At 50.3% G+C, this 461,373-nt stretch carries 446 protein-coding genes, 3 tRNA genes, 1 other RNA gene, 10 pseudogenes and 1 other annotated feature (2 of these 461 running past the window's edge); of the genes and pseudogenes, 229 read left to right on the top strand and 231 right to left on the bottom strand.

The genetic code is table 11. The features are described from left to right. Both NBA72_RS02905 and tyrR read left to right on the top strand, forming a co-directional pair. On the top strand, nt 1-944 hold the 3' portion of the coding sequence (locus NBA72_RS02905) for a YcjF family protein (RefSeq protein WP_042947150.1). It extends 118 nt beyond the left edge of the window; 944 of the gene's 1,062 nt are visible here — the last part of the coding sequence; its start codon lies off the left edge, out of view; it ends in the stop codon at nt 942-944. Between the two features lie 147 nt (nt 945-1,091). Further along, entirely contained in the window at nt 1,092-2,633 is a 1,542-nt protein-coding gene (gene tyrR / locus NBA72_RS02900) for a transcriptional regulator TyrR (RefSeq protein ID WP_001235493.1), read from the top strand. Between the two features lie 89 nt (nt 2,634-2,722). Here the strand turns inward: tyrR and tpx are convergent, their stop codons facing one another. Then, entirely contained in the window at nt 2,723-3,229 is a 507-nt protein-coding gene (gene tpx, locus NBA72_RS02895) for a thiol peroxidase (RefSeq protein WP_000084401.1), read from the bottom strand. A gap of 115 nt (nt 3,230-3,344) precedes the next feature. On the opposite strand from tpx, the gene ycjG reads away from it, so the two are divergent. Further along, nucleotides 3,345-4,310 carry an L-Ala-D/L-Glu epimerase gene (gene ycjG / locus NBA72_RS02890; RefSeq protein ID WP_042947153.1) on the top strand — a complete coding sequence of 322 codons (966 nt, stop codon included), beginning with the start codon at nt 3,345-3,347 and terminating at the stop codon, nt 4,308-4,310. Here the strand turns inward: ycjG and mpaA are convergent. Further along, nucleotides 4,285-5,013: a murein tripeptide amidase MpaA gene (gene mpaA, locus NBA72_RS02885; RefSeq protein ID WP_000219109.1), complete on the bottom strand. Its 729-nt coding sequence runs from the start codon at nt 5,011-5,013 to the stop codon at nt 4,285-4,287. The two genes, ycjG and mpaA, sit on opposite strands and share 26 nt — an antisense overlap. Nucleotides 5,014-5,202: 189 nt before the next feature. Between mpaA and NBA72_RS02880 the strand changes: the two genes are divergently transcribed. Next, complete coding sequence (locus NBA72_RS02880) at nt 5,203-6,816, top strand: peptide ABC transporter substrate-binding protein (protein WP_042947155.1); 1,614 nt, start codon at nt 5,203-5,205, stop codon at nt 6,814-6,816. 220 nt (nt 6,817-7,036) lie between these two features. Further along, entirely contained in the window at nt 7,037-7,495 is a 459-nt protein-coding gene (gene tnpA, locus NBA72_RS02875) for an IS200/IS605-like element IS200F family transposase (RefSeq protein ID WP_000502119.1), read from the top strand. Between the two features lie 251 nt (nt 7,496-7,746). Here the strand turns inward: tnpA and NBA72_RS02870 are convergent, their stop codons facing one another. The 7 genes from NBA72_RS02870 to NBA72_RS02840 all read right to left on the bottom strand — a co-directional run bounded on the left by NBA72_RS02870 (nt 7,747) and on the right by NBA72_RS02840 (nt 14,502). Next, the gene (locus NBA72_RS02870; protein WP_000950636.1) at nt 7,747-8,091 is read right to left on the bottom strand and encodes a carboxymuconolactone decarboxylase family protein; all 345 of its coding nucleotides are present in this window, start codon (nt 8,089-8,091) and stop codon (nt 7,747-7,749) included. Between the two features lie 34 nt (nt 8,092-8,125). Next, nucleotides 8,126-8,407 (bottom strand): hypothetical protein, encoded by a 282-nt coding sequence (locus NBA72_RS02865; protein WP_000323820.1) that lies wholly within the window; start codon nt 8,405-8,407, stop codon nt 8,126-8,128. A gap of 238 nt (nt 8,408-8,645) precedes the next feature. Next, nucleotides 8,646-9,260 (bottom strand): Tat proofreading chaperone DmsD, encoded by a 615-nt coding sequence (gene dmsD / locus NBA72_RS02860; protein WP_042947157.1) that lies wholly within the window; start codon nt 9,258-9,260, stop codon nt 8,646-8,648. 41 nt (nt 9,261-9,301) lie between these two features. Continuing rightward, nucleotides 9,302-10,159 carry a dimethyl sulfoxide reductase anchor subunit family protein gene (locus tag NBA72_RS02855; protein ID WP_023182219.1) on the bottom strand — a complete coding sequence of 286 codons (858 nt, stop codon included), beginning with the start codon at nt 10,157-10,159 and terminating at the stop codon, nt 9,302-9,304. Nucleotide 10,160: 1 nt separating this feature from the next. After that, the gene (locus NBA72_RS02850) at nt 10,161-10,778 is read right to left on the bottom strand and encodes a DMSO/selenate family reductase complex B subunit (RefSeq protein WP_023182218.1); all 618 of its coding nucleotides are present in this window, start codon (nt 10,776-10,778) and stop codon (nt 10,161-10,163) included. 10 nt (nt 10,779-10,788) lie between these two features. Continuing rightward, complete coding sequence (locus NBA72_RS02845; RefSeq protein ID WP_042947160.1) at nt 10,789-13,218, bottom strand: DMSO/selenate family reductase complex A subunit; 2,430 nt, start codon at nt 13,216-13,218, stop codon at nt 10,789-10,791. A gap of 360 nt (nt 13,219-13,578) precedes the next feature. Then, nucleotides 13,579-14,502 carry a LysR substrate-binding domain-containing protein gene (locus tag NBA72_RS02840; protein WP_001257182.1) on the bottom strand — a complete coding sequence of 308 codons (924 nt, stop codon included), beginning with the start codon at nt 14,500-14,502 and terminating at the stop codon, nt 13,579-13,581. Nucleotides 14,503-14,826: 324 nt separating this feature from the next. Here NBA72_RS02840 and NBA72_RS02835 point away from each other — a divergent pair, with 324 nt between their 5' ends. The 5 genes from NBA72_RS02835 (at nt 14,827) to NBA72_RS02815 (ending at nt 21,026) form a co-directional block, all read left to right on the top strand. Continuing rightward, nucleotides 14,827-15,606, top strand: a complete 780-nt coding sequence (locus NBA72_RS02835) for an AraC family transcriptional regulator (protein ID WP_001649234.1) — start codon at nt 14,827-14,829, stop codon at nt 15,604-15,606. Nucleotides 15,607-15,851: 245 nt separating this feature from the next. Beyond that, on the top strand, nt 15,852-17,039 hold the full coding sequence (locus NBA72_RS02830; RefSeq protein WP_000704980.1) for a mandelate racemase/muconate lactonizing enzyme family protein: 1,188 nt from the start codon (nt 15,852-15,854) through the stop codon (nt 17,037-17,039). 144 nt (nt 17,040-17,183) lie between these two features. Further along, nucleotides 17,184-18,488, top strand: coding sequence for an aromatic amino acid transport family protein (locus NBA72_RS02825; protein WP_000807034.1), 1,305 nt, complete (start codon nt 17,184-17,186; stop codon nt 18,486-18,488). Nucleotides 18,489-18,667: 179 nt separating this feature from the next. Beyond that, nucleotides 18,668-19,444, top strand: coding sequence for an SDR family NAD(P)-dependent oxidoreductase (locus NBA72_RS02820; protein ID WP_001727416.1), 777 nt, complete (start codon nt 18,668-18,670; stop codon nt 19,442-19,444). A gap of 379 nt (nt 19,445-19,823) precedes the next feature. Then, nucleotides 19,824-21,026, top strand: a complete 1,203-nt coding sequence (locus tag NBA72_RS02815) for an MFS transporter (protein ID WP_023137140.1) — start codon at nt 19,824-19,826, stop codon at nt 21,024-21,026. Nucleotides 21,027-21,483: 457 nt separating this feature from the next. Here NBA72_RS02815 and NBA72_RS02810 read toward each other — a convergent pair whose 3' ends face one another. Next, nucleotides 21,484-22,413, bottom strand: coding sequence for an aromatic alcohol reductase (locus tag NBA72_RS02810; RefSeq protein ID WP_000814346.1), 930 nt, complete (start codon nt 22,411-22,413; stop codon nt 21,484-21,486). Nucleotides 22,414-22,531: 118 nt separating this feature from the next. Between NBA72_RS02810 and NBA72_RS02805 the strand changes: the two genes are divergently transcribed. Then, nucleotides 22,532-23,437: a LysR family transcriptional regulator gene (locus NBA72_RS02805; protein WP_042947165.1), complete on the top strand. Its 906-nt coding sequence runs from the start codon at nt 22,532-22,534 to the stop codon at nt 23,435-23,437. Between the two features lie 275 nt (nt 23,438-23,712). Then, nucleotides 23,713-24,582, top strand: coding sequence for an aldo/keto reductase (locus tag NBA72_RS02800; protein ID WP_042947167.1), 870 nt, complete (start codon nt 23,713-23,715; stop codon nt 24,580-24,582). Nucleotides 24,583-24,672: 90 nt separating this feature from the next. Here NBA72_RS02800 and bdcA read toward each other — a convergent pair whose 3' ends face one another. Further along, nucleotides 24,673-25,386, bottom strand: a complete 714-nt coding sequence (gene bdcA, locus NBA72_RS02795; RefSeq protein ID WP_000979084.1) for an SDR family oxidoreductase — start codon at nt 25,384-25,386, stop codon at nt 24,673-24,675. A 77-nt stretch (nt 25,387-25,463) separates the two neighbouring features. On the opposite strand from bdcA, the gene NBA72_RS02790 reads away from it, so the two are divergent. Next, on the top strand, nt 25,464-26,054 hold the full coding sequence (locus tag NBA72_RS02790) for a TetR/AcrR family transcriptional regulator (protein ID WP_000208474.1): 591 nt from the start codon (nt 25,464-25,466) through the stop codon (nt 26,052-26,054). Between the two features lie 128 nt (nt 26,055-26,182). Then, nucleotides 26,183-26,419 (top strand): YgdI/YgdR family lipoprotein, encoded by a 237-nt coding sequence (locus NBA72_RS02785; RefSeq protein ID WP_042947168.1) that lies wholly within the window; start codon nt 26,183-26,185, stop codon nt 26,417-26,419. 213 nt (nt 26,420-26,632) lie between these two features. Here NBA72_RS02785 and NBA72_RS02780 read toward each other — a convergent pair whose 3' ends face one another. Both NBA72_RS02780 and NBA72_RS02775 read right to left on the bottom strand, forming a co-directional pair. Beyond that, nucleotides 26,633-27,742, bottom strand: coding sequence for a hypothetical protein (locus NBA72_RS02780; protein ID WP_042947170.1), 1,110 nt, complete (start codon nt 27,740-27,742; stop codon nt 26,633-26,635). A gap of 389 nt (nt 27,743-28,131) precedes the next feature. Beyond that, entirely contained in the window at nt 28,132-28,989 is an 858-nt protein-coding gene (locus tag NBA72_RS02775) for a GyrI-like domain-containing protein (protein WP_010989022.1), read from the bottom strand. Nucleotides 28,990-29,282: 293 nt separating this feature from the next. Between NBA72_RS02775 and zirU the strand changes: the two genes are divergently transcribed. The 4 genes from zirU to NBA72_RS02755 all read left to right on the top strand — a co-directional run bounded on the left by zirU (nt 29,283) and on the right by NBA72_RS02755 (nt 33,692). Further along, nucleotides 29,283-30,128 (top strand): two-partner-like secretion system exoprotein ZirU, encoded by an 846-nt coding sequence (gene zirU / locus NBA72_RS02770; RefSeq protein ID WP_042947174.1) that lies wholly within the window; start codon nt 29,283-29,285, stop codon nt 30,126-30,128. A gap of 74 nt (nt 30,129-30,202) precedes the next feature. Continuing rightward, on the top strand, nt 30,203-32,185 hold the full coding sequence (gene zirT, locus NBA72_RS02765) for a two-partner secretion translocator ZirT (protein WP_042947175.1): 1,983 nt from the start codon (nt 30,203-30,205) through the stop codon (nt 32,183-32,185). Between the two features lie 20 nt (nt 32,186-32,205). Continuing rightward, on the top strand, nt 32,206-33,036 hold the full coding sequence (gene zirS / locus NBA72_RS02760; protein ID WP_072106044.1) for a two-partner-like secretion system exoprotein ZirS: 831 nt from the start codon (nt 32,206-32,208) through the stop codon (nt 33,034-33,036). Nucleotides 33,037-33,134: 98 nt separating this feature from the next. Next, nucleotides 33,135-33,692 (top strand): redoxin family protein, encoded by a 558-nt coding sequence (locus tag NBA72_RS02755; protein WP_001062621.1) that lies wholly within the window; start codon nt 33,135-33,137, stop codon nt 33,690-33,692. 106 nt (nt 33,693-33,798) lie between these two features. Here NBA72_RS02755 and NBA72_RS02750 read toward each other — a convergent pair whose 3' ends face one another. Next, nucleotides 33,799-34,137: an antibiotic biosynthesis monooxygenase family protein gene (locus tag NBA72_RS02750; RefSeq protein ID WP_042947180.1), complete on the bottom strand. Its 339-nt coding sequence runs from the start codon at nt 34,135-34,137 to the stop codon at nt 33,799-33,801. A 27-nt stretch (nt 34,138-34,164) separates the two neighbouring features. Continuing rightward, complete coding sequence (locus tag NBA72_RS02745) at nt 34,165-34,851, bottom strand: B3/B4 domain-containing protein (protein WP_042947182.1); 687 nt, start codon at nt 34,849-34,851, stop codon at nt 34,165-34,167. 43 nt (nt 34,852-34,894) lie between these two features. Between NBA72_RS02745 and NBA72_RS02740 the strand changes: the two genes are divergently transcribed. Continuing rightward, nucleotides 34,895-35,497 carry a helix-turn-helix domain-containing protein gene (locus NBA72_RS02740; protein WP_000163372.1) on the top strand — a complete coding sequence of 201 codons (603 nt, stop codon included), beginning with the start codon at nt 34,895-34,897 and terminating at the stop codon, nt 35,495-35,497. Nucleotides 35,498-35,578: 81 nt separating this feature from the next. On the opposite strand, the gene NBA72_RS02735 is transcribed toward NBA72_RS02740, so the two are convergent. Continuing rightward, nucleotides 35,579-36,610, bottom strand: coding sequence for a mechanosensitive ion channel family protein (locus NBA72_RS02735; RefSeq protein WP_000493665.1), 1,032 nt, complete (start codon nt 36,608-36,610; stop codon nt 35,579-35,581). 238 nt (nt 36,611-36,848) lie between these two features. On the opposite strand from NBA72_RS02735, the gene NBA72_RS02730 reads away from it, so the two are divergent. Then, on the top strand, nt 36,849-37,103 hold the full coding sequence (locus tag NBA72_RS02730) for a DUF2534 family protein (protein WP_000605645.1): 255 nt from the start codon (nt 36,849-36,851) through the stop codon (nt 37,101-37,103). A gap of 54 nt (nt 37,104-37,157) precedes the next feature. Here the strand turns inward: NBA72_RS02730 and uspE are convergent, their stop codons facing one another. The 3 genes from uspE to ogt form a co-directional block, all read right to left on the bottom strand. Then, complete coding sequence (gene uspE / locus NBA72_RS02725; RefSeq protein ID WP_001262138.1) at nt 37,158-38,105, bottom strand: universal stress protein UspE; 948 nt, start codon at nt 38,103-38,105, stop codon at nt 37,158-37,160. A 150-nt stretch (nt 38,106-38,255) separates the two neighbouring features. Next, the gene (fnr, locus tag NBA72_RS02720) at nt 38,256-39,008 is read right to left on the bottom strand and encodes a fumarate/nitrate reduction transcriptional regulator Fnr (protein ID WP_000611914.1); all 753 of its coding nucleotides are present in this window, start codon (nt 39,006-39,008) and stop codon (nt 38,256-38,258) included. A gap of 195 nt (nt 39,009-39,203) precedes the next feature. Next, nucleotides 39,204-39,719 carry a methylated-DNA--[protein]-cysteine S-methyltransferase gene (ogt, locus tag NBA72_RS02715; RefSeq protein ID WP_042947185.1) on the bottom strand — a complete coding sequence of 172 codons (516 nt, stop codon included), beginning with the start codon at nt 39,717-39,719 and terminating at the stop codon, nt 39,204-39,206. Between the two features lie 257 nt (nt 39,720-39,976). On the opposite strand from ogt, the gene smrA reads away from it, so the two are divergent. The 5 genes from smrA to dbpA all read left to right on the top strand — a co-directional run bounded on the left by smrA (nt 39,977) and on the right by dbpA (nt 45,093). Continuing rightward, nucleotides 39,977-40,540, top strand: a complete 564-nt coding sequence (smrA, locus tag NBA72_RS02710) for a DNA endonuclease SmrA (RefSeq protein ID WP_001046799.1) — start codon at nt 39,977-39,979, stop codon at nt 40,538-40,540. A 409-nt stretch (nt 40,541-40,949) separates the two neighbouring features. After that, entirely contained in the window at nt 40,950-42,104 is a 1,155-nt protein-coding gene (locus tag NBA72_RS02705) for a methyl-accepting chemotaxis protein (RefSeq protein ID WP_042947186.1), read from the top strand. A 145-nt stretch (nt 42,105-42,249) separates the two neighbouring features. Beyond that, complete coding sequence (zntB, locus tag NBA72_RS02700; protein WP_000387373.1) at nt 42,250-43,233, top strand: zinc transporter ZntB; 984 nt, start codon at nt 42,250-42,252, stop codon at nt 43,231-43,233. A 275-nt stretch (nt 43,234-43,508) separates the two neighbouring features. Continuing rightward, nucleotides 43,509-43,691, top strand: coding sequence for a proline-rich small protein YnaL (ynaL, locus tag NBA72_RS02695; RefSeq protein ID WP_001670836.1), 183 nt, complete (start codon nt 43,509-43,511; stop codon nt 43,689-43,691). Nucleotides 43,692-43,719: 28 nt separating this feature from the next. Next, nucleotides 43,720-45,093, top strand: a complete 1,374-nt coding sequence (dbpA, locus tag NBA72_RS02690) for an ATP-dependent RNA helicase DbpA (protein ID WP_023206469.1) — start codon at nt 43,720-43,722, stop codon at nt 45,091-45,093. A 43-nt stretch (nt 45,094-45,136) separates the two neighbouring features. Here the strand turns inward: dbpA and ttcA are convergent, their stop codons facing one another. Together ttcA and NBA72_RS02680 are read right to left on the bottom strand one after the other, a co-directional pair. Next, nucleotides 45,137-46,072, bottom strand: a complete 936-nt coding sequence (gene ttcA / locus NBA72_RS02685) for a tRNA 2-thiocytidine(32) synthetase TtcA (protein ID WP_001156208.1) — start codon at nt 46,070-46,072, stop codon at nt 45,137-45,139. A 40-nt stretch (nt 46,073-46,112) separates the two neighbouring features. Beyond that, nucleotides 46,113-46,319 (bottom strand): annotated as a pseudogene (locus NBA72_RS02680) (tyrosine-type recombinase/integrase); the annotation flags it as partial. A gap of 429 nt (nt 46,320-46,748) precedes the next feature. On the opposite strand from NBA72_RS02680, the gene NBA72_RS02675 reads away from it, so the two are divergent. From NBA72_RS02675 to NBA72_RS02665, 3 genes and pseudogenes are all read left to right on the top strand, one after another. After that, a complete protein-coding gene (locus NBA72_RS02675; RefSeq protein WP_042947187.1) occupies nt 46,749-50,171 on the top strand; it encodes a DUF4765 family protein in 3,423 nt (1,140 codons plus the stop codon). Between the two features lie 174 nt (nt 50,172-50,345). Then, nucleotides 50,346-50,453: pseudogene (locus NBA72_RS02670) on the top strand (multidrug transporter); the annotation flags it as partial. After that, nucleotides 50,446-50,784 (top strand): SMR family transporter, encoded by a 339-nt coding sequence (locus tag NBA72_RS02665; protein WP_000159242.1) that lies wholly within the window; start codon nt 50,446-50,448, stop codon nt 50,782-50,784. The pseudogene NBA72_RS02670 and the gene NBA72_RS02665, both read left to right, overlap by 8 nt. Nucleotides 50,785-50,836: 52 nt before the next feature. Here the strand turns inward: NBA72_RS02665 and uspF are convergent, their stop codons facing one another. From uspF to NBA72_RS02650, 3 genes are all read right to left on the bottom strand, one after another. Further along, nucleotides 50,837-51,271, bottom strand: a complete 435-nt coding sequence (gene uspF / locus NBA72_RS02660; RefSeq protein WP_001082296.1) for a universal stress protein UspF — start codon at nt 51,269-51,271, stop codon at nt 50,837-50,839. 481 nt (nt 51,272-51,752) lie between these two features. Next, nucleotides 51,753-55,277 carry a pyruvate:ferredoxin (flavodoxin) oxidoreductase gene (nifJ, locus tag NBA72_RS02655; RefSeq protein WP_042947188.1) on the bottom strand — a complete coding sequence of 1,175 codons (3,525 nt, stop codon included), beginning with the start codon at nt 55,275-55,277 and terminating at the stop codon, nt 51,753-51,755. 60 nt (nt 55,278-55,337) lie between these two features. Further along, entirely contained in the window at nt 55,338-55,637 is a 300-nt protein-coding gene (locus NBA72_RS02650; protein WP_001137722.1) for a hypothetical protein, read from the bottom strand. On the opposite strand from NBA72_RS02650, the gene NBA72_RS02645 reads away from it, so the two are divergent. After that, nucleotides 55,553-55,819 (top strand): putative hemolysin, encoded by a 267-nt coding sequence (locus NBA72_RS02645; RefSeq protein WP_001200679.1) that lies wholly within the window; start codon nt 55,553-55,555, stop codon nt 55,817-55,819. The genes NBA72_RS02650 and NBA72_RS02645 overlap by 85 nt on opposite strands. A 43-nt stretch (nt 55,820-55,862) precedes the next feature. Here NBA72_RS02645 and hslJ read toward each other — a convergent pair whose 3' ends face one another. Together hslJ and ldhA are read right to left on the bottom strand one after the other, a co-directional pair. Beyond that, complete coding sequence (gene hslJ, locus NBA72_RS02640) at nt 55,863-56,273, bottom strand: heat shock protein HslJ (RefSeq protein WP_000725242.1); 411 nt, start codon at nt 56,271-56,273, stop codon at nt 55,863-55,865. A 110-nt stretch (nt 56,274-56,383) separates the two neighbouring features. Next, nucleotides 56,384-57,373, bottom strand: a complete 990-nt coding sequence (gene ldhA / locus NBA72_RS02635) for a D-lactate dehydrogenase (protein ID WP_000762206.1) — start codon at nt 57,371-57,373, stop codon at nt 56,384-56,386. Nucleotides 57,374-57,612: 239 nt separating this feature from the next. On the opposite strand from ldhA, the gene NBA72_RS02630 reads away from it, so the two are divergent. The 4 genes from NBA72_RS02630 (at nt 57,613) to NBA72_RS02615 (ending at nt 61,362) form a co-directional block, all read left to right on the top strand. Then, the gene (locus NBA72_RS02630; RefSeq protein WP_042947192.1) at nt 57,613-60,249 is read left to right on the top strand and encodes a YdbH family protein; all 2,637 of its coding nucleotides are present in this window, start codon (nt 57,613-57,615) and stop codon (nt 60,247-60,249) included. After that, nucleotides 60,249-60,440 (top strand): YnbE family lipoprotein, encoded by a 192-nt coding sequence (locus NBA72_RS02625; RefSeq protein WP_000784063.1) that lies wholly within the window; start codon nt 60,249-60,251, stop codon nt 60,438-60,440. The genes NBA72_RS02630 and NBA72_RS02625 overlap by 1 nt, the downstream gene beginning before the upstream one ends. Nucleotides 60,441-60,447: 7 nt before the next feature. Beyond that, entirely contained in the window at nt 60,448-60,771 is a 324-nt protein-coding gene (locus NBA72_RS02620; RefSeq protein ID WP_042947194.1) for a YdbL family protein, read from the top strand. Between the two features lie 141 nt (nt 60,772-60,912). After that, nucleotides 60,913-61,362, top strand: coding sequence for a GFA family protein (locus NBA72_RS02615; RefSeq protein ID WP_001518898.1), 450 nt, complete (start codon nt 60,913-60,915; stop codon nt 61,360-61,362). Here NBA72_RS02615 and azoR read toward each other — a convergent pair. Beyond that, nucleotides 61,359-61,964, bottom strand: a complete 606-nt coding sequence (azoR, locus tag NBA72_RS02610) for an FMN-dependent NADH-azoreductase (protein ID WP_000048924.1) — start codon at nt 61,962-61,964, stop codon at nt 61,359-61,361. The genes NBA72_RS02615 and azoR overlap by 4 nt on opposite strands. 200 nt (nt 61,965-62,164) lie before the next feature. Between azoR and hrpA the strand changes: the two genes are divergently transcribed. The 3 genes from hrpA (at nt 62,165) to cybB (ending at nt 67,578) form a co-directional block, all read left to right on the top strand. Then, a complete protein-coding gene (gene hrpA / locus NBA72_RS02605; protein ID WP_023137906.1) occupies nt 62,165-66,067 on the top strand; it encodes an ATP-dependent RNA helicase HrpA in 3,903 nt (1,300 codons plus the stop codon). Nucleotides 66,068-66,130: 63 nt separating this feature from the next. Further along, nucleotides 66,131-66,931, top strand: a complete 801-nt coding sequence (locus NBA72_RS02600) for a YdcF family protein (protein WP_001098505.1) — start codon at nt 66,131-66,133, stop codon at nt 66,929-66,931. Nucleotides 66,932-67,047: 116 nt separating this feature from the next. Further along, nucleotides 67,048-67,578 carry a cytochrome b561 gene (gene cybB / locus NBA72_RS02595; protein ID WP_000527278.1) on the top strand — a complete coding sequence of 177 codons (531 nt, stop codon included), beginning with the start codon at nt 67,048-67,050 and terminating at the stop codon, nt 67,576-67,578. A gap of 270 nt (nt 67,579-67,848) precedes the next feature. Here the strand turns inward: cybB and NBA72_RS02590 are convergent, their stop codons facing one another. The 6 genes from NBA72_RS02590 to NBA72_RS02565 all read right to left on the bottom strand — a co-directional run bounded on the left by NBA72_RS02590 (nt 67,849) and on the right by NBA72_RS02565 (nt 73,510). Further along, on the bottom strand, nt 67,849-68,511 hold the full coding sequence (locus tag NBA72_RS02590; RefSeq protein WP_001520112.1) for a class I SAM-dependent methyltransferase: 663 nt from the start codon (nt 68,509-68,511) through the stop codon (nt 67,849-67,851). A gap of 463 nt (nt 68,512-68,974) precedes the next feature. Beyond that, nucleotides 68,975-70,525 carry a glycosyltransferase family 39 protein gene (locus NBA72_RS02585; RefSeq protein ID WP_042947199.1) on the bottom strand — a complete coding sequence of 517 codons (1,551 nt, stop codon included), beginning with the start codon at nt 70,523-70,525 and terminating at the stop codon, nt 68,975-68,977. Between the two features lie 136 nt (nt 70,526-70,661). Further along, complete coding sequence (locus NBA72_RS02580) at nt 70,662-71,342, bottom strand: amino acid ABC transporter permease (RefSeq protein ID WP_023220239.1); 681 nt, start codon at nt 71,340-71,342, stop codon at nt 70,662-70,664. After that, nucleotides 71,339-72,070, bottom strand: coding sequence for an amino acid ABC transporter ATP-binding protein (locus tag NBA72_RS02575; RefSeq protein ID WP_001185903.1), 732 nt, complete (start codon nt 72,068-72,070; stop codon nt 71,339-71,341). The genes NBA72_RS02580 and NBA72_RS02575 overlap by 4 nt, the downstream gene beginning before the upstream one ends. 24 nt (nt 72,071-72,094) lie before the next feature. Continuing rightward, nucleotides 72,095-72,742 carry an amino acid ABC transporter permease gene (locus NBA72_RS02570; protein WP_042947205.1) on the bottom strand — a complete coding sequence of 216 codons (648 nt, stop codon included), beginning with the start codon at nt 72,740-72,742 and terminating at the stop codon, nt 72,095-72,097. A gap of 6 nt (nt 72,743-72,748) precedes the next feature. Then, on the bottom strand, nt 72,749-73,510 hold the full coding sequence (locus NBA72_RS02565) for a transporter substrate-binding domain-containing protein (RefSeq protein WP_042947207.1): 762 nt from the start codon (nt 73,508-73,510) through the stop codon (nt 72,749-72,751). A 901-nt stretch (nt 73,511-74,411) separates the two neighbouring features. Between NBA72_RS02565 and NBA72_RS02560 the strand changes: the two genes are divergently transcribed. Further along, nucleotides 74,412-74,756, top strand: a complete 345-nt coding sequence (locus tag NBA72_RS02560) for a DUF1294 domain-containing protein (protein WP_042947209.1) — start codon at nt 74,412-74,414, stop codon at nt 74,754-74,756. 120 nt (nt 74,757-74,876) lie between these two features. Here NBA72_RS02560 and sseJ read toward each other — a convergent pair whose 3' ends face one another. Next, entirely contained in the window at nt 74,877-76,103 is a 1,227-nt protein-coding gene (gene sseJ / locus NBA72_RS02555) for an SPI-2 type III secretion system effector SseJ (protein WP_001131421.1), read from the bottom strand. A 424-nt stretch (nt 76,104-76,527) separates the two neighbouring features. Between sseJ and NBA72_RS02550 the strand changes: the two genes are divergently transcribed. Next, on the top strand, nt 76,528-77,244 hold the full coding sequence (locus tag NBA72_RS02550) for a hypothetical protein (RefSeq protein ID WP_001527697.1): 717 nt from the start codon (nt 76,528-76,530) through the stop codon (nt 77,242-77,244). Nucleotides 77,245-77,372: 128 nt separating this feature from the next. On the opposite strand, the gene NBA72_RS02545 is transcribed toward NBA72_RS02550, so the two are convergent. After that, nucleotides 77,373-77,774, bottom strand: a complete 402-nt coding sequence (locus tag NBA72_RS02545) for an effector protein (protein ID WP_077917523.1) — start codon at nt 77,772-77,774, stop codon at nt 77,373-77,375. 518 nt (nt 77,775-78,292) lie between these two features. Between NBA72_RS02545 and NBA72_RS02540 the strand changes: the two genes are divergently transcribed. From NBA72_RS02540 to NBA72_RS02530, 3 genes are all read left to right on the top strand, one after another. Continuing rightward, on the top strand, nt 78,293-78,568 hold the full coding sequence (locus NBA72_RS02540) for a metal/formaldehyde-sensitive transcriptional repressor (RefSeq protein WP_001120770.1): 276 nt from the start codon (nt 78,293-78,295) through the stop codon (nt 78,566-78,568). 31 nt (nt 78,569-78,599) lie between these two features. Beyond that, nucleotides 78,600-79,718 (top strand): S-(hydroxymethyl)glutathione dehydrogenase/class III alcohol dehydrogenase, encoded by a 1,119-nt coding sequence (locus tag NBA72_RS02535; protein ID WP_000842141.1) that lies wholly within the window; start codon nt 78,600-78,602, stop codon nt 79,716-79,718. Between the two features lie 168 nt (nt 79,719-79,886). After that, on the top strand, nt 79,887-81,512 hold the full coding sequence (locus NBA72_RS02530) for a methyl-accepting chemotaxis protein (RefSeq protein WP_042947215.1): 1,626 nt from the start codon (nt 79,887-79,889) through the stop codon (nt 81,510-81,512). 60 nt (nt 81,513-81,572) lie between these two features. On the opposite strand, the gene NBA72_RS02525 is transcribed toward NBA72_RS02530, so the two are convergent. Then, nucleotides 81,573-82,496, bottom strand: coding sequence for a LysR substrate-binding domain-containing protein (locus NBA72_RS02525; protein ID WP_000414259.1), 924 nt, complete (start codon nt 82,494-82,496; stop codon nt 81,573-81,575). A 292-nt stretch (nt 82,497-82,788) separates the two neighbouring features. Here NBA72_RS02525 and hglS point away from each other — a divergent pair, with 292 nt between their 5' ends. The 5 genes from hglS (at nt 82,789) to NBA72_RS02500 (ending at nt 89,549) form a co-directional block, all read left to right on the top strand. Continuing rightward, nucleotides 82,789-84,132, top strand: a complete 1,344-nt coding sequence (hglS, locus tag NBA72_RS02520; RefSeq protein WP_000024100.1) for a 2-oxoadipate dioxygenase/decarboxylase HglS — start codon at nt 82,789-82,791, stop codon at nt 84,130-84,132. Nucleotides 84,133-84,180: 48 nt separating this feature from the next. Next, on the top strand, nt 84,181-85,689 hold the full coding sequence (locus NBA72_RS02515) for a carboxylesterase/lipase family protein (protein WP_000933978.1): 1,509 nt from the start codon (nt 84,181-84,183) through the stop codon (nt 85,687-85,689). A 219-nt stretch (nt 85,690-85,908) separates the two neighbouring features. Further along, nucleotides 85,909-87,564 carry a glucan biosynthesis protein D gene (locus tag NBA72_RS02510; protein WP_001081948.1) on the top strand — a complete coding sequence of 552 codons (1,656 nt, stop codon included), beginning with the start codon at nt 85,909-85,911 and terminating at the stop codon, nt 87,562-87,564. 195 nt (nt 87,565-87,759) lie between these two features. After that, nucleotides 87,760-88,335, top strand: coding sequence for a YceI family protein (locus tag NBA72_RS02505; RefSeq protein WP_001024325.1), 576 nt, complete (start codon nt 87,760-87,762; stop codon nt 88,333-88,335). An 11-nt stretch (nt 88,336-88,346) separates the two neighbouring features. Then, entirely contained in the window at nt 88,347-89,549 is a 1,203-nt protein-coding gene (locus NBA72_RS02500) for a lactate oxidase (RefSeq protein WP_000848084.1), read from the top strand. A gap of 46 nt (nt 89,550-89,595) precedes the next feature. Here NBA72_RS02500 and aac(6') read toward each other — a convergent pair whose 3' ends face one another. The 8 genes from aac(6') to NBA72_RS02460 form a co-directional block, all read right to left on the bottom strand. After that, the gene (gene aac(6'), locus NBA72_RS02495) at nt 89,596-90,033 is read right to left on the bottom strand and encodes a cryptic aminoglycoside N-acetyltransferase AAC(6')-Iy/Iaa (RefSeq protein ID WP_023243923.1); all 438 of its coding nucleotides are present in this window, start codon (nt 90,031-90,033) and stop codon (nt 89,596-89,598) included. Continuing rightward, nucleotides 90,033-90,824: a DeoR/GlpR family DNA-binding transcription regulator gene (locus tag NBA72_RS02490; RefSeq protein WP_001670738.1), complete on the bottom strand. Its 792-nt coding sequence runs from the start codon at nt 90,822-90,824 to the stop codon at nt 90,033-90,035. Before NBA72_RS02490 ends, aac(6') begins: the two co-directional genes overlap by 1 nt. Before the next feature lie 15 nt (nt 90,825-90,839). Continuing rightward, a complete protein-coding gene (locus NBA72_RS02485; protein WP_042947220.1) occupies nt 90,840-91,472 on the bottom strand; it encodes a ribulose-phosphate 3 epimerase family protein in 633 nt (210 codons plus the stop codon). An 11-nt stretch (nt 91,473-91,483) separates the two neighbouring features. Next, nucleotides 91,484-91,921 carry an SgcA family PTS sugar transporter subunit IIA gene (gene sgcA / locus NBA72_RS02480; protein ID WP_000606454.1) on the bottom strand — a complete coding sequence of 146 codons (438 nt, stop codon included), beginning with the start codon at nt 91,919-91,921 and terminating at the stop codon, nt 91,484-91,486. Between the two features lie 131 nt (nt 91,922-92,052). Further along, nucleotides 92,053-92,859, bottom strand: a complete 807-nt coding sequence (sgcQ, locus tag NBA72_RS02475) for a BtpA family protein SgcQ (RefSeq protein WP_000118615.1) — start codon at nt 92,857-92,859, stop codon at nt 92,053-92,055. 13 nt (nt 92,860-92,872) lie between these two features. Beyond that, the gene (gene sgcC, locus NBA72_RS02470; RefSeq protein ID WP_042947224.1) at nt 92,873-94,186 is read right to left on the bottom strand and encodes a PTS sugar transporter subunit IIC SgcC; all 1,314 of its coding nucleotides are present in this window, start codon (nt 94,184-94,186) and stop codon (nt 92,873-92,875) included. A gap of 10 nt (nt 94,187-94,196) precedes the next feature. Next, nucleotides 94,197-94,478: a PTS sugar transporter subunit IIB SgcB gene (sgcB, locus tag NBA72_RS02465; RefSeq protein ID WP_000976132.1), complete on the bottom strand. Its 282-nt coding sequence runs from the start codon at nt 94,476-94,478 to the stop codon at nt 94,197-94,199. Further along, a complete protein-coding gene (locus tag NBA72_RS02460) occupies nt 94,475-95,593 on the bottom strand; it encodes a M42 family metallopeptidase (RefSeq protein ID WP_000144624.1) in 1,119 nt (372 codons plus the stop codon). Before NBA72_RS02460 ends, sgcB begins: the two co-directional genes overlap by 4 nt. A gap of 216 nt (nt 95,594-95,809) precedes the next feature. Between NBA72_RS02460 and rimL the strand changes: the two genes are divergently transcribed. Beyond that, nucleotides 95,810-96,349 carry a 50S ribosomal protein L7/L12-serine acetyltransferase gene (gene rimL, locus NBA72_RS02455; protein WP_042947228.1) on the top strand — a complete coding sequence of 180 codons (540 nt, stop codon included), beginning with the start codon at nt 95,810-95,812 and terminating at the stop codon, nt 96,347-96,349. On the opposite strand, the gene ydcK is transcribed toward rimL, so the two are convergent. Next, nucleotides 96,346-97,326, bottom strand: coding sequence for a YdcK family protein (gene ydcK, locus NBA72_RS02450; protein ID WP_000170585.1), 981 nt, complete (start codon nt 97,324-97,326; stop codon nt 96,346-96,348). The two genes, rimL and ydcK, sit on opposite strands and share 4 nt — an antisense overlap. Nucleotides 97,327-97,432: 106 nt before the next feature. Here ydcK and tehA point away from each other — a divergent pair, with 106 nt between their 5' ends. The 3 genes from tehA to NBA72_RS02435 all read left to right on the top strand — a co-directional run bounded on the left by tehA (nt 97,433) and on the right by NBA72_RS02435 (nt 99,853). Further along, nucleotides 97,433-98,446: a dicarboxylate transporter/tellurite-resistance protein TehA gene (gene tehA, locus NBA72_RS02445; RefSeq protein WP_001243996.1), complete on the top strand. Its 1,014-nt coding sequence runs from the start codon at nt 97,433-97,435 to the stop codon at nt 98,444-98,446. After that, nucleotides 98,433-99,029 carry a tellurite resistance methyltransferase TehB gene (gene tehB / locus NBA72_RS02440; RefSeq protein ID WP_000218280.1) on the top strand — a complete coding sequence of 199 codons (597 nt, stop codon included), beginning with the start codon at nt 98,433-98,435 and terminating at the stop codon, nt 99,027-99,029. Before tehA ends, tehB begins: the two co-directional genes overlap by 14 nt. A 155-nt stretch (nt 99,030-99,184) precedes the next feature. After that, on the top strand, nt 99,185-99,853 hold the full coding sequence (locus NBA72_RS02435; protein ID WP_001259025.1) for a DUF3313 domain-containing protein: 669 nt from the start codon (nt 99,185-99,187) through the stop codon (nt 99,851-99,853). A 53-nt stretch (nt 99,854-99,906) separates the two neighbouring features. Here NBA72_RS02435 and NBA72_RS02430 read toward each other — a convergent pair whose 3' ends face one another. Then, nucleotides 99,907-101,085, bottom strand: coding sequence for a benzoate/H(+) symporter BenE family transporter (locus NBA72_RS02430; RefSeq protein WP_001238501.1), 1,179 nt, complete (start codon nt 101,083-101,085; stop codon nt 99,907-99,909). Nucleotides 101,086-101,175: 90 nt separating this feature from the next. Between NBA72_RS02430 and NBA72_RS02425 the strand changes: the two genes are divergently transcribed. Both NBA72_RS02425 and NBA72_RS02420 read left to right on the top strand, forming a co-directional pair. Further along, nucleotides 101,176-101,712, top strand: a complete 537-nt coding sequence (locus NBA72_RS02425) for a helix-turn-helix domain-containing protein (protein WP_000369543.1) — start codon at nt 101,176-101,178, stop codon at nt 101,710-101,712. Between the two features lie 78 nt (nt 101,713-101,790). Then, on the top strand, nt 101,791-103,755 hold the full coding sequence (locus NBA72_RS02420; RefSeq protein ID WP_042947231.1) for a peptidase U32 family protein: 1,965 nt from the start codon (nt 101,791-101,793) through the stop codon (nt 103,753-103,755). Here the strand turns inward: NBA72_RS02420 and NBA72_RS02415 are convergent, their stop codons facing one another. Beyond that, a complete protein-coding gene (locus NBA72_RS02415; protein WP_000956438.1) occupies nt 103,756-103,986 on the bottom strand; it encodes a DUF2554 family protein in 231 nt (76 codons plus the stop codon). It abuts the gene before it with no gap. A gap of 271 nt (nt 103,987-104,257) precedes the next feature. Further along, nucleotides 104,258-105,208, bottom strand: coding sequence for an SPI-2 type III secretion system effector SifB (gene sifB / locus NBA72_RS02410; protein WP_042947233.1), 951 nt, complete (start codon nt 105,206-105,208; stop codon nt 104,258-104,260). Nucleotides 105,209-105,723: 515 nt separating this feature from the next. On the opposite strand from sifB, the gene ugtL reads away from it, so the two are divergent. From ugtL to patD, 5 genes and pseudogenes are all read left to right on the top strand, one after another. Then, a complete protein-coding gene (gene ugtL / locus NBA72_RS02405; protein WP_023137919.1) occupies nt 105,724-106,122 on the top strand; it encodes a regulatory protein UgtL in 399 nt (132 codons plus the stop codon). 32 nt (nt 106,123-106,154) lie between these two features. Continuing rightward, a pseudogene (locus NBA72_RS02400) lies at nt 106,155-106,386 on the top strand (hypothetical protein). 258 nt (nt 106,387-106,644) lie between these two features. Continuing rightward, on the top strand, nt 106,645-107,415 hold the full coding sequence (locus NBA72_RS02395; protein WP_023137920.1) for a M15 family metallopeptidase: 771 nt from the start codon (nt 106,645-106,647) through the stop codon (nt 107,413-107,415). A 135-nt stretch (nt 107,416-107,550) separates the two neighbouring features. Next, nucleotides 107,551-108,975, top strand: coding sequence for a GntR family transcriptional regulator YdcR (ycdR, locus tag NBA72_RS02390; RefSeq protein ID WP_000760692.1), 1,425 nt, complete (start codon nt 107,551-107,553; stop codon nt 108,973-108,975). 114 nt (nt 108,976-109,089) lie between these two features. Further along, a complete protein-coding gene (gene patD / locus NBA72_RS02385) occupies nt 109,090-110,535 on the top strand; it encodes an aminobutyraldehyde dehydrogenase (protein ID WP_000158093.1) in 1,446 nt (481 codons plus the stop codon). A gap of 104 nt (nt 110,536-110,639) precedes the next feature. Here patD and yncL read toward each other — a convergent pair whose 3' ends face one another. Then, on the bottom strand, nt 110,640-110,735 hold the full coding sequence (gene yncL, locus NBA72_RS02380; RefSeq protein ID WP_001103198.1) for a stress response membrane protein YncL: 96 nt from the start codon (nt 110,733-110,735) through the stop codon (nt 110,640-110,642). A 198-nt stretch (nt 110,736-110,933) separates the two neighbouring features. Between yncL and NBA72_RS02375 the strand changes: the two genes are divergently transcribed. Then, nucleotides 110,934-111,107 carry a GhoT/OrtT family toxin gene (locus NBA72_RS02375; RefSeq protein WP_000171943.1) on the top strand — a complete coding sequence of 58 codons (174 nt, stop codon included), beginning with the start codon at nt 110,934-110,936 and terminating at the stop codon, nt 111,105-111,107. A 44-nt stretch (nt 111,108-111,151) separates the two neighbouring features. Here NBA72_RS02375 and srfC read toward each other — a convergent pair whose 3' ends face one another. Genes srfC through srfA form a run of 3 tightly spaced genes read right to left on the bottom strand, consistent with a single transcriptional unit; the run spans nt 111,152 to nt 117,598 of the window. Then, nucleotides 111,152-113,296, bottom strand: a complete 2,145-nt coding sequence (srfC, locus tag NBA72_RS02370; protein WP_042947234.1) for a virulence-associated effector SrfC — start codon at nt 113,294-113,296, stop codon at nt 111,152-111,154. Continuing rightward, on the bottom strand, nt 113,293-116,274 hold the full coding sequence (locus NBA72_RS02365; RefSeq protein ID WP_439004977.1) for a virulence factor SrfB: 2,982 nt from the start codon (nt 116,272-116,274) through the stop codon (nt 113,293-113,295). The genes srfC and NBA72_RS02365 overlap by 4 nt, the downstream gene beginning before the upstream one ends. Nucleotides 116,275-116,278: 4 nt before the next feature. Then, nucleotides 116,279-117,598, bottom strand: a complete 1,320-nt coding sequence (gene srfA / locus NBA72_RS02360) for a virulence-associated effector SrfA (protein WP_042947237.1) — start codon at nt 117,596-117,598, stop codon at nt 116,279-116,281. Between the two features lie 223 nt (nt 117,599-117,821). Between srfA and NBA72_RS02355 the strand changes: the two genes are divergently transcribed. Then, entirely contained in the window at nt 117,822-118,055 is a 234-nt protein-coding gene (locus NBA72_RS02355; protein WP_000018720.1) for a YdcY family protein, read from the top strand. Between the two features lie 4 nt (nt 118,056-118,059). Here the strand turns inward: NBA72_RS02355 and NBA72_RS02350 are convergent, their stop codons facing one another. Both NBA72_RS02350 and mddA read right to left on the bottom strand, forming a co-directional pair. Continuing rightward, a complete protein-coding gene (locus NBA72_RS02350; RefSeq protein WP_001076571.1) occupies nt 118,060-118,509 on the bottom strand; it encodes a DMT family transporter in 450 nt (149 codons plus the stop codon). Then, the gene (gene mddA, locus NBA72_RS02345) at nt 118,509-119,024 is read right to left on the bottom strand and encodes an L-methionine sulfoximine/L-methionine sulfone acetyltransferase (RefSeq protein WP_000155373.1); all 516 of its coding nucleotides are present in this window, start codon (nt 119,022-119,024) and stop codon (nt 118,509-118,511) included. The genes NBA72_RS02350 and mddA overlap by 1 nt, the downstream gene beginning before the upstream one ends. Nucleotides 119,025-119,235: 211 nt before the next feature. Between mddA and NBA72_RS02340 the strand changes: the two genes are divergently transcribed. Both NBA72_RS02340 and mcbR read left to right on the top strand, forming a co-directional pair. Continuing rightward, entirely contained in the window at nt 119,236-120,273 is a 1,038-nt protein-coding gene (locus NBA72_RS02340) for an NADP-dependent oxidoreductase (RefSeq protein WP_042947238.1), read from the top strand. Between the two features lie 333 nt (nt 120,274-120,606). Next, nucleotides 120,607-121,272: a colanic acid/biofilm transcriptional regulator McbR gene (gene mcbR / locus NBA72_RS02335; RefSeq protein ID WP_039563107.1), complete on the top strand. Its 666-nt coding sequence runs from the start codon at nt 120,607-120,609 to the stop codon at nt 121,270-121,272. A gap of 66 nt (nt 121,273-121,338) precedes the next feature. Here mcbR and pqqU read toward each other — a convergent pair whose 3' ends face one another. Next, nucleotides 121,339-123,459 carry a TonB-dependent receptor PqqU gene (gene pqqU, locus NBA72_RS02330; RefSeq protein WP_042947242.1) on the bottom strand — a complete coding sequence of 707 codons (2,121 nt, stop codon included), beginning with the start codon at nt 123,457-123,459 and terminating at the stop codon, nt 121,339-121,341. 263 nt (nt 123,460-123,722) lie between these two features. Here pqqU and NBA72_RS02325 point away from each other — a divergent pair, with 263 nt between their 5' ends. Then, on the top strand, nt 123,723-124,784 hold the full coding sequence (locus NBA72_RS02325) for a YncE family protein (RefSeq protein WP_000550636.1): 1,062 nt from the start codon (nt 123,723-123,725) through the stop codon (nt 124,782-124,784). A 144-nt stretch (nt 124,785-124,928) separates the two neighbouring features. Further along, a complete protein-coding gene (locus NBA72_RS02320; protein WP_000732362.1) occupies nt 124,929-125,150 on the top strand; it encodes a YgdI/YgdR family lipoprotein in 222 nt (73 codons plus the stop codon). Nucleotides 125,151-125,226: 76 nt separating this feature from the next. Here the strand turns inward: NBA72_RS02320 and ansP are convergent, their stop codons facing one another. Further along, nucleotides 125,227-126,720 (bottom strand): L-asparagine permease, encoded by a 1,494-nt coding sequence (ansP, locus tag NBA72_RS02315; RefSeq protein WP_042947245.1) that lies wholly within the window; start codon nt 126,718-126,720, stop codon nt 125,227-125,229. A gap of 512 nt (nt 126,721-127,232) precedes the next feature. Here ansP and steA point away from each other — a divergent pair. Then, on the top strand, nt 127,233-127,865 hold the full coding sequence (gene steA / locus NBA72_RS02310) for a type III secretion system effector SteA (protein ID WP_042947247.1): 633 nt from the start codon (nt 127,233-127,235) through the stop codon (nt 127,863-127,865). Between the two features lie 282 nt (nt 127,866-128,147). Next, nucleotides 128,148-128,993, top strand: coding sequence for an N-hydroxyarylamine O-acetyltransferase (gene nhoA, locus NBA72_RS02305; protein WP_000200329.1), 846 nt, complete (start codon nt 128,148-128,150; stop codon nt 128,991-128,993). Between the two features lie 36 nt (nt 128,994-129,029). Here the strand turns inward: nhoA and NBA72_RS02300 are convergent, their stop codons facing one another. The 7 genes from NBA72_RS02300 to NBA72_RS02270 all read right to left on the bottom strand — a co-directional run bounded on the left by NBA72_RS02300 (nt 129,030) and on the right by NBA72_RS02270 (nt 138,954). After that, nucleotides 129,030-129,923 carry a PhzF family isomerase gene (locus tag NBA72_RS02300; protein WP_042947248.1) on the bottom strand — a complete coding sequence of 298 codons (894 nt, stop codon included), beginning with the start codon at nt 129,921-129,923 and terminating at the stop codon, nt 129,030-129,032. A gap of 105 nt (nt 129,924-130,028) precedes the next feature. Then, complete coding sequence (gene narI / locus NBA72_RS02295; RefSeq protein ID WP_000617103.1) at nt 130,029-130,709, bottom strand: respiratory nitrate reductase subunit gamma; 681 nt, start codon at nt 130,707-130,709, stop codon at nt 130,029-130,031. After that, entirely contained in the window at nt 130,706-131,401 is a 696-nt protein-coding gene (gene narW / locus NBA72_RS02290; protein ID WP_042947252.1) for a nitrate reductase molybdenum cofactor assembly chaperone, read from the bottom strand. The genes narI and narW overlap by 4 nt, the downstream gene beginning before the upstream one ends. Continuing rightward, the gene (narH, locus tag NBA72_RS02285) at nt 131,401-132,945 is read right to left on the bottom strand and encodes a nitrate reductase subunit beta (RefSeq protein ID WP_000702601.1); all 1,545 of its coding nucleotides are present in this window, start codon (nt 132,943-132,945) and stop codon (nt 131,401-131,403) included. The genes narW and narH overlap by 1 nt, the downstream gene beginning before the upstream one ends. Further along, entirely contained in the window at nt 132,942-136,682 is a 3,741-nt protein-coding gene (locus NBA72_RS02280; RefSeq protein ID WP_042947255.1) for a nitrate reductase subunit alpha, read from the bottom strand. The genes narH and NBA72_RS02280 overlap by 4 nt, the downstream gene beginning before the upstream one ends. A 91-nt stretch (nt 136,683-136,773) precedes the next feature. Next, a complete protein-coding gene (locus NBA72_RS02275; RefSeq protein ID WP_000198250.1) occupies nt 136,774-138,162 on the bottom strand; it encodes a NarK family nitrate/nitrite MFS transporter in 1,389 nt (462 codons plus the stop codon). A gap of 213 nt (nt 138,163-138,375) precedes the next feature. Beyond that, complete coding sequence (locus tag NBA72_RS02270) at nt 138,376-138,954, bottom strand: TetR family transcriptional regulator (RefSeq protein WP_000121044.1); 579 nt, start codon at nt 138,952-138,954, stop codon at nt 138,376-138,378. Nucleotides 138,955-139,071: 117 nt separating this feature from the next. Here NBA72_RS02270 and smvA point away from each other — a divergent pair, with 117 nt between their 5' ends. Then, nucleotides 139,072-140,559, top strand: a complete 1,488-nt coding sequence (gene smvA, locus NBA72_RS02265) for a methyl viologen efflux MFS transporter SmvA (protein ID WP_000489736.1) — start codon at nt 139,072-139,074, stop codon at nt 140,557-140,559. A 24-nt stretch (nt 140,560-140,583) separates the two neighbouring features. Here smvA and NBA72_RS02260 read toward each other — a convergent pair whose 3' ends face one another. From NBA72_RS02260 to yddG, 3 genes are all read right to left on the bottom strand, one after another. Further along, the gene (locus NBA72_RS02260; RefSeq protein WP_077464068.1) at nt 140,584-140,964 is read right to left on the bottom strand and encodes a GFA family protein; all 381 of its coding nucleotides are present in this window, start codon (nt 140,962-140,964) and stop codon (nt 140,584-140,586) included. A gap of 143 nt (nt 140,965-141,107) precedes the next feature. Beyond that, complete coding sequence (gene ompD, locus NBA72_RS02255; protein ID WP_000769043.1) at nt 141,108-142,190, bottom strand: porin OmpD; 1,083 nt, start codon at nt 142,188-142,190, stop codon at nt 141,108-141,110. A 523-nt stretch (nt 142,191-142,713) separates the two neighbouring features. Next, nucleotides 142,714-143,595 (bottom strand): aromatic amino acid efflux DMT transporter YddG, encoded by an 882-nt coding sequence (yddG, locus tag NBA72_RS02250; protein ID WP_000203786.1) that lies wholly within the window; start codon nt 143,593-143,595, stop codon nt 142,714-142,716. Between the two features lie 277 nt (nt 143,596-143,872). On the opposite strand from yddG, the gene fdnG reads away from it, so the two are divergent. The 3 genes from fdnG to fdnI are packed head-to-tail and all read left to right on the top strand — an operon-like array spanning nt 143,873 to nt 148,467. Next, nucleotides 143,873-146,920: a formate dehydrogenase-N subunit alpha gene (gene fdnG / locus NBA72_RS02245; protein ID WP_079981061.1), complete on the top strand. Its 3,048-nt coding sequence runs from the start codon at nt 143,873-143,875 to the stop codon at nt 146,918-146,920. 13 nt (nt 146,921-146,933) lie between these two features. Next, entirely contained in the window at nt 146,934-147,818 is an 885-nt protein-coding gene (fdxH, locus tag NBA72_RS02240) for a formate dehydrogenase subunit beta (protein ID WP_000061599.1), read from the top strand. Further along, the gene (fdnI, locus tag NBA72_RS02235) at nt 147,811-148,467 is read left to right on the top strand and encodes a formate dehydrogenase-N subunit gamma (RefSeq protein ID WP_000045658.1); all 657 of its coding nucleotides are present in this window, start codon (nt 147,811-147,813) and stop codon (nt 148,465-148,467) included. Before fdxH ends, fdnI begins: the two co-directional genes overlap by 8 nt. A 90-nt stretch (nt 148,468-148,557) precedes the next feature. Here the strand turns inward: fdnI and adhP are convergent, their stop codons facing one another. The 4 genes from adhP to bdm all read right to left on the bottom strand — a co-directional run bounded on the left by adhP (nt 148,558) and on the right by bdm (nt 152,181). Further along, nucleotides 148,558-149,568, bottom strand: coding sequence for an alcohol dehydrogenase AdhP (gene adhP / locus NBA72_RS02230; RefSeq protein WP_000642447.1), 1,011 nt, complete (start codon nt 149,566-149,568; stop codon nt 148,558-148,560). 285 nt (nt 149,569-149,853) lie between these two features. Beyond that, complete coding sequence (locus NBA72_RS02225) at nt 149,854-151,551, bottom strand: NAD-dependent malic enzyme (RefSeq protein WP_000450511.1); 1,698 nt, start codon at nt 151,549-151,551, stop codon at nt 149,854-149,856. A gap of 176 nt (nt 151,552-151,727) precedes the next feature. Continuing rightward, nucleotides 151,728-151,871 (bottom strand): stationary-phase-induced ribosome-associated protein, encoded by a 144-nt coding sequence (gene sra, locus NBA72_RS02220; protein WP_000841559.1) that lies wholly within the window; start codon nt 151,869-151,871, stop codon nt 151,728-151,730. A gap of 94 nt (nt 151,872-151,965) precedes the next feature. Then, nucleotides 151,966-152,181: a biofilm-dependent modulation protein gene (gene bdm / locus NBA72_RS02215; protein ID WP_000495700.1), complete on the bottom strand. Its 216-nt coding sequence runs from the start codon at nt 152,179-152,181 to the stop codon at nt 151,966-151,968. A 511-nt stretch (nt 152,182-152,692) separates the two neighbouring features. Between bdm and NBA72_RS02210 the strand changes: the two genes are divergently transcribed. The 6 genes from NBA72_RS02210 (at nt 152,693) to glgX (ending at nt 161,303) form a co-directional block, all read left to right on the top strand. Beyond that, nucleotides 152,693-153,124 carry an OsmC family protein gene (locus NBA72_RS02210; protein ID WP_000152297.1) on the top strand — a complete coding sequence of 144 codons (432 nt, stop codon included), beginning with the start codon at nt 152,693-152,695 and terminating at the stop codon, nt 153,122-153,124. Between the two features lie 351 nt (nt 153,125-153,475). After that, the gene (gene hdeB / locus NBA72_RS02205; protein WP_001032161.1) at nt 153,476-153,805 is read left to right on the top strand and encodes an acid-activated periplasmic chaperone HdeB; all 330 of its coding nucleotides are present in this window, start codon (nt 153,476-153,478) and stop codon (nt 153,803-153,805) included. Nucleotides 153,806-153,947: 142 nt separating this feature from the next. Continuing rightward, the gene (locus NBA72_RS02200; protein WP_000698601.1) at nt 153,948-154,733 is read left to right on the top strand and encodes an OBAP family protein; all 786 of its coding nucleotides are present in this window, start codon (nt 153,948-153,950) and stop codon (nt 154,731-154,733) included. Nucleotides 154,734-154,861: 128 nt separating this feature from the next. After that, nucleotides 154,862-156,646 carry a malto-oligosyltrehalose trehalohydrolase gene (gene treZ / locus NBA72_RS02195; protein ID WP_042947265.1) on the top strand — a complete coding sequence of 595 codons (1,785 nt, stop codon included), beginning with the start codon at nt 154,862-154,864 and terminating at the stop codon, nt 156,644-156,646. Next, nucleotides 156,643-159,171, top strand: a complete 2,529-nt coding sequence (treY, locus tag NBA72_RS02190) for a malto-oligosyltrehalose synthase (protein ID WP_042947267.1) — start codon at nt 156,643-156,645, stop codon at nt 159,169-159,171. Before treZ ends, treY begins: the two co-directional genes overlap by 4 nt. A gap of 56 nt (nt 159,172-159,227) precedes the next feature. Continuing rightward, nucleotides 159,228-161,303, top strand: a complete 2,076-nt coding sequence (glgX, locus tag NBA72_RS02185) for a glycogen debranching protein GlgX (protein ID WP_042947269.1) — start codon at nt 159,228-159,230, stop codon at nt 161,301-161,303. A 113-nt stretch (nt 161,304-161,416) separates the two neighbouring features. On the opposite strand, the gene NBA72_RS02180 is transcribed toward glgX, so the two are convergent. From NBA72_RS02180 to NBA72_RS02170, 3 genes are all read right to left on the bottom strand, one after another. After that, on the bottom strand, nt 161,417-162,619 hold the full coding sequence (locus NBA72_RS02180) for a MalY/PatB family protein (protein WP_042947270.1): 1,203 nt from the start codon (nt 162,617-162,619) through the stop codon (nt 161,417-161,419). 12 nt (nt 162,620-162,631) lie between these two features. Beyond that, a complete protein-coding gene (nhaC, locus tag NBA72_RS02175) occupies nt 162,632-164,083 on the bottom strand; it encodes a Na+/H+ antiporter NhaC (RefSeq protein ID WP_042947272.1) in 1,452 nt (483 codons plus the stop codon). 143 nt (nt 164,084-164,226) lie between these two features. After that, nucleotides 164,227-165,234 (bottom strand): LacI family DNA-binding transcriptional regulator, encoded by a 1,008-nt coding sequence (locus tag NBA72_RS02170; protein WP_042947273.1) that lies wholly within the window; start codon nt 165,232-165,234, stop codon nt 164,227-164,229. Between the two features lie 257 nt (nt 165,235-165,491). Between NBA72_RS02170 and NBA72_RS02165 the strand changes: the two genes are divergently transcribed. Next, complete coding sequence (locus tag NBA72_RS02165) at nt 165,492-166,958, top strand: hypothetical protein (RefSeq protein WP_000987826.1); 1,467 nt, start codon at nt 165,492-165,494, stop codon at nt 166,956-166,958. 254 nt (nt 166,959-167,212) lie between these two features. Here the strand turns inward: NBA72_RS02165 and NBA72_RS02160 are convergent, their stop codons facing one another. Beyond that, entirely contained in the window at nt 167,213-168,193 is a 981-nt protein-coding gene (locus NBA72_RS02160; RefSeq protein WP_000876802.1) for an NAD(P)H-dependent flavin oxidoreductase, read from the bottom strand. A gap of 173 nt (nt 168,194-168,366) precedes the next feature. Next, nucleotides 168,367-169,275 carry a LysR family transcriptional regulator gene (locus NBA72_RS02155; protein WP_001176641.1) on the bottom strand — a complete coding sequence of 303 codons (909 nt, stop codon included), beginning with the start codon at nt 169,273-169,275 and terminating at the stop codon, nt 168,367-168,369. 412 nt (nt 169,276-169,687) lie between these two features. Here NBA72_RS02155 and NBA72_RS02150 point away from each other — a divergent pair, with 412 nt between their 5' ends. Then, complete coding sequence (locus NBA72_RS02150; protein WP_001276021.1) at nt 169,688-169,876, top strand: DUF29 family protein; 189 nt, start codon at nt 169,688-169,690, stop codon at nt 169,874-169,876. A gap of 1,503 nt (nt 169,877-171,379) precedes the next feature. Here the strand turns inward: NBA72_RS02150 and NBA72_RS02145 are convergent. Continuing rightward, on the bottom strand, nt 171,380-171,913 hold the full coding sequence (locus NBA72_RS02145) for a hypothetical protein (RefSeq protein WP_242409708.1): 534 nt from the start codon (nt 171,911-171,913) through the stop codon (nt 171,380-171,382). 576 nt (nt 171,914-172,489) lie between these two features. Here NBA72_RS02145 and NBA72_RS02140 point away from each other — a divergent pair. The 4 genes from NBA72_RS02140 to NBA72_RS02125 all read left to right on the top strand — a co-directional run bounded on the left by NBA72_RS02140 (nt 172,490) and on the right by NBA72_RS02125 (nt 174,985). Continuing rightward, complete coding sequence (locus tag NBA72_RS02140; protein ID WP_242409709.1) at nt 172,490-172,885, top strand: hypothetical protein; 396 nt, start codon at nt 172,490-172,492, stop codon at nt 172,883-172,885. Continuing rightward, a complete protein-coding gene (locus NBA72_RS02135) occupies nt 172,882-173,217 on the top strand; it encodes a hypothetical protein (RefSeq protein ID WP_001530147.1) in 336 nt (111 codons plus the stop codon). The genes NBA72_RS02140 and NBA72_RS02135 overlap by 4 nt, the downstream gene beginning before the upstream one ends. Nucleotides 173,218-173,525: 308 nt before the next feature. Beyond that, nucleotides 173,526-173,783, top strand: coding sequence for a hypothetical protein (locus tag NBA72_RS02130; RefSeq protein ID WP_137963470.1), 258 nt, complete (start codon nt 173,526-173,528; stop codon nt 173,781-173,783). Nucleotides 173,784-174,049: 266 nt separating this feature from the next. After that, nucleotides 174,050-174,985 (top strand): hypothetical protein, encoded by a 936-nt coding sequence (locus NBA72_RS02125; RefSeq protein ID WP_042947275.1) that lies wholly within the window; start codon nt 174,050-174,052, stop codon nt 174,983-174,985. Nucleotides 174,986-175,383: 398 nt separating this feature from the next. Here NBA72_RS02125 and NBA72_RS02120 read toward each other — a convergent pair. Continuing rightward, nucleotides 175,384-175,545 (bottom strand): annotated as a pseudogene (locus NBA72_RS02120) (DUF1493 family protein); the annotation flags it as partial. A gap of 806 nt (nt 175,546-176,351) precedes the next feature. Here NBA72_RS02120 and NBA72_RS02115 point away from each other — a divergent pair. The 3 genes from NBA72_RS02115 to NBA72_RS02105 all read left to right on the top strand — a co-directional run bounded on the left by NBA72_RS02115 (nt 176,352) and on the right by NBA72_RS02105 (nt 177,434). After that, nucleotides 176,352-176,600 (top strand): type II toxin-antitoxin system Phd/YefM family antitoxin, encoded by a 249-nt coding sequence (locus NBA72_RS02115; protein WP_000885424.1) that lies wholly within the window; start codon nt 176,352-176,354, stop codon nt 176,598-176,600. Continuing rightward, a complete protein-coding gene (locus tag NBA72_RS02110; RefSeq protein WP_000221345.1) occupies nt 176,590-176,874 on the top strand; it encodes a type II toxin-antitoxin system RelE family toxin in 285 nt (94 codons plus the stop codon). The genes NBA72_RS02115 and NBA72_RS02110 overlap by 11 nt, the downstream gene beginning before the upstream one ends. Before the next feature lie 170 nt (nt 176,875-177,044). After that, nucleotides 177,045-177,434 (top strand): RidA family protein, encoded by a 390-nt coding sequence (locus tag NBA72_RS02105; protein WP_042947484.1) that lies wholly within the window; start codon nt 177,045-177,047, stop codon nt 177,432-177,434. Nucleotides 177,435-177,485: 51 nt separating this feature from the next. Here NBA72_RS02105 and NBA72_RS02100 read toward each other — a convergent pair whose 3' ends face one another. Continuing rightward, entirely contained in the window at nt 177,486-178,565 is a 1,080-nt protein-coding gene (locus NBA72_RS02100) for an S-adenosylmethionine:tRNA ribosyltransferase-isomerase (RefSeq protein WP_042947280.1), read from the bottom strand. Between the two features lie 192 nt (nt 178,566-178,757). After that, nucleotides 178,758-179,246 carry a MarR family winged helix-turn-helix transcriptional regulator gene (locus tag NBA72_RS02095; protein WP_001293634.1) on the bottom strand — a complete coding sequence of 163 codons (489 nt, stop codon included), beginning with the start codon at nt 179,244-179,246 and terminating at the stop codon, nt 178,758-178,760. A gap of 44 nt (nt 179,247-179,290) precedes the next feature. Between NBA72_RS02095 and NBA72_RS02090 the strand changes: the two genes are divergently transcribed. The 5 genes from NBA72_RS02090 (at nt 179,291) to NBA72_RS02070 (ending at nt 186,119) form a co-directional block, all read left to right on the top strand. Beyond that, entirely contained in the window at nt 179,291-180,799 is a 1,509-nt protein-coding gene (locus NBA72_RS02090; RefSeq protein ID WP_042947283.1) for an FAD-dependent oxidoreductase, read from the top strand. Then, a complete protein-coding gene (locus NBA72_RS02085; protein WP_001095739.1) occupies nt 180,789-182,030 on the top strand; it encodes an MFS transporter in 1,242 nt (413 codons plus the stop codon). The genes NBA72_RS02090 and NBA72_RS02085 overlap by 11 nt, the downstream gene beginning before the upstream one ends. Before the next feature lie 69 nt (nt 182,031-182,099). Further along, nucleotides 182,100-183,656, top strand: a complete 1,557-nt coding sequence (locus tag NBA72_RS02080) for a PhoPQ-activated pathogenicity-related family protein (RefSeq protein WP_077917516.1) — start codon at nt 182,100-182,102, stop codon at nt 183,654-183,656. A 176-nt stretch (nt 183,657-183,832) separates the two neighbouring features. Beyond that, nucleotides 183,833-185,119, top strand: a complete 1,287-nt coding sequence (locus tag NBA72_RS02075) for an MFS transporter (RefSeq protein ID WP_000824240.1) — start codon at nt 183,833-183,835, stop codon at nt 185,117-185,119. Continuing rightward, the gene (locus NBA72_RS02070) at nt 185,094-186,119 is read left to right on the top strand and encodes a zinc-binding alcohol dehydrogenase family protein (RefSeq protein ID WP_000864935.1); all 1,026 of its coding nucleotides are present in this window, start codon (nt 185,094-185,096) and stop codon (nt 186,117-186,119) included. Before NBA72_RS02075 ends, NBA72_RS02070 begins: the two co-directional genes overlap by 26 nt. A gap of 58 nt (nt 186,120-186,177) precedes the next feature. Here the strand turns inward: NBA72_RS02070 and NBA72_RS02065 are convergent, their stop codons facing one another. After that, nucleotides 186,178-186,969: a FadR/GntR family transcriptional regulator gene (locus tag NBA72_RS02065; protein WP_000388417.1), complete on the bottom strand. Its 792-nt coding sequence runs from the start codon at nt 186,967-186,969 to the stop codon at nt 186,178-186,180. Nucleotides 186,970-187,014: 45 nt separating this feature from the next. Next, nucleotides 187,015-188,106: a choloylglycine hydrolase family protein gene (locus NBA72_RS02060; RefSeq protein WP_000981375.1), complete on the bottom strand. Its 1,092-nt coding sequence runs from the start codon at nt 188,104-188,106 to the stop codon at nt 187,015-187,017. Between the two features lie 428 nt (nt 188,107-188,534). On the opposite strand from NBA72_RS02060, the gene NBA72_RS02055 reads away from it, so the two are divergent. From NBA72_RS02055 to hypA, 9 genes are read left to right on the top strand one after another with little or no spacing between them, the layout of a single operon-like run. Continuing rightward, nucleotides 188,535-189,638, top strand: coding sequence for a hydrogenase small subunit (locus NBA72_RS02055; protein ID WP_001194448.1), 1,104 nt, complete (start codon nt 188,535-188,537; stop codon nt 189,636-189,638). Between the two features lie 2 nt (nt 189,639-189,640). Further along, nucleotides 189,641-191,443 carry a nickel-dependent hydrogenase large subunit gene (locus tag NBA72_RS02050; RefSeq protein ID WP_000331200.1) on the top strand — a complete coding sequence of 601 codons (1,803 nt, stop codon included), beginning with the start codon at nt 189,641-189,643 and terminating at the stop codon, nt 191,441-191,443. After that, nucleotides 191,394-192,137 carry a Ni/Fe-hydrogenase, b-type cytochrome subunit gene (cybH, locus tag NBA72_RS02045; RefSeq protein ID WP_023209486.1) on the top strand — a complete coding sequence of 248 codons (744 nt, stop codon included), beginning with the start codon at nt 191,394-191,396 and terminating at the stop codon, nt 192,135-192,137. The genes NBA72_RS02050 and cybH overlap by 50 nt, the downstream gene beginning before the upstream one ends. A gap of 5 nt (nt 192,138-192,142) precedes the next feature. Beyond that, entirely contained in the window at nt 192,143-192,751 is a 609-nt protein-coding gene (hybD, locus tag NBA72_RS02040; protein ID WP_000852663.1) for a HyaD/HybD family hydrogenase maturation endopeptidase, read from the top strand. Next, nucleotides 192,751-193,050 (top strand): HypC/HybG/HupF family hydrogenase formation chaperone, encoded by a 300-nt coding sequence (hypC, locus tag NBA72_RS02035; RefSeq protein ID WP_000334910.1) that lies wholly within the window; start codon nt 192,751-192,753, stop codon nt 193,048-193,050. Before hybD ends, hypC begins: the two co-directional genes overlap by 1 nt. Further along, on the top strand, nt 193,047-193,457 hold the full coding sequence (locus NBA72_RS02030; RefSeq protein ID WP_000155990.1) for a hydrogenase: 411 nt from the start codon (nt 193,047-193,049) through the stop codon (nt 193,455-193,457). Before hypC ends, NBA72_RS02030 begins: the two co-directional genes overlap by 4 nt. Before the next feature lie 17 nt (nt 193,458-193,474). Next, nucleotides 193,475-194,536 (top strand): hydrogenase expression/formation C-terminal domain-containing protein, encoded by a 1,062-nt coding sequence (locus NBA72_RS02025; RefSeq protein ID WP_001660060.1) that lies wholly within the window; start codon nt 193,475-193,477, stop codon nt 194,534-194,536. Beyond that, a complete protein-coding gene (locus tag NBA72_RS02020; protein ID WP_042947299.1) occupies nt 194,524-195,411 on the top strand; it encodes an ATP/GTP-binding protein in 888 nt (295 codons plus the stop codon). The genes NBA72_RS02025 and NBA72_RS02020 overlap by 13 nt, the downstream gene beginning before the upstream one ends. Nucleotides 195,412-195,423: 12 nt before the next feature. Further along, nucleotides 195,424-195,765 carry a hydrogenase maturation nickel metallochaperone HypA gene (hypA, locus tag NBA72_RS02015; RefSeq protein WP_042947301.1) on the top strand — a complete coding sequence of 114 codons (342 nt, stop codon included), beginning with the start codon at nt 195,424-195,426 and terminating at the stop codon, nt 195,763-195,765. Between the two features lie 140 nt (nt 195,766-195,905). On the opposite strand, the gene ompC is transcribed toward hypA, so the two are convergent. Beyond that, nucleotides 195,906-197,024, bottom strand: a complete 1,119-nt coding sequence (gene ompC, locus NBA72_RS02010) for a porin OmpC (RefSeq protein WP_000758335.1) — start codon at nt 197,022-197,024, stop codon at nt 195,906-195,908. Nucleotides 197,025-197,740: 716 nt separating this feature from the next. On the opposite strand from ompC, the gene NBA72_RS02005 reads away from it, so the two are divergent. Then, nucleotides 197,741-198,283 carry a YybH family protein gene (locus tag NBA72_RS02005; protein ID WP_000513122.1) on the top strand — a complete coding sequence of 181 codons (543 nt, stop codon included), beginning with the start codon at nt 197,741-197,743 and terminating at the stop codon, nt 198,281-198,283. A 55-nt stretch (nt 198,284-198,338) separates the two neighbouring features. Here NBA72_RS02005 and NBA72_RS02000 read toward each other — a convergent pair whose 3' ends face one another. The 4 genes from NBA72_RS02000 to sad form a co-directional block, all read right to left on the bottom strand. Further along, on the bottom strand, nt 198,339-199,253 hold the full coding sequence (locus NBA72_RS02000; protein WP_001675544.1) for a bestrophin family protein: 915 nt from the start codon (nt 199,251-199,253) through the stop codon (nt 198,339-198,341). A 256-nt stretch (nt 199,254-199,509) separates the two neighbouring features. After that, nucleotides 199,510-199,869: a DUF4186 domain-containing protein gene (locus NBA72_RS01995; protein ID WP_000992449.1), complete on the bottom strand. Its 360-nt coding sequence runs from the start codon at nt 199,867-199,869 to the stop codon at nt 199,510-199,512. Further along, nucleotides 199,869-200,795 (bottom strand): glutaminase B, encoded by a 927-nt coding sequence (gene glsB, locus NBA72_RS01990; RefSeq protein WP_000090081.1) that lies wholly within the window; start codon nt 200,793-200,795, stop codon nt 199,869-199,871. Before glsB ends, NBA72_RS01995 begins: the two co-directional genes overlap by 1 nt. Nucleotides 200,796-200,867: 72 nt before the next feature. Then, nucleotides 200,868-202,256 (bottom strand): succinate-semialdehyde dehydrogenase, encoded by a 1,389-nt coding sequence (gene sad, locus NBA72_RS01985; protein WP_042947306.1) that lies wholly within the window; start codon nt 202,254-202,256, stop codon nt 200,868-200,870. Between the two features lie 102 nt (nt 202,257-202,358). Here sad and ptrR point away from each other — a divergent pair, with 102 nt between their 5' ends. After that, nucleotides 202,359-203,231: a putrescine utilization regulator PtrR gene (ptrR, locus tag NBA72_RS01980; RefSeq protein ID WP_000366539.1), complete on the top strand. Its 873-nt coding sequence runs from the start codon at nt 202,359-202,361 to the stop codon at nt 203,229-203,231. Between the two features lie 115 nt (nt 203,232-203,346). After that, on the top strand, nt 203,347-204,537 hold the full coding sequence (locus NBA72_RS01975) for a sugar transporter (RefSeq protein WP_042947307.1): 1,191 nt from the start codon (nt 203,347-203,349) through the stop codon (nt 204,535-204,537). A gap of 46 nt (nt 204,538-204,583) precedes the next feature. Here NBA72_RS01975 and NBA72_RS01970 read toward each other — a convergent pair whose 3' ends face one another. Continuing rightward, nucleotides 204,584-205,249 (bottom strand): MarC family NAAT transporter, encoded by a 666-nt coding sequence (locus tag NBA72_RS01970; RefSeq protein WP_000968968.1) that lies wholly within the window; start codon nt 205,247-205,249, stop codon nt 204,584-204,586. Between the two features lie 258 nt (nt 205,250-205,507). On the opposite strand from NBA72_RS01970, the gene marR reads away from it, so the two are divergent. From marR to marB, 3 genes are read left to right on the top strand one after another with little or no spacing between them, the layout of a single operon-like run. Continuing rightward, nucleotides 205,508-205,942, top strand: coding sequence for a multiple antibiotic resistance transcriptional regulator MarR (gene marR, locus NBA72_RS01965; protein ID WP_000843434.1), 435 nt, complete (start codon nt 205,508-205,510; stop codon nt 205,940-205,942). A 19-nt stretch (nt 205,943-205,961) separates the two neighbouring features. Further along, nucleotides 205,962-206,345: an MDR efflux pump AcrAB transcriptional activator MarA gene (marA, locus tag NBA72_RS01960; RefSeq protein ID WP_000091194.1), complete on the top strand. Its 384-nt coding sequence runs from the start codon at nt 205,962-205,964 to the stop codon at nt 206,343-206,345. A gap of 28 nt (nt 206,346-206,373) precedes the next feature. Continuing rightward, complete coding sequence (marB, locus tag NBA72_RS01955; RefSeq protein WP_000783049.1) at nt 206,374-206,589, top strand: multiple antibiotic resistance protein MarB; 216 nt, start codon at nt 206,374-206,376, stop codon at nt 206,587-206,589. A gap of 118 nt (nt 206,590-206,707) precedes the next feature. On the opposite strand, the gene eamA is transcribed toward marB, so the two are convergent. Further along, on the bottom strand, nt 206,708-207,610 hold the full coding sequence (eamA, locus tag NBA72_RS01950; protein ID WP_000987750.1) for an O-acetylserine/cysteine exporter: 903 nt from the start codon (nt 207,608-207,610) through the stop codon (nt 206,708-206,710). Between the two features lie 227 nt (nt 207,611-207,837). On the opposite strand from eamA, the gene ydeE reads away from it, so the two are divergent. Beyond that, nucleotides 207,838-209,025 (top strand): efflux MFS transporter YdeE, encoded by a 1,188-nt coding sequence (gene ydeE, locus NBA72_RS01945; protein WP_042947309.1) that lies wholly within the window; start codon nt 207,838-207,840, stop codon nt 209,023-209,025. Nucleotides 209,026-209,271: 246 nt separating this feature from the next. After that, the gene (gene mgtS, locus NBA72_RS01940) at nt 209,272-209,367 is read left to right on the top strand and encodes a protein MgtS (protein WP_000901355.1); all 96 of its coding nucleotides are present in this window, start codon (nt 209,272-209,274) and stop codon (nt 209,365-209,367) included. A 346-nt stretch (nt 209,368-209,713) separates the two neighbouring features. On the opposite strand, the gene NBA72_RS01935 is transcribed toward mgtS, so the two are convergent. Continuing rightward, nucleotides 209,714-210,106, bottom strand: coding sequence for a YdeI family stress tolerance OB fold protein (locus NBA72_RS01935; RefSeq protein ID WP_000776348.1), 393 nt, complete (start codon nt 210,104-210,106; stop codon nt 209,714-209,716). Between the two features lie 426 nt (nt 210,107-210,532). Between NBA72_RS01935 and NBA72_RS01930 the strand changes: the two genes are divergently transcribed. Next, nucleotides 210,533-211,060, top strand: a complete 528-nt coding sequence (locus NBA72_RS01930; RefSeq protein ID WP_001235357.1) for a 2-oxo-tetronate isomerase — start codon at nt 210,533-210,535, stop codon at nt 211,058-211,060. Nucleotides 211,061-211,178: 118 nt separating this feature from the next. On the opposite strand, the gene NBA72_RS01925 is transcribed toward NBA72_RS01930, so the two are convergent. Together NBA72_RS01925 and dcp are read right to left on the bottom strand one after the other, a co-directional pair. Next, the gene (locus tag NBA72_RS01925) at nt 211,179-211,361 is read right to left on the bottom strand and encodes a general stress protein (RefSeq protein WP_000807642.1); all 183 of its coding nucleotides are present in this window, start codon (nt 211,359-211,361) and stop codon (nt 211,179-211,181) included. Between the two features lie 344 nt (nt 211,362-211,705). Next, nucleotides 211,706-213,748, bottom strand: coding sequence for a peptidyl-dipeptidase Dcp (gene dcp / locus NBA72_RS01920; protein WP_000106261.1), 2,043 nt, complete (start codon nt 213,746-213,748; stop codon nt 211,706-211,708). Between the two features lie 138 nt (nt 213,749-213,886). On the opposite strand from dcp, the gene ydfG reads away from it, so the two are divergent. The 3 genes from ydfG (at nt 213,887) to ydfZ (ending at nt 215,833) form a co-directional block, all read left to right on the top strand. Beyond that, the gene (gene ydfG / locus NBA72_RS01915) at nt 213,887-214,633 is read left to right on the top strand and encodes a bifunctional NADP-dependent 3-hydroxy acid dehydrogenase/3-hydroxypropionate dehydrogenase YdfG (protein WP_000636564.1); all 747 of its coding nucleotides are present in this window, start codon (nt 213,887-213,889) and stop codon (nt 214,631-214,633) included. A gap of 129 nt (nt 214,634-214,762) precedes the next feature. Beyond that, nucleotides 214,763-215,449, top strand: coding sequence for a GntR family transcriptional regulator (locus NBA72_RS01910; RefSeq protein WP_000215563.1), 687 nt, complete (start codon nt 214,763-214,765; stop codon nt 215,447-215,449). A gap of 180 nt (nt 215,450-215,629) precedes the next feature. Continuing rightward, nucleotides 215,630-215,833, top strand: coding sequence for a putative selenium delivery protein YdfZ (ydfZ, locus tag NBA72_RS01905; protein ID WP_000989267.1), 204 nt, complete (start codon nt 215,630-215,632; stop codon nt 215,831-215,833). Between the two features lie 66 nt (nt 215,834-215,899). Here the strand turns inward: ydfZ and NBA72_RS01900 are convergent, their stop codons facing one another. From NBA72_RS01900 to NBA72_RS01880, 5 genes are all read right to left on the bottom strand, one after another. Next, nucleotides 215,900-217,366, bottom strand: a complete 1,467-nt coding sequence (locus NBA72_RS01900; RefSeq protein WP_001181240.1) for a mannitol dehydrogenase family protein — start codon at nt 217,364-217,366, stop codon at nt 215,900-215,902. A gap of 143 nt (nt 217,367-217,509) precedes the next feature. Further along, a complete protein-coding gene (locus NBA72_RS01895; protein ID WP_042947311.1) occupies nt 217,510-218,790 on the bottom strand; it encodes an MFS transporter in 1,281 nt (426 codons plus the stop codon). 53 nt (nt 218,791-218,843) lie between these two features. Continuing rightward, nucleotides 218,844-219,863 carry a Zn-dependent oxidoreductase gene (locus NBA72_RS01890; RefSeq protein WP_000836494.1) on the bottom strand — a complete coding sequence of 340 codons (1,020 nt, stop codon included), beginning with the start codon at nt 219,861-219,863 and terminating at the stop codon, nt 218,844-218,846. A gap of 10 nt (nt 219,864-219,873) precedes the next feature. Beyond that, nucleotides 219,874-221,088, bottom strand: a complete 1,215-nt coding sequence (rspA, locus tag NBA72_RS01885; RefSeq protein WP_000706270.1) for a starvation-sensing protein RspA — start codon at nt 221,086-221,088, stop codon at nt 219,874-219,876. A 121-nt stretch (nt 221,089-221,209) separates the two neighbouring features. After that, a complete protein-coding gene (locus NBA72_RS01880; RefSeq protein ID WP_000921382.1) occupies nt 221,210-221,536 on the bottom strand; it encodes a YnfA family protein in 327 nt (108 codons plus the stop codon). A 152-nt stretch (nt 221,537-221,688) separates the two neighbouring features. Here NBA72_RS01880 and NBA72_RS01875 point away from each other — a divergent pair, with 152 nt between their 5' ends. Continuing rightward, the gene (locus NBA72_RS01875) at nt 221,689-222,030 is read left to right on the top strand and encodes a DUF1283 family protein (RefSeq protein ID WP_001066440.1); all 342 of its coding nucleotides are present in this window, start codon (nt 221,689-221,691) and stop codon (nt 222,028-222,030) included. A gap of 35 nt (nt 222,031-222,065) precedes the next feature. Then, nucleotides 222,066-222,626 carry a spermidine N1-acetyltransferase gene (gene speG, locus NBA72_RS01870; protein WP_000199997.1) on the top strand — a complete coding sequence of 187 codons (561 nt, stop codon included), beginning with the start codon at nt 222,066-222,068 and terminating at the stop codon, nt 222,624-222,626. Between the two features lie 40 nt (nt 222,627-222,666). On the opposite strand, the gene NBA72_RS01865 is transcribed toward speG, so the two are convergent. Continuing rightward, nucleotides 222,667-223,377, bottom strand: a complete 711-nt coding sequence (locus NBA72_RS01865) for a YnfC family lipoprotein (RefSeq protein WP_000743122.1) — start codon at nt 223,375-223,377, stop codon at nt 222,667-222,669. A gap of 103 nt (nt 223,378-223,480) precedes the next feature. Here NBA72_RS01865 and NBA72_RS01860 point away from each other — a divergent pair, with 103 nt between their 5' ends. From NBA72_RS01860 to clcB, 11 genes and pseudogenes are all read left to right on the top strand, one after another. Next, a complete protein-coding gene (locus tag NBA72_RS01860; protein WP_000975516.1) occupies nt 223,481-223,789 on the top strand; it encodes a DUF1161 domain-containing protein in 309 nt (102 codons plus the stop codon). Between the two features lie 156 nt (nt 223,790-223,945). Continuing rightward, a pseudogene (ynfE, locus tag NBA72_RS01855) lies at nt 223,946-226,384 on the top strand (selenate/tellurate reductase subunit YnfE). Nucleotides 226,385-226,482: 98 nt separating this feature from the next. Continuing rightward, on the top strand, nt 226,483-228,918 hold the full coding sequence (gene ynfF / locus NBA72_RS01850) for a selenate/tellurate reductase subunit YnfF (RefSeq protein WP_064043632.1): 2,436 nt from the start codon (nt 226,483-226,485) through the stop codon (nt 228,916-228,918). 10 nt (nt 228,919-228,928) lie between these two features. Next, nucleotides 228,929-229,546, top strand: a complete 618-nt coding sequence (gene dmsB, locus NBA72_RS01845) for a dimethylsulfoxide reductase iron-sulfur subunit DmsB (protein WP_042947317.1) — start codon at nt 228,929-228,931, stop codon at nt 229,544-229,546. 1 nt (nt 229,547) lies between these two features. Continuing rightward, nucleotides 229,548-230,405, top strand: a complete 858-nt coding sequence (locus NBA72_RS01840; RefSeq protein WP_439004975.1) for a dimethyl sulfoxide reductase anchor subunit family protein — start codon at nt 229,548-229,550, stop codon at nt 230,403-230,405. A gap of 42 nt (nt 230,406-230,447) precedes the next feature. Further along, nucleotides 230,448-231,062 (top strand): Tat proofreading chaperone DmsD, encoded by a 615-nt coding sequence (gene dmsD, locus NBA72_RS01835; protein ID WP_023206420.1) that lies wholly within the window; start codon nt 230,448-230,450, stop codon nt 231,060-231,062. Nucleotides 231,063-231,366: 304 nt separating this feature from the next. Next, nucleotides 231,367-232,077 carry an osmoprotectant ABC transporter permease OsmY gene (gene osmY, locus NBA72_RS01830; protein WP_042947320.1) on the top strand — a complete coding sequence of 237 codons (711 nt, stop codon included), beginning with the start codon at nt 231,367-231,369 and terminating at the stop codon, nt 232,075-232,077. A gap of 28 nt (nt 232,078-232,105) precedes the next feature. Continuing rightward, nucleotides 232,106-233,008, top strand: coding sequence for an osmoprotectant ABC transporter substrate-binding protein OsmX (gene osmX, locus NBA72_RS01825; RefSeq protein WP_001211186.1), 903 nt, complete (start codon nt 232,106-232,108; stop codon nt 233,006-233,008). Nucleotides 233,009-233,017: 9 nt separating this feature from the next. Next, on the top strand, nt 233,018-233,665 hold the full coding sequence (gene osmW, locus NBA72_RS01820; protein ID WP_042947321.1) for an osmoprotectant ABC transporter permease OsmW: 648 nt from the start codon (nt 233,018-233,020) through the stop codon (nt 233,663-233,665). Continuing rightward, nucleotides 233,665-234,813 (top strand): osmoprotectant ABC transporter ATP-binding protein OsmV, encoded by a 1,149-nt coding sequence (osmV, locus tag NBA72_RS01815; protein ID WP_000593093.1) that lies wholly within the window; start codon nt 233,665-233,667, stop codon nt 234,811-234,813. The genes osmW and osmV overlap by 1 nt, the downstream gene beginning before the upstream one ends. Before the next feature lie 135 nt (nt 234,814-234,948). After that, nucleotides 234,949-236,238: a voltage-gated ClC-type chloride channel ClcB gene (clcB, locus tag NBA72_RS01810; protein ID WP_000554910.1), complete on the top strand. Its 1,290-nt coding sequence runs from the start codon at nt 234,949-234,951 to the stop codon at nt 236,236-236,238. Here clcB and bioD read toward each other — a convergent pair. From bioD to NBA72_RS01795, 3 genes are all read right to left on the bottom strand, one after another. Beyond that, on the bottom strand, nt 236,194-236,889 hold the full coding sequence (bioD, locus tag NBA72_RS01805) for a dethiobiotin synthase (protein WP_000919206.1): 696 nt from the start codon (nt 236,887-236,889) through the stop codon (nt 236,194-236,196). The genes clcB and bioD overlap by 45 nt on opposite strands. A gap of 125 nt (nt 236,890-237,014) precedes the next feature. Further along, nucleotides 237,015-238,235: a sugar metabolism global transcriptional regulator Mlc gene (mlc, locus tag NBA72_RS01800; protein ID WP_000225094.1), complete on the bottom strand. Its 1,221-nt coding sequence runs from the start codon at nt 238,233-238,235 to the stop codon at nt 237,015-237,017. Between the two features lie 127 nt (nt 238,236-238,362). Beyond that, the gene (locus NBA72_RS01795) at nt 238,363-239,262 is read right to left on the bottom strand and encodes a LysR family transcriptional regulator (RefSeq protein ID WP_001019577.1); all 900 of its coding nucleotides are present in this window, start codon (nt 239,260-239,262) and stop codon (nt 238,363-238,365) included. A gap of 119 nt (nt 239,263-239,381) precedes the next feature. Here NBA72_RS01795 and NBA72_RS01790 point away from each other — a divergent pair, with 119 nt between their 5' ends. Continuing rightward, a complete protein-coding gene (locus NBA72_RS01790) occupies nt 239,382-240,635 on the top strand; it encodes an MFS transporter (RefSeq protein WP_000091796.1) in 1,254 nt (417 codons plus the stop codon). Between the two features lie 66 nt (nt 240,636-240,701). On the opposite strand, the gene NBA72_RS01785 is transcribed toward NBA72_RS01790, so the two are convergent. Continuing rightward, a complete protein-coding gene (locus tag NBA72_RS01785) occupies nt 240,702-240,794 on the bottom strand; it encodes a KPN_01571 family protein (RefSeq protein WP_001068154.1) in 93 nt (30 codons plus the stop codon). 235 nt (nt 240,795-241,029) lie between these two features. Between NBA72_RS01785 and asr the strand changes: the two genes are divergently transcribed. Continuing rightward, nucleotides 241,030-241,281, top strand: coding sequence for an acid resistance repetitive basic protein Asr (asr, locus tag NBA72_RS01780; RefSeq protein WP_042947486.1), 252 nt, complete (start codon nt 241,030-241,032; stop codon nt 241,279-241,281). 268 nt (nt 241,282-241,549) lie between these two features. After that, a complete protein-coding gene (locus tag NBA72_RS01775; protein WP_023208398.1) occupies nt 241,550-242,371 on the top strand; it encodes a trypsin-like serine peptidase in 822 nt (273 codons plus the stop codon). Nucleotides 242,372-242,405: 34 nt separating this feature from the next. Here NBA72_RS01775 and mdtI read toward each other — a convergent pair whose 3' ends face one another. The 3 genes from mdtI to NBA72_RS01760 form a co-directional block, all read right to left on the bottom strand. After that, entirely contained in the window at nt 242,406-242,735 is a 330-nt protein-coding gene (gene mdtI, locus NBA72_RS01770) for a multidrug/spermidine efflux SMR transporter subunit MdtI (protein ID WP_001183821.1), read from the bottom strand. After that, the gene (mdtJ, locus tag NBA72_RS01765) at nt 242,722-243,084 is read right to left on the bottom strand and encodes a multidrug/spermidine efflux SMR transporter subunit MdtJ (RefSeq protein ID WP_000500279.1); all 363 of its coding nucleotides are present in this window, start codon (nt 243,082-243,084) and stop codon (nt 242,722-242,724) included. The genes mdtI and mdtJ overlap by 14 nt, the downstream gene beginning before the upstream one ends. Nucleotides 243,085-243,195: 111 nt before the next feature. Then, the gene (locus NBA72_RS01760; protein ID WP_001539987.1) at nt 243,196-243,366 is read right to left on the bottom strand and encodes a protein YdgV; all 171 of its coding nucleotides are present in this window, start codon (nt 243,364-243,366) and stop codon (nt 243,196-243,198) included. A gap of 135 nt (nt 243,367-243,501) precedes the next feature. Between NBA72_RS01760 and NBA72_RS01755 the strand changes: the two genes are divergently transcribed. Beyond that, a complete protein-coding gene (locus tag NBA72_RS01755) occupies nt 243,502-244,536 on the top strand; it encodes an AI-2E family transporter (RefSeq protein WP_042947331.1) in 1,035 nt (344 codons plus the stop codon). 174 nt (nt 244,537-244,710) lie between these two features. Here NBA72_RS01755 and pntB read toward each other — a convergent pair whose 3' ends face one another. Next, nucleotides 244,711-246,099 carry a Re/Si-specific NAD(P)(+) transhydrogenase subunit beta gene (gene pntB / locus NBA72_RS01750; protein ID WP_000014056.1) on the bottom strand — a complete coding sequence of 463 codons (1,389 nt, stop codon included), beginning with the start codon at nt 246,097-246,099 and terminating at the stop codon, nt 244,711-244,713. 10 nt (nt 246,100-246,109) lie between these two features. Beyond that, entirely contained in the window at nt 246,110-247,639 is a 1,530-nt protein-coding gene (gene pntA, locus NBA72_RS01745) for a Re/Si-specific NAD(P)(+) transhydrogenase subunit alpha (RefSeq protein WP_001219360.1), read from the bottom strand. Between the two features lie 526 nt (nt 247,640-248,165). Here pntA and ydgH point away from each other — a divergent pair. Beyond that, a complete protein-coding gene (gene ydgH, locus NBA72_RS01740; RefSeq protein ID WP_000769302.1) occupies nt 248,166-249,110 on the top strand; it encodes a DUF1471 family protein YdgH in 945 nt (314 codons plus the stop codon). A 298-nt stretch (nt 249,111-249,408) separates the two neighbouring features. After that, the gene (locus tag NBA72_RS01735; protein WP_000412353.1) at nt 249,409-250,791 is read left to right on the top strand and encodes an amino acid permease; all 1,383 of its coding nucleotides are present in this window, start codon (nt 249,409-249,411) and stop codon (nt 250,789-250,791) included. A 61-nt stretch (nt 250,792-250,852) separates the two neighbouring features. Here the strand turns inward: NBA72_RS01735 and NBA72_RS01730 are convergent, their stop codons facing one another. Further along, on the bottom strand, nt 250,853-251,188 hold the full coding sequence (locus tag NBA72_RS01730) for a GlpM family protein (RefSeq protein WP_000524877.1): 336 nt from the start codon (nt 251,186-251,188) through the stop codon (nt 250,853-250,855). A 126-nt stretch (nt 251,189-251,314) separates the two neighbouring features. Between NBA72_RS01730 and rstA the strand changes: the two genes are divergently transcribed. The 5 genes from rstA (at nt 251,315) to tus (ending at nt 257,954) form a co-directional block, all read left to right on the top strand. After that, on the top strand, nt 251,315-252,046 hold the full coding sequence (gene rstA, locus NBA72_RS01725; protein WP_001080048.1) for a two-component system response regulator RstA: 732 nt from the start codon (nt 251,315-251,317) through the stop codon (nt 252,044-252,046). 479 nt (nt 252,047-252,525) lie between these two features. Then, nucleotides 252,526-253,677, top strand: coding sequence for a porin OmpS2 (gene ompS2 / locus NBA72_RS01720; RefSeq protein WP_023138129.1), 1,152 nt, complete (start codon nt 252,526-252,528; stop codon nt 253,675-253,677). A 152-nt stretch (nt 253,678-253,829) separates the two neighbouring features. Next, entirely contained in the window at nt 253,830-255,536 is a 1,707-nt protein-coding gene (locus NBA72_RS01715) for an amidohydrolase (RefSeq protein WP_077917518.1), read from the top strand. A gap of 111 nt (nt 255,537-255,647) precedes the next feature. Next, nucleotides 255,648-256,949 carry a two-component system sensor histidine kinase RstB gene (gene rstB, locus NBA72_RS01710; protein WP_000732956.1) on the top strand — a complete coding sequence of 434 codons (1,302 nt, stop codon included), beginning with the start codon at nt 255,648-255,650 and terminating at the stop codon, nt 256,947-256,949. Between the two features lie 75 nt (nt 256,950-257,024). Continuing rightward, the gene (gene tus, locus NBA72_RS01705) at nt 257,025-257,954 is read left to right on the top strand and encodes a DNA replication terminus site-binding protein (protein WP_000092489.1); all 930 of its coding nucleotides are present in this window, start codon (nt 257,025-257,027) and stop codon (nt 257,952-257,954) included. On the opposite strand, the gene fumC is transcribed toward tus, so the two are convergent. Together fumC and fumB are read right to left on the bottom strand one after the other, a co-directional pair. Beyond that, the gene (gene fumC / locus NBA72_RS01700; protein WP_000259121.1) at nt 257,951-259,354 is read right to left on the bottom strand and encodes a class II fumarate hydratase; all 1,404 of its coding nucleotides are present in this window, start codon (nt 259,352-259,354) and stop codon (nt 257,951-257,953) included. The genes tus and fumC overlap by 4 nt on opposite strands. A gap of 167 nt (nt 259,355-259,521) precedes the next feature. Then, nucleotides 259,522-261,168 (bottom strand): class I fumarate hydratase, encoded by a 1,647-nt coding sequence (fumB, locus tag NBA72_RS01695; protein ID WP_000066609.1) that lies wholly within the window; start codon nt 261,166-261,168, stop codon nt 259,522-259,524. Nucleotides 261,169-261,367: 199 nt separating this feature from the next. Here fumB and manA point away from each other — a divergent pair, with 199 nt between their 5' ends. The 5 genes and pseudogenes from manA (at nt 261,368) to add (ending at nt 265,861) form a co-directional block, all read left to right on the top strand. Then, nucleotides 261,368-262,543, top strand: coding sequence for a mannose-6-phosphate isomerase (manA, locus tag NBA72_RS01690; RefSeq protein ID WP_001170618.1), 1,176 nt, complete (start codon nt 261,368-261,370; stop codon nt 262,541-262,543). 102 nt (nt 262,544-262,645) lie between these two features. Further along, nucleotides 262,646-264,154 (top strand): YdgA family protein, encoded by a 1,509-nt coding sequence (locus NBA72_RS01685; RefSeq protein ID WP_000753334.1) that lies wholly within the window; start codon nt 262,646-262,648, stop codon nt 264,152-264,154. A gap of 118 nt (nt 264,155-264,272) precedes the next feature. Beyond that, a pseudogene (locus NBA72_RS01680) lies at nt 264,273-264,493 on the top strand (glucose PTS transporter subunit EIIB); the annotation flags it as partial. Nucleotides 264,494-264,502: 9 nt separating this feature from the next. Beyond that, nucleotides 264,503-264,634 (top strand): annotated as a pseudogene (locus NBA72_RS01675) (transcriptional regulator); the annotation flags it as partial. Between the two features lie 225 nt (nt 264,635-264,859). Then, nucleotides 264,860-265,861, top strand: a complete 1,002-nt coding sequence (add, locus tag NBA72_RS01670; protein WP_000565566.1) for an adenosine deaminase — start codon at nt 264,860-264,862, stop codon at nt 265,859-265,861. Between the two features lie 73 nt (nt 265,862-265,934). On the opposite strand, the gene NBA72_RS01665 is transcribed toward add, so the two are convergent. Continuing rightward, the gene (locus tag NBA72_RS01665; protein WP_042947344.1) at nt 265,935-266,975 is read right to left on the bottom strand and encodes an oxidoreductase; all 1,041 of its coding nucleotides are present in this window, start codon (nt 266,973-266,975) and stop codon (nt 265,935-265,937) included. Nucleotides 266,976-267,182: 207 nt separating this feature from the next. Between NBA72_RS01665 and blr the strand changes: the two genes are divergently transcribed. The 12 genes from blr (at nt 267,183) to gstA (ending at nt 277,616) form a co-directional block, all read left to right on the top strand. After that, nucleotides 267,183-267,308 carry a division septum protein Blr gene (blr, locus tag NBA72_RS01660; RefSeq protein WP_001708800.1) on the top strand — a complete coding sequence of 42 codons (126 nt, stop codon included), beginning with the start codon at nt 267,183-267,185 and terminating at the stop codon, nt 267,306-267,308. Between the two features lie 297 nt (nt 267,309-267,605). Continuing rightward, nucleotides 267,606-267,821, top strand: a complete 216-nt coding sequence (gene ydgT / locus NBA72_RS01655) for a transcription modulator YdgT (RefSeq protein ID WP_000217946.1) — start codon at nt 267,606-267,608, stop codon at nt 267,819-267,821. An 88-nt stretch (nt 267,822-267,909) separates the two neighbouring features. Then, nucleotides 267,910-268,350 (top strand): DUF2569 domain-containing protein, encoded by a 441-nt coding sequence (locus NBA72_RS01650; RefSeq protein WP_000214061.1) that lies wholly within the window; start codon nt 267,910-267,912, stop codon nt 268,348-268,350. A gap of 76 nt (nt 268,351-268,426) precedes the next feature. Continuing rightward, nucleotides 268,427-269,008 (top strand): electron transport complex subunit RsxA, encoded by a 582-nt coding sequence (gene rsxA / locus NBA72_RS01645; protein WP_000133179.1) that lies wholly within the window; start codon nt 268,427-268,429, stop codon nt 269,006-269,008. Further along, nucleotides 269,008-269,586, top strand: a complete 579-nt coding sequence (gene rsxB / locus NBA72_RS01640; protein WP_001092600.1) for an electron transport complex subunit RsxB — start codon at nt 269,008-269,010, stop codon at nt 269,584-269,586. The genes rsxA and rsxB overlap by 1 nt, the downstream gene beginning before the upstream one ends. After that, nucleotides 269,579-271,786: an electron transport complex subunit RsxC gene (gene rsxC, locus NBA72_RS01635; protein ID WP_272695756.1), complete on the top strand. Its 2,208-nt coding sequence runs from the start codon at nt 269,579-269,581 to the stop codon at nt 271,784-271,786. The genes rsxB and rsxC overlap by 8 nt, the downstream gene beginning before the upstream one ends. Then, a complete protein-coding gene (gene rsxD / locus NBA72_RS01630) occupies nt 271,787-272,845 on the top strand; it encodes an electron transport complex subunit RsxD (protein ID WP_000231891.1) in 1,059 nt (352 codons plus the stop codon). 3 nt (nt 272,846-272,848) lie between these two features. Next, nucleotides 272,849-273,469, top strand: coding sequence for an electron transport complex subunit RsxG (gene rsxG, locus NBA72_RS01625; RefSeq protein ID WP_042947347.1), 621 nt, complete (start codon nt 272,849-272,851; stop codon nt 273,467-273,469). A gap of 2 nt (nt 273,470-273,471) precedes the next feature. Further along, nucleotides 273,472-274,164 (top strand): electron transport complex subunit E, encoded by a 693-nt coding sequence (locus tag NBA72_RS01620; RefSeq protein ID WP_001289628.1) that lies wholly within the window; start codon nt 273,472-273,474, stop codon nt 274,162-274,164. Continuing rightward, entirely contained in the window at nt 274,164-274,799 is a 636-nt protein-coding gene (gene nth, locus NBA72_RS01615; protein ID WP_001030318.1) for an endonuclease III, read from the top strand. Before NBA72_RS01620 ends, nth begins: the two co-directional genes overlap by 1 nt. Before the next feature lie 601 nt (nt 274,800-275,400). Then, nucleotides 275,401-276,906, top strand: coding sequence for a dipeptide/tripeptide permease DtpA (gene dtpA / locus NBA72_RS01610; RefSeq protein WP_000100911.1), 1,506 nt, complete (start codon nt 275,401-275,403; stop codon nt 276,904-276,906). A gap of 104 nt (nt 276,907-277,010) precedes the next feature. Then, entirely contained in the window at nt 277,011-277,616 is a 606-nt protein-coding gene (gene gstA / locus NBA72_RS01605) for a glutathione transferase GstA (protein WP_000765727.1), read from the top strand. Between the two features lie 58 nt (nt 277,617-277,674). On the opposite strand, the gene pdxY is transcribed toward gstA, so the two are convergent. The 5 genes from pdxY to anmK form a co-directional block, all read right to left on the bottom strand. Beyond that, entirely contained in the window at nt 277,675-278,535 is an 861-nt protein-coding gene (pdxY, locus tag NBA72_RS01600; protein WP_000789736.1) for a pyridoxal kinase PdxY, read from the bottom strand. Between the two features lie 59 nt (nt 278,536-278,594). Next, the gene (gene tyrS / locus NBA72_RS01595; RefSeq protein WP_000168626.1) at nt 278,595-279,869 is read right to left on the bottom strand and encodes a tyrosine--tRNA ligase; all 1,275 of its coding nucleotides are present in this window, start codon (nt 279,867-279,869) and stop codon (nt 278,595-278,597) included. 126 nt (nt 279,870-279,995) lie between these two features. Beyond that, nucleotides 279,996-280,652, bottom strand: a complete 657-nt coding sequence (pdxH, locus tag NBA72_RS01590; RefSeq protein WP_001282334.1) for a pyridoxamine 5'-phosphate oxidase — start codon at nt 280,650-280,652, stop codon at nt 279,996-279,998. A 58-nt stretch (nt 280,653-280,710) separates the two neighbouring features. Further along, nucleotides 280,711-281,040, bottom strand: coding sequence for a C-type lysozyme inhibitor (gene mliC / locus NBA72_RS01585; RefSeq protein WP_001132086.1), 330 nt, complete (start codon nt 281,038-281,040; stop codon nt 280,711-280,713). Nucleotides 281,041-281,126: 86 nt separating this feature from the next. Beyond that, complete coding sequence (anmK, locus tag NBA72_RS01580) at nt 281,127-282,248, bottom strand: anhydro-N-acetylmuramic acid kinase (RefSeq protein WP_042947353.1); 1,122 nt, start codon at nt 282,246-282,248, stop codon at nt 281,127-281,129. Nucleotides 282,249-282,520: 272 nt separating this feature from the next. On the opposite strand from anmK, the gene slyB reads away from it, so the two are divergent. Beyond that, on the top strand, nt 282,521-282,988 hold the full coding sequence (gene slyB / locus NBA72_RS01575; RefSeq protein WP_000597179.1) for an outer membrane lipoprotein SlyB: 468 nt from the start codon (nt 282,521-282,523) through the stop codon (nt 282,986-282,988). 47 nt (nt 282,989-283,035) lie between these two features. Here slyB and slyA read toward each other — a convergent pair whose 3' ends face one another. After that, on the bottom strand, nt 283,036-283,476 hold the full coding sequence (gene slyA, locus NBA72_RS01570; protein ID WP_000764554.1) for a transcriptional regulator SlyA: 441 nt from the start codon (nt 283,474-283,476) through the stop codon (nt 283,036-283,038). 194 nt (nt 283,477-283,670) lie between these two features. Between slyA and NBA72_RS01565 the strand changes: the two genes are divergently transcribed. Genes NBA72_RS01565 through NBA72_RS01555 form a run of 3 tightly spaced genes read left to right on the top strand, consistent with a single transcriptional unit; the run spans nt 283,671 to nt 286,809 of the window. Then, nucleotides 283,671-283,907 (top strand): DUF1656 domain-containing protein, encoded by a 237-nt coding sequence (locus NBA72_RS01565; RefSeq protein ID WP_000649755.1) that lies wholly within the window; start codon nt 283,671-283,673, stop codon nt 283,905-283,907. Between the two features lie 2 nt (nt 283,908-283,909). Continuing rightward, nucleotides 283,910-284,770: an efflux RND transporter periplasmic adaptor subunit gene (locus NBA72_RS01560; protein WP_024798049.1), complete on the top strand. Its 861-nt coding sequence runs from the start codon at nt 283,910-283,912 to the stop codon at nt 284,768-284,770. Continuing rightward, entirely contained in the window at nt 284,770-286,809 is a 2,040-nt protein-coding gene (locus NBA72_RS01555) for an FUSC family protein (RefSeq protein WP_042947357.1), read from the top strand. Before NBA72_RS01560 ends, NBA72_RS01555 begins: the two co-directional genes overlap by 1 nt. Here NBA72_RS01555 and sodC2 read toward each other — a convergent pair. The 3 genes from sodC2 to NBA72_RS01540 all read right to left on the bottom strand — a co-directional run bounded on the left by sodC2 (nt 286,785) and on the right by NBA72_RS01540 (nt 288,572). Then, entirely contained in the window at nt 286,785-287,306 is a 522-nt protein-coding gene (sodC2, locus tag NBA72_RS01550) for a superoxide dismutase [Cu-Zn] SodC2 (protein WP_000826820.1), read from the bottom strand. The two genes, NBA72_RS01555 and sodC2, sit on opposite strands and share 25 nt — an antisense overlap. Nucleotides 287,307-287,385: 79 nt before the next feature. After that, nucleotides 287,386-288,282, bottom strand: a complete 897-nt coding sequence (locus NBA72_RS01545) for an aldo/keto reductase (protein WP_000250721.1) — start codon at nt 288,280-288,282, stop codon at nt 287,386-287,388. 50 nt (nt 288,283-288,332) lie between these two features. Then, nucleotides 288,333-288,572 (bottom strand): DUF1289 domain-containing protein, encoded by a 240-nt coding sequence (locus tag NBA72_RS01540; RefSeq protein ID WP_001538148.1) that lies wholly within the window; start codon nt 288,570-288,572, stop codon nt 288,333-288,335. Between the two features lie 102 nt (nt 288,573-288,674). Between NBA72_RS01540 and NBA72_RS01535 the strand changes: the two genes are divergently transcribed. The 4 genes from NBA72_RS01535 to rnt all read left to right on the top strand — a co-directional run bounded on the left by NBA72_RS01535 (nt 288,675) and on the right by rnt (nt 291,654). Continuing rightward, nucleotides 288,675-289,274: a TetR/AcrR family transcriptional regulator gene (locus NBA72_RS01535; protein WP_042947361.1), complete on the top strand. Its 600-nt coding sequence runs from the start codon at nt 288,675-288,677 to the stop codon at nt 289,272-289,274. 58 nt (nt 289,275-289,332) lie between these two features. Beyond that, complete coding sequence (locus NBA72_RS01530; RefSeq protein ID WP_000092935.1) at nt 289,333-290,430, top strand: alkene reductase; 1,098 nt, start codon at nt 289,333-289,335, stop codon at nt 290,428-290,430. 68 nt (nt 290,431-290,498) lie between these two features. Beyond that, nucleotides 290,499-290,906 carry a lactoylglutathione lyase gene (gloA, locus tag NBA72_RS01525; RefSeq protein ID WP_001237787.1) on the top strand — a complete coding sequence of 136 codons (408 nt, stop codon included), beginning with the start codon at nt 290,499-290,501 and terminating at the stop codon, nt 290,904-290,906. A gap of 100 nt (nt 290,907-291,006) precedes the next feature. Beyond that, complete coding sequence (gene rnt / locus NBA72_RS01520; RefSeq protein WP_001282272.1) at nt 291,007-291,654, top strand: ribonuclease T; 648 nt, start codon at nt 291,007-291,009, stop codon at nt 291,652-291,654. Between the two features lie 77 nt (nt 291,655-291,731). On the opposite strand, the gene grxD is transcribed toward rnt, so the two are convergent. Beyond that, nucleotides 291,732-292,079: a monothiol glutaredoxin 4 gene (gene grxD / locus NBA72_RS01515; protein WP_000108176.1), complete on the bottom strand. Its 348-nt coding sequence runs from the start codon at nt 292,077-292,079 to the stop codon at nt 291,732-291,734. A gap of 334 nt (nt 292,080-292,413) precedes the next feature. Between grxD and NBA72_RS01510 the strand changes: the two genes are divergently transcribed. Further along, nucleotides 292,414-293,235, top strand: coding sequence for a C40 family peptidase (locus tag NBA72_RS01510; protein WP_001520344.1), 822 nt, complete (start codon nt 292,414-292,416; stop codon nt 293,233-293,235). Between the two features lie 126 nt (nt 293,236-293,361). Next, the gene (gene sodB / locus NBA72_RS01505) at nt 293,362-293,943 is read left to right on the top strand and encodes a superoxide dismutase [Fe] (protein ID WP_000007299.1); all 582 of its coding nucleotides are present in this window, start codon (nt 293,362-293,364) and stop codon (nt 293,941-293,943) included. 82 nt (nt 293,944-294,025) lie between these two features. On the opposite strand, the gene cydH is transcribed toward sodB, so the two are convergent. Further along, nucleotides 294,026-294,115 carry a cytochrome bd-I oxidase subunit CydH gene (gene cydH, locus NBA72_RS01500; RefSeq protein ID WP_000102277.1) on the bottom strand — a complete coding sequence of 30 codons (90 nt, stop codon included), beginning with the start codon at nt 294,113-294,115 and terminating at the stop codon, nt 294,026-294,028. 295 nt (nt 294,116-294,410) lie between these two features. On the opposite strand from cydH, the gene purR reads away from it, so the two are divergent. Then, nucleotides 294,411-295,436 carry an HTH-type transcriptional repressor PurR gene (gene purR, locus NBA72_RS01495; RefSeq protein WP_000190992.1) on the top strand — a complete coding sequence of 342 codons (1,026 nt, stop codon included), beginning with the start codon at nt 294,411-294,413 and terminating at the stop codon, nt 295,434-295,436. Here purR and punR read toward each other — a convergent pair. Beyond that, the gene (gene punR / locus NBA72_RS01490; protein ID WP_000269523.1) at nt 295,433-296,365 is read right to left on the bottom strand and encodes a DNA-binding transcriptional activator PunR; all 933 of its coding nucleotides are present in this window, start codon (nt 296,363-296,365) and stop codon (nt 295,433-295,435) included. The two genes, purR and punR, sit on opposite strands and share 4 nt — an antisense overlap. A gap of 112 nt (nt 296,366-296,477) precedes the next feature. Here punR and punC point away from each other — a divergent pair, with 112 nt between their 5' ends. Together punC and cfa are read left to right on the top strand one after the other, a co-directional pair. Next, the gene (gene punC, locus NBA72_RS01485) at nt 296,478-297,683 is read left to right on the top strand and encodes a purine nucleoside transporter PunC (protein WP_042947368.1); all 1,206 of its coding nucleotides are present in this window, start codon (nt 296,478-296,480) and stop codon (nt 297,681-297,683) included. Nucleotides 297,684-297,972: 289 nt separating this feature from the next. Continuing rightward, nucleotides 297,973-299,121, top strand: a complete 1,149-nt coding sequence (cfa, locus tag NBA72_RS01480; RefSeq protein ID WP_000098879.1) for a cyclopropane fatty acyl phospholipid synthase — start codon at nt 297,973-297,975, stop codon at nt 299,119-299,121. 41 nt (nt 299,122-299,162) lie between these two features. Here the strand turns inward: cfa and NBA72_RS01475 are convergent, their stop codons facing one another. Then, the gene (locus NBA72_RS01475) at nt 299,163-299,804 is read right to left on the bottom strand and encodes a riboflavin synthase (RefSeq protein WP_000493971.1); all 642 of its coding nucleotides are present in this window, start codon (nt 299,802-299,804) and stop codon (nt 299,163-299,165) included. A gap of 216 nt (nt 299,805-300,020) precedes the next feature. Between NBA72_RS01475 and mdtK the strand changes: the two genes are divergently transcribed. The 3 genes from mdtK (at nt 300,021) to NBA72_RS01460 (ending at nt 301,709) form a co-directional block, all read left to right on the top strand. Then, complete coding sequence (gene mdtK / locus NBA72_RS01470; protein WP_042947370.1) at nt 300,021-301,394, top strand: multidrug efflux MATE transporter MdtK; 1,374 nt, start codon at nt 300,021-300,023, stop codon at nt 301,392-301,394. Nucleotides 301,395-301,545: 151 nt separating this feature from the next. After that, nucleotides 301,546-301,622, top strand: a tRNA-Val gene (locus NBA72_RS01465). A gap of 10 nt (nt 301,623-301,632) precedes the next feature. Continuing rightward, nucleotides 301,633-301,709 (top strand) — tRNA-Val (locus NBA72_RS01460). 158 nt (nt 301,710-301,867) lie between these two features. On the opposite strand, the gene ssaU is transcribed toward NBA72_RS01460, so the two are convergent. From ssaU to spiC, 30 genes are all read right to left on the bottom strand, one after another. Continuing rightward, nucleotides 301,868-302,926 (bottom strand): SPI-2 type III secretion system apparatus protein SsaU, encoded by a 1,059-nt coding sequence (ssaU, locus tag NBA72_RS01455; protein ID WP_001291718.1) that lies wholly within the window; start codon nt 302,924-302,926, stop codon nt 301,868-301,870. Beyond that, a complete protein-coding gene (gene ssaT / locus NBA72_RS01450; protein ID WP_000068762.1) occupies nt 302,923-303,702 on the bottom strand; it encodes an SPI-2 type III secretion system apparatus protein SsaT in 780 nt (259 codons plus the stop codon). Before ssaT ends, ssaU begins: the two co-directional genes overlap by 4 nt. Further along, nucleotides 303,703-303,969, bottom strand: coding sequence for an SPI-2 type III secretion system apparatus protein SsaS (gene ssas, locus NBA72_RS01445; protein ID WP_000999982.1), 267 nt, complete (start codon nt 303,967-303,969; stop codon nt 303,703-303,705). It abuts the gene before it with no gap. After that, nucleotides 303,966-304,613 (bottom strand): SPI-2 type III secretion system export apparatus protein SsaR, encoded by a 648-nt coding sequence (ssaR, locus tag NBA72_RS01440; RefSeq protein ID WP_000056367.1) that lies wholly within the window; start codon nt 304,611-304,613, stop codon nt 303,966-303,968. Before ssaR ends, ssas begins: the two co-directional genes overlap by 4 nt. Nucleotides 304,614-304,680: 67 nt before the next feature. Further along, the gene (gene ssaQ / locus NBA72_RS01435) at nt 304,681-305,649 is read right to left on the bottom strand and encodes an SPI-2 type III secretion system cytoplasmic ring protein SsaQ (protein ID WP_000944180.1); all 969 of its coding nucleotides are present in this window, start codon (nt 305,647-305,649) and stop codon (nt 304,681-304,683) included. Continuing rightward, a complete protein-coding gene (gene ssaP / locus NBA72_RS01430; RefSeq protein WP_001223306.1) occupies nt 305,630-306,004 on the bottom strand; it encodes an SPI-2 type III secretion system apparatus protein SsaP in 375 nt (124 codons plus the stop codon). The genes ssaQ and ssaP overlap by 20 nt, the downstream gene beginning before the upstream one ends. Further along, nucleotides 305,985-306,362, bottom strand: a complete 378-nt coding sequence (gene ssaO, locus NBA72_RS01425; RefSeq protein ID WP_042947374.1) for an SPI-2 type III secretion system apparatus protein SsaO — start codon at nt 306,360-306,362, stop codon at nt 305,985-305,987. Before ssaO ends, ssaP begins: the two co-directional genes overlap by 20 nt. 2 nt (nt 306,363-306,364) lie before the next feature. Beyond that, nucleotides 306,365-307,666, bottom strand: coding sequence for a SctN family type III secretion system ATPase SsaN (ssaN, locus tag NBA72_RS01420; protein ID WP_042947375.1), 1,302 nt, complete (start codon nt 307,664-307,666; stop codon nt 306,365-306,367). Continuing rightward, nucleotides 307,656-309,701, bottom strand: coding sequence for an SPI-2 type III secretion system apparatus protein SsaV (ssaV, locus tag NBA72_RS01415; protein WP_020898731.1), 2,046 nt, complete (start codon nt 309,699-309,701; stop codon nt 307,656-307,658). The genes ssaN and ssaV overlap by 11 nt, the downstream gene beginning before the upstream one ends. After that, nucleotides 309,686-310,054 carry an SPI-2 type III secretion system apparatus protein SsaM gene (gene ssaM, locus NBA72_RS01410; RefSeq protein WP_000383700.1) on the bottom strand — a complete coding sequence of 123 codons (369 nt, stop codon included), beginning with the start codon at nt 310,052-310,054 and terminating at the stop codon, nt 309,686-309,688. The genes ssaV and ssaM overlap by 16 nt, the downstream gene beginning before the upstream one ends. A 57-nt stretch (nt 310,055-310,111) precedes the next feature. Further along, nucleotides 310,112-311,128 carry an SPI-2 type III secretion system apparatus protein SsaL gene (gene ssaL / locus NBA72_RS01405; RefSeq protein WP_077917520.1) on the bottom strand — a complete coding sequence of 339 codons (1,017 nt, stop codon included), beginning with the start codon at nt 311,126-311,128 and terminating at the stop codon, nt 310,112-310,114. Then, entirely contained in the window at nt 311,094-311,768 is a 675-nt protein-coding gene (gene ssaK / locus NBA72_RS01400; protein WP_000011191.1) for an SPI-2 type III secretion system apparatus protein SsaK, read from the bottom strand. The genes ssaL and ssaK overlap by 35 nt, the downstream gene beginning before the upstream one ends. Continuing rightward, on the bottom strand, nt 311,765-312,313 hold the full coding sequence (locus tag NBA72_RS01395) for a type III secretion system domain-containing protein (RefSeq protein ID WP_023194624.1): 549 nt from the start codon (nt 312,311-312,313) through the stop codon (nt 311,765-311,767). Before NBA72_RS01395 ends, ssaK begins: the two co-directional genes overlap by 4 nt. Nucleotides 312,314-312,330: 17 nt before the next feature. Next, entirely contained in the window at nt 312,331-313,080 is a 750-nt protein-coding gene (ssaJ, locus tag NBA72_RS01390) for an SPI-2 type III secretion system apparatus lipoprotein SsaJ (protein ID WP_042947379.1), read from the bottom strand. After that, a complete protein-coding gene (ssaI, locus tag NBA72_RS01385) occupies nt 313,077-313,325 on the bottom strand; it encodes a SctI family type III secretion system inner rod subunit SsaI (protein WP_023194623.1) in 249 nt (82 codons plus the stop codon). Before ssaI ends, ssaJ begins: the two co-directional genes overlap by 4 nt. 11 nt (nt 313,326-313,336) lie before the next feature. Further along, the gene (locus NBA72_RS01380; RefSeq protein WP_000444713.1) at nt 313,337-313,627 is read right to left on the bottom strand and encodes an EscG/YscG/SsaH family type III secretion system needle protein co-chaperone; all 291 of its coding nucleotides are present in this window, start codon (nt 313,625-313,627) and stop codon (nt 313,337-313,339) included. Further along, complete coding sequence (ssaG, locus tag NBA72_RS01375) at nt 313,605-313,820, bottom strand: type III secretion system needle filament protein SsaG (protein WP_000350226.1); 216 nt, start codon at nt 313,818-313,820, stop codon at nt 313,605-313,607. Before ssaG ends, NBA72_RS01380 begins: the two co-directional genes overlap by 23 nt. A 92-nt stretch (nt 313,821-313,912) precedes the next feature. Continuing rightward, complete coding sequence (sseG, locus tag NBA72_RS01370; protein WP_000805837.1) at nt 313,913-314,602, bottom strand: pathogenicity island 2 effector protein SseG; 690 nt, start codon at nt 314,600-314,602, stop codon at nt 313,913-313,915. Beyond that, nucleotides 314,599-315,381 carry a type III secretion systems effector SseF gene (sseF, locus tag NBA72_RS01365; RefSeq protein ID WP_023194622.1) on the bottom strand — a complete coding sequence of 261 codons (783 nt, stop codon included), beginning with the start codon at nt 315,379-315,381 and terminating at the stop codon, nt 314,599-314,601. The genes sseG and sseF overlap by 4 nt, the downstream gene beginning before the upstream one ends. A 15-nt stretch (nt 315,382-315,396) precedes the next feature. After that, a complete protein-coding gene (gene sscB / locus NBA72_RS01360; protein ID WP_000979962.1) occupies nt 315,397-315,831 on the bottom strand; it encodes a SycD/LcrH family type III secretion system chaperone SscB in 435 nt (144 codons plus the stop codon). Between the two features lie 51 nt (nt 315,832-315,882). Continuing rightward, nucleotides 315,883-316,299 carry an LcrR family type III secretion system chaperone SseE gene (gene sseE, locus NBA72_RS01355; protein WP_000249606.1) on the bottom strand — a complete coding sequence of 139 codons (417 nt, stop codon included), beginning with the start codon at nt 316,297-316,299 and terminating at the stop codon, nt 315,883-315,885. A gap of 2 nt (nt 316,300-316,301) precedes the next feature. Then, on the bottom strand, nt 316,302-316,889 hold the full coding sequence (gene sseD, locus NBA72_RS01350; protein WP_042947385.1) for an SPI-2 type III secretion system translocon protein SseD: 588 nt from the start codon (nt 316,887-316,889) through the stop codon (nt 316,302-316,304). A gap of 15 nt (nt 316,890-316,904) precedes the next feature. Then, entirely contained in the window at nt 316,905-318,359 is a 1,455-nt protein-coding gene (locus tag NBA72_RS01345; RefSeq protein WP_001079771.1) for a type III secretion system translocon protein, read from the bottom strand. 2 nt (nt 318,360-318,361) lie between these two features. Then, a complete protein-coding gene (gene sscA / locus NBA72_RS01340) occupies nt 318,362-318,835 on the bottom strand; it encodes a SycD/LcrH family type III secretion system chaperone SscA (RefSeq protein WP_000711023.1) in 474 nt (157 codons plus the stop codon). Further along, nucleotides 318,832-319,422 (bottom strand): SPI-2 type III secretion system translocon protein SseB, encoded by a 591-nt coding sequence (gene sseB / locus NBA72_RS01335; protein WP_000094420.1) that lies wholly within the window; start codon nt 319,420-319,422, stop codon nt 318,832-318,834. The genes sscA and sseB overlap by 4 nt, the downstream gene beginning before the upstream one ends. A 6-nt stretch (nt 319,423-319,428) precedes the next feature. Then, nucleotides 319,429-319,755: an SPI-2 type III secretion system chaperone SseA gene (sseA, locus tag NBA72_RS01330; protein WP_000972855.1), complete on the bottom strand. Its 327-nt coding sequence runs from the start codon at nt 319,753-319,755 to the stop codon at nt 319,429-319,431. A 262-nt stretch (nt 319,756-320,017) separates the two neighbouring features. Next, a complete protein-coding gene (ssaE, locus tag NBA72_RS01325) occupies nt 320,018-320,260 on the bottom strand; it encodes a YscE family type III secretion system co-chaperone SsaE (protein WP_000210202.1) in 243 nt (80 codons plus the stop codon). Nucleotides 320,261-320,267: 7 nt separating this feature from the next. Next, nucleotides 320,268-321,479 carry a SctD family type III secretion system inner membrane ring subunit SsaD gene (ssaD, locus tag NBA72_RS01320; protein ID WP_000323799.1) on the bottom strand — a complete coding sequence of 404 codons (1,212 nt, stop codon included), beginning with the start codon at nt 321,477-321,479 and terminating at the stop codon, nt 320,268-320,270. Then, a complete protein-coding gene (gene spiA, locus NBA72_RS01315; RefSeq protein WP_000261286.1) occupies nt 321,460-322,953 on the bottom strand; it encodes an SPI-2 type III secretion system protein SpiA in 1,494 nt (497 codons plus the stop codon). Before spiA ends, ssaD begins: the two co-directional genes overlap by 20 nt. A 1-nt stretch (nt 322,954) precedes the next feature. Then, entirely contained in the window at nt 322,955-323,356 is a 402-nt protein-coding gene (spiC, locus tag NBA72_RS01310) for an SPI-2 type III secretion system protein SpiC (protein WP_001562740.1), read from the bottom strand. 400 nt (nt 323,357-323,756) lie between these two features. Between spiC and NBA72_RS01305 the strand changes: the two genes are divergently transcribed. The 4 genes from NBA72_RS01305 to mlrB all read left to right on the top strand — a co-directional run bounded on the left by NBA72_RS01305 (nt 323,757) and on the right by mlrB (nt 329,227). Next, on the top strand, nt 323,757-326,519 hold the full coding sequence (locus tag NBA72_RS01305; RefSeq protein WP_042947392.1) for a two component system sensor kinase: 2,763 nt from the start codon (nt 323,757-323,759) through the stop codon (nt 326,517-326,519). A 30-nt stretch (nt 326,520-326,549) separates the two neighbouring features. Then, nucleotides 326,550-327,188, top strand: coding sequence for a two component system response regulator (locus NBA72_RS01300; protein ID WP_042947394.1), 639 nt, complete (start codon nt 326,550-326,552; stop codon nt 327,186-327,188). 178 nt (nt 327,189-327,366) lie between these two features. Continuing rightward, complete coding sequence (locus NBA72_RS01295; protein ID WP_042947396.1) at nt 327,367-328,095, top strand: MerR family transcriptional regulator; 729 nt, start codon at nt 327,367-327,369, stop codon at nt 328,093-328,095. A gap of 172 nt (nt 328,096-328,267) precedes the next feature. After that, on the top strand, nt 328,268-329,227 hold the full coding sequence (gene mlrB / locus NBA72_RS01290; RefSeq protein ID WP_042947399.1) for a transcriptional regulator MlrB: 960 nt from the start codon (nt 328,268-328,270) through the stop codon (nt 329,225-329,227). 95 nt (nt 329,228-329,322) lie between these two features. Here the strand turns inward: mlrB and fumD are convergent, their stop codons facing one another. The 3 genes from fumD to ttrS form a co-directional block, all read right to left on the bottom strand. Next, on the bottom strand, nt 329,323-329,535 hold the full coding sequence (gene fumD, locus NBA72_RS01285) for a fumarate hydratase FumD (RefSeq protein WP_000165779.1): 213 nt from the start codon (nt 329,533-329,535) through the stop codon (nt 329,323-329,325). Nucleotides 329,536-329,632: 97 nt separating this feature from the next. Beyond that, on the bottom strand, nt 329,633-330,253 hold the full coding sequence (ttrR, locus tag NBA72_RS01280) for a tetrathionate respiration response regulator TtrR (RefSeq protein WP_000190927.1): 621 nt from the start codon (nt 330,251-330,253) through the stop codon (nt 329,633-329,635). Continuing rightward, nucleotides 330,228-332,006, bottom strand: a complete 1,779-nt coding sequence (gene ttrS, locus NBA72_RS01275; protein WP_077917521.1) for a tetrathionate respiration histidine kinase TtrS — start codon at nt 332,004-332,006, stop codon at nt 330,228-330,230. Before ttrS ends, ttrR begins: the two co-directional genes overlap by 26 nt. 181 nt (nt 332,007-332,187) lie before the next feature. Between ttrS and ttrB the strand changes: the two genes are divergently transcribed. From ttrB to NBA72_RS01220, 11 genes are all read left to right on the top strand, one after another. After that, nucleotides 332,188-332,922, top strand: a complete 735-nt coding sequence (gene ttrB / locus NBA72_RS01270; RefSeq protein WP_023206656.1) for a tetrathionate reductase subunit TtrB — start codon at nt 332,188-332,190, stop codon at nt 332,920-332,922. Continuing rightward, entirely contained in the window at nt 332,923-333,945 is a 1,023-nt protein-coding gene (gene ttrC / locus NBA72_RS01265; RefSeq protein ID WP_000149766.1) for a tetrathionate reductase subunit TtrC, read from the top strand. It abuts the gene before it with no gap. Beyond that, a complete protein-coding gene (gene ttrA / locus NBA72_RS01260; RefSeq protein WP_023195776.1) occupies nt 333,938-337,000 on the top strand; it encodes a tetrathionate reductase subunit TtrA in 3,063 nt (1,020 codons plus the stop codon). The genes ttrC and ttrA overlap by 8 nt, the downstream gene beginning before the upstream one ends. Before the next feature lie 322 nt (nt 337,001-337,322). Beyond that, entirely contained in the window at nt 337,323-338,549 is a 1,227-nt protein-coding gene (locus NBA72_RS01255; RefSeq protein WP_000471822.1) for a PfkB family carbohydrate kinase, read from the top strand. Between the two features lie 11 nt (nt 338,550-338,560). Next, on the top strand, nt 338,561-339,298 hold the full coding sequence (locus tag NBA72_RS01250; protein ID WP_023195775.1) for a glutamine amidotransferase: 738 nt from the start codon (nt 338,561-338,563) through the stop codon (nt 339,296-339,298). Nucleotides 339,299-339,356: 58 nt separating this feature from the next. Continuing rightward, nucleotides 339,357-340,250: a proline iminopeptidase-family hydrolase gene (locus tag NBA72_RS01245; protein WP_042947405.1), complete on the top strand. Its 894-nt coding sequence runs from the start codon at nt 339,357-339,359 to the stop codon at nt 340,248-340,250. 21 nt (nt 340,251-340,271) lie between these two features. Then, nucleotides 340,272-341,615 (top strand): APC family permease, encoded by a 1,344-nt coding sequence (locus NBA72_RS01240; protein WP_000756080.1) that lies wholly within the window; start codon nt 340,272-340,274, stop codon nt 341,613-341,615. Nucleotides 341,616-341,778: 163 nt separating this feature from the next. Then, complete coding sequence (ynhH, locus tag NBA72_RS01235; RefSeq protein ID WP_418143684.1) at nt 341,779-342,009, top strand: protein YnhH; 231 nt, start codon at nt 341,779-341,781, stop codon at nt 342,007-342,009. A 7-nt stretch (nt 342,010-342,016) separates the two neighbouring features. Beyond that, nucleotides 342,017-343,429 carry a pyruvate kinase PykF gene (pykF, locus tag NBA72_RS01230; RefSeq protein ID WP_000751447.1) on the top strand — a complete coding sequence of 471 codons (1,413 nt, stop codon included), beginning with the start codon at nt 342,017-342,019 and terminating at the stop codon, nt 343,427-343,429. 310 nt (nt 343,430-343,739) lie between these two features. Then, entirely contained in the window at nt 343,740-343,976 is a 237-nt protein-coding gene (lpp, locus tag NBA72_RS01225; protein ID WP_001082307.1) for a murein lipoprotein Lpp, read from the top strand. A gap of 82 nt (nt 343,977-344,058) precedes the next feature. Beyond that, the gene (locus NBA72_RS01220; RefSeq protein WP_023254316.1) at nt 344,059-344,298 is read left to right on the top strand and encodes a major outer membrane lipoprotein; all 240 of its coding nucleotides are present in this window, start codon (nt 344,059-344,061) and stop codon (nt 344,296-344,298) included. Between the two features lie 65 nt (nt 344,299-344,363). Here NBA72_RS01220 and ldtE read toward each other — a convergent pair whose 3' ends face one another. The 7 genes from ldtE to sufA form a co-directional block, all read right to left on the bottom strand. Further along, nucleotides 344,364-345,365, bottom strand: coding sequence for a L,D-transpeptidase LdtE (ldtE, locus tag NBA72_RS01215; RefSeq protein ID WP_000817060.1), 1,002 nt, complete (start codon nt 345,363-345,365; stop codon nt 344,364-344,366). Between the two features lie 154 nt (nt 345,366-345,519). Then, nucleotides 345,520-345,936 (bottom strand): cysteine desulfuration protein SufE, encoded by a 417-nt coding sequence (gene sufE / locus NBA72_RS01210; RefSeq protein ID WP_000729470.1) that lies wholly within the window; start codon nt 345,934-345,936, stop codon nt 345,520-345,522. A gap of 12 nt (nt 345,937-345,948) precedes the next feature. After that, nucleotides 345,949-347,169 carry a cysteine desulfurase SufS gene (gene sufS, locus NBA72_RS01205; RefSeq protein WP_000143859.1) on the bottom strand — a complete coding sequence of 407 codons (1,221 nt, stop codon included), beginning with the start codon at nt 347,167-347,169 and terminating at the stop codon, nt 345,949-345,951. Further along, complete coding sequence (gene sufD / locus NBA72_RS01200) at nt 347,166-348,437, bottom strand: Fe-S cluster assembly protein SufD (protein ID WP_042947411.1); 1,272 nt, start codon at nt 348,435-348,437, stop codon at nt 347,166-347,168. Before sufD ends, sufS begins: the two co-directional genes overlap by 4 nt. After that, nucleotides 348,412-349,158, bottom strand: a complete 747-nt coding sequence (gene sufC, locus NBA72_RS01195; RefSeq protein WP_000948902.1) for a Fe-S cluster assembly ATPase SufC — start codon at nt 349,156-349,158, stop codon at nt 348,412-348,414. Before sufC ends, sufD begins: the two co-directional genes overlap by 26 nt. 16 nt (nt 349,159-349,174) lie before the next feature. Further along, a complete protein-coding gene (gene sufB / locus NBA72_RS01190) occupies nt 349,175-350,662 on the bottom strand; it encodes a Fe-S cluster assembly protein SufB (protein WP_000089383.1) in 1,488 nt (495 codons plus the stop codon). Nucleotides 350,663-350,670: 8 nt separating this feature from the next. Beyond that, the gene (gene sufA / locus NBA72_RS01185; RefSeq protein WP_000418973.1) at nt 350,671-351,039 is read right to left on the bottom strand and encodes a Fe-S cluster assembly scaffold SufA; all 369 of its coding nucleotides are present in this window, start codon (nt 351,037-351,039) and stop codon (nt 350,671-350,673) included. Nucleotides 351,040-351,465: 426 nt separating this feature from the next. On the opposite strand from sufA, the gene NBA72_RS01180 reads away from it, so the two are divergent. Then, a complete protein-coding gene (locus NBA72_RS01180; protein WP_042947413.1) occupies nt 351,466-352,812 on the top strand; it encodes an L-cystine transporter in 1,347 nt (448 codons plus the stop codon). A 287-nt stretch (nt 352,813-353,099) separates the two neighbouring features. On the opposite strand, the gene NBA72_RS01175 is transcribed toward NBA72_RS01180, so the two are convergent. The 3 genes from NBA72_RS01175 to ydiJ all read right to left on the bottom strand — a co-directional run bounded on the left by NBA72_RS01175 (nt 353,100) and on the right by ydiJ (nt 356,850). Further along, nucleotides 353,100-353,288, bottom strand: a complete 189-nt coding sequence (locus NBA72_RS01175; RefSeq protein ID WP_001537749.1) for a YdiH family protein — start codon at nt 353,286-353,288, stop codon at nt 353,100-353,102. Between the two features lie 98 nt (nt 353,289-353,386). After that, nucleotides 353,387-353,797, bottom strand: a complete 411-nt coding sequence (gene menI / locus NBA72_RS01170) for a 1,4-dihydroxy-2-naphthoyl-CoA hydrolase (protein WP_000637926.1) — start codon at nt 353,795-353,797, stop codon at nt 353,387-353,389. Then, nucleotides 353,794-356,850, bottom strand: coding sequence for a D-2-hydroxyglutarate dehydrogenase YdiJ (gene ydiJ / locus NBA72_RS01165; protein ID WP_042947417.1), 3,057 nt, complete (start codon nt 356,848-356,850; stop codon nt 353,794-353,796). The genes menI and ydiJ overlap by 4 nt, the downstream gene beginning before the upstream one ends. A 264-nt stretch (nt 356,851-357,114) precedes the next feature. Between ydiJ and ydiK the strand changes: the two genes are divergently transcribed. The 9 genes from ydiK (at nt 357,115) to NBA72_RS01120 (ending at nt 366,650) form a co-directional block, all read left to right on the top strand. Beyond that, on the top strand, nt 357,115-358,233 hold the full coding sequence (gene ydiK, locus NBA72_RS01160) for an AI-2E family transporter YdiK (RefSeq protein ID WP_000248615.1): 1,119 nt from the start codon (nt 357,115-357,117) through the stop codon (nt 358,231-358,233). Nucleotides 358,234-358,415: 182 nt separating this feature from the next. After that, nucleotides 358,416-358,523, top strand: an RNA gene (gene rprA, locus NBA72_RS01155) — antisense sRNA RprA. Nucleotides 358,524-358,690: 167 nt separating this feature from the next. Continuing rightward, nucleotides 358,691-359,050 (top strand): YdiL family protein, encoded by a 360-nt coding sequence (locus NBA72_RS01150; RefSeq protein WP_000980454.1) that lies wholly within the window; start codon nt 358,691-358,693, stop codon nt 359,048-359,050. Nucleotides 359,051-359,190: 140 nt separating this feature from the next. After that, entirely contained in the window at nt 359,191-360,402 is a 1,212-nt protein-coding gene (locus NBA72_RS01145) for an MFS transporter (RefSeq protein WP_000797667.1), read from the top strand. Between the two features lie 362 nt (nt 360,403-360,764). Then, nucleotides 360,765-362,000: an MFS transporter gene (locus tag NBA72_RS01140; RefSeq protein WP_000081211.1), complete on the top strand. Its 1,236-nt coding sequence runs from the start codon at nt 360,765-360,767 to the stop codon at nt 361,998-362,000. 66 nt (nt 362,001-362,066) lie between these two features. Then, nucleotides 362,067-362,933: a quinate/shikimate dehydrogenase gene (gene ydiB, locus NBA72_RS01135; protein ID WP_000383488.1), complete on the top strand. Its 867-nt coding sequence runs from the start codon at nt 362,067-362,069 to the stop codon at nt 362,931-362,933. A 44-nt stretch (nt 362,934-362,977) separates the two neighbouring features. Further along, nucleotides 362,978-363,736 (top strand): type I 3-dehydroquinate dehydratase, encoded by a 759-nt coding sequence (aroD, locus tag NBA72_RS01130; protein ID WP_000860224.1) that lies wholly within the window; start codon nt 362,978-362,980, stop codon nt 363,734-363,736. A gap of 153 nt (nt 363,737-363,889) precedes the next feature. Continuing rightward, a complete protein-coding gene (locus tag NBA72_RS01125) occupies nt 363,890-365,485 on the top strand; it encodes an acyl CoA:acetate/3-ketoacid CoA transferase (protein WP_000773598.1) in 1,596 nt (531 codons plus the stop codon). Nucleotides 365,486-365,498: 13 nt separating this feature from the next. Beyond that, on the top strand, nt 365,499-366,650 hold the full coding sequence (locus NBA72_RS01120; RefSeq protein ID WP_000347819.1) for an acyl-CoA dehydrogenase: 1,152 nt from the start codon (nt 365,499-365,501) through the stop codon (nt 366,648-366,650). A gap of 75 nt (nt 366,651-366,725) precedes the next feature. Here NBA72_RS01120 and NBA72_RS01115 read toward each other — a convergent pair whose 3' ends face one another. Continuing rightward, the gene (locus NBA72_RS01115; RefSeq protein ID WP_000284832.1) at nt 366,726-367,616 is read right to left on the bottom strand and encodes an AraC family transcriptional regulator; all 891 of its coding nucleotides are present in this window, start codon (nt 367,614-367,616) and stop codon (nt 366,726-366,728) included. Between the two features lie 462 nt (nt 367,617-368,078). On the opposite strand from NBA72_RS01115, the gene NBA72_RS01110 reads away from it, so the two are divergent. From NBA72_RS01110 to fadK, 5 genes are all read left to right on the top strand, one after another. Further along, entirely contained in the window at nt 368,079-368,843 is a 765-nt protein-coding gene (locus NBA72_RS01110) for an electron transfer flavoprotein (RefSeq protein ID WP_042947418.1), read from the top strand. Between the two features lie 21 nt (nt 368,844-368,864). Further along, complete coding sequence (locus NBA72_RS01105) at nt 368,865-369,800, top strand: electron transfer flavoprotein subunit alpha (protein WP_001015880.1); 936 nt, start codon at nt 368,865-368,867, stop codon at nt 369,798-369,800. A gap of 56 nt (nt 369,801-369,856) precedes the next feature. After that, a complete protein-coding gene (locus tag NBA72_RS01100) occupies nt 369,857-371,143 on the top strand; it encodes an FAD-dependent oxidoreductase (protein WP_001278565.1) in 1,287 nt (428 codons plus the stop codon). Beyond that, nucleotides 371,140-371,433: a ferredoxin family protein gene (locus tag NBA72_RS01095; RefSeq protein WP_000093362.1), complete on the top strand. Its 294-nt coding sequence runs from the start codon at nt 371,140-371,142 to the stop codon at nt 371,431-371,433. Before NBA72_RS01100 ends, NBA72_RS01095 begins: the two co-directional genes overlap by 4 nt. Nucleotides 371,434-371,522: 89 nt before the next feature. Next, nucleotides 371,523-373,163 carry a medium-chain fatty-acid--CoA ligase gene (gene fadK / locus NBA72_RS01090; protein WP_042947422.1) on the top strand — a complete coding sequence of 547 codons (1,641 nt, stop codon included), beginning with the start codon at nt 371,523-371,525 and terminating at the stop codon, nt 373,161-373,163. Nucleotides 373,164-373,204: 41 nt separating this feature from the next. On the opposite strand, the gene ppsA is transcribed toward fadK, so the two are convergent. Then, nucleotides 373,205-375,583: a phosphoenolpyruvate synthase gene (ppsA, locus tag NBA72_RS01085; RefSeq protein WP_000069333.1), complete on the bottom strand. Its 2,379-nt coding sequence runs from the start codon at nt 375,581-375,583 to the stop codon at nt 373,205-373,207. A 336-nt stretch (nt 375,584-375,919) separates the two neighbouring features. Here ppsA and ppsR point away from each other — a divergent pair, with 336 nt between their 5' ends. From ppsR to hemP, 3 genes are all read left to right on the top strand, one after another. Next, nucleotides 375,920-376,753 carry a posphoenolpyruvate synthetase regulatory kinase/phosphorylase PpsR gene (gene ppsR / locus NBA72_RS01080; protein ID WP_000370992.1) on the top strand — a complete coding sequence of 278 codons (834 nt, stop codon included), beginning with the start codon at nt 375,920-375,922 and terminating at the stop codon, nt 376,751-376,753. 155 nt (nt 376,754-376,908) lie between these two features. After that, nucleotides 376,909-377,955 carry a 3-deoxy-7-phosphoheptulonate synthase AroH gene (aroH, locus tag NBA72_RS01075; protein ID WP_001082196.1) on the top strand — a complete coding sequence of 349 codons (1,047 nt, stop codon included), beginning with the start codon at nt 376,909-376,911 and terminating at the stop codon, nt 377,953-377,955. Between the two features lie 156 nt (nt 377,956-378,111). Beyond that, nucleotides 378,112-378,303 carry a hemin uptake protein HemP gene (gene hemP, locus NBA72_RS01070; RefSeq protein WP_000089118.1) on the top strand — a complete coding sequence of 64 codons (192 nt, stop codon included), beginning with the start codon at nt 378,112-378,114 and terminating at the stop codon, nt 378,301-378,303. A 35-nt stretch (nt 378,304-378,338) separates the two neighbouring features. Here the strand turns inward: hemP and selO are convergent, their stop codons facing one another. The 16 genes from selO to NBA72_RS00990 form a co-directional block, all read right to left on the bottom strand. Further along, entirely contained in the window at nt 378,339-379,781 is a 1,443-nt protein-coding gene (gene selO, locus NBA72_RS01065) for a protein adenylyltransferase SelO (RefSeq protein WP_000175665.1), read from the bottom strand. A gap of 61 nt (nt 379,782-379,842) precedes the next feature. Continuing rightward, entirely contained in the window at nt 379,843-380,556 is a 714-nt protein-coding gene (gene ydiV / locus NBA72_RS01060) for an anti-FlhDC factor YdiV (RefSeq protein WP_042947423.1), read from the bottom strand. Nucleotides 380,557-380,869: 313 nt separating this feature from the next. Continuing rightward, on the bottom strand, nt 380,870-381,334 hold the full coding sequence (locus NBA72_RS01055; RefSeq protein ID WP_001213256.1) for a C40 family peptidase: 465 nt from the start codon (nt 381,332-381,334) through the stop codon (nt 380,870-380,872). A 76-nt stretch (nt 381,335-381,410) separates the two neighbouring features. Beyond that, on the bottom strand, nt 381,411-382,160 hold the full coding sequence (gene btuD, locus NBA72_RS01050) for a vitamin B12 ABC transporter ATP-binding protein BtuD (RefSeq protein ID WP_000080607.1): 750 nt from the start codon (nt 382,158-382,160) through the stop codon (nt 381,411-381,413). After that, entirely contained in the window at nt 382,160-382,711 is a 552-nt protein-coding gene (locus NBA72_RS01045) for a glutathione peroxidase (protein WP_001181565.1), read from the bottom strand. Before NBA72_RS01045 ends, btuD begins: the two co-directional genes overlap by 1 nt. A gap of 91 nt (nt 382,712-382,802) precedes the next feature. Next, nucleotides 382,803-383,783 (bottom strand): vitamin B12 ABC transporter permease BtuC, encoded by a 981-nt coding sequence (btuC, locus tag NBA72_RS01040; RefSeq protein WP_000954982.1) that lies wholly within the window; start codon nt 383,781-383,783, stop codon nt 382,803-382,805. Between the two features lie 202 nt (nt 383,784-383,985). Further along, complete coding sequence (gene ihfA, locus NBA72_RS01035; protein ID WP_001229266.1) at nt 383,986-384,285, bottom strand: integration host factor subunit alpha; 300 nt, start codon at nt 384,283-384,285, stop codon at nt 383,986-383,988. A 4-nt stretch (nt 384,286-384,289) separates the two neighbouring features. Next, nucleotides 384,290-386,677 carry a phenylalanine--tRNA ligase subunit beta gene (pheT, locus tag NBA72_RS01030; protein WP_000672402.1) on the bottom strand — a complete coding sequence of 796 codons (2,388 nt, stop codon included), beginning with the start codon at nt 386,675-386,677 and terminating at the stop codon, nt 384,290-384,292. Between the two features lie 15 nt (nt 386,678-386,692). After that, a complete protein-coding gene (pheS, locus tag NBA72_RS01025) occupies nt 386,693-387,676 on the bottom strand; it encodes a phenylalanine--tRNA ligase subunit alpha (protein ID WP_000018570.1) in 984 nt (327 codons plus the stop codon). Nucleotides 387,677-387,738: 62 nt separating this feature from the next. Next, nucleotides 387,739-387,862 (bottom strand) — a sequence feature (Phe leader region). Next, nucleotides 387,813-387,857 (bottom strand): pheST operon leader peptide PheM, encoded by a 45-nt coding sequence (gene pheM / locus NBA72_RS01020; RefSeq protein ID WP_001386830.1) that lies wholly within the window; start codon nt 387,855-387,857, stop codon nt 387,813-387,815. It overlaps the preceding feature by 45 nt. A 115-nt stretch (nt 387,863-387,977) precedes the next feature. Next, nucleotides 387,978-388,334 (bottom strand): 50S ribosomal protein L20, encoded by a 357-nt coding sequence (gene rplT / locus NBA72_RS01015; RefSeq protein WP_000124850.1) that lies wholly within the window; start codon nt 388,332-388,334, stop codon nt 387,978-387,980. 50 nt (nt 388,335-388,384) lie between these two features. After that, nucleotides 388,385-388,582, bottom strand: coding sequence for a 50S ribosomal protein L35 (rpmI, locus tag NBA72_RS01010; RefSeq protein WP_001124225.1), 198 nt, complete (start codon nt 388,580-388,582; stop codon nt 388,385-388,387). Nucleotides 388,583-388,677: 95 nt separating this feature from the next. Further along, nucleotides 388,678-389,220 (bottom strand): translation initiation factor IF-3, encoded by a 543-nt coding sequence (gene infC, locus NBA72_RS01005; RefSeq protein ID WP_001574431.1) that lies wholly within the window; start codon nt 389,218-389,220, stop codon nt 388,678-388,680. 3 nt (nt 389,221-389,223) lie between these two features. After that, nucleotides 389,224-391,152 (bottom strand): threonine--tRNA ligase, encoded by a 1,929-nt coding sequence (thrS, locus tag NBA72_RS01000; protein WP_001144226.1) that lies wholly within the window; start codon nt 391,150-391,152, stop codon nt 389,224-389,226. A 259-nt stretch (nt 391,153-391,411) separates the two neighbouring features. After that, nucleotides 391,412-392,266, bottom strand: coding sequence for a DNA/RNA non-specific endonuclease (locus tag NBA72_RS00995; protein WP_042947431.1), 855 nt, complete (start codon nt 392,264-392,266; stop codon nt 391,412-391,414). Further along, the gene (locus tag NBA72_RS00990; RefSeq protein WP_042947433.1) at nt 392,263-392,577 is read right to left on the bottom strand and encodes a hypothetical protein; all 315 of its coding nucleotides are present in this window, start codon (nt 392,575-392,577) and stop codon (nt 392,263-392,265) included. The genes NBA72_RS00995 and NBA72_RS00990 overlap by 4 nt, the downstream gene beginning before the upstream one ends. A 142-nt stretch (nt 392,578-392,719) precedes the next feature. Between NBA72_RS00990 and NBA72_RS00985 the strand changes: the two genes are divergently transcribed. Next, nucleotides 392,720-393,679: a lipid A deacylase LpxR family protein gene (locus tag NBA72_RS00985; protein WP_001046434.1), complete on the top strand. Its 960-nt coding sequence runs from the start codon at nt 392,720-392,722 to the stop codon at nt 393,677-393,679. 48 nt (nt 393,680-393,727) lie between these two features. On the opposite strand, the gene NBA72_RS00980 is transcribed toward NBA72_RS00985, so the two are convergent. Further along, nucleotides 393,728-394,486: a DUF481 domain-containing protein gene (locus tag NBA72_RS00980; protein ID WP_000770981.1), complete on the bottom strand. Its 759-nt coding sequence runs from the start codon at nt 394,484-394,486 to the stop codon at nt 393,728-393,730. Between the two features lie 288 nt (nt 394,487-394,774). Here NBA72_RS00980 and pfkB point away from each other — a divergent pair, with 288 nt between their 5' ends. The 3 genes from pfkB (at nt 394,775) to NBA72_RS00965 (ending at nt 397,061) form a co-directional block, all read left to right on the top strand. Then, nucleotides 394,775-395,707, top strand: coding sequence for a 6-phosphofructokinase II (pfkB, locus tag NBA72_RS00975; protein ID WP_000251697.1), 933 nt, complete (start codon nt 394,775-394,777; stop codon nt 395,705-395,707). 96 nt (nt 395,708-395,803) lie between these two features. Continuing rightward, nucleotides 395,804-396,094 carry a type V toxin-antitoxin system endoribonuclease antitoxin GhoS gene (ghoS, locus tag NBA72_RS00970; protein ID WP_042947438.1) on the top strand — a complete coding sequence of 97 codons (291 nt, stop codon included), beginning with the start codon at nt 395,804-395,806 and terminating at the stop codon, nt 396,092-396,094. Nucleotides 396,095-396,200: 106 nt separating this feature from the next. Then, the gene (locus NBA72_RS00965) at nt 396,201-397,061 is read left to right on the top strand and encodes a fructosamine kinase family protein (protein ID WP_000267686.1); all 861 of its coding nucleotides are present in this window, start codon (nt 396,201-396,203) and stop codon (nt 397,059-397,061) included. A gap of 42 nt (nt 397,062-397,103) precedes the next feature. On the opposite strand, the gene NBA72_RS00960 is transcribed toward NBA72_RS00965, so the two are convergent. Beyond that, on the bottom strand, nt 397,104-397,640 hold the full coding sequence (locus NBA72_RS00960; protein ID WP_000222158.1) for a YniB family protein: 537 nt from the start codon (nt 397,638-397,640) through the stop codon (nt 397,104-397,106). Between the two features lie 148 nt (nt 397,641-397,788). Here NBA72_RS00960 and hxpB point away from each other — a divergent pair, with 148 nt between their 5' ends. The 3 genes from hxpB (at nt 397,789) to tcyP (ending at nt 400,722) form a co-directional block, all read left to right on the top strand. After that, entirely contained in the window at nt 397,789-398,457 is a 669-nt protein-coding gene (gene hxpB, locus NBA72_RS00955) for a hexitol phosphatase HxpB (protein WP_000106854.1), read from the top strand. A gap of 137 nt (nt 398,458-398,594) precedes the next feature. Further along, the gene (locus tag NBA72_RS00950) at nt 398,595-399,194 is read left to right on the top strand and encodes a metal-dependent hydrolase (RefSeq protein ID WP_000505804.1); all 600 of its coding nucleotides are present in this window, start codon (nt 398,595-398,597) and stop codon (nt 399,192-399,194) included. 136 nt (nt 399,195-399,330) lie between these two features. Continuing rightward, complete coding sequence (gene tcyP / locus NBA72_RS00945; RefSeq protein ID WP_001010662.1) at nt 399,331-400,722, top strand: cystine/sulfocysteine:cation symporter; 1,392 nt, start codon at nt 399,331-399,333, stop codon at nt 400,720-400,722. A 102-nt stretch (nt 400,723-400,824) separates the two neighbouring features. On the opposite strand, the gene cedA is transcribed toward tcyP, so the two are convergent. Next, the gene (gene cedA / locus NBA72_RS00940) at nt 400,825-401,067 is read right to left on the bottom strand and encodes a cell division activator CedA (RefSeq protein ID WP_000977510.1); all 243 of its coding nucleotides are present in this window, start codon (nt 401,065-401,067) and stop codon (nt 400,825-400,827) included. A 216-nt stretch (nt 401,068-401,283) separates the two neighbouring features. On the opposite strand from cedA, the gene katE reads away from it, so the two are divergent. After that, the gene (gene katE, locus NBA72_RS00935; protein ID WP_000019105.1) at nt 401,284-403,536 is read left to right on the top strand and encodes a catalase HPII; all 2,253 of its coding nucleotides are present in this window, start codon (nt 401,284-401,286) and stop codon (nt 403,534-403,536) included. A 43-nt stretch (nt 403,537-403,579) separates the two neighbouring features. On the opposite strand, the gene chbG is transcribed toward katE, so the two are convergent. The 7 genes from chbG to osmE form a co-directional block, all read right to left on the bottom strand. After that, nucleotides 403,580-404,338, bottom strand: a complete 759-nt coding sequence (gene chbG, locus NBA72_RS00930; protein ID WP_000442730.1) for a chitin disaccharide deacetylase — start codon at nt 404,336-404,338, stop codon at nt 403,580-403,582. A gap of 12 nt (nt 404,339-404,350) precedes the next feature. After that, nucleotides 404,351-405,706 carry a 6-phospho-beta-glucosidase gene (locus tag NBA72_RS00925; RefSeq protein WP_000078777.1) on the bottom strand — a complete coding sequence of 452 codons (1,356 nt, stop codon included), beginning with the start codon at nt 405,704-405,706 and terminating at the stop codon, nt 404,351-404,353. Between the two features lie 124 nt (nt 405,707-405,830). Then, nucleotides 405,831-406,673, bottom strand: coding sequence for a transcriptional regulator ChbR (gene chbR / locus NBA72_RS00920; protein ID WP_000983393.1), 843 nt, complete (start codon nt 406,671-406,673; stop codon nt 405,831-405,833). Between the two features lie 10 nt (nt 406,674-406,683). Beyond that, entirely contained in the window at nt 406,684-407,031 is a 348-nt protein-coding gene (gene chbA, locus NBA72_RS00915) for a PTS N,N'-diacetylchitobiose transporter subunit IIA (RefSeq protein ID WP_000459883.1), read from the bottom strand. Nucleotides 407,032-407,081: 50 nt separating this feature from the next. Then, nucleotides 407,082-408,440 carry a PTS N,N'-diacetylchitobiose transporter subunit IIC gene (chbC, locus tag NBA72_RS00910; protein WP_000073064.1) on the bottom strand — a complete coding sequence of 453 codons (1,359 nt, stop codon included), beginning with the start codon at nt 408,438-408,440 and terminating at the stop codon, nt 407,082-407,084. 82 nt (nt 408,441-408,522) lie between these two features. After that, a complete protein-coding gene (gene chbB, locus NBA72_RS00905; RefSeq protein WP_000412161.1) occupies nt 408,523-408,843 on the bottom strand; it encodes a PTS N,N'-diacetylchitobiose transporter subunit IIB in 321 nt (106 codons plus the stop codon). Between the two features lie 300 nt (nt 408,844-409,143). After that, nucleotides 409,144-409,485, bottom strand: a complete 342-nt coding sequence (osmE, locus tag NBA72_RS00900; protein ID WP_001039301.1) for an osmotically-inducible lipoprotein OsmE — start codon at nt 409,483-409,485, stop codon at nt 409,144-409,146. A gap of 218 nt (nt 409,486-409,703) precedes the next feature. Here osmE and nadE point away from each other — a divergent pair, with 218 nt between their 5' ends. Continuing rightward, complete coding sequence (gene nadE / locus NBA72_RS00895; protein ID WP_000174982.1) at nt 409,704-410,531, top strand: ammonia-dependent NAD(+) synthetase; 828 nt, start codon at nt 409,704-409,706, stop codon at nt 410,529-410,531. Between the two features lie 120 nt (nt 410,532-410,651). Then, nucleotides 410,652-411,533, top strand: a complete 882-nt coding sequence (gene cho, locus NBA72_RS00890; RefSeq protein WP_001518228.1) for an excinuclease Cho — start codon at nt 410,652-410,654, stop codon at nt 411,531-411,533. 74 nt (nt 411,534-411,607) lie between these two features. On the opposite strand, the gene spy is transcribed toward cho, so the two are convergent. From spy to astC, 6 genes are all read right to left on the bottom strand, one after another. Further along, entirely contained in the window at nt 411,608-412,093 is a 486-nt protein-coding gene (spy, locus tag NBA72_RS00885) for an ATP-independent periplasmic protein-refolding chaperone Spy (RefSeq protein ID WP_001229001.1), read from the bottom strand. Nucleotides 412,094-412,428: 335 nt separating this feature from the next. Next, nucleotides 412,429-413,397 (bottom strand): succinylglutamate desuccinylase, encoded by a 969-nt coding sequence (astE, locus tag NBA72_RS00880; RefSeq protein ID WP_042947443.1) that lies wholly within the window; start codon nt 413,395-413,397, stop codon nt 412,429-412,431. After that, nucleotides 413,390-414,733, bottom strand: a complete 1,344-nt coding sequence (gene astB / locus NBA72_RS00875) for an N-succinylarginine dihydrolase (protein ID WP_000123949.1) — start codon at nt 414,731-414,733, stop codon at nt 413,390-413,392. Before astB ends, astE begins: the two co-directional genes overlap by 8 nt. After that, the gene (astD, locus tag NBA72_RS00870; RefSeq protein WP_042947446.1) at nt 414,730-416,208 is read right to left on the bottom strand and encodes a succinylglutamate-semialdehyde dehydrogenase; all 1,479 of its coding nucleotides are present in this window, start codon (nt 416,206-416,208) and stop codon (nt 414,730-414,732) included. Before astD ends, astB begins: the two co-directional genes overlap by 4 nt. Further along, nucleotides 416,205-417,239, bottom strand: a complete 1,035-nt coding sequence (gene astA, locus NBA72_RS00865; protein ID WP_001263891.1) for an arginine N-succinyltransferase — start codon at nt 417,237-417,239, stop codon at nt 416,205-416,207. Before astA ends, astD begins: the two co-directional genes overlap by 4 nt. Beyond that, entirely contained in the window at nt 417,230-418,456 is a 1,227-nt protein-coding gene (gene astC, locus NBA72_RS00860; RefSeq protein ID WP_023226924.1) for a succinylornithine/acetylornithine transaminase, read from the bottom strand. Before astC ends, astA begins: the two co-directional genes overlap by 10 nt. A gap of 445 nt (nt 418,457-418,901) precedes the next feature. Between astC and xthA the strand changes: the two genes are divergently transcribed. Both xthA and NBA72_RS00850 read left to right on the top strand, forming a co-directional pair. Further along, nucleotides 418,902-419,708, top strand: coding sequence for an exodeoxyribonuclease III (gene xthA / locus NBA72_RS00855; RefSeq protein ID WP_000673954.1), 807 nt, complete (start codon nt 418,902-418,904; stop codon nt 419,706-419,708). A gap of 72 nt (nt 419,709-419,780) precedes the next feature. Next, nucleotides 419,781-420,197: a pyrimidine (deoxy)nucleoside triphosphate diphosphatase gene (locus NBA72_RS00850; RefSeq protein WP_000592136.1), complete on the top strand. Its 417-nt coding sequence runs from the start codon at nt 419,781-419,783 to the stop codon at nt 420,195-420,197. On the opposite strand, the gene NBA72_RS00845 is transcribed toward NBA72_RS00850, so the two are convergent. Beyond that, nucleotides 420,157-420,432 carry a YnjH family protein gene (locus NBA72_RS00845; protein WP_000336848.1) on the bottom strand — a complete coding sequence of 92 codons (276 nt, stop codon included), beginning with the start codon at nt 420,430-420,432 and terminating at the stop codon, nt 420,157-420,159. The two genes, NBA72_RS00850 and NBA72_RS00845, sit on opposite strands and share 41 nt — an antisense overlap. Before the next feature lie 238 nt (nt 420,433-420,670). On the opposite strand from NBA72_RS00845, the gene gdhA reads away from it, so the two are divergent. Next, a complete protein-coding gene (gene gdhA / locus NBA72_RS00840) occupies nt 420,671-422,014 on the top strand; it encodes an NADP-specific glutamate dehydrogenase (RefSeq protein WP_000372865.1) in 1,344 nt (447 codons plus the stop codon). A gap of 29 nt (nt 422,015-422,043) precedes the next feature. On the opposite strand, the gene topB is transcribed toward gdhA, so the two are convergent. The 3 genes from topB to NBA72_RS00825 form a co-directional block, all read right to left on the bottom strand. After that, nucleotides 422,044-423,993 (bottom strand): DNA topoisomerase III, encoded by a 1,950-nt coding sequence (topB, locus tag NBA72_RS00835; protein WP_042947452.1) that lies wholly within the window; start codon nt 423,991-423,993, stop codon nt 422,044-422,046. Nucleotides 423,994-423,997: 4 nt separating this feature from the next. Beyond that, complete coding sequence (gene selD / locus NBA72_RS00830; protein WP_001294888.1) at nt 423,998-425,041, bottom strand: selenide, water dikinase SelD; 1,044 nt, start codon at nt 425,039-425,041, stop codon at nt 423,998-424,000. 117 nt (nt 425,042-425,158) lie between these two features. Continuing rightward, entirely contained in the window at nt 425,159-425,710 is a 552-nt protein-coding gene (locus NBA72_RS00825; protein ID WP_000339313.1) for an NAD(P)H nitroreductase, read from the bottom strand. A 173-nt stretch (nt 425,711-425,883) separates the two neighbouring features. Between NBA72_RS00825 and sppA the strand changes: the two genes are divergently transcribed. The 3 genes from sppA to pncA all read left to right on the top strand — a co-directional run bounded on the left by sppA (nt 425,884) and on the right by pncA (nt 429,535). Next, nucleotides 425,884-427,740: a signal peptide peptidase SppA gene (sppA, locus tag NBA72_RS00820; RefSeq protein ID WP_001259884.1), complete on the top strand. Its 1,857-nt coding sequence runs from the start codon at nt 425,884-425,886 to the stop codon at nt 427,738-427,740. Between the two features lie 95 nt (nt 427,741-427,835). Further along, the gene (ansA, locus tag NBA72_RS00815) at nt 427,836-428,852 is read left to right on the top strand and encodes an asparaginase (RefSeq protein WP_001170134.1); all 1,017 of its coding nucleotides are present in this window, start codon (nt 427,836-427,838) and stop codon (nt 428,850-428,852) included. Between the two features lie 26 nt (nt 428,853-428,878). Next, nucleotides 428,879-429,535, top strand: a complete 657-nt coding sequence (pncA, locus tag NBA72_RS00810) for a bifunctional nicotinamidase/pyrazinamidase (protein WP_000184707.1) — start codon at nt 428,879-428,881, stop codon at nt 429,533-429,535. A gap of 350 nt (nt 429,536-429,885) precedes the next feature. Here pncA and NBA72_RS00805 read toward each other — a convergent pair whose 3' ends face one another. Together NBA72_RS00805 and msrB are read right to left on the bottom strand one after the other, a co-directional pair. Next, nucleotides 429,886-430,164, bottom strand: a complete 279-nt coding sequence (locus NBA72_RS00805; RefSeq protein ID WP_001046864.1) for a YeaC family protein — start codon at nt 430,162-430,164, stop codon at nt 429,886-429,888. 41 nt (nt 430,165-430,205) lie between these two features. Continuing rightward, the gene (gene msrB, locus NBA72_RS00800) at nt 430,206-430,619 is read right to left on the bottom strand and encodes a peptide-methionine (R)-S-oxide reductase MsrB (protein WP_001519539.1); all 414 of its coding nucleotides are present in this window, start codon (nt 430,617-430,619) and stop codon (nt 430,206-430,208) included. Between the two features lie 341 nt (nt 430,620-430,960). Between msrB and gapA the strand changes: the two genes are divergently transcribed. Further along, nucleotides 430,961-431,956: a glyceraldehyde-3-phosphate dehydrogenase gene (gene gapA / locus NBA72_RS00795; protein WP_000153505.1), complete on the top strand. Its 996-nt coding sequence runs from the start codon at nt 430,961-430,963 to the stop codon at nt 431,954-431,956. 334 nt (nt 431,957-432,290) lie between these two features. Next, the gene (locus NBA72_RS00790; protein ID WP_000608657.1) at nt 432,291-433,175 is read left to right on the top strand and encodes a D-hexose-6-phosphate mutarotase; all 885 of its coding nucleotides are present in this window, start codon (nt 432,291-432,293) and stop codon (nt 433,173-433,175) included. 98 nt (nt 433,176-433,273) lie between these two features. Here the strand turns inward: NBA72_RS00790 and NBA72_RS00785 are convergent, their stop codons facing one another. The 3 genes from NBA72_RS00785 to NBA72_RS00775 all read right to left on the bottom strand — a co-directional run bounded on the left by NBA72_RS00785 (nt 433,274) and on the right by NBA72_RS00775 (nt 436,461). Then, nucleotides 433,274-434,131, bottom strand: a complete 858-nt coding sequence (locus tag NBA72_RS00785) for an aldo/keto reductase (RefSeq protein WP_000843752.1) — start codon at nt 434,129-434,131, stop codon at nt 433,274-433,276. Between the two features lie 97 nt (nt 434,132-434,228). Then, nucleotides 434,229-435,425, bottom strand: a complete 1,197-nt coding sequence (locus NBA72_RS00780) for an anaerobic sulfatase maturase (RefSeq protein WP_023249654.1) — start codon at nt 435,423-435,425, stop codon at nt 434,229-434,231. A 289-nt stretch (nt 435,426-435,714) separates the two neighbouring features. Then, nucleotides 435,715-436,461 carry a MipA/OmpV family protein gene (locus NBA72_RS00775; RefSeq protein ID WP_000163762.1) on the bottom strand — a complete coding sequence of 249 codons (747 nt, stop codon included), beginning with the start codon at nt 436,459-436,461 and terminating at the stop codon, nt 435,715-435,717. 426 nt (nt 436,462-436,887) lie between these two features. Between NBA72_RS00775 and yeaG the strand changes: the two genes are divergently transcribed. Both yeaG and NBA72_RS00765 read left to right on the top strand, forming a co-directional pair. After that, on the top strand, nt 436,888-438,822 hold the full coding sequence (gene yeaG / locus NBA72_RS00770; RefSeq protein WP_079984793.1) for a protein kinase YeaG: 1,935 nt from the start codon (nt 436,888-436,890) through the stop codon (nt 438,820-438,822). 122 nt (nt 438,823-438,944) lie between these two features. Next, on the top strand, nt 438,945-440,231 hold the full coding sequence (locus tag NBA72_RS00765; protein WP_000219714.1) for a YeaH/YhbH family protein: 1,287 nt from the start codon (nt 438,945-438,947) through the stop codon (nt 440,229-440,231). 144 nt (nt 440,232-440,375) lie between these two features. On the opposite strand, the gene NBA72_RS00760 is transcribed toward NBA72_RS00765, so the two are convergent. After that, nucleotides 440,376-440,576, bottom strand: coding sequence for a hypothetical protein (locus NBA72_RS00760; protein WP_016705258.1), 201 nt, complete (start codon nt 440,574-440,576; stop codon nt 440,376-440,378). A gap of 294 nt (nt 440,577-440,870) precedes the next feature. On the opposite strand from NBA72_RS00760, the gene dgcJ reads away from it, so the two are divergent. Together dgcJ and NBA72_RS00750 are read left to right on the top strand one after the other, a co-directional pair. Then, complete coding sequence (dgcJ, locus tag NBA72_RS00755) at nt 440,871-442,364, top strand: diguanylate cyclase DgcJ (RefSeq protein WP_042947463.1); 1,494 nt, start codon at nt 440,871-440,873, stop codon at nt 442,362-442,364. Between the two features lie 49 nt (nt 442,365-442,413). Next, nucleotides 442,414-442,932, top strand: a complete 519-nt coding sequence (locus NBA72_RS00750; protein ID WP_010989016.1) for a YbaK/prolyl-tRNA synthetase associated domain-containing protein — start codon at nt 442,414-442,416, stop codon at nt 442,930-442,932. Between the two features lie 128 nt (nt 442,933-443,060). On the opposite strand, the gene yoaI is transcribed toward NBA72_RS00750, so the two are convergent. Next, complete coding sequence (gene yoaI, locus NBA72_RS00745; RefSeq protein ID WP_000272240.1) at nt 443,061-443,183, bottom strand: small membrane protein YoaI; 123 nt, start codon at nt 443,181-443,183, stop codon at nt 443,061-443,063. Nucleotides 443,184-443,388: 205 nt separating this feature from the next. Between yoaI and NBA72_RS00740 the strand changes: the two genes are divergently transcribed. Further along, a complete protein-coding gene (locus tag NBA72_RS00740; protein ID WP_000460698.1) occupies nt 443,389-443,835 on the top strand; it encodes a DUF441 domain-containing protein in 447 nt (148 codons plus the stop codon). On the opposite strand, the gene NBA72_RS00735 is transcribed toward NBA72_RS00740, so the two are convergent. After that, nucleotides 443,815-444,609, bottom strand: coding sequence for an AraC family transcriptional regulator (locus NBA72_RS00735; protein ID WP_000579793.1), 795 nt, complete (start codon nt 444,607-444,609; stop codon nt 443,815-443,817). The genes NBA72_RS00740 and NBA72_RS00735 overlap by 21 nt on opposite strands. A 100-nt stretch (nt 444,610-444,709) precedes the next feature. Here NBA72_RS00735 and NBA72_RS00730 point away from each other — a divergent pair, with 100 nt between their 5' ends. Both NBA72_RS00730 and NBA72_RS00725 read left to right on the top strand, forming a co-directional pair. After that, on the top strand, nt 444,710-445,894 hold the full coding sequence (locus tag NBA72_RS00730; protein ID WP_000205341.1) for a CynX/NimT family MFS transporter: 1,185 nt from the start codon (nt 444,710-444,712) through the stop codon (nt 445,892-445,894). Nucleotides 445,895-446,012: 118 nt separating this feature from the next. After that, nucleotides 446,013-446,360, top strand: coding sequence for a DUF488 domain-containing protein (locus NBA72_RS00725; RefSeq protein ID WP_001222532.1), 348 nt, complete (start codon nt 446,013-446,015; stop codon nt 446,358-446,360). Here the strand turns inward: NBA72_RS00725 and NBA72_RS00720 are convergent. Next, nucleotides 446,346-446,657 (bottom strand): hypothetical protein, encoded by a 312-nt coding sequence (locus NBA72_RS00720; RefSeq protein ID WP_000487131.1) that lies wholly within the window; start codon nt 446,655-446,657, stop codon nt 446,346-446,348. The two genes, NBA72_RS00725 and NBA72_RS00720, sit on opposite strands and share 15 nt — an antisense overlap. A 68-nt stretch (nt 446,658-446,725) precedes the next feature. After that, nucleotides 446,726-446,977, bottom strand: a complete 252-nt coding sequence (locus NBA72_RS00715) for a putative hemolysin (RefSeq protein WP_000673492.1) — start codon at nt 446,975-446,977, stop codon at nt 446,726-446,728. Between the two features lie 195 nt (nt 446,978-447,172). Between NBA72_RS00715 and NBA72_RS00710 the strand changes: the two genes are divergently transcribed. Then, on the top strand, nt 447,173-447,271 hold the full coding sequence (locus NBA72_RS00710) for a YoaK family small membrane protein (RefSeq protein ID WP_001589065.1): 99 nt from the start codon (nt 447,173-447,175) through the stop codon (nt 447,269-447,271). Between the two features lie 138 nt (nt 447,272-447,409). Here NBA72_RS00710 and NBA72_RS00705 read toward each other — a convergent pair whose 3' ends face one another. From NBA72_RS00705 to NBA72_RS00680, 6 genes are all read right to left on the bottom strand, one after another. Beyond that, nucleotides 447,410-447,658, bottom strand: coding sequence for a GlsB/YeaQ/YmgE family stress response membrane protein (locus NBA72_RS00705; protein WP_000512149.1), 249 nt, complete (start codon nt 447,656-447,658; stop codon nt 447,410-447,412). A 313-nt stretch (nt 447,659-447,971) separates the two neighbouring features. Beyond that, a complete protein-coding gene (locus NBA72_RS00700; RefSeq protein WP_023203468.1) occupies nt 447,972-448,613 on the bottom strand; it encodes a nitric oxide reductase in 642 nt (213 codons plus the stop codon). 229 nt (nt 448,614-448,842) lie between these two features. Beyond that, the gene (locus tag NBA72_RS00695; protein ID WP_000513733.1) at nt 448,843-449,025 is read right to left on the bottom strand and encodes a DUF1869 domain-containing protein; all 183 of its coding nucleotides are present in this window, start codon (nt 449,023-449,025) and stop codon (nt 448,843-448,845) included. A gap of 2 nt (nt 449,026-449,027) precedes the next feature. Further along, a complete protein-coding gene (gene yeaR, locus NBA72_RS00690) occupies nt 449,028-449,390 on the bottom strand; it encodes a DUF1971 domain-containing protein YeaR (RefSeq protein ID WP_001248993.1) in 363 nt (120 codons plus the stop codon). A 172-nt stretch (nt 449,391-449,562) separates the two neighbouring features. Continuing rightward, nucleotides 449,563-450,201 carry a leucine efflux protein LeuE gene (leuE, locus tag NBA72_RS00685; protein WP_000457190.1) on the bottom strand — a complete coding sequence of 213 codons (639 nt, stop codon included), beginning with the start codon at nt 450,199-450,201 and terminating at the stop codon, nt 449,563-449,565. 196 nt (nt 450,202-450,397) lie between these two features. Next, nucleotides 450,398-450,943, bottom strand: a complete 546-nt coding sequence (locus tag NBA72_RS00680; protein WP_042947468.1) for a chorismate mutase — start codon at nt 450,941-450,943, stop codon at nt 450,398-450,400. A gap of 82 nt (nt 450,944-451,025) precedes the next feature. Here NBA72_RS00680 and NBA72_RS00675 point away from each other — a divergent pair. Beyond that, a pseudogene (locus tag NBA72_RS00675) lies at nt 451,026-451,180 on the top strand (hypothetical protein). Nucleotides 451,181-451,258: 78 nt separating this feature from the next. Further along, the gene (locus NBA72_RS00670) at nt 451,259-451,507 is read left to right on the top strand and encodes a biofilm/acid-resistance regulator YmgB/AriR (RefSeq protein WP_000208086.1); all 249 of its coding nucleotides are present in this window, start codon (nt 451,259-451,261) and stop codon (nt 451,505-451,507) included. A gap of 254 nt (nt 451,508-451,761) precedes the next feature. Here NBA72_RS00670 and NBA72_RS00665 read toward each other — a convergent pair. The 6 genes and pseudogenes from NBA72_RS00665 to NBA72_RS00640 all read right to left on the bottom strand — a co-directional run bounded on the left by NBA72_RS00665 (nt 451,762) and on the right by NBA72_RS00640 (nt 455,486). Next, nucleotides 451,762-452,612: pseudogene (locus NBA72_RS00665) on the bottom strand (MerR family transcriptional regulator). A gap of 68 nt (nt 452,613-452,680) precedes the next feature. Further along, nucleotides 452,681-453,274: a helix-turn-helix domain-containing protein gene (locus tag NBA72_RS00660; protein ID WP_023242562.1), complete on the bottom strand. Its 594-nt coding sequence runs from the start codon at nt 453,272-453,274 to the stop codon at nt 452,681-452,683. A 144-nt stretch (nt 453,275-453,418) separates the two neighbouring features. Then, nucleotides 453,419-454,207: pseudogene (aadA, locus tag NBA72_RS00655) on the bottom strand (cryptic aminoglycoside nucleotidyltransferase ANT(3'')/ANT(9)). A gap of 108 nt (nt 454,208-454,315) precedes the next feature. Continuing rightward, entirely contained in the window at nt 454,316-454,963 is a 648-nt protein-coding gene (gene zinT, locus NBA72_RS00650; protein ID WP_001537483.1) for a metal-binding protein ZinT, read from the bottom strand. Nucleotides 454,964-455,074: 111 nt separating this feature from the next. After that, nucleotides 455,075-455,151, bottom strand: a tRNA-Arg gene (locus tag NBA72_RS00645). An 8-nt stretch (nt 455,152-455,159) separates the two neighbouring features. Next, the gene (locus NBA72_RS00640) at nt 455,160-455,486 is read right to left on the bottom strand and encodes a four-helix bundle copper-binding protein (RefSeq protein WP_001183699.1); all 327 of its coding nucleotides are present in this window, start codon (nt 455,484-455,486) and stop codon (nt 455,160-455,162) included. 193 nt (nt 455,487-455,679) lie between these two features. Here NBA72_RS00640 and NBA72_RS00635 point away from each other — a divergent pair, with 193 nt between their 5' ends. Further along, on the top strand, nt 455,680-456,813 hold the full coding sequence (locus tag NBA72_RS00635) for a mechanosensitive ion channel family protein (protein ID WP_000456065.1): 1,134 nt from the start codon (nt 455,680-455,682) through the stop codon (nt 456,811-456,813). A gap of 81 nt (nt 456,814-456,894) precedes the next feature. Here NBA72_RS00635 and NBA72_RS00630 read toward each other — a convergent pair whose 3' ends face one another. The 5 genes in view from NBA72_RS00630 to NBA72_RS00610 are tightly spaced (each overlapping or abutting the next) and all read right to left on the bottom strand, a layout consistent with a single transcriptional unit that may run on beyond the window. Then, nucleotides 456,895-457,485, bottom strand: coding sequence for an ATP-binding cassette domain-containing protein (locus tag NBA72_RS00630; RefSeq protein ID WP_000947460.1), 591 nt, complete (start codon nt 457,483-457,485; stop codon nt 456,895-456,897). Further along, nucleotides 457,479-458,276, bottom strand: a complete 798-nt coding sequence (locus NBA72_RS00625) for an ATP-binding cassette domain-containing protein (protein ID WP_042949889.1) — start codon at nt 458,274-458,276, stop codon at nt 457,479-457,481. Before NBA72_RS00625 ends, NBA72_RS00630 begins: the two co-directional genes overlap by 7 nt. Beyond that, nucleotides 458,270-459,082: an ABC transporter permease gene (locus NBA72_RS00620; RefSeq protein ID WP_000966637.1), complete on the bottom strand. Its 813-nt coding sequence runs from the start codon at nt 459,080-459,082 to the stop codon at nt 458,270-458,272. The genes NBA72_RS00625 and NBA72_RS00620 overlap by 7 nt, the downstream gene beginning before the upstream one ends. Further along, nucleotides 459,072-460,046, bottom strand: a complete 975-nt coding sequence (locus NBA72_RS00615) for an ABC transporter permease (protein ID WP_001805128.1) — start codon at nt 460,044-460,046, stop codon at nt 459,072-459,074. Before NBA72_RS00615 ends, NBA72_RS00620 begins: the two co-directional genes overlap by 11 nt. Continuing rightward, on the bottom strand, nt 460,046-461,373 hold the 3' portion of the coding sequence (locus NBA72_RS00610; RefSeq protein WP_042949886.1) for an ABC transporter substrate-binding protein. It continues 307 nt past the right edge of the window; the window shows 1,328 of its 1,635 coding nt (coding positions 308-1,635); the start codon falls outside the window, past its right edge; the stop codon is at nt 460,046-460,048. The genes NBA72_RS00615 and NBA72_RS00610 overlap by 1 nt, the downstream gene beginning before the upstream one ends.

Below are 461,373 nucleotides of genomic sequence, written 5' to 3'. Positions count from 1 at the left end.
CAGCTATCGATGAGCGCCCGGAAGACGAAGGCGTGGCAGAAGCGGCGGTCGATGCCGCGCTGCGCCCCAAACGCAGTCTGTGGCGTAAAATGGTGATGGGAGGGCTGGCGCTGTTTGGCGCGAGCGTGGTCGGGCAAGGCGTACAGTGGACAATGAATGCCTGGCAAACTCAGGACTGGGTCGCTTTAGGCGGCTGTGCCGCAGGCGCGCTGATCATTGGCGCTGGCGTGGGATCGGTGGTCACGGAGTGGCGGCGGTTATGGCGCTTGCGCCAGCGGGCGCATGAACGCGATGAAGCGCGTGAACTGTTACATAGCCATAGCGTCGGGAAAGGTCGCGCATTTTGCGAAAAACTGGCGCAGCAGGCGGGGATTGATCAATCACATCCGGCATTACAACGTTGGTATGCCGCTATTCACGAAACGCAAAACGACAGGGAAATCGTCGGTTTGTATGCGCATCTGGTACAGCCGGTACTTGACGCGCAAGCGCGACGTGAGATTAGCCGTTTCGCCGCGGAATCGACTCTGATGATCGCCGTCAGCCCGTTAGCGTTGGTGGATATGGCGTTTATTGCCTGGCGTAATTTACGCCTGATTAACCGTATCGCAACGCTGTATGGCATTGAACTTGGTTATTACAGCCGCCTTCGTCTGTTCCGTCTGGTGTTGCTGAATATCGCGTTCGCGGGGGCCAGTGAGCTGGTGCGTGAAGTCGGTATGGACTGGATGTCTCAGGATCTGGCCGCACGCTTGTCCACGCGCGCGGCGCAGGGGATTGGCGCAGGCCTCCTTACCGCTCGACTGGGAATAAAAGCGATGGAGCTATGTCGACCATTGCCGTGGATCGACAACGATAAACCACGTCTCGGTGATTTTCGTCGTCAGCTTATCGGTCAGCTAAAAGAGACGCTGCAAAAGAGTAAGTCGTCGCCTGAGAAATGACCTTCCACAGGGCGCTGATTGCCTGGCTTTACGCCGCAGCGCCCGTTTTTCCGCCATGCTGTCAATATTTGTTGACAGAATCCTTCCTGCCAGCCGAATAGTGTCTTATCATCTATTTAATGGTTCATTATTCAGGTGAAGGTTCCCATGCGTCTGGAAGTCTTTTGTGAAGACCGACTTGGTCTGACCCGCGAATTACTTGATTTACTGGTGTTACGTAGCATTGATTTACGCGGAATCGAGATTGATCCCATTGGGCGAATTTATCTTAATTTTGCTGAGCTGGAATTCACCGACTTTAGCAGCCTGATGGCCGAAATCCGCCGTATTTCCGGCGTAACGGATGTCCGTACCGTTCCCTGGATGCCGTCCGAACGTGAACATCTGGCCCTGAGCGCGCTGCTTGAGGCGTTGCCGGAGCCGGTGCTCTCATTGGATATGAAGAGTAAAGTGGAGATGGCGAACCCGGCGAGTTGTCAACTTTTTGCCCAGAGCCAGGAGCGAATGCGGCACCATACCGCCGCACAATTAATCAACGGCTTCAATTTTCAGCGCTGGCTGGACGGTAACCCGCAAAGCTCCCATAACGAACATGTCGTAATCAACGGGCAAAACTTCCTGATGGAGATTACGCCGGTACATTTACAAAACGAAAATGACGAATACGTGTTGACCGGGGCGGTCGTGATGTTGCGTTCCACGATTCGTATGGGGCAGCAGCTACAGAATTTGTCCACGCAGGATCTGAGCGCGTTTAGTCAGATTATTGCCGTGAGCGCAAAGATGAAGCACGTCGTTGAGCAGGCGCGCAAACTGGCGATGCTCAGCGCGCCGCTGCTGATTACCGGCGATACGGGAACCGGCAAAGATCTTTTCGCCTATGCCTGTCATCAGGCAAGCCCTCGTTCAGCGAAGCCGTATCTGGCGCTCAACTGCGCTTCAATCCCGGAAGATGCGGTAGAAAGCGAACTATTTGGCCATGCGCCGGAAGGTAAAAAAGGCTTTTTTGAACAGGCGAATGGCGGCTCGGTGCTGCTGGATGAAATTGGCGAAATGTCGCCGCGTATGCAGGCGAAGCTGCTACGTTTTCTCAACGATGGTACGTTCCGTCGCGTCGGCGAAGATCACGAAATTCATGTTGATGTCCGCGTTATCTGCGCCACGCAGAAAAATCTGGTGGAGCTGGTGCAAAAAGGACTGTTCCGCGAAGATCTCTATTATCGACTTAACGTTCTGACGCTTAATTTGCCGCCGTTGCGCGATTGTCCGCAGGATATTATGCCGTTGACCGAACTGTTCGTGGCGCGTTTTGCCGACGAACAGGGCGTTCCGCGACCGAAACTGTCTGCCGATCTGAGTACGGTCCTCACTCGTTACGGCTGGCCGGGTAACGTTCGCCAGCTTAAAAATGCGATTTACCGGGCGCTGACGCAACTGGAAGGGTATGAGCTGCGTCCGCAGGATATCCTGCTGCCTGACTACGATGCCGCGACGGTGGCAGTCGGCGAGGATGCGATGGAAGGTTCGCTGGATGACATTACCAGTCGTTTTGAACGTTCTGTCCTTACTCAGCTTTATCGTAGCTATCCGAGTACGCGTAAACTGGCGAAACGGTTGGGGGTATCGCATACCGCGATTGCCAATAAGCTGCGTGAATATGGTCTGAGCCAGAAGAAGGGTGAAGAGTAGAAAAAAAGAAGGCCTCCGGATAGAGGCCTTCTTGTGACAAAAGAGCACCGCCTGTAGCACTGACAAACGTAGCGCCAGCAGGCGCTGGCTTATGCCTTCAGGACATTAAGCGCGGCGTCGTAATCCGGCTCGTGGGTGATTTCATCCACCAACTGGCTGAAAATAACGTTGTCGTTTTCGTCAAGCACGATGACTGCGCGCGCCGCCAAACCTTTCAGCGGGCCGTCAACGATTTCGACGCCGTAGTTTTTTAGAAACTCGTTATTACGCAGAGTGGAAAGCGTAATAACGTTGCTCAGGCCTTCCGCGCCGCAAAAACGCGACTGTGCAAAAGGCAGGTCAGCAGAAACGCACAATACGACGGTATTCTCCACTTCTGTGGCCAGTTGATTAAACTTACGAACTGATGCGGCGCATACGCCAGTATCAATGCTTGGGAAAATATTCAGCACTTTGCGTTTGCCTGCATATTGGCTGAGGGAAACGTCAGACAAATCTTTTGCGACAAGAGTAAAAGCCTGTGCTTTGCTACCAGCCTGCGGAATAACGTTGGCAACGGTGACCGGGTTACCCTGGAAATGTACAGTCTGTGACATAATTATGTTCCTATTTACTTATAGTTAACGTCGAAATCCAGTTTAAGTCATTATTCATTAACACGGCAAATACTATTTGTAGCAAGCCGCGTCCGGCGCTATCAGAGGGGAAGAGATGAGATCTGTTAAGGTATATGAGGAAACCTGGCCGTTACATACGCCTTTTGTTATTGCGCGTGGTAGCCGAAGCGAAGCGCATGTTGTCGTTGTCGAACTGGAAGAAGAGGGCGTAAAAGGCATCGGAGAATGTACGCCATATCCACGTTATGGTGAAAGTGATGCCTCGGTCATGGCGCAAATCATGAGTATTGTGCCTCAGTTGGAAAACGGGCTGACTCGCGAAGCATTGCAGAAACTGTTGCCGGCAGGCGCGGCGCGCAACGCGGTGGATAGCGCCTTATGGGATTTGCAGGCCCGCCAGCAGCAGCAAAGCCTTGCCGGGCTGCTCGGCGTGACGCTGTCCCCGGTTTTTACTACCGCGCAAACGGTAGTGATAGGCACGCCGGAACAGATGGCAGCCAGTGCGGCGGCACTATGGGAAAAAGGGGCGACGTTACTGAAAATCAAACTTGATGCTCGTCTGATTAGCGAACGTATGGTGGCGATCCGCTCGGCGGTGCCGGAGGCGACGCTCATTGTGGACGCCAATGAATCGTGGCGTCCGGAGGGGCTGGCGGCGCGTTGCCAGTTACTGGCGGATCTGAATGTCGTGATGCTGGAGCAACCGCTGCCCGCGCAGGATGACGCCGCCCTGGAAAATTTTATTCATCCGTTGCCCATCTGTGCAGATGAGAGCTGCCATACTCGCAGTAGTCTGAAAGCCCTGACGGGGCGCTACGATATGATCAACATTAAGCTGGATAAAACCGGCGGTCTGACTGAGGCGCTGGCGCTGGCAACGGAGGCGCGGGAGCAAGGATTCGGCCTGATGCTGGGCTGTATGCTCTGTACATCAAGAGCGATTAGCGCCGCGCTGCCGCTTATGCCGCAGGTGAGCTTCGCCGATCTTGATGGCCCAACATGGCTGGCGGTTGATGTTGAGCCCGCGCTACGCTTTACGACGGGTCAACTCCATCTTTAGGATGCCAGCGAAGCAGATTCGACATCGCCTGCAAGTATTTTTCGCTGGCTTCATCGGCGGAAACAGGGGGAAACTCGGCGGTAATGCAGTGCAGGTTGAGATCGGCGCACCAGCTGCCAAACGAACCGGGCGTTTCGTAACCTACGCTGGTCACCAGCGGCAACGCAAAAGCATCGGCCAGCCACTCGCCTAGCTCGCTGCGACGTGGATCTTCAATGCAGGCTAGCGGATCGTGAAAAGAGACGACCCAGGCGGGTTGGAGTCGATGAATTAACTGGCAAAGCGCCTGGGTTTCCGGTTCTGAGCCGGGATGGTCGCCGGTTAGCAGCACGACATCACGCTCTTGCGCGCGGCTATTCCAGCGATAAACTGTCTCACCCGCTTTCCAGTTGGCGGCGGGAAAGTTACGGTTTAGATCAATGCCATTCGCATTTGCCCTTAATCCCAGTTGACAGCCATCAGGATTAACGGCAAGTACGACATGATGACGGCGAAGGGTTGGATTTAAGGTGCGTAACGCACAGGAGAGCGTCACCACGGATGAGGTTTCATCCCCGTGGGTGCCAGCCAGTATCAGACCGCTTTCGCGATTGGCGGCAGGCGCCGGAAACCAGATTAGCGGCGCGCCTAGTAGCGAACGTCCATAATGTTCAGTGCCTGGCGGAAATGCGCCGCGCTCGGCACGGGGGCGGGTGACAGTCATACGCGTTTCCCGAAGCTGAGACCAGTAGGGTAATCATCGTAGTGTTGTGTAAAACCCGCCGATTATCAAATGGTTTCTATTTACCCTCTTGTATGGCGCGATATCAACTTTCTGGCGGAAGATAATTGCATTTCTTTCTGCTGAAACAAATAATTACGTTGTCATTTAACTCATCTTTGAGGAACTTCTATGAGGCATTCTGTTTCAGTAACCTGTTGTGCGCTGTTGGTTAGCAGCTTTTCCCTGGCATATGCTGCGGATGTTCCCGGCGGAACGGTACTGGCAGAGAAACAAGAACTGGTGCGTCATATCAAAGATGAGCCCGCTTCGTTAGATCCAGCGAAAGCCGTTGGGCTGCCTGAAATTCAGGTGATCCGCGATCTGTTTGAAGGGCTGGTTAACCAGAACGAAAAGGGTGAAATTATTCCTGGCGTCGCCAGCCAGTGGAAGAGCAATGATAATCGTATCTGGACGTTTACGTTGCGGGATAATGCGCAATGGGCCGATGGAACGCCGGTGACCGCCCAGGATTTTGTCTATAGCTGGCAACGCCTGGTTGATCCCAAAACGCTTTCCCCCTTCGCCTGGTTTGCCGCTCTGGCTGGCATCACTAATGCGCAAGCCATTATCGACAGTAAAGTCACGCCGGATCAGCTTGGCGTCAGTGCCGTGGACGCGCACACTTTGCGTGTTCAGCTTGACAAGCCGTTGCCCTGGTTTGCCAGTCTGACCGCCAGTTTTGCCTTTTATCCGGTCCAAAAAGCGAATGTCGAAAGCGGCAAAGACTGGATGAAGCCGGGAAAACTGATCGGCAATGGCGCGTATGTGCTTAAAGAGCGCGTGGTAAATGAAAAACTGGTGGTCGTGCCTAATACGCATTACTGGGATAACGCGAAAACGGTACTGCAAAAAGTGACATTTTTACCCATTAACCAGGAATCGGCTGCGACGAAACGTTATCTTGCCGGTGATATTGATATCACCGAATCTTTCCCTAAAAATATGTACCAGAAATTATTAAAGGATATTCCAGGGCAAGTTTATACGCCGCCGCAATTAGGGACTTATTATTATGCGTTTAACACGCAGAAAGGGCCGACGGCGGATTCCCGCGTTCGTCTGGCGCTAAGTATGACCATTGATCGCCGTTTGATGGCGGAAAAAGTCTTAGGTACCGGTGAAAAACCGGCCTGGCATTTTACACCGGATGTCACGGCAGGATTTAAGCCCGATCCTTCACCGTTTGAACAAATGAGCCAGGAAGAACTTAACGCCCAGGCGAAAACATTGCTGCGTGCAGCAGGCTACGGATCGCAGAAGCCGCTTAAATTAACTCTGCTTTACAATACCTCAGAAAACCATCAGAAAATCGCGATTGCGGTGGCGTCAATGTGGAAGAAAAATCTGGGGGTGGATGTGAAATTGCAAAACCAGGAGTGGAAAACGTATATCGACAGCCGGAATACCGGTAATTTTGATGTTATTCGCGCCTCCTGGGTGGGTGATTACAACGAACCGTCGACTTTCTTATCCTTATTAACGTCCACGCATACGGGGAATATTTCACGCTTTACTAATCCGACTTATGACAAAATCCTGACGCAAGCGACGATGGAAAATACCGCCGAAGCGCGTAACGCGGATTACAATGCAGCGGAGAAAATTTTAACGGAACAAGCGCCTATAGCGCCTATTTATCAGTATACCAATGGCCGGTTAATTAAACCGTGGGTAAAGGGATACCCCATTACTAACCCGGAAGATGTGGCCTATAGCCGTACAATGTATATCGTGAAGCACTGATGCGTACTGGTTGCCTTTTGATGAAAGGTAACCACTGCCAAACTCAGAACTGGCGCGGCTTGCAGCGCCAGTTTCTTGTCTATGGAAAACCCCCAGCTAGGCTGGGGGTTCCGGAAAGCTTTCAGCTTTAAGCCAGTTATTAAAACCCCTTTTGATTTGTTAAAACATCTTGCGGTCTGGCAACTGCAAAAGTTCAACAAGAAATCAAAAGGGGGTCCCAATGGGGGACGAAAAGAGCTTAGCGCACACCCGATGGAACTGTAAATATCACATAGTTTTCGCGCCCAAATACCGAAGACAAGCGTTCTATGGAGAGAAGCGTAGGGCAGTAGGCAGCATATTAAGAAAATTGTGTGAGTGGAAAAACGTACGAATTCTGGAAGCGGAATGTTGTGCAGATCATATTCACATGCTTCTGGAGATCCCGCCGAAGATGAGTGTGTCGAGCTTCATGGGATATCTGAAGGGTAAAAGTAGTCTGATGCTTTACGAGCAGTTTGGGGATCTAAAATTCAAATACAGGAACAGGGAGTTCTGGTGCAGAGGGTACTATGTCGATACGGTGGGTAAGAACACGGCGAAGATACAGGACTACATAAAACACCAGCTTGAAGAGGATAAAATGGGTGAGCAACTATCGATCCCTTATCCGGGCAGCCCGTTTACGGGCCGTAAGTAACGAAGTTTGATGCAAATGTCAGATCGTATGCGCCTGTTAGGGCGCGGCTGGTAAGAGAGCCTTACAGGCGCATCAGAAAAACCTCCGGCTATGCCGGAGGATATTTATTCTTCTGACCATCTCCTGCTAAAGTTGAAACTGTACTTTCCTGACAGTATTACTGGCGTATTCAAGGAAAAACGGTTGCACTAAATTACGGATAGTACCATCCATTTCCCCTAAAATGGCGGTAGCTTAGAGCAGAGATACCGTTATTTATTCGGCAGGTTGTCGTACACATCCAGTGCGCGTGCTGTGTAGGTGAGGGCTGCCCCAGTGTTCATTTTTATAGCCACGGACAATGCTTCAGAAATCTCTTCCCGGGTTGCGCCATGTTTCACGGCCGCATCGACGTGTACTGCCAGACAACCATCGCAACGGGTAGTAACCGCCACGGCCAGCGCAATCAATTCCTGTGTTTTGGGATCCAGATGCCCATTTTCTAAAGTCCCCTTGTCCATTTGCTGAAAGCCTTTCATGAACTCCGGCTGCAATGTGGCAAATTTACCAATGGCAGCCAGCAGGCCACTACGATACTCATTCCAGTTTGAAAGCATATCTGTTCCTGTTTTATATTAGAGGATTGTGTATTCAGATCACATAATAAATGCGAATATCTGGTGCCTGGTTCAGAAAAGGCTTCAATTCTTCCACAACGTCTTTTGTAAATAATTCACTGGTAAGATACGCCTGCGCTTGAGCAGTAGTTTCAAAGCCATGTAAAACTTGCACGTCTTCATCCCGAATAAGCAATTCTTTTGAGGTCGCTCCGGCAATAGTATTTAAAAATGGCGCTTTATATTTTTGATAAACATTTGCTGCGGCAGGGCGGTTGTGGTTGCTGATATTCAGGGTGATTTGTAAGTAAGCCATAGTATTCTCCTTCAAAAGGGACCGAGATAAGCAAAGTATTCACAGTCATTGACGAATGACAGTAAGGGAATTATCAACATGACCGTCTGATCTAACAAATCACATATTCTTGTGTGGCGGAGAAGATTTTCTATGTTGTGTATTGTCCTGACGAGGACTTAATTCATCTGGGTGAGTCTGGAATATGGAGGCCTCATTAGAATATTTGTTTTGAATAAAGCCCCCTGTATAGGCAATATTAGCGGTGGAGAGGTAGGTTTTTAGTATTGATTGATAACATGGTTTGCCACTTTGCCAGTGTTAAACTCGCCAGTTTTCCCAAAGCCAGATAAAAAGGATGTCCGGCATTCTCAATGAACACCCCGAGGAAACGGGATGACCATGGGAACAGATGCCATGCCAGTAACTGTTCACATTCGCTGTGTCGATGCTGCTCTGCAAGCCAGGCCGCCATCAGTAATAAAGAACCAAAGTGATCTTCTGGCTCATTTTGCTGCATCTCGAACTGAATACTGTTCTCCCGCATCCACTGGCGCAGCGCCAGTGTGGATTCACCAAATAAAACGTTCTCACGATCCAGCCAGACGGAGCCCCATGGCGGTGACGGTAAGGCATAAGGCCCGATAAATAAACGCTGAAAGGACTCAGTAAGAGAGTCATCGCCGCCACTTTTAAACATTCTTGCCAGTTGAGACAACTCCTCCGACGGCAGCGGCCATTGTGTTTGCCAGTCATCAGATGTGAATGCTGAAACCAGCGGAGAGGCTTCAGCACTCTCTGGCGCAAAGTAAAAGAGGGCGCCCAGTACGCGTGCCGTCATGGAAAAATTGTCACATTGTGTGAAATCAGTCATAAAACCATTCCGTAAAGTGCGGGTTCCCCCGCACTAATTTGTTAACCTGCCACTGCCATACCGACAGTCATATGTAGCCCATAAAACAGGCCGCGGCCTAAAATTTCGCCGCCAAGCACCAGGATAAGACCCAGTAGTAACCCAACGATATGTGGCTCTTTGCGACGTACCAATGGGCAGATCCAGCAGCCCAGGCCGATGACAAGAAGTGCCACACGGCAGACCTGCAATACAGCATAATCCGGTATCAGACTGCTGGCCTGCTGTACTGAGCTATGAATGCTGGCCAGAGCCATACCCTGTAACGCGATGACAGCAATACAGACCAATAGAGCAAGTAAGCTGATGCTGGAAAATATCGTGCTGTTAAAGGGGACTCTGGATGCCTGGAACAGGAGTGCGGCAAACAGTGGGCCGCCGAGGAATGCAGTCAGGAAAAAGGCGAGAGTCGTATAGCCAGTATACCAGGTGGGGACGGTTTCAATCTGATAAACGCGGGTCATCGCCAGGATGAAGATGATACCGAGCACCATACTGATCAGCAGCCAGAGTTTACCAAGCGTTTCTGGCATTTTCCCCAGAACGGCCACCAGCCACCAGAAACCGCCGACAGCGAAAAAGATCGACCCTGCGGCAATTTCATTACTTAATCCGGACGCGCCGACGCGGTTGAGCGAGTTGAACGCCCGCATGGGTGAACCCAGATGCATGATTGACGCCAGAAAGCCCAGCCCCATCACCACCCAAAGAAAAAACATACCGCGTACAATACGCTGCCTGGCGGGCGGATCGTTTTTTTCCGCCAGCCAACCAAGTCCGCTGACAACCAGCGCACCCGCGACACACTGTCCCAGTACCGTAAACAGTACCAGCGGCCATTCATGCCATCCATTTCCCATTTTACACCTCCTTCGGATTGGCCAGATAGCCAGTGGTATCGCCACACGGACGTGCATTGGCATTGGGTTTAATCACTATGCTCGGTTTGGTGAAGTGCGCACCCGGCAATGGCGCTACCGCCGCCAGATCGCCATGTTTTTTGCGCAGCTCGTCGATAGGACCAAAGTCCAGCGCGCGCAGCGGACAGGATTCGACGCAGATAGGTTTTTTGCCTTCCGCCACCCGGTCGTAACAGCCGTCGCACTTGGTCATATGACCTTTGGCCGCGTTGTACTGTGGCGCGCCATATGGACAGGCCATATGGCAATAGCGACAGCCAATACAGACCTCCTCATTCACCACGACAAAACCATCTTCCCTTTTGTGCATTGCTCCGCTCGGACAGACTTTGGTACATGCCGGGTCGGCACAATGGTTGCACGAAATGGAGAGATAATAGGCAAAGACATTCTGATGCCAGACGCCGTTATTCTCCTGCCAGTCACCACCCGCATACTCATAAATGCGGCGGAAGCTGACATCCGGGGTCAAATCTTTGTAGTCTTTGCAGGCCAGTTCGCAGGTTTTACAACCGGTGCAACGGCTGGAATCAATAAAAAATCCATACTGGGTTGTCATCGGTTACTCCTTATACCTTTTCGACCTGAACGAGATTACTGTGCGAAGGATTAGCTTTTGCCAGCGGTGAAGTGCGATGTGTTGTCAGAATGTTAATTGAGCCACCGTGGTCGACTTTGTCACCAAACATATCGGCATTCAGCCACATTCCCTCGCCCATAGCAGTAACGCCAGGCATGATACGAGGTGTGACTTTTGCGGGAATCAACGTCTGGCCATACTGATTAAATACCCGAACGGTGTCTCCGTTTTTGATTCCGCGATCCCGGGCATCAATAGGGTTTATCCAAATCTCCTGTCGGCAGGCCTGTTTCAGAACATCAATATTGCCGTAGCTGGAATGCACGCGGCCTTTAAAGTGGAACCCGGTCATTTGCAATGGATACTCGCGACGGGCTGGATCTTCCCAGCCATTAAAGCCTGGAGTGTAAATGGGTAAAGGATCGATGACTTCATCAGGCTTCAGTTCCCATGTTTTTGCGATATTGGCCAGTCGTTCAGAATAGATTTCTATTTTTCCCGATGGTGTTTTAAGGGGATTGGCAATAGGGTTTTTGCGAAAATCCTTATATGCGACAACATGCTCATCCGGACATTTAAGTTTATAAATACCTGCCGTTTTCATCTCTTCATAATCCGGCATATCGGGATGACGTTCTTTCGTTTTGGCGCAAAGATATTGAACCCATTCATGTTGTGTACGGCCTTCGGTAAAAGTCTGGTAAACATCAGGTCCAAGACGTTTTGCTATTTCACTCATTGTCCAGTAAATAGGCTTGCGTTCAAATTTTGGCGATGTTGATGGTTGTCCCAGAATAACATATGCCATATTCCCGGCCTCTTCATGCGGGATAAGATCTTCCTGCTCAGTAGGCATCAGGTCAGGGAGTAAAATATCGCTATATTTTGCTGAGGCAGTCATGAAATGGTCAATGCAGACAATCATTTCGCACTTATTTTCATCCTGCAAAATATCATGTGTGCGACTAATATTGCTGTTCTGATTTATCAGCGTGTTGCTGGCGTAGCACCACATGAATTTTATTGGCACATCCAGTTTGTCTTTACCTCGTACGCCATCACGAGTAGAGGTCATTTCAGTTCCGCGCTCAATAGCTTCGGTCCAGGTAAAGGAGGATATTTCAGTTTTAACAGGATTTTTTAGAGGGGAAAACATTTCAACACCGAGATCAAAGGTGCCTTCTCGATCGCCAGAGTTGCCGCCAGAAATACCGACATTGCCGGTCAAAATGGCGAGCATTGCAATGGCTCTTGACGTTTGTTCTCCGTTTGATTGACGCTGTGGCCCCCAGCCCTGGCAAATATAGGCTGGTTTCGCCTGGCCGATCTCACGCGCCAGCTTAATAATTTTGTCTGTCGGAATACCTGTGATTTGAGCTGCCCACTCAGGTGTTTTTGCTATACCATCCGGACCGTCGCCGAGTATATAAGCTTTATAATGACCATTTTTTGGTGCGCTTGCTGGTAACGTAACCTCGTCATAGCCTACACAATATTTATCAAGAAAAGGTTTATCGACCATATCTTCGGTGATGAGAACCCAGGCAAGTGCTGCAGCTAAGGCGGCGTCCGTTCCAGGACGAATGGGTAACCATTCATCTTCTCGTCCGGCTGCGGTATCGTTGTAGCGAGGATCGATAACGATCATCCGCGCATTGGAGCGTTCGCGCGCTTGTTCAACATAATAGGTAACACCACCGCCGCTCATACGTGTTTCGGCTGGATTGTTTCCGAACATTACAACCAATTTAGTATTAGCGATATCATCCGGGCTGTTTCCGCTTCTGCCACCATAGAGATAATTCATGCCCGCTGTGATTTGTGCAGTACTATAGGTACCGTAACGACCTAAAAAGCCACCGCAGGAATTCATCAGGCGGAAGGGCATTGATGATTTAGTAATATTTCCGCCAGCGACACCTGTGGCGTAAATAACATGTACTGCTTCATTGCCATAGTTTGCAATAATTCGTTTCAGATTATCCGCGATAGTATCCAGTGCTTCATCCCAGGATATCCGCTCAAATTTACCTTCACCACGCTTACCAACGCGTTTCATGGGATATTTCAATCGATCAGGATGATTCATACGACGACGAATGGAGCGTCCACGAAGGCAGGCCCGGACCTGATGGTTTCCGTACTCATCGTTGCCTGTGGTATCAGATTCTACCCAATAAACAGAATCATCTTTTACATGCAATCGAAGCAGGCAGCGACTTCCACAGTTTACTGTGCAGGAACTCCAGACGGCCTTATCTTCGACGATAGCGGTTTTGTTCGCGGCTTGACTTGTGAAACTGAATGGTAATGATAATCCTCCCACTGCGGCCATTAGTCCTGTTGTTGCCCCAGCCTGAATTAGCTTTCTCCGGGAGACAGGAACTTCGATTAACCGTTCTTCCTCGCAACGATTCATTACGTTCACCTGTTATTATGATATTGTTTAAAAAGCATACAAAAATAGCCAGTGTTAAAATATGAATATTCATTTTTGTGTAATAATGAATGATATTAATTAACATTAGGCTGGCTTTTATATAATATATATGAGTTAAGGGCGAAGAAAGTTTGAGCTATTTACCTGACGGGTAAAATTCAAATTTTTCTCTATTCTGAAAACGAACCCTTTACTTCATTGTGGGTATTATCGAAGTGGATAATGGCACGGGCAAGGGAGATAAACTTTAGTAGCAGTAAAGATTTTCTATCTTAAGTGTATGAAAAATAGCCTTTGATGGCTTTAGTCACTAAAATTAAAAGGATGACCTCCTGAAATTCAGGAGGTTGGGCTATTTTTAATCAAAATATCATTAATTAACCAGTCATGAAAAACTTTTACTTCAGGACGCATCACTGCTTTTTGTGGTGTAACAATGTAATAGGACCATGTTAGCGGCCAGCGTATATTTGGATGAAGTTGTATCAGTTGTCCTGTGGCAATTAACTGTTCAACCAGCGCACGGCGGACAATTGCTACACCCTGGCCGCTAAGCGTAGCCATAATAACCGCTGAGGTAGAGTTAATATGCAATCCTGTATAACGCGTAGCTGGAGCTTGCGTTGCGGCTAAGACTTCTTCCCATGAAGGAAAATTTGCACCAGGGTGCAGGGTATCATCATGGATGAGTTTTTGTTCTGCCAGCCATTCGCCGCACGTAATTTTCTCAGGCGGTACAATGCGTGGGCTGCATACCAGAACAGCTTCCTCATCCATTAACCATGTCTTATTTACTCCCGACCAGTCTCCTTTGCCACAACGAACACCAATATCTGCCTCTCCGTGAGCCACATCCATGAGTTTTTCCGTCACATTCAGGCGTAGCTCGATATTTTGATGCGTTTCGGAAAAACGATTTAATTTTTCCATTAACCAGTTCATCACCAGAACTTGTGAGGCCGTGAGAATGACGACGGATCGAGCCTGACGACCGCGCAGTTTATTAAGTCCTGACTCAAGGCTATCGAGCCCTTGAGTGATCTCTTTTAGCGCATCCTGAGCCTCAGTCACGAGCGTGAGCCTTTCTTTACCAGAACGTGTACGGTGTAAAAGGGGGTGGCCTACCCAGTCTTCAAGTGCCCGAACCAGTTGTCCTACGGCTGCCGGGGTGACGCCTAGCTCTTTGGCTGCACCTGTGAAGCTACCATGACGCGCAGTTGCTTCAAAAGCGTGCAGCCATTTCAAGCGATTAAGCGAACGCATTTTATTCTCCATCTCATACAATGGAACTAGTATACGTGATCGAGATAGATTTTCTTCCTCAATTTTCAATGTAAATACTCATGCGGAACCGGATAAACGTTGTTTTGCTTATCTTGAATAAGATAATAAGCTGATGATTTATTTCTTTGTTTATGATGATTTTTTCTGGCATCAGTGATGCCGATACAAAAATCTCTTTAGCGTGTTTTTTTTGCTCCGTCAAGGAATTTATTCTATTTGATGTTGAAATATTTTTTCATTGGTGTTCATTCATTAACAGTGACAGTATATTTAATGTAATAATTTTATATTTTAGGCGATATTATGGAATGGACTTCACTGAATATAGCGCACCATATCACCGCTCCGAATCCGTTAGCCATACGGAAAGAATTTATACCTGCAGCTCATTGTTTTCCTGAACATAAGCATAAATGGCATCAGGTCGTTTATGCAACAGCAGGTGATTTAATGGTTAAAACAATTGAACAATCATTTTTGATTTCACCGAAATTACAGGCTGTCTGGTTGCCTGCGGGAACTCAACATCAGGTTGGCTCATCACAAGGGGCTTATTTTAATAGCTTATGGATAGCTAACGATGCTCATAATCAATTTGACATGTCGGAACCTACCATTTTTGATGTTTCCCCATTCCTTAAGGCGCTTATCTTAGAAATATCAGACAGAAGAATAAATGATGAAGTTTATATAGAGAAACTAATACAGTTAATTTTATACCATCTGGGAAATGTTCGTAGCGCTCAATTTATTTTACCCTGGCCTCAAAATCGATCATTGGTAAAAATATGTGAATCATTATGCGAAAACCCGTCGGATACACGATCACAGGAAGAATGGTGCCATGAACTGGGAATGTCGGGGCGTACATTATCAAGACGTTTTACTATCGAAACAGGAATGAGTTTACGTTCCTGGAAAAAACGCCTGCGATTAATGAAAGCTATTGAGTTACTCGACTGTGGTAAAGGAGTAACAGAAATAGCTATAGACTTAGGATATAGCTCGAGTTCTGCATTTGTTTATGCATTTCATCTTACTATGGGACATGCTCCTCTGGATTATATGAAGAGAAGGTATTAGTTTTATTTTATAAATGTGACTTACCTCACTCACTGAATAAGTATGTTAATTTTTATATTTTTCGCTGTAACATAAATGGCGGCTACTCTACATCATTTGTCTTTTTTTAGAAATGACAAACTAGCTATCAGGCGTATAGAATTTTTCGGTACCAAATAATATATAAATGAAAGAACTTAGTAATAACAAAAGTCAGGGCGATAAATTCGGCCAGATGAAAAAATTTATCTAAAGGAGTTTTTAGAGTGAAGATTACGAAGATAGAAACACTTGAAATTGATCTGTCCGGGCAAAATGGACTTGATTTGTGGCGACCAATTTACGTGCGAATACATACCGATGAAGGAATCTCTGGTATGGGGGAAGCGAGCCTTGCTTATGGTACGGCATCAGAGGCTATTGCTCCGATGATTCGTATACTTGCTGAACGTTTTCTTCTGGGACAGGACCCTAATGATACTGAAACGCTATGGGAAATCATGCGACAGCGTTCATTTTGGGCCTTAGGGGGAGGCCCCGTGATATTTGGGGCTATGAGCGCTTTGGATGCAGCACTTTGGGATATAAAAGGCAGAGCCGCAGGCTTATCGGTTCATCGCCTGCTGGGAGCAAAAACACCAGCACCTTTGCGTTGCTATGCGAGCCAGCTTCATTTTGGTTGGACCGATGAATCATTGATGCTTAACGATCCTGCTGAATTTCGAGAAACAGCACAAATTGCGCGAGCTGAAGGCTATGATTGCGTGAAGCTTTGTCCTGTTTATGTTGATGCTAATGGGGAACGTATTCGTAAACGGGGAGTGTTTACTCCAGCCGAACGCAAACTGGCGCGTTCTCGTATGGAGGCGGTCCGTGAAGGAATTGGTGAGGAGTGTGACATCATTATCGAATGGAATTCACTTACTTCAACCTCCGGAGCGTTACAGCTAGCCGATTACTTTTCTGATTTAAATATTTTGTTCATGGAAGAACCTACCCACTACAATAGTCCAGAGGCGCAAATAAAAGTCTCCAGGGAGTCATCCATTCCTGTTGCAACAGGGGAGCGATTATATACCCGATGGGGATTCCTGCCGTATCTACAACAAGGTGCCATCGACATGATTCAACCTGATATTGGCCTGGTTGGTGGTATCACAGAAGGTATGAAGATTGCTCATTTGGCACATGCCTTTGACGTCGGGGTTCAGGCGCATAATTGTGGTTCGCCACTTGCTATCGCGATGGCATTACAATTTGAAGCAGCTATTCCAAATTTTGAGATCCATGAGCACCACTCTTTTAATCTTAAATCTTGTAACCGGGAGTTGTTTGAAGAAGATTTACAGCCAGTAAATGGAAAAATTGCTGTTCCTGTAACACCCGGTTTTGGTATGACACTTAGAAAAGATGCTGAAAAACGGATGAATATAGTAACTATCTGTGAAAAATAATTATTGGTGAAATGAATTCTACTAACTAAATAGTATGGGGGAAATAGATCTGACAGCAGAATCTTTTCTTCCCATATGATCTAAGTAATAAGATCTAATATAAAGCTTTGCCTACTGAACATCTGTCATGGAGTTTATCAATAAATGAAACAAGAAATGGCATTAGACAATGTTAAGGAAAATGTTGGAAAAAATAAAATCCCATTTACTTCTTATGATGTCGGTTGGGTAATAATGTGTATCGGCATGGCAATTGGCTCCGGAATTGTATTTATGCCATTGCAAATGAGTGTTAAAGGTTTTTGGGCAACTGCGATTGCATTACTTATTACATATCCTATAGTTTATCTATTAACAAAATTGTATATTACCTCTCTTTCAGAAACGAAACAGACAGATTATGCGGGGACTATAACGCAATATTTAGGGAGAAACTGGGGGGCTTTTTTGAGCTTCCTCTATTTTTTTACAATATTGAAGGGGATGCTGGGTTATGCGGCTACTATAACTAATGATACTTCCAGTTATTTGCAGCGTTTTGGTGTTACTCAACATTCACTATCCGATACGTTATGGTTTCCTCTGGTATTGTTGGTAGCAATGGTTCTGGTTGCCTCCCGTGGGGAACGTTTGCTCTTTAAAATTTCCGGGCCATTTATTGTATTTAAACTCATGATTATAATTGTGTTAGGTGCATTGATGGTCCCTTATTGGAACATGAATAATGTCAGCATGGCAAGCCCTGACAGTTTAATTGATTTAATGAGAGATGTTTTGGTTTCTCTCCCTTTTGCATTATTTTCGATTGTATTTATTCAGGTTCTTAATCCAATGAATATTGCATTCAGGAAAATTGAATCAGACCCTAAAGTCGCAACATTTCGCGCTCTCAGGGCAAGTCGGATAGCATATATTATCCTTGTTGTGTCTGTTCTTTTTTTTGCGTTTTCATTTATGTTTTCAACCACCCCGGAACAAGCAAAGATGGGGATTTCTCAAAATACATCAGCGCTGGCGCTGATGGCAAAGATTATCCCTGAAAACACTGGCGGATTTATACCAGTACTTTCGGTTTTACTAAGCATTTCTGCTATTTTAACTTCTTTTTTTGGTATTTATCTCGGTTTTTACGATGCATTATCAGGAATTATTATTAATATTGCAGACCGCTTCATTGTACGTGGTAAGAAATTTAATAATTTTCTCCCTTATTTAGTTACACTTACTGCGATCGTGCTTCTTTGGGGATGGGTTGTTGCCGATGTGTCTACAATGGCATTACTCCAATGGACTGTGGGAACCTTTGGATTAGTTTCTTGCCTTATTCCGTGCTATCTGATCTGGCGAGTGCCATCTTTACAAAAATATAAATCCCCTGCGGTAATTTTCGTATCACTAATGGGCTTTATGCTGGTGGTATCGCCATTATTTAAACTCCTTGAAAAATAAAGGTTTTACAAGTCATTAAACGGTATAACATCTAAGAGAGAATCTGGCTCTTAGATGTTGCTAATTGCGAGATAGATTTTCTTTAGCGGCCAGCAAAATCTTCTGATTCGTCAGTCCTCGTCGTTGAAGCCATCATTAGTTCACATAAAAGCAGTAATCAATTATTTAAGAGGTTAACGATGAGCGCATTATTTACAGGTAAAAAATTGTTAGTAGTAGGTGGTACCAGCGGTATGGGTTTCGAAACAGCGAAACGGGTATTGAAAAATGGTGGTAGCGTGGTGCTGATTGGCAATCGCCAGGACAAAGCAGAGCAAGCCCGTCAGGCTCTGGCGACAGAAGGTCAGGTTGCCATTATTGTTGCCGATTTGATGACAGAAGAAGGAATGAAACATGTGCTGGATACCATCAATGCGGAGCATAAAGACGTTAGCTTGCTGGTGAATGCGGCTGGCGTGTTCTTCCCAAAACCGTTTACCGAGCACGAACCTTCCGATTACGACATGTATATGAGCATTAACCGTGCCACTTTCTTCATTACCCGTGATGTTGTGCGCAATATGGTTAAGGCAGGTATTAAGGGATCTATCGTCAATATTGGCTCTATGTGGGCACGGCAAGCTATAGGCGCTACACCGTCTTCAGCTTACTCCATGGCAAAAGCGGGTCTTCATGCATTGACTAAAAATCTGGCGATTGAGTTGGGCAGTAACGGGATTCGTGTGAACGCAGTTTCTCCTGCGGTCGTACATACACCGATTTACGAAGGTTTTATCCCTAAAGACGATGTGAAGGATGTAATGAACAGCTTTGATAGCTTCCATCCGATTGGTCGTGTGGGGACACCGGTTGATATAGCTGAAACGGTAGCATTCCTGCTGTCTGACAAGACAGGCTGGGTTAGTGGCGCGATTTGGGATATCGACGGTGGTGTGATGGCTGGTCGTAACGCCTGATAACAAGGCCGCACGCGGACAACCGTGTGTGGTTATTAGGGAGCAGATTCAATCCTGTTCACATTATGTCATTGATGCGGATGAACCAGAAGTGTTGGGCGGAGGAAGCATGATAAATTTATTCACATGTTGCCAATCATACGCAGAAAATAACACTAACAAGATTAAGTACGTTATTCGTGTCTGTGGAAATATCCATTAGTTTGAAGAGAGCCATTACTGGGTTATTAATGCCTCACTAAATAGATGGTTTGTGACACAAAACATAACATTGAAGGCGATTTAATTCCGAGCTGGGGCAAAGACGCACTTTACAGGCTAAAAGCAGGAAAGGAACGCTATCAAATTGTACTCGCCATGAATCAGGATAATTTAACTAATGACATTGGAACACACGCTGCCAGTAGCTGCGCAGAATAATAATATCATTCGCTTATCTTTAGCTCAGGCGCTTGCCGGGGCTAACTCTGTAGTCTTCTACGCCACCGGTGCCATTGTTGGTAATGCCATAGCTCCCAGTGGTGCTCTGTCCACACTCCCCATCACTATATTTGTCCTGGGCATGGCCGCCTGCATTCTTCCTTTTGGCGCACTGGCGAAAAAAAAGGGACGTAAAGCCGCATTTATGGTCGGGACGGGGGCCGGAGTGATTACTGGCTTGATTGCTGCCCTTGCGGTTTTTATTGGTTCATTTTTGCTATTTTGTCTTGCCGCTTTCCTGGGAGGGGCTTACGCTGCAGTGGCACTTAGTTTTCGCTTTGCTGCAACGGATGGAGTGACATCCGAAAGGCGAGCGCGTGCATTATCCCTGGTAATGGGGGGCGGTGTGGTAGCTGGTGTCATTGGGCCAATGCTGGTGACGGGAACAATGAATCTTCTGCCACCACACACATTTGTTATTACCTTTATAGCTCAGGCTCTGGTAGCAACCATTTCAGCCTTCATTCTTAAGGGCGTAATTCCTGCCGAGCCAGCCGTGGCAGCCAAATCAGGAGGGCGTTCTCTGAAGGAAATTGTTCGGCAGCCGGGTTTCCTGAAGACCGTGTTTAGCGGCGCGGTTGCGTATATGGTGATGAATTTCCTGATGACCGCCGCTCCCCTTTCAATGCATATGCATGGAATTTCTCAACAAGCCTCCAATCTGGGTATTCAATGGCACGTTATTGCTATGTATGGGCCTGGATTCTTCACCGGTAGGTTAATTAACCGTTTCGGCGCGCTGCGGATTTCCGCAACTGGATTGCTTATTACGGCAGGTTCTGTTCTTGCCGGGCTCAGCGGAACAGATATCTTCCACTACTGGCTCTCTTTGATATTACTGGGAGTTGGCTGGAATTTTGGCTTTACCGGCGCTTCAGCGAAGATCATTGATTATCATCGCCCCGAAGAGAAGACTCAGGTGCAGTCCCTGAATGATTTTGTGGTATTTGGCGTAATGATTGTCGGGTCGTTTTCATCCGGTGCGTTGCTGAATCTTTATGGCTGGAATGCCGTATTATGGGGGTCACTTATCCCTGTTGGCATTGCATTTCTGTGTATCTTAAAAAGGAGTCACAAGACAGTTGTCGTAAAGCATGAGTAATATTTACCTCAGTGTCAGGAAGGTAACCGGTGTAAGTTATGGCAAAATAAGAGGAACGACACCCGCAATCGCAATTCAAGCTGTGGCTTTTTAGTGTTTATCTCTGGGGTGATGAGAACAAGAGAGCACTTTAATATCATTCTTTCCTTTATTCTTGAGGGCGCATTCAGTTTTGGGCCGGAACCGGAAGCTATTCGTGACGCTATCTCTATGGATTAAAGCGTTTTGTTAAAAGCATCGTTAGATCACAAAACGGAAAACTATTTTCCCTACGGTAAAAATGTCGGCATCAGTTTTTGCAGATAAGAAAAAAGCATTATCAGACATGGTGTTACAGCAGGAGCACATAACCAGGTACTGATGCGTACTGGTTTCTTGTTAACGTAAGGTAGCCATGCCCGCCGCCTGATGCTGGCAGAAGGCATGGGGATTAAGCGAGCGCCTGATGCCGCCGTTCTCATTGCTGTGTTTTCAGCCAGGCGGCAATATCCTGTGTCGGCAGATGATGTTGTGCATTCCAGGTGTCACTCATCGGCCACCACATACCGTCACCACGCGCGAAGGCGACGCGATAGCGCAGCATTGGGTCATGCGGATGTAAACGGAGTTGCTCCTGTAAGTCAGGTAGCGTCAATACACCTCGGGTAAAGTTTTGCTGCGTCACGCGTTCGACCGTTTCCGCCAGTTTTGCATAAGAGGTCGTTTCCCCCGCAACAAAGACGACTTCGTTAGTGATACGCGGCTGATGCAGATAAATTTCAGTGGTCAGGCGACCAATATCCGCAGGCGACGTGACGGTGACCTGCCTTTCCCATCCGCCGAGGGCATTGATGGTTTTTTTGGCTAAGTTGACCACACCAAAGGCCGGTTCGAAGAGAAAAGAGGTAAATATACCTGTTGAAACAATCACCCACTCCGTGACGTTTTGCTCGCGCAAAAGCGTCCTGACGTCATATTGTTCGTCCCACACCGGCTGGCCGCTGCCTTTGCCGACCACATCGTAATTTACGCCAAACTGCCAGGGGAAATAGCGCTTAACGCCCGCCTCCAGTACCGCGCGGGTGATTTTTATCTGGGTACCCGCACCGGCGACAAACCCCATACAATTGATGATCGTATCAAAACCGTGGAATTGATCTTTTAACGCTGCAACCGAACTGTCTGCGATGTCGACCGGGATAAACCGCGCACCGGCATCCGCCAGTTGTTGATGAATGCTGGAACGTCGTTTGCTCTGTTTATCCCTGGATCGCCCTGACACAATAACGCAAACGGAACCATTACGCTGTGTGACCGCCGGAACCAACGACGCCAGCACTGACGCCCCCAGTTGTCCCGCGCCCAGCACCAATACTTTTTCACCCACCTGATTATTGGATTGTTTCATTTGCACCTCTCTGTGTTGATTCACCTGTAGATAGAGATTACGTCAGGGATCTGCGTTCGATAAGACGCCGAAGACGGGTTAGACTGTTCTGATAAATGGGATAATTGGCGGGGGGAAAATGGACAAGCTGGAAGCGATGCAGGTCTATGTTTGCGTAGTGGATACCCATAGTTTTATCAGAGCCGCCGAAGTGCTGGGCGTGCCGCGCTCAACGGTATCGCGGGTGGTTAAAGAACTGGAATCCTGGCTTAGGATTCAGCTTTTGCAACGTACAACCCGCAAACTTAGCGTGACCGCAGAGGGGCGGCGTTACTACGAAGAGTGCAAAAGAGTGCTGGCAGATATCGCGGCCATGGAGTCGTCATTTCCCGGCCGGGCGGCACAACCCAAAGGGCGTTTTAAAGTGGGGATGCCGCAATCTCTCGCCCGGCATTGCATTATTCCTACGCTCCCGGCCTTTTTGCGCCAGTATCCGGAGCTGGAGCTGATACTTTGTTCCAGCGATAGCGTGGAGGATATTATCCTTCAAGGGTATGACTGCGTGATTCGGGCCGGCAGGATCGATGATTCCACCACGCTGGTTGCCCGTCCGCTCGCCAGTTTTAACTGGGTGATAGCAGCATCGCCCACTTACATTGAGCGTTACGGTAGCCCTGAAAATTTAGATGATCTGCAAAAACACCATGCGGTCGGCTACCTGAACCACCGCACCGGGCGTACCACCGACTGGTTTTTTACGCGTGAGGGGGAGGATTACGCGATGCGGGTGCAGGAGACGCTGGTTGTCGATGATACGGACGCTTATATTCAGGCCGGAATACAGGGGCTGGGGTTAATTCGCGTCGCCAGCTATCTGGTTGCGCCGTATCTGCACAGCGGGGCGCTGGTGACCTGCATGGACAACCCTTCTTATGATTTGCCGCTTGCGCTGGTCTATCCGCAAAACAGGTTTCTGCCGCCTGCGGTACGCGCTTTTTATGACTGGTGCAAAACGGCGCTGAGCCAGTCGGAGCCTCTTCGCTAAAAAATATTATTCCGGATATCGCATTGCCTGTTCAGAAAACTTTTCCACAGACGGTCAAAATGACGGTACTGGTTTTGACACATAAGAAAAGTCATTATCAAACAGGGTGCTACACGGCGAGTATATAGCAAGCACTGAACGTTTGGATGCAATAAAAAATCTGTACAACTGTTATTAATGAACTTTTTGTATAAATATAATCGGATTTAACAATACTCATTGTACCTGTATTTTGCTCTTATCATGGCGTCTTTACGACGAAAGGGTGCTTTAGCGTGGAATATTCAATATTAAGTAACAACCTTAAAATGCCTATGGTGGGTTTTGGCGTTTTTAAGGTAACCGACAAAGAAGAATGTCAGCAGTTAGTGTTAAGCGCTATTCGCAGCGGTTATCGCCTTATCGATACCGCTGCGGTATACGGCAATGAAGATGCCGTTGGTGACGCTGTTCGTGAAGCCATCGCGACAGGTCTGTGTACCCGTGAGGAGTTATTTATTACTTCTAAACTGTGGGTGCAAGATATGGCTAACTACGATCTGGCCAAAGCAGGTATTGAAGCGTCGCTGAAAAAATCCGGGTTAGATTATTTTGATCTCTATTTATTGCATCAGGCAATGGGCGATTATTTTAGCGCGTGGCGCGCGCTGGAAGACGCTTATGAAGCCGGTAAACTAAAAGCCATTGGCGTGTCCAACTTCTATGCGCATGTGTTAGCCAACTTCTGTGAAACCGTCAGAATTACGCCAATGGTAAACCAGGTCGAATTGCATCCATACTTTGCACAACCCGCCGCGCTGGAAACCATGAAGCATTATAACGTTCAGCCTGAAGCGTGGGCGCCGTTAGGCGGCGGGAGACATAAACCGTATGAAAATGTCATGCTTCAAAGGATTGCCGATGCCCATCAAAAAACCATCGCGCAGGTTGTCCTGCGTTGGAACGTGCAGCGTGGCGTCACGGTTATTCCTAAATCCACTCGACAGGAACGCATTGAAGAGAACTTTGCCATCTGGGATTTCTCACTAACGGATAATGAAATGGCTCAAATCAACGCCCTTGATTTAGGCTACGTTGGCGAAGCGGTGAAGCATTTTAATCCTGAATTTGTTCGCGGTTGTCTTGGCGTTAAAATCCACGATTGATCCCGGCGCTTGCGGATGTTTTCTCGCATGAACAGCTTCTAACACGGTTGCCGGAGCGTAGACGGCAACCGTGTGATATTCGCCTGGCCGTCAGGCTCCGAAGGCACCATCGATGGTGTGCATCGCGCCAGTGACGAAAGAAGCTTCCGGACCGGCAAGCCATGCAACCATTCCAGCCACTTCTTCAGGTCTTCCGTGTCGTTTGATCGCCATGAAACTGTGCATCAGCTCTTTCATGGGGCCATCTTCCGGATTGATGTCGGTATCAATGGGGCCTGGCTGCACCACATTTATCGTAATCCCGCGGGGGCCAAAATCACGGGCCAGGCCGCGCGCCAGCCCTTGCAGGGCTGATTTACTGGCGGCGTACGCGGCCATTCCCGGTACGGGCATCCGATCGCCATTCACGGAACCGATAATAATAATGCGTCCACCTTCCGGCATGTTGCGGGCTGCTTCGACTGACGCATGGTAAGGCGCATGGATATTAATACGGAACAAACGATCTATCGCATCGCTATCTTGTTCCAGCGCATCGCCGAAGAGAGCCACGCCCGCATTGACGACCAGAATATCCAGTGGTCCGTACTCACGCACGAGGCTGATAACGGCATCCCGATCGGCGCTATCCGTCTGGATGGCGGTGCTTCCGGTTTCCGCTGCCAGTTTTTCGGCGGCTTCACGCGATCCGGCGTAGCTGAAAACGACCGATGCGCCGTCAGCGCTAAAGCGTCGTACAATAGCCGCGCCGATACCACGACTTCCCCCTAAAACCAGTACAGATTTGTTGCGAAATAGCATCATCAGGATGTCCTTTATGATATTGTAGTAGTCACTACAATATGCGTAATGAAATCATGCCGTCAAGGAGTTATGTAGTAATGACTACAAAACATAGCCGAACGCCGGGTCGCCCTCGCCAGTTCGATCCGGAGCAAGCCATTGAAACCGCTCAACACTTATTTCATTCGCGCGGCTACGACGCGGTGAGCGTAGCGGATCTGACAAAAGCGTTCGGGATCAATCCTCCCAGTTTTTATGCGGCGTTTGGCAGCAAGCTGGGGCTGTATACTCGCGTATTAAAGCGTTACAGGATGACCGACGCGATTCCACTCGGGGCGCTTCTGCGTCACGATCGCCCGACCGCGAAGTGCCTTATCGATGTGCTGATGGAAGCGGCAAGACGTTACGCTGCCGATCCTGATGCCACTGGGTGTCTGGTTCTGGAGGGCGCTCATTGTAACGATAAACCGGCACGAGAGGCCGCCTGCGAGTTTTACATCGCTGCTGAAAACCTGATTCGCACTTATGTCGCCATGCGGTATCCGCAAGAGGCTGACCGGACGACGGACTTTATGGGGACGCTAATGGCGGGACTTTCCGCCAAGGCGCGAGCGGGGTATAGCCTGGAGCGTCTTCAGGAGAGCGTGCTTCTGGCTGGGGATGTGCTGGAGCGATTACTGCCGGATTAACGCAGCGCATCAAAAAACCTGAGCCAATCAGATACGGGCAAACAGAGAGCAATAGCCCTAATCATCCATCTTGCCGTTGCGGTATTCGGTAAAGTACATCAAAAATAGAGGTGTCAGGGAAACGAGAAATGCAAAAATGTAGTCTTATTACGGTACTTAGCTTATCAGTGTTGATGCTAGCCGGATGTACAACGACCTATACCATGATGACCCGGACGGGAGAGATTATTGAAACGCAGGGTAAGCCGGAGGTTGACACCGCAACCGGAATGACGAAATACGCTGATGCTTATGGTTATCATCGCGTCATTAAAACCAGTGAAATAGTGCAGACGACAGAAGGCGCATCGAAGCTGGACTGGTAATGCGCTAAAGCAGTTGGGAGGCCGTGTCCAGTATGGGTACCGGACGGTTTCTGGGCCAGAATTGAATAGAGCGCCTGTATAGCCGAATTCCGGGTATCGGCTTGATTTGTGTTGTCAGTTATTTGGTTGTTCCCTGTATAGTGAAGATAAACAGTACTCATGGCTAACGGTCTGTTTTGGATTGCTAACTATCCCGGATTCTGCGCGTTTTATTTAGTCACAACCGTGGTTAAGAATATTTTGGGTCAGACTTACACGCCGGGTATTAAGATAATCCCTCGCATAGAGAGCTTGATCGGCATCATTCGGTTCAAGAAGAAACGGCGTGACTTTAGGTATGAGATCAGCAAACAGGTTATATTGATCCACAGAGGCAAAATGCCGGGTAGCGCTGGCCCAGGGCATTCGCATCAGCTCTGCGTAAGAAGGGGATAGTTGAACAGGTAAATCAAATTCTTTCAGATTAGCAAGCATCTCCTTACTCATATAAAATGTGACCCTGTTTCGCGAAAAGGTGTTAAGTACTGCCTTCAGTCGTTTAACTTTTACTTCTTTACTCATGCTATTATCAAAGAAACGTGGTGAAAGCATAATAGCAATCGATGCATTTGGTGAAATAACATTATGTAGTGGTTTCAGGGCTACAACAATCTGATCGTTTGTGAAGATACGCTGCGTACCAGAGGAGGTAGTATAGTTTCCACCCAGCCATATCACATAATCTGTTGTTTTGAGGGGAAGCGCTTTTTCCGGTATATTACCCCTGTCAGGTGCCACTGTTTCAATTGCTAGTGAGTCTTGTCCCCAGACATTATTTATTTTAGAGCTCAAAAAATTATATTCTGAAATGTTCCTTAGTTTTAGTAGAGTTATCTGTGAGCGGGTAAAAAAGAGATTGAATCTCACTTTGTTCTGCAATTGCCGAAGTAATCTGAGCGTGTTCTGATCGATCAGATGACTATACAGACCAACAGTTTTTCCGGAAAGTATTGCTGAGGCATTGTTCGCAAGAAGCATCTCTTTTATAGCTCCTTGCCCAATAATCAATACGCAACGGTATTTTTCTGGTCTGATTTTATCTATGGGGATATCGGTAAGATTGACCAGGTCAGGAGTGCCATGCCGCCAATTATCATGAATGACTGTGGCTCCGGAGGCGTCTCCTCCGGCTCCCCTGGTGATAATAAGAGGAGGGTGGGTACTGGCATGTGCGATATACGAAAAACAAGCTACCATTGCTAGCGCTGTGTTTCTGATGGTTGTATACATATCGTCTGCCCTGATTTCGAAAATATGAATAATGTCTCCTCTTATAATGTACATCAAAAAGAGAGCATTTTAATTAAACGTTATCTCAACGAGATAAAAGGTTAGCACAGTAAAGTATAGAGAGAATGTAATCATACCAACATTATAGATGTGGGAGCATGAAGGCCCTGCAAGCCGCCCGGCCAGCATACTCCCATTAATAGTTAAAGTATGGACTTTGCTTTTACCGTAAACTGTAGCCAATATTACCTGATCACTACACCGTACAGTACTGTCAGAAATCTGTCCACGGCGTCGCGTGCACGAAAGTTATTTTCTCAATCCTTTCAAAACGTTAATTTATTTAATAGTCACTTATTTTATCAGAATCAATACTGAGAGTTTTATTACCGCTCTGAAAAGAGAAGGCTTTTCAGATGAAATACGTGGATGGTATGAAGTCATTACAGTACAGGGATGTAATAATAAAGATCGACAATGGATTCATTATTCTGTTGCTTTTGGACGGATGCCAAATGGAAGTATTCAATATCTTCTCCTTCTCTCCTGATAAGATTCAGTTTTGGCAATATACACATATATATTGTATTGGAAAATTGTTGATATTGTTCCTTATGACCAACGAAATGGAATTTTGCATATTTACCACATTTTATTACCCTCGACATGGGTATTTTTCCTCCATCGACGGAATTATGTTCCATACCAAAAAAACTGCTTACGGCGATGACCTGGTCTTTGGTATTATCCGGCTTAAAAGACGAGAGACAATACACATTTTCGCCCCACGTTCTGAGCGTCTCATGAATGATTTTCCATTTTATAGGCGACGCTTTTTTAGGAAGGTCATTTGTTGCGATCTGATGAGATGTTTGAAATCCGAAAATTTCTTTTGACGTAAGCTGACAAATTTCGAACTGATAATGCTCATCACAGTCAAGCCAGTAGGGAGGCCGTAGGTTTCTGAGATCCCAGAAATCAGCCTTGCGATAGTTATTGGGATTGACGCCAAATGTTTTTTTGAACTCTCGACTATAGGACTGCACTGAATCAAACCCCATTCTGAACGCGATATCTGTGACCGACTGAGAGGTCAGCTTTAGCAGAGTGGCGCTTCTGCTCAACTTGCGTTGTCTGATATATTTTCCGATAGAGACGCCACACTTTTCTTTAAAAAAATCCTGCAAACTCCTTCGCGAATAACCTGTTATAACAACCAGCTTTTCAATATCAATCCTCTCTTCAAGATTTTTTTCTATTTGCTCTAATACTGAGATTATTATGGCTTTTTTCATCATCATTCCTCTTTATTGAAGCCGAAAATATAAACATTTAAGGTGTTTGACATACTGTGTTATTAAACTGGTGGGTGGTTGTTAGCTTTTCTGGCAAAACAAGAAAGATTTAAATTGCTTGACGTTTCTGAATAAACTTTACACTTGGAGATCGGATTTTGCCAGTAAAGCTAAGTAATTAGCATGGCGAAGGGCATAATTTCACAGGCGGTTAAAATGATTGAATAACCCTGAATTTTTAGCCCGTGAGATTATAAATCTCGTAATTATTTCTAATGATTTAATAAAAGGGAATTGTTTTGTACTTCAAAAGATCTTTATTAACGTTAGCAATTTGTGCATCCGTGGTCTCAGTAGAGGCGGTGGCGAATACCAGAGCCAATGATATGGCTTCTTCTGCTACGCCTGCTTCTGTTGGTCACCGTCCTGTGGCAACTACTAATGCAAAAAAGATAGAAGTGTCTGGGGAACTGACGACCGGTTCAACCCTCCAGATAGCGGATGTTTTTATTAGGGATGAGGATAGGGATCCCTTATCGCTGGATAAAATGAATAATGCCGACGATATTAAATGGTATCTGGTGGATAATGAGGCCGCCGATCCTTCTGGAACCCCGGCGGCAACCGGGACGGCTTTTACCATTCCTGCTGATGCAGGCGGTAAAAAAATTAAAATCGTTTACCGAATTAAGACGGCAACGGGGACGCCGGATAGTGCATTCTTGCCTGCCACTGTCTTATTAACTGCTGCATCTTCTGGGGTGGGCGGCGACTCCGCCGCAGACGGTACAATTTCTAATAAGCTACGTTCTGTCACTATCAATGTGGTGAATGAAAGTGGTAAACCGACTGATGAACTCAACGGTACCAATGACGCCAACACTCCAGTGGTAGGCGGCACCCTTGAAGCGGTACTGGAATGTGCCGCCACAGCGGCGGCTGAGTGTGAGGTCAGTAATTATAACTTTACCTGGCAGATGGCGGATGCCGGGACACCAGATAAGTTCACCGATCTGAATAATAGCAACGCTGAAAAGCATAAATATATTATTAAGGGAACTGAGCAGAATAAACTGTTCCGTGTCCACGTTACGCCTAAAACGACGAAAGCCACGCCGGAGAATAAACGCGCTATCCGTCGCTGATGGTTATCGCCAAATAAACATCTTATTTAAATACTCCCTCTGCCAGGCAGGGGGATATAGCAGGAGACAATACAGTGGTTTTTTCTAAAAAACCTATTACTAAATATATAACCTGGGCCATTGTTACCAGTCAGATTTCACTCCCGGTTATCGCTGATAGCGATAATGAAATTCAGTCGTGGATTGCAGGGACGGCATCGTCTATTTCTCCGCACCTGCAGGAGGGGACGCTGGAGGATTATACCAAAGGAAAAATCAAGGCGTTACCAGGGCAAGCCGCTAATCATCTGGTGAACGAGGGGATAAAGAACGCTTTTCCGGAGATTATTTTCCGTGGTGGCGTCAATCTTGAAGATGGCGCGAAATATCGCTCATCAGAGTTCGATATGTTTATTCCCGTCCAGGAAACAACATCGTCTTTACTCTTTGGCCAGCTTGGCTTTCGCGACCACGACAGCAGCAGTTTCGATGGCCGCACCTATGTTAACGTTGGTATGGGTTACCGCCAGGAGGTCAATGGATGGCTGCTCGGCGTCAATACGTTTCTGGATGCCGACATCCGTTATTCCCACTTACGTGGCGGCATTGGCGGGGAAGTTTATAAAGACAGTCTGGCCTTTTCCGGCAACTATTATTTCCCTCTCACCGGCTGGAAAACGTCAGCAGCGCATGAATTACATGATGAGCGTCCGGCATATGGCTTTGATCTGCGAACAAAAGGCACGCTTCCCGATTTTCCCTGGTTCAGTGGCGAGCTCACATATGAACAGTATTACGGGGATAAAGTTGATCTATTGGGTAACGGTACATTAAGCCGGAATCCCCGCGCCGCAGGTGCGGCTCTGGTCTGGAACCCTGTCCCCTTGCTTGAGCTCAGAGCAGGATATCGGGACGCCGGTAACGGCGGATCGCAGGCAGAGGGCGGTCTGAGAGTCAACTATTCCTTCGGTACGCCGTTACATGAACAGCTTGATTACCGCAACGTTGGGGCGCCGTCGAATACGACTAATCGGCGTGCCTTTGTCGATCGTAATTACGATATCGTCATGGCGTATCGGGAGCAGGCCAGTAAAATCCGCATTACGGCAATGCCGGTGTCAGGCCTGTCCGGGACGCTAGTGACATTAATGGCGACGGTAGATAGCCGTTACCCGATTGAGAAAGTTGAGTGGTCGGGTGATGCGGAGCTTCTCGCCGGACTTCAGCTTCAGGGGAGTTTGGGCAGCGGCCTTATCCTTCCTCAACTTCCGCTGACGGCGACCGACGGTCAGGAGTATAGCCTTTATTTAACGGTGACTGACAGCCGGGGTACTCGCGTGACCTCCGAGCGTATCCCGGTAAGGGTGACACAGGATGAGACCAGTTTCCGTTCATGGATAAATGTTATCAATGACGATGTTCAGGTTGAGGACGGCAACTTTGTTATCAGTACGCCGCTTCCTGCCGGAGAAGAGGGGAAGGTTATTGAGTGGCACTACGTGCGCGAGCGTTCTGAAGAGGAGTGGACGTCGCTCAAACCACGTCATATTAAGTATCAATCAGATATGCCGGGTCTGGCATTTAAAGCGCTCGGTGGTACAGAGCGTGACGGCCATTGGGTTGAACGGGTTCTGGTGACCCATATCGGCGATGATGCCCGTTCGCTCAAATTACATATTGAAGCAAGCGGACCAGACGATAAACATCCGGTGAAGGGTACCGTACTACTACAAGCGCAGTCAGACAGTATTGCGCAGAAGGTCACTTCTGTGGAGGTGCTTTTTACGCCGGGTACTGAAGAAGCCAACGGAAGCGTTACTGCGCCAGTCGTCGGAACAGAAATGCGAGCCAGAACGCTTTGTGTAAATAACACGGACTGTACTGATGCGTTTAATTATCAGTGGGAAATCTCGGATGAAATGAAATCCTGGCAATCCGTACCGGGGGCTACAAAAGCCACCTGGCTTCTTCCTTATAGTCTTAATGGGGAATCGCTTCAGAATAAATATATCCGCGTCAGAATTATTTCTGATAAGGAAAATGCTAAGGGTAATACCGCAACCTCTGATGCGAATTAATGTTTTAAAAAGGATCAACAGTGCGTATGTCGAAACATAATCTTATTATCTATAGCCTGCTTCTGGCGGCTGCGCCGATAAGCGTCTTGGCGGATTCGTCGACAACGTCCGCGGCAACCGTCGGGATATTTTCTCCTCCTACGGCGCCGAGCGTTGGGCACAGGCCTGGAACACCTCGTGATACCTACGAATTGCAGTTTAATGGACTTGGCTTTTCTATTGAAAAGTATACACCTTTTCCGGGAATGACTATTGCGAGGAATGCCAGAAATGTAGGCATCAGAGACCCGGATAATAACTATCAGTCTGCGGAAACTTTTACTACAGTATGTACGTATTATCAGATCAATAAAGATAACTCTCAGCATATACTTAAACGTGAAAAGCCATGTGAGCATAAATTTAATATCCAAAAGGAACATCGGGGTTCAAAGATTAAACTAGAAATTTATAATGAAACGGATATGGCTTCAGCGTCAGGGTACACGCCTGTGCCATCGGTATCTGAGTTCCAGTATATTGAAACAGAAACTATATCTAATACGCCAAGCCCAGATTTAACAGTTATGAGTATAGATAAGTCTGTATTATCGCCGGGTGAAAGTGCCACCATCACAACTATTGTTAAGGATATCGACGGGAATCCTGTAAATGAAGTTCACATTAATAAGACTGTAGCGCGTGAAAATTTAAAAGGCTTATGGGATTATGGCCCTCTTAAGAAAGAAAATGTTCCAGGTAAATATACACAAGTTATAACCTATCGTGGGCATAGTAATGAACGTATTGACATATCTTTTAAATATGCAATGAGTTTCACGAAAGAAATTTCCATCAGAGGAAGACTATAAAACGATATTAATCATTATGACTAATATAATTCTTTTTATCACCATCATATTATTATGGATGTTCACCTGGTTTTTTAGCGGATTGCTAAATAATTATTATGGCTAAAATAATACAAACGTTAAAAGGAGAAGTTTTTATGACACCAGCAACAACACAAGATTATATCTCATTGGGTCAGGAACACGCTGTCACCTTTGGCAAAACGCAGCTGACCCTCAAACCCGGTATACTGGCTGAAGGCGAACCATTACCCTGCACAAAGGGGCTGGTGAGCCATAATTTATTACCGGGTTACTGTATCCCGGGGATAAAAAAGCGGATTATTGTCGTCCCGTCACTGGATACGCCGGTTTGTGAATGGCAGGTAAAAGACTATAGTGACCGCCTTAAATCAGCGGGTAGCCACTCAAACCGGGCGGTATATGTGCTGAGTATGGATACGCCATTTGCTCAGGCCCGTTTTATTCGGGAACATGATATTCATCCCGGCATAACCTTTGTTTCTGACTACGCTTGCCGCCAGTTTTTGGATAATTCCGGGCTGAAAATTAATGAGCTCAGTATTTTTGCCAGAGCGTTGATAGAGTGCGATGAAAATAATGTGGTTACGCGTGTTATTGTACCACGAGATATCACTCATCTTCCTGTTTACTAATCACTTATATCAGCACCGTCCCTGCACAGAGAACCGAATAACCGGCAATGCAGGGGCGCAGGCATCCTCCTGTAGTGCCCCCACATTTAACACATATACTATTGCATCACGCATAAGGAACTGAAAATGATGCCAGCGGATGGGGCAGGTTAACGTTATGGCACCCCTGAATTTCTGAAATAATCGTCTGGTAACCGGAAAGCCACTTATGACTTTGTGATTTGGCCTGCTGGTGCTGTAAATTATTTATCAATAGCTCCATTGATTCGCGGGTCTGCCAGTAATAATTATTAACCATTCTTCCGCTGGCGGCATCGGTATAGCTTTCCATCCCAATATAGCCATCAATAGACTGCGTATAGCGCTCAATCCAGCCATCCAGTTGATAAAACTCTTCGTCGTACTCTTTTTTTTCGAAAATAAAACTTGTCAGAAACAGCGACATGGTATTTCTCCTGTTACGCAATATCAATCAAACACCTATCAACGTGGATTCAAAACGTAAACCTGGCATCATTTTTTCAAGGCCGTCAGTCAGCATGTTTCCTGCCGCGTACAATTCATCAACCGGCATTTCCGGCAAGCTTTCAAGGATAAACCACATCGCTTTATCTGAAGCGCTTAGTCGGGTACGTACTCCCTGACGCCAGTTCCAGCGCCGACAGGTGACGCCTCTGTCATCGCGCCAGATAACTTCGCCCGGTTCTGGCGACTCGGTGGCGGGTTGTCCTTCTTTCAGAGTATCAAATGTTTCACTACCGTCTGCGAAAACCAGCCTCGGCGATCCACAATAAGCCGCGCTATTTTCGCCGCCTACCGGTACGGCATAGCGCAGGCTCACCGCGTTATAAAGATCAACGACCGGATCCAGCGCCGCCATTGTTCCATCCTTCAACACGCGTTTTCGTAGCGCTTCAGCCGAGCAGGGGGTGCGCTTTGGTTTTGCGCCGAATGCTTTAAACACTGCATTCCAGGCGTCTATATGCGCCTGTGCCCACGCCGGTTGGCCGTTAATTACGGCCTGACAGGCCTCTTTTAGCGCGATTTCTCCGACCTGCACATCGCGAATCGGAGCGGCAATAACATTAATACTTAATGCACGAAAGCCGGGAGCGATACGGGCCAGTTCCGGGCTGATTGACGGTAACATAGAAGACATCGCATAATCCTGTAATGACTATTTTATTCTATGATATCGACCAATGACCAAAAAAGTCAACTTATCGACCACGGCGGGCGCTGACGTCAGCACGATAAATGAAGCTGTTTCCCAACGTATCAAACAATTTCGTAGCCAAAAAAAGATGTCGCTGGATGAGCTTGCGCGGCGTTCCGGCGTCAGTAAAGGAATGCTGGTGGAAATTGAAGGCTGTAAAGCCAATCCAAGCATTGCGCTGTTATGTAAGATCGCGGCGGCAATGGGAGTGTCCGTGGCGGATGTTGTCAACGTCGCCAGCGAGCCGATGGTCCATCTTATCGACCGGGATGCTATTCCGGTGTTGTGGCGCGGCGAGAAAGGCGGCAGCGCAAAACTGATGGCGGGAACCAGCGGGCCGGATATGCTGGAACTCTGGCAATGGATAATGCATCCTGGTGAACAGTTTGAATCGGCAGGGCATCCGGCAGACACCTGTGAATTACTGTTTGTTAATCAGGGAACACTGACATTAACAGTCAATGGTAGACGCTTTATTATTCGGGAGGGCTGCTCCGCTGTAGCCAGAACCGACATGCCTCATGCCTACGTTAACGACACTAATGAGGTGCTTGAATTTACCATGACGGTGAATGAAAAGAGCCGTTGATCACCGTAAGGCGCTAACAACCCGTCATCCGGACAGGAAAGCCTCGGTGCCCGATAAGCGTTATCGGGCACCGGCTATCTTTTATTTTGTCGCAGGCGCGGCCTCCGGGTCATCGATATAGAGCGTCTGGCTTGGGAAGGCGAAGTCAGCGCCGTTTTCCTGGACAATCGCAATAATTTTCAGGTAAACATCCTGCTGTACGGCAAGCCATTCCTGCCATACTGTTGTTTTGGTAAAGCAATACACCATAATATTCAGCGAAGAGTCGGCGAATTCATTAAAATAGACCAACAGCGTCTGTTTCTGATCGATATCTCTGTGCGCCTGCAGCATGTTTCTGATAGCGTCAACAATGAGGCCAATTTTGTCGGCATCTTCGTAACGTAATCCAATAACCGTTTTTATTCGACGGTTGGTCATCCGTCCCGGATTCTCAACGCTAATGGATGAAAAGACGGAATTAGGCACGTACAACGGGCGGTGGTCGAATGTGTTAATTCGCGTAATTCGCCAGCCGATTTCGGCGACCGTACCTTCGATATTTCTGTCAGGAGAACGAATCCAGTCTCCGATACTGAAGGGGCGATCGAAATAGAGCATAATACCGGAGAAAAAATTGCTCAGGACATCTTTGCCCGCCATACCAACAGCGATACCGCCGATACCGCCAAAGGTCAGCAGACCGGACAGACTCATGCCAAAATGTTCGCCATACAGTAAGACAATCGCGACAATAATGGTTATTTTTATGACCCGTGCCAGAATACGGGTACTGGTGACATCTCTACCTTTATTGACCTGTGCTTTTTCAAATTGGTTAATAATCAGGAAAAGTTTTATCGTCAGAATAAGCGCAATGAGTGAGGTGCAGATAAAATCAATGACCCCGGAAGAGATAAAACGCAAATTATAATCTTCAATAGCATTATTCAGGATGCTCCCGATGGTCCCAATAATAATCGCGTAAATAAAAAACTGTGCCGCATGGAACGTGAATCCTTTCTTCCACTGTACGTTACGACTGAGCCAAAATCTCACGACCAGCAACGCCATGCCGCAACTGAAAAGTATCGCCAGATTAAATGCGTTTTTGAGAAAAAATTCAGTGAACATTATTGTTTTCCGCTCCTTCCTACGATAACAGCTCAGAATGACCTGATTAACAGGTATTTTACCCAGGATAAACGCGTAGATCATCGATAAGTAAAAAGAAGAAATAGTGGTATCAGCTTTAATCTCAGCGGTTTACTTTTTATGTAAATACAATGTCACGTTTTATGGAGCAGACATCGCGTGATTGTCATGGTATTGTTGCTATCAGGTAACAAAGTCATCTGTAAAGGACAATACTATGATCATGATGAAGCTGAAATCGGCGAAGGGGAAAAAATTTCTGTTATGCCTGCTGGCAGTGTTTATCGTTGCGGCATCGGTGGTAACGCGCGCGACTATCGGCGGTGTGATTGAGCAGTATCATATTCCACTGTCCGAGTGGACAAGCTCTATGTATGCCATTCAGTCGGCAATGATTTTCGTTTACAGTCTGGTGTTCACTATTCTGCTGGCGATTCCTTTGGGGATCTATTTCCTCGGCGGAGATGAGTAACAGGAATGAGGTATTGGCCGGATGGCAGCGCCATCCGGCAGGACGGAAGAGGGATTAATCGTCCTCGTCGTCCAGTTCCACCGGTGTTTGATACTCATCAGGCTTAATGACTAACAGGTCGCAGCGCAGATGGTCAATGACCTGTTCGGCCGTGTTCCCCAGAAACGCGGCCGAGAGTCCGGTACGTCCAACGGTGCCAAGCACAACGATCCCCGCCTGGAGATGTTCGGCAAGATCCGGGATAACTTCTTCAGGCAAGCCTTTTTCTACATGCGTAACTTTTTCATCGATGCTGAATTTCTGGCGCAGCGCTTTCATCGCCAGTAAATGCTGGCCTCTGATGGCGTCGTTATACACGCTGGGATCAAATTCCGGCAGCTCAATGGCGATATTGATTGGCGTAACGGGGTAGGCGCCGACCAGGTGCACTTCGGTATGATTAACCTGCTCCGCCAATTGTAAGGTCTCTTTTACCAGCTTTTCGTTGAGAGCATTATGATAGGGCTCTTCGCTTGCCAGGTTCACGGCGACCAGGGCTTTGCCGCCCTCTGGCCACGGCTGATCTTTGACCATCCACACGGGGCTTGGGCATTTACGCAGCAAATGCCAGTCGGTAGGGGTAAAAATGACCGCTTCCAGTCGATCGTGCTGATGCGCCATTTTTAACACCAGATCGTGACTGCCGGCGATAACCTCCTGGATGATGGCCTCAAAGGGACGATTGTGCCAGACCACTTTAATTTCAATGGGGACACCGGCTTCAAGATAATATTTCGCCTGCTCACGTATCCAGGCTGTGCGTTGACTTATTACGCCCTGACGCATTGCGGTGCGTTCGTCAGGAGAAAGCAGGGTGGTCATCTCATACGAGAAATCGTAAATAGGCAGGAAAGCTTTAATTTTGCCGCCAATCCGTTGATGCAAATAAACTGCTCGCCGTAATGCGGGTTGGTCGTCCTGATTGGGATCGATGACCACCAGCATATTTTGATACATAGCCATACAGGGTCTCCTTACAACTGTCATCGCAGTTTGTAACTAAAGAGTAACTCAAATATGGTGAATGAAACAGAGGAAGCGCTTCTGCCAGATCAATAAATGAGAAAAATTTAACGATATGGCAGAAGATAACATCAATGGTTTAGCTGACGTTTAAGCGACGTTGCGGGTATGACCGGCGAGGGCCGCCAGCGCATCGCTGTTTTCAATAGTAATATACTTACCTTTCACCGCCAGCATACCGCTTTTCTGGAAACGCCCCAGCAGACGGCTAATGGTTTCGACCGTTAAGCCCAGATAGTTGCCGATATCGCCACGGGTCATCGTCAGGCGGAATTCACGCGGTGAGAAACCACGCTGCGCAAAGCGGCGGGACAGGTTGTAAATAAACGCAGCCAGACGTTCTTCGGCGTTTTTCTTCGACAATAACAGGATCATATCCTGATCGCCTTTAATTTCACCGCTCATCAGACGCATCATTTGCTGACGCAGGTTAGGCATTTTGCCGGACAGGTCATCCAGTGTCTCAAAGGGTATTTCACATACCATTGAGGTTTCCAGCGCCTGTGCAAAGCTCGGATGATGACCGCTGCCAATGGCGTCAAAACCCACCAGGTCGCCTGCTAAATGGAATCCAGTAATCTGCTCATCGCCTTGCTCGGTAATGGTGTAGCTTTTAATCGTTCCGGAGCGGATAGCATAGAGCGATTTCAATTCATCACCTGCTTTAAACAGAGTTTGCCCTTTCTGAATGGGCTTTTTGCGCTCGATGATATTATCAAGCTGATCAAGCTCATGCTCGTTAAGTGTGAACGGGATGCAAAGCTGGCTGATACTGCAATCCTGGCAATGGATAGCACAACCGCCAGACTGAATGCGCCGTATAATTCGCTTTTCCGGGATCATAGGTCTGCTCAAGCCGTAATTGATATTTGTCAATTTTAACATCTTTTTGGTGAGCGCGTAAGTCTGAGCTATCCCGGAGAAGGAATAATTCAAGTATAAGTTTGATGAATACTTTTATCTATTTGAAAACACGTAATTTATTTGTTGTTGCTTTACATAAAAGTGTGACCGATAAGGCACTTTTTGCCTGTATTTTCATAATAAAAGATAGCCTTCATGGCGTAATAGCCACTCTTTTCGCTGCACGCCGCCTGCGTATCCGGTCAGAGTGCCGTTATGCCCGATGACGCGATGGCAGGGAACAACAATACTGATGGGGTTAGCACCATTCGCAGCACCGACTGCGCGTGCGGCGCCCGGTCGTCCCAGTTGCGCCGCCAGTTGACCATAGTGCATCACCTGCCCGCAGGGGATAGCGCGCAACGCCTGCCATACTTCCCGTTGAAAAGGTGTGCCCCCCGTGGCGGTTTCCAGGGTATCAATTACGGCGAGATTGCCTGCAAAATAATCTGCAAGCTTATCGCTGAGTCCACCGGGGTTAGTCGCAGAAACGCGTTCATAGCCTTCGTGACGGTAGTGGATATTTAGCAGTTGCTCCATACGATCGCGGTACTGTTCCCACTCAATGGCCCGCAGTCGAAACTGCTCATCGCAAACCACCCATAACGGTCCTAATGGCGTGGCTATCTTCTCTTCAAGTAATCTCAGCATCCGTTCTCTCACATCGTCTTAATCTAACGTAAGAGACAAGATATCATGCCAGGAATACCCGCAACCATACTCCTTAAAAGATAGTCAGGGATAACACATTTAGCGACGGTAATATCGTTGGCGGAGAAAAAGAGAGCCGGGCGAGGCGGTTAATTGCCTGACATTGTCGCTGTTATTGGAAATAACTGTAAACCGTTGTCGGTATAACAGGGCACGGTTATGATAACGGCAGTCGCAAAAACGCTGGAGGATGAACCATGAACCTTGACGATAAAGCGCTGTTTCTTGACGCCATGGAGGATGTCCAGCCGCTGAAACGCCATACTGATGTACACTGGCAGCCAACGCGTAATCTTAAAACGCCCCAGCGTATCGACACGCTCCAGCTTGATAATTTCCTGACGACGGGCTTTCTGGATATTCTGCCGCTGAATGAACCGCTGGAATTTCGTCGGGAAGGATTGCAGCAGGGTGTCATCGACAAGTTACGCAGTGGGAAATACCCTCAGCAGGCCAGCCTCAATTTGTTACGCCAGCCGGTCGAAACGTGCCGAAAAATGCTGTTTCGTTTTATCCTGGAGGCGCAGAAAGAGGGGTTGCGTAATGTCCTGATCATTCATGGTAAAGGGCGAGAGGCGAAGTCGCATGCCAATATCGTCCGAAGCTATGTGGCCCGTTGGTTGACAGAGTTTGAGGATGTACAGGCTTATTGTTCGGCGTTGCCGCACCATGGCGGCGGCGGGGCATGTTATGTCGCGTTACGTAAAACGGTGCAGGCTAAACAGGATAACTGGGAGCGCCATGCGAAGCGTAGTCGGTAAATCGTTGCCGCTGGCGGACAGGACCGCCAGCGCAAGCTCGCGCGAACCCGATTTATGCCTGCTATAACGCCTCATCCAAATGCTCAGGATTCTGCAAGAGAACGGGCGATAACGCTGTCCGCGGTAATAACACGGAGAAACAGTCATTCGCTTATTTAAGCGTCTATTAAAATATACTGGCTTTCGACTTAACTATTAAGCAGAAAATGGTGAAAAGTACATCACTTGTCAATATGGATGGATAAATATCCTGGTATAGCGAATATAGGTGATTTTATCTGTTGCACTAAGGGAAATGGCGATGGTCTGGTATTGAATATGGAGAATGTCAAAGAAACGAATGGCAATAGCTATCTGAAATGCTATAAAAATAAAACCTGTCTCCTATCCTGGTTGTAGGCCATCAAAAATGTTAAGAAATATCAGCGTCAGGACATGCATTATTCTATTCATGGTATGTACGTTTCTTTTGGTGGATACTTTACAAATAGCTTTTCTGCACGATCTCCCTATTTTAATTACGTGTAATATCATTTATCTGATCTCGGCATTACTGCTTTGGTGGTATATGACCTGCTATCTGGTTGTGCCAATTAATACCGTGAAGAAAAGTATTGAAGAGGTCGCAGCAGGAAACTTGTCTATTCATATCTCCGAATTTGGCAATAATTGCGCCGGGCGACTCATCCCCGGGATTAATAGCCTGTCGGAGAATATTTCCGCGCTGGTACGCGAAATCAGATCCTCTTCGCAAACGGCAATGACCCTTTCCGAACAACTGGCGGCGCGCAGTATGTCGCTATCCGTAAAGACGGAACAGCAGTCGGCCTCGTTAATTCAAACTGCCGCCAGTATGGATGAAATGGCAGCGAGTACCAAAAACAATGCGGATAATACCCGAATGGCGAGCATACAGGCGGATTGTGCAACCCAATGCGCCCGTAAAGGCGGTGAATTAATGGTGCGGGTTACAGAAAATATGCGTTCTATTACCGACTGTGCCTCGCAGATGACGGAGATTATTTCATTGATTGACGGTATCGCATTCCAGACTAATATTCTGGCGCTTAACGCGGCGGTAGAGGCTGCGCGGGCGGGCGATCATGGAAAAGGTTTCTCCGTGGTGGCCGGGGAAGTGCGTAATCTGGCGCATCGTAGCGCTGAGGCGGCAAAAAATATCAAGGCGCTGATCGACGTTACGCATGACAATGTGCGGCAGGGGGCCGCCATAGTGCAGGAGGCTGAAAAAAATATGCAGGAGATTGTTGGCGGTTCCGGGCAATTAAACATGCTGATGAGTGAAATTTCCACCACCACGCGGGAGCAGGAAAAAGGCATTAACCAGATAACACTGGCGTTGAGCGATCTGGAAAGCGCAACCCATAGCAATGTCTTAATGGTTGAAGCGCTATCTGCTTCTTCGGATGTTTTAAAGGCGCAGGTGATCGAGTTACAGACTAAAACCGACAAATTTCGTTTAAGCCAGCCGGGTTACAGTGAACATGCGCTGTCGCGCTCTCATGTATCACCTCTTTCGACCATCACCAGGCGCGGCCAGGCCTGATAATACATGTTTGGTAAGCGCCTGTTGCTAAGGCGCTTTTTTCGCACGTTCCCGTAATTCTTTTTGCGCAATGAGAAAATGAGAGATTGCTTAACCTTTCCCGAAAGCTAGACTAACGGCATCAGAGTTGTAACGTGGAGGCGCTGTGGAAGCCATTAAGGGATCGGATGTGAACGTGCCGGATGCCGTTTTCGCATGGCTACTGGATGGTCGTGGTGGAGTAAAACCGCTCGAAGATAATGATGTGATCGATAGTCAGCATCCCTGTTGGCTACATCTTAATTATACCCACCCGGACAGCGCCCGCTGGTTGGCTTCAACGCCTTTACTCCCCAATAACGTGCGTGATGCGCTGGCTGGTGAAAGCTCGCGCCCGCGCGTAAGTCGTATGGGGGAAGGGACGCTCATTACGCTGCGCTGTATTAATGGCAGTACTGACGAACGCCCGGATCAATTAGTGGCAATGCGTTTATATATGGACGAGCGATTCATTGTGTCTACCCGTCAGCGAAAGGTTCTGGCGCTGGACGATGTGGTCAGTGATTTGCAGGAGGGCACCGGGCCCGTAGATTGCGGCGGCTGGTTAGTGGATGTGTGCGATGCGTTAACCGATCACGCCAGTGAATTTATTGAAGAGCTACACGATAAAATTATCGATCTGGAAGATAATCTTCTCGACCAGCAAATCCCACCGCGCGGTTTCCTCGCATTGCTACGTAAACAGCTAATTGTTATGCGCCGCTATATGGCGCCGCAGCGCGACGTCTATGCCCGGCTTGCGAGTGAACGGCTGCCGTGGATGAGCGACGATCACCGGCGCAGAATGCAGGATATCGCCGACAGGCTGGGAAGGGGGTTGGATGAGATTGACGCTTGTATCGCGCGTACTGGCATCATGGCGGATGAAATTGCCCAGGTGATGCAGGAGTCTCTGGCGCGCAGAACTTATACCATGTCGCTTATGGCGATGGTTTTTCTGCCCAGCACTTTTTTAACAGGGTTATTTGGCGTTAACCTGGGCGGTATTCCCGGCGGCGGATGGCGGTTCGGCTTTTCTCTGTTTTGTATTCTGTTAGTTGTCCTGATCGGTGGTGTTACTTTATGGTTGCATCGCAGTAAATGGTTGTAACAAAAGCGCTTTTCAGGCCATTTCGTATGAAAAAACGCCGAGAAATTTGAGCGAAGTCAATAAACCATCTACCTATTCGGGGCAATATCTCTCTCGCAGGTGAATGCAACGTCAAGCGATGGGCGTTGCGCTCCATATTGTCTTACTTCCTTTTTTGAATTACTGCATAGCACAATTGATTCGTACGACGCCGACTTAGATTAGTCGGCTTTTTTTTGCCTGTAGGATATCAGCGTCTACCCTTTAAGAGTCTGAATGACATTCTGGAGGGTAATATGAGCTGTCTTTTGACCTTATTATATCTACACTCGTCCTTGTCGGACCCGATTCCCACTGACCCTGTTCCCATTCCTGAGCCGCTTCCCCGTCCTCAGCCGATGCCCGACCCGCCGCCGGACGAAGAACCGATTAAAATGTCGCATCAAACGCCCGGATCTGCGAGGATACGCGCCTGCTGACTATGAGTCGTTACCGCGAGAGTAAATTGTGACCGCTTTTTCAACCCTGAATGTTTTGCCCACCGCCCAGCTCAATAACCTTACTGAGCTGGGCTATCTTGAGATGACGCCTGTTCAGGCCGCAGCATTACCCGTCATTCTGGCGGGAAATGATGTGCGTGTGCAGGCCAGGACCGGTAGCGGCAAAACGGCGGCGTTTGGTCTTGGGCTCTTGCATCGAATTGATGTCACTCTGTTCCAGACACAGGCGTTAGTGCTTTGTCCGACGCGGGAGCTGGCGGATCAGGTTGCCGGAGAGTTACGTCGCCTGGCCCGTTTTCTGCCAAATACCAAAATTCTGACCTTGTGTGGCGGGCAACCCTTTGGCGCACAGCGCGACTCGCTTCAGCACGCTCCGCATATCATTGTCGCGACGCCGGGGCGCCTGCTGGATCATTTACAAAAAGAAACCGTATCGCTGGATGCGCTGCACATTCTGGTAATGGATGAAGCTGACCGAATGCTGGACATGGGATTCAGTGACGCCATTGATGAGGTGATCCGCTTTGCGCCTGCGACGCGCCAGACGTTATTGTTTTCAGCAACCTGGCCTGAGGCCATTGCGGCGATTAGCGGTCGTGTACAGCAGCAGCCAATACGTATTGAAATCGATACGGTAGATGCGCTACCGGCTATCGAACAACAGTTCTTCGAAACGTCTGCGCATGAAAAAATTTCGCTGCTACAAACGTTGCTTAGCCAGCATCAGCCAGCGTCCTGCGTGGTGTTTTGCAATACCAAAAAAGATTGTCAGGCCGTTTGTGATGCGCTTAATGCGGTAGGACAAAGCGCGTTGGCGCTCCACGGCGATCTGGAACAACGCGACCGCGACCAGACGTTGGTGCGTTTTGCAAATGGCAGCGCGCGCATTCTGGTTGCCACCGACGTTGCCGCGCGAGGATTAGACATTAAATCGCTCGAACTGGTGGTTAACTATGAACTGGCCTGGGACCCGGAGGTGCATGTCCACCGTATTGGCCGTACGGCGCGCGCGGGAAGTAGCGGTCTGGCGATCAGTTTCTGCGCGCCGGAAGAGGCGCAGCGGGCAAATATTCTTTCAGAAATGCTGCAACTCAAACTGAACTGGCTGAATGCGCCCGCCCGGCAGTCGTTGCTCCCTCTGGCCGCAGAGATGGCTACCCTATGTATTGACGGCGGCAAAAAAGCGAAAATGCGTCCGGGAGATATTTTAGGCGCGCTGACCGGCGATATTGGATTAGACGGGGCGGATATCGGCAAAATTAATGTGCATCCAATGCACGTTTACGTCGCCGTACGTCAAGCAGTAGCGCAAAAAGCCTGGAAGCAGTTGCAAAACGGGAAGATCAAAGGCAAGTCATGCCGGGTACGGCTATTAAAATGATCGATAGTATGGCGTCTCAGCGGAGTGCTGAGACGCCTGCAGATTATTTCACTTCGATAACATCAAGCCGCAACGCCTCTAAGGCGGTGTCATCTTCTTCCGGCTGCCAGCCAGCGGGCTGCAAGGGAATCTCTTCACGATCGAACGCTAAATCGCCGCCGTCGACTACCTCGGAACCGTGAGTGATTCCTTTGAAATCGAACAGGTTAGTGTCACAAAGGTGAGACGGCACGACATTCTGCATGGCGCTAAACATCGTCTCGATCCGTCCAGGATAGCGCTTATCCCAGTCGCGTAGCATGTCGGCAATCACCTGGCGTTGCAGGTTTGGTTGCGAACCGCACAGATTACAAGGAATGATAGGAAAGGCTTTGGCCTCAGCAAAACGGATAATATCTTTCTCGCGGCAGTAAGCCAGCGGGCGGATCACGATATGTTTGCCGTCATCGCTCATCAGCTTCGGCGGCATCCCTTTCATTTTTCCGCCATAGAACATATTCAGAAACAGGGTTTGCAGAATATCGTCGCGATGGTGGCCCAGGGCGATTTTAGTCGCGCCCAGTTCAGTCGCCGTACGATACAGGATACCCCGACGCAAACGCGAGCACAGCGAGCAGGTGGTTTTTCCTTCCGGAATCTTCTCCTTCACAATGCCGTAGGTGTTTTCTTCGACGATTTTATATTCTACGCCCAGCTGCTCAAGGTAGGCTGGCAGGATATGTTCCGGGAAACCTGGCTGCTTTTGATCGAGGTTGACGGCGACCAGTGAAAAATTGATCGGGGCGCTTTGCTGCAAATTACGTAAAATTTCCAGCATCGTATAGCTATCTTTGCCGCCAGAAAGGCAAACCATAATGCGATCGCCTTCTTCAATCATATTAAAATCGGCAATCGCTTCGCCAACGTTACGGCGCAGGCGCTTTTGCAACTTGTTGAGGTTGTATTGCTCTTTTTTTGTATTCTTTTGAATTTCTTGCATTATTTCAGTTCTCTGGTACTAAATGGGGCGAACTTTGCAACTACGATAACCGCGCATTCAACATCGCTACTTGTTCGTCGTTCATGTCATCAATCCACATACCGTAAATTTCATACACCATCTGCGCAGTTTCATGCCCCATTTGGCTGGCGATAAATGCCGGGTTCGCTCCTGCCGTCAACAGCCAGCAGGCAAAAGTATGTCGCGTATGGTACGGATTACGGCGACGAATGCCAGCACGTTTTAATAGAGATAGTACCTTCGGATATTGTCAACTGTATACATCATGCAGCCAGGTCCGTTAAGAAGTGACGGGCTCAACTGAAATTCAGGCGCTGCTGCGTCCTGATGATGGTACGTTTCAAGTGGTTTCGTGGAGTGAACCGGGACTGGTGTAAAATGATATTCGGCACACCCTTTTTGCTCTTTTATTGGTGATATAAAATAACGTATCAGTATTTTATTATCTAATAAGATAGTGCAGAGTGTTTAATTATCGTTGGGTAAGATCATTTTACCGTATACTATTTAAAATTTTCTTGTTTATTCTGGTGGTCGTATTGAATTAAAAATAGCCTGTATCATATGTACAGTTCAGACAAATTATTTGCGATGAGAATTGCTACCTGATATCTACACCTTATGAAGCATACCATAATTCTGGCTGGAGAACGTAATGCGTATAACAGTAAGTGATATATCAACCAGAGAATCACAGCAGACGGTACAGATACAAGCTATCAGAAGTTGGGATACCATACCGTACCTTTCAATGTTGGATGGACTTTATCAGGACGATATCTTTCATGAGCAAGTGTCTAATTTACCAGAAGAATATATTAAGCTGGATGAGATGGCCAAAGATGAAGAAAAGAACAGATTAAATATTTACGACTTCTTCTTTGAGCCAACACATGAAATTATATATGAAGATATTAAGTCAACATTGGATTTTTATTATTCAAATAGCGCAACCTTCCGTAGGCTGGTTAATTATAAAGTAGAGCGCAGTATCAATGACGATATAGATACCAATAAATGCGAGGTAAAGATATCTCTAAATTACAGTTACGAAAATATTGATGGGGGGCGAGGATATTTATCGCTTCCATTTGATAAGAACGGCTATCCAATTCCCCCTGACTTTCACAACTGTGTGAATGGAATCACATCAGAAAAATTGTTTTTAGATCTATTTCTAAAACATATTTTGCACGATCATTTAAATGCAAACGGTGAAGTTACAAACGTTTACGCCAATGTTATTTATAAAGAGATTGATCCTGCTGCAATTGCACATACATCGTCGTGTTTTTCTCAGGTAACGATGAGTGATGAACATGCGCTATTTAATGTAGATAGCGTAACTGTTCCACCTAAAAGTACTGAGCAAATTATATCTGAGGGAAAGGAAATTCAAAGGCAAATTTTCTTATCTTCCCATAGCAGCAATCATCTTCAGCCAGTAACCATTCATAAAATGGACAGGAGTATTAAAAACATTGCAGTAACTGGTTTGTTATTATCATCAAGATTAGCAGTAACATCTGGTGATTATAGGATAAAAAATGGTAATTCAGAAGGTGAGAATAATTTTTTACCCGTTAAAGAATTACAGAGATATGAAAGGGCTCTCCCGGAGGATCATCCTGCCCCAACTACGGAGCCTAACCTGGCAGGTAAGGTGTTAGATGGCCTATTTGAACACTTTACATCTATGGCGGGAGGACGCCTTATCTCAATACTCAAACTACTGGTAAAAGAACAAGAGGCAAATAGTTATAAAAGAGGCTATCATGAATTACTTGCGTTTTCTCAAACTGGGCAGTGGACGCATGATGGAAGAGCTATTGCCGCTGAATATATGTTCAAAGGTCTTTTAGTTCATTTAAGTGATCGTCTCATTGTTCTCGGTGAGGGAAGTTTCATTTCTGTTCTATCTTTTGTAAGAGAAAATATTCAACATCAATATAAAATATATGAGCTAATGGCGCGTGATATGCTGGTTCATCCTATGCATTTCAGTACTGAGCCTGAACCACTCATGATAGACAGGCCTTTATGGACAAGGGAAAGCCACTATGCGAAAGTCCTGTATGAAAAGTTTCCTGCTATTTCTGGTTCAAGCTTTGACGTTTTCTATGGTAAGGATGCTATTATTACAGCATTAGAAATAGTATCTTTCAATAGACAAGAAAGAGGAAAGAGCGCTTTTAATAAAAAAAGGATGAATCATCTTTTTAAGCTGATTCAATTAGTGATACACCATTTATCCAGCAATGGTGGTGATAGAGTATTGCTTAGCCCTGAAGGCATAAAAAATAATTTTATTATTATGCGTAATATTATTTTTTGGTGTGCAAATATAACGGGGCCAATTAATGATGAAAAAATAGACACAATAGCAAGAAAAATTGTGGTTAATAATAAATTTACCAAAGGTGTTAAATCAACACTTCCCAAAAGTAACGATCCTTTAATATTGTTAATGAAAGCTGCGATCAATAAACAGCTAGACTGGGCGGAGAAATATTATCGAGCAGAGACTCATATGAAGGAACATATGCAGGAGTGTGATATCTTAGGACTAATGGATATCAACAAAATGGTGCAAGAGGTCGTTGTTGGGCTTATTCACGAGATCAGTGATATTGCGCAAAGCAGTTGGCTGACATTAGAAGAACAACATGAGAGACAGGCTCAGGCTCTCGAATCGTTCAAGGAGAAGCTTTCCTCCATGAATGGCGGGCAAGAATTCGTTTATGCATTTAATAAGATTATTCAGGAGGGGTTGGGAGGATTAATTGAGCTGAGCTTTGATCTTGATGATACTATACATCATCGCACAACCTCCTCATTAAGTCCGGCTGCAAGGGCAGGACTTCACCTCTTAGGAACGGTCTGGAATATTGTAATGGGTCTTGTCCCTGGTTTTAACGCTCTGGCTGGTACCAGCAGTATTCTTAACCGGGCTGTTGTGGAAAACTCTGCGGATGTGTGCGGTTACGTACAGGATATTATACGTATCGGTATGGAGGCTGTTCCTGTTGCTGGAGCGAAGTTCACAGAAAGAGCGGCAAATGCAAAGTATACGGGCCTCCGATTTGTTGAAAATAAAATACAAAGAGGTGTAGTACGAGCGCCGATTCAAAAGGGGAGTAATTATAAAACTATAGAGTCAATAGAAAACACAGATTTTATTTATCAAAAAAGTAATCAGAAAGTTCTTGAGTTAGGTCCAGCGGGAAACGATGGGCTCTATCGCGCTACCGGTTTTGATAAACAAACGTATGGTTATTACAAACCGTCAGGAGAAGGCTTTTACAGAAAGCAAGCCTCATATCCACCGCTGTCATCGGAAGCGCCTAATACGATAAAATATGGCGACAGAGAGCTCGTTTTAACTAAAGAACCCGGTTCAGAAACGTATCGGGCAACCTATTCGGATAGCGGAAAAGATTCAGCTATGACATTTTACCGATCTTCTGATGGAAGATTTTATCAGGCGTCAGGGCTGAAAGGTGGGGGGCTTATTCGCCATATTGATAAGCCTTATTCAGAGTTAAGAGAAGGAGACGCGGGTTATGATGAAGAGCTTCTGGATATTACGGATGATTCCCCCTTACTGGAAGATATACTGGCCTCTCTGTCAGAAGATTTATACCCTACATCAGAAGAAAATGTACAAAGTATTTATAAGAAATACCGGAGTGGGGATGCAGCAGCAGGGGAGACTGAAGTTGTATTATGCCGAGGTACAATAGGTCCGCAGGCTGAAAATATTGTTAGTTTTAAAACAGCAGGCGGTATTGAGGGGGGCGATGTAGAGGTATTGCCTGTCTCTGCTGAAATAGCCCAAGAGCAGGTTAGAAGTGGAAGAATCGTACCTGAATATACCACGGAACTTAGTGTTGCAGACAGGTTCAGCAGGGAGCATTTTCTTATTATCGTTAAGGTAAAAGTCAGATATCTTACACGAGGTAGTGTCAGTGAAAGTGGCTGGGTTATGCCAAAAAACACACCAGTGGACCCTGTTGGTATAATTGACAGGACATATGGTAAAGCAGAAAATACGGGGCAGGCAAACGCTTCTAAGTAATCATAAATCCTGAACAAGTTTATTGTTTTGATCTCTCGTGTATGAAAGATTGCTTTTATACTTTAATTAATTCGAGTTGCAGGAAGGCGGCAAGCGAGCGGATCCCCAGGAGCTTACTCAAGTAAGTGACTGGGATAAGGGAACGCAGCCGCAGCACATGCAACCTGAAGTAGGTTATGGCGAGATACGCAACGGGTCAAAAGCGTCTTTATTCTGTCATCCGTATTAATTAAGATGTCATCACGACCAGAAAAATATCGGAACGAAGAGATGTATGACTAAAGAAGCTGTAATCTTTCTATTTATCGCCATCGTGGTAGAAGTTATCGCCACGATCTCATTAAAATTATCGGATAGTTTTACGCGTCTGGTACCGAGCCTCGTTACCATCATCGGATATTGTATCGCGTTCTGGTGCCTTACCATCCCAATGCGAACCATCCCTGCGGGTATCATTTATGCCATTTGGTCTGGGGTAGGGATTGTTCTTATTGGATTGATAGGATGGTTGTTTCTTGGCCAAAAACTGGATGTGCCGGCTATTATTGGCATGTTGCTTATCATCTGCGGCGTAATCGTAATCAATCTGTTTTCAAAAAGCGTCAGTCACTAGGCGATGATGATGGTTGATTTGAGCCCGCACTCTCTTATGCGGGCTCGGGTATTTAGCGCACCACCAGTACGGAGCATTCCGCATGACGCACAACGGCTGCGGCGTTGGAACCCAACAGATAGGTAGTAATATCCGGACGATGCGAGGCGATAATCACCATATCGGCCGGTAATTTTTTTGCCATTTCCAGAATCTTATCTTTAGGAGAGCCTTCTGCAACGTGCGCCTGCACGCGGTCCGCGGGAAGGTTGAATTTCTTGATAATCGCTTCCAGTTGAGATTTGGCTTCGGCTTTCAAATCGTCCATTGCGGGGAGCTCTGCTGAATAAGCCAGTCCCAGTGAAGCGTAATAGGGCAAAGACGGGATTACAGTCAAAAAGTGCACTTTAGCGTCGTCAATCTTTGCTTCGGCTTCAACATGTGAAATCACGCGTTGAGTTAATTCTGAATCTGAAATATCGATGGGTACAAGAATCGTTCTGTTCATAAAACCTCCTGTTTAAGTATCCACTGAAATTCTACTCCCTAAAGGCACTTTATGTACAATGACATACGTCACATTTTAGGTGCTGCTCCACGATACTCTGCGGGGACTACCAACAGGGGAGGACGGCGTAATATTAAGCGCATTCCCCGTAAATAATCAGCGAGTTGACGTTAAAACGTTATTTCTGCCTTGTCAGGAAAGACCTAAAAAGAGATGTTACCGTTTAATTCAATAATTAATGAAATAATTCGCAGTGAAATAGATATAATTTATACGAATGCTTTTGGGGGTATTATACGAAATAAAAATTATACAATATCATTCGGTTACGATATTCTACGCCTGTTATATGCCTTTATTGTCACATATTCATTTTGTCGCTGGGCCATTGCGTTAACCTTTGCTTTCCAGCGTATAAATTGACAAGCCCGAACGGATGTTCGGGCTTTTTTTGTTTCCAGGTTAATCCTTAGAATATTTTTTAATCTGCGCCGGGTTTTTCCGCTTTTCCTGCCAGCAAGGCAAGAAAGTCATAGCGTTTTTGCAAATCCAATGCGGCATCTCGCCATAATTGTTCAGCTACTTCAGGCTGTTGCGCATTCAGGCGACGGAAACGCTGTTCATTAAGCAGCGTTTCCGCCAGCGCATCAGACGGTGGCCGAGAGTCCAGCGCCAGCGGCGGCTTGCCTTCATCCGCACGGCGGGGATCAAAGCGGTATAACGGCCAGAAACCGGTCGCCGTTAACTGGCGCATCTGGTCATGGCTTAGCGCCAGATCGTAGCCATGTTCTTCACAGGGGCTATAGGCAATGATCAGCGACGGTCCTGGCCAGGCTTCGGCCTCCTGGATGGCTTTCACCGTCTGGTTTAACTGCGCGCCCAGCGAGATTTGCGCGACATAAACATGACCATACATCATCATGCTGACGCCAAGATCTTTACGGGCTTTACGCTTGCCATGTTCGCCAAATTTAGTGACGGCGCCAAGCGGCGTCGCCTTCGACGCCTGGCCGCCAGTATTGGAATAACACTGCGTATCCAGAACCAGAATATTGACATTCTCCGTCAGGCTTAACACATGGTCTAAACCGCCAAAGCCGATGTCGTATGCCCAACCATCGCCGCCAATCAGCCAGATTGATTTTTCTACCAGCGCATCAGCATCCTTTAACAGTTCCTCTGCGCCCGCAACCGATTTCAGATGTTGGCGTAATGCGGCGACCTGCTCACGCCGAACGTCAGGCGTTGCTTCGGCATGTAGCGCATTGTTTAATTCCGCCGGGATGCGATCGGCGAATTGCGCCAGTAAACGCATGACGCGCGCCCGGTGCTGATCCACGCTCAGACGGAAACCGAGGCCAAATTCCGCGTTATCTTCAAATAACGAATTTGCCCATGCCGGGCCGCGTCCGTTGGCATCGGTGGTATAAGGCGTTGAGGGTAAGTTACCGCCATAAATAGAGGAACACCCCGTGGCGTTAGCGATTAACATTCTGTCGCCATATAACTGAGTCAGCAGTTTAATATACGGCGTTTCACCGCAGCCGGAACAGGCGCCGGAATATTCAAACAGCGGCGTAATAAGCTGCGATGTGCGGATATCAATTCGTTCCAGTTTGCTGCGATCGATTTCCGGTAAGTCGAGGAAAAAGTCATAATTCACTTTCTCTTCTTCCACATGCTCCAGGCGCGACATCATGTTAATCGCCTTGATCTGTGGATTTTGCCGATCTTTAGCCGGGCAGACCTCTACGCATAAATTACAGCCAGTACAGTCTTCCGGCGCGACCTGCAGCACATATTTCTGGCCGCGCATATCGCGGGACTTCACGTCCAGCGAATGCAGACTGGCTGGCGCGTTCTCCATCGCCTGCGGGGAAACGACTTTTGCACGAATCGCCGAGTGAGGGCAGGCGGCGACGCAGTGATTACATTGTGTACACAGTTCCTCTTTCCAGACAGGAATCTCTTCGGCGATATTGCGTTTTTCCCAGCGGGTGGTGCCCATTGGCCATGTTCCGTCCGGCGGCAGCGCGGAAACAGGCAGTGCGTCGCCGAGGCCCGCCAACATGGCGGCGGTAACGGTTTTCACGAAATCCGGCGCGGCGTCGGAGACGACCGGCGGGCGATGCGCGCTATGCGGATTAACCGCCTGCAACGGCACTTCCGCCAGCGATTCCTGCGCCAGAGCCAATGCCTGCCAGTTACGCTCAACCAGATCCTGTCCTTTGCTGCTATAGCTTTTGGCAATCGCGCCCTGCAGCTCAACCAGGGCGCTATCGCCCGGAAGAATATGCGTCAGGTGGAAGAAAGCCATTTGCATGACGGTATTGATGCGGGCGCCAAGTCCACATTCGCGGGCGATTTTCGCCGCGTTAACCACGTAAAAACGCGCCTTTTTCTGATTCAACACCGCCTGAACTTCTTGCGGCAGACGCGACCAGACCTCGTCGGCGCTGTACGGCGTATTAAGCAGAAAGATACCGCCGGGCTTTAGACGCTCCGCCATCTGATATTTATCGATAAACTGTAATTGATGGCAGCCGACAAAATCCGCCTGAGCAATTAAGTAAGCGGAACGAATGGGTTTTTCGCTGACGCGCAGGTGCGATACCGTGAGCCCGCCAGCTTTTTTAGAGTCATAAACGAAATAACCTTGCGCATACCACGGCGTAGAATTACCGATAATTTTAATATTATTTTTCGTGGCGGATACGCTGCCGTCGCTTCCCAGACCGTAAAATAACGCTTCAAGTTTAGCGCTGCCGGGCAGGGTATTTTCCGGTAATGGCAGCGAGAGGTGAGTGACGTCGTCATAAATGCCCACCGTAAACCGTGGCTTGGGCTTCGCGCGGCTGAGTTCATTAAAGACCGCCAGTACGCACGCCGGGCCGAACTCTTTGGATGATAGCCCATAACGGCCGCCAATGGTGCGCGGCAACGTTTCGCGCTCGCCATTATTAAAGGCTTCCGCCAGTGCGGTCATCACGTCCAGATAAAGCGGCTCGGCCTGCGCGCCAGGCTCTTTGGTGCGATCCAGCACGGCGATAGCGCGAACGGTTTCCGGTAATGCCTGTAACAAATGTTTGGCGGAGAAGGGGCGGAACAGACGGACTTTCAGAACGCCGACCTTTTCTCCGCGTATCAGTAGCTCGTCCACGACCTCTTCGCAGGTGCCGAGGGCGGAGCCCATCATTATGATGACGCGTTCAGCCTGGGGATGGCCATAATATTCAAATGGCTGGTAGTGGCGGCCCGTAGCGTCGCCAAATGCCCTCATCGCCTCTTCAACATGATCATAAACGGCGTTGTACCACGGATTGGTCGCTTCGCGAGACTGGAAGTAGGTGTCCGGATTCGCTGAAGTTCCACGAATCACCGGATGTTCCGGATTCAGCGCGCGGGCGCGGTGAGCGTCGATCTCCGCCTGCGGCATCAGGTTCAGAATGGTTTCATCCGTTAGCGGTATAATTTTGTTGATTTCATGCGATGTACGGAAGCCATCAAAAAAATGAATAAACGGAACGCGGCTTTTCAGCGTAGCCCTGTGTGCGATCAGCGCAAAATCCTGCGCTTCCTGAACGCTGGCGGCGCATAACATCGCGCAGCCTGTCTGGCGGACCGCCATCACATCGGAATGGTCGCCAAAAATAGAAAGCGCGTGTGTGGCGACAGTGCGCGCGGCAACGTGCAGTACAAACGGCGTGAGCTGCCCCGCCAGTTTATACAGCGTTGGAATCATCAGCAGCAGCCCCTGCGATGATGTAAATGACGTAGAAAGTGAACCGGTTTGTAACGCACCGTGAACGGCGGCGATCGCGCCGCCTTCCGACTGCATCTCTACCACACGCGGCGTATCGCCCCAGACATTTTTAAGCCCATTACCGGCCCAGGCATCCGCTTGTTCAGCCATTGTTGAACTGGGCGTAATCGGGTAAATGGCGATAACCTCGCTGGTACGGAACGCCACCGACGCTACCGCGCCATTACCGTCAATTGTTTGCATATGACACCCTTACATTGCGCAAAAAAGAGGGACACGCATAATCGTGAGCGCATCCTGTAGTTATCCTTTTATTTTAGCAAAGCCCTTCAAGCCCCATTTTCGCTTTTGTGTCCCTGGCGGGAGGAGAATGGCGATTTCTTGCCGAAAAGACGTAAAAAATTGCCAATAAATGTTAATGAAGCGCATAAATGCGCGCTTTGCCTCTCGACGCGTCAGTTTCTGCTGCCTATTATTTAGGGCGGTGTCGTTTGGATGAATAAACAGAGGGGAGAGAAATGCGCGCAGCGTTTTGGGTGGGATGTGCCGCGTTATTATTGTCGGCTTGCAGTAGCGAACCTGTTCAGCAGGCAACCGCGGCACATGTTTCGCCAGGGATGAAAGCGGCGATGTCCAGCGCCGGCGAAGCGAATTGCGCTATGATTGGCGGTTCGCTTTCAGCGGCCCGGCAGCTTGATGGTTCAGTAATTGGTATGTGCGCGCTACCCAACGGCAAACGTTGTAGCGAACAGTCGCTTGCCGCCGGAAACTGCGGGAGTTACTAAGCGCGGCGTTTCGCCTGACGCGTATAACTTTTCACTTAATGGCTTAGTGCGCTAAATCCGCCAGTTTATACATTAGCGTTGTTTCTGCCGTCGCCAGCGTTAATTGGTTCGCAGTTAAATCGACCTGCGCGCCTTTGCTGAAGAGCTCGCTGAGGGTGCCGTCCAGCGCATTAAGCTGCGGATCGGCGCACATCATTCGGGTCATCGCTAAATTTTTCACTTTTAATTCGCCGTCCGATAGTTTTCCTTCGCCGGTGAATTGATTGCACATTTTGCCGGATACCGTCATGTCCTCGCCAAAGCTGAGCTCCGGGCCGGTGACCGTTTTACCGTTTACGCTTTCCAGAACAAAGCGGTGGTGTTCCAGTTGCTCGCGTTTGACGGACACTTTTCCACTGCTCACACACCCTGTCATTATGATGCTCAGGGCGACCAGCGTGACGATTTTCTTCATTGATATTCTCTGTAATCTGATAGTTAACACTGACTATAGTAATGATATGACCGGATAGATCTTCAGGGGTTATCCGAAAATGCTCCCCTGAGCGCAGGGGAGCGACAGGATTAGAACAGCGCGTTCGGGCAGGCTTCGCCCTTCTCAAGCTGGCTTAAGTTTTGTAACGTGGTTTCAGAGATGCTGATCAGCGCTTCTGCGGTCAGGAATGCCTGGTGCCCCGTAAACAGTACGTTATGGCAGGCCGACAGACGGCGGAAAACATCATCCTGGATAACATCGTTTGACTTATCTTCAAAGAACAGGTCGCGTTCGTTTTCATACACATCCATCCCCAGCGAGCCGATTTTCTGATTCTTCAGAGCTTCGATAGCCGCCTGGGAATCAATCAGCGCGCCACGACTGGTATTAATGACCATAACGCCATTTTTCATTTGATCGAATGCCGCATGGTTCAGCAAATGGTAGTTTTCCGGCGTGAGCGGGCAGTGCAGGGAAATGACATCCGATTCGGCAAACAACGTTTGCAGATCCACATACTCTACGCCGAGGTCAAGCGCGGCGGTGCTGGGATAGGGATCAAACGCCAGTAAACGCATTCCAAAGCCTTTCAGGATACGCAGCGCGGCGACGCCGATTTTACCGGTACCAATGACGCCAGCGGTTTTTCCGTGCATGGTAAAGCCGGTCAGTCCCTCAAGGGAAAAGTTAGCGTCGCGGGTGCGTTGATAAGCGCGGTGAATACGGCGGTTCAATGTCATCATCATGCCAATCGCATGTTCAGCGACGGCTTCCGGAGAATAAGCCGGTACGCGCACCACCTGCAAGCCGAGCTCTTTAGCGGCATCCAGGTCGACATTATTAAATCCGGCGCAACGCAGCGCGATGTATTTCACGCCGTGTTTTTTCAGCTCTTCCAGTACAGGTCGGCTCCCGTCGTCATTCACGAAGATACAAACTGCTTCACATCCATTGGCGGTTTTCGCCGTTTTCTCGGTCAGCAGAAAATCAAAAAACTCCAGTTCGAAACCGAACGCTTCGTTCACTTGCTGTAGATATTTCTTGTCATACTGTTTGGTACTATAGACGGCGAGTTTCATATGACCTTCTCCAGTGATGTTAGAATCACACAAATATGCTTAAAATTATCTTACAAAAAATCAAAAATAATTGATAGTCATACATATAATGAATAATTTTAGGTTATCATTCTCCACAACGCCTCAAATAGCCGGAGGGCGCCCCTGCAACATGAACTATTAGGCTATGTACGGGCAATCATGCCAAAATAAAGAGATAGCCGACTGAATTTTTCGTTAAATCAGGAAATTAATGGCCCATGAAGGGTAAATATAAAGCCGCCCTTGCGCTACTGTTACTGCTGATTCTTGTCCCTCTGACGCTACTGATGACCCTCGGGCTGTGGGTTCCCACTCTGGCGGGAATTTGGCTACCCGTCGGTACCCGTATCGCTCTGGAACAAAGTCCACGCCTGACACGTCATGGGTTAGTGATTCCCGATCTTCGCTATCTGGTCAATGATTGTTCGTTAGCGCATATTACCCAGGCGGAACTGACGCATCCCAGCCGTTGGTTACTGAATATTAAAAGCCTCAAACTGGATGCCGCATGCCTGGCGAAACTGCCCGCAACGGAAGCTTCTCCCGCCGCGCCGCGTACGCTGGCGCAGTGGCAGTCAATGCTGCCCAATACCTGGATTAACATCGATAATGTCATTCTCGCGCCCTGGCCGGAATGGCAGGGCAAGCTGGCGATCTCCATGACGCCGGTCATTCAGCAGATACGTTATCAGGGCGAAAAAGTAAAATTTCAAGGGCAGCTACGCGGTCAGGCATTGACGGTGAGCCAACTGGAGATCGCCGCGCTGGCCAACCAGCCTCCCGTTAGCCTGGCGGGGGAGTTTATGTTGCCGCTGGTACCGGATGGCCTGCCGGTCAGCGGTCATGCGGCAGCGACCTTGCGTCTGCCGCAGGAGCCGTCGCTGGTGGATGCGGAACTGGAGTGGCGTGATAACGCCGGACAGCTCATCGTGATGGCGCGAGGTAATCCTGACCCGATTCTCGATCTCCCCTGGGCGGTAACGCGTCAGCGGCTTACCATCAGCGATGGCCGCTGGAACTGGCCATATCAGGGATTCCCCTTGAGCGGACGTCTGGCTTTTAATATCGATAACTGGCAAGCCGGGCCGGATAATGCGCGAGTCAGCGGACGCCTGAATATTCTGACCCAGGGCGATGCCGGTAAAGCGAACGCTGTACTGACTATCGGCCCGGGAAAACTCAGCATGGATAGCAGTGAGATGCCTCTACAGCTTACCGGCGAGGCTAAACAGAAGGATTTAATCTTTTATGCCGTATTGCCCGCTATGTTCCGCGGCAGTCTGGCCGATCCGCAGCTCACCTTTGCACCTGGCGCATTGCTACGCTCGCGCGGACGGGTGATTGATGCGTTAGATATTGATGAAATTCGTTGGCCGCTGGCGGGCGTTAAGGTGACGCCGCGCGGCGTTGATGGTCGATTACAGGCTATTTTACGGGCGCATGAAAATGAGATGGGCGATTTCGTTCTTCATCTTGATGGCCTGGCGAATGATTTTCTCCCTGATGCTGGTCGCTGGCGGTGGCGCTATTGGGGGCAAGGAAGCTTTACGCCAATGCGCGCCCACTGGGATATTGCCGGACAGGGCGAATGGCATGATAACACCATCAGGTTGACCAGTTTGTCCACCGGTTTTGATCAGTTGCACTATGGCGCAATGACCGTCACATCGCCAAGACTGGCGCTGAATAAACCTATTGTCTGGGTTCGCGACGCCACAACGCCGTCGCTACAGGGCGCGCTGTCTCTGGAGGCGGGAAAAACCGTATTTACCAGCGGGAGCGTGCTGCCGCCTTCTACCATTAATTTTAGCGTTGAAGGGCGCGAGCCAACCCTGTTCCAGTTTAAAGGCGACCTTCGGGCGGGGGCGATAGGGCCGGTACGGCTGAATGGGCGCTGGGATGGCGAACGCCTTCGCGGACAGGCCTGGTGGCCGAAGCAGTCGCTTATCGTTTTCCAGCCGTTGCTTCCACCAGACTGGAAAATGACGCTGCGCGAAGGCTCACTGTATGCGCAGGTGGCTTTTTCCGCCGCACAGGGGCAGGGGTTTGAAGCGGGTGGACACGGCGTGTTAAAAGGCGGCAGTGCCTGGATGCCGGATAACAAAATCAACAGCGTCGATTTCATTCTGCCATTTCGCTTCCACAACGGCGCGTGGCAATTGGGGACGCGCGGGCCCGTCTCGCTGCGTATTGCCGGGATAGTTAACCAGGTCACGGCGAAAAATATCACCGCTGATTTACAGGGCGGTTATCCCTGGAGCGAGTCGAATCCATTACTGCTAAGCGATGTCAGCGTAGACGTGCTGGGCGGTCAAATCATTATGAAACAGTTGCGAATGCCGCAGCACGACCCGGCGCTTTTACGGGTGCAAAATATTTCATCCAGCGAATTGATTAGCGCCATAAATCCAAAGCAATTCGCCATGTCTGGTCCGGTTAGCGGCGCGCTGCCGCTGTGGCTGAACAATGAAAAATGGATAATCAAAGATGGCTGGCTTACGAATCCCGGGCCAATGACGTTGCGTATCGATAAAGATACTGCGGATGCGGTGGTGAAGGATAATGTCACGGCAGGCTCGGCGATCAACTGGCTACGTTATATGGAGATTACGCATTCGTGGACGAAAATTAACGTTGATAACCTGGGCGTACTAACGATGCAGGCGGCCATTACCGGCAAAAGCCGGGTAGATGGTAAAACCGCGATCGTTAACTTGAACTATACCCATGAAGAAAATGTGTTTACGCTGTGGCGCAGTTTGCGTTTTGGCGACAATTTACAGGCATGGCTTGAACAAAATACAGCGTTGCCGCAACCTCCTTGCCGGAAAGACAAGGACTGTGAGGATAAATAATGAAAATGAGTATTGCCATGCTGTCAGCGCTTGCGTCATTTATCGTGGTGGGCTGCACGCCACGTATTGAAGTCGCCGCGCCGGAACAGCCGATTACCATCAACATGAATGTAAAGATCGAGCATGAAATACATATCAAAGTCGATAAAGATGTTGAAGAACTCCTGAAATCACGCAGCGATCTATTCTGAGGCCATAATGAAAAAGTATTTAATGCTATGGGTGCTGACGCTGAGCTTGCTCACACCTTCTGTGTGGGCCTTAACCCTGGACGAAGCGCGCACGCAGGGCCGGGTTGGGGAAACGCTGAATGGCTATCTGGTGGCCTTAAAGAATGATGCCGAAACCCAGAAACTGGTGCTTGATATTAATCATGCCCGCCGCGCCAGTTACCAGCAGTTAGCGGATAGTAATCATCTTCCCGTGGACGAGGTGGCGAAGATGGCAGGGCAAAAACTGGTTGAGCGCGCCAGGCCGGGAGAATATGTCCAGGGAATTAATGACAAATGGATGCGTAAATAACCGCTTCCCGACAATTTTTTTACCGCAAAATGCATTTTTATATGGGTAATTTTTGAATACGAAGGTCGTATTTATATAGGCGAACCGGAAGGCTATTTCTATACTGTTGGCTGGTATCACTATTCGCGAGAGTAACCAGGTATGACGTCTGAAAAATTATCTGCTGCCTGCCATTGTGGCAGCGTCGTGTTTACCGTTCAACTTAGCGATGGCTTTCATACCGCCAGGCGCTGCAACTGTTCGTTTTGCCGGATGCGCGGAGCGGTGGCAGTGTCTGCGCCGCTATCGGGTATTAAAGTGCTAAAAGGGCAGGATAAGCTTACCGAATATCGCTTCAATACGGGCAAGGCGGTGCATTTTTTCTGTTCGGTATGCGGGATATATACTTTTCATCAGCGCCGATCCAATCCCGATCAATATGGGGTCAATGTGGCGTGCATCGAAAATGTGTCGCCTTTTGATTTCGCCTGCGTTGAAGTCAATGATGGGGTAACGCATCCCAGCGATGGCGGCAGTAGCGGCGTGGTAGGATATTTGCGCTACGAACCGAAGAAGTCACCTCCCGTCGAAACGGGAGGCAAAAATATTTAAGCGGCCACGACGCTGTCAATCGCGGCTTTTGCATCAGCCTGAGCTTTAGCCGCCACTTCCGGCCCGTAGGCGATGCCTTCGGCAAAGACAAAATTCACGTCGGTAATACCGATAAAACCAAGGAACACTTTCAGGTAAGGCGCAATCAAATCCGTCGGGGTGTCTTTATGGATACCGCCGCGACTGGAGAGAACCACCGCGCGTTTACCGGTTACCAGACCTTCCGGGCCTTTTTCGGTATAGCGGAAAGTGATACCGGCGCGGGCAATCAGATCAAAGTAGTTTTTCAGCTGCGTCGGGATATTGAAATTGTACATCGGCGCCGCAATAACGATGACGTCGTGGGCTTTCAGTTCAGCAATGAGTTCATCAGACAGCGCCAGAGCGTCCTGCTGACGTGGCGTTAAAGGCGCATCGCCCGGACGCATCGCGCCCACCAGCTCGCCATCCAGCACCGGAACAGGGTTGGCCGCCAGATCGCGGACAGTAATTTCATCTGCGACGTGTTTTTCGCGCCATTGTTCAATAAAATAGTCAGTCAACTGACCAGACTGAGAGTACCCTGCCAGAATACTGGATTTAAGAACTAATACCTTGCTCATGGGTGTTTCCTTTTATGTGTTTGAAGGGGCGTGCCCCGTTGCTTGTTGACACTTTATTCACAAATATGTCGCAGGGATAGCGCAATATATCGAACCCTTTGTTCGAAATTATTGAACAACACAAAAAAAGCCCCAATGTGGTACTCTATACCTATCATTTAAAACGATTTTAAACAGGCAGAATGCTGCCCAAGAGCTTTATGACTGAACAATCTATGTTGACGCTTCAGGTGTTACAGCAGCGGCTGGATGCACTGATGCTGCGCGACAAACAGCGCTTTGCGCGCCGCCTGCATGGCGTAAAGAAAGTAAAAAATCCTGATGCGCAACAGGCCATTTTCCAGACGATGGCGAAAGAAATTGAACAGGCTGCGGCGCAGGTCGCCCTCCGCGAAGCGGCGCGCCCCTCAATCACTTATCCGCAAAATCTGCCTGTTAGCCAGAAGAAACAGGACATTCTGGAAGCGATCCGCGATCATCAGGTGGTGATCGTAGCAGGGGAAACCGGTTCCGGTAAAACCACCCAGTTGCCGAAAATTTGTATGGAACTGGGACGCGGAATTAAAGGACTTATTGGACATACTCAGCCGCGTCGCCTGGCGGCGCGCACCGTCGCTAACCGTATTGCCGAAGAGTTGCAAACGGAGCCTGGCGGCTGCATCGGCTATAAAGTTCGTTTCAGCGATCATGTCAGTAGCAACACCATGGTCAAACTGATGACGGACGGTATCCTGCTGGCGGAAATCCAGCAGGACAGGCTATTGATGCAGTATGACACCATCATTATTGATGAAGCGCATGAACGCAGCCTGAATATTGACTTCTTGCTCGGCTATCTGAAAGAGCTTCTGCCGCGTCGCCCCGATCTGAAAGTGATTATTACCTCTGCGACCATCGACCCGGAACGCTTCTCGCGCCACTTTAATAACGCGCCGATTATTGAAGTCTCTGGCCGAACGTATCCCGTAGAAGTTCGTTATCGCCCCATTGTGGAAGAGGCTGACGACACTGAACGCGATCAGCTACAGGCAATTTTCGACGCTGTCGATGAACTGGGGCGTGAAAGTCCCGGCGATATCCTGATTTTTATGAGCGGAGAGCGGGAAATCCGCGATACCGCCGACGCCCTGAACAAGCTGAACTTACGGCATACCGAAGTGTTGCCGCTGTATGCACGCTTGTCGAACAGCGAACAGAACCGCGTTTTCCAGTCGCACAGCGGACGCCGTATCGTGCTGGCAACTAACGTGGCGGAAACCTCGCTGACGGTGCCGGGTATCAAGTATGTGATCGATCCTGGCACTGCGCGCATCAGCCGCTACAGCTACCGCACTAAAGTGCAGCGCCTGCCGATTGAACCGATCTCACAGGCTTCCGCCAACCAGCGTAAAGGGCGTTGCGGGCGCGTATCGGAAGGGATTTGCATTCGTCTGTATTCGGAAGATGACTTTTTGTCACGTCCGGAATTTACCGACCCGGAAATTCTACGTACCAACCTGGCGTCGGTTATTTTGCAGATGACCGCCCTGGGGCTGGGTGACATCGCCGCCTTCCCGTTTGTCGAAGCGCCGGATAAGCGCAATATTCAGGATGGCGTGCGTTTGTTGGAAGAGCTGGGGGCGATTACCGCCGACGAACAGCAAACGGCATATAAGCTGACGCCGCTGGGCCGACAATTATCTCAGCTGCCGGTCGACCCGCGCCTGGCGCGTATGGTTCTGGAAGCGCAAAAACATGGCTGTGTGCGCGAAGCGATGATCATTACTTCCGCACTCTCTATTCAGGATCCGCGCGAGCGCCCAGTGGATAAGCAGCAGGCTTCCGATGAGAAACACCGGCGTTTCCATGATAAGGAATCCGATTTTCTGGCGTTTGTTAACCTGTGGAATTACCTCGGCGAGCAACAAAAGGCCCTGTCGTCGAATCAATTCCGCCGTCTGTGTCGCACCGACTATCTGAACTATTTACGCGTGCGTGAGTGGCAGGATATCTATACCCAACTGCGTCAGGTGGTAAAAGAACTGGGGATTCCGGTAAACAGCGAACCCGCAGAATACCGGGAAATTCACGTTGCGTTGTTAACGGGGCTGTTGTCGCATATCGGGATGAAAGATGCCGATAAACAAGAGTACACCGGCGCGCGTAACGCCCGATTCTCTATTTTCCCCGGATCCGGTTTATTCAAAAAACCGCCGAAATGGACAATGGTCGCCGAGCTGGTGGAAACCAGCCGTTTGTGGGGGCGCATCGCTGCCCGCATTGAGCCAGAATGGGTGGAACCGGTAGCCCAGCACCTGATTAAACGTTCATATAGCGAACCGCACTGGGAGCGGGCGCAAGGCGCGGTGATGGCGACGGAAAAGGTTACTGTCTACGGTCTGCCGATTGTCGCCGCACGCAAGGTGAATTACAGCCAGATTGACCCGGCGTTGTGTCGCGAGTTGTTTATCCGCCATGCGCTGGTGGAGGGGGACTGGCAAACCCGTCACGCCTTCTTCCGTGAGAATCTAAAATTGCGTGCGGAAGTCGAGGAACTTGAGCACAAATCTCGCCGCCGCGATATCCTGGTGGATGACGATACCCTGTTTGAGTTTTATGACCAGCGTATTAGCCATGACGTTATTTCCGCCCGCCACTTTGATAGTTGGTGGAAAAAAATCAGCCGCGAGACGCCGGATCTGCTCAACTTTGAAAAAAGTATGCTGATTAAAGAAGGCGCGGAAAAAATCAGCAAACTGGATTACCCGAATTTCTGGCACCAGGGCAATCTCAAGCTGCGTTTGAGCTATCAGTTTGAACCGGGCGCGGATGCTGACGGCGTGACCGTCCATATTCCGTTGCCGCTACTTAACCAGGTTGACGAGAGCGGTTTTGAATGGCAGATCCCAGGGCTGCGCCGTGAATTAGTTATTGCGCTGATTAAATCGTTGCCAAAACCGGTACGTCGCAACTTTGTTCCGGCGCCAAACTATGCTGAAGCTTTTTTAGGTCGCGTAACGCCGCTGGAGCTGCCGCTGCTGGACGCTCTGGAGCGTGAACTGCGCCGGATGACCGGCGTCACGGTCGACCGGGAAGACTGGCATTGGGATCAGGTGCCCGAGCATCTGAAAATCACGTTTCGCGTGGTGAATGACAAAAACAAGAAACTGCAGGAAGGGCGTTCGCTCGCCGAGCTTAAAAATGCGCTGAAAGGCAAAGTGCAGGAGACGCTCTCGGCGGTGGCGGATGACGGCATTGAGCAGAGCGGGCTGCATATCTGGAGTTTCGGCGAGCTGCCGGAAAGCTACGAACAGAAACGCGGTAATTATAAAGTGAAGGCGTGGCCGGCGTTAGTGGATGAGCGTGACAGCGTCGCTATCAAATTGTTTGATAATCCGCTGGAACAACAACAGGCGATGTGGTGCGGTTTACGCCGTCTGCTGTTGCTCAATATTCCTTCACCGATTAAGTATCTGCATGAGAAATTGCCGAATAAAGCCAAGCTGGGGCTGTACTTTAACCCGTACGGCAAAGTACTGGAATTGATTGATGACTGTATTGCCTGCGGGGTAGATAAACTGATAGATGCCAACGGCGGGCCGGTGTGGAGCGAAGCAGGTTTCACCGCGCTGCACGAAAAGGTACGCGCCGAGCTGAATGATACTGTGGTGGATATCGCGAAGCAGGTTGAGCGCATCCTGACGACCGTATTCAATATCAATAAGCGTCTGAAAGGGCGGGTGGATATGAGCATGGCGTTGGGGCTTTCCGATATCAAGGCGCAGATGAGCGGTCTGGTATACCGTGGTTTTGTGACTGGCAACGGCTTTAAACGTCTCGGCGATACGCTGCGTTATCTGCAGGCAATTGAAAAGCGGCTGGAGAAACTGGCTGTCGATCCGCACCGCGATCGGGCGCAAATGCTGAAAGTCGAAAGCGTCCAGCAGGCGTGGCAACAATGGATAAATAAATTGCCTCCAGCGCGTCGCGAAGATGATGATGTTAAAGAGATCCGTTGGATGATTGAAGAACTGCGTGTCAGTTATTTCGCCCAACAGCTCGGTACGCCTTATCCTATTTCCGATAAGCGTATTTTACAGGCCATGGATCAGATTACGGCCTAAAAAGCCAGGCGACGATGTCTTTCAAAGAGATCCGGTACAAGTTCGGAACAAAAAGGAGGAATTATGAATACAACGCCATTTCCGGCGCTCTCTGCGGAAACATTGCTGGCGGTGAATACCGTCGGACAGTGGCTGGCGCAAAATGATTTTTCCGGCGAACAACCTTATTCGTCGGATTGCGTCGTCCTGGCGGGCAATGCGGTGATCCCCACTATCGACGCGGCCTGTCGCATCGCCAAAGCGCAAGGCGTTCCTTTACTGATTAGCGGCGGTATAGGTCATTCAACGCCGTTTTTGTACGCCGTGATTGCCCGGCATCCGCGCTACCATACTATTCGCACAACCGGACGCGCTGAAGCCGCTATCCTCGCGGATATCGCGAACCAGTTCTGGCATATTCCGGCTGAGAAAATTTGGCTGGAAGATCGGTCAACTAATTGCGGCGAAAATGCCCGTTTCTCCTGCGCACTGATCCGTCAGGCGAAAGAAAACATTAACACGGCTATCGTTGTGCAAGACCCCACCATGCAGCGGCGCACTATCGCGGCGTTTCGGCGCGTGACAAACGACGACACCGATGCGCCGCGCTGGCTGAGTTTTCCTGGTTTTGTTCCGGTACTGCGCCACCTTAACGGAGGTACACGTTTTGCCAACGTTGAAGAGGGCATCTGGACGGTGGAGCGTTATCTGTCTCTGATTGCCGGCGAGCTGCCACGTTTGCGTGACGATGAAACAGGGTATGGACCGCGTGGTAAAGATTTTATCATTCACGTTGATATCCCACGCGATATTGAAAAGGCATGGCAGGTATTGCAGGCAGATACGACGCTGCGCAGTGCGTTAGAACAGAGAGCTTTACGCTAAAAATCGCCCGTTTGCGAGGGTGAACGGGCAAGTGCGACCACCATTTCATAAATTTGATGAATTATTTATAAAAGCTGGTTATGTTGTCGCTTTACGGTTTTCATTCAGGACGCGCTATGGGCAATAAGTATTCCGGCCTGCAAATTGGTATTCACTGGTTAGTCTTTTTTCTGGTTATTGTGGCTTACGCCGCGATGGAGCTACGCGGTTTTGCGCCGCGTAGTTATCGGCCCTGGTTTAATATGACGCATGTTTCATGTGGCATCACTATTTTGCTTTTAATGGTGGCGCGCTTGATTATTCGGCTGAAATATCCCACGCCGCCCATTGTTCCTCGTCCAAAACCGATGATGACCGGAATGGCGCATTTGGGACATCTGGTGATTTACCTGTTATTTATCGCGCTGCCTGTTATTGGTCTGGTCATGATGTATAACCGCGGCAATCCCTGGGTCGCATTTGGCATTACTATGCCGCATGCCGCCGAAGCTAACTTTGAACGTGTAGATATGCTGAAATCCTGGCACGTCACGCTGGCGAATCTGGGCTATTTTGTTATTGGACTTCATGCCATCGCTGCTTTGATGCATCACTATTTCTGGAAAGACAATACGCTGTTACGGATGATGCCGCGTAAGCGTAACTGACCGTCCTGTATGACGTTTGCTACAGGCGGGGTTAACTGCTTCAGGCAAACAAGGCATCTATCAGAGGGGATGGCGTATTCCATACAGAAAACGCCTGCGTCTAACCAGGACCCGTGACGCAGGCGAAGGAGGACGGGTCTACATCGGAAGCGGGTATTATACTTATTTGTATGACAAATAAAATAAGCAATTGCTATTCCGTAATCCAATGTTTAATCAACGGGTTAAACCCACATGATCGCGTTGCCGACCGCTCGGAACTGCCTGTACTTACGATGAGCGTGGCGTAGTGGCGGAAAATAGCGCAACGGCGCCATGTTGCTCCAAAGTCACCTTAGCGAAATGTTCGTCCAACACGCTGCGTAACGTATCGGCTGAATCATTGGTATTACTGAATATTCCTTTCTTGTTATAAACAGCCATTAATTTCTTACCAAAAGCATTGTGAGGAACCTCTTTGCCCAGAATCGTGGCGCCAAAAAGTGTGCCGCCGGGTTTAAGCGCCATACCGGCATTTTTAATTGCCTTCGCTTTTGTTGTCATCTCACCGGGTAAGCAGTGCAGAAGATAGTACATCGAAACGGAATCGAAGCGCCCGTGCCAGTCCGCCGGGAACGTGTCGAAAACATCGTGTTGTAGTGTGGCGCGGATTTTCGTATTACCCACTCGGCTGGCGGCTATTTTCAGGCTATCCGGATTTAAATCCATCAGCGAAATGGCATGAGTCGCAGGTGCATGTTTCAGGTAATAACCTGTACCTACGCCAATATCCAGGTGAGTCTCGCCCATGTGATGCAGGAAGAAAGGAAGTAGTCGCGTATCAGTAGGACACTTCCAGGCATATTTGTTTGAGATATTGAGTACCCACCAGTCATATAAGCTAAGCGTGAATGGGTTATAGACTTTTGCGCCTGATTGTTGTGTATGCTTCATTGTTCTCTCACTAAATAATTTCGCGCTGGAATTAAAACAACGAAGCAATCGTTAGGCAAGCATTAATCAGGTGAGTGAGTAATTTAATGCGACGAATAAAGGCGATATTATGAATTAAGCGGTTATCTTAAAGAAGATAGAGGATAATAATAGCTGATAAATGAATTGGACAGTCATATTATTATAAGCTGATAATTAATAATCGTTAATATAAATATATTAAGCCTTATGATAATAGCAATGCAATTAAAAGCATGAGAAACAATATTTATTCATACACATAAAGCGATTATTGCACATTAATTGATATTTTAAATGTTACGCTGAGATAGCCATCTTTATTTAATATCACCTACCTGGAGGCGATATGATTGAGGTTTTTGAAGCGTTTGGCTGGACCTTACTTTTAGGCGGTCTGGCAGTGGCAGTACTGTTTATCACTGCACTGGATAGAAAACGGTAATCATTGCATTTGACGCACCTGTTGAGTTGGTATTACAAATAATTGTACCTGAAATCTACCACTTCTGAAGTTTGCGATATTTTGCCATTCTGACGGCAAGGGATAATCCTGACTGAAGTTACCGCCGCTTACCAACCAGACACGATGGTAACTTTTTGAAAGCGTTGCCAGAGTATCAATATATGTCTGATCGGCTTGCGCATAAAACAGTGAACCAAAGCCATAGGCATTCGGTCTGCCTGATGTTCCGTGTGCGTTAGGTGGTGTATAAAGAAACGCACGATAATCTCGCTTATTATAATACACATAACTTAAATAATCGAACATTTTACTGACTACCACGGCATCATTAGGCTGGTGACGGGTATTAATATAGTTTACCAATGGTTTAAACTCGTCTATGTGCTCAGGATTATTATGATATGAACCATAGCCGAATAATAAGGTGAATAAGATAAAACCGAAGCCACAAACCGCTTTTTTTGCGCGGGTAAGTAATACCGCGAGCAGGGGAGGAATGCTCAGCGATGAGAAGAAGAAATAACGATCGATAAATAACGGCATCCACCAGGAAATGATGAAGACCAGCATTACAGGGATGACCAGATTACAAAATAATATCAGCTGATATCTTTCATATTCTCCGTTGCATAAAGATATTCGCCCCACAGTACCGATAAAACTTCCCACAGCCAGCCACAGAATGATCGACGGAAAACTCTGTCCGTTGTTTCCGGTAAAGAAATGCCAGTACATTGCAGGCAGATCACGCCATGTTACGGGGGGAATCCAACCGATATCATTACCGGCTCTCAACTGCGCCAGATGAGTCAGTAAATTAAACAATACGGGCAACCAGGGGAGATAAGCGACAGCAATTGCCAGGTTAGCAAACCACCAGCCAGGAAGTTTAAGGTAGCAGGCCGTTTTATGGCTTTGGCAGGATAATATTGTTACTGCGATCCAGTGGGCAATAAGTGCAAATAGGGTGAAATAATGGGTGTAAAAGCTGAACGTCATAAGTAAAGCATACGCGACAAGATAGCGATTATGGGTGGGTGTTTTTATCCACATCATCAATGCTAACGCGGCAGCGAGCGTTAGCATTCCCATTAACGCGTACATGCGCGTTTCTTGACTGTAATGAACTGCCATCGGCATCAGGGCGGCGAACCATCCCGCCAATAAGGCTGTACGTTCATTTGCCAGCCATCGCGTAAGTGCGATAACCAGCACAACTGTCAGGATCCCAAAGAGTAGACTGAGAGAGCGTACCGCTGCAATGCTATCACCCCATAATATCATCCAGTCATGCAGTAACAGATAATAAAGCGGGGGATGCACGTCAAAAGCGGCATGGAATAGCAGATTATCTACGCTATGTCGACTAATCAGCACGCTGGACGCTTCGTCACACCAAAGGTAGCGGTCAGTTAAAAACAGCAACCGTATAAGGACGGAGAATATGACAATGAGACAAACATGATATTTATACTTTATTTTTCTTAACCCATCGCCGGGCTGCCATATGGATAGTTGTGGTAGCGCCATAATATCCTCAATGGAGTAAGACTTAGACCAGAATGGACACCTACAGCAATAATGAAGGTTAAAATATTAACCAACACTAAATAAAAATAACTTTGATAATGTCAGCGATGAATTAATCAGAATAGTGCAGTGCAACTCAGTAATCCTGACCGTAATGGCGAAGCAGTTTATGCTCTAAAAACCGGGTCAAACCGACGATAAAGGTAACGCCAATAAGATACACTATGGCGGCAAAAAGGTAAGCATGGAAGAATTTAAAGCTGGTTGCAGCAACCTCCTGAATTCGCGCGAAAAACTCAGTATATTGGATAAGAAAAACGATGGTGCTGTCTTTAAGGTTATTAATCACCTGATTCGTTAAGGCTGGAATGGAAGACAGCAATACCTGAGGCAGTATAATCCACAAAAAGACCTGCCGTTTGTTCAACCCCTGAACGACTGCTGCCTCCGTTTCATACTTATTCAATGCGTTATAGGCCGTTGTCATGTACGCGGCATTATATGCGCCGACATTCAAGGTAAAACCTGTAACCGCCACGGTAAAAGAGGACAGGTGAATGCCAGATTGAGGTAAACCATAATAGATAACAAACAGAATAAGAATGAGTGGCGTACCGATAAAGAAATCCATGTACAGTCGAGTTATGGCTTTTACCACGGGGCGATGGCTAAGGCTCAGAAAGAAAATAATAATTCCCCACAAAAAACCGGTGATGGAAACAATCAGCGCAAGTTTACAGGTTTCTTTAATACCGTCCACAACAAGTGGCAGTTGTTCAGTCAGGTCATTAAAGAAGAGAGACCAGCCAGCGATCATCGTTGTGCCTCGCTAAAAAAACAGTGGATATCTGGATCCGTTTCTCGTAAGGCAAGATCGGTAAAAGCGCCTTCTGCACGAATCTTGCCATGATTAAGAAACGTTACGTTATCGCTTAGTAATCTGGCGAGGCGAATATCATGAGTGACGCATAATATAGTGACGCCATTGTCGTGAAGTTGCTTGATCAACATTCCGACTTCACGAGTCATGAGCGGATCAAGCGCAGACGTCGGCTCATCAAAAATAATGAGTTCTGGGTCGGTGACCATTGTACGGGCCAGGGCGACGCGCTGTTGCTGGCCGCCCGATAATTGCGAAGGGTATTTCGCGCTATGCGAGACCATATCAAGTTTTTGTAGCTCATGTAAGGCTTTCTCCCGGGCTAGTTGTCCCGGCATGCCAAACACTTTACATAGGGCAAGGGTAATGTTATCCATGACGTTAAGATGGCGATACAAAGCGTAATTCTGGAAGACACAACCGACTTTTTTTCTGAACTCAAGAATAGTAAATTCCTTGTCATAAATATTTCTCCCGTGAAAATAAATATCACCATAATCAGGCTCTTCTAATCGAAGCAGACAGCGTAAAAGCGTCGTTTTTCCACAACCCGATGGCCCCATGACTACTTTCATGTCTCCCGATTGAATTTTCAGACTAACCGTATCAAGAACCTTTTTTCCTGAATATTCCTTACTTATCTCTTTTAGTTCCAGTAAAGCCATGAGTATCACCTCTATTTTTATGCTTCAACTGATGCGATATTTTTTCTCAAACACTCCGGCCAGAAGAGTAAAAAATTTATAAATAATGAAATATAATACCCCGGCAAGAGTATAAATCTGTAACCCGTTCAGCGTGATGGCTGTCAGTGACATTGCCTGCTTCGTTATTTCAGCGATGCCTACAGTATAAGCAAAGGGCGTCGCTTTTAATACAGAAGAAAACTCATTGATAATACCGGGCACAGAAAATCGCAACATCTGTGGCAGTTCAATATTTATTATAACCTGTAATTGACGCATTCCTGCTACTTTCGCTACCGTTATTTCGAATGGCTCAACTAATTTAAGCGCCCCTCTGAACACCTCGGCAAGATAACTCCCGCTGATTAAGCCGACGCTGAGGTTCATGGCCACCAGAGGTGAAACATATATGCCAATCGATGGCAATCCAAAATAAACAAGAAAAACAGCAATAAGTATTGGAATTCCCCGAAGAATAAAGACCAGTACGTCGAGTATCTTCTGTAGTGGAAGGGGGGATAGTCGCCGTAATACGGCGACTGTAAGCCCGGTCAAAAACGCTGAGAGAAAACAGGTAAATGTTACAAGCAGCGTATTACCAATCCCTTCCAATAGGAAATAAAAGATAGCCAGCATATTACCTGATGACATAGCTTACTATTTCATCCAGCTATCGACAATGCCAGATATTTTTTGTGACCCTTGCTCTTTAAGCCATAAGTTGAAATCATCGCGCACGGGAGAGCCTTTCTTAAAGGCAATGCCAAGCTGATCAACATTCTTGAAAACATAACGGCTTTCTATCGGCATCTTTTTCTTATTTTTGAAGGTAAAATAAACCGGCTCTTCTATAAAAGCCAGATCAAGATTGCCATTTTTTAGATCAGCCATCGTCTCATTATATGTTGGATACAATTTTACTTTACTTAACGAGTAGTATCCTTTGGGCTCCAGATCGTTTTTGATAAGGTCGGAGTAAGCCATTCCTCGAGGGTATCCAATAGAATATTGATTTAATTCATTGAGGTTATTGAGCGTTATTTTATGATTGGCCATACTGACCAGATAAAAAGAGTTGATGTAATAAGGTTCAGAAAAATCAATAACTTTCTTACGTTTATCTGTGATTGAAATTCCCGAAAATGCTACATCTGCCTGACCACTCGCCACTGCGCCAAGCATTCCATCCCAGGCATATTCGGTGATGTTTAGCTTACAATGCCGTGACTGACAGTAAGACGAAAAAAGCTCCAGATCTATCCCCTGCAATTTGCCATCAGCACTTTTAAATAACATAGGGGGAGAGGCCGGTGATACTGCGACATTGAGTGTTCTCCCTTCAACGATGCTATCAGCAAAAGCTGAAGACGACATTATTCCCAACACTATCATCGATAAGCCAATTTTTTTGGATAACATGCTATCTATTTCCTGTGGTAAGGTAATGCGTATTATAAATTAAGCATTAGGGCGTGAACCTGACATTTGCAGGCGTAAAGTACTTAACGTTATGTATTCCATCGCTGTTAACTAATTTAATCAGGAGGTTTGACAGGAATCATCAAAGGGAATGGATTGAATATACCATGAGATATCAACTGGATATGAGTGCAGCGGCCCCATGAAAGGTGAAAATGTAAAGATACCATAGACATTAGTATACTGGACATAGTTTATGCTCCATTTACGCATACATATTTACATGATAAGCAGATAAATGCTTCAGTGACGGTGTATTTAATGTCTCTAAGTATCATCTTACCACTCTATCCAGGGCCAATATAAAGACTTATCTTTGCTTGTCAAATACATTTTCTGAGCTAAGTTGATTTGCGTGCTATCTATATTTGCAAGCATATAAATTATTTATCCTATGAACAAACGACAACAAATCAGGAGTTCTGACGATGTTGTTATGTTTATCAAAACGTTAACTTGTTTTAATCGACAATAATCTTAATTCAGAAATATCTTAATATATGCGGTTATCGAGATAAAATTCTCAAATTAACATCGTACATCTTATGTAATAAATATAAATACGATAAACAAATCCAAAACTGAGACTGCCAACCGGATAACAAACAGCAATAAAGAGGGTTCTCCATTAAGTTATCCTGGCAATGGTTAAGGTGGTAACATTTTCGGTGGCTTTACCCATTTTAATCGTGTTCACAACACGTTAATTACCTTATGATTACCATGGTAATTAAAAATGAATCCTCGATGACTGAATGAAAAGAAAATTCTGCATCACATAGGCGCATGTATCGCGTATAATGGACTCCGATGTCCCTAATCATTGCTATGACATAATAATATGTATCTTAACCGCTTTTGTTATTTAATCCTGATCTCCGCTGCGGTCGGAAGCATTTTTACATCGCATCCCGTCGCGATGTGGTTCCTGCTCGCCAATGTGCTAACGCTGGCGATCTACGGTGTAGATAAAACGGCGGCACGTAAAACCTGGCGCAGAGTGCCGGAATCCACTTTGTTGGTGTTTGGGGTTGTCGGTGGGTGGCCTGGTGCGATTGTTGGTCAACAACTCTTCCGTCATAAAACGCAAAAGCAGCCATTCAAAACATACTTTATCGTCAGTGTGATAGTGAGTATTGTAGTTACGGTGGCGATCTATCGACTCTATCCATTTTTGTCCTACTGAACATAGAGTATGGATCACTTATTGACCAACCGGCAGCAAAGACAACCTCATATTTTCATGCCACCGGCACTATGATATTGAGCGGTGTTTTGCTCAAGGCGTACCGCAGCGGATGGAACATTATTCAGTGGAATAATGATGAGCTATAAAACTTTCTAACATTGTGGCAAAACAATGATGGACTTCCTGGGTTGGATGGACAAAGTCATTGAAGACGTATTGCGGACATATATCCAGCTGAGGGTCTTTAGCCCCGGGAAGATGTACATAGCCGTGGTGAGTATAAGGGTTTTCCGTATCATAACCAATATTACTGGCCACCTCCATTATCATCTTAAATGCATCGGCAGTCTCGAAATAGCATATTTTGTGCTGGGGGTATTTTTCTTTTAGTTCTTCAACATTAGTTTTTAACAGGGCATTGTGAGCGGTGCTTTCATCCTTAAGTTTTCTTTTTTCATCAGATTGTTTGCCATAGGGCGTCAAAGACAAATCGGGAATCCCCATGACTAAAATATTATTAACTCCACCGGAAATTATTTTTTCAATATCATCAATTTGTTGCTCAACGACCATCATTACATTATCTTTGTGTAGTGTCATATAGTCATTAGCCCCCAATAAAAATATCGCCAGGTCCTGGTGGGAAGGGGTGTAAGATGCGACTTGTCTGTCCGTATTTGATACAAAGTCACCGAGGCAATTAAAGCAGGAATAGCTTGCCGATGTACTTCCCCCTTCAGCAAAATTAAGCATCTCTTTACCTAAGAAGTGTGGAGATGATAAAAACTCAGTCCAGGTAAATCCATTAGTAAACCTTCCGCCAAAGTATTGACCATAGGAGGGTAAAATATGATGTGTTTTTTCAAACATACGCCCCATGGAGTCAGATAAACTGTCGCCAAAAAATACCAGTCTGGTAATATCACCTAAAGAAATATTTTTTGGCTTGGGATGTAATTTATTGATTTCTTTGGCAAGACCAAAAGCTTCCGGATGACATTCAACCTCAATAGATAAAATATTTTCACCATTATCATCTTTAATAATCAACTTATCGGCCTGTTCCTGTGATTCTATAATAAATTGTTCTTTACATCCCTGAGACGCTAAGGCTCGAAGTTTGATGTAGGCTCCGCGAACTTGTACCGGTGTTAGATTCAGTTCCTGATAGTGGTAAAGTTTAAAGATACATTCGAGCGCTTCTGCATGGTAGGTGGTGAAGAAATATGCTTTGATTTTCTCCCATAAACTTAATTCCGGAGGGCGTGCGCTTTCTTTTATCACATTAAATCTTTCAGCACTGATAGATGATGTGAAATACCCCTGTCCAACACTCAATGGCATAGTGTCCTCCTTACTCTATTAAACGCGCTTTAGTAAAGTATTAACTAGCAAATATTAGCAAGTAAAGTAATCAGGTAAATGGTGTATATGGAATTGCGCTTCTTTAACAGTTTGCAGTCGCCAATAAAATACATGCAATATTTATTATTTTTCAACGAAGTAAATATATCATCAACAACGTGAGGTTAATGCCGGGTACATATTATCTGACTGCTATCATTATTGACTGTGCGTCTGGTTAAGGCAAAGCTCTAAAAAAAGTAGCCACTCCTGATTTTAGTGTGCTGGCGTGGGTATGAGCTGGCTTGATACTCAGGAAAATTAGGTAAACTTATCATCCAGCTATTATTTCTAAGGGGGGCGTTTTATATAACGTGTTGATTTCTATTTTCATATTAAATATTTCTTAAGTGAGTTAACTATAATGAGTGATGATTCAATTATTAAAAACTCTTCGATGCTTTTGGCCTATTTAGGTGGTCTGGGATGGGGGAGCGCCTATTTTTATGGCTGGGGCGTCTCCGCGTACTATGGTTTCCCGTGGTGGTATGTAGGCGTCGGCCCTGACAACATTGCCCGAAGTCTATTCCATGCGATTAGCCTGATGGCTATATTCATAATAGCATGGGGAGTGGGTATTCTATTGTTTTTTTTAGTAAAGCAAAAAGCACGTATCCACGACCTTAGCTTCTTACGCCTTTTTTTGGCAGCGGTTTTGTTCTTTATTCCAATTGTTATCGAGTTTTCTCTCTTAACAGAATCGTTTTTGTGGGAGCTTTTTTTTATCATTTTACTGGTGGCTTTATGCCTATCGGTGGGGATGCGTTTTTATAGTAAATTGATGCCAGTGATTTGTTTTACGCAACTCAGTTGGGTGCGAAGACATTGTTTCACTATAGTTATGATTGGTTTTATTATATATTTTTTTATATTTTCTTTTTTTGTTGGGATCTATAAGCCACAATTAAAGAAAGAATACGAAATGATATTGTATGATGGAGGCTGGTACTACGTCCTGGCCAGATATCATGATAGTTTTATTTTGTCGAAATCCTTTACTAAAAATAACAATAGATTTATTATTTTTAGACCAGAAGATGGACACTCTTATGAAATTACCCTGGTAAAAGTCAGACTTTAATAAAATACTGGTTGGCAAGAGCGTGAAATGACGCCAGAGCTTCCCATAGCAGAGATTAGAGAAAGAACTGAGCGCCCATATCTGTAGGCTGTGGAATAGCAATGCCGGGAAGGGCATGGTATGACACTTTATCTGACATTACCATTTGAGTGACAGGTTAGCAGATGTTTCAGGCCAAACCCAAGTTGAACTGGAGCGCTCAGAAGCCGATTACCTACATAACAAATATTGGCCGCAAGCTTATGCTGTGGGCGAAATATACGACCGCTATTAGCCAGACTGGCTGTTAACTTATTTACCTTCCCATAGTAACCTATAACAGGGCTCCCTGAGGCATTGGCTAGCATCTGTGCATTGGAAAAACAGCTTCCATTTGCACTATAGCAACTTATAAAGTTTATTGCCTCATGAGAGTTGCTAATATGGTGGATTGATTTTGAAAGTAATGATGACTGACTTGCCCCGGAACCGTACCGATTTTCATGTTGAACAACAAAAGGAGCACCATGTTTACAAATCGAAATAGGCATGGATTATTACCTGAGATTGATTTCAAATTAACAATAATGATGACGCTTTTGGGTATTAAAAATCTTTCAAATAACGCTCATTTGATTTTTTGTCCACATTGACTAAGCCTGGAAAGACACAGGGTTGAGATATTTTTGCTACCCGTCGGCGGTGTATCGCAGTTGTGATGTTACGTTCTTACAAGACTGACATCTGCATATCATAACCTTTATTCATTACCACCTGGTGAGTAAGTAAAAACTATTGAGCAAATATTTACTTCCGGGTAATGGGACTGGATTCACACGGCATTACCTCTGTGCCCCAGTCGGGCAGAACATTGCAGCTTAGAAAGGAAGCTTTGGCGTTTATTGTCTGTGGCCAGAAAAAGTTCCCGTAAGCTGAATATGCTGAATGTGAACTGATTCTTGATGGCCTATGCCGACAAGTTATAAGAGGTTGATTTTTATAGTGTGTTTAATTTTACAATTACGTAAAAATTCTGATAGTATACCCCCCTATAGTATATGGAGGTCGAATGCCGCATTCACCTGAAGATAAAAAACGTATCCTTACCCGTGTTCGTCGCATACGCGGGCAGGTTGAAGCGCTGGAGCGGGCGCTTGAGTCTGGCGAACCTTGTCTGGCGATTCTGCAACAGATTGCCGCCGTGCGCGGCGCGTCTAATGGCCTGATGAGTGAAATGGTTGAAATCCATCTGAAAGATGAGCTGGTCAGCGGGGAAACTACGCCAGATCAGCGCGCGGTTCGGATGGCGGAAATCGGCCATCTTCTTCGCGCTTATCTAAAATAACAATTTCCCTCACCGTAACAGGAAGAGATATATGAAATCACGTGCAGCAGTTGCTTTTGGTCCCGGTCAGCCGCTAAAAATTGTCGAGATTGACGTTGCGCCGCCGAAAAAAGGCGAAGTTCTGGTCAAAATCACCCATACCGGCGTTTGCCATACCGATGCATTTACTCTTTCCGGCGATGATCCGGAAGGCGTATTCCCGGCAGTCCTGGGGCACGAAGGCGGCGGCGTGGTAGTTGAGGTCGGCGAGGGGGTCACCAGCCTGAAACCCGGCGACCATGTTATTCCACTGTATACGGCGGAATGCGGCGAGTGTAAGTTCTGTAAGTCCGGTAAAACTAACCTTTGTCAGGCCGTACGCGCCACTCAGGGAAAAGGGCTGATGCCGGATGGCACTACTCGCTTTTCTTATAACGGCGAACCCGTTTATCACTATATGGGAACCAGCACGTTCAGCGAATATACCGTTTGCGCGGAAATTTCTCTGGCGAAAGTGAACCCGCAGGCGCCGCTGGATAAAGTGTGTCTGTTGGGCTGCGGCGTGACGACGGGTATAGGCGCCGTCCATAACACCGCTAAAGTGAAAGCGGGCGACACCGTTGCCGTTTTTGGTTTAGGCGGTATTGGGCTGGCGGTTATTCAGGGCGCGGTTCAGGCTAAAGCCGGGCGTATTTTAGCTGTCGACACCAATCCGGAAAAATTTACGCTGGCGGGCGAAATGGGGGCCACGGACTTTATTAATCCGAATGATTACGACAAACCGATCCAGGACGTTATTGTTGAGCTTACTGATGGCGGCGTAGATTTCAGTTTTGAATGTATCGGCAACGTTAACGTGATGCGAGCAGCGCTGGAATGTTGTCATAAAGGCTGGGGCGAAAGCATTATTATTGGCGTAGCGGGGGCAGGGCAGGAAATCAAAACCCGTCCCTTCCAGCTAGTGACCGGTCGCGTCTGGCGTGGCTCCGCTTTTGGCGGCGTGAAAGGGCGCACGCAGCTGCCAGGGATGGTAGAAGATGCGATGAACGGTAAAATCCGTTTAGATCCTTTTATTACTCACCGCCTGCCGCTGGAGCAGATTAACGATGCCTTTGAACTGATGCATCAGGGTAAATCCATCCGTACTGTTATCCACTTTGGTGATAACTGATTCATCCGCCAGCGGATTTTCCGCTGGCGCTTTTCTGAATTTTCTGGAATGAATGTTGTGAAAATGTGACGAAGGCGATGCTTTTCGCGGTAAGCAAACGTCACGAAGTGCCGATGACTATCTAACGGGCGTGTTTTACGCATAAAACCTACAAGAGAGTCGACGGTCATGGGCAACACATTCTCGATGCAAGCCTCGCATAAACTGAGCTTCCTGCATCATATTCGGCTGGTTCCGCTGTTTTCCTCCATTCTCGGTGGCATCCTTCTTCTTTTTGCTTTGAGCGCCGGGCTGGCAGGCTATTTTCTGTTACAGGCCGATCGCGATCAGCGTGATGTCACGGACGAGATTCAGGTACGGATGGGATTATCCAACAGCGCTAACCACTTACGTACCGCACGTATCAATATGATCCACGCTGGCGCGGCGAGCCGGATTGCTGAAACGGATGAAATGAAAGCCAATATTGCCGCTGCGGAAACGCGGATCAAGCAGTCTCAGGACGGCTTTAACGCTTATATGTCCAGAGCGGTGAAAACACCTGCCGATGACGCGCTGGATAACGAGTTAAACGCCCGCTACACCGCCTATATCAACGGCCTGCAACCGATGCTGAAATTTGCCAAAAATGGCATGTTCGAAGCGATCATTAATCATGAAAACGAGCAGGCAAAACAACTGGATGCCGCATATAACCATGTCCTGTTGAAAGCGATTGAACTGCGCACCGAGCGGGCGAGACTACTTAGCGAGCAGGCTTACCAACGTACCCGGCTCGGTATGATGTTTATGATTGGCGCATTTACGTTGGCGCTGGTATTGACGTTAATGACCTTCATGGCGCTGCGTCGCACGGTGATACAACCCTTGCAGCAGTCTGCGTCACGTATCGAACGCATTGCGGCGGGCGATCTGACCATGGCTGACGAACCCACAGGACGCAGTGAAATTGGTCGCCTGAGTCATCATCTTCAGCAGATGCAGCATGCGTTGCAACAAACGGTAGGGGCGGTACGTCAGGGGGCGGAGGAAATTTATCGAGGCACCAGCGAAATTACTGCTGGTAATACGGATTTATCTTCTCGTACTGAACAGCAGGCTGCCGCCATTGAACAGACCGCAGCCAGTATGGAACAGTTGACGGCAACCGTTAAGCAGAATGCGGATAATGCGCATCACGCCAGCAAACTGGCGGAAGATGCTTCCGGTAAAGCCAGCCGCGGAGGCCAGATGGTTTCCGGGGTCGTACAAACGATGGGGAATATTTCCACCAGCTCGAAAAAAATCTCGGAAATTACCGCCGTCATTAACAGTATCGCTTTCCAGACCAACATCCTGGCGCTGAACGCGGCGGTCGAGGCGGCACGCGCCGGGGAACAAGGACGCGGTTTTGCGGTGGTCGCCAGTGAGGTTCGTACCCTCGCCAGTCGCAGCGCGCAGGCGGCAAAAGAGATTGAAGGCTTGATCGGCGCATCGGTCAGCCTGATTGAACAAGGCTCTGAAGAGGTTATCGCTGCGGGGAGCACCATGAATGAGATTGTGGATGCCGTCAAACGCGTCACCGATATTATGCTCGACATCGCGGCAGCCTCTGATGAGCAAAGTCGCGGTATTGTTCAGGTCAGTCAGGCGATTTCTGAGATGGACAAGGTTACGCAACAAAACGCGTCGCTGGTCGAAGAGGCGTCCGCGGCGGCGGCTTCGCTTGAAGAACAGGCCGCCCGCTTGACGCAAGCCGTTGATGCGTTTCATTTACAGGATACTGGCGCGACAATGCGATCATCCTTCCTTTAATAAGCGTCGCGCCAGCGGGCTATTTTAGCCGCGGGCGCGTTTAATGTCCGACAGCCGCTATCACAGCGGCATCGATTTACGGATCGCCGCAATCAGCATTTGCGCCCCGGTTGAGAGCGGGATATCAACTCGCGTAAGAATACCTATCGGTTCGCCTGCGCTCTGGGTCGGCACGGGTAATGAGACCAGCGTCGCCTGGCGAAGATCTTCTTTAACCGCGCCAGAGGGGACGAACCAGACGTAATCGTAATCTACGGTCAGTTGTCGTGATAACGATGCGGATAGCGTTTCGATACATCCGGCAGGCATTTTACACCCCTGGCTTTGCAACAGGGCTTCCGCATTCTGGCGCGGTACCGTGCCTTTTGGCGAGACGACTACCGGCCACTCCATAACCCGACTGAGCGTGATCGTCTCCTGTAACAGGGGATGACCGGGGCGTACCACTAATTTAAGCGATTCTAAAAACAGCAATTCGTAATTTAAACCGCCCATTAATTCCGGGTCTGACATGCGGCCAATACCCAGATCGATCTCGCCTGATTTCAGACCTGCAAGCAACATCGTATTGTTCATGGTCGCGACCTGTAACGAGGTCGATTTTTGCTGTTGATGGAACCGCCCAATAGCCGCCGGGAGTATACCCAGCGCAGCGGTGGGGAGCGCGCCAACACGCACCACATCGGCGCTGGCGTCCTCTTTGCGATTCAGCGCCTGCCCGGCGGTATTCAATGCATCTAATACTTTTACCGCATGAGTCAAAAATTGTTCGCCAGGAACCGTTAATTGCGCGCCCAGTCGCCCGCGTTCAAACAGACGGGTTCCGGTGAGTTGTTCCAGTTCGTTCAGCGTTTTAGAAAGCGCTGGCTGGCTCAGGTTAAGGGTTTCAGCCGCGCGCCCCAGAGTTCCCTGTTGCGCAACGGCGACAAATGTATGAAGGTGGCGCAACCGAATGCGCTGACTAAACAGACCATTTTTTTCCATAAGCGATGTTAAAAACAGAGCCGTGCGGGTGACAAGTAAAGTTGTTTGTTTTTGATAACCTGATAGCAAAATATTATTAACATTTTACCATTTCAAGTTACAACTGTTTTATTTTACTGATGATTCAACTGCCGTTAAGCGTGTTAAGCCGCGATCTGGTCGGGGATATGCCAGCTCATGTCAATCCGTTCTGCATAATGAATTCAGACCGGATCACACTTTATAAATTCTTCTCCCCGGAATGGATGAGGTTTTCTACACTCCAGGTAACATTCACTGGAGGCATGACATTATGGCGAACACCATCACGGCAGATGAGATTCGGGAACACTTTTCGCAGGCAATGTCGGCAATGTACCAGCAGGAAGTTCCGCAATACGGTACGTTACTGGAACTTGTGGCTGACGTGAATCTGGCGGTGCTGGAAAATAATCCCAAACTGCATGAGCAGTTGGCTAATGCCGATGAACTGGCGCGATTGAACGTGGAACGACATGGCGCCATTCGTGTTGGCACCGCAGAAGAACTTTCTACCTTGCGTCGGATATTCGCCATCATGGGGATGTACCCAGTAAGTTATTACGATCTCTCTCAGGCGGGCGTGCCTGTGCACTCCACGGCATTTCGTCCCATTGACGAGGCTTCGCTCTCGCGTAATCCCTTTCGCATGTTCACTTCGTTATTACGCCTGGAGCTCATTGAAAACGCGGCATTACGCCAGCGGGCGGCGGAAATCTTATCGCAGCGGGATATTTTTACATCGCGCTGCCGACAATTGCTGGATGAGTACGACGAGCAGGGCGGTTTTAGTGCTGCTCAGGCCGAAGAGTTCGTCCGTGAAACGCTGGAGACTTTTCGCTGGCATCGTCAGGCTACCGTTGATGAAGAAACGTACCGCAGCCTGCATCGTGAGCATCGTTTAATTGCCGACGTGGTCTGTTTCCCGGGATGTCACATTAACCATCTGACGCCGCGTACTCTGGATATCGACCGGGTACAGGCCATGATGCCGGAGTGCGGCATTACGCCTAAAACTCTTATCGAAGGTCCGCCTCGCCGCGAAGTGCCTATTCTGTTGCGGCAAACCAGTTTCAAAGCCCTGGAAGAGCAGGTGCTCTTCGTTGATGAAAAGCAGGGTACGCACACGGCGCGCTTCGGCGAAATTGAGCAACGTGGCGTCGCGCTGACGCCAAAAGGTCGTCGATTATATGACGAACTGTTGCACAAGGCGGGAACGGGTAAGGATAACTTCACGCATCAACTCCATTTGCGGGAGGTCTTTAACGCCTTTCCGGATAGCGAATTTCTGCTTCGCCAGCAGGGGCTTGCCTGGTTCCGCTATCGCTTAACGCCATCCGGCGAGGCGCATCGTCAGGCGATCCATCCTGGCGACGATCCGCAGCCGCTTATTGAGCGCGGTTGGGTGATCGCGCAGCCGATTACCTATGAAGATTTTCTTCCGGTCAGCGCAGCCGGCATTTTTCAGTCGAATTTGGGAAATGAAACGCTGGCCAGAAGCCACGGCAATGCCAGCCGCGACGCCTTTGAACAGGCGCTGGGATGTGCTGTACGGGATGAATTTTCGTTATATCAGGAAGCGGAAGAACGCAGTAAACGCCGTTGCGGTCTGCTTTAAAAGCGGTAAGCTTCACAGGCTGTGAGGATACTGTAAAAGGAAGGCGTTATGTTGAATCCCTCCATCCCGCTGGTGGCGACGCGTCACGGTAAAATCGTGGGCGTCGTACAGGAAGAAATCCATATCTGGCGCGGTATACCTTATGCCGCGCCGCCAACAGGGGAGCTACGCTGGCGTGCGCCGCAGCCTGTTACGCCCTGGCAGGATGTGCGCCAGGCGGATTGTTTCTCCTGCGCCAGTTGGCAGGATATTACCTGGTGTCGCGAACTCGGCGGCGGCGATCCGGGAAATTTTTCCGAAGACTGTCTCTACCTGAACGTCTGGGCTCCCGCCGTACGTCATGAACCGTTGCCGGTCATGGTCTGGCTACACGGCGGCGGTTACACTATTGGCGCGGGAAGTTTGCCGCCCTATGACGGTCAAGCGCTGGCGAAGCGCGGCGCGATCGTGGTGACGGTCAATTATCGGCTTGGCCATCTGGGCTTTTTCGCGCATCCGGCGCTGGAAGGCGAAGAGGCGGAGTGTATTCATAATTTCGCTTTACTCGATCAAATCGCTGCGCTGCGTTGGGTGCAGGACAATATTGCCGCATTTGGCGGCGATACGCAGAATGTGACGTTATTTGGCGAATCCGCCGGCGCCCGCAGCGTGCTGTCGTTGATGGCTTCGCCGTTGGCGAAGGGGCTTTTTCATAAAGCGATTATTCAGAGTGGTTATACGCTGCCGGATACGCCCCGCGAGGTGGCGCTAAAAAAAGGCGTTGCGCTGGCAGAACATCTTGGCTTAGCCCATGCCACTGCCGAACAGCTACGCGCTTTACCGGCAGAGACGTTTTGGCCGCTGGACGCGCCTTTTAAAATTGCGCCGACGCCGATTTCCGGCGACGTCGTGCTGCCGCATCCGATGCTGGAAACCTTCTTTGCGGCGAAACAGCATCCGATACCGGTGATGATCGGCTCGAATAGCGATGAAGCCAGCGTATTGGCAGTTTTTGGCGTCGATATTGCCGGTCAAATTCAAAAAATGCGCCGTGAGCGGCGTGTTGGCCTGGGGTTAATCCGGCTGCTTTATCCTGGAGTGAAAGGCGACGAAGCGCTAGGGCGGCAGGTCTGTCGGGATATGGTATTTACCACGTTGGGTTATGTCGTCATGCAAGCGCAGCAGCGGATCGGCGAACCGTGCTGGCGTTACTGGTTTGATTATGTCGCCGAAGCGGAGCATAACACCTACGCGAATGGTGCCTGTCATGGCAATGAAATACCGTATGTATTCGATACGTTAACGCGGGCTGAGCCCACATGCCATTATGTGAATGAGAATGACCTGGCCTTTGCCTCGCAGGTTGCGGATTACTGGGTGAATTTCGCTCGTCATGCCAGCCGCACGCGCGACGTGCTGCACGGCCCGGTTCGCTGGCCCGCCAGCATTCGGGGGCGAGATCGTCTGTTGCGGATTGGGCTGAACAAACTTGCCGGTTTTAAAGTGGAAAACCGCTTTATGCGTGCGCGTCTGGCGCTGTTTAAACGAGTCATGAAACATCACGTTAGTCTGGAATAAACTTTTCATAACCTGAAGAATGCTGCGTGAGGTTTACATCCGATTAGGTCGGTTCTTATCGACATAAAATATTTACGCTTTTGCACAGTTTCCAGGCGACCAACAATTGGATTATTAATGAATTTTGTCTAGAGTGAGCGGTCAGAAACGGGCACATTCTTGCTGCTGAAAAAACCAGCGCGGGACCATTCACAAGACCAGAAGGACTCATTTTCAGGTATGAATCGTAGACGATTTATTAAAGGTTCAATGGCAATGGCCGCCGTGTGCGGTTCCAGCGGTATTGCTTCACTCTTTTCTCAGGCGGCGTTTGCCGCGGAATCCGATATTGCGGATGGTAAAATTGTCCGTTTTGATTTTGCTGGTCTGCAATCAATGGCCCAGGCGTTAGCGAAAAAGCCCTGGGGTGGCGCGCCGGGACCCTTGCCGGATACGCTCGCCAATCTGACGCCGCAGGCCTATAACAGCATTCAGTATGACGCGGCGCATTCACTCTGGAACGGTGTTGCCAACCGGCAGCTCGATATTCAGTTTTTCCACGTAGGGATGGGCTTTCGTCGTCGCGTACGCATGTTTTCCGTTGATACGACGACGCATCTTGCTCGCGAGATTCATTTTCGCCCGGAACTGTTTAAATACAACGATGCCGGCGTCGACACGACGCAACTGGAAGGGCAGAGCGATCTCGGTTTCGCCGGTTTCCGTGTCTTTAAAGCGCCGGAACTGGCGCGGCGCGATGTCGTCTCCTTCCTGGGCGCCAGTTATTTCCGGGCGGTAGATGATACTTATCAGTATGGCCTGTCGGCTCGCGGGCTGGCGATAGATACCTATACTGACGGTCAGGAAGAGTTCCCTGACTTCACCGCATTCTGGTTTGACACCGCGAAGCCGGGCGATACTACGTTTACCGTTTACGCTCTGCTGGACAGCGCCAGCGTGACGGGCGCATATAAGTTTGTGATCCATTGCGAAAAATCGCAGGTGATCATGGATGTAGAAAACCATCTCTACGCCCGTAAAGATATTAAGCAACTTGGCATTGCGCCGATGACCAGTATGTTTAGCTGTGGGAATAATGAACGCCGGGTATGCGACACCATTCATCCGCAAATTCACGATTCCGATCGGCTGGCGATGTGGCGGGGTAACGGCGAGTGGATTTGCCGCCCGCTGAATAATCCGCAGAAATTGCAGTTCAATGCATATATGGACGATAACCCAAAAGGGTTCGGCCTGCTGCAACTCGATCGCGATTTCTCGCATTATCAGGATGTGATGGGCTGGTACAACAAACGTCCGAGCCTGTGGGTGGAGCCGCGCAGTAAGTGGGGGAAAGGTGCAGTTAGCCTGATGGAGATCCCAACCACTGGTGAAACTCTGGATAATGTGGTCTGTTTCTGGCAGCCGGAAAAAGCGATCAAAGCCGGGGATACGCTGGCATTCAATTATCGTTTGTACTGGAGCGCGCAGCCGCCGGTACGATCGCCGCTTGCGCGGGTCATGGCGACCCGTACAGGGATGGGCGGATTTCCCGAAGGTTGGGCGCCGGGCGAACATTACCCGGATAAATGGGCGCGCCGTTTTGCTATTGATTTTGTCGGCGGCGATCTGAAAGCGGCCGCGCCAAAAGGCATTGAGCCGGTAATTACACTCTCCAGTGGCGAGGCGAAGCAGATTGAGATCCTCTACGTAGAGCCTTTCGACGGTTATCGTATCCAGTTTGACTGGTATCCGACCTCGGATTCTACGGCACCGGTGGATATGCGAATGTTCCTGCGCTGCCAGGGGGAGGCTATCAGCGAAACCTGGCTGTATCAGTATTTCCCGCCCGCGCCGGATAAGCGCCGTTATGTCGACGATCGTATCATGCGTTAGTCAGTTTGCCTTCTGTACCGCCACAAAGGCGGTACAGGTTGCGGAAATTGCCCTGGCATAAACTCATTCGTGAGCTGCTGTTTTTGTGACGCGGCCTTTTCATCGTTCTATTTTTGCAACAGTCCTTCCTGTTTATCCCTCTCGATCCTACGGACAGGGAACATTAAGATAGCTTCACCTTATTTAAGATATAAAGTGAATATAATGAAAAAGAGTTTTCTTGGTGCTGTCCTGTCTCTGGGTTTATTAAGTGCTGCTCATGCAGATGTATATAAATTTGATAATACGCATACCAATGCGGTATTTAATATCGATCATTTCCAGACCTCAACCAATCATGGCGGGTTTTATACTATTAGCGGCGAACTGAAATATCAGCCGGAAAAGCAAGTCGCAGAGATGCGTGTGACGATTCCCGTGAGCGCCTTAAATACCGGGGTGGATGCGTTTGATAACCATATCCGCAGTAGTGATATTCTGGATGCGGAAAAATATCCAAAAATAGTATTTAAATCAACAAAATGGCATTTTGAAGATAATAAACCAGTTTCTATTGACGGTTTGCTAACAATGAAGGGAGTAACTAAGCCCGTTACCTTAACCACCACCAAGTTTGGCTGTTATATGAGCCCGATATTCAAGGCGCAGGTTTGCGGTGGTGATTTTGTCACGCAAATAGATCGCACCCAGTGGGGTGTAGATTATCTGGTCGATATGGGGATGACGAAAGTTGTCGATATAAAAATTCAGGCAGAAGCGGTTAAGCAATAAAGGGAATAATGATGAAAACTCATCACCTCATTCGGGTAGTAGCCTCGCTGGCGATGTTGGCAACGTCAGGCCTGGCTTATGCAGAAGAGTACAAAGCCAGCACGGACGAAAAAGCAATAAAAATGACGAACGTAGCCTCTCTGGAAGCGCGCGTTCAAGCCAGAATGGAGAAAGGGGCATTTGGTTATATTCGCGGTGGAGCCGAAGATGAGAATAACCTTCGCAGCAACACCGAAAGCTTTGACAAAAAATATATTATGCCGCGCGTATTACAGGGCATTGAGTTAAAAGAGATCGATTTATCAACGCAGCTACTGGGTATTCCGCTTAAAACGCCTATAATCCAGGCACCGATGGCAGCACAGGGCCTGGCCCACGCCTCCGGAGAGTTGGCGACGGCGAAAGGCATGGCGCAGGTCGGTTCGATTTTCTCGTTGAGCACTTATGGCAACAAGACCATCGAAGAGGTGGCTAACGTTTCCGGGAAAAATCCGTTCTTCTTCCAGCTTTATATGAGTAAGAATAATCAATTTAACGAATTTATTCTTGCACAAGCGGTAAAGCATGGCGCTAAAGCGATTATTCTGACCGTAGATTCGCCTGTCGGTGGTTATCGGGAAGAAGATATTAAAAATAACTTCCAGTTCCCGTTGGGCTTTGCAAACCTGGAAATGTTCGCCAGAAAAAATGACGATGGTTCAAAAACCGGCAAAGGGGCAGGGATAAGTGAAATTTACGCGCAGGCTAAACAAGCCTTTACGCCGGAGGATATTGCCTATGTACATCGTATTTCCGGTCTGCCGGTTATCGTAAAAGGCATTCAGTCGCCGGAGGATGCTGAAATTGCTATCCAGGCCGGGGCCGCAGGAATATGGGTTTCTAACCATGGTGGCCGTCAATTAGACAGCGGGCCGTCCTCATTCGATATGCTTCCTGCGATTGCAAAAGTCGTCAACAAGCGAGTGCCTGTTATTTTTGACAGTGGAGTACGCCGTGGTTCGCACGTATTCAAAGCGTTAGCCAGCGGGGCGGATATTGTGGCGGTTGGCCGGCCTGTATTATACGGTCTTAATCTTGGCGGCGCTCAGGGTGTGGCATCAGTGATTGAACAGCTAAACAAAGAGCTGACAATTAACATGATGTTGGGTGGCGCCAGAAATATTGAACAAGTGAAAACGACACGCTTGTTAACTGAAAAAGATCTGCCCCAGTAATATAAAGGTCGGGTACTATACCCGACCTTTTCCTGTATGATTTCCCTCAACAACGCTTTCGGTAGAAAATGACGCGCTCTGTTTCCTCAAATCCTAACGCCTGGTGAACTTTCTGGGAAATTGTATTTTCCGGCGAGGTATCAGAGGCCATTTCCCGACACCCTTTATTCGTTCCCCATCGTTGCACCGCTGCAATCAATTGTTTCGCTACGCCGCGTTGACGGAATGAGGGGAGAACAAAAATACCTTCAAGGAAAACCACGGGCGAACTGTCACAGCCATTGACATAATCGTGGCGGATTGAGGCATCCGCAAAGCCAATCGCCACCCCGTCTGCCATCGCAATAAATGATGCCAGATGATCGGCTTGCAGAATTTCTTCGCCGTCCGCCAGATGGGCGTCATCCGGGTGACCAGGCCAGAGCTGTTTTCGCAATCCGCGCCAGAGCTCCAGATGGGTTTTGTTCATTTGCCTGATGTCCATTAGCGCGCTCCTGATGAGGGGTCTGACATGATGAGACGGCATCCCGCTTGCTGATAACGTCGGGCGATAGCAGACGGGAGCGCACTGTCGCTAAGAATGGTAGTAATACAGGACAGCGTCGCCACCGCATGGGGTTCTACAGTATCAAACTTTGAGTGATCGGCCATCAATATGACCTCGCGTGAGCGCTGAATAATGCGCGTTTTAACGCCCACTTCAAACATGGTAGCGTTGGTGATGCCCGTTTCAATCGACAGCGCATCGCAGGAGATAAAGGCGCGTTCAACGGCAAAGGCGTTAATCATCTCCAGCGCCAGACTCTCGCCCACCGAAAAGTAACCGGGGCGAATCAGTCCGCCGATAATGTAACTCTCAACGTGTGGGAAGCCACCCAGTTCATTAGCGATTTTGATGTCATTGCAAATGACTTTTACTTTGGCGTCGACCAGACATTTTGCCAGTTCCAGACAGGTGGAGCCGGAGTCGAGAAAAAAGCAGTCTCCATCCTTGATGAACGTGCGGGCGAGGGCGGCGATTTCGCGTTTCGCCTCACTTTGTAACGTTCGCTTAACGTCGAAAACATATTCTTTATCTTCCGTACTGTCGTCGAAGTCAATACAACCATGGCCGCGAACCATTCCGGGATAACGGCTGGCGATATAGTGAAAATCCCGGCGCACGGTTGCCTCTGCATAGCCAAAAAGCTCAATAGCTTGTTGTGTTGAGAGGTGCCTGTGTTGCCAAAGGTAATGCAACATCTGTTTGATACGGTCGGGGCGCTGTTGGCTCATCAGCATATGGCTCCTTTATAGCGCGGTGAATTGTGACAACGTCACATCATAGTTCGCCGTCGTGAACAACGCCCGGCCAATCACCAGATGCTGTGCGCCTGCGGCGGCAAGCAGCCGTGCGGCGCGAAGTGTAATACCGCCGTCCGCCCAGCATTCCGCAGCAGGGAAATGCTCTCTGCTCTGGCTCACTTTTTCACACATCGCGGCGATAAATTGCTGCCCGCGCCCGTCGGGTTCGCTGGTCATGATCATCAGCGCATCCAGTTGCAATGCCAGATAACGATAAGGCAATAGCGGCGTTGCCGGGTTAAGCGCCAGTCCTGCTTTCGCCCCGATAACGCGAATATCCGCCAGAATCTCCGAGGGGTTTTGCACGCTTTCGGCATGAATGAAAATCCAGCCGGGGCGGATAGCTGCAAGCCAGGGTAGCCAGCGTTGCGGTGATGAGACCATCAGGTGAAATGAGAGCGGATGGCGAGTGTGTTGTGCGACTGCCTGAATGGTTTTCATACCGAAGGTAATATTGTTGATGAAACTGGTATCTTCGATATCCAGATGCAGCGAGCCGAGAGGCGCATCGTGTAAAGCGGTCAACGCCTCGGCATAGCGCAGCGGATCGGCGGAGGCCAGTGAAGGGTGCAGGATCATCGGAACCTCCATCAGCGCAATGCGGTTAATTGCGCGAAAAGCGCGGCATCATTTGGCGCATCTTGCAACATCGCGACGCTTTCCGGCGAGTCGAGCCACTGGCTGATGCGTTGAATGGTGCGAATATGTGCTTCGGCATCCGTGGCGCTGGCGCAAAGCAACAGCCAGATGGGATCGCAATCCGCATTGCCGAAAGCGACCGGCGTTGCTAACGTAGTGACGCTGATTTGATTATGGTTAGCGCCTTGCTCTGGTCTGGCATGGGGCAGCGCAATCCCCGGCGCGATAAGATAATATGGCCCCCATTTAAGGGTGTTCTCAATAATACCGTCCAGGTAGCAGGGGGCCGCCGCGCCGAAGGTAATCAGCGGACGAACGGCGATATCCAGCGCGTGTCGCCAGTCGCTGGCATGGCGTTGCGCCTGAACCCACTTAACATCATTAATCATCGATCGTTGACTCCTTGCCGGTTCGGGTTACTCTGGAACCGATCCCCGGCGTGTCTTTTGGCGAAGGCGACGGAGATCGGCAGAAGAGTTATCGCTCTCTGCAGGGGATAAGCGTTTTGCTTATCCCCATTTTATTGTCGGATATGTCGTACTTTCTCCATAAACTTCGCCACGCGCGCCTGGTCGACAAAGTTGGCGAAGACGCCGTCTTTTTTAAACGTGGTTGCCGTTACGCATCCGTCGGCAATGCAGAGCTGCTCCTCGACGTTTTCCAGACACACCCCGGTATTCGCCAGCACGACCGTGTCGGGGACGGTCTCTTTTACCCGCTTCAGTATGGCGCTATCCGTGCGAGCGCCCGCCGTCAGCCCCGAGACGCACAGGGCATCGGGGTTATTGTTAAATACGGTCGATTTCGCAATTGAACAGACATCGCGGTTTCCCAGATACACCGCCGCTTCCGGCACGATGTTAAACAGCGTTTTCACGTGGCCTGCGCCGATGCGATGCTGATGGCGAATGGTTTCGCCGACATTCGTATCCCAGACGCCAAAATCGCTGGCGTAAGCGCCGGTGAAAATTTCGCGGATAAATTTTGCGTCGGTCGCCATCGCCAAATCAAACGAGGCCACAGGGTCCCACAACACGTTTACCCCAAACGGTACGCGGATTTCACTCATTAACTGACCGATGATTCTTGCCATCGCGGCGGTCGTTTCCGGTCTGACTTTCGTTAAATAAGGCAGACTAAATTCGTTGGAGAACATCACCGCATCCACGCCGCCATTTTGTAGCGCCATTAAATCGTCATGGGCGCGGTCAATTACCCAGTTCATGCCTTTCCTGGTATCGAACCCGGGATCGCCCGGCAACGCCCGTAAATGGCACATGGCGATAACGGCTTTTTCTGTTCCTATTACCTCTTTTAGCCAACTCATTCTGGGTTGCTCCTTATTCCGGTAGTTCACGTTTACGTAAGACAAGTATGATGCTGGCGACAATGCCGACCACAATAACCACGCCAATCATGCCCAGCGACATCAATTCAGATATTGACCAGCCAAACATATTTCCCACCGACAGCGCGGTAATTTGCGCGTTTTCAGCGGCGAAGCTAAAGCCGCCTTTGAGTGCCATATCGGTAAAGTACGGTGCGAACTGGGTGGCGATCAGCAGAACGGTAATCATGACAATGATGCCGCTGAGCAGAGTACGAATCAGATCGCCGCGATGAATAACCGTGGCCATGCAGATAAAAAACGGCGCAACCGGTAAATCAGCCAGCGGCAGGACTTTATTGCCCGGCAGTATGCTCGCCAGAATTAACATGATGGGAATTAACAGCAGTCCAACCGCGATGGTGGTCGGGTGGCCTAACGTCACTGCGGTATCCAGACCGATAAAGACTTCGCGCCCTTTAAAGTGTTTCTGGAAGAACTTACGCGCGCCGTCGGAAATGGGCATTAATCCCTCAACGATAAGGCGAATCATGCGCGGAAACAGCACCATAATCGCCGCCACGGTAATCATTAAGGTTGCGCACCCTTTAAAGCCTTCGCCTGCGGCAAGTCCGAAGATCAGCCCGAGAACAACGCCAATGATCACCGGGTCGCCGACCATCCCATACCGTTTTTGGATCTCCTGAGCGTCTATATTGCGTCCTTTCATAAACGGTATTTTTTCGTATATCGCATCCAGCAATACGAACAACGGCACGGAACTGGAGCCATACCCTTGCGGAATAGAAATCCCTTCCAGATCCACAATGTTCTGTACCCGTTTCGCCGTCCAGTCGGCCATTTTCAACGACAAGGCGGCGTGGCAAATCGCGCCCAGTACGCCATAAATCAGACTGCCGGTCATCAACTGGACGACCGTTCCGGTAATGGCGTAGTGCCAGTAGTTATAAATATCAACGTTCATGGTTTTGGTCAGACGAGTCACCAGCATACCGACGTTGAGCAGAAAGATAACGGGAATGATCATCGCGCCGATGGCCGTCGCATAGCCGACGCCGGATGCGGGCCCGGCGCCGACGTCAAACACATGCAGCGTCAGGCCAAAACGCTCAATCATCACTTTAATCGGCGGACTGAGACTGTCGATCGCCATGACGATCACTAACCCCATGCCGACAAAACCGATGCCGACCGTCACCCCGGCTTTCACTGCCTGCAGCCAGGGAATACGAAAGATTAAGCCGATGATAATCATAATGATGGGCACAAAAACGGTGCCGCCGAGAGACAGGATGTAATCAAACATAATGCCCCCTTTATTGTGTTAACAGCGCCTTGATTTCTTGTTTTAATGCGTCGTCGTTGATGCCTGTCAGCAGGGCGGCGCCGTTGAGCGTCGGGATGCCATAGTCACTGTGCGTACGCATGGACGTTACGATGAGATCCATACCGTTACAGTTCAACGGGATCTCATTCAGACAACATTGCGCCGTGGTTGCCGCAATGCCTTGCTCCGCAAGAAAGTCCTGCAGTTTTTGTGCAATCATGGTTGATGTCGACATGCCGGTACCACATGCCACAAGGATCTTTTTCATCATGGTCGTGCCTCTTGTGTAGCGCCTGTTTCAGGCTCAATGGGAAACTGTTCTGGCGACATATTGGCCAGCGCAGTCAGTAAACGGATACAATCAGTCAGGTCGCGCAGGCTGGCGACTTCGGCTGGCGAATGGGTATAGCGGCAAGGAATAGAAAGGCTGGCGCAGGGAATACCGTCCAGTTCAACCTGAATGTAGCCGGTTTCGGTGATGACGCCTGGCGCGACTTCTCGCTGTACGGGAATATTATTTTCGTGCGCGGTGGTCTCCAGCATCCGCAGCAAACGCGGCGGCGTAATCAGTCCCGCCAACGTACCGCGTCCGTGATAGTTCAGACAGGTGATGCCGACGCCGTGGTTGACCCGCACATCTGAGTAATCCTGCAGGTCAGGCGTGTCGCAGGATGGGGTGATATCAATACCAATCGCCAGGTCGGGGCGCACGCGTCGTAAAACGGGAATAATGCCGCGAATATTGAACTCTTCCTGTACCGACGCGACCAGGAATACCGCGATATCGAGCGGTGTGGAGGCGAGAGCCTCGGCGACGCCCAGTAGCGCCGTACACCCCAGCCTGTCATCCAGCGCCTTACTGCATACCAGATCGTTGCCCAGACAGTGCGGCGGGTTGTAAAGGGTTACTGGCGTCCCCACCTGAATACCCATTCGTTCGGCATCCGCTTTATCTTTTGCGCCGATATCAATCCAGAGTTTATCGAGCGCGGGTGGCTGGGTGCGCTCGTCACCCTTCGCGAAGTGATATGCTTTAATACCGATACAGCCCATGATATCGCCTGAACGTCCGGCAAGCGTCACAATCGAACCGGGCATAGTAATTTGCGCCGGGCCGCCCACGCGTTCAAAACGTAAAAAGCCGGAGGGTTCGATCTTGCGTACCATAAACCCCACTTCATCCATATGCGCAAAAATCATCAGGCGAAGCGCGTCGGATTTGTCGCTGCCATAACGGGCGACAACATTGCCTAAGCGATCCCGCCAGACGTCTTTGGCCTGCTGTTCAAACGCGTGCTGCATAACGTTTGCAATACTGCTTTCATGTCCTGAAATCCCGTTTAGCCGCAGTAAAGAAAAAAGCGTTTCCTGCACAGAAAAGGTCATTGGCGTCTCCGTGGTGATAAAACAATCAGTCGTTGAGCGTTTTATAGGCGGAGAATGGTTGGATAAGTGTGAAATGTGTCACGCGGAAATACGCTAAATATGGCCAATAAAAAATAATGTGATGGCGATACAATAAAAACGCTCATATCACCTGCGGGTTATCGGTAAACCAGACTATTTATGTGATTACGACCAACAACGAAGAAGGGCAACGCGATGGTGGAAATTATTCCTGTTAGCACGACGCTGGAACTGAGAGCGGCAGATGAAAGTCATGTTCCGGCGCTGCACCAACTGGTACTCAAAAACAAAGCGTGGCTACAACAGTCGCTCGACTGGCCGCAATATGTCACGTCGCAGGAGGAAACGCGTAAGCATGTGCAGGGTAATATGCTGTTGCACCAGCGTGGTTACGCCAAAATGTACCTGATTTTCTGCCAGAATGAGATGGCGGGCGTACTCTCATTTAATGCCATCGAACCGATAAACAAAGCCGCCTATATCGGTTACTGGCTGGATGAGTCCCTCCAGGGACGAGGGATAATGTCGCAATCATTACAGGCGCTGATGACACATTATGCCCGGCGCGGCGATATTCGGCGCTTCGTCATTAAATGCCGCGTTGACAATCAGGCCAGTAACGCAGTCGCACGGCGCAACCATTTTACGCTGGAAGGCTGTATGAAGCAGGCGGAGTATCTTAACGGCGACTATCACGACGTTAATATGTATGCCCGCATTATTGATGCGGATTAAAGGGAACCGACTAAGGGGGTACGCGTAATACGATCCTCGCCATTGATCACTTTTGGGCCGCGCAGGTGAATAGTATTGCCGTCAAAGGCTATCACCGTCGCCCGTCCGCTAATCTCGACCTGGCGCTCAATCAGAATTTCGCCCTGTATACAGGCATGGCCTTCAATCAGCACTCGGTCGTCCAGTAAAATCGGGCCTCCGCGTACCTCAGCATGTCCGCCTACCAGCACATGATGTTTTAACACACAGTTGCCTTCGATTAACGCATGTTCCGCTACCTGCGAGCTGTAGCGAAGGGTAGGGATCGCATCTTCTTCTGTACCGGCGATAACCCGCGCATGGCCATAGACTTTGGCGCAGTCACAGATCCAGACATTATTGTCTTTGTTGCCTTCGATGAGCGCGAAATCAAAGACCTCCGCCCGGTGCTCAATAAAAGCGTGTGTGATAGTGGCGTCGCCATAAAGCTGTACCTGATGGACAATCCGCGAATGGTTCACGGTGGCGCGATCGTAAATTTGTAAAATCTGCGCATGTTCATGCGTTAGTCCCTGAACGGCGAGAATTTCTGACTGGTTTAACACGCGGGCATCGCCATAAATCGCACACTCTCCGCGCACGGAAGAGGACTGAATGGTGACGTTGTCACTTATCCGCGCGCCATCGCTGATATCAGCGCGATCAATCCAGACGTTATCGCCTATTCGCACGTTATTGTAGAGCGTGCACGGCTGCGTGATACGCGCGTTCCCCGTAATTTCCGTGCCCGCAAAGGCCATCGCGTTTTCATCATAAATCCAGCAATCCCCCTGTTGTGACAGCACATTATCGGCATCAACCCAGCCGCCGGAGGTTCCGGCTTTAACATCGTTAAAATCCGTTACGGCAATAACTTGTCGTAATAAGACGCTTTTCTTCTCACCGTCTACCTGATAAGTAAAAGCACGAGGTTCTTCACTCAGTCGATATTTGGTCATAGGGAAATTCCGTGTGAACGATTAAGATAACCGTAGCAAAGGTACTGGCGAAACAACCAGAAATTCCATAAAATGCATTTCAAATATACTTTATAAATTAAACAAAATGCGTAATCACAAGCAGAGCGATCGCGTGCTCAATCTGCCTGCGGGCTATTTTGGCATCGTCCTTGGCACTATCGGTATGGGATTCGCCTGGCGTTATGCCAGCCAGATATGGGCAATAAGCCACTGGCCCGGCGACATCATGGTGATCCTGGCGATGATTATTTGGGCACTCTTGACCCTGGCGTTCCTTAGCCGTCTGGTGCGCTTTCCCCATAGCGTGATGGCTGAAGTGCGACATCCGGTAATGAGCAGTTTTGTCAGCCTGTTTCCCGCCACCACGATGCTGGTCGCGATCGGTTTCGTTCCCTGGTATCGCCCGTTGGCCGTTGCGCTATTCAGCGTGGGGGTCGTCATACAACTGGCGTATGCCGCCTGGCAGACGGCGGGACTTTGGCGCGGAGCGCATCCGGAAGAAGCGACAACCCCAGGACTTTATCTGCCCACGGTAGCGAATAATTTTATCAGCGCTATGGCCTGTGGAGCGCTCGGTTACAATGATGCCGGACTGGTGTTTTTAGGCGCAGGCGTCTTTTCGTGGTTAAGTCTGGAGCCGGTTATTTTGCAGCGACTGCGTAGCTGCGGCGAATTACCGGCGGTGCTGCGTACGTCGCTGGGTATCCAACTGGCGCCCGCGCTGGTCGCCTGTAGCGCCTGGCTGAGCGTCAATGGCGGGGAGGGCGACACGCTGGCGAAAATGCTATTCGGCTACGGTCTGTTACAACTTTTATTTATGCTGCGATTAATGCCCTGGTATTTATCACAACCGTTTAATGCTTCCTTCTGGAGTTTTTCGTTCGGCGTTTCCGCGCTGGCGACCACGGGGTTACATCTTGGTCACGGTAGTGAATCAGGGCTTTTCCATATTCTGGCCGTCCCGCTGTTTATTTTCACTAACGCTATTATCGCCTTATTGCTGGTTCGTACATTTCTATTGCTGGTGCAGGGGACGTTGCTTATTCGCACTGAGCGCGCTGCACTGTTGAAAACGGAGGAAAAAAATGACCGTTCGTGACGAAAATTATTTTACTGAGAAATACGGATTAACCCGCACGCATTCGGATGTGCTGGCGGCGGCAAAGGTTGTCGCGCCGGGCCGAACGCTGGATTTGGGATGTGGCAATGGCCGCAATAGTCTGTATCTGGCCGCGAACGGTTATGACGTTACCGCGTGGGATAAAAATCCGGCCAGTATGGCTAACCTTGAGCGTATTAAAGCGGCAGAAGGGCTGGATAATCTGCAAACCGACCTTGTCGATCTGAATACATTGACCTTTGACGGCGAGTACGATTTTATTCTCTCGACGGTGGTTATGATGTTTCTTGAGGCGCAAACCATTCCCGGTTTAATTGCCAATATGCAACGCTGCACAAAACCCGGCGGGTATAATTTGATTGTTGCGGCAATGGATACGCCGGACTTTCCCTGTACGGTGGGATTCCCGTTCGCTTTTAAAGAAGGCGAATTACGCCGCTATTACGAAGGATGGGACATGCTGAAATACAACGAAGATGTCGGCGAGCTTCACCGCACGGACGAAAACGGCAACCGTATCAAACTGCGCTTTGCTACGATGCTGGCGAGAAAAACGGCCTGAGCGATGCAAGTTCTGTAAGTCTCGCAGCGTTCGGCATTTTTTTGTCGGGCGCCGCGTTCAAATTGTGCTGTCGTTACCATTTTTAGTGCATCCAGAATGATTTCGTTTTGCTATTATTTCCTTTGCATCATTGCGAAGACTAAAGGGATCGTTTCATGCGTACTCATACTTTATTTAAAGTTGCAGTGCTTACTGGCTTGCTGGCGTTATCCGGCTGTGCGTCCAAAGTCACACAGCCGGATAAGTATTCTGGATTCTTAAAAAATTATTCGGACCTGCAGGAAACTACCTCCGCCACGGGAAAACCGGTGTTGCGCTGGGTAGATCCACATTTCAATGACTCTAACTATGACAGTATTGTTTACAATCCGATAACATACTATCCCGTCCCCAAACCAACGACCCAGGTCGGGCAGCAAGTTCTTGATAAACTGCTGGCTTATACGAACACTAAAGTAAAATCAGCAATTGAACAGCGCAAACCGCTGGTCACGACGCCAGGGCCGCGCAGTTTGATTTTCCGCGGGGCGATTACGGGCGTGGATACCAGCAAAGAAGGGCTGCAATTCTATGAGGTGATCCCTGTAGCGCTGATTGTGGCGGGCACGCAAATGGCGACAGGCCACCGGACCATGGATACCCACCTCTATTTTGAGGGTGAGCTGATAGATGCCGCGACCAACAAGCCGGTCGTCAAGGTAGTACGTCAGGGTGAAGGTAAAGACCTGAGCAATTCCAGTACGCCAATGGCGTTTGAGACGTTGAAACAGGTCGTGGATGATATGGCGACGGATACCTCTATGTTTGACGTTAACAAAAAATAATTTTGCGGCGCCATCGCAAGATGGCGCAAACCCCGGCAGATTAGCGGTCGCCATCAGCCAGACAACGATGGGCGGCGCGTTCTCGTTAATACTGCGTAGCCTATCCCGCCAGCGATCAACCCCCAGAATGCCGATCCGATGCCCATCAGCGTTAGCCCGCTGGCGGTGACGAGAAATGCGATAACTGCCGCGTCACGCTCACTTTCGTGGGTAAGCGCCTGATACAGGCTACCGCTAATCGTACTTAACAATGCCAGACCAGCCAGCATTTGCACCCAGCTAACCGGCAGGGCGACCATCAGCGCGGTTATCGAACCGCCAAACCACCCGGCAAGTAAATAAAAAACGCCTGCGGCGGCGGCCGCTAACCAGCGACGCGTTGGATCGGGGTGCGCGTCCGGGCTTTGACAAATGGCGGCTGTAATGGCGGCAATGCAGATAGAATAAACGCCAAATGGCGAAAGCAGCAGCGCCAGCAACCCGGTAAAAATCATTAACGGAGAGACAGGAAGCTGATAGCCAGACGCCTTCATTGTGGCGACGCCGGGGGCGTTTTGCGATGCCATCGTCACCAGGAAGAGCGGTACCGCGACGCTCAGGCTTTGAGCGAATGAAAAGTGGGGGGGAACGAAGGTGGGCCACACCGGCGCGAAATGAATACCGCTCATCGCCACCTTACCCTGGATGAGCGCCACCGTTATTCCCATCACCATGGCAGCAATAACGGCATAGCGGGGCGCGAATACTTTAAAGAGTAGCCACGCCAATAGCATACCGCCGCACATGACAAATTCTCCATTGAGCGTCCCGAACGCCTGCAGGCCGAAGCGTAGCAGTATTCCCGCCAGCATTGCAGCGGCAAGAGAATGGGGGATTATCCGCATCAAACGCGCAAACAATCCCGTGACGCCGCACAGCACAATCAGGGCATTGGCGACAATGAATATGCCCACGGCATCTGGCAACGATAATCCCTGAAGCCCTGTCACCAACAGGGCGGCGCCAGGCGTTGACCAGGCGGTTAAAACCGGCGCACGATACCACAAGGTTAACGTTAGTGTGCTTATGCCCATGGCTATACCAAGGGCGGTCATCCAGCCAGCGATCTCTGCGGGTGTTGCGCCAGCGGCAAGCGCCGCCTGCCAGATAATGGCGGCGGAACTCGCATAGCCGACCAGAACGGCGACCAGACCAGATAATACAGTAGGTAACGGCAGTGATAACAGACGCATGATCGCCTCTTGTGCGTTATAACGGTCAGTCAATGTAGCATTGTGCGTTATAGCGTACAAGTGATACGCTATGGTCTTACAGGGGGGAAAATGGATAACCTGACACACTATCTGGCGACCACGTTAAGAACGTTACGCCATCAGCGAGGCTGGAGTTTATCGCGTCTGGCGGAGATCTCCGGCGTCTCAAAAGCCATGTTGGGGCAGATAGAGCGTAATGAATCCAGTCCGACAGTCGCAACGCTGTGGAAAATTGCGACGGGCCTGAACGTTCCATTCTCAATGTTTATTTCGCCTCCGCAGGCCGAATTTCCGCCAACCTTCGATCCCCAGCAGCAAGCGATGGTAATTACACCGCTGTTTCCGTGGGACCCAGAACTCTGTTTTGACTATTTTTCCCTATTGCTGGCGCCTGGCGCGTGCAGCGAATCAGCGCCGCATAAAGCCGGCGTTATCGAACATGTGGTGGTGATTCAGGGTCGGCTGGACATGTGTACTGGTGGGGTATGGCAAACCATAGACGCCGGTAAAGGTTTGCGTTTTGCCGGCGATACGGCGCATACCTATCGCAACAGCAGTGACCAGACGGTTCATTTTCACTCGCTGATCCATTACCCGCGTGATTAAGCGGGAAAACTATTTCGTTAGTTTGCGCTTCTGACTACAATAGCCGCCATTTCGCTGCTATTGGATAAGAAAGACTGTATGCGCCAGCAACCTCACTATCTCGAATTGTTAAGTCCGGCCCGTGACGCCGCAATTGCTCGCGAAGCGATTTTGCATGGCGCAGATGCCGTCTACATCGGCGGACCCGGTTTTGGCGCACGTCATAACGCCAGTAACAGTCTGCGCGATATCGCCGATCTGGTCCCGTTTGCTCACCGTTACGGCGCCAGGATTTTTGTCACGCTGAATACTATCCTGCATGATGATGAGCTGGAGCCCGCGCAGCGGTTAATCACCGATTTGTACAACACCGGGGTGGATGCGCTGATTGTGCAGGATATGGGCATTCTGGAACTGGATATCCCGCCGATTGAGCTTCACGCCAGTACACAGTGTGATATTCGCAGCGTGGAAAAAGCGAAGTTTCTTGCCGATGTCGGTTTTTCACAGATTGTACTGGCGCGCGAGCTTAATTTGAGTCAGATAGCGGCTATTCATCAGGCTACTGACGCCACGATTGAGTTCTTCATTCATGGCGCGCTGTGTGTCGCTTATTCTGGACAGTGTTATATCTCTCATGCGCAAACCGGGCGCAGTGCCAATCGGGGCGACTGTTCGCAGGCCTGTCGTTTACCGTATACGTTAAAAGACGATCAGGGGCGGGTGGTCTCTTACGAAAAACATTTGCTATCGATGAAAGATAACGATCAAACGGCTAACCTCGGCGCGTTGATCGATGCAGGCGTACGTTCCTTCAAGATTGAAGGGCGCTACAAAGACATGAGCTATGTCAAAAACATCACCGCGCATTATCGTCAGATGCTGGACGCGATTATCGAGCAACGTGGCGATCTGGCGCGTGCATCGGTTGGTCGGACCGAGCACTTTTTTGTTCCCTCCACGGAGAAAACCTTCCATCGCGGCAGCACCGACTATTTTGTTAACGCGCGTAAAGGTGATATTGGCGCATTTGATTCACCAAAATTTATTGGCTTGCCGGTAGGCGAGGTGCTGAATGTGGCGAAGGATTATCTCGACGTAGAAGCTACGGAGCCGTTGGCGAATGGCGATGGTCTGAACGTGTTGATTAAGCGTGAAGTGGTGGGTTTTCGCGCCAATACGGTGGAGAAAACCGGTCATAACCGCTACCGCGTTTGGCCAAATGATATGCCTGCCGACCTGCATAAAGTCCGTCCGCATCATCCGTTGAATCGTAATCTGGATCATAACTGGCAGCAAGCGCTGACAAAAACCTCCAGTGAGCGCCGTGTGGCGGTTGATATCATGCTGGGCGGCTGGCAGGAACAGCTTATTCTGACGCTGACCAGTGAAGACGGTGTCTGCATCACGCATACGCTTGACGGGGTATTTGAGGAAGCCAATAACTCTGAAAAAGCGTTGAATAACCTAAAAGCCGGACTGGCGAAGCTGGGACAGACGCCTTACTACGCGCGTGATATGCAGGTGACATTACCGGCGGCGTTGTTCGTGCCAAATAGCCTGCTCAATCAGTTCCGTCGGGAGGCGATTGATATGCTTGACGCGGCGCGGCTGGCCCATTATCAACGAGGTCGTCGGAAACCCGTGGCGCAGCCTGCGCCGGTCTATCCGCAAACGCATCTCAGCTTTCTCGCTAATGTCTACAACCACAAAGCGCGGGAATTTCATCACCGTTACGGCGTACAATTGATTGATGCGGCCTATGAGGCGCATCAGGAGAAGGGCGAGGTACCGGTCATGATCACCAAACACTGCCTGCGTTTTGCGTTCAACCTTTGTCCAAAGCAGGCGAAAGGAAATATTAAGAGCTGGAAAGCCACGCCGATGCAGTTGGTGCATGGCGATGAAGTACTGACGCTAAAATTCGACTGCCGCCCTTGCGAAATGCATGTCATTGGCAAAATTAAAAACCACATCTTAAAAATGCCCCAGCCCGGCAGCGTTGTCGCTTCAGTGAGCCCTGAAGCGCTGATGAAAACGCTGCCGAAGCGTAGGGGCGTTTAATTAACGAAAATAGCTCTCTGGTTTGCGCGATTTCTGCCAGTTGTGGTGCTCGCGCAAGCCTTCCGCGGATTCTTCCGCTGCCGCCCGTAATTCATCACTGTCGGCTTCGTGTCTAAGCTGGTGCCCTCCCGTCGCAAACCATACGAATGCGTGGTCTTGCTGTTTCGCCAGTAACTGGCCTGAAAACAGCGCACAGGTCAGTAAAACTACTGATAACGTTTTTGTAAGCATCATGCCACCTTCCAGTTACGTCGTGAGGCTATGATGCCAATAATTTCTTTGAGTTATTATTCAACACTTCAAATTAGCGAAAACGGTTTGTCAATAAGTGCGATAAGTTGTATGAGAAAATATACTTATACTCAGTATCTCAATTATAAAAATAACGAGCCAATTCGTTCCATGCGAAATTCATTATTTCCTGGAAGTATATTTTAAAGGTATTGTATTAGATGGTTTTGGTATTGCCAGGGGATTGTAAACCATACTATTTATGGTGTGGTCAACTCTGGTGATGAGCCTCATTTTTTGTTGTTTCAACGAGTGAAGATAAATCTTCAGAAAAAAGGCTGTTATGAACTTGTAACGCTACATATTCAGCAAGGTCGTTTAAACATAGCAGGCCATGAGAGGAACTTTCCTCAAGCATATTCATTAATATCTCATTCTTAAACAAACATGAATAAACTAGTTGAGTAACTGAGCTTTGTGTATGATTTGCATGAAATGTTGCATTCTTTAAGTTAGTATTCTCAATAACCTTTGCGGCTATTTTGTTTTTAATAGCGTCGTCAATAGGTGGTACACCTGCCTGGGCGATGCCCAGATTAATCCTGGAGGAGATGGCGGCTTTTCTTTCCTGTTCCTTCCAGTCACATAAATTACCCTTTTCTGCCATGTCGATAAGCGTCTCTTTTATATTTTTTAGGTCAACGGAAAATGTTATACCGCCGGATAGCGAGAGTAGTAACCGCTCAGGGAACAAGCAACATAGCGGTTCACAAACATAAGTGCTAGCTTTTATATTAATATCAGAATATCTTTTCAGGTGGGCAGACTGAGTATCAACACAGAGAACTGTTCTATTCATTATCTCATAATAGTAGTGATCCTGACGTATCATAATGCATAACGGAATATCTTCGCCATCTTTAATACAGAGATTTGTATATTGACACTCAGCATCTTTATAGTGCTGAAAATGGAAATTTCCTCTGCATGATGGTGATGATAATTCATATAACTTGCAAAATAAATCAAATAAACGTTGCGCGTCAGGTGGAGAGGCAACATCACATAATTCCTTTATATATTGATCGGCAGTGGATCTTTGCGTGTCACAAAAAAAATCTTTAATCTTTTCCCATAGTAACGTAAAGAAGGAGCGTTGAGAGATGGCACTTTGGGAAAACATCTCACTTTTTAGAAACCCTCTCCCGATAGTAATTGGCATAATGTAGACCACAAGTGATTATATAATACTTCATTACTGGAATAGGTGGTATTCAAAATATTATCCCATGTTGTCCATCGGTTTGCCTATCGGTGAAACACCTGATTTTTGCTTTGCCCTGAACGCTCAAATCGACCCGTAGCTTTAGTCATGCCCACGCCTCCTGGCCATGAAGTATGTCAGGTAAAACGAATGAAAGTAAAATGGTTTTCTTAATTCTCACATCATCATGTACCATGAGCAATGATTAATTACGCGCTATATTATTTTTAGAGAAAGTAAATAGTTGCTCAACCGTGTAGAAATTGTCTTATAAGAAGTTAAACTAAAAGTATTATTAGGCTAACAACAATGAGATATTTAGCGGCAGGGCAGAAGGCCAATACTGATAGCACTTATGATATAAACACCTTACTCTTTATTTTTTGTCTTAATTATATTTGTTGTAACGATTAGCTGACGGCTTTATTTCCTGTTGGGCGATAAAATTATAAAAACCTGCGAGGAGGCTCAAAATGAAGAAATCAGATGGTGAAATTCACGAAAAGACAGCATCCTGGGGCATTTTGCAGTCAGAATGGCTAAGAAAATGTGGACGGCTATTATTGCTTTTACTTTACCGCTTCGTTATCGGATGGGCTTTTTTTCAGTTACTCGCCATGATTGTGGCAGGGATATTTTTGTTAGGTGTCTTATTATTTCATCCCATAATATTTGTACAGACTATCGTAATCACTGAGAAATTAAATCATGCTTCGCTTGATTTATGGCATATCCTTAAGTTATGCCTGTGGCATTACGGTATCATCGCAGGGTTTATTTTTATGGCGGAGTGTACGTTAAGTAAAAGTATACGGCAGGTTCAGCGCTTGTCCAAAAAATTTGGGGCACAGGATTTTTCTTCACGCCCGTGATCCGCCGCTGCAATCTGCGTTCTTACTGAATAATGGCTATGATCAGCAGACCGAATTATCTCGGTTCGAGGGGGATTCTATGTGTTTGCACAACTGCGGTGAATCGTAATTTCAGATGCATTATCGCCGACAATTGACGCGTTCCTCACTAATTGCCTTCCTGACTATATAGTGGTCTTATCTTTGGCGAAACAATGTTATTTAGTTATGGAAGGCAACAACAACTGTACTACTGCTTATCAAATAACCTTTCTGGTCAGGTAGGCTCGCCTTTGTGAAAACACATCGTTATCTGTGCTCCTGGGACTCACTCCCTTGCCGCCTTTAAGCAACTCGAATTATTTTGGGTATAGAACAGGAGGCGCAGTGGTCATATAAGCAAAATATAACCTCTCCGTTTGTGATAAGGCACAGATTACAGGGGGAATGATGTTTATTTTAACCATCTGTTTAAGCGCTGTCCGCTAATCTTTACCTGCTCAAATACATAATCACCCCTGTGACTCTCGCGAGGTGTAACATATGGTAAAATGCGTATCTTCTTTCCTCCTGTTCAGCCTGTTGTCCGTTCAGGCAATGTCAGCTGAAAACCATATTGATCTCCACCAGCCAAAAGACTTTGTCGATATTACTACGGTCGCCCCCGACGTACAGGTAGACATGCGATACTTCACTTCCCATAACTTTATTGGTCGCCCCATTAAAGGCTATAACGCGCCTGTTTGCCTGTTAACACGACCAGCCGCGAACGCACTAAAGCAGGTCGCCGATCGTTTACGCCCCTTCGGACTTACCTTAAAAATATATGATTGCTACCGTCCGCAAAGCGCAGTGAACGACTTTATCGCGTGGGCCAAAGATCCTTCTCAAAACCAAATGAAAAACGAATTTTATCCGCTGGTAGAGAAAAAGCGTCTGTTTGAGGAAGGTTATCTTGCCGCCAGATCCGGCCACAGTCGGGGAAGTACGCTTGATCTAACAATTGTTCCACTCGACAGTAAAATACCGATATACGATCCCGGACGACCACTGGTGAATTGTACTGCGTCCGCGGCGCAACGCTCGCCAGATAATAGTCTGGATTTTGGTACCGGCTTTGACTGTTTTAGTCCGTTATCCCATCCCGATAATGCCATGCTTACCGCTCAGCAACGCGCAAATAGGTTGTTATTACAAACATTGATGCGTGATGCGGGCTTTACGCCACTGGATACTGAATGGTGGCACTTCTCCCTTACTCATGAACCATACCCGAACACCTGGTTTGACTTTCCCGTTAAGCAGAGACCCTGAAACGGCGTTTTGTTGCGAAATCTAATCATTACGCCTGTTGGAAAGCACCATAACAGTTAGCAAATCATTGTTAATTTTAACAACTGATATACACTGTGGTTGCCACCTGCAAGCAGCGCTCAATGAGAACGAATAATGAAAAAATATCAACGTCTGGCGGAGCAAATTAGAGAACAAATCGCCTCTGGCGTTTGGCAACCCGGCGATCGATTACCCTCGCTGAGGGAGCAGGTCGCCAGTAGCGGCATGAGTTTTATGACTGTCGGTCATGCGTACCAGTTGCTGGAAAGTCAGGGACGGATTATCGCCCGTCCGCAATCCGGTTATTATGTCGCGCCGCATCCGGTTTGTCGGTCAGTCGCGACGGCAGCGCACGTTATTCGGGATGAAGCCGTAGATATCAATACCTATATTTTTGAGATGCTGCAGGCGAGCCGTGATACCTCAGTGGTGCCTTTTGCTTCAGCGTTTCCCGATCCGCGTCTGTTTCCCTTGCCGCAATTGAACCGCTCTCTGGCGCAGGTCAGTAAAACCGCGACGGCAATGAGCGTCATCGAAAACTTGCCGCCAGGTAATGCAGAATTGCGCTATGCGATAGCACGCCGTTACGCACAGCAGGGGATTACCGTTTCTCCTGACGAGATTGTCATTACCGCCGGCGCGCTGGAAGCGTTGAATCTTAGTTTACAGGCGGTGACGGCGCCGGGAGACTGGGTGGTGGTGGAGAACCCCTGTTTCTACGGTGCGCTACAGGCCCTGGAGCGATTGCGCCTGAAAGCGTTGTCGATACCCACCGATGTCAAAGAAGGTATCGATCTTATGGCGCTGGAACAGGCGTTACAGGAATATCCGGTGAAAGCGTGCTGGTTAATGACCAACAGCCAGAATCCGTTAGGGTTCACGCTGAGCGCTGAGAAAAAAGCGCGGCTGGTTGCGTTACTCACGCACCATAACGTGACGCTAATTGAAGACGATGTTTATAGCGAACTCTACTTTGGCCGCGAGAAACCTCTGCCCGCCAAAGCATGGGATCGCGACGATACCGTGTTGCATTGTTCGTCTTTTTCCAAATGTCTGGTTCCCGGTTTTCGCATTGGCTGGGTTGCGGGAGGAAGCCATGCCAGACAAATTCAGCGTTTGCAGTTAATGAGCACATTATCCACCAGTTCCCCCATGCAATTGGCGTTAGTGGATTATCTCTCGACACGTCGATATGACGCGCATCTGCGCCGATTGCGAAGGCAGCTTGCCGAACGTAAACAGCAAGCCTGGCAAACCCTTTTGCGCCATCTCCCGGCGGAAGTAAAAATTCACCATAACGATAGCGGTTATTTTCTTTGGCTGGAGCTACCTGAGCAGCTTGATGCCGGTGAACTTAGCGCCAAAGCGCTTGAACACCTTATCAGTATCGCGCCGGGGAAAATGTTTTCAACGTCCGGCGCCTGGACGCGTTTCTTTCGTTTTAACACCGCATGGCATTGGGGAGAACGGGAAGAACAGGCCGTAAAACAGCTTGGCAGCCTGATTCGCGAGATGCTGAGCGCTAAAAGCCTTGTGTGAGGTGGAATGCGTGTCAGCTCACAACCTGACTAAATTTCCCGAGTGTGCCGGGTGAGCATCTGGCGCGCCGTCTATTTTTAGGAAAGCGGCGGCCCGTTCGCCGGAAATCGATTAATGACGATATGGGAAAATGCTATGCAATATCAATTACTGATTAATGGCGTGCTGGTGGACGGCGAGGGAGAAAGGCAGTCTGTTTATAACCCGGCGACAGGCGAGGTCATACTTGAGATTGCGGAAGCGTCGCCCGCGCAGGTTGACGCCGCAGTGCTGGCCGCCGATAGCGCGTTTGCCGAATGGGGGCAGACCACACCCAAAGCACGGGCGGAATGTCTGTTAAAACTGGCGGACAGCATCGAGCAAAACGCCCTTGAGTTCGCCCGGCTTGAATCGCAAAACTGCGGTAAGCCTTTGCACTGCGTAATTAATGATGAAATTCCGGCAATCGTGGATGTCTTTCGCTTTTTTGCCGGCGCGGCCCGTTGTTTGAGTGGGCTGGCGGCGGGCGAATATCTGGAAGGACATACGTCGATGATCCGCCGGGATCCGATTGGCGTGGTTGCCTCTATCGCGCCGTGGAATTATCCGCTCATGATGGCGGCCTGGAAGCTGGCGCCAGCGCTGGCGGCAGGTAACTGCGTGGTGATTAAGCCTTCTGAAATCACGCCGCTGACGGCGCTTAAACTTGCCGCGCTGGCGAAGGATATCTTTCCGCCGGGGGTGCTCAATGTCCTGTTCGGACGAGGGCAGACTGTTGGCGATGTATTGACCGGTCATGAAAAAGTACGCATGGTCTCTTTAACCGGTTCTATCGCGACCGGGGAGCATATTCTGCGCCATACTGCGCCAGCGATAAAACGTACGCATATGGAACTCGGTGGTAAAGCCCCGGTAATTGTTTTTGATGACGCCGATCTGGATGCGGTGGCGCAGGGCGTCCGGACTTTCGGTTTCTATAATGCCGGACAGGATTGTACTGCGGCGTGCCGTATATACGCGCAGCGCGGTATCTATGATGCGCTGGTCGAAAAGCTGGGGAACGCGGTGAGCAGCCTGAAAATGGGCGCGCCGGAGGATGAGTCGACAGAGCTGGGGCCGTTAAGTTCGCTGGCGCACCTGAAGCGTGTCACAGCGGCTGTAGAGGAGGCGAAGGCCCTCAGCCATATCCGTGTGATTACTGGCGGAAGTCAAACGGAAGGTAAAGGTTACTATTTCGCTCCGACGTTGCTGGCAGACGCAAAACAGGAAGATGCCATCGTGCAACGCGAAGTCTTCGGCCCGGTGGTCAGTATAACCGTCTTTGATGATGAAGATCAGGTTCTGAGGTGGGCCAACGATTCTCGCTATGGTCTGGCATCCTCCGTCTGGACTCAGGACGTCGGGCGGGCGCACCGGCTTAGCGCCAGATTGCAGTATGGCTGTACCTGGATTAATACCCATTTCATGTTGGTTAGCGAGATGCCGCATGGAGGGCAAAAACAGTCGGGATACGGCAAAGATATGTCATTGTATGGTCTGGAAGACTACACCCTTGTCCGCCACATCATGGTTAAGCATTAAGGATCATTTACTGTTCAGAAAAATCGTGAAAAAATAGGCGGGTGTCGGCGGAGAGGGGGACCTCCCCGCCAACATGCGCAGCAAGTACTCAAAGGTTGAACACCTCAAGCAAACCAGCCGAATCTCAACGAGATCAGACCCAAAAGTCCTGCAGCAGCAAAGACATTAATCAGCACGACGGTTTTACTGGAAACATTCATTTTCGCCACCTTTCATCATAACCCCTATGGGTATAGTACGGGTTGGCGAGATCCGCAATAATACGTAAACAGGATATTCTGTGAGCGGAGCCGTGCATTGAGAACGTTTTGCTGTTAAGGCTGATAAACCTTGATGTGTGTCAAATAAAAAGAGCATATTGCGCGCGTTTTTTCCTCTGGTTGGCGCGGATGCCTGATATGACCCTCTTTCAAAAGATATTAATTTTTTACGCCGTCATGGCGGTGATATCATCCCTGATCACCTGGTTTTTGACTCATGACAAAAAACGAATTCGTTTCCTGAGCGCCTTTTTGGTTGGCGCGACATGGCCGATAAGTTTCCCCGTCGCATTGCTGTTTTCGCTTTTCTGACCTCAAGCCCGATACAGGTTACCGGGCATGGTTTTTCCGCCAGGTCAGGCTATCAGGGCAATTAATTGCGCTCTGTCTACGTCGGTAACGTCCTGCGGATGCCGATATCCTGCGTTCTCATTGGCCAGGGTATACAGCGCAACAAGCCAGTCATAGACATAGCGGCTGGCGGCGTGAACGGGCTGTTCGTCAAGCTTTGTTAGACGCAACATTGTCGAACGCGGCGTTGCGGCGAAAATGGCTGCGCCTTTCTGAACGCGGCTGGCCGGGCGTTGGGCCTCCTCGATATTTGCGTAGCCGAGCCAGGCGATGAAGTTACCAATGATGGCATGGAGCTGCGCGCCGCTAACCTCCTCGCGCTGCATGGTTTTCTGTAACTGCTGAGGTAAACCGAGGCGATAGCTGGCGGTAATTAAAATCTCCGCCACGGCGTTGAGCATCTGCGGTTCCAGTCCCAGACGCTGCGCATTATCCCGGCAGTGGGCCCACTGGCGCAGATGATTGATCCACATTTTGTGCGCCTGATAGCCTGTTTCGTGACCTTCTGACGCTGAAGCGCGCGTTGGTTCGTCGGCAAAGAGATCGATCGCGTCATTAAATAAACCGCTGACCTGTTCTTCTCGCGACTGTCGGGTGCGCAGCAACGCTTCGAAGTTCTGTACCGGCGGTAACAGCCCGGCCAGCAGGTCGCCATGTCTGGCGGCCTGGGCCTGAAGACGCCGGATCACGGTTTCAACCGGTAGCCGCGCGTCATCAAACATCGGTAACAGATCGCGCACGCGGCCTCGCAGTTGTTCGCGTAACGCCTGTAAGCGTGCCTGTCGCTGTGGTGCCGATGTCGCCTGCGATAACCACTCCACCAAACGCTGCATACTGTGTTTATCCAGCGCCTGCAACGTTCCCCAGTGCACGCCAGGTTTACCCATCAACTGCTGGACGGCTTCATCCAGATTTTGCTGGGTGGCAAAACGGGCATCCTGTGGAGTAATAGCCCAGACGACGCCGGGTAACGCTGATTCATGCTGCGGCTGCGTGGCGTTAACCCACTCCAGTAAGTGACGGGCGGCGGCGGATGTTTGCGAGCGAGATGCCAGAGCATTGCAAATCACCAGAACATCGGGCTGTACCTGCTGACGGTAATGGGCCAGCATCCAGCCTAATTTCGCCCGCCATAACGGATGAGGATGACTGTCTGGCGCGACCGGAATATCCAGTAAATCAACGTTATCCAGTACGCTGTTTTCAACGGTTAGCACCAGTTCGCGGGTAAGCAGCGCCAGAGAATCAAGCGAAAGGCTGACCGCATTGAGCAGTCGGCCTTCCTTAACCGGATGCACCACCACATCGCTTTGCGTATCGCTGGCGGTTAGCGCCATTTGCGTCAGGAAGTTTTCCGCCGGTAAGCCAAAATGATCGACCAGCAGGCTGAGCGGCGCCGCCAGTTCCCCGGCATGGCTGGTTTGTTGCAACATATGCGCCAGCGCCAGCCATTGCTGGGTGATCTCCGGCTGCTCTCCCCACAGTAATGCCCAGGCGTGCGCCCGTGTCGTGAGATCCAGCGCAGGCAAGAGCGAGGCAAAGTGTTGCCATGTCGCATCATCAATATGTTGTCTGGCGGACGGAAGACAAGAGCGCCAGAAACTCGCGATGGTCGCTACCTCTTCAGCGGTAACGCCGGGGACGGGCTGCGGTTGGCGAAGCGATTGCCATTTCTCCAGGCGTGATGTGATAATGGATTTTTCGACCTGGCGACAAACGGGGGACGAGCTGGTCCAGGCAATAAAGATCTGCACCAGTTCAGCTTCACTGATCAAGCGCAGGCGCAACGGCCAGCCGCTCTCGTTTGAAAAAATGTCGCGCGTAAAGCGAATAGCCATATTCGCTGGCGCATGACCCGGATTGATGTGGCTGAAATAATCATAGTCACGGTCCGGCGTGATAATTTCCAGCTTGCCATTCTCGTTACCGCATAGCGTCGTTAACAGATGCGCTTTTGCGGATTGCGCATACCCGTACAGACCGACGCAGCCATGTGATGCGCAGGCGGCGTTGAGCGCTGACTCATCCGCCGCGGCAAGCGTAAGTTGCGCCAGCAGAGCATCGGCTTCATCATCCAGCCGCGTTGCGTAACGGCGCGTGTTGTTAACCCACTCGATAACAGCCTGGGTGGCGTTTAACGGTTTTGTCATTTCAGGTATACACTCCCGCTATCTATCCAGTAGTGGCTGCCGCTGTGGCGACGGTCAGCCAGCGTATTCAATTTTAATGTCAGCGCATCGGCGGCGACCGGCGTCCCGTCCTGGAGCCAGGCATCACTTAATATGAACGATTCCGAGGCGTTATCTTTGCTACTGCCGCGTAATTTCAGTCGCACATTCAGTACGCCGTCGCCAGCGATGGTTTTCGCCAGTTCGGCGGAATTAATGCTCAGGCAATAGAGTGGGGTTGCCGGCCAGCGACTATTCGCCAGTTGACGAAAGCCCAACGTCACGTTGCCGCGTAGCGGAAAATGCAGGCGTGCGTCCAGCGTTGCGCCGGGTTTATCCAAATCGATCTCGTGATACCAGATGTTTTCATCGCGAAGCGTATTAACGGTATTATCCAGTACGCCGAGATAACGCACAGTCGAATACGCGCCGATATCAGCCGCTTTAAAATTGAAACGCGGCAGACGTAAGTCCAGCGCCAGGCTGCATAACATCGCGCCCACCGCAGCAGTGGATTTTGGATTACCGATACGCCCTTGTTGACTGAAGGGATACCATTCATGTACCTGATACTTATCCATCCACACAATGCGATTAACCGGCACCGGTTGTAAGTGCCGGATGAGCGCCTGTACGCCGGGTAAACAGGTCGGTCTCCCCGTCACCAGCAAGATATCGCAGTGATAGTGGGATATCGCTTCGCAGACCGCATGAAGCGGCGTTGTCAGCGTAAACTGGCCGGCCAGCAGAGCCTCCTGAAGCTGGCTAAACTGGATTTGCAACGGCACATTGAATATATCAAATGTCGGCGAACCAGACGGTAAGGCATGATCGATCGCCTGCTGGATATAGTTCATCACGTTGCTCGTTGGGCGGCGGATCAGCAGATCGCCAAATGTCGCGTGTAAACCGGCAAACGGATCGTTAATGTCGCTTTGCTCCCAGGCGGAAAGTACCGCGTGGCCCAGCGGCATAAATAATTGCAGCGCCGTTTGCTGGCGCAAAATGGCCTGAGTATCAATTCGTCCCGAATCGCCAAATAAGGTCGCCAGCAGGGCGGCGGCATCCGTAACGCCTGCCCGTTGCAACGCCGTTTGCAGGGAAGGGAGTACGCAACGCTGAATGATATCCAATAGCAGATCGTCCCCGGCGACTTTAAAACCTTCGCGAAACAGGAGGTGAGGCGTAATTTTTACATTGGCCCCCACGCCGTCATCTAACTGATAGTGAACGATCGCCATATCCGTCGTGCCGCCGCCGATATCAATCGATGCCACGCGCAACGCGCGTCCGGGGACGACGCCGGGTTCAGGCTGGCGATCCGGTCTGGCCAGCGCATTAAAAAAGGATTCGGTACGCCCGGCGTAATGCGAAATGGCTTCGTTATAAAGCCATACCAGTTGGCCGCAACTTGCTTCGTCCCATTCCATCTGTATTTCTGGTACCGGCACCACGCTTTTTTCACGCTGCTTAGGCGTGGTGAAATCCTCATCCTGCGGATGCCAGCCCATGGCTTTCCAGACCAGCGCCAGCGCTTCAAACATTCGCTGGCGGAAAATTTCTCGCTCCTGTTTCGGCATGGCGGAAGGCAGCGTTAAAATCAGGGTGCGTAGCTGGCGCGGCGAGGCGGGAAAGCCGAGCCGCAGCCGGGTGGCGACGCTGTTAATTTGCCCCAGCGCCTGAGCCAGAATTTCGCACAACATATGCGTCATCAAGGTGCTACGGCTGTATTGCGGCGAAAAAACCGGTAGCCTTTCTTCATGCGGCAGGCGGAATAACGGCTGTCCGTCATCGTTCATCAGATTCATCAGCGGAAACGCGGTGGCAAGCGGTTCGCGCTGCGTTTTACCGTGGATCTGGCTAAAACGCCAGTCCTGCAAGGCGGGGGTTTCATCCCACAGGTAGCGACGCGGGCTGGAGATGCCGCTGCTGCCTTCGGTGCCCACACGCTGCATAGCAAGGGCGCGAGCCTCGTCGCCCACACGCACAATGGAAGGCCAGACAAAGGCGTCGTCTCGTCCGCTTTCGACAGAAAAGTGTTGCTTGCCAAAGCGTGCTTCCGAGAATTCCACCCGGCTGGTAAATAAAGGATCGTTCAGATACTGCGGCTCGCTTAAAGAACGCACCTGAAGCTCTGCCGTCTGGCGTAACCCGTCATTCGCATCGCCATGATCCTCGATCAAGACGCCGCAGGTATGCGTATTGCCGACATCCAGAATCAGATCGACCGGGATTGCGGGCGTGCTTAACGTATGTGTCACAAACTTTACTTCCGGCACCGTAAGCTGTTCGCCTAACAGCGTCAGTAAATTCAACCAGTGCGCCTGATACTCAAAGCTACGCAGCGCTTGTTGTATGGCCTGTTCCGAACGGTTTTCCACCTGTGAGGCATACTGAAGAAACGACTCGCGCAGCCAGCCGTCAATCCATGTCTGGTCAAGAAAATCGGCAACTTCTTCATCGCGCCAGGCGAGCGCAAAACGTGTGCCATTGAGCAGATCGTTTTCGCAAGGCGCCAACGCCGCAGGCATATTTTTTGCCAGTTGACTGTCGAAGGCGAGGGTGATGCGGTGTGTGTTTCCGGCGCTATCTGGCTCGCTGAGTTTACGTACCTGAATGCGTGCCCAGTTATCCGGCCCGTCAATAAAGGTACGCGGCGGATTAAAACGCAGGAACGGCAGGGGAAGCCAGATTCCGTCGAGTACATCCAGAGAATAGTGCAGCGTCTGAGTGCTTTCCGGTTTCACGACTTCGGGTTGGCCGCCAGCACGTCCTGGCAACGTGTAGCGCCCGCTGGTCAGATCAAAATCGAGGCGCAGTAGCGGGCCGTTTGCCGTTTTGCGCACAAAACGTCCGTAGTGGGCCGACTCTTGCGGCGTTAAGCCAAAATCAAGAAACTGGACGCCGCTGTTTGCAATGAGCGTGACGCTCTGTTTGTAATCACACAGATTGACCAACATAAAATCAGGCACCTATCTTTTTAAACGTCAACGGAATTGCCGCGTGGTCGCCATAACGGGCGGTACAGGTTGCGACGTCATTGACGCCTGCTTTACAGGTAATTTCCGGCATCGGATAACGTGAACCGTCGGTGCAGCGCGCATTGCCGCGACTTTTAATCATCAGCTCGCCCGTTTGATGCAGACCAGAGAAAATTTCCGCCCGACAAACCACGTTATCGCCATGTACTACGCGCGCGATACCTTTGTTATTTTGGATCTGATAACGCAGAGAGGGCGGCTTGCCGGTAATCGGATCTTTGACATCCACGCTGACCCGCCAGCTACCGTTTAAAAAGCGCGTGGTTCCAAGCTTCATCTGCGTACTGTCCATCACCAGCGCGTCTTTGGGGATAGCGGCAATGATAACAGGCGCTTCCGGCAGCGGCGCCGCTTTGGGGGCGGGCGTCACCTCAGCGCGATGCAGCGGCAAATGCGCGGTGAGTTCAGGCAAGGGGGTAATGTCAGTTTTCGCGGTAGCGACAGGCGCGGCGCGAACAGGAGAGGACCCGTCAACGGATGAAGATGGCCAGAAAAAAGGCGTGGCGACGGCGGCGATAACCACGGCAGCGACAGGTAAGCTCCACAGCGGTAGACGGCGAGCTCTTTTCGCCTCAGCAACCGGGATGGGTGTGGCCGGCTTCGGCTCGCTAACGATAACGGGCGGCGCAACAGGTTCCTCCGGCATTTTCGGCGGCTCAATGACAGACGTTAACAAAGGTTCATCCGCCTGACTAAACGCCGCCTCTACCAGCGGCTTTTCTTCGGGCTCCGGCTCGACCAGAGGGATGTCGGGGATTGCCTCGGTGACCCGCAGGCAGTCCAGCACATCATCGCGTGTATTTTCGTTGAGATTAACGAATCCCCAGAAGGTGATAACCGGTTTGCCGTTAACCAGGAAAACATGATTTTCGCCGGGAAATTGCGTCGCCTTCTCAAGTAGCGAACCAAATAGCTGGAGCGCTGTTTTACCGGATTGCAGACTTTTGCGACTGAGTGCAGCCGCGCTTTCAAAAGTGCTGGCTAAATAACGTAAAGCCCGAGAACGTGTCTCTTCGTCAGCCGCTTTCCACGCTATCGCCTGACCTTCAATCGGCGAATACCAGTCAACCCGATCGCCATTATCGTTAAGTTGCGGAATCGCCAGACAGTCAACCATCGCCTGCTGTTTACGCAGACGAAGCGTTTCGCGAATTTGCAATGCTGATTCAAATACGGCCTGACCGCCGCCGCCCACGGCCTGATAATCATCCAGATTGCCGCTGCGCAAGAGAGATTTTGCCACGTTGTTATCCCTTAGACTTCTTCACGCGTCTACTTTACGGGGTCTATACGCAAGCAAACGGCGGAAGAAAGGCAAAAAGGCGCGAATTCTCGGTCTATTAAGCCCCGTGTTTCCACTTGACGTAAGTTAAATCAGGGTGGCGGCGGCGAATTACCGCATCGGGCGACAATAACGCGTATAATAGGCGAATCATGCTGTTACAGAATAAAGAGTAGGAGAGCTTATGTCACACCTGGAGGAAGTGAGCGCCCGCGTGGATGCCGCCATCGCGGAGAGCGTAATTGCCCATATGAATGAATTGCTGATTGCCTTGAGCGATGACGCTGAATTACGTCGCGAAGATCGTTATGTGCAGCAGCAGCGTTTACGCACGGCTATCGCGCATCACGGCAGGCAATATCAAGAAGATCGGGACGCGCGCCGCGAGCAGCTCACCAAAGGCGGCACGATCCTGTAACCCATTAAAACTGGCGCTTCGCAATCAGCCATGCGCCAATGACCAGCAACAGCGCGCCAAACGCCGGCCCGACCATTGCGCGTAACGTGACGCCGTGGCTACGCGCAATATCCAGCGCCAGTCCGCCGATTAACTGGCTGGCGACCAGTACCGCGATAGTCGTCGCGGCGCCAACGTTCTGATACCCGCTAATGCTGGCAAATACAAAAAATGACCCCAGCAGACCGGGGATCAATGTCCACCAGCGAACGCTGGCGACCAGCTCGCCGAAGCCCGTAGCGCCTTGCTTAAACCACAATATCGTCACAAATAAAACGATCCCTACCAGCGAGTTCAACAGCATAGCGATCAGAATCGTCGATGATGTCTGCGTAATACGCACCATAATACTGTTTTGTACCACCAGCCCGACGCCGGCGGCGATCAAAAAGATAAGCGTCAAAGACTGGTTCATCAGCAGGCGTCCGGCGCGGCGTGTTCATCAAGCTGGAGCTGCATAAACGTAAGATCTAACCAACGGCCAAATTTTACGCCGACCTGCGGCATTTGCGCGGTAACGGTAAATCCCAGCGAATGATGCAGGCGTATCGAGGCGGCATTCTGTGACTCAATACCGGCCACCATCACATGCTTGCCGCAGCGTCGGGCTTCGTCGATCAGTCTGCTGAGCAGTTTTCGCCCCAGTCCTTTCCCCTGGTGCGCCGGATGAACATAAACCGAGTGCTCGACGGTATAGCGAAAACCGTCGAAACTGCGCCAATCGCCAAATGATGCATAGCCAGTCACCACGCCATTTTCTTCGCTTACCAGCACCGGATAGCCCAGTAATTGACGGGCCTCATACCAGGCAAGGCGATTATCCGTATCGACCGTCCGATCGTTCCAGATGGCCGCAGTATGTAATACCGCATGGTTATAGATTTCGGTAATCGCGGCGCAGTCTGCTTTATCGGCAAAGCGAATCGTCATAGGGAACCCCAGGGAATGTTTATGATAGTGTTAGAAATACTATTGAAGGCGGCATAAATCAACGAATTAGCGCAAGAATTCATATTTAGCGAGAGGGGAAAGAAAGTCGTTCACAAAAGCGCACAGCCTGATATCTGAGAGTGTTTAACTCCCTCAGAAAGCTAATGTTCGACTATTATTGATGGATTATGCCAGGCATGAGGAGAATAGAATGAAGCAACAGACCAACCGAAATCGTCGTTGGGTTTTGGCCTCGCGTCCCCACGGCGCGCCGCAGATGGATAACTTCCGCCTCGAAGAAGATGACGTCGCGACGCCCGGTGAAGGGCAGGTGCTATTGCGTACCGTTTTTTTATCACTCGACCCTTATATGCGTGGCCGCATGAGCGATGAACCCTCTTATGCGCCGCCTGTTGAACCTGACTGCGTTATGGTTGGCGGTACGGTCAGTCGCGTTGTCGCGTCAAACCATCCTGATTACCGACCAGACGAATGGGTGTTGAGTTACAATGGTTGGCAGGATTATGACATTTCAGATGGCGAAGGGTTGGTAAAGCTGGGTGATAATCCGCAACATCCTTCCTGGTCATTGGGTATTTTAGGAATGCCGGGGTTTACCGCCTATATGGGGTTACTGGATATCGGCCAGCCGAAAGAGGGCGAAACGCTGGTTGTCGCCGCCGCCACCGGCCCCGTAGGCGCAACGGTTGGGCAAATTGGCAAGCTGAAGGGCTGCCGGGTCGTGGGTATTGCCGGCGGCGCGGAAAAATGCCGTCATGCGACAGACGTTTTGGGATTTGATCTGTGCCTTGATCATCACGCTGATAATTTCCCACAACAGCTTGCGCAGGCCTGCCCGCAGGGTATCGATATCTATTATGAGAATGTCGGTGGTAAAGTCTTTGACGCCGTCTTACCGCTACTGAATACGTCGGCGCGGATTCCGCTCTGCGGTCTGGTCAGCGGCTACAATGCGACAGCGTTGCCGGACGGTCCAGACAGACTGCCTCTGCTGATGGCGACATTACTTAAAAAGCGTATTCGCCTGCAAGGTTTTATCATCAACCAGGACTATGGTCACCGGATACATGAGTTTCAGCAAGAAATGGGGCGTTGGATCAAAGAAGGGAAAATACATTACCGGGAGCAGATTACTGATGGGCTGGAAAATGCGCCAGAAGCGTTTATGGGGCTGCTGGCGGGGAAGAACTTTGGCAAAGTCGTGATACGTTTAGCGGACGATGCGTAAAGAAAAAATGGCGGCATTATGTCGCCATAAAAATGTGCAAATTTTAAAATTCCGGCTTTACTTATATTCATCATTCAGATCGCGGTGGGGCAGCTTATCTCCCTCAGCGGCCTGAACCGGTCAAAAATCTCGATACATGAAGGAATGACGGAGATAAAACGGTTGCCATAAAGAAACCTGTATTGTTGTAAAAGATGAGAATATCACGCAAGTAAATTATCTCTTTTATTTATTTGGCCGTTCAGGCCTGGATTATCTTTTTTACAATTAAGTTCCGAAACTTCTTCGGGACTCGATTGCGATGTTGTTCTGCCAAGAGGTGAAGGAAGGAAAATGCCGGGTACGGAAAAAACACAACATATAAGTCTGACCACACAGGTTGAAAATCGGTTAAAGCATCAATTGTCTATTGGCGCATTAAAACCAGGCGCAAGGCTTATCACTAAAAATATCGCTCAAGAGTTAGGCGTCAGTATTACGCCGGTACGTGAGGCCCTGTTAAGGCTGGTCTCTTCCAGTGCTTTGGCGGTGGCGCCAGCACAGGCGTTTATGGTGCCTGAGATCTCGCTGGAAAGTTTGCTGGAAATTAATACGATTCGTACTACTCTGGAGGAGATGGCGGTGGTCGCCGCTGCGGGTAAGATTACCCCGGATCGCGAGCAGACGCTGAATGCGCTATTAGATGAATTTCAACAGGCGCTGGAAAGTGGCGTTATGGAGAAAATTCTTTTGGCCAACCGCGCATTCCGCTTTGAGATCTACCACTACGCGGATATGCCAACGCTGTATGCCATGATCGAGCAATTATGGGTACGCCTGGGGCCAAGCCTGCATTTTTTATATGATAATTTTAAACTTGATGATTATCAAAACGGCGTTAATCTGTACAGAAAATTGCTTAATGCGTTAGTGACTGGTGATAAAGAAGCCAGTCGCCACTGCCTACAGAACGTTTTGCAACAAAACGTAGCGACGATTAAAAATCAGTACTTCATGTAACCTTCATGAAACTATGACTTATCAATAGCGGGGATTCCCCGCTATTGCCGGATATTTGCCGGATATTTATTCAAACTGCCATGCCAGATTAATCCCCACGCCATAGTTACGTCCTGGCGCTGGCTCATAATATCGGCCATTAGATTCATTAACGATCACCGAACCGATATATTCTTTATCAAATAGATTATCTACCCGCCCAAAAATATCGACGGTAAGCTGACTGTAATTAAATTTATACCCTGTATTTAGTCCAACAACGGTATACGAAGGCGCTTTGGCGGTATTTTCATCATTGGCCATGATATCGCCCATATACCGAACGTCTGTTCCGGCGTACCACCCCTCATCCGGGATAAAACCTAATGAGGCGAATCCCATATTACGGGCGATGCCGGGCATCCGGTTTCCATCACAGTTTTGCCCCTGACAAACGTTACTGCGATAGGTCGCATCCAGCCAGGTCCATGATGCTTTCACCCGCCAGTCGCCGGCGAAGCGCTGGTCCAACGCGAGCTCTGCGCCCTGGCGGCGCGTTTTGCCCGCGTTTTTGTAGGTAGTGCGTCCTCCCATACTACTGGCGACGACAATTTCATCATCGGTATCGGTTTGAAATAACGCGGCGGTCAACAAGCCATTGCCAATCCGCGTTTTACTGCCGACTTCCACCGTATCATTGGTCGACGGTTGGAGGTCAAAGTTGAACCCGCTTTGGCCGTCAGCGCGATAAGAAAGCTCATTGATAGTGGGAGTTTCAAATCCGCGACCGGCAGCAAGATAGAGATTCCAGGCGTCAGTTAACGCATATTTTAGCGATCCGGCGGGTAGCCAGTGGTGATAGCTGGCGTCGCCGCTGTCATCGCCATTGCCGGGCGCGATATAGCGATCGTTAGAATCGAACCACACGGAACTGTAGCGCACGCCAGCATCCAGCGAGAGTTTTTGCGTAAGCTGCCACTGGGTTTGCAGATAAGGATCGACATTCCACATCAGGTTACGCTCATCCCGGCGTAAATCGCCTTTATGCCCAAACTCAGGGGTGCCGTTGTTGAGGCGGAAGTTATTGTAACCCTTGCGGTTTTCGCTCATGTTTTCATAATTTAATCCGCCAGTGAAGGTGACCGGCACACCTAATTCTCCCCGGTGAGTCCAGCGGGAATCAATGCCCTGATAGTGGCGTTGCAGTGTAATTACGCCGCCAGCCTGGGCTGGTTTTAGCTGTGCCACCAGGGGAATAGACTGGTATTGCGTGGTTTCCCGCTCTCCGGCGTAGGCCATCACGCTGATATCATCCTGCGCGCTGAGCTGACGTTCATAACGCAATCCTGCCTGAGTTTGTTTGATGGTTTTACGCGTATTGTACTGTTCAGCGCGGGGCGCCTGTTGCGGATCGGCTTTCCATTCAGATTCGGTAAGTCCGCCGGGATCGTCCGCCTTAATGTCCACACTATTAAAAATCAGCGAGAGTTTACTGACATCGTCAAGGCGCACGCCCAGTTTGGCATTAGCCAGATTTTTTCGCGCGCCGCTGTGATCGCGGTAGCCGTGGGTGGTGAAACGGGTAGTCGATACCGTGTAATCCACGTCGCCTGGCTGTGTGCCGTCACCCATCGCGCCCGTGGCTTTTAGCCCATAGCGCCAGCTTCCATAACTGCCGTAGTAGCTGCTGGCCTCAAGGGTGGGCGGCTGTCTCCCGGTTTCGGTGGTGACATTTATCACGCCGCCGGAAGCATTGCCGTATAGCGCTGAGAAGGGGCCGCGTAACACTTCAACGTCTTGTATGCTGTTAATATCAATATTCGAAATCTGGCCTTGTCCATCCGGCATGGTGGCGGGAATGCCATCAACATACAGACGAATGCCGCGCACGCCAAAGGCGGAACGCGAGCCAAATCCACGGATAGAGATTTGCAGATCCTGCGCGTAGTTCTGCCGGTTCTGCACCTGCAATCCCGGGACGCTGGTTAAAGACTCAGATAAATTGACGCGCGGCGTCGCCAGACGCATGTCTTCTCCCTCAATGACGCTAACGGCGGCAGGTGTATCGAGTTCGGATACGGTTTGCGGCGTTGCGGTGACTATCATGGTTTGTTCATTGGGCGCGCTGGCGGCCTGAAGGACCGGGGAGAAGGTCAGAGGCAATAAGAGGGCGGGATAAAGTCGCTGTCTAACGGAAATAATTTTCATGAAAATGCCGGATAAATGTAAGCGTATCAACGGAAAACGTGACATTAAGGGTAGTCAATATGTAAAGTTTTGAAATTTTAATCGCACATTAAGTTAAGAAAATGTGCGGTATTTAAGAGCCATGACATTCGCAGGCGAGGAAAAGCTCCACTTTCTGATAAATAATGATTATTATTCTCAACTTATAATAAGTGCGGAACGAAGATCCCGCGCAGCGAAGTAGTGTGAAGCAGCTATACACGTTTTTATCAAAGGGAGTCGTCATGCACTTACGTCATCTTTTTTCGCCGCGCCTGCGTGGTTCTTTATTGTTAGGTTCGCTCCTCGTCGCATCCTCATTTAGCACGCTGGCGGCGGAAGACATGCTGCGTAAAGCGGTAGGCAAAGGCGCTTATGAGATGGCCTGGAGTCAGCAAGAAAACGCGCTCTGGCTGGCTACATCGCAAAGCCGTAAACTGGATAAAGGCGGCGTAGTTTATCGTCTCGACCCGGTGACGCTGGAAATCACGCAAGCGATTCATAACGATCTCAAGCCGTTCGGCGCCACCATCAATGCCGCGACCCAAACGCTGTGGTTTGGCAATACCATTAACAGCGCTGTTACCGCAATTGATGCCAAAACGGGTGATGTAAAAGGTCGTCTGGTACTTGATGCGCGCAAACGTACTGAAGAGGTTCGTCCGTTACAGCCCCGTGAGCTGGTTGCCGATGCGGCGACCAACACGATCTACATTAGCGGTGTTGGTAAAGAGAGTGCTATTTGGGTAGTGGATGGCGAAACCATCAAACTGAAAACGACGATCGAAAATACCGGCAAAATGAGTACGGGTCTGGCGCTCGACAGTAAAGCGCAACGCCTGTACACCACCAATGCGGATGGCGAATTTATCACCATCGATACCGCCAGCAATAAAATTCTCAGTCGTAAGAAGTTGCTGGATGACGGTAAAGAACACTTCTTTATTAACCTGAGTCTCGATACCGCAGGTCATCGCGCGTTTATCACCGACTCGAAGGCGACTGAAGTCCTGGTTGTCGATACCCGTAATGGCAATATTCTTGCCAAAATCGCGGCGCCTGCTTCTTTGGCCGTCCTGTTTAACCCGACACGTAACGAGGCGTATGTGACACATCGTCAGGCAGGTCAGGTCAGCGTGATCGATGCGAAGACCTATAACGTTGTTAAAACGTTCGATACGCCGACGTACCCGAATAGCCTGGCGCTATCGGCAGACGGTAAAACGCTCTACGTCAGCGTGAAGCAGAAATCGACACGTGAACAGGAAGCGACGCAGCCGGATGATGTTATTCGCATTGCTCTGTAAATAGGGTATGGAGGGGGAAACCCCTCCAGTCATCTCTTTAAACGCACCGATACGCCTCGTTACACCCCGCCGATAGCCTGATGATTCTGTGAGAATTACACTGCCTTTTTGCTGTAGTTAACTCATTATATTCACGAGGAAAATATGAAAAAGTTATTTATATGCTCAGGTTTGGGCATGATGTTTTTTATGCTTGCGGGTTGCACAACCAACTATGTGATGACGACGAAGAATGGGCAAACGATCGTAACTCAGGGTAAGCCGCAGTTAGATAAAGAGACGGGGATGACCAGTTATACCGATCAGGAAGGCAACCAGCGGGAAATTAACAGCAATGATGTGGCGCAGTTGATTAAGGCTGACTAAGCATTGGGCGCGATGCGGTGTTGGCGGCAATGCGCATTAAACCCGGCAGGCCTGGGGCTGCCGGGGAAGGGAAATGTTATGTCGCTGCTTCTTCTTTCAATACGACACTCTCTGTCGAATCCGCCGTCACTGGCGCAGTGCGATGGATCTCCGCCACGCGACGTCGCACGCCAAACCAGCCGGCGACCAGCAGAATGGCGATCAGCGGCAACGAGGCGATAGTGTAAGTTCCATTCGGGTAGTCAAACGCCATAAGTACCAGCACGCTTAGTAAAAACAGCAGCGTTAGCCAGGAGGTAAAAGGCGCGCCGGGCAGTTTAAAACTGACGTCTGCAGCTTTGCCTTCTTTTATCGCCTGGCGTAAACGCATCTGGCACACCATGATAAACGCCCACGATGCGATAATGCCGAGCGAGGCAAAATTAAGAACGATCTCAAACACGCGGGAGGGGACCAGGTAATTCAGGAACACGCCGACCACGTAAACCACCAGAGTCGCCAGAATACCTGCATAGGGCACATGCTGACGGCTCATTTTCGCCATGAATTTCGGCGCGGAACCCCCCATCGACATTGAACGTAAAATTCTCCCCGTACAGTAAAGCCCGGAGTTCAGGCTGGAAAGCGCGGCGGTTAACACCACGATATTCATAATACTGCCGATATAAGGCACGCCAAGTTTAGAAAAGAAGGTGACAAACGGACTTTGCCCCGCCTGGTAGGCGTTCCACGGCAGCAGCAAAACCAGCAATACGACCGATCCTACATAGAAAAGACCAATACGCCAGATCACGCTATTGATGGCTTTTGGCACCATCGTCTGTGGATCTTTGCACTCCCCAGCGGCGGTACCGACCAGTTCAATCGACGCAAAGGCGAACACTACGCCCTGAATCAGTACCAGCGCGGGCAACAGGCCGTGCGGGAAAAAGCCGCCATTATCTGTAATCAGGTGAAAACCGGTGGCATTACCCCCAAGCGGTTGACCGGTACCGAGAAAAATCGTGCCTACCACCAGGAAGATAACAATGGCGAGTACTTTTATCAGCGCGAACCAGAACTCCATTTCGGCAAACCATTTTACGCCGATCATGTTCATGGTACCGACAATGGTTAACGCGCCGAGCGCGAACACCCATTGCGGAACGTCGCCAAATGCGCCCCAGTAGTGCATGTATAACGCCACTGCGGTGATATCGACGATCCCGGTCATCGCCCAGTTAATAAAGTACATCCAGCCTGCGACGTAGGCCGCTTTTTCACCCAAAAATTCACGGGCGTAGGAGACGAAGCTCCCGCTGGAAGGACGGTGCAATACCAGTTCGCCCAGCGCGCGTAAAATGAAAAAAGAAAAAATGCCGCATATCAGATAGACCAGCGCCAGTGCCGGTCCGGCCATTTGCAATCGGGCGCCTGCACCTAAAAATAAACCGGTGCCAATCGCGCCGCCGATAGCAATCATCTGAACCTGACGATTCCCCATCGCTTTGTGATACCCCTCTTCATGGGCGTTCAGCCAGCGTCGTTTCGCCGCATGTTGTTCTGCGGCGTGCGTAGTCTGTGTTTTCATTACGTTACCTGTTATAGCCTGTCCTGACAGAAAAATTCCTTATGCCGCGACGGGCGCTCACCAATCGATTGCCTGCAATGGCGAATGCCGCTTTTCCCTGATTCTGTGACAAGGATAAAACCGCCGGCGGAGCATCCTACCTGCAATTGTTAAATGACGCAAAACATACGGGAAGAACAAAATGAGGATGTCGAGTTTATTTGTGTGGTCAGATGTGGTGCGGTGTGGTCACGATTCAGCCAGATAAGACGCCAGCACAAATCGGCAGTGATTGCGTTGCGCAATAATTAATCAGGGTTAATCCCTGCAGGGATTTATGGTCATAGATATGACCTCGAACGATAAACCACCTGACGATATTGAAGCAGCATAAGATCAGGCCGTTGCGCCTGTTATTCTCATTTTCTCCTGAAAATGTATGCCTTTGAGCAATTTTGTTGATTGACATATCGTCATAATGAGAGAGGAGTAGGACATATAAAGCTATTGAGCAAAATTTGAAGGAGTAGGATATGCCATATACATCAGTTTCTACCTATGCCAGAGCTTTATCAGGAAATAAGCTACCTCATGTTGCTGCAGGAGATTATGAAAATAAATTATCAACAAAAATCATGAAAGGCATCTTGTATGTGCTTACCGCAGGACTGGCCTACGGATTTACGCGAGTAATTGAACATTATTGCAATGTTACGCCTAAAGTTGAGGAGTTCTGTGCCAATGCAGGGAATATCCATGATCACCTTGCCGATGCTGTGTGTGATGGACTGTTTACTATAGATGTCGAGCTTTCTGATGGTCGGATGTTAACATTCGAACAACTCTCGCTGATAGCTGGAGGTGAGCCAATCGTCAGGATATCGGATGGCGAACATACCGTTGAGGTTAAGGGGTCCTTTGAAAAGATCTGTATGAAACTGGAAGAGGGCTTTTTTGAAGCGCCAGCGTACTATAATTATGATATTGATAAAGACCATAAAACCGTCAGCGAGCGAATAGCAGCATATAATGCCTTACCTCAGGCATTAGGCGCCATTCCGAGTTTAGAACATTATATCGCTCGGGCCAACAGCATGGGCGAGGCGAAAGCGCAACGGGCGGCCGACATAAAAGATCGTTACCATAACTATTTGGACAATTATTAAAAGGCGTTTATGTTTAGCCAGTTTTGTTAGAAATCAGACTCGCTGAGCTGGCGTTAAAAATTTTAACACGCCGCTATTTTGGCGGCGTGTCGCAAGGAGATTCTCAGAACCCGATTTCCGTTTGTAGGCCAAAATCCCACGTACCTCCGGCGCTGTAGCCGGTCTGTCTTATTTTTTCAAAAGTATCCAACGCTATTCCACGGATAGGGTATCCTGTTGCGCAGCGATATCCGCCTCAGCCTGTGTGCCGAACGCAAGCATTAATGTTAATGGAAGCCTCAGATGACCTCTTTTTTACATGCTTATTTTACGCGATTACATTGTCAGCCGTTGGGGGTTCCTACGGTTGAAGCGCTCAGAACGCTTCACTTAGCGCACAACTGCGCGATTCCTTTTGAAAATCTGGATGTGCTACTGCCTCGTGAAATACAGCTCGATGAGACGGCATTAGAGGAGAAACTGCTTTATGCCCGACGCGGTGGATACTGTTTTGAACTGAATGGCCTGTTTGAACGTGCGTTACGCGACATCGGTTTTAACGTCCGAAGCTTATTGGGGCGGGTCATTCTGTCTCATCCCGCCAGTTTACCGCCGCGCACGCACCGTTTGCTGCTGGTTGATGTTGAGGACGAGCAGTGGATCGCTGACGTGGGTTTTGGCGGCCAAACGCTAACCGCGCCGCTTCGTCTGCAGGCTGAAATTGCCCAGCAAACGCCGCATGGCGAATACCGCCTGATGCAGGAGGGGAGCACATGGATTTTACAATTCCGCCACCATGAGCACTGGCAGTCGATGTACTGTTTTGATCTGGGGGTGCAGCAGCAGAGCGATCATGTGATGGGCAATTTCTGGTCGGCTCACTGGCCGCAATCCCATTTTCGTCATCATTTGTTGATGTGCCGCCATTTGCCTGATGGCGGCAAGCTGACATTAACGAATTTCCACTTCACGCGTTACCACCAGGGACATGCCGTTGAACAGGTCAATGTACCGGATGTACCGTCGTTGTATCAGTTACTTCAGCAGCAGTTTGGTCTCGGCGTAAATGATGTAAAGCACGGTTTTACCGAGGCGGAGCTGGCCGCGGTAATGGCTGCATTTGATACCCATCCGGAGGCGGGAAAATAATTTTTTTGCCGCGAGGATTTGCGGGCCTGACAAAGATTAAAAAGTAATGGCCCATTCGGCATGAAACAGAATGACCGCCTGGCCGGAGATGGTGACGTTTTCCGGCTGGTTATCGCGAATGGTGACGGTAACATCAACAGTACCTTCTTTGCCTAAAGCGCGCCCCTGATGGCCTTGAATCTGCAGCGTTTTACCGTCATGCGCCATCAGACCATGATGGACGAGCCATGCACCCATCGGGCCATTGGCGTTTCCCGTTACCGGATCTTCCACAATCCCTATCGCCGGAGAAAACATTCGCCCATCGGTTTCGTTTTTTCCCGGACGAATCTGGAAAGGAAAAAAGCCGTTACAGCCAATTTGCTGGCTGATTGCCGTCAGGGCTGCCAGATTCGGAGAAAGGGCATCAATATCAACGTCTGGTTTGAGCAGGATCATCACTTTTGCATGTCCTGTTGAAGCCACCTGAATTGGCGTTCCCGGCACGATATCATCTTCAGTCAGGTTCAACGCGGTGATGATGGCAGCCCGAATCTCTCCGACTAGCGGTGGTTCAAAAGAGGGCTGACCTTGTTCCAGCGTGATGCGATAGTCGTTGTGTTCGGCATGAATTTCAACGCGATGACGGCCCGCTAACGAGGTTTGCCAGACGGTGGTGTTTCCCAACCCCAGTACCGTTGCCCGAACATAATGCGCGGCCACGGTGGCATGACCACAGATGGGGACTTCCACTGTCGGTGTAAAATAGCGTATGCGCACATCACTCTCTTCGCTTTTTAGCAAAAAGGCGGTTTCCGAGTGACGAAGTTCACGGGCAATCAGCTGCATCTGCGCGTCGCTTAGCGTATCCGCATGTAAGACAACGCCAGCAGAGTTGCCGCGAAAGGGTTCTCTGGTGAAGGCGTCAACATGGTAAATCTGCGGTTTCATTGATGTTCTCCTTTGACTGAAGAATCATCATAGCCTGTGCGTTGCCGAATGACGACGCCCAGGCGTTTTTCTTTGCCCGGTAAGCGTACCCCCGGTCAAAGAGAATTAGCGGCGGGTACGAACAATCTGGTAGCGACGGGTGAAATACTCAAACGGCGCGCTCCAGACATGAACCAGACGGGTGAACGGGAAGAGCAGGAAAATAGTCATTCCCAGCACCAGATGAACGCGGAAAACAAACGCCACACCGTTCAGCATTTCCGAAGACCCGCCGCGGAAGGTGACAATACTTTGCGCCCAGCCCACCAACTTCATCATTTCGCTGCCATCCGGATATTGCGCCGAAAACGGAATGGTGCTCAGGCCAAGCAGGCACTGAATCAGCAAAATGCTCATGATGATAATATCAGGTGTAGTGGATGTCGCCCGCACACGCTGATTGGTCAGACGACGCCACAGTAATCCCGCGCCGCCGATCAACGTTAATACGCCGCACACGCCGCCGAGGATCATCGCCATCTGCTGTTTTACCGCAATCGGCAGGAACCAGGCATACATCCAGTGTGGCGTCAGCATTCCAAACAGATGGCCAAAAAAGATCCCCAGAATGCCAATATGGAACAAATTCGACCATATCACCATCCCGCGCTTATCCAGCATCTGGCTGGACGACGCGCGCCAGGTATATTGTCCGTAGTCATAGCGCAGCCAACTGCCGAGGAAGAATACCGTGGCGCAAATATAGGGGTAGATGTCGTAAAAAAAGACGTTCAGGTACTGTATCATTTCGGGCCTCCCGCGCTGACGTCGACGTACTGCGGCGCCGCGTCCTGGCTAAAGCGTCGTTGATAATGGTGTAACGGTGAACTGTCACAGGTCGTGGCGTTATCTTCGATAAACTTCACCTGTTCTTCTTCCCAGACGGCATCCAGTGCCTGACGGGTATCATCCCGCGATTCCTGAATAATTTGTTTAGTGACACTGTCACTTGTAAGCGTACTGCCCGCCAGCGTCAGCAGGGCGTCAAACAGTTGATACCACGGCGCTCCTCGCTGTTTCAGACGACCGCCCAGCAGCGCCAGAATAGGGGCAATATTCTGTAATCCCTCGCGCGCTTCCGCTTCCGGCAACACGCTTAAGTACTCCAGATAGAGCGGCAGGTGATCCGGCAGTTCGCGGCAGTTGAGCTGCAGGCCCACGGTTTCATACTGGCTTAACAAATCGACCATCGCCTGGCCGCGATCGCGGGACTCCGCATGAACATGCTCGAATAACAGCAATGAAGTGGCGCGCCCTCGGTCAAACACTTCGCACCATTCTGCTTGTTTATCCAGTAACGGCGCATAAAGCAGCTCGCGAGTGAAGTCGGCCAGCATTGGCGCATCGTGTTGGATAAGGGTGAGCGCTTCATCCCGACATTCCCACAACTCGTCGTCCGGATATTCCATCAACAGGCCAATCGCTTTGAGGATTTGCATTATTCCCCCTCCGCTTTATCACGTACTTCGGTGATATTGATGGCATCAATACGGCTACTGTTGAACAGGTTGAATTTGGTATCCGACCCGTGGCAACCGTCGCCAAAAGTAAAGCCGCAGCCGTTGCGCTCCGGAAAGGCATCGCGCGCCATTTCCCGGTGGCTGGTGGGAATGACAAAACGATCTTCATAATTGGCAATCGCCAGGTAGCGATACATCTCTTCAACCTGTTGTACGCTCAGACCCACTTCGTCAATCGCGCGGGTATCCGTCACGCCTTCAACCGTCTGCGAGCGCATGTAGTGGCGCATCGCCATCATCCGCTTTAGAGCCCGAATGACCGGACCGGTATCGCCCGCGCTGAGCATATTGGCCAGGTACTGGACCGGAATACGCAGCGTCTCCACCGCCGGCAGAATATTGCCATTGTGCGGTAACCCGCCCGCGTCGGCGTATGACTGGATGGGTGACAGCGGCGGTACGTACCAGACCATCGGCAGGGTACGGTATTCCGGGTGCAGCGGAAGCGCCAGCTTCCAGTCCATCGCCATTTTGTACACCGGCGACCGTTGGGCGGCGTCGATGACGTTTTGCGGGATGCCCTGTTTAAGCGCCTCTTCGATGACCGCCGGATCGTGCGGATTGAGAAACACATCGCACTGACGTTCATACAAATCTGTCTCGTGTTCGGTACTGGCCGCGTCTTCAATCCTGTCGGCGTCGTAGAGCAGAACGCCAAGATAACGGATGCGCCCGACGCAGGTTTCCGAGCAAACGGTCGGCTGGCCGGATTCAATACGCGGATAGCAAAATATGCACTTCTCAGACTTGCCGCTCTTCCAGTTAAAGTAGATTTTTTTGTACGGGCAGCCGCTGATACACAAACGCCAGCCCCGGCATTTATCCTGGTCGATTAGCACGATGCCGTCTTCTTCACGCTTATAAATAGCGCCACTTGGGCAGGTGGCGACACAACTGGGGTTCAGGCAGTGTTCGCACAGGCGCGGCAGGTACATCATGAAGGTGTTTTCGAACTGACCGTACATCTCCTTTTGTATGTTGTCGAAGTTGCGGTCGCGGGCGCGTTTTTCAAATTCGCCGCCGAGCAGCTCTTCCCAGTTTGGCCCCCAGATCACCTTGTCCATCCGTTTTCCGTCGATCAGTGAACGCGGACGGGCAGTGGGCTGATGCTTACTCTCCGGCGCTGTATGTAAATGCTGATAATCGAAGGTAAAGGGTTCATAGTAATCATCGATTTGCGGAATCACCGGGTTGGCGAAAATTTTGCTAATTACCCCCATTTTGCCGCCCAGACGGGGCCTTATCTTGCCATTAACATCACGAACCCAACCGCCTTGCCACTCCTGCTGGTCTTCCCAGTTTTTGGGATAGCCGATGCCCGGTTTAGTTTCGACGTTATTGAACCATGCGTATTCCATCCCTTCACGCCCGGTCCAGACGTTTTTACAGGTGACGGAGCAGGTGTGACAGCCAATACATTTATCGAGATTCAGTACCATCCCAACCTGTGAGCGTATTTTCATTTTTTCGCCTCCTGTACCTGATCCCGGCCCTCATCATCCAGCCAGTTAATGTTTTTCATCTTCCTGATCATGATGAATTCATCGCGATTCGAACCCACGGTTCCGTAATAGTTGAAGCCGTAAGCCAGTTGCGCATAGCCGCCGATCATATGCGTCGGTTTTGGACAGACCCGGGTCACGGAGTTATGGATCCCGCCGCGCATCCCGGTCACTTCCGAGCCCGGAATATTCATAATTCGCTCCTGGGCGTGGTACATCATGGTCATACCCGGCGGAACGCGCTGGCTGACCACCGCACGAGCGGTAAGGGCGCCATTAGCGTTGAAGGCTTCAATCCAGTCGTTATCTTCAATACCCAGTTCACGGGCATCGGCTTCGCTGATCCAGACAATCGGCCCGCCGCGCGACAAGGTCAGCATCAGCAGGTTTTCGCTGTAGGTGGAGTGAATTCCCCATTTCTGGTGCGGCGTCAGGAAGTTAAGCGCTTTTTCCGGGAAACCGTTGGGCGGAATTTCTCGCATTTCGCTGACGCTGCGGGTATCAATCGGCGGACGATATGCCACCAGGCTTTCGCCAAAAGCGCGCATCCACGCATGATCCTGATAGAGTTGTTGCCGCCCCGACAACGTGCGCCACGGGATCAGTTCATGTACGTTGGTATATCCGGCGTTATAAGAGACATGTTCGCTTTCCAGTCCTGACCAGGTCGGGCTGGAGATAATTTTGCGCGGTTGCGCCTGGATATCACGAAAGCGAATTTTCTCATCTTCTTTATTGATGGCCAGATGGGTGTGCTCGCGCCCGGTCATCTCGCCCAACGCCTGCCAGGCTTTCACCGCCACCTGGCCGTTAGTTTCCGGCGCTAAGGCAAGAATCACTTCCGAGGCATCCAGCGCGGTGTCTATTCGCGGACGTCCTTTCGCCGGGCCATCGTGTTTGGCGTAATTGAGCTTACCGAGGAAATCGACTTCATCTTGCGTATTCCAGGCAATACCCTTACCGCCGTTGCCTAATTTATCCAGAAGGGGACCCAGCGAGGTAAAACGTTCATAGGTGGCCGGATAATCGCGTTCAACCACGACGATATTGGGCGCGGTTTTGCCCGGAATAAGTTCGCACTCGCCTTTACGCCAGTCGAGAATATCAAATGGCTGCGCCAGTTCCGCCGGGGAATCATGCTGGAGCGGGTGTAACACCACATCGGTTTCCTGTCCGAGATGTCCGACACACACTTCAGAAAAGACGCTGGCGATACCTTTGTAGATCTCCCAGTCGCTTTTGGATTCCCAGGCAGGATCGACCGCGGCGGAAAGGGGGTGGATAAACGGATGCATATCCGAGGTATTCATATCGTCTTTTTCATACCAGGTGGCGGTCGGCAAGACGATATCGGAAAACAGACAGGTACTGGACATACGGAAATCAAGTGTGACCAACAGATCGAGCTTGCCCTCAATCGCGGCGGACTGCCATTCCACCTCTTCAGGCTTAATTCCTTCGCTGGAGCCCAGCGCTTCGCCCTGGATACCGCTGTCTGTGCCCAGCAGATATTTGAGCATGTACTCATGACCTTTCCCGGAGGAGCCGAGCAGGTTAGAGCGCCAGACAAATAAATTTCGCGGGTGATTATGACCACTGTCAGGCTGTTCGCAGGCAAAACGGATAGCGCCTGATTTCAACGCTTGCACGGTATAATCCGCCGCAGACAGCCCGGCTTTATCGGCGCTCGCTTTCACGCTGAGCGGGTTAAGATTAAGCTGCGGCGCCGAGGGTAGCCAGCCCATACGTTCCGCGCGCACGTTGAAATCGATCAGGTGTCCGGAAAATTTAGCCGGATCGGCCAACGGCGACAGCAACTCTTGCGCAGTCAGTTTTTCATAGCGCCACTGGCTGGCATGGTTGTAGAAAAACGAGGTACTGTTCATCTGACGCGGCGGGCGATTCCAGTCCAGCGCGAAGGCCAGCGGCAGCCAGCCGGTTTGCGGCCGCAGCTTCTCCTGGCCGACATAATGCGCCCAGCCGCCGCCGGTTTGTCCAACACAGCCGCAGAATACCAGCATGTTAATCATCCCACGGTAATTCATATCCATGTGATACCAGTGATTCACTCCCGCGCCGAGGATGATCATCGAACGACCGTGAGTTTTATGGGCGGTCTCGGCAAATTCACGCGCAATAGTTTCGATATGTCGACGCGGCACGCCGGTAATCTGTTCGCCCCAGGCCGGCGTGTAGGCTTTTACGTCGTTATAATTATTGGCGCTATGGCAGTCATCCAGACCACGATCCAGCCCATAATTCGCCAGTACCAGATCGTAAACGCTGACGACCATCCGCTCGCTACCGTCCGCCAGAGCCAGGCGTTTCACCGGTAACTGACGTACCAGTACCGGTTCCTGCCGCACGCTGCGAAAATGTGGGTTTTCGTTGCCGCCAAAATAGGGGAAAGCGACACCCGCCACGTCATCATGCTGACCGAGTAAAGAGAGCGACAGTTCAGTTTCGACGCCCGCCGCCACCGGTTCCAGGTTCCATTTTCCCTTTTCGCCCCAGCGAAAACCGATAGAACCATTGGGCGCGACCAGTTCGCCCGTACTGTTGAGCGCGACGGTTTTCCATTCCGGATTATTGGCTTCTCCCAGTCCATCTACCAGATCCGACGCGCGCATCATACGCCCCGGTACATAACTGCCGTCTGCGCGCTCATCCAACAGGACCAGCATTGGCATGTCGGTATAACGGCGGCAATAGTTAAGAAAATAGTCGCTGGGATTATCGAGATGAAACTCTTTTAAAATAACGTGACCCATGGCCATCGCCAGCGCGCTGTCGGTACCTTGCTTTGGCGCCAGCCACTGATCGCACAGTTTAGCGACTTCGGAATAGTCCGGGGTGATGGCGATCGTCTTAGTGCCTTTGTAGCGCACTTCAGTAAAGAAGTGGGCGTCCGGGGTACGCGTCTGCGGCACGTTAGAGCCCCAGGCAATAATGTAGGCTGAGTTATACCAGTCGGCGGACTCCGGCACATCAGTCTGCTCGCCCCAGGTCATTGGCGACGCGGGTGGAAGATCGCAATACCAGTCATAGAAGCTCAGACAAGTACCGCCAAGCAATGACAGATAACGTGTTCCGGCGGCGTAAGAAACCATCGACATCGCCGGAATAGGTGAAAACCCCGCCACACGATCCGGACCATAGGTTTTGATTGTCCAGACGTTAGCGGCGGCAATGAGCTGATTCAGCTCTTTCCAGTTCGAACGAATAAAGCCGCCATGTCCGCGCACCTGTTTGTAACTTTGGCATTTTTGCGGGTCGTTCATTATAGATTCCCATGCCAGTACCGGATCGCTGTGCCGGGAAAGGGCCTCGCGCCACAGTTCTATCAGCCGCTTACGCACCAGAGGGTATTTCAGACGATTGGCGCTATAGAGATACCAGGAGTAGCTGGCGCCGCGCGGGCAGCCGCGCGGTTCATGGTTCGGTAAATCGGGACGCGTGCGCGGGTAGTCGGTTTGTTGAGTTTCCCACGTCACCAGACCGTTTTTGACATAAATTTTCCAGCTACAGGAGCCCGTGCAGTTGACGCCGTGGGTTGAGCGCACGATCTTATCAAACTGCCAGCGCTGGCGATAACTGTCTTCCCAGTCGCGGTTGGTATGCATCACCTGACCATGGCCGTCGGCAAAGGTATCGCCTTTTTGTTTAAAGTAACGAAAGCGATCCAACAGTTTACTCATGACATTTCTCCTGCTTCGATAAATTTTCCGCCACCCTGTCGATTTGGCGTTAAACCATTGCCGGATGGCCGTCCTACAGGTGCGTATGTTGTTATTGTTGTTTAGGCTTACGACGCCCGTAGACCAGCCAGGTCAGCAGGACGCAAGCGATGTAAAACAGCAAAAAGATTTTCATGGCGCCCACCGGCGAGCCGGTCAAGGCCAAAGAGGTGCCAAACGCTTTTGGAATAAAGAAGCCGCCCACAGCGCCAATAGCGGAGATAAAACCGAGTGCGGCGGCGGTATCCGTCACCGCTTCGCGCTGCGCCTGCTCATCGCTCCCGCCGCGCAGTTTGACGTTGTAGAGCGTGATCTGACGGAAGATCACCGCAATCATCTGGAAGGTAGAACCGCTGCCGAGACCCGCTGTCAAAAACAGGCCCATAAAAACAAGATAGAACGCGCTAAAGCTGCCTGCGCCGGAGCCTGGCAGCGTGAGGAATAGCAGGGCGGTAAACAGCGCCATAAAGATAAAATTAATGAGCGTTACGCGAACGCCGCCGAATTTATCGGAGATCACGCCGCCTGCCGATCGCGCCAGCGCGCCGATAAAGGGTCCAAAGAACGCCAGTTGCAGAATGTTTACGTCGGGAAATTGCGTTTTGGCGAGCATGGCGAAACCTGCGGAAAAGCCGATGAATGACCCGAATGTCGCCAGGTACAGCAGGCTAAGCAGCCACAGGTGCAGACGTTTTAGCACCGGCAATTGCGAAGCGACAGACGCTTTTGAACTGCCGATATCGTTCATACCAAACCAGGCGGCAAGCGTCGCGACAGCCAGTAACGGCACCCAGATCCAGGCGGCGTTAGTGAGGGCGAGCAGGGAGCCATCAGGTTGCGGCACGCCCTGGACGCCTAAAAAAGTAAATATCGGCAGAAAAATAACCAGCGGCGCAATCAACTGCATCACACTGACGCCAAGATTTCCCAGTCCGCCGTTAATACCCAACGCGCTACCTTGTCTGGCTTTTGGAAAGAAAAAACTGATGTTGCCCATACTGGACGCGAAGTTTGCCCCCGCAAAACCGCACAACAGAGCGATGAGCATAAATACCCCGAAAGGGGTGGCGGGATTTTGCACGGCGAATCCCAGCCAGGCGCAGGGAATAATCAATATTACGGTACTTAATACGGTCCATTTACGCCCACCAAACAGTGGCACCATAAAGGAGTAGGGAACGCGTAATATTGCGCCGGAAAGAGAAGGTAATGCGGTTAATAAAAAGAGTTGGTCGGTGGTAAAATTAAATCCAATTTTATTGAGGTTGACGGCAACAGCGCTAAACAACATCCAGACGCAAAATGCCAGGAGCAAACAACTTACTGAAATCCATAAGTTTCTTCTGGCGATGCCTTTCCCTTTATTCTCCCAGAAGGCTGGATTTTCGGGTCGCCAGTCACTCAAGAGATAACGGTTATAATTCTCGTTTTGTCGTGTCATTTTACCCCTCACATGCGCATATCATTTGAAAAAAACACAAAAAAGAGACAGAGCGTCACGCGCTCTTTTGAGAACTTATTGAAGTTTTTTTAGAATATTGAGTGAAAGAATAGATAAAAAACCAGGCCAGCGCGGCGCGAAGAGGAGATATGATGTTTCTTAATTGTTACTATTTGTAAACTAAAAGTGATTTTTATTAAATTATTTGTAACTTTACGCAAAGAGTTCAAGCGTAATCATCCGATCCAGATGGTATTTAAACGCGGGATCGGCCATTTCCGGAATACCCAGCACATACATACCGTCCAGCCCGCACACCAGTGCGATAAGCCGCCAGGCGATATCCGTGGCGTTAGCAGTAAACGTAAATTCTCCTGCCTGTTTGCCCTGCTCGATAATTGTGACCGTTTCCTCATGCCACATCTGCATCGTGAGGAGATAAGCATCTCTGATGTGCGGATCCCGATCGGCCAGAATTTGCGCCTCTCGCCACAATTTTATGTAAGGCTCAAAGCCGCCGTCTTCGCTACCCAACATAGCGTGAAGCCGTGCACGCCAGGTGGCAGGCGGCGGAACTTGCCCGGCATCAAGCAGGGTACGGATCAAATGGACAAAGGCCAGCGCTTTGAGCTCACCCGCCGAGCTGAAGTGGTGATGCACCTGTCCGGCGGCAACATCGGCTTCTGATGCGATTCGTCGCACCGTCATGGCGGCAAACCCCTCTGCCAGCGCCACGCGCATCGCCGCTTGCAGGATCACTTCGCGGCGTTCATCCCGGTTAAGGTAACTCATATTTTCCCCACATTAGCCAATGCGCGCAGTGTAACAAAAAGCTGGACATTCGTTCAACTTACCGTAGGATCCTGAAGCTGGACAAGCGTCCAAATTTGAATTTTTGAAGGGAGAGTTATGTTTCGTCAGTGGTTAACGTTAGTCATTATTGTGCTGGTCTATATTCCTGTCGCCATTGATGCCACGGTCTTGCATGTCGCTGCGCCGACACTGAGTATGACACTGGGGGCCAGCGGCAACGAGCTGCTGTGGATCATTGATATTTATTCTTTGGTCATGGCTGGCATGGTGTTGCCGATGGGCGCGCTTGGCGATCGTATCGGTTTTAAACGCCTGCTGATGCTGGGCGGGACGCTCTTTGGCCTGGCGTCACTGGCGGCGGCGTTTTCGCATACCGCCAGTTGGCTTATCGCCACCAGGGTATTACTGGCTATTGGCGCGGCGATGATTGTACCGGCGACGCTGGCCGGGATACGCGCCACCTTTTGTGAAGAGAAGCATCGCAACATGGCGCTGGGCGTCTGGGCAGCGGTAGGTTCGGGCGGAGCGGCGTTTGGGCCGCTCATCGGCGGCATATTATTAGAGCATTTTTACTGGGGATCGGTTTTCCTGATCAACGTGCCGATTGTGCTGGTCGTCATGGGCTTAACCGCCCGCTATGTTCCTCGCCAGGCGGGCCGTCGCGATCAACCGCTCAATCTTGGCCATGCGGTGATGCTGATTATTGCCATTTTGCTGTTGGTCTATAGCGCTAAAACCGCGCTGAAAGGGCATCTGTCGCTGTGGGTCATCTCGCTTACCCTGCTTACCGGCGCGCTGCTCCTGGGACTCTTTATCCGCACACAGCTTGCGACATCGCGTCCGATGATTGATATGCGACTATTTACCCATCGCATTATCCTGAGCGGCGTCGTGATGGCGATGACCGCGATGATCACTCTGGTGGGTTTTGAGCTGCTGATGGCGCAAGAGCTGCAGTTTGTTCACGGGCTATCGCCTTATGAGGCCGGGGTATTTATGCTGCCGGTGATGGTCGCCAGTGGATTCAGCGGGCCGATTGCGGGCGTGCTGGTCTCGCGTCTGGGACTACGGCTGGTCGCGACGGGCGGCATGGCGTTAAGCGCGCTGAGTTTTTATGGCCTGGCGATGACGGATTTCAGCACCCAGCAATGGCAGGCCTGGGGGCTGATGGCGCTGCTGGGATTTAGCGCCGCCAGCGCATTGCTGGCTTCCACGTCGGCAATTATGGCCGCTGCGCCGGCAGAAAAAGCGGCGGCGGCCGGCGCGATAGAAACGATGGCTTATGAACTGGGCGCGGGACTGGGCATTGCCATTTTCGGTCTGTTGTTAAGCCGTAGCTTCTCCGCGTCTATCCGTCTGCCTGCCGGGCTTGAGGCGCAAGAGATTGCCAGAGCGTCATCTTCAATGGGAGAAGCCGTGCAGTTGGCGAATAGCCTACCGCCCACGCAGGGGCAGGCAATACTGGACGCCGCCAGACATGCCTTTATCTGGTCGCATAGCGTGGCGTTAAGCAGCGCCGGGAGTATGCTTCTTTTGCTGGCGGTAGGGATGTGGTTCAGCCTGGCAAAAGCCCAACGCCGATAACATAACGCCTGGTGAGATAAGCGCTTAATGCGCTAGCTGGCAGGGGGAGTCCATTTCCTCAACCTCTTTACCGCTGAGGCGTGCGTATTGCCCCGTCAGTCGCCAGAAGGCAGGCTGGGTTTCGGTATAAATTTCCGCAGCCAGAATCAGCCGACGGCGATCAACTTCGTTCAGTTCCAGTAAGGTCCAGGGAATAAAATAGCGATCGGTATCGGTAAGCCGAAACCACAGCGGACACCCGCAGCCGGAACAGAAGTAGCGTTCGCCGCGCGAAGAGGATGAAAAGTATGGCGGTTCCGGGGAAAAGGGGGCTAGCTGTGGTTGCCCGCAGGCTTCCAGATACATGGCTATTCCACCCGACCATTTTTGACACAGCGTACAATGGCAGGCATAGACATCCAGCATTTCGACGTCAACGGTAAAATGGCTCTGTCCGCAAAGACAACGACCAGTGAACGTCTGCACGGCATACTCCTTATGACCGAGTCTACATCAAGAGAAAAAGCCAGCCCTGAAAGGACTGGCTTTGTATTCAGACTACAACAAAATTAGAACTGGTAGTTCAGACCAACAGCAACGATGTTGTCAGTGCTGATCTGCGCAACATTTTTAGTGAAGTTGGTGTCATCCAGCAGGTTGATTTTGTAATCAACGAAGGTGGACATGTTTTTGTTGAAGTAGTAGGTAGCACCGACATCGATGTACTCAACCAGATCCTGGTCGCCGTAAGCACCCAGATCTTTACCTTTGGATTTCAGGTAAGCAATGGACGGACGCAGACCGAAGTCGAACTGGTACTGAGCAACAGCTTCAAAGTTCTGAGTTTTGTTAGCAATACCGTCGATTTTACCGAATGTGGTCATATTCAGCGTTTCGGAGTAGGTGGTCGCCAGATAGATATTGTTCGCATCATACTTCAGACCAGCAGCCCACACTTCCGCATTCTGGCCAGAAGCATACAGGCCATTGGTGCCGTTGCGCACCTGACGGTCAGTACGGTCAGACTTCGCATAGGCCGCACCCACGCCAAAACCTTCGTACTCATACGTTGCGGACAGACCGAAACCGTCGCCGTTTGCTTCTACTTCATTGTCACGATCGTTTTTGCCCTGATACTGCGCGGCAAAGTTCAGACCTTCAACCAGACCGAAGAAATCGGTGTTACGGTAGGTGGCAACGCCGGTAGCACGCTGGGTCATGAATACGTCAGTCTGGGTCCAGGTATCGCCACCGAACTCTGGCAGAACGTCGGTCCATGCGCCGATGTCGTAAGCAACGCCGTAGTTACGACCATAGTCGAAAGAACCGTATTCAGCGAATTTCAGACCAGCGAATGCCAGACGGGTTTTGTCTTTGTCGGAACCTTCAGATTCAGTACGGTTGCCTTTGAATTCATATTCCCACTGGCCAAAACCAACCAGTTGGTCATTGATCTGCGTTTCGCCTTTAAAGCCCAGACGCGCGTAAGTTTTGTCACCATCACTTCCGTTATCATCAGAGAAATAATGCTGAGCGTGAACTTTACCGTACAGATCCAGTTTATTGCCGTCTTTGTTATATACCTCGGCTGCATTTACAACGCCTGCTGCCAACAGGGAAGTCACTGCCACTGCCACTAACTTAAGTTTCATTTTAATAATCCTTATAATTTTCTTAGCGTGTTTCCTCAACCATTGTTAAACGAGGCGTTTGTCAATGGCAGACTATTTTTAAATGACGGAGTGGCATAAGTTCAATAATAAGTTTCATAAGATTACAAATTATTTTAATTTGTGTGATCGAGATCTCCTTAATACATTTGAGAGTATTAATTCAAATAGGGACTGTCTAATAAGATATATTTTCGGATGGGATTATTGAGCTGTTTATAATTTTATTTTTGGTAGTAACGATTGATTATTATATGCACTAATACAGTTGCCAGCTAGCGTTGATTATATATTTGTTAATATAATTATATCATTACATTAACATATTTAACGGTTTTATAAAATCCATTTTTACCAGCGCGATCCTGGTATGGCGCAGGGGGAGCTCGTGAAAATGGAAAATCGTCAAATACACACAGGCGATAGATAAAAGCGTAGTTGTGTTATGAAGAGTGTCAAGGTGCAGCGGGTCGATTTAATATCAACATCGGCCCGCCCGTCGCTATTAGCGCCGCCGCGTTGCCAGCCAACAAAGTAGCGAACCTACGCAAACCATGACTGCGCCTTGCCAGAAGGAGAATGACAGTGGCGAGCTGAGTAACAGCGCGGCCAGAGCAGAGGACATGACGGGGGTAAAATACGACCCTACGGCCATGATAGTCACATTGCCATGAAGTATGCCCACATTCCATGCGGCGTAGGCAAACCCTAACGTTAATGCCGCGGTAAAAAGTTTAGCAATCACCGGTAGGCTAAATATCATGGCAGGTTGCGGCGTAAGAAAATAGTGGAACCACAGCGCCACGGCGGTGAGTAACACAAAGACGGTGATACCGTTAAAACCACGCGCATATTTATTGGTGACCGTGCAGTATGTCGCCCATATAAACGCCCCAAGAAATGCCAGTAAATAACTTAGCGGACTGGTGGCGACATTGTTGATAATTTCTCCGGCATTAAGACCATTCTCACCCCCCAGAACCCAGCAAACGCCAGTAAGTGCAATAAGCAATCCGGGAACAATAAGCCAGTTAGTTTTTTGCCCATTAAAAAGAATGGCAAACAGGATAGTCAGGCTGGGCCATAAATAGTTAACCATGCCGACTTCGATAGCCTGATGGCGAGTAGCGGCATAACCGAGAGAAAGCGCCAGGCATATTTCATAACTGACAAACAGTACGCTGCCTGCGATGAGGTATCGCCCCGGGAAACGGCGGATATCAGGTAATCCGACGGTAAAAATCAGCAGCAGGCCGCTTAATGAATAGATCATGGCTGCGCCGCCTACCGGTCCGAGACCTTCGCTGACGCCGCGAATTAACCCAACCATCGTGCTCCACAGAACGATGGCAACAAGCCCTATTAGCGTTGCTTTTTGTGATGTCATGCTTTGTGACTGTCCTGAATACCGCGCAAAATAAACTGCCACTTATAGCACTTTTTCCGAGGGCGATGCCATGCAGTGTCATTTTTTAGTACCTCCCTGGAGTTATTGCAGTTTAAAAATAGGGCTATTTAATAGCGGAACCGTTTCAATATTGATTTGACGCAAAAAAGTTATCGATTTTGCTGTTAGTTTCCTCGCGAAGTTATACACGCATCTTGGGCTGAGGTTTTGCTGCAGTTCGAAGGAGGCGTGCATCCGTGGAAAAAAGAGGAAAGCAATGGACGTCAGCCGCAGACAATTTTTTAAAATCTGCGCGGGCGGTATGGCGGGAACAACGGTGGCCGCACTGGGTTTTACCCCTAAAATGGCCCTGGCTCAGGCGCGAAACTATAAGCTGTTGCGCGCAAAAGAGATCCGTAACTCCTGCACATACTGTTCCGTAGGTTGCGGGCTATTAATGTATAGCCTGGGAGATGGGGCAAAAAACGCGAAAGAAGCGATTTACCATATTGAAGGCGACCCGGATCATCCGGTAAGCCGTGGCGCGCTGTGCCCGAAAGGGGCCGGTTTGCTGGACTATGTTCACAGTGAAGATCGCCTACGCTATCCGGAATACCGCGCGCCGGGTTCCGACAAGTGGCAGCGCATTAGCTGGGATGACGCTTTCACTCGTATTGCTAAATTAATGAAAGCCGACCGCGACGCCAACTTTATTGAAAAGAATGAGCAGGGCGTCACGGTTAACCGCTGGCTCTCTACCGGGATGCTGTGCGCCTCGGCGGCCAGCAATGAAACGGGTATGCTGACGCAGAAGTTTGCGCGTTCTCTCGGTATGCTGGCGGTAGATAACCAGGCGCGCGTCTGACACGGACCAACGGTAGCAAGTCTTGCTCCAACATTTGGTCGCGGTGCGATGACCAACCACTGGGTGGATATTAAAAACGCCAACGTCGTGATGGTGATGGGCGGCAATGCCGCAGAAGCGCATCCGGTGGGTTTCCGCTGGGCGATGGAAGCGAAAAACAATAACGATGCGACGCTGATCGTCGTTGATCCACGCTTTACGCGTACGGCGTCGGTGGCGGATATCTATGCGCCAATACGTTCCGGTACAGACATTACCTTTCTGTCCGGCGTTTTGCTGTACCTGATCGAAAATAACAAAATCAACGCTGAATACGTTAAGCATTACACTAACGCCAGCCTGCTGGTGCGGGATGATTTTTCCTTTGATGACGGTCTTTTCAGCGGCTATGACGCCCAAAAGCGTCAGTACGATAAATCCTCCTGGAACTACCAGTTCGATGAAAACGGCTATGCCAAACGTGATGAAACGTTGACGCACCCACGCTGTGTGTGGAATCTGCTGAAGCAGCACGTTTCGCGCTATACGCCGGACGTCGTGGAAAACATCTGCGGTACGCCGAAAGCAGACTTCCTGAAGGTGTGTGAGGTGTTGGCCTCTACCAGCGTTCCGGATCGCACTACCACCTTCCTGTATGCGCTGGGCTGGACGCAACATACCGTCGGGGCGCAGAACATCCGTACTATGGCGATGATCCAGTTGCTGCTCGGCAATATGGGGATGGCTGGCGGCGGTGTGAACGCTTTGCGCGGCCACTCTAATATTCAGGGCTTAACGGATTTAGGACTGCTCTCCACCAGCCTGCCGGGTTATCTGACGCTGCCATCGGAAAAACAGGCCGATCTGCAAACTTATCTGGCCGCGAATACCCCCAAAGCGACGCTGGCCGATCAGGTCAACTACTGGGGTAATTATCCTAAGTTCTTCGTCAGCCTGATGAAATCTTTCTATGGCGATGCGGCGCAGAAAGAGAATGACTGGGGCTTTGCCTGGCTGCCTAAGTGGGATCAGTCCTATGACGTGATCAAATATTTCAACATGATGGATAGCGGGAAAGTCACCGGCTATTTCTGTCAGGGCTTTAACCCGGTGGCGTCCTTTCCGGACAAAAACAAAGTGGTGCAAAGCTTAAGCAAACTGAAGTATCTGGTCGTTATCGATCCGCTGGTGACTGAAACGTCAACGTTCTGGCAGAACCACGGCGAATCTAATGATGTCGATCCGACAACGATTCAGACCGAAGTCTTCCGTCTGCCATCTACCTGTTTTGCGGAAGAGGATGGCTCTATCGCTAACTCCGGTCGCTGGTTACAGTGGCACTGGAAAGGTCAGGACGCGCCGGGCGAAGCGCGTAACGACGGCGAGATTCTGGCCGGTATTTACCATCGTCTGCGTGAAATGTACCGCGCAGAAGGCGGTAAAGGCGCCGAACCACTATTGAAGATGAGCTGGAACTACAAGCAGCCGGATGAACCGCATTCGGAAGAAGTGGCGAAAGAGAACAACGGCTATGCGCTGGAAGATCTCTATGACGCCAACGGTACACTGCTTGCCAGGAAAGGCCAGTTGTTGAGCAGTTTTGCATTACTGCGCGATGACGGTACGACATCCTCCTCCTGCTGGATTTATACCGGTAGCTGGACGGAGCAGGGCAACCAGATGTCCAGACGTGATAACGCCGACCCGTCAGGGCTTGGCAATACACTGGGTTGGGCGTGGGCGTGGCCGCTAAACCGTCGCGTATTGTATAACCGCGCTTCGGCGGACCCGCAGGGTAAACCGTGGGATCCAAAACGGATGCTGATCCAGTGGAACGGCGCGAAGTGGACAGGGAACGATATTCCGGACTTTAACAACGCGGCGCCGGGGAGCGGGACCAATCCGTTTATCATGCAGCCGGAAGGGCTGGGACGTCTGTTTGCTATTGATAAAATGGCGGAAGGACCGTTCCCTGAACACTACGAGCCGATGGAAACGCCGCTGGGCACTAACCCGCTGCACCCGAATGTGGTCTCGAACCCGGCGGCGCGTCTGTATGAAGAAGATGCGCTGCGCATGGGTAAGAAGGAGCAGTTTCCGTACGTGGGCACGACTTACCGCCTCACAGAGCATTTCCATACCTGGACCAAACATGCGCTACTTAACGCTATCGCTCAGCCGGAACAGTTTGTGGAGATCAGTGAGACGCTGGCGGCAGCGAAAGGTATTGCTAACGGCGACTATGTGAAGGTGAGCAGTAAACGCGGGTTTATTCGCGCGGTCGCGGTGGTAACTCGTCGTCTTCGCACTCTGCATGTCAACGGTCAGCAGGTTGAAACGGTGGGGATCCCGATTCACTGGGGCTTTGAGGGTGTCGCGCGCAAAGGCTATATCGCCAATACTCTGACGCCAAATGTCGGTGATGCCAACTCGCAAACGCCGGAATACAAAGCGTTTTTAGTTAACATCGAGAAGGCGTAAGGGAGGCGAACATATGTCTATGGAAACGCAGGACATTATTAAACGGTCCGCAACAAACGCCATCACGCCGCCTCCGCAGGCGCGTGATTACAAAGCCGAAGTCGCGAAACTGATCGACGTCTCCTCCTGTGTCGGCTGTAAAGCCTGCCAGGTAGCCTGTTCTGAATGGAACGATATTCGCGATAACGTTGGTCATTGTGTCGGGGTGTACGATAACCCTGCCGATCTCAGCGCCAAGTCCTGGACGGTGATGCGCTTTACCGAAACCGAGCAGAACGGCAAGCTGGAGTGGCTGATTCGTAAAGATGGTTGTATGCACTGTGAAGATCCAGGCTGTCTTAAAGCCTGTCCATCTGCCGGGGCTATCATCCAGTACGCGAACGGGATTGTTGATTTTCAATCTGAACACTGTATCGGCTGTGGTTACTGTATCGCCGGGTGTCCGTTTAATATTCCGCGCCTCAACAAAGAGGACAACCGCGTTTATAAATGTACGCTCTGCGTCGATCGCGTCAGCGTGGGCCAGGAACCGGCCTGCGTCAAAACTTGTCCGACCGGGGCTATTCACTTCGGCACCAAAAAAGAGATGCTGGAACTGGGCGAGCAACGCGTGGAGAAGTTAAAAGCGCGCGGCTTTGAACATGCCGGTATCTACAACCCGCAGGGCGTCGGCGGTACGCACGTCATGTATGTGCTGCACCATGCCAATCAGCCGGAGTTGTACCACGGCTTGCCGAAAGATCCGCAGATCGATACCTCAATCAATCTGTGGAAAGGGGCGCTAAAACCGCTGGCCGCAGCGGGCTTTATCGCCACTTTCGCCGGTCTGATTTACCACTACATCGGTATTGGCCCGAATAAAGAAACGGACGACGATGAGGAGGATCATCATGAGTAAGTCGAAAATGATTGTGCGCACGAAATTTGTCGACCGCGCCTGTCACTGGACGGTGGTGATCTGCTTCTTCCTGGTAGCGCTGTCGGGGATTTCGTTTTTCTTCCCGACGCTACAATGGTTGACGCAAACTTTCGGCACGCCGCAGATGGGACGTATTTTGCACCCGTTCTTCGGTATTGCCATTTTCATCGCGCTGATGTTTATGTTCGTGCGTTTCGTCCACCACAACATCCCGGATAAAAAAGACATTCCGTGGCTGAAAAATATTGTCGAAGTATTGAAAGGCAATGAGCATAAGGTGGCGGATGTCGGCAAATACAATGCCGGACAGAAGATGATGTTCTGGTCCATTATGAGCATGATTTTTGTGCTGCTGGTGACTGGCGTGATTATCTGGCGTCCGTATTTCGCGCAGTATTTCCCCATGCAGGTGGTGCGTTATAGCCTGTTAATTCATGCGGCGGCGGGCATTATTTTAATGCACGCGATCCTCATCCATATGTATATGGCATTTTGGGTGAAAGGCTCGATTAAAGGCATGATCGAAGGGAAGGTCAGCCGTCGCTGGGCGAAGAAACATCATCCACGCTGGTATCGTGAAATCGAGAAGGCGGAAGCAAAAAAAGAGAGCGAAAAAGGTATTCAGTAATTCTTTCGCGATCTGATAAACAAGGCGCTATCCTCGTAGCGCCTTGTTTTCATCTGCTGTCTGTATACTCAGACGACCACAGCAAATCGTTTAACGACGGAAATCGATGACCATACGGCCACGAATTTGCCCTTGTTCCATCTCTTTAAAAATAACGTTGATATCTTCAAGCGGACGTAAAGCGACTTTTGGCACGACTTTTCCTTCCGCCGCGAACTGGAAGGCTTCGGTCAGATCCTGGCGTGTCCCCACCAACGAACCGACAACCTGAATGCCATCCAGCACCAGGCGAGGGATATCAAGGTTCATGGCTTCTGGCGGCAGCCCGACTGCCACCACGCGGCCTCCGGCGCGAACGGCATCTACTGCGGAATTAAACGCCGCCTTAGCGACCGCGGTAACCACCGCTGCGTGCGCGCCACCGGTTTTTTCCTGCACAATTTTAGCCGCATCTTCCGTACGTGAATTAATGGTCAGATCTGCGCCCATTTCCTCGGCCAGTTTCAGTTGTCCATCATTGACATCAATGGCGATCACTTTCGCATTGAAAACGTTTTTCGCGTACTGCAAGGCCAGATTACCCAGACCGCCCAGACCGTAGATGGCAATCCACTGGCCAGGTTTAATATGAGAAATCTTCACCGCTTTATAGGTGGTAACGCCCGCGCAGGTAATACTACTTGCCGCCGCAGAGTCCAGACCTTCCGGTACTTTCACCGCATAATCCGCGACGACAATACACTCTTCGGCCATGCCGCCATCTACCGTGTAACCGGCATTTTTCACGTTGCGGCATAAGGTTTCATTGCCCGTATTGCAATACTCACAGTGTCCGCATCCTTCATAAAACCACGCGACACTCGCGCGATCGCCGGGTTTCAGCGAGGTGACACCGGGACCGACTTCCGCCACGACGCCAATGCCTTCGTGTCCCAGAATGACGCCGGTTTTGTCACCGAAATCGCCGTTTTTCACGTGTAGATCGGTATGGCATACGCCGCAGCACTCCATTTTTAGCAAAGCTTCACCGTGGCGAAGGGGACGCAGCGTTTTCTCAGTAACATCAACCTGATGATCTTGTGTGACAACAGCAGCTTTCATAACCTTCTCCTTTTATTAATAGTGAACTGCATAGCAGATAAGTAATAGCAGGTAAGGCGCTATTACCTCTTTAGGATTAATATTTCTGATGAGTTATGCAAGGCGGCAGAAATACAATGTAATAGTTTAGCCAGGATTATCCTGATAAATCCCCGTTCAATACATAAAGGTGGCTAATATTAGTAGCTTGACAAATAAGCAGGAAAAGGAATTCAGGTGTGTCGACAGACTCGCCAAAACTAAAGAAGAAAGTGATATCCGGCGGCATTCACCGCCGGGTACGTATTAAATGGAAGTCCGACGGTAGTCGCGGTATTCCGGTTTCCAGAAGTTATCGTCAATCGCCTGTTGCAGCGCTTCCGCTGAGGTTTTCACCGCTACGCCTTGTTGCTGCGCCATTTTACCTACGGCAAAAGCGATAGCGCGCGACACGACCTGGATGTCTTTAAGCGCTGGTAACACTAACCCTTCGCCGTTATTCACCAGCGGAGAATGTTTCGCCAGCGTCTCACTGGCTGACATCAGCATTTCATCAGTAATGCGCGATGCACCGGAAGCGATAACCCCCAGACCGATGCCGGGGAAAATATAGGCGTTATTACATTGTGCGATCGGATAAACCTTATCTTTCCAGATGACCGGCGAGAATGGACTGCCGGTTGCCACCAGCGCGTTGCCTTCCGTCCAGGCGATAATGTCCTGTGGCGTGGCCTCCACGCGAGAGGTGGGATTAGAGAGCGGCATGACGATCGGGCGAGGGCAATGCTTATGCATCTCGCGGATGATCTCTTCAGTAAAGAGCCCGGTCTGGCCGGAAACCCCGATCAGAATATCCGGCTTCACGTTACGCACCACATCCAGCAGCGACAGCACGTCATTTTCGGTATCCCAGTGCTGGAGATTGTCGCATTTCTGCACCAGTTTTGCCTGGAACGGCAATAAATTTGGCATCCGGTCCGTCAGCAGGCCGAAGCGATCGACCATAAAAACGTTCTGTCGGGCGGCATCTTCGCTTAAACCTTCACGCTGAGTCTGTGCGATGATCTGTTCAGCAATCCCACATCCGGCGGAACCCGCGCCGAGGAAAACGATTTTCTGCTCGCTAAGCTGACTGCCGGCAGCGCGGCTGGCGGCGATCAACGTACCGACGGTCACGGCTGCGGTGCCCTGAATATCATCGTTAAAGGAGCAAATCTCATCACGATAGCGCGTCAGCAGCGGCATTGCGTTTTTCTGCGCGAAATCTTCAAACTGTAGCAGGATATCTGGCCAGCGCTGCTTAACGGCCTGAATAAACTCATCGACAAACGCATAATACTCATCGTCGGTAATGCGCGGATGACGCCAGCCCATGTAAAGCGGATCGTTGAGTAACTGTTGATTGTTGGTGCCGACATCCAGCACAACGGGAAGGGTATAGGCCGGACTAATGCCGCCGCAGGCGGTGTATAATGACAGCTTACCGATAGGGATCCCCATCCCGCCGATGCCCTGATCGCCAAGCCCCAGAATCCGCTCGCCATCCGTCACCACAATAACTTTAATGTTGTGGTTAGGCACATTCTGCAAAATGTCGTCCATATTGTGACGGTTCGGATAAGAGATAAATACGCCGCGCGCCCGGCGATAAATCTCAGAGAAGCGCTCACAGGCCGCGCCCACGGTCGGGGTATAGATAACCGGCATCATCTCTTCAAGATGGTTTTGCACCAGTCGATAAAAGAGCGTTTCGTTGGTATCCTGGATGTTACGCAGGTAAATATGCTTATCGATTTCTGTTTTAAACCCCTGATACTGGAGCCAGGCGCGTTCGGCCTGTTCTTCAATCGATTCGACGACCTCCGGCAGCAGCCCTGACAAATTGAAGTTGCGGCGCTCTTCTACGCTAAAAGCGCTGCCTTTGTTTAACAGGGGGAATTCCAGCAATACAGGGCCAGCGTAAGGGATATAAAGGGAACGTGCTTTCTTGGTTGTAGTTTCCATGTTACTCACTCTTTTTCGAATAACTGTCCCTGGCACCGTCGTTTATCATCATATATTGCCTTCCACCAGGGAACCGACCCTGAGTATAAAGCATTGTGAGACGTTAAGGTCATTCCTATAAACAAAAACACCATTGCAGATGCAATGGTGTTTAACGTCATTTCAGGACTGTACGATTACTTTTGGCTATCGGCGCGGCGCTTTCTGCCGGTTGGGTTATTCACCACGCTGCTGGTGTCGCCTTCAGTAACAACCTTACGCTGGTTGGAAATTCTGTAATCCAGTCCAAGTATATGACGAGCCTGACGGTTCGATTTCATGTTAACTCCTCAATCCTGTTGCTAGTTTTAAGGACAAATTCGCTTACGCGAAAGAAACGTAACCCCTAAGGTTGCCGATACAGCATAGCAGGTTTTACAGAGTCGGGTGCTGCCCGCTTACCACATAGTTGATGGTCTGCTGGTAGATGTCACTGAGGATGTCATTGTCGGAAGCCTCAACCCATTTGGTAAGCTCCATTAAAATATCATCTTCGGTGACAACGCCTAACTCCGCGCGTAATCCTTGTTCAATCGCGTTGACCAGGGCCGGTTGTGCTGCTGAGGTATTTGCTGAGTGATAAGTAAACATATAATGCCTCCGTGAACATGTATTTATTTAGTACGGCTCGCAGAAAATTAATTCGTATTCAGCATGGCAAATATTTTTGCGGCTGTGGTTAAGATTAGTCCTGGAGTTATTTTAACGCAAGGCGGAACTCTAATTGCTTACCCCAGAAGAAAATATATTACGTTTGCCAATTACATATCCTCATACTAGTAGTGGTCAATTAATATACATTTAAAAGGCTACTTATTGCGATTTTTATTCTTTATTACAACGAGATAAGACGAATCTTAATTTGAATGAAAATATACATAATGGAATACGCCTCCGGAAGAAAAAGTAAGGATAAAAAGAAGGATATATTCTTTAAAGAAAGGGAGGCCTGTTGGTTTAATATTCATCACTGAAAAAGCATACAACTATTTTCTATATCTGAAGTGCGGGTAATTGATAACATGCTATATCCATCGGCATGGACAACGCAGATTAGCAGGATGGTCTATACTTTATTTTTTGAGCCAACAGGAGAGCAAAAATGACAATCCATAAGAAAGGTCAGGCACACTGGGAAGGCGACATCAAACGAGGTAAAGGTACTGTATCAACAGAAAGCGGCGTGCTTAATCAACAACCGTATGGATTCAATACCCGGTTCGAAGGCGCGCAGGGAACCAACCCGGAAGAGTTAATTGGCGCCGCACATGCGGCCTGTTTCTCCATGGCGCTATCACTCATGCTGGGAGAGGCTGGATTTACGCCGACATCCATTGACACCACCGCTGACGTATCGCTTGATAAGGTGGAGGCGGGCTTCGCCATTACCAAAATTGCGCTACAAAGCAAAGTCGCGGTAGCAGATATTGATGCTTCAACTTTCGATCAAATCATCCAGAAAGCAAAAGCCGGGTGCCCGGTATCGCAGGTTCTGAATGCGGAAATCACCCTCGACTACCAGCTTAACGCCTGATAACCTCGCCAGCCCGGTAACGACTCTTGTTTATCGGGCTGTTGAATATACCTTCAGGCGGAGGGCTCGCTCCCGGTCTATCTGAGATCCTGCCGTATTTTTATCACCTCAACGCGCCGTAGACCACGTCTGTGGCTATTGTCGTGGTCTACTTTTTCGCCTTAAAATCTGCTCGCCATGTTGCTTTATTCATCAAACATCAAAATCAGTCAACGTAAATATCAATAATAGCCATATCGCGGAGGGTGATCTTTATTCCTGAGAGAGGAGGGGTATTATTTTCTGCGTTCTACATTAACGGGTTAACGCGCAGATGTAGAGGTTATTTATATAATTATTGGAGCAACAACAATGAATAAATTCTCCCTTGCTACAGCAGGTATTATCGTGGCAGCGCTGGTAACCAGTGTTAGCGTGAATGCGGCAACAGATACTACTAAAACAAACGTTACGCCTAAAGGTATGAGCTGCCAGGAGTTTGTTGACCTCAATCCGCAGACGATGGCGCCAGTCGCTTTCTGGGTGCTGAATGAAGATGAAGATTTTAAAGGCGGGGACTACGTTGATTTCCAGGAAACTGAGACGACAGCAGTGCCGCTAGCCGTTGAGCTTTGTAAGAAAAACCCGCAGAGTGAATTAAGCAAAATAAAAGACGAAATCAAGAAAGAACTCTCAAAATAAGAGTAAACTGATATCAAAACCCGGCCTGTGTGTCGGGTTTTACTATTTGTGACGCCGTCACAAATAACATCTTCCATTTCTTCTACCAATCACGTGGTATTGCACTATTTTCATTAGAGCCCTTTCACTATATGGAGACCTAATGAAAATTTTACCGCTGGCACTCTTTATCATTCCTTTTCTGGCCGGATGCGGCGCCAATAATACGCCGCCGCAAACGCCTATTCCCGGGGAAAAAACCTCTGCCAAATTACGTACCCTGGAAACAGGCGCGGCGGCTATTCAATCCAGACCACCTGTCGATGCCATCAGTACCTACCTTGACGGGTTCCATTTTTATAGCGGTGATAAAAACGGACAGATGGAAGCGCACCATTACGTTACCGTCCTGAACGAAGATGTCATGCAGGCGGTGATTTACGACGGCAATACGAAAAACGCGCGCCTGATGGGGGTGGAGTACATTATCAGCGAACGTTTATTTAAAACGCTTCCTCCCGAGGAGAAAAAACTGTGGCACAGCCACCAGTACGAGGTGAAATCCGGTAGCCTGGTGGCGCCTGGCTTACCGCAGGTCGCTGATAAGGCGTTGATGAGTAAGATTGTTAATACTTATGGCAAGACTTGGCACACCTGGCATACCGACCGGGATAAAACCCTGCCAATGGGTATCCCTGCGCTGATGATGGGCTTTACTGGCGACGGGCAGCTTGACCCCGTGCTGCTGGCCGATCGGGATCGCCGTCTGGGAATTGATACCCAGGCCATTAAACGCGAACGGCAGGATCTGCCTGAACATCCCGTTGTTAAGGGGGCTAACGCCTGGGAGCAGGGGGAGGTTATCCAGCTACAGCGTGTTCAGGGCTCTGGCGAACACGGGCGAGGCGATACCGCGCACTTCGGTACATCTGAGCAATCCCGACAATAATTCCACGGTTTTACACGCAGATAGGAAAAAGAATGCCTGTTAAGTGACAGTGTCACGTAAAAATTAGCCCCATAGTCTATGCTTGTTTTTCGGATGCTGTAGAGGTTATGGGTTAAACGGAGCGACAAATGAGTTCAAAAATTTTTTGCAAAAGCTGGGGAGCTGAATATATCGCCGCTGATGTTGTCCGCTTTCGTCTTTGGGCCACCGGTCAGCAAAAGGTTATGCTCAGGCTTGCGGGTAAAGACCAGGAAATGCAGGCGAGCGGTGACGGCTGGTTTACGCTGGACGTCTCCGGGGTGAGGCCAGGTACGGAGTATAACTTTGTACTCAGCGATGGCATGGTGGTCCCCGATCCGGCTTCCCGCGCTCAAAAAACTGACGTCAACGGTCCGTCATATGTGGTTGATCCAGGCAGCTACACGTGGCGCAACACCGGGTGGAAAGGTAGCCGTTGGGAGCAGGCCGTGGTGTATGAGATGCATACAGGCACGTTCACTCCGGAAGGCACCTTCCGCGCCGCAATAGCGAAGCTGCCTTATCTCGCTGAACTCGGCGTTACCGTTATTGAAGTGATGCCCGTTGCGCAATTTGGCGGCGAGCGTGGCTGGGGCTATGACGGCGTACTGCTTTACGCGCCGCATTCTGCCTATGGGACGCCGGATGATTTCAAGGCGTTTATTGACGCCGCGCATGGGTATGGTCTTTCCGTCGTCCTGGATATTGTGCTGAACCATTTCGGCCCGGAGGGAAATTATTTACCGCTATTGGCGCCAGCGTTTTTCCACAAAGAGCGCATGACGCCGTGGGGAAATGGTATCGCCTATGATGTCGACGCCGTGCGGCGCTATATCATCGAGGCGCCGTTATACTGGCTGACAGAATACCATCTCGACGGCTTACGCTTTGACGCTATCGATCAGATTGAGGACAGTAGCGCCAGGCATGTGCTGGTTGAAATCGCACAACGTATTCGGGAAGACATTACCGACAGATCCATTCATCTGACCACCGAAGATAGCCGCAATATTATTTCTCTGCATCCCCGAGATCAGGATGGCAATGCGCCTCTGTTTACCGCCGAATGGAATGACGATTTTCATAATGCCGTCCACGTTTTTGCGACCGGAGAGACCCAGGCCTACTACAACGATTTTGCTGATGCCCCGGAAAAACACCTCGCAAGAGCGCTGGCCGAAGGATTCGCTTATCAGGGAGAAATTTCACCACAAATCGGCGAACCTCGCGGCGTAAAAAGTACCGGACAACCCCCGGTCGCTTTTGTGGATTTTATTCAGAATCACGATCAGGTCGGTAACCGCGCCCAGGGCGACAGACTGATAACCCTGGCGGGTGCTGAACGAACAAAAGTATTGCTCGCCACGTTGCTGCTTTCACCGCATATTCCGCTGCTTTTTATGGGCGAAGAGTATGGCGAAAGCCGTCCTTTTCTTTTTTTTACCGATTTCCATGGGGATTTAGCCCGCGCCGTTCGTGAAGGTCGCGCAAAAGAGTTTGCCGATCATGCAGGGGAAAATGTTCCGGACCCGAATGCGCCAGAGACCTTTCAACGCTCAAAACTTAACTGGAAGCAACAGCACAGTGAAGAGGGTAAAGCGTGGCTGGCGTTTACCCGCGAACTACTGCTTTTGCGCCAGAAGCATATCGTGCCGCTGTTGTCCGCTGCCCGTGAGAGCTCAGGAACGGTATTGCAAACCGCGCCCGGGTTTATTGCCGTTAGCTGGCGTTTTCCGGGAGGAACACTGTCACTGGCGCTGAATATTAGCGCCACGACGGTATTGCTGCCCGATTTACCGGGTAAGACTCTCTTCGCCTGGCCGAATGAATCCACCGGGTCGCTTTCCCAACATTCTCTTATTGTCCGCTTAGCCCAGGGAGAGTCTGCATCATGATCCCAACTGCAACGTATCGTCTTCAGTTTCGCAATGGCATGACCTTCGATCGCGCTGCGGCGCTGGTGCCTTACCTTAAAAATCTGGGTATCAGCCATCTTTATGCCTCACCCATCTTTACCGCCACCAAAGCGTCAACGCATGGTTATGATGTCACCGATGCGAATGAGATTGAGCCCTCTATTGGCGGGCGCGAAGGATTTGAAAGACTGGTGGCCGAACTTAAAGCGCAAGGGCTGGGATTGATCATCGATATTGTGCCTAATCACATGGCCAGCTCGCTGGAAAACGCCTGGTGGCGCGACGTGCTTGAATATGGCAAGGAGAGCCGTTACGCGCGCCATTTCGATATTGACTGGTCGCGCCGACTGACGCTGCCTTTTTTAGGCGACACGTTTGACGCCGTGCTGGAAAACGGAGAAATTGCGATCAAGCCCGATCCCGCTACGGGTAAACCCACGTTCGCCTATTATGATAACTATTATCCGCTTGCGCCGGCGACGTGGCAGGGGCGCGAGGCCGAAATACTAGCGCTTACCGATAAAGCCGCTATTGCTGATTTGCATGAGCGCCAGCCGTGGAAATTAATGTCCTGGCGCGAGGCCGCTCGCTCGCTTTCATATCGGCGTTTCTTTGAGGTCACAGGGCTGGTAGGAATGCGGGTGGAAGATAAAACCGTCTTCGACGATACACATCGGCTGATTCTGGAGCTGGTCAGAACGGGGGCGGTTGACGGTTTACGTATCGATCATATCGACGGCCTTGCCGATCCGAAAGCCTATCTTGCGCGTTTACGTCAGGAAGTGGGGCCGGCGTGCTATATCACCGTGGAAAAAATTCTCGCTAAAGGCGAGCAACTTCCTGATGACTGGCCGGTTTCCGGCACCACAGGCTATGAATTTATCGCCTCGCTGGCGGAGGTGCTGGTTGACGATGAGCAGATAGACAATCTGCGCCAGGCTTACGAGACCGTTAAAGGCGCGCCAGTGGATATGCGGGCGGAATTACGGGCGGCTAAATTGCTGATGGTCGATCGCAATTTCGAGGGGGAATTTACCCGGCTGCTCGCGCTTGCGCTGTCGATTGCCAGCGAGCTACAGATCGCACAGGAAGAGAGCGTCGTTCGGCAGGCGTTACGCGAGTTATTAATTGCCTTTCCCGTATATCGCACTTACGGCACGGCAGAAGGGCTACCGCCGACCGATATTTGCCTGTTACACCGTATTGTGGAACGGGTAAAGACGCTTGAAAATCCTCCGCAGCCAGAAGCGCTTACATTTCTGAGCCGTCTTCTTACCGGCGATGTTCCCGCCTCCAGCCAGGAGGAGGCGACACAGTTTCGCGTTCGGTTCCAACAACTCACCGGTCCGCTGATGGCGAAATCGGTAGAGGATACGCTTTTCTTTCGTCAAAACATGGGACTGGCGTTAAATGAAGTCGGCGCCGAGCCCGTTACGCATCACTTCTCCATCGAACGCTTTCACCATGAGATGAAAACCCGACAGGCGCGACAGCCTGATGCGCTATCCGGTACGTCGACCCACGATACCAAGCGAGGCGAGGATGCGCGAGCACGCCTGTATACGCTTACCGAAGCGCCGGAACAGTGGAGCGAATGCCTTGCCCGCTGGCGGCAGATGAACCAGACCCATGTCAAATTTTTAAATGATGGCACTGCGCCAAAATCGGCGGATACGTGGATGTTATATCAGGCGCTGACCGGCGTCTGGCCCCCGATGCTACAACCACAGGACGAAACAGGTTTAAACGCGCTGAAAATACGCTTTGAAGCCTTTGTGGAGAAAGCGCTACGCGAAGCGAAGCTACGTACCGATTGGGTGGACAGTAATGAGGCTTACGAAACGGCAATGCTTGATTACGCCCGTTATTTACTGGCACCGGATAATCAGACATTTTTGCAGGATTTTTATCGTTCCTTGCAACCCTTCATCCGCGCAGGGCTGGTTAACAGCCTGACGCAGACCGTTATCAAATTAACCGCGCCGGGGGTACCTGATATCTATCAGGGGAGCGAGGCGTTGAATTTTAGTCTTGTCGATCCCGACAACCGCCGCGAACCGGATTTCGCCATGCTGGCGCAGCAGTTAGACCAACTAACGCCGGGAGTTTTCTCGCGCGAAGAGAGTTGGCTGAACGGGCAGGTGAATCAGTATGTCACAGCTGCATTACTGCGTTTGCGTCAGCAGAATCATGAGCTCTTCCGTTTTGGCGACTATATACCGCTGCGGGCTGTTGGTCAGCGTGCCGACAAGGTCATCGCTTACGCCAGAGTCAATCATGATGATGCGCTGATTGTTGTTGCGCCCCGACTAGTGTTCGCCGAATGTGACGGCTTATTGTCACAATCGCATAGCGGTTTCTGGGCAGGAACCGACATTATTATACCCGGACAGCTTAATCAGCATCATTATCGCAATGTGCTTACCCAGGAGAGGTTAATGCCTGGTGAACGCCTGTCGTTGGCCTCACATCAGGGCGGCGTACTGGTTTTAATGAGCGACTGAGTTTATGTGTTGATGTGCCGTGACAGGACAACGTTTACCGTGGGTGGAGAAAGAGAATGACAACAAACAGGGCTTTTGAAATCAGAGCAGGATACAGCCATACGCTTGGCGCAAATTATGACGGCGAAGGCGTGAATTTCGCTATTTTTTCCGCCCATGCGGAACGCGTCGAGCTTTGTCTTTACGATCCGAGCGGGGAGCATGAAATCGCTCGTCTGGAGTTACCGGAATATACCGACGAAATATGGCACGGCTATGTCCCGAAGTTGCAGCCCGGCGCGCTGTATGGGTACCGCGTTTACGGTCCTTATGACCCGGAAAATGGTCATCGTTTTAACCCCAACAAGCTGCTTATCGACCCTTATGCCCGTGAGCTGGTGGGCGATATTCAGTGGAACGATGCGCATTTCGCGTATCAATTACTTCATGACGATAAAGATTTGACCTTTGATGACCAGGATAGCGCGCCATTTACGCCTAAATGCCGGGTGATTGATCCGGCTGAGGCGAATTGGGAGGATAGACAACGGCCTTCCATACCGTGGTCGAACGCCATTATTTATGAAACGCATGTAAAAGGCTTTACCCAGCTTAATTCCGCGATCCCTGAGCCTCTACGCGGTACGTTTGAGGGCATGGGGCATAAAGCCAGCGTGGATTACATTAAAAGTCTGGGTATTACCTCCGTCGAGCTTTTACCCGTTCACTGGTTCCCGGACGATCAGCATCTGCTCGATAAAGGACTGAAAAATTTCTGGGGATACAACTCGCTGGGCTTTTTTGCGCCGGCGACGCGCTACTATGGTCCAAAAGGTATTCAGGGATTCCGCGATATGGTGCGCGCTTTCCATGATGCCGGCATCGAAGTGATACTGGATGTGGTCTATAACCATACGGCAGAAGGGAATGAGCTTGGCCCCACGCTATCATTTAAAGGTATCGATAACTTCTCTTACTATCGCACCATGCCCGATCAGCATCGCTATTACATTAACGATACAGGGACAGGTAATACCGTCAATACCTCTCATCCACGGGTACTGCAAATGGTGATGGATTCGCTTCGCTATTGGGCGGAGTCAATGCATGTCGACGGCTTTCGTTTTGATTTGGGCACCATTCTTGGTCGTGAGCCGGAAGGCTTTGATCAGAGAGGCGGCTTTTTTGATGCGGTAACGCAAGACCCGGTACTGGCAAAACTGAAACTGATTGGCGAACCCTGGGATATCGGACCGGGTGGCTATCAGGTTGGCGGTTTTCCACCAGGGTGGGGCGAATGGAATGATAAATACCGCGATACGGTGCGCGAATACTGGAAAGGTGACAACGTCACAAATGATTTCGCCGCACGCCTGCTGGGTTCCGGCGATCTCTATGATTTGCGCGGCCGTCGCCCCTGGTCAAGCGTTAACTTTATTACTGCCCATGACGGCTTCACGCTGAACGATCTGGTGTCTTATAACGACAAACATAATGAAGCCAATGGCGAAGATAATAATGACGGGCATAATGATAACCGCTCCTGTAACTATGGCGCAGAAGGGCCAACCGACGACGAAGGCATCAATGCGATACGCGAGCAACAGAAACGTAATTTCCTGACCACCTTGCTTTTCTCGCACGGCACGCCGATATTATTAGCGGGCGATGAGTTTGGCCGCAGCCAGATGGGCAATAACAATGGCTACTGTCAGGACAGTGAAATATCGTGGGTCCACTGGGATAATTTGCCGGAAACCGCCAATGCGCTACGGGAGTTTACCCGTCATCTGATTCAACTGCGCGCCACGCAACCGTTGCTGCGCCGGGAGAGCTGGCGTGACGGTCTGGAGATCCGCTGGTTTAACGCCGGCGGAGGGGCGCAGCAATCCGAACAATGGGATGAGGGATCGACGATAGGCGTATGCATTAGTCGACCCGATCTACAGCCGGAAGCGGGGATCTGGCATGACGCCTTACTGCTTTTCAATCCGTTTGAAGGCAGCGTACCGTTCCGTATTCCGATGTGGGGAGAAGGCGGCTGGGTACTTGAACTGACGACTGCCGATAACGCGCAGCAGGGAATGCGGATTACCGAAGAAATGGATTTCGATCTGGCCGGGCGCAGCATCGTATTATTCAGACGCCCCTGATAGTAAAACTGCGCTCCGGACCCAACCGGCCTTGATGGCCGGTTTTTTTACTGGCGCTCAGGCGATATCATGTCGCAGAAATAACACCGTTGTCAGTTTACCGCCCGAAAAATTCATCCGCCTGTTGGTATTCCTTTGATTGTCTTCACCGATATTCGCTTCAGGCCGTCTATTGCCATTTCAAGGTAGGTACGTGGACATCCCAGATTTAAACGGATAAATCCGCTGCCCGCCGGGCCAAAGCCGCTGCCCATTGAAGGAGCAATACCCGCGACATCCGCCATTACCCATTTTAGCTGTTCGTCATCCAGTCCCAGTTTTTTACAATCCATCCATAATAAATAGGTTCCCTGCGCCGGGACAATTCTTGCCCAGGGAAGGTGCTCTGTCGCCTGTTCAACAAACCAGCGGCGGTTTTCCGCCAGGTAATCCAGTAGCGAATCCAGCCACTGTCTACTTTCATTCCATGCGGTAGTCGCCGCCTGAACGGAGAGGGCGTTAAAGACATCCAGCCCATGAGCGTCCAGACGAGACAGGAAACGCTGGCGAAGCGTAGGATCGGGAATGAGAAAATTAGAAATTCGCAACGACGATAAGCCAAACGTTTTGCTGGCCGCAGTGGCGGAGATTACCCGTTTATGCCAGCGCTCCCCTAAATGCAGTACCGAGGTAAAGGTTTCGCCGGGCAGCAATAGATCGGCCCATATTTCATCCGAGATGAGAGTGACATCATAAGCTTCACATAAGAAAAGCAGTTGCTCCAGCTCGTTGGCCGACCAGCAACGCCCGGTTGGATTATGTGGATTACACAAAATCATCAGCGGAGGGCGCTCATGGCGAAACAGCCTTTCCAGTTGGCAAAAATCCATCTGGTAGCCGTCGTCCGGCGACTCGCTAAGGGGATTCTCCAGCAGTTTTCTACCATTAAGCGTGATTATTTTGGCGAAGGAGCCATAGTATGGTCCCTGTACCACTACGCCGTCGCCTGGATGCGTCAACATTTGCACTAAGAGCGCCAACCCTGGTACGACGCCTTCCACGCTGCATACCCATTCTTGTTTTAACGTGAGCTGGTGGCGTGATGAAAACCAGTGAAGCAGGGCGTTAAAATAGGCCTCATCGCGTTCGCTATAGCCAAATACGCCGTGCTCGATTCGCTGATGCAATGCCGCCTGAACCTCAGGCGGGCAGGCAAAATCGAAATCAGAAACCCACATCGGCAGCAGTTTTCCAGCGCCGTCGCCAAAGTGACGCTCAATAAAATCCCACTTTACCGAACCAGTATTGTTGCGATTGATAATCTGGTTAAAATCCATCTTGTTTCCTTATTATTCCGTCACTGACGTTTGCGGCGACTTTTCTGAAGCGGAGGCAGTTCTGGCAATACCAATTCCGCTAAAACCATAAATTAATGCGAAGAAGATTGCCGCATAGCATTGGATAGCCCAGGGCAGAAGATCAAGCGTGCTAACGCCCAGCGTGGTTGCCATGTAGACGCCAGCCGAGGTCCACGGCAGGAGAGGTTCGATAACGGTACCGGCATCTTCTATCGTCCGTGAAAGGTTTTTAGTATCCAGCCCCATACGACGATAGGCATCTTTAAACAGTTCGGCGGGAACTAACAATGCCAGTTTACCGTCGCTGGTCGCTCCTGTGACCAAAATTGTGGTGCCGATAGTGGCGGCAATGAGCTGACCAACGCTATGAATAATAGTCAGCAGCCGGTTAATGATGATCGTTAACGCGCCGGTTAACGTTAGCGCTCCGGCAAATGAAAAAGCGCAGAAAACTAACAGTATTGTTCCCATCATCGAGAACATTCCGCCCCGGTTTAGCAGGCGCGGAACATCGGCCACGACACCTTCTGCGCCTTGTGGGAACATGGCGATATCAAATCCATCAATGAAAGCGTCCAGTCCCTGTTTGATGCTCAGTCCCTGCATGATGACGCCGAGGAACAAGGCAAGTACGCAGGCGCTTAACATTAATGGGATGACAGGCTTCTTGCGAATTGCGCCCCACAGTACGATCACCGGCGGCAAAATAAGAACAATATTAAAATGGTATAGCGACTCCAGCGAGTGGATGATGTCCGTAACGCGCTGCGGCGTGGCCACCTCGCCCAGCATATTACTGTGTCCGGCGATAAGATAAACCACGGCGGCAAGCAGGAAACTTGGCAGGGTCGTCCAAAGTAAATGCTGAATATGCTCAAACAGAGTAGTGTCTGCGACAATCGCGGCAAAGTTAGTCGAGTCGGACAACGGTGAGATTTTGTCGCCGAAATAAGCGCCAGAAACGACGGCGCCAGCTGCTGCTGCAAGAGACACGTCCAGCCCGGCGGCAACCCCCATTAACGCAACGCCAACCGTCCCGGCGGATCCCCACGATGTACCGGTACAGACGGAGACCACGCTGGTTAAAAAGAAGGCTGCAATCAAAATATATTCCGGGCTTATGAGTTTTAGCCCCCAGTACACCATGTAGGGAATGGTGCCACTAAACATCCAGGTGCCAATCAAACCACCCACGCAGATCAGGATCATGATAACCGGCATTGCTTTAGCCAGCTTATCCACCACTGAGTTGATGATGTCTTCCCAACAGTATCCTTGCCACCATGCAATGCCTGCCGCTACCGCCGCAGAGCACAGAAGGAGCGGTTCGATACGTAGCCCCATGATGCCGTAACCGATAATCAACAATAACAACATGGAGATGACTGGGATTAGCGCTAAACCCAATGACAGCGTTTTCTTCTTGTTTTGTGATGCACTCATAATGGAGCTCCGGTCAGTAAGGTAGCTCAAGGGTAGGGGGATACGCTTCCCACTACTGTGATCCATTACTTTCGTCCATGTAACCGATTACATGAGAAGGGTTAATTTGATAGTCATCACAGTTTTTACTGTTGACGACGCATTCATCGTGAAAAATAGGGCGCGACAGAATCGCGGATCACCAGTTCGGCATTGAAATGATTGCTGCTGGGCGGCGGCGTAATGCCGTGGTATAACTGTATCGCCAGTTGCGCGGCACAACGCGCCATTTGTTCGACCGGATAATGCATTGTTGTTAACGCCGGATAAAGATACCGGGCCAGCACCACATCATCAAAGCCGACAATAGAGAGCTGTTGCGGAAGCTGAACGCCGCGTTGATGAAGAATACGCATAATGCCAGCGGCCATCACATCGTTAAACGTGACCGCAGCCGTAAGGGGAAGCCCGCTATTGATAAGTTGATGCGCGGCCCGCTCGCCGCCTTCTTCGTTAAACGGAACGCTAATCACCCAGCGAGGGTCTGGAGAAATACCATATTCTTCCAGCGCCTGACGGTAACCATCAAGGCGTTCCTGACGATCGATAATTGGCAAGTCAGATGTCACACAGGCAATGCGCCGATGCCCGTTCGCCAGGAGATATCGGGTCGCTTCCCTGGCGGCGCTGCGATTTTCCAGCCAGATACACCGGTTGGCCATACCGGCGATATAACGATTAACAACAACCAGCGCTGGAAAGTGGGCTGCGTAGCGCAGCAGCTCTTTATCCGGTAATCGGCTGGCGTGTACAACAATAGCCTCACAGCCTTGATTAACCAGAAAATCCAGTCCCGCTTTTTCCATTTCTTCATCGTGGCCGCCGCTACATACCATCAAGCGATACTGCTGCTTACGAGAAACATCTTCTACGCCGCGAGCAAGGTGGGCAAAAAAAGGATCAGCCAGATTGCCGGTTAACAATCCGAGCATATCGCCGCTACGTTTCGCCAGCGCGATAGCGGCGGCATTCCGGCGATAATTGAGATCGCGCATGGCTTTCTCTACACGTTCGCGCGTGACGGGTTCAACCCACGCGGTCTGGTTAATGACACGTGATACAGTCGCGGTTGATACACCGGCCAAAGATGCAACATCCTTTATTGTCGCCATGTTAAGCTCATATTTGTTCGTTTAAAGGGTATCAAAGCCATTGATTATCATGTTACGTGGAAATCAGTGCAATCACTGCGGCGCAGCCTGAATTTATAAACATTTTTAAAATCATCCTAAATCCTGGTAACTGCAAATTTTAGTAGCTACCTCAATGAGTTATTGACCACTGAATTTTCTACGATAACATGACTAACAATATACACATGATAAGAACCACTACACTGGGAAATCGTTGCGTGGTGGTTCGGAGATAGATGATGAGTAGTATTACAAAAAGCATACAGAATGAATATGTTTTATTGATGGAAAACGCTTTTTCTGAAAAATATAAATATGCGTTTAGAAATTTAGAACTGAAAGAATTACGTAGATTCATCCTGAAGGAGCTAATTAGCTCTCCCGAGTTAGATAATCAACTTACAAACCTAATCGTGTTGCTAAATAAATTTTGGGATACTCACGCCGCGGCGCTTATAACAGAAGTGCGGGCGTCTAAAAGTTATCGATTATTACTTCCGATTCAACGCTTTGGTTATAACATATCTAATCACCTTAGATCTCTGGGGATTTATTTTGATAGCATCATAATGGTTGATCCATTACATTTTCCTTCTCTTAGCTCTCTGCATTCATTTTTGTCATTGCCACCAGATAATAGTTATGTCCGCATGCGCAGGTTGGTATTACTTGAACATGTTTCTAATCTATTTCGCGCCATCCCGTTTATGACTATTGATGATGATTATCCAATTTTTCTAATCGTTCCTGAATTACTGGATTTTGATAAAGAACGCAATCATGAACAATCTGCCGCTTTTCTAAGTCAGCTCTTTTTTAAAGATAGAAAAATGGATTACGCTACTTATTTAGCGTTTCTTGAGCACTTTGGGAGAAATGAAGAAACATTCCAGAAGATCCTAATAAATAAAGAATTATTAAAAACATTGCTTAATAATTTTAATAACATCGAAAAAGAAGTCTGGGTTTACGATACAGATTTAAAGAGTTTTACAACAAGAGAGGTAGATCTTCTGGATTACGATCTGCCGTCAGCTATAGCAACCTTACTGGGTAAGGTTGAAGGTGCAATTTATGCACAACGATCAACTCAATTATCGGCAACACTATTAGGCATTGATCCGGTTATTTATAGTAACCATATGTTTTTACATGAATGGACTACGGAGCAGTTGGTCAAGGATTATGGTAAATTAAATCCTCTTTCTTCTGAAGAGCAAGCGATTACAATGGGCCTTTCAGCCGCGGAAGTAAAATTCCTTACTGCGCTTTCCGATCTGGAATTAAAAAAGATTAGAGAAAGAGGTCAACTGGAATCCTTAAGGCATGAACTAAGAATCTCAAGGCATGACTTGCAAGGAAAAACACCAGATCAAATGCAAGATGCGGCAGATAATTTTTCAAAACATTTAATCAATGTGGTCGAAGAGTATGGAAAATCGCATGAATCAGCCATTAAGAATTCAAAGAAAAAAAAGATCTCATCTGGATTAATTTTTGCAGGAACAGCCACGTTAGGTATAGCTTCACTTGCCATGCCGCAATTGACATTACTTTCAGCAGCAGCAACGGGAATTGGCCTGGCCTTTGGAGGTAAAAGTCTGGCAGATATTTTTAGTGAACATAAAGCACATAAAAATGAAATCCAGATATTAGAAAAAACACCCGTATCGCTTTTGTATGGGGCATATAAAAAGAAATAGTCATACTGTGTATACCGTCTGGTAGCGGAAGTCAGTTTTTGAAGCAATTGTCGTAAAGTTACTCAAACAATCATTTCGGCTTTGCTGATAAGCACAGCGGCTTGTCCGGTGGTGAGCCGGTAGTCACAGGGTAGGGGAGGAATACATCCTATGGCGTTTCAATGTCTGAAAACACTACCACATCTTGTGTCAGAGGGCCGCTGCGCGCCAGGCCGTTTCGCAAAGTTCGATTGCTTTTGCAGTCAGTACTGCCCTTAACAAATAGCCAGCTCGTTCACGACCTCAGCTACGCTCTTGATGCTGCGGATATTTCCAATGCCCGTGCCCAGCGCAATGTATCCTTCATCTGTATTACCTTCCAGCATGCCGATACGCAACCCTCGTAAACCTCCCATCGTCTGGGCCAGTTCTTCATTGCTTGCACCAGCTTTATCCATCGACACGAGCTTGTCAGCCAGCTTGCCAGGAAGTGAGCGGTAGTAATCTGGCAGGGTACGGAAAAGCAGCAAATCCAGGCCGTTAGCATTAATGATTTTATCCTTTACTGACTGCGGCACACGGCTTTCTTCTGTCCCAATAAACACCGAACCAGCAAAGACACCCTCTGCTCCCAGCGCATGGGCAGCACGGGCGGTACGGCTATCGGCAATCCCGCCTGCAGCCATGACGGGAACACTCTTCACCGAGTCCGCAATCAGCGGCACGATCGAAAAGGTGCCAAGCGCGGTGCCCGGCAATGTGCCACCTTCATCAAAACCTGTTGCAACAATAATGTCGGCGCCGGCTTTTTCCGCTAAACGTGTATTTTCAGGTGTCGGATTAATATCGCGGTAAATAATTGCAATACCCGACGCTTTTAGTTCATTAAACAGCGAAGTGATAATAGCTCCGTCTCCGTAACCGGTATAAACAACAGCTTTTACTCCCTCTTCCTTTATTACCTGTAGGATAGGCGGAGTCCAGATGTCGTTTTCAGGGGTTGGAATAAGGTTCACCCCGAATGGTTTTTCGGTAAGTTTTTTGGTTTTACGAATTTCTTCACGCATTTTTTCTGCTGTTTCTTCAGGCGTTGATACAGCAGTTTCCGCTGTTAAGCCCGCATTTGGGCCAAGCACACCCAAACCACCGGCGTTGCTTACGGCTGCAACCAGTCTTGCATCGGTAAGCCAGGACAGTGGGCCTTGTATAACAGGTTTTTCGATACCCAGGATCTGGCAGATACGGTTGTACTTCATGACGTGATCTCCTTCGAACAAATTTTCAGCCAGCCTTTTAGGCGACTGTGGTAGTTAATTAATCTGAAGAAGATCTTAAACCTCTTTATTGTTACGAAAAACCATCCAATCTTTAAAACAGAATTACTGATAAAGTAACAATCTTCAGGTCGGGTATGCACGAAAGAGCGTTATCAGAGATGTGCATCCGGACCAAAAACCTCGCACAGCCAGTCGATGAATACGCGAACTTTAGGTGCCAGATACCGACGATCCGGGTAAAGCAGTGAAACCGGTTTTGGCGGGGGCGGGAAATCAGTGAGGATCTCTGTCAGCTCTCCACTGGCAATAAAGGGTGCAAGAGACGGACGCAATCCGTGTAGAACCCCCAACCCCGCCAGCCCGCATGAAAGAAACGCTTCTGAATTGTCTACCAGGATGCTGGAGGGAATTTTTATTGACGCGATACTGCCATCAACCGTGAATTTCCACTCCATTATCTGCAGGCTGTGATTACTGAAAAAATTTACAGCCCGGTGGGACTTCATCAGCTCATCGATAGAGTGCGGCGTGCCATGCTTCGCAAGATAAGATGGCGCAGCACAGGTCACCATGGCTGCCGTTCCCAGACGTCTGGCAACAAAACTGGAGTCATTAAGCTCACCAAGTCGGATGACGCAGTCCACACGCTCGGCAATCAAATCAATCTTGCGATCGGACGTGCCAAGTACAATCTCAATATCCGGGTATCGGTTCTGAAAATCTCCAAGAGCCGGAATGATGACTGCCCGGGCGAGCGTAATAGGGACGTCAAGGCGCAGGCGGCCTTTCGGCGGTTGCGTGCTGGAAAATAATCGCCGGACGTCGTCCAGCTCGCTTAAGAGCGACAGGCAACGCTGGTAAAACTCTTCCCCTTCATCCGTCATACTGACCTGTCGTGTTGTACGATGCAGGAGCTTAACGCCCAGATCATGTTCCAGATTCTGAACGGCGCGGGTAACAGCAGGGCGGTGCAGCTCAAGCACCTCCGCCGCGCGGATAAAGCTCCCTTGCTCTACCACATTGACATAAATATTCATGGCTTCCAGCATATTCAGCTGCATCTGTTCTCAGTCCTCAACCATTATTTGTGTCGAAGGGGGAAGCTCCTTATAACATTCCTGTCTGCTGGAACATATCCCTTTCTGAACCGATTGTTTCATCTGGAGTAACATACTGCTATCGATATATGACTTTTACCGGGTGGTTGAGGTAAGACATGTCATTTGTAGAATCGCTACCAATTCTTCGCAACTTTTTTGGATGTTCGGCGGCGTCGTATACAAAAACAAACAGGCCAGGCGATACGGTTACGCATGTGCAGGTCATGCCAGGCGCGACGTTAAAATACGAACTGATAACCGATGAATTATGTTTGACCGCCGCCAGTGTAGGTGGCGAGTATGAATGCAAGACAATGGCAGACAGTGAATAATCAAACCTCATGAAATGAGGTTCCCATTGATTTTTTAGTCAATGTCAGCGCAGCGCAGGAAAATTGCCCGTCGTCTGGAAAAAAGCCCGTTATTAAAACGGGAACTGTCGGAAATGGCTGTTGAGTCCTACGGCGATGCCATGTTATCTGCAGCGCGTGAAAAGAGTTTTCCGTCTGAAATGCCGTGGGCGCTCGCTGATGCGCTGCGCGACGATTTCATCCCGGACTGACACACTGACAGTGACGAATCAATCACAATGGCCGGTTTTTTTATGTCTGCGCGGCGTGTGCTGCGTGAAATCGTGTGCAGGATAGCGGGGAATTCGCGCAGCGTCACGGCAGGGAAGGGAGCAAACTTATGGCCAGAAGTTTTTTGACATGCACGAATCCAGCCGCCTTAACATGTCTTTTAAATGTTCTGGTGCATTTAACATAATATACATTATGCGCACTAACGTCAGGTAACGAGAATTGTAGCCAGATTGGTGCAGTAGTTAGTTCGCATAACAGTTGGATTGTCTTGCGCCCTCTGGCTCAGATTGAGGATGGCTATGGCTAAGCTCTCACTGCGTTCGAGGGATTGTGCTCGTGGTGATTTCTTCATTCACCTGACCGACATCATCAAAACCTGTTTCGTCTTTTAGCTTGTGCAAGCCTCGACATTAGCTGGATGTGATTCTGGTTATTGCAAACTGGAACGCTTCTTCTTTGCTTCGGCTATGTGCCCACTTCGGCATTAGTTGATTTTGGAATTCTTCTGAGGTGTCAGTTGTGGTTTCATTATTTGGGGAAATGATGACCACGCAAAAACTGATGCGCAGAGATTCGTTGTACTGCCCAACGTTAAACTTCGTAGCGCTGGTGAGATTCCAGTACGCACGCCAATCTTGTTTACAATTTGAAGATTCTAGACACTGACAATTGTTATACAATTTTGGCTGTTGCTGTCCGACCTCCCATAGTGGATGCTCCCAAAGAGCGATGGATTATTTCATCGGTAATAAACGTCTTAGACCAGACGCTAAATCTGTCCGTGTTGTTGTAATGACAATGGCTACTCCATTCTAGGCTGACTCCCATATCAGTAAGGTGGAAACACGTCTGTAGCTAACAAGCTGCATTCTCTGGAGAGCAAAACCATCTGTCGCAGGCTGGCTCCCATACCAGTAGCGTAGCAATACTACTAAGAAGACAACTTAGACGGATGGTGAAATGTCATTAGTAATTGCTTCTACGAAGCTGTTGTTTTAACTGTACCCAATGATTCAGAGTCTGTCAGCCTTAAGCAAGCTGATGGATTATGAGTGTTAACGGCTTTCCGGTGCACTGGATACAAGCTGTTGGCTTGCTTCGCTTAAAGCAAATGGGATGGAAGATTCAGGACTAGCCACCCTACTCTTTCATGGTTCCAAAGCAATTATCATGACATTTCTTTGTTATGAGGAATTGTTATGCGCCTGTATTGTGAAATGTATCGTGTATTAATCGTGCTTTATTTGTGTTCTCAAAGACACTTACTTTTGCATACGTGAAAACTATTGGGACAACCGAACCTCCGGCGTGCAGTTTGTTGGGTGGCAGAGGCCAGTAGTATTCATGCCAAAACGCAATTAACCACTAATCGCAGTACCTTATGTCGAAAACGGATTATGGATAATTGACGCATGAAACAGGATGGGATGGTCAGTACCTTATGCCGAAAACGCATCCCTGTCTGATTTACGTATGCAAACTTAATGTGTTTTAGGTGCGTTTACACCAGACACACTTACTTGGGTTGCTTCTTTTTCTCGCGCTGCATTTGCCTTCATTGCTGCGGCGGCAGCCTTCTTCTCTGCTGCTTCCTTTGCTGCTAAAGCCTTCTCTTTCGCTGCTTCCGCTGCGGCCTGTTCTTTTTCTTCTTTGCTCATACTTTGCATTTTCTGATATTCAGCGTCAGCTTTAGCTTGATTTTCCTCGAGAGATTGCTCCAGAGAAATAATTTCTTTCTTTACCGTTTCATCAACAAGTTGTGCTGCCTGTATCTTTCTTGCATCTATCTGCTCTGGCGACTGAGGTTGAGGCTCTATTGTTAAGAGCAAATTAATAGCCGTTTCAGTATCTGAATTGTAGCTATCGTAATCACCCTGCACATACTTATTAGCGGCATTTTCTATCAGAGTCTGAACTCTTTGGGTGACATCATCATTCCAGTCATAAGCGTAAGAAATTGAAGTCCATGCAGCAGGAATAATCAAAGCCATTAACTTCCATTTAGAAAGTTTCATTTGTTTTCCTTAGAATTAATTATGGAATATATAAAAGAAATGGAAGTAAGAATGGGATAGTGCAAATACTTAACTTTAGAGCAGTTCTGGAAGATTAGTTGGAAGTGATTTCTTTTCTTTATTCTTATTCTCTTAATCTTTAATTATCAGCTCAAGCCGCATGGCTCTCTTGCAGAGGGCTAAAGGCATTATACAAATGGCTAAAAATCCTGTCAGTAGCTGGAAGTGCTAATTTAGCTCACATTATGAACAATTATTTAAATGCGCACAAATACCTAATTGTGATCATTTATTAATCTCATTGTACCAGCTAGATAGTACGCGCAGTATTTAGTCAAAGTCGGGTGCGGTGGATAATACAGAATACAATCCCTTTCACATCCAACTAATGCCCCATCTGGCACGCCTCTACAGCGTTCTCAGGGCTTTCTCTTCCCTACCCTCATAATCACCTTAACTCATTCCAGAACCTCTCTCCGTGACATTGAGAGGCTTACTTATCTGGTCTAACCACTAATAATGTCACATTTCTTTGGTAATACCAAAAATACTATTTTTAAACAAGGACTGAAATAAATGAATTCTATTTCTTCACCTACTTCTCATGCAAGCTGTTCAACTTCTCAGGCTTCATATCCTGATGACCTAATCAATAGCACTCTTGTTTCATTATTCTACCTGACAAGTGATGGTGGATTTATGAGTAAGAATGGATATATGCCATGTCATCGGGAGAAAGATGGAAAGCTTCAGATTGAAGTAATCACTAATGACTATTCTTTCTGGATGAATGCGAAAGAGATTTCTCTTCGTCTTAATGAAATGCAACGCAGACGCTTAATGTCAGACCGTTCAGTTCACTACGCCATCGTTGATGGGAATGGGAAGTTTCGTTGTAACCATCGAATCAAATCGTGGAAAGAAATGAAACTGGAACAATACCAGGATATGTCCAGAGGTTATATGCAATGAACTCACCTCACTACTTTTCAGCAAAAGCACTGAATGATGAAATCATTGCCCGTCTTTTAAAAGATGAAGACCGTCTGGTTATCAGCAAAAGCTTTAGTGGTGACAACCATTGTGGCTGGCATATCACAGCACCACGTTATCTATGGATAAAAGCAGGCGTTCATCCTGTCTGGATTCGTGAATCAAAGGGCAACAAACTACAATCCAAAGTTGGAACTAAACGGATGAAACGAGCAAGGCAACTGCTTTCTTTATCTTTACAGGAAAACAAATCCATCTCTTTCACCCAACCACTTCCAGCACAAGTTTTTCATTCAAATTTGTGCGCATAAGGAAAAATACAATGTCTCAGACAAAACCAACGTTTAATGCGAAAACTACTTCTTGCGCTGTTCCATTGCCTACAGGCAAATGTGTTCAGCCAATGGCTACAAATAAACTTCCTCGTGAAACTCCAACTCCACAGAGCGATATCCCATATATGCAATATACGAGTAATGGAGTATTGGTTGCACGATGAAAAGCAAACTCAGAAAGATGGTTACTAAAACCAAAACTCAGGCTGCCGTGAGTCGTAAAGCCAACCTGAAAACAAAACAACTTTCACACGTCTGCGTAGCAGAATACAAGGAGGCTGACAATGGCATTATCCAGAGCGCAGCATGAAGCAAACAAAGCTAATGGTGCGTATCACATTGACCGTCATGGGAATCGTGTTGCTCCTGCATTAGCTCGTTCTGCTCGTTCCACTGATGTAGTAACAGGTGTTCGTCATACTGCTTCAAATTCAGCTATTGATAAGGCTGTATTCAATGACCCATTAAAACTACAGATTATGTCTCTGCGGGCTTGTGGCCGTCATGCAGAGGCTGACCGTTTAGAGGGTGTGAAACGTTAAAAAATAACGCACCATATAGGGCTACAGCACGTCGTGAGACGTTAAGCCCTGTCATTCATTGTCCATTATTAAAGGCTCTCAAAATGGCATACAGAGCGTTTAATAATGGCTGATTGTTATTTGATCATTATTGCCACAATTTTATTTATGAATTTTTTTTTAGCTCCATGCAGTGAATGCCTGAATTGAAGGTGTTGATGAAAGTAGGACCCATTCTAACTTCATTCTTCCTTCTGTTGATTCTCATTCATTCTATGGAGTATCCGATGAAATACAATTACACCACAGATTACAATCATCCTCATTATTATTCAGGCAATATCTTTACCTCTAATCGTTATGGTCGTTATCGCATTCTTGGCAAGCTTCTCAATCATAATCGTCGTGGTTATTATGTCATTCAGTTTGAAGAAACTGGACACACAACCAAAGCCTATTGTTCAGCAATCAAATCAGGAAAAGTTGCTGACCGTTCATATGACTTCGGCAATGAAGAAGAAAGACGAGAAGCTTTAATGCGTCCTGTTATTCATGGTGTTGGCTATATCGGAATTGGACAGTATCGGACATATGTCCCCTACACTCCTGAGACATACGGGCAACGAACCAAAGAGTATGTGCTCTGGCAAAATATGATTGCTCGTTGTTACTACACCAGTAACGGCAAGCAGGTTCATAAAGGGTACAAAGGTGTTCATGTGTGTGAACGCTGGCATTGCTTCCAGAACTTCTGTTCAGACCTTCCAGCAATTCCCGGATATGGCAACTGGAAAGATAATCCAGTGAAGTATGAGTTTGATAAAGACTATTCCCATCGTCGTCATTATTCACCAGATACAATGTGTTTCATTCCAACCAGTGATAATGCAAAAGAAGCTGGTTTGAGAAATCAGGCAATGAAGATAGCCAAGTCAGACTATTACTACATAAACAAGAATCGAGAATCCATTGTTGATGAAGCCAAAGAAGCTTTGTCCAAAGATTGGGTTCCATTCTCAGTGGTGATGAATGGAAACACTCACACCATTATCACTGATACACCCTATGGAACAACAATCTTCTTCCCATTAACAAAGAAGATAATGCGTCATTGCTTCCTCATTGATGGTGACGTTCATATCTTCATTCAGTATCTCGACTGGCTGAAACAACGGTGGATAGATAGAAATCCATCCATTGATATGCATTGCTATGAGGTATGACATGATTCCAGTTAATGAGCAGGAATGGAATGATGCAATGGACTATCTTGAGTGGTTGTATTTAAACAGATAGTGATTGAACAAAGGGCATTCCATTGAGTGTCCTTGATTGAATCACAAACGATTAATAATAAAGATTCAAAATACAACTTGTGGGATAAGTCTGTTTGCTTCGCATATTGACACATGATGCTGTCGCATCTGTCACCATAATTGCAAAGCAATTCTGTCGCCAGTCGCTCCGCTCTTTATCGCTCAAGCTTCCAGCTTGTCGCTTATTGGTGCAGCCATCTAGTTATGAGTCTTGAGGGGAAATAGCGTGTTCCACGCCATTTCACAATCCAATACATTATGCGCACTAAAATAGCAGAGGGCGAAAAGCAGCCCCCAAGCGTGAATCAGTCATACAACCAGCGACCAGCCCTGGCAGACGCAATGAGCATACCTATCGTGAACTCCGGCACCTGAGGAACATCGTTTTTGCGAAACGGATTAAGCAAATGCTTTAGCGGTGGTTCTGGCGGATAGTATGTTGTGATCGAGAAGCTTCCTCTGGCAATGCGTTTGAAGGACGAGCGCCGAAATGCTGCCTGCTTGTTTTTATTGATGATGCTATCCACCTCTGCTTTGGTGAGGCTGAATCAGCCTTTGGTACATGATGAGGGCTATCGGGAAGTATATCGAGGTCTGGCACTACCCGGATGGTCTTAAAGAACTCCGCCTTAATGACGCTGTTCTTCCCTACTCCACCTGTGATCGGCTCCAGGAAATCGTTGAGCGAACAGCGGAGTTCGCATAGTTACCCCTTCCGGATGTGTTTCCGACATCGTGTCGATGCCGGCTATTTTCTGCAGCCAATACGTTTCCGCATAGGGTCAGTATATGCAGATTATATATGTAGCAGATGCAGGACATATGGATATGTGTTACCTATCCCTTCTTCTCTCTTTTTACGGCAGGACCAAAAAAGGCAAAAAAGGATCTTTTAACATGTCTTCGTCATACGTATGACTACTTTGATACCGATCCTGGTCAGGACGATGCAATTTACGCAGATGGACAGCCAGATAGAGGCCCAATGCTAATGCCTATTTGTAGCCATTTTTGTCCAGGTTTGTCGACCAGTGTCCTGAGCACCCAGATGGCCGCGCTGCGCCTGGGTATCTCTGTCCGTCACTTCCGAGTGTGATCTTACTCACATAATGTGGACGCTCTAAGCGAGGTTCTGGACATCTGAACTTAGCCTTGAAAAAACCGTCAGCTGCCCGCATCACTGACCGGGCTGGAGCTGAATCCCCTTCGTGAAGGATGCTTTTATTAGTACTATTAAAGGTGCTATATTTAGTCATCAACTAGGAGGTAAATTATGGCATTTCAAATTTTAACGACTACTGCAGCAAGCATTACAGAACTGAAACGTGATCCAATGGGAACTTTCAATGCCGGAGATGGCGCTCCAGTTGCCATTCTTAACCGTAATGAACCGGCTTTCTACTGTGTGCCTCCGGCACTTTATGCTCATCTTATGGATATTCTTGAGGATGAAGAACTCGGTCGTATTATCGATGAGCGTGCGAATGAACGCGTCATTGAGGTCAACATTGATGACTTATAAGCTGGCATTTAACGAATCAGCACTAAAAGAGTGGAAAAAACTGGGTCATACTATACAGGAACAGTTTAAAAAAAAGTTACGGGAACGGCTTGAAAACCCTCGGGTTCCGGCTTCTCAATTACATGGAAGAAAGGATCAGTACAAAATTAAGCTGCGTGGTGCAGGATACAGACTGGTGTACAGCGTCGAAGATGAAATTATCACGGTAACTGTCATTGGTGTTGGAAAGCGTGAAAATGATGCCGTCTACAAAGTGACACGACACAGAAGCTAATCATTCAGGAAATACTCTCTTTCCCGTCAAACGATACGACAAACAGGCTCAGTTCTTTTATGTGACGGCACCTTGACATATGTCACGTATATGAAACTATGGCCTACGTTGTGTATGTGACATTCATTTTATTCCCGCCCGGAGTGTTTACGCTATCTGAGGATAACATTATGACGCAACGTATCGCGGTTTTTCCTGCTGACCGCCATTCTCTGTATGAGGAACATGGGTATTCCGCAGCCATCCGTTCTGGTGATTTACTGTTTGTTTCAGGCCAGGTAGGCAGTCACACAGACGGAACGGCGGAGCCTGATTTTCAAAAACAAGTGAGGCTTGCTTTTGAAAACCTGAAAGCAACACTGACTGCAGCAGGATGCACATTCGATGACATAGTGGATGTCACCACCTTCCATACCGATCCAGAGCAACAACTTAACGACGTGATGGCGGTGAAACAGGAGATATTTGCCCATCCCCCTTATCCTAACTGGACCGCTGTTGGCGTTACCTGGCTGGCCGGCTTTGATTTCGAAATAAAGGTTATTGCCCGAATCCCCTGATGCTTATTCTCGGTAAAACCGGTAGCATTATGTGTACCGGTTTTATTTTATTCATCCCTGCCCTTCATCCTGTATGATTAACATGCAATCACCAAACATATCGAACTGACATGACTGGATATGTTCTGAGGCATAGGCCTTCATGAGTAGATCAACCCCAGCAAACTGACCAGTTAACACCATATGCGTCGTTTTTGGCTGATGTAAGTTCGTTAGCAGGCAGTCAACCACTTTCAGTTGATAGCCTGGATGTATATAAAGCGCAGTCCAGCCAGAACTTGCTTTGAGGCAATTGTGTTCCCTCGAATACGCGGACTCCAGGCATCGTGTAACGGTAGTTCCTACGGCAAAAATACGTCCGCCATTTTGCTTCGCAGTATTAATGATATCCGCTGTTGCTTGCGGAACCTCGTAGTATTCTTCGTTGATAGTCACTTCCTCTACACATTTTGTTTGTATTTTTCTGTTGGACAACATTTCTGTTGATGCAACATGTAAAGTAATAAAAGATATTAACCCACCTTTATCTTCGATTTTTTGGATAAGATCCCAGGTAAAATGAATGCCGGCAGAAGGTATTTCTAAAGAACCATACTTTTTAGAAAAAACGGAACGGTAAGCATCTGGATATTTATAAAACAAGCTGGAGTCCACATACTCATCAAGACGCTCACCATGACTGGCTAAATAGCAAATTAAGGCCTCATGATTTTCCACGACGGCTCGGTACTGACTCTCTTCGCTAAACTTTTGCTCTACCTTAATGGAAATTCCAGGGTTATCAACCAAATAGAAAACATCATTCGCGTTAAGCCTTTCTTTTAAAAGTCCGGAAATAATTACTCTATTATTTGGTAAAAACCCCTCTAAAACAATTTTAATTAATCTATTCCGTCTTGTTTTACAGATAAACATATGGTTTATTATAGTACTGTCGTTAAAACAGATTACATCACCTTCTTTGATATAATCTGTTACTTTACTAAAGTCTACCTTATGAATTTCCCCTTTACTCCGGTTGAGGACAAGCATTTTACACTTTTCCCTGTATGAATCATTGGCTATCCAATGAGGTCTGAGTGGGATAGTCATCTGATCGGTAATGCGAAAATCATATTTTTCGGTAAGCATATATTTACCCTTTGAAAAACCATTGATACGGCGATTGTTATATAGCCGTATTCTGCAGTATACGTTGGCCTTTCAAAGGGTGAAAATTAACTCAATAAATGTTATTGTTATATTTACTTTGCTGGCTATTTAATCAATGTCAGATACCAATATTAAGCTGGACGATCGGATTTGACCGCCCTTTTCTTTTGCTTATTCCGGCATTGAAGCATCGCTATCCATTGCATCGGCAAACTTTTGCATTAGCCGAACAAAGACATCAAGTTCATCCTGAGGCCAGTCTTTAAAAACAACTTTGCCCATTTGCTCTCGCGCAGCGTCTATACGCTCCGTCATCGCCTTTCCTGTACGGGAGATAACGGCCTCGCGTATACGACGATCGATGGCATTATGCTGCCGTATTATCAACCCCAGCTTCTCCAGTTTGGCGACCTGTCGGCTTACCGTCGTATAATCACGACCGGCACGTTCGGCTAACTCAACAACGCCAATCGGCCCTAAACGTTCGATACTAATAAGGATCGAAAATAGCGCACGATCGAGTTGAATCCCCGCTTCTGCAATTAATTTCTCATCATTACGAGGCCGGTTAAGCGCGCTTACCACGCGAATCAACGCACCGTGAAGCGCCTTCATTTGCTCGGAAATATGTGTATCTTGCACATTTTTATTTTCTGACATAGCATGTCTCCTCTTATGTGCATAATACACATATCGGAGAGACGATGACAAGATACACCACTACAGATGTACTGATCTGCGGCGCTGGCGTAACCGGGCTTACTTTAGCCATCGAACTGGCGCGTCACGGGATCTCATTTCGCCTGATTGAGAAAAGAACGACGCCTTTTACCGGTTCCCGCGGTAAGGGTATTCAGCCGCGAACGCAAGAAATCTTCGAGGATCTTGGAATACTCAATAAAGTGGTCGCCGCCGGCGGGCTCTATCCCCGACTACGAACCTACCGTCACGACGGAAGCTATGTAGATTCAGATATTGCGCATCATACAAAACCGACCCACGCCGAACCCTACCATCTGCCATTGATGGTTCCACAGAACGTGACAGAAACGATTATGCGAGAGCAATTAAAAGCATGGGGACATCGGGTGGAGTTCGGCTGCGAGTTACGACATTTTGCGCAAACCCCACGCACAGTCACCGCGTATGTTGCCGGGCCGGCTGGAGAAGAGGTCATCATCGCTCATTATTTGATAGGTGCGGATGGCGGCGGAAGCTTTGTCAGAAAAAAATTAGGCGTCAGCTTCCCCGGTCGTACGTTGGGAATCCATGCGCTTGTGGCTGACGCTTCACTTTCCGGTCTGAACCGGGATGTATGGCACCATTTTAACGATGGCGATATGGCGCGGATGATAACGATTTGCCCTCTCGCCGGTACGCAGCTCTTTCAAATCCAGGCATTGTTGGCCCCGGACGACTCGCAGAATTTCTCAGCCGACGTGCTCACGGCTTTTCTTACTGAACGAATCGGGCGGACGGATGTTCGCATCCATTCGATTCCCTGGGTATCGAAGTACCAGATGAATGCGCGCATAGCGGAACATTACCGTGTGGGTAAGGTATTTTTAGCCGGTGATGCCGCTCATGTGCATCCGCCGACGGGTGGGCAAGGGTTAAATACCAGCATCCAGGATGCCTATAACCTGGGATGGAAAATGGCAGCCTCGCTGCGGGGCGCAGGAGAAGAACTTCTCGATAGCTATGAACAGGAACGCCGCCCGGTAGCCGAATCACTGCTCCACCTTTCTACCCGATTACTTGAATCTCAAAAACAGGGTGGCATCAAACGAGAACGCGACGTTCAACAACTTGACATCCAGTATACCAATTCCCCCTTAGCCCACACGTTGCCCGAACGTCAGCATGGGTTACAAGCGGGAGAAAGAGCTCCGGATGCTCCTCTTTTGGGCGCCGGCGGCCAATCATTACGATTATTTCAGTTACTCCAGGGCCCGGACTGGAATCTGTTGGCCTACGAAACCCACGGTAAGGTCATCGATGCGCGGCGAGGTCTGCGTATTCATCACATTGGCGAGCAGGACGAGCTCATCGATACCCTGGGGCACTTCCGGGAGTCCTATCATCTGGCCCCGGGTCAATGCGTGCTGATCCGACCCGATGGCTATGTCGGCGCATTCTTTCACGGCAAACAGAGCAACGATATTGAAAATTATCTCTCTCGTTTTGCCATAGGGATTAAAGATGAATACTAATGTCTATGAGAACACCGACAGCGAAACTATCACCCCGCTCAACAAGCGGCGTATTTTGCCTGTTTTCCTGCTTGTCGGCCTTTATGCCGCCAGTACAGCGGCTGTAATGTCGGTACTGCCTTTTTATATCCGCGAGATGGGCGGTTCGCCGCTTATCATTGGAATCATCATCGCCACTGAAGCTTTTAGCCAATTTTGTGCGGCGCCCCTGATTGGCCACCTTTCCGATCGCGTTGGCCGCAAGCGAATACTGATTGTCACGCTGGCTATTGCGGCGATAAGTTTACTATTACTCGCCAACGCGCAATGTATCCTGTTTATCCTGCTCGCCCGCACGCTTTTTGGCATTAGCGCCGGAAATTTGTCAGCCGCCGCAGCCTATATTGCCGATTGTACGCACGTCAGAAATCGGCGTCAGGCAATCGGTATCCTCACAGGCTGCATTGGTTTAGGCGGTATTGTCGGGGCAGGCGTTTCCGGGTGGTTATCGCGTATCAGTCTGAGCGCGCCGATCTACGCCGCCTTTATACTTGTCCTTGGGTCTGCCCTGGTCGCGATTTGGGGGTTAAAAGACCCTTCCACAACATCACGTACCACAGATAAAATAGCGGCGTTCTCTGCCCGCGCTATTTTAAAGATGCCTGTCCTTCGCGTCTTAATCATCGTAATGCTTTGTCATTTCTTCGCCTATGGCATGTACTCTTCACAATTACCTGTTTTTCTTTCTGACACCTTCATCTGGAATGGGCTTCCCTTTGGGCCAAAAGCGTTAAGCTATCTGTTAATGGCGGACGGGGTTATTAATATTTTCGTTCAGCTATTTCTGTTAGGTTGGGTGAGCCAATATTTTTCGGAGCGAAAGCTAATTATCCTCATCTTCGCCCTTCTTTGTACTGGATTTCTCACTGCGGGTATCGCCACGACCATACCAGTGCTTGTTTTTGCTATCGTTTGTATTAGCATCGCTGATGCGCTAGCCAAACCCACTTATCTTGCCGCCTTGTCCGTCCATGTATCGCCTGCCCGACAAGGTATCGTCATCGGAACGGCGCAGGCATTAATCGCAATCGCTGATTTTATATCCCCCGTATTGGGCGGATTGGTCCTGGGGTATGCTCTGTATGGCGTCTGGATCGGTATAGCTATCTCTGTCGCCATTATTGGTCTGGTGACGGCAATGATTTACCTTTCAAAAAGTTCAGTGCTAATAGTGAAACCAGAAACAGAATAATGTGACAACGTCACAAATATTATTACTCCCTTCTTCCGTTATTTATCAAAAGTATTGTACTTATATTGAATGTTTAGGAGGTATTTATGGAAATTATGCTGGTTGGCATTTGCCCTTGTAACGCGCGGGGAAAGCATGAAAAAAATATATCTCGTTGTTATCGTACTGTTTTTCATTTCTACAAAAGTTTATACACTACTTCATAACAACATCTTCTTTTGTCGAAACAGCCCGGAGTGTGATTTGTCTCATGTTCTCCCCGACTACCGGGAGCAGATTTCAGGCACACCGCTAAAATATACCTTGATTAATATAGCTCCATTAGCACAGGTGGTAGTCAGACACTATGAATTATTATCGCAACACTGGTCGCCAGATGACATGGTAACCCCTGCGCAATGGCGACATAACGTTGATATTTATATCCCTGAAACGGCAAAAGAGCACCATGCTTTGGTGGTTGTAAACAACGGAATTAATTATGATAAAGGCGTACAAATCACTGGTAAACCTGGTGATTTCCCCCAGGAAACACTGGCAAGCATCGCCCGTGATACGAATACCATCGTAATATCAGTGAGTGATATACCTAACCAATATTTAACCTTTCAGGATGATAAAAAACCATTGAAAGAGGACGAAAGCGTTTCCCGAAGCTGGGCATTATTTATGGAAGCGCCGGAGAAACGTGAGTTAATGCCTTTAAATATTCCTATGGTCACTGCCATATCGCAAGCGATGAGATTAGCAAAAAAGGAGTTAACGCAATGGAATATAAATTCCTTTATCATTACAGGTATTTCAAAGCGTGGGTGGACCACCTGGTTGTCAGCTATTGCCGATCCTGATGTTGAAGCAATTGTTCCCTTCGCCATTGATCTACTTGATATTGATGCTTCACTTGAGCATATTTATCAATCATACGGTGGAAATTGGCCCATTACATTCTACCCCTACTACCAGCAAGGCATAGATGAGAAAATAAAATCCCCCACATTTACCCAGCTAAGGCAAATAATAGATCCGCTAAGATATCTCAACACTATTTATCAACCCCGCCTTGCAATACCGAAATATATTATTAATGCAAGCGGCGACGATTTTTTCGTACCAGACAATACTCGCTTTTATTATAGCAAACTTCCTGGCGTAAAATCATTACGTATAGTGCCTAATATGAACCACTACTCAATTAACCAGTTCGCTGAAGAAAGCCTCGTTCCTTTTATTAATAGGTTTCAAAGTAAAAAAACATTACCACAGTTGATCGGCCTTATTCACCACCATCTTCTTACGGTCTATTTCTCAGAAGCGCCGGTAAAAGTCGTTCGCTGGACAGCCAACAATCCAAATGCGCGTGATTTCCGTTATGCCTGTGGCATCCGCTATCAGCCGCTTACAATAGATATTCCCGCCAACAATAAGATCAGTATTACGTTAAATGAACCGAAGACAGGTTGGGAAGCTACCTATATCGAAGCCACTTTTAATGATGGCTATGTCGCCACGAGTCAGGTTTATATTACGCCCGATGAAAAATACCCACAGACAGCACCACCTTCCGTTAACACCGCATGTCAAACGTTACCGGGGCGTGGATTAGGGGAAAACGATAGCCCCGATTGAATTTTCAAGTAATTGTCTGATTTTAAATAATTTTATCCATCACGCTTGCGATGGATAAAAATCCTCTGCGATAAATTTTTGTTATATTGATCACGTTCTAACCACAAGAGAGGTGATTTGAAAATAACCTTAAAATATTGTGGTCAGGCCGCTAGACCACAATAAGAGGATTAATCATGAAAAGAAAAACAATGGGATGGCTTATCGTTTTTCTTCTATTTATAGTTTACATGCTCAACTATATGGATCGTTCAGCATTGTCGATAACTGCCCCCTTGATCGAAAAGGAGTTAGGATTTAACGCCGCGGAGATGGGAATGATCTTCAGCGCATTTTTTATCGGATACGCCCTGTTTAATTTTATTGGTGGCTGGGCCAGCGATAAAGTTGGGCCAAAAACGGTTTTTCTCATCGCAGCGTTACTATGGTCTGTATTTTGTGGCTTAACTGGTTTAGTCACCGGATTGTGGACAATGCTTATCGTGCGCGTTCTTTTCGGTATGGCTGAAGGACCGGTCAGCGCTGCCGGAAATAAAATCATCAATAACTGGATTTCCCGAAAGGAGTCTGCCACGGCGATCGGAATTTTTAGCGCCGGTTCCCCGCTCGGCGGCGCGGTGTCCGGGCCGATTGTGGGCCTGTTGGCGTTATCCTTAGGCTGGCGCCCCGCATTTGGCATTATTTTCTTATTTGGCCTGGTCTGGGTACTACTGTGGTACTTTATCGTTAGCGATAAGCCAACAATGAGTAAACGCCTGGCGCCGGAAGAACGCATTGATTTTGAAAATCATGAGGACGTTATTTTATCTGATGATGGCCGGGCTACGCCTTCACTCGGCTATTACATGAAACAACCAATGGTATGGGCGACAACTCTGGCTTTTTTCAGCTACAACTATATTCTTTTTTTCTTCCTGACCTGGTTCCCAAGTTATCTGAACCATTCGTTACATCTCGATATTAAAGAAATTAGTATCGCCACGGTAATTCCCTGGGTCATCGGCGCCATTGGTATGGTGCTCGGCGGCGTCTGTTCTGATGTAATTTATCGGATTACCGGTAATGCCCTGCTCTCACGTCGACTTATTCTGGGCGTATGTCTGGCAGGCGCGGCGGTATGTGTTGCCGTTTCCGGTACCGTTAGCACTATTGGTAGCGCAATTACGCTCATGTCAGTTTCACTCTTCCTGCTCTATTTAACGGGCCCAATTTATTGGGCGGTTATTCAGGATGTTGTTCATAAAGATAAGGTAGGGAGCGTCGGCGGAGCCATGCATGGCCTGGCTAATATATCTGGCATTATCGGTCCGCTTGTCACCGGTTTTATCGTTCAATTTAGCGGTAAATATGACTATGCGTTCTATCTGGCTGGTGCTATCGCTATCGTTTCAAGCCTGTTGGTCTTCGTGTTTGTAAAAAGTAAAGGATTCAAAGCCAATGAAAGTCAAAGCTGTGTTCATTAATAAGCCTGGTGAAGTTGAAACCCGCTGGGTGGATTATCCCCATAAGAAAGAAAATGAAGTATTAATTAAGGTTGATGCCGCAGGCATTTGCGGATCGGATATCGGGGCTTTTCGTGGAACGAACCCACTGGTTACTTACCCAAGAATTATTGGGCATGAAGTGACCGGAATTGTTCTTCAGGAAGGTACCGGAATGCCGGACAATATTAAAAAAGGCGACCGCGTGATTGTTGACCCCTATATTTATTGTGGTCACTGCTACCCTTGCTCTGTCGGCAGAACTAACTGTTGTGAAAATTTAAACGTCATTGGCGTGCATGTCGATGGCGCAATGCAGGAGGTGGTTACTCATCCCGCACATTTAATTCATAAAATACCAGATAATGTGCCTTCTGAAATGGCGCCGCTGGCAGAACCGCTGACCATCGCTCTGCACGCGCTGCACCGGGCAAACGTTAAGGCCGGGGAATATGTTGCCATCATCGGCGCGGGGGCCATTGGTCTTATGGCGGCATTAAGCGCGCGACATTACAAGGCAACGCCTATTCTGATCGATATTGTGGAAGAAAGGCTACGCTATGCGCAAAAGCTTGGCGTTCCTTATGTACTGAACGCCGCTGACGATCAGGTTATCGACGCTATTAAAAATATCACCCACGGCACCATGGCGCAGGTCGTGATAGAAGCCTCCGGCGCAAATAGCGCTATTCGAAATACGCTTGATTTAGCATCTTTTGCTGGTCGTATTTCGTTTACCGGATGGCCAAAACAGGAAACGTCGCTGCCGACGAACCTGATCACCTATAAAGAACTGGATTTACGCGGCTCCCGCACCAGTGCCGGTGAATTTGATGAGGCATTACGCATGCTGTCAACGCTGGAGATTAATCCGCAAGATGTTGTCAGTAAGGTCGTCAATCTTGATGAGATCCCTGATGCAGTTAAAGAACTTGATCGCTATCCGGAGCGCTACTTAAAGATTAATGCTGTTTTCCATTGATTTACGGCAAGCTCCACCGCATGGCATGACCGCCATGCGGTGTTATTCATCGACAAACTTAGCCGCCGACAATCTTTCTCACATAGCGTAAATGTTCCAGAGATCCCTCATAGGCGCTGTCAGCATCAGACTGTCGCATCGCATCCACTATCGCTTTATGTTGTTTGTTGAGATTAAGTAAAACATTTCTGTCTCCAGACTGCTCATCAAGCCCAGCATAAGGGATATTAATCCGTTGTTCCCATAACATACGGGACATATCGAACAACACCCGGTTACGGCTGGCCTCAGAGATCGCAAGGTGAAACTCTTTATCCAGCGAGTAAAAGCCGTGGACGTTATTATCGTTAATGGCTTGATCCATACGATGATAAATCGCCTCTATTTGATTGATGACGTCAACGTTATCGTTTTGTGCGGCTAAGCGCGCACAATGGCTATCGACCAGCTCGCGAGTAGAGAGAATTTCTTCGATGGTATAGTCGCTGGCAAGGTGTTTTTTATCTGAAACGATAACCCCATTACCGGACTGAATCACGATCCATCCGGAGATCTCCAGTACAATAAGGGCTTCTCGCAAGGAGGCGCGGCTCACGCCAAGCTGTTTTGCCAGTTCGCGTTCTGGCGGTAAAAAAGTTCCCGGTGGAAAAATATTATCATTGATCAGCTTAATGATGAGGTTGGCTATCTTCTGATAGAGCCTCTCCTGCCTGACCTCAGGTATAACCATGCGCCCTCCAATCCATATCCAGGGGATTTTGAATGGATTTAGCATACCATCCTGGCGCTGGTGATCGTGATAATTAATTACCGTGCATGATAAAGAGAAGCAACCGCCGGTAGCCTCCATTACCTTCGCCGAGACTACCGGGGAAACTAAACCGAGATGAGCTATTTATCCTTTGACGTTGATTTTCTCGAACACGGGCGCAGTCGCGTTCTTAAACTGAGAAAGAGACCAGGTTTTATAGTTGATATCATTGTAGCCGCGCACCATCATCTCACCGTGCGTTAAGTCAGATAGCGTTGTCCAGACCGTATATTCTGAGACCGGTTTGCGGGTGGCGTTGCCTTCCCCTTCACTCCCCATATAGTCAACCGTAATATTTTTCGGACGATCGAAACGGCTCATAATATGCGCAAGCGTATTCATTGCATCGTGGGCAGATGTCGCTTGCGGCGCATATGTGGTGTAATAAACGCCGCGTATAAAACGGGAAACCGACGTATCGGACGATGGCAAGTCTGCAATAGCAATCCCGCTATCAGGCTGCATCACTTTTATCCCGCCCAGTGTGCCTGAAGAGCGGTCCACATTGGTTAATTGCGTATAATTATTCAGATTTGTCAGATGCCAGGGGAATGCGGGACCATTTGTCATCACGCGAGTGGGATTGTCATAGACATGGAATTTGCCATTTTCCACTTCAACGACAATGCTTCCTCCTTTCTTGTCGTAAAACGCATAATGAAATGGCGATTTCAGATCGCCAAACCGATGCAGTTCCGGTGACCAGAATTTGCCCTCTTTTATTGCCTGTTTTACCTCGCCGACAGTAGCAAAACGGGCCAGCGCCCATTCTCCCAACGAGGTGACAGGAATTGCCTGTTTATATTCACTCGCGGGCAATGGCGGCAACTGCGCATTCATGATCATGTTTTCACTAAATGACAATCCCGCGCTATTCATGCCTTCAAGTATGTCTCTGCTATCGCCATCAGTAATGGTGGAAGTAATGGCCAGTATCGGATATTTCGCCTGATAGCTTACTCCCTGACTGCCATCCGGCGTTTTTTTATCAAACTGCGTTCCCGCCGGATAATACGTTAACCATGAGGGTAAATCCTGCATATATTCCAGCGTACGTCCATGAAAAATATCGCCTTGTTTATCCTGAATGGCAAGGGTTGTGCAGGCCTGTGCAGCCAGGGCGTATGAAAACAGCGCCGGAGCGATAAATAACATTGTTTTACTTTTGTTCATCATGCTCTCCTTGTTTGTAAAATGGATTGGATGAATATATTAAATTAAACCTATCAATGGTTATGCGGCACGTAATTAATTGTGATCTTATTTTACAAGCTAATAAATTTAACTGACGGGTTTAAAGGAGAGTTAAACACAGCGAACTAACATGAAAACGCGTTATCCGTGTGAGCATTTAAAAAAATCCCATCATGTTATAAATAAAAAACACGGTTTCTTATCAACATTAAGAGATGCCATCACAACGCTATATTTACTCAACATCACCAATAACATTAAATTAATTTATGTTTTTGAGTAATGTGAGTAGCACACATGTAATCGGTTGTTACGAATTAGAAACATAATTGCTACTAAAACACGTTGAGAAAGACAAGAAATGCAACATATGATGCCCACACTAACTATAGTGGTTTGGGATAAACGTTATGCAAACACAAGATACATTTTATCAAGTTATGCGTAGACACGGCGTGACAAGGCGTAGCTTCCTCAAGTTTTGCAGCCTTACCGCAACGTCTTTAGGCCTGAGCAGTTCGATGATTCCTCAGATAGCTTATGCCCTGGAGAATAAACCGCGTACGCCAGTGATATGGCTGCATGGTCTTGAATGTACCTGCTGTACCGAATCTTTCATTCGCTCTGCGCACCCGTTGGCAAAAGATGCCATTTTGTCGCTCATTTCCCTGGATTATGACGACACCATTATGGCCGCCGCAGGGCAACAAGCCGAGCAGGCGTTGGCGGATGTGATGCGTGAGTACAAAGGAAATTATATCGTTGCCGTGGAAGGTAACGCGCCGCTGAATGAAGATGGGATGTTTTGCATACTGGCTGGCGAGCCGTTCCTGGAGAAGTTAAAACGCGTCAGCGCGGATGCTAAAGCGATTATCGCCTGGGGGTCCTGCGCATCATGGGGCTGCGTGCAGGCAGCCCGTCCCAACCCAACTAAAGCCACGCCGGTTCACAAATTAATTACCGATAAACCCATTATTAAAGTGCCAGGCTGCCCGCCTATACCTGAAGTGATGTCCGCCGTTATCACCTATATGCTGGCATTTGATCGCATCCCTCCCCTTGATCGTCTTGGACGACCAAAAATGTTTTATGGCCAGCGAATTCATGACAAATGTTACCGACGCGCGCATTTCGATGCCGGTCAGTTTGTGGAAGCATGGGATGACGAAGGCGCCAGAAAAGGGTATTGCCTGTACAAGATGGGCTGTAAAGGCCCGACCACCTATAACGCCTGTTCAACCGTTCGCTGGAATGATGGCGTGTCTTTTCCTATCCAGTCGGGTCATGGATGCCTCGGATGTTCGGAAGATGGATTCTGGGATTACGGTTCTTTTTACAGCCGGGCAACGGGCATTCCGCAAACCGGCATTGAGGCTACCGCCGATAAAATCGGACTGGGCGTTGCTGGCGTCGCGGGCGCTGCCGCCATCGCTCACGCCACGGTGAGCGCCATAAAACATGCCCGCAATAAAAACAACACGTCATCAGAAAACGCTCCGGAAGAGAAAAAATAATTATGGCATATCCTTATCAGACTCAGGGTTTTACGCTGGACAATAGCGGACGGCGAATTGTGGTCGATCCGGTTACTCGCATCGAAGGGCATATGCGCTGCGAAGTGAATATCGACAGTAATAATGTCATTACTAACGCTGTGTCGACCGGCACCATGTGGCGCGGCCTGGAGGTTATCCTGAAAGGTCGCGATCCGCGAGACGCCTGGGCATTCGTTGAACGCATTTGCGGCGTCTGCACCGGTACACACGCTCTGACCTCAATCCGTGCCGTAGAAAATGCGCTGGGAATCGCGATTCCGGACAACGCAAACTGTATCCGTAATATGATGCAGGCTACGCTACACGTTCACGATCACCTGGTGCATTTTTATCATCTGCACGCGCTGGACTGGGTTGATGTGGTTGCGGCCCTGAAAGCCGACCCGCATCAGACCTCCGCCATCGCGCAAAGCCTTTCCGCATGGCCGCTATCCTCGCCGGGATATTTCCGCGATTTGCAAAATCGACTGAAGCGGTTTATCGAGTCCGGTCAACTTGGCCCTTTCCGTAATGGCTACTGGGGACATCCGGCGATGAAACTTCCGCCGGAAGCCAATTTGCTGGCGGTCGCCCACTATCTTGAAGCGCTCGATTTTCAAAAAGAGATCGTAAAAATTCACACCGTTTTCGGTGGTAAAAACCCGCATCCTAACTGGCTGGTGGGCGGCGTTCCTTGCGCCATCAACCTTGACGAAACGGGCGCGGTCGGCGCAGTGAATATGGAACGCCTGAACCTTGTCAGTTCCATCATCCAAAAAGCTCGCCAGTTCTGCGAACAGGTTTATCTTCCGGACGTCTTGCTGATTGCCAGTTATTACAAAGACTGGGCAAAAATCGGCGGCGGGTTATCGAGCATGAACCTGCTGGCTTATGGCGAGTTTCCGGATAACCCTAACGATTATTCCGCCAGTAATCTTCTGCTTCCGCGTGGGGCTATCATTAACGGTCGTTTCGACGAAATTCATCCTGTCGATTTAACCGCCCCCGATGAGATTCAGGAGTTTGTCACTCACTCCTGGTATACCTATGGTAACGGCAATAACGATAAGGGCCTGCATCCGTGGGATGGTCTGACCGAACCGCAACTGGTCATGGGCGAACACTATAAAGGCACAAAAACCTTTATCGAACAGGTGGATGAGTCCGCTAAATATTCATGGATTAAATCGCCGCGCTGGAAGGGACATGCGATGGAGGTAGGTCCGCTGGCGCGTTATCTGATTGGATATCATCAAAATAAACCGGAATTTAAAGAACCTGTGGATCAACTGCTTAGTGTATTAAAGCTGCCTAAAGAAGCGCTCTTTTCTACATTAGGACGTACTGCCGCGCGTGCGCTGGAATCCGTATGGGCAGGCAATACGCTGCAATATTTCTTCGATCGTCTGATGCGTAACCTCAAGTCCGGCGATACGGCGACGGCAAACGTCACGCTCTGGGAACCCGATACCTGGCCTACATCGGCAAAAGGCGTTGGTTTCAGCGAGGCGCCGCGCGGCGCGCTGGGGCACTGGATAAAAATTGAAAATCAGAAAATCGACAGCTATCAGTGTGTGGTACCGACAACCTGGAATGCCGGGCCACGTGACGATAAAGGTCAAATTGGCGCGTACGAAGCGGCGTTAATGGGGACTAAACTCGCCGTTCCCGATCAACCATTGGAGATTTTACGTACTCTGCACAGCTTCGATCCCTGCCTGGCCTGCTCCACCCATGTTATTGATAATCATGGAGGGGAGCTGGTCAGGGTTCAGGTACGATGACGACGATTCGGAGGTCTCAATGCATCTCAAAGAAATAACCAGCCAGGGGTACTATATCTATGAAGCGCCGGTCCGTTTATGGCACTGGATCACGGCGTTATCCATTGTCGTCCTGGCTGTTACAGGATATTTCATTGGCCGCCCCCTGCCATCGATTCAAGGTGAAGCGACCTTTATGTTTTGGATGGGCTGGATACGACTGATCCATTTTACCACGGCGTATATTTTTACTGTCGCGCTGCTGTTTCGTATTTACTGGGCATGTGTCGGCAATGAGTACGCCAGGGAGATGTTTCTGGTTCCGTTCTGGCGCCGCGCCTGGCGTAAAGGCGTTATCAGCGAAATCCGCTGGTATTTTTTCCTCGAAAAAGAGGCCCATCGTTACTATGGACATAATCCGGTAGCGGGACTGGCGGTAATGTTCTATTTCTGGATGTCCGTACTGATGGTGTGTAGCGGCTTTGCGCTCTATGGCGAAGGGCTTGGAACAGACAGTTGGGCGTATCAATTGTTTGGCTGGATGATTCGCCTGACTGGCAACGATAGCCTCGCGCTGCATTTCTGGCACCGGCTGGGCATGTGGTTCATTATCGCCTTCGTCATTGCGCATGTTTATACCGCTATCCGTGAAGACATTATGAGCCGACAAAGCGTGATTTCCGTCATGATAAGCGGCTGGCGCTGGTTCAGGTGATAACAATGGCAGAAGTAACAATCTTAGGGCTTGGCAACCTGCTTTGGGCAGATGAAGGGTTTGGCGTCAGAGCGGCGGAAAAGCTGTTTGAACAGTATGCCGATAACGAGAAAGTTGACGTTGTTGATGGCGGTACGCAGGGGCTGGCGCTGCTGCCCTGGCTGCAACAAACCGAAAAACTGTTAATCATGGATGCTATCGATTTTGGTATGGCGCCAGGTTCGCTGGCGATGTTTCGTGATGAACAGGTTCCCGCCTATCTGACGGCGAAAAAACTCAGTTTACATCAGACCAGTTTTTCTGAAGTGCTGGCATTGCTGCAATTAACCGGCGGCCAGTTATCGGAGATTGTGCTGATTGGCGTGCAGCCGGAATGTCTGGATGACTATGGCGGGAGTCTTACGCCGCAGGTAAAGGCGCAACTGATGCCTGCGGTCTGTCTCGCGCAGGAAGTGCTGGCGCAATGGGGTATCACCGCCTCTTCAGCGGCCTTGCCCACTGAAAGACTCAATCATTACAGCCTGTGTATGGAACGCTACGAAGATGAACGGCCAGATGCGCAAAGCGCTTGCCGGGTCGGCGATATTCGGGTGCTACAGAGAGAGAAATCATAATGTGTATCGGCGTTCCTGTGCAGGTTATTTCACCCGGTCAGTGGTTCGCCAAATGCCGCGACCGACACGGCGAGCTTATCGACGTTGATATTCGGCTTGTGGCTCCCCCCTTAGCAGGCGCATGGCTGCTGACATTTGGCGGCGCAGCACGACGAGAAATGGACGAAACGGAAGCCGTTGAGGTACTGGCGGCGCTGGACTCGCTGGAACAGGCCATGCTCACGCAAAGCGATCCGCTGACCGGTTTTGCCGATTTATTGTCTCGCACGCCTGAATTACCGGAGCATTTAAAAAAATGACTATCTCACCCCAAAATTCTGTTTGTCCACTGGCGGATAAAGGCTTTCTGGTTACCGATGCACAAACGCTCCCGTCGTTGATTAATGCGCATCCGACTGTGCTGGTTTTGCTGCAAAGCGACCCCAACAAACATCCGGAAGTCGCCGACAGTTGGGTCATTATCCCGGAGATCCTCAAGCAATTTCCGGCGACGTCTTATACCGCGGCATTTGCGGATAGCGAACAGAGTGAACTGATCGCCCGGGAGTATCGCATTCTGAAATATCCGGCGCTGCTTTTCTTTCGCCAGCACCGTTTTGTCGGCAGTCTGGCGGGATTATATAGCTGGCAAGAATACTCTCAGCGGGTGGCCGCATTGCTGACCACACCGGGCTATCGTCAGGATATTCCCGTTATCACGCAATAGAATGAAAGGTAACACACGTGAATCATTCCAGAACTATTCCAGTCGTTAATATTGCCGGACCAGGCTCGCAGCCAGAAGAGGAAGACTTTAACTTTCTTCCTATCCCCGCCGGCATTAATCTCCCACTGACGCCGGTTTTACCGGAACAGGCGCTGCCCGCTGAGCTTCGTGTTGCCAGACACATCCTGACTACGCTTATTCGCGATATGGATAACCCGGTGGCAACGCTCCCCTTTCCCCTGAGCTATAAGCTGAATGCCACTGAGCAACAGAATAGCGGTTTGTTGGATCAACTGCTCGGCGAAGGTGAAATCTCCGCCCGGGTACTATTATCCGATGGAAAAGAACAGCGTATTCAGGAGACGGTTTTTACGGGCGTCTGGCGTGTACGTGAATATAACGCTGACCAGCAACGGGTTGCCGATGAAATTATCATTGGCCCGATCCCGGAGAGCATCTGGCAGACGCATCCGCAGCCGCCGATTACGCCAGAATTGCCGCCGCAACCGGCGGGATTGATGAATGGCGCCTTTATCGCGCATGAAATAGCCGAGCGCGTAAAACAGCCGGTAAAAGAGCCGCATATCATTAACTTAACGCTATTGCCAGTAAACGATGCCGATCGCGAGTATCTGGATCATTTTTTAGGCGAAGGGTGTAGCGCTATTTTTTCACGCGGATATGGTAAATGCCGGATTGTAAGCACGCATTTTCCCGGCGTATGGCGGGTCAATTATTTCAATGATATGAACACATTACTGCAAGATATGATTGAGATAGCGGACATTCCTGATATCGCCGTTGCAGGCATCGACGATATCGAAGATGCCTACGCGGGGCTAAAAAATACGTTGGAATGGTTGAAAGAATACCCGGTCACAGAAAATGAGCCAGTGGTGCGCATGGAGTGCAAAGTATGTTGGTGGGTTTACGACCCTGCGCTGGGCGATGATGTATGGCAAATTCCACCCGGCGTGCCCTTCAACCAGTTACCTGATTACTGGTGCTGTCCGGTTTGCGAAACCAGTAAGTCCGGGTTTATGGTGATCGATGAAGGTAATAATTCGTGCAAAGATTGACCGTCTATTCTCACCCGCTACGGATTATCTGGCAGGAGGCGCCGATCGGTCGTTTGTTACAGGGCGCAACACCGGTGTACGCAAAAACGCTTATTTCACGTTTGTTTACGTTGTGCGCTCAGGCACACAGCGTAGCGGCGGCTTTACTGTTGTTTCCTGAAGAGAAGCCAGATATGCAGGCCGCACAACAGGAGCTGGCGCGAGAAACGCTCCGTCGCGCGTTGACCGACTGGCTCCCCCTGTTTAGCCACCGACAGGCAACCGCTGAAGAATGGGCGTTGTTACGTCGCGGAGAGTTATCCCCGCTGGCAAGAACAATCTTTTTTGACGATGATCCTCAGACCTGGCTTGCCGCTGGCGTAAAGGGCTGGGAAGCCTGGTTTTTGCAAGAGCGTTCTGAAACCGCCCGCTGGCTGGCGGCAGTACAGAATATCATTACACCTACACTACCGATGGCGTCGTCCCCGGACCATACGTTAATAACCCATGGTCCCCTGGATGTCTCGCCTCTGGCTATCGAATATCCGCTACTGTCAGCCTGTTGTCTTAGCGGAAAAACGACTGCGCTACGTCTGCTGGCCCGCTGCATTACGCTCGCCCGAAGTTTGAGCGCCCTTCCTACCCTGCGCTGGAATCGTTTTGATGATGGCGAATGGAAAATAGCGGTAGTGGAAACCGCGCGAGGATGGTTAGTTCATCAGGCCAGACTGACGACGTCAGGCAATATTCTTGATTACCGTATTATCTCGCCTACCACACGTCACGCCCAATCTGACGGCGTCATTGCTCGCGAACTGGCCACTATTCCACTCTCATTGTGGTCGCAACAGTTACAGGTAATTGATCCTTGTGTCGCCGTAAATATTGTTGAATGAAGGAGCTGGCCCATGCATGAATTAGCCCTGGCGCAAAATATTATCGAATTGCTGGAGGAGCAGGCAGTAAATCACCAGTTCAGCAAGGTAAAGCAAGTCTGGCTGGAGATTGGCGTTATGGCCTGTGTTGAGGTGCCGGCGCTGCATTTTGGCCTGGACGTCGCCACTCGTCATACCCTTGCTGACAATGCGCGTTTCCACATTACTATCGCACCGGCGCAAGGTTGGTGTCTGTCCTGTAATCAACCCTTCACCTCTCAAACATCCACACTCTGTTGCCCCTTTTGTCATTCAGGCAAAGTGCAGATAGATGACAGTAGCAGAATGCGCATTCGCGAGATCGAAGTCGAATAGTCAACGAATAGTCAATAAAAAAGGACGCCAGAAGCGTCCTGAAATAATAAAAGAATAAATTAACAATAATAAAGGTTAAGCAGTGACACAGTTTTGGGAAAAGGAGGGTATCCCTAAACTGTCTTAATCAGCAAGTTTTATCAAAACTCGTAGACTAAGCCGAGCGCCACGGTGTTGTCTGTATTAGGATTCGATGGGTTGCCATCTTTTAGCAGATTGATTTTGTAGTCAACATACGCGGACATATTTTTATTGAAGTAGTAATAGGAACCCACATCAATATATTTCACAAGGTCGAACGAACCCAGTCCATCAACATCATTGGCTCTGGATTGCAGGAACGCCAGTGACGGGCGTAAGCCATTATCAAATTGATATTGCCCTACCATTTCCCAGTTATCGGTTTTATGTGCAAAGCCGCCCAATGTATCACCCATATAGGTCATATCATAAGTACGGGTATAGTTTGCCGCCAGGTAAATATTATTGGCATCATACTTCACGCCGCCAGTCCAGGCTTCAGCGCGGTCGCCATTGTCGTATTTATCTTGCGTCATCTGATCAAGCGTGCGTTTGGAACTGGTATAGGCTGCCCCCAGGCTCACCCCCATGCCCAAATCATATGTCGCTGATGCCCCGAAACCATCGCCATTCTGGTACGCGATACTTTTTCTGGCATTATTACTTAAAGGATCGCCTTCTTTCGACAGGCCGTCATTTTTACCCTGATACTGCAACGCAATATTCAGGCCATCAACCAGACCAAAGAAATCATTATTGCGATAAGTCAGAACGCCATTCGCGCGTCCGGTCATAAAATTATCGGAAGCTTCATACGAATCATTACCAAATTCAGGCAGTACGTCAGTCCATGAACCAATGTCGTATAACACGCCATAGTTACGACCATAATCAACAGACCCCATATCGGCAAATGCCAAACCAGCAAAACCGAGACGCGTCCAGCTTTGCGGGGAACCGCTGGAGTCACCATCTTCCGGACGATTGGCGTTGACCTGATACTCCCACTGTCCAAAACCGGTTAGTTGATCGGTAATTTGAGTCTCGCCTTTAATACCCATACGGATATAAGATTGATCGCCATCCGTACTATGATTACTGGAAAAATAATGCAGGCCGTCGACCTTGCCATACAAATCCAGTTTATTGCCATCCTTGTTATAGATTTCTGCTGCGTTGGCGGCTCCAGCCATCATCACGGCTGCGGCTACCGCAGATAACACCACTACTTTTTTCATTTTATATGCCTTATTTGTCTTATTTTTGGACTTTCCGCAAAACCTGCTCGCGGAACTGTCCAGGACAATATCACTAACAATTACCGCGCGTTAAGTTTCAAAGTGTAATATTAGCTTGCTATGTATTAGTGATGTTAAAATGCAAGTTAAGCATGACTACATCAATGATATGCCCTGTTTTCTGCTGTAATAACAAGGGGGTTACTAGTAGAGAACTGGCTTACGGTCGGGGATGCCAGGGCGAGAATGGCACTTAACACTCGGCTGGCATTCGTTAAGACGGAATCATAATCAAGCCAGTTGAGGTCACAGCCCTTCTTATTTTTGTGTATAATTTGTTACGTTTACATTTATTTTTAAATTAGCGTTATGAAAATATCAGTACTACTGAAATAGCACTTCTTCGCTTCGTGTATTTTTACTATGGTTAATTATCACATAGCGCAAACGGTCATTTGTGTATCACTATTCATAAGATTAACTATTTACCAGTGGTAATAAACATAAAAGTAAGTCAATGGACAACAACAATACTGAAACTCTAAATGTTGATATTTTGAGTCATGCCGTTACAAACAAATACGATATTCTTAATTGCACTACTCCCTTTTCGGGGTAGTTTTATAGAAGGATGTTTTTTATTGTTCGTGAGCCATGCTCCTTTAGTATAAAGGTGAACGTAACAGGAAAGATAAAGCGTCTCAAAAACAGACCATATGGGTATAACTATTATGCAAAAAACGTCACTATTGTTTTCGGCCGCCGCGATAACGTTAACTCTGATGGCGTCATCGGCATCAGCGGCAACGCCAACCGCCGCACAAAATGAAGCTACGTCGACCGTTAAACAAGAAATTACAGAAGGCATTAACCGTTACCTTTATTCAATAGATAAGGCAGACCCAACGTTAGGCAAGCAGCTCTTTTATGTTTCACCGGAAACCAGTTTTATTCATCCACGCGGTCACGAACGCGGATGGTCGCAGATCGCTGAAAATTTTTATGGCACCACTATGGGTAAAACCTTCAGCAAACGCACGTTAAAACTGGACGCTCCCCCAGCTATTCATGTGTATGGCAATGCCGCCGTTGCAGAGTTCGACTGGCATTTTACCGCGGTACGCCGTGATAATGGGCAGACTCAACACACGACAGGCCGCGAAAGCCAGGTGTGGGCGAAGATACCAAACACAGGATGGCGAATCGTTCATGTCCACTACTCCGGTCCAGCCAAAACCGGCGTTGGAGAAGGCTATTAAGCTTTGCTCTTCAGGTTATGGCGCAGATGAACATTCTGCGCCAGTTAAGTCGAGCTCAGGTCAGTTGATAGCGTTTATCCGGTATCCGTTTTTCCGGAATATCCCTTTCATCATTCATTTGCAGTAAATCGATTTCTATCGCATTGCATATCGCATCCAGCGGTAAATCATTATTTTCAGTACCGAACGGATCCTCCAACTCTTCCGCTAACGCATCCAACGCGATAAACGTATAAGAAATAAGCACCGAAATAAACGGCGTCATATAGTGCAGATCAACCACCAGTGCAAATGGCAACATAATGCAGAAAAGATAAACCGTACGATGCAAAATTAACGTATAGGCAAAAGGCACCGGCGTGTTGGCGATGCGCTCACAGCCGGCCAATACTGACGACATATCATTTAAGCGGTTGTTGAGGCTATGAAATAAAATATCGGAAAGCTTTCCGCTGCGGCGGCGAATCGCCAGCCACTCTCCCATCAGCAATAAGATACGGTTAGCGGGGGAATGGGAAGCGACAACTTTCTGTAACGCCTCCTGGTCAAGATAGTTGCCCAGAACTTGCGTTTGAGGCTGTCGACGCAATGTCATACGCAAACAGTGGGCAAAAGCGATTTGTAACCGAACAAAATCCTCGATACCGCGTTCATCAGGTAAGGTTGTTTTCACCTCACGCAGTATTGAGCGTGAAGCGATCATCAACTGCCCCCACAAATGTCGCGCTTCGACGTAACGCGCATAACAGGCATTATTGCGAAACCCCAGAAAAATGGCGATAGCGACGCCCAGTATGCTAAACGGCGCAAGGGTAAACTTAATACCCAGCATTGTGTACCAGGGCAGCATGATAATAACGGCGATAGAAAGAAGAAAGTTAAGGAGTAGTCGTGAAAAGATTTTAGATAACACGGAACCATGCCAGACAAATATCAGGCGAATCCAGTGCTGTTGTGGTCTAACGATCATGATTATCTTCAGCAGGTAAAAAAGCACTGTCATTAAACGTGATCCAGATCAAGGTTGCAAGCTTCTGGTGATACACGGCTCCCCTGCCCTGTAGAACATTTTTTTGCACAGTGCTGACAGGCGTTGAAAAAAAAACAACCAAATGTATGTTGTAACTAAAAAGACACTTCAGCACATGAGATATATGACGGTCAACGGCTGCTATCAGTGGTATAGGGTGTTTTATCGGGGAAAGCGTCAGCAACGACGCGCTGCTCTACCTCTGATTCATTTGTATGACCAGCCAGTAATGGATAACGCTGACAATATACTGTTGCTGCGCTTCGCTCAGCGGTTCTCCCTGAGGTATCTGGTGCCACTTCGCCAGGCACCCGCGACAGCAGGTTGCCGTCGCATGTTGCGCGATAAATACCGGATGGCCCCGCATCGGCGTTTGCTTACCATCATTCGCCGGGTGAGCTGGCGCCAGTCGCTGGGCGATAAAATCGGCGGCGTGTTTATCAATTACCTCCGCGCCTTTATCCCAGCAATATTGTCTTTCTTTTATCCCGAGACGAAAACGCGAACGAAATGTCGATCGCGCCAGGCGGGCAAAGAGCGGTTCAAGCGCATTCATCAGTATACCGAACGTCCTAACGTTTGTGTTAATTGCTCAAGCGCGGCGATACCTGCCAGAGAGTTTCCCGCAGGATCCAGCTCCGGACTCCAGACGGCAATCGCCATTTCATGCGGCACTATGGCGACAATACCGCCGCCCACGCCGGATTTAGCTGGCAATCCCACCCGCCAGGCAAACTCTCCGGCATTCTGATACATCCCGCTGGTCGCCATTAGCGCATTAATCTGCCGGGCCTGCATGGGGGTAACTACCGGCTCGTCGAGATGAAACGCCTCGCCCTGATTCGCCAGAAAGACAAACGTCCTCGCCAGTTCCATGCAGCTCATTTTCAACGCACAGTAGTGGAAGTAATTTTGCAACACGGTAGGCACATCATGATGAAAATTACCGAATGATTTCATCAGCCAGGCAATAGCGGCGTTACGGGCGGAATGCTCAAATTCAGAGCGCGCGACCGTAGCGTCATACGTAATATCCGATACGCCGCAAAGCGCGCGCACAACTTCCAGCATTCGCTGACGCGGCGCGCTAAGCCGCCCTTGCAACATGTCGCATACCACCAGCGCGCCCGCATTAATAAATGGATTACGCGGGATGCCTTGTTCCATCTCTAACTGAACCAACGAATTGAATGGCGAGCCGGAAGGATCTTTTCCGACGCGCTGCCAGATCTCCTCTTCCGGATAATGACGCATCGCCACCACCAGACTGAGCACTTTCGAAATAGACTGAATAGAGAAGCGTTCGTGCGCATCGCCCGCCTGATAATGCTGCCCGTCCACGGTACAAATCGCTATCCCCAGCTTTGAACCTTCGACGGACGCTAATGCCGGAATATAGTCAGCGACTTTGCCCTGGCCAATGAGGGGGCGAACGCGCTGTAAAATCGTCTCTAAAATTGCATTATCCATGGCCCTGGCCACAACATGCTCCTTGCTCGCAGGTCTGAAAAGGCCTGCGAGTATAGCAGAGGGCGCCACGCGACGTCAGGGCGATTAGACGCGGTTCTTCCAGACGGTCTGCACATTACAAAATTCGTGTAAACCAAAGTGCGAAAGCTCGCGACCGAAGCCGCTTTTCTTCACCCCGCCGAATGCCACACGCGCATCGCTGGCGCTGTACCCATTAATGAATACCCCGCCGCACTCAAGACACGCCGCCATCTCCGCGGCCAGCGTATCGTCGGCGGTAAAGATCGTCGCCGACAGGCCAAACTCACTGTCATTCGCCAGCGCGAGGGCGTGCGCCGCATCTTTTGCAACGGTAATGGCGGCAACAGGCCCAAAAAGCTCCTGACGAAATGCCGCCATGTCAGGAGTGACATCCGCCAGAACGGTCGCGGCATAATAGTTGCCCTCCCCGGCGATTTTCTCGCCGCCCAACAGTAGCCGTGCGCCTTCGGCGACGGAAGCCTGCACCTGTTGATGGAGTTCATCACGCAAATCAAAGCGCGCCATCGGCCCCAGGTCATTCTCTTCAACCAGAGGATCCCCCATCTTTAATGCTGCGGCAGCCGCCACAAAACGATCGGTAAACGCCTGCGCAATGCCCTCTTCGACAATAAAACGTTTGGCGGCGGCGCAGACTTGTCCGGTGTTTTGATAGCGTCCGGCAACTGCGGCTTTTACCGCCAGTTCGAGATCGGCATCATTGAGTACAATAAACGGATCCGAGCCACCCAGTTCCAGTACGCACTTTTTCAGCGCCGCCCCAGCCTGAGCGCCAATCGCCGCGCCGGCGCGCACGCTACCGGTCACCGTCACGGCCGCGATTCGCGGATCGTTAATCATCTGACTCACGCCCTCATTATTGGCGTTCACCCATCCATAGACGCCAGCGGGAGTACCGGCTTCCGTCAAGATTCGGGCTATCATCTGCGCGCAACCCGTGACATTGGGCGCATGTTTTAACAAGTAGCTATTCCCCGCCAACAGTATCGGCACTGCCCCGCGTAACACCTGCCATAAAGGAAAATTCCACGGCATTATCGCCAGAATGACGCCCAGCGGACGGTATTCAATCACCGCCTGCTGATTTTCTACCAGCGTAGGCTCAGGATTCAGCATTGCCGGGCCATGTTCCGCATACCAGTCGCATAACGCGGCGGATTTCGTCACTTCCGCACGCGCCTGCTTTATGGGTTTACCCATTTCACGCGTAATACATTGCGCCATCTCTTCTGCATGAGCGCGAAGCGCCTGACCAATATCACGTAATGTTTGCGCCCGTTGCGCTACCGATGTCATTTTCCACTTTTTGAAACCGCTCGCAGCCAGACTCAGCGCATGTTCAATCTCTTGCGCGTTAGCCCAGGGCATTGCCGCCAGCGTCTGGCCGGTCGCAGGATTCACGGATAACGCCTGTGTTGCAGTCATCATGGTCATGTTCTTTCTCTCGTTATCAGGGGAGTTGTACCATCATGACGCCCTTTACCCTTTCTGAAAAATGAATAATATTAACCAGACTATTCACGAATTGAGAAAACCATGGACCTGACGCAACTGGAAATGTTTAACGCTGTCGCTCTGACGGGCAGCATCACGCAGGCGGCGGCAAAAGTACACCGCGTTCCGTCCAACCTGACCACGCGTATCCGTCAGCTTGAAGCCGACCTGGGCGTCTCTCTGTTTATTCGCGAAAACCAGCGACTCAGGCTGTCACCAGCCGGGCATAACTTTTTACGTTACAGCCAGCAGATCCTGGCGCTGGTCGATGAAGCCCGCATGGTGGTTGCCGGAGAGGAACCGCAAGGACTGTTTTCACTCGGCGCGTTAGAAAGTACTGCCGCCGTACGTATCCCCGCGCTGCTGGCGGGTTATAACCAGCGTTACCCTAAAATTCAGTTCGCGTTAACGACCGGTCCTTCCGGCGCCATGCTGGATGGCGTGCTCGAGGGAAAGCTGAACGCCGCCTTTATTGATGGCCCGCTAATGCATCCGGGGCTGGAAGGTATACCGGCTTACCAGGAAGAGATGATGATCGTCGCGCCACACGGCCATTCCGTCGTTTCGCGGGCCAGCGAGGTGAATGGTTATAACATCTATGCTTTTCGCGCCAACTGTTCTTACCGACGGCATTTCGAAAGCTGGTTTCATGCCGATGGCGCGACCCCCGGTACGATTCACGAAATGGAGTCATATCATGGAATGTTGGCGTGCGTAATTGCCGGCGCAGGTATTGCGCTGATGCCAGCAAGTATGCTCAACAGTATGCCAGGACATCATCAGGTGGAGGCCTGGCCGTTGGCGGAGAAGTGGCGCTGGCTTAACACATGGCTAATGTGGCGGCGCGGGGCGATGACGCGCCAGCTTGAGGCCTTTATCGAGTTACTTAACGCCCAACTGGCGAGCGTCGACTGAAGACGAAACGGCCTGCGAAGTAAATGAGAAGCAGGTCACAAAATGATTGTCTTTTCGCCAGTAAACGTTTTAAGATCGCGGCCTCACCTTCTCGCAACTAACCCGAAATATTTTTATGACAATCAATCCAGTTTCCCGCAAGGTCGCGTGGCTACGGGTAGTTACGCTTGCTATTGCCGCTTTTATTTTCAATACCACAGAATTTGTGCCGGTTGGTTTGCTATCAGACATTGCTGAAAGCTTTCATATGCAAACCGCGCAGGTCGGCATCATGCTAACCATTTACGCCTGGGTAGTTGCCGTCATGTCGCTGCCTTTTATGCTTCTTACCAGTCAAATGGAGCGCCGTAAGCTACTCATTTGTCTGTTTGTTTTGTTTATTGCCAGCCATGTGCTCTCCTTTCTGGCATGGAACTTTACCGTGCTGATCATTAGCCGTATTGGTATCGCTTTCGCCCACGCTATTTTCTGGTCGATAACCGCCTCGCTGGCGATCCGCCTGGCCCCTGCCGGGAAACGCGCGCAGGCATTAAGTCTGATAGCGACCGGCACCGCGTTGGCCATGGTGCTTGGGCTGCCCATAGGTCGCGTTGTTGGTCAGTATTTTGGCTGGCGCACCACCTTTTTTGCCATCGGCATGGGCGCATTAATTACGCTGCTATGTCTGATTAAGCTTCTACCGAAATTGCCGAGCGAGCATTCCGGCTCACTAAAAAGTTTACCTTTGCTATTCCGACGCCCGGCGCTGATGAGCCTCTATGTACTGACCGTCGTTGTGGTGACTGCGCATTACACAGCTTATAGCTATATTGAACCGTTCGTTCAGAATGTCGCCGGGCTCAGTGCGAATTTTGCTACCGTCCTGTTACTGATCCTCGGCGGCGCCGGGATCATCGGCAGCCTCGTGTTTGGTAAACTGGGTAATCGTCATGCCTCGTCGCTCGTCAGTATCGCTATTGCCCTGCTGGTTGTCTGTCTGCTTCTGCTGCTGCCTGCGGCGGATAGCGAAGCGCATCTGGCCATACTGAGCATTTTCTGGGGCATCGCGATTATGGTGATAGGGCTCGGTATGCAGGTAAAAGTACTGGCGCTGGCCCCGGACGCGACCGATGTCGCAATGGCGCTATTTTCAGGCATCTTTAATATTGGTATTGGCGCTGGCGCGCTGGTAGGCAATCAGGTGAGTTTGCACTGGTCAATGTCGGCCATCGGCTATATTGGCGCCATACCCGCCTGTGCCGCGCTGGTATGGGCTGTGCTCATATTCCGCAAATGGCCAGTGACGCTGGAAGAACAACCGCATTAAGACATTCGTCTGCCGGGAAAAGGTTTCCGGCAGACGAAAATGCGCCTTAGTGGTACGTTTTAATAATTTCCAACACGCCGTTGATAATAAATTGCACGCCCATACACACCAGCAGGAATCCCATTAAGCGGGAGATCGCTTCAATCCCCCCTTTACCCACCAGCCGCATAATAGCGCCAGAACTGCGTAAGCATCCCCACAGGATCACCGCCACGGCAAGAAAAATAATCGGCGGCGCGACCATAATGACCCAGTCGGGAAACTCGCCGCCATGACGCACCGTGGAAGCGGAACTGATGATCATTGCGATGGTCCCCGGTCCTGCGGTGCTTGGCATAGCCAGTGGAACAAACGCAATATTGGCCGTCGGTTCGTCTGCCAGCTCCTCCGATTTGCTTTTCGCTTCCGGCGACTCATGCGCCTTCTGCTGCGGGAAAAGCATTCTGAAGCCGATAAACGCCACGATTAACCCCCCGGCGATCCGTAGCCCTGGAATCGAAATACCGAAGGTGTTCATAACTAACTGCCCGGCGTAGTACGCCACCATCATAATAGCGAAGACATAAACCGAAGCCATATAGGACTGCCGGTTGCGTTCCGCACTATTCATATTGCCCGCAAGGCCAAGAAACAGCGCCACGGTGGTTAGCGGATTGGCTAACGGGAGCAGTACGACCAGCCCCAATCCAATCGCTTTAAACAAATCCATCATAATACTATCTCTTACCCATCAGCGTTTCATGAACCGGAAGTATAAAGTGAAATTGCCCAGGCGCGCCATTTCGCCAGTGTGCAAATTAATATCCTCTACAACCTATAACCTGTAATTATCAATTAGTTACAAGTTATCACAGCACAATACTCCGGACGCCTTTTAGCAAATCGTGGCATCGGTCAATTCATTTAGTTGACTTATACTTGCCTGGGCAATAGTATCTGACGAAATTAATTACTTGCCGGGGCAACCATTTTGAAAAGCACCAGTGATCTGTTCAATGAAATCATTCCGCTGGGTCGCTTGATCTACATGGTAAATCAAAAAAAAGATCGCCTGTTAAATAACTACTTATCCCCGCTGGATATCACCGCAACACAGTTTAAAGTGCTGTGCTCGATACGCTGCGCGGGATGTATTACCCCGGTTGAACTTAAAAAAGTGCTGTCTGTCGATCTCGGCGCATTGACGCGGATGCTCGACCGCCTGCTGTGCAAAGGCTGGATCGAAAGACTGCCGAATCCTAATGACAAACGCGGCGTACTGGTGAAGCTAACGCCGGACGGCGCGGCAATTTGTGAGCAATGTCATCAACGACCAGGGCAAGACCTGCATCAGGAATTAACAAAAAACTTAACGGCGGACGAAGTGGCAACGCTTGAGTATTTGCTCAAGAAAATTCTGCCGTAGACAAAAAAGAGGTATGACGATGTCCAGACGCAACACTGACGCTATTACTATTCATAGCATTTTGGACTGGATCGAGGATAACCTGGAGTCGCCGCTCTCACTGGAAAAAGTGTCTGAGCGTTCAGGATATTCCAAATGGCACCTGCAACGGATGTTTAAAAAAGAGACCGGTCATTCATTAGGTCAATACATCCGCAGCCGTAAGATGACGGAAATCGCGCAAAAATTAAAAGAGAGCAACGAGCCCATTCTCTATCTGGCGGAACGCTATGGCTTTGAGTCACAGCAAACATTGACCCGGACGTTCAAAAACTATTTTGATGTGCCGCCACACAAATACCGGATCACCAATATGCATGGCGAATCACGGTATATGCTGCCGCTGAACCATGGCAACTACTAGTTTGTTTATGCGCCACGCGAAGAGCACCATGAAAATGCTGTTTCCCGCCCTGCCGGGTCTGTTACTTATCGCCTCCGGATATGGCATTGCAGAACAAACTTTGTTACCTGTGGCGCAAAATAGCCGCGATGTGATGCTTCTGCCCTGTGTGGGCGATCCGCCAAATGACCTTCACCCCGTGAGCGTGAACAGCGATAAGTCAGATGAATTAGGCGTGCCCTATTATAACGACCAACACCTTTAACCTCTTTGCCCCGTTTTGCGGGGCATTTTTTTAGTACTGTCTGGCGATGACAAGTCCGCCGCTATTACCTCGCGGCATGGTCTGAAATTAGCGTTTGTCTTCTTAGTAACATAATGCCTCATCCCCTGACGCGCGCAGTACGGCGCACACGAAATCCAAACACATTGATATAGAGTCCAGCCATAATCAGTACTGCGCCCGCAAGTTGCATCCCGGTCAACGTTTCCCCGAGTAACACCGCGGCACTCGCCAGCCCGACTACCGGCACCAGCAATGATAACGGCGCCACGCGCCAGGTCTCATAGCGCCCCAGTAACGCGCCCCAGATGCCGTAGCCAAGTATAGTGGCGACAAAAGCCAGATACAGCAGCGACAATATCGTCGTCATATCAATGGTAATAAGGCTTTGCGTAATGTGATCCGCCCCCTCCAGTAGCAGCGATGACAGCAGGAACGGCAGGATCGGGATCAGCGCGCTCCAGACCACCAGCGACATCACCGCCGGGCGCGGACTATGTTGCATAATTTTTTTATTAAAGATATTGCCGCAGGCCCAGCTAAATGCCGCCGCCAGAGTCAGCATAAATCCCGACATCGCTATATGCTGTCCGTTGAGACTGGCTTCAATCAATACCAGTACACCTATAATCGCCAGGGCGATCCCCGCCAATTGCTTACGTTGTAACCGCTCGCTAAAAACAAACGCCCCCAATGCCATGGTAAAAAAGGCCTGCGCCTGTAATACCAACGATGCCAGTCCTGCGGGCATACCAAACTTTATCGCGCAAAAGAGAAAGGCGAACTGCCCAAAGCTTATCGTCAGGCCATAGCCCAGCAACAGCGTAAGCGGGACTTTAGGCCGGGCGACAAAGAAAATTGCCGGAAACGCCACCAGTAAAAATCGTAATCCTGCCAGCAATAATGGCGGCATATGGTGCAGGCCTACTTTAATGACAACAAAATTGAGCCCCCATACGACAACCACCAGTAACGCCAAAAAACCGTCTTTACGCGACATCATCGGCCCCTGTCATTATTAAAATTTTGTAAAAAGGTAAGTTATCGGAAATCAGTGCGCCATAACAGGACTTTTCTTTTTACCGTGAGCATGGCATTGAACAACACACGATGGGCAAAATCCTGCGTTATGGTATGTTAAGACTACGCTATAGCGTATAGACATCATGCTTTTGCGGGCACGGTAGATTAAAACGTCCCGATACGTAACCTCGATTTCAGGCAGGAAAAATGAATCCAGTATTGAGACGTTCGACGTTGGCTCTACTCGCCTCATCGCTGTTATTGACAATTGGACGCGGCGCCACGCTCCCCTTTATGACCATCTATCTTAACCGTCAGTACGGTTTAGGCGTGAATCTGATTGGCTACGCGCTGACCAGCGCGTTAACGATCGGCGTCATCTTTAGTCTTGGCTTTGGGATTCTGGCGGACAAGTTTGATAAAAAGCGCTACATGTTACTCGCGATTATCGCCTTCGCCTGCGGATTTATCGCCATCCCAATGGTGCATAATGTCGTACTGGTTGTCCTGCTTTTTGCGCTTATTAACTGCGCCTATTCGGTTTTTTCTACCGTCCTGAAGGCCTGGTTCGCCGATAATCTCACCGCGACAACAAAAACACGGATTTTTTCGCTCAACTATACCGTACTCAATATCGGCTGGACGGTTGGCCCGCCGCTTGGCACGCTGCTGGTGATGCAAAGCATCAATTTACCCTTCTGGCTTGCCGCCATCTGTTCCGCATTTCCGCTGGTCTTTATTCAGGTATGGGTGACACGTTCGGTTGCCGCCAGCGAGGGGAAAAATGCCGCTATCTGGTCTCCCTCCGTTCTGCTGCGCGACAAAGCATTATTGTGGTTTACGCTTTCGGCATTTCTGGCCTCCTTTGTGGGGGGTGCCTTTGCGTCCTGTATTTCACAGTACGTTATGGTCGTTGCCGATAGCGGCTTCGCGGAAAAAGTGGTAGCCGTCGTCCTGCCGGTTAATGCGGTTATTGTGGTCAGTTTGCAATACGCCGTGGGCCGTCGACTTACCGCCGTCAATATTCGACCAATGATGACGACCGGCACCGTCTTTTTTATCGCCGGGCTCATCGGATTTATTTTTTCAGGCGACAATCTGTTTTTTTGGGGGCTTTCAGCGGCAGTATTCACGATTGGCGAAATTATTTATGCCCCCGGCGAATATATGTTAATTGACAACATTGCGCCTGCCGGGATGAAAGCCAGCTATTTTTCAGCGCAATCGCTGGGCTTGCTGGGTGCGGCGGTAAACCCGCTGGCCAGCGGCGTCATCCTGACGACGCTTCCCGCCTGGTCGCTTTTCGTTGTCCTGATAATCGCCATTGTGTTCGCCTGGGCACTGATGTTAAAAGGAATGCGGATTCCCCCTACGCAACAGGCTATTACCTGTTAATTATCTGCAGCCAGTGATGTGCGCAGTTTCTGGCGCACCGGGTTAACCCTATATATTGCAGGCTAATTATCTGCTGTCACTGCGGTAATTCAGGAATATTCCTGGGCGCTGACGAAAATATTCTAATGCTTTACCCTTCCAGTAAAATAAATACGCAATTCAGACTTTGCTTAAGTATAAATTAGTACTATAGTCTGTACGAGGTTTTTAAAAAAGAGGATGCACGCTAAAATAAGGAGAAACGAGATGTTAGGCAATATTAACCTTTTTATCGTTGTATTAGGAATTATTTTATTTTCCGGATTTCTGGCAGCCTGGTTCAGTCACAAATGGGATGATTAATGAACGGAGATAATCCCTCGCAGAGCCGGCCCCTTGCTGCATCGTTGCGCAAGGGGCCGCTTTTGTCTGGATGGCAGGCAAAAAAAACCGCCGGTTCACCAGCGGTAAATGCTTGCATGGATAGATTTGTGTTTTGCTTATACGCTACCGGGCAAATTCTTGCGAGGATAACGGATCGCTAACGACTGTAGCACCGTCAATATCAATGAAGCTTAAACGATACGCAACCAGACCTGAATAAGACATTATGGGACCTTTTGTCCCCCAGGCGCTTTTACAAGACCCATGGTATCAGGCCAGCCGCGTGCCCCGTATGGCTGACCTGGAGATTGCCGGTTAGCGCGCGTTATTTTTGCAATCGGTTCACGCGAACAAGCGGTTCCTTCGCTTTCTTGTCCAGACTACCGTTAATGTTGATCATTTGATCCGGCTGAACTTCCCGCCCATCAAATACGGCGGAAGGAATTATCACGTTAATCTCGCCGGATTTATCACGAAATACATAGCGATCGTCGCCTTTATGATCAATAAGGTTGCCGCGCAGCGAAACGGTCGCGCCATCATGCAGGGTTTTTGCCTGTTCGATGGTCATTTTTTCTGCATCATCCGTACCGCGATAACCATCCTCAATAGCATGAGGCGGCGGCGGTGCCACGTCTTTTTTTAATCCCCCTTGATCATCCGCTAGCGCGTAAGGCATTATCAGAAAACTTAAAAATGCAGCCACCTGTAGTTTCATGCTCTCTCCTTAATAACGTCTATTTGACGTATTAAGTCTGGCCGCTATTTTTAGTTTTTACAAACATGAATTTACCCGCAGAATATTAAGCAATAAAATCAACCCATCCGGATTAATATGCAACCGACATCAGCGCCGGTGAGCGCGAAAGCGTAACGGCGTAATAGTTAACTTGCCACATCGCTGAAGTCATATGCATCAACGTCTGGATAGCAATTCAGAATAATCGGCTTTATTTTTTGAGGATAATGGCCTTACGCATAATCAATGACAGTCATCGCCGTAAGAAAGTAAGCAAGTTATGCAACAGCGGGTTTGTTGGTAACTGGATAAAATAATCATTCACTGACAATGTCATAAAATAAATATGCCATACTTGAGAAGAACGAACATATTTCATTTGTCTCTGTAACGGAAAAATAAACGATGAGATTAGAACAGCACGATATTGTCACCCTTGATGAAGCCGAATCCGTCGATAGCCTGACAAAAAAACTTGGTGATTTACTGGTTAACCAGAAACTCCGTCTGACCACTGCAGAATCCTGCACTGGCGGGAAACTGGCTTCAGCATTGTGCGCAGCAGAAGATACGCCCTCATTTTACGGTGTGGGTTATGTCACCTTTACTGATGAAGCCAAAGCAAAAATCTTACGCGTACAACGCCACAGTCTTGCCGAACATACCGCCGTCAGCGAAGCGGTCGTTACTGAAATGGCACAGGGCGCTAAGGATCAGGCTGAGGTCAATATCAGCATAGCGATCAGCGGCTATGGCGGTCCGGAAGGCGGCGAAGATGGCACGCCGGCGGGCACCGTTTGGTTTGCCTGGAATATTAACAATACGACTTTTACAAGCCGACAACATTTCAACGGAGATTGTCAGGAAGTATTGGAAAAATGCGTACGCTTCGCCCTCGCTGAATTGCTTTTTCTGTTAACGAAGAAAGCATAAACAATAATTTCATCTGACCGGTCAGAATAACTCCCGGTCAGAATAAAAAATGCGAGCCTATGGCCCGCATCGTATGCGCAATATTTCAGAATATATTTACGAAATATCAGGAGTAAAATTAATTGCCGGATTTCCGTCCGCCACTGTGGCTGTTCTGGCCACCTTTTTTACCCGCTTCAGATGCACGCTGTGGGTCGTTTTTAAAGTTCCCACCGCTATGCTGGCCGCCTTTACGACCTGCTTCTGAGGCTTTCTCTTTATCTTCTGCAAAATTACCGGAACCGCCGCGATGTTCTGCCATAATATAATCCTCATGATGATGTTGCGTTTTAAATATGATATGTCTTCTCATATCATGTGATACAGTTCTAAATCTAGTCGCCCTGTGCGCAGTGTCAAATTCATTTCTGCATTATTTACATAATACCACCACATAGCGGAAAATATATTTTTTGAAAACATCAACAGCGAAGCGGTAATAAATCTTTGGCAATCAAGCCACCACGGGAAAATAAGTAGAAAAATCCGAATGCACGCCCTCTTTATATTCAGACAATTTAACCCCATAAATTTAACTGGCTGTCATCAGAAGTGCAGGATTCATTTTCAGGTGGTTGTTCGACAGTGCCGAACAACCGTATCAGCTTACCGATCGAGCCCACGATATTGCAACATGGGGTCAATATGCGGTTCATGTCCACGCCAGGCTGAATAAAGCGTTTCTAAATCAGTACTATTCCCCCGGGAAAGGATAGCATCACGAAAACGTTGCCCGTTTTCACGCGTCAGGCCGCCCTGCTCTACAAACCATTGATAACCGTCATCCGCTAACATTTGCGTCCACAGGTAGGCGTAGTATCCCGCTGCGTAGCCGCCGCCGAAGATATGGGCAAAATAACTGCTGCGATAGCGGGGCGGAACTGCCGGTAAATCAAGATGCTCGGCGGCCAGCGCCTGCTGCTCGAACTCAGCGACAGACTGCTCTGCTACGCTCTCCTCCAGCATATGCCAGCGCATATCCAGCAATGCGGCGCCGAGCAATTCAGTCATATCGTAACCTTTATTAAATAAACTCGCCTTGCGCATTTTTTCCTGTAAATCAGCGGGCATTTTTTCACCGCTGTCGACATGACGCGCGTAGCGTTCGAACACGCGTGGATGGCTCGCCCAATGCTCATTAATCTGGGAGGGAAACTCGACAAAGTCGCGGGGCGTATTGGTACCTGAAAGCGTGGCATAGCGCTGAACGGCAAACAAACCATGTAACGTATGACCAAACTCATGGAAGAGCGTAATAACGTCGTCCCAAAGCAGTAATGCAGGCTGCCCATCAACCGGTTTCTGATAGTTACATACATTGTATATAACGGGCCGGGTTTCATTGAGTGTGGATTGCTCGACAAAATTCCCCATCCACGCGCCGCCGCTTTTCGAGTCCCGCGCGAAGAAGTCGCCATAAAATAACGCCATGCCGACACCATCGGAGTCGAAAATCTCCCACACCCGAACATCAGGGTGGTACACCGGAATGTCAAAACGCTCGACGAAGGTGATGCCGAATAGCTGGTTGGCGGTCCAAAAAACCCCTTCTTGCAACACCGTATTTAAGGCAAAATAGGGCTTCAGTTGCGCTTCATCTAACGCATATTTTTCCCGCCGAACCTGTTCGGCATAGAACATCCAGTCCCAGGCCTGAACGGTGTAGCCGCCCTGCTCACCATCAATGACGTTCTGAATTTCCGCCTGTTCATTGAGTACACGCTGACGCGCTGGCGGCACAATGCCACGCATAAAGCTCAGTGCGGCTTGCGGCGTTTTCGCCATCTGATCGGCCATTTTCCATGCGGCATAATTGGGGAAACCCAGCAGTTTTGCCTGACAGCGACGAATCTCTACCAGACGCTGAACGATAGCGCGGGTATCGTGGGCATCTCCTTTTTCCGCCCGAGTCCATGACGCTGCGAATAAATTTTCGCGGGTCTGGCGATCGCGCAGCGTAGCAAGCGCAGGCTGTTGCGTCGTATTAAGGAGCGGAATGAACCAGCGCTCCTCCAGGCCTTTTTCACGCGCCGCTTCAGCAGCGACGGTCATTTCTTCCGGGCTTAATCCTGCCAGGCAATGCGCGTCATCGACCGCCAGCCCGCCCGCTTTACTTGCCGCCAGCAGACGCTGATTAAACTGACTCATTAAGGTCGCGGATTCAGTATTCAATACTTTCAGTCGCGCTTTATCCTCTTCGGCAAGCTGCGCGCCTGCCAACACAAAACGCTGATGGATAACATCGACCAACCGTAGCGACTCATCATCCAGCCCCAGTGAGTGACGCTGTTGCCAGACGGCATCCACGCGAGCGAATAACGCGCTATTCAGATAAATATCGTTGGAGAGCGCCGCCAGCTCGGCAGAAAAGGCCTCATCCAACCGCTGGAGTTCATCGTTAGTGTGTGCGGCCGTCATCGCGAAAAAAACGCTGGTGACGCGTGACAGAAGCGCCCCGCTTTGCTCCAGCGCCAGAAGCGTATTCGTAAAGTCAGGGGCCGCCGGATGATTGACGATGGCCTCGATTTCCACGCGTTTTTGCCGCACGCCCTCATCAAAAGCAGGACGATAATGGCAATCTTTGATCCGATCAAAACGCGGTGCCTGATAAGGCAACATACTCTGGTCTAACAAAGGATTCGTCGACATTTTTCACTCCTGAAAATAGGTTGATCATAAGAGTAAGCTTCCCCCTATGCTGACCGCAACCGTGTTAACCAGGATTACCCTTTCATAAACGTCGCGTGCTATGGTAATACAACACAAAAAGCGTTGAGGAACTGTGTGATGATCGTTTTAGTAACTGGAGCAACCGCAGGGTTTGGCGAGTGCATTGCACGCCGTTTTGTTGAGAATGGACATAAAGTCATTGCCACGGGACGTCGTCATGAACGCCTGCAAGCGTTAAAAGATGAGCTTGGCGAGAACGTATTGACCGCCCAACTGGACGTGCGCAACCGCGCGGCCATCGAAGAGATGATGGCCTCTCTGCCTGCGCAGTGGCGCGATATTGATGTGCTGGTCAATAACGCCGGTCTGGCGCTGGGTCTTGAACCGGCGCATAAAGCCAGCGTAGAAGACTGGGAAACTATGATCGATACTAATAATAAAGGCTTAATTTATATGACCCGCGCCGTGCTGCCAGGAATGGTCGAACGTAATCGCGGTCATATCATTAACATCGGTTCGACCGCCGGCAGTTGGCCTTATGCTGGTGGCAATGTCTATGGCGCGACGAAAGCCTTTGTGCGCCAGTTTAGCCTGAATTTGCGCACGGATTTACACGGCACGGCGGTTCGCGTGACCGACATTGAACCGGGTCTGGTTGGCGGTACCGAGTTTTCCAGCGTCCGTTTCAAAGGCGACGATGAGAAAGCGGGTAAAACCTACGAAAATACCACCGCGCTCACGCCAGAAGACATTACCGAAGCGGTATGGTGGGTGGCCACACTCCCCGCGCATGTGAATATTAATACCGTTGAAATGATGCCTGTTACCCAATCTTTCGCAGGGCTCAGCGTCCACCGTAGCTAAGAGGTTATACCCGGTCTGCGGGCCGGGTAACCCCTGGCAAACGTATCTGCAACCAAGAACATGATCGGTATAGACCGCCACGGAAAAGTGGTAGAGTATCCGGGTCAACCGCCTAAAAAGTAAGAATGAATGACCGTCGAAACGCAGCTTAACCCTACACAGCCTGTCAACCAGCAAATTTACCGTATTCTTCGGCGTGATATCGTGCATTGCCTGATCCCGCCTGGCACACCGCTATCAGAAAAAGAGGTCTCAACCCGTTTTAACGTTTCGCGTCAACCGGTGCGCGAGGCTTTTATAAAGCTGGCGGAAAATGGGTTGATTCAGATCCGCCCTCAGCGCGGTAGTTATGTGAATAAGATTTCGCTTTCTCAGGTACAGAATGGCTGTTTTGTACGGCAGGCGATCGAATGCGCGGTGGTCCGCCGTGCGGCGGCGATGATCACCGACAACCAGTGCTATCAACTGGCGCAAAACCTGCACCTGCAACATATTGCCATCGAGCGCAAACAGATTGATGATTTTTTCCAGCTTGATGACGATTTCCACCAAAAACTGGCGCAGATCGCCGATTGCCAGTTAGCGTGGGATACCATTGAAAATATCAAAGCGACAATTGACCGGGTTCGCTATATGAGTCTGGATCATGTTTCTCCGCCGGAGATGTTGCTGCGCCAGCACCATGATATTTTCTCCGCGCTGGAAAATCGTGACGGCAATGCGGTTGAGAGCGCAATGACCCAGCATTTGCAGGAAATTAGCGAATCCGTTCAGCTTATCCGTCAGGAAAACAGCGGCTGGTTTAGCGAAGAGTAACCCCCTTTAACGTCGGGGTGAGACGCCTTCTCCGCTTTCTCGCCCTGCACATTCCCGCCTAAAAAGCCGTGAGCTTGATCAAAAACAAAAAAAATCCGCAACGATAAGCGTATTTATATGTCGCCCGTCATGCGGGGAAACCTGCGGGCTTTGGCAGTAAGTTTGAAAGGAGAAAACACCATGATGACATACGATCGTAACCGTAACGCAATCACTACCGGTAGCCGGGTCATGATAAGCGGCACGGGTCATACCGGGATTATCAAAGCCATTGAGAGCGAAGGTCTGGATGCAGGTCAAATTCGCCGCGGCAAAACGGTGATTGTCGAAGGTTGTGAAGGTAAATTCGCGCCGGTCGAACTGATCCGTCTTGGCATGAACTGATACCACTGGCCGCTAAGAACCGCTCCGGCCTTCCCGGTAGCATAATGCTACCGGGTCTCTGTTGCGCTACTTCAACCGCTCGGCATATTTCGCCACGCTCGCTTTCGCGCCATATGTCAGTAAACTGTCATAGGCTTCTTGCACTTTTTGCGTAAACCGCGCCGCCTGCGGCAAATCGTTGCCGAAAATTTCAGCCATTCCCAGCAGCGCCTTAACACGACTGGCGCCTTCTTCACTATTTGCCACGGCGCGCTGAATAACCGGCAATAGCGGATCGCTAATGTCGATCGCCTTGCCCTGCTCATCCACGCCGCCAACGTAACGCATCCACCCCGCCACGCCCAGTGCCAGCAAATCAAAATCGCTATGATTAGCAAGATGCCAGCGAACGGAGTCCAGCATACGCTGCGGAAGTTTCTGGCTACCATCCATCGCAATCTGCCAGGTACGATGACGCAGCGCCGGATTACGGTAACGCGCAATCAACTGATCGGCATAACGCTGTAAATCTACCCCCTGGACTTTCAGCGTTGGCGCCTGCTCGCGTAACATTAACGCCTGCGCGGTCAGACGATAGTTGTCGTCAGCCATGCAGTCATTAATATGCTGATAGCCGGCAAGATACCCCAGATAAGCCAGGAATGAATGACTGCCGTTAAGCATTCGCAGTTTCATCTCTTCAAACGGAACCACGTCGGCGACCAACGTCGCGCCCGCGTTTTCCCACTGCGGACGACCCGCCACAAACGTATCTTCTATCACCCACTGGCGAAACGGTTCACAGGCAACGCCCGCCGGATCGCGCACGCCGGTCAGTTGTTCGATTTTATCCAGCGTCTCCGGCGTGACCGCAGGGACAATCCGATCAACCATGGTTGACGGAAATGTCACGTTTTGCTCGATCCATATCGCCAGTTCCGCATCCACCTCCCGGGCGTAAGCCGTCACAACCTGACGCGTCACATGCCCATTTTCCGGCATGTTATCGCAGGACATCACGGTAAATGCCGGTAAGCCTGCGGCTTTACGACGCGCTAACGCTTCGACAATAATACCCGGTGCCGTTAGCGGTTGATGCGGATTTTGCAGGTCGGCGGCAATCATGGGATGTTCCAGCAGAAGTTGGCCCGTGGCTGGCGAATGACAATACCCTTTCTCGGTAATGGTCAGAGACACAATCGCTATTTGCGGTTCGCACATCGCCGCCAGCACACGTTCCAGACCATCAACCTGGACATGCAACGCCGCTTTGACGACGCCCACCACACGCGCCGTCCAGGCATCCGCCGACATCTCCGCCACGGTATAGAGGTTATCCTGCTGCTTTAGATCGGCAATCTGCTGTTCGCCGCCAATAAGATTAACCTCATAATAGCCCCAGTCGCTATGCTGCTCCGCAGCCAGAATATCTGTATAAACCCCCTGATGCGCGCGATGAAACGCGCCAAAACCGAGATGGACCATCCGCGCCGCCAGCGCCGCACGATCGTAATCAGGAAGCGTCGCCTTTGCCGATAAAAGCCTGTTTTGCATTTTATAACCTCTATATTCTGAAAGCGGAACAGTCGCAGAGTAACGCCTGCCCTGGTGCATTTGGATTTACGCTAATTAAACAAAAGTGACCGGACAGCATGGCCGAAACCGCATTAGCGTTCCGGCCATACCGTCGACACGATTTAACTCGTCTGGGTTGCGGAGTGGCGTAACTTCTCTGCTGCTGTCGCTTCCGCCGCATCCTCAGGCAAACTCAGGTCGCGATCTCTGACCTCCGGCATCAACAGCGCAGAAATCAGACCAATACACGAGTAGAGCACCAGCATAATTAAGATGGGCAGCCAGGAATCGGTCATGTTACAAAAGATCCCTGCGAGGACGGGGCCAAAACCGACCGCCACCAGCCCCCCTGCCTCTTTTGAAATCGCCATCCGGGTGAAGCGATTACGCGATCCGAAAATTTCCGCCATGGTGATGTTTTCCAGCGCAAATAATCCCAGCACGGCAAAGTTATGAATAACAATGAGCGCCGCCATAATTACGCCAGGGCTATACATTTTATCTACCACAATAGACAGCATCGGCCAGGCGAGAATAATCGCGGAGATATTCAATATTATATACGGCAGCCGACGACCGTATTTATCGGACAACCACCCCAAGAGTGGGATAGTGATAAAACCAATTACGGAACTTATCATTAACGCATCGGTTGGGATAGATTTGTTAAATAATAACGTCTGAACCAAATATCCGGCAAGGAAGGTTTGAATAAGCCCGGAATTCCCCGCTTGTCCAAAACGTAAACCGGTGGCCAGCCAGAAAGATTTGCTGGTAAACATCGCGCCCAATGTATTTTCTGACGCAGGCGTTAACGCTGGCGATTTTTCGCCTTCGCTTACTTTTTCGAATACCGGACTTTCTTTCAAATTCATTCGCAGCCAGATCGCCGTCGCGCTCAACGTACCGCAATTGGTGCCCATCGCGACCAGCGAGGAAATGATGCCACGCTTTCCTTTCGGCGCATACTCGGCCAGCATGGTACCCGCGCCGGAAATTTCCGCCCCGGCGCCCAGCCCCTGTATAATTCGCAATGTCACCAGTAATACTGGCGCAAAAATGCCGATTTGCGCATACGTCGGCAGTACGCCAATCAGCGTGGTGCAGATCCCCATCATGGTGATGGTAATAAACAATACTTTTTTTCGTCCGATGCGGTCGCCCATTTTACCAAAAACAAAGGCGCCGATAATTCTGGCTATATAACCTGCACCATAGGTGCCCATTGCCAGAATAAGCGCCATTGCGGCAGACTGTTCCGGGAAAAATATCTCATGGAAGACCAGAGCCGCGCCTAGTGAATATAACTGAAAATCCATAAATTCAAGCGCGGTGCCTAACCAGCCAGATACGGCAGCGCGCACTAAATCCTGAGTCGATCGTTCATGCTTTATTTGTGTCATATAGGCAATCTCTAAGAGGTAAGATGCGTACCACTTACTCGCAATTATTTATATTATTTCGCAAACGTGAGTAAGACTTTGCAGCATTGACGCTGGTCTTTCTCGAAAAGCTCAATCGCGTCGGTGACATGTTGATAATCAAATGTATGCGTTATCAGCTTATCCGGATCAATAAGCCCTTTATTCAGCCAGTCAATCACGACCGGGAATTTATTGGCATTAAGACGCGATGAATAAATAGCCAGCTCTTTTCCGGTAATACCCTGCTGTACAATCTCACACGGGTCGCTGGAAAATCCCATCAGGACAATGCGTGCCGCAGGCGATGCAAGGGTAATCGCCTCTTGCAGGATAGCGGGATGACAGGCGGCATCGACAATCAAGGTCGGTTTTAGCGCCTTCTGCTGTAGAAATTCCGCCAGTGAATGTTGACCATTATTGAGGGTCCAGTCAGCGCCGCTCTGCTTCGCCATCGCTAAACGCTCTTCAATGCGATCAACGACTATGACCGTTTTAACCTGATAAACCCCCTTCAGCGCCTGTACGGTCGTCAGTCCCATCGGGCCAGCGCCATAGATAAGCGCCACGTCCTGCTCGGTTGGATTCACCTGCCCCGTCACATTTGCCGCAATGGTAAACGGCTCAACCATGACGGCATGATGATCTGCGATGTTGTCCGGTATGCGATGAGCATTACGGGCCGGCGCCACCGCATACTCGCTGAAACCGCCGTCACGATGCACGCCCAGCACCACCAGCGAGGTACACACATTGGGTTTACCGACTGAACAAGGGTAACAATGCCCGCAACTGATCACCGGATCGACGGATACCCGTTCTCCTATCCGGTCGCGATTGACGTTGTCGCCTACCGCGTCGATGACACCGAAAAATTCATGGCCTATGACACGGGGATATTTTGCAAAGGGATTATGTCCCCGATAAATATGACTGTCGGAACCGCAGATACCCGCCAGTTTCACTTTAATACGAACTTCGCCCGGCGCAGGCTGCGGAAGCGCGCGCGTTTCGATAGTTAATGTATTCGGTTTTTCGATTACGATACTTTTCATTTTTCGCTCCTTACCAGTTCCACAGTGTGCCGTCTTCCAGGCGGGCCACCGGCAAATAGGCTGGATCGTACGGATATTTCGCCGCCAGTTTTTCATCGAACTCAATGCCCAGTCCTGGCTTGTCGCCCGGATGCATATAGCCGCCCTCGAACGTCCAGTTATGCGGGAAAACCTCCAGCATCTGTTCGGAGTAGCCCATATACTCCTGTACGCCAAAGTTAGGCACCCACAGGTCGAAATGTAATGCAGCGGCCATACAAACCGGCGACAGATCGGACGGCCCATGCGAACCGGTACGCACCTGGTAGAGCGAGGCAAAATCGGCAATGCGGCGCATCCCGGTAATACCACCGGCATGGGTAAGCGTGGTGCGGATATAGTCAATCAATTGCTCTTCAATGAGCTGTTTGCAATCCCAGATACTGTTAAAGACTTCGCCTACCGCAATCGGCGTGACCGTATGCTGGCGGATGAGGCGGAAGCACGCCTGATTTTCAGCCGGCGTCGGATCTTCCATCCAGAACAAACGATAGTCTTCAATACTTTTGCCAAAGCGGGCAGCCTCAATAGGCGTCAGTCGGTGATGCATATCGTGCAGAAGATGTTCATTAAACCCGAACGTATTACGCACGGCGTCAAACAGCTTTGGCGTAAAATCGAGATACTTTTCCGTTGACCACAACTGTTCTTCCGGCCACTGGCCTTTTGTCGCGGGCTCATAGGCCAGCCCCTTGCCCTTCGCCATGCCGTAGGTGGTTTTCATCCCCGGAACGCCGCACTGCACGCGGATTGCTTTGAACCCTTGCTCTTTATGACGCGCGTAGTCTTCCAGCACATCGTCGATGGTGTGGCCTGTAGTATGGCAATACACCATGACGCCTTCACGCGAAGCGCCGCCGAGTAACTGATACAACGGCATATTGGCGGCTTTGGCTTTAATATCCCATAGCGCCATATCAACCGCGGAAATGGCGGACATGGTGACAGGGCCACGGCGCCAGTACGCGCCTTTGTAGAAGAACTGCCAGATATCTTCGATGCGGCGAGCATCCCGCCCGATGAGCTGTGGGCACAGGTGATCGGTAAGGTACGAGGCCACCGGGAGCTCGCGTCCGTTCAGGGTGGCATCCCCCAGACCGGTGATCCCGTCTTCCGTGGTTATCTTTAAGGTGACGAAGTTACGCCCTGGACACGTAACAAAAACTTCAGCCCCTACAATCTTCATTTTTATTCCTTACATCGCATTATGGGATGCAGGAAATTTACTCAACTGAGCTACTACCATACAAGTATATTGATGTAAAAAGCGCTGCCAGATCACAAAATGTTCTGGTCGCGCGGCAATGTTACGTACGTCCCCATCCGACGACGATAATCAGCATTCCACACAGCGCGATCAGCGCGCCGCACCAGTCATAAACCGTGAGCCGGACGCCATCGACAACACGTAACCACAGGAGCGCAGTACAGACATATACCCCACCGTAAGCCGCATAAACCCGCCCACTCGCCGCCGGATGCAAGGTCAAAAGCCAGACGAATAACGCGAGTGACGCGGCAGCAGGCAGAAGCCACCACACGCTGGCGCCGCGCTTAATCCATAGCCAGGGAAGAAAACATCCAATGATTTCACAGAGGGCGGTGACAAAGAAAAGCAGAGTCGTCTTTAGCATGAGATTCATTTGGTTACGAAATGATAAGTGATAATACAACAGAATATCGTTACGGTTATCCGGCCATTCTTGTGTATATGCCAGGCATAAGGATTGGTGTAGAATTTACAGGTGGTTTACCGCTTTTTCCCCTCTAATGAAAGGATGTTGTGATGAACAATACGCTGAGCAAACGCCTGTGCCTGACGGCAATGCTTACGTTGGCGGCCGTTGTATATACTACTTCCGCATTCGCTGAAACCAGTAAACTGGTGATTGAATCGGGAGATAGCGCACAAAGTCGTCAGGAAGCGGCGATGGAAAAGGAACAATGGAACGACACTCGCAGTCTGCGCCAGAAAGTGAATACCCGCGCAGAAAAAGAGTGGGACAAAGCCGATGCCGCCTTTGATAACCGCGATAAATGCGAGCAAAGCGCCAACATCAACGCCTATTGGGAGCCCAATACGCTGCGGTGTCTGGATCGTCGTACAGGTCGCGTTATTACGCCCTGATGCAGGATAACTAAAAGGAAGTGTAAGGATACAGTATGACAAGTGACTACAAGGTCAGACTGCGCCCGCTTGAGCGTGAAGATTTACGATTTGTCCACCAGCTTGATAATAATGCCAGCGTTATGCGTTACTGGTTTGAAGAGCCGTATGAGGCTTTTGTCGAACTGTCGGATCTCTACGACAAACACATCCACGACCAAAGCGAACGGCGCTTTGTCGTCGAATGCGATGGTGAAAACGCCGGGCTGGTGGAACTGGTGGAAATTAACCATGTGCATCGGCGGGCGGAATTTCAGATTATTATCTCGCCGGAGTACCAGGGAAAAGGCCTGGCGTCACGCGCGGCCAAACTGGCGATGGATTACGGATTTACCGTACTCAATCTCTATAAATTGTATTTGATCGTCGATAAAGAGAATGAAAAAGCGATTCACATCTACCGTAAACTCGGGTTTAGAGTAGAAGGCGAGCTGATTCATGAGTTCTTCATTAACGGCGAATACCGTAACACCATCCGCATGTGTATCTTCCAGCAGCAGTATCTGGATGAACATAAAACGTCCGGTTCTACGCTCCTGAAACCCACCGCGCAGTAAACGCGGCGCGGTAGTCACGGAGAATCGCACCGCGCCCGGTTTAGTAGTAATCGATACGATTTTTAATGGTGTAATGGTGGGACACTGCCGGCTTAACGCTCTCATCGACGATAACAAGCCGGCAGTCAACAGGGTTCGCATACGCATCATATTCGCAGCTCTGTGTGACGTTGCCGACCTGTCGATCATCCACCCGGCTGACTGCCGTGTAATCCAGCTTTTTACGCGGGTCCGCGGAGGGTTTTGCCGTCACCGAGAGCGTATTCTGCGAGTTTATGGTTGTCTTACCTAGCGGATAGCCTTCGCTATCATAGCGATACTCGACTTTCATCTCTTTGCCCGTCGCCGATACCACAAAACCGTTGTCGTCCGTTTCCCAGGTCACGCCCGCCGAAGGCAACGCCGCCAGCTGGCACTTACCCTGTAACTGCACCTTTTTTTCCAGCGTCTGAGCATCCCGGTAATAATTGGCATCCAGCACGAGCGCCAGCCCCGTATTATTCTCCAGATCGTGTAACTCAAGCGTATCAAAGCAGCCTTCCTGTGAAAGCGTACCGGTGACCTGCTTCGCCACTTCGCCATTCTCACTCATCAATGTCTGGCTGAAATCCTTTACCGGACCACGTAATGGATCAAAATCAAATTCGTTCGAAAAACTGGCCATTTCCGGCGTAAAAGACTCAAGGGATTTCGGGTTATCACAACCTGCCAGTATCATGCACAATAACGTCAGTAAAAGGGGTTTCTTCACACGTATCACCAGGATGAAAAGATATTTATCATCATATTAGCAAATACAGTTATTTACACGAAAAATGCTAAGCTTAGAACATCGTCATTAATCACAGGAGTTCATGATGAAAATCGCAACTGCAATAGCCGCTCTGGCGTTAGTCAGCGCCCCCTCGCTAGTAATGGCGGCACCGGGATCGTGCGAGAGAGTAAAAAGCGATATTGAACAACGTATCATCAATAACGGCGTGCCGGCGGATAATTTTACGCTCACTATCGTTCCTAACGACCAGGCCGATCAGCCGGACTCACAGGTGGTGGGCCATTGCGCGAACGACACGCATAAAATTCTTTATACCCGCACCAGCAGCGGCAATGCGCCAGCCAATACCTCTCCCGCTCAGGACGGTTCATCCGCCGAACCGCAATAACCTCCTCCTGCCCTCCGGGTCCGGAGGGTAACGCTCTTTGACATGGATTAATAACCCTTACTCCCAAAGGGGTAAACTCATTACATCATTAGCATGTTAATAATTTCGTTATAGTTATCAATATATAGCGAAATAATAATGACAATGGAGTGAGTGATGCCCGGAGAAAAGCAACAAACAGGCGTTAGCCGCAGGACGTTAGTGAAATCAGCGGCGCTTGGCTCACTGGCGCTGGCTGCCGGAGGCGTATCTTTACCGTTTGGGATGCGTACCGCGGCCGCGGCGGTGCAGCAGGCTATGCGCAACGAAGAAGATAAAATCGTCTGGGGCGCCTGTTCGGTCAACTGCGGCAGTCGCTGCGCCCTGCGTCTGCATGTAAAAGATAATGAAGTCTGGTGGGTTGAAACTGATAACACTGGCGACGATGTCTACGGCAATCATCAGGTTCGCGCCTGTCTGCGGGGCCGTTCAATCCGTCGGCGCATTAACCATCCGGATCGCCTTAACTATCCCATGAAACGCGTTGGCCGCCGCGGCGAAGGCAAATTTGAACGCATTAGCTGGCAGGAAGCGCTGGACACCATTAGCGCCAGTCTGAAAAAGACCGTAGAGACCTACGGCAATGAAGCCGTTTATATCCACTATTCATCCGGCATCGTAGGCGGCAACATAACCCGCTCGTCGCCTGCCGCCTCGCCGGTGAAGCGTTTGATGAACTGCTACGGCGGTTCGTTGAATCAATACGGCTCATACAGTACCGCGCAAATTTCTTGCGCCATGCCCTACACCTATGGCTCCAACGACGGCAACAGCACGTCTGATATCGAAAACAGTAAACTGGTGGTCATGTTCGGCAATAATCCGGCTGAAACACGCATGAGCGGCGGCGGCATTACCTGGTTTCTGGAGCAAGCGCGTGAACGCTCAAATGCGCGCATGATCGTGATAGATCCGCGCTATACCGATACCGCTGCCGGACGTGAAGACGAGTGGATACCGATTCGCCCCGGCACCGACGCCGCGCTGGTGGCGGGAATTGCCTGGGTATTGATTAACGAAAATCTCGTTGACCAGCCTTTTCTCGACAACTATTGCATCGGCTACGATGAAAAGACCCTTCCGGCTGACGCGCCCCCCAATGGCCATTATAAGGCTTATATTTTGGGCCAGGGCGAGGACGGTATCGCCAAAACGCCGCAGTGGGCGTCACACATTACCGGCATCCCCGCCGATCGGATTATCAAACTGGCGCGCGAGATAGGTAGCGTCAAGCCGGCCTACATCTGTCAGGGTTGGGGCCCGCAGCGTCAGGCGAACGGCGAACAAACCGCTCGCGCCATCGCCATGTTACCGATTCTGACCGGCAACGTCGGCATTCATGGCGGTAATAGCGGCGCACGCGAATCTACTTACACCATTACCATTGAACGTCTGCCGGTCCTGGAGAATCCCGTTAAAACCGCCATCTCCTGCTTTAGCTGGACGGACGCCATTGCGCGCGGCCCGGAAATGACCGCCCTGCGCGACGGCGTACGCGGCAAAGATAAGCTGGATGTTCCGATCAAATTTCTATGGAACTACGCTGGCAACACCCTGATTAATCAGCATTCGGATATTAATAAAACCCATGAAATTCTTCAGGATGAAGCAAAATGCGAAATGATTGTGGTCATCGACAATTTTATGACCTCTTCCGCGAAGTACGCCGATATTTTACTGCCGGATCTCATGACCGTCGAACAGTAAGATATCATCCCCAATGATTACGCCGGCAATATGGGATATCTGATTTTTATCCAACCGGCGACGACGCCTAAGTTCGAGCGCAAGCCCATCTACTGGGTACTCAGCGAAATCGCCAGACGCCTCGGCGACGATGTGTATCAGCGGTTTACCGAAGGCCGTACACAGGCGCAATGGCTGCAATATCTGTACGCCAAAATGCAGGCAAGAGATCCGGCATTGCCCGCGTATGACGATCTAAAAAAAATGGGCATCTATAAACGTAAAGATCCCAACGGCCATTTTGTCGCCTATAAAAAATTTCGTGAAGATCCGCAGGCCAATCCGTTAAAAACGCCGTCCGGTAAAATCGAAATCTACTCAAGCAAACTCGCTCACATCGCCAGTACCTGGGAGCTGGCGGAAGGCGACGTGATAAGCCCACTGCCGATTTATACCCCTACTTTTGAAGGATGGGACGATCCGAAGCGGAGCACCTTCCCGCTACAGCTGTTTGGCTTTCACTATAAATCCCGTACCCATTCAAGCTACGGCAATATTGATGTTCTGCAGGCCGCCTGTCGCCAGGAGGTGTGGATAAATCCGCTCGATGCGCAAAAACGCGGTATCGCGAATGGCGATAGGGTTCGCGTCTTTAACGATCGTGGAGAAGTGCGTCTACCCGCCAAGGTCACGCCGCGTATTCTGCCGGGCGTCAGCGCGATGGGTCAGGGCGCATGGCATAATGCGGATATGGCTGGCGATAAAATTGACCACGGCGCCTGCATCAATACGCTCACGACGCTGCGTCCTTCCCCCCTGGCAAAAGGGAATCCTCAACATACAAATCTGGTGGAAATCGAAAAAATCTAAGCCGCCTGCTCCGGGACGTTTTTACGCGCCCGGCGCTCCCCGTTTTGCGAACACAACGACATTTAAAACTCTTTTTTGGATGAGCATAGTGAGCTGTTATGAAAATCACCAACCCTGAGGCATTAATGGCGGCCAGTATCAGCCGACGAAGCCTGGTGAAAACCTCCGCTATCGGTAGCCTTGCGCTTGCCAGTAGCGCTTTCACCCTTCCGTTCTCCCGTATCGCCCACGCCGCAGCAGATCTCGCATCTGGCAATGTGGCAGAAAAAGCGGTCTGGAGTTCATGTACCGTTAACTGCGGCAGCCGCTGCCTGCTGCGCCTGCACGTAAAAGATGACACCGTATATTGGGTTGAGTCGGATACCACGGGCAACGATGAATATGGCAACCATCAGGTACGCGCCTGCCTGCGCGGTCGTTCTATTCGTCGCCGGATGAATCATCCCGATCGCCTGAAATATCCGATGAAACGCGTTGGTAAACGAGGAGAAGGCAAATTCGAACGTATCAGTTGGGATGAAGCGTTGGATACTATCGGCGATAACCTGAAACGTATCCTCAAGGACTACGGCAACGAAGCGGTACATGTCCTTTACGGTACCGGCGTGGACGGCGGCAATATTACCAATTCTAACGTACCGTATCGCCTGATGAATGCCTGCGGCGGCTATCTCAGCCGTTACGGTAGCTACAGCACCGCCCAAATCAGCGCGGCCATGAGCTATATGTTCGGCGGCAACGACGGCAACAGTCCGGATGATATCGCCAATACAAAACTGGTGGTGATGTTTGGCAATAACCCCGCGGAAACACGTATGAGCGGCGGCGGCGTGACATACTATGTCGAACAGGCGCGCGAACGCTCCAACGCCCGGATGATCGTCATTGACCCGCGTTATAACGACACTGCCGCCGGCCGCGAAGACGAGTGGCTGCCGATTCGCCCAGGTACCGATGGCGCGCTGGCGGCGGCAATCGCCTGGGTGCTGATTACCGAAGATCTTATTGATAAACCGTTTTTGGATAAATACTGCATCGGCTACGACGAAACCACTCTGCCCGCCTCGGCCCCGCGTAACGCGCACTATAAAGCCTATATTTTGGGTCAGGGCGAAGACGGTATCGCCAAAACGCCGCAATGGGCCGCGCAGATTACCAGTATTCCGGCGGAAAAAATCATTCAACTGGCGCGGGAAATCGGCTCGGCGAAACCGGCTTACATTTGCCAGGGCTGGGGACCGCAACGCCACTCTAACGGGGAGCAGACCGCACGCGCAATCGCCATGTTGTCTGTACTCACCGGTAACGTCGGCATAAATGGCGGTAATTCCGGCGTGCGCGAAGGTACCTGGGATCTGGGCGTCGAATGGTTTTCTATGCTGGAGAACCCGGTAAAAACCCAGATTTCGGTCTTTACCTGGACCGACGCTATCGATCATGGCGCGGAAATGACCGCCACACGCGACGGCGTGCGGGGAAAAGACAAGCTCGACGTGCCGATCAAATTTTTGTGGTGCTACGCCAGTAATACGCTGATCAATCAGCATGGCGATATCGCCCACACCCACGAGGTGCTTCAGGACGACAGTAAATGTGAAATGATCGTCGGCATCGAGCACTTTATGACCGCGTCGGCAAAATATTGCGACATTCTGCTGCCTGATTTAATGCCGACCGAGCAGGAAGATCTGATTTCCCACGAATCCGCAGGCAATATGGGCTATGTCATTCTTGGTCAGCCCGCCACCTCGCCGAAATTTGAAAGAAAGCCCATTTACTGGACGCTCAGTGAAGTGGCTAAACGGCTTGGTCCGGACGTATACCAGACCTTCACAGAAGGCCGCACGCAGCATGAGTGGGTCAAATACCTGCACGCAAAAACCAAAGCGCGTAACCCGGAAATGCCGGATTACGAAGAGATGAAACAGACAGGGATTTTCAAGAAAAAATGCCCGGAGGAGCACTACGTCGCTTTCCGCTCATTCCGCGAAGACCCTGCCGCCAACCCACTGAAAACGCCGTCCGGTAAAATCGAAATCTATTCCGAGCGTCTGGCAACCCTCGCCAACACGTGGGAGCTGAAGAAAGATGAGATTATCCATCCTTTACCCGCCTATACGCCAGGCTTTGACGGTTGGGACGATCCGCTTCGTCAGCGCTACCCGCTACAGCTAACCGGCTTCCACTATAAAGCGCGTACCCACTCCAGCTACGGCAATATCGACGTCCTGCAACAGGCGTGTCCGCAGGAGATCTGGATCAACCCAATTGATGCGCAAGCGCGCGGCATTCAGCACGGCGACACCGTGCGGGTCTTTAACCAGAACGGAGAGATGCTCATTCCGGCAAAAGTCACGCCGCGCATATTGCCTGGCGTCACCGCTATCGGCCAGGGCGCCTGGTTAAATGCCGACATGTTTGGCGACAAAATCGATCGCGGCGGCTCCATTAACATTCTGACGTCGCACCGGCCTTCCCCACTGGCGAAAGGTAATCCGTCACACAGTAATCTTGTTCAGGTTGAAAAGGCGTAAGGAGTAACCGATGACAACCCAGTATGGATTTTTTATTGATTCCAGTCGTTGCACCGGTTGCAAAACCTGCGAACTGGCCTGCAAGGACTACAAAGATTTGACCCCGGATGTCAGCTTCCGCCGCATTTATGAGTATGCGGGCGGCGACTGGCAGGAAGATAACGGCGTCTGGCACCAGAACGTCTTTGCCTATTATCTCTCCATTTCATGCAACCACTGCGAAGACCCGGCCTGTACCAAAGTCTGCCCGAGCGGCGCGATGCACAAGCGCGATGACGGTTTTGTGGTGGTGAACGAAGAGGTCTGTATCGGTTGCCGCTACTGCCACATGGCCTGCCCGTACGGCGCGCCGCAGTACAACGAGGCCAAAGGTCATATGACCAAGTGCGACGGCTGTTATGACCGGGTGACGGAAGGCAAGAAACCGATTTGCGTGGAATCCTGCCCGCTGCGGGCGCTGGATTTTGGCCCGATAGACGAACTGCGTAAAAAACACGGAGAGCTGGCTGCCGTCGCGCCGCTGCCGCGCGCGCATTTCACGAAGCCGAATATTGTGATTAAACCCAACGCCAACAGCCGCCCGACCGGGGACACTACCGGTTATCTGGCCAATCCGAAGGAGGTATAAGATGGGAAGTGGATGGCATGAATGGCCGTTGATGATCTTCACGGTCTTTGGTCAGTGCGTGGTCGGCGCGTTAATCGTTAGCGGACTGGGCTGGCTGACGGCAAAAGACGATACCATCGCCCGTCAGCGCATCGTGCGTAGCATGTTTTTTCTGTGGCTGGTGATGGGACTGGGATTCCTCGCGTCGATTATGCATCTCGGCTCGCCGCTGCGCGCGTTTAACTCGCTTAACCGCGTAGGCGCTTCCGCACTGAGTAATGAAATCGCCGCAGGATCGGTGTTCTTTGCCGTAGGCGGCATCTGGTGGCTGGTATCGGTACTCGGTAAAATGCCCCCGGCGCTGGGTAAAGTGTGGCTGCTGGTCAGTATGGCGCTCGGCGTTGCATTCATCTGGGCAATGACGCTCGTTTATCAGATAGATACCGTGCCAACCTGGTATAATGGCTACACCACGCTGGCCTTTTTCCTCACGGCATTCCTGTGCGGCCCGGTGTTTGCGGCGCTACTGCTACGCATCGCGCGCGTCCCATTTTGCAGCGTGACGTTTGCCAGTATTAGCGGCCTGGCGTTGGTGGTGTGCGTGGCGGTCATCGTATTACAAGGGCTGTCTCTCTCAACCATTCACAGTTCCGTGCAACAGGCCAGCCATCTCGCACCGGATTACGGTATGCTACAGGTCTGGCGCATTGTCTTGCTTGCTGCCGGATTAGGCTGCTGGCTATGTCCGCTAATCCGTCGCCGCGAACCGCATACCGTTGGTTTGCTGCTCGGTGTCGTGCTGGTGCTGGCAGGCGAAATTATTGGCCGCGGACTTTTTTATGGCCTGCATATGACCGTAGGTATGGCCGTCGCAGGTTAATTTATGCGTGCGGGGCGACCCGCACCTTTCGGGATTGTTTGAATGACCACTTTTTTACAACGTGATGATTTTGCAGTAACGGCGCGTGTTCTCGGCGCGTTGTTTTATTATTCGCCGGAAAGCCACGAAACAGCTCCTCTGATTCAGGCGCTATTAACCGACGACTGGCAGGCGCAGTGGCCGCTTGATGCCGAGGCGCTTGCGCCTGTGGCGGCTATGTTTAAGACCCACAGCGAAGAGTCGTTGCCACAGGCCTGGCAGCGTCTGTTTATCGGCCCTTACGCTCTGCCGTCTCCGCCGTGGGGTTCCGTCTGGCTGGATCGTGAGAGCGTATTATTTGGCGATTCTACGCTGGCGCTACGTCAGTGGATGCGCGAAAACGGAATTCAGTTTGAAATGCAGCAAAACGAGCCAGAAGATCATTTTGGGTCGCTGTTGCTGCTGGCGGCCTGGCTTGCCGAGAATGGCCGTCATCATGAATGCGAACAACTCCTGGCCTGGCATCTGTTTCCGTGGTCGTCCCGCTTTCTGGACGTATTTATCGATCATGCCGGGCATCCGTTTTATCAGGCGTTGGGGCAACTGGCGCGTCTGACGCTGGCGCAATGGCAAGCTCAACTTATTATTCCCGTCGCTGTAAAACCGTTATTCCGTTAATCCCCACAAAAGGCAGGATTTTACCTGCCTTTTCTCCCATTGCGGCCTATTTTTATCTACAAAAAGTGACAACGTCACACCACGCTTCTATTTTTAAGATAATTCTTTATCGTGAATGTTCACCCTAAGCCGCATAAGGGCAAAGCATAATTGTTAATAGATGTTTAATAGTGTTAAACATCACGCTTCGCTGGAATCCTTCCCAACCTGTTGCTATAGCTCAAAGCACCCTGCCGGAACATGGCATAACAACACGCGACTCTTAACGTCGCCATAACACATGCAAACAGGGAGACACACCGCAATGCACACCCTCACCCTAAAACGTGTACTTGGGTTCACTATCGTCATTTTGCTGTTACTGGCGCTGTTTATCTGGGGAATCGGTCTGGAGACGCTGAAAGCGCGTCAGGTCGATCTGCTGTATCTCGGACAACGGCATTTGATGCTGGTATTTACGTCCATGTTTTTTGCTTTACTGGTCGGTATCCCGAGTGGGATTTTACTCAGCCGTCCTGCGGCAAAGGGATTTGCTGAATATGTCATGCAAATCTTTAATGTTGGTAATACCTTGCCGCCGCTGGCCGTCCTGGCCTTAGCGATGGCGATTATCGGGATCGGCGATACGCCCGCCATTGTCGCGCTATTTCTGGCCTCCCTTCTGCCTATCGTCCGCAATACCTATGCGGGCCTCTGTTCCGTTCCCGCCTCACTGCTTGAAGCGGCGAACGGGATTGGGATGACAAAATGGCAGCGGCTTCGCCAGGTAGAGCTACCTAATGCGTGGCCAGTGATGCTGTCCGGTATTCGCATCGCGACCGCCATCAATGTCGGCACCGCGCCGCTGGCCTTTCTGATTGGCGCCAGCAGCTACGGCGAGCTGATTTTTCCGGGGATTTATCTCAACGATTTTCCGACGTTGATTCTCGGCGCAACGGCCACGGCGTTATTCGCGCTGATTCTTGACACTCTGCTTGCCTGGTTTGGGCGACGCCTTAGCCCTCATACCGTCTGAACGCATAAATAACAATAAGGAGCGTTAAATGAGATTCAAAAAACACCTGTTAGGATGGCTTGCCGCAACGCTGTTGTTCAGTAACCAGACGCAGGCCGCGCCGCTGGTTCTCGCCACCAAAAGCTTTACCGAGCAGCATATTCTTTCCGCTATGACCGTTCAGTATTTGCAGAAGAAAGGCTTTCAGGTTCAGCCGCAAACCAATATCGCCGCGGTGATTTCACGTAATGCGATGGTGAATAAACAAATTGATATTACCTGGGAATACACCGGTACATCGCTGATTATTTTCAACCGTATCGATAAGCGCATGAGTCCACAGGAAACCTACGACACGGTAAAACGCCTGGATGCGAAGCTGGGCCTGGTATGGCTCAAACCGGCTGACATGAACAATACTTACGCGTTCGCGATGCAGCGCAAACGCGCCGAGTCGGAAAATATCACCACCATCTCGCAAATGGTGGCAAAAATCGAACAGGTCCGGCAGAACGATCCTGACCACAACTGGATGCTCGGTCTCGATCTGGAATTTGCCGGGCGCAGCGACGGGATGAAGCCCCTTCAGCAAGCCTACCAGATGCAGCTTGATCGCCCGCAAATACGACAGATGGACCCAGGGCTGGTCTATAACGCCGTTCGGGATGGGCTGGTTGACGCCGGGCTGGTCTATACCACCGACGGACGGGTGAAAGGGTTTGATCTGAAAGTGCTGGAAGATGATAAAGGCTTCTTCCCAAGTTACGCTGTCACGCCCGTAGTGCGTAAAGAGGTGCTGGAAGCCAATCCTGGCCTTGATGACGCCTTAAACACCCTTTCCGGCCTGCTCAATAACGATGTGATATCGACCCTAAACGCCCAGGTCGATATCGAGCATCGTACGCCGCAACAGGTAGCCCATCAATTTTTGCAGGACAAAGGTCTGCTGTAAGGAGCGCCTATGGATACGATACATTATATGCTGGATAACACAGGCTATCTCGCCAGCCTTACCTTTCAGCATCTCTGGCTGGTCGCGCTGGCCGTCGGTCTGGCGATTATCATCGGCGTACCGTTAGGCGTTTTGATTGTACGCCACAAATGGCTGGCAACGCCGGTATTGGGCGCCGCCACGCTACTTCTTACCATTCCGTCTATCGCGCTGTTTGGGTTAATGATCCCGCTCTTTTCGCTGATCGGGCATGGTATTGGCGTTCTGCCCGCCGTGACGGCTGTTTTTCTCTACTCTTTACTGCCGATTGTCCGGAATACCCATACTGCGCTTGATAGTTTGCCGCCCGGTCTGCGTGAAGCGGGACGCGGCATCGGTATGACTTTCTGGCAACGGCTGCGCTGGGTCGAAATCCCAATGGCCCTACCGGTTATTTTCGGGGGTATCCGCACCGCGGTAGTGATGAATATCGGCGTGATGGCGATTGCCGCGGTGATCGGCGCCGGCGGTCTGGGGCTGCTACTGTTAAACGGCATTAGCGGCAGCGATATTCGCATGTTAATTGCCGGCGCGCTGATGATCTGTCTACTGGCAATTGTACTTGACTGGCTGTTGCATCGTCTGCAAGTCGTACTGACACCTAAGGGGATACGATAATGATAAAACTGGAAAATCTCACCAAACAATTTGTACAGAAAAAGGGTCAGCCGCTAAAAGCCGTCGACAACGTCAACCTGAACGTGCCGGAAGGCGAAATGTGCGTCTTGCTCGGTCCCTCCGGCTGCGGCAAAACCACCACGTTAAAGATGATCAATCGGCTGATCGCGCCCAGCAGCGGTAATATTCTTATCAACGGCGAGAATACCAACGATATGGATACGGTAACGCTACGCCGCAATATTGGGTATGTTATCCAACAGATCGGCCTGTTTCCTAATATGACGATTGAAGAAAATATTACCGTTGTGCCGCGCATGTTGGGTTGGGACAAAGCGCGCTGCAAGCAACGCGCCGAAGAGTTGATGGACATGGTGGCGCTGGATGCCAGAAAATTTCTGCATCGCTATCCAAAGGAGATGTCCGGGGGACAGCAACAGCGTATTGGCGTGATCCGCGCTCTGGCCGCCGATCCGCCGGTACTGCTGATGGATGAGCCCTTCGGCGCGGTGGACCCCATTAACCGCGAAGTGATCCAGAACCAGTTTCTGGATATGCAGCGTAAGCTAAAAAAGACCGTGATGCTGGTCAGCCATGATATCGACGAAGCGCTAAAACTCGGCGACCGTATCGCCGTGTTCCGTCAGGGGCGAATTGTACAGTGCGCCAGTCCTGATGAACTGCTGGCCAAACCGGCTAACGAGTTTGTCGGGTCGTTTGTCGGTCAGGACAGAACGTTAAAGCGTTTGCTACTGGTCTCCGCAGGCGATGTGACCGACCAACAGCCAACCATTACCGCGCGGCCTTCCACGCCGCTAAGCGAGGCGTTCGGCATTATGGATGATCACGATATTCGCGCCATTACCGTCATTGACAACGACGGTAAGCCACTGGGATTTGTGAAGCGCCGGGAAGCGCGGAACGCCAGCGGAATCTGCGCCGATATCACCCATCCTTTCCGTATTACGGGCAAAGCGGAAGATAATCTGCGTATTGTGCTGTCCAGATTGTACGAAAGTAATACCAGCTGGATGCCGATCGTTGATGAAGACGGACGCTATAACGGTGAAATCTCTCAGGATTACATCGCCGACTATCTCAGCTCAGGCCGCACGCGTCGGGCGCTAAATATTCACGAAAGCAGCTAACGTTGCCGCCGGATGGCCTCTCGCTATCCGGCAGTATCATTATTGTACGCAATATTATATCGCACATAGTGCTTTTGCGTCTGACGCCATTTCCCCGCAGAATAGGCTATCCTGAAACTCCCTGTTTACCCGCTCATGCATCGTTTACACGCTTACCCGGATCTGCGCGCGATGTTTCGTCGCCTGCTGATCGCTACGCTCATTGGTATTCTCGCGGCGCTGGCTGTCGCCGCCTTCCGTCATGCGATGCAATTGCTGGAGTGGATTTTCCTGAGTAATGACACTGGCAGTCTGGTGAATGCGGCTGAGGGGCTTTCGCCCTGGCGACGGCTGATTACGCCAGCGCTTGGCGGCCTGGCCGCTGGTCTGTTGCTGTGGGGGTGGCAAAAAATGAACCAACAGCGCCCCCATGCGCCCACTGACTATATGGAAGCATTGCAAACCGACGGGCAATTTGACGTTGGCGCCAGTCTGGTGAAATCGCTGGCCTCGCTGCTGGTCGTGGTCAGCGGCAGCGCAATTGGTCGCGAAGGCGCAATGATCCTCCTCGCCGCGCTGGCGGCATCCAGCTTTGCCCGACGCTTCACGCCGCGTGAGGAATGGAAATTATGGATCGCCAGCGGCGCCGCTGCGGGCATGGCGGGCGCTTACCATGCGCCGCTGGCGGGCAGCCTGTTTATCGCGGAGATCCTGTTCGGTACCTTAATGCTGGCTTCCCTCGGCCCGGTTGTCGTTTCCGCCGTCGTCGCCCTGCTAACCACCCATGTATTAAACGGTAGCGATTCACTACTCTATACCGTACATCTGACCGTTGATCTCCACGCGCGGGAGTACGTCATGATAGTCAGTACTGGCCTGGTCGCCGGTCTGTGCGGCCCATTGCTGATGTGGCTGATGACGGCCAGCCATAATAGTTTCTTACGCTTAAAACTGTCCCCGCCCTGGCAACTGGCGTTGGGCGGGCTTATTGTCGGATTACTGTCGTTACTCACGCCCACGGTATGGGGAAACGGCTATAGCGTCGTACAATCATTTTTGCTCTCCCCGCCGCTATTCTCGCTGATTGGCGGAATTTTTGTGTGCAAAATCCTGGCGGTGCTCGCCAGCAGCGGGTCTGGCGCGCCGGGCGGCGTCTTTACGCCAACACTATTTGTCGGATTATCAATTGGAATGTTTCTGGGTCGGATATGGGGATTCTTGCTGCCAGGCTCGGATGAAATAGCGATTTTATTGGGGCTGGCGGGTATGGCGACGCTACTGGCGGCGACAACCCATGCGCCGATAATGTCCACCCTGATGATTTGTGAAATGACCGGCGAGTATCAGTTACTCCCCGGTCTGCTGATTGCCTGTGTAGTCGCGTCAGTGCTCTCGCGAACGTTACGCCATGATTCTATCTACCGCCAGCACGCTGCCGAGCATTGATAAACGAATATACTGCCCCAGCTCACGCTGCTCGGCGCGCGGCAGGTACGGTAACTCGCCAATCAGCGGCGCTGGCAGTTTTTTCCCAAGCACATCAATAATTTCAGCATAATGCGCCAGGCCAGGATTGATACGATTCGCCACCCAACCAATTAATGGCAGTCCATCGTTAGCGACAGCTTGCGCAGTCAGTAGCGCATGATTAATGCACCCCTCCTGAATCCCTACCACCATCAATACCGGTAACTGTTCCTGTACCACCCATTCGGACAATGGACGTAAATCATTCATCAAACTACGCCAGCCGCCAGTACCCTCCACAACCACGTGGTCCACTTTATCGCTCAGGCTCGCCAGACCGTTGGACAGCAAGGTGTAATTTATAGGACAGCTATGCGCGACGCTGCTTTCTTCTTCGCTTAACGCGATTGGATTAATCGCCTCATACGGCAACTCCAGCGAAGAGACGCTTTGCAATACCAGAGCGTCTTTGTTGCGCATCCCTTCTGCAGTCTCTTTGCTCCCTTTAGCGACAGGTTTATACCCTGCAACGCTCTTACCACCCGACGCTAACGCTTGTAGTAATGCGCGGGAAACCACCGTCTTCCCAACAGAAGTGTCTGTACCTGTAATAAAGAAACGCTTCAGCATCACTAACTCCACCGTTATGCTTCGAAAATATAAGCCAGGAAAATAATACAGTGGAGAAAGTCTAAGATATGGCAAGGGCAATCAGCTTGAGTTAGCGCAAATTTTTGTACAACAGTTAAAAAATGTTAACCCTGTAATAGACGAATCAACAAAGAGCCGTTATACATCGCGTCTTTTACCAACGCCGCCCCGGCCATCGTGCCCTGGTTGGTAAACTGCGTGCTTTCCACTACCGTATTCCTGCTGTAGGCGGGCAGCGCCTGCTGACGGATACTGTCAGCAATGGCCGGAAAAAGGATATCAGCCGCTTTACTTAGCGGCGAACCAATAAGAATTTTTTGCGGATTAAATAAATTCACCATGATAGCCAGAATGCGTCCGACATGCGCGCCAACGCCGCTAATAATATCTTTTGCTAATAGATCTCCCTGCATCGCCGCCTGACACAGTGAATCTACCGTTAACGGCTGGCCGTGCAACATTGAACTCATCGATTGATTAAGCCGAAGCTGCGTAAGTTCCAGCACACTATCGACGCTGGCGATGGTCTCCAGACAGCCATGATTACCGCAATAACAGCGCTTACCATAAGGATCGACCTGGGTATGCCCAATCTCTACCAGACTGCTACTGCCCGCATGAAGCAAATGACCGTCGGTGATAACGCCCGCCCCCACATTATGATCAATCACCACCTGGATAACGTCGCGCGCGCCGCGTGAGGCGCCAAAAAGCGCCTCTGCCATCGTCCAGGCACTAATATCATGCTGAATGTAAACCGGTACGCCGGTGTGCCGCTCCAGCGCATCTCCCAAAGGCATCTCTTTGACATCTTCGTAATACGGCATCCGGTGCACAACGCCGTTTTCGGTATCGATAATGCCCGGTAACGTAATGGCAATAGAGGTCAGACGCTCCAGTTTCTGCTGATGGCGGGTAAAAAACCGATCAACGTGCGTAATAATTCGCTCAAGCAACGGCGTGGCTTCGGTTAACGGCAGCGGCAGACACTCTTCTACCACCAGTTTGCTGCTAAGATCGCGTAGCGCAAGGAAAATTTCGCCACGGCTAATACGAATAGATAAATAGTGCCAGGCTTCCGTTTCCACCATCAGCCCGACGGCGGGACGTCCACGACTGCCCGCCTCTTTAATTTCAAGTTCCTGAACCAAATGCGCTTCCAGCATTTCGCGAACAATTTTCGTAATACTGGCAGGCGCCAATTGCGCCAGACGAGACAGGTCAATTCGCGATACCGGTCCGAGCTGATCAATCAGGCGATACACTGCGCCAGCATTGGTCTGCTTAATTTGATCGATATGCCCAGGCTGACTATCAGCAACCACCGCTCACTCCCTTTATTTTCGCGCTCCGAAATAATCTGTGTGCTATGGTGAAACACTTCAATACTCGCCGTCAACTTTTTGCTTAGCCGTGTGATTAACTGCACATTTTCACCCTTTTTAGGCGTAATTAATCCCGTCGGGCAGCCAGTAATAGCAGTTGGCAAAACCGCTGTACGGCATGACTCTGTTCATGATGCTTCGGCCATACCAGCCACATTTCAGATACGGCGTCCTCTTCCGCCAGGGGAACCCAGCGCATCTCGCTCATCTGTACACGCTTAAAGGATGCCGGCAGAATCGAGACACCCAGTCCCGCCGCCACCAGACCGATAATGGTCATTGCCTCGCCAACCTCCTGCGTGATGGTCGGCGACAGGTTATAGCGCCGCATCAGGCCGAGAATATCGTCGTAGAGGCCCGTCCCGACATGCGGATCGAAAAAGACGAAAGGTTCTTCCGCCAGTTCTGTCAGACTGACGACCGGCTTTTGCGCCAGCCGATGTTCGCGCGGGATCATGGCCATAAGCGGCTCATGCAAAATCACCTCGCGATTAAGTGTGTCGGGCAGCGGCGTATTCCGCAGCAAGCCAATATCCAGTACGCCTTCGTTGAGCGGCGCGATTTGCTCACGCGTATTCATTTCACGCGTTTGCATATGCACTCCCGGATAGGACTGGCGGAACAACGAAAAGGTATGCGATACCGCCCGAATAAAAGGCGCTGAAGACGTAAAGCCAATACGGATTTCTCCCGCTTCGCCCTGATGCAACCGCTCGGCGCGAGCGGCGGCGTCGTTTACCAGACTCAGGATGTGTCGGCTATCCACCAGAAACTGTCGCCCGGCGGCGGTTAACGCTACGCTGCGGTTGGTCCGCGCCAGTAATCGCGCGCCGACCTGCTGCTCCAGAATTTGTATCTGCTGACTGAGCGGCGGCTGCGAGATATTGAGGCGCGCGGCGGCGCGACCAAAATGCAGTTCTTCTGCTACCGCCACAAAGTAACGTAAATGACGTAATTCGATATTCATATTTTTAACGTCTTATTTGAGACAATTAATATATTAGACAGAATATTTTGCTTTTTCTATGCTTTACATGTCGGTTATACCCGTCTCCTGTTGACGGAGATGTAAAGCAAGGATTTAACGTGAGTCGTACAACTATTCTCGATGACGCCACGGCGAGCGATATCGATGAACAACGCCATTCTCAGCCGGTTCAATTTATTAAACGCGGTACAGCGCCTTTCATGCGCGTCACGCTGGCCCTTTTTTCCGCGGGCCTGGCGACTTTCGCGCTCCTTTATTGCGTTCAGCCTATACTACCGGTACTTTCCCAGGAGTTTGGCGTCTCCCCCGCCAGCAGCAGCGTTTCACTTTCTATTTCTACCGCCATGCTGGCTATCGGCTTACTTTTTACCGGCCCGCTTTCTGATGCGATAGGCCGTAAACCGGTGATGGTCACCGCCTTGTTATTAGCCTCCTGCTGCACATTGTTATCAACCATGATGACCAGCTGGCATGGTATTCTGATTATGCGCGCGCTGATCGGTCTGTCGTTAAGCGGCGTCGCCGCGGTGGGAATGACCTACCTGAGCGAAGAAATCCATCCCAGCTTTGTCGCTTTCTCTATGGGGCTTTATATTAGCGGTAATTCCATCGGCGGGATGAGCGGGCGTTTATTAAGCGGCGTCATGACCGACTTTTTTAACTGGCGCATCGCGCTGGCGGCCATCGGATGCTTTGCGCTGGCGTCCGCGCTGATGTTCTGGAAGATTTTACCCGCCTCGCAACATTTTCGTCCCACGTCACTACGGCCTAAAACGCTATTTATTAATTTCCGTCTCCACTGGCGCGATCGGGGGTTACCTCTGCTGTTTGCGGAAGGTTTTTTACTGATGGGCGCGTTCGTCACCCTGTTTAACTACATTGGCTATCGCCTGATGCTCTCCCCCTGGGAATTAAGCCAGGCCGTGGTCGGACTGTTATCCGTAGCCTATCTCACCGGCACATGGAGCTCGCCGAAAGCTGGCGCAATGACCTCACGCTATGGCCGGGGGCCGGTGATGCTGTTCTCTACCGCAGTAATGCTGGGTGGGCTTTTACTGACGCTTTTTACCTCGCTTTGGCTGATTTTTGCCGGGATGCTGCTTTTTTCCGCCGGCTTTTTCGCCGCGCACTCCGTGGCCAGTAGTTGGATTGGCCCGCGTGCGCGCCGGGCGAAGGGACAGGCCTCGTCACTTTATCTTTTCAGCTATTATCTGGGGTCCAGTATCGCCGGGACGCTAGGCGGCGTATTCTGGCATAGTTACGGCTGGAACGGCGTAGGTGGTTTTATCGCGCTAATGCTGGTGCTGGCCATCCTGGTCGGGACGCGGTTACATCATCGTCTTCACGCCTGAAAAGAAATAATCCGGCGATAGCAACGTGCGCTATCGCCGGGCTGGTTTCACGCCACGACTCACTGTTCACCATAGACCTGTCAGGCTTGATACGCCCATAACTTCTCTGATTGCATCCAGCGCCAGAAGCGTAAATACCACCCAGATTATCGGATTCATATACGGTGTGCCTGTTATTCTGGAGGGCGGATATTACCGACTCTGCGACCAAAAATAACGGCCGGTAACGTAAAGCTACCTATTATGGTGGGGGCTTACATCGCGTTACCGGGGGATTGTACATAGCGTTACATGCCGAAACCAATCACTCACGGAAGCCTTTTGATAACAGCGATATAGTCATTTCACCGGCCCCGCAGTGGGGTTGAATGAAAACCAAATCGAGGGTATCAAAATGAAAAAAGTATTAGCTCTGGTTGTTGCCGCTGCAATGGGTCTCTCTTCCGCAGCATTCGCGGCTGAGACTGCAACGCCTGCGAAAACCGCAGCGCCTGCCAAAACAACCCAGAACACCCAGCACCACAAAAAACAGCATAAAAAAACCGTTGAGCAAAAAGCGCAGGCGGCTAAAAAGCACCAGAAAAAAGATGGCAAAAAAGCCCCAGCCAAATCTACGTCAAAACCAACTACTCAACCGGCTGCGTAAGTCGTAACATGCTGCGGCGCGCCCCCGCGCCCGCTTTTACGGCGCTAAATTGTTCTGGTTTAGCGCCGCCTTCCGGGAGGGCAAAAAAGTGTCTCGCTACCGCTTTGAGCTCATTCTTATCGTGCTTATTTTATGCGCCGTTATTGCCACGCATTTCTATCTTTCCTGAGTGTAGTTATCTGATTTTACTCCCACTTTCTTACCGTCACGTCTATAGTAGTACTGAGGGTTTGTTGTTAATAATCATAATTACCCACCAGAGTGTGATATGCATAAAACCATTGCTGTATTACTGGGCATAGTGTGTTTTTTACCGGTTATGGCGAAAGCCAGGGGGGCTGAAACAGACGCCACGGATGCCAGCGACGTCAAAACGCTTTTTTTTAACCATGACGATCGGGTGCCCGTCGCCGATCCTACCCAATCGCCGTGGGATGCCATCGGGCAACTAGAGACCGCCAGCGGTAATTTGTGTACGGCAACGCTTATCTCCCCGCATATCGCCCTGACAGCAGGTCACTGCCTGCTAACGCCACCGAAAGGAAAACCAGACAAGGCGGTTGCGCTGCGTTTTGTGGCGCGAAAAGGAGTATGGCGCTATGAAATCCACGGCATTGAAGGCCGCGTTGAACCGTCGCTGGGCCGACGTCTGAAAGCGGATGGCGATGGCTGGATTGTGCCGCCTGCCGCGGCAAGCTGGGATTTTGGTCTGGTAATATTGCGCTACCCACCTTCCGGTATCACGCCAGTGCCTTTATTTACCGGCGATAAAGCGGCGCTCACTGCGGCGTTGAAAGCCGCAGACCGAAAAGTCACGCAGTCCGGTTATCCGGAAGATCATCTGGATGCGCTCTATTCCCATCAGGATTGCGTCGTGACCGGCTGGGCGCAGAATGCCGTACTCTCACACCAGTGCGACACGTTACCTGGCGACAGCGGCTCGCCGCTCTTATTGCACACGGATAGCGGATGGCAGCTCATTGGCGTACAAAGCTCCGCCCCTGCGGCTAAAGATCGCTGGCGCGCCGATAACCGCGCTATATCCGTCACCGGCTTTCGCGATAAGCTGAAAGCTCTGGCGCAGGATTAATGCGGGAATCGCTGCCTGACCGGCAGCGATCGTCTCAGGCAAATTTGATCATGACCATTCCGGCGAGCAGCAATATCACGCCAACCCAGCCTTTGGGATTTAAGCGCTGGCCGAAGAGCACCCAGCCCGCCGCCAGCGTGGCGGCAATACCAAAACCGCCCCATAGCGCATACGCCACCGACAGGTCTATCCCTTTAACCGCCTGGGAAAGCGCGCTGAAGGCGGCCAGAACAGCGGCAAGCGATAAGATGCCATAGCATTTACGGCGAAAGCCGTCCGAAAATTTCAACAGTACGTTAGCCGCGATTTCCAGCATTATTGCCAGCCCAAGCCAGGCGCCGTGTATCCATTCAAATTGTTGCACGAGCCGCCCCCTTCACTGGTTTGCCGGGTTTACGCGTCCCTGATTTGATCAATACTATGCCGGCGACCAGCGTCAGCAAGCCGGCAATCTTCATGGTTGATAATGCTTCATCAAATAGCAGCACGCTAAAAATGGTAATAAATAAAATGCCGATCCCTTCCCATAAGGCATACGCTACACCCAGGGCAATCTTTTTTACCGCAAAAGAAAGAAATATATATGACAGCGTGATCATCACTAGCATTAAAATAAAACCCGCATTGCCATTACCCACGCTAGCCCATTTCATTGAGAGCGTGCCGGTAATTTCAGTCGCGATAGCCAGAGCTAATAAAATCCAGTAAAACATGACACTTCTCCTGCATGAGAATATACTCTTTCGAGTCTGCTGCACGCAGCAAACTAAAAAATAAAATCAGTTAGCACAGCGCATTGCGCCAGCTCAGGCAGAAGTGAGAGACTAAAGTGCGTTACGCCAGTGCTGCTCGCCGATAAGCAGGAAAAAGGAGGTAGAGTGAAGATGCGTTTGCGTGGAGAAAAAAGCGCTGAACATATTGTCCATAATATTACAATTATCCGCAGTGTTGCTTCTCGTCATCGCGGATGATAATTGTCCTCGGTAGTTGAACACGCCTGATTTGTATCATAAGCCAGGAATTAACTCAAAATATTTTCACTTCTTTACCTGAAGTGTTTGATTTTAACCAGAACAGGTCGACCGACATCACATTATTATTCGTGTCGGCATCAGAAAACAGGGACTGATATGGCAAAACCGATCATCACGCTCAATGGTCTAAAAATCGTCATTATGCTGGGAATGCTGGTGGTTATTCTGAGCGGTATCCGCTTCGCCGCAGATATCATTGTTCCCTTTATTTTGGCGTTATTTATTGCAGTCGTTCTCAATCCCGTTGTGCAACGGATGACCCGATGCCGAATTCCGCGCGTTATCGCCGTATCATTGCTCATTGTGATTATTGTTATGTTAATGGTACTGCTACTGGCCTATTTGGGGACATCATTAAATGAACTGGCTCGTACCCTACCGCAATATCGCTCCTCATTGGTGATACCGTTGCAACGTATTGAACCGTGGTTGCAGCGAGCTGGCATTGGCGTGTCGGTTGATGAGCTGGCGAAATATATCGATCCAAACGCCGCCATGACTCTGGTAACGAACCTGCTCACCCAACTGTCCAATGCCATGTCATCCATCTTTTTATTGCTATTGACCGTGGTATTTATGCTGTTGGAGGTTCCACAATTGCCTGCAAAACTGCAGCAGATGATGAGCCGTCCGGTGGAAGGCATGGCGGCAATTCAACGCGCGCTTGATAGCGTTTCCCATTATCTGGTGTTAAAAACAGCGATCAGTATCGTGACGGGGCTGGTCGCATGGGGCATGCTGGCCGCGCTGGATGTCCGCTTCGCCTTTGTCTGGGGTCTACTGGCCTTCGCGCTGAACTATATTCCTAATATTGGATCGGTGCTCGCTGCCCTGCCACCCATTATTCAGGTGCTGGTATTTAACGGGTTTTATGATGCGCTGCTGGTGCTGGCAGGCTATCTGCTGATTAATCTGGTCTTCGGCAATATCCTTGAGCCACGAATTATGGGACGTGGTTTAGGCCTTTCAACCTTAGTGGTATTTTTGTCGTTAATTTTCTGGGGCTGGCTATTAGGTCCGGTGGGCATGTTGCTCTCCGTTCCGTTAACCATCATTGTCAAAATCGCCCTCGAACAGACCACCGGCGGGCAGAGTATCGCCGTTCTGCTTAGCGATTTAAACAAAAGATAAAATGCAATATATACACAAAATCATTCAAGATGCCTCGCGGCGGCAAGGGAAGAAATCCCCGGGAGCATAGATAACGATGTGTCCGGGGTTTCTGAGTGCAGCCAACAAAGAGGCAGCTTAAAGGATGAAGTGTATAAAAACGGCCTCCGAAGAGGCCGCCGCACGTTTAAAAGATTAAAGCGCTTTCAGAATTGCATCCACGCTGGCTTTTGCATCGCCAAACAGCATTTGCGTATTCTCTTTAAAGAACAGCGGGTTCTGCACACCAGCATAACCGGTATTCATTGAACGCTTAAAGACCACGACATTCTGTGCTTTCCACACTTCGAGAACCGGCATACCGGCGATCGGGCTGCGGGGATCGTCTTGCGCCGCCGGGTTCACCGTATCGTTCGCGCCAATCACCAGCACGGTATCGGTATCGGCGAAATCATCGTTGATCTCATCCATTTCCAGCACGATGTCATAAGGCACTTTCGCCTCCGCCAACAGCACGTTCATATGCCCCGGCAGGCGACCCGCCACCGGATGAATGCCGAAACGCACGTTGATACCGCGTGCACGCAGTTTTTCGGTGATTTCCGCCACCGGATACTGCGCCTGCGCCACCGCCATCCCGTACCCCGGCGTAATAATGACGGAGTGGGAGTTTTTCAGCATCTCAGCGGTCTCTTCCGCCGTGATTTCGCGATGTTCGCCAGCTTCCTGATCGTCGCCTGTTGAGGAGCCGTCAGTACCGAACCCACCGGCAATAACGCTGATGAAAGAGCGGTTCATCGCTTTACACATAATGTAAGACAGGATCGCGCCTGACGAACCGACCAGCGCGCCGGTCACAATCAGCAAATCGTTGCTCAACATGAAGCCAGCCGCCGCGGCAGCCCAACCGGAATAGGAGTTCAGCATTGAAACAACCACCGGCATGTCCGCCCCGCCGATAGAAGCGACCAGATGCCAACCAAACGCCAGCGCGATAATGGTCATCAGCAGCAGCGCCAGAACCTGTAGACCCACGCTTTCGGTACGAACAAAAACCAGCAGCAACAGGAAAGAAACAACCAGCGCCGCCAGGTTCATTTTGTGACGGTTAGGCAACATCAACGGCTTAGAAGAGATTTTGCCGCGCAGTTTACCAAACGCTACGATCGATCCAGTGAAAGTGACTGCGCCAATAAAGATACCGAGGAAGACTTCGGTCAGATGGATATTCACCAGCACCGGCGCCAGACTGGCGTCATGGTACAGATAGCTGTTAAAACCAACCAGTACCGCCGCCAGGCCCACGAAACTGTGCAGAATCGCGACCAGCTCCGGCATCTCGGTCATCTCAACTTTTTTCGCCATGCGGATGCCAATCGCGCCGCCAATAATCATGGCGACCAGAATCCATGCTACGTTGCCGGTATCCGGCCCGAAAATGGTCGCCAGCAACGCGATCGCCATCCCGGCAATACCGAAGTTATTCCCCTGGCGGGACGTTTCATGCTTTGAAAGCCCGGCAAGACTGAAAATAAACAGGATCGCGGCAACAATGTATGCAGCTGTAACTAATCCTCCAGACATGTGTTACCCCTTAGTTTTTCCGGAACATTTTCAGCATACGCTGAGTCACGGTGAAGCCACCGAAAATATTAATGCTGGCGATAAGCACCGCGATAAAGCTCAGGAAGCTGACCCAGCCGCCCTGACCAATTTGCAATAATGCCCCGACAACAATAATCCCTGAAATTGCGTTGGTCACCGACATTAATGGCGTATGAAGCGCATGAGACACGTTCCACACCACGTAATAACCAACCACGCAGGCGAGCGCAAACACGGTAAAATGGCCGAGGAACTCTTTTGGCGCGACATCGGCCAGCCAGCCAAAAAGAATGATCGCCAGCGCCATTAACGCATACTTCCGCCAGGGTGAAGCGGGCTTTTCCGGCTCTTTTGGCGCAGGTGCTGCTTTAGGCGCGGCCTGTGGCTGCGCGGAAACCTGGATTGGCGGCGCAGGCCAGGTAATGTCGCCGTCGCGAATCACCGTCACGCCACGGATCACGACATCGTCAAAATCCACGTCAATATTGCCGTCTTTCTCTTTGCACAGCAGCTTCAGCAGGTTAACCAGGTTGGTGCCATAAAGCTGGGATGACTGCGTCGGCAAACGCCCCGGTAGATCGGTATAGCCAATCACTTTTACGCCATTGTCCGTCGTCACAACCTGATTAGCGACGGTATATTCGCAGTTACCGCCATTCTGCGCGGCCAGGTCGACAATCACGCTGCCGGCCTTCATAGAATCGACCATATCGCGGGTAATCAGCTTCGGCGCTGGTTTGCCCGGAATCAACGCGGTGGTAACGATGATATCGACCTCTTTGGCCTGGGCGGCAAAGAGCGCCATTTCCGCTTTGATAAACGCCTCGGACATCACTTTGGCGTAACCATCGCCGCTACCGGCTTCCTCTTTAAAATCCAGTTCGAGGAACTCAGCCCCCATACTCTGGACCTGCTCTTTGACTTCAGGACGAGTGTCAAACGCGCGGACAATCGCCCCCAGGCTGTTTGCCGCGCCGATAGCCGCAAGACCGGCAACGCCCGCGCCAATCACCATCACCTTCGCCGGCGGCACTTTCCCGGCGGCGGTGATTTGGCCGGTAAAGAAGCGCCCAAATTCATGCGCGGCCTCTACAATGGCGCGATAACCCGCGATATTCGCCATTGAGCTTAACGCGTCGAGCGATTGCGCGCGGGAAATACGCGGCACGGAGTCCATCGCCATCACCGTGACCTTACGTTCGGCAAGTTTCTCCATTAACCCAGGATTTTGCGCAGGCCAGATAAAACTGACCAGCGTAGTCCCGGGGTTCAGTAAAGCGATTTCCTCTTCTTCAGGCGCATTAACCTTGAGAATAATTTCCGACTGCCAGATAGCATTGCCGTCTACAATATCCGCGCCAGCCTGCGCAAACGCTTTGTCGTCAAAACTTGCCAGTTGACCCGCCCCGCTTTCGATAGCGACGCTAAACCCCAGCTTCAGTAGCTGCTCTACCGTTTTCGGCGTCGCAGCGACACGGGTTTCATTGGGTAACCGCTCTTTTGGTATGCCAATTCGCATAAATGTTCCCTTCCATCGGTATTTTTGATGATGGTTTGTCAGTAAGCGCGAGAAGCGTACGCCTGCCCGCGTTTGAGGTAAATGTTACCCCAGCAGAATAAAACCGTTACAAACTCTCTATAACCTACTGAAAATAACGCCTGTGATCTAGCGCCAAAAAACAGAATTTTTTATCAAATTTGCAAAACATGAACGATTCAGCCGCTAAGCAGCCATAATGCCTTGAAAATGGCCTGCGAGGGCTGATAATTCGCTCAAATTTGACAGCAAAACATCATTAAACCCCTGGCGCGATCAAGAAATTAACATTAAATTAACTTATTAAATTTATGCGCTTCATTAGCTTAGCCGCCCGGACGCCGTTTTTTTCGACATATCGGCAAATGTTATCATCAAAGATAGGATACATGACACGATGCGTGAAAAATCCCGCAGACATCCATATGGTTTAAATGCAATAATCAGCCACGTTTCTAGTCAATAACAATACCAGTACCTGGTTTGCGCAAGGCGAAGGATTATTTTTATGAAGCTTAAGAACACTCTCCTGGCGTCGGCTCTGCTTTCTGCGGCTGCTTTTTCTGTCCATGCAGCAACAGAACTGACGCCGGAGCAAGCGGCTGCACTAAAACCTTATGACCGCATCGTTATTACCGGTCGTTTTAATGCTATTGGCGATGCGGTCTCCGCCGTGTCCCGCCGCGCAGATAAAGAAGGCGCAGCCTCCTTCTATGTTGTCGACACCTCGGAGTTCGGCAACAGTGGTAACTGGCGTGTTGTGGCGGACGTGTATAAAGCCGACGCGTCGAAAGCCGACGCGCCCAAAAATCGTGTCATTAATGGCATTGTGGAATTACCGAAAGACCAGGCCGTACAATTAGAACCGTATGACACCGTCACCGTTCAGGGCTTCTACCGTAGCCAGCCGGAAGTTAACGATGCCATTACGAAAGCGGCGAAACAAAAAGGCGCATACGCTTTCTATATTGTTCGTCAGATAGATGCGAATCAGGGCGGAAACCAGCGCATCACTGCATTTATCTATAAACAAGATGCGAAAAAACGCATCGTCCAGAGCCCGGACGCTATTCCGGCAGACTCTGAAGCTGGCCGCGCCGCGCTGGCTCAGGGCGGCGAAGCTGCGAAGAAAGTCGAAATTCCAGGCGTCGCCACGTCAGCCTCGCCGAGCGCCGAAGTAGGCCGTTTCTTCGAAACGCAATCCTCCAAAGGCGGGCGTTACACTGTCACACTACCGGATGGCACAAAAGTTGAGGAGCTGAATAAAGCGACGGCTGCGATGATGGTGCCTTTCGACAGCGTTAAGTTCACCGGCAACTACGGCAATATGACAGAAATCTCCTACCAGGTCGCCAAACGCGCGGCGAAGAAAGGCGCTAAGTATTATCATATTACGCGTCAGTGGCAGGAGCGCGGCAATAACATCACCATCAGCGCCGACCTCTATAAATAAGGCGCGCGTCGCCATCAGGCTTTCTCGCCGGATGGCGGCATACCTGCCTTATCAGGCCTACACAATCGTTCAACGGCAGGCCTGATAAGCCGCCATCCGGCACTTTCTCGCGGGATGCCAGTTCCGTCAAATATCGCGATGAATCTCACTTTTCGCTTTTTTGGCGATAAATCTTATCCAGGCCGTTGCATGCGGTCCCTTCTCTCCGTAAAATCCCGCGCCTTAGTGGCTTTCACCATTTTTATGCGTTTTGCCATAATAATTATTCTTCCAATTTCATTTTTATAGCTGGATACCAATGGAAAAAAAACTGGGACTGAGCGCGCTGACCGCGCTGGTTTTAAGCTCAATGCTTGGCGCAGGTGTTTTCAGCCTGCCCCAGAATATGGCCGCCGTTGCCAGTCCGGCTGCGTTGTTAATTGGCTGGGCCATTACCGGCGTGGGGATACTCTTACTGGCATTCGCCATGTTAATCCTCACGCGCATTCGCTCCGAGCTTGACGGCGGTATCTTTACTTACGCCCGCGAAGGCTTCGGCGAACTGATTGGCTTTTGTTCTGCCTGGGGCTATTGGCTGTGCGCGGTCATCGCCAACGTATCCTATTTGGTTATCGTTTTTTCAGCGCTGAGTTTCTTTACCGATACGCCTGCCCTGCGTCTGTTTGGCGACGGTAATACCTGGCAGGCTATTGTCGGCGCTTCAGTCCTGCTCTGGATTGTCCATTTCCTCATCCTGCGCGGCGTACAAACGGCAGCCAGCATCAATCTGGTTGCGACTCTGGCGAAACTGTTGCCGCTCGGCGCGTTTATTGTGCTGGCTATCATGATGTTCAAACTGGATACCTTCACACTGGACTTCACCGGTGTTGAACTCGGTATTCCCGTATGGGAACAGGTCAAGAACACCATGCTTATTACGCTGTGGGTGTTTATTGGCGTTGAAGGCGCCGTCGTCGTCTCGGCCCGAGCGAAAAATAAACGCGATGTAGGCCGCGCCACGCTACTGGCGGTACTCGCAGCGCTGGGAATATATCTCCTGGTGACGCTGCTTTCTCTTGGCGTTCTTGCGCGTCCGGAACTGGCGGAGATGCGCAACCCGTCGATGGCCGGTCTGATGGTGAAAATGATGGGGCCGTGGGGAGAAATTATTATTGCAGCGGGACTGATTGTGTCTGTCTGCGGGGCTTATCTAAGCTGGACTATCATGGCGGCGGAGGTGCCGTTTCTGGCGGCAGCCTATAAATCCTTCCCGGGCATCTTCGCGCGACAAAATGCGCAAGGCGCGCCTTCTGCATCGTTATGGCTCACCAATATCTGTGTGCAAATCTGTCTGGTGCTGATCTGGCTGACCGGTTCGGACTACAACACACTATTGACGATTGCGTCAGAAATGATTCTGGTGCCCTACTTTCTGGTCGGCGCATTTCTGCTGAAGATTGCAACGCGTCCCCTCCATCGGGCGGTCGGTATCGGAGCCTGTATTTATGGCTTATGGTTATTATATGCGTCGGGCCCTATGCACCTGCTGCTGTCCGTCGTACTGTACGCGCCTGGATTACTGGTTTTCCTGTATGCGCGTCGGACGCACAAGCATGACAATGTATTAAATCGTCAGGAAGTCGTGCTGATTGGTTTATTGCTGGTCGCGGCGGTTCCGGCTACGTGGATGCTGGTGGGTTAACAACCTCCCCATCGTAATATCCGTCTGTATTACGATGGGGAAACCACGGTCTTTGCCAATATTAATGCCATTTAATCCAGCAAAAAATCAGCAGCCACGCGCTTAGCCCCCAGCAGACCACCGCACCGCCAAGCGCGACGGGCAGGCGCATCACGCCGCTGAAATACCATAGCGTTGCAAGATAAATGAAATAAGGAATGATCGACCACATGCTAAAGACGATGGTGGTACGCATCGCGTCGATGCCCCGCTCGCTGGCCACGATATAGTGCGCGATAAGCGCAAACGTTGGAAACAGAGGAATTAATCCGGCGATATAATAATTTTTCGTTTTTGACAGCAGACCAATCAATACGACGACCAGCGCCCCCAGGGCAGCTTTAATCACGAGTCCCATTACCTTGCCTTAACACGCTAATAACAACAGCGTGTAGCATAACGGAACCGCTCTCGTTTAGAAAAGATTTATGGAAGGGAAAACAGAGGCGGTGTATGTTGGCGTTTTCTATTCTCCATTTATAATATGAACCGCATTGTATTTGTTGAAGACGACGCTGAAGTGGGTTCTCTCATTGCCGCTTATCTGGCGAAACATGATATTGATGTCATTGTTGAGCCGCGTGGTGACCGGGCGGAGGATCTTATCCTCACCACTCAGCCCGATCTGGTTTTACTGGATATTATGCTTCCAGGTAAAGATGGCATGACGATATGTCGCGATTTACGCCACCGCTGGCAAGGCCCGATTGTCCTGCTCACCTCGCTGGACAGTGATATGAATCATATTCTGGCGCTGGAGATGGGCGCCTGCGACTACATCCTCAAAACCACGCCTCCGGCCGTTTTGCTGGCGCGTCTGCGCTTACACCTGCGGCAAAGCGAACAAACGCAACAGGCAAAAAGTCTTCAGGAGAGCGCGCTTACGCCGCATAAAGCGCTGCGTTTTGGCGCGTTAACCATCGATCCCCTTAACCGGGCGGTCCAGCTCAACGGCGATTTCATATCGCTCTCCACCGCCGATTTTGAATTGCTCTGGGAACTGGCGACACACGCCGGACAAATTATGGATCGCGACGCGTTGCTAAAAACGCTGCGCGGCGTCAATTATGATGGTCTGGATCGCAGCGTGGATGTGGCGATTTCCCGCCTGCGTAAGAAACTGCTGGATAGCGCTGCTGAGCCCTATCGTATAAAGACCATTCGCAATAAAGGCTATCTTTTTGCCCCTCATGCCTGGGACGAAACGACGGGATAAGTTAGCCGACAGATTTTACCTGCCTTTATTAAGTCATAGTGGCGATGCTCATCACCGCCACTGTTCAAAAAACAGACATTGTATACATGGATGCTATTTTTATTAGTCGGAACAGCCCCTTTATTACCGTTTTCTCTGCGTTGTGGTTCATCATTACGTCTTTTTCGCTCAAGAAAATTAAATTAAAAAAACTCGAAGCCAGTTCACAAAATTGATAACAGAATGTCTGCCCGCCGCTATATTGCCATCTTTTTTCGCAAATTGTGAAATAAAACAAATCACAACCATGAATATATAATAACAAATATATTCACCATAAATATATGCGTTTCCGATAGTAACTTTTGTATTAATTAATAACATATAAGAAAAGTTAGCATTTGCTGAAATAATATTATTCAGATTAGGATGCCTTTGATTCAACGAATCTGTAGAAGTTCAATCTTTTGCAAATAAGTTAAGTTTTTAAGGATAAAAAAATGAAAAGAAAAGTATTGGCACTTGTCATCCCGGCTCTGCTGGCTGCTGGCGCAGCACACGCCGCTGAAATTTATAACAAAGACGGCAACAAACTGGACCTTTACGGGAAAGTAGACGGCCTGCACTATTTCTCTGATGACTCTTCTAAAGATGGCGATCAGACCTATATGCGTGTCGGCTTTAAAGGCGAAACACAGATTAACGACCAACTGACCGGTTACGGCCAGTGGGAATATAACGTTCAGGCTAACACTACCGAAGGCGAAGGCGCTAATTCCTGGACTCGTCTGGCATTCGCCGGCCTGAAATTCGGCGACTACGGCTCATTCGACTATGGTCGTAACTACGGCGTCCTGTACGACGTAGAAGGCTGGACCGATATGCTGCCTGAGTTCGGCGGCGACTCCTATACTTACGCTGACAACTACATGACCGGTCGTGCTAACGGCGTGGCCACCTACCGTAACACTGATTTCTTCGGTCTGGTAGACGGTCTGAACTTCGCGTTGCAATATCAGGGTAAAAATGAAAGCCAAAGCGCTGACGATGTAAATATCGGTACCAATAACCGTAATAATGGCGACGATATTCGTTACGATAACGGTGATGGCTTCGGTATTTCTACTACCTATGATATTGGCATGGGCTTCAGCGCAGGCGCTGCGTATACCACTTCCGATCGTACTAATGAGCAAGTCAATGCTGGCGGCACGATTGCTGGCGGCGACAAAGCGGATGCATGGACAGCTGGCTTGAAATATGATGCCAACAACATCTATTTAGCGACTATGTATTCTGAAACCCGTAATATGACGCCTTATGGTAAAACGGATGCGGGTTATGCTGGCGGCGTAGCAAACAAAACGCAAAACTTCGAAGTTACAGCCCAATATCAATTTGATTTCGGTCTGCGCCCGGCGGTTTCTTTCCTGATGTCTAAAGGTAAAGATCTGACCTATAACAACGTTAATGGCGATGATAAAGACCTGGTTAAATATGCTGATGTAGGTGCTACCTACTATTTCAACAAAAACTTCTCCACCTATGTTGATTATAAAATCAACCTGCTGGATGATGACGACCCGTTCTATAAAGATGCCGGTATCAGCACTGATGATATCGTCGCGCTGGGTATGGTTTACCAGTTCTAATTATTCATTAATTCTTCTCAAGCCCGCCGTTTCGGCGGGCTTTTCTTTTTTCATTACCACCGTTCTAAAAACAGAACGCACTGTTCCCTGGGCACAGATTGAACAATTCTTGTTCGCTCTCTATGGTTTGCTTATCGCCCGACAAAAGGAACATGCTAATGATCAGTCTCGTCCCGCCTCTGCTTTCCAGAACCGCGCTTCTCTTTCTGCTCACGGCCACAGGCGCAGCCACCGCCGCCCGCCCGGCAGCGGATATTATTTTGCATAACGGTAATATCATCACTCTGAATGATGCCCAGCCGCAGGCCAGCGCGCTGGCGATTTCCGGCTCGCGGATTGTGGCGATTGGCGATGATACGGCGACAAATGAATGGCGCGGCGACCATACCCGTACCATCGATTTACAGGGTAAAACCGTGATACCCGGTCTGACCGATACCCATATCCACGCCATTCGCGGCGGACAAACCTGGACATTCGAAACCTACTGGTACGACAGCCCTTCGCTTAAAGACGCGCTGGATAAATTACGCGCCGACGCTAACCGTCGTCCCCACGATCAATGGGTAGCCGTAGTGGGATCGTGGATACCGGCACAATTTGCAGAAAACCGGGCGCCGACGGTAGCCGAACTGAGCCACGCCCTTCCCGATCATCCGGCTTATATTCAGTATCTTTACGACTATGCGTTAGTGAATCAGCGCGGTATAGACGTACTTGGCCTTAACGGCACCCCTCCTCCTGATTTAGCGGGAATCCGCGTAGAGCGCGACGCAAAAGGTAGCGCCACGGGGAAATTATTTGGTGACATCGCCGCGTTTAACCAGCTTTTTGCCAGCATAAGTAGTAACGCCGATCGCGAGGGCGGTCTGCGGCAATTTTTCGCTGATATGAACGCTCGCGGCGTGACCGGCATCATTGACCCCTCTGCCGGGCCTGCCGCCGCTTATGAGCCTTTATTTGCAATGCGAAACCAGGGGGATTTACCGCTGCGCGTGGGGTATCGCATTCCGGTACAGCCGGAAGCGAAAGGTCATGAAGCGCAGTGGTTCAGCAACCTGATGGCCTTTCGCCCGGCGCGTGCCGATGACGGGCAACTGGCTTTTCTTGGCCTGGGGGAAAGCCTGGTGGCCGGAATGAATGACGGCGTGCGGATGGCCCCAGGATTTTCTTCCTCAGAGCAGGACAAAACCGCGCTTCGCCAGGTCGCGACGCTTGCGGCAAAACGGGGAATACCGCTTGAGATCCACGCCTATACCGATGACAGCGCCGACGCGATATTGACGATTTTTGAGCAGGTAGCGCAGCAGTACGATCTGCGCCCTCTCCGCTGGTCTATTGCGCACCTGAATACCGGTTCGCCACAGACGCTTGAGCGAATGCGTAAGCTGGGTCTGGCATACACTGTGCAAATGGGGCCTTACTTTGAGGGGCTTGCCATCCGTGACGCCAATCCATCCGGCGCGACGGACAATTCGCCGCCGGTTCGACTGGCGCTGGATAAAGGGCTTGTCGTAGCTGGCGGCACCGATTCGACGCGTATTGGCATTGCCGGTGTCTGGCACGCTATCGAATATCATATCACCGGTATAGCGTCAGGCGGTTCCGTGCGTAAACCCGCCAGCGAGCGACTCACGCGTCTGGAAGCGCTAGCGTTATATACACGTCATGCCGCCTGGCTCGCCTTTGCCGAACAACACCGGGGCCAGCTTAGCGTCGGAAAACAGGCCGATCTGGCGGTACTCAATCAGCCATTTATGACGATGCCCGAAGACAGAATTGATACCATTCGCGCTGTTTTGACGCTTGTCGATGGACGCATTGTTCACGAAAGTCCGGACCTTAACGCCGGACAATGAGGTTGTCAGTTAACGCAAAGCCTGCTTTTATAACCCACCAGCGGCGCTGACGGGAAATCTTTTCCGCCAGCGCCGCGATAGAGTTAATGTGTTGATATCCGGTGGGCGTTGATGAAAAAGCTGTTTGTGCAGTTTTACCTTTTGCTGTTCGTCTGTTTTCTGGTCATGACCTTATTGGTCGGACTGGTGTACAAATTCACCGCCGAACGCGCGGGCAGGCAATCGCTCGACGATCTGATGAAAAGTTCGCTCTATCTGATGCGCAGCGAACTGCGGGAAATTCCGCCGCGTGAATGGGGGAAAACGTTAAAAGAGATGGACCTGAACCTCTCTTTCGATTTACGCGTTGAACCGTTAAATCACTATAAGCTTGATGCCGCCACCACGCAGCGACTGCGTGAAGGCGATATCGTCGCGCTTGACGATCAATACACCTTTATTCAGCGTATCCCACGCAGCCATTACGTCCTGGCGGTTGGCCCGGTTCCCTATCTCTATTTCCTGCATCAAATGCGACTGCTGGATATCGCCTTAATGGCGCTCATTGCCTTTTCTCTCGCCTTTCCTGTGTTTATCTGGATGCGCCCGCACTGGCAAGAAATGCTCAGGCTCGAATCCGCCGCGCAGCGCTTTGGCGAGGGTCATTTGACTGAACGCCTGCACTTCGATAATGGCTCCAGTTTCGAACGTCTGGGCGTCGCGTTCAACCAGATGGCGGATAACATTAATGCCCTGATCGCCAGTAAAAAACAGCTGATTGACGGTATCGCCCATGAGCTTCGCACGCCGCTGGTACGTTTACGCTATCGGCTTGAAATGAGTGAAAATCTGACACCGCCGGAATCACAGGCGCTCAATCGCGATATTGGTCAACTGGAAGCGCTGATTGAAGAACTGCTCACCTATGCGCGCCTTGACCGACCGCAAAATGAACTGATGTTGACCGAACCCGACCTCCCCGCCTGGTTGCTCGCGCATTTGCAGGATGTGCAGAGCGTGACCCCGGAACGCGCCGTAAACCTTGTCACATGTGTAATCGGCGATTATGGCGCGCTTGATATGCGGTTAATGTCGCGAGTGCTGGATAACCTGCTGAATAATGCGTTGCGCTACAGTCGTACCACCGTTCAGGTCAGTCTGTTACTCGACGGCAGTCAGGCAACGTTGATAGTCGAAGATGATGGCCCCGGCATTGAAGCGGATGCGCGAGAGCGCGTATTTGAACCTTTTGTCAGACTCGACCCCAGTAGAGACCGGGCGACAGGCGGCTGCGGGCTTGGACTCGCCATCGTACACTCTATCGCACTGGCGATGGGCGGTAGCGTCGTCTGTGACGAGAGCGAACTGGGCGGCGCAAAATTTAGCTTTCGCTGGCCGGTCTGGCACGCGATGCCCGACATGACCGCTGCCTGACGCATTTTGCACGCTGGTTGAGCGGCGGGAACTGTGCTATACAGATAGTATGTTGTAACTAAAGTGAGTGATACCATGTCACGCTACGATCTCGTTGAACGCCTGAATGGCACTTTTCGCCAGATAGAACAACACCTGGCGGCGCTGACGGATAATCTACAGCAGCATTCGCTACTTATCGCCCGTGTCTTTTCACTGCCGCAGGTGACCAAAGAGGCGGAACATGCGCCGCTGGATACTATCGAGGTAACGCAACATCTGGGGAAAGAGGCCGAAGCGCTGGCGCTACGTCACTATCGCCATTTGTTTATTCAACAGCAGTCCGAAAACCGCAGCAGTAAAGCCGCCGTCCGCCTGCCTGGCGTCTTATGCTATCAAGTGGATAATGCGACACAGTTAGATCTGGAAAATCAGATACAGCGCATTAACCAGTTGAAAACCACCTTCGAGCAGATGGTTACGGTAGAGTCCGGTCTTCCCTCAGCGGCACGTTTTGAGTGGGTGCATCGGCATCTACCCGGCTTAATTACGCTGAACGCTTACCGCACGCTGACGCTTATCAATAACCCCGCTACCATACGTTTCGGCTGGGCAAATAAACATATTATTAAAAATTTAAGCCGGGATGAGGTTCTGAGCCAGTTGAAAAAAAGCCTCGCGTCGCCGCGCAGCGTCCCGCCGTGGACGCGCGAACAATGGCAATTCAAGCTGGAACGGGAATATCAGGATATCGCTGCCTTACCGCAGCAGGCCCGACTCAAGATTAAGCGTCCGGTTAAAGTACAGCCGATCGCCCGCATCTGGTATAAAGGCCAGCAGAAACAGGTGCAACACGCCTGCCCCACGCCGATTATCGCATTAATCAACACGGACAACGGCGCTGGCGTGCCGGATATTGGCGGGCTGGAAAACTATGACGCCGATAATATTCAGCACCGTTTTAAACCACAGGCGCAGCCGCTGCGACTGATTATTCCGCGACTGCACCTGTATGTGGCGGATTAACGTCCCGGCGTCATACTGCCAACCATCAACTCCGGACGTACCCAGGCGTCGAACTCCTCGTCGCTAAGGTATCCTAATGCCACGGCTGAGGCTTTGAGCGTCAGCCCTTCTTTATGCGCCTTCTTCGCAATCTCCGCCGCTTTATCGTAACCGATGTGCGTATTGAGCGCAGTGACCAGCATCAGCGACTCATTCAGCAACTGCGTAATACGCTCGCGGTTTGGCTCGATTCCTGACGCACAGTGTTTATTAAAACTCTCCATGCCATCGGCCAGCAGGCGCACCGTTTGCAGAAAATTATGAATAACCATCGGACGATAGACGTTGAGCTCAAAGTTGCCCGATGCGCCCCCCATATTGATGGCCACATCGTTACCCATCACCTGGCAACATAGCATCGTTACCGCTTCACACTGGGTCGGGTTCACTTTACCAGGCATAATGGAACTGCCTGGCTCATTTTCCGGGATAGCAATCTCGCCAATGCCGCAGCGCGGGCCGGACGCCAGCCAGCGAACATCGTTGGCGATTTTCATCAGCGAGGCCGCCAGTCCTTTTAATGCGCCATGTGCCTGTACCAACGCGTCACAGGTCGCCAGCGCTTCGAATTTATTCGGGGCGGTAACAAACGGCGCCGCGGTAATCGTCGCCAGTTCTTCGGCCACGCGCCGGGCATATTCCGGATGGGTATTAAGCCCTGTCCCCACTGCGGTTCCGCCGAGCGCCAGTTCCGCGACGTGCGGTAAACTGTGCTCAATGTGCCTGAGGTTATGTTCCAGCATGGCTACCCAACCGGAAATCTCCTGGCCTAAGGTGAGCGGCGTCGCGTCCTGCAGGTGAGTACGGCCAATTTTGACAATATCGGCGAAAGCGTGGGATTTATCGCGAAGCGTATCCGTTAATGCGGATAATTGCGGGATGAGGTGTTCGCGTAACGCCAGTAACGCCGCCACGTGCATGGCGGTTGGGAACACATCGTTTGAGCTTTGACTCTTATTGACGTCATCATTGGGATGCACCTTGCGTTCCATACCGCGAACGCCGCCCAAAATTTCACTGGCGCGGTTCGCTAACACCTCATTCATATTCATGTTGCTTTGCGTACCGGACCCGGTCTGCCAAATCGCCAGCGGAAACTCATCAGCATGTTTTCCCGCCAGCACTTCATCAGCCGCCTGGATAATCGCGCTGGCTTTTTCCGCCGCCAACAACCCTAAGTCCTGGTTGACCTTCGCAGCGGCGCGCTTGGTCAACGCCAGAGCGTGAATGAGCGAGACGGGCATTTTCTCCGTGGAAATCCGAAAATGCTCCAGCGAACGTTGAGTCTGCGCCCCCCACAGTTTATCTGCCGGGACTTCAATCGCGCCCATTGAATCTTTCTCGCGGCGTACCGTTACCATTACCTGCTCCTTACTCAAGTTGATGAGATCATGTGTCGACATTGCTCACATGTTTGCGGTCTTATGAGTATTAACGATAACAACACAACGGTGTAGACCGGATAAGGCGCTTGCGCCGTTCTCCGGCAAAATAGCAAATCATGTTACCGCCCCGCAGGGCGGCGACATTACTTAACGCAGCGCGCGCACTGCGATGACTGAATCTGCTGGAAGAAATCGTTGCCTTTATCATCCACCAGAATAAAGGCCGGAAAATCCTCCACTTCAATTTTCCAGATAGCCTCCATACCCAGTTCAGGATATTCCACGCACTCCAGGCGCTTGATACTACCCTGCGCCAGAACGGCTGCCGGGCCGCCGATACTGCCCAGGTAGAAGCCGCCATGTTTCTTACAGGCATCGGTCACCTGCTGGCTGCGGTTGCCTTTCGCCAGCATGATCATACTGCCGCCCTGCGACTGGAGCTGATCAACATAAGAGTCCATTCGTCCTGCAGTAGTCGGCCCAAGCGACCCGGAGGCATACCCTTCCGGCGTTTTTGCCGGCCCCGCATAATAGATAGGATGATCTTTGATGTACTGCGGCAAACCTTCGCCTCTGTCCATCCGTTCTTTCAGTTTAGCGTGCGCGATGTCGCGGCCCACAATAATCGTGCCGTTCAGCGACAGGCGCGTTGATACCGGATACTGCGACAGTTGTTGCAGTATCTCGCTCATGGGACGGTTAAGATCAACGCGCACCGCCTCGCCCTCTCCCGCCTGGCGCAGCGCCTCTGGAATATATTTACCGGGATTGCGCTCCAGCTTCTCGATCCAGATCCCTTCCCGGTTGATCTTCGCTTTAATGTTTCGATCCGCGGAGCAGGACACGCCCATACCTACCGGACATGATGCCCCGTGGCGCGGCAATCGGATGACACGAATATCGTGAGCGAAATATTTGCCGCCGAACTGCGCGCCTAAGCCAAGATTTTGCGCCTCAAGCAACAATTCTTTTTCCAGCTCAATATCGCGGAAGGCCTGCCCGTGTTCATTGCCTTCGGTCGGTAGCGCATCATAGTATTTTGCCGAGGCCAGCTTAACGGTCTTCAGGTTCGCTTCCGCCGAGGTGCCGCCAATGACAAACGCGATGTGATACGGCGGACAGGCGGCGGTGCCCAGCGTACGCATCTTATCAACGAGATAATTTTTGAGCTTACCCGGCGTCAGAAGCGCTTTTGTCTCCTGATAGAGGTAGGTTTTATTCGCCGAACCGCCGCCTTTAGCGATACAGAGGAATTTATATTCATCGCCATCGACGCTGTAGAGATCGATCTGCGCCGGCAGGTTAGTACCGGTATTGACCTCTTTGTACATATCCAGCGCCGCGTTCTGCGAATAGCGCAGGTTATCTTCGATATAGGTGTTATATACGCCACGAGCCAGCGCCGCTTCATCACCTCCGCCAGTCCAGACGCGTTGGCCTTTTTTGCCGACAATAATGGCCGTACCGGTATCCTGGCAGGTGGGCAACACGCCCTTGGCCGCGATATCGGAGTTTCGCAGGAATTGCAGCGCGACATATTTGTCGTTTTCACTGGCCTGCGGATCGCGCAGAATATCCGCCACCTGCTGCTGATGCGCGGGACGTAACATAAAAGACGCATCGTGGAAGGCCTGACGCGCCAACAACGTTAGCGCTTCCGGCGCGACTTTCAGGATCTCTTGTCCTTCGAATTCGGCGACGGAAACATGTTCGCTGGTCAACAAGTAGTACTCGGTATCGTCCTTTTTGAGGGGAAAAGGGTCTTGATAAAAGAAGGGTTTGTTTGACATTGTGCTCTCACTTACCGCTCGGTATGGTTATTCTCTGGGCAGGTGTTCCATTGCCCGACTAAAAGCGAGTAACACTATCCTACACAATTTTTTAACAAAAACTGAGACAAGTACGACTTTTTACGCCCGGAGGTTACTTCATACGGGTTTCTTGGTTTAATACCTCCCATTGATCTCCACATTGAAACAGGGCTTGATAATGCAAAAACTCATTAACTCAGTGCAAAACTATGCCTGGGGAAGTAAAACTGCGTTAACGGAACTTTATGGCATCGCCAATCCGCAGCAGCAGCCAATGGCTGAACTCTGGATGGGCGCGCATCCCAAAAGCAGCTCGCGAATCACCACCGCCAACGGCGAAACCGTCTCCCTGCGTGACGCCATCGAAAAGAATAAAACCGCCATGCTGGGCGAAGCGGTAGCCAACCGTTTTGGCGAACTGCCGTTTCTGTTTAAAGTACTGTGCGCCGCGCAGCCGCTCTCTATTCAGGTGCACCCGAATAAACGCAACTCCGAAATCGGTTTCGCGAAAGAAAATGCGGCGGGTATCCCCATGGATGCCGCAGAGCGGAACTATAAAGATCCTAACCATAAGCCAGAGCTGGTTTTTGCCCTGACGCCTTTCCTGGCGATGAACGCGTTCCGCGAATTTTCTGACATTGTCTCTTTACTGCAACCTATCGCCGGCGCGCATTCCGCTATCGCCCACTTTTTGCAGGCGCCGAACGCTGAACGTCTGAGCCAGCTTTTCGCCAGCCTGTTGAATATGCAAGGCGAAGAAAAATCCCGCGCGTTAGCCGTACTCAAAGCGGCGCTTAACAGCCAGCAAGGCGAACCGTGGCAAACGATCCGCGTGATTTCAGAGTATTATCCTGACGACAGCGGGCTTTTCTCTCCTTTGTTGCTGAATGTGGTCAAACTGAATCCCGGCGAGGCGATGTTCCTGTTTGCCGAAACGCCTCATGCTTATCTGCAGGGCGTTGCGCTGGAAGTCATGGCGAACTCCGATAACGTTCTGCGCGCTGGCCTTACGCCAAAATATATCGACATCCCTGAGCTGGTCGCGAACGTGAAGTTCGAACCTAAGCCTGCCGGCGAGTTGCTGACTGCCCCGGTGAAAAGCGGCGCGGAGCTGGACTTCCCAATTCCGGTTGACGATTTTGCTTTTTCACTGCACGACCTGGCGCTTCAGGAGACGAGCATCGGCCAACACAGCGCCGCGATTCTGTTCTGCGTTGAGGGTGAGGCGGTGTTACGTAAAGATGAACAGCGTCTGGTACTGAAGCCGGGTGAATCGGCCTTTATCGGCGCGGATGAGTCTCCGGTTAACGCCAGCGGCACGGGCCGTTTAGCGCGTGTTTATAACAAGCTGTAGCAACGTACTGAATTTTTTAACAACTCTTGCTAAGCTTATAACAGACGTAAAACTCCTCCAGGCGGTTTAATCCGCCTGGTTTCATTTTTATGGACAATTGATATGAAAAAAACACTGGTAGCTGCAGGTGTAGTAATTGCACTTGGCATCGTCTGGACAGGCGGCGCCTGGTATACGGGGAAAAAGCTGGAGAACCATCTTGCAGAAATGGTGACTCAGGCCAATGAACAGCTCAAGCGTACTGCGCCGGAGGCCGGTGTCGAATTAAGTTATCAAAACTACCAGCGTGGCGTGTTCAGTAGCCATCTGCAACTGGTTGTCAAACCGGTTGCCGGCGCAGACACTACCTGGTTGAAGCCCGGGCAAAGCATTGTGCTGGACGAGTCCGTTTCACATGGCCCCTTCCCGCTCGCCCAGCTTAAAACGCTCAATCTGATCCCTTCTATGGCGTCGGTAAAAACCACCCTGGTGAATAACGATGCGGCAAAACCCCTCTTTGATATCGCGAAAGGCGACACGCCCTTTGTTATCAATACCCGCATTGGTTATGGCGGCGATACCCGCTCCGATATCTCTCTCAAGCCGTTAAACTACGAGAATGCCGGTGAAAAGGTCGCCTTTAGCGGCGGCGAGTTCCAGCTTAACGCCGATAAAGACGGTAATGTGGTTTCGCTGTCGGGCGAAGCGCAGAGCGGCCTGGTCGATGCCGTTAACGAATATAACCAGAAGGTCCAACTCACCTTTAATAATTTGAAAACCGACGGTACCAGTAAACTGGCAAGTTTTGGCGAACGTGTGGGCGACCAAAAGTTAACGCTGGATAAACTGTCCATCGCCATTGAGGGTAAAGAGATGGCGGTGCTGGAAGGGATGGAAATTGCCGGCAAGTCCGATCTCGTCAACGACGGAAAAACCATTAACAGCCAGTTGGATTACTCGCTTAACAGCCTGAAAGTGCAGAATCAGGATTTGGGCAGCGGTAAATTAACGCTGAAAGTCGGTCAAATCGACGGCGAAGCCTGGCACCAGTTTAGTCAGCAATATCATGCGCAAACGCAGGCGCTGTTGAATCAGCCGGACGTGGCGCAGAATCCTGAGCTTTATCAGCAAAAAGTCACTGAAGCGTTCTTTAGCGCTCTCCCCGTGCTGTTAAAAGGCGATCCGGTACTGACCCTGGCGCCGCTTAGCTGGAAAAACGCCAAAGGGGAAACCACGCTGAATCTGTCGCTGTTCCTCAAAGATCCGGCAACCACAACGGCACAACCGCAAACGCTGGCGCAGGAAGTCGACCGCTCCGTGAAATCGCTGGATGCGAAACTGGCAATTCCAATGGACATGGCGGTCGAGTTTATGACGCAGATAGCAAAACTGGAAGGCTATCAGCAGGATGATGCGGAAAAACTGGCAAAACAACAGGTGCAGGGGCTGTCCGCAATGGGTCAGATGTTCCGACTGACAACGCTGAAGGATAATACTATCGCCTCCAGTTTGCAGTACGCCAATGGCCAGATCACGCTCAACGGACAAAAAATGCCGTTGGAAGACTTTGTCGGCCTGTTTGGAATGCCAGCGCTTTCCGTACCGGACGTTCCGGCGCTGCCTCAACAATAATCGCCTTGCCGGGTGTCGCGACGCTGCACCCGGTCTGCGCCGAACGACGCGCAGCCTCTACTTTTGCGTTACCAGGCGAGCGGCTATCGTTTGACTCCGCACATGGTGCTCGTCGTGAGCAATAGGCGGCACGGAAAACATCGTGAGTCTGGACAACTGCATCCCCCCCTACGCCTGTCAGTGAAAGATATGTCGTTTGTCGATGTCCAGGCATTGAAGGACAATCACGCGACAGGCATCGTATAGCTCAATCAGCATAATTTGCAGGTAATTATCGGCCCGCAGGTTCAGTCGGTAAAAGATGAAATGGTTGGCCTGATGAATACCGTTCAGGCATAAAGAAGGGATATGTTCGATTTTTCACAGGAAGTTGACCGACGCGGGACATGGTGTACGTAGTGGGATTATGTCGCCGATCGTTTTGGCGAAGCCGATCTGCTCCCCTTTACGATCTCGGATATGGATTTTGCCACCGCACCGTTCGCTGATACCGTCTACAAGCGGGGGGTTGACCCTTTATCCTGAGAGGCGATAACAGAGACGCCCCCCGTGAGCTGACCGGGGGCGCGTTAAAGAGAATGATACAAAATTTCTTCCGCGCTCTCGCGAAGTTGCAACGTAATGACTCCGTTTTTGCAAAATTTCCAGAGCATTATCAATCTGTAGTATAATGGTGCGCACTTTTATTAAAAATTGAGTGCGCCCATGATTGATATTACGCTTCCTTTGACTGACATCCACCGCCACCTTGATGGCAACATTCGCGCCCAAACAATTCTGGATCTTGGTCGGCAGTTCAACATCGCCCTTCCCGCCCAAACGCTGGAAACGCTGATTCCGCATGTCCAGGTCACCTCAACCGAACCCGATTTAGTGAGCTTTCTCACGAAGCTCGATTGGGGGGTAAAAGTCCTGGCATCGCTTGACGCCTGCCGCCGTGTGGCCTTTGAAAATATTGAAGATGCCGCACGTAACGGCCTGCATTACGTCGAGCTTCGCTTTTCGCCCGGCTATATGGCGATGGCGCATCAGTTACCGATCGCAGGCGTGGTTGAAGCCGTTATCGACGGCGTACGCGACGGCTGTAACACGTTTGGCGTTGAGGCGCGACTCATTGGCATTATGAGCCGTACCTTCGGCGAGGCGGCATGTTTACAGGAGCTTGATGCGCTGCTGGCGCACAGAGAGAAAATCACCGCGCTGGATTTAGCCGGTGATGAGCTGGGCTTTCCCGGCAGTCTGTTTTTGTCGCACTTTAATCGGGCGCGCGATGCGGGCTGGCATATTACCGTTCACGCAGGCGAAGCCGCAGGGCCGGAAAGTATCTGGCAGGCGATTCGCGAACTGGGGGCCGAACGTATCGGACATGGCGTAAAAGCTGTCGAAGATCGCGCGTTAATGGATTTTCTTGCACAGCAGCGTATCGGTATTGAATCCTGTCTGACCTCGAATATTCAGACCAGTACCGTCGCATCGCTGGCAGATCATCCGCTCAAAACCTTCCTTGAGCATGGCGTTCTCGCCAGTCTTAATACGGACGATCCGGCTGTTCAGGGCGTAGATATTATCCATGAATATCACGTCGCCGCGCCAGCGGCAGGATTGAGCCGCGAACAGATTCGCCAGGCGCAGATTAACGGTCTGGAAATCGCCTTTCTGAGCGATAGCGAAAAACGTGCGCTGCGCGAAAAAGTGGCCGCGGCGTAAGATTGCTTTATTGACACTAACGCTCTTCTCCGCCTGCGGTTTAATGCTATCCCAGGCGGAGAAATGCGACATCTCAGGCAAGACACAGCGTCGCGCGATGTTTTGCCGATTCCATGCCCAGTTCAATCAACTCCATAATTTGAATCGCCTGGCTTGCCGGCACGGGATTTTCACCGTTACCGTTTAACGCATCGCGGATAGCGGCATAATATGCCGGATAGTTACCCGGCAACGTAAGCCAGTTCTCTTCTTTGCGCGTCTCTCCCTCAACCAGGGTCAATACGCCGTCACGCATGTCATATCCCCAGTCTTCCTGCGGTAAACGCTCGCCGTTTTTTAACCGTTCTTCCAGGGGATCGAGGCCATATTTTACATAGCTACCGCGCGAACCATGAACGATGTATCGCGCGGATTCCGCCGCGGCCAGCATCGTACCGTGCAAAATCACGCGGCGCTGGGGGTAGGATAAAATCGCGTGGAAATAATCTGTAGATTGCGCGCCCGGACGCAGTTGCGCTAAATCCACCGTCATGCTGACCGGCAGGCCAAAAAGTTGAATGGCCTGATCCAACAAGTGCGGCGCCAGATCGTACCAGATACCACTTCCCGGCCCGCCTTGCTCGCGCCAGCGGTCGCGCACCTGGGGACGGAAGCGATCAAAGTGGGATTCAAACAAGGACACCTCGCCGAGCACGCCATCCGCCAGCAAGGCCTTCAGCGTCAAAAAATCGCTGTCCCAGCGTCGGTTGTGGAAGACGGAAAGTACCCGACCAGTGCTCCGCGCAAGCGCATCCAATTCTCGCGCCTGTGACAGTGTCACGGTAAAGGGTTTATCAACCACCACATGCTTACCGGCTTCCAGCGCAGCTTTCGCCAGCGGGAAATGGGTATCGTTGGGCGTCGGGATCACGATCAGGTCGATATGCGGATCGTTAAATAAATGTCGGGGCTCAGAGACCACGGAAACCGCCGGCCAATCTGCTTTCACTTTTGTTTCATCGCTGCTGGATACCGCCGCAAGCTCTAGCCCTGGCGTTCCCATAATTAAGGGCGCATGAAAGGTTTTACTGGCGTAGCCATAACCGATTAACCCAACGCGGATTTTGTCATTCATCTCACTGCCTCCGGTTTTAGATATCGCTATTCCACACCATCGTGCGATTAGCCGCAATAGCGTCCTGACCATCAACGTAGCATCAAATGATTAACTTGTTACAGAACAGAGGCTGAAAACGTTTCCCTCCCTCTTGCCGACCGTTCGCCAGGAAAGTAACATTTACACCCTGTGTTTATGGATAAATCAAAGCAAATGTCGTCAATAATGAATCGTCTTATTGAATTAACTGGGTGGATAGTTCTCGTTATCTCAGTCATTCTTTTAGGTATTGCCAACCATATTGACAATTACCAACCACCAGAGCCCACGGCTTCCGTCCAGAAGAAGTAAGCGTCAGATAATGTAAAGGCATTTTCGCGTGGTACGGTAAGCGGCGCCCCGGGGGGTACAAAGAAAAGTCAAAAACCGGCAAAAAAAACGAAATATGTCCTATCTGGTCTGACGTTTATTGCCTGTTGTAGGAAAGCGCGTTAACCTTTCGCCCCAGGCGCCATGTGGCGCCTGACTCTTTACCGGTAAGAATATTCCCTTTTTACCTGCACCCCTGACCTCTCACTGGTGCGGTTTTGTTTATTTTTTATCAGTGACTACTCCGTTGGCATTATATTTAATATGGATCAACTTTATATGACTGTTCAGGATTATCTATTAAAATTCCGCAAAATTAGTTCGCTCGAAAGTCTGGAAAAACTGTTCGACCACCTTAACTATACCCTTACTGATGACATGGACATTGTTAATATGTATCGCGCTGCAGATCACCGCCGTGCCGAACTGGTTTCCGGAGGACGCCTGTTTGATGTAGGTCAGGTTCCGCAATCCGTCTGGCGCTATGTGCAATAAAGAAAGTAGCGTTTAACATCAAAAACCTTATAATATTTGCCCCAAAATGAGCGGCATGGCCGTTAATGCGCGTAACCCCGGAGAAGATATGACTACAACACCGCCACAACGAATTGGAGGCTGGCTTCTTGGCCCGTTAGCCTGGCTGTTAGTCGCGTTGTTGAGCGCCTCGCTGGCGTTATTACTCTACGTTATGGCGCTTGCCACACCGCAAACGTTCAAGACGCTTAGCGGACAGGAAACCGGTAATTTACTGCTATGGGGCATTTCATTTATTACCGCTATCGCCATGTGGTACTATACCCTGTGGTTGACAATCGCATTCTTCAAACGCAGACGCTGCGTGCCGAAGCATTACATTATCTGGCTGCTGGTGTCGGTGTTACTGGCGGTTAAAGCATTTGCCTTTTCGCCCGTCTCAGATGCCTTTGCCGTGCGTCAGTTACTCTTCCCACTGTTGGCGACGGCGCTCATTGTGCCTTATCTCAAACGTTCAGCGCGCGTTAAAACAACGTTTGTTAATCCGTAATAACCCTACAGTTAACCTGTTGTCGCCTGTGGTAGTTTGACAGATAATAGGCGGCTTTTTTATTTCAGGCCGAAACATGACTGATTACCTGCTGCTCTTTGTCGGAACTGTACTGGTCAATAACTTTGTACTGGTCAAATTCCTGGGCCTTTGTCCCTTTATGGGCGTATCCAAAAAACTGGAAACCGCCATGGGGATGGGCCTCGCGACGACCTTTGTCATGACGCTGGCGTCGATATGCGCCTGGCTTATCGACACCTGGATACTTATTCCGCTGGATCTGATTTATCTGCGGACGCTGGCCTTTATCCTCGTCATTGCTGTGGTCGTGCAATTTACCGAAATGGTTGTGCGGAAAACCAGCCCGGCGTTATACCGCTTGTTAGGCATCTTCTTACCACTGATTACCACTAACTGTGCGGTTCTGGGCGTAGCGTTACTGAATATTAATCTCGGTCATCACTTTCTTCAGTCGGCGCTGTACGGATTTTCCGCCGCCGTCGGTTTTTCATTAGTGATGGTTCTGTTTGCCGCCATCCGCGAACGCCTTGCCGTGGCGGATGTGCCCGCCCCTTTTCGTGGTAACGCGATAGCATTGATTACCGCAGGATTAATGTCTTTGGCCTTTATGGGCTTTAGTGGTTTGGTGAAGTTGTAATGAATACTATCTGGATTGCCGTTGGCGCCCTGACCCTTCTGGGCCTGGTGTTCGGCGCCATTCTGGGTTATGCCTCCCGCCGATTCGCGGTTGAAGATGATCCGGTTGTTGAAAAAATCGATGCGATTTTGCCGCAGAGCCAGTGTGGTCAGTGCGGCTATCCCGGCTGTCGCCCCTACGCTGAAGCCGTGGGTCTCCAGGGCGAGAAAATCAATCGTTGCGCGCCCGGCGGCGAAGCCGTCATGCTGAAAATGGCAGAGCTGCTAAACGTAGAGCCGCAGCCATGCGATGGTGAAGAACAGCAGGCCGCGCCAGTACGTATGCTGGCAGTTATTGATGAAAATAACTGCATTGGCTGCACAAAATGTATTCAGGCCTGCCCGGTTGACGCCATCGTTGGCGCAACGCGCGCCATGCACACGGTCATGAGCGATCTCTGTACTGGCTGTAATCTGTGCGTCGATCCGTGTCCGACGCACTGCATCGAATTACGTCCGGTGAATGAGACGCCCGACAGTTGGAAATGGGATTTGAACACCATTCCCGTTCGCATCATTCCCGTGGAACAACATGCTTAAACTATTTTCCGCTTTCAGAAAAGATAAAATCTGGGATTTCGACGGTGGTATTCATCCGCCCGAAATGAAGACCCAGTCAAACGGCACGCCGCTGCGCCAGGTGCCTTTGGCGCCGCGCTTCGTTATCCCCTTAAAACAGCACATTGGCGCTGAGGGAGAGCTGTGCGTTAGCGTCGGCGATCGCGTGCTGCGCGGCCAGGCGCTTACCCGTGGACGTGGGAGAATGCTGCCGGTACACGCGCCCACCTCCGGGACGGTTATCGCTATTGCCCCCCACTCGACGGCACATCCTTCGGCGCTGGCGGAGTTAAGCGTCATCATTGATGCCGACGGCGAGGACCGCTGGATTGAACGCGAGGGCTGGTCTGATTACCGCGCCCACAGCCGTGAAGCGCTCATTGAACGCATTCATCAGTATGGCGTTGCCGGGCTTGGCGGCGCAGGGTTTCCCACCGGCGTTAAATTGCAGGGCGGCGGCGATAAAATCACCACGCTTATTATCAATGCCGCAGAGTGCGAACCTTACATTACGGCGGACGATCGTCTGATGCAGGACTGCGCCGCGCAGATTGTGGAAGGTATTCGCATCCTGGCGCATATTCTGCAACCGCGTGAGGTATTAATCGGCATTGAAGATAACAAACCGCAGGCTATTTCCATGCTGCGCGCCGTACTGGCTGACGCTCACGACATTTCGTTACGTGTTATCCCAACCAAATACCCTTCCGGCGGCGCAAAACAGCTCACCCAAATACTGACGGGAAAACAGGTTCCCCACGGCGGGCGATCCTCTGATATTGGCGTGCTGATGCAAAACGTCGGTACGGCTTATGCCGTTAAACGCGCCGTGGTTGACGGCGAACCGATCACAGAACGCGTCGTCACCTTAACGGGTGAAGCGGTAAGCCGCCCGGGTAACGTCTGGGCGCGGCTCGGCACTCCCGTTCGTCATTTGCTTAACGATGCCGGGTTCTGCCCTTCTGCTGACCAGATGGTCATCATGGGCGGCCCGTTGATGGGATTCACCCTTCCCTGGCTTGACGTACCGGTCGTAAAAATCACCAACTGCCTGCTGGCGCCATCCGTGACTGAAATGGGAGCGCCTCAGGAAGAGAAAAGCTGTATTCGTTGCAGCGCTTGCGCTGACGCTTGCCCTGCCGACCTTTTACCGCAGCAGCTTTATTGGTTCAGCAAAGGGCAGCAGCATGACAAGGCTACCGCTCACCATATTGCTGATTGTATAGAATGCGGCGCCTGCGCCTGGGTCTGCCCCAGTAATATTCCGCTCGTCCAATATTTCCGTCAGGAAAAAGCGGAGATTAATGCGATCAGGCTTGAAGAAAAACGCGCCGCCGAAGCCAAAGCGCGTTTTGAGGCTCGTCAGGCAAGACTGGAGCGCGAAAAAGCCGCCCGCCTTGCACGTCATAAGAGCGCAGCGGTACAACCAGCGGCAAAAGATCAGGATGCCATTGCCGCTGCGCTGGCGCGGGTAAAAGAGAAACAGGCGCAGGCCACGCAACCGGTGGTTATTCAGGCGGGTAGTCTGCCAGACAATAGCGCCGTCATCGCGGCCCGTGAAGCGCGTAAAGCGCAAGCGCGCGCTAAACAAGCCGCTCATCCGGTGGCTGACAGCGCGATATCCGGCGGCGACCCGCGTAAAGCCGCAGTGGAGGCGGCTATCGCTCGCGCCAAAACCCGCAAACAGGAGCAGCAGGCCGGAAGCGAACCTGCCGAACCGGTCGATCCGCGCAAAGCCGCGGTGGAGGCGGCCATCGCCCGCGCCAAAGCCCGCAAACAGGAGCAGCAGGCCGGAAGCGAACCTGCCGAACCGGTCGATCCGCGTAAAGCCGCAGTGGAAGCGGCTATCGCCCGCGCCAAAGCCCGCAAGCAGGAGCAGCAGGCCGGAAGCGAACCTGCCGAACCGGTCGATCCGCGCAAAGCCGCGGTGGAGGCGGCTATCGCTCGCGCCAAAGCCCGCAAGCAGGAGCAGCAGGCCGGAAGCGAACCTGCCGAACCGGTCGACCCGCGTAAAGCCGCGGTGGAGGCGGCTATCGCCCGCGCCAAAGCCCGCAAGCAGGAGCAGCAGGCCGGAAGCGAACCTGCCGAACCGGTCGATCCGCGTAAAGCCGCGGTTGCTGCGGCGATCGCCCGCGTTCAGGCAAAAAAAGCAGCACAGCAGCAGGTAGTTAACGAGGATTAAATGGTATTCAGAATCGCAAGCTCGCCTTATACCCATAACCAGCGCCAGACATCGCGAATCATGTTGCTGGTATTAATCGCCGCTCTGCCGGGGATTGCCGCGCAGACGTGGTTTTTTGGTTGGGGAACGCTTTTCCAGATCGTTCTGGCTGCCATCACGGCGCTCGTCGCGGAAGCCATTGTCCTTAGACTGCGCAAACAATCGGTCGCCAGTCACCTACAGGATTATTCCGCGTTATTGACGGGGCTTTTGCTGGCGGTCAGCATCCCTCCGCTCGCGCCCTGGTGGATGGTCGTGCTGGGAACCGGATTCGCCATTATTATCGCTAAACAGTTATATGGCGGGCTGGGACAAAACCCCTTTAATCCGGCAATGATCGGTTACGTGGTGCTCTTAATCTCCTTTCCGGTGCAAATGACAAGCTGGTTGCCGCCTTATGAAATAGCCGCAACAACGCCCGATATGCTGGACACGTTGCGGATGATTTTTACCGGGCATACCGCCAGCGGCGGCGATATGACGCTGCTACGTATCGGTATTGACGGTATCAGCCAGGCGACGCCACTGGATACGTTTAAAACGTCCTTGCGCGCCGGGCACTCCGTTGAGCAAATCATGCAGTACCCGATATACAGCGGTGCGCTGGCTGGCGTGGGCTGGCAGTGGGTTAACCTCGCCTGGCTTGTCGGCGGCGTATTCCTGCTGTGGCAAAAAGCCATCCGCTGGCATATCCCGGTCAGTTTTCTGCTGACGCTGGCGCTATGCGCCGCGTTAGGTTGGCTTTTCTCGCCCGCTACGCTGGCCTCGCCGCAGCTTCATCTGCTGTCAGGCGCCACCATGCTGGGCGCATTTTTTATCTTGACGGATCCGGTTACCGCCTCCACGACCAACCGTGGACGTTTAATTTTCGGCGCGCTGGCTGGGGTATTAGTGTGGCTGATTCGTAGCTTCGGCGGCTATCCGGACGGCGTTGCTTTTGCTGTCCTGTTGGCGAATATCACGGTTCCTCTGATCGACTACTACACGCGCCCCCGCGTCTATGGACATCGCAAAGGATAAACCATGCTGAAAACGATTCGTAAACACGGTATTACGCTGGCGCTTTTTGCCGCAGGCTCTACGGGATTGACCGCGGTGATTAATCAGATGACAAAATCAACCATCCACGAACAAGCGCTGCAACAACAGCATGCCCTGTTCGATCAGGTATTGCCGCCAGATCGTTACAATAATAATCTGCAAGAGAGCTGTTATCTGGTCGATGCGCCCGCCCTCGGCAAAGGCACACACCGTGTTTTTATCGCTCGCAAGGATGATAAACTCGTAGCGGCCATCATTGAGGCCACCGCGCCAGATGGCTATTCCGGCGCTATCCAGCTTATTGTTGGCGCAGATTTCAACGGTACCGTCCTGGGGACGCGTGTGACGGAACATCATGAGACGCCAGGGTTAGGTGATAAAATTGAGCGCCGTTTGTCTGACTGGATTACCCACTTTAGCGGTAAAACCATCAGCGGTGAAAATGATACGCACTGGGCGGTGAAAAAAGATGGCGGTGATTTTGATCAATTTACCGGGGCGACAATAACGCCGCGCGCCGTGGTGAATGCGGTTAAACGCGCCGGGCTGTACGCCGAATCACTGCCCGCTCAGCTTCCCCATTTAACCGCCTGTGGAGAATAACCATGAGCGAAATAAAAGACATTGTTGTTCAGGGGTTATGGAAAAATAACTCTGCTCTGGTGCAGCTACTTGGCCTGTGCCCTTTACTGGCGGTGACGTCTACGGCAACCAACGCTCTGGGGCTGGGTCTGGCCACAACGCTGGTATTAACGCTGACCAACCTTACGGTGTCCGCACTACGTCGCTGGACGCCGGCAGAAATCCGTATCCCGATTTACGTCATGATCATTGCCTCGGTGGTAAGCGCAGTACAGATGCTGATCAATGCGTATGCGTTCGGTTTGTATCAGTCTTTAGGGATTTTTATTCCGCTGATTGTAACGAACTGCATAGTTGTTGGTCGCGCCGAAGCGTTTGCCGCGAAAAAAGGACCGTGGCTTTCCGCGTTGGACGGTTTTTCCATCGGCATGGGCGCGACAGGCGCGATGTTCGTGCTGGGTTCGCTGCGCGAGATCCTCGGGAATGGTACGCTTTTCGATGGCGCGGATAGCCTGCTGGGAGGCTGGGCAAAAGTATTACGAGTCGAGATATTTCACACCGACTCGCCTTTCCTGCTGGCGATGCTGCCGCCAGGCGCGTTTATCGGCCTGGGGCTCATGCTGGCGGTAAAATATCTTATTGATGAAAAAATGAAGAAACGCCGCGCCGAAACCGCGCCTTCCGCTGTTCCGGCAGGTGAAACAGGGAAAGTCTGATGAACAAAGCAAAAAGGCTGGAAATTCTGACGCGCCTGCGCGACAACAATCCGCACCCCACAACGGAACTCAATTTCACGTCGCCGTTTGAGTTGCTGATTGCCGTGTTGCTTTCCGCGCAGGCAACCGACGTCAGCGTGAATAAGGCTACCGCCAAACTTTACCCGGTCGCCAATACACCAGCCGCGATGCTGGAACTGGGCGTAGAAGGCGTGAAATCCTATATCAAAACCATCGGTTTATTTAACAGTAAAGCGGAAAACGTGATTAAGACCTGCCGTATTTTACTGGACAAGCATAATGGCGAAGTGCCGGAGGATCGGGCGGCGCTGGAAGCGCTTCCCGGCGTGGGGCGTAAAACCGCTAACGTAGTACTAAATACCGCCTTCGGCTGGCCGACCATCGCCGTTGATACGCATATATTTCGTGTATGCAACCGAACACAGTTCGCGCCGGGTAAAAATGTCGAGCAGGTAGAAGAGAAGTTGCTGAAAGTGGTGCCGAATGAGTTCAAAGTGGACTGCCATCACTGGTTAATTTTGCATGGCCGCTATACCTGTATCGCCCGAAAACCCCGCTGCGGCTCCTGCCTCATTGAAGATCTTTGCGAATACAAAGAAAAAGTCGATATTTGATATGGTCGGAGTGCGTCCGTCACGCCAGCGCGCTCCCACCTTCGGCCTGGATCTATTTTAGCCATCAATCATTCCAGTCTCTGTCCTTTTTCTGATGTAATGTGCTTTCGTTTTCCCTCCACGTCAGGTTAATCATTTTTTTAATCGCAAAAATTTCTATCTATCCGTGATCAGGATCACTTTGATAACTTCATGTGAAATTTAATGACATCTAAGGTTACATTTACAACCGGATAGACTGACGCCCCGTTTTCACTACAAAACATTACTCTGCCATTTTTTCAGATAATGGCCTATATCACTGCTTTTCACCTTAAATAGCAGAAGATATCGCCTTTCACCCAAACTAATGGCCTTTTTGCAGTGTAAAAATCTGCCATTCTTCAAATGAAGAAATTTAACGCTGGATAACATTTCTGACATCGGACGATTCAACCAGAAGAGTTATATGTAACAGATTATTACAAAGCTCTTGTCTGGAGAGGAAAGATAGTGAACATTACCTGCCGTTTCCCCTCCAATATAACAATCGGACGGATGAGTCTGACTCATCACGCGCCAGACAATCCCTGTTAATACGGGGCGTAAAAAAGAGGTAAAAGTGTCTACTGCAAACAAAAAACCAACTGAAAGCGTCAGTTTGAACGCTTTCAAACAACCGAAGGCGTTCTATCTCATCTTCTCGATAGAGTTATGGGAGCGTTTTGGTTATTACGGCCTGCAAGGCATTATGGCCGTCTACCTGGTAAAACAACTGGGTATGTCAGAAGCGGATTCCATCACCCTTTTCTCTTCCTTCAGTGCGCTGGTGTACGGCCTGGTCGCCATTGGCGGTTGGTTAGGTGATAAAATTCTGGGCACCAAACGCGTTATTATGTTGGGTGCCGTGGTGCTGGCTATCGGTTATGCGCTGGTCGCATGGTCTGGTCATGACGCTGGCATCGTCTATATGGGCATGGCGGCTATCGCTGTGGGTAACGGTCTGTTTAAAGCTAACCCGTCTTCCCTGCTGTCTACCTGTTACGCGAAGGACGATCCGCGTCTCGACGGCGCATTTACGATGTATTATATGTCCGTCAACATCGGCTCCTTCTTCTCTATGCTGGCGACGCCGTGGCTGGCGGCGCGTTATGGCTGGAGCACCGCGTTTGCGCTTAGCGTCGTCGGTATGCTGATAACCGTCGTTAACTTTGCTTTCTGCCAGCGCTGGGTGAAAAGCTACGGTTCCAAACCCGACTTTGAACCGATCAACTTCCGTAATCTGCTGCTGACCATCGTGGGTATTGTCGTTCTGATTGCGGTCGCCACCTGGCTGCTGCACAACCAGGATATCGCGCGTATGGTGCTGGGCGTAATCGCTCTTGGCATCGTCATTATCTTCGGTAAAGAAGCGTTTTCCATGCACGGCGCGGCACGCCGTAAAATGATCGTCGCCTTTATTTTGATGCTGCAGGCGATTATCTTCTTCGTACTGTACAGCCAGATGCCGACGTCGCTGAACTTCTTTGCCATTCGTAACGTCGAGCACTCTATTCTCGGTATCGCGTTCGAACCGGAACAGTATCAGGCGCTGAACCCATTCTGGATCATTATCGGCAGCCCGATTCTGGCCGCTATTTATAACAGGATGGGCGATACGCTGCCGATGCCGATGAAATTCGCCATTGGTATGGTGCTGTGTTCCGGCGCGTTCCTGATTCTGCCGCTGGGCGCCAAATTTGCGAACGATGCCGGCATCGTATCCGTAAACTGGCTGATCGCAAGCTACGGCCTGCAAAGTATCGGTGAGCTGATGATCTCCGGTCTGGGACTGGCAATGGTCGCACAGTTGGTTCCGCAGCGTCTGATGGGTTTCATCATGGGTAGCTGGTTCCTGACAACGGCAGGCGCTAACATCATCGGCGGTTATGTCGCCAACCTGATGGCTGTGCCGAGCGACGTGACTGACCCGCTGATGTCCCTGGAAGTCTATGGTCGCGTATTTATGCAGATTGGCATAGCAACCGCCGTTATCGCCGTCCTGATGCTGCTGACAGCGCCTAAGCTGAACCGTATGACCCAGGACGATGATACCGCTGAAAAAGGCTCTAAAGCCGCTACAGTTTAATTTTCCGGGAAACAACATTCAGGCCGCTAACTGTGCGTTAGCGGCTTTTTTTTTGCTCGTCCCCGCACTACCATACTTTAAACCTCAGCAAAAAGGAGTTACCGATGAAACTGTTCTACAAACCGGGTGCCTGCTCTCTTGCTTCCCATATTACCCTGCGCGAAATTGGCAAAGACTTTACGCTTGATGGCGTCGATCTCGCAAAAAAACGCCTGGAAAACGGTGATGATTACCTGGCAGTCAACCCTAAAGGACAGGTTCCGGCTCTGCTGCTGGATGACGGCACACTGTTGACTGAAGGCGTCGCCATTATGCAGTACCTCGCCGACAGCGTTCCCGACCGCCAGCTTCTGGCGCCGGTAAGTAGTCTTGCTCGCTATCATACGCTGGAATGGCTCAACTATATTGCAACGGAACTGCATAAAGGCTTTACCCCGCTGTTCCGCCCTGACACGCCGGAAACACTTAAACCCGCCGTTCGCGCCGGTCTGGAAAAGAAATTGCAGTATGTGGATGAGTCGCTTTCAGACGACCAGTGGATTTGCGGCCAGCGTTTTACCATCGCAGACGCTTATCTGTTTACCGTATTGCGTTGGGCCTATGGCGTAAAACTGAATATGGACGGGTTAACGCATATTGAAAGTTATATGCAGCGTGTCGCAAAAAGACCGACCGTTGCGGCAGCGCTTAAAGCGGAAGGACTGAATTAATGTCATGTTGCCGGATAGCTCGCTGTACCGCCATCCGGCCTCTTTTTAGCAGCAATAATTACAGCCGCGTTGCGCTGAAGTAATGTTCAGGGTTAGCGATCCTGTCCTGGGCCGCCACGACCTGCAGTTCGTACTCCTGCATCGTTTTGGTGGCGATCATAATCTCATAGACTGCCGCCGTAACGTGCTCCAGCGCCTGCTGCAACGTCGCGCCCTGCAAAAGTTTGACCAGCAATAAACCACTGGTGACATCGCCAACGCCAACCGGCTGACGTGAGCCGAAATCCACCAGCGGACGGCTAATATGCCAGGCTTCCTGTGCCGTCACCAGCAGCATTTCAAAGCGTTCTGAACTGTAACCGGCGCGGGCGAGATGTTTTACCAGTACAATTTCTGGCCCCTGAGCAATCAGTTCACGCGCCGCCTGCACGGCGTCATTCACATTATTCACGCTATGTTTGCTGAGAATTTCCAGTTCAATCAGGTTAGGCGCGATAATATCGCTGGCGGGTAACGCATAACGCACATGGAACTCTGCGACGCCAGGCGCCACGATACAACCCTTTTCCGGATGCCCCATCACGGGATCGCAGAAATATTTTGCCTGCGGATTTGCTGCTTTAACCTGGCGCACAATACCGAGAATGTGTTCTCCCTGCTCGGCAGATCCCAGGTAACCGCTAAGTACGGCGTCGCAGTGCGCTAACTGGCCAATGTCCGCAATCCCCTGGACAATCTCAGTCAGATGGCTGGGCGGCATGACACAGCCGGTCCATTTACCATATTGCGTGTGGTTAGAAAACTGAACGGTATTCAGCGGCCAAACATTCGCGCCAAGACGGCGCATGGGAAATTCGGCGGCGCTGTTGCCCGCATGTCCGAAAACAACATGGGACTGGATAGCGAGGATATTCTTCATTTTTTTACCTGAACATCAAAAATAAGGGAGTGATTTCTCACTCCCTGTTACTTAATGCCTTATTTCCAGCAAATCAGACAATAGTTCTTTTTGCCGCGACGTAATAAGGTATAGCGGCCAAACAGACGGTCCTCATCGTTAAAGATGTATTCAGGATCGGATTGTTTTTCACCATTGATAGTGACAGCGTTGGAGGCGATAGTCTTACGCGCCTGACCACGCGACGGCTGGAGTTCGGCGTCTACCAGCGCCTGCATCAGGTCGGCGCCTTTTTCCATTTCAACCATCGGTACGCCGTCCTGCGCCAACTGCTCAAAGTCAGCTTCGCTCAGCGCGCTCAGTGAACCGCTGAACAGGCATTCAGTGATCCGTTTCGCCGCGACCAGCCCCTCCTCGCCGTGAACCAGGCGCGTCACCTGCTCGGCCAGCACATACTGCGCGCGCGGCGCTTTACCGCTGTTTTTATCTTCTTCTTCCAGGGCATTGATCTCTTCAATGTCCATAAAAGTGAAGAATTTCAGGAAGCGATAAACATCGGCATCTGCGGTGTTAATCCAGAACTGGTAGAATTTGTACGGACTGGTTTTCTTCGGATCCAGCCAGACAGCGCCGCCTTCGGTTTTACCGAATTTCGTGCCGTCAGCTTTGGTGATCAGCGGAACGGTCAAACCAAATACCTGATTCTGGTGCAGACGACGGGTCAGGTCGATACCGGAAGTGATGTTCCCCCACTGGTCAGAACCGCCAATCTGTAAGGCAACGCCGTGCAGTTTATTCAGACAAGCGAAGTCGTACCCCTGTAGCAGGTTATAAGAGAACTCCGTGAAAGAGATACCCTGATCGTCACGGTTCAGACGCTGCTTCACCGCTTCTTTGTTGATCATCTGATTAACGGAAAAATGTTTACCGATATCGCGCAGGAAAGTCAGCACATTCATGCTGCCGAACCAGTCATAGTTATTGGCCGCGATGGCGGAGTTTTCGCCGCAATCAAAGTCCAGGAATGGGGCAACCTGTTTACGAATTTTCGCCACCCACTCCTGAACGGTCTCTTCAGTGTTCAGTTTACGCTCGGCGGCTTTGAAGCTCGGGTCGCCAATCAGACCGGTCGCGCCGCCTACCAGCGCAACAGGTTTGTGCCCTGCCTGCTGGAAGCGTTTCAGGCATAACAATGGAACCAGATGCCCCAAATGCAAGCTGTCAGCGGTAGGATCGAAGCCGCAATAGAGCGCGATCGGGCCTTGCGCCAGTCGCTCTGCCAACGCGTCTTCGTCCGTCACCTGGGCTACCAGCCCCCGCTCTTGCAATTGTTTAATCAAGTTACTGCTTGCCATCAAAATCTCCATGTATAAAACGACTGCACCTTTGCCGGTACACGACTTTTCGCCAGACGCGAAAGAGACATAGCATAAAACGGCGGATTCATCCGCACCAGTGCTTAAAACAAGATTTTTGCATCTTTAGGGCGCAAGACGGTCGATTTTCCATGCGCCGTCGTCGCGTTGGTATAAAAAGCGATCGTGCAGACGATGTTCGCCGCCCTGCCAGAACTCCATCTGTTCGATACTCACGCGAAAACCACCCCAGAAGCTGGGTAACGGCACTTCGCCCTGTTGAAACTTCTGCTTGAGCTCCAGGAATTTGCTTTCGAGGATACCGCGCGCGGAAATGCGGCTGGATTGTTTAGAAACCCATGCGCCAATCTGGCTGTCGCGCGGACGGCTGTGGAAATACCTCACCACCTCAAGTGTGGAGAGACGCTCGGCTTTGCCTGTCACCATCACCTGGCGTTCAAGCATATGCCAGGGAAATAACAGACTGATACGCGGATTGTGCTCAATTTGATGCGCCTTGCGGCTTCCCAGGTTGGTATAAAAGACCAGGCCTTTTTCATCATAATGCTTGAGCAATACAATACGCTGGTACGGTTGCCCCTTGTCATCTACGGTCGCCACGACCATTGCCGTCGGATCGGCCAGTCTGGCGTCGCACGCTTGCCCAAGCCAGCGCTCAAATAAGGTTAACGGTTCAGCGGGTAAATCGCGGCGACGCAAGCCGCCTTTCGTGTATTCACGGCGCAGATGCGCGATCTGCTGCAATTGGTCGTTATCAGACATGGCGTTGATCAGAAATAATCAGTGGGTGGCGCTATTGTGCGCCCCCATACTGAAAATCTCAACGCTTCGGATTTTGTAACTGACAGTTATTAAGCACAATTCTGTCTCGTTTATAGACCGTGGCGCTCTCGCCTTGCGACCAGAAAACATAAATCCCGTCGGTATAACGCGCGCCCGAGGCCGAGATTCCTTGCTTCAGGGTCAGCAGCTTATTGTCATAAACAAAACTGACCTCTTCACGCGGGTTATTGACTTTAACGGTAAGCGGCTTCTCATCACACTGGTATTCCAGCGTATCCGTTTGCATACGTTCAACAAATTGTTGATAAACGCTACAGCCGGTCAGCAGCACAGGTAAACACATTATTGCGATCTTTTTCATAGGCATATCCCGAAAGCTCTCCTGCTTCTGGAAGGCAAACGCCCCTTCCTGACCTTGCTAGTTTACCGATATAGGGTCCGGGAAAAATTCAGTTAACTCTGAGTTATTGGGTTAGCCGGGTAAATAGCGCCTAAAACACTGGCTTCTGTAGCCCCCGTCACGGAAGGCAAATTTCCCGGCAGGCCCGCGAGCGTTCGCCAGGCAAGCCAGGCAAAGGCCAGCGCTTCCATATCATCGCCGCTAATCCCCGCCTTATCGGTGGTCGAAACCTCGATACCGGGCAACAGCGCCGCCAGACGGGCCATCACTAACGGATTCCGGCCTCCGCCGCCACAGACCATCAGCCGCTCGCAGCCGCCATTGAGCAGCACCTGTTGGGCGATGGAGACCGCCGTCAGCTCCGCCAGCGTGGCCTGTACATCGCGCGCGTCTGCGCCAGGGAAAGCCGTAAGATGACGCTCTAACCAGCCATAGTTGAAATATTCGCGTCCTGTACTTTTGGGCGCCGACGCAGCAAAGTACGGATCGCGCAACATCTTTTGCAGCAATGGAAGAATAACCTGACCTTCTTTCGCCCATGCCGCGTCTTTGTCGTAGGGCTGCGCGCATTGTCGCCAAATCCACGCATCCATCAACATATTACCCGGCCCCGTGTCGTACCCGCGCACCGCCTGTCCGGGGAAAAGCAGAGATAAATTGGCGATGCCGCCGATATTCAGGACCATACGTTTTTCCGTCGGATGTCCCAACAGCGCGTGATGGAAAGCGGGCACCAGCGGCGCGCCTTGTCCGCCCAGCGCAATATCCCGCCGCCGAAAATCGCCGACCACTGTAATCCCCGTATGGGCGACGATGTGATTATTATCGCCAATTTGCAGCGTATGCGGGGCCTCGCCGGTCGGCTCATGCCAGACCGTTTGCCCATGACAACCAATGGCGACGATATCCCGCGGCTGCAAACGTTGTTGCGCTAACAGCGCATTAACCGCCTGTGCAAAAAGCCGGCCTAACTGGGTATCCAGCTGGCCGAGTTGCGAGAGCGTAAGCGGTTGTCCCTGGCAAATATCGAGAATGCCTTTTTTCAGATGAACGGGAATGGGCCAGGTGAGACTTGCCTGTTGCGCAACCATGGTTTCATCAATTGCCGCCAGTACAACATCCACACCATCAAGGCTGGTCCCGGACATAACGCCAATAAAACGGCCCGATTTCATACCTCTTCCTTATTAAGCTGGGTTAAGCCTTAACACTCGGCATAACGTATTTTGCAATGCGATGCCCGCGTCACGTTTTTTGCCGTGCCGTCCACGGATATCAATAACCTATCTTTTCTTGCTTCCCACTTCGTTTAAGATTGGTTAATTAACTTCTGATTATGATTTTTACATTCTTTCAGCAGAAGATATGACCTTAACTGCATAAATGCCATATAATTTAGCTATAGGGATGCTGACATAGCGTTTCGTGAAGAACAGGAGATGGATAAATGATTAAACGTGTACTGGCCGTTTCACTGATGGGGTTATCCTTAGCTGGGTGTGTTAACAATGATAGCCTTTCGGGTGATGTTTATACCGCATCCGAGGCTAAACAAGTTCAGAATGTAACGTACGGTACTATCGTTAACGTTCGTCCGGTTCAAATTCAGGGCGGTGATGATTCTAACGTGATTGGCGCTATCGGCGGCGCGGTGTTGGGCGGATTCCTCGGCAACACTATCGGCGGCGGTACGGGTCGTTCACTGGCGACCGCGGCAGGCGCGGTGGCTGGCGGCGTAGCGGGCCAGGGCGTCCAGAGCGCAATGAATAAAACCCAGGGTGTGGAACTGGAAATTCGTAAAGACGATGGCAACACCATTATGGTTGTGCAGAAACAAGGAAATACGCGTTTCTCGGCAGGTCAGCGTGTCGTGCTGGCCAGCAACGGCAGCCAGGTTACTGTCTCTCCACGCTAAACCAGGCTTTACGTGTGGTCACATGGCCACACGTATGCCCCTGCACCTCAATCGTGAGAGTGCAATTCCATAATGTTGTGTTCAAGTTTAGCGACAAGTTTAATCAGAAGCTCAATCTCCTCTGAAGAAATCCCAGCCAAAATTTCACCGCGCGTTTTATGAATGACCTCTTCCATCTCAGCGATCAGCGGCTCCGCTTTTTCGGTCAGTTTAATCCGCTTAGCGCGACGATCGCTGGCGCAGGTTTGCCGCGAAATTAGCCCCTTATCTTCAAGTTGATCCAACGTGCGTACCAGCGATGGCTGCTCAATGCCTATCGCTTTAGCCAATTGAATCTGCGACTGGTCAGGCGGCAATTGATGAATATTGTGCAACGTGACCCAATGTGTCTGCGTCAATTCCAGAGGCTTGAGGCGATGGTCAATCAGAGCACGCCAAATGCGCACCAACCGTGCCAGATCAGAACCTAGTGGCGATTCCAATTTCATCTCCTTATAATTAGCTTGCTAAGTTATTATGCTGATTTTAGAATAGTGTGCAGTATTTGTATTCTCAAAACAAATGTATTGCTAAATTTGCTTACCAATAGACATTTTTTCAGACATAGTGCGCACCTGGCACCTGTAGCTTCAGTTTTGGCTAAAACTAAAGCATCAACGTCTGACGCAAAGGAACATTGCTTGTGAAGTGTATACTCAACGCCACAGGATTGCCCTTACAAGATCTCATGTTGGGAGCATCTGTTTACTTTCCGCCATTCTTTAAAGCCTTTGCGCTTGGGTTCGTTATCTGGTTGTTTATTCACCGGCTCCTGCGTGACCGGATATACTCTGATGAAATCTGGCATCCCCTGTTAATGGATCTCTCCCTCTTTACGCTTTGCGTATGTCTGGGCCTCGTTTTACTGATCGCGTGGTAAATATGTCGTTAAAAACAATAAAATATTTTTCTACTCTCATTGTCGCCGTCGTCGCCGTTCTGGCCGCGTGGTGGTTATGGAATTACTATATGCAATCGCCTTGGACGCGCGATGGTAAAATCCGCGCGGAACAGGTCAGCGTAACGCCGCAGGTTTCTGGCAGCATTATCCAACTCAATATCAAAGATAATCAGTTCGTCAACGCCGGGGACGTTCTCTTTGTCATTGATAAAACGCCCTTCCATATTGCAGAACTTAACGCGCAGGCGCAGTTGGCCAAAGCGCAGTCCGATCTGGCAAAAGCGAATAATGAAGCCGATCGACGTCGACATTTATCGCGTAACTACATCTCTGCTGAAGATCTGGATAGCGCCAATCTGAATGTTAAAGCGATGCAGGCCAGCGTAGATGTCGCACTGGCGACGTTAAAACAGGCGCAGTGGCAGCTTAGCCAGACGGAAGTAAAAGCGCCGGTATCCGGCTGGGTGACCAACCTTTCCACGCGTACCGGTGATTATGCCAGTACCGGTAAGCCGCTTTTCGCCCTGGTAGATAGCCATTCATTTTATGTAATGGGATATTTCGAAGAAACCAAACTACGCCATATCCGCGAAGGTGAACCTGCATTAATAACACTGTATAGTGGCAATATTAAGTTACAGGGTCACGTTGGCAGTATCGGGCGCGCTATTTACGACCAAAGCGTGGAAAGCGACTCCGGTTTAGTGCCCGATATCAAACCCAACGTACCGTGGGTACGTCTGGCGCAACGCGTACCGGTACGTATCGAATTTGACGCTTTGCCGCAGGATATCACGCTCGTCTCCGGCACTACCTGCAGCGTAGCCATTGGACAGCGGTAATGAAACTCTCCCTGCCGGCCCTGCGAAATACGCCCTGGTTTAAAGCGACCTCCGGCCAGTGGCGTTACGCGTTGCGCAATACCATTGCCATGTGTCTCGCGCTGACATTCGCTTATTATCTCAATCTGGATGAGCCCTACTGGGCGATGACTTCGGCCGCAGTGGTGAGCTTTCCAACCGTAGGCGGCGTAATCAGTAAAAGTCTGGGGCGTATTGCCGGGAGTTTACTCGGCGCGACCGCCGCGCTGATTATTGCCGGCCATACGCTGAATGAGCCCTGGTTGTTCTTGTTTAGCATGGCCGCCTGGATCGGTTTTTGTACCTGGGCCTGCGCGCATTTTACCAATAATGCCGCTTATGCTTTCCAGTTGTCCGGCTACACGGCGGCGATCATCGCGTTCCCGATGGTTAATATTGTAGAAATCACGCAGTTGTGGGATATCGCCCAGGCACGTGTATGTGAAGTTATCGTCGGCATCCTCTGTGGCGGCATGATGATGATGATCCTACCCAGCACATCGGATGGCACAGCCCTGCTCACCGCGTTGAAAAACATGCATGCGCGCTTGCTGGAACATGCCAGTCTACTTTGGCAGCCGGAGACTAACGACGCCATCCGCTCCGCGCATGAGGGGGTCATTGGGCAAATCCTGACCATGAACCTGCTGCGTATTCAGGCCTTCTGGAGTCATTACCGTTTTCGCCGCCAGAATGCATTGCTAAATGCATTGTTACACCAGCAATTACGGCTAACCAGCGTGATCTCCAGTCTGCGTAGAATGCTTTTAAACTGGCCGACGCCGCCGGAAAACAGCCGCGAAGCCATTGAACAACTCTTAGCTGAGTTGGCAAAACCGCGCGCGGACAGCTACACCGTGGCGCGGATTATTGCGCCGCTACGCCCGCAGGATGAACAGGATTATCGTCACCTCGCGTTCTGGCAGCGATTACGCTATTTTTGCCACTTATATCTGCGCAGCAGCCGTCAGTTATATCTGATCGAAAGCGGCGCGCCGGTGGATCAAATCCATATCCGCCGCACTCCCGGCCTTGCGCGGCATACGGATAACGCAGAGGCCATCTGGAGCGGCGTGCGTACCTTTTGCACGCTCACGGTAATTGGCGCCTGGAGTATTGGCGCGCAATGGGAATCCGGGCCCGGCGCATTAACCCTGGCGGCGATCAGTTGCGTCCTCTACTCCATCGTCGCCACGCCGTTTAAGTCGCTTTCCTTATTGATGCGTACTTTAGTGCTGCTGTCCTTATTCAGCTTCGTGGTGAAATTTGGCCTGATGGTGCAAATCACCGATCTGTGGCAATTCTTACTTTTCCTTTTTCCGCTGTTCGTCACGATGCAACTGCTTAAACTGCAGATGCCTAAGCTGGCGGGACTGTGGGGGCAGCTTATCGTTTTTATGGGCTCATTCATCGCCGTGACCAATCCGCCGGTGTACGACTTCGCCGACTTCCTTAACGATAATACCGCCAAGATCGTCGGCGTCGCGATTTCCTGGCTGGCGTTTGCGATTTTGCGCCCCGGTTCCGATGCCGTAAAAAGCCGCCGCCATATCCGCGCGCTACGCCGGGATTTCGTCGATCAGCTTAGCCGTCACCCTTCCCATAGCGAAAGCGAGTTTGAATCGCTGACCTATCATCACGTCAGTCAGCTCAGCAATAGCCAGGATGCGCTGGCGCGCCGGTGGTTATTACGTTGGGGAGTGGTACTGCTGAACTGCTCGCATGTGGTATGGCAGCTGCGCGCCTGGGAGTCGCGTTCCGATCCGCTTTCCCGGGTGCGGGATATTTGTATATCCCTGCTGCGCGATGTGATGAGCGAGCGCGGCGTGCAGCAACGCCCGCTTGCCGTCACGCTACAGGAACTACAGCGTATCTGCGACACGCTCGCACATCATCATCAACCCGCCGCGCATGAGCTGGCGGCGATTATCTGGCGCTTACACTGTTCGCTGTCGCAGCTGGAACAGGCTCCAGCGCAGGGAACGCTGGCTCCAGGTTATTTAATGACGCCGCAGGCGTAACGCATTCCGCCGCCGCCGAGCGGTTTCGGCTGATCGGACATGTTATCGCCGCCCACATGGATCATGAGCGCTTTATCTTTCACTTCATCAAGAGACTTCAGACGCGGCGCAGTAACCGGTTCGGTGGCGATACCATCATTATTAACGACTAACACCGGGAGGTCGCCCAGATGCCCCTGGCCTTCCGGTCCTTCATGCTTGCCGGTATTTTGTGGGTCCAGATGACCACCAGCGGCTTCTGCGGCAACCGCTTTGCCGTCTTTAATCGCGGGCTGGCAGCTACCGTTGGCATGAATGTGAAAACCATGCTCGCCCGGCGGCAACGCTTTAAGGTGTGGGGTAAATTTTAAGCCGCCTTCGGTTTCATCGATGACGACGGTGCCGATAGACTGTCCTACGCCTTGCGCCGTCACCAGGTTCATCTCTACTTTCTCGCTGGCGGCCTGCGCACCCGCACAGGCCAACAGCGTCACCATCGCTAAACTTAATCGCTTCATAAAACCTCCGTTACATGTGGTCGCCTGTTAAGTGTAAACCACTAGCGAAAACATGAACGGAAAGTCAACGAGTTGGCGATTACGGCACGTCATAACCCAGTGCCGCCTTGCGGATTCGGAACCACTGTTGACGCGACAATGACAGCGTTTCCGCTTCTAGTGCGGCGCGTACGCGTTCGATTTTACCCGAGCCAATAATCGGCAGCGGCTGCGACGGCAAACGTAAAATCCAGGCATAGACCACCTGTTCAATAGAACTGGCGTTGAGTTCTTGCGCGATAACGGAAAGTTCCTGGCGCAACGGCTGATAAGCCTCATCATTAAACAGACGACCGCCGCCAAGACATGACCAGGCCATCGGACGAATACGCAGTTGCTGTAATTGATCTAATGTGCCGTCCAGCAACAAAGGCTGGTGAACCGGCGAGATCTCCACCTGGTTGGTCGCCAGGGTGAACGGCAGGCGCGATTGCAGCAACGTAAATTGCGCTGGCGTAAAATTAGAAACGCCAAAATGGCGCACTTTGCCGCTTTGATGTAGATGTTGAAACGCCTCGGCGACGTCATCCGCATCCATTAACGGATCGGGACGGTGAATTAACAACATATCCAGATAATCTGTCGCCAGATTTTTTAATGACTGTTCGGCGCTCAGAATAATATGGCGGCGATCGGTAATATAATGACCGAGCCTATTTTCCGCTCTGGCGGTGGTCGCAATACCGCATTTGGTAACGATTTGCAGTTTTTCCCGCAAATGCGGCGCCAGCGTTAGCGCCTCGCCAAACGCCGCTTCGCACTGATAACCGCCATAAATGTCCGCATGGTCAACGGTAGTGACGCCTAAATCCAGATGTTCTTCGATAAAACTCACTAACTGACGCGCGGACATATTCCAGTCCATCAAACGCCAGTAACCCATGACAAAACGCGAAAACTCCGGGCCTTGTGGAGCGATGGTGACACGCTGAACCATAACAGATTCCTCATAGAGAATAATGAGGTTGAGTATACGCAATTCCGCGTTTAAAAGAGTGAAGGTTGTTGAGGATCTTCCGATGGGAGAGGCTTATTTGCGCGTATTTTACGTAAGAAACGCTGGCGACAAAGCCGCAGTACATTTTGTTTCTCGGCATCGCTCATTTTTTGCCAGTTAAACCGTTCGTCGCGGCTGCGCATACATCCCCGACAAAAGCCACGCTCATCAGACTGGCAGATACCGCGACATGGGCTTGCTACAGGAAAAAACTCCAACTGCTCGGCCACATCCCCTCCTCAACGTTTGGCGCTTATGACTATTGAAGACGCTAACTGACATTATGGCAACTCTGCTTGCAGTAGACCGACTGGTCTACTATACTGCCTGTCATGAATAAGCAAACCGAACACGATACCCGCGAACATCTGCTGGCCACCGGCGAGCAGCTTTGTATGCAACGGGGTTTTACCGGCATGGGGCTTAGCGAGTTGCTCAAAACCGCCCAGGTGCCTAAAGGGTCGTTTTATCACTACTTTTGCTCGAAAGAAGCCTTCGGCGTCGCCATGCTTGAGCGACATTACGCCTGCTATCATCAGCGTCTTACGGCGCACTTCACCTCCGGTCCCGGTAATCATCGCGATCGTCTTCTCGCCTGGTATCAGGAAACGTTAAAGCAGTTTTGCCAGCAAGGCGCCATTAGCGGTTGCCTGACGGTGAAACTGTCAGCGGAGGTCTGCGATCTGTCGGAGGATATGCGCTCTACGATGGATAAAGGGGCGCAGGAGATCATGGCACTGCTTGCACGCGCGCTGGAAGATGGCCGTAATAGCCACTGTTTACATTTCACCGGCCAGCCGTTGCCACAGGCGCAGGTACTTTATGCCCTGTGGCTGGGTGCCAATTTGCAGGCCAAAATATCCCGTAGCGCCGCGCCGCTGGAAAATGCGTTGGCGCATGTTAAGACCATCATTGCAACGCCTGAGCAGTAACAGGCGTTTTTATTTCCTTTATTACAAGACGACCGGTCTACTTATATCAGGAGCCACTATGTCATCAGCAAAACTGTTTACCCCCCTCAAGGTGGGTGCCATCACGGCGACAAATCGCGTATTTATGGCGCCTTTGACGCGTTTGCGGAGTATTGAACCGGGCGACATTCCTACGCCGTTAATGGCGGAATATTACCGTCAACGCGCCAGCGCCGGATTGATCATCAGCGAAGCCACACAAATCTCCGCACAGGCGAAAGGCTATGCCGGCGCACCGGGATTACACAGCGATGAGCAGATCGCCGCCTGGAAAAAAATCACTCAGGGAGTCCATGCCCAGGGCGGCCATATGGCGGTGCAACTGTGGCATACGGGCCGTATTTCACACGCCAGCCTGCAACCAGGCGGACAAGCGCCCGTCGCGCCATCCGCTATCAATGCGGGAACCCGCACCTCTTTGCGTGACGAAAACGGCCAGGCCATCCGCGTAGAGACTTCCACGCCGCGCGCGCTGGATACTCACGAGATCCCCGGGATCGTCAACGATTTCCGCCAGGCTATCGCCAATGCCCGAGAGGCAGGCTTCGATCTGGTGGAGCTGCACTCCGCGCACGGTTATCTGCTGCACCAGTTCCTCTCACCGTCTTCTAATCACCGTACCGATCGGTACGGCGGCAGCGTAGAGAATCGCGCCCGTCTGGTGCTGGAGGTGGTTGATGCCGGCATTAAGGAATGGGGCGCGGACCGTATCGGCATCCGCCTTTCTCCTGTCGGCACTTTCCAGAATGTCGATAACGGCCCGAATGAAGAAGCTGACGCCCTTTATCTGATTGAAGCGTTAGGCAAACGCGGCATCGCTTATCTGCATATGTCTGAACCAGACTGGGCGGGCGGCGAACCGTACAGCGACGCATTCCGTGAAAAAGTGCGCGCGCGTTTCCACGGTCCCATCATCGGCGCTGGCGCCTATACGCCAGAAAAAGCGGAAGATCTGATCGAAAAAGGGCTGATTGACGCCGTGGCGTTTGGTCGCGATTACATCGCTAACCCGGATCTGGTGGCGCGTCTGCAACGTAAAGCGGAACTTAATCCACAGCGTCCCGAAAGTTTTTATGGCGGCGGCGCGGAAGGCTACACTGACTACCCTACTCTGTAATTTCATTGATAGCGGCCTCACATCGCCGCTATACTTTGAATATCTTGACTATTTTAAGGATAACGAAAATGCGTTTATTGCATACTATGCTGCGCGTCGGCGATTTGCAGCGTTCCATCGCTTTTTACACTAACGTTCTGGGCATGAAATTGCTGCGTACCAGTGAGAATCCGGAATACAAATACTCGCTGGCCTTTGTGGGATATGGTCCGGAAACGGAAGAAGCGGTCATCGAACTAACCTATAACTGGGGCGTTGAGAGCTACGACATGGGCAATGCGTATGGGCACATCGCGCTGAGCGTTGACAATGCTGCTGAAGCCTGTGAACGCATTCGTCAGAACGGCGGCAACGTGACCCGTGAAGCGGGGCCGGTAAAAGGCGGTTCGACCATCATCGCCTTCGTTGAAGATCCGGATGGCTATAAAATCGAATTGATTGAAGCTAAAGACGCAGGCCGCGGTCTGGGTAACTGATCCCCCGCCGGGCGCAGGTCACTGCGCCCGTTGTTTTACTGCATCCCGGCGTAAAATTTGCCATAATACGCGCTGCATTTTTTCGTATTAAGAGACTCAGATGTCCGATAACGCTCAACTTTCCGGTCTGTGCGACCGTTTTCGTGGTTTTTATCCTGTCGTCATCGACGTTGAAACTGCAGGATTTAACGCTAAAACCGATGCGCTGCTCGAAATCGCCGCCATCACGCTGAAAATGGATGAACAAGGCTGGCTGATGCCGGACACGACGCTGCATTTCCATGTGGAGCCGTTCGCTGGAGCCAACTTACAGCCGGAAGCGCTTGCGTTTAACGGTATCGATCCCTCTAACCCGCTACGCGGCGCGGTGAGTGAATATGAGGCGCTACACGCTATTTTCAAAATGGTGCGTAAAGGTATCAAAGACAGCGGTTGTAGCCGCGCCATTATGGTCGCGCATAACGCCACTTTTGATCACAGTTTTATGATGGCCGCCGCAGAGCGCGCCTCGCTGAAACGTAACCCGTTTCATCCGTTCGTCACCTTTGATACTGCGGCATTGAGCGGACTGGCGCTGGGACAAACGGTGTTATCAAAAGCGTGCCTGGCGGCAGGTATGGAGTTTGACGGTGAAAAAGCCCATTCCGCTTTGTATGATACCGAGCGGACAGCGGTGCTGTTTTGTGAAATCGTCAATCGCTGGAAGCGCCTGGGCGGCTGGCCGTTACCTTTGCCGACGGACAAATAACGAGGCTAACAACGCCGCTCTTGCTCACGATGGCGGTAAAAAAGCGACCTTTACAGGTCGCTTTCCCCTTTCACAGATTACTCTGCGTCCGGCTCCTGAGTTTTATATTTTGCCGCAGTTTCTTTAATAAGCTGCTGCAGCTCGCCACGCTGATACATTTCAATCACAATATCACACCCGCCGACCAGCTCGCCGTCCACCCACAGTTGTGGGAATGTCGGCCAGTTGGCGTATTTCGGTAATTCAGCGCGAATATCCGGGTTTTGCAGGATATCAACATAGGCAAAACGTTCCCCGCAGGCTGAAAGCGCCTGAACGGCCTGCGCAGAGAAACCACAGCTTGGCAGTTTCGGTGAACCTTTCATATACAGGAGAATCGGGTTTTCAGCGATCTGGCGCTGAATTTTTTCGATAGTGGTGCTCATTGTCTCGCTTCCTTAAACTACTTTTACGACCGAAGCCTGTCATTGTAACGGGTCAGGCTGGCAACGGAAAATAACATTTTCATCATGCCTTATTATTTTACCGTCTGCGGGAATAAGTTGTATACAAAATATCTTTTAAGCGGGTTGCCGCGCAGTGATTTGTAGATAACGCGTTTGTGTTTAGCATTAATTGCTATTTTTTTACATCTGTTAACGAAACACAGCTTCAGAAACCAAAAGCAATTACCAATCTGTGCTTTTGTAGATTAGAATTATCAGGTTTTGTAAATCATACGCAGGCATGAATCGCCTGCCTTTAACAGAGGATTGCTCAGTGGCGCGGATAAACAAAATCTCGATCACGCTCTGTGCTTTACTTTTTACTACTCTCCCCTTTACGCCAATGGCCCATGCTTCCAGGCAAGCCAAAGCGACGCCTGCTGTTTCTCATGTCACGAAAACGGCAGATAAAAAGAAAAGCACAACGAAAAAGATCAGTAAAACCAGCAAAAAAAACGTAAAAAAAACCTCAAAAACCAGCCGTTCTTCTTCCGCTTCTACGCCAAAACGTACCACCGCCTCCACAAAATCTCGTCATACGACGCATCGTCGTAACAGAACCGCGCCCACGTCAATCGCCGCCCTCGACGTAACGGAAAAATGCACGACGCGTAAAGGCCGTAAGCCGCACTGCGTGAAGGGGAAAGGAACATTGCCGGTCTCTATTGCCGATGCGCATCGTGCAAAAGTACAAAAAGCGACGAAAACCGCGATGTCCAAGCTCATGAATCAGATTGGTAAACCGTATCACTGGGGAGGCGCGTCGCCGCGCACCGGTTTTGATTGCAGCGGTCTGGTTTATTATGCCTATAAAGATTTAGTGAAGATCCGTATCCCCCGAACGGCGAATGAGATGTATCACCTGCGTGACGCGGCGCCCATTGAGCGTAGCGAGTTGAAAAACGGCGATCTGGTGTTCTTTCGTACGCAGGGGCGCGGCACCGCCGATCACGTTGGCGTCTATGTCGGCAACGGTAAGTTTATCCAGTCTCCGCGCAGCGGTCAGGAAATTAAGATCACCTCACTGAACGAAGAGTACTGGCAACGTCATTATGTCGGCGCCCGTCGGGTGATGACGCCTAAAACAATTCGCTAATATTTTATCCTGTCGTTTAACGACAGGATAACTTCTTCTTTTGCGCCACCTCTCAATTTGCTACCCTATCCTTACGCGCACCAGGGTTATTGTGCGTGCGCAATATTAATAATAAGGAGAGAAGCAATGTCGTTCGAATTACCTGCATTACCGTATGCCAAAGATGCTCTGGCGCCGCATATTTCTGCTGAGACGCTGGAATATCACTATGGCAAACATCATCAGACTTACGTGACCAATCTTAACAATTTGATCAAAGGCACGGCGTTTGAAGGCAAATCGCTGGAAGAGATCGTGCGCACTTCCGAAGGCGGCATCTTTAATAACGCCGCTCAGGTGTGGAACCACACCTTCTACTGGAACTGCCTGGCGCCAAACGCCGGTGGCGAACCGACCGGGAAACTGGCTGATGCTATCGCGGCATCTTTTGGCAGCTTCGCGGAATTTAAAGCGCAGTTCACCGATGCCGCTATCAAAAACTTTGGTTCCGGATGGACATGGCTGGTAAAAAGCGCTGATGGCAAACTGGCTATCGTTTCTACCTCAAATGCCGGTACGCCGCTGACTACGGATGCAACGCCGTTGCTGACGGTTGATGTGTGGGAACACGCGTATTACATCGACTACCGCAACGCCCGTCCAAACTATCTGGAGCATTTCTGGGCGCTGGTTAACTGGGAATTTGTTGCGAAAAATCTCGCCGCATAAGTCTGAGTACGCAGAAGGTACGCCTTCTGCGTTTTAGAGAGGGATAGAATAGAGGAGACGCCCACCCTCAGAAGAGAGGAAATCAGTGCAGAGCGGCCGTTAATCCACCTGCGACAATCACGCCCAGAACAATCAGCGTAGTAATCAACGAAAATTTCAGGTCGGTACTCATCAAGTTTTCTCCTTTTTATTCCCACACAAAAAGTGATATAGCGCATTTTTGCACATTCCCGCACAAAAATCTCTCATGTTTTATATTGATAACTGTTTTTAACGCTTCCCCTTTTCCTCAAGATCAGACAAAATTCCAGGCTTACTGAATTAGCGTAACGGCCATTGACCCCTTCCTGACGTTCCGTGTCGTTTTTCCGGCGTGCCGCAACCCTGATGTTGCGATTAGGGTGTGTGTAGGCAAACGTTTACCTGGCGTTTCTCAGGAGCTTAGCGAGGGTCTGGAGTGAAATGTAATGGCAACAATTAAAGATGTAGCGAAACGAGCAAACGTTTCCACTACAACTGTATCACACGTAATCAACAAAACGCGTTTTGTCGCTGAAGAAACGCGTAACGCGGTCTGGGCGGCAATTAAAGAGCTGCACTACTCTCCCAGCGCCGTCGCGCGTAGCCTGAAGGTTAACCATACCAAGTCGATAGGCTTACTGGCGACCAGCAGCGAAGCGGCCTATTTTGCCGAAATTATCGAGGCAGTTGAAAAAAACTGTTTCCAGAAAGGCTATACGCTGATTTTAGGCAACGCCTGGAATAACCTGGAAAAACAGCGCGCCTACCTGTCCATGATGGCGCAAAAGCGCGTGGATGGCCTGCTGGTGATGTGTTCTGAGTATCCAGAACCTCTGCTTTCCATGCTGGAAGAGTATCGCCATATTCCGATGGTGGTGATGGACTGGGGTGAAGCGAAGGCCGATTTTACCGACACGGTGATTGATAACGCCTTTGCAGGCGGCTATATGGCGGGTCGTTATCTGGTTGAGCGCGGCCACCGGGATATCGGCGTTATTCCCGGCCCGCTGGAGCGCAACACCGGCGCGGGCCGGCTGGCAGGCTTTATGAAAGCCATGGAGGAGGCGCTGATCAACGTGCCGGACAACTGGATTGTTCAGGGCGACTTCGAGCCGGAATCCGGTTACCACGCGATGCAGCAAATCTTATCGCAGTCACATCGCCCTACCGCCGTTTTCTGCGGCGGCGATATTATGGCGATGGGCGCGCTTTGCGCGGCTGACGAAATGGGGCTTCGCGTACCGCAGGACGTTTCGGTGATCGGTTATGACAATGTGCGTAACGCCCGTTTCTTTACCCCGGCGCTGACGACGATTCACCAGCCCAAAGACTCTTTAGGCGAAACCGCATTTAATATGCTACTGGATCGCATCGTCAATAAGCGTGAAGAGTCACAGTCTATTGAAGTTCATCCACGCCTGGTTGAGCGTCGCTCGGTCGCTGACGGCCCGTTCCGCGACTATCGGCGTTAATCCCCGCTGTCGGGAGCCTCTTCTGGCTCCCGCAGCCACTCCCGATTCAACGTTTCGCTATCGCCCAAATAGTCCAGCAGCCATGCCAGCGCGGGCGAGGCCTCGTTTTGCTGCCACGTCACGCAACAGGCCGCATCGGGAAACGGATTCTCTAACGTCAGCGCCACCCATTTTCCGCTGTCTATCCACTGGCGGGCAAAATGCGTCGGCACCATTCCCACGCATAGTCCTGCCGACAGGCAGGTTGCCGATGACTCCCAGTCCGGTACGACGACCCTTTTTTGGTTATCCAGCAGCCAGGTAATCCGTTTCGGTAAGGTTCGCGAAGTGTCCTCCCTGACCAGCGACGGCCAGTTGCGCAGGGTATCATCGCTTAACGGCCCAGGCATCGACGCCAGCGGGTGATCGCTTGCCACTACGCAGCTCCAGCTCAGGGTCCCCATATCCCGAAAAGCGTAACGCCCCCCTACCGGAATCGCCTGCGTCGCCCCAATCGCCAGTTCGACACGCCCGTCGGAGAGCGCGTCCCAGACGCCGTTAAACACCTCCTGAAAAACCAGCAGTTCCACATCGTCAAAATGGCGATAGAAATCGACGATCATCTGCCGGGTACGTTCTGGTCTGACGATATTGTCCACCGCAATAGCTAACTGCCCGCGCCAGCCATTAGCAATTTGCTGACACTGTTGGCGAGTGATCTGCATTTTTTTGATAACAGAACGCCCTTCTTTTAAAAACCAGACGCCAGCAGGCGTCAGTTCAACATCACGGTGACGTCGTACAAAAAGCGGTACGGCCAGCCACTCCTCTAACTGACGAACGGTGTAACTGACTGCTGAAGGCACACGGTGCAGTTCCTGCGCCGCCGCGCTAAAACTGCCATTGCGCGCTACGGCGTCAACCACTTCAAGCGAGTATTCCGACCACATAATTTGCCTACAAAAATTTTGAATTCACTGGACAAATATTAACGTTTCACAACCGTAATTTCACTCCCTACACTCTGCGACAATGTCTGTCTGATAAGAAAGAGAAACAAATATGCAACCTGGAAAAGGTTTTTTAGTCTGGTTAGCCGGTCTTAGCGTGCTGGGATTTCTGGCTACGGACATGTACCTGCCCGCGTTTGCCGCCATACAGGCGGATTTACAAACGCCTGCCGCCGCGGTCAGCGCCAGCCTCAGCCTGTTTTTAGCTGGCTTTGCCGTCGCGCAACTCCTCTGGGGACCGCTATCGGATCGTTATGGCCGTAAACCGATTTTACTGCTGGGGTTATCTATCTTTGCGCTCGGAAGTCTGGGGATGCTGTGGGTAGAAAGCGCGGCAGCACTGCTGACGCTGCGCTTTGTGCAGGCCGTCGGCGTTTGTGCGGCAACGGTAATCTGGCAAGCGCTGGTGACCGATTATTATCCTTCGCAAAAAATTAACCGTATCTTCGCCACTATCATGCCACTGGTGGGATTATCCCCGGCGCTTGCGCCCTTACTGGGAAGCTGGATACTGACGCATTTCTCATGGCAGGCGATTTTCGCCACTCTGTTCGTGATTACGTTGTTGCTGATGTTGCCGGCGCTGCGCTTAAAACCATCGGTAAAAGCGCGTACCGAAGGACAGGATAAACTCACTTTCGCGACGTTGTTACGCTCTAAAACCTATCGCGGTAATGTGCTGATTTATGCCGCCTGTTCCGCCAGCTTTTTTGCGTGGCTAACAGGGTCCCCGTTTATTCTCAGCGCGATGGGTTACAGCCCGGCAGTGATTGGCCTGAGCTATGTTCCGCAAACCATCGCTTTTCTGATTGGCGGATATGGTTGCCGCGCGGCGCTACAAAAATGGCAGGGCTACCAATTGCTTCCGTGGCTATTAGGGCTGTACGCGCTGAGCGTTATCGCCACCTGGGGAGCGGGCCTTCTGAATAATACCTCACTGGTGGAGATCCTGATTCCTTTCTGCGTAATGGCGATTGCTAATGGCGCCATCTACCCTATCGTCGTCGCGCAAGCGTTACGCCCTTTCCCTCAAGCCACGGGGCGCGCTGCGGCGCTACAAAATACGCTGCAGCTGGGGTTATGTTTCCTGGCAAGCCTGGTGGTTTCATGGCTCATCAGCACGCCGCTACTGACCACCACCAGCGTAATGCTCTCTACCGTTGTTCTGGCGGCGTTAGGCTATAAAATGCAGTCTCATGCAGAGTGCGCTGAGACTGGGTTTCCTCATGCCAATGTCGCCCACGACAAGTCTCACTAAAAGCTTGTTAACCGCTGGTAATTAGCACGCTAACAATTTTCGGTTGAATCATCAAAAATTGCGGCCTATACTGATTCACGGTTGTTTATATTACGATAATTATTAGGCATTAACGGGAACCGGAGCGTTCCCGATTCACCATGGATGGCCTTTTCGGCAAGGGTTCCTCCCTTCCTCTGTTCTACGTCGGATAACTGGCTCACGGAATTGCCCGTGGGATTTCTCACAAAGCCAAAAAAGCGTCTACGCTGTTTTAAGGTTCTGATCACCGTCCAGTGATGGAGAAACTATGAGTTCATCGTGTATAGAAGAAGTCAGCGTACCGGATGATAACTGGTACCGAATCGCCAACGAATTGTTAAGTCGCGCGGATATTACAATTAATGGTTCCGCCCCGTCTGACATTCGTGTTAAGAATCCCGATTTTTTTAAACGCGTCCTTCAGGAAGGATCGTTGGGGTTAGGTGAGAGTTACATGGATGGCTGGTGGGAATGCGAGCGTCTGGATATTTTCTTCAGCAAAGTCTTACGTGCCGGTCTTGAAAATCAACTCCCCCACCATGTTAAAGATACGCTCCGTATCCTCGGCGCGCGTCTGATTAATCTACAAAGTAAAAAACGCGCCTGGATTGTCGGCAAGGAACATTACGATCTTGGTAATGACCTTTTTTCCCGTATGCTCGATCCCTATATGCAATATTCTTGCGCCTACTGGAAAGATGCCGATACGCTGGAAGCGGCACAGCAAGCCAAGCTGAAATTGATTTGCGAAAAGCTACAGCTACAACCGGGGATGCGTGTGCTGGATATCGGCTGCGGCTGGGGCGGCCTGTCGCAATATATGGCGACCCATTATGGCGTTAGCGTGGTGGGCGTAACGATCTCCGCTGAACAACAAAAAATGGCGCAGACGCGTTGCGAAGGTCTGGATGTCTCCATTCTCCTCGAAGATTATCGCGACCTTAACGATCAGTTTGACCGAATCGTCTCCGTCGGTATGTTCGAACATGTCGGGCCAAAAAACTACAACACCTATTTTGAGGTCGTTGACAGGAATTTAAAACCGGATGGTCTTTTCCTGCTCCATACTATTGGTTCTAAAAAAACCGATCATAATGTCGATCCGTGGATCAATAAGTATATTTTCCCCAACGGTTGTTTGCCGTCTGTTCGTCAAATCGCCGAGGCCAGCGAATCACACTTTGTAATGGAAGACTGGCATAACTTTGGCGCCGACTATGACACGACTCTGATGGCGTGGCATGAGCGCTTTATCAATGCCTGGCCAGAGATTGCGGGCAATTATAACGAGCGCTTTAAACGTATGTTCAGCTATTATCTCAATGCCTGCGCGGGTGCGTTTCGCGCACGTGATATCCAGCTTTGGCAGGTGGTATTTACGCGCGGCGTTGAAAACGGTCTGCGCGTTCCTCGCTAATCATCGCCCCCGCATTTCATGCGGGGGAATCTTATTTTCCGTTAGCCAATGTCGGCCTGATTTCTGACCGCATTTTCTCGCGCAGCCAGTACGCGTTCTACGGTATCGACAACCGCCTGCGTTTGCGGATCGATCTCGATATTCACACGCTCACCCAGTTTTTTTCTGCCAAGCGTAGTACGCTCCAGCGTTTCCGGAATGAGATGCACGCAGAAGCGCGTTGGCGTTACCTCGCCGACGGTCAAACTGATGCCGTCGACGCCGATAAAGCCTTTGTACAGGATATACTTCATCAGGGACGCATCCTGCACTTTAAACCACACCTGATGGTTATTTTCGGAGGTCAGGATTTTCGCGATCTCCGCCGTCGTAATAATATGCCCCGACATCAGATGTCCACCGATTTCATCGCTGAATTTGGCGGCGCGCTCTACGTTGACCTCATCACCTACCCTCAACGCGCCCAGATTGGTGATGCGCAACGTTTCTTTCATCAGATCAAAACTTATCTGATTGCCGTTTATTTCAGTCACCGTCAAACAGCATCCGTTATGCGCTACCGACGCCCCCGTCTCCAGCCCCTCCAGCATGTAGTCCGGTAACGTCACCACATGGGTGCGAAAGTTGGGTTTTTCATCAATCGATACCAGTTTCGCGGTACCCTGTACGATCCCCGTAAACATATCTTCAACTCCTGAAATAAATAAAAGCAGAACTGTTCAGCACAATAGCAGGTGGAAAAACAGCTTGCCAGCAATGCGCCGTTAACAACTGTTTTTTCGCTGGAGAAATAGTAATACCCCGCTACAATAGACTGAAATTTCCCCTGCTATTTCTTTTGGCTGCCACTACGGCGGCTTTTTAGTCTTTCATATAACAACAAAATAAAAGGTGAATACGTGCAGAAGTATACCAGTGAAGCGCGTCAGTTATTAGCGTTAGCGATACCGGTGATCCTTGATCAAGTGGCACAGACCGCAATGGGATTCGTCGATACCGTCATGGCGGGAGGCTATAGCGCTACGGACATGGCTGCCGTCGCTATCGGCACCTCTATCTGGCTTCCCGCCATTTTGTTTGGTCACGGCTTACTGCTGGCCTTGACGCCTGTGATTGCGCAACTCAATGGCTCCGGCCGCCGTGAGCGTATCGCGCATCAGGTTCGACAAGGGTTCTGGCTGGCGGGCTTTGTCTCCGTGCTGGTGATGATCGTCTTGTGGAATGCCGGATACATTATCCGCTCCATGCATAATATTGATCCGGCGCTGGCCGATAAAGCCGTGGGTTATCTTCGCGCGCTGCTGTGGGGCGCGCCAGGATACCTTTTCTTTCAGGTAGCGCGAAACCAGTGCGAAGGTCTGGCCAAAACCAAACCGGGTATGGTGATGGGATTTTTGGGCCTGCTGGTGAATATTCCGGTGAACTATATTTTTATCTATGGCCATTTTGGTATGCCTGAACTTGGCGGTATCGGCTGCGGCGTTGCGACCGCAGCGGTCTATTGGGTGATGTTTATCGCCATGCTTTCTTACATTAAACACGCGCGTTCAATGCGTGATATTCGTAATGAAACAGGCTTTGGCAAACCTGATAGCGTCGTCATGAAGCGCCTGATTCAACTAGGGTTGCCGATTGCGCTGGCGCTGTTCTTTGAAGTGACGTTGTTTGCGGTCGTTGCGCTGCTGGTTTCGCCATTAGGTATTGTGGATGTCGCGGGTCATCAGATTGCGCTTAACTTTAGCTCGCTGATGTTCGTGCTGCCGATGTCGCTGGCTGCGGCGGTAACGATTCGAGTGGGTTATCGTCTGGGCCAGGGCTCAACGCTGGATGCGCAAACCGCAGCGCGTACCGGTTTAGGCGTTGGCATTTGTATGGCTGTGGTTACCGCGATCTTTACCGTGACTCTGCGTAAGCATATTGCTTTGCTCTACAATGACAACCCTGAGGTCGTGGCGCTTGCCGCGCAATTAATGCTGCTCGCTGCGGTTTACCAGATTTCCGACTCTATACAGGTTATCGGCAGCGGTATTCTGCGCGGTTATAAAGATACGCGTTCCATCTTTTTTATCACCTTTACCGCCTACTGGGTGTTAGGTTTACCCAGCGGTTATATCCTGGCGTTAACGGATCTGGTGGTGGATCGTATGGGACCGGCAGGCTTCTGGATGGGGTTCATCATCGGCCTGACCTCGGCGGCGGTGTTAATGATGCTACGGATGCGCTATCTACAACGTCAGCCGTCCGCCATCATTTTGCAGCGCGCTGCGCGATAATACGACGATAGCCGTCGCATGGCGGCTATTTTCTCGACATGTTGCATATTTCCACCGCAATCAGGTGATTTCAGGAAGAAAATTGCGATTTCCCTCTTGCCTCATTGCAGTTGTGACGCTAATATTCGTCCCCGTTGTCACCTACAACGTTGCGTTCATAGCTCAGTTGGTTAGAGCACCACCTTGACATGGTGGGGGTCGTTGGTTCGAGTCCAATTGAACGCACCATCATTTTAATGCGTCTGTAGCTCAGTTGGTTAGAGCACCACCTTGACATGGTGGGGGTCGATGGTTCGAGTCCATTCAGACGCACCAATCCATTATCTTGTTTAATTTTAAAATACGCTATCTGGTGCTTGTGCCAAGCTAAAAGCGATTATTTTCAGTCTCTCATCTTTATCGTCAAGCGCTGCTCTATACTGTATTACCCCTCTTAACCTTCGCAGTGGCCTGAAGAAGCATACCAAAGGCATTTATGGTGTTTCGGTAGAATGCGCATAATCTATCTTCATCACCATACGTAACAAGGCTGCAACGGGTTCAAATAACGTTTCAGGAATTTTATCTCCGCGTTCCACTTCAAAAAATAATGAGCGGGCCAGCTCAACATTTTCAACAACGGGGATGCAGTTGCGTTCAGCGATGTTAACGATATAGTTAGCTTGAGCATCACTGCCTTTTTCCAGAACGCGTGGTATTGGCATATCGGTGGGATGATAGCCGAGACAAACCGCAATATGCGTTGGATTACGCACTACCGCAACAGATTGTTTAACAGATTGAGCTAAACTCCCACTCTGTATTTCACTCTGCATTTCCCGACGCCGTGTCTTCATTTGAGGATCGCCCTCCAGATCTTTATGCTCCTGTTTTACGTCATCTTTACTCATTTTTAGATCTTTTCTAATCTTATAATATTGAAAAGAATAGTCCAGTATGCCAACGACGATATAAAAAGCCATTACCCCTACCCATAACCATTTTATTAAAGAAGAAACCACAAGCAGACCACAGACTAACCCACAGTACGGTAGCGCCCGAAAAGTACTGGCATAATAATAAAAGAAAAAGGCAAAGATAAGAGATAACATGATAACTTTCAGGCTGGATTTACATAATTCTACTACGCTATGTAAAGAGAATATCTGCTTAAAATTACTTACCGGATTTATGTGCTCGCTTTTAAAACCAATGGCCTTGCTGGCAATAACCACCCCCACCTGAAGAAACACGCTACCCACAGTAGCAACTATTACCCCAGCGCCCAGAAACAGCAGTGCAGAAGTCAATGACTCTATTAAAGCATGACTCAATTGCGTTAATGCATAAGAAAATGGTTTATTTACTAATTGTAATGTGAAAGTTATTGACTCAATCAGTATCAAAATCATCTTTTCAGTAAAGAAATGAAAATACAAATAAAGCGCAATCAGCTGAAATAATGATGTTATTTCAATACTTTTGACAACCTGCCCTTCCTTACGGCCATCACGTAATTTCTTTTCTGTAGGCTGTTCTGTTTTCTCGCTCATACAGATGGAAACCAGTCTTTTAGATAAATATAAAATTTATCACTTTCAACCAAATAGTGATGAAGAGCATAAGGGAATGAGATCAGGAGCGTCAGTAGAACCAATATACTTTTGAGCGGCATTGAGAAGAAAAACACATTCAATTGTTGTGCCGACCGATTTAAAAGACCTAAAGCCAGATCGGCTAATACCATACATATTATGGCAGGAAGAGAGAAGCTGATGCATAATTGATAAAGCGTTCTCCACTCTGCCTGGATATATTTTAAAAATTGCCGGTCAAATAATAAAGTACGCCCTGGTGGTAAATATTGATATGACTCATACAGAATATTTAATATAAACTCCATGCCGCCGCTTATAAAGAAAATAACACACAAAAACTGGCTGAAAAGCAAGCCAAAAAGTGAGGTTTCAGCTTCCATTGTAGAATTGAATATCGTACCCATTGTCGCGCCACGTAAAGTATCAAGCAGAAACCCCGCCATATCAACGGCCCAAAAGGGAACCGCCGCACAAAACCCAATTAAAAAACCAATAATCACCTCTCCAGTGACTAACCCTAACCAACTGTAATCTTTACCAATATGCATCATAATCTTCTGCTGGTAAATGATTGGTAATATCGGAAAGGTAAGTGACATAAGCACGCCATTACGTAAAAGTGCGGCCCCTAAACTGCCACTTTTTAATAAGGGAAGTAATAAAGAAAGGCTCAATGGTCGAATAAAAGCCACAGCCAATGCAATAAGCCACTCATTTACCTGTTGTGCCATTCAACCATGCTCTCCAATTCGTAACATTATCTGCCGGGTATAATTCAACAGGATACCGCTAAGCCATGGGTAGCTGACCATTAAGGTTATTGCAATTGCCAATAATTTAATCATAAACTGTAGCGTTTGGTCCTGTATTTGAGTCAAGGCCTGAACAAGGCTTACGATGACACCAACTACCGATGCCACCAACACTACCGGCATAGACGTAAAAAGGACGATCCATAAAAGTTGCGTTACAAATTGCGTCAATTCAGAATCATTCATGAAAAGCTCTGTACCAATTGCGCCAGTGTCAGATCCCAACCGCCTGCCAGTAAAAATATTAGCAGCTTAAACGGTAATGAAATGGTCATCGGCGACACCATCATCATCCCCATAGCCAGCAGTATATTTGAAATAAGCAGGTCAATAGCCAGAAAGGGAAGATAAATAAGTAATCCAATCCGAAATGCCTGCGTTAACTGACTCACCGTAAATGCCGGAATTAATATGAGCAAAGAATCAGGTTTTATCTTTCTTTTGATGTCTTCAGGCCAGGTTCGTTTTATCAAATTCCGAAAATAATTGGCTTCCTTCTCTTCAGAGTTTTTTTGCAAAAACTGTCGATAAGGCGCTAATGCTTTACTGTCCCACTCAGACGTCCAGAAAGGAGCGCCAGCAACCTGAACCGGATGCCAGCGCTCTTTTACAGCTAATAGCGTCGGTCCCATAATGAATAAGGAAAGTACAAGCGCAAGGCCATACAGTGCGATATTTGGGGGAACTTGTTGAATACCCAGAGCATTTCGTAAAATCGAAAATACCACCGCCAGTTTAAGGAAAGAAGTTCCCATGACGATAATGAGAGGCAGTATTGAAAGCAGAAACAATATACCAATCAGTTGCAAAGGCGAATCGGGTAAAGACATACTGTATCTCTCATGACACGACCTGGAACGCTATTATATTGTTCGCATATTATTTTTGTTATCAGGTTTACGCTGTATTTTTGGAAAGATACCAACGTGTAATACGCACCATAAATTCATTACCACAGGCAATCAACTCACCTTGCCCAATAATACGGTCATTTACTCTTATCGTCACCTCTGGCGCAAAACATCCCCCTACAGGCAAAACGTCCCCCGTTTTAAGTTGTCGTAATTGTCCAATTTCCAGACTCGCACGTCCGACCTCAAAGAGCACCTGTTGTGGTATCTGCTCAAGTTCGACTGAAGACGTTCCGTCACTCTTTGACATTGGACTCCCTGACGCAAGTAGCGTTTCGATATCCTGGACTAATTCGTCAAATTTCATCGTGTTATCCTCTGTCAGCAACACCCTTGCGTAGATTCCCCCAGGTAGTTGAATAGCAAAAAAACCGAGTCTGATGTCGCCGAAGCAATGAATCCGAACGCCCATGCCGATTTCGATAGACTCAAGTTCGATTAATGTAAGCTGGCACCAACCTGAATATACAGGGACTACCACAGGAGGGGCAGGATAAATCTGTTGACGCTCAGCAGAAAGCTCTCCGACTATATTGCGCAGAAAACCCGTTGGCCATGTAAAAATAATGCTATGGAACTCATGTTCTTCAACTGTCCATTTAATATGCAACGCTAGCTGATGTGGTAGATTACTGCAGGATGTTGGCGGTTCGTTCTGACAGAGGGTGGCATCACTGGCTTGCAATAACGGCGCCAGCCCCCATTCAGCTATTCCGTATAGCAATTCAGGATCGATAACCGATCGATTAGCGGTGCCAATTAACCCTTCACACCAGCGCTGCCAGCATTGTTCTGCAATCCACACCCTACCCAGCTCATTATGATAATGTATGGTAAATAATGTCCCTTGCTGTACTGGATATTGTTGCATACTCAATGTCAGCTCACCAATGGTAGCGCCTTGCGTTGGAAGCATCTCCATCCACGGACGCTCTTCATTCGCTATTCTTAACATAGAATATCTCCAGGGAAATTATATACCCCATATGCAACAACTGAGACTCCAGCCACTGCTTTAGCGCTTTCATCGAACGGTAAATTTCATGATGAGGGACATTGACTCTTAACTGGATTAGCCCCCCTGATTCACATACTTCACACTCTACACCGTCAAGATAACCACCACTAACACGATAACGTTGCGTGAAAACCACGTTCTTGTTCAATGCTACAGGAGGATTATTCTCACCAATGGGTAATGCCTGGTGCATGAGTTGTTCAAAGTCCATACGTTCCGCCTCCGCCTCGTTATCATCCTGATAAGACTGGCATGGCAACCCAAGACTTCCCTCAACTTTGGTAATACGCATCGCTTAATACCATAGTAATTTTTTCTTTCTTTTTCATAAGCGCATTAAAATTCTTCTGTAATTCGCTTCGCCGGGAGACAAGCTGCTGATACTGATTCTCTAACTGCTGCCGTTGCGTCAAAAAGCTCTGCGCCTGAGTGAATAACCCGGCCATTTGTTGTTTCTTATCCAACAATAAATGACAAGATAACGTACCTTGCCAGCCCATTAATTCTTTCAGTCTGGCAGACACTGCTAAAGCGCGCGTCTGGCAAATCTGCTGTTCCGTAATAATCGCCTGTTGCTGCTGATCAAGTACGGTAAGCTTGCCGCGTAATTGCTTTTCACGCCGCGCGATTATCTCCAGCAAAGTTTCCATGATCACTCGGTGAGTATTTGGTGTAATTTTTCTATGAGTAGCTCGGGTCCGCATACTTCATCCTTACTTTGTCGCAAAAATGTGCAAATATCCGGATAGGTATCAATGGCTTTGTCAGTATCAGTATCAACTCCTCGCTGGTATTCCCCAATGCGTATTAACAGTTCAACCTCCTGGTAAAGCGCCAGGCACCGTCGCAATATCGCCGCCAGTTGACGATGCTCATGGCTGGTAACGACTGGAAAAACGCGGCTGAGCGTTGCCAACACGTCAATGGCAGGATAATGCCCCCTCTCTGCAAGCCGCCGGGATAGCACAATATGTCCGTCAAGCAGTGAACGGACTTCATCCGCCAACGGCTCATTCATATCATCGCCTTCCACCAGTACCGTATAAAATGCGGTAATACTGCCTTTTTCTCCCATTCCTGTACGTTCTAAAAGTCGTGGCAATGCACTAAATACGCCTGGCGGATATTCTCCAGAAACCGCGGTCTCTCCGGCGGCCAGAGCGATTTCCCGTGCGGCCCTGGCATAACGCGTCAGTGAGTCGACAAGCAAGACGACTCGCTTTCCATTATCGCGAAAAAATTCTGCTATCGTGGTGGCCACAAACAGCGCCCTCACGCGCTCTAAGGCGGGTCTGTCAGAGGTTGCGACAACAATGACACAACGTTTTCGGGTCTCTTCAGACAATGTAAAATCGATGAACTCGCGGACTTCTCGTCCACGTTCACCAATTAACACCAGAACATTGCTGTCTGCGTCTGGCGCATTACACAGCATCGCCAGAAGCGTGCTTTTCCCCACGCCAGGAGCAGAAAAAATACCCACTCGTTGCCCTTCGCCACAGGTCGCAACGCTATCAATAGCGCGAATCCCCGTCATTAATGGTTGAGTGATAGGCTGTCGAACCATTGCGGGAGGAGGCATTGCATCATAGTCTTTCCAGCAGACGTCGGGCAGTTCGCGGCCATCAAGGGGACGACCAAATCCATCAATGACTCGCCCTAATAACGCTTCGCCCACGGGAACCTGATGGCGTCGCCTTAAGGCCATCACTTGCTGCCCGCAGTGAAGCCCGATAGTACTCGTAAAAGGAGATAGCAAAGCTTTGCTGCCATTAATCCCCACGACTTCAGCAAGTTCTTCCCCAGGCTTTATACAGCACAACTCGCCCATAAATACCCCAGGCAACCACGCATTTAACAACGTTGCGCTGACATCCTGAATTCGGCCCCATCGACAATAACCATCGGGGGGCGGATATTTCAGCCTCAGACGTTGCATCAATTCATTCTTCATTGTCCGCCAACTCCTCTTCGCTAAGGTCAATACTTTCTACCACTTGTATAAGGCTCTCCTCTCCTAATTCCTGCCATGACAAAATCGGTACGTCGAACAAGGTGGCTTCTGTAATTTTTCGCAAGAAACGTCGGGTGTCGACAGAAGTGACAATGAATAATTTGGTTGACTGCTTCAGCGCCTGCTCGATAAGTTGCAGGATCTGCGTCTTATGACGAGACGACAGCGCAGTATAGGTCCCCATTGCCGTCTGGCGAATGGATTCACGCACGAGGTTCTCAATACCTTCGCCGATCCGCAAAATCGGCAGCGGTTTTCCTTCCGGATTAAGACGACGCAGAATATGACGGCGAAGCGCGATACGGACATATTCTGTCAACATCAGGACATCTTTTTCACGTGGCGCCCAGTCAATTAAGGTGCCGAAAATAAGACGTAAATCTCTAATAGAAACCCGTTCTGATACAAGCCGCTGCAAAGTTTCAGCGATTTTATTAATGGGTAACTGGCGCTGAAGCTCTTTCACCAGCTCAGAGTAGTTTTTTTCCATCGCATTCATTAGATAACGCGTTTCCTGAACACCAATAAACTCTCCCATATGGCGAAGCAGGACACATTTTAATAAGGCAGAGATACGTTGGCTGCCCGCGAAAACGTCCAGTCCAAAACCTTGCGCCTTATGGGCCATCTCTTTTGTAAGCCAACAGATCTGCCCCATCCCGTTCGGTAACGTCTGGCTGTCACCCACCACACTAGCGTCCGCGCCTATCAATAAATAATCCGCCTGGGCGGGGATAGATAAACTAAATACGGGTTCCTGATATAGCAGTACCGTCAATTTTTCGGTGGGTTCAGGCAAAACTTCAATATTCACCTCAGGGAGAGGGACGCCGGTATCCTCAAATAAAAACCATCTCATGGCGTCAATATCACGAATCAGGTCGGCAGAATGTAACGTCGGGGTAAGACGTAAGATTAGAGGACATGCGCCGGGAACCATACTATCTTTTTCCGGTGCTTCGACGCCATTTGCGGAAACCACAGACTTTTTGCGGCGAATGAGGATAATTGGCAATGCTAACAACGCTGAAAAGAAAGCGAGAGTGATAAAAGGAAAGCCAGGAATTAAAGCGAGGAGCATTAAAACCACAGCGGTTAATATGAGCGACTGAGGTTGTCTGGCAATTTGAGAACTCAACTCTGTCGCCAGGTTCTGGCGTTTCTCACCCGGAACACGGGTGACAATAATTCCCGCGCTAAGGGAAATCAGCAGCGATGGAATTTGCCCACATAAACCATCTCCGATTGACAGTACGCTATAAGTGTGAACAGCCTCACTCATCGACATATCATATTGCACGATAGCGATAATGATACCGCCGATAATGTTCACCAGAACAACAATAATACCGGCAATCGTATCGCCTTTAACAAATTTCATCGCACCGTCCATCGCACCGAGAAAGCGGCTTTCCTGCTGGACGTGCTGTCTTAATGTACGGGCATGGTCTGCATCGATAACTCCGGCACGCAAATCGCCATCGATACTCATTTGTTTGCCTGGCATCCCATCAAGCGAGAAACGTGCGCTAACTTCCGCCACCCTCTCGATACCTTTTGTAATGACAATAAACTGCACGATAGTAATGATGGTAAATACGACCAACCCAACGGTGAGATTTCCTCCTACGACAAACTTACCGAAGGCATCCACAATATTACCGGCATTATGTTGTAACAGTACCAGCCGTGATGTGCTGATTGTGAGTGACAAACGATATAATGTGGTAATAAGTAATAAAGACGGAAATACCGATAAATCGAGAGGGTCACTAAGATAAATAGCAATTAAGAGCAGGATCACTGAAAACATAAGGTTGATAGTAATCAGGATATCAACCATCCAGGTCGGTAAAGGTAACAGCATCATCACAATAGCGATTAATAACACTGTCGCCAGAACCATATCCTGCCGACCCGCGCATACACTGAGCCACTGTTGCGCCCTGATTCCCTCACCTAACCATGAACGCATTGCGACTCCAGAAATTTTATTTGTCGATGATGTAATCGTAACCAGAGCTCGGCGGAGCTGGAAAGAGGAGGAGAACAGCTCATTGCAAGCCCATCGCGCAACAAAAATAATCGTTGAGGAATACCCTGGAACGCTGCAGGTTTCCAGTGAGTTAAGGCTTTAAAAAGCAGATCTTCGTCTAAGAAGGTTTGCTTGAGTATCTGACATAAGTGAATACGACCGTTATGATAGTTTAGATAGGTTTCATATTGTCCTTGCCGCCAGAACATATTGGTTGCTAAAGGACGTTCAGCCAATCCTGCTAATTGAATAAAAAGCTGAATATTACGTTCAGTAATAAGATCCCAATCCATCCTGCCGCCTCATGATGAGCCAGAACGCCAATTTACCTAAATATTGAAAGCCAGGTATCAGAATAAAACCTGATTTACCTTTACTTCACGAAGCGTTTCGAGAATTTGTTCACGTTGATCTTCGTCGTTAAAACAGTTATCAGGTATCAGCATAAACTGCGCATCAAGTTGTTGGAGTAACCGATTGAACATCTTCGATGAAGAAACTATAGCGGTAAGTCTATCAAGCAACCAATCACTGAAAAGCCAGCGCTCACAAATAATATCGAGTAGTAGCGGCAGTAATGTATTAGGCGGCAACTGGCAAATCCACTCCTCACGCTGGCACTCTTTTTCAAGGCCAAGGAATAACAACAAACGACGCAAACGTACTAATGCTGCGGCCAAACGACTTTGCTCCGAGGGTTCGATGCATATGCTAAGTTCAAAGGCTATTGCTCTTAGCAAAATACGGACCCGTTCACAGCGATCCGGCCAGTCTGCCACGCGTCTGAACCACTGCGATAAGGGCATTTCATCGTTGTCTATCGCCTGTTGCATAAAACGCTTCAGCGAGGACAGCGTAGCGGTATCCACTTCGCCAAGCTCCAGTAAACTAAAAACGGCAAGTTCCCACCCCTCCTCCGCTGTAAGCGTATCCAGTTGCGATTGCAAATCGCGTTTTTTCTTTTTTGACAACCCGCCGGCAGTAAGCGCCATTGCAAGAGCGATAATTTGATACGCATCCTGTAAATCAGGATCACTATTCTCTTCGGTAAGCGGACGCAACGTTGCTCCATTATCCTCCTGTATTTGTTTTATCAAACGCAGCAAAGCCTGCTGTCTGCGCTCCAGTTTCTCAGCATCCGTGAATTTATAACTTTCGCGCAGTTTACCACTCAGCGCCATTCCTATTTCTTCCATCGTCTCATAGAGCGCTGCCCCCGTCGTTTCCTGTAACTCCTGGAGAGCTAACATTGAAGGCGAAATAACCTCTTGTTCCTCTATAACCTGGCCAGGGGTAAATGCTGTAGGGGGCGTCATTTTTATCTCATTAATTTTAATATTCATCGCTACCTCTTTTATCTTCACCATTACGTAACCATTTCAGTAACGCGTTGAAATGACGAGAAAGTGAAAATTCAACGGCATATCGTGTTGAGGAAAGTTCAGCCTGATCGGGAGAGAAACCAGGCTCGATAATCAACGTAAACCGCTTGCCAAAAGTTTCACGCATCAATGCCTCTTTTTCAGGATGAATACGCAAATAAAGCGCTCCCTCTTCCGCCATAGCCGTGGCCTGGCGTGCCAGACGATGGCACATAACACTGTCTACCGACTGTTGGTCGAACCAGGCCAACAGAACCTGTTCTATACTATTTTTAATATGATGCGCTGCTTGATCGACCAATGAACGAAATTGATTTTCATCTTCTTGTAAATGTTTTACATGCTGTTCCAGCCATTCCACTTCCATTTTTTCCAGCGTATTTTTACGCAACCACGCTAGTTCTTGTTGCTGCTCAACTTTCTGTTCACGCTGATAACGATAGGCGTCTCGGATGATTTTTTCAGCCTTACGGTAAGCGGAGCTCACAATAGCATGTGAAACTCTCTTAGCTTGTTGCTCTTGTGCAAATAAAGTTAATTGTAATGTTATCCACGGTGACTCAATAATATTTCGAGCGGGTAGCTTATGGTTAATTTCCGTCAGAGGAAGTGAAGTAAAACTCATAGCAAATGCTCCATGAAGATAATCTCGGTAAGAGAAGTCTTCGGCCAAAGTATACGCTGCGGAGGGGGTAATAATACTAATAGCGCATGTAAAACCGCATCATCATGCGCTTCCCGATTAAGAATGGCGGTACCGATCTGCAATGCAGTTTGTTGCATCACTTGCGGAGGAAGTAATTTGCCATCTTTTTGCCCCAACCAACCATATAGCTGCCAGATCTCATCCTCGCTAAACCACTGTAGAAGCAATTGCCGATACTCTGGTAGCATAAAATAGTCACTACACCTGAGTTTGAATAATCCCAGCCCAAAGGCAAATGCCGATATACGCGGCGCAAGACGAACCTGCCGTTTTTGCCTGTCATTTAAACAGGCTGGAATAACAGAGCTTCCTCTTAGTCTATTTAACGCTCTGTCAAGAAGACGATCCAACTCGGGCCGATCGCCATAACGCCAGCAGTTTGAAGGATGAAAACCCAGCTTATCCAGCCATTCCGGTACAGCGTAACGAGCAGGTTGCCAGAAATAACGATAAAGTTGCAACACCTCGGGATCAGGTCGGCTCAAAAACGGCGTCTCAGGCAAAAATAGCCGATCAGGATACCCACTCCTAATAACAGTCCTGTCAACGATAACATCAACTGATAAGGGTATTTCATCAACCACTTCACCACCTTCCCTTTATTGGCGTTGATCACGTCCATAATCCAGAATGTTTGCCTCGCGGGTACGTCAGGTACCATTCTGAATTCAGCAGGCTGCATCAAGATACTAATCTTACTGTATTGCAACCCAGGGATTGACATCTCTATTAAATCTTTAATTTTTACCCGAAAGGCCTCCATATTGACCTGAGGTGAATATTTTATAAATACGGCAACTGAGCTCGGAGAAGCGTTACTTCCCTCATCATAAGTCGGTAGCGCAATGGTCACTTTTGCATTAATTACGCCCTCCATCTGACTCAGCATTCCTTCAATTCTTTGTTCTTTTAAAAAATTAATCTTCTGCTGTTCTTCCAGGGGGGATACCACTAACTGATTAGCCGGAAACATCTTATCCGCCGTTGTAAACTGCCGATGCGGATAACCGTTAAGTCTAAGTAGCTCAACCGCATTAATAAACTGCGACTGCTCGACACGTAAGGTTACACCATCCTCTTCCTGTTTTTTTTCCGCATCAATATGATGCTGCATAAGTAATGCCAGCATTTGATTCGCCTCATCTTCTGGCAATGAGCGATAAAGATCCACATCACATGCCGTAAGAAAGAACGTAAGGACAGTAAGAAATACTATACGCTGAACCTTCATGTCATGCTATCCAGCTTATTAAGCGCTTGCGATGCTGCGCCTGATATTCTGGCAAGATAATCGACGCCTACCGTTAACTGCATATAATCCATTTGACTGGTCAACATAACCTGCGGTAATAAAGCACTGGCGTTACTGGTGGATGCATCATCTTTCAGCAATTGTTCAAAAAAATTAATTTGCTCCTGGCTCGGTTCTGCAGAGGACTTTACATAAGATTGAGTGCTTACAGGCACTACGCTCATATCAGAAATATTCAATTTTCAAATCCCTCATTTGGTGCAGGAAATAACAGGCGCAGCGCCATAGCCTCTGGCAAATCAATATCCGATAAAATTTTTGCGGCTTTTAGCGGCTCATTTAAACCCGCCAACAATAATGCCAGACATACCAACTGTAATTTTTTATCCGGAACAATAACCGTTAGCGCTGGTAACATCGCATGTACCTGGGAAATCAGGCTATGGTTAACGCCCGCAAACATGATTTCCAGCAACAACCGTCGAACATCGTCGCTAATAACTTCAGATTTTAGCAATGATTCCACTAAGCATATCCTTGATCATTTTGATCAGTGAACTTTCGTAATTAATAAATGTAGAATACTGCTGTAAGGCAAATTGCGCTTTAATCATCGATTCTGGGTTTAGCAAATCATTACCATTCATTTTGTCATTAATAGCCTGCCCTGCCTGGTGCGCCATGTGGGAGAGCATATCCACTAATTGTGCAATATCCATAATGCTTTTCCTTAAAATAAATACATCGTAAGGATACTGGCAACATAGCAAAATTTAGAAAGCAATGAACATCCGGTATATACCTGAAACGATTACTCCGGCGCACGTTGTTCTGGCGTCACCTGAGCCAGCAAACGATATAATGGGCTGCTGACCTGCATACCGGTCATTGCCATCCCATCCATACCGAAGCGAGTAAAACCCATTAGTCCGTAGGTAATATCATTAAGACGCTCTAATAAATGAGGCTGTAGTCCCAAACTACCACTCCAGTATGAATGCGTCATTACCGTCGCGGTTAAGACTAATCTACCGCCCAGGGAGACGGCTTTAGCAATCGCCATACTTTTGCGTTGATTGGCGAAACAATTAGCAATATAAAAAACGGCATTGCCTATACTGTCGTGAGCCATAGGTAAATGATGTTTATGATGGTAGATAAGACAGGCGACATCCGCGATGGCAATAGCAAGGCCAATTCCCGCCAGGGCTAAGAGCGGTGCGCCTCCACCACTTAGCACTGTTAATGCTATTCCAGCGGAACAGCATAAAATCTGTCCGCCCAAAATGACCGTTTGCCAACTAAAAATTTCTTTTGGAAAACACTCTATCACTCGTTTCGCAAGTCCGGCCAATAACCGCTCATTTCCTTGTTGAGGACCTATTCTACCACTCTCCATATTGGTTTCCGGATGTGGCAATGAGGGACATGGAGGTGATTCCTCAGGCGCGTTAACAGGACGTTGCCCTGCTACCTGAGCATTTGGGCTAACAGGTTTCATGGTTCTCCCTGAGATGTATGACCAGAACTGTCTATTAATGCAGGTGTAGTAGCAGATTGGCAGAGCGATGCCATTTGTTCCGCCAATAACGCACTGGGATCGGCATAAAGTTCATCAACAGAATTTTCCTGATCGTCGCCAGAGGGGCGGGCAAGGCAATAATCCAGTACCGCACCTATCGCCGTCAGGCTAACGGAGGTAATTACACTCCCCATGTCCAAAGAGGCCGCTATATTTTCAGCGGCGGGCAGTGGAAACTGTAGTTGTATAACCAACGAAGAAATAGCGATTCCTGAACGTATTAATAAAGAAAGACAATTAGCAAGGGTGTTAGCGCAGTTAAGACTTGCCCCACATTTTAAGGCCAGCGCACTGACCACAAGAGCAACGCTATCACTGGCGGTTTGTAACGGCTCCTTTTGCTGACATATCAATTGATAATTATGATACGCACAGCAAGCATCCCCAATAGCAATCACGAGCGCCGCCCCCGCAAGAATAGCAATGGGTAATCCTGCCCCGCCAGAAATTACCGCTGCAGCAACCGATAATCCAAACACGACTGTCGCGCCCAGCGCACGAATAGTGTATTGCATAAAATGTATAGCATAATCCCTCTGCTGCCTTATTTGTTCAGGCGTAAGCAGCACAGGGGCTGCGGGGGTGCCAGGGGCTGGAATTTCAGGGGGAGGAAACGATGCCTCCTTCGCTTGTATATCGGAAGGAGGACTATTACCATCGACTATATTGCTTGCCGCTGACGGAATATGAATTTTCATATTTCGTTCTGTTATTTAAGCAATAAGAGTATCAACCATTATTTGCGCATTCTGGCGAATCTCACTCCATGAGGCATCCGCATAACTCATCTTGATTGCGGTTTGAAAAGCCTCTCTCGCCAACCCGGGTTCCCCCATCATTTTGAGACAGACGCCCGTTTGGTAAACCGGTTCTGGATGGCTGGCATCCAGCATCAAGGCATGTCCATAGAAATTAATGGCTGTCGTGTATTCTTTAAGCATCATCCAGGTGCCAGCCAATGCAATATGGGCACGCCAACTCCATGGCTGGGCCATCACCAGCCAACTAAAATCGATTACGGCGCGCGAATAATCCCCCTCCTGCCATGAGGCGTAACCACTGGCATAAACGCTTTCCGGATCAACGGATAATAGCTGTTTCAGAATGTCTTCGGGTATTTTATTTTTCTGATCTTCTTTCATCATCATACCTATTGATTGTTATTTTCACGTGATAATGATTTACGTCAGGAAGGTTATTTAAAAACGTCGCTGGATAAGATGCTCGGCGGATAAAACTGTCCAGTTATCGCCATCAAGCTGTGTAAAGGTCGCTCCCATTACTGTCAGGATGCGCAATAATTTCCTGCGTAGCATGGCTTTTTTTTCATCCAGAACGTCGGTGATTATCAACATCTTTAAACATGTTAACTGCGGGTGATGCACAAATATCCCGCGTAAAAGTCCCAGTAAGTGAAACAATTGCTGTGGTCGAGGTTGCCCGGGCGTCAGGCGCCTGAACTCACAAATAATCATTTCTTTTGCCTCAATACGATAGATCACCAGGTAAGGCGATAATATAAACTGTTGCCCAAGTAATATGGCGGTCTCCCCTAAATATGCAGGCTCAGTAAACACCTGATGCCGACGCAACCATTGCTCTATTTCTTGCACCATGTTTACCTCGTTAATGCCCGGAGTATTTCAGCAAGAACCGCGACCAGTGACGACCCCACGCCCATGATTTGTTGCATAATTTCAGTTGCTTTCTCCATAATTTCCGTCAGGGATTTATTATAGGATTGGGACCCATTTTGTTGCAGGTCGGCAATCGCTTTATCTTGATCACTTTGACGTTGCGCTACACCGGCCCCCAGGCCCATGACGCCTCCAGCAGTGTGGCCTACGGCTTGACCCGCTATAAGACCGGTCTCCCCGCCTACGGCCCCTAATCCTATCGTCAGCACGCCCGACAATATTGCGCCACCCGCAGTAATCATTGATGCTCTAAACGCTTCATCAATTGTTTTCATTTGCGTCTGTAAAACATTGACTTGCAGTTCCCAGGACAGTCGTTGTTTTTCTACGTTATAGTCGCGCATGATATTGCGCAGCTTTTTGGCAAGCTCCATTAGCTTCATCCAGATATTATCAAATAACAGAAGCATTGATTCAGTACCCATTCCCTCCCCGGAGGGAGATGGAGTGGAAGAAGGCGTTAACAAGGGAGGCGCTGGTAATACCAGTGCTACGTTACTCGCTTCCATATTTTTATCCTCAGATTAAGCGCGACAGCCAGCTATTCTCGCCTGAACGCTACTATAGTGATCAATGGTATCTAATGCATCTCTAAGCGCGGCACCACTACTCTTATAAAGCTCCTCTAAGCGTTTTTGTTCTATCTTTTTTTGGTCTTCCGTTTGTTGCATTATGAAATCCAGAAACCGTTGCTGAGTTATTAATTGCTCTATTTTCTTTTCGAGCTTCGCTTTATCTGCGTTAACCATGCCAGTATTCATCTGATTGGCGCCCTCGGTTGCACATCTGATAGCCTGTAAGCCTTTAAATGAACAATCACTCAGTAAGGCATACAGGATTTTTTTGAACATATTCCAGAGAACTTTATTACGAAAATTTTTTAACAGAAACTTTCCCCCTTCCTGCGCACATTTTTCCAGGGCTTCTTTTGCCGCTTCTTTTGCCATGGCTTTCACCCCCTCTTTCGTAAAACTTTTTCCCGCGCTTCGCGTCATATTATTTTCTACCTTACGAGAAAACTCAGCAGACTCCTCTTCCATCTCGCCCGGCGAAACCATTTCACGTTCAATCGCCTCAAATTGTTTGGAAAAATTTTCGCTCACCTCTTCGCCAAACTTTTCAGCCAACTCCTCTATTTCTCCTTCCCCTGCACCTACCATACGCTCAACCATTTCTTCGCCTAAGCCGGAGTCAAGAACTTTTGCAGCTGCGCTAGATAAGCCTCTCGTCGCCATAAAAGCACGACCAATCTGGAAAACATCCAGTGCCATCGCGACGACTTCACAACCAACTTGAATTTTACTTGCCACGTCAATAATCGCCTGACAGGTATCGTGGTCAGCACCGCACATCATTGCCGTTTCGGCTCCGGCTTTAACCATTCCTGCACAACCTGCGGCCATATAAGCTACGCCGCTAGCCATTTCTGCGGGATTACCGGACAGAAAACCCTCCACAACTTTTAAGGCGCCAATCACGGTTTCAAATATGCCGGTAATCCAGTCAAAAATAGCGCCAAAAATGCCCGCTTTACGCGCTTTATCCTCCTGCTCTATCGCTTTCTGGATCTGCTCCTGATACTCCTTTACCTGCTTATTACGTAATGCATTTTGCACCTCAGTTGCCCGCTCAAGCTGTTGGCATAACGATTGAGCGTTATTACCAAAGACGTTGAGTATTAATGTCGTCATCATCATTGATAAAACAGTGGGATTGATATGCAAAAAGTCAGGCAATGATGGACGCTTATGATTTCCGGGTACGGCATCAAGCAGTTGCTTCAACGCATTGCTTGCCTCCTGAAGACTAATTTTCCCTGATAGCAGAGACGTGGCGTTGCCATCGCCAAAAGTAGAATTCACACGATGCTGGCGCTTTCCCAGCGAACCCGAGGAAACGCAACTGACATTGCTTAAGTGATGATGTGTTAAGGCGGTTACTCCTGCGGCGCTATCGCTATTACTGTGAATTCGATTCATTTTTAGCTCCTGTCAGAAAGTTGCTGTAACATCTTTTCTGCACGCAATCGGAGGATTTGATGTTCACTGACCTCGCCGCAAATACGCACCACGGCCTTTAACGCTTTTATTGCATAACAAACGTTATCACACGCGAGGTAGCATTCCGCTGCGGCCCATGGCGCCTGCGGCGCATCAATCTTAATTTGTGCCGCGCGTCCATAAGCGTATATCGCTTCCCCCCAATGTTTTTGAGCCTGGCAGCATTCCCCTAACCGAAACCAGTAGTCAAATGACCAGGCATCATATATCGTCAGCAATTGAAAAAGTCGCGCTGCGCCAGCGAATTCTTTTACCTCCATAAGCTGCATGGCATAGCGATACAGAGTATTAAGCGGCTGTGTAACATCGTCATCCAACAACATACGCAGCGAGCCGCCACGCCGGAAAAACCGCATCGTGTCATGTGCCTGTTGTAGGGTCGGGTCTTTTTTCATGAGTACGTTTTCTGCGCTATCATACTGGAAATCTCCCCCCACTTACTGATAAGCCCCGTCAGTTGGGTAAGGACAGCGTTAAGCTCCTGAGACATTTTTTGAATTATTATCTGCCCCTGACTCATAAGATCGGTATTCCGGTTGGCATCGTTATCCAAAGCCGCTTTGACCGCCTGTAGACCACCTTTATCCAGCTTCCCATGATCGCCATATTTAGCCATATATTCATCAATGGTCAGACCATCGATGAGAATACCGTGTTCACGCATGTATATAATTACGTCCTCAGGCACCTCCTCTTTGGTTTTAGCATCTCCCTTGGCTGCTTTAGCAATCACCTCATCCATCTCATTTGACTTTTCCTGGGTATTTCTGGCACGTTCAGCGTTCTGCTGGACTTCAATAAATTTATCGTTTGCGATAGCCTGAATAACCATAAGGAGAATAAGCAAAACACCATACCCTTCGGCAAACGGATTTTGCTGGGATAAGTCATCCTGCCCCCCGGTATCAGTGTTACTGACGCCGAAGCTATTTTTAAACACAATAGGGTTTTGATTTCCCCATAAGATGTTTCCTGAAGACATTATGCTTTACCTTTTTGTTTTTCCTGACGGTATCTCCACCGGGGCTTGAGCATTAAGTTGTTTCAGTCGTACTTCAAGTTGTTTAAACAAACTTACTATTTTCTTTAAATCCTTCTCGGCCTCCTGGTTAACCCCGGCAACGCCTTGTGGAAATAGGTTATGAAGAATACTCTCTGTCTCTCTGCTTTTTTTGGGGCTCTCTGCCCTTTCAGCAAGCTGTTGACTCACCTTAGCCCGGATTTGGTGAAATTTTTTAAGACAGTGATTTAGCTGCATATAACTTTGCTCTAAATCACGATATTCACTAAACGCAGCCTTTTTCTTTATCATCATTCCCCTCCATATACACGATAGATAATTAACGTGCTAACTAAGAGCCTATCCCATTAGGGCTATTTTACTTGCCATTGTGGTCCTGGGCAGTGCTCGCCAAAACGCGTTAGCGTTTTGAACGCCGCTAGCGGCGGCCCGAAGGGCGAGCGTAGCGAGTCAAACCTCACGTGCTACGTGTACGCTCCGGTTTTTGCGCGCTGTCCGTGTCCAGGCTGGCTGCGCCAATAACGCCTGGTGGGATAGGCTCTAAGATATTTTTACTTTACTCTTGCTCACTCACTACAAGTGCGCTGTTATGGTAACGATAATAAATAATGTTGATGATATTTTCGGCCTGCTCGATCGCTTCAAGCAATAAGGTGTTTTGCTGATATTGCTGCGGATCCTGTAACTTACCGTTGTTCTCTTCTAACTGTTTCCGGGCAGCCCTTAATTGTAAAATTATGCCTTTGGCCTCTTCACGCGAATGAAGCAGCAAATCTTCTAACCGGGTCAGAGTTGTCATTTTCCACTCACTTAAAATCTAATGGATAGTTAATCAAAGTATCATAATGTTTAATCGTTACCACATCGGCACTCAGATGGACAATTTCTCCCCCATTGGGTAACAATGCCCCTACACGTAAACGCTCTTTATTCGTCAGTAATAAGTAATTACCATGGCGACTCTGTACAAAGCCAGCCACTGGCGCAGGCAGATACTTGCTTTCATCATGAGAAGGCGCAATATCCTGATAAATTAAAGAAAGAGCGGGGTCCTTTTTCTTTAATGCTGCTAACGTTTCTTGCAAAATGCGTTGATGAGATTCATCCAGTACACCACTGATAACAAAAGAGCGCCGCATTGGCGTAACATTGACAAGGCCCACTAAACCGTTCTCTATTATCGCAGAAATAATATCATCCCCCTGAGACTGATGAGAATGACTAATCTGCCAGTGCAATAACCCGGGAATATCTGCAAGTAATGGTTGAACCTTACGCCATTGCTGATCCATTTGTATATCATCATGAATTAACACGCTTCCCGGCCCTTCGCTGGATACTTCAGCATGCGGGTAACCCATTTTTATCAAAACATCCTGCACTTCTCGTATCAATAAGTCATCACAGATTACACCATCCCGATACATGACCCCCCATGATTCGAGAGTCGCTCTCACCTTTTGCATCTGTTCGCTTGACGCGCAATAACCGGACAACTGCAGGCTTCCATCTTCTTTCCATTGCGCCCGCACATAATGAATATTGCTTTTGTCTAATAAAAACTTAACCCGCAAAGGTAAATCATTTACCGTTTCAGGCTGACCGCCAATACTTAACAGGACACCCATTCCACCGATGAAAATCAAGAATACGCCAGCCAACCACCAGTACCCTGATCTGGAAACGGGTATTTGATAATCAGCAAGTTCACAATCCTGTTTACCAAACGCGATAGCCACTCCCGCAACCTGCAAAACCCCACTGGATGGTAGCGGCTTATTTGGATTAAATCTGCGGCCATTAACTCTAACTCTGGCTTTCCCGGCATCAACAAATAAACTATCTGCCTGTTCTCTCAGAATAATTTTTTCATTTATAGTAAGCGGAATACAAATATCGCATCCTTTCTCCCCCAGTGACAGGTTACCTTCATTCAGCCATACTTCCCGGCCTTGTAAAACGTGACCTAAAAAACGTATTTTCCAGGAGCTCTTTGGATTAACCATGAGATATGCCATTATTTACTACTGAGGCTTTAATCAAAAACAGCCTGATTACACTATGTACTTGAGTCGTATCATTGCGAAACAAATGGCCTACGACAGGAATATCGCCCAATAAAGGGATTTTGTTTTGCGAGTGGATTTGTTTACCTTGTTTAAATCCTCCCAGCAATAGACTCTGTCCGGCTAATAATGTGGCTTGCGAAGCAATTTCAGAATTTTGCACTTCGGGTAGCGGATCTGTTTCGCTTTGCGTATCACTTTGTTGTCCATCCTGAATATTAAGATTAAGCATTATTTTTTGCGTGCCATTGTCATTTAACAAGCGAGGTGTAACGCGCAACAAAGAACCCGTAGTGATGGATTCAAGTTTAGCCACTTTTTCTCCCTGCAGTTTGGTATAGAAAGTAATATTTTTATCCAGCACAGCCTGGATATTATTTAAAGTCACCACAGATGGCTGGGAAAGTACATAAGCCTGAGAGCTTTTTTCCAGGGCATTCAAACGCACCATAAAGTTTGAGGTATCGCTGATTACCGTTGAAAAACCGCTAGCACCGCCGTCATTCAAACCTGTATTGAACGCAATTTTCTTGCCACCCAGCGACACTGCCGTTCCCCAGTCGATGCCTAACTGGTTAATATCTCCAGCATTAACATCGATAATTTTCACCGAAATCTCTATCATCTGCTGGCGTTGATCTAATTCTGTGATGAGTTTCCGATACCCGGCCATATTGGCCGCATAATCACGAACGATCACTGCATTCTGGCGTGGGTCGGCAGCAAACATGGGCAATGCCTGTGTAGCGGGTGAACCATTGTTCGTCGATGACGCCGGGACGCTGGTTTTACTCATCTCACGCAATACACTCACGACCCCAGGAACCACGACGGACTGATCGCGATATTGGTATTGGGTATCCATCGCAGTGGCATACTTAAGCGTGTATATACTTACACTCACCGCACTGTCTTTTCGTTTGATTAACGCATTATCCAGCACTGAAGCTAATTGACTAATACGAGTCAGACAGCTGGGAACACCGCTCACCTCCACAGCTCTGGTACCGGTAATTTCTTTAACCTCGCATCCCGGTGATGAAAGGATATTCTGGCTGCGTAAGTAATGAATGAACCGCCCAGTAGATAAAATATTGAAAGTGATAACCTGATGTTTTAATAACGATGCAGGATATACATATAACATGCTGCCATCAAACCAGGTAAGCAAATCATATTGTGCTGCCAGGTTATTCAAAATATCGACCGGTGGTCCAGGCGGAATTTTTCCACTAAATGTAGCTGTTATCAATGGGCTAATAGTAATAGCCGTATCATAGTTCTCTGAGAGCAGATGTAAAACCTCTGCTAATGGCATTTGTCTGGCATAAAGGGTGAAGTCATTACCTTTCCATGATAACTCATCACTCTTTGCTGTATTGAGTATAAATAGTAAAATTAAGATTAAACGTTTATTTACTACCATTTTATACCCCACCCGAATAAAGTTTATGGTGATTGCGTATTACATTTTTTAAAATGCAAGTTAAAGCCAGGTGTTTTTCTATCTCAATAGCAATAAGCTCAGAGCTACTACTTGTGGTATAATAACCGTTTAACCATCCCCCATCCGCTGTGAGCTGTATAGCATAATCATGGACGTCCGGGTGTGCTGCAAGCAGTAGTGTCACATAGGCAAGACAAGGCTTAGGTAAGCTTTCCAGGTCATTTAAGAACAAAGAAATAGAAAATGCTTCTGAGAAAATTTCTCCTCTGGCAGGATGCCCATCAATAGTCATTATCCAGGATCGGCTATTACCTTCGGCCTTGATATCCTGAATTAATGGAATGCCTTTTAAAACTGCCAGCATGAATCCCTCCTCAGACATAAATGGGAGTTTCTATCAAATTCGCTCACAACCACATCCGTAAAAAGCCTGATTCACATTTATTTCGACTATACTCTTCTTGTACAATATCAGGATGCTGTCTACATATACCTTGTGACAGGCGATTCTATCATTCGGATTTTCCGATAAATTCACAATTACACTTTCAGCATTGACATAAAAAATTACAATTTGAAAAATTATTTATTAAATAAACTGTTACGATGTTTTTACATCGCCACCTTATTAAAAAGTAATTGTAGTCATCGACTGGGTTATATATGAAGAAATTTATCTTCCTAATGATAACACCATCGATTAATCTTCTGATGAAACTATATGTACTGCGATAGTGATCAAGTGCCAAAGATTTTGCAACAGGCAACTGGAGGAAAGCATTATGAATTTGCTCAATCTCAAGAATACGCTGCAAACATCTTTAGTAATCAGGCTAACTTTTTTATTTTTATTAACAACAATAATTATTTGGCTGCTATCTGTGCTTACCGCAGCTTATATATCAATGGTTCAGAAACGGCAGCATATAATAGAGGATTTATCCGTTCTATCCGAGATGAATATTGTACTAAGCAATCAACGGTTTGAAGAAGCTGAACGTGATGCTAAAAATTTAATGTATCAATGCTCATTAGCGACTGAGATTCATCATAACGATATTTTCCCTGAGGTGAGCCGGCATCTTTCTGTCGGTCCTTCAAATTGCACGCCGACGCTAAACGGAGAGAAGCACCGTCTCTTTCTGCAGTCCTCTGATATCGATGAAAAAAGCTTTCGTCGCGATAGTTTTATTCTTAACCATAAAAATGAGATTTCGTTATTATCTACTGATAACCCTTCAGATTATTCAACTCTACAGCCTTTAACGCGAAAAAGCTTTCCTTTATACCCAACCCATGCCGGGTTTTACTGGAGTGAACCAGAATACATAAACGGCAAAGGATGGCACGCTTCCGTTGCGGTTGCCGATCAGCAAGGCGTATTTTTTGGGGTGACGGTTAAACTTCCCGATCTCATTACTAAGAGCCACCTACCATTAGATGATAGTATTCGAGTATGGCTGGATCAAAACAACCACTTATTGCCGTTTTCATACATCCCGCAAAAAATACGTACACAGTTAGAGAATGTAACGCTGCATGATGGATGGCAGCAAATTCCCGGATTTCTGATATTACGCACAACCTTGCATGGCCCCGGATGGAGTCTGGTTACGCTGTACCCATACGGTAATCTACATAATCGCATCTTAAAAATTATCCTTCAACAAATCCCCTTTACATTAACAGCATTGGTGTTGATGACGTCGGCTTTTTGCTGGTTACTACATCGCTCACTGGCCAAACCGTTATGGCGTTTTGTCGATGTCATTAATAAAACCGCAACTGCACCGCTGAGCACACGTTTACCAGCACAACGACTGGATGAATTAGATAGTATTGCCGGTGCTTTTAACCAACTGCTTGATACTCTACAAGTCCAATACGACAATCTGGAAAACAAAGTCGCAGAGCGCACCCAGGCGCTAAATGAAGCAAAAAAACGCGCTGAGCAAGCTAACAAACGTAAAAGCATTCATCTTACGGTAATAAGTCATGAGTTACGTACTCCGATGAATGGCGTACTCGGTGCGATTGAATTATTACAAACCACCCCTTTAAACATAGAGCAGCAAGGATTAGCTGATACCGCCAGGAATTGTACACTGTCTTTGTTAGCTATTATTAATAATCTGCTGGATTTTTCACGCATCGAGTCTGGTCATTTCACATTACATATGGAAGAAACAGCGTTACTGCCGTTACTGGACCAGACAATGCAAACCATCCAGGGGCCGGCGCAAAGCAAAAAACTGTCATTACGTACTTTTGTCGGTCAACATGTCCCTCTCTATTTTCATACCGACAGTATCCGTTTACGGCAAATTTTGGTTAATTTACTCGGGAACGCGGTAAAATTTACCGAAACCGGAGGGATACGTCTGACGGTCAAGCGTCATGAGGAACAATTAATATTTCTGGTTAGCGATAGCGGTAAAGGGATTGAAATACAGCAGCAGTCTCAAATCTTTACTGCTTTTTATCAAGCAGACACAAATTCGCAAGGTACAGGAATTGGACTGACTATTGCGTCAAGCCTGGCTAAAATGATGGGCGGTAATCTGACACTAAAAAGTGTCCCCGGGGTTGGAACCTGTGTCTCGCTAGTATTACCCTTACAAGAATACCAGCCGCCTCAACTAATTAAAGGGACGCTGTCAGCGCCGTTCTGCCTGCATCGGCAACTGGCTTGCTGGGGAATACGCGGTGAACCACCCCACCAGCAAAATGCGCTTCTCAACGCAGAGCTTTTGTATTTCCCCGGAAAACTCTACGACCTGGCGCAACAGTTAATATTGTGTACACCAAATATGCCAGTAATAAATAATTTGTTACCACCCTGGCAGTTGCAGATTCTTTTGGTTGATGATGCCGATATTAATCGGGATATCATCGGCAAAATGCTTGTCAGCCTGGGCCAACACGTCACTATTGCCGCCAGTAGTAACGAGGCTCTGACTTTATCACAACAGCAACGATTCGATTTAGTACTGATTGACATTAGAATGCCAGAAATAGATGGTATTGAATGTGTACAATTATGGCACGATGAGCCGAATAATTTAGATCCTGACTGCATGTTTGTGGCGCTATCCGCTAGCGTAGCGACAGAAGATATTCATCGTTGTAAAAAAAATGGGATTCATCATTACATTACAAAACCAGTGACATTGGCTACCTTAGCTCGCTATATCAGTATTGCCGCAGAATACCAGCTTTTACGAAATATAGAGCTACAGGAGCAGGATCCAAGTCGCTGCTCAGCGCTACTGGCGACAGATGATATGGTCATTAATAGCAAGATTTTCCAATCACTGGACCTCTTGCTGGCTGATATTGAAAATGCCGTATCGGCTGGACAAAAAATCGATCAGTTAATTCACACATTAAAAGGCTGTTTAGGTCAAATAGGGCAGACTGAATTGGTATGCTATGTCATAGACATTGAGAATCGCGTAAAAATGGGGAAAATCATCGCGCTGGAGGAACTAACCGACTTACGCCAGAAAATACGTATGATCTTCAAAAACTACACCATTACTTAATATTATCTTAATTTTCGCGAGGGCAGCAAAATGAAAGAATATAAGATCTTATTAGTAGACGATCATGAAATCATCATTAACGGCATTATGAATGCCTTATTACCTTGGCCTCATTTTAAAATTGTAGATCATGTTAAAAATGGTCTTGAGGTTTATAATGCCTGTTGCGCATACGAGCCTGACATACTTATCCTTGATCTTAGCTTACCTGGCATCAATGGCCTGGATATCATTCCTCAATTACATCAGCGTTGGCCAGCAATGAATATTCTGGTTTACACAGCATACCAACAAGAGTATATGACCATTAAAACTTTAGCCGCAGGTGCTAATGGCTATGTTTTAAAAAGCAGTAGTCAGCAAGTTCTGTTAGCGGCATTGCAAACAGTCGCAGTAAACAAGCGTTACATTGACCCGACGTTGAATCGGGAAGCTATCCTGGCTGAATTAAAGGCTGACACGACCAATCATCAACTGCTTACTTTGCGCGAGCGTCAGGTTCTTAAACTTATTGACGAGGGGTATACCAATCATGGGATCAGCGAAAAGCTACATATCAGTATAAAAACCGTCGAAACACATCGGATGAATATGATGAGAAAGCTACAGGTTCATAAAGTGACAGAGTTACTTAACTGCGCCCGAAGAATGAGGTTAATAGAGTATTAACCAGGGGCATCCGATGGTATTAAGCATTGGTCATATTTTGATGAGCCTTACGCCACGCAGTATTGCTCATCATCGACAAAATCCATACGGATGCCCTGGTATGCCGCACCATTTATCACTACCTTAGTCTTCATTTAATCATGATATAGTAGAATCCCCTTATTTAACGGGCTTTACCATGTCGTATTCTATCGGCGAATTTGCCAGACTATGCGGTATCAATGCCGCCACGCTAAGGGCATGGCAGCGACGCTATGGTTTATTGAAACCGCAGCGTACTGATGGCGGGCATCGCTTATACAGCGATGACGATATTCAACAAGCGCTTAGCATCCTCGACTGGGTGAGAAAAGGCGTACCGATAAGCCAGGTCAAACCCTTACTGTCGCGTCCGGTCATTCGCCTGGGCGATAACTGGATAACGATTCAGGAGACGATGCTTCAACATCTCCACGAAGGGCGAATTGACGCGCTGCGGCAGTTGATTTATGACTGTGGCCGGGAATATCCCCGCGCAGAACTGGTGACCCATTTATTGCGTCCGTTGCGCAGCAAAGTGTCCGCGCATCTTCCCGCCGTGATGACGCTGCGCGAAATACTGGATGGCATCATTATTGCCTACACCTCTTTTTGCCTTGAAGGCGACAGAAAAGCGCCTGGCAACAATGCTTTTATTAGCGGATGGCATCTCTCGGATCACTGTGAAATCTGGCTGGAAGCGTTGACTCGTACCGGACAAGAGCTGCGGCTCAATGTGCTTCCCTCTCCACCAGCCGTTCTGGCGCCCGAGCTGTTCGCCCAGAGAAAATGGTTCCTGGTGACCACCGGCAAGCTCACTGCCGGGCAGAAAAAACAGCTTGCCCAGTGGCGCAACGTGGTCGCTTCGCTGGAGGTTATCACACTATAAGCGCTGAAATAGATTTCTTCCCCTCATTCTATCTTATTGATATTTAGCTACGTCAAAAAAAATCCCCGCGAAAACTTAGACAAAAAAACAAAGTTGTGTAAGTTTTAAATCAGCGTGAGATAACATTTTGCGCCGTTGGCGTCAGTCGTCGTACTTTCAATAAGGGGGAATCATGAATAACAAACCCGTAGTCGGCATTAGCGGATGTCTGACTGGCGCCGCGGTACGCTTTGATGGCGGACATAAGCGTATGGATTTTGTCATGAACTCTCTGGCGCCGTGGGTGACCTACAAACCGATCTGTCCGGAGGTGGCGATCGGCCTGCCCGTTCCTCGCCCTGCGCTGCGTCTTATCCAGACGACCTGTGGCGACATTCGGATGCGCTATAGCCATGCCCCGCACGATGACGTCACCGAGCGAATGAATGCCTTTGCCGATCGGTTTCTGCCAACAATAGGCGAACTGGCGGGGTTTATTGTGTGTGCAAAATCGCCCAGTTGCGGAATGGAGCGCGTTCGCCTGTATGATGAAAAGGGTAACAGGGGCCGCAAAGCTGGCACGGGGCTGTTTACCGCCGCGATGATGGACAAATATCCCTGGCTGCCGATAGAGGAAGATGGTCGCCTGCACGATCCGGTACTACGCGAGAATTTCATCGCACGTATCTTCGCGCTACATGAATTAAATGCGCTACGCGCGCAGGGCTTGAGTCGTCACAGTTTGCTCGCGTTTCATAGCCGATACAAACTTCAGCTTCTCGCCCACCACCAGGCCGGCTACCGCGAAATTGGCCCTTTCGTCGCGCGTCTGCATGAATGGGACGATCTGGATGCCTTCTTTGTCCGATACAGAGAAAAACTGATGGCTATCCTGCGCCACCCCGCTTCACGTAAAAATCACACCAATGTGCTGATGCATATCCAGGGCTATTTTCACCGCGCGTTGAACCGCAGGCAACGCGCGGAATTACGCGAGGTGATTCTCGGCTACCGGGCGGGCCGACTACCTATCCTGGCACCGTTAACGCTGCTGAAGCACTATCTGGCGGAACATCCGGATGACTATCTACGCAGCCAGAATTATTTTGAGCCGTACCCTGATACGTTAGGGCTGCGCTTAGCCATCACCTGATAACCCTGCGCATCGCTAACGGCGGGCAACCAGCCCGCCATGGTGACAATCGCGACAATTCAAAGGCGATGTCGTTATTGCCACCATGATACCGGCTATGACCGCGCCAGAGCGTTAATCACGGTTTCCATAGCCTGTTTTTCTAACGCGCTACGTTGGATGCGTTGATTCGCCAGCGCGGTTCTTAACACGCCCGCAATAACAATATATTTAGGCTCCTGCCCCAGATCGCGCATTTCCAGCACGACCTTGCCCACCACCCGGCACATCTCGCGGTACAGTTCGTCATCTTTTGTCGGTTTTGTCATACGTTTTACTCGTCGCCAGCTCAAACCAACAGAATATAACAGTCTTCTCAATTAAACAAAATTTGATGCAAATCAAAGAAATAACGCAGTTTATTATTCATGGCTCATACGTTGTTCGTATTCTGGTCTCTGGCGAGGCCATTTTTTCGAAACGCCTAATCAGTTCCGCCAGGCTACCGGCCTGCATTTTTTCCATGACTCTGGCGCGGTGCACCTCTACAGTGCGCACCGCGATATTCATCGCTTCCGCAATTTCACGGTTCATAAATCCTTTTGCCACCAGGCTGGCCAGCTCACGCTCTTTCGGCGTCAACTGCTGGTAACACAGTATAATCTCACGGCGCGCCACCGCTGCCGATGAAACCGTCAGCGCACGCTCCAGCGCCGCCTGTAGCGGTTTTACCGATACCGGTTTTTGCAGAAAATCGACGGCGCCGCGTTTCATCTGCTCCACGGCCATCGGTACATCGCCATGCCCGGTAAGAAAAACAACCGCCAGGGTACTTCCGCACTGGCGCAACGCATCATGAACGCCCTGCCCATCCAGTACCGGCATTCGCATATCCAGTAATACGACTCCGGCCTGATACAGACTGGCCTGCGCCAAAAAATCCGCCCCCTGCGTCCAGCATTTTACGTCATATCCCAGACTTTCCAGTAAAAACGCGCACGCGTTAGTGACCGCCGTATCATCATCCAGTAGATGAATTGTCGCCATCCCTGCCCCCATGTTCATGTAAGAAATGTATCGTGACCACCGTTCCCGACAGACCGTCCGGCGCGGTCTGGTTCCTGATGCTGATATCGCCCCGCCCATACCGCACCAGCCGCTGGCAAATCGCCAGCCCTAAGCCCATCCCCTCTTTGCGGGTGGTCATAAACGGCTGAAACGCCTGACGTAATAGCGCCTCGTCGATTCCCCCGGCGTTATCCTGTAAAACGATGCTGATGCCGTTTTCAGTGCGTTCAGCAACGATCCATAAATGGGTGGCGCCCGCCTGAGCCGCATTAAGAATGATATTCGCCAGCACCTGTTCCAGCAGCACTGACGGCAGCGTTACGCGCAGCGCAGCGCTAACCTCGGTATGCAGAGTCACTGTCGGAAACTGTTGCGCCATACGCAACAATTGCCAGACATGATCAATCGCCTCGCGAATGGCTATGGCCTTCCACGCTTCGGTTAGCACCGGGTTGCCCTGCGCCTGGCTGACCCAGTGACGCAGGTTACGCAGAGTATCCGCACCGCGTTGCGCCTGCTGGTCAATCTGCTCCAGCGCCGGCAGCAAGGGATGCTGTTCATCTGCAGCGCGCAGTCGAATCAGGCACCCCTGGGCATAATGTCGAATCGCGGAAAGCGGCTGATTAAGCTCATGGGCAAACCCGGAGGTCATTTCACCCAACACGCTCATTTGCCGGGCGGTTTCCAGCGCCCGCTCATGCTGATGAAGGACTACATTATTACGTTCCAGTTGTTTTCCGCGTCGACGCACCAGCAGCATGACCCAAATATAATTGAGCGTGAGCAACAGGAACGCCAGAATCACGCCACCGACCATTAGCTGGTGCTGGATTAACCAACTTTTGACATCCAGCCACAGTCGGCGCTGCTGAGGGTGCTGACGAACATCACGCAGCAAAGCTTCCACCTGACTGGTCGACGCTGGCGCGCCCCAGTGAAATGACGCGGCGGCGGGCGCGTTGAATAGCGCTCGCGTTACGCGATCCGCCAGCGCATCGCTTACCGCAGGTAGCGCCGCGAACGACCAGTCAGGATATAACGGCGTACTGGTTAAGCAAGGCAGTGGCGTCGGTCGGGAAAGCAGCGCGATAAAGTCCTTTTTATTAATCAATCCTTCCTGATCCATATTTTCTAACAGGCACACTGGCACAATTGCCGCCTGCACCGCTTTTTCGCGCAGCATATAGATTAAGGCATCGCCAGGAAATCCGGTAAAACGAAGATGAAAATCGCGCTCCGGGCGTAAGCCCGCGTCGCTGAGCGCTTTATAGCCTAATAAATAGCCGCCAAACGCCTGAGCATCAATCGCGCCGACTGTCTTACCGATGAGATCATGCGCCGTGGTGATGCCGCTATCGCGCCGGGTCAAAATCACGCTGCCAATAACATTACTCACCGCTTTCCCATCGCGCGTGGAACGCAGGGAAGCTAACCAGCGGAGCGGCGCATGGCTGTTCAGTTGGACAAATTGCGCCGGGTTGGTTATCACAAACTGCACGGTTCCCTGGTTAACGGCTTCCTGCATTTGATGCAGATCCAGCGGCTGGATGTGAAAGGTTTCGCCTGGAAGCTGTTGGCTTAATGTCTTTGCCAACGGTTGCCAGTGGCTACGCGTAGACGCCTCGCCGCGCATGGCCAAAACACCGATATTCCACGTCCCTGCCCACGCGCCATGACAAAGTAGCCCTACTGCCGCCAACACCGCCAGGCGCCTTACGGTTTTACCTCTCACCCCAATATCCCTGTCAATTATGTTGTTTTAGATCAACAACAAGCCGGGTATGTGGTTAACCACAATAGAGCGCACCCCGTCTCGATTTTTACACTGTAAATCATCAACATTTTTTATTCATTACACATGAACCAACATCGTGACAAATGTTTCATTGTTGGCAATGTGGACGGGAGTCAATATGGACAGCAGTAAACGGCAATTTCTCCAGCAGCTCGGCGTCCTGACCGCTGGCGCCTCGCTGGTTCCGCTGGCTGAAGCGAAATTTCCTTTTTCGCCGGAGCGGCATGAAGGCTCTCCCCGACACCGTTACGCCATGCTTATCGACCTGCGGCGTTGTATCGGCTGTCAGTCCTGTACCGTAAGTTGCACTATTGAAAACCAAACGCCGCAGGGCGCATTTCGTACGACCGTGAACCAATACCAGGTCCAGCGTGAAGGTAGTCAGGAAGTCACGAATGTGCTATTGCCGCGTCTGTGCAACCATTGCGATAACCCCCCCTGCGTGCCGGTCTGCCCGGTACAAGCCACCTTTCAGCGGGAAGACGGCATTGTGGTGGTGGATAACAAACGCTGCGTCGGCTGCGCCTATTGTGTCCAGGCGTGTCCTTACGACGCCCGATTTATCAATCATGAAACGCAAACTGCCGATAAATGCACGTTTTGCGTTCATCGTCTGGAAGCCGGACTGTTACCCGCTTGCGTAGAGTCCTGCGTCGGCGGCGCGCGTATTATTGGCGATATCAAAGATCCCCATAGCCGCATCTCCACCCTGCTTCATCAACATCGCGACGCTATCAAGGTATTAAAGCCGGAAAACGGCACGTCGCCCCATGTTTTCTATCTGGGTCTGGACGACGCCTTTGTCACCCCATTAATGGGCCGTGCGCAGCCCGCGCTTTGGCAGGAGGTCTGAATGACGCATTCACTCATCATTGAAGAAGTGCTGGCTCACCCGCAGGACATTAGCTGGCTGCCGTGGGCGGTACAATATTTCTTTTTTATTGGCATTGCCGCCTGCGCCGCACTGTTTGCCTGTTATCTTCACTGGCGGAAAAAAGACGCCGCAACAGAAGAAAATCGGGCATTACTGATTGCCATTACCTGTGCGATTACCGCACCGCTGGCGCTGACGGCGGATCTGCACCAGACCGCCCGCGTCTGGCATTTCTATGCCTGGCCGACGCCCTGGTCGTGGATGCCCTGGGGAGCGTTGTTCCTGCCGCTGTTTACCGGATTTCTCGCTCTGTGGTTCCTGGCGCAGCAAATAAAACGATTATTCAATAAAAGTTACAACGTCACTAAATGGTTGGCGTTAGCCAGCGCGCTTTGCGCGGTGGGCCTGTTGATTTATACCGGCCGCGAAGTCTCCGTTGTGCTGGCGCGCCCAATCTGGTTTAGCTACGCCTTCCCCGTGGCGATGTTTCTTAGCGCCTTACAGGCGTTCTTCGCGCTGATGATTGTCGCCGCCCGACGCGACTCGGTAAGGCTGCCAAAAATACTGTGGGGACAACTCTGGACGCTGGCGGCGCTGGGTCTGGTGGTGGCCATGTGGGTCAGCGGCGATACGCTTTCCGGCACGGCAATCCGTCAGTGGATTACCGTCGCCCTGTCAGCCAAATATTACGCTGTCGGCTGGCTAGCGCTGTGGGTATTCACACTACTGTTCTGTAGCCTGGCGCTACGTCATCCGTTATCGCAGCTAAGACGCGTCCTGCTGGTTCTCAGCGCGCTGGCGCTATGTTGGCTGATGCGCTGGACATTGTTGATTCAGGTACAAACCGTACCCAAGTTCAACGCGCAATTTAACCCTTACTCGTTACCAGGCGGAACGGATGGCTGGCTGGCTATTCTCGGCACCTTCGGCCTGTGGATAGCGCTACTGATTATTATTCGTGAAACGCTGAACGGACTCACCAGGAGATTACAACATGGCTAATTTAACCCGTCGTCAGTGGCTAAAAGTCGGTCTCGCCGTCGGTGGGATGGTCACTTTTGGTCTGAGCTACCGTGATGTGGCGAAACGCGCAATTGATGGCCTGTTAAACGGGACGTCCGGCAAGGTAACGCGCGACCGCATCTTTGGCAATGCGTTAATTCCGGAGGCGCAGGCGCAAACGCACTGGCAGCAAAATCCACAACAAACCATCGCCATGACGCAATGCTTCGGCTGTTGGACACAGTGCGGTATCCGCGCCCGGGTTAATGCCGATGGCAAAGTGATACGCATCGCCGGCAATCCCTATCACCCCTTGTCGCAGGAACACCCGATTGACTCGTCCGTCCCTTTTAGCGAAGCCATGGAGCAACTGGCGGGAGAAAGCGGTCTTGACGCCCGCTCAACCGCCTGCGCGCGCGGCGCCACGCTGCTGGAAAGCCTGTACAGTCCGCTGCGACTGCTTGAACCAATGAAACGCGTGGGTAAACGCGGCGAAGGGAAATGGCAGCGCATCAGCTTTGAGCAGCTTATTGAAGAAGTCGTGGAAGGCGGCGATCTGTTTGGCGAAGGTCATGTGGACGGACTGCGCGCTATTCATGCGCCGGATACGCCAATTGACGCAAAGCACCCCAGTTTCGGGCCCAAAACCAATCAGTTACTGGTCACGAATACCAGCGACGAAGGCCGCGATGCGTTTCTGCGTCGTTTTGCGCTAAATAGCTTCGGCAGCAAGAATTTCGGCGCGCATGGCGCCTACTGTGGACTGGCTTACCGGGCCGGCTCCGGGGCGCTGATGGGCGATCTGGATAAAAACCCGCATGTCAAACCCGACTGGGAAAACGTGGAGTTTGCGCTCTTTATGGGCACCTCCCCGGCACAGTCCGGTAATCCCTTTAAACGCCAGGCGCGTCAGTTGGCGAGCGCCCGGCTGCGTGAGAATTTTCAATACGTCGTGGTCGCCCCCGCCCTCCCCTTATCAACGGTGCTCGCCGATCCTCGCGGTCGCTGGCAACCGGTCATGCCCGGCAGCGATTCGGCGCTGGCAATGGGGATGATCCGCTGGATCATGGATAATCAACGTTATAATGCTGATTATCTGGCGATTCCCGGCATACAGGCGATGCAGCAGGCCGGCGAGCAAAGTTGGACCAACGCCACGCACCTGGTCATTGCGGATGAACTGCCGACGCTTGCCGGACAGCACCTGACGCTGCGCCATCTTACGCCCGATGCCGAAGAGACTCCTGTCGTGCTGAATACCGACGGCGAGTTGGTCGATGCGTCCACTTGCCGACAGGCACGGCTTTTCGTGACGCAGTACGTTACGCTCGCCGACGGCCAACGGGTCACGGTGAAGAGCGGGTTGCAACGCCTGAAAGAGGCGGCAGAAAAGCTCTCGTTGGCGCAATACAGCGAACAGTGCGGCGTACCGGAAGCGCAAATTATCGCGCTGGCGGAAACCTTTACCAGTCACGGACGTAAAGCTGCGGTCATCAGTCACGGCGGCATGATGGCCGGCAATGGGTTTTATAACGCCTGGTCGGTCATGATGCTTAACGCGCTGATCGGCAACCTCAGCTTGTCCGGCGGCGTCTTTGTCGGCGGCGGCAAATTCAACGGCGTTAGCGACGGCCCCCGCTACAACATGAACAGTTTTGCCGGAAAAGTGAAACCGTCAGGGTTAAGTATTGCCCGTAGCAAAACCGCTTATGAAGCATCGGAAGAATACCGCGACAAAATTGCCGGCGGGCAATCCCCTTATCCAGCCAAAGCGCCGTGGTATCCCTTTGTGGCAGGCCAGCTTACCGAACTGTTGACCTCCGCGCTCGAAGGCTATCCTTATCCGCTTAAAGCCTGGATTTCCAATATGAGCAACCCGTTTTACGGTGTTCCCGGTCTACACGCCGTGGCGGAAGAAAAGCTAAAAGACCCTCGCCGACTGCCGCTCTTTATCGCGATTGACGCCTTTATGAATGAAACGACGGCGCTGGCGGATTACATTGTGCCGGATACGCACAATTTTGAGAGCTGGGGCTTTACGGCGCCCTGGGGCGGCGTAGCCAGTAAAGCCACTACCGCCCGCTGGCCAGTTGTCGCCCCCGCCACTCACCGAACGGCGGACGGGCAACCTGTCTCAATGGAAGCATTTTGTATTGCGGTAGCAAAACGGCTCCATCTGCCCGGCTTTGGCGACCGGGCGATAACCGATCCGCAGGGCAATGCTTTTCCACTGAACCGGGCGGAAGATTTCTATCTGCGCGTAGCCGCTAATATCGCCTTTATGGGCAAGACGCCGGTCGCGCCGGCAAATCAGGAAGATATTTCGCTTACCGGCGTCAGCCGCATTCTGCCAGCAATTCAGCACACGCTTAAAGCTGATGAGGTTGGTCGCGTGGCGTTTATCTACTCGCGTGGCGGCCGGTTTGCGCCCGAGGATAGCGGCTATACGGAGCAACGGTTAGGTAACGCGTGGAAAAAACCCTTACAGATCTGGAATGCAGATGTCGCCGCCCACCGTCACGCCATCACCGGGGAGCGTTTCAGCGGTTGCCCGGTCTGGTATCCGGCGCGTTTGTCAGATGGTCGTGCGATTGACGACCAGTTTCCCATTGGGCAATGGCCGCTGAAACTGATTTCATTTAAATCAAATACCATGTCCAGCTCAACAGCCGTCATCCCACGCTTACACCATGTGAAGCCAGCAAACCTGGTGGCGCTGAATCCGCAAGACGGCGAGCGTTATGGACTGCAACATGGCGATCGGGTACGGATCATTACGCCGGGCGGTCAGGTCGTGGCGCAAATCAGTTTGTTAAATGGCGTGATGCCAGGCGTCATCGCCATCGAACACGGATATGGCCACCGCGAGATGGGCGCAACGCAGCACTCTCTGGATGGCGTGCCTATGCCGTATGATCCACAAATCAGGGCAGGCATAAATCTTAACGATCTGGGCTTTGCCGATCCGACAAGAACCATTACCAACACCTGGCTCGACTGGGTTTCCGGTGCGGCGGTACGTCAGGGGCTGCCGGCAAAAATCGAGCGTATATAACCCCCGGGCCGGAGAGCGATATCGTCTTATTTCGTCGAGGGTAGCGACTGATAAGCGAACGCTGTCCGGCTGCATATACTCACTGAATCGTGCAAGCCCAACTATTTTACGTTCACCCCGTCATATTACATAGAAAATATATGACAACACTCACAAAACTATTTTCCCCTTCTGTAAGCAATTAATATTTAACACATTGGCTGCGCTTCTGATTATTGACATTCATTTGGGGTTACTTCCGGTTGACCGCATAATCTGTGATTGAATTCACCGCATGACAACATTGCCATAAATACAATTCAACTCACTACCCGGAGGCAATATGTTTAAAGAAGAAAGACGTCATGCCATCATTAATTTACTGATAAAGGATAATAGTGTTAGCGTCAGTAAACTTTCAGACCTTTATAAGGTTAGCCAGGAGACTATTCGTTCCGATCTACGCTATTTCCAGAAATCAGGTATGCTTCAGCGTTGCTATGGCGGAGGGATTTTAAACCGTGACGCGCTGAGTAAGCTTATCACTGAAAATAAGATTGATATCTCCAGCACTATCGCCACGCCAATCCATCAGGATGCAAAACTGCGCCGGGAAAACACAAAAAAAGCAGGCAAGGTGTGTGTTTTAGGCTCATTCAATATTGATGTTTCAGCAACCGTGCCGTGGTTTCCACAAAGCGGAGAATCCATTCTGGCCAGTCAATTTGGATTCTATCCTGGCGGTAAAGGAGCCAACCAGGCTTTAGCGGCAAACAATGCCGGCGCTGCGGCGCATTTTATTTTTAAAGTGGGCAAAGATCAGTTCAGCGCATTTGCTATGAATCATATTATTCAATCAGGCATCACCTCATACAGTGCGTATCAAACAGATAAAGCGCCCACCGGTAGCGCATTGATCTATGTCTCCGCCGTGGATGGCGATAATATTATCGCCATCTACCCTGGCGCCAATATGATGCTCACCACGCAAGAGATTAACGAGCAACACCGTTATATCGCCGAGTCTGACGTTATGTTAATGCAGCTCGAAACGAACATTGAAGCGTTGACTGAATTTATCCGCCTGGGCAAACAAGAAAATAAAATGATCATGCTGAATCCTGCCCCCTATACGAAACAGGTGACGCATTTATTATCTGATATTGACATCATCACGCCGAATGAAACTGAAGCCTCTTTTTTATCCGGTGTAACCATTACTGATATTAATGATGCGAAAAAAGCCGGAAATATTATTCTGCAATCCGGGGTGAAAAAAGTCATCATTACCCTTGGCGCCCGTGGCTCTCTGCTCTGTGAGCACGCCCGCACGTTGTATATTCCTGCGTGGAGCGCCGTGGTAAAAGATGCCGCCGGGGCCGGTGACGCTTTTAATGGCGCCTTAGCCGCCGCGCTGGCGCGACAAGCAGACATGGTCGCAGCCATTCAATATGCCTCCGCTTTCGCTTCTCTGGCGGTGGAACAAGTCGGTGCGTCGAGTATGCCTCAGCACTTGCAGGTTTTACATCGAATGCGTACCCAATCTAATAAAGTCATTCACATTAATTAACAGGTGACATAATGAAAATTTTATTTATTGGCGAATCCTGGCACATTCATATGATTCACTCTAAAGGTTTTGATAGCTTTACATCGAGCAAATACGAAGAAGGCGCAGACTATTTATTATCCTGCTTACGCCAGGGTAATATCGATGTGGACTACATGCCTGCCCATATTGTGCAAACTCGTTTTCCACAAACCGCCGAAGCATTAGCCTGCTATGATGCGATCGTCATCAGTGATATCGGTAGCAATACGTTCCTGCTACAAAACAGAACCTTTTATAATATGGACATTATTCCTGATGCATTACAACTTATCGCCGATTATGTTGCTGAGGGCGGCGGTCTGTTGATGATCGGCGGGTATTTATCCTTTACGGGAATAGAAGCAAAAGCCAATTATAAAAATACGGTTCTGGCGGAGGTATTGCCGGTTGATATGCTGGATGTAGATGACCGCGTAGAACTACCGCAAGGATGTAAAGCAGTAAATACTGCGGTAGAGCATGTTATTACCCAGCCATTTAGCGAATGGCCGCCGCTGTTGGGCTATAACAAGCTTATCGCCAAAGAAAATAGTCAGGTCCTTGCTGAAATTAATGGCGATCCACTGTTAGTTATGGGTACTTACCATAAAGGGAAAGTATGTTGCTTTGCCAGTGATTGTTCGCCGCACTGGGGAAGTCCGCTGTTTCTGCAATGGGAACATTACGCCACCTTCTGGTGTAATGTTTTACACACAATAAAAAAATAATATTATCCAGGCGAATATAAATTTCGCCTGCCCTGCCACACACTGAGTCATTAAGAATATGAATGATACTTATCTCTATGGCGAAATGTTTTCTGAAAACATATTGACAAGCTATCGGATTTATGGAGACAGAAAATCATTACTCACGCCGCTCATTATCCTTCACGGCGGCCCTTCTGGCGGCTTTGATTATTTATTAAATTATCGCCGTCTGGCTGATGACGGGCGCATGGTAATATTTTACGATCAATATGGCTGCGGTCGTTCAACGCATTTTCCTCATGCCGACGCGTCTTTCTGGACTATTGCGCGTTATCTCCGTCAATTAACCCAATTAATTAATCACCTGGGTATCGGACAAGGGTATTCGATACTGGGACATTCCTGGGGCGGAATGCTTGCCGCAGAGCACGCCTGCTTACAGCCTGCCGGGCTTCGCGGGACGATACTGGCCAGTTCGCCGGCCAGTATCGCCCTGTGGCAACAGGAAGCCATACGGCTCTTTAACGCTCTGACGCCAATGTCCGATGACGATATCAAAAACGTCATTATGCCCGCCGTCATTTATCAAAACCCACCGGAACAGCTGGTCGCTTATTATGCCAGGCACGTTTATACCCTCGCGGAAGAAGCTGTTCATGTTCAGCGATCTAATGCGCAGTTCGCCGCCGACCCTACGGGTTATCACATTTTATGGGGAACCAATGAACTGGCGGCAAATGGCAAACTTGCCGACTGGGATATTACGCCCCATTTGTGCCAGATACGCTGTCCTGTTCTGGTACTGCGCGGCGAAAACGATCAGGCAACCGAGCGCGTCGTCTCTCCGCTGCTCTCTCACATTTCAGACTGCCGCGCGGTCACTATTCCCGGCAGCAGCCATAACCCGCATGAAGAAAATATCGCGCCCTGCCTCGCAGCGGTAAGCGCGTTTTTACGCGATCTGGCATAAAAAGCCATTAAGGTATTTATCATGAAAAAAGTCAAAAAATTGTCTCTTACCGATTTAGTGCTTTATGGTCTGGTGTTTATGGTGCCTATCGCGCCAGTCTCTCTTTATGGCGTCGTTTATAATCTTTCGCACGGTATGGTTGCGCTGGTTTATATTATTGGCGCTATCGCGATGTTTTTTACCGCGTACAGCTACTCTACCTTATCGCAGCATATCTCCTCGTCGGGTTCGGCCTATGCGTATGCTGGCGTATGCATTAATCCCGCCGTAGGGTTTCTGACCGGATGGATATTACTGCTGGATTATCTTTTGTTCCCTACGCTCGTAGCGGTGCTGGGCGGTGTCGCGGTCCACGCTATTTTACCGCAAATCCCGGTCTGGGTCTGGCCGTTGATTTATGTGGCTATTGGCACCGGAGTCAACTATCTCGGGATACAGCAAACGGCGAAATTCGATAAGTTACTGGTCTTTATTCAACTCGGTATTCTGGCGATTTTCGTGCTACTCATTATCCGTCTGATGATGCAGGACAGTAGTCAGATAACGCTTTCCTTCCGGCCTTTTTTCGATTCACAGTGGTTCACCCCTGGGCTCATCGCGACGGCGATTTCGGTGGCTGCGCTGAATTTTCTCGGCTTTGACGCTATCAGTACATTAAGTGAAGAAAGCGAAGGCGGGGGACGCGCCGTCAGTAAAGCAACGCTGTTGGCGTTAGTTTTGGCGACGGTACTGTTTATTATCGTTGTGGCGTTTGCGGCGTTCGCCACCGGTAACGTCGACCGCTTCGCGGAAGGTAATGCGACGAATGAAGCATTTTTCACCATTGCCGGCAACGTTGGCGGTATCTGGCTCAAAGTGGCGTTTTCCATCATTGTGGCGTTTGTGTGCGCCGTCGGCAACATTATTACCGCGCAAACGGCGGTGTCCAGAGTGCTATTTTCAATGGGGCGCGACCGAATGTTGCCCGCCTTCCTCGCTCACGTCCATACCACGCGTAAAACGCCGGATTATGCCATTCTGTTTACCGGCGGCGTCACCCTACTGCTCAGCTACCTGTTTTCCGGCAAGATTGAATCTATCTCCACGCTGGTGAACTTTGGCGCGCTTTTCGCTTTTTTTGTCGTGAACCTGTGTGTGTTTATCCTGTTCAATTTCCGGATGAAAGCCCAGCGGCGCATTTTCGCCCATGTCATTTCGCCGATCATGGGGATGATCGTCATCGGCTACGTCTGTTTAAACATGAACATTCACGCTCTGATACTCGGAATTAGCTGGGCGGCGATCGGGATAGCGATACTGTGCTACCGAAAAGCACACAACCAAAACATCGCCATCGACCTGGAAGGCAAAAAGTTGCTCGATTGACATTATGCGCAACAACACCAGCTGTTGCGCAACGCCGCCCCTGTTCGGGCGGCGTCATCGCCAGCGACATCGTAAACAGCGTAATAACAAACCGTTGTGGATCTGCACAGATGTCTTTTGAAACAGGGTTTTCATTTTCCTTTTTTGTAAATTTCAGCGTATAATGCGCGCCAATTGTCTCTTGAATGGTTTCAGCGCATTGGACTGTAAAACTCAACGACTAAAATTATCCCCTTCCCGTTGGGCTGAAACGCGAGCACATATTCCTCTGCACGCTCTTTCGATGTCACCTATCCTTAGAGCGAGGCATCATCACTTTAGCAACACAGGCTTAGCTTCCGGGCCGTGCGCGCCCGAAGCCAGATTTCCATATCCTCCTCAACTTAAAGACTAAGACTGTCATGAAAAAGACGAAAATTGTTTGTACTATCGGTCCGAAAACCGAATCCGAAGAGATGTTAAGCAAAATGCTGGACGCGGGCATGAACGTGATGCGTCTGAACTTCTCTCATGGCGATTATGCAGAACACGGTCAGCGTATCCAGAACTTGCGCAACGTGATGAGCAAAACTGGTAAAAAAGCCGCTATTCTGCTTGATACTAAAGGACCAGAAATCCGCACCATTAAACTGGAAGGCGGTAACGACGTTTCGCTGAAAGCGGGCCAAACCTTTACTTTTACCACCGACAAATCCGTGGTCGGTAATAATGAAATCGTTGCCGTCACCTATGAAGGCTTCACCAGCGACCTGAGCGTTGGCAACACCGTTCTGGTTGACGATGGTCTGATCGGTATGGAAGTGACCGCCATCGAAGGCAATAAAGTCATTTGTAAGGTGCTGAACAACGGCGATCTGGGCGAGAACAAAGGCGTTAACCTGCCGGGCGTTTCTATTGCTCTGCCGGCGCTGGCTGAAAAAGACAAACAGGACCTGATCTTCGGTTGCGAACAGGGCGTTGACTTTGTTGCGGCGTCCTTTATCCGTAAACGTTCTGACGTTGTCGAAATTCGCGAGCATCTGAAAGCCCACGGCGGCGAAAACATCCAGATTATCTCTAAGATCGAAAACCAGGAAGGCCTGAACAACTTCGATGAAATTCTCGAAGCTTCCGACGGCATCATGGTTGCGCGTGGCGACCTGGGCGTAGAAATCCCGGTTGAAGAAGTGATTTTTGCGCAGAAAATGATGATCGAAAAATGTATCCGCGCACGTAAAGTCGTGATCACCGCGACTCAGATGCTGGATTCTATGATCAAAAACCCGCGTCCGACCCGCGCAGAAGCAGGCGACGTTGCGAACGCCATCCTCGACGGTACGGATGCGGTTATGCTGTCCGGCGAATCCGCAAAAGGGAAATACCCGCTGGAAGCCGTTTCTATCATGGCGACCATCTGCGAACGTACCGACCGTGTCATGAACAGCCGTCTGGACTACAACAACGACAGCCGTAAACTGCGCATTACGGAAGCGGTATGCCGCGGCGCGGTAGAAACCGCCGAAAAACTGGAAGCGCCGCTGATCGTGGTAGCGACCCAGGGCGGTAAATCCGCTCGCGCCGTGCGTAAATACTTCCCGGATGCCACCATCCTGGCATTGACCACCAATGAAGTGACCGCCCGTCAGTTAGTACTGAGCAAAGGCGTGGTATCGCAGCTGGTGAAAGAAATCAATTCTACTGATGATTTCTACCGTCTGGGCAAAGATGTCGCCCTGCAAAGCGGCCTCGCCCAGAAAGGCGACGTCGTAGTGATGGTCTCCGGCGCGCTGGTTCCAAGCGGCACCACTAACACCGCCTCTGTTCACGTACTGTAATAATTGTTGTGTGAATTAATTTGTTTAAAAAAGCGCCCTTCCGGCGCTTTTTTTATTTAATCGATAGCCACTATTAATAAAAAAATCAAATCGGATTTTACTATCTAATTGCGGATTATCTAAGAAGAATCCGATGGAAGCCCCCTGTTTTCTTTCGGTTTTTTAGGGACTTTCATGCATTTCGATGCTTCTTTGAGCGAACGATCAAAAATAAGTGCATTCCCATCAAAAAAATATTCTCAACATAAAAAAGTTTGTGTAATACTTGTAACGCTACATGGAGATTAACTCAATCTAGAGGGTATTAATAATGAATCGTACTAAACTGGTACTGGGCGCGGTAATCCTGGGTTCTACTCTGCTGGCTGGTTGCTCCAGCAACGCTAAAATCGATCAGCTGTCTTCTGACGTTCAGACTCTGAACGCTAAAGTTGACCAGCTGAGCAACGACGTGAACGCAATGCGTTCCGACGTTCAGGCTGCTAAAGACGACGCAGCTCGCGCTAACCAGCGTCTGGACAACCAGGCTACTAAATACCGTAAGTAATAGTACCTGCGTAATAAAAATGGCGCACATCGTGCGCCATTTTTTTTAGCTATATAACCACACAAAATATAAGGTTATTATTATGAACCGCACTAACAAACTGATCTTAGGTGCAGTAGTTGTGGGTTCCACGTTACTGGCAGGTTGTTCCAGCAACGCTAAAATCGATCAGTTGTCTTCCGATGTACAGACGCTAAGCGCTAAAGTTGAGCAACTGAGTAATGACGTAAATGCAATGCGTTCCGACGTTCAGGCTGCTAAAGACGATGCTGCTCGCGCGAACCAGCGTCTGGACAACAAAGTATTCCGCATCTGTAAATGATTTGACGCACGATATAAAATGGCGCACATCGTGCGCCATTTTTTGTCCGTCGTTTGCTGCGAAGGCTACTGCGTGACGCGCGTTTGCCCCTCTTCCCCGACAAAACCGTTCTGAGCGGATTCGACTGCGGTCGTATTTACCGCTGGCGTCTGTCCGGCGCTCACGCTGACAGGATACCCGGCTCGCCGGTATAGCGCCTTATCGACCAGGCGACTATCCACCCCTTGCGCGTTTCTGAACGCGGTAAATTCCGCAGGCAACACGTAAGGCATCGTCTGCACGTTTTGCTCTTCTTCCGGCGATAGCGGCCTGTGTACCTCTACATAACGAATGCCATTCGGCTCGACAGAGAATTTCACCGGCTGGTTAATCACTTTTACCGGCGTCCCCGTTCTGACCTGCGCAAATAACGCTTTGATGTCCGGCGCGTTCATGCGAATGCAACCGGAACTCACGCGCAGACCTACGCTATCCGGCGCGCTGGTGCCATGAATGAGATATTCCCCATTACCGTGCGCCAGACGCAGCGCATAGCGTCCCAGCGGGTTATTTGGCCCGGCAGGGATCACCGGCGGCAGCGTGATCCCCCGCTCAAGCGAACGTTGGCGTATGCCCGCCGTCGGCGTCCACGTCGGGTTGGGGATCTTTTGCCCTATCCGGGTGTCCATGACGGGAGTTTCCAGTCCCTGCAAACCGATGCCGATGGGATATACCTGAACGCGGTTTTCTCCCGGCGGATAATAATACAACCGTAGCTCCGCGAGGTTGACGATAACGCCTTCCCTGGGCGCATCCGGCAATAGCATCTGCGAGGGAATGGTAATTAGCGTACCGGGCTTAGGCACCGGCGCAATCGTATTGTTCGCTTCAAGAATGAGCATCGCCGCCGTATCAAAACGCCGGGCGATAGCCTGCAGGTTTTTATCACCTTCCTGTACGGTATAGGTTTGATTCTGACCAATAAGACGGCTGCCTTCGGGCGGTAATGGATAATCAACCGCCCAGGCTGCCTGTAACGCGCTATACGCGCCGATAATAGTTAGCGTAATGAAAGACGCACGTTTCATACCAAACCTCCTGTATTCCTGGTGATGCCCTCTGCGACGACTGGTAGCGCTTCGCTTATCAGAACAACAAAATATACGCTCTGTCCACTCTGGATAAAGCGACGTCGCCGTCCGACAAAGGATTTGACATCAGGTAGAACGCTGTCTGTACAGTTTAGCTAAGAGTGGCGGCCTTAGCGCGAATTGCGCGAATCATTGCTTCCAGCCCCTGAGAACGAGAAGGCGTGAGGTGCTGCGTAAGCGCCATTTTTTCGAACCATGGCCGGACATCAAAATGCACAATATCCTGCGCCGTCATCTGGTGGTACAAAATAAATACCACCGCCATAAGGCCTTTAACGATCGCCGCGTCGCTGTCGCCCTGCAATTCGATAATGCCGTTGGCGTTTCGCCGCATCACGATCCACACCTGGCTCTGACAGCCATGAATCGTATTTTGCGGATTGCGATCCTGCGGATTTAACTCCGCCAGGCGCTGCCCCAACTCAATAATATATAAATATTTCTCTTCCCAATTAGCGCAACGCGTAAAGTTACGCAGCAATTTTTCTTTATCCGGTAGCGCAGCCATAAAACCTCACTGTTATCCCAATAAGCGGTGGATACGCGTTAATCCTGCCACCAGTCGGTCCACTTCTTCATGGGTGTTATACATCGCCAGCGAAGCCCGGCACATTGCCGGCACGCCATACCAGGCCATGAGCGGCATTGCGCAGTGATGTCCCGTTCGTACCGCGATGCCGTAATTATCAAGAAAGCTGCCGACGTCGTAAGCATGGTGTTTACCCAGATTAAACGCGATGACGCCCAACCGCTGCGCCGGGCCATATAGCGTGATATCAGGCACCTGCGCCAGTTGCTCCAGCGCATAGCGCATCAGCATCTGCTCATAATCGCCAATCTTATCCAGTCCCAGCGACGTCACATAGTCAATTGCCGCGCCCAGACCAATGATGCCGCCAGTATTCGGCGTTCCCGCCTCAAAACGCCAGGGCGCTTTCGCCCACGTCGTTCCCTGCGTCAGGCTGACGGTCGAGATCATCGACCCGCCCCCTTCCCACGGCGGCATTTCTTGCAGCAACGCCTCTTTAACATACAGAATGCCGATGCCGGTCGGCCCGTAAAGTTTATGGCCGGAGAAAACGTAAAAATCGCAGTCCAGCGCCTGGACGTCAACAGCATGGTGCATCACGGCCTGGGCGCCATCCACCAGCACTTTCGCCCCATGCTGGCGCGCCAGCGCAATCATGTCCGGCAGTGGGTTTTCCGTCCCCAGCACATTGGAAACATGGGTAATGGCCAGCAGTCGAGTCCGGTCATCGAACAGCGCAGCTAAGGTCTCCAGCCGCAGCGTACCGTCAGGATGCAACGGGATCACGCGCAGTTCAGCGCCTTTGCGCTCGCACAGCATCTGCCAGGGAACGATGTTGGCATGATGCTCCATCTCGCTGATGATAATGTTATCCCCGGCGCGAATATTTTCCGTTCCCCAACTGTTGGCGACAAGGTTAATGCCCTCCGTCGTACCGCGCACGAACACCAGTTCTTCTGCGGAGCGGGCGTTAATAAACCGCGACGCCTGCTTACGCACATTCTCCATGCTTTCGGTCGCCTGTGCGCTTAACGTATGGATACCTCGATGTACCGCAGCATAGCCGTGACGGTAGAAGGCAGATTCAGCGTCAATCACCTGATTGGGTTTTTGAGCGCTGGCTGCGCTGTCCAGGTAAGCCAGCGGCAGGCCGTTAACTTCACGCTGCAGTATGGGAAAATCCGCCCGTACTTTTTCTACAGGAAATGTCATACCAGGCCTCCGGGCAGTCGCTGGCCGATTCGCGCCAGCACCTGCTGTTTAAGGGCGCTATCATGGATAGCTTCCGTTAACTCTGCGGCAAACGCGTAAAGAATCATGTGCCGCGCCTCCTGCTGCCTGATGCCGCGTGATTGCAGATAAAACATCTGCTCATCGTCAATACGCCCGATCGTCGCGCCGTGGCTGCACTTCACGTCATCGGCATAGATCTCTAATTGCGGTTTGGTATCGACTTCAGCCAGTTTCCCCAACAACAGGTTATTATTGGTCATCTGGCCGTCGGTTTTAATGGCGTGTTGCGCCACGTTAATCAGGCCATTAAAGACCGCGCGTCCTTTGTCGCTGACGATGGTCTTGTGCAACTGGCGGCTGTTACAGTAACCTTTGTTATGTTCCAGCCATGTCCGCGTATCGCAGACTTCATTTTTCACCGGCATCGCCAGACTATTCAGTCGAAGCGTCGCGTTTTCGCCATTCAGTTGTGAGCTGCTGTGGTGACGTAGTACTGCGGCGCCCAGCAGAAAACTGTGGCTAAACGCCGAGGCGTCTGTCGCCAGCAGAAGATCGTTATGCGCAAAGTGATAGCTGGACGCATTTTCAAACGCCAGTTTGATATGACGCAGTTGCGCATTGTCTGCAACGTTCATCGTCAGACGCGCGCCGGTAAAATGTTTTGCCGCTGTAAGGCTGACATAATGCTCAATAACCGTCGCTTCCGCGCCTTCCGCCAGCGCCAGATGGTGGCGATAATGCGCGGTATTCAGCTCGTCGCTATCCACGCCCTGCGTGATATGCATTAACAGTAGCGGCCTGGTCGGACGCTGATTTCGCCGTACCTGTATATACGTGACACATTGCGCCAGGCTTTCCGTCAGATGCAGAAAAACCTCGGGATGTACCGGCGCGGCAAGCGTCTGGCGCTCATCCCTGACGCTAACGTCAAATCCGCTGTTTTGCGTGCTATCACTGAGCTCTGGCATAAACCGACCATCGACAAACACCAGCCGCACGGCATCGGTTTGCAGCGCCAGCGCATCACGCTGTGCGGCGCTGATAGTCGCACACTGCTGGATAAACTGGCTATGGGTTAAGCCCTCCAGCGGCGTGTATTTCCAGTCTTCATGTTTACGCGTCGGCAATCCCAGACGTAACATCTGTTGTAAATGTTGTCTTGCCTGCTCAGTTCGACTTTCTCCTTTTTCTTCAAAGAGATGCTGCCATTGCTGTAGCGCTTTACTGCTGTTCGGTAAGCCAGCCATAACCCTGCTCCTCCAGTTGTTTGACCAGAGTAAAATCGCCGGATCGGACAATTCGCCCCTGATAGAGGACATGGACGTAATCGGGTTTGATATAGTCCAGTATGCGCTGATAGTGGGTCACGATAATAAAAGCACGTTTATCGTCGCGTAACGCGTTGACGCCTTCCGCCACAATTTTCAACGCATCGATATCCAGTCCGGAGTCCGACTCATCAAGGATGCACAGTTCCGGCTCCAGCACCGCCATTTGCAAAATATCATTGCGCTTTTTCTCCCCGCCGGAAAAACCGACGTTTACCGAACGGGTCAGTAAATCTTCCGGCATTTTCAGCAATGCGATCTTTTCTTCCATCAGATCCTGAAAATCAAAGCGATCCAACGACGCCTGCCCGCGGTAGGCGCGCACGGCATTCAGCGCGGTTTGCAGGAAAAACTGGTTACTGACGCCGGGGATTTCTACCGGGTACTGGAAGGCCATAAAAATCCCTTCGCCCGCCCGTTCCTCCGGCGACAGTTCAAGCAGATCTTTACCTTTGAACGTAACCGAGCCGCCGGTGACCTCGTAATCTTCACGTCCCGCCAGGGTGGCGGAGAGCGTGCTTTTCCCGGAACCGTTCGGCCCCATAATGGCGTGAACTTCGCCGGGGCGAATCTCCAGATTCAGGCCACGCAAAATCGCTTTTTCTTCCACACTGACCTGTAAATCTTTAATGCTTAACATGGGTTTTCCTTCATCATTAACCGACGCTGTGCTCAAGGCTAATCGCCAGCAGTTTTTGCGCTTCAACGGCAAACTCCAGCGGCAGTTCCGAGAAAACGTCTTTACAGAAACCGTTGACGATCATCGAAATAGCGTCTTCTTCGCTGATGCCGCGTTGCAGACAATAGAAAAGCTGATCTTCACCGATGCGTGATGTTGTCGCCTCGTGCTCCAGCTGCGCGCTGTTATTGCGGCATTCAACATACGGGAACGTATGCGCGCCGCAGTCCGCGCCAATCAACATGGAGTCGCATTGGGTGAAATTTCGGGCGTTGGTCGCCGTCGGCATAATTTTTACCAGCCCACGGTAGCTGTTCTGGCTGTGGCCGGCGGAAATGCCTTTTGAGATAATGGTTGAGCGCGTGTTTTTACCGATATGGATCATTTTGGTGCCAGTGTCAGCCTGCTGATGTCCACTGGTCAGCGCAACGGAATAGAACTCGCCGATAGAATTATCACCGCGCAGGATACAGCTCGGGTATTTCCAGGTAATCGCCGAACCGGTTTCCGACTGGGTCCACGACATCTTGCTGTTTTCCCCTTCGCACAACGCCCGCTTGGTCACAAAGTTCAGAATGCCGCCCGTGTTGTTGTCGCCCGGGAACCAGTTTTGTACGGTGGAATATTTTACTTCAGCATCTTTATGGATGATGACTTCCACTACCGCGGCGTGGAGCTGATAACTGTCGCGTACGGGCGCGGAGCAGCCTTCGATATAACTCACATAGCTGCCTTCATCCGCCACCAGAATCGTGCGCTCAAACTGACCGGTTTTCTCAGCGTTAATGCGAAAATAGGTGGATAACTCCATTGGGCAACGCACGCCTTTGGGAACATAGATAAATGTCCCATCGGAAGCGACTGCCGCATTCAGCGCGGCAAAAAAGTTATCGTTCCCCGGCACGACGGTGCCAAGATATTTCCTGACCAGGTCAGGGTGATCGTGTATCGCTTCGCCAAAAGAACAGAAAATAATGCCCTGTTCCGCCAGTTTTTCACGGTATGTGGTCGCTACGGAGACCGAGTCAAAAATCGCATCGACGGCGACCTCTTTCCCTTCGCGAACCGGAACGCCAAGCTGCTCGAAGGCGTCTTCAACCTCTTTACTCAAAAAGGTATTCGCGCCCGTTTGCTGTACGGCTCCCGGCTGGGAAACGCAGCTATCGTCGCAGTTTCCGCATGATGGCGCAGAGTAATAGCTGTAGTCCTGATAGTTCAGTTTATCGTAGTGCGCCTTCAGCCAGTGCGGTTCATCCATGTCCAGCCAGGCTCTATAGGCATTGAGACGAAATTCCAGCATCCACTCTGGTTCGTTACGCTTTGCGGAAATCGCGCGCACCACCTCTTCGCTGATGCCTTTTGCCAGTTCATCAGTGGGTAATTGCGTGAAAAATCCTTCTTTGTAATTAAGGCGTCCGCCTGTCCAGATGCCGACCTCTTCCGTTGCTTCAGTATTACGAGACATAGTACCGCCTATACCCCAAAACTTTCGCCGCAGCCGCATTCATTCTGGGCTTTGGGGTTATGAAATTTAAATAACTGGTTCAGCCCTTCCTGTACGTAATCCACTTCTGTTCCGTCAATAAAAGGCATCGCCTGTAACGGTGCGAAAAGCTTTGCGCCTTCGGCTTCAAAAACCAGATCGTCTTTATCCGGCTCCCGAACGGTATCCAGAACATAGCCGAATCCGGCACATCCCGTCTGTTTTACGCTTAACCGCACGCCCAACATGCCCGGCTGCTTTGCTGCCAGTTCACGTATGTGCGCTGCCGCCGCTGGCGTTAGCGTCAGCCCTTGCCAGGGGAAGTCCTCCGGGTTAAACGTGCCTGAATGCAATTCCATAGAGTTACCTCGCGTTCTAAATCACCAGGATATAACAGCATGTTAGTGATAATGATTATCACTTCAACCCCTTAACCGCAGGGGCTTTCCAACAAATGGTCATATTGAGCGCCTTTTATTAAGCATAGACCCTGTCCGTCAGGTCATACGACAGACAAAAAATCGCTTAACTTTTTGATAATTAATGATTTATAAGATATTAACCGTTCTGACAGGTCAAAAACGAAAAGATGTATAGAAAATGACTATTTAATTAATAGGCTGTCGACATTGCCGGGTGGCGAGGTCAGAACCCCATTTTTTGTATGGATACCTGGCGTTGCGCTCTTTATAATCCGCTGCGGTTCTATAACTCAGTTTGAGCTATAGGTTTATGTAAACTCTTTCCGGCATTTCAGGTGCTGAATGAGGCAAGAGGCTTAAAATATGGTTGTTACGCTCGCGTATATCGCACTTTTTTTGGTTTTCTCGTGGGTCATCTTGAGAATTAATCAAAAAAGCGATTCCCTGTCGAAAAGCGTTTTTATCGCTATCTTTTTAGGGGCTGTTATTGGTTTATCCCTGCATTTTATTTCAGCAAATCACACTAAAACTATTATCGAATGGTACAGCATCGTCGGCAATGGTTACGTCCATCTGTTGAAACTGGTCGCTATACCGCTAATTTTTATTTCTATTCTTTCCGCCATCAATAAACTGGAAAATAGTGCCGGCATCGGAAAAATGTCGCTGACGATCGTCGGATGCATGTTATGCCTGGTGATGGCTGCTGGTTTTATCGGATTACTGACCGCCCATGTACTGGGGCTTGACGCCAGCGCTTTTGTGCACATGCCGTCAATGTTAACTACAGAAGAAGTCAATAAGACTGCCGCGGTGTCGATTCCCCAGTTAGTGACATCGCTGATTCCGACTAATATTTTTCTTGATCTTACGGGGGCCAGAAGTGTTTCCGTTATCGGCATCGTTATCTTCACGCTAATAGCGGGGATCGCTCTGTTAAAGGTCAAAAAAGAGGCGCCGGAAGAAGGTCAGAAATTAAGCGCAGGCATTAACGCTATTCAGATCTGGGTCATGAAGATGGTACGTATCGTTATTGCATTAACGCCCTATGGCGTCATGGCATTAATGACTACCGTATTTTCATCATACCACCTTGAACAATTCGCCAGCTTACTTGGTTTTATCGGCGCCTGTTACATCGCGATTTTCATGATGTTTATCGTGCACGCTATCTTGCTGATCCTCAGCGGTAATAATCCAGCGCGTTATTTCAGAATGGTGTGGCCCGTCTTAACCTTTGCGTTTGTTTCCCGCAGCAGCGCAGCCTCTATCCCGCTGGCCATTTCCGCCCAGGAAAAATTTGGCGTACAAAGCCCCATTGCCAATATTTCCGCCTCGTTTGGCTCCAGCATGGGGCAAAATGGCTGCGCCGGGATTTATCCGGCTATTATGGTAGCGATGATTGCGCCCACCATCGGCATTGATCCGCTCTCGCTGCATTTTCTGGCCGCGATGTTGCCTGCCATTGCGCTAGGGTCTATTGGCGTAGCCGGCGTCGGCGGCGGCGGTACGTTCGCGGCGCTGATTGTCCTGTCGACGTTGAATTTTCCCGTTGCGCTGGTCGGTATTTTTATTGCCATCGAACCTATCGTTGATATGGCCCGCACGGCACTGAACGTTAACGGATCGATGATGTCAGGTGTGCTGGCTAACCGTATTTTGAATAATCATACGGCTGACGACATGCCAGCGGTTATTGACAGACCTTAGTTTTTTACGCGCCCGGAAAAGAAAAACCCTTAAGTCTGTTCAATACAGGCTTAAGGGTTCCGGCCCCATCCGGCGCTTATCTCCGGCACTCTTAATGGCTTAGCTCTTGAAGGGGCATAAGAATAATCTCATAAAGAGCGCGCGCCTTTTTAGCACAAATGGCGATCTGTATTTTTTTTAAACAAAATCAAGGGGGTTATCTATTACCGGGGGACAGTGTCTGGTGAGATCGCCTGGTAACATAGCCGGATGGCGGCTAACGCCTTATCCGGCCTACACAGACTTTATTAATGCACGCCCAACCGCCAGGCGAAATAGATCTCTTCTTTCAGTTCGGTTGCAGAGAGGGTGAGGAGATCGGCAAACTCTAACTCCAGCTGTTTTAAACGCTTCAAATACTGCGCGGGAGAAAGTTCGGTTTTATCACGGCGTAAAAATTCAATCGCCAGTTGGGTTGGGTCTAAATCAGTAGACATATCATCCTCGCTTATGTGTAAACGTGCACAGTATATCACCTTTTTCTGCGCACATTTTGACCAAAAGCAATATGCATCACACTTTTATGGTGACAACGTCACACAATCGCCGTAGTAAGGCGCGAAGAACAGCACAGACGTCCCTGTTCATCAAAGATCTCTATCTGCCAGACCTGATGGCGAGCCCCGGTATGCAACGCTTTACAGACGCCTCGTACGCGCCCCTGACGCGCTGACCGTACATGGTTGGCATTCACCTCCAGCCCCACCACCTTTTGCTCCCCCTGCGTACACAGATAACCTGCGACCGAGCCGATACTTTCCGCCAGCACCACAGACGCTCCGCCATGCAGCAAGCCGAACGGCTGTTTGGTTCGATGATCGACGGGCATTGTCGCTTCCAGCGTATCGTCCCCAATATGCTCAAAGCGGATATCAAGCAGGCCAACCATATTCCCTTCCCCCATCGCATTAAGCGCATCGAGGGTCACTTCACGTTTCCAGATCAACCTATAATCTCCAGTAATGCCTGCAACGGGTGACGCACGCCCGTACCTTCAATGCGTTTAACCTGGCTTCGGCAGGAATAGCCGGTTGCCAGGCAACGGTTTCGCGGTAGACGTTGCATCGCCTGATGCCAGGATAGCTCATAAATTCCCAGCGAATTTTTATGATTGGTGAGTTCATGTCCATAAGTGCCCGCCATACCGCAGCAGCCTACGCTGACATTTTCCAGCTTCGCGCCAAAATGGGCAAAGATGGCGGCCCACTGCGCAGGCGCGCCGGGTAAAGCCGTGACTTCCGTACAATGACCAAAAAAGTACCACGGTTCGCCGCTCACCTCGACGGACAGTCTTGCATTTATTTCCTGCGCCAGCCATTCATTCACCAGCAACACATGAAAATCGCCGCGCTGTTCGCCCAGCGCCAGTTTGTATTCGTCGCGATAACACAGAACCAGCGCCGGATCGACGCCCACCATCGGCATCCCCAACGCGGCGATCCGATTAAGGAACTCAGAGGTTTTTTTCGCCGTTTTCGCAAAGCGATTAAGAAAACCTTTAATATGCTGCGCCTTACCATTCGGCGAGAACGGTAACAATACCGGCCTCCTGCCCAGCTTTTCCGCCAGGCGGATAAAGTCCGCTACGACCCGGGCGTCGTAGTAGCTGGTAAACGGATCCTGAACCACCAGTACCGTTTTCGCTTTTTGCTCGGCGCTCATGCGTTCCAGTTGCTCAAGCGTCATATTGGCAGACGGATGGCCCACCAGTTGCTGTTGCAATGAAGGGGCAGAAAGCAGAGGTAAATCCACCATACCGATATGTTTTTTCGCCAGATTACGAACTACCGGTTGGTTAATAAAAAAGTTAAAGGTCTTTGGCGCACGCGCCATCAGCGGCGCGTAGGTCTCGACCGTCGCCACCAGATGATCGCGTACCGGACGCAGATAACGCGTATGGTAAAGCTGTAAGAAACGTGAACGAAACTCCGGAACATCGATTTTAATCGGACACTGGGTCGTACAGGCTTTACACGCCAGACAGCCGGACATGGCCTCTTTAACTTCATGGGAAAAGTCATACTCGCCTTTGCGTTTGTGCCAACTATTCCGGGTGCGGGCAATCAGCGTGCGTAAGCTGGCGCGTTTTTCTGGCAACTCCTTTTCCAGCTTCAACGGATCGACGCCGCGATCGGCCAATAGACGGAGCCATTCCCGCACCAGCGTCGCCCGCCCTTTCGGCGAGTGGATCCGGTTAAGGCTAATTTTCATCGACGGGCACATTGGGCTTTTCGCATCGAAATTAAAGCACAGGCCGTTACCATTACACTCCATAGCGCCGCGCCAGGTCTGCCGTACCGCCAGCGGGATTTGCCGATCCCAGGTGCCGCGTTTTACCGCATCCACCTTCATCATCGGCGCCTCTATCCCCTGCGGTGGACAGATTTTACCCGGGTTAAGTCGATTATGCGGATCAAAAGCCGCTTTTATTTTGCGCAGCTCGCCATACAGGACTTCGCCGAAAAAGGCCGGGCTGTATTCCGCACGGAAACCTTTTCCATGCTCGCCCCACAACAGCCCGCCGTATCTGGCGGTCAGCGCGACGACCTCATCGGAGATCTGTTTCATCAACAGTTCCTGCTGCGGATCGCACATATCCAGCGCCGGACGCACATGCAGCACCCCGGCATCCACGTGGCCGAACATGCCGTAACTTAAGCCATGACCATCCAGCAGGGCGCGAAATTCGGCGATGTAATCGGCCAGATGTTCAGGCGGCACGCAGGTATCTTCCGCAAAAGGAATCGGTTTGGCAGCGCCTTTCGCATTACCCAGCAGCCCTACCGCTTTTTTACGCATCGCGTAAATACGCTCAATACCCGTCAAATCGGTACAAAGTTGCCAGCCGATCACGCCCGCTTCCGCACGCGCCATCAGGCCATCCAGCCGGTGGCACAGCGCCTCGACCTGTCCGTCAATAAGCGCTTCATCGTCACCCGCGAATTCTACGATATTCAGGCCAAGCATCTCTTTATCCGGCACATCGGTAATCAATTCGCTAACGGAGTGCCAGACAATATCTTCCCGAGCGAGGTTAAGGACTTTGGAATCGACCGTCTCGACGGATAAGGCGCGCGCATCAACCATAAAAGGGGCGTTACGCAGCGCGGAATCAAAGGAGTCGTATTTTACATTCACCAGACGGCGGACTTTGGGTATCGGGGTAATATCCAGCCGGGCTTCAGTAATAAACGCCAGCGTCCCTTCCGACCCCGTTAAGATGCGGGTAAGATCGAAGCGGGTCATGTCATCGTTAAAGACGTGGCGTAAATCGTAGCCTGTCAGGAAACGATTGAGCTTTGGAAAGCTATCGAGGATAAGTTGACGGTTTTCCAGGCAGGACTGATAGACGGCCTGATAGATGCGGCCTGGCATCGTCGTGTTTTCACCCAGCGTCCGGGCAAGCTCTACGGGCATCGATTGCGTGTCAAGGATATCGCCCCCCAACAATACGGCCCGTATGCCTAAGACGTGATCTGACGTTTTCCCATAGACCAGCGAACCCTGACCAGAGGCATCGGTATTAATCATACCGCCAAGCGTGGCGCGATTACTGGTGGAAAGTTCCGGCGCAAAAAAATAGCCATACGGCTTTAACGCCTGATTAAGCTGATCTTTTATCACCCCCGCCTCTACCCGCACCCATCCCTCTTCAGGATTAATTTCAATAATGCGGTTCATATAGCGGGACATATCAACAATAATGCCCTGGTTTAGCGCCTGGCCATTCGTGCCAGTACCGCCGCCTCGAGGGGTAAATATCAGCGACGTAAAGCGCGGCTCCGCCGCCAGACGGGCAAGAAGCGCGACATCCGCCGTAGAACGGGGAAACACAACAGCATCGGGAAGAAGCTGGTAGATACTGTTATCGGTCGACATTGTCAGACGGTCGGCATAGCTGGTTGCCGTATCGCCCGTAAACCCTTGCTGCTCCAGCGCCTGCAAAAAATTGAGCACCAGCTGAACGACGCCGGGTGCCTGAGAAATTTGTGGAATCATTATATTGACCTTTTCCTGCGGTCTATGTTGTGAACGGTGGCGCCCAACCCGGCGAGCGCGAGCGGTCTACGCACAGGAAGGGATGCTTAATCGTTTGCGTGTTGCGTTATTTGTTGTATCACATTTTTTTCCTGTGCGCCCAACAGAATTACATGCAGAATCGGCCTGTTAAAAACCGCTGAAATTGCTCATCATTATAGGGTGTGGTTTGCATGTTCACGTCGCGCCAACGTTCTGGCGCAAAGACAAAGGTGAAAAGTATTTATGGTAAATGTTCGTCAGCCCAGGGATATTGCGCAAGTGCTGCTATCGGTGCTGTTTTTAGCCATCATGATTGTGGCCTGTTTGTGGATAGTACAGCCTTTTATTTTGGGGTTTGCATGGGCAGGTACGATTGTTATCGCGACCTGGCCCGTTTTGCTGAAATTACAAAAAATATTGTGGGGCCGCCGCTCGCTTGCCGTACTGGTCATGACGCTGCTGTTAGTGCTGCTCTTCGTTATTCCCGTCGCCTTGCTGGTGAACAGCATAGTCGATGGTAGCGGCCCGCTCATCCATGCAGTGACCGGCGGCGATATGACGCTACCCGATCTGGCATGGTTAAATAATATTCCGTTGGTTGGCGCCAAACTGTATGCCGGATGGCATAGCCTGCTGGATATGGGCGGTAGCGCTATTATGGCGAAAGTGCGGCCTTATATCGGCACAACCACGACCTGGTTTGTCGGTCAGGCGGCGCATATCGGACGCTTTATGATGCACTGCGCCCTGATGCTGTTGTTTAGCGCCCTGCTTTACTGGCGCGGCGAACAAGTGGCGATGGGAATACGCCATTTTGCCTGTCGTCTCGCGGCTAAACGCGGCGATGCGGCGGTTCTGCTGGCTGCCCAGGCGATCCGCGCCGTGGCGCTTGGCGTGGTGGTCACCGCGCTGGTACAGGCGGTACTTGGCGGCGTCGGTCTGGCGATTTCCGGCGTGCCTTACGCTACCCTGTTGACGGTAGTGATGATCCTTTCGTGTCTGGTTCAGTTGGGGCCGTTGCCGGTATTGATTCCAGCCATTATCTGGCTTTACTGGACAGGCGACACCACCTGGGGCACCGTGCTGCTGGTTTGGAGCGCCGTCGTCGGCACTCTGGATAACGTGATTCGCCCGGTACTCATCCGCATGGGTGCCGATTTACCGCTGCTTCTGATCCTTTCCGGGGTAATCGGCGGCCTGATTGCATTCGGTATGATTGGTCTGTTTATTGGACCGGTGCTTCTGGCCGTGACCTGGCGTTTGTTCTCCGCATGGGTACATGAAGTTCCGGCGCCGACGAATGAACCAGAGGAGATCCTTGAAGAGCTGGATGACATCGAGGAAGCCAACAAGCAGTCATAATCCCGTCGGGCGGCATTGCCGCCCGATGCTTTAGCGACGTTTATCAATTCAACGCACACCCCATTTTGATTCGCCCGTCTGTTCCCCGCCGCATCTCATTTCTGTCGCAAATCCGTTACAGTTTTTAAACTATTGAGACGAATCTGATCGACGCAAAAAGTGCTCATGCCTACTATTAGCACACGGTTATAAATCAACACATTGATTTATAAGCATGGAAATCCCCTGAGTGAAACAACGAATTGCTGTGTGTAGTCTTTGCCCGTCTCCTACGATGGGCTTTTTTTTTAACTTTTTTCGCCACATTGTTACATAAGCCAGCTCCCGTTTTCCTTCAACACCGCGATATCTGCAACGAACAAATAATATTGCACAAAATAGTGTGATTCTGTTCAAGTCGAAACGGTGTCGGTGGTGCTATTTATAGCATCACTTTTTTCATATAAAAGCCTAAAAAATGATGAACGCGTTAGAACTACAAGCACTACGGCGTATTTTTGATATGACGATTGAAGAATGCACAATCTATATCACCCAGGATAATAATTCGGCAACCTGGCAACGATGGGAAGCTGGCGACACTCCCATCTCTCCAGAAATCATTGCCAGGTTAAAGGAAATGAAAGCCAAGAGACAGCGACGAATTAACGCCATTGTTGACAAAATAAATAACCGCATCGGCAATAATACAATGCGTTACTTCCCTGATTTATCTTCTTTTCAGTCCATTTATACAGAGGGTGATTTTATCGAGTGGAAAATTTATCAATCTGTTGCTGCCGAACTTTTCGCACATGATCTGGAGCGGCTGTGTTAGACGTAAACTTTATCGCCGCATCGTATTGATACCGGATAGAAAACCACACAATCACGACATTGACTTGTCACCCTATCCAATATGCTTCCTGCCTGTGTATACCACTGTAACGTTCAGGCGGCATCTCTGAGTCAGATAATATGAAAAATCGTTATTTCCCTACCGCTGTAGGGTTGTATTTTAATTACTTTGTACATGGCATGGGGGTTATCCTGATGAGCCTGAACATGTCATCGCTTGAACAGCAATGGCATACCAGTGCCGCAGGCGTATCTATTGTGATCTCTTCGCTTGGTATTGGCCGGCTAAGCGTTTTGTTAATCGCCGGTATGCTTTCCGATCGCTTTGGTCGCCGTCCTTTTATCATTCTGGGGACCGCCTGTTACCTGATTTTTTTCATTGGCATTCTTTATGCTCAGACGATTTTTGTCGCTTATGCCTGTGGCTTTTTAGCGGGTATGGCCAACAGTTTTTTGGATGCAGGTACCTATCCCAGTTTGATGGAAGCCTTCCCTCGCTCCCCCAGTACGGCAAATATTCTGATCAAAGCATTTGTCTCTGGCGGGCAATTCTTGTTGCCCATTATTATCAGTTTATTAGTCTGGGCTAATATGTGGTTTGGCTGGTCCTTCCTGCTTGCCGGGGCGATCATGCTTATTAATGCTCTGTTTTTATTACGCTGCCCTTTTCCACCCTATCCAGGTCGGATATTGAAACCCAAAATCTCGCAAGCGCCTGTCGCAGGCGTACATCATTGCTCCCTCATCGATCTTATCAGCTACACCCTTTATGGCTATATCTCGATGGCAACCTTTTACCTTATCAGCCAGTGGCTGGCGCAGTATGGACAGTTCGTCGCAGGAATGTCGTATACCCAATCCATCAAACTGTTAAGTATTTATACCTGCGGCTCGCTACTGTGCGTTTTTATAACCGCCCCGCTGGTCAGAAAAACAATTCGCTCTACCACATTATTGATGTTTTATACCTTTATCTCTTTTATTGCGCTTCTGACGGTCTGCCTGCATCCTCAGGCCTATGTTGTTATGATCTTCGCATTCGTCATTGGATTCTCTTCCGCCGGTGGCGTAGTACAAATCGGCCTGACGCTGATGGCGGCCCGTTTTCCACAGGAGAAAGGTAAAGCGACCGGTATTTATTACAGCGCCGGCAGTATCGCGACGTTCACTATTCCGTTGATCACAGCGCGGATTTCAGAAATGAGCATTGCACATATTATGTGGTTTGATACCGGTATCGCCGCAGTGGGATTTCTCCTCGCACTGTTCATCGGTTACCGAAGTCGGGCTGAATCACAACATCACGCTGAAGCAGCGTCAACTGCGCAATAAATGTTAGCGTGCCAACTGCAATATTATTGCCTTGCTATGCAAAATAAAACGTTAGCCATTATCACAGGGAAACAAAAATGTAATTTTCGTGTTAATTATTATTCATTATCTTCACACTTATCAGAAAAATTGCGATGAGCATCACGAGTTATATGTATTAAACAACAAATTCGCAGCAATTTTTATATTTCCTGGCTAACAAATGAAATGCTATCAATGCAATAAACCTGGCATTTTAAACGCCATGTTATGTACATATAACGACAGTACCGACTTATAGTGTTACTGAACAATCGCTGCATGTAGTAAAGCAGTAATAAGCAGGACATTGAATCAAACCATCAGCAAGGAGCTGTGAACAAATGTCTCAGAACAAGGCTCGCAACATGCCATATTTGCTGGCTGTTATCTGCATTTATTTTAGTTACTTTCTCCACGGCATGAGTGTTATTACACTAGCCCAGAACATGACCTCCCTTGCACAGAAATTCTCCACGGATAGCGCCGGTATCGCCTATTTAATCTCTGGCATTGGTCTTGGCCGTCTGGTCAGTATTTTATTCTTTGGCGTACTGTCCGATAAATTTGGCCGTCGGGCAATAATACTGCTTGGCGCCGTACTATATATGCTGTTTTTCTTCGGTATTCCCGCCAGTCCTAACCTGATGATCGCTTTCATATTAGCGGTGTGTGTCGGCGTGGCGAACTCCGCGCTGGATACCGGCGGATACCCTGCATTAATGGAGTGTTTTCCCAAAGCATCGGGCTCGGCAGTTATTCTGGTTAAAGCGATGGTCTCTTTTGGGCAAATGATTTATCCCCTTATCGTCAGCGCCTTGTTAGTCAACCATATCTGGTACGGCTACGCGGTGGTAATCCCCGGTATCCTTTTCGTCCTCATCACGTTGATGCTGTTGAAAAGCCGTTTTCCCAGCCAACTTGTCGATGCCAGTATTGCGAAAGAATTACCCCAGATGAACAGTACTCCCCTCGTCTGGCTGGAAGGCGTAGCTTCCGTTTTATTTGGCGTCGCCGCGTTCTCAACCTTCTATGTGATTGTGGTCTGGATGCCTAAATATGCGATGGCCTTCGCCGGAATGGCGGAATCCGACGCGCTGAAAACCATCTCTTATTACAGTATGGGATCGTTGGTTTGCGTGTTTATTTTTGCCGCATTGCTGAAAAAAATGGTTCGCCCCATCTGGGCCAATGTTTTCAATGCCGGGCTGGCGACACTCACCGCTGCGGCAATTTACCTGTATCCCTCTCCACTGATCTGTAATGCTGGCGCCTTCGTGATTGGTTTTTCCGCTGCTGGAGGTATTTTACAATTAGGCGTATCGGTAATGTCGGAATTTTTCCCTAAGAGTAAAGCTAAAGTCACCAGTATATATATGATGATGGGGGGCGTAGCTAACTTTCTTATCCCACTGATTACCGGTTATCTCTCTACTATTGGCCTGCAATATATCATTTTGTTAGATTTTGCCTTTGCACTACTGACATTTATCACCGCCATTATTGTATTTATTCGCTATTATCGCGTATTTAAGATCCCGCAAAACGATGTCCGATTTGGCGAGCGTTATTTCCAGTAAAAATGTTAACTATGCGCAACAGGCATGCGCCCTGCTCTGCACTGTCCACTTATTAAGGAGTATAAAATGGATGTTACCGCAAAATATGAATTAATTGGTCTTATGGCGTATCCTATCCGTCATAGCTTATCGCCCGAAATGCAAAACAAAGCGTTAGAAAAAGCGGGGCTACCGTATACCTATATGGCTTTCGAAGTGGATAACACGACGTTTGCCAGCGCTATTGAAGGACTGAAAGCATTAAAAATGCGCGGTACGGGCGTCTCCATGCCAAACAAACAGCTCGCGTGTGAGTATGTTGATGAATTAACGCCAGCAGCAAAACTGGTTGGCGCTATCAACACCATTGTTAACGATGACGGCTATCTACGCGGCTACAATACGGATGGTACGGGCCATATTCGGGCAATTAAAGAAAGCGGTTTCGATATTCGGGGAAAAACCATGGTGCTGCTCGGCGCGGGAGGCGCGGCTACCGCCATTGGCGCCCAGGCAGCCATTGAAGGCATTAAGGAAATTAAACTGTTTAACCGTAAAGATGACTTTTTCGAAAAAGCGGTTGCCTTTGCGAAGCGGGTGAATGAAAACACCGATTGCGTCGTTACCGTCACCGATCTTGCCGATCAGCACGCTTTTACTGAAGCGCTTGCCAGCGCAGATATTCTGACGAACGGCACCAAAGTTGGCATGAAACCATTGGAGAACGAATCCCTGATCGGCGATGTTTCCCTGCTCCGCCCTGAATTGCTGGTCACCGAATGTGTTTATAATCCGCATATGACAAAGTTATTGCAGCAGGCGCAACAAGCTGGTTGCAAAACAATTGATGGTTACGGCATGTTGTTATGGCAAGGAGCCGAACAGTTTGAACTGTGGACAGGAAAAGCGTTTCCATTGGACTATGTGAAGCAGGTGATGGGATTCACAGCCTGACCGGTAAAATTATAATTGCGACGAATGACAATGAAGGGTACCAAATGAAAACCGTAACTGTAAGAGATCTCGTGGTTGGCGAAGGCGCGCCAAAGATCATTGTGTCGCTAATGGGAAAAACCATTACCGATGTGAAATCGGAAGCACTCGCCTACCGTGAAGCGGATTTCGATATTCTGGAGTGGCGCGTTGACCATTTTGCCAACGTGACAACGGCGGAAAGCGTACTTGAGGCCGCCGGCGCCATCCGGGAGATTATTACCGATAAACCCTTGCTATTTACCTTCCGCAGCGCGAAAGAAGGCGGCGAACAGGCGCTAACCACCGGACAGTATATCGCTCTGAATCGTGCAGCGGTTGACAGCGGTCTGGTCGATATGATCGATCTTGAGCTTTTTACCGGCGACGATGAGGTGAAAGCCACCGTCGGCTATGCTCATCAACACAACGTTGCGGTGATCATGTCTAACCATGATTTTCATAAAACGCCCGCAGCGGAAGAGATTGTTCAGCGTCTGCGTAAAATGCAGGAACTGGGCGCCGATATTCCGAAGATCGCCGTCATGCCGCAGACTAAAGCCGATGTCCTGACCTTACTTACCGCCACTGTAGAAATGCAGGAGCGCTATGCGGATCGTCCGATTATTACCATGTCGATGTCGAAAACCGGGGTAATATCTCGTCTTGCCGGCGAAGTGTTCGGTTCTGCAGCAACGTTTGGCGCGGTGAAAAAAGCATCTGCGCCGGGACAAATATCGGTAGCCGATCTGCGTACCGTATTAACTATATTGCACCAGGCGTAATACTTTATCGTGTGGCGGAATATTCTCTTTCTGCCACAATAAAATAAATAGTTATCTGACATGAATATGTTCCATATTCATTGAAAGCCGCTGTCTTTATTACCTTAACACGGTTATATCGATATTGCTTTCAGGGATAATAGTGGAGTAAATATGAAACTCAATAAGCCATCACGCATTAATGGCCGCGTTCCCGTGCTCTCTGCACAAGAAGCAGTAAATTATATCCCGGACGAGGCCACTTTATGTATTCTGGGCGCAGGCGGCGGCATTCTCGAAGCGACAACATTAATTACCGCACTGGCAGATAAATATCAAACAACCCAGTCACCACGAGATTTATCTATTATTAGCCCTACCGGATTAGGTGACCGCGCCGATCGCGGCATCAGCCCGCTGGCGCAGGAGGGATTGGTAAAATGGGCGCTATGCGGACATTGGGGGCAATCTCCCCGTATTTCTGAACTGGCTGAACAAAATAAAATCGCCGCCTATAACTACCCACAAGGCGTATTAACCCAGACGCTGCGCGCCAGCGCCGCACACCAGCCGGGTATTCTGAGCGATATCGGTATTGGTACCTTTGTCGACCCTCGCCAACAGGGCGGAAAATTAAACGACGTGACTAAAGAAGATCTCATTAAGCTGGTAGAGATCGATAATAAAGAATATCTCTATTATAAAGCGATAGCGCCTAATGTGGCTTTTATCCGCGCCACCACCTGCGACAGCGAAGGCTATGCATCATTTGAAGATGAGGTGATGTATCTTGATGCGCTGGTGATCGCCCAGGCCGTTCACAATAATGGCGGTATTGTAATGATGCAGGTGCAGAAAATGGTAAAAAAAGCCACGCTGCATCCAAAATCCGTGCGTATTCCCGGCTATCTGGTGGATATTGTGGTTGTCGACGCCGACCAGACGCAACTCTATGGCGGCGCGCCGGTGAACCGATTTATCTCCGGGGATTTTACTCTTGATGACAGTACCCAGCTTACCCTGCCCCTTAATCAGCGCAAGCTGGTAGCCCGACGCGCGCTGTTTGAAATGCGTAAAGGCGCGGTAGGCAATGTGGGCGTAGGCATTGCCGACGGTATTGGTCTGGTCGCTCGCGAGGAAGGCTGCGCCGATGACTTCGTGCTGACCGTGGAAACAGGCCCGGTGGGCGGTATTACCTCTCAGGGCGTGGCCTTCGGTGCCAATGTCAATACCCGCGCGATCCTTGATATGACCTCACAATTTGATTTTTATCACGGCGGTGGGCTCGATGTCTGCTATTTAAGTTTTGCCGAAGTGGATCAACACGGTAATGTCGGTGTACATAAATTCAACGGCAAAATTATGGGCACCGGCGGGTTTATCGATATTAGCGCAACGTCGCAAAAAATTATTTTCTGCGGAACTCTGACGGCCGGAAGTTTAAAAACTGAAATTACCGATGGCAAATTAAATATTCTGCAGGAAGGTCGCGTCAAAAAATTCGTCAGCGAACTGCCGGAAATTACGTTCAGTGGAAAAATTGCGCTTGAGCGCGGGTTAGATGTGCGTTACATCACTGAACGTGCGGTTTTCACTCTCAAACAAGATGGCCTGCATTTAATTGAAATTGCGCCTGGCGTCGATCTGCAACGGGATATTCTTGACAAGATGGATTTTTCACCGGTTATCTCACCAGATTTAAAACTGATGGACACAAGATTATTTACCGATAGCACTATGGGATTCACGCTTCCTGACGCAACACATTAAAAGGAGTACAAATATGGATTTTTCATTAACTGAAGAACAAGAACTATTACTGGCCAGTATTCGCGAGTTAATCACCAGCAATTTTCCGGAAGAGTATTTCCGTACCTGCGATCAAACGGGCACCTATCCCAAAGAATTTATGCAGGCGCTGGCGGAAAACGGTATTTCGATGCTGGGCGTCCCGGAAGAATTCGGCGGCATTCCGGCTGACTATGTAACGCAAATGCTGGCGCTGATGGAAATCTCAAAATGCGGTGCTCCGGCCTTTTTGATTACCAACGGCCAATGCATTCACAGTATGCGCCGTTTTGGTTCCGCAGAACAACTGCGTAAAACAGCAGAAAGTACTCTGGCCACCGGCGATCCAGCATATGCGCTAGCTTTAACAGAACCTGGCGCGGGCTCTGATAATAATAGCGCCACAACAACCTGGACGCGTAAAAACGGCAAGGTTTATCTTAACGGCCAAAAAACATTTATCACCGGTGCAAAAGAATATCCTTACATGCTGGTTCTGGCGCGCGATACGGAGCCAAAAGATCCTAAAAAAGCGTTCACGCTTTGGTGGGTGGACTCAAATAAACCGGGCATAAAGATTAATCCGCTGCACAAAATTGGCTGGCACATGTTGAGTACATGCGAAGTTTATCTCGATAATGTCGAGGTGGACGAAAGCGACCGGGTCGGTGAAGAAGGCATGGGTTTCCTCAATGTCATGTACAATTTTGAAATGGAGCGTTTGATTAATGCGGCGCGCAGTACAGGTTTCGCCGAATGCGCATTTGAAGATGCCGCCCGTTACGCCAACCAGCGTATCGCCTTTGGTAAACCCATCGGCCATAACCAGATGATCCAGGAAAAGCTGGCGTTAATGGCCATCAAAATCGAAAACATGCGCAATATGGTGTTGAAAGTCGCCTGGCAGGCCGATCGGGAAGAGTCACTGCGTACCAGCGCCGCGCTGGCTAAGCTGTACTGCGCACGCACAGCGATGGAAGTGATTGACGATGCGATTCAGATTATGGGTGGGCTTGGTTATACTGACGAAGCCCGTGTCTCCCGCTTCTGGCGCGATGTTCGCTGCGAACGTATCGGTGGCGGCACGGATGAAATTATGATCTATGTGGCAGGACGCCAGATTCTGAAAGACTATCAGAACAAGTAAGGATCGTACCGGAACGTCTTATTCGGCCTGACTGCTTTACGGCATCAGGCCGAATAAATCAGATAAATTTCGCCGTCAGGTATTTGGCAGCAAATACGCCTGCTCAACCAGACTATTTTTAAATTGCTTACGATAATCGTTGGGAGAACATCCTACATGCCGCATAAACAATTTGGCAAAATGGTCCACATTTTCATATCCTACCCGCCATGAAATTTCTGCCAGTGGCGACTCAGTGTTTGTCAGCGCAAACTTGGCCTCGGTCATACGTCGTTGAATAACATAGTTGATAGGGGATATATGATATTCCTTGGCAAATTCATGGCATATATAACTGACGCTGGCGCGAAATTTTTTCGATAGCTGGTCAAGCGTGATTTTCTCACGATAATTATTATTGAGATAAACAAGTACATCCTTAATTAATACATCTTTTTTAATGTAGCCTTGTTCAGAACGATAGGCATTTTTAAAATTTTCATAGTAAAGTGCGGTCAGAGTGTAAGCAAATGCATCGTATACAGAGGAAGCCAATACGTTTTTCCCCTGCGGAAGTAACACGCTTAATTCATTAAAGATACTTTTAATGACCTCTTTCCCCTGAACCACGGAAACCACCGGACAGGAATGACTCTGCAATAGTTGGTTTTCTTCCCAACCTGGAAAACAAAACCCATACAGCGCACAGGTATAGGTGGTAGCCGGCGAATTGCTGTCGGATGCTACAGCGTGTAGCCGCCCCCGCTCAACGACGACAATATCGTCCGCATGCGCGACGTAGAGTGAAGAGTCAATAATTAACCTGGCTATCCCTTTTTTGACGTAAATAAGCTCTGTTTCATTATCATGCATATGATGGCCAGACTCCCAGTTTGGATCATCGCTAATGACAAAACGTGAAAATCGAGGGGTCTTGTCCTGTTCAAAAATCGTCTCCGCGGCGGAGTCAAAACAGCGCTGATACATAATAACCTCTGTCAGGTTTAAAAAGATAACCAGGATAAAATAAAGCGAGCGTCAGTGTTGTACAACCGTGGAGATTACCAGCAAAACAAGATTATTCGTTCCGAATGCAAGATATTATGTTCTTTTGCAGACAGCTCAGATTACCTGTCGATAGCGTATTATCAGACAAAAATACATAGCCGACATATCTTTGATGTTTTCTTTTAACCTCACAGAAACAACATCGCACGTTTCATGTTAAAAAATGATGATATGCTTCGCACTTATTATTCTCACTACCGTATTTATATTTTTATGACGCCCTTTTCAGATGGTTGCTAACGATTCTCTGTTCGCAGATTTTTTGTGCAAGATTGTTGGCAAGGAAAACAGATTGACCCATCGTAAACCTCTTCAGACTGCCGCAGACTATTTTCAGTCAGATTTACGTTACTTATCCGCACGCGACTCACTGGAGATGCAATGAAAATAATAACCTGCTTTAAGTTGGTGCCTGAAGAACAGGACATTACCGTGACCCCGGAGCATTCGCTCAATTTTGATCGTGCCGAGGCCAAAATCAGCCAGTTTGATTTAAATGCAATTGAGGCCGCCGCGCAGTTAGCTGCCGATGGCGACGAGATCGCCGCGCTCACCGTCGGCGGCTCTCTGTTACAAAATTCAAAAGTCCGCAAAGATGTGTTATCCCGCGGGCCGGATGCGCTTTTTATGGTTCAGGATGCGCAACTGGAGCACGCTCTGCCCAAAGAAACCGCGCTGGCGCTAGCATCCGCGGCGGAGAAAATCGGCTTTGACCTGCTGCTCTTTGGAGAGGGCTCCGGCGATATTTATGCCCAACAGGTGGGCCTGCTGACTGGCGAACTCCTGAAACTCCCCGTCATCAACGCAGTAAGCCATATTCAACGCGACGGCGACAAAATCATCGTTGAACGCACACTGGAAGAAGAAGTTGAAATTATCGAGCTCACGCTGCCCGCGGTGCTTTGCGTGACCTCAGATATTAACGTTCCACGCATCCCGTCAATGAAAGCCATTCTCGGCGCCGGGAAAAAAGCCGTTACGTCGTGGCTGGCGAGCGATATCCACTGGACCCCAACCACGCCACTGGCGGAACTGGTCGCCATCTTGGTACCGCCGCAGACAGAACGCAAGCATATCATTCTCGATAACGATTCGCCGGAAGCCATCACCGCACTGGCCGACCATTTGAAAAAATCCCTGAACTAAGCCCAACGGAGAAAAATTATCATGAATCATTTAGCTAACGTATGGGTATTTAGCGATAACGTAGAGCGTTATGCTGAATTAATGACCGGCGCGCGGCAGTGGGGAGAAAAAGTTTACGCCATCGTGCAAGGAAACACGGAGATCGACTACGTGAAAGCGCTTGGCGCTGATGAGATAGTCATTCTTGAATCGCATACGGATTTGCAGCGCGTGGAAAACTATGCCGAAACGCTGGCCTCGTTATTAGGCGACCAAAATGGGCTGCTGCTCATGGCGGCGACCAAGCGCTGTAAAGCGCTTGGCGCCCGGCTGAGCATCCAGCTTGACGCCGTGATGGTGAACGACGCGACGTCTATTGACCTCCTCGACGGGACGCTACACGCAGAGCATCGCATGTACGGCGGACTTGCTTTCGGCAAAGAGAAATTAAACAGCCCGCAGGCGATTATTACGCTGGCACCCGGCGTGCTGGAACCCGCCGCCCCTCTCCCCGGTCATACTTGCCCGCAAACCACGCTGGCATATATTGCCCCACGCCACGAGGTATTGTGCCAGCAGCGGCGCGCGAAATCGTTAAGCAGCGTCGATTTGAGCAAAGCCAAACGGGTCATCGGCGTAGGACGAGGCCTGGCGGCGCAAAGCGATCTGGATATGGTGCATAAACTGGCGACCGTCCTCGGCGCAGAAGTGGGCTGTTCCCGCCCCATTGCGGAAGGTGAAAACTGGATGGAACGTGAGCGTTATATTGGCGTATCCGGCGTTCTGTTGAAATCCGATCTCTATCTGACGCTGGGCATTTCCGGCCAAATTCAACATATGGTGGGTGGAAACGGCGCAAAAATTATTGTCGCAATAAACAAAGATAAAAACGCGCCCATTTTCAATTATGCCGATTATGGTCTGGTGGGCGATATCTATAAGGTTGTTCCTGCCCTCATCGACCAGTTAAGCCGCTAATTCCTTTTTCAACGCACATCTCCCGTCGTCGATACGGCGGGAAAGGAGCATAAAGCATGTCGGATGATAAATTTGACGCTATTGTGGTGGGCGCAGGCGTAGCAGGAACGGTCGCCGCGTATGTGATGGCAAAAGCGGGACTGGATGTACTGGTTATTGAACGCGGAAACAGCGCGGGCAGCAAAAATATGACCGGTGGCCGGCTCTACGCTCACAGTATCGAAAGTATTATGCCGGGATTCGCAACATCCGCCCCCATCGAACGCGTCGTTACCCGTGAAAAAATCTCCTTTTTAACCGAAGAAAGCGCCGTCACACTTGATTTTCACCGCGCGCCCCCTACTCCGCCCCTTACGTCATATACCGTACTGCGCAACAAACTGGACCCGTGGCTAATGGCGCAAGCGGAGCAGGCTGGCGCGCAGTTTATCCCAGGTGTACGGGTCGACGCTCTGGTACGTGAAGGCAATCGCGTCACTGGCGTTCAGGCCGGGGATGATATTCTGGATGCGAATATTGTGATTCTCGCGGACGGCGTGAATTCCATGCTGGGCCGTTCGCTGGACATGGTGCCTGTCTCTTCTGCGCATCACTATGCCGTCGGCGTAAAAGAGTTGATTGGGCTCTCTCCGGCACTTATTGAAGAGCGCTTTAATCTGGCGTCCCATGAAGGCGCCGCCTGGTTATTCGCTGGCGCGCCCTCCAACGGGCTCATGGGCGGCGGGTTTCTTTATACCAACCGCGATTCGGTTTCTCTGGGGCTGGTATGTGGCCTGGGCGACATTGCTCACGCGACCAAAAGCGTACCGCAAATGCTGGAAGATTTTAAACAGCATCCGGCAATACGCCCTTTGATTCAGGGGGGAACGCTGCTTGAATACTCCGCTCATATGGTGCCCGAAGGCGGCATAGCAATGATGCCGGAGCTGGCAAATGACGGCGTGATGATTGTCGGCGACGCCGCCGGTCTTTGCCTGAATCTCGGTTATACCGTCCGCGGCATGGATTTAGCCATCGCGTCCGCGCAAGCGGCCGCTCAAACCGCCATTGACGCTAAAGCGCGGCAAGATTTTTCCGCCGCGAGTCTTGCCGGTTACAAACGCGCGCTGGAGAAAAACGGCGTGTTACGCGATATGCGGCATTTCCGCAAACTCCCCGGATTAATGGAAAACCCACGGCTTTTTACCGAGTACCCGCGAATGGCGGCAAACATTGTGGGCGATCTGTTCACCGTTGATGGCGGTCCAGTCCCACCGTTGCGTAAAACTATCCTGTCACATGCGAAAAAAATTGGACTGGTGAATCTATTAAAAGACGGCATAAAAGGGGCTACGGCATTATGAGTTCGGACAATAAGGTGAATGTTGACGTCAAATTGGGCGTAAATAAATTTTACGTAGATGAAGGACACCCACATATCATTTTGCGCTCCTCGCCTGACATGCAGGAGTTTAATAAATTAATAAAAGCCTGCCCTGCCGGACTCTATAAGCTGGACGATGCGGGAAATATTCATTTTGACTCCGCGGGCTGCCTGGAATGCGGGACCTGCAGGGTTCTCTGCGGCAATACTCTTCTCGAAAAATGGGAATACCCGGCGGGAACGTTCGGCGTTGAGTTTCGCTACGGCTGACGCTCTGAAACACCGGATAACGACGCTACGGCGTCTTATTCGGCTTGCCCCCGGAGATTACGTCATTTGTATTAATAGAGAACAAGTCAATGAGTGTTACATTAACGTTTGACGCCGCAAGGCGGAAAACCTATCGCGAGTCCGGCTACTGGGGCGATGCTTCACTGGGCGACTACTGGCGGCAAACCGCACGCGCCGTACCCGATAAAATCGCCGTGGTCGATAATCATGGCGCGTCCTGGACCTACGCCGCACTCGACTGCGCGGCAAGCCGCCTGGCAAACTGGTTACTGTCTCAGGGGATTCAACCGGGCGATCGCGTGGCCTTTCAGCTTCCGGGCTGGTGTGAGTTTACCCTCATTTATCTGGCCTGCCTGAAAACGGGCGCGGTATCTGTCCCGCTACTTCCCGCCTGGCGAGAAGCAGAGCTGGTTTGGGTGCTGAACAAATGTCAGGCTAAAATATTCTTCGCCCCCACCGTCTTCAAACAGAATCGTCCGGTCGATCTTATCCTTCCGCTACAAAATCAACTGCGCCATCTGACGCATATTGTCGGCGTGGATAAACTGGCGCCTGCCACCACAGCGCTTGCGCTTAGTCAAATCATCGACCGCAGCGAACCGTTGCAGTCAGACATTAACATTCACGGTGATGAGCTGGCGGCAGTGCTGTTTACCTCCGGCACAGAAGGAATGCCGAAAGGGGTGATGTTGACCCACAATAATATTCTTGCCAGCGAACGGGCGTATTGCGCGCGGTTGAATTTAACCTGGCAAGATGTGTTCCTGATGCCTGCGCCACTGGGCCACGCCACCGGATTTTTACACGGCGTCACCGCGCCCTTTTTAATCGGGGCGCGTAGCGTATTGCTGGACATCTTTACCCCAGAAGCCTGCCTTACCTTATTAGCGCAGCAACGCTGTACCTGTATGTCAGGCGCGACGCCGTTTATTTACGATCTGCTTTGTGCCGTTGAGCAACAGCCTGCCGACCTCTCCTCACTGCGATTCTTCTTATGCGGCGGCACGACTATTCCCAAAAAGGTTGCCCGCGACTGCCAGCAGCGCGGTATCAAATTATTGAGTATTTACGGTTCTACAGAAAGTTCTCCACACTCGATGGTTAATCTGGGTGATTCGACTTCACGCATGATGAACACCGATGGTTATGCCGCCACCGGTGTAGAAATTAAAATCGTGGATGAAGATCGCAATACGCTTCCAGCAGGCCACGAAGGCGAAGAAGCCTCGCGCGGGCCGAACGTTTTTATGGGATACCTGGACGAGCCGGAACTTACCGCCCGCGCACTGGATAATGAGGGCTGGTATTACAGCGGCGACCTCTGCCGCATGGATGAAGACGGTTATATCAAAATTACCGGGCGCAAAAAGGATATTATTATACGTGGAGGTGAAAATATCAGCAGTCGCGAGGTGGAGGATATTTTATTGCAACACCCCCGCATACACGATGCTTGCGTCGTTGCTATGCCTGATGAACGCTTAGGCGAACGTTCATGCGCGTATGTAGTCTTAAAACCGCCGAACCTTTCGCTGACGCTGGAAGAGGTGATCGCTTTTTTCAGTCGAAAACGGGTAGCGAAGTATAAATATCCGGAACGGATCGTCATCGTAGAAAAACTGCCCAGAACCGCCTCTGGCAAAGTGCAGAAGTTTCTGTTGCGGCAGGATATTATTGAGCGGCTGCGCCAGGAGCACACTGCGGTATAAATTGCCGGATGGCGACGTTAACGCCGCCATCCGGTATTACACTACTTCTTCAGTTCCGCCAGACTCAGCCAGGTCTGAACCACGGTGTCCGGGTTCAGCGACAGGCTGTCGATCCCCTCTTCCATCAGCCAGGCGGCAAAGTCTTCATGGTCGGACGGACCCTGACCACAAATTCCAACATATTTGCCCTGTTTTTTCGCCGCGCGGATCGCCATCGACAGCAGCGCTTTCACCGCGTCGTTACGCTCGTCAAACAGTTCAGACACCACGCCGGAATCGCGATCCAGCCCCAGCGCCAGCTGCGTCATGTCGTTAGAACCAATCGAGAAGCCATCAAAATACTCGAGGAACTGTTCAGCCAGCAAGGCATTGGACGGGATCTCGCACATCATGATGATCTTCAGCCCGTTCTCGCCGCGTTTAAGCCCCTGGCGCGCCAGCTCTTCGATGACCGCTTTTGCCTGGTCGACCGTCCGCACGAACGGGATCATGATTTCGACGTTGGTAAGGCCCATATCGTTGCGCACGCGTTTCACCGCTTCGCATTCCAGCGCAAAACAATCGCGGAAACTTTCTGCGACGTAACGGCCCGCGCCGCGGAAGCCCAGCATCGGGTTTTCTTCATGCGGCTCATAACGTTCGCCGCCGACCAGGTTGGCGTATTCGTTGGACTTAAAGTCAGACAGACGAACGATGACGCGTTTCGGGTAGAAGGCGGCACCTAACGTCGCGATCCCTTCCGTCAGTCGACCAACGTAAAATTCACGCGGCGAGTCAAACCCTTTCATCATCTCACGAATGTCGTTTTGCAGCGCGGCATCCTGGTCGTCAAACTCCAGCAGCGCGCGTGGGTGAACGCCAATCATACGGTTAATGATGAATTCCAGTCGCGCCAGACCTACGCCTTCATTCGGCAGGCAGGCAAAGTCAAATGCCCTGTCCGGGTTGCCGACATTCATCATGACCTTCAGCGGTAGCTCTGGCATGGTGTCTACGCTGGAGCTTTTTACGCTGAAATCCAGCATGTCGGCATACACATAACCGGTATCACCTTCTGCGCAGGAGACGGTTACTTTTTCGCCATCTTTCATGCGTTCGGTGGCGTCGCCGCAGCCGACTACCGCCGGAATGCCCAATTCGCGGGCGATAATCGCCGCGTGACAGGTGCGCCCGCCACGGTTAGTGACAATCGCCGCCGCTTTTTTCATGATCGGTTCCCAGTCCGGGTCGGTCATATCGGTGACAAGCACATCGCCAGGCTCAATACGGTTCATTTCGCCGATATCGTGAATAACTTTTACCGTACCTGCGCCGATACGATGACCAATGGCGCGACCTTCGGCAATGATTTTCCCCTGCGCATGTAGCGTATAACGCTCCATCACCTGGCCACGAGAGCGCACGGTTTCCGGACGTGCCTGCACAATAAAGAGCTTACCGGTATGACCGTCTTTCGCCCATTCGATATCCATCGGACGACCATAGTGCTGCTCAATCTGCACCGCTTGTTTCGCCAGTTCCTGCACTTCTTCGTTGGTGAGCGAGAAAATGTCGCGCTGTTCCTGCGGCACATCTTCAATCTTCACTTGCTTGCCGTGCTCCTGGGTGGCGGCGTAAACCATGCGGATTTTTTTCGACCCCATGGTGCGGCGTACGATGGCCGGACGGCCTGCCGCCAGGGTTGGCTTATGGACATAAAATTCATCCGGGTTAACCGCGCCCTGCACCACCATTTCACCCAGTCCCCATGCCGAGGTGATAAAGACCACCTGGTCAAAGCCGGATTCGGTATCGATAGAGAACATCACCCCTGACGAGGCGAGATCGGAGCGAACCATCCGCTGCACGCCAGCGGAAAGCGCTACGCCGCGATGATCATATCCCTGGTGAACGCGATAAGAGATGGCGCGATCGTTAAACAGAGAAGCAAATACGTGTTTCACTGCCACCAGCACCGCGTCGAAGCCCTGAACGTTAAGAAACGTTTCCTGTTGGCCCGCAAACGAAGCATCTGGCATATCTTCCGCCGTGGCGGAGGAACGCACGGCAAAAGAGGCATTTTCATCATCCGACGAAAGCTGTGCATAGGCATCGCGGATGGCGTTTTCCAGCGCCGGCTGGAAAGGAGTGTCGATAATCCACTGGCGGATCTGCGCGCCCGCTTTCGCCAGCTGGGAGACATCATCAATATCTGTCTTATCCAGCAGCTCATAAATGCGCTGGTTTACGCCGCTTTGATCCAAAAACTGGTTAAACGCATCGGCAGTGGTTGCAAAACCATTCGGAACGGATACGCCCATGCCGGAAAGGTTAGTAATCATTTCACCCAGGGAGGCATTTTTGCCCCCAACTCTGTCTACATCATTCATGCCGAGTTGGTTATACCAAAGCACCAGCGGTGACGAGCCATTGTTGGACATCGAACAATCCTTTTGTGATAAATGAACGAGTTTAAGAAACACATAGTTGCGTATTTATCCTGGCATACTTAAACCCGCGAAAAAAACGGTGAATCGTTCAAGCAAATTTATTTTTTCATTTTTTCAGATTGTTTACGTAGTTGCGCAAACCCGCGCATAGCACGGCATTCCCTTAATCACCCATGGTATAAACTGCGTTTCCAGGAAATGAAACATGCTTTTCATTAATTATAAAAAGCGCCTGTCATTTTATAAAATAAGCGACAAGTTATACGTTTCCCGTTACTTTTAATTTATGCTTTCAGATAATTATGTTTACTCTTCAGGATGAACAGAATGGATAATGTTGTTGATCGCCATGTTTTCTATATTTCTGATGGTACCGCCATCACCGCCGAGGTCCTGGGTCACGCGGTTATGTCGCAGTTTCCGGTGACGATCAGCAGCATCACGCTGCCATTCGTGGAGAACGAAAGTCGCGCCCGCGCCGTCAAAGACCAAATTGACGCCATTTATCAGCAAACCGGCGTTCGCCCGCTGGTGTTTTACTCGATTGTTTTACCTGAAATTCGCGCCATCATCTTACAGAGCGAAGGTTTCTGCCAGGATATCGTCCAGGCGCTGGTGGCGCCGCTTCAGCAGGAGATGAAACTGGATCCGACGCCGATCGCTCATCGTACTCATGGGCTTAATCCGGGTAACCTGAACAAGTATGACGCCCGTATTGCCGCTATCGATTATACCCTGGCGCATGATGATGGCATTTCATTGCGCAACCTCGATCAGGCCCAGGTCATTTTACTTGGCGTTTCGCGCTGTGGAAAAACGCCCACCAGCCTCTATCTGGCAATGCAATTCGGTATTCGTGCGGCTAACTACCCTTTCATCGCCGATGATATGGATAATTTGACGCTGCCCACATCGTTAAAACCGCTACAACATAAACTGTTCGGCCTGACAATTGACCCTGAACGCCTGGCGGCAATTCGCGAAGAACGCCGTGAAAACAGTCGCTATGCCTCGTTGCGTCAGTGCCGCATGGAAGTGGCGGAGGTCGAAGCGCTGTATCGTAAGAATCAGATCCCCTGCCTGAACAGCACCAATTATTCCGTTGAAGAGATAGCCACCAAGATTCTCGATATTATGGGGCTTAACCGCAGGATGTACTAGCAAACTAGTTTAATGGGTTGGTTTTTGTTATCATGCCGTTCTGCCTGCGAGGTGTGACACGCCTCGCACTTGAAATCAGCAGGGATTGGTTTATCGTGATGCCCATCACTTCCCGGTAGTCCTGCCGTTGAAGCAACAAATTTCTGAGACTTGTAATGAACAGAACCGACGAACTCCGTACTGCGCGTATCGACAGCCTGGTAACACCGACCGAACTCGCGCAGCGGTATCCTGTATCGTCCTCCGTCGCCAGTCACGTTACCGACTCCCGACGCCGGATAGAAAAGATTTTAAATGGTGAAGATCCACGGCTACTGGTCGTCATTGGCCCCTGTTCGATTCACGATCTGAATGCTGCCATGGAATACGCGACGCAGCTCCAGGCACAACGCCAAAAGCATCAGGCGCGTCTGGAGATCGTCATGCGCACCTATTTTGAAAAACCGCGCACCGTCGTGGGATGGAAAGGCCTGATTTCCGATCCCGACTTGAATGGAAGTTACCGCGTCAATTATGGGCTTGAACTGGCGCGTCGCTTGCTATTGCAGGTGAACGAACTGGGAGTACCGACCGCCACAGAATTTCTTGATATGGTCACCGGCCAGTTTATTGCCGATCTGATCAGTTGGGGAGCGATTGGCGCGCGTACCACCGAAAGCCAAATCCATCGGGAAATGGCTTCTGCGCTCTCTTGTCCGGTCGGCTTTAAAAATGGTACAGATGGCAATACTCGCATTGCCGTTGACGCTATTCGCGCTTCCCGCGCCAGCCATATGTTTCTCTCGCCGGATAAAGACGGACAGATGACCATCTACCAGACGAGTGGCAACCCGTATGGGCACATCATCATGCGCGGCGGTAAAAAACCGAACTACCACGCTGAAGATATTGCCGCCGCCTGCGACACGTTGCATGAATTTGATCTGCCGGAACATCTGGTCGTCGACTTCAGCCACGGCAACTGTCAAAAACAGCATCGCCGCCAGCTGGAGGTATGTGATGATATTTGCCAGCAGATTCGTAATGGCTCCACGGCAATTGCCGGGATTATGGCCGAGAGTTTTTTACGGGAAGGCACGCAAAAAATTATCAGCGGTCAACCATTAATCTATGGTCAGTCCATTACCGATCCCTGCCTGAACTGGGAAGATACGGAAGTTCTGTTGGAAAAACTGGCCGCAGCGGTAGACAGCCGCTTTTAATAGCTCGCCCATCCTGCCGGGATGGGCGTTTCTTCGATGCGTTATCCGCCCTTTTCTCTCCGCGCGCGTATATCACTCCACAGAATTAGCACTTGCTGTTATTGCATTAATTATTGATAATAATAATCATTGTGAGTTTGATTATTAATAAATAACATGTCGCGTATGGATAACACCGAGCTGCCTCACCCTAAGGAAATGGACAATGAAACGCTTCTCCCTGCCGCTGAACGGCGCGTCAACAGTCAGGCGCTATTAGGTCCGGACGGCAAAGTCATTATCGATCACAACGGTCAGGAGTATCTGTTGCGCAAAACTCAGGCCGGTAAACTACTGTTAACCAAATAGCGCTCCCGCCAGCAGACGATGCTGCTGGCATCAGGCTAACTTGAACAACTGACCTCCAGCCGCTTTCCCCACTCCGGTGGTCGGCTGGCATAGTCATCATCTCGATCGGTAAAAGGTTGACGTAAAACTTCATGCAACCGATGCAGTTCCGCCATGTCTCCCTGTTCAGCCGCGTCTATCGCGCGTTGCGCCAGCCAGTTGCGCAACACAATCGCAGGATTCACGCGTTGCATCTGCTGCTGGCGCAGCGCGTCATCCACCGCCTCTGTGCGCAATCGCGCCCGGTAGCGATCGAACCAGGCATCGAACGCCGCGCGATCGATAAACGTATCCCGCAACGGCGAGGAAGCGCTCTGTTGCTCCGTATGGCTTAACATCCGAAATGTACGGGTATAGTCACTCCCTTCGCGCGCCATCAGACTAAACAATTCATTCAGTAAAGCGTTATCGTCTTTTTGCTCGGTAAAGAAGCCCAGCTTCTGGCGCATTCGCTGCCCATAGTGCGTTAACAACGCGTCCTGGTAGCGATCCAGCGCTCTGTTTAACGCGTCGATCTCAATAAAAGGGGTTAACGTCTGCGCCAGACGTTGTAAATTCCACAGCGCCACCGACGGTTGATTATCGAAGCGGTAACGTCCCTGATGATCGGAATGGTTACCAATGAAGCCGGGATCGTAGTCGTCGAGAAAACCAAAGGGACCATAGTCGATGGTCAGCCCCAGAATCGACATGTTATCCGTATTCATAACGCCGTGCGAAAAACCGACGGTTTGCCACTCGGCGATGAGTCTTCCGGTACGCGCCGCCACCTCTTCAAACCACAAAGCATATTTTTCCGGGACATCCTGCCATTGCGGCCAATAATGACGAATAGCGAAATCAGCCAGTTGCTGAACTTTTTCCGGCTCACGGCGGTAATAGAAATGTTCGAAATGACCAAAACGCATATGACTTTGCGCCAGGCGCATTAACATCGCGCCCGTTTCCTGCGTCTCTCGCTGAACCGGCGTATCGCTGGCTACGATAGATAACGCGCGCGTAGTGGGAATACCCAGATAATGCATGGCTTCGCTGGCAAGGCTTTCTCGTATGGTTGAACGCAGGACGGCGCGTCCATCCCCCATTCGCGAATAGGGTGTTAATCCGGCGCCTTTCAGATGCCAGTCGAGGGTCGAGCCATCCGCCAGGAGCTGTTCGCCCAGCAAAATACCGCGTCCGTCGCCGAGCTGTCCCGCCCAGACGCCGAACTGATGCCCGCTATATACCTGCGCGACAGGCGACATACCGGGTAATAAGGTTTCGCCGCCCCAAACGCCAGCGCCATTAGTAGCGTCAAATAACGACGCGGGAATGGCTAACTGCTGCGCCAGTTCGTCGTTATACCAAATCAGTCGCGCGTTTTTTAACGGTGTGGGTAAAAGCGCGGTATACGTTGCTGGCAGTTCATCGCGCCAACGGGCAGTAAAAGACAGGGTCATAGGGCCTCCTGTCTTCAGTGTAGACGGTTAATCACCGGTTAAACACCGGCAAACAGAAAGGTTATCGCTGAACGAGTTTAATGAGCTGGCTTACCGGCACCGAAGGCCATAGTCCGCCCTGGAATGCGCTAAACCCCAATGGCGCTGCGCGCGCAAACATCGCCTCAGTATCAATACCGGCAATCATCAGCGACTCGCAGCTGGAGGAGATCTGGGCAACGATAGCGTGCATGAATGGTTCGAATGAGATCATTTCAGCTCGCTGCTGAATAAAATTTTTATCCAACATGACTCGTTTGAAAAGCCCATCGAAAATAGCTTTAGTCGACGCCTCGCCTGCCCCAAAATTTGCCAGCATTAATGGGAAATGCATTGCCAGATTAGCTAACGTTTCATTGTTTTTGCCCTGGTTTAACCCAGGATAATTCTCATTTATAGCTAATTCAAGAAACGGAAAGCGCGCTGCCCGGGAAAAAAGTTCGCTATCTAATAATAATAAGTCACTAATTGCAGGCGGTAAATTAAGCCATGCAATAAGTTTATGCTGAATAAAAAAGTGCTGACAGGTTTCTAACAACGTCAGTTTTTCAACAAACAGACAGTATTGTTCCTCCACCGAAAGGCGAGGCGCTACCAACTCAGTCGGCATCCGCACGGCGCCGTCTTCAGCGGCAAACGTTGCAATAATCTCTAAACCAACAAGCCGAGCGTTTTCATCCATGACGGGAAGGAAAAAGAGTTCGGAATGGTAAAGCTCATCAAGTGAAGCAATCATTACGCCAGTCCCATGGTTAGGGCGCTATTCGCCATCCAGTCACTACGGACGGAAACAGACGTAACTTCAGATACTAATTGAAGCGTCATCATTTTTCTTGTTTACCGGTGAACCGGTTCCTTTTTTTAACTTACTCTGATTATAAACCAATATCCAATGTTGTACTTTTAACAGGGCGTGAGCACGCCCGTTTTTAATAAAAGTACGTTTGTAAATGCTACGGTTATATCATTATATATGATGACAACAGATGTCATAAGTTCAACCGGCGATATGTTAAAAATAGACTATAAAATTTATATCGTCTGCGGGGTTAAATTCGCCGTGCCTGCCAGAAGTTTTTTCGCCAGTACACATTATCCAGCGATGAACGCATCACGCCACGACTGGTAGAGGCATGAATAAACTCATTATTTGTATCGTAAATACCAACATGTAAACCACTTTCGCCCGAACCGGTTTTAAAGAAAACCAAATCTCCGGGCAGCAATTCATCTTTATCGATTCTGGTGCCGATTTTTGATTGTTCACGCGTATCACGAGGCAACTGCAAATCAAACTTGTCGCGCATAGTGACTACCACAAAGCCGGAACAGTCCACGCCTCTGCGACTCATGCCGCCGTAGCGGTATGGCGTACCGCGCCAGGACTGCAACTGATCGTTCAGACCCGCAATGACGGTAATGGAGTCTGATAATCTGGCATTTGGCGCCGGTGCCCGATGAGTACTGCATCCTGCCAGGAACAATGCTGTGATAACAAGAAGCCAAAAACGCATGCCGCAACAATCCTCTGTTTTTATTTTGGTATTAATTTAGCGTCGAAATTACCTGCTTTTCAAGAAACGATTTTACTTAAGTGGCCGAAATGAGCATTGGATGCCCCTCAACGTCGAGTCGTCGAAAGCGCAAACCGTAGGCTTGCGCCAGATAAGAGGGGGTGAGCACCTCTTCCCGGCGGCCGCAGGCAATGAGTTTACCGCGCTTTAGTAACCAGGCTTTATGCGCATGGCGCAGCGTGTGGTTCAGATCGTGGCTACTCATCACAATCGCAATTCCTGCCTGACATAAATGATGTAATACCCGATCCAGAGCGTTTTGTTGCGCAACATCGAGACTGTTCATCGGCTCATCAAGCAGCAATAATTGACCGACCGGATTAGCGTCGGGATGAATTTGTAGTACAACGGCAGCAAGGCGAACACGCTGCCACTCGCCACCGGAAAGCTGATTCACGCTTCGCCCCAGTTTGTCGCCCAATCCAAGCATATCGGCCACCTCGTTAAGCTGCCCGGTTCGCGTTTTATCAGGTTGATGCAATGTCAGGTAATGCCAGACCGGCATGGCGAACGGCGGATTTTGCTGTTGCGCAAGATAAGCGCGGTGTTGGGCAAGCGTTGCCGTCGCCCATGCCTCCAGCGGCGCTCCGCCAAACCTGATGCTCCCCTCGCCGGAGGTTAACCCCGCCATACGCGCCAGTAGCGTGCTTTTCCCGGCGCCGTTCGGCCCGACAAGATGAAGGATCTCTCCTGCGCTTACTTCGCCGGAAAGCGGCCCCAGGCGGGTGCTCTCGGCGACATCCTTTAATTGCATCAATTGAGACATTATTTTGCCAACGCGATTTTTATGCTTTCCATCACAATAGGATCTTCAGGCGTCATATCCGGCGAAAAACGCTGTACCACCTGACCATCCCGGCCTACCAAAAATTTTTCAAAATTCCACAGAATATCATCCGGATAGAGTGGCGTACGCCCTTTGCTTACCATCCGTTCGTAAAAGCCGCTCTTCTCCGGCGCGACTGCCGTTGGCGCAGCGGCTATCAGTTTTTGATACAGCGGATGGCGCGCGTCGCCATTCACATCAATTTTACTGAACATCGGGAACGTGACGCCCCAGGTGCTGGCGCAATAGGTTTTAATCTCCTCTTCGCTGCCTGGCTCCTGCCCCATAAACTGGTTGCAGGGAAAACCCAACACGACAAACCCCTGATCTGCCCACGCCTTCTGGATATTTTCCAACTGTTCATATTGCGGCGTCAGGCCGCATCTGGAGGCGACGTTTACAATGAGCAGCACTTTTCCGGCGTATTTTTCAAGTGTAGTGACCTCTCCATCAATCGTCGTAACGTGAGTATTAAGAAGCGAGTTTTGCATGGTGTCTCCCTGATGTCGGTAGAATAGCGGGTTTCATCGTTAGCCTTTAATCATAGACTGCGAATGATGAAAGCAGTTGTTTACCGATGCGCTAACGCGCGGATTTGAGCAGCAGCCAGATAAACACTGGTGCCCCCAATGTGGCGGTGACCACCCCGATAGGCAGTTCAGCCGACGCCAGCGCCAGTCGGGCGACCACATCAGCCAATAGCAGGGCGATAGCCCCGGCCAGCGCACAGCCGGGAAGTAAAACCCGGTGATCGGTTAAACCACATAAGCGCAGGATGTGCGGAATAACCAGACCGATAAAACCAATCGCCCCCGCCATCGCCACGCTGACGCCCACCATCCAGCCGGTGGCGATGACCAACAAATTGCGCCAGAACCACAGCGGCAGGCCAAGCTGCCGCGCCGAGGTTTCCCCTAGCGCCAGCATATTCAGCGGTTGCGACTGGCAACATATCCAGATCAGTACCGGGATGAGCGCAATCATTAGCCAGCTCTGCTGCCAGTCAACGCCGCCAAATCCTCCCATCATCCAGTACATTAATTGCCGCAGATCGAAAGAGGTGGAAAAATAGATAGCCCACGTCATCAGCGCGCTACAGATAATGCCCAGCGCGACGCCCGCCAACAACAAGCGGCTGGTAGAGAGATGGCGACGCGCAAAACGCAGCAGGATTAACGTAATAATGAGCGCGCCGGCTATAGCGCACAGCCCCAGCGCCCATCCTGGCAGTTGCCCCTGCCCCAGTAAGACGGCGGCAATAAGCCCAACACCGGCCCCATTCGAAACGCCGAGCAGACCCGGTTCAGCAAGTGGGTTTTCAAACAGCGCCTGCATCACAGCGCCAGATAGCGCCAGCGCAGCGCCAACCAGCAATACCGCAAGCGTGCGGGGAAGGCGAATTTGCCAGACAAACAGTTCCCCCCGGGCGCTTAACCAGTCACCGGGGGCAATCCACTGTTCGCCTGCGCATAAGCTCAGAAGTGTAGCCAGTAGCACCAGCAGTGACAGGCTCAGAAGCCAGCGAACGTTTCGTCGCTGTTGTTGGCGGGCAAAAGTCAGCATGTTATCCATTCAGCTGAAAAGAGGTAGCGTGATTTTACGGTGGGTATCCTTTACTTGAAAGAAAAAAGGCCGCAATGCGGCCTTTTTAGTTATACGGGTCATCTTTCAGGCTGACAAATACGCTGTCATCCCGCTGATCTACTTTCGGGATGGCAGCGTATCTGCCGCAATACACCCTGATGGATGTTATGCCTGGATCTGATTACTCTTCTTTGGGCGAAGCGTTTTCGACCCGGCTCTTTAACTTCTGCCCGGGTCTGAAGGTCACCACGCGCCGTGCTGTAATAGGAATATCTTCACCCGTTTTCGGGTTACGCCCCGGACGTTGATTTTTATCACGCAGATCGAAGTTACCAAAACCAGAGAGTTTCACCTGCTCACCGTTTTCCAGAGCACGACGGATCTCTTCGAAAAACAGTTCAACCAGTTCTTTGGCATCCCGCTTGCTAAGCCCAAGCTTATCAAACAGATATTCTGACATTTCAGCTTTTGTAAGCGCCATAGGTTCAATCCCTCAATGATGCCTGGAATCGCTCTTTTAATGCCTCTACACATTTGGCGACGGTAGCGGCAATCTCCTCTTCTTCGAGTGTACGGTTGGTATCCTGAAGGATCAGGCTGATAGCGAGGCTCTTATAACCCTCCGCAACACCCTTACCGCGGTACACGTCAAATAAGTTTACGCCAACTACCTGATTTACGCCAACTTTCTTACATTCGGATAAAATATCCGCTGCGGGAACGTTTTCTGCAACAACAACCGCAATATCGCGACGGTTGGCCGGGAAGCGTGAAATCTCCCGCGCCTGCGGCACGATACGGTCTGCGAGCTTATTCCATTCCAGTTCAAACACCAGCGTACGACCATTCAGATCCAGTTTACGTTCCAGTTCAGGGTGAACAACCCCAATAAAACCAATACGTTCATCTTTCAGATAAATCGCCGCAGACTGTCCCGGATGCAGAGCCGGATTCATCTCCGCCTTAAACTGGATATCACCCAGTTTGCCGGTTAAATCCAATACTGCTTCCAGATCGCCTTTCAAATCATAGAAATCAACGGTCTCTTTTGCCAGGTTCCAGTGCTCATCATAGCGGTTACCGCAAATCACGCCAGCCAGCATCAGATCCTGTCGAATACCCAGATTGGCTTGTGTATCCGGAACGAAACGTAAACCGGTTTCAAAAATACGCACGCGATTCTGCTGACGGTTTTGGTTATAGACCACCGTCGCCAACAATCCGCTCCACAGAGACAGACGCATCGCCGACATCTCAACGGAGATAGGGTTTGGCAGCAGCAGCGCTTCTGCGCCTGGATGGATGAGCTGTTGTACTTTAGGATCGACAAAGCTATAGGTAATCACTTCCTGATAGCCTTTGTCGTTCAGCATGGTTTTAACCCGCTTCAACGACAGATCGGCTTCACGGTGCGTCCCCATGATTAAACCGGCCTGGATTGGCTCGTCCGGAATATTGTTATAGCCGTAAACGCGGGCCACCTCTTCCACCAGATCTTCTTCAATTTCCATATCGAAACGCCAGGTCGGCGCTACGGCTTTCCACTCGTCCTGCCCTTCGGTCACTTCACAGCCCAGACGACGCAGAATATCACTGACCTGCTCATCCGCAATATGATGCCCGATCAGGCGATCCAGTTTACTGCGACGCAGCGTAATGGTGGCGCGTTTCGGCAACGTTGCTTCGTTGCTCACATCAATTATCGGACCCGCATCACCGCCACAGATATCAAGAAGCAGACGAGTAGCACGCTCTATCGCTTTATATTGCAGCGCCGGGTCCACCCCGCGCTCGTAGCGGTGAGACGCATCGGTATGCAGACCGTGGCGGCGAGCGCGACCGGTGATAGACAGCGGATTAAAGTACGCACACTCCAGCAGCACATTTTGCGTTTCGCCGTTCACGCCGGAATGTTCGCCGCCAAAAATACCGGCTATCCCCAGCGCCTTATGGTGATCGGCGATCACCAGCGTGTCCGCATTTAACGTCGCTTCGCTACCGTCCAGCAGGACGACGGTTTCACCCTCTTTTGCCATCCGCACGACAATACCGCCATCAATGCGATCTTTATCGAAAGCATGCATTGGCTGACCCAGTTCGAGCAGCACATAGTTCGTGACGTCAACCACCGCATCGATGGAGCGAATACCGCAGCGACGCAGTTTCTCTTTCATCCACAGCGGCGTCGGCGCGTTAACATTGATGCCTTTTACCACCCGGCCAAGATAGCGAGGACACGCATCAGCGGCCTCTACCGTAATCGGCAGCGTATCGCTGATGGTTGCCGTAACCGGCGCCATTTCAGGCTCCTGGAGCGGCGCTTTGTTCAGTACCGCCACATCACGCGCAACGCCGATGATACCTAAGCAATCCGCACGGTTCGGCGTGACGCTAATTTCGATGGTATTGTCGTCGAGCTTCAGGTATTCACGGATATCGGTACCCAGCGGCGCATCCGCAGGCAGTTCGATAATGCCGCTGTGATCGTCGGAAATCCCCAGTTCGGAGAAGGAGCACAGCATCCCTTCAGACGGTTCGCCGCGCAGTTTCGCCGCTTTAATTTTGAAATCGCCCGGCAGAATAGCGCCAATGGTGGCCACCGCTACTTTCAGCCCCTGACGACAGTTTGGCGCGCCGCAGACGATATCCAACAGGCGTTCTCCGCCGACGTTGACTTTCGTTACACGCAATTTGTCAGCGTTCGGATGCTGGGCGCACTCAACCACTTCCCCAACCACAACGCCATTGAAGCTTCCCGCGACCGGCTCAACGCCGTCTACTTCCAGGCCAGCCATCGTAATCTGGTTAGCCAACGCATCGCTATCAATTGCCGGGTTAACCCACTCGCGTAACCACAGTTCGCTGAATTTCATTGTTTTATCCTGCCTTTATTTAAACTGTTTGAGGAAACGCAGATCGTTTTCGAAGAATGAACGCAGGTCGGTGACGCCGTAACGCAACATAGTCAGACGTTCCATCCCCATACCAAAAGCGAAGCCAGAATAGATTTCCGGATCGATACCGACATTACGCAGCACATTCGGATGCACCATCCCGCAGCCCAGCACTTCCAGCCATTTGCCGTTTTTCCCCATCACATCCACTTCCGCAGAAGGTTCGGTGAACGGAAAATAAGAAGGACGGAAGCGAATCTGCAGATCCTCCTCAAAGAAATTACGCAGGAAGTCGTGCAGCGTACCTTTGAGGTTGGTGAAGCTGATGTTGGTATCAACAATCAGACCTTCCATCTGATGGAACATCGGAGTATGCGTCTGGTCGTAGTCATTACGGTATACACGGCCCGGCGCAATAATACGGATCGGCGGTTGCTGCGCTTTCATCGTCCGGATCTGGACACCAGACGTCTGGGTCCGCAGCAGACGGGTCGCGTCAAACCAGAAGGTATCATGATCGGCGCGGGCCGGATGATGACCCGGAATGTTTAACGCATCGAAGTTATGGTAGTCATCTTCGATTTCCGGGCCAGTCGCCACGGTAAAACCAAGCTCGCCGAAGAAACTTTCAATACGGTCAATGGTACGCGTGACCGGATGCAGACCGCCGTTCTCAATACGGCGCCCCGGCAGGGAGATATCGATGGTTTCAGCGGCCAGACGGGCGTTAAGCGCTGCGCTTTCCAGCTCGGCTTTACGCGCGTTAAGAGCCTGTTGTACCTGCTCTTTCGCGGCGTTAATGACTGCCCCGGCTGCCGGACGCTCTTCCGGCGGCAGATCGCGTAGGGTCGTCATCTGAAGGGTTAAATGCCCTTTCTTGCCCAAATATTCGACGCGTACATTGTCTAACGCGGCAACATCTGACGCCTGGTTAATGGCGGCCGCTGCATTGGCAACCAGCTCTGCGAGATGTGACATGGTTTTCCTCATTGTGTCGGTGAAGACACCGGTTCATTGGACGTAATCTCTCGATTTCAGATACAAAAAAAGCCTCCATCAGGAGGCTTTTTTGCGCTGTTTTTCGTTTCGTTTTTCACGCGCTAGCCTCCTGGGATCAGGTGCTAAAGTAAAAAAAGAAACGGAAAATAGCAGCGTTCATGCTTGCGTTACCTTATGTGGTAAAACCGAATATCCTTTATTGAAAAGGGTTACAGGTCAATTGTCAACTCACTGAACAGTAAATAAAAGAGAGGGAGCCAGGCTCCCTCTTTTCACTGGCTTATGCCAGAGCTGCTTTCGCTTTTTCAACCAGCGCGGTGAACGCGACTTTGTCGAATACGGCGATATCAGCCAGGATCTTACGGTCGATTTCAACAGAGGCTTTTTTCAGGCCGTTGATGAATTTGCTGTAAGAAATACCGTTCTGACGTGCTGCTGCGTTGATACGCGCAATCCACAGTTGACGGAACTGACGCTTACGTTGACGACGGTCACGGTAAGCATACTGACCAGCTTTGATAACTGCCTGGAAGGCAACGCGGTATACGCGAGAACGCGCACCGTAGTAGCCTTTGGCTTGTTTCAAAATTTTCTTGTGACGTGCGCGTGCAATTACACCACGTTTTACGCGAGCCATATGTGCTCTCCTGTATCTATTCTAATTAAAAAGTTAAAAACGTTAACGGCTTATGCGTACGGCAGGCACGCGATAACCAGGCCCAGATCGCCTTTAGAAACCATGGCTTTCGGACGCAGGTGACGTTTACGTTTAGTCGCTTTTTTGGTCAGAATGTGACGCAGGTTAGCGTGCTTGTGCTTAAAACCACCTTTACCGGTTTTTTTGAAGCGCTTAGCAGCACCGCGTACGGTCTTAATTTTTGGCATTTTAATAACTTCCACTTCGCATTGTTAATAAACGAAACATAGGCGAACAAAACCTGTGAAGCCCGAAGGCTTCACAGAATTGTTACTTGAAGGCCTTACTGTTTCTTCTTAGGAGCAAGCACCATGATCATCTGACGGCCTTCGATCTTCGTTGGGAAGGATTCGACCACTGCCAGTTCTTGCAAATCGTCTTTCACGCGATTAAGCACTTCCATACCGATTTGCTGGTGGGCCATTTCACGACCGCGGAAACGCAGCGTGATTTTGGCCTTATCGCCCTCTTCGAGAAAGCGAATCAGGCTGCGGAGTTTTACCTGATAGTCGCCTTCATCTGTCCCAGGACGGAATTTAATTTCCTTCACCTGGATAACTTTTTGCTTTTTCTTCTGTTCCTTAGAAGACTTACTCTTTTCATAGAGGAATTTGCCGTAATCCATTATACGACAAACCGGCGGCTCGGCGTTAGGGCTGATTTCGACTAAGTCTACTCCGGCTTCTTCAGCTTTTTCCAGAGCTTCTCTCAGACTCACAATACCAAGCTGCTCGCCTTCCAGACCTGTTAAGCGAACTTCTTGCGCGCGAATTTCGCTATTAATACGATTCGGACGCGCCGTTTGAACTCGTTTTCCGCCTTTAATACTTTATTCCTCCAGTTGTTGAAGACTGCGGCTGCGAATCTCTTGTTGCAGCTTCTCAATCACGTCATTTACGTCCAGACTGCCCAGGTCTTTACCGCGGCGGGTGCGAACGGCAACTTTGCCTGCTTCCACCTCTTTATCACCACAGACCAACATATAAGGGACACGACGTAAAGTGTGCTCGCGGATTTTAAAGCCAATCTTCTCATTTCTCAAGTCTGCTTTTACACGAATGCCCGCATTTTGTAGTTTCTGCGTCAATTCGTTAACGTATTCAGACTGCGAATCGGTAATATTCATCACGACTACCTGAACAGGCGCGAGCCATGTCGGGAAGAAACCAGCGAACTCTTCGGTCAGGATACCGATGAAGCGTTCCATCGACCCAAGAATCGCACGGTGAATCATTACCGGCACCTTACGCTCGTTGTCTTCGCCTACATAGGAGGCGCTCAGACGAGACGGTAAGGAGAAGTCCAGCTGTACTGTACCGCACTGCCATGCACGATCGAGGCAGTCATATAAGGTAAATTCAATTTTCGGACCGTAGAATGCGCCTTCACCCAGTTGATACTCAAACGGGATATTATTTTCTTCCAGCGCAACCGCCAGATCCGCCTCAGCACGATCCCACATCTCATCGCTGCCGATACGCTTGTCAGGACGAGTGGAAAGCTTGACGACGATCTTCTCGAAGCCAAAGGTGCTGTACATATCGTAGACCATACGAATACAAGCGTTAACTTCATCGCGGATCTGCTCTTCGGTGCAGAAGATATGCGCATCATCCTGCGTAAAGCCGCGTACGCGCATCAGACCATGCAGCGCGCCTGATGGCTCGTTACGGTGGCAGCTACCGAATTCCGCCATACGCAGCGGCAAATCACGATAGGATTTCAGACCCTGGTTAAAGATCTGAACGTGGCCCGGGCAGTTCATCGGCTTGATGCAATATTCGCGGTTTTCTGAGGATGTGGTGAACATCGCATCTTTATAGTTGTCCCAGTGCCCGGTTTTTTCCCACAGCACACGGTCCATCATGAACGGGCCTTTAACTTCTTGATACTGGTACTCTTTGAGTTTAGAACGAACAAAGACCTCCAGCTCGCGGAAGATAGTCCAGCCGTCGTTATGCCAGAACACCATGCCCGGCGCTTCTTCCTGCATATGATACAGGTCGAGCTGCTTACCAATTTTACGGTGGTCGCGTTTTGCGGCCTCTTCCAGGCGCTGCAGATAAGCGTTCAGGGCTTTTTTATCTGCCCATGCCGTACCGTAAATACGCTGCAACATCTTATTATTGCTGTCACCGCGCCAGTATGCGCCGGCAGTTTTCATCAGTTTAAAGTGATGGCAGAAACGCATATTCGGCACGTGCGGACCACGACACATGTCGACATATTCTTCATGATGGTACAAGCCTGGCTTGTCATCATGAGCAATGTTTTCATCAAGAATGGAAACTTTGTAGCTTTCACCACGCTTCACGAAGGTTTCACGCGCTTCGTGCCAGCTGACTTTCTTCTTGATAACGTCGTAATTTTTCTCGGCGAGCTCATGCATCCGCTTTTCGAGCGCTTCGACATCTTCCTGAGTTAGCGTGCGGTCAAGATCAACGTCATAGTAAAAACCGTTGTCGACAACCGGGCCGATCGCCATTTTCGTGTGCGGCCAAAGTTGCTTGATAGCGTGACCTAACAGATGCGCGCAAGAGTGACGAATGATCTCCAGACCCTCTTCATCTTTTGCGGTGATGATGGAAAGCGTCGCATCATTTTCAATCAGATCGGAAGCATCAACCAGCTCGCCATTCACACGGCCCGCAATGGTGGCTTTCGCCAGGCCAGGACCAATGTCCAGAGCAACATCCATCGGGCTTACAGGGTGGTCATAATGGCGTTGGCTGCCATCAGGAAGAGTAATAACAGGCATGTAATATCCTTATTTGCAGTGGTGACCCATACGCAAGATCACATACAAAGAGAAAATGAATTTATTGACAGTGAGTTGTGTATCCATCTAGCCAACCATTGCTAAATTGGCGCACAACCTTCGACACAGACGAAAATCGCTATTTTCGTCCGGCATGACGATGGTAACACTAAAAAAAGGGAGATTGCATCACTCTGTAGCAAATCAAGACCCTTGACAGGGTTTCTCCATTATCTTTCTACGCGCCGTATAGCGCTTCTCATCGACAACCTAACTTCTGCGCCAGACTCCCCTTTGTCGTTTTCACCTCGCTGGCTACCGCTTCAGGCAAGGCAGACCACAGCGTCAGCACTGGCTTCGTTTTATGTTCGATAGCCTCCACGGTAACCTGATAGTCGCAAAAATTCGCCGAACGGGGCGTATTCTGATCCATAATAAACGCAGCGTAATTTCCTTCACTTTTTGACGGCGTCGTTCCGGTGAATAAAACCTTCCAGTACCCGCTGGGAATTTCTACCGTCGCATCTTCTGGCAATGTGGCGATATGCCGCTCAAAAAGGGGGCCGGTCACTACGTGCACTACAGATACATCAGCCTGTTTGGCAAGTTCGCGCACCCGGTTTTCCAGTGCAGCCCATGCTCCCTGATTCAGGGCGGATTTCTGCGGCGTAATATTCGATAAATAATTTAACGACGGCCAGTCCGATACGCCGCCCAATCCTGCCAACGGCGCCTGGTGTCCCCTGTCGACTTTTAATAGCGTATGGGCATTTTTATAGGCCGAAGGGGCCAACGTATCCGAGGGCGGTAAATCGGGGTCCTGCGCCCAGTTCCGCGGGCGACCGCTTGCCTGGCTGGTCTTTGTCACGCTATAGGCAACCCAGTTGGCAAATTTCGTGGCGCTATTATTATTGAGCGTATAGACATGGCGATAGATTGTTTGTTGACTTCCTCCTTGAGGACAGCCAACGCTACAGTTATCAGGTTGCTGAACGAGTACGTTACGATGGGGTAACTCGGGTGCCGATGTTGTATCCAGGGGAGGATACGATGTAGTACATGCGCTTAATAATACTACGGGCAGTAATTTTAGCAGATTAATGGTTTTATTCATTTTTTCTTCCTTAATAATAACTGCCCTAATAATTCAGATGGCAATAATTTGGTTATATTACCCTGCCAGCCGTTAGATGCGCTCATCATTAAAGACAACACTATCACGGTAAAAATTAATAACAGATAAACATCGAAGCCATCAAAGAAAATGAGCTCAAAAGAATACAACGTGATATTCATATTGATACCAAAAAACATCGTATTATATGCATAATCGTGAAGCCAATAATTTCTCGCACTCAGATAGCGAATGAAAAATGGATACTCAATAATATCTGGCGCATGTTTTTTAACACCATTTTTCAACATTAAGGCAACGTATCCTCTCAATGACTCGCTGCTGGCAGGAGTTTAGTTATATTTAAAGGTTTAATAAGCACTGCGCATCATGCTGCTGTGCTTATTACTTTGTAAAAATAAGAGTATTCACTTTCATATTCAGGGGTAAAAAGTGAACAAATACAGCTATTGCGCAACGATGATTGCCGCCATACTCAGTACGACCACAATGGCCAATGCCAGTAGCCTTGCTATTTCAGTGGCGAATGATGATGCAGGTATATTTCAACCATCCTTAAATGCCCTTTATGGGCACAAGGCTGCAGACCGGGGTGATTATACTGCCGGGCTCTTTTTAGGCTACAGCCACGATCTCACTGACGCCAGTCAACTCTCTTTTCATATCGCGCAAGATATTTATTCTCCATCAGGCGCCAATAAGAGAAAGCCTGAAGCCGTCAAAGGCGACCGCGCGTTCAGCGCCTTTCTTCATACCGGACTGGAGTGGAATTCATTAGCCACCAATTGGTTACGTTATCGTTTAGGTACCGATATCGGCGTTATTGGTCCTGACGCAGGCGGTCAGGAGGTTCAGAATCGGGCACATCGAATAATAGGCGCAGAAAAATACCCTGCCTGGCAGGATCAAATTGAAAACCGTTATGGTTACACGGCAAAAGGAATGGTCTCCCTTACGCCAGCTATTGATATTCTGGGTGTCAATGTGGGCTTCTATCCAGAAGTCTCTGCTGTCGGCGGCAATCTCTTCCAGTATTTGGGGTACGGCGCAACCGTTGCGCTGGGAAATGATAAGACCTTCAACTCTGATAATGGGTTTGGGTTACTGTCCCGCCGAGGGTTAATACACACTCAAAAAGAGGGATTGATCTATAAAGTATTTGCTGGCGTTGAGCGCAGGGAAGTTGATAAAAACTACACGTTACAGGGGAAAACGCTGCAAACAAAAATGGAAACGGTGGATATTAATAAAACCGTGGATGAATATCGCGTCGGTGCCACCATCGGCTATTCTCCCGTCGCATTTTCTCTTTCTTTAAACAAAGTCACGTCGGAATTTCGCACCGGAGACGACTATTCTTATATCAACGGCGACATCACCTTCTTCTTCTGAGGCGTCACCACGGAATAACCGGGTTACGTAACGTAACCCGGCGCAATATTACATCTTATAGCCCAGCGTTACCGTAGTGCGGCGATCGGTATGTTCAGGCGCTGATTCAGGCGGCTGCGAGTTCCACGTTAAATTATACCCCACCTTTAGACCAAAATGTTCGTTAATGGCGACATTGAGGGCTGTTTCCGAATTTAGTGTGGTGTCTTCTGCGCCAAATACTGACACCCCCTGTGTAAACTTAGCATTGTCAGTTAACTGCCAGGCATAGCTGCCGGAAGCATAACCCAACGGCTGCGTTTCAGTGGTATCGTCCGTATGTTCGTCATAGCGAACCCCTGGACCGAATTCAAAACGGAAGCTGTGCACTGGACCATTAAGGAACTGCCGCCCGTAACCGGCGGTCAGTACGTCGCGCTGACGATAACCGTTGAAACGGTCTGTCAGCCAACTGGCCTGGCCAAAGGTATAATCATAATCCGTCATATTAAAACGGTTACGCGCGCCTACCGCATATTTTTCTGAAGAGCGTTCATCATTAGAGGAGGTATTGCTGGCATTGCCCCATAATGACCAGGCGGTACGTTGTCCATACCAGGTCATCGCCGTGTCAGCCGTTAAGGAAGAACTTTTAGTATTGCCTGACTGAGCAAGGTAGCCCGCATTCAGATTACCTTCAAAAGGTTTTTTCGCGGTGGAGGGATCATCCATGACAGTAAAAACGGAATCATCGGCGGCGGCATACAGAGACGCGAACACGCCACCCGCCAGCATAACTACAGCGGGTACTGCCTTCAAAAGCTTCATTTATATAGAGTCCGTACAACTAAAAAAGAGACCACGACGGTCCCGGAAACTTTCATAGGGATCAATGACAAACGCCCCTGGAAAGGTAGCGAATTATAAGAAGCCCCGAATAACATAGCAATCAATTACTATTTCATTTTTTGAATAAGAACCCTCCCGAAGCATTCATTTATTTATATAACTTTACATCGTACTTCTTTAAATAAAGATCCGGAAAATCATATTGTTAATTCCTTCACTTTCCGGGGATTAAGTGCCAGACTGAAATCAGCCTAACAGGAGGTAACGATGGTACGTATCTATACGTTGACGCTTGCGCCCTCTCTCGATAGCGCAACAATCACGCCGCAAATTTATCCCGAAGGTAAACTGCGGTGCTCCGCGCCGGTATTCGAACCCGGCGGCGGGGGTATTAATGTCGCTCGCGCCATTGCGCATCTTGGCGGCGCCGCGACCGCAATTTTCCCGGCTGGCGGCGCTACCGGCGAACATCTGGTCGCACTACTGGCTGACGAAAATGTCCCCGTGTCTACCGTCGATGCGAAAGACTGGACGCGTCAGAACCTGCACGTCCACGTCGAGTCCAGCGGCGAACAGTATCGTTTTGTTATGCCCGGCGCCACGCTGGACGATGACGAATTTCGCCAGCTTGAAGAACAGGTACTGGAAATTGAATCCGGGGCAATTCTGGTTATCAGCGGCAGCCTTCCGCCCGGCGTTAAGGTCGAGAAACTCACGCAACTGATTTCCGCCGCGCAGAAGCAAGGCATTCGCTGCATTATTGATAGCTCTGGCGACGCGCTCACCGCTGCGTTGGCGCTTGGCGATATCGAACTGGTGAAACCTAACCTGAAAGAATTGAGCGCGTTGGTTAATCGCGATCTGACGCAACCTGATGATGTGCGTAAAGCGGCCCAGGAATTAGTGCAAAGCGGCAAGGCTCGCCGGGTAGTGGTCTCTCTGGGGCCGCAAGGGGCGCTGGGCATAGACAGTGAGAATTGCATCCAGGTTGTTCCTCCCCCGGTGAAAAGTCAAAGTACTGTTGGCGCAGGCGACAGTATGGTGGGCGCGATGACGTTAAAACTGGCGCAAGACGCGTCGCTGGAAGAGATGGTGCGCTTCGGTGTGGCGGCAGGCAGCGCCGCTACGCTCAATCAAGGTACGCGTCTGTGTTCCCGTGACGATACTCAAAAAATATACGCCTACCTTTCCGCGCAATAATCGTATCCCCCCCGGCGAGGGGGATACCGGAAAATCGGTTAACGGGCGGCGCATCCGCCGCTGTTAAAAACACAGTTGCTCCCAACGAGGTGAACGATGGCCAGTGGCGATATTACCCGTTATGTTATTACCGTAACCTTCCATGATGATTCCCTGACCGAGATTAACGAACTCAATAACCATCTGACGCGTAGCGGTTTTTTGCTGACATTAACGGACGATGAAGGGAATGTGCATGAGCTCGGCACCAATACGTTTGGCTTTGTTAGCGCTCAGAGCGCTGATGAAATCAAAGCGCTTGTCGCCGGACTTGCGAAAAGCGCGTTAGATAAGGATGTCGACATTACCGTGGCGACCTGGGAGGCGTGGAGTAAAAACGCACAATAAGTGCCATTCCCGCCGCGGCGCGTCCGCGATGTGCGTTAGTTCGTATTTTTTAACCGCATTTTTGCGCTAACCTTATGATCTGGCAGACAACGTGGGGAGAGACATTATGTGGCAAGCTATCAGTCGTCTTTTAAGCGAGCAAGTCGGTGAAGGCGAAATCGAACTGCGTAATGAACTGCCAGGCGGAGAAGTTCATGCCGCATGGCATTTACGTTATGCAGGCCATGATTTTTTCGTGAAGTGCGATGAACGAGAAATGCTTCGCGGTTTTACCGCTGAAGCCGATCAGCTGGAGCTGCTCTCCCGCAGTAAAACCGTTGTTGTGCCTAAGGTATGGGCGGTAGGTTCGGATCGGGATTACAGCTTTTTAGTCATGGACTACCTCTCGCCCCGCCCGCTGGATGCCCATAATGCGTTTATTCTTGGGCAACAGCTGGCGCGTCTACATCAATGGAGCGATCAACCTCAATTCGGCCTCGATTTTGACAACGCGCTCTCTACCACGCCGCAGCCGAATACCTGGCAACGCCGTTGGTCGACTTTTTTCGCCGAACAGCGCATTGGCTGGCAACTTGAACTCGCCGCGGAAAAAGGCATTACCTTTGGTAATATTGACGCCATTGTTGAACATGTTCAGCAACGTCTGGCGTCGCATCAACCGCAGCCTTCTCTTTTGCATGGCGATCTATGGTCGGCGAACTGCGCGCTTGGCCCTGACGGCCCCTATATCTTCGATCCAGCCTGCTATTGGGGCGACAGAGAATGCGATCTGGCGATGCTGCCGCTGCATACCGATCAGCCACCGCAGATTTATGATGGCTATCAGTCCGTTTCGCCGCTACCGCTGGATTTTCTCGACAGGCAGCCGATTTACCAGCTCTACACCCTGCTTAATCGGGCAAGGCTGTTTGGCGGTCAGCACCTGGCTACTGCGCAAAAAGCGATGGATCGGCTGCTTGCGGTATAGGTACAGCCCATGCCGGATACGCGCTATCCGGCATTTTTCAGTTTACATGAAGCCTAACAAGGAAAAGAAAAAGTAGCCGAGCACGATAATAATGACCGGCAAAATATAGAGCGGGAAAAACTGTAAAAAGATGGTATGGTGCGGCACCACGATACGTGACTCTATCTGCTCACGCGTTAGCCCTTCCGCGCCTTTTGCTTTTTCCAGGATCAACTGATCTTCCACGCCTTCACGCAAAAAACGTGACTGGCGGCTCATTCTGGCACCGGAATCCTGCATCGCCAGCCCGACAAAAATCAGAATAAAAATGAGCCAGAAACCGATATTCAGGCTTCCCTGAAAATTCGGCGTCGGCGAGTTGTACCAAAAAACATTCAGAAACGGCGTATTCACGCGCATCATGTCTATCATTACGTGGGTAAAATCCAGCATTACCGCATTTATCCCCTCCTGCTTTTCACTGTGCGCATACATAAATTTAAGGACTGAGATGAGCGTGGAAAGCAGTGCCGGAATAAAAATAACCCACCCAACAACTCTTTTTAGGATTGCAATGCGTCCAGCTTGTTGATACGTCATGAGTTCCCCTTGATAAAGACGCGTCGTTTTGGCCTAAGTCTACCTGTTGATTCCCGTTTTCGCCTGATCTTTAAGGGCGATATACTAAGAACATGGTCATAATAAACGCTTAATTCGTTATTTTTTAATCTCAACAGGAGAGGTTGTGATGTCAACCCCACGTCAAATTCTTGCTGCAATTTTCGATATGGATGGACTACTGATCGATTCCGAACCGCTCTGGGATCGCGCTGAACTGGACGTGATGGCAAGTTTAGGCGTAGATATTACTCGGCGCCATGAGTTACCAGACACGCTTGGGCTACGCATTGATATGGTTGTCGATCTCTGGTTTGCGCAGCAACCGTGGAGCGGCCCCGATCGCCAGGAAGTGACAAACCGTGTTATTGCCCGCGCGATTACGCTTATCGAAGAGACGCGCCCTCTTTTACCGGGTGTGCGCGAGGCCGTGGCGCTGTGTAAAGCGCAGGGGCTATTAGTGGGGCTTGCCTCGGCATCGCCGCTGCATATGCTGGAAAAAGTGCTCACCATGTTCGAACTGCGCGACAGTTTTGACGCGCTGGCTTCTGCGGAAAAATTGCCCTACAGCAAACCGCACCCGCAGGTCTATCTGGATTGTGCGGCCAAACTAGGCGTTGATCCATTAACCTGCGTGGCGCTGGAAGATTCGGTGAATGGTTTAATCGCGGCAAAGGCGGCGCGAATGCGCGCCATTGTGGTGCCAGCAGAAGAAAACCAGCATGATCCGCGCTTTGCGCTGGCGAATGTCAAACTTAACTCACTGACAGAGCTGACGGCGGCGCATCTACTCGGTTAAGATGTTTCCGAAACAAAGTCAACGGGCAATTAGCCGCTGAACCAGACGGCAAGCGGCTTTGACAGAGACAAAGAGTTACAACGTCACCACTTCCGCCTACTGTATAAAAACCCTATACTGTATGAATTGACAGTTTGATGGGTTTTATCATGACGGCGGAAGGACACCTTCTTTTTTCTATAGCCAGCGCGGTTTTCGCCAAGAATGCCGAGTTAACGCCCGTCCTTGCGCACGGCGACTGGTGGCATATTATTCCTTCGGCTATTTTGACCTGTCTGCTGCCGGATATCGACCACCCCAAATCTTTTCTTGGTCAGCGCCTGAAATGGGTATCGAAACCGATCGCCCGCGCGTTCGGTCACCGGGGGTTTACCCATAGTCTGCTGGCGGTCTTTGCCCTACTGGCGACCTTTTATCTCAAGGTTCCGGATACGTGGATTATCCCGGCGGATGCGCTGCAAGGCATGGTACTCGGCTATTTAAGCCATATCGTCGCGGATATGCTCACCCCCGCAGGCGTTCCCTTACTGTGGCCGTGCCGCTGGCGTTTCCGCCTGCCTATTCTGGCGCCGCGCAAAGGCAATCAACTGGAGCGATTTTTATGTATGGCGTTGTTTGCCTGGGCGGTGTGGATGCCGCAGTCCATGCCGGAAAACAACGTCATACGCTGGTCTTCGCAGATGATCACTATCCTGCAAATGCAGTTCAATCGTTTTATAAATCACCAGATTGATTAGTAAATCAACGCCAAAGTCATTTTTGGTATAAACCATTCCATTTGAATATAAGAGCCAGCTCACAGTTCTGCTAATCTTGCGCGAACAGAATCGCTAAAACACAGCGCTTCATAATAAAAAAATCAGGAGAACGGGGATGAATTTTCCATTAATTGCGAACATTGCGGTGTTCGTCATTCTACTGTTTGTACTGGCGCAGGCCCGTCATAAACAGTGGAGTCTGGCTAAAAAAGTGCTTGTCGGCCTTGTGATGGGCGTGGTCTTTGGTCTGGCCCTGCACACCATTTATGGCGCTGACAGTCAGGTGTTAAAAGACTCCATTCAGTGGTTCAATATTGTCGGCAACGGTTATGTGCAATTACTACAAATGATTGTGATGCCGCTGGTATTCGCCTCTATTTTAAGCGCCGTGGCACGACTGCATAACGCCTCTCAATTGGGGAAAATCAGTTTTCTGACTATCGGCACACTGCTATTTACTACCCTTATCGCAGCGCTGGTGGGCGTGCTGGTCACCAATCTGTTCGGACTGACGGCGGAAGGTCTGGTTCAGGGCGGCGCGGAAACCGCGCGTCTGAATGCCATTGAGACGAGCTATGTCGGCAAAGTGGCCGATCTCAGCGTGCCGCAACTGGTGCTGTCTTTTGTACCGAAAAATCCGTTTGCGGATCTGACTGGCGCCAATCCTACGTCTATTATCAGCGTGGTGATTTTCGCCGCATTCCTGGGCGTGGCCGCGCTTAAACTGCTGAAAGATGATGCGCCAAAAGGCGAGCGTGTGCTTGTTGCTATCGATACCCTGCAAAGCTGGGTGATGAAGCTGGTGCGTCTGGTGATGCAACTTACGCCTTATGGCGTACTGGCGCTGATGACGAAAGTGGTTGCTGGCTCCAATCTGCAGGACATCATTAAGCTTGGAAGCTTCGTGGTAGCGTCATATCTTGGTCTGGCGATAATGTTTGTGGTTCACGGCATACTATTGGGCGTGAACGGGATTAGCCCGCTGAAATATTTCCGCAAGGTGTGGCCGGTGCTGACATTTGCCTTTACCAGCCGCTCCAGCGCCGCCTCCATTCCACTTAATGTGGAAGCGCAAACCCGCCGCCTGGGCGTGCCGGAGTCCATCGCCAGCTTCGCTGCCTCTTTTGGCGCGACCATCGGCCAAAACGGTTGTGCCGGTCTTTATCCTGCGATGTTGGCGGTAATGGTTGCGCCGACGGTCGGCATCAACCCCTTAGACCCCGTATGGATAGCCACGCTGGTGGGTATCGTTACCGTAAGTTCGGCGGGTGTTGCCGGCGTTGGCGGCGGCGCGACCTTCGCCGCGCTGATTGTGCTGCCTGCCATGGGCTTACCGGTCACGCTGGTCGCGCTGTTAATCTCCGTCGAACCGTTGATTGATATGGGCCGTACCGCACTGAACGTGAGCGGCTCAATGACCGCGGGTACGCTGACCAGCCAGTGGCTGAAGCAGACCGATAAAACCATTCTCGATAGCGAAGAAGACGCTGAACTGGCGCATCGATAATACATTATCGGGAGTTCACATCGTCTGAGACACGACGATCGGCAACTCAAAATGTCTGTCACTAAAAACGCCGGTCTCCAGTACCGGCGTTTTGTTTTTTTCTTAGTCAGCGATTTCGTTTTCCTGGCGAACCTGATTCGCCCAACGCTGCGCCGATTCTGGCACGCTAAAGGCGGGCGACCGTTGAAATGACTCCCCCGTCAGAACAAAGGCAACATATTTACCGCGCAGTATCCAGACGTCGCGAAACGTATCCATTTTTATCGCATGTTCCGGCGGCGCGGGTTCAACACGCGGAATATAGCTAATAATCTGGCGATTTTGCTGGCGAAGAGGTTTCATCATTAATGCTTCACTAAAAGAGGCTAAGGCTAAAAATCAGAAAAACACTATTTTAGCCGATCTTCGCCCCCGACGTCCTGTTCCGCGCGTGCGATTTCCCTGTTATACCCTGTCTGCTGTTCCGCTCTCCCCCGGCATAATTGCTGAAATGTTCTATAGTTAGAGTGATTTTGACTACTACCACGCCCATTTCAGTGATGAAAGCAGGAGACGAGTTCAATGTCGCATAATGAGAAATCCCCCCATCAGTCCCCCGTGCATGATACCCGTGAATCACAGCCCGGCCTGGACTCCCTGGCGCCGTCAGACGGTTCACATCGCCCCACGCCAGAACCGACGCCGCCGGGCGCGCAACCAACGGCCCCCGGCAGCTTAAAAGCGCCCGAGACCGCGAATGATAAGCTCACCGCCCTCGACGCCTTTCGTAAAGGCAGCGAAAATTATGCGCTGACCACCAATCAGGGCGTGCGCATCGCCGACGATCAAAATTCTCTTCGCGCCGGCAGCCGTGGCCCTACGCTGTTGGAAGATTTTATCCTGCGCGAGAAAATTACCCACTTTGACCATGAGCGTATCCCGGAGAGGATCGTTCACGCCCGCGGATCTGCAGCGCACGGCTATTTCCAGCCATATAAAGACCTGAGCGACATCACGAAAGCCGCGTTTCTGTGCGATCCACAGAAAATTACCCCGGTCTTTGTTCGCTTTTCGACAGTACAGGGCGGCGCGGGGTCTGCTGATACCGTACGTGATATCCGCGGTTTTGCGACCAAATTTTATACCGAAGAGGGAATTTTCGATCTCGTCGGTAATAACACGCCGATCTTTTTTATCCAGGATGCGCATAAGTTTCCGGATTTTGTGCACGCCGTTAAGCCCGAACCACATTGGGCTATTCCGCAAGGGCAGAGCGCGCACGACACCTTCTGGGACTATGTTTCCTTACAGCCTGAGACGCTGCACAACGTCATGTGGGCAATGTCGGATCGCGGTATTCCACGGAGTTATCGGACGATGGAAGGGTTCGGCATTCACACCTTCCGTCTGATCAATGCACAAGGGAAAGCGACCTTTGTCCGTTTCCACTGGAAACCGTTGGCAGGTAAAGCCTCGCTGGTATGGGATGAGTCACAAAAACTGACCGGTCGCGATCCGGATTTTCACCGCCGGGATCTGTGGGAGGCCATCGAAGCGGGCGATTTCCCGGAATACGAGCTGGGCCTACAACTCATTGCCGAAGAGGATGAATTTAAATTCGATTTTGATCTGCTCGATCCGACCAAACTGATTCCGGAAGAGTTGGTGCCAGTACAACGCGTCGGCAAAATGGTGTTAAACCGTAATCCGGATAACTTTTTCGCTGAAAACGAACAGGCGGCATTTCATCCAGGACATATTGTTCCCGGCATTGATTTTACCAACGATCCGCTGTTACAGGGGCGTCTGTTCTCTTATACCGACACGCAAATCAGTCGTCTGGGCGGGCCAAACTTCCACGAAATTCCGATTAACCGCCCTACCTGCCCCTACCATAACTTCCAGCGTGACGGTATGCACCGGATGGATATCGACACCAATCCGGCGAACTATGAACCGAACTCCATTAATGACAACTGGCCGCGCGAAACGCCGCCAGCGCCAAAACGCGGCGGCTTCGAATCATACCAGGAACGCGTGGATGGCAATAAAATCCGCGAACGCAGCCCTTCTTTTGGTGAATATTACTCGCATCCTCGCCTGTTCTGGCTCAGTCAGACGCCGATAGAGCAGCAGCATATTATTGACGCGTTCAGCTTTGAGCTGGGTAAAGTCGCCCGCGCGTATATTCGGGAGCGGGTGGTCGATCAGTTAGCGCATATTGATGTCACGCTGGCTCAGGGCGTCGCGCATAATCTCGGTTTTGCACTCACCCATGAGCAAACGCAAATTGCCCCGCCTCCTGATGTCAATGGTCTGAAAAAAGATCCGGCGCTCAGCCTGTATGCGGTGCCGGACGGCGATGTTAAAGGCCGAGTGGTCGCTATTCTGCTGAACGACAAGGTTAACGCCGCCGAACTGTTGACCATTTTGCAGGCTTTAAAAGCCAAAGGCGTCCACGCAAAACTGCTCTATTCACGGATGGGTGAAGTAACGGCTGATGACGGTTCAACATTAACTATTGCGGCAACCTTTGCCGGCGCGCCGTCGCTAACGGTCGATGCGGTAATAGTACCGTGCGGCAATATTGCCGATATCGAGAGTTGCGGCGATGCCCGTTACTACCTTCTGGAAGCCTACAAACATCTGAAGCCCATCGCACTGGCAGGCGACGCCCGACGGTTTAAGGCGCTTTTAAACATTGATAGCCAGGGGGAAGAAGGACTTGTTGAGGCAGATAACGTTGACCACCACTTTATGGACACTCTGCTGACGCTGATGGCGGCACACCGTGTCTGGTCGCGTGCGGGGAAAATTAACGCGATTCCTGCATAAACGGCAAAAAATGCGGCGCATTCTTGCGCCGCAAACTCAGGAGCTAAATATCAAGAAAACTGCCAGGACGATATCCACGTTCCGCAATCGCTGCCTTGAGTGACGCAGACGTCAACACCTCCAGTTCAGTTAAGCGGGGGTAACAATAGGCGCTCTGGCGAATAATGTTATCCACAAACGCCGGATGACACATCACCTCCAGAGAGGCTTCTCCTCGATGCGCCGAGGCATCCAGAATGCGTAAAAAGCACGCTTCGGTGATCTCCTCGCCGTAAAATTCACTACTAAATCCTTGAGTGCTGCGCAAATCCGACGGCAGATCGTCGGCGTTCAACACCGTCTGGCGGTCAATACGTAACGCAATCCCGCGCTGCGCCGCAAAGCGAGCGACGATGGGGAAAATTTGCGGGAACATATGCACATGATGGTGGCTGTCGAGATGCGTTGGCTCGCGGCCAAATACGTCGATGAAACGCTGATACTGACACGCCAGTTCATGCGCAATTTCATCCAGCGGAAGCGTATCCTCCTCCGCCATTTGCCAGATCCATTTCCCCAACAGGCCGTCTCGCGTCAGGCCCGGCATCTCTGACACCGGTTTGCCTAACGTCAAAACAAAATGCATTCCCACCCCAAGCGCAGGCAGCTCGCGGCTAAGCTGCGCCGCATGATCAATAGCCTCGCCATTGACCAGCGCCGTCGTGGAGGTCACAACGCCGTTGCGATATGCTTCAACAATGCCGTAATTTTGCCCTTTACTCAGGCCAAAATCATCGGCATTCACAATCAACACGCGTTCCATAGCCTACCTCTGTCAGTGGTGCTTACCTTTCAGCGCTTCGATGCAAGCGGCAAAATTAGGCAGCCATTTTTCATGCGCCAGAATGAGCTCACGCGCCAGGACTTCTGCGTCGCGGTCGGAATGCACCAGCGGACTCAGGTTAAGCGCCAGCAGAACATCATTAAAGTTTCCGCTCAGCGCCGCATTGCTGGCCGCGACCTCAAATCCTTTAATCGTGTGGATAAGCCCCAGCACTTTTTCGTCAAAACGGGTGATACGCGGGTGCGGCGTCGCGCCATTGCGTCCCAGAATGCAGGTCATTTCCACCGCCCAGTCCGCCGGGATATTCTCGACATGCCCATGATGTGGAATATTAACGTAATGCTCAGTCTGCTTGTCATTATAAATAGCGTTAATGACTTCACAAGCGGCATCGGAATAATAAGCGCCGCCGCGTTGCTCAAGCTCTTTCGGCTTCACGTTTAGCTCAGGATCTTTGTACAAGTCGAAGAGTTGTTTCTCCACTTTCTGTACGACCTGAGCGCGCGCGCCGCCTTTGTAATATTCGCCCATTTCAATCGCCAACATCTCTTTTTGCTTGAAGTAATACAACAAATAAGAGCACGGCAGCATGTTCAGCGAGCGAATCAATCCTTCACTAAACGGCAGATCAAAGATATTTTTTACGGTTGACGCTTTCAACTGACCGGACGCCACGCCATCCAGTAATTCTGCGAACCGTGAGGTGCCATTCACCAGCACATCTTTAATAAAGACCATATGGTTTAGACCAAACAGGTCAATGGAAAGATCGTCATTCTCATTCAGCGCCAGCACGTCATGAATAAACATTTTCATGCCGACAGGAATATTACATACGCCGATGAATTTTTTAAAGTTGGTATGACGATAAACCGCTTCCGTCACCATCCCCGCCGGGTTAGTAAAGTTAATGACCCACGCATTCGGACATAATTCTTCAACATCCTTAATGATGTCAAAAATAACCGGAATGGTACGCAACCCTTTAAATAAACCGCCAGCGCCGTTGGTTTCTTGCCCCAGATAGCCGTGGCTAAGCGGGATACGCTCGTCCAGTTCACGGGCTTTGAGTTGACCAACGCGTAGCTGGGTAGTAACGAAATTAGCGTCTTTCAGCGCTTCCCGGCGATCCAGCGTTTTATACAATTTTAGCGGAACGCCTGCTTTATCAATCATTCGCTGGCAGAGATCATAAATAATGCCCAGCTTCTCTTTCCCGTCTTCAACGTCAACCAGCCATAATTCGGTGACAGGTAATTCATGGTAGCGCTTAATAAAGCCTTCAAGTAATTCAGGGGTGTAGCTGCTCCCGCCACCAATAGTGACGACTTTTAATTTCTGGCTCATAATATCTCCCTTCAGTGTATGACACTGATATGTATTACGCTATGCCCGCTCGTAAGAAATAGCGTGACGTTCCCCGCGCTATTGGGGCAAGCGTGAAATGTAATTAATCGAGCAATGCAAACCGTTACTCATTAATTTCCGTCAATCGTTTCCGATAACTATTCGGCGTAAATGAGGTCATCTTCTTAAACGTTTTAATAAACAGACTTGGACTGCTATACCCGGCTTCATAAGCAATATCCGTAACCGAATAGTTGGTCATTTCCAACTGTTTCTTGGCAAAATTAATGCGAATCTCATTAATGATTTGCATCGGCGTTTTGCTGTAATAACGTCGGGTGGCGCGCGTCAGATACTCCTGGGATTTTGCCGACAGGCGCACCATATTTTCCAGCGCATGTTCGCCAAACTGCGTTTTATCATGCATTATCTCCACGGTTGCTTTCAGCCATTGTGGAATATCATCATAAACCTGCTCTTCGCGGTAATGACGTAAGCGGTTTATAATATAAAATGTCACCACTTCGATAAATTCGTCGAGCCCATTGCCGCGAAAATTCAACGACGCAATCACCGTTTCAATATAGGTAAGGAAGGTGCTATTCGCCCTATATACCTGCGATGCCACAAAACAAAACGGCAGTAACGGAAGATAATGCTGTTCAAAAAAACGTTTACTAATTCCTACGTTCAGAATACGCGTTGCGCCAAACTCATAGAAACTTTGGTGATTCGACCCCACCGGGATAAAAACAAAATCTCCACGTTCCAGCAGCACACGCTTCCCGTTGATCTCCTGGTAATAACGTCCGGTTAATACCAGGGTAAATTCATAGTAGTCGTGCTGATGCAGCCCGGTGACGCTTTCCGTCTTGTTATAGATAAACACATGGAAATTTTTGCCATTGAAGAGCTGCTGCTCATAAACCGTTTTGATTTCCGTTGCGTTAACCTGTAGCTGCATCATCCGCCCCCTGTTATTTCAGTTTCTCATGGAGCTCAATCAACTCGGCGATCAGTTCACGAGCCAGCATTGAGGTCATCAAATGATCCTGAGCGTGAACCAGGACCAGACTGACTTTCATTTTGCCTTCGCCCTGATCGCCTTCGATGAGTTTTGTCTGCACAAGATGCGCTTCATTGAGCGCTATGCGCGACTGGTCCATCATCGCTTTCGCCGCCTCAAAATCGCCTTCTTTCGCTTTTCTGAGCGCGCCATATGCCAGGCTGCGCGCCTGACCAGAATTGATGATAAGCCCCATAACGACTTCTTCGAGTTCCTCAGCCGCTGTCTGGTTATCTACAACATTTTCAAGATCAAACATAGTCTTTCCTCTGATTCAGCCCGGCATGGCATCCCATGCCGACGCGGAGTTTAGAATTTCAGTGCGTTAGCGATATCTTCTTCGCTTTCTTCCTGCTCAATGGCGTTCTGCGCTTTGTTAGCCACCACCACGAAGGGGAGATAAATCAGGGTAGCGACCGCCAGGTTAAATAGCGCAACCAGTAATGCGGCAACGCTGCCGTTGGTGTTAAAGAACGCCCCCAGCCCGGTTGGCATGGTCCACGGCGCAATATTGGTAATCGGCGGAATAATACCCAAATAGTAAGCCACCAGCGTAATCGCCGCCAGAATCGGCTGTACCAGAATGAAGGGGATAAACATCACCGGGTTCATAATAATCGGCAGGCCAAACAGGATGGGTTCGTTAATCTGGAAGATACCTGACGGCAGCGCCAGTTTTGCCACCTGGCGATAGTCCGCGCGACGGGATGCCAGGAAGATAGCGATGATCAGACCCAGCGTTGCGCCGCTGCCACCGAGGAAGATATAAGAATCCAGCATCGGTTTCGCCCAGATATGGAACGTTTTACCGGCTTCCAGCGCCGCATCGACGGAGCCATACTGCTGGTAAATAGAGATGTTTTCCAGCGCCCAGGGCGTCATGATGCCGCTATCCAGCGCGGTCAGCGCCAGCGAACCATGAATACCAAAGAACCACAGCAGCGGTACAAAAATGACATATGCCCACCCTACCACGCTACCCAGCGATGCCAGCGGCGTAGAGATAGTGTCCATAATAATCTGATGGAAGTTAGAACCGTAATTAGACAGCGCCCAGGAAATAATCCCCATAATAGAGAGAATAATAAAGCCGGGAATTAATGCTGAGAATGAACGAGACACCGAAGCCGGTACGCTGTCCGGTAGCTTAATCACCCAGTTGCGCCGGACAATAAATGTAAACATCTCCGCGACCACCAGGCCAATAATAATACCGGAGATAATATTTGCACCACCCAGCCAGTTAGCGCCTACGGCATAGGCCTCGCCGACACTATACGGCGTTACGGTCATAAATGCCGCCACGGAAAGCAATCCGGCGGCCAGCGCATCAACCTTGCGCTCTTCCGCCAGCGCCATGCCGATAAAAAATGGCGCCATGAGCGACATAATGCCCAATGTGCCGTTATAGACGTTCCCGCCGATGCCTTTCAATCCATTAAGTGTTTCAATGGTTGAGGCATCAAGCCGAATGCCCATGGAATAAAAAAACGACCCCTCCCCAAAGCTCAGGAAAACGTTATTAATTAATACAAACATCGCCCCCGCAAGGGTTAATGGCATTAAACGAATAAAGCCGTTCTTGATTGCATTAACGTGTGGCTGCTTTCCTATTTTTACAGCAAAAGGAAGGAGTACCTTTTCAAGTGAAGCAATGACGTTACTCATAGAAAAATACCCTTAAATACCGCAATAAAATATTGCGGTTAGTGTATGAAATAACTCTTTGACGGGAAAAATTAAAAAATAATTAATTCGCGGCGGCTTTTTTAATTGCCGCTACCGCAGCTTTAAGCACGCCTAAACCATCTACCTTGCCGTACAACATTGAATCAATGACTTCTACCGGTTTACCGGGTAATAAACGCTGAATTTCGGGGAGCATATAAGCAATTTGCGGGCCTAATAACACGACGTCCGCTGCCGGGCCTTTTTCACCGGCCAGGGTTTCAGGGAATGCTTCAATAATCACCGGCACTTCATATTTTTCAGCCTGAGCGCGCATTTTTGATACCAGTAACGATGTTGACATGCCCGCAGAACAAAACAGATAAATGTGTTTCTTTTCCATAAAAACCTTCCTCATGTGCGATTATCTGTCAACCAGATACGCCGCAAGCCTCAACCTGCATCCATACTCTGGGCGACTTGCGTAACCGGATTTACTTTTTTAGGTGGCTGAAATGAGTATACGGGATCGGACCGCCGGATGGTATTTCCTTGACCCACTAAATTGTCTCTCATTGACCTGGCGTTATGACCCCCCTCACATTTCGGGCAAATAATTCGCGATAATAAATAAGGTTATGGCAGGCACAAAAAAACCGGCTCGCAGGCCGGTTTCCTTGAATGTTCAGGCAATGTACAGTTGTTACTGCTTCGGCGCCTGTGGGTCAGTGTCGTACTCCGCACAGGTCTGGTAGCCGGAGTTAATCACGTGCCCGGTATCATCCAGCGCAACAAAGTAGGTTTCCGCTTTACCATCACGTTGACCCAGGATGTAGGTCTGACAGGTACCGCGCGCATGAATCATGCTCACTTCAGATGACGGTTTGCCCGCAATCTGCGCAACCTGTGCCCTGCTCATTCCTTTTTTAACATCTTTAACGACAGGCTCAACAAATTGGTCTTTTGTACGATCATACGCCGTACAGCCTGCCAGCATAGTCATTACCGCCGCTGCGCTTAAAATTCCTGCTACGTTCTTGTTCATTTTCCGTCCTCTTGTTTATCAGCGTGTTATGTAAGCCTGGAATACATCAGAATATTTTTCAAGCCGCGACCCGCCACAAAAAGTCTTTCGGAAAATTCTCTAACGCAGCGATATGTTGTTTTAAACACCGCTTAGCCCGCCAAACCTTGTCGTTTCAGCGGCGAAGGGTTAGCTTTAACAGGGTAAAGATTCATTTTTTTAATGTCGAAGGGGGTTAAATGACTCTGCAGCAAGAGATAATCCAGGCGCTTGGCGCGAAACCGCATATCAACCCTGAAGAAGAAATTCGCCGCAGCGTGGATTTTCTTAAAGCGTATCTGAAAACCTATCCCTTTTTGAAATCGCTGGTGTTAGGCATCAGCGGCGGGCAGGATTCGACGCTGGCCGGGAAACTCAGCCAGATGGCTATCGCCGAATTGCGGGAAGAGACCGGTGATAATGCGCTGCAGTTTATCGCCGTTCGTCTGCCTTATGGCGTGCAGGCCGATGAACAGGATTGCCAGGACGCCATTGCTTTTATTCAGCCGGACAGAGTACTCACCGTCAATATTAAAGGCGCCGTCCTCGCCAGCGAGCAGGCGCTGCGCGAAGCGGGAATTGAGCTGAGCGATTTTGTTCGCGGCAATGAAAAAGCGCGTGAGCGAATGAAAGCGCAATATAGCATCGCCGGTATGACTCACGGCGTCGTGGTGGGCACCGACCATGCGGCGGAAGCGATAACCGGGTTCTTCACCAAATATGGCGATGGCGGTACCGATATTAACCCGCTTCATCGCCTTAACAAACGCCAGGGCAAACAGCTTCTCGCAGCGCTGGGCTGTCCTGAGCATCTGTATAAAAAAGTCCCCACCGCCGATTTGGAAGACGACCGCCCTTCACTGCCTGATGAAGCCGCGCTGGGCGTAACGTATGACAATATTGACGATTACCTGGAAGGCAAAACGCTGGACTCCGCCATCGCTAAAACTATCGAAGGCTGGTATGTAAAAACTGAACATAAGCGCCGTTTGCCGATTACGGTATTCGACGACTTTTGGAAAAAGTAAGCGTACTTCTACTGTTGTGCCGGATATCGCTCGTCTATCCGGCCGCCTCTCTTCCCAGCCTCTTTTTTAATCACCCATCCGCTGTTATACTGGATGAATAACCAGTTAACGGAGATCACTGTGGTACGGCGTCAATCAGCCCCCCGCCTTGAGTTTGAAGCAGCGGCCATTTACGAATATCCAGAACATTTACGTCCTTTCCTCAGCGAAGCGCCAGCCTTACCGGGCGTCTATATATTTCATAGCGAAAGCGATACGCTGCCGCTTTATATCGGTAAAAGCGTAAATATTCGCAGCCGGGTGCTCTCACATCTGCGAACGCCTGACGAGGCCGCTATGCTGCGACAGGCGCGGCGGATAAGCTGGATCTGCACCGCTGGGGAAATGGGCGCGTTGCTGCTGGAGGCGCGGCTGATCAAAGAACAACAGCCGCTGTTTAACAAGCGGTTACGGCGTAATCGCCAGCTTTGCTCTCTACAGTTGAGCGAACAAAAGATTGAGGTCGTTTCCGCCCGCAGCGTCGATTTTTCCCATGAGCCGAACCTGTTTGGGCTCTTCGCCAACCGTCGGGCAGCGCTGCAAAGCTTACAGAACCTCGCCGATGAACAAAAATTGTGTTATGGCCTGCTGGGGCTTGAACCGGTAAGCCGTGGGCGCGCCTGTTTTCGTTTCGCGCTGAAGCGCTGCGCTGGCGCGTGTTGTGGGCAAGAAACCCCGCAGGCGCATTTTCTTCGTCTGCAGGCCTCACTGGAACGGTTACGTGTGGTTTGCTGGCCCTGGAAAGGCGCTATCGCGTTAAAAGAGAGCCGCCCACAAATGACCCAGTTCCACATTATCAACAACTGGTTATGGCTGGGGGCGGTACCCTCGCTGGATGAGGCCGCCACCCTGGTGCGCACCCCTGCGGGCTTTGATCAGGATGGCTATAAAATTCTCTGTAAGCCACTAATGTCAGGTCAATATGAGATCATCGAACTGCACACCGACTGTCGCCAGTCATAAAGAAAACCGCCGATCCTGTCCACCTCAACGATTGTGTTGTCGACAAGACCGGCGGTCTTAAATTATGCGGAAAGTTATTCTGCCGCAGCAGGCATTTTACCTTCTTGCGCCGGGCGTTCTGTCAGACGCTTCTCAAAATTAGCGTTATATTGCTTTTTCTGCTCCGGTGTCAGAACGTTATAAATTTTATTCTGGGTTTCCATATGCGCCAGCATATTGGCCTTGCGCTGCGCTTCCATTTTCGTAATTTGCGCTTCGGCTTTGGCTTTATCGAAGGTATCGCTGGCAATAATATCATGCATGGCGCGACGCTCTTCCAGCGGCGGACGTTTCATTTGCTCGCGCTGCGCTTTCATAATGTCGCGAATTTGTTGCTTCTGTGCGTCTGTCAGGTTCAGGTTTTTAAACATCATATCGTGATGTGGGCCAAATTTACCTTTATGCTGCATCATTGGCTTCGCATCCGCTGGCGCGGCGGTGGTAGTCTCAGCGGCATGAGCGAGATTCGCAGCACCCATCGCCAGGGTAGAGGCAACAAATAGAGCAGTCAGTTTACGCATATTTCCATCCTTCCTTTCAGTTATTTTTACGGCATATTTAAAACAGCGCCGTGTTGTCGTGATTAACTTTAACCGTCTTAGCGTCAATTAGTCATAACAACGGTAAAACAATGAAAGTATAAAAAACACTTTTTCGCCAATTGTGAAGAAAAAAAGAATAAATTGCGCAGAGTTGAAAGAGAAATATACAACAGCATGATATAGCAGAAATTATGCAGAACTATAACGCAGCAACGCTTATTAATAAAGCAATTCTCCAGGAATAATCCGTAATAGCATGAAACTGTGTCCCAAATCATCCCTGTAATCCTAACGTGAGCTTACAGGGACATTTATCAGGGAAGTCTTTCCAGCATTAATCCAGCCCGCAATCCGCAGGCGACAGAGGGATTAGGAAAGAGAACATATTCAACGTCATGCGTCACCGTCACGCGCTTATCCCCCTCCTCGGCCAGCAACGTTCCCTTCGCAAAGGCAGTAAAATTCAGCGTTTGCGCATCCATATAAAGCGCGAACTTGTCGCTGTGACGCGTGATTTGCGACACCACCCGATAGCGTAGCGGCGGCGAAAACGAGGTTGACGTTTCGACACCGCTCAGCAGCGCCGACAACGCCTGCGAGGTTACACTGAACTGCGTCAGATCGTTTTGCCCAAACGGCAACGCCTTTCCCAACTCCAGCGTACAGGAAAGCGCGCCGAAATGTTCAGAGCTAAAGTGCGTAAACGTACCGCCTGGCGCCTGATGAAATACCAACGCCTCCAGTCCTGCCGCGCCCAGCCACGCCAGAAAATCCGCCTCCCACGGGCGGTCGCGCTGCGGCAATACGCCAAAACGCAAATGATGCGAGCCACGAATGGCGGTATGCAGATCCAGATGCCAGCGTACCCGCGCCTGACCAGAGGAAAAGAAGGTCTCCAGACTTAGCTCCAGCTCACGCGCCCGCCGCGTTTCATCGCTTTCGGCAAAGGACTGCCAACGCCCGCCAAACATACGGTTCATATCGCTGTGACAATAGCGTATTCCCGCCGCCAGCGCCTGCGGATTGCCGAGTACCACCAGCACTCGCCACGTTAACGTTAAGCTGCCTGAAAACAGCGCCGACAGCAGCTTATCCAGCATCTCGACCGGCGCGGTTTCATTGCCGTGTATCCCCGCAGAAAGAATTAACGCGCGGTCGACCGGCGCATCGGGCGTGAGTTCAAGCAGACCATGGTTTAACCAGCGCCAGCGAAAACCCGCGCCCTTCCCCTGCGTCACCCGTGGTGTCGTGCCACTTAGCGTCAACGCCAGAAAGTTATCCATCAGCCGCCCCCGTTTGCTGGAAAGGATAAACCGACCCCAAATCCAGCAGACGCGTTAACACATCCAGCGCCTCCCGGCCTTCTCGCAATAATAACGGATCGGCCAGATCGGCAGCGGTCAGGCGATCGCGATAATAACGATCCGCCCACGCGTTAAGGGCCGTAAACAGAGCGTCATTCATCATTACCGCTGGATTCACCGCCCGTCGTTCTTCTTCTGTTAACACCACGCGTAATCGCAGACAGGCCGGCCCGCCACCGTTAGCCATACTTTCTCGCAAATCAAACACCTGCATCGCGCTGATGGGGTTATCCTCCGCCACCAGCTTATTCAGATAGCGCCAGACGCCGACATGATCCTGACATTCCCGCGGCAACACTAGCAGCATTGAGCCGTCGTCACGGCTTAACAACTGACTATTAAACAGGTAGGTCGCCACAGCATCTGATACAGAAACCTCTCCGGCGGGCACCTCTATCGCCATAAAACCGTCAACGCGCGTACGCAACTGATTAATGAGCACTTTCTGACGGGCAAATGCCGCTTCGTGACAAAACAATACCTGTCGATTCGAAACGGCGATGACATCATTATGGAATACGCCTTGATCGATGACCTCCGGGTTTTGCTGAGCGAAGATAACCTGTTGCGGATTCACCTGATTAAGACGCGCCACGGCCTCGCTGGCTTCGCGGCTCTGGCGCGCCGGATAACGAGCGGGTCGTATTTCATTCTCCTCTTCGCGCCCATAGACAAAAAGCTGAACGCCTGCCGAACCATACTCGCCGCCAAGACGGTTATGATTCGCCGCGCCTTCATCTCCCAATAATGCGACCTGCGGTAACGCGCTATGCACTGAAAACTGACTTTCATCGCGAAATATGGCGCGTAGCAGCGCTTCGGTAACAGGCGCCTCAAGAGCGCGATGAAATTTATTATTTAAATTCGCCACCGTCAGGTGAACTTTCCCGTCCAGCGCGTCTGCCGATGGGCAAACCGTCGCCGCATTCGCAACCCACATTGGCGACGCGGAACTCACGCTGGAAAGCCAGCGTGGCGCCTGACGCGCAACCTTATCCAGAATCTGCTCATCGCTACCCGTGAAGCCGAGCTGACGCAACGCCGGAATAAAAGGCCGCTCATGCGGCGGGATCACCGCCTGGGGAAAGCCGGCATCCGCCAAAGCCTTCATCTTTAGCAGCCCCTGCTTTACTGCCAGACGAGGATTCGACACCTGAAAACGGTGGCGGGTCGATGCCTCATTGCCGAAGGATAGCCCGGCATAATGGTGCGTAAGCCCCACCAGCCCGTCAAAATTAACTTCATGCGCCGTCATACCGCCTCCCTGCGAGAAAAGTCGAGGCCGGGGCTTAATGTCGCAGGCAACGTTAGTTCGGGAGATTCCAGACTGGCCATCGGCCAGGCGCAATAATCGGCGGCATACCAGGCGCTGGGCCGATGGTTGCCAGACGCGCCGACACCACCAAACGGCGCAGTACTCGCTGCCCCGGTGAGCGGTTTATTCCAGTTAACGATCCCTGCCCGTGCCTCCAGCAAGAGCTGTTCGAACTGCGCGCGATCCGTCGACACCAGCCCACACGACAGACCAAAACGGGTATTATTCGCCAGACGAATCGCCTCATCGAAATGCGCATAACGCCAGACGTTCAGCAGCGGACCAAACACCTCTTCATCCGGCACATCCGCGACGCCGGTCAGCTCAATGATGCCAGGCGTCAGCAGAGAGGTTCCCTCTTTGACCTTCCGCGGCGCCAGTAGCGTGCGACCGCCTAATGCCTCTCGTTGACGCCAGGCCTCCATCACATGCTGTGCCGCCTGCGCTGAAATCAGTCCGCCGATAAACGGCTGCGGATCGTCGTCCCATCTGCCGGGCTGCAGACGTCCGGCGACGTCAACCAGCCGCGCCAGAAATGCATCTCCCTGCGCACCCTGTTTTACCAGAAGGCGTCGCGCGCAGGTACAGCGCTGTCCGGCGGTAATAAACGCCGATTGCAGCGTCAGATGTACCGCCGCATCTATATTTGCCGCATCCTCAATAATGAGCGGATTGTTTCCGCCCATTTCAAGGGCCAGGATTTTTTCCGGCTGGCCGGATAGCTGGCGATGAAGCTGATATCCGGTACTGGCGCTGCCGGTAAACAGCAGTCCGTCGAGATCGTCGAGCGAACTCAGCGCTTGTCCGGTTTCCCGGCCGCCCTGCACCAGATTAAGAACGCCTGCCGGTAGCCCGGCCCGTTCCCAGAGTTTTATTACCGTTTCCCCGGTCCATGGCGTTAGCTCGCTAGGTTTGAAGATCAGCGTATTGCCTGCCAGCAACGCGGGCACAATATGACCATTCGGTAAATGGCCGGGAAAGTTATAAGGGCCGAATACCGCCAGCACACCGTGAGGACGATGGCGCAACGTCGCGGCGCCATCGACAAGTTCGCTTTTTTGTTCGCCTGTTCTGGCGTGGTAAGCCTTAATCGAGATGGCAATCTTATTGATCATCGCCGTCACTTCCGTTGCCGCCTCCCAGCGCGGTTTACCGGTTTCACGCGCGATGACCTCCGTGAGCTCGGCTTTATGCGCCTCCAGCAGGGCGGCAAATTTCTCTACGATAGCCTGTCGTGCCGCAAAAGGCTGTCTGGCCCAACGAGGAAACGCCGCGCGCGCCGCCTGACAGGCCTCGGCGACCTGTGCCGCATTAGCGTCATTCCCCTGCCAAAGTATCTCCGCGCTCACCGGGTTCGTTTTGCGGCGGCGTTCGCCCTGACCGGTTATCCAGTCGCCGTTTATCCATAGCGTCATACGGTTTTCTCCTCAGCGCAAAGGCGTACCAGCCGAACGTGGTCGCCCGCGCGACATTTCAGCGCATCCAACTGCGCGGCGGTAAGTACAAGTCGTGAAGTCTGCGGATCGGCACGCACCAGCGCGGCCCGAAAGTGGTGATAGTTTTCATTGGCGACCAGACATGCCGGATAGTCGCCAGGCGCGGGTTGCCCTTCCACGACTTCCACCAGTCGGCTTTTACGAATGGCCCGCACGCGGTCAATATCACACTCCAGCGTCGGCCCACCGTCGAAGATGTCGATATAGTGGCGATAGCGAAAACCTTCCTTTTCCAGCACCGCGCGGGCTGGCGCCGTTTGCGGGTGGACTTCGCCAATCACGGCCTGTGCCTCTTCAGATAAGAAGTGGGTATAAATAGGATGTTTGGGCATCAGCTCGGCGATAAACGCTTTTTGCCCGGTACCGCATAAAAAATCCGCCCGGCTGAAATCCATAGAGAAAAAGCGTTTGCCGAGACTTTGCCAGAAGGGAGAATAACCGTGCTCGTCAATGACGCCGCGCATTTCCGCCACCACTTTCTCATTGAATTTATCGCGAAACGCGGCCATAAACATAAAGCGCGATTTTGACAACAGGTAGCCGTTACCCTCTTTACGCCATTCGGGATCGAGAAACAGCGTGCAAAGCTCACTGCTACCGGTATGATCATTACTCAGGAATAATGTTGGCAACGCGTTATATACATTCAGCTCTTTGGAAGCATGAACCAGCGTACCGACACGATAGTTATACCAGGGGTCGTTAAGACCGACCGCGACCTCAATGGCGCAGATCCCGCCGACCTCACCCGTTTCACTGTCTTCGAGAACGAATACATACCCTTGTTCGCCTTTTGGCAGCTCGCCGGACCAGGTTTTTAGCGCGCGTTCAATGCGGGCCGCCAGCGTCGCTTCATTTGCCGGTAGCGAGGTTAAGCCGCCGCCCGTTTTGCCTGCAAGCTGCATCAGCGCGGCGATATCCGCATGTTCGACAGGACGAATCACCCGCATGATGCGCCTCCCGTCTGAAGGCGTTCGCACGCCATGGCAAAACGATCAAGCCCGGTGGCTATCTCCTCGTCGCTCACATTTAACGCTGGCGCAAAACGCACCACGTCGCCACCGGCAATGAGCACCATCACGCCTGCTTTTGCCGCTTCCTGGGCGATGAGTTTGGCTTTTCCGGCAAACTCCGTCTGTAGCACACAGCCAAGCAGTAGCCCCAGCCCGCGAATTTCACTGAACATGCCAAAACGCACATTAAGGGTATTTAGACGTTCAATAAACGCATCGTGGCGCTGTCTGACGCCGTTTTGCATCTCCGGCGTATTGATGATATCCAGTACTTTTCCGGCAACTGCCGTCGCCAGCGGATTACCGCCGTAGGTGGTGCCATGCGTGCCTGGCGTCATGACGCTGGCATAGTCTTGCGTGGTCAGCATCGCGCCGATCGGGAAGCCGCCGCCCAACGCTTTAGCGGTCGTCAGGATATCGGGCGTAACGCCATAATGCATATATGCATACAGTTCGCCGGTACGTCCGACGCCCGTCTGCACCTCATCAAAAATCAGTAACGCCTGATGCCGGTCGCACAATTCACGCAGCCCCTGCAAAAAAGCTTTCGTGGCGGGGATCACGCCGCCCTCGCCCTGCACAGGTTCTACGATCACGGCGCAGGTATTGTCATCAATGAGCGCGCTGGCGGAGTTCAGATCGTTATAGGCTGCATGACGAATATCCGGCGGCAGCGGCGCAAAGTCCTGTGAATAGGTGGGTTGACCGCCAGCGCTGACGGTAAAGAGCGTGCGGCCATGGAACGCGTTTTTAAAGGCCACAATGCCGCTTTTATGATTGCCGACACGATCGTGGGCATATTTGCGCGCCAGTTTTAATGCTGCTTCATTTGCTTCAGCGCCTGAATTACAAAAGAAAACGCGTTCGGCGAAAGTCGCGTCGATCAGTTTTTTCGCCAGTCGCAGCGCCGGTTCATTGGTGTAACCGTTCCCGGTATGCCAGAAGCGATTCGCCTGTTCATTTAACGCCTCGCGCAGCGCCGGATGCGCATGTCCCAAGGCGTTGACCGCGATCCCGCCAGCAAAATCAATATACTCTTTCCCCTGCTGATCCCACAGGCGTGAGCCTTCTCCGCGTACAGGAATAAAAGGCGCGGGAACATATACCGGCACCATCCATTCATCAAAGTTTTCGCGCGTAACTGACAGAGACATAGCGACCTCTTTTGGTAAAAATAAAGTTATTTATATGTTAATTAATATGAGTGTTTGCGCTGTAAATGTAGATTGCAGCATTCGTGCCAGCCAGCGTTAACATTGCATAAACAGAAGTGATAAACGGTAAATCAATGGGTTACAGCGTAGCGATATTCACTTTTACCGCATGAAAAGTGAATATTCCCGCATAGTCGGTGGCTAAAAAGAGGAAAAAGCGAAATATTATTCAGTTGCCAAATATAATTCTGGAATTGTGATCTTATACGAAATTTACTGGAAATTACCGCCCCGTTCTGGCGCATCTGCACGCAAACTGTGCCATTTTCGCGCTATAGAAAACACCATACGCTTCCATTGGCCGAATCTGACGATGAGTGGCAGTCACCCGGTAAAATTTCTGTTACCATCCCAACACGATTCACCTTGCAAAGTGGCAGTGACTATGAAATTTGTCTCTTTTAATATCAACGGCCTGCGCGCCCGTCCCCATCAGCTTGAAGCGATTGTCGAAAAACACCAGCCCGATGTGATCGGCCTACAGGAGACAAAAGTCCACGACGAAATGTTCCCGCTCGAAGAGGTCGCGAAGCTGGGCTATAACGTTTTCTATCATGGACAAAAAGGCCATTACGGCGTCGCGCTGCTAACAAAAGCCACGCCCATTTCCGTCAGACGCGGTTTCCCGGATGATGGCGAAGAGGCGCAACGCCGCATTATCATGGCGGAAATCCCCTCGCCGCTGGGTAATATTACCGTCATTAACGGCTATTTCCCGCAGGGGGAAAGCCGGGATCATCCGTTGAAGTTCCCCGCGAAAGCGCAGTTCTATCAGAACTTGCAGAACTATCTTGAAACGGAACTCAAGTGCGATAATCCGGTATTAATTATGGGCGACATGAATATCAGTCCGACCGATCTGGATATTGGCATCGGCGAAGAGAACCGCAAACGCTGGCTGCGTACCGGTAAATGTTCCTTCCTGCCGGAGGAGCGTGAATGGATGTCACGGTTACTGAAGTGGGGATTAGTGGACACGTTCCGTCAGGCGAATCCGCAAACGATGGATAAATTTTCGTGGTTTGATTACCGCTCAAAAGGTTTCGTGGATAATCGCGGACTGCGTATCGACCTCTTGCTGGCAAGCGCTCCGCTGGCGGAACGTTGCGCAGAAACCGGTATAGACTACGACATTCGCAGTATGGAAAAACCCTCCGACCATGCGCCGGTCTGGGCGACGTTTCGTGTTTGATTCCGCTTTCTGATTAACCGTAAGGCCGGGATAGCGCGACGCTTCCCGGCAGGAATAACGACCTTAACGACAATGATAAAAAAACTCGATGTTGTTGCCGCCATCATTGAACGCGACGGCAAAATTCTGCTGGCCCAGCGCCCAGCTCATGCGGATCAAGCCGGTTTATGGGAGTTTGCCGGCGGTAAAGTCGAACCCGGCGAAACCCAGCCGCAGGCGCTTATCCGCGAGCTACGCGAAGAGTTAGGGATTGACGCCACGCCCGGCGTCTATATCGCCAGCCATCAACGCGACGTGTCTGGCCGACGAATTCATTTGCACGCCTGGCATGTGCCTGCGTTTAACGGTCTGATACGTGCGCTGGAACATCAGGCATTAGCCTGGTGTACGCCGGAAGAGGCGCTGGAGTACCCCCTCGCCCCGGCGGATATTCCGCTATTGCAGGCGTTTATGGCTTTACGCGACGCCAGACTAACGGATTCGTGCTGATGGTTTTTTCGTCACGCTGGCACTGGAGCACGACGCCTTCCACTTTTATTACTGCGCCTTCGGAGTAATTCTGATCCTGGTAAACGCAGCACTGAATGCAGGGCTGGGACGACTGACCGCGCGTGCTGAAAACTTCCGGCGGGACATTCACCTGAATATCAGGACGACTGTTCTGGTTTGCCAGCCCGACCATTGGCATTATCGCCATCACGGCGACCACGAGGCTTCGGCACATAGGAGTTCCTTATTTTTCTAAGTATATTCTCAGTATAACGGTAAGCCGCCGTGAAAACTTTAATCCTCTTTTGTCATCGCTTTTAGTTATGACCCTCGCCCCGTTATGAATTTACTTAGCAGCGTCATTTTTTTCTTGCTTACCGTCACATTGCTGATGGTATAGTCGAAAACTGCAAATACATATTCTGATAAAACGCAAATACAACCACATTAATATATAAGAGGTTTTTATATCTATGGATCAGACATGTTCTCTGGAATCGTTCCTCAACCATGTACAAAAGCGCGACCCGCATCAAACCGAGTTCGCGCAAGCCGTCCGTGAAGTCATGACCACCCTGTGGCCGTTTCTTGAACAAAACCCCCGTTACCGCCACATGTCTTTACTGGAACGTTTGGTTGAACCAGAGCGCGTAATTCAGTTTCGCGTAGTGTGGCTGGACGACAAAAACCAGGTGCAGGTAAATCGCGCCTGGCGTGTGCAGTTCAACTCTGCTATCGGCCCCTATAAAGGCGGTATGCGCTTCCATCCTTCGGTAAACCTTTCCATCCTTAAGTTCCTCGGCTTTGAGCAAACCTTTAAAAATGCCCTCACCACGTTGCCGATGGGCGGCGGTAAAGGCGGCAGCGATTTCGATCCGAAAGGGAAAAGCGAAGGCGAAGTGATGCGTTTCTGCCAGGCGCTGATGACTGAACTGTATCGCCATTTAGGGCCGGATACCGACGTGCCTGCCGGGGATATCGGCGTGGGCGGGCGCGAAGTGGGCTTTATGGCGGGAATGATGCGCAAGCTTTCCAATAACAGCGCCTGCGTCTTCACCGGCAAAGGGCTTTCCTTCGGCGGCAGCCTGATTCGCCCGGAGGCGACGGGCTATGGCCTGGTCTACTTTACCGAAGCGATGCTTAAACGTCATGGTCTCGGTTTCGAAGGGATGCGCGTCGCCGTGTCCGGCTCCGGCAACGTCGCGCAATACGCCATTGAGAAAGCGATGGCCTTTGGCGCGCGCGTGGTTACCGCGTCGGATTCGAGCGGGACGGTGGTCGATGAAAGTGGCTTCACGCCAGAGAAGCTGGCGCGTCTGTGTGAAATTAAAGCCAGCCGTGACGGTCGCGTCGCTGACTACGCCCGTGAGTTTGGCTTAACCTATCTGGAAGGCCAGCAGCCCTGGAGCGTACCGGTGGATATCGCCCTGCCATGCGCGACGCAGAACGAACTGGACGTTGACGCCGCGCGCGTACTGATTGCCAATGGCGTAAAAGCCGTGGCGGAAGGGGCAAATATGCCAACCACGATTGAAGCGACCGATCTCTTCCTTGAGGCGGGCGTACTGTTTGCGCCGGGTAAAGCCGCCAACGCGGGCGGCGTGGCGACATCGGGGCTGGAAATGGCGCAGAACGCCGCGCGGTTGAGCTGGAAAGCCGAGAAAGTGGACGCCCGTCTGCATCACATTATGCTGGATATCCACCACGCCTGTGTCGAGTACGGCGGCGACAATAAGCATACCAACTACGTTCAGGGCGCCAACATCGCCGGTTTCGTGAAAGTCGCCGACGCCATGCTGGCGCAGGGCGTCATTTAATCCCGTCGTCAGGCCAGATAGCTTTACGCTTATTCGGTCTGACGGCCTGTCTCCTCAGCAGGCGGGCTTTTTTTGCCCGCTCGCTTACGCGGCGCGCTCTTTTTCTTTTCTCCACCGCCTGGCGCGACTATCCCTCTGAAGCGCTTCACCGGCGTGCGCTTAGCCTGCTCGATCAGCTGATATAACGTGCCGACCAGCGGTTGCATAAAATCCTGGTAACGGCACTGTTTTTCGCTGATTTGCGTCAAAACAGATTCCCAGTGCGCGGTCATATCTGGACGGGCCGCCATTTCCGGCAGCGAATGTATTAACGCTTTGCCAGCATCGGTAGAATGAATGTAGCGCCCTTTTTTGGTCAGAAAGCTACGTTTGAACAGCAGTTCGATAATCCCGGCGCGCGTGGCTTCCGTCCCCAGTCCATCGGTCGCGCGCAGGATCTTTTTCAGATCTTTATCCTGCACGAAGCGGGCAATTCCGGTCATCGCGGAAAGCAATGTCGCATCGGTGAAATGACGCGGCGGCTGGGTTTGGCGCTCGACCACTTCCCCCTTTTCACACAGCAACTCATCACCTTTGGCGACAACCGGCAGCGGCGTACCGTCGTTTTCCTCGTCGCGCTCTTTACTGCCCAGTAACGTCCGCCAACCGGCCTCCGCCAGAAAACGCGCTTTGGCGACAAATTTTCCTTTGGCGATTTCCAGTTCAATAACGCATTTACGAAACACCGCGTCCGGGCAGAACTGCATCAGATACTGACGCGCAATCAGGGTGTACACTTTCGCTTCGTTTTCCGTCAGATGGACAGAAGAACTGCGCGCCGTCGGGATAATCGCGTGGTGCGCATCCACTTTTTTGTCATCCCAGCAGCGATTGCGCGTATCAGGGTTAACCACAGGCTGCGGCAGTAAATCCGGGGCGTGGACGCTAATCGCGTTCATGACCGCCTGCCGTCCGGCAAAGTGTTCTTCCGGCAGATAACGGCAGTCGGAACGCGGATAGGTAATCAGTTTGTGGGTTTCATATAGCTTCTGACAAATATCAAGCACGTTTTGCGCGCTCAGGCCAAAGCGTTTAGCGGCTTCAATCTGTAGCGTCGAGAGCGAAAACGGCAGCGGCGCGGATTCTGATTCCCGTTTATCATTATAACTGGTTACCAGCGCGGGCTGACCGTTGATTCGGTTCACTACATGCTCCGCCAGCGGACGATGAAGCAAGCGCCCCTCTTCATCCTGATAAGGTTCGCACGCCTCGCTCGGCTGCCAGATAGCGGTAAAACGCTCGTCGGCAGGCGTAACGATGTGCGCCTTCACTTCAAAGAAGTCTTTGGCGACGAAGTTCTCAATCTCTTCGTCTCGCCGCACCACCAGCCCCAGTACCGGCGTCTGCACGCGTCCCACGGATAACACGCCCTGATAGCCGGCATTCCGGCCCAGGATCGTGTAAGCGCGGGTCATATTAATGCCATACAGCCAGTCCGCTCGCGCTCGCGCCAGCGCGGAGACGCACAGCGGCACGAAGTCGCTGTTCGCCCGCAGCCTGTCAATAGCACGCTCGACCGCCTGCGGGTTAAGGTCGTTTATCAGACAACGCCGCACCTGCTGGCGCTTTTCGGCAGGAAGCTGGAGATAATCCAGCACTTCATCAACCAGAAGCTGCCCTTCGCGATCCGGGTCGCCGGCGTGAATAATTTCACCGGCTTGATGCAAAAAGCGCTTAATCACATTGAGCTGTTTGGTGACGGAAGGACGAGGCTGAAGCTGCCATTTTTCCGGCACGATAGGCAGGTCAGCCAGATTCCAGCGCGCATAACGGCTGTCATACACATCCGGCTGCGCCTGTTCCAGCAAATGACCAATACACCAGGTGACGACCTGCCCGTTTCCGCACTCAATAAAACCATCGCCTTTACGGTGCGGTTTTGGCAGCACATCCGCAATGGCGCGCCCCAGACTCGGTTTTTCGGCAATAAACAACCGCATCAGGTTAACGAATCTCAACCATAGCGCGACCGCCGCGGGCCTCGACCAGTTCGCCAATCGCGGTCAGATCGATACCAAATTCCGCCGCGGTGGCTTTAACATCGTCTTCGGCGTCCGGCGTTACCGCCAACAACAGACCGCCTGACGTTTGCGGATCGCACAGCAGGCTACGAACTTCACGCGACATGTCGCCCATCAAATGACCATAGCTGGCGAAGTTGCGCTCTGTGCCGCCCGGTACGGCGCCCAGAGCAATATACTCTTCCACGCCCGGCAGTTTAGGGATGTCCTGATAGCAAAGCAGCGCCTGCACGCCTGCGCCCTGGCACATCTCGCTCAGGTGCCCCAGCAGGCCAAAACCGGTAACGTCAGTCATAGCTTTTACGCCGTCGATATTGGCAAACGCCGCGCCAGCAATGTTCATCCGACACATGACTTCCGTCGCCAGCCCCTGATGTTCAGGCTTAAGCAGCGATTTTTTCTCGGCGGTGGTCAACACGCCAATCCCCAACGGTTTGGTCAGAAAGAGTTTGCATCCCGCCTGCGCGGTACTGTTTTTCTTCACCCGTTCGGTCGGCACTACGCCTGTGACCGCGAGACCAAAGATCGGCTCCGGGGCGTCAATAGAGTGTCCGCCCGCCAGCGCGATACCGGCCTGACGGCAGGCAAAACGCCCCCCCTCGGTCACTTCACGCGCAATATCGGGCGACAGGGTATTAATCGGCCAGCCAAGGATCGCGATCGCCATAATCGGTTTGCCGCCCATCGCAAAAATATCGCTGATGGCGTTTGTTGCCGCAATGCGGCCAAAATCAAACGGGTTGTCGACTATCGGCATAAAGAAGTCGGTGGTGCTGATAATACTGGTGCCATTACCCAGATCGTAAACCGCCGCATCATCGCGGGTTTCATTACCCACCAGCAGGTTCGGGTCGACGAACTTCGCCTGCTCGCTATGCAGGATAGTCTCCAGCACTTTAGGGGAAATTTTACAACCGCAACCAGCGCCGTGGCTGTATTGCGTTAAACGAATGGCTTGCTCGCTCATGGACATCTCCTGTCATTGCATTCGCGCTATGGTAGCGCTCATTCCCTGATGTGGTAAGTATCACTGTCTGAATTACCGCGCCTTTGCTCAGAATCCAGACAGTTTTATCCCTCAGCGTCAGAAATAACGCACAAACGGCGTGGGGTCGGGGGTACTGATCGTCGTTGACGCTTTGAGCTGCGGCGTGCCGAGATAGAGAAAACCAACAATTTTATCCTGCGGGCGGCACTCAAAGGCTTCCCGCACGATAGCGCTCTCCGTTAATGCGCCGCTACGCCAGATACCATTAAACCCTTGCGCAATCGCCGCCATTTGCATCGCCATCACCGCGCATCCGGCAGACATCTCCTGCTCCCACACTGGAACCTTATGGTTTTCTTCGCATTTCGCCACCACGGTAATGATCAGCGGTGCGCGAAACGGCGCATTACGCGCTTTTTCGATCGCTTTCTCATCGCCCCCGGCAGCGACAGCGCCTTGTTCAAGCACGGCGCTGAAGCGGTCGCGCCCCTCTCCTTCAATCACAAAAAAACGCCACGGCTGTAGAGATTTATGATCGGGAACACGCATTCCCGCCCGCAGAATGTTCTGTAATTGCTCGCCGACAGGCGCCGGTTCTGCGAGACGAGAGGCGCTACGACGGTTGACCAGCAGTTCTAGTGCATCCATTTGATTAACTCCAGCAATGATATTTATTCACAAAATTAACACGGGAGCGGATTTTGTTACAGCGCAGGCAGTGATTCCTGCTGACAACTGCCTGATGGGTCATTACGATAGCCACATCTTAATGCTTTATCCTCACCAAGGTATAAGCGTTGTTACTCAGATAGGGAGAATACATGCGAACCCTGTGGCGATTTATTGCCGGATTTTTTAAATGGACGTGGCGAGTGTTGAACCTCGTCCGTGAAATGGTACTCAACCTGTTCTTTATTTTTTTGGTTCTGGTGGGCGTTGGGATCTGGATGCAGATCGGTAACGGCAGCAACAGTGAGCAAACGGCGCGCGGCGCTTTGCTGCTGGATATTTCCGGCGTCATTGTGGATAAACCCTCCACCAATCACCGTCTGGGCGCGCTGGGACGCCAGTTATTTGGCGCCAGCTCCGACCGTCTGCAGGAAAACTCCCTGTTTGACATCGTCAACGCTATTCGTCAGGCGAAAGATGACCGTAACATCACGGGTATCGTTCTGGATCTGAAAAACTTCACCGGCGCCGATCAGCCGTCAATGCGCTATATCGGTAAAGCGCTGCGCGAATTCCGCGATAGCGGCAAACCGGTTTTCGCCGTGGGTGAAAACTACAGCCAGGGTCAGTATTACCTCGCCAGTTTCGCCAATAAAATTTGGCTTTCCCCACAGGGTCAGGTAGATCTTCACGGCTTCGCTACGAATGGCCTGTACTACAAAACGCTGCTGGATAAACTGAAAGTCTCTACCCACGTTTTCCGGGTCGGCACCTATAAATCCGCCGTCGAGCCGTTTATCCGCGACGATATGTCGCCCGCCGCCCGCGAGGCCGACAGCCGCTGGATAGGCGAACTGTGGCAGAACTACCTGCATACCGTTTCCGCCAATCGCCAGATTTCGCCGCAACAACTCTTCCCCGGCGCGCAGGCTATTATCGACGGGTTAACCAGCGTGGGCGGCGACACCGCCAAATATGCGCTCGACCATAAACTGGTGGACGCCCTCGCCTCCAGCGCAGATGTTGAAAAAGCGCTGACGAAGCAGTTTGGCTGGAGCAAAACCGAAAATAACTATCGCGCGATCAGCTATTACGATTATTCGCTGAAAACGCCTGCGGATACCGGCGGTACTATTGCGGTTATTTTCGCCAATGGCGCGATTATGGATGGCGAAGAAACGCCAGGGAATGTCGGCGGCGACACTACGGCATCGCAGATCCGCGACGCACGCCTTGATCCTAAAGTGAAAGCGATTGTGCTGCGCGTCAATAGTCCAGGCGGTAGCGTCAACGCCTCCGAAGTTATCCGCGCCGAACTGGCGGCGGCAAGAGCGGCTGGCAAACCGGTGGTGGTCTCAATGGGCGGTATGGCGGCCTCCGGCGGTTACTGGATCTCTACGCCGGCAAACTATATCGTGGCCAGCCCCAGCACGCTGACGGGTTCAATTGGCATCTTCGGCGTCATCAATACGGTAGAAAACAGCCTGTCGTCGATTGGCGTACACAGCGACGGCGTTTCCACCTCGCCGCTGGCGGATATTTCGATGACCAAAGCGCTGTCACCGGAAGTGCAGCAGATGATGCAACTCAGTATTGAGTACGGCTACAAACGCTTTATCACACTGGTGGCAGACGCGCGTAAGCGTACGCCGGAGCAGATTGATAAAATCGCACAAGGCCATGTCTGGACCGGAGAAGACGCGAAAGCCAATGGTCTGGTGGACAGTCTCGGCGACTTTGACGACGCCGTCGCCAAAGCGGCGGAGCTGGCGAAACTGAAACAGTGGCATCTTGATTACTATCAGGACGAACCGACGGTCCTTGATATGGTCATGGACAGTATGACCGGATCAGTACGCGCCATGCTGCCGGAGGCCATTCAGGCGATGCTCCCGGCGCCGCTCGTTTCCGCCGCCAACACGGTGAAGGCCGAGGGGGATAAACTAGCGGCATTTAACGATCCGCAAAACCGTTATGCGTTCTGTTTGACTTGCGCGAACGTTCGCTAATGCTTCATCAATAGCCATACCGGATGGCGGCGTCTGCTCATAGCCGCCATCCGATAATCATTAATACGTCCTTCGCGACACGACTGAACATTATCATGCAAAAGAAATCAATTTACGTTGCCTATACCGGCGGTACTATCGGTATGCAGCGCTCAGATAAAGGGTATATCCCGGTGTCCGGGCACCTTCAGCGTCAGCTGGCGCTGATGCCGGAATTCCACCGCCCGGAGATGCCGGATTTTACCATCCATGAATATGCCCCGCTGATGGATTCATCAGATATGACGCCGGAAGACTGGCAGCATATCGCTGCAGATATCAAAGCGCACTACGATGAGTATGACGGTTTTGTTATTCTGCACGGCACCGACACGATGGCGTTTACCGCATCGGCGCTCTCTTTCATGCTGGAAAATCTGGGTAAACCGGTTATTGTGACAGGGTCACAAATTCCGCTGGCTGAGCTGCGTTCCGACGGGCAAATTAATTTGCTGAATGCGCTTTATGTCGCCGCCAACTACCCTATTAATGAAGTAACGCTGTTTTTTAATAATCGTCTGTTCCGCGGTAATCGCACGACCAAAGCCCATGCGGATGGGTTTGACGCTTTTGCCTCTCCCAATCTGCCGCCCTTGCTGGAAGCAGGAATTCACATTCGCCGTTTAAATACGCCTCCCGCGCCCTACGGTTCTGGTGAATTAATCGTTCACCCTATTACGCCGCAGCCGATAGGCGTAGTGACGATTTATCCGGGGATTTCCGCCGAGGTAGTACGTAACTTTCTGCGTCAGCCGGTAAAAGCGCTGATTCTGCGCTCTTATGGCGTAGGCAACGCGCCGCAAAATAAAGCGTTTTTACAGGAGCTGAAAGAGGCCAGTTCGCGCGGCATCGTGGTGGTTAACCTGACGCAATGCATGTCAGGGCGAGTCAATATGGGCGGGTACGCTACCGGTAATGCGCTGGCGCACGCTGGCGTGATTGGCGGTGCCGATATGACCGTCGAAGCCACCTTAACCAAACTGCATTATTTGTTAAGCCAGGGCCTGGACACTCAGGCGATTCGTAGCGCGATGGCGCAAAACTTGCGTGGTGAATTGACGCCGGATGATTAAAAAATCCCGACGACAAGGAGAAGATAATGACAAACCGGGCCTTATTACTGGTCGACTTGCAAAATGACTTTTGCGCCGGCGGCGCGCTGGCTGTAGCGGAAGGCGACAGCACCATCGACATCGCCAACGCTCTTATTGACTGGTGCCAGCCCCGGCAGATTCCGGTGCTGGCCAGCCAGGACTGGCATCCCGCGCAGCATGGCAGCTTCGCCAGCCAGCATCAGGCGGAACCCTATAGTCAGGGAAAGCTGGACGGGCTGCCGCAAACGCTCTGGCCGGATCACTGCGTTCAACATACCGACGGCGCGGCGTTACATCCCCTGCTTAACCAACATGCGATTGACGCCTGCATCTATAAGGGTGAAAACCCGCTGATTGATAGCTACAGCGCGTTTTTTGACAACGAACATCGGCAGAAAACTACCCTTGATACCTGGCTTCGCGAGCATGACGTTACCGAGCTTATCGTGATGGGGTTGGCGACCGATTACTGCGTAAAATTTACGGTGCTGGATGCGCTAGAGTTGGGCTATGCCGTTAACGTTATCACCGATGGCTGTCGCGGCGTGAATATTCACCCGCAGGATAGCGCACACGCGTTTATGGAGATGGCGGCGGCAGGCGCGACGCTGTATACGCTGGCAGACTGGGAAGAGACGCAGGGCCAGGCTGTCGCCAGGTAGCGGAGCAGGTATCGTATCCGGTCAATACATCACGCAACGGTGAGACCATTGCATAGATCTTTGGGCCGGATACGTCACGTCAGCGTCGCTACCAGGCAAAGCTCAACGCAGGCTGGAGAGCGCTTCTAACAAAACAGATTAAAAAGCGCGTGCTGGCCGGCGCAATGTTCTGGGAATAGGCCGCCAATGACAATAATCAGTTAGCGAAACAGTTGGCGGACTCGCTGGACATTAAGCGTAATGGGTAAAAATATGGCGGGCCTGTGCCTGACAGCAATGTGCAGGCCCGGTAAGCACAACGCATTGGCAATGAAACCGCCGGATGGCGGCTACCTCTTATCCGGCTGCCGTTACTGCATTTTCAATGTCGCAATCGGCTTTGACGTAATACCGAAATCCGCTTTGAGCTGCTGCTTGCTTTTCATCACCATCTGACCGTGAGTATCGATCGTCATATGTTGCGCTTCGGTATTGTGCCGCGCCTGCCATAGCATCACCAGTTGCAGGCTGTTTTCTTTCTGTTCCGGCGTCAACGCCACGCCATCCGGCCATTTACCCAGCTCAACGGCGGTGGATAAACGTTGATACACTTCCGGCGTCATGCTGTTAATGATCTCATCAAGATTCATGATGTGTCCGCTCCTGTGGAATAATTTGCTGAATCGTTTTTTCAGCCTTTCAGTTGATCGCCGTTTTTCTCGTCAGAAAAGGCCAGCGAGGCCGAGTTAACGCAATAGCGCTCACCGGTTGGCTGCGGCCCGTCCGGGAAAACGTGTCCGAGATGCGCATCGCAGTTACCGCAACGAATTTCGACACGCTGCATGCCATGAGAAAAATCGTCTATGTAACGAATCGCCTCTTCGCTGACGGGCTGGTAAAAGCTAGGCCAGCCGCAGCCTGAATCGTATTTGGTGTGGGAGTGAAAAAGCGGCGTATCACAGACCAGGCAGTGATAAACCCCATCGCGTTTATTATGTAGCAGGCGTCCGGTAAATGGCGGTTCTGTGCCACGATCCTGCGTCACGTAGAATTGCATTTCGGACAATTTTTTCTTGAGTTCTTCTGCTGAAGGTTGGTTAGCCATTTGCTCACATCTCACTTTAAACGTGCTCACATTGCCTGACCGATTCTAACAAAACATTAACACCTCAGTACCAACTTTTGTTCTAAACTTGATCATTGCGAAATGGCGGCTCACGAATCGTGACTGATGTCACATTATTATCTCGGTTGCCCTTTAAAATTCGGGGCGGCGCCCCCATGTGGTTTCAAGCCGAAAGGAAGAGTGAGGCGAATCAGCCGCGCAAAGGTTGTGCAGAGGATTGATTTGTCGCAATGATTGACACGATTCCGCTTGACGCTGCGTAAGGTTTTTGTAATTTTACAGGCAACCTTTTATTCACTAACAAATAGCTGGTGGAATATATGACTATCAAAGTAGGTATCAACGGTTTTGGCCGTATCGGTCGCATTGTTTTCCGTGCTGCTCAGAAACGTTCTGACATCGAGATCGTTGCAATCAACGACCTGTTAGACGCAGAGTACATGGCATACATGCTGAAATATGACTCCACTCACGGCCGTTTCGACGGTACTGTTGAAGTGAAAGACGGTCATCTGATCGTTAACGGTAAAAAAATCCGTGTTACCGCTGAACGCGATCCGGCTAACCTGAAATGGGACGAAGTTGGTGTTGACGTAGTGGCTGAAGCTACCGGTATCTTCCTAACTGACGAAACCGCGCGTAAACACATCACCGCTGGCGCGAAAAAAGTGGTTCTGACGGGTCCGTCTAAAGACAACACCCCAATGTTTGTTAAAGGCGCTAACTTTGACAAATACGAAGGCCAGGACATCGTTTCCAACGCTTCCTGCACCACCAACTGCCTGGCGCCGCTGGCTAAAGTTATCAACGACAACTTCGGTATCATCGAAGGTCTGATGACTACTGTTCACGCGACTACCGCAACCCAGAAAACCGTTGACGGCCCGTCTCACAAAGACTGGCGCGGCGGCCGCGGCGCATCTCAGAACATCATCCCGTCCTCTACTGGCGCTGCTAAAGCGGTAGGTAAAGTACTGCCGGAACTGAATGGCAAACTGACTGGTATGGCGTTCCGCGTTCCGACTCCGAACGTATCCGTTGTTGACCTGACCGTTCGTCTGGAAAAAGCGGCTACTTACGAGCAGATCAAAGCTGCTGTTAAAGCTGCTGCCGAAGGCGAAATGAAAGGCGTTCTGGGTTACACCGAAGACGACGTTGTATCTACCGATTTCAATGGCGAAGTATGCACTTCCGTGTTCGATGCTAAAGCAGGCATCGCGCTGAACGACAACTTCGTGAAACTGGTCTCCTGGTACGATAACGAAACCGGTTACTCCAACAAAGTACTGGACCTGATTGCTCACATCTCCAAATAAGTTGAGATGACACAGTCATTGGTAAGAGCGACTCAGGTCGCTCTTTTTTTTGCTTAAAGATATACCCGTCATACTTCAAGTTGCAGGTGTGTTGGCTATGCTTTCTCACCCGAATCACTGACGGAAGTCGAACTTATCGGGATGAATCAGGGATGTCCATGTCCCTGGCCGGAGATGACCTACGGTTGTTCAAGTTCGTTCCCGATGAATTTGTCGTTCACTTGCCGCGTTACTCGGCCTGCGGCCTCGCCTCTACGGGCCAGCGCAAGCACTGGTCAAGGCACAAGCGCCTTGTCATGCAACTCGAATTATTTAGGGTTAAGAGGATTGCGTAATGATTAATAAAATTTTTGCCCTCCCGGTTATCGAACAGCTTACCCCTGTCCTTTCCCGTCGTCAGCTTGATGACCTGGATCTGATCGTCGTTGACCATCCGCAGGTTAAAGCCTCTTTTGCATTACAGGGCGCGCACCTTCTCTCCTGGAAACCCGTTGGCGAGGAAGAGGTATTGTGGCTCAGTAATAATACGCCTTTCAAAACCGGCGTGGCGCTACGCGGCGGTGTACCGATCTGCTGGCCCTGGTTTGGACCTGCGGCTCAACAGGGTCTGCCGTCACACGGCTTTGCGCGTAATCTACCGTGGGCGCTAAAAGCGCATAATGAAGATGATAATGGCGTAATGCTGACATTTGAGCTGCAAAGCAGTGAGGCCACCCGGAAATACTGGCCGCACGATTTCACGCTGCTGGCACGTTTTAAAGTGGGCAAAACCTGTGAAATTGAACTGGAAGCGCATGGCGAATTTGCAACCACATCCGCGCTCCACAGCTATTTTAACGTTGGCGACATCGCCAACGTTAAGGTCAGCGGACTCGGCGATCGGTTTATTGATAAAGTTAACGACGCTAAAGAAGATGTCCTGGCCGACGGTATACAAACCTTTCCGGACCGTACCGATCGCGTTTACCTCAATCCTGAAGCATGTAGCGTGATCCACGATGCGACATTAAACCGCACGATTGATGTAGTTCACCACCATCACCTTAACGTCGTAGGCTGGAACCCTGGCCCGGCGTTGTCCGTCAGCATGGGCGACATGCCGGATGACGGCTATAAAACGTTTGTCTGCGTTGAAACGGTTTACGCTACTGCGCCGCAACAAGCCACAGAAGAAAAACCCTCTCGTCTGGCGCAGACTATCTGCGTCGCTAAACGCTAAAAGTGAATGGATAACGGCGTTGCTATAGGATCTGAAAGGCGTCAGCCGCCATCAGGCATGACCTGCCGGATGGCGGCGCTTACACATTTTATCCGGCGTCACACCATATCCAACGCGGTTTTCCCTTTTGGCGCAGGCCAGGCGTTGTCCAGTAAGGCAAGTTCGTTTGCTGACAAGGTAATCTCAAGCGCCGCCGCATTTTGCTTCACGTGTTCTGTACTTCCGGCTTTCGGGATCGCCATCACGCCCGGATGCGCAATCACCCACGTCAGTAAGATTTGCGCCGCCGTTGCGTTATGCGCTTGCGCAATTTCATTCACCACCGGATGATTCAGTAAACCGCTACGTAACCGGCCAGCCTGCGCCAGCGGGCTATAGGCCATCACTGGCATTCGCTGTTGTTGACACCACGGCAATAAATCATACTCAATACCGCGTGACGCCAGATGATAGAGCACCTGATTTGTCGCGCATTGCTGTCCCCCGGGGATGCGCCACAGCGCCTGCATATCGTCATAATCAAGATTAGAGACTCCCCAACGGCGAATTTTCCCCTGCGCGATTAGCCGCTCCATACCTTCAACGGTCTCTTCGAATGAAAAGCTTCCGGCCCAGTGCAATAGATAGAGATCGAGATAATCTGTTTTCAGACGACGCAGGCTTTCCTCACAGGCGGCAACTATCTTCTGGCCGCCAGCGTTCCACGGGTACACTTTTGACACCAGAAATGCCTCATCGCGTCGCCCTGCTAACGCCTCGCCCACGACCTTTTCCGCCCCGCCGTCGGCATACATTTCCGCCGTATCAATAAGGCGTAACCCCAAATCCAGCCCCGCGCGCAGCGCCGAAACCTCGCGCTGACGTTGATCCGCGCGCTCGCCCATATACCATGTTCCCTGTCCGATGGCAGGAAGCGTCACCTGCCCGCAAAACGTTACGTTTTTCACTGATTTCATTTCCTTTTCAATGTCACTCGACGGTAAAACAATACAGGACTCTTAGACCCTACGGTAATGTCCGGCATCATACCGCGCAAGGGGGGCGATTTTCTTGTCACTGACGAACGTCATCTGCAATCATGTCGACGATGCGGGTAATATGCGCGGCGGGTCGCTGATTCAGTAATAATTGACGCATCACATTCATATAGGGCGTCACATGTTGAAAGAACTCCAGATATCCTTTACAGAGATAATTTTGCCGTTCGCCGCCGTCCATACAAATTCGATGTTTCGGACAACCGCCGTGACAGGCAAAGCGCCACGTACAGTTCTGGCAGCGTGAGGAAAGGTTTGCTTTAGCCGCGCCAAACTGCTGCTGAAAAGGAGAGGCCGCCATTTCTTCTAAAGAGTGTTGCTGCAGATTGCCCAGTTTATAGGCGGGAAAAACAAAATGGTCACAGCTAAACACGTCGCCATTCTGCTCCACCAGCAAACTTTGCCCGCAGGTCGACTGCATCGTACAAAGCGTGGCGGGCTCCCCCATCCAGACGCCAAGTAAGTTGTCAAAAAGCTGTACGAATATGCGTCCGACATCGTGACGTATCCATTGATCAAAAACATCGCACATAAAGGCGCCCCACCCTTCAGGCGTGACGGAAAAGGGCATCAGCGAAGGCGAATCTTCATTGTCAGATAACGTCAAAGAACGCTGCGCTTTTTGCGCGAGCGGCTCAACAATGGGAATAAATTGCAGGTGTTTACTTTCCAGTTCCTGCGTCAAAAAATGATAAATAGCGTTGCCATGACGGCATGACGCATCATTCACGACAGTGAGCGTGTTGAACTCGACATCATTTGCCTGCAGAAGGCGGATAGCATTAACGACTCGGGAAAAAGACGCCCGCCCTGACGGCGTTTTCCGGTAATTATCATGAACGACTTGCGGCCCATCAATCGATATACCAATCAGGAACTGGTGCTGCGCAAAGAAAGCCGCCCACTCTTCATTGATTAATACGCCATTGGTTTGCAGACTGTTGTAAATAGTTTTGCCGTTGGCATAACGTTGCTGCAAGCACACCACTTTTTGATAAAAAGAAAGACCGCATAGCGTCGGCTCTCCCCCCTGCCAACAAAACGAGACCTCTGATGATGGCGTATCATCAATTACCCGGCGGATATACGTCTCCAGCACATCGTCAGACATGACGCGCTGGCCCCGGGGTTTATCAAGATAGAAACAGTACTTGCAGGATAAGTTACACAGACTGCCGCTGGGCTTGGCTACGGTATTGAATACTATGCTCATTCGTCTTACTCACTGTGAAGAATGGGTATAGCATAAGCGGGACGTGACAGGGCGATATCAGCCAGCATTGCAACAATTATTACGCTAATTGTTAGCGCAGTTGTAATCACCTGGATTTTTCATATAAAAGGCTAGTTTTTTAAATTGATGTAACAAAGTATAAATCACGTAAGGCTGTGCCATCCCCAGGCAACAGCGCATTTATGCAAGCCGCCATGTTCGCGTTTCAGTTAGCACAAAGCCTGCATAACGCAGGCTTTGTCATGGTTTTTCCGGCAAATTCAATCAATCAGAATCTATAGGTCACGCCAGTAGAAAGGATACCGGTCCAGGATTTATCCACCATCGGGCTGTCGGTAATTTCATCCGACAGGCGGGTGTAGCGCGCAGTACCATATACGCTCCAGTTACCGGCGAAATTATAGTTAGCGCTAAGTTCAAGATACGGGTTCCAGCTATCGTTCGGGTTATAGCCGCGCAGGCCGCTACGCGAAGATTCTTTACGTGATACGCCGTAATAGTAATCGTTCTGGTTCTCGCTATTCCATTCAACCCCGATACCTGGCGTTAAGGTCAGCCCGCCATTGGTATACCGATACAGCCAGGCCAGATCCCAGACAATACCGTTACTGTTATCCAACGTATCCCCTGCCAGTGAGGTACGCAGGAATCCATACTGGGTGTGATGCGCGTAAGAAACGCCCGCCATCATAGTACTTTTACGCCTGTCCAGACGACGCAACTGATGGTCATCGCTGTCGCCCGGTTTGAAGTACATCGGGGACCAGTATGCCATGATTGACAACTTATCGGCATTGTCATTCCACAAGTAGTACCCGCCGCCCAGACCACGGAACCAAAAGTTTTCGCTTTCATAAGCGATGACCGGTATCGGATAAACATCGCTATCGTAATCTTTATAAGGGTGTTCAACCACACCAACGCCTGCGCCCAACGTCAGGTTGCTTTCAGCGTGCGCGACGCTGGCGGATGTTGCAATAAACACGCCAAGAGCCAGAAGTTTAAGTTTGGTCACAATCCATAATTCCTTATTCAAATGTTCTGCGGCAAAAGTGTAACCGCCAATATCTGTAAGCCCAACTATTTTACACAATGTAACCGTTTAATATCACCACCACCGATTATTTTCAGATGATCGGCTGATGATCGTTATGTGACCGGGAGCGCTTTTTCTGATATCCACCAGCCTTTTCTACCTGATGAGTTATTGATATGTCATCGAAATCCACTGACGCGTACAGGCAAGTTTTGCAAATGCCATCTACGCTTAATGTTAAGAAGGTGTATCACCGGACACGTTGATCTTCTGACCAATAAAATGGCATGAGAGTTGCTTTTTTTTCCTTAGCAGAGACGGCGTTCAGTCTACCTCTTCCGGGAGCCTCTACTATTCATATGAACGGCTCTTAACATGTGCGAAAAAACGAAAGGATGGCATATCATGAATATATTCGATCACTATCGCCAGCGTTACGAAGCTGCCAAGGACGAAGAGTTCACACTGCAGGATTTTCTTACCATTTGTCGGCAAGATCGCAGTGCTTATGCCAACGCGGCAGAGCGGCTATTAATGGCTATCGGCGAGCCTAATATGGTCGACACTGCCCAGGAACCCCGACTTTCCCGACTCTTCTCCAACCGGGTTATTGCTCGCTATCCTGCGTTTGAAGAGTTTTACGGCATGGAAGACGCGATTGAACAGATTGTCTCTTATCTGAAACATGCGGCGCAAGGGCTGGAAGAGAAGAAGCAAATTCTCTATTTGCTGGGACCTGTGGGGGGTGGCAAATCATCGCTCGCTGAACGGCTAAAATCGCTAATGCAGCGCGTGCCAATTTATGTTTTAAGCGCCAACGGCGAGCGTAGTCCGGTCAACGATCATCCGTTATGCCTGTTTAATCCGCAGGAAGACGCGCAGATTCTGGAAAAAGAGTACGGTATTCCGCGCCGCTATCTCGGTACGATTATGTCCCCGTGGGCGGCCAAACGCCTGCATGAGTTTGGCGGCGATATTACTAAATTCCGCGTGGTGAAAGTCTGGCCCTCCATTCTGGAGCAGATTGCCATCGCCAAAACGGAACCCGGCGATGAAAACAACCAGGATATTTCGGCGCTGGTCGGCAAGGTGGATATTCGTAAACTCGAACATCACGCCCAGAACGATCCGGATGCGTATGGTTACTCTGGCGCGCTATGCCGCGCTAACCAGGGGATCATGGAGTTCGTCGAGATGTTTAAAGCGCCTATTAAGGTGCTGCACCCCTTGCTGACCGCAACTCAGGAAGGTAACTACAATGGCACGGAAGGTATTTCCGCCCTGCCCTTTAATGGCATCATACTTGCCCACTCAAACGAATCTGAATGGGTGACTTTCCGTAACAATAAAAATAACGAAGCGTTCCTCGACCGTGTCTATATTGTGAAGGTGCCTTATTGCCTGCGAATCTCCGAAGAGATCAAAATCTACGAGAAACTACTTAATCATAGCGAGCTGGCTCATGCGCCCTGCGCGCCGGGCACATTGGAAACGCTTTCGCGCTTCTCGATTCTTTCCCGCCTGAAAGAGCCGGAAAATTCCAGTATTTACTCGAAAATGCGCGTTTATGACGGTGAAAGCCTGAAAGATACCGACCCCAAAGCTAAATCGTACCAGGAGTATCGCGACTATGCGGGTGTGGACGAAGGGATGAACGGTCTCTCCACCCGATTCGCCTTTAAGATCCTCTCCCGCGTATTCAACTTCGACCATGCGGAAGTGGCGGCAAACCCGGTACATCTGTTCTACGTTCTGGAACAACAAATCGAGCGTGAACAGTTTCCGCAGGAGCAGGCTGAGCGTTATCTGGAGTTCCTGAAAGGCTACCTGATCCCGAAATACGCCGAATTTATCGGCAAGGAGATCCAGACGGCCTATCTCGAATCTTACTCTGAGTACGGGCAAAACATTTTTGATCGTTACGTGACTTATGCGGATTTCTGGATTCAGGATCAGGAGTATCGCGACCCGGATACCGGTCAACTGTTCGATCGCGAGTCGCTGAACGCCGAACTGGAAAAAATTGAAAAACCAGCGGGTATCAGTAACCCGAAAGATTTCCGTAATGAGATAGTAAACTTTGTCCTGCGCGCCAGAGCCAACAATAGCGGCCGTAATCCAAACTGGACCAGTTACGAGAAGCTGCGCATGGTGATTGAGAAAAAAATGTTCTCTAATACTGAAGAGCTGTTGCCGGTCATTTCTTTTAACGCCAAAACGTCGACTGACGAGCAGAAAAAGCATGACGACTTTGTCGATCGGATGATGGAAAAAGGGTATACCCGTAAGCAGGTTCGTTTGCTGTGCGAGTGGTACCTGCGCGTGCGTAAATCGTCGTGATGTTAATGCCCGGTGGCGCTTGCGCTTACCGGGCCTACAAAGTAATGTTCTGTAGACTGGCTAAGCGTTAGCGCTATCCGGCACTGACAGAACAGGCGCTCAGTTGGCAGTACGGGGGGCATATGACCTGGTTCATAGACCGACGTCTTAACGGCAAAAATAAAAGCACGGTGAATCGCCAGCGCTTTTTGCGCCGTTATAAAGCACAAATTAAGCAGTCGATTTCCGAAGCGATTAATAAACGCTCTGTGACCGATGTCGACAGCGGAGAGTCCGTCTCTATTCCAACCGATGATATTAGCGAACCGATGTTTCATCAGGGGCGCGGCGGTCTGCGCCATCGCGTCCATCCGGGTAACGATCACTTTATCCAGAATGATCGCATTGAGCGTCCGCAAGGCGGTGGCGGCGGCGGTTCCGGCAGCGGTCAAGGTCAGGCCAGCCAGGACGGCGAAGGCCAGGATGAGTTTGTTTTTCAGATTTCAAAAGATGAGTATCTGGATCTGCTCTTTGAAGATTTAGCGCTGCCTAATCTGAAAAAAAACCAGCATCGCCAGCTTAACGAGTATAAAACTCACCGCGCCGGTTTCACCTCAAACGGTGTACCGGCCAATATCAGCGTGGTACGTTCGCTACAAAACTCTCTGGCGCGCCGTACAGCAATGACGGCAGGAAAACGCCGCGAACTGCACGCGCTGGAAACGGAACTGGAGACCATCAGCCACAGCGAACCAGCGCAACTGCTTGAAGAGGAGCGGTTACGTCGGGAGATTGCCGAACTACGGGCTAAAATCGAGCGAGTGCCGTTTATCGACACCTTTGATTTACGCTATAAAAATTATGAAAAACGGCCTGAGCCCTCCAGCCAGGCGGTGATGTTCTGTCTGATGGACGTCTCGGGTTCGATGGACCAGGCAACCAAAGATATGGCCAAGCGTTTTTACATTCTGCTTTATCTGTTTTTGAGCCGAACGTATAAGAACGTAGAAGTGGTTTATATCCGCCACCATACCCAGGCGAAGGAAGTGGATGAACATGAGTTCTTTTATTCGCAAGAGACCGGGGGGACGATTGTCTCCAGCGCGCTTAAACTCATGGACGAAGTAGTTAAAGAGCGCTACGACCCCGGTCAGTGGAACATCTATGCGGCGCAAGCTTCAGACGGTGATAACTGGGCCGACGATTCACCGCTGTGTCATGAGATTCTGGCGAAAAAACTGCTGCCGGTAGTGCGCTATTACAGCTATATCGAGATTACCCGCCGCGCCCACCAGACCTTATGGCGCGAGTATGAACATCTGCAGGCGACGTTCGATAACTTCGCCATGCAGCATATTCGCGATCAGGAGGATATTTATCCGGTATTCCGCGAATTGTTTCAGAAACAGAGCGCCAATCAAAGCGCATAAATAAATCCGCCCGTTCATATGTCGGGCGGGTTTTAATAAGCCTGGTGTTCGGTTTTTATGACTGAAGCAATTACCCACGAATAGTCTGAATGAAGGTATTCCAGCATATCGGGTAATTTAACCCATTAATAGAATTCCATCATGTTAATAACACCAAGGCCAAGACCAAGGCCCCAAATGTCCTGGTTGCCCCACTCCAGGAGGAACAATGTGACAGGCAGGGACTTTATCAAAAACATGATCCAAAACATGTGAAAAAGGATCATCCGCCATCGCCGACGACGTAAAACCTGCTGCCAGTAATGCAAAAAATAAAATCACAGCCATCTCTTTAAATCGTTTCATAGAGCCTCAGAACGGAAGTAAATTATTATCCTTACCACTTCACACTCCTTTCATCATCATAATAAAGGTTATTTTCTTTTTGTCACAAATAGATCAGTATTGTTGGTTAAAAATTTAGTTTTTATCACAATAGTCACACCTGAAAATATAAACAAAGCGTATTAATTGGTTTATTAAACCGAGAATGATTTTTATTCCATAACATCAACACGTTTTATTTTTAAACAGTCTATTAGAGGAATTCTCATCGCTATGGTAAACTAACGCATCCGACTTTCAGGGCTGTAGTTCATCATGAATTTGCATCATAAAGCGCTCAGGCACTTTATCTCGGCAAGCGTCATCGTTTTGACATCGTCCTTCCTGATTTACGAACTTATTGCCAGCGACAGGGCAATGAATGCCTATATGCGTTATATCATGGAGAGAGCCGATTCGTCGTTTTTGTACGATAAGTACCAGAATCAAAGCATCGCCGCACATTTGATGCGAACTTTTGAAGCGCCGGGAGACCCCGTCACTGCAGAAAAACGCCGCGCGTTTTGCGACGCCTTTGAGGCTATTAACGGTACGCACGGTGTCAACCTGACCCGGCATAATTATCCGGCGCTACATGGTACCCTGCAAACCGCCGCTACACAGTGTACCGATAATCTTGATGACGCCCTTTTACTGCCTGCATTTGATCAGGCGGTAAGCATCAACCGTTCGCAGGACGACCACAGTCACGGGCTGGGCACACTGGAGCTTAAATTCCGTTATTACGTTGATTTAAATAAACATTATGTCTATTTCTATGATTTAATCAACTCACGGCGCTTCGCCATGCATCGTTGGACTTTTTTACAAAAAGGCACAATGGGTATTAACAGAAAAGATATAGATAAACTTTTTACCGGCCGTACGGTTATTTCAAGTATTTACATGGATGATATTACCCAGGAAAACGTCATGAGCTTTTTAACGCCAGTCTATCTGGCGGGAACGTTAAAAGGTATCGTGATGGTGGATGTTAACCAGGATAATTTAAAAAATATTTTTTATACCCAGGATCGTCCGCTGGTTTGGCGTTATCTTAACGTAACACTAAAGGATATGGACTCCGGAAAAGAAATTATTATTAATCAAAGCAAAAATAATCTGTTTCAATATGTGAATTATAGCCATGATATCCCTGGTGGGCTGCGCGTTTCGTTGTCCCTTGATTTTACCTATTTCCTTGTCTCGTCCTGGAAAGCGCTGGCCTTTTACTTACTGGCAACGGCGCTCCTGCTTAATATGGTACGGATGCACTTTCGGCTTTATCGCAACGTCACACGCGAAAATATTAGCGATGCCATGACCGGGCTTTACAACCGTAAAATATTAACACCGGAGCTGGAACAGCGACTGCAACGCCTGGTCAATGCCGGGACGCCGGTGACATTTGTCGCTATTGATTGCGATAGGTTAAAACTGATCAACGATACCCAGGGGCACCAGGAAGGCGACCGAATTATTACCCTGTTGGCGAAAGCGATTAAAACATCGATTCGTAAAAGCGATTACGCCATTCGCCTCGGCGGCGATGAGTTCTGTATTATTCTTGTTGATTACGCGGCGGATTTGGCTATCCATCTGCCGGAGCGTATTATTCGTAACCTGCAAATTATCGCACCGGATAAGACAGTCAATTTTTCTGCCGGGATTTATAATATGCAGCCCAATGATACGATTAATGATGCCTACCAGGCTTCCGATGCGCAGCTCTATCTGAACAAACAACAAAAACAACATCGTTCATCATAGTGCTTCGCAGTAAATGTTCATATTGCACCAGGAGTGAGAAATGGCCGAAATGACTGAAGTCGCGAAGGGTGTCGCTACACACCAACGTTTAGTGGCTTTATTAACCCAGGAGAACGCGCGCTATCGTGTGGTGAACCATGAAGCGGTAGGGAAATGCGAAGCGGTATCTGAAATACGCGGTACTGCGCTGGGCCAGGGCGCAAAAGCGCTGGTCTGTAAAGTCAAAGGCAACGGCGTCAACCAGCACGTTCTTGCTATTCTGGCGGCCGATCAGCAAGCCGACCTCTCTCAGCTTGCTTCACATCTGGGCGGCTTACGCGCTTCCCTTGCCAGCCCGGCGGAAGTCGATATGCTGACCGGCTGCGTTTTTGGCGCGATCCCGCCTTTCAGTTTTCACCCCAATCTGAAACTGGTCGCCGATCCGCTCCTGTTTGAGCGTTTCGATGAAATTGCCTTTAATGCCGGCCTGCTGGAAAAATCAGTCATTATGAATACACAGGACTATCTGCGCATCGCCCGACCAGAACTGGCAGTCTTCCGCCGCTTTCAGTCATCGCCAACGGCTTAGAGCCTATCCCAGTAGGCGTTATTGGCGCAGCCAGTTTGGACACGGACAGCGCGCAAAAACCGGAGCGTACACGTAGTACGTGAGGATTTTGAGCACTGCCCAGGTCCAAAATGGCAAGTAAAATAGCCCTAATGGGATAGGCTCTTAGTCCCTTCCCCTTCAAGGAGCAATACAGACACAACGATAATGATAAAAATGGCGAAAAACGACGCCGTAATCATCAGCGCTTCAAGAAACGGTGGATCGTACATAATTGTATCCTCAGGAAGACAACAATGACGGTTCACCTGTTAGCAATACGCGGCGTTGATGGCAATTTAATGACAACGCCGTTTTTCACGTAGAGATTGTCTTTCAGGCAGTTGCCTGAAATCCGCATCAATCGTTAAAAAGGCCTGTGCGCTTTGCCGTTTGGGCGTAAAGTAGTCAGGCTTACTTTTTGGCAAGGAAACCATAATGTTTGATGTCACTCTGCTGATCCTGCTCGGACTGGCAGCTCTGGGATTTATCAGCCACAACACCACTGTCGCCGTCTCAATTCTGGTGCTGATTATTGTCCGCGTAACCCCGTTGAATACCTTTTTTCCCTGGATTGAAAAACAGGGACTCACCGTCGGGATTATCATTCTGACCATCGGCGTAATGGCTCCCATCGCCAGCGGAACCCTACCGCCCTCCACATTGATCCACTCTTTTGTGAACTGGAAATCGCTGGTCGCGATTGCCGTCGGCGTTTTCGTCTCCTGGCTGGGCGGTCGCGGCATTACGCTGATGGGAAACCAACCGCAGCTCGTCGCCGGGCTGCTGGTCGGTACGGTACTTGGCGTCGCGCTGTTTCGCGGCGTGCCGGTCGGCCCACTGATTGCGGCGGGGCTGGTCTCTTTAATTGTGGGGAAGCAGTAACTCGCCCGTCAGATACTGGCCTGGCGTCTGCCCCAGGCCTTTTTTAAACATGGTAATGAATGCCGTGGTGGAATCATAACCCAGCATTTGCGCCGTCTGCTGTACATTACGTCCCGCGATCAGCGCTTGTAGCGCCAGAATTAATTGCAACTGATGACGCCAGCGACGAAAGCTTAGCCCCGTCTCTTTGACGACCAACCGGGCAAGGTTACGCTCGCTCATCGCGAATACGCTGGCCCACTGCCCTAATGTATTCCATCGCGCGGGCTCCTGCGCCATTGTCTCAACCATTTGGCGGATTTTCGGATGCCCCGATACCGGTAATTGCAATTGTTCCTGCGGCTGCTGCGGCAGTTCATCAAACAACACCTGAATAAGGCGCTGCGTTGGCATTTGCGCTCTTTCGGGATCGGTTCTGCGCGCCAGCGACAAAATCAACTCCCGGCATAACGGCGAAATTTTCAGCGTGCAGCAACGCTCCGGCATGACGACCGCCGCAGGTTCAATAAATAAAAAGCACAGCTCCGCCCCTGCGGTCACATGATTACTGTGCGGCAGCGAGCCGGGGAGCCAGACGGCATACTGGGGCGGAACCATCCACATCGCATTTTCCACCTCACAGGTGATCGCGCCGTGCAGAGCGAGGATCAACTGTCCCTTGCGATGCTGATGGCGAGGGCTAAACAGTTCATCATCCCTGGCGCGAATACAAAAGGCCACAGCGGCATCGTGGTGAAGGTCGGGATCGTAACCATCCAGTCTCAGGCCAATCATTATATTGTCCGATTTTAGCGATAAATTGTCATTTTAGCTTGATTCATCCAAACAGTAAAAACTGTTAAGGTATCGCCTCGCCTGACGAGATGAGAAAACGATGACGACAGCCCTTTCACCACGCGGCAAACAGGGCGCTTTACTGATTGCCGGTATTTTGATGATAGCCACTACGCTGCGCGTAACATTTACCGGCGCTGCGCCGTTGCTGGAGACAATCCGTTCGGATTACGGTCTTTCCACCGCCCAGACGGGCCTGCTAACAACCTTGCCGCTTCTGGCGTTTGCACTGGTTTCGCCGCTGGCGGCCGGTATTGCCCGCCGGTTTGGGATGGAACGCAGTCTGTTTGCCGCAATGCTGCTGATTTGCGCGGGTATTGCTCTCCGCTCCCTGCCCTCCGCTGCATTGTTGTTTGCCGGAACTGCCATTATTGGGTGCGGGATAGCGCTGGGTAATGTGCTGCTACCAGGATTGATTAAGCGCGATTTTTCACAACATGTCGCCAGGCTGACGGGCGCGTATTCATTGACGATGGGCGCCGCCGCCGCGTTGGGGTCCGCGCTGGTGGTTCCGCTGGCGTTGCACGGTTTTGGCTGGCGCGGCGCGCTGTTAATGCTAATGCTGTTTCCGCTGTTGGCGTTTCTTATCTGGTTGCCGCAGTGGCGCACTACCCGCTCAGCTAACCTGAGTAGCTCCCGGGCATTACATGAACGCGGTATCTGGCGTTCGCCTTTAGCCTGGCAAGTTACTCTGTTTCTTGGGCTTAACTCACTGATTTATTATGTGATTATCGGCTGGTTACCAACAATACTCATCAGCCACGGTTACAGCGAAGCACAGGCAGGATCGCTACATGGCCTGCTGCAACTGGCGACCGCGGCGCCTGGGTTAGCTATTCCGCTTATTTTGCATCGCTTTAACGATCAACGCTGGATTGCCGCGCTGGTCTCACTATTGTGCGCAGTGGGCGCGGCGGGGCTTTGGTTTGTGCCGGGCCAGGCGATCATCTGGACGCTACTGTTCGGCTTCGGTTCAGGCGCGACGATGATCCTCGGCCTGACGTTTATCGGCCTGCGCGCCAGTTCGGCGCATCAGGCGGCGGCGCTTTCCGGCATGGCGCAGTCGGTCGGGTATTTACTGGCGGCATGTGGGCCGCCCGTCATGGGAAAACTTCATGATGCCAGCGGTAGCTGGTATCTGCCGCTATCAGGCGTGACGGTTCTGGCTATCATCATGGCGATTTTCGGCCTCTACGCCGGACGCGATCGAGAGATAGCGTCATAAATAAACCTGATACCCACTTGAATGCCTGATGGCGCTTCGTTTATCAGGCCTGATCCATTAAAATCATTACCGCTATCCGACAAAAGTACCGTAAGCGACACCATCACAGGAGGGAAAAATGCGAATCCAGTGTAAGCGCGTCTATTTCCCGGCGGAAAAAGACGATGGTTATCGGGTATTGGTTGACAGGCTATGGCCGCGAGGCATTAAAAAATCGGCGCTGGTCTATGATGAATGGAATAAGGCCATTACGCCCTCAACCGAATTGCGCAAAGCCTTTCATAGCGAACTGATTGATTTTAACCACTTCGCGCAGCAATACCGGGCAGAACTTGCGCAACAGCATCAAGAAGGCAAACGGCTGGCGGATATTGCCCGACACCAGCCGCTAACGTTGCTATACGCCGCTAAAGATACTCGCCAGAACCATGCCATTGTGCTGGCAGAGTGGCTAAGAGAGCTGTGATTGTCGTGCCGCCGCCTGGCCTGGTTGTCTGTCCGGGGACAACGGCATCAAATGTTCTTCCCGCACCCAGGCAAAACCGTGCTGACCATCGGCGGAGGCTACGTCGCCCGTAACCAGCCACAGCGCCCGAGGCGCTTCTTTCGGCAGTAAGGTGACGTGTCCATTTACCGGGTTAATGAATTCATCTCCGGGTTGGCACAGGCAAAATAGCTCAACCGACTTACCAATATTCCGCCGTCCGGCGGGTGTTTTAGCGCCAATAACTATTGCCAACGCGCCCGGCTTTAACTGAAACATATTTTCTTGCGCCGCATGAAACTCATTATCAGATTGTTCTTAATCATATCCCGTCGGACCGCAGGTTGTCACTTTTTCGTATCAGGGTGCTCTCTGCGCCATAATGTCCACTCATCAATGATTTCGCCATTGGGCAATTTGCAATCGGAACGCACGCCTTGTGGGGTCTGCACCGGCATCAGCGTACCGCCCTGTTGCTCACAGTAGACGGCTGCCGGATTAGGCATCCCAATACGCGGCGGCCTGGGGGCGTTGGGTTGCGACGATGAACAAGCGCTCAGCAGCAATACGCCTGGCAACGCAATCCACGTAAATTTCATAACGACTCCTTAAAGCGATATTTTGTCCAGGATAACCTGGCGGGTACGCTATTTCCATACTTTCTGTCAGCGCTTTAGCGGGTGTTTATCCCGGGTTAAGTCAGTAATAGCCACGCCCTGTCACAAAGCAACCGACCTTTTGTCGCTGAGAAAACCCTGCTATTCTGGCGCCCCCTGAACAGTGAAGGTAATAGCATGAGAGTGGGTATCCTCTTCCCTGTCGTCATTTTCATTACGGCAATATTATTTTTGGCATGGTTTTTTATTGGCGGTTACGCCGCGCCAGGAGCATAACCATGAGGAAAACAACGATGGTGTTGATGGGCATCGCGCTAATTGCGGCGGCGGGTACCGAACTGGGCTGGTGGTAAATTCATTTTGAATAATAAAGGCTACCTGTCGTAGCCTTTATTATCTCTGAAAGTTCTGCGTTTAGCTTTTGATTTTTCTGTAGATTAACAGCACGACAATCGCGCCGATCACCGCGACTGCAAAGCTGCCGAAGTTGAAACCATCCACTTTGCCAAAGCCAAAGAACGTACTGATCCATCCTCCGACTACCGCACCAACGATCCCCAGAATGATCGTCATAAAGAATCCGCCGCCATCTTTACCTGGCATGATCCACTTAGCCAAAATACCCGCAATAAGTCCAAAAATAATCCATGAAAGAATGCCCATTTTTTCCTCACTTATGTCTTTACGTTAGCGGTTTATTTGCCGTTAAAAAGAATAGCACATCGTCAGGAAAGTGAAGTTTGTGATATCCATCACCTTTTAGCGTCGTGGATAAAAGCGCATAAATATCAGGGTTGCAATCATTAATGATAACGATTATCTTTATCAATACCGAGTGGTTGAGTTTATAACCCACCTGTTCGGTACGACATTGCTCACATTGCTTCCAGTATTATTTGCCCGCCTCACCGAGTGCGGGCTTTTTTTGCTAACCGCTATCTATCCCATGCCGAATTCATGGTCTTTTTCAGCCGCGCTATTTTGCGTGATACGGGGTCATCTCCAGCGCAGTACATTCATCCTGCTTGTCCTGCTGCATAAACCCCACGGTCACCATAAACAAACCGATCATAAATGGCACTTCATAAAGCTCTTCAATCAAATCTGTGTAACGAGCGTTATGCAGGAATATCGGCGACAACCACCGATGATGCTCGACAGTGTCGGAAATCAGATATGAACATGCCGTCACGGCAAAAAGCCACAATGGCAGAGGAACGTCCCGCAGACGACGAACAATCTCCTTACGTAGCCCGGCAGAAAACAGGACTGGCAATACCAACGCAGCAATTAATAGCACTGAAATCGTTCTGAACAGCATACGCGGCTCGTCAGGGAAATAGTCACGCCCCCAACTGGTGCTTCTACCCAATAGCACCACCCACCAGACAACAGCCCATAGCCAAAACTGCTTTGCCCCTTCGGGACGGGAAAGTGGCCGTATATACCAGGCGGTAAATAGCGCCCCAAACAGTAACCATAACGCTTGTCCGTTTTCAATCCATCGGACCACCACGCCGTTAAGCAAAGGCAATTGCCAGTCCGCCGTAAACGGGATGACCACAGCGGCAAGCGCAAGAGTAAGTGCTGACGAAGTTAATCGGGTATCGAGTTTCATGATTATAAGACTCTTCTGGTTTTTAATACCCAATCATAAGTTTTATGAATACGCTCTCATTAGCAAACAATGCGATATTCTTAATGTTTTCTTAATGTTTCTTTTCAACCCATGTCTGATGTAAATAAACAGCGCTTTTCAATACGCAAAAACCGCATCACGCTGGCGACGCGCGATGCGGCTTCTCATTTAAAGAATCACTTTATATCAAATAGATACTACAAGATCCTTACCAACCGCAAACGTCGTGTTCGTTTTCGGTATCGTAGGAACGCACGGTATTGACCAAATCCTTCACAACTTCTGCTGCAACTTCAGGTACCAGCAACGTCATCGGTGCTTCCGTTTCATAGTCCACAGAGACGCCGTTGCTATTATTCGTGACCGTGACGGTATAAGTAGCTTTTCCCATTATTATTCTCTCCCGGCATGAATGACTTTTCGTGAGGTCGCCCCTTCCATCAGTACTTCCGGCGCGACAAAAAAGTCGATGTTAAAATAGGTATCATCCGTCATGACCTCAATATTGTGCCACTTTTCCGGAGGAAACACGCCAAACTCGCCGGCATTGATCACCATGATCTCTTCCGGCTCAGAGCAATGTTCATCAGCGTATCCGAGATATTTGACCGCCCCCTGCATCACCGAGAGACGAGGATAAACGCCGGGTCGCGTTCCCTTATCAAGGTGGCGTTCGAAAATTCCGGCAGGCGCCGTCTCTTTGTTCCAGAATGGCGTGGAACGTGTATGGATATGATTTTGTGGAATTTGCCGCATTTGCTTCCCTCTTCCCGCAGGTTACTCAACGATAATCTCATCGCTGTCGTAAAAAGGTTACGCTCCAAAAACAGCATTTTAAATACCATTTATTGGTTACTATTTTGCTGTTTTCCACGCGATAAAACCGAAAGGAGAGCAATGACCCGCCGTTGTCGACGGGTTCAGGGGGTTAAGACTGGAGCGTTGCCAGCCTGGCGGCAAACCCGACGAAAAGAAGGCCAATCAAAGAATTGCCCACTTTTGCCAGTTTCTTTTTGGTACCAATATAGTGGGTTACAAAAGCGCCAGAAAGAATTAAAAAGCTCAGATAGCAAAAACTGACGATTTCAAGGGTGGTAGCCAAAATAAAAAATGACACCCCAGTATGCGGCGCAGTAACGTCAATAAATTGCACAAAAAAGGAAACATAAAAAAGTATGGCTTTAGGATTCGTCAGGCTAAGAATTAAAGCACGCTTAAAAATAGCGCCAAAAGGAACTACCGTTTCCGTCGCCGCACGCCCCTTTGAGGTCAGCGTGGCGTAAAGGATTTTTGCGCCAAGGTAGAGCAGATAAAACGCGCCGAGATAGCGAACAATGTTAAACAGAACCGGCGTTGTTTTGATCAGCGTCGCCACGCCCGCATACGCCAGAAACATTAATATCGCATCGCCGATAAACACGCCGCATGCGGCAAGATATCCTCCTTTAACCCCGCGTCCCACGCTGTTTTTAAGCACAAAAAGCGTATTCGGCCCCGGTACCAGAACGATAAAAATCGCCCCAACCAGGTACGTCCAATAATTCAGAACACCATACTCCGCGAACACATTAACCTCTTCCTGAAAACATTTACGCTTAGCTGCGAAACAGTATGCTAACGAATGCACCGGAAGATGGGAAGCGAAACCACGTCTCTCCAGCCGCTATTCCGCCACGCTTATATCCACATCACCCAAAAACGTTCTTGTATCGCGCCCCCCGCAGGCAATCACCCGGTATTGGCCCACGTTTCCTCATGGGGAATTAACGCGCGCGTCGCACCAAAGACAGAGATGCCAACACATCACTGATATCGCTCTCATTCAGATTCGGCGCATTAAACTTCGCTCTCAGCCACACCATATCCTCGTGGCTGAAAGCGCCGACCATCAAGCGCTGGCTGATAATGATCAACATTTGATTATCAAGTTGTCGAATACGTTGCCGGGTGACCGACAAGGTTTGTATCGGAAAGGAGGGTTCTGAGCCGGTTCGCCACTGCGCTAAATAGCGGTACTGTATCGCTTTACTGGCATCCATTAGCGAACGAATAAAAGGGGTTATCGAATGCGGGTCCAGACCGTTATTTTTCGCTTCTTCTTCGGCCTCGGTGAAAACATTTTGTTCACGCGTGAAATCCTCTATCGGCAGATGGTGCTTCATTTTATAAGCAGCCACATCTTTCATTAATAACATGCGTTCATTGAGCGCGGTTAAGAGCGCGCCAAGCGATACCGACGTTACCGAATCGGCAAAAGTGGTGCTGCACATCAATAAAGAACAAAGAAAAATGGCGATATGACGAATCATTAATCAACCTCTTTTTACGGAGGCCTGACAGTAATTTACCTTTATTAAGATAACATTAAGTAATTATTACAGATGGGTATTAATGCTTATTCGTTTAAACTGGAGTGATAAAAAGAACAGGCCGTTGATTCTACGGAATCTTCACCTTCACTTAAAGTGTATAAAATATACAACAAATCACACAAATGTGATGCACATCACGTTTTTATGATTTTTTATTACGGTTTTATGATATAGGTCTAATTTTAATAGGTCACTAATTTCTCTCCCCCGCTCAGGGAGATCGGCTTCAATTTACATCGAATATGGTGAAATATGACTACCATTACACTAGTCAACGAACAAAATAGTACTGGCAATCCTTTTTCTGCACATATGTTATGTGAACAGCGAGCTATTCAGGAAATTACTTACGAACTATTGCAATCGCAGCAGCATGTCTCAAATAAGGATATCATCGCCAAACTTATTGAAAAACTGGAAACAGAAAAAGACGTAGTGCAGCTTGATATTTACCGTAATGCCTTAGAAGCCGTTTTGTTTCAGACACCTGACGACATCTAATATATACCCAAAATAATTCGAGTTGCTTAAAGGCGGCAAGGGAGTGAGTCCCCAGGAGCATAGATAACTATATGACTGGGGTGAACGACAAATCTGCCGGGAGCAGATTTGAACGTCGCGTGCGACGGCCCGTCAGGGCGAGGCCCATGGATGGGCCGAGTAATCCGTAGCCAACACATAAGCAACTTGAAGTATGAAGGGTATAAACAAGGGAGGGGGTTACTCCTCCCCTGTTCGTTAATAATGCAGATGCCTCAACGTGCGGTGCCTGATTTTTCGTAGCCGTTTGCATGGATTTGCGGTGCAACATGCTGCATGCTTTCTGGCATCTCATGCTGCCGATATACGGCTGGCAGTAATGTTAAGCATGAGCCATTTTTCACATGAAGACTAAATTTACCCGATTCTTTTAAAGCCTGAATAAGATTTTCCTGCGCGGGAGTTAATGTCTCATCATGCCACAGAACAATATGCTCGAAAGACGTTGATAAAAGATCGGGCATCGGCGCCTGCCAGGGGATGACTTCAACTCGCATACCTTCACTACAATATTTAATCGTTTCCAGCCATAGCTCAATGGGGTCGTTCAGCGAAAACGCAGCAATAAGCATTGTGCCTGCTGGCGCCTTTCGTACGCTACTTAGCTGGAACGTGGCGTATTCAATAATCGCAGTATCCAGTAATGCCTTTTCAAATCGGCGTGCATCATCATCGCCTGCGGACAACCACAGCCGTAAAGGACGCAGTATTGACTCAATGACGATACACGGCGGAATTTCCCGACCATAACGCCAGAGTAATTTCCGCAATTTGGCGGGTTCGAATTTTCTACACTGCGCTAAAATCTCTTCCTGGTAAAATAACCATCCCGAGCGGCAATGCGTTTCTTCACCATAGAGTGCAGGTTTAATCTCTTTTAATGAGAAGCCTTTGCTTAACGCGTCGATAATATGCTGTATTCTGATAGCATCTTCTATGCAATAAAAAAACGATTGCCAGCTTCATCTTTGGTAGGTTGAAGCAGGCCATAGCGTTCCCAGGACCTGATATTTGCTGTTGTGACACCACACTGTGCCGCCATTGCGCTAATACTAAAAGTAGCCATGCCTGTCTGGCCTCATGATGATGTAAGAAAGCATAGTGAACCTAAACGCCATCAGAAGCAAATCATTATTAAGCAATGACCTTACTATTTACACGGGAAATTACATTATCAACATTATTTATTGTAAGCCAGTGCGTAAAGGCTTTAGAGACGGACAGTATTTGATAATCCAGAACTGTTCTACAACCTAATTTAGTCAGAACATGGTAGCGTACTGAGTAAATAGTTTTTAAATGTACATTTAGCTCACAGCTTATTTGTCGGATATCCATTCCTTTAACAAGCATCGCCAAAACATTTCTTTCATTCGCCGTTAATCTGACTTTCTCTGGCCTGGGAAAAAATTGACCAGCAGCGGCCAAAATCAGTAACTCACGCCACTCAGCAATAGAGGCATCGACCTTTATTCGATATATGACATGATGTTCATCAATAAAGTTATATTCATTATGGGTAACAATTCCAATGAGTACCGTTTTAAATGTGGAAGTAATATACTGCTGTACGGTGTAGTAATCGTCGATATCAAAAATAATATAATTTACGTTGCCAGCTATTATTGCGACGTCCTTAAATAAGGACTCCAGACCATAATTAAGAAACAGGTTTTCGCTCAATAGTCTTGTATCTGTCTTTAAAACAGATGATGCGGAACCAGTCATATCCACCTCAACAAAACGAGAGCCATGTGGAAATATCCATTCGATGGCCCGCATAAGATCATCTGCTTACTTCAGCGATGAGAACCTATTAAGTAGTAGTTGAGGAACGCCGTTTGCGCAACCTGACAGACGTCCTGGGGCATCTTATGTGAACTGCGTGGGGATGTGCGCTTTGGCAAAATCCACAAAGCGTACGACCGCAGGCAGCAAAATATGCCAGTCCTGCTGCTCCAGACCTAAATATTCACGCTGCGCCGCACGCAACGTGGCAGCATAATCTTCTGGCAACTGAGGTCACAGCCAGTCAGCCGCCGCATCCTTAGAGGTAAATCTCCCGGTAGAAAGGGTGTACCAGATACGCGCCAGGGTTAAAACGATATAATACTCATCTCCCTGCACATCTGCCGTGGATTGCCAAAGGTCGAGGGGATAACGCAAGGCCTTCAGCAACTGCGCCGCAGGGGCTGGCGTGAACAGCCGTTCCGCGCGTTCGCCCTTTAGCGGTATACTGGTTTCCAGAATTTGGGTTATCAGTAACACTATGTCCCAGTCCTGTTGCGCTGGTTCATAAATCCCCTGGCAAATGTCCTCTCTTAGCCACTCGCCAAATTGCATTTCCCGGGCAGGTGGAAAACACCAGGGAACCAGCTGCGAATAAAGCACGACAGTGACCTCCAGAGCGCGTTTTTCTGCTGACGCCCCCGGCGGCGATGAAAGCGCCAGCAATTCCTGCATCAGCGTTGCGCGTTGGGCCTCCGTCAGCGGCTGGCATATTGTCACCAGCAGATCAATGTCGCTGTTTGGCTTCAGACCGCCCGCGACAGCGGAACCATATAAATGAATAGCACGCAATGTATCGCCTGTGACACGAGTAATCAGGCGACATGCCGCTTCCGTTTGGCATTGAATCGAGGGCGGTATGGACAGCGTCATCATCGCTCCGGGGGCGCAGGTATTTTTTATATTGATTGCCAGAAATATGGCATAACGGCAGAAAAAAAGCTCGCTATTCATAGCGAGCTTTTAACATTGCAATCAGACTTAATGATGTAGCATTTCGTCAACGACCTCATTCGCCTTTAACTGATAAGGATAATAGGTAGGCCAGTTTTCCATCTCTTGCAACAATGCCTGCTGCGAGGTATTTCCCATAAAGATATGGAAATGCGCCGATTTGCGCGGGGCAATGATATGATCGCTAAACTGAACATATTTAGGCGCTTTGCTATTCGCATCTTTACATTCGAACAGGTAGCGCACCCCTTTTTTACCCGATGCGTAAGTCAGAATTTTATAGCCGGCATAATTGTATTTACAGGATGCAACGTTATTGTCGCGATGGAATTCTATAACGCCATTTTCAATACCGATAGTCTCAACATTCGTCGCGTATCCTTTGCGATAATACGCTTTAATATCCTCAAACGTTTTCTCCGGGTCTTTCTTCGCCTTTTGTCTGAAGACAGGGTCCAGCTCGCCGCTAACCAGATAAGGATAGACGGATTGCCACATACCATCCCAGTCGGTGAGCGCGCGATCGCGTACATTAGCGTCATCAAACACGCCCGCTGCCGCTTTTTGCTCAACCTCCGTCATCGGCGCGCCATGAGCATGATGACCATGCGCGAAGGCAGGACTATTTACCAACAGCATTCCCAGAAGCATTGTCAGTTTTTTTAAATGAATCACCAAAACGTTACCCTCATCTTTCTTAGAAAGATGATTGTTATATTATAACATTGCATTTATTTCAACAGAAACTCAGCGGCCACCGCGCAGGTGGCCTTTTTTGATATCAACTGGTCCGCCATCGAGGAATTGAACCCCGAACCTTAGAGGTAGAAGCTCTATGCTCTATCCGGTTGAGCTAATGGCGGAAGAAAAATTACGCGGCCATTTTAAGGCAGGCGTCTGCGCATTGGCTGCATGCCCGCGCGCAATTCTGGCAATGATCGTGATCGTGCCTTGCACACTCTTCGGCGCAGGCTTTGCAGATATCCGCGCACAGGCGGCATAATTTTTGTGAGTACTCGCTTTCCAACGCCATAAATTGCGCCGCCAGGCGACAAATGGCCGCACATTGCATATCTAACTGGATGCAGTGCTTCATCATTTCGACGTTATCTTCACGCAGACAAGAAGAGGCGCAGATATCACACGCCGCCGCGCATTCATAACACTGCTCAATACACTCACGATGTTCTTGTTGCATAAATGACTCCTTATTTTATTAAGAGGAGTAGATAAGTCTGCACAGAAACGCCGGGATAGCCAAACGGCTACCCCTCTTTTTCATACTTTTTGAACAAAAGTGCTGAATAAAACAGCAATAGTAAAGCCGGAAATCGGCCTCCGTGATGTGACGTCTATACTGTAATGTTCATCTGCTTTTCATCGGAGGTAAAATGGAGTATTTAGCACGACTAAATATCGTTGCGATGCTGATGTCAACGACGTTCTGGATCAATCTGGCGGTCGTTTTTTTCGTCACCCTCATTACTTACTGGCTCATCAACTGGCTACTTAATGTGGTCTATAAAGCGCTACAACGCCCGGATAAAAAGGATGATGCTCATGGGCGGCTGCGGCCTATTGTTTTCGAGATGCTGAAAAAGACCAGTAAGATGCTAATCTTTTTTGCCGCATTTCTCTTTAGCCTGCGCTTTGTCGCCCTGCCCGACCGGTTATTCTCTACCCTCTCTCACGCCTGGTTTTTAGTGGTTGCGATTCAAATGGCGATTTGGCTTGATCAGGGCGTACAGTCATGGATGCGTCATTTACTGTATGCCCCAGGCTCCAATAAAAACCCGGTGACGTTAGTCATTCTTGGTATGATTTTGCGCGTGCTCGTCTGGTCTATGATGTTGCTCTCCATCCTGGCGAACGTCGGCGTGGATATTACCGCACTGGTAGCCAGCCTCGGCGTGGGCGGTATTGCTATTGCCCTGGCGGTACAAACCGTTCTGAGCGATGTCTTCGCTTCGCTGTCGATTGGTTTCGATAAGCCCTTCGAGATCGGCGATTTCGTCGTCTTTAATGATGTAGCCGGTACGATTGAACATATCGGTTTGAAAACCACCCGCATCCGTAGCCTCAGCGGCGAACAGATCGTTTGTGCGAACGCGCAGTTGTTGCAGCAAACCATACACAACTATAAGCGGATGCAAACGCGTCGTATCGTGTTTACTTTTGGCGTCGCCACTGCGACACCGCCGGAAAAGTTACGCCTCATCGGCGATATGGTGAAAAAGATTATTACCGATGTCGGCGAAACACAATTCGACCGCGCCCATCTACTGGCCTTTGGTCAGGATCGGCTGACCTATGAGGTGGTGCATATCGTCAATACCGCGGATTACAATAAATACATGGATATTCAGCAAGAGATAAATATCCGTATTATTGAAAAACTCATTGAGAATGATATCGAACTGGCGCTGCCAAGTCTGGTCGTCAGAGCCCCTGTACAGGTTGAAGAGACCAGGGACTACAGTAATACCGCTGATGCAAAAAACGCAGATAAACGCGTCATGCAGTAAAATCTCTGCCGACAATACCGGGAACCCATGGGTTCCCGGTGCGTTAACGGCGACACGGCAATGCGGAGAAACGACTTGCGGCTATTCCACCTGTAAATGGCGGGTACAGACTTGATCAAGTAGCGCAGACTGATGGCTAATCACCAACATCCCTAATGAACGGCTGCGACACACCTCAAGCACGTATACCCATATCGCTTTTTGAATAGACGGATCGAGTTGCGCCGTCATTTCGTCGGCAATCAGAAAACGCGTTCGCGGGTCAAGCGCGCGCAGTATCGCAATACGCGCCAACTCCCCGCCTGAGAGCTGCATTGGCCGACGCGTCAGCCACTCGGGCTGCACATGCAAACGCCTCATCGTTTCCGGGTCAGGCTGCCAGGCATCACGCACAGCGTCTCCGGCGCTTCGCCAGGGATTAAACGTCAGTTCAGGATGCTGGGGGACCAGCTGTACCGGACAATACTGATGCAGGGGTAGCGGGCTGCCGTCCAGCAGAACATCGCCCGCCGTCGGCTTTTGCCATCCGGCCAGGACACGCCCCAACGTTGTTTTCCCCGTTCCGCTTGGCGCATGAATTCCTACCCGTTCACCGGCAGAAATCGTAAACGTCAGGTTCTGCCATAAGACTTTCCCACCCTGACGAATAACGAGGTCGCGGCAGCTTAGCATTCTATTCCCTCTCCGGTCGGCATAAATAACGAGTTTAGTTCAGGCAATGCTTGCCATTGCCGTTTTAACGGCTCACTCATCTCTTCCGGCTGTAACTGCTCGCAGCGGATATTGTCCGTGATATAACCCTGATGCAGCGCCACAATGCGATCGGCATACCGCGCCGCCAGCAGCAGGTCATGAGTCACCCACAGCACGCCGCATCCCCGCTCGCAGAGACCTCGCAAGTGCTCAAGCAACTGGTTTGCCAGTGCGGTATCAAGCCAGGCGGTGATCTCATCCGCGAGGATATAACGTGCCTGGCTGAGCGAGGCGTGGCACGCCAGAATTCGTTTAGCCATCCCACCGGAGAGCTGGCGGGGAAAGCGTTCCAGGACTGTCGGTGCAAGATCGCTTTGCTGTAATAGCTGTACCATTTGCGTCTCATCCCAGGCGCGTCCGGTCAGATGACATGCTCTGTTCAAATGTTTTCTGATATTCAGCATGGGATTAAGCGCCTGTACCCCCTGCGGCACGTAGCTAAACGTATTGCCCCTAAGCTGCCTGATGGTATGTCTGTCCAGCCGGTTGCCATCAAGCGTAATCTCCCCCCGAAAGCGTAAATTTTCCGGCAGCAGATCGAGCAGACATTGCAGCAGCAGACTTTTGCCCTCCCCGCTGCCGCCAACCAATGCCACCATTTCGCCGGGCGCGATATCAAAAGAGACATTCTGTAATAACGGCGACCAGCGTCTCGCGCCATACCAGCGATAACGCGCACTTTCCAGCGTAACCTGTTGTAAACTCAGCATACGTCACTCCTTAGCCACAGCCGCTGAATGGCGCGCGCAAACTGATCGAAGAGCATCACCAGCGTGAATAACATTAGGCCGGGAAACAGCACCAGCCACCAGTTACCATGGCTAATAAACCGTAACGCATCCGCCAGCAACAGCCCCAGCGAAGGCTCATGCGGCGCCAGCCCAAACCCCAGAAAACTTAACGCCGCGCTGTGCAATACCGCATGAGGAAACATCAATAACGTTCCCGTCAACCATTGCGGCAATAGCGCCGGAAAATAGTGATATCGCCAGCAATAAAGGTGTCCATGCCCCAGACGATAGGTCAATGTCAGGTAGTCACTCTGCGCTACCCGCTCCGCGTCGGCGCGCAGAATCAGCGCCAGACGGGGCCAGTGCGTTAACGCCACGGCCGCAATGACGCCGCTTTTACCGCCGCCGAGCGTAAAACAGATAAGGATCAGCAAAAGTAAATGCGGCATGGCGAGCATGGCATCGGTTATCAGCCGCATCAGGAGATCCAGCCGGGGATGAATGCGCGCCACTGCCGCCATCACTAGCGCGATAACGCCGCTGCACAGCGCGGCGCCAACGCCAATTTGTAAACTGGTGAAGGCCCCCTGAAAGCAACGAAGCCATACATCACGCCCCAGATTATCGGTGCCAAACCAGTGCTGGATATCAGGCGACAGATGCCGGGCAAGCAGATTAACCTCTGGCGGCTGGCTCAACGTGGCATAACCGTATCCGGCAATAAACAGCAGACAGGTAACGGAGAGGATCAGACGAAACAACGTCGGGGCAGGATTATAGAGCATCGGGACGCTCCAGCGATCGATTAAGCACCACCACAAGCCAGGCTGAAATCGTATTTCCGGCAAACACTAATAGCGTACAGAATAAAACGATCCCCATGAGTAGCGGGACATCGCCACGCAGGCCGGCATCGATAGTGGCCTGTCCCAGCCCCGGATACGCAAAGACTTTTTCTGCCAGTAACGCTCCCCCCATCAGTTCGCCCAGAGAAGCAAACTGTAAGCAGAGCGCTGGGGTAATCGCATGACGTAACACCTGGTGACGTAACAGCGACCATCCTTTATCCCCCTGAGCGCGCGCAAAACGAATAAATTCGCTCTTCATTACGCTGGCTATTTTTTCTCGCGTATGCAGCGCAATTTGCCCCATGCCCAACAGACTTAACGCACATACCGGCAACACAAGATGGCGTAAACGTTCCGATAAAAGAGCTGTTCCTGCATTATTTCCGGGGTCCCAGGCGCAACAAACAGGTAATACCGGCCAGCGGACGGCAAACAGCGCCAGCAACAGCATTGCTATCCAGAAGGTGGGCAACGATGACAATAAGTAGCTGATACGGCAAATCATCTTATCCGGCCAGCGGTGAAGAAAACGTCCGGCCAGAAAACCCAATGTCACGCCCAGCACACCAGACAATAGCCAGGCGCCTGCCAGCAGCGCGAATGACGTCGCAAAACGTTCCCGGATCACGCTGGCGACAGGCATGTTGAACAGCATGGAATACCCCATGTCACCCTGGAGCAAACGCCAAAACCAGTGACCGAAACGCTCCCACAGCGGCTGGTCAAGCCCCCAGCGCGCCGCAATCCGCGCATATTGTTCTGGCGGAACATGGAGCAGATCGTTGCCAATATAAGCGCGGATAGGATCAACGGGCGAAAAGCTAAGCAAAATGAAGGTGCCGGCAGCCACCAGCATCAACAGAATAATCAGCCGCAAAAAATGACTGAAGAACAATTTCATCACCGACAGGTCCAGGTCCAGTCATCAAGATTGTTTAACACCGACCAGCTACCGTGGATTTCTGGCGCGCCTTTCCCCAGATCAATACAGGGGTTGGCCAGATAGGTATGCTGAATATTAAGCAGCCATGCCCATGCCGCATCGCCCTGAACGCCCGCGCCCTGCTTTCCATCCCACTCAACCTGCTGCCAGAAAGGAATCGCCTTTTGCCAGTCAGGCGCATCTATAGCCTGTTTCAGATGTGCTTCTACCGCAGGGTTGCTGTAATAGCCCGGGTTATAATATTCCACACCAGCGGCTTTCCCGCTGTAGTGATGGAAGAGTTCCATCGGGTCCAGACTTCCCCAGCCAAACAGCGTAGGGTTAGCGTGCATATGGCGCTCTACGGTTTCCCAGCTTCCCGACTGCAACGAGACGACAATGCCTAAAGGCTGCAACATGGCGCGCACCGCCTCGGCCAGATCCCGTCGGGTGCTGTCGCCACTGGCATACCATAAGGTCAGACGAGCTTCTTTACCTGCTTTTTCACGCACGCCCGCACGGTTTATCTTCCAGCCAGCCTCTTCCAGGATGGCGCGCGCTTTTGCAATATCGCCATCGCTGAATATCACTGAAGGATTTTGCCACGGCAATCCCTGCACCGCGCTATAGGCGGGTATCGCATGGCCTTCCATCACCTGTTCCGCCAGTTGCTTACGATTAATGGCATAGTTAATTGCGCGTCTGATAGCGACATCAGCGGTCACATCGTTGCCGACAGGATAACCGTTAGCATCCTTTTTACCGGCAGGCACCATCGGGAAGACAATGCCCCGGTTTTCAACGCTATCGCGTACCCAGAGTTTAAGATTATCCTGCTGCGGGGCCACCGCCATAGAAGGGGCAATGCGCACCAGTCCCAACTGTCCGCTGCGCGCGGCGGCATAAGCATTATCTTCATCCAGAAAGACAAAAACCAGCCGGTTAAAGTCATTCTTTTTACCCGCATACCAGGGATTAGCTTCAACGATCAGTTGCTGACCCGGCTGAAAGCTGACCAGTCGGTACGGACCGGCGCCTATCGGTTCGCGGGCAAACGTTTTTTCATCATAACGGCTGGCCGGAACAATCCCTAACGACCCGAGTACATTCACAAAGGTACTCTGCGGATGGCTCAGCGTCATCTCAATTCGGCGCGCATCCAGCGCTCGTGCATGACTAAAGTTGCCCATGTCAATTTTACCGCCGCTCTTCGCCGCTTTGTTGTACGTAAAAACGACATCTTCGGCAGTTAATGGCGAGCCATCGGAGAATTTCAGATCGGGTTTTAAGGTCAGTATCCAGGTTT

The organism is Salmonella sp. NW1250 (assembly GCF_051812965.1).
Lineage (GTDB): Bacteria > Pseudomonadota > Gammaproteobacteria > Enterobacterales > Enterobacteriaceae > Salmonella > Salmonella enterica.
Note: the sequence above shows the minus strand (reverse complement) of the source record. Positions and strands in the feature narration are given on the sequence as shown.

Coding starts and splice junctions, on each gene's coding strand:
- NBA72_RS02790 (WP_000208474.1), top strand. CDS start 25,464: ATGACTACAAAACATAGCCGAACGCCGGGTCGCCCTCGCCAGTTCGAT.
- tpx (WP_000084401.1), bottom strand. CDS start 3,229: ATGTCACAGACTGTACATTTCCAGGGTAACCCGGTCACCGTTGCCAAC.
- pntB (WP_000014056.1), bottom strand. CDS start 246,099: ATGTCTGGAGGATTAGTTACAGCTGCATACATTGTTGCCGCGATCCTG.
- NBA72_RS00750 (WP_010989016.1), top strand. CDS start 442,414: ATGACTGAAGTCGCGAAGGGTGTCGCTACACACCAACGTTTAGTGGCT.
- uspF (WP_001082296.1), bottom strand. CDS start 51,271: ATGAACAGAACGATTCTTGTACCCATCGATATTTCAGATTCAGAATTA.
- NBA72_RS00615 (WP_001805128.1), bottom strand. CDS start 460,046: ATGAAATTGTTCTTCAGTCATTTTTTGCGGCTGATTATTCTGTTGATG.
- sufS (WP_000143859.1), bottom strand. CDS start 347,169: ATGACATTTCCTGTAGAAAAAGTACGGGCGGATTTTCCCATACTGCAG.
- NBA72_RS02125 (WP_042947275.1), top strand. CDS start 174,050: ATGAAATACAATTACACCACAGATTACAATCATCCTCATTATTATTCA.
- glgX (WP_042947269.1), top strand. CDS start 159,228: ATGACAACAAACAGGGCTTTTGAAATCAGAGCAGGATACAGCCATACG.
- adhP (WP_000642447.1), bottom strand. CDS start 149,568: ATGAAAGCTGCTGTTGTCACACAAGATCATCAGGTTGATGTTACTGAG.
- NBA72_RS01145 (WP_000797667.1), top strand. CDS start 359,191: ATGAAAAATCGTTATTTCCCTACCGCTGTAGGGTTGTATTTTAATTAC.
- NBA72_RS02415 (WP_000956438.1), bottom strand. CDS start 103,986: ATGCTTACAAAAACGTTATCAGTAGTTTTACTGACCTGTGCGCTGTTT.
- ttrR (WP_000190927.1), bottom strand. CDS start 330,253: ATGGCGACAATTCATCTACTGGATGATGATACGGCGGTCACTAACGCG.
- yeaG (WP_079984793.1), top strand. CDS start 436,888: ATGAATATATTCGATCACTATCGCCAGCGTTACGAAGCTGCCAAGGAC.
- NBA72_RS02815 (WP_023137140.1), top strand. CDS start 19,824: ATGACATTGGAACACACGCTGCCAGTAGCTGCGCAGAATAATAATATC.
- ssaE (WP_000210202.1), bottom strand. CDS start 320,260: ATGACAACTCTGACCCGGTTAGAAGATTTGCTGCTTCATTCGCGTGAA.
- sgcQ (WP_000118615.1), bottom strand. CDS start 92,859: ATGAGTTGGCTAAAAGAGGTAATAGGAACAGAAAAAGCCGTTATCGCC.
- eamA (WP_000987750.1), bottom strand. CDS start 207,610: ATGATGTCGCGTAAAGACGGTTTTTTGGCGTTACTGGTGGTTGTCGTA.
- NBA72_RS02165 (WP_000987826.1), top strand. CDS start 165,492: ATGATGAGTAGTATTACAAAAAGCATACAGAATGAATATGTTTTATTG.
- NBA72_RS02395 (WP_023137920.1), top strand. CDS start 106,645: ATGGTAAAATGCGTATCTTCTTTCCTCCTGTTCAGCCTGTTGTCCGTT.
- NBA72_RS02225 (WP_000450511.1), bottom strand. CDS start 151,551: ATGGAAACTACAACCAAGAAAGCACGTTCCCTTTATATCCCTTACGCT.
- sseB (WP_000094420.1), bottom strand. CDS start 319,422: ATGTCTTCAGGAAACATCTTATGGGGAAATCAAAACCCTATTGTGTTT.
- rnt (WP_001282272.1), top strand. CDS start 291,007: ATGTCCGATAACGCTCAACTTTCCGGTCTGTGCGACCGTTTTCGTGGT.
- nhaC (WP_042947272.1), bottom strand. CDS start 164,083: ATGAGTGCATCACAAAACAAGAAGAAAACGCTGTCATTGGGTTTAGCG.
- sufE (WP_000729470.1), bottom strand. CDS start 345,936: ATGGCTGCGCTACCGGATAAAGAAAAATTGCTGCGTAACTTTACGCGT.
- NBA72_RS02340 (WP_042947238.1), top strand. CDS start 119,236: ATGAAGCAACAGACCAACCGAAATCGTCGTTGGGTTTTGGCCTCGCGT.
- astA (WP_001263891.1), bottom strand. CDS start 417,239: ATGCGGGTGATTCGTCCTGTCGAACATGCGGATATCGCCGCGCTGATG.
- NBA72_RS00780 (WP_023249654.1), bottom strand. CDS start 435,425: ATGAGCATAGTATTCAATACCGTAGCCAAGCCCAGCGGCAGTCTGTGT.
- NBA72_RS00850 (WP_000592136.1), top strand. CDS start 419,781: ATGATAAAAAAACTCGATGTTGTTGCCGCCATCATTGAACGCGACGGC.
- punR (WP_000269523.1), bottom strand. CDS start 296,365: ATGTGGTCGGAATACTCGCTTGAAGTGGTTGACGCCGTAGCGCGCAAT.
- NBA72_RS00730 (WP_000205341.1), top strand. CDS start 444,710: ATGACGACAGCCCTTTCACCACGCGGCAAACAGGGCGCTTTACTGATT.
- NBA72_RS02460 (WP_000144624.1), bottom strand. CDS start 95,593: ATGACCTTTTCTGTGCAGGAAACGCTTTTTTCTTTACTGCGGCTAAAC.
- NBA72_RS02805 (WP_042947165.1), top strand. CDS start 22,532: ATGGACAAGCTGGAAGCGATGCAGGTCTATGTTTGCGTAGTGGATACC.
- cybB (WP_000527278.1), top strand. CDS start 67,048: ATGGGCAATAAGTATTCCGGCCTGCAAATTGGTATTCACTGGTTAGTC.
- NBA72_RS02280 (WP_042947255.1), bottom strand. CDS start 136,682: ATGAGTAAACTGTTGGATCGCTTTCGTTACTTTAAACAAAAAGGCGAT.
- NBA72_RS00760 (WP_016705258.1), bottom strand. CDS start 440,576: ATGAAACGATTTAAAGAGATGGCTGTGATTTTATTTTTTGCATTACTG.
- sufA (WP_000418973.1), bottom strand. CDS start 351,039: ATGGAATTGCATTCAGGCACGTTTAACCCGGAGGACTTCCCCTGGCAA.
- sgcA (WP_000606454.1), bottom strand. CDS start 91,921: ATGATTAATGATGTTAAGTGGGTTCAGGCGCAACGCCATGCCAGCGAC.
- tyrS (WP_000168626.1), bottom strand. CDS start 279,869: ATGGCAAGCAGTAACTTGATTAAACAATTGCAAGAGCGGGGGCTGGTA.
- punC (WP_042947368.1), top strand. CDS start 296,478: ATGCAACCTGGAAAAGGTTTTTTAGTCTGGTTAGCCGGTCTTAGCGTG.
- NBA72_RS00990 (WP_042947433.1), bottom strand. CDS start 392,577: ATGTTGAAAAATGGTGTTAAAAAACATGCGCCAGATATTATTGAGTAT.
- mdtJ (WP_000500279.1), bottom strand. CDS start 243,084: ATGTTTTACTGGATTTTATTAGCTCTGGCTATCGCGACTGAAATTACC.
- NBA72_RS01875 (WP_001066440.1), top strand. CDS start 221,689: ATGAACAATACGCTGAGCAAACGCCTGTGCCTGACGGCAATGCTTACG.
- NBA72_RS02515 (WP_000933978.1), top strand. CDS start 84,181: ATGTTGAATCCCTCCATCCCGCTGGTGGCGACGCGTCACGGTAAAATC.
- fumC (WP_000259121.1), bottom strand. CDS start 259,354: ATGGTAACGGTACGCCGCGAGAAAGATTCAATGGGCGCGATTGAAGTC.
- ansP (WP_042947245.1), bottom strand. CDS start 126,720: ATGAAAACACAGACTACGCACGCCGCAGAACAACATGCGGCGAAACGA.
- NBA72_RS02850 (WP_023182218.1), bottom strand. CDS start 10,778: ATGACAACCCAGTATGGATTTTTTATTGATTCCAGCCGTTGCACCGGT.
- ldtE (WP_000817060.1), bottom strand. CDS start 345,365: ATGAAACGTGCGTCTTTCATTACGCTAACTATTATCGGCGCGTATAGC.
- NBA72_RS02115 (WP_000885424.1), top strand. CDS start 176,352: ATGGCATTTCAAATTTTAACGACTACTGCAGCAAGCATTACAGAACTG.
- manA (WP_001170618.1), top strand. CDS start 261,368: ATGCAAAAACTCATTAACTCAGTGCAAAACTATGCCTGGGGAAGTAAA.
- rstB (WP_000732956.1), top strand. CDS start 255,648: ATGAAAAAGCTGTTTGTGCAGTTTTACCTTTTGCTGTTCGTCTGTTTT.
- NBA72_RS02645 (WP_001200679.1), top strand. CDS start 55,553: ATGCGCGCAGCGTTTTGGGTGGGATGTGCCGCGTTATTATTGTCGGCT.
- yoaI (WP_000272240.1), bottom strand. CDS start 443,183: ATGTACGATCCACCGTTTCTTGAAGCGCTGATGATTACGGCGTCGTTT.
- ssaV (WP_020898731.1), bottom strand. CDS start 309,701: ATGCGTTCATGGTTAGGTGAGGGAATCAGGGCGCAACAGTGGCTCAGT.
- ydcK (WP_000170585.1), bottom strand. CDS start 97,326: ATGACCAAATATCGACTGAGTGAAGAACCTCGTGCTTTTACTTATCAG.
- rsxD (WP_000231891.1), top strand. CDS start 271,787: ATGGTATTCAGAATCGCAAGCTCGCCTTATACCCATAACCAGCGCCAG.
- NBA72_RS00735 (WP_000579793.1), bottom strand. CDS start 444,609: ATGATTGGCCTGAGACTGGATGGTTACGATCCCGACCTTCACCACGAT.
- rimL (WP_042947228.1), top strand. CDS start 95,810: ATGGTGGAAATTATTCCTGTTAGCACGACGCTGGAACTGAGAGCGGCA.
- NBA72_RS02620 (WP_042947194.1), top strand. CDS start 60,448: ATGAAAAAGTATTTAATGCTATGGGTGCTGACGCTGAGCTTGCTCACA.
- aroD (WP_000860224.1), top strand. CDS start 362,978: ATGAAAACCGTAACTGTAAGAGATCTCGTGGTTGGCGAAGGCGCGCCA.
- NBA72_RS02530 (WP_042947215.1), top strand. CDS start 79,887: ATGGGCAACACATTCTCGATGCAAGCCTCGCATAAACTGAGCTTCCTG.
- NBA72_RS01785 (WP_001068154.1), bottom strand. CDS start 240,794: ATGAATCCGATAATCTGGGTGGTATTTACGCTTCTGGCGCTGGATGCA.
- NBA72_RS02070 (WP_000864935.1), top strand. CDS start 185,094: ATGAAAGTCAAAGCTGTGTTCATTAATAAGCCTGGTGAAGTTGAAACC.
- ydiB (WP_000383488.1), top strand. CDS start 362,067: ATGGATGTTACCGCAAAATATGAATTAATTGGTCTTATGGCGTATCCT.
- rsxA (WP_000133179.1), top strand. CDS start 268,427: ATGACTGATTACCTGCTGCTCTTTGTCGGAACTGTACTGGTCAATAAC.
- treZ (WP_042947265.1), top strand. CDS start 154,862: ATGAGTTCAAAAATTTTTTGCAAAAGCTGGGGAGCTGAATATATCGCC.
- sseA (WP_000972855.1), bottom strand. CDS start 319,755: ATGATGATAAAGAAAAAGGCTGCGTTTAGTGAATATCGTGATTTAGAG.
- ycdR (WP_000760692.1), top strand. CDS start 107,551: ATGAAAAAATATCAACGTCTGGCGGAGCAAATTAGAGAACAAATCGCC.
- fumB (WP_000066609.1), bottom strand. CDS start 261,168: ATGTCAAACAAACCCTTCTTTTATCAAGACCCTTTTCCCCTCAAAAAG.
- NBA72_RS00725 (WP_001222532.1), top strand. CDS start 446,013: ATGCGAATCCAGTGTAAGCGCGTCTATTTCCCGGCGGAAAAAGACGAT.
- NBA72_RS01150 (WP_000980454.1), top strand. CDS start 358,691: ATGATGAACGCGTTAGAACTACAAGCACTACGGCGTATTTTTGATATG.
- NBA72_RS01095 (WP_000093362.1), top strand. CDS start 371,140: ATGAGTTCGGACAATAAGGTGAATGTTGACGTCAAATTGGGCGTAAAT.
- NBA72_RS02420 (WP_042947231.1), top strand. CDS start 101,791: ATGCGCCAGCAACCTCACTATCTCGAATTGTTAAGTCCGGCCCGTGAC.
- ttrC (WP_000149766.1), top strand. CDS start 332,923: ATGACGCATTCACTCATCATTGAAGAAGTGCTGGCTCACCCGCAGGAC.
- NBA72_RS02775 (WP_010989022.1), bottom strand. CDS start 28,989: ATGATGATGAAAAAAGCCATAATAATCTCAGTATTAGAGCAAATAGAA.
- NBA72_RS02590 (WP_001520112.1), bottom strand. CDS start 68,511: ATGAAGCATACACAACAATCAGGCGCAAAAGTCTATAACCCATTCACG.
- NBA72_RS01535 (WP_042947361.1), top strand. CDS start 288,675: ATGAATAAGCAAACCGAACACGATACCCGCGAACATCTGCTGGCCACC.
- cedA (WP_000977510.1), bottom strand. CDS start 401,067: ATGATGAAACCTCTTCGCCAGCAAAATCGCCAGATTATTAGCTATATT.
- ydeE (WP_042947309.1), top strand. CDS start 207,838: ATGAATCCAGTATTGAGACGTTCGACGTTGGCTCTACTCGCCTCATCG.
- NBA72_RS01970 (WP_000968968.1), bottom strand. CDS start 205,249: ATGATGGATTTGTTTAAAGCGATTGGATTGGGGCTGGTCGTACTGCTC.
- NBA72_RS01220 (WP_023254316.1), top strand. CDS start 344,059: ATGAACCGCACTAACAAACTGATCTTAGGTGCAGTAGTTGTGGGTTCC.
- gstA (WP_000765727.1), top strand. CDS start 277,011: ATGAAACTGTTCTACAAACCGGGTGCCTGCTCTCTTGCTTCCCATATT.
- NBA72_RS01930 (WP_001235357.1), top strand. CDS start 210,533: ATGAGATTAGAACAGCACGATATTGTCACCCTTGATGAAGCCGAATCC.
- NBA72_RS02210 (WP_000152297.1), top strand. CDS start 152,693: ATGACAATCCATAAGAAAGGTCAGGCACACTGGGAAGGCGACATCAAA.
- ghoS (WP_042947438.1), top strand. CDS start 395,804: ATGGCCAGTGGCGATATTACCCGTTATGTTATTACCGTAACCTTCCAT.
- NBA72_RS02540 (WP_001120770.1), top strand. CDS start 78,293: ATGCCGCATTCACCTGAAGATAAAAAACGTATCCTTACCCGTGTTCGT.
- NBA72_RS02840 (WP_001257182.1), bottom strand. CDS start 14,502: ATGCGTTCGCTTAATCGCTTGAAATGGCTGCACGCTTTTGAAGCAACT.
- NBA72_RS02135 (WP_001530147.1), top strand. CDS start 172,882: ATGAACTCACCTCACTACTTTTCAGCAAAAGCACTGAATGATGAAATC.
- mliC (WP_001132086.1), bottom strand. CDS start 281,040: ATGCCTATGAAAAAGATCGCAATAATGTGTTTACCTGTGCTGCTGACC.
- ycjG (WP_042947153.1), top strand. CDS start 3,345: ATGAGATCTGTTAAGGTATATGAGGAAACCTGGCCGTTACATACGCCT.
- NBA72_RS01475 (WP_000493971.1), bottom strand. CDS start 299,804: ATGTTTACGGGGATCGTACAGGGTACCGCGAAACTGGTATCGATTGAT.
- steA (WP_042947247.1), top strand. CDS start 127,233: ATGCCATATACATCAGTTTCTACCTATGCCAGAGCTTTATCAGGAAAT.
- rpmI (WP_001124225.1), bottom strand. CDS start 388,582: ATGCCAAAAATTAAGACCGTACGCGGTGCTGCTAAGCGCTTCAAAAAA.
- aroH (WP_001082196.1), top strand. CDS start 376,909: ATGAACAGAACCGACGAACTCCGTACTGCGCGTATCGACAGCCTGGTA.
- NBA72_RS02050 (WP_000331200.1), top strand. CDS start 189,641: ATGGCATATCCTTATCAGACTCAGGGTTTTACGCTGGACAATAGCGGA.
- spy (WP_001229001.1), bottom strand. CDS start 412,093: ATGCGTAAACTGACTGCTCTATTTGTTGCCTCTACCCTGGCGATGGGT.
- smrA (WP_001046799.1), top strand. CDS start 39,977: ATGAACCTTGACGATAAAGCGCTGTTTCTTGACGCCATGGAGGATGTC.
- ydfG (WP_000636564.1), top strand. CDS start 213,887: ATGATCGTTTTAGTAACTGGAGCAACCGCAGGGTTTGGCGAGTGCATT.
- NBA72_RS02880 (WP_042947155.1), top strand. CDS start 5,203: ATGAGGCATTCTGTTTCAGTAACCTGTTGTGCGCTGTTGGTTAGCAGC.
- NBA72_RS02180 (WP_042947270.1), bottom strand. CDS start 162,619: ATGGATTTTAACCAGATTATCAATCGCAACAATACTGGTTCGGTAAAG.
- ppsR (WP_000370992.1), top strand. CDS start 375,920: ATGGATAATGTTGTTGATCGCCATGTTTTCTATATTTCTGATGGTACC.
- sscB (WP_000979962.1), bottom strand. CDS start 315,831: ATGATGATGAAAGAAGATCAGAAAAATAAAATACCCGAAGACATTCTG.
- xthA (WP_000673954.1), top strand. CDS start 418,902: ATGAAATTTGTCTCTTTTAATATCAACGGCCTGCGCGCCCGTCCCCAT.
- NBA72_RS01840 (WP_439004975.1), top strand. CDS start 229,548: ATGGGAAGTGGATGGCATGAATGGCCGTTGATGATCTTCACGGTCTTT.
- NBA72_RS02820 (WP_001727416.1), top strand. CDS start 18,668: ATGAGCGCATTATTTACAGGTAAAAAATTGTTAGTAGTAGGTGGTACC.
- NBA72_RS02065 (WP_000388417.1), bottom strand. CDS start 186,969: ATGGAGGCTACCGGCGGTTGCTTCTCTTTATCATGCACGGTAATTAAT.
- bdm (WP_000495700.1), bottom strand. CDS start 152,181: ATGTTTACTTATCACTCAGCAAATACCTCAGCAGCACAACCGGCCCTG.
- NBA72_RS02000 (WP_001675544.1), bottom strand. CDS start 199,253: ATGATCGTTAGACCACAACAGCACTGGATTCGCCTGATATTTGTCTGG.
- hxpB (WP_000106854.1), top strand. CDS start 397,789: ATGTCAACCCCACGTCAAATTCTTGCTGCAATTTTCGATATGGATGGA.
- anmK (WP_042947353.1), bottom strand. CDS start 282,248: ATGAAATCGGGCCGTTTTATTGGCGTTATGTCCGGGACCAGCCTTGAT.
- pntA (WP_001219360.1), bottom strand. CDS start 247,639: ATGCGAATTGGCATACCAAAAGAGCGGTTACCCAATGAAACCCGTGTC.
- pykF (WP_000751447.1), top strand. CDS start 342,017: ATGAAAAAGACGAAAATTGTTTGTACTATCGGTCCGAAAACCGAATCC.
- NBA72_RS02570 (WP_042947205.1), bottom strand. CDS start 72,742: ATGTCATCAGGTAATATGCTGGCTATCTTTTATTTCCTATTGGAAGGG.
- NBA72_RS00705 (WP_000512149.1), bottom strand. CDS start 447,658: ATGGGCATTCTTTCATGGATTATTTTTGGACTTATTGCGGGTATTTTG.
- NBA72_RS02545 (WP_077917523.1), bottom strand. CDS start 77,774: ATGCCTATTTCGATTTGTAAACATGGTGCTCCTTTTGTTGTTCAACAT.
- rsxG (WP_042947347.1), top strand. CDS start 272,849: ATGCTGAAAACGATTCGTAAACACGGTATTACGCTGGCGCTTTTTGCC.
- NBA72_RS00960 (WP_000222158.1), bottom strand. CDS start 397,640: ATGACGTATCAACAAGCTGGACGCATTGCAATCCTAAAAAGAGTTGTT.
- nth (WP_001030318.1), top strand. CDS start 274,164: ATGAACAAAGCAAAAAGGCTGGAAATTCTGACGCGCCTGCGCGACAAC.
- chbR (WP_000983393.1), bottom strand. CDS start 406,673: ATGATGCAGCTACAGGTTAACGCAACGGAAATCAAAACGGTTTATGAG.
- ydgH (WP_000769302.1), top strand. CDS start 248,166: ATGAAGCTTAAGAACACTCTCCTGGCGTCGGCTCTGCTTTCTGCGGCT.
- NBA72_RS01910 (WP_000215563.1), top strand. CDS start 214,763: ATGACCGTCGAAACGCAGCTTAACCCTACACAGCCTGTCAACCAGCAA.
- NBA72_RS02675 (WP_042947187.1), top strand. CDS start 46,749: ATGCGTATAACAGTAAGTGATATATCAACCAGAGAATCACAGCAGACG.
- selD (WP_001294888.1), bottom strand. CDS start 425,041: ATGAGCGAGCAAGCCATTCGTTTAACGCAATACAGCCACGGCGCTGGT.
- NBA72_RS02030 (WP_000155990.1), top strand. CDS start 193,047: ATGACTATCTCACCCCAAAATTCTGTTTGTCCACTGGCGGATAAAGGC.
- NBA72_RS01530 (WP_000092935.1), top strand. CDS start 289,333: ATGTCATCAGCAAAACTGTTTACCCCCCTCAAGGTGGGTGCCATCACG.
- NBA72_RS00620 (WP_000966637.1), bottom strand. CDS start 459,082: ATGCTCTATAATCCTGCCCCGACGTTGTTTCGTCTGATCCTCTCCGTT.
- srfC (WP_042947234.1), bottom strand. CDS start 113,296: ATGACAAAACCGTTAAACGCCACCCAGGCTGTTATCGAGTGGGTTAAC.
- pfkB (WP_000251697.1), top strand. CDS start 394,775: ATGGTACGTATCTATACGTTGACGCTTGCGCCCTCTCTCGATAGCGCA.
- NBA72_RS00790 (WP_000608657.1), top strand. CDS start 432,291: ATGATTAATAAAATTTTTGCCCTCCCGGTTATCGAACAGCTTACCCCT.
- add (WP_000565566.1), top strand. CDS start 264,860: ATGATTGATATTACGCTTCCTTTGACTGACATCCACCGCCACCTTGAT.
- ydgT (WP_000217946.1), top strand. CDS start 267,606: ATGACTGTTCAGGATTATCTATTAAAATTCCGCAAAATTAGTTCGCTC.
- NBA72_RS02625 (WP_000784063.1), top strand. CDS start 60,249: ATGAAAATGAGTATTGCCATGCTGTCAGCGCTTGCGTCATTTATCGTG.
- NBA72_RS02600 (WP_001098505.1), top strand. CDS start 66,131: ATGAATACAACGCCATTTCCGGCGCTCTCTGCGGAAACATTGCTGGCG.
- ttcA (WP_001156208.1), bottom strand. CDS start 46,072: ATGCAAGAAATTCAAAAGAATACAAAAAAAGAGCAATACAACCTCAAC.
- chbG (WP_000442730.1), bottom strand. CDS start 404,338: ATGGAACGCGTGTTGATTGTGAATGCCGATGATTTTGGCCTGAGTAAA.
- pncA (WP_000184707.1), top strand. CDS start 428,879: ATGACAAACCGGGCCTTATTACTGGTCGACTTGCAAAATGACTTTTGC.
- NBA72_RS01115 (WP_000284832.1), bottom strand. CDS start 367,616: ATGTATCAGCGCTGTTTTGACTCCGCCGCGGAGACGATTTTTGAACAG.
- osmW (WP_042947321.1), top strand. CDS start 233,018: ATGGATACGATACATTATATGCTGGATAACACAGGCTATCTCGCCAGC.
- sra (WP_000841559.1), bottom strand. CDS start 151,871: ATGAAATCGAACCGTCAGGCTCGTCATATACTTGGACTGGATTACAGA.
- marA (WP_000091194.1), top strand. CDS start 205,962: ATGTCCAGACGCAACACTGACGCTATTACTATTCATAGCATTTTGGAC.
- NBA72_RS01735 (WP_000412353.1), top strand. CDS start 249,409: ATGGAAAAAAAACTGGGACTGAGCGCGCTGACCGCGCTGGTTTTAAGC.
- NBA72_RS02435 (WP_001259025.1), top strand. CDS start 99,185: ATGCGTACTCATACTTTATTTAAAGTTGCAGTGCTTACTGGCTTGCTG.
- pheS (WP_000018570.1), bottom strand. CDS start 387,676: ATGTCACATCTCGCAGAGCTGGTTGCCAATGCAGCGGCCGCCATTAAC.
- sseD (WP_042947385.1), bottom strand. CDS start 316,889: ATGGAAGCGAGTAACGTAGCACTGGTATTACCAGCGCCTCCCTTGTTA.
- dgcJ (WP_042947463.1), top strand. CDS start 440,871: ATGAATTTGCATCATAAAGCGCTCAGGCACTTTATCTCGGCAAGCGTC.
- NBA72_RS00980 (WP_000770981.1), bottom strand. CDS start 394,486: ATGAAGCTTTTGAAGGCAGTACCCGCTGTAGTTATGCTGGCGGGTGGC.
- selO (WP_000175665.1), bottom strand. CDS start 379,781: ATGACCCTGTCTTTTACTGCCCGTTGGCGCGATGAACTGCCAGCAACG.
- yncL (WP_001103198.1), bottom strand. CDS start 110,735: ATGAATGTTTCCAGTAAAACCGTCGTGCTGATTAATGTCTTTGCTGCT.
- ssaT (WP_000068762.1), bottom strand. CDS start 303,702: ATGGCACAACAGGTAAATGAGTGGCTTATTGCATTGGCTGTGGCTTTT.
- NBA72_RS02430 (WP_001238501.1), bottom strand. CDS start 101,085: ATGCGTCTGTTATCACTGCCGTTACCTACTGTATTATCTGGTCTGGTC.
- ssaM (WP_000383700.1), bottom strand. CDS start 310,054: ATGGATTGGGATCTTATTACTGAACGTAATATTCAGCTTTTTATTCAA.
- NBA72_RS02580 (WP_023220239.1), bottom strand. CDS start 71,342: ATGATCGCTGGCTGGTCTCTCTTCTTTAATGACCTGACTGAACAACTG.
- NBA72_RS02845 (WP_042947160.1), bottom strand. CDS start 13,218: ATGAATCGTTGCGAGGAAGAACGGTTAATCGAAGTTCCTGTCTCCCGG.
- ssaO (WP_042947374.1), bottom strand. CDS start 306,362: ATGGAAACTTTGCTGGAGATAATCGCGCGGCGTGAAAAGCAATTACGC.
- tyrR (WP_001235493.1), top strand. CDS start 1,092: ATGCGTCTGGAAGTCTTTTGTGAAGACCGACTTGGTCTGACCCGCGAA.
- NBA72_RS02260 (WP_077464068.1), bottom strand. CDS start 140,964: ATGCTGGATGTCTATGCCTGCCATTGTACGCTGTGTCAAAAATGGTCG.
- dmsD (WP_042947157.1), bottom strand. CDS start 9,260: ATGACTGATTTCACACAATGTGACAATTTTTCCATGACGGCACGCGTA.
- NBA72_RS00710 (WP_001589065.1), top strand. CDS start 447,173: ATGAGAGTGGGTATCCTCTTCCCTGTCGTCATTTTCATTACGGCAATA.
- narW (WP_042947252.1), bottom strand. CDS start 131,401: ATGCAAATCCTCAAAGCGATTGGCCTGTTGATGGAATATCCGGACGAC.
- rplT (WP_000124850.1), bottom strand. CDS start 388,334: ATGGCTCGCGTAAAACGTGGTGTAATTGCACGCGCACGTCACAAGAAA.
- sgcB (WP_000976132.1), bottom strand. CDS start 94,478: ATGATGAAAAAGATCCTTGTGGCATGTGGTACCGGCATGTCGACATCA.
- asr (WP_042947486.1), top strand. CDS start 241,030: ATGAAAAAAGTATTAGCTCTGGTTGTTGCCGCTGCAATGGGTCTCTCT.
- hybD (WP_000852663.1), top strand. CDS start 192,143: ATGGCAGAAGTAACAATCTTAGGGCTTGGCAACCTGCTTTGGGCAGAT.
- NBA72_RS02355 (WP_000018720.1), top strand. CDS start 117,822: ATGTCACACCTGGAGGAAGTGAGCGCCCGCGTGGATGCCGCCATCGCG.
- ugtL (WP_023137919.1), top strand. CDS start 105,724: ATGAAGAAATCAGATGGTGAAATTCACGAAAAGACAGCATCCTGGGGC.
- NBA72_RS02145 (WP_242409708.1), bottom strand. CDS start 171,913: ATGAAACTTTCTAAATGGAAGTTAATGGCTTTGATTATTCCTGCTGCA.
- sscA (WP_000711023.1), bottom strand. CDS start 318,835: ATGAAAAAAGACCCGACCCTACAACAGGCACATGACACGATGCGGTTT.
- NBA72_RS01685 (WP_000753334.1), top strand. CDS start 262,646: ATGAAAAAAACACTGGTAGCTGCAGGTGTAGTAATTGCACTTGGCATC.
- NBA72_RS01140 (WP_000081211.1), top strand. CDS start 360,765: ATGTCTCAGAACAAGGCTCGCAACATGCCATATTTGCTGGCTGTTATC.
- cybH (WP_023209486.1), top strand. CDS start 191,394: ATGTTATTGATAATCATGGAGGGGAGCTGGTCAGGGTTCAGGTACGAT.
- NBA72_RS01105 (WP_001015880.1), top strand. CDS start 368,865: ATGAATCATTTAGCTAACGTATGGGTATTTAGCGATAACGTAGAGCGT.
- NBA72_RS01255 (WP_000471822.1), top strand. CDS start 337,323: ATGTTTAAAGAAGAAAGACGTCATGCCATCATTAATTTACTGATAAAG.
- purR (WP_000190992.1), top strand. CDS start 294,411: ATGGCAACAATTAAAGATGTAGCGAAACGAGCAAACGTTTCCACTACA.
- NBA72_RS02170 (WP_042947273.1), bottom strand. CDS start 165,234: ATGGCGACAATAAAGGATGTTGCATCTTTGGCCGGTGTATCAACCGCG.
- ttrB (WP_023206656.1), top strand. CDS start 332,188: ATGGACAGCAGTAAACGGCAATTTCTCCAGCAGCTCGGCGTCCTGACC.
- hglS (WP_000024100.1), top strand. CDS start 82,789: ATGGCGAACACCATCACGGCAGATGAGATTCGGGAACACTTTTCGCAG.
- astB (WP_000123949.1), bottom strand. CDS start 414,733: ATGACGGCGCATGAAGTTAATTTTGACGGGCTGGTGGGGCTTACGCAC.
- pqqU (WP_042947242.1), bottom strand. CDS start 123,459: ATGAAAATTATTTCCGTTAGACAGCGACTTTATCCCGCCCTCTTATTG.
- ydiJ (WP_042947417.1), bottom strand. CDS start 356,850: ATGATTCCACAAATTTCTCAGGCACCCGGCGTCGTTCAGCTGGTGCTC.
- dcp (WP_000106261.1), bottom strand. CDS start 213,748: ATGTCGACGAATCCTTTGTTAGACCAGAGTATGTTGCCTTATCAGGCA.
- gloA (WP_001237787.1), top strand. CDS start 290,499: ATGCGTTTATTGCATACTATGCTGCGCGTCGGCGATTTGCAGCGTTCC.
- NBA72_RS01665 (WP_042947344.1), bottom strand. CDS start 266,975: ATGAATGACAAAATCCGCGTTGGGTTAATCGGTTATGGCTACGCCAGT.
- NBA72_RS01880 (WP_000921382.1), bottom strand. CDS start 221,536: ATGCTAAAGACGACTCTGCTTTTCTTTGTCACCGCCCTCTGTGAAATC.
- lpp (WP_001082307.1), top strand. CDS start 343,740: ATGAATCGTACTAAACTGGTACTGGGCGCGGTAATCCTGGGTTCTACT.
- smvA (WP_000489736.1), top strand. CDS start 139,072: ATGTTTCGTCAGTGGTTAACGTTAGTCATTATTGTGCTGGTCTATATT.
- NBA72_RS00700 (WP_023203468.1), bottom strand. CDS start 448,613: ATGAAACTCGATACCCGATTAACTTCGTCAGCACTTACTCTTGCGCTT.
- gapA (WP_000153505.1), top strand. CDS start 430,961: ATGACTATCAAAGTAGGTATCAACGGTTTTGGCCGTATCGGTCGCATT.
- NBA72_RS02075 (WP_000824240.1), top strand. CDS start 183,833: ATGAAAAGAAAAACAATGGGATGGCTTATCGTTTTTCTTCTATTTATA.
- NBA72_RS02140 (WP_242409709.1), top strand. CDS start 172,490: ATGAATTCTATTTCTTCACCTACTTCTCATGCAAGCTGTTCAACTTCT.
- chbC (WP_000073064.1), bottom strand. CDS start 408,440: ATGAGTAACGTCATTGCTTCACTTGAAAAGGTACTCCTTCCTTTTGCT.
- pdxY (WP_000789736.1), bottom strand. CDS start 278,535: ATGAAGAATATCCTCGCTATCCAGTCCCATGTTGTTTTCGGACATGCG.
- ssaR (WP_000056367.1), bottom strand. CDS start 304,613: ATGTCTTTACCCGATTCGCCTTTGCAACTGATTGGTATATTGTTTCTG.
- treY (WP_042947267.1), top strand. CDS start 156,643: ATGATCCCAACTGCAACGTATCGTCTTCAGTTTCGCAATGGCATGACC.
- bdcA (WP_000979084.1), bottom strand. CDS start 25,386: ATGATGCTATTTCGCAACAAATCTGTACTGGTTTTAGGGGGAAGTCGT.
- NBA72_RS00995 (WP_042947431.1), bottom strand. CDS start 392,266: ATGAATAAAACCATTAATCTGCTAAAATTACTGCCCGTAGTATTATTA.
- NBA72_RS02055 (WP_001194448.1), top strand. CDS start 188,535: ATGCAAACACAAGATACATTTTATCAAGTTATGCGTAGACACGGCGTG.
- NBA72_RS02565 (WP_042947207.1), bottom strand. CDS start 73,510: ATGTTATCCAAAAAAATTGGCTTATCGATGATAGTGTTGGGAATAATG.
- sodB (WP_000007299.1), top strand. CDS start 293,362: ATGTCGTTCGAATTACCTGCATTACCGTATGCCAAAGATGCTCTGGCG.
- NBA72_RS00670 (WP_000208086.1), top strand. CDS start 451,259: ATGACTACCATTACACTAGTCAACGAACAAAATAGTACTGGCAATCCT.
- NBA72_RS01545 (WP_000250721.1), bottom strand. CDS start 288,282: ATGGTTCAGCGTGTCACCATCGCTCCACAAGGCCCGGAGTTTTCGCGT.
- sseE (WP_000249606.1), bottom strand. CDS start 316,299: ATGGTGCAAGAAATAGAGCAATGGTTGCGTCGGCATCAGGTGTTTACT.
- btuD (WP_000080607.1), bottom strand. CDS start 382,160: ATGTCTCAATTGATGCAATTAAAGGATGTCGCCGAGAGCACCCGCCTG.
- ssaG (WP_000350226.1), bottom strand. CDS start 313,820: ATGGATATTGCACAATTAGTGGATATGCTCTCCCACATGGCGCACCAG.
- NBA72_RS01895 (WP_042947311.1), bottom strand. CDS start 218,790: ATGACACAAATAAAGCATGAACGATCGACTCAGGATTTAGTGCGCGCT.
- ptrR (WP_000366539.1), top strand. CDS start 202,359: ATGGACCTGACGCAACTGGAAATGTTTAACGCTGTCGCTCTGACGGGC.
- osmE (WP_001039301.1), bottom strand. CDS start 409,485: ATGAACAAGAACGTAGCAGGAATTTTAAGCGCAGCGGCGGTAATGACT.
- ssaQ (WP_000944180.1), bottom strand. CDS start 305,649: ATGTTAAGAATAGCGAATGAAGAGCGTCCGTGGATGGAGATGCTTCCA.
- ttrA (WP_023195776.1), top strand. CDS start 333,938: ATGGCTAATTTAACCCGTCGTCAGTGGCTAAAAGTCGGTCTCGCCGTC.
- NBA72_RS02085 (WP_001095739.1), top strand. CDS start 180,789: ATGAATACTAATGTCTATGAGAACACCGACAGCGAAACTATCACCCCG.
- NBA72_RS02585 (WP_042947199.1), bottom strand. CDS start 70,525: ATGGCGCTACCACAACTATCCATATGGCAGCCCGGCGATGGGTTAAGA.
- NBA72_RS00680 (WP_042947468.1), bottom strand. CDS start 450,943: ATGATTCGTCATATCGCCATTTTTCTTTGTTCTTTATTGATGTGCAGC.
- yddG (WP_000203786.1), bottom strand. CDS start 143,595: ATGACATCACAAAAAGCAACGCTAATAGGGCTTGTTGCCATCGTTCTG.
- sodC2 (WP_000826820.1), bottom strand. CDS start 287,306: ATGAAGCGATTAAGTTTAGCGATGGTGACGCTGTTGGCCTGTGCGGGT.
- NBA72_RS01305 (WP_042947392.1), top strand. CDS start 323,757: ATGAATTTGCTCAATCTCAAGAATACGCTGCAAACATCTTTAGTAATC.
- sifB (WP_042947233.1), bottom strand. CDS start 105,208: ATGCCAATTACTATCGGGAGAGGGTTTCTAAAAAGTGAGATGTTTTCC.
- fnr (WP_000611914.1), bottom strand. CDS start 39,008: ATGATCCCGGAAAAGCGAATTATACGGCGCATTCAGTCTGGCGGTTGT.
- NBA72_RS01110 (WP_042947418.1), top strand. CDS start 368,079: ATGAAAATAATAACCTGCTTTAAGTTGGTGCCTGAAGAACAGGACATT.
- NBA72_RS02350 (WP_001076571.1), bottom strand. CDS start 118,509: ATGAACCAGTCTTTGACGCTTATCTTTTTGATCGCCGCCGGCGTCGGG.
- astD (WP_042947446.1), bottom strand. CDS start 416,208: ATGACGCTATGGATAAACGGCGACTGGATAACCGGTCAGGGCGAACGC.
- NBA72_RS02095 (WP_001293634.1), bottom strand. CDS start 179,246: ATGTCAGAAAATAAAAATGTGCAAGATACACATATTTCCGAGCAAATG.
- NBA72_RS01650 (WP_000214061.1), top strand. CDS start 267,910: ATGACTACAACACCGCCACAACGAATTGGAGGCTGGCTTCTTGGCCCG.
- NBA72_RS00845 (WP_000336848.1), bottom strand. CDS start 420,432: ATGTGCCGAAGCCTCGTGGTCGCCGTGATGGCGATAATGCCAATGGTC.
- dmsB (WP_042947317.1), top strand. CDS start 228,929: ATGACAACCCAGTATGGATTTTTTATTGATTCCAGTCGTTGCACCGGT.
- ssaK (WP_000011191.1), bottom strand. CDS start 311,768: ATGAGTTTTACTTCACTTCCTCTGACGGAAATTAACCATAAGCTACCC.
- NBA72_RS01935 (WP_000776348.1), bottom strand. CDS start 210,106: ATGAAACTACAGGTGGCTGCATTTTTAAGTTTTCTGATAATGCCTTAC.
- katE (WP_000019105.1), top strand. CDS start 401,284: ATGTCGCATAATGAGAAATCCCCCCATCAGTCCCCCGTGCATGATACC.
- NBA72_RS02275 (WP_000198250.1), bottom strand. CDS start 138,162: ATGACACGACAAAACGAGAATTATAACCGTTATCTCTTGAGTGACTGG.
- ssaD (WP_000323799.1), bottom strand. CDS start 321,479: ATGGCATATCTCATGGTTAATCCAAAGAGCTCCTGGAAAATACGTTTT.
- dmsD (WP_023206420.1), top strand. CDS start 230,448: ATGACCACTTTTTTACAACGTGATGATTTTGCAGTAACGGCGCGTGTT.
- NBA72_RS00765 (WP_000219714.1), top strand. CDS start 438,945: ATGACCTGGTTCATAGACCGACGTCTTAACGGCAAAAATAAAAGCACG.
- thrS (WP_001144226.1), bottom strand. CDS start 391,152: ATGCCTGTTATTACTCTTCCTGATGGCAGCCAACGCCATTATGACCAC.
- astC (WP_023226924.1), bottom strand. CDS start 418,456: ATGTCTCTGTCAGTTACGCGCGAAAACTTTGATGAATGGATGGTGCCG.
- gdhA (WP_000372865.1), top strand. CDS start 420,671: ATGGATCAGACATGTTCTCTGGAATCGTTCCTCAACCATGTACAAAAG.
- grxD (WP_000108176.1), bottom strand. CDS start 292,079: ATGAGCACCACTATCGAAAAAATTCAGCGCCAGATCGCTGAAAACCCG.
- NBA72_RS02810 (WP_000814346.1), bottom strand. CDS start 22,413: ATGAAACAATCCAATAATCAGGTGGGTGAAAAAGTATTGGTGCTGGGC.
- sufB (WP_000089383.1), bottom strand. CDS start 350,662: ATGTCTCGTAATACTGAAGCAACGGAAGAGGTCGGCATCTGGACAGGC.
- mlrB (WP_042947399.1), top strand. CDS start 328,268: ATGAATAACAAACCCGTAGTCGGCATTAGCGGATGTCTGACTGGCGCC.
- ssaP (WP_001223306.1), bottom strand. CDS start 306,004: ATGCGTATTACCAAAGTTGAGGGAAGTCTTGGGTTGCCATGCCAGTCT.
- NBA72_RS02785 (WP_042947168.1), top strand. CDS start 26,183: ATGCAAAAATGTAGTCTTATTACGGTACTTAGCTTATCAGTGTTGATG.
- ompS2 (WP_023138129.1), top strand. CDS start 252,526: ATGAAAAGAAAAGTATTGGCACTTGTCATCCCGGCTCTGCTGGCTGCT.
- sgcC (WP_042947224.1), bottom strand. CDS start 94,186: ATGTTTGATTACATCCTGTCTCTCGGCGGCACCGTTTTTGTGCCCATC.
- NBA72_RS02865 (WP_000323820.1), bottom strand. CDS start 8,407: ATGGCTTACTTACAAATCACCCTGAATATCAGCAACCACAACCGCCCT.
- patD (WP_000158093.1), top strand. CDS start 109,090: ATGACGATATGGGAAAATGCTATGCAATATCAATTACTGATTAATGGC.
- ldhA (WP_000762206.1), bottom strand. CDS start 57,373: ATGAAACTCGCCGTCTATAGTACCAAACAGTATGACAAGAAATATCTA.
- topB (WP_042947452.1), bottom strand. CDS start 423,993: ATGCGGTTGTTTATTGCCGAAAAACCGAGTCTGGGGCGCGCCATTGCG.
- ansA (WP_001170134.1), top strand. CDS start 427,836: ATGCAAAAGAAATCAATTTACGTTGCCTATACCGGCGGTACTATCGGT.
- tehB (WP_000218280.1), top strand. CDS start 98,433: ATGACCGTTCGTGACGAAAATTATTTTACTGAGAAATACGGATTAACC.
- sppA (WP_001259884.1), top strand. CDS start 425,884: ATGCGAACCCTGTGGCGATTTATTGCCGGATTTTTTAAATGGACGTGG.
- azoR (WP_000048924.1), bottom strand. CDS start 61,964: ATGAGCAAGGTATTAGTTCTTAAATCCAGTATTCTGGCAGGGTACTCT.
- slyA (WP_000764554.1), bottom strand. CDS start 283,476: ATGAAATTGGAATCGCCACTAGGTTCTGATCTGGCACGGTTGGTGCGC.
- NBA72_RS02630 (WP_042947192.1), top strand. CDS start 57,613: ATGAAGGGTAAATATAAAGCCGCCCTTGCGCTACTGTTACTGCTGATT.
- sufC (WP_000948902.1), bottom strand. CDS start 349,158: ATGTTAAGCATTAAAGATTTACAGGTCAGTGTGGAAGAAAAAGCGATT.
- NBA72_RS01795 (WP_001019577.1), bottom strand. CDS start 239,262: ATGAATATCGAATTACGTCATTTACGTTACTTTGTGGCGGTAGCAGAA.
- NBA72_RS02325 (WP_000550636.1), top strand. CDS start 123,723: ATGCACTTACGTCATCTTTTTTCGCCGCGCCTGCGTGGTTCTTTATTG.
- NBA72_RS00660 (WP_023242562.1), bottom strand. CDS start 453,274: ATGACTGGTTCCGCATCATCTGTTTTAAAGACAGATACAAGACTATTG.
- NBA72_RS02155 (WP_001176641.1), bottom strand. CDS start 169,275: ATGCAGCTGAATATGCTGGAAGCCATGAATATTTATGTCAATGTGGTA.
- NBA72_RS02490 (WP_001670738.1), bottom strand. CDS start 90,824: ATGAGCCAACAGCGCCCCGACCGTATCAAACAGATGTTGCATTACCTT.
- NBA72_RS00825 (WP_000339313.1), bottom strand. CDS start 425,710: ATGGATGCACTAGAACTGCTGGTCAACCGTCGTAGCGCCTCTCGTCTC.
- NBA72_RS02870 (WP_000950636.1), bottom strand. CDS start 8,091: ATGCTTTCAAACTGGAATGAGTATCGTAGTGGCCTGCTGGCTGCCATT.
- NBA72_RS02755 (WP_001062621.1), top strand. CDS start 33,135: ATGGCTAAAATAATACAAACGTTAAAAGGAGAAGTTTTTATGACACCA.
- msrB (WP_001519539.1), bottom strand. CDS start 430,619: ATGGCTAACCAACCTTCAGCAGAAGAACTCAAGAAAAAATTGTCCGAA.
- NBA72_RS02560 (WP_042947209.1), top strand. CDS start 74,412: ATGTATCTTAACCGCTTTTGTTATTTAATCCTGATCTCCGCTGCGGTC.
- NBA72_RS01925 (WP_000807642.1), bottom strand. CDS start 211,361: ATGGCAGAACATCGCGGCGGTTCCGGTAATTTTGCAGAAGATAAAGAG.
- fadK (WP_042947422.1), top strand. CDS start 371,523: ATGAGTGTTACATTAACGTTTGACGCCGCAAGGCGGAAAACCTATCGC.
- NBA72_RS01890 (WP_000836494.1), bottom strand. CDS start 219,863: ATGAAAAGTATCGTAATCGAAAAACCGAATACATTAACTATCGAAACG.
- NBA72_RS00640 (WP_001183699.1), bottom strand. CDS start 455,486: ATGCAACAAGAACATCGTGAGTGTATTGAGCAGTGTTATGAATGCGCG.
- NBA72_RS02510 (WP_001081948.1), top strand. CDS start 85,909: ATGAATCGTAGACGATTTATTAAAGGTTCAATGGCAATGGCCGCCGTG.
- NBA72_RS02525 (WP_000414259.1), bottom strand. CDS start 82,496: ATGGAAAAAAATGGTCTGTTTAGTCAGCGCATTCGGTTGCGCCACCTT.
- fdnI (WP_000045658.1), top strand. CDS start 147,811: ATGAGTAAGTCGAAAATGATTGTGCGCACGAAATTTGTCGACCGCGCC.
- sseG (WP_000805837.1), bottom strand. CDS start 314,602: ATGAAACCTGTTAGCCCAAATGCTCAGGTAGCAGGGCAACGTCCTGTT.
- NBA72_RS02105 (WP_042947484.1), top strand. CDS start 177,045: ATGACGCAACGTATCGCGGTTTTTCCTGCTGACCGCCATTCTCTGTAT.
- pdxH (WP_001282334.1), bottom strand. CDS start 280,652: ATGTCTGATAACGACCAATTGCAGCAGATCGCGCATCTGCGCCGTGAA.
- NBA72_RS02270 (WP_000121044.1), bottom strand. CDS start 138,954: ATGAGTTACCTTAACCGGGATGAACGCCGCGAAGTGATCCTGCAAGCG.
- nifJ (WP_042947188.1), bottom strand. CDS start 55,277: ATGCAAACAATTGACGGTAATGGCGCGGTAGCGTCGGTGGCGTTCCGT.
- ssaJ (WP_042947379.1), bottom strand. CDS start 313,080: ATGAAGGTTCAGCGTATAGTATTTCTTACTGTCCTTACGTTCTTTCTT.
- osmV (WP_000593093.1), top strand. CDS start 233,665: ATGATAAAACTGGAAAATCTCACCAAACAATTTGTACAGAAAAAGGGT.
- NBA72_RS01180 (WP_042947413.1), top strand. CDS start 351,466: ATGGTTGTTACGCTCGCGTATATCGCACTTTTTTTGGTTTTCTCGTGG.
- fdxH (WP_000061599.1), top strand. CDS start 146,934: ATGTCTATGGAAACGCAGGACATTATTAAACGGTCCGCAACAAACGCC.
- bioD (WP_000919206.1), bottom strand. CDS start 236,889: ATGCTGAAGCGTTTCTTTATTACAGGTACAGACACTTCTGTTGGGAAG.
- NBA72_RS01055 (WP_001213256.1), bottom strand. CDS start 381,334: ATGCGTTTTTGGCTTCTTGTTATCACAGCATTGTTCCTGGCAGGATGC.
- NBA72_RS01345 (WP_001079771.1), bottom strand. CDS start 318,359: ATGAATCGAATTCACAGTAATAGCGATAGCGCCGCAGGAGTAACCGCC.
- NBA72_RS01045 (WP_001181565.1), bottom strand. CDS start 382,711: ATGCAAAACTCGCTTCTTAATACTCACGTTACGACGATTGATGGAGAG.
- NBA72_RS02750 (WP_042947180.1), bottom strand. CDS start 34,137: ATGTCGCTGTTTCTGACAAGTTTTATTTTCGAAAAAAAAGAGTACGAC.
- NBA72_RS01245 (WP_042947405.1), top strand. CDS start 339,357: ATGAATGATACTTATCTCTATGGCGAAATGTTTTCTGAAAACATATTG.
- sseJ (WP_001131421.1), bottom strand. CDS start 76,103: ATGCCATTGAGTGTTGGACAGGGGTATTTCACATCATCTATCAGTGCT.
- osmY (WP_042947320.1), top strand. CDS start 231,367: ATGCACACCCTCACCCTAAAACGTGTACTTGGGTTCACTATCGTCATT.
- NBA72_RS01560 (WP_024798049.1), top strand. CDS start 283,910: ATGTCGTTAAAAACAATAAAATATTTTTCTACTCTCATTGTCGCCGTC.
- ssaI (WP_023194623.1), bottom strand. CDS start 313,325: ATGAGCGTAGTGCCTGTAAGCACTCAATCTTATGTAAAGTCCTCTGCA.
- NBA72_RS01100 (WP_001278565.1), top strand. CDS start 369,857: ATGTCGGATGATAAATTTGACGCTATTGTGGTGGGCGCAGGCGTAGCA.
- nhoA (WP_000200329.1), top strand. CDS start 128,148: ATGACCTCTTTTTTACATGCTTATTTTACGCGATTACATTGTCAGCCG.
- mpaA (WP_000219109.1), bottom strand. CDS start 5,013: ATGACTGTCACCCGCCCCCGTGCCGAGCGCGGCGCATTTCCGCCAGGC.
- NBA72_RS00965 (WP_000267686.1), top strand. CDS start 396,201: ATGTGGCAAGCTATCAGTCGTCTTTTAAGCGAGCAAGTCGGTGAAGGC.
- NBA72_RS00785 (WP_000843752.1), bottom strand. CDS start 434,131: ATGAAATCAGTGAAAAACGTAACGTTTTGCGGGCAGGTGACGCTTCCT.
- NBA72_RS02485 (WP_042947220.1), bottom strand. CDS start 91,472: ATGATCCTGCACCCTTCACTGGCCTCCGCCGATCCGCTGCGCTATGCC.
- blr (WP_001708800.1), top strand. CDS start 267,183: ATGAATCGTCTTATTGAATTAACTGGGTGGATAGTTCTCGTTATCTCA.
- rsxB (WP_001092600.1), top strand. CDS start 269,008: ATGAATACTATCTGGATTGCCGTTGGCGCCCTGACCCTTCTGGGCCTG.
- NBA72_RS01975 (WP_042947307.1), top strand. CDS start 203,347: ATGACAATCAATCCAGTTTCCCGCAAGGTCGCGTGGCTACGGGTAGTT.
- NBA72_RS00630 (WP_000947460.1), bottom strand. CDS start 457,485: ATGCTAAGCTGCCGCGACCTCGTTATTCGTCAGGGTGGGAAAGTCTTA.
- btuC (WP_000954982.1), bottom strand. CDS start 383,783: ATGCTGACTTTTGCCCGCCAACAACAGCGACGAAACGTTCGCTGGCTT.
- NBA72_RS02150 (WP_001276021.1), top strand. CDS start 169,688: ATGTCAGCGCAGCGCAGGAAAATTGCCCGTCGTCTGGAAAAAAGCCCG.
- NBA72_RS01730 (WP_000524877.1), bottom strand. CDS start 251,188: ATGGGACTCGTGATTAAAGCTGCCCTGGGGGCGCTGGTCGTCGTATTG.
- NBA72_RS02320 (WP_000732362.1), top strand. CDS start 124,929: ATGAAAAAGTTATTTATATGCTCAGGTTTGGGCATGATGTTTTTTATG.
- astE (WP_042947443.1), bottom strand. CDS start 413,397: ATGGATAACTTTCTGGCGTTGACGCTAAGTGGCACGACACCACGGGTG.
- NBA72_RS02550 (WP_001527697.1), top strand. CDS start 76,528: ATGAGTGATGATTCAATTATTAAAAACTCTTCGATGCTTTTGGCCTAT.
- ompC (WP_000758335.1), bottom strand. CDS start 197,024: ATGAAAAAAGTAGTGGTGTTATCTGCGGTAGCCGCAGCCGTGATGATG.
- NBA72_RS00715 (WP_000673492.1), bottom strand. CDS start 446,977: ATGAAATTTACGTGGATTGCGTTGCCAGGCGTATTGCTGCTGAGCGCT.
- slyB (WP_000597179.1), top strand. CDS start 282,521: ATGATTAAACGTGTACTGGCCGTTTCACTGATGGGGTTATCCTTAGCT.
- NBA72_RS02365 (WP_439004977.1), bottom strand. CDS start 116,274: ATGTTGGTCAATCTGTGTGATTACAAACAGAGCGTCACGCTCATTGCA.
- NBA72_RS01250 (WP_023195775.1), top strand. CDS start 338,561: ATGAAAATTTTATTTATTGGCGAATCCTGGCACATTCATATGATTCAC.
- NBA72_RS02745 (WP_042947182.1), bottom strand. CDS start 34,851: ATGTCTTCTATGTTACCGTCAATCAGCCCGGAACTGGCCCGTATCGCT.
- NBA72_RS02375 (WP_000171943.1), top strand. CDS start 110,934: ATGACCCTCTTTCAAAAGATATTAATTTTTTACGCCGTCATGGCGGTG.
- NBA72_RS02705 (WP_042947186.1), top strand. CDS start 40,950: ATGTTAAGAAATATCAGCGTCAGGACATGCATTATTCTATTCATGGTA.
- hslJ (WP_000725242.1), bottom strand. CDS start 56,273: ATGAAGAAAATCGTCACGCTGGTCGCCCTGAGCATCATAATGACAGGG.
- ssaU (WP_001291718.1), bottom strand. CDS start 302,926: ATGAGCGAGAAAACAGAACAGCCTACAGAAAAGAAATTACGTGATGGC.
- ppsA (WP_000069333.1), bottom strand. CDS start 375,583: ATGTCCAACAATGGCTCGTCACCGCTGGTGCTTTGGTATAACCAACTC.
- NBA72_RS01755 (WP_042947331.1), top strand. CDS start 243,502: ATGGCAAAACCGATCATCACGCTCAATGGTCTAAAAATCGTCATTATG.
- cydH (WP_000102277.1), bottom strand. CDS start 294,115: ATGAGTACCGACCTGAAATTTTCGTTGATTACTACGCTGATTGTTCTG.
- hemP (WP_000089118.1), top strand. CDS start 378,112: ATGTCGCGTATGGATAACACCGAGCTGCCTCACCCTAAGGAAATGGAC.
- spiC (WP_001562740.1), bottom strand. CDS start 323,356: ATGTCTGAGGAGGGATTCATGCTGGCAGTTTTAAAAGGCATTCCATTA.
- NBA72_RS01125 (WP_000773598.1), top strand. CDS start 363,890: ATGAAACTCAATAAGCCATCACGCATTAATGGCCGCGTTCCCGTGCTC.
- NBA72_RS02080 (WP_077917516.1), top strand. CDS start 182,100: ATGTTTAGGAGGTATTTATGGAAATTATGCTGGTTGGCATTTGCCCTT.
- ompD (WP_000769043.1), bottom strand. CDS start 142,190: ATGAAACTTAAGTTAGTGGCAGTGGCAGTGACTTCCCTGTTGGCAGCA.
- fumD (WP_000165779.1), bottom strand. CDS start 329,535: ATGACAAAACCGACAAAAGATGACGAACTGTACCGCGAGATGTGCCGG.
- NBA72_RS00635 (WP_000456065.1), top strand. CDS start 455,680: ATGGAGTATTTAGCACGACTAAATATCGTTGCGATGCTGATGTCAACG.
- NBA72_RS02780 (WP_042947170.1), bottom strand. CDS start 27,742: ATGTACATTATAAGAGGAGACATTATTCATATTTTCGAAATCAGGGCA.
- tcyP (WP_001010662.1), top strand. CDS start 399,331: ATGAATTTTCCATTAATTGCGAACATTGCGGTGTTCGTCATTCTACTG.
- NBA72_RS01295 (WP_042947396.1), top strand. CDS start 327,367: ATGTCGTATTCTATCGGCGAATTTGCCAGACTATGCGGTATCAATGCC.
- NBA72_RS01175 (WP_001537749.1), bottom strand. CDS start 353,288: ATGTCTACTGATTTAGACCCAACCCAACTGGCGATTGAATTTTTACGC.
- NBA72_RS01995 (WP_000992449.1), bottom strand. CDS start 199,869: ATGAATGCGCTTGAACCGCTCTTTGCCCGCCTGGCGCGATCGACATTT.
- NBA72_RS01120 (WP_000347819.1), top strand. CDS start 365,499: ATGGATTTTTCATTAACTGAAGAACAAGAACTATTACTGGCCAGTATT.
- sseF (WP_023194622.1), bottom strand. CDS start 315,381: ATGAAAATTCATATTCCGTCAGCGGCAAGCAATATAGTCGATGGTAAT.
- NBA72_RS02740 (WP_000163372.1), top strand. CDS start 34,895: ATGACCAAAAAAGTCAACTTATCGACCACGGCGGGCGCTGACGTCAGC.
- mddA (WP_000155373.1), bottom strand. CDS start 119,024: ATGACGATTCGCTTTGCCGATAAAGCAGACTGCGCCGCGATTACCGAA.
- NBA72_RS02665 (WP_000159242.1), top strand. CDS start 50,446: ATGACTAAAGAAGCTGTAATCTTTCTATTTATCGCCATCGTGGTAGAA.
- rspA (WP_000706270.1), bottom strand. CDS start 221,088: ATGAAGATTGTAGGGGCTGAAGTTTTTGTTACGTGTCCAGGGCGTAAC.
- speG (WP_000199997.1), top strand. CDS start 222,066: ATGACAAGTGACTACAAGGTCAGACTGCGCCCGCTTGAGCGTGAAGAT.
- NBA72_RS02825 (WP_000807034.1), top strand. CDS start 17,184: ATGAAACAAGAAATGGCATTAGACAATGTTAAGGAAAATGTTGGAAAA.
- NBA72_RS01860 (WP_000975516.1), top strand. CDS start 223,481: ATGATGAAAATCGCAACTGCAATAGCCGCTCTGGCGTTAGTCAGCGCC.
- NBA72_RS02005 (WP_000513122.1), top strand. CDS start 197,741: ATGGGTATAACTATTATGCAAAAAACGTCACTATTGTTTTCGGCCGCC.
- NBA72_RS00950 (WP_000505804.1), top strand. CDS start 398,595: ATGGGTTTTATCATGACGGCGGAAGGACACCTTCTTTTTTCTATAGCC.
- NBA72_RS02060 (WP_000981375.1), bottom strand. CDS start 188,106: ATGATGAACAAAAGTAAAACAATGTTATTTATCGCTCCGGCGCTGTTT.
- osmX (WP_001211186.1), top strand. CDS start 232,106: ATGAGATTCAAAAAACACCTGTTAGGATGGCTTGCCGCAACGCTGTTG.
- NBA72_RS02535 (WP_000842141.1), top strand. CDS start 78,600: ATGAAATCACGTGCAGCAGTTGCTTTTGGTCCCGGTCAGCCGCTAAAA.
- mcbR (WP_039563107.1), top strand. CDS start 120,607: ATGCCGGGTACGGAAAAAACACAACATATAAGTCTGACCACACAGGTT.
- chbA (WP_000459883.1), bottom strand. CDS start 407,031: ATGTTTGATCTTGAAAATGTTGTAGATAACCAGACAGCGGCTGAGGAA.
- NBA72_RS02855 (WP_023182219.1), bottom strand. CDS start 10,159: ATGGGAAATGGATGGCATGAATGGCCGCTGGTACTGTTTACGGTACTG.
- tus (WP_000092489.1), top strand. CDS start 257,025: ATGTCACGCTACGATCTCGTTGAACGCCTGAATGGCACTTTTCGCCAG.
- NBA72_RS02300 (WP_042947248.1), bottom strand. CDS start 129,923: ATGAAACCGCAGATTTACCATGTTGACGCCTTCACCAGAGAACCCTTT.
- hdeB (WP_001032161.1), top strand. CDS start 153,476: ATGAATAAATTCTCCCTTGCTACAGCAGGTATTATCGTGGCAGCGCTG.
- NBA72_RS02130 (WP_137963470.1), top strand. CDS start 173,526: ATGGCATTATCCAGAGCGCAGCATGAAGCAAACAAAGCTAATGGTGCG.
- NBA72_RS02425 (WP_000369543.1), top strand. CDS start 101,176: ATGGATAACCTGACACACTATCTGGCGACCACGTTAAGAACGTTACGC.
- pheT (WP_000672402.1), bottom strand. CDS start 386,677: ATGAAATTCAGCGAACTGTGGTTACGCGAGTGGGTTAACCCGGCAATT.
- ynhH (WP_418143684.1), top strand. CDS start 341,779: ATGCGCGCCAATTGTCTCTTGAATGGTTTCAGCGCATTGGACTGTAAA.
- NBA72_RS00720 (WP_000487131.1), bottom strand. CDS start 446,657: ATGTTTCAGTTAAAGCCGGGCGCGTTGGCAATAGTTATTGGCGCTAAA.
- marB (WP_000783049.1), top strand. CDS start 206,374: ATGAAAATGCTGTTTCCCGCCCTGCCGGGTCTGTTACTTATCGCCTCC.
- ssaL (WP_077917520.1), bottom strand. CDS start 311,128: ATGGTGAAGATAAAAGAGGTAGCGATGAATATTAAAATTAATGAGATA.
- spiA (WP_000261286.1), bottom strand. CDS start 322,953: ATGGTAGTAAATAAACGTTTAATCTTAATTTTACTATTTATACTCAAT.
- clcB (WP_000554910.1), top strand. CDS start 234,949: ATGCATCGTTTACACGCTTACCCGGATCTGCGCGCGATGTTTCGTCGC.
- narH (WP_000702601.1), bottom strand. CDS start 132,945: ATGAAAATACGCTCACAGGTTGGGATGGTACTGAATCTCGATAAATGT.
- NBA72_RS00695 (WP_000513733.1), bottom strand. CDS start 449,025: ATGGGAAAAGCTACTTATACCGTCACGGTCACGAATAATAGCAACGGC.
- nadE (WP_000174982.1), top strand. CDS start 409,704: ATGACTCTGCAGCAAGAGATAATCCAGGCGCTTGGCGCGAAACCGCAT.
- NBA72_RS01240 (WP_000756080.1), top strand. CDS start 340,272: ATGAAAAAAGTCAAAAAATTGTCTCTTACCGATTTAGTGCTTTATGGT.
- ydiV (WP_042947423.1), bottom strand. CDS start 380,556: ATGATTGCTTCACTTGATGAGCTTTACCATTCCGAACTCTTTTTCCTT.
- NBA72_RS01775 (WP_023208398.1), top strand. CDS start 241,550: ATGCATAAAACCATTGCTGTATTACTGGGCATAGTGTGTTTTTTACCG.
- NBA72_RS02615 (WP_001518898.1), top strand. CDS start 60,913: ATGACGTCTGAAAAATTATCTGCTGCCTGCCATTGTGGCAGCGTCGTG.
- rsxC (WP_272695756.1), top strand. CDS start 269,579: ATGCTTAAACTATTTTCCGCTTTCAGAAAAGATAAAATCTGGGATTTC.
- yeaR (WP_001248993.1), bottom strand. CDS start 449,390: ATGCGGCAAATTCCACAAAATCATATCCATACACGTTCCACGCCATTC.
- NBA72_RS00805 (WP_001046864.1), bottom strand. CDS start 430,164: ATGAATCTTGATGAGATCATTAACAGCATGACGCCGGAAGTGTATCAA.
- chbB (WP_000412161.1), bottom strand. CDS start 408,843: ATGGAAAAGAAACACATTTATCTGTTTTGTTCTGCGGGCATGTCAACA.
- NBA72_RS00925 (WP_000078777.1), bottom strand. CDS start 405,706: ATGAGCCAGAAATTAAAAGTCGTCACTATTGGTGGCGGGAGCAGCTAC.
- ihfA (WP_001229266.1), bottom strand. CDS start 384,285: ATGGCGCTTACAAAAGCTGAAATGTCAGAATATCTGTTTGATAAGCTT.
- tehA (WP_001243996.1), top strand. CDS start 97,433: ATGCGTAATCACAAGCAGAGCGATCGCGTGCTCAATCTGCCTGCGGGC.
- NBA72_RS02090 (WP_042947283.1), top strand. CDS start 179,291: ATGACAAGATACACCACTACAGATGTACTGATCTGCGGCGCTGGCGTA.
- ssaN (WP_042947375.1), bottom strand. CDS start 307,666: ATGAAGAATGAATTGATGCAACGTCTGAGGCTGAAATATCCGCCCCCC.
- NBA72_RS02735 (WP_000493665.1), bottom strand. CDS start 36,610: ATGTTCACTGAATTTTTTCTCAAAAACGCATTTAATCTGGCGATACTT.
- NBA72_RS00625 (WP_042949889.1), bottom strand. CDS start 458,276: ATGCTGAGTTTACAACAGGTTACGCTGGAAAGTGCGCGTTATCGCTGG.
- hypC (WP_000334910.1), top strand. CDS start 192,751: ATGTGTATCGGCGTTCCTGTGCAGGTTATTTCACCCGGTCAGTGGTTC.
- ynfF (WP_064043632.1), top strand. CDS start 226,483: ATGAAAATCACCAACCCTGAGGCATTAATGGCGGCCAGTATCAGCCGA.
- NBA72_RS00740 (WP_000460698.1), top strand. CDS start 443,389: ATGTTTGATGTCACTCTGCTGATCCTGCTCGGACTGGCAGCTCTGGGA.
- hypA (WP_042947301.1), top strand. CDS start 195,424: ATGCATGAATTAGCCCTGGCGCAAAATATTATCGAATTGCTGGAGGAG.
- ynaL (WP_001670836.1), top strand. CDS start 43,509: ATGAGCTGTCTTTTGACCTTATTATATCTACACTCGTCCTTGTCGGAC.
- NBA72_RS01555 (WP_042947357.1), top strand. CDS start 284,770: ATGAAACTCTCCCTGCCGGCCCTGCGAAATACGCCCTGGTTTAAAGCG.
- cfa (WP_000098879.1), top strand. CDS start 297,973: ATGAGTTCATCGTGTATAGAAGAAGTCAGCGTACCGGATGATAACTGG.
- NBA72_RS02160 (WP_000876802.1), bottom strand. CDS start 168,193: ATGAAGTACAACCGTATCTGCCAGATCCTGGGTATCGAAAAACCTGTT.
- sufD (WP_042947411.1), bottom strand. CDS start 348,437: ATGGCTGGCTTACCGAACAGCAGTAAAGCGCTACAGCAATGGCAGCAT.
- NBA72_RS02500 (WP_000848084.1), top strand. CDS start 88,347: ATGAAAACTCATCACCTCATTCGGGTAGTAGCCTCGCTGGCGATGTTG.
- ydfZ (WP_000989267.1), top strand. CDS start 215,630: ATGATGACATACGATCGTAACCGTAACGCAATCACTACCGGTAGCCGG.
- NBA72_RS01900 (WP_001181240.1), bottom strand. CDS start 217,366: ATGCAAAACAGGCTTTTATCGGCAAAGGCGACGCTTCCTGATTACGAT.
- tnpA (WP_000502119.1), top strand. CDS start 7,037: ATGGGGGACGAAAAGAGCTTAGCGCACACCCGATGGAACTGTAAATAT.
- NBA72_RS02730 (WP_000605645.1), top strand. CDS start 36,849: ATGATCATGATGAAGCTGAAATCGGCGAAGGGGAAAAAATTTCTGTTA.
- NBA72_RS01620 (WP_001289628.1), top strand. CDS start 273,472: ATGAGCGAAATAAAAGACATTGTTGTTCAGGGGTTATGGAAAAATAAC.
- mgtS (WP_000901355.1), top strand. CDS start 209,272: ATGTTAGGCAATATTAACCTTTTTATCGTTGTATTAGGAATTATTTTA.
- ogt (WP_042947185.1), bottom strand. CDS start 39,719: ATGCTGAGATTACTTGAAGAGAAGATAGCCACGCCATTAGGACCGTTA.
- sad (WP_042947306.1), bottom strand. CDS start 202,256: ATGACCATGATGACTGCAACACAGGCGTTATCCGTGAATCCTGCGACC.
- rstA (WP_001080048.1), top strand. CDS start 251,315: ATGAACCGCATTGTATTTGTTGAAGACGACGCTGAAGTGGGTTCTCTC.
- NBA72_RS02835 (WP_001649234.1), top strand. CDS start 14,827: ATGGAATGGACTTCACTGAATATAGCGCACCATATCACCGCTCCGAAT.
- NBA72_RS01715 (WP_077917518.1), top strand. CDS start 253,830: ATGCTAATGATCAGTCTCGTCCCGCCTCTGCTTTCCAGAACCGCGCTT.
- ssas (WP_000999982.1), bottom strand. CDS start 303,969: ATGAATGATTCTGAATTGACGCAATTTGTAACGCAACTTTTATGGATC.
- NBA72_RS02100 (WP_042947280.1), bottom strand. CDS start 178,565: ATGCTTACCGAAAAATATGATTTTCGCATTACCGATCAGATGACTATC.
- NBA72_RS02200 (WP_000698601.1), top strand. CDS start 153,948: ATGAAAATTTTACCGCTGGCACTCTTTATCATTCCTTTTCTGGCCGGA.
- NBA72_RS02575 (WP_001185903.1), bottom strand. CDS start 72,070: ATGGCTTTACTGGAACTAAAAGAGATAAGTAAGGAATATTCAGGAAAA.
- ydiK (WP_000248615.1), top strand. CDS start 357,115: ATGGTAAATGTTCGTCAGCCCAGGGATATTGCGCAAGTGCTGCTATCG.
- uspE (WP_001262138.1), bottom strand. CDS start 38,105: ATGGCTATGTATCAAAATATGCTGGTGGTCATCGATCCCAATCAGGAC.
- hrpA (WP_023137906.1), top strand. CDS start 62,165: ATGACTGAACAATCTATGTTGACGCTTCAGGTGTTACAGCAGCGGCTG.
- NBA72_RS01300 (WP_042947394.1), top strand. CDS start 326,550: ATGAAAGAATATAAGATCTTATTAGTAGACGATCATGAAATCATCATT.
- NBA72_RS02110 (WP_000221345.1), top strand. CDS start 176,590: ATGACTTATAAGCTGGCATTTAACGAATCAGCACTAAAAGAGTGGAAA.
- narI (WP_000617103.1), bottom strand. CDS start 130,709: ATGATACAGTACCTGAACGTCTTTTTTTACGACATCTACCCCTATATT.